Annotated in this window: 430 protein-coding genes, 1 tRNA gene, 3 rRNA genes, 1 other RNA gene, 2 pseudogenes and 2 riboswitches (2 of these 439 only partly in view); of the genes and pseudogenes, 172 read left to right on the top strand and 265 right to left on the bottom strand. The window is 67.0% G+C overall.

Going from position 1 to position 461373, the window contains the following annotated elements; translation table 11 throughout:
• On the bottom strand, window positions 1-453 hold the start of the coding sequence (locus tag K8P10_RS04540) for an ABC transporter substrate-binding protein (protein ID WP_224780616.1). 519 nt of this gene lie to the left of the window's left edge; only the first 453 of its 972 coding nucleotides appear in the window; its start codon is at window positions 451-453; its stop codon lies beyond the left edge, outside the window.
• 216 nt (window positions 454-669) lie between these two features.
• Between K8P10_RS04540 and K8P10_RS04535 the strand changes: the two genes are divergently transcribed.
• A complete protein-coding gene (locus K8P10_RS04535) occupies window positions 670-1311 on the top strand; it encodes an antibiotic biosynthesis monooxygenase (protein WP_224780615.1) in 642 nt (213 codons plus the stop codon).
• A gap of 17 nt (window positions 1312-1328) precedes the next feature.
• Here K8P10_RS04535 and K8P10_RS04530 read toward each other — a convergent pair whose 3' ends face one another.
• The 5 genes from K8P10_RS04530 to K8P10_RS04510 are packed head-to-tail and all read right to left on the bottom strand — an operon-like array spanning window position 1329 to window position 5469.
• Complete coding sequence (locus K8P10_RS04530) at window positions 1329-2087, bottom strand: SDR family NAD(P)-dependent oxidoreductase (protein WP_224780614.1); 759 nt, start codon at window positions 2085-2087, stop codon at window positions 1329-1331.
• Window positions 2084-3304 (bottom strand): serine hydrolase domain-containing protein, encoded by a 1221-nt coding sequence (locus tag K8P10_RS04525; RefSeq protein ID WP_224780613.1) that lies wholly within the window; start codon window positions 3302-3304, stop codon window positions 2084-2086. Before K8P10_RS04525 ends, K8P10_RS04530 begins: the two co-directional genes overlap by 4 nt.
• Complete coding sequence (locus K8P10_RS04520) at window positions 3301-4143, bottom strand: SDR family NAD(P)-dependent oxidoreductase (RefSeq protein WP_224780612.1); 843 nt, start codon at window positions 4141-4143, stop codon at window positions 3301-3303. The genes K8P10_RS04525 and K8P10_RS04520 overlap by 4 nt, the downstream gene beginning before the upstream one ends.
• Before the next feature lie 38 nt (window positions 4144-4181).
• Window positions 4182-5078: an NAD(P)-dependent oxidoreductase gene (locus tag K8P10_RS04515; RefSeq protein ID WP_255596833.1), complete on the bottom strand. Its 897-nt coding sequence runs from the start codon at window positions 5076-5078 to the stop codon at window positions 4182-4184.
• Window positions 5071-5469: a carboxymuconolactone decarboxylase family protein gene (locus K8P10_RS04510; protein ID WP_224780610.1), complete on the bottom strand. Its 399-nt coding sequence runs from the start codon at window positions 5467-5469 to the stop codon at window positions 5071-5073. The genes K8P10_RS04515 and K8P10_RS04510 overlap by 8 nt, the downstream gene beginning before the upstream one ends.
• A gap of 162 nt (window positions 5470-5631) precedes the next feature.
• Between K8P10_RS04510 and K8P10_RS04505 the strand changes: the two genes are divergently transcribed.
• Window positions 5632-6327: a GntR family transcriptional regulator gene (locus K8P10_RS04505; RefSeq protein ID WP_224780609.1), complete on the top strand. Its 696-nt coding sequence runs from the start codon at window positions 5632-5634 to the stop codon at window positions 6325-6327.
• 48 nt (window positions 6328-6375) lie between these two features.
• Here K8P10_RS04505 and K8P10_RS04500 read toward each other — a convergent pair whose 3' ends face one another.
• From K8P10_RS04500 to K8P10_RS04480, 5 genes are all read right to left on the bottom strand, one after another.
• Window positions 6376-7185, bottom strand: a complete 810-nt coding sequence (locus K8P10_RS04500) for an N-acyl homoserine lactonase family protein (protein WP_224780608.1) — start codon at window positions 7183-7185, stop codon at window positions 6376-6378.
• Complete coding sequence (locus K8P10_RS04495; protein ID WP_224780607.1) at window positions 7182-8579, bottom strand: MFS transporter; 1398 nt, start codon at window positions 8577-8579, stop codon at window positions 7182-7184. Before K8P10_RS04495 ends, K8P10_RS04500 begins: the two co-directional genes overlap by 4 nt.
• Before the next feature lie 55 nt (window positions 8580-8634).
• Window positions 8635-9939 carry an MFS transporter gene (locus K8P10_RS04490; RefSeq protein ID WP_224780606.1) on the bottom strand — a complete coding sequence of 435 codons (1305 nt, stop codon included), beginning with the start codon at window positions 9937-9939 and terminating at the stop codon, window positions 8635-8637.
• A 33-nt stretch (window positions 9940-9972) separates the two neighbouring features.
• Window positions 9973-11130: a serine hydrolase gene (locus tag K8P10_RS04485; protein ID WP_224780605.1), complete on the bottom strand. Its 1158-nt coding sequence runs from the start codon at window positions 11128-11130 to the stop codon at window positions 9973-9975.
• 138 nt (window positions 11131-11268) lie between these two features.
• Entirely contained in the window at window positions 11269-11847 is a 579-nt protein-coding gene (locus K8P10_RS04480; RefSeq protein WP_224780604.1) for a TetR/AcrR family transcriptional regulator, read from the bottom strand.
• A 119-nt stretch (window positions 11848-11966) separates the two neighbouring features.
• Between K8P10_RS04480 and K8P10_RS04475 the strand changes: the two genes are divergently transcribed.
• On the top strand, window positions 11967-12986 hold the full coding sequence (locus tag K8P10_RS04475; RefSeq protein WP_224780603.1) for an aldo/keto reductase: 1020 nt from the start codon (window positions 11967-11969) through the stop codon (window positions 12984-12986).
• Window positions 12987-13025: 39 nt separating this feature from the next.
• On the opposite strand, the gene K8P10_RS04470 is transcribed toward K8P10_RS04475, so the two are convergent.
• The 3 genes from K8P10_RS04470 to K8P10_RS04460 are packed head-to-tail and all read right to left on the bottom strand — an operon-like array spanning window position 13026 to window position 15614.
• On the bottom strand, window positions 13026-13694 hold the full coding sequence (locus K8P10_RS04470; RefSeq protein ID WP_224780602.1) for an SDR family oxidoreductase: 669 nt from the start codon (window positions 13692-13694) through the stop codon (window positions 13026-13028).
• Between the two features lie 10 nt (window positions 13695-13704).
• On the bottom strand, window positions 13705-14391 hold the full coding sequence (locus K8P10_RS04465) for a MerR family transcriptional regulator (protein ID WP_224780601.1): 687 nt from the start codon (window positions 14389-14391) through the stop codon (window positions 13705-13707).
• Complete coding sequence (locus tag K8P10_RS04460; protein ID WP_224780600.1) at window positions 14391-15614, bottom strand: MFS transporter; 1224 nt, start codon at window positions 15612-15614, stop codon at window positions 14391-14393. The genes K8P10_RS04465 and K8P10_RS04460 overlap by 1 nt, the downstream gene beginning before the upstream one ends.
• A 68-nt stretch (window positions 15615-15682) precedes the next feature.
• Here K8P10_RS04460 and K8P10_RS04455 point away from each other — a divergent pair, with 68 nt between their 5' ends.
• A complete protein-coding gene (locus K8P10_RS04455; protein WP_224780599.1) occupies window positions 15683-16351 on the top strand; it encodes a TVP38/TMEM64 family protein in 669 nt (222 codons plus the stop codon).
• A 72-nt stretch (window positions 16352-16423) separates the two neighbouring features.
• On the opposite strand, the gene K8P10_RS04450 is transcribed toward K8P10_RS04455, so the two are convergent.
• From K8P10_RS04450 to aztB, 6 genes are all read right to left on the bottom strand, one after another.
• Window positions 16424-16933 (bottom strand): hypothetical protein, encoded by a 510-nt coding sequence (locus tag K8P10_RS04450; protein WP_224780598.1) that lies wholly within the window; start codon window positions 16931-16933, stop codon window positions 16424-16426.
• 22 nt (window positions 16934-16955) lie between these two features.
• On the bottom strand, window positions 16956-17993 hold the full coding sequence (locus tag K8P10_RS04445) for a hypothetical protein (protein WP_224780597.1): 1038 nt from the start codon (window positions 17991-17993) through the stop codon (window positions 16956-16958).
• 755 nt (window positions 17994-18748) lie between these two features.
• Window positions 18749-19939, bottom strand: a complete 1191-nt coding sequence (gene aztD / locus K8P10_RS04440) for a zinc metallochaperone AztD (RefSeq protein WP_224780596.1) — start codon at window positions 19937-19939, stop codon at window positions 18749-18751.
• A 21-nt stretch (window positions 19940-19960) separates the two neighbouring features.
• Window positions 19961-20875, bottom strand: a complete 915-nt coding sequence (aztC, locus tag K8P10_RS04435; RefSeq protein WP_224780595.1) for a zinc ABC transporter substrate-binding protein AztC — start codon at window positions 20873-20875, stop codon at window positions 19961-19963.
• The gene (locus tag K8P10_RS04430; RefSeq protein WP_224780594.1) at window positions 20872-22083 is read right to left on the bottom strand and encodes an ABC transporter; all 1212 of its coding nucleotides are present in this window, start codon (window positions 22081-22083) and stop codon (window positions 20872-20874) included. Before K8P10_RS04430 ends, aztC begins: the two co-directional genes overlap by 4 nt.
• Entirely contained in the window at window positions 21992-22942 is a 951-nt protein-coding gene (gene aztB, locus K8P10_RS04425) for a zinc ABC transporter permease AztB (RefSeq protein ID WP_224780593.1), read from the bottom strand. The genes K8P10_RS04430 and aztB overlap by 92 nt, the downstream gene beginning before the upstream one ends.
• 55 nt (window positions 22943-22997) lie before the next feature.
• On the opposite strand from aztB, the gene K8P10_RS04420 reads away from it, so the two are divergent.
• The 3 genes from K8P10_RS04420 to K8P10_RS04410 are packed head-to-tail and all read left to right on the top strand — an operon-like array spanning window position 22998 to window position 25282.
• Complete coding sequence (locus K8P10_RS04420; RefSeq protein ID WP_224780592.1) at window positions 22998-23651, top strand: metal ABC transporter ATP-binding protein; 654 nt, start codon at window positions 22998-23000, stop codon at window positions 23649-23651.
• Window positions 23648-24691: a GTP-binding protein gene (locus K8P10_RS04415; RefSeq protein ID WP_224780591.1), complete on the top strand. Its 1044-nt coding sequence runs from the start codon at window positions 23648-23650 to the stop codon at window positions 24689-24691. The genes K8P10_RS04420 and K8P10_RS04415 overlap by 4 nt, the downstream gene beginning before the upstream one ends.
• A gap of 30 nt (window positions 24692-24721) precedes the next feature.
• The gene (locus tag K8P10_RS04410) at window positions 24722-25282 is read left to right on the top strand and encodes a GNAT family N-acetyltransferase (protein WP_224780590.1); all 561 of its coding nucleotides are present in this window, start codon (window positions 24722-24724) and stop codon (window positions 25280-25282) included.
• A 6-nt stretch (window positions 25283-25288) separates the two neighbouring features.
• Here the strand turns inward: K8P10_RS04410 and K8P10_RS04405 are convergent, their stop codons facing one another.
• Genes K8P10_RS04405 through K8P10_RS04395 form a run of 3 tightly spaced genes read right to left on the bottom strand, consistent with a single transcriptional unit; the run spans window position 25289 to window position 26476 of the window.
• Window positions 25289-25717 (bottom strand): YdeI/OmpD-associated family protein, encoded by a 429-nt coding sequence (locus K8P10_RS04405; RefSeq protein ID WP_224780589.1) that lies wholly within the window; start codon window positions 25715-25717, stop codon window positions 25289-25291.
• Between the two features lie 9 nt (window positions 25718-25726).
• Window positions 25727-26248, bottom strand: coding sequence for a 2'-5' RNA ligase family protein (locus K8P10_RS04400; protein ID WP_224780588.1), 522 nt, complete (start codon window positions 26246-26248; stop codon window positions 25727-25729).
• 9 nt (window positions 26249-26257) lie between these two features.
• Window positions 26258-26476: a DUF2945 domain-containing protein gene (locus K8P10_RS04395; protein WP_224780587.1), complete on the bottom strand. Its 219-nt coding sequence runs from the start codon at window positions 26474-26476 to the stop codon at window positions 26258-26260.
• A gap of 180 nt (window positions 26477-26656) precedes the next feature.
• On the opposite strand from K8P10_RS04395, the gene K8P10_RS04390 reads away from it, so the two are divergent.
• From K8P10_RS04390 to K8P10_RS04375, 4 genes are all read left to right on the top strand, one after another.
• On the top strand, window positions 26657-27709 hold the full coding sequence (locus K8P10_RS04390; protein WP_224780586.1) for an AI-2E family transporter: 1053 nt from the start codon (window positions 26657-26659) through the stop codon (window positions 27707-27709).
• Between the two features lie 54 nt (window positions 27710-27763).
• A complete protein-coding gene (locus tag K8P10_RS04385; protein WP_224780585.1) occupies window positions 27764-30337 on the top strand; it encodes a LuxR C-terminal-related transcriptional regulator in 2574 nt (857 codons plus the stop codon).
• A gap of 145 nt (window positions 30338-30482) precedes the next feature.
• Window positions 30483-31847, top strand: a complete 1365-nt coding sequence (locus tag K8P10_RS04380; RefSeq protein ID WP_224780584.1) for a hypothetical protein — start codon at window positions 30483-30485, stop codon at window positions 31845-31847.
• Window positions 31844-32815, top strand: coding sequence for a TIGR00341 family protein (locus K8P10_RS04375; RefSeq protein WP_224780583.1), 972 nt, complete (start codon window positions 31844-31846; stop codon window positions 32813-32815). Before K8P10_RS04380 ends, K8P10_RS04375 begins: the two co-directional genes overlap by 4 nt.
• A 16-nt stretch (window positions 32816-32831) precedes the next feature.
• Here the strand turns inward: K8P10_RS04375 and K8P10_RS04370 are convergent, their stop codons facing one another.
• Window positions 32832-34490, bottom strand: coding sequence for a SulP family inorganic anion transporter (locus K8P10_RS04370; RefSeq protein WP_224781213.1), 1659 nt, complete (start codon window positions 34488-34490; stop codon window positions 32832-32834).
• 14 nt (window positions 34491-34504) lie between these two features.
• The gene (locus K8P10_RS04365; RefSeq protein WP_224780582.1) at window positions 34505-35233 is read right to left on the bottom strand and encodes a GAP family protein; all 729 of its coding nucleotides are present in this window, start codon (window positions 35231-35233) and stop codon (window positions 34505-34507) included.
• 193 nt (window positions 35234-35426) lie between these two features.
• On the opposite strand from K8P10_RS04365, the gene K8P10_RS04360 reads away from it, so the two are divergent.
• The 5 genes from K8P10_RS04360 to K8P10_RS04340 all read left to right on the top strand — a co-directional run bounded on the left by K8P10_RS04360 (window position 35427) and on the right by K8P10_RS04340 (window position 40325).
• Window positions 35427-37094, top strand: coding sequence for a SulP family inorganic anion transporter (locus K8P10_RS04360; RefSeq protein WP_224780581.1), 1668 nt, complete (start codon window positions 35427-35429; stop codon window positions 37092-37094).
• 22 nt (window positions 37095-37116) lie between these two features.
• A complete protein-coding gene (locus K8P10_RS04355) occupies window positions 37117-37539 on the top strand; it encodes a DUF6325 family protein (protein ID WP_224780580.1) in 423 nt (140 codons plus the stop codon).
• 11 nt (window positions 37540-37550) lie between these two features.
• Window positions 37551-37910, top strand: a complete 360-nt coding sequence (locus K8P10_RS04350) for an SHOCT domain-containing protein (RefSeq protein ID WP_224780579.1) — start codon at window positions 37551-37553, stop codon at window positions 37908-37910.
• A 9-nt stretch (window positions 37911-37919) separates the two neighbouring features.
• The gene (locus K8P10_RS04345) at window positions 37920-38591 is read left to right on the top strand and encodes a GAP family protein (protein ID WP_224780578.1); all 672 of its coding nucleotides are present in this window, start codon (window positions 37920-37922) and stop codon (window positions 38589-38591) included.
• A gap of 111 nt (window positions 38592-38702) precedes the next feature.
• Complete coding sequence (locus K8P10_RS04340; RefSeq protein ID WP_224780577.1) at window positions 38703-40325, top strand: SulP family inorganic anion transporter; 1623 nt, start codon at window positions 38703-38705, stop codon at window positions 40323-40325.
• Window positions 40326-40346: 21 nt separating this feature from the next.
• On the opposite strand, the gene K8P10_RS04335 is transcribed toward K8P10_RS04340, so the two are convergent.
• The 6 genes from K8P10_RS04335 to K8P10_RS04310 all read right to left on the bottom strand — a co-directional run bounded on the left by K8P10_RS04335 (window position 40347) and on the right by K8P10_RS04310 (window position 48945).
• Window positions 40347-41231, bottom strand: a complete 885-nt coding sequence (locus K8P10_RS04335) for a formylglycine-generating enzyme family protein (RefSeq protein ID WP_224781212.1) — start codon at window positions 41229-41231, stop codon at window positions 40347-40349.
• Window positions 41232-41251: 20 nt separating this feature from the next.
• A complete protein-coding gene (locus K8P10_RS04330; RefSeq protein WP_224780576.1) occupies window positions 41252-43585 on the bottom strand; it encodes an arylsulfatase in 2334 nt (777 codons plus the stop codon).
• A 115-nt stretch (window positions 43586-43700) separates the two neighbouring features.
• Window positions 43701-44531: a mechanosensitive ion channel domain-containing protein gene (locus tag K8P10_RS04325; protein WP_224780575.1), complete on the bottom strand. Its 831-nt coding sequence runs from the start codon at window positions 44529-44531 to the stop codon at window positions 43701-43703.
• A 22-nt stretch (window positions 44532-44553) separates the two neighbouring features.
• Window positions 44554-44991, bottom strand: a complete 438-nt coding sequence (locus K8P10_RS04320) for a DUF6325 family protein (protein WP_224780574.1) — start codon at window positions 44989-44991, stop codon at window positions 44554-44556.
• 8 nt (window positions 44992-44999) lie between these two features.
• Window positions 45000-45389 carry an SHOCT domain-containing protein gene (locus K8P10_RS04315; RefSeq protein WP_224780573.1) on the bottom strand — a complete coding sequence of 130 codons (390 nt, stop codon included), beginning with the start codon at window positions 45387-45389 and terminating at the stop codon, window positions 45000-45002.
• Window positions 45390-45510: 121 nt separating this feature from the next.
• On the bottom strand, window positions 45511-48945 hold the full coding sequence (locus tag K8P10_RS04310; protein WP_224780572.1) for a hypothetical protein: 3435 nt from the start codon (window positions 48943-48945) through the stop codon (window positions 45511-45513).
• 410 nt (window positions 48946-49355) lie between these two features.
• On the opposite strand from K8P10_RS04310, the gene K8P10_RS04305 reads away from it, so the two are divergent.
• Together K8P10_RS04305 and K8P10_RS04300 are read left to right on the top strand one after the other, a co-directional pair.
• Window positions 49356-49601 carry a hypothetical protein gene (locus K8P10_RS04305; protein WP_224780571.1) on the top strand — a complete coding sequence of 82 codons (246 nt, stop codon included), beginning with the start codon at window positions 49356-49358 and terminating at the stop codon, window positions 49599-49601.
• The gene (locus K8P10_RS04300) at window positions 49598-50590 is read left to right on the top strand and encodes an SRPBCC family protein (protein ID WP_224780570.1); all 993 of its coding nucleotides are present in this window, start codon (window positions 49598-49600) and stop codon (window positions 50588-50590) included. The genes K8P10_RS04305 and K8P10_RS04300 overlap by 4 nt, the downstream gene beginning before the upstream one ends.
• Before the next feature lie 156 nt (window positions 50591-50746).
• Here K8P10_RS04300 and K8P10_RS04295 read toward each other — a convergent pair whose 3' ends face one another.
• Window positions 50747-51424 (bottom strand): response regulator transcription factor, encoded by a 678-nt coding sequence (locus K8P10_RS04295; protein WP_224780569.1) that lies wholly within the window; start codon window positions 51422-51424, stop codon window positions 50747-50749.
• Window positions 51421-52707 carry a sensor histidine kinase gene (locus K8P10_RS04290; protein WP_224780568.1) on the bottom strand — a complete coding sequence of 429 codons (1287 nt, stop codon included), beginning with the start codon at window positions 52705-52707 and terminating at the stop codon, window positions 51421-51423. Before K8P10_RS04290 ends, K8P10_RS04295 begins: the two co-directional genes overlap by 4 nt.
• A 76-nt stretch (window positions 52708-52783) precedes the next feature.
• On the opposite strand from K8P10_RS04290, the gene K8P10_RS04285 reads away from it, so the two are divergent.
• A complete protein-coding gene (locus K8P10_RS04285; protein ID WP_224780567.1) occupies window positions 52784-53353 on the top strand; it encodes a hypothetical protein in 570 nt (189 codons plus the stop codon).
• A 228-nt stretch (window positions 53354-53581) separates the two neighbouring features.
• Entirely contained in the window at window positions 53582-54514 is a 933-nt protein-coding gene (locus K8P10_RS04280) for an aldo/keto reductase family oxidoreductase (protein ID WP_224780566.1), read from the top strand.
• A 13-nt stretch (window positions 54515-54527) separates the two neighbouring features.
• On the opposite strand, the gene K8P10_RS04275 is transcribed toward K8P10_RS04280, so the two are convergent.
• Window positions 54528-56000, bottom strand: a complete 1473-nt coding sequence (locus K8P10_RS04275) for a sodium:alanine symporter family protein (protein ID WP_224780565.1) — start codon at window positions 55998-56000, stop codon at window positions 54528-54530.
• A gap of 57 nt (window positions 56001-56057) precedes the next feature.
• Window positions 56058-56444: a hypothetical protein gene (locus tag K8P10_RS04270; RefSeq protein ID WP_224780564.1), complete on the bottom strand. Its 387-nt coding sequence runs from the start codon at window positions 56442-56444 to the stop codon at window positions 56058-56060.
• Window positions 56445-56606: 162 nt separating this feature from the next.
• Between K8P10_RS04270 and K8P10_RS04260 the strand changes: the two genes are divergently transcribed.
• Window positions 56607-56936: a helix-turn-helix transcriptional regulator gene (locus K8P10_RS04260; protein ID WP_224780563.1), complete on the top strand. Its 330-nt coding sequence runs from the start codon at window positions 56607-56609 to the stop codon at window positions 56934-56936.
• Here K8P10_RS04260 and K8P10_RS04255 read toward each other — a convergent pair.
• The gene (locus K8P10_RS04255) at window positions 56906-57502 is read right to left on the bottom strand and encodes a TetR/AcrR family transcriptional regulator (protein WP_224780562.1); all 597 of its coding nucleotides are present in this window, start codon (window positions 57500-57502) and stop codon (window positions 56906-56908) included. The genes K8P10_RS04260 and K8P10_RS04255 overlap by 31 nt on opposite strands.
• A 76-nt stretch (window positions 57503-57578) precedes the next feature.
• Between K8P10_RS04255 and K8P10_RS04250 the strand changes: the two genes are divergently transcribed.
• On the top strand, window positions 57579-57980 hold the full coding sequence (locus tag K8P10_RS04250; RefSeq protein WP_224780561.1) for a VOC family protein: 402 nt from the start codon (window positions 57579-57581) through the stop codon (window positions 57978-57980).
• Between the two features lie 47 nt (window positions 57981-58027).
• On the opposite strand, the gene arr is transcribed toward K8P10_RS04250, so the two are convergent.
• The 3 genes from arr to K8P10_RS04235 form a co-directional block, all read right to left on the bottom strand.
• On the bottom strand, window positions 58028-58438 hold the full coding sequence (arr, locus tag K8P10_RS04245) for an NAD(+)--rifampin ADP-ribosyltransferase (protein WP_224780560.1): 411 nt from the start codon (window positions 58436-58438) through the stop codon (window positions 58028-58030).
• A gap of 42 nt (window positions 58439-58480) precedes the next feature.
• Window positions 58481-59338, bottom strand: a complete 858-nt coding sequence (locus K8P10_RS04240; protein ID WP_224780559.1) for an aldo/keto reductase — start codon at window positions 59336-59338, stop codon at window positions 58481-58483.
• A 234-nt stretch (window positions 59339-59572) separates the two neighbouring features.
• Window positions 59573-60985, bottom strand: a complete 1413-nt coding sequence (locus K8P10_RS04235; RefSeq protein ID WP_224780558.1) for a PLP-dependent aminotransferase family protein — start codon at window positions 60983-60985, stop codon at window positions 59573-59575.
• Here K8P10_RS04235 and K8P10_RS04230 point away from each other — a divergent pair.
• A complete protein-coding gene (locus K8P10_RS04230; protein WP_224780557.1) occupies window positions 60984-61907 on the top strand; it encodes a DMT family transporter in 924 nt (307 codons plus the stop codon). The two genes, K8P10_RS04235 and K8P10_RS04230, sit on opposite strands and share 2 nt — an antisense overlap.
• Before the next feature lie 71 nt (window positions 61908-61978).
• Here K8P10_RS04230 and K8P10_RS04225 read toward each other — a convergent pair whose 3' ends face one another.
• The 10 genes from K8P10_RS04225 to K8P10_RS04180 all read right to left on the bottom strand — a co-directional run bounded on the left by K8P10_RS04225 (window position 61979) and on the right by K8P10_RS04180 (window position 72435).
• The gene (locus K8P10_RS04225) at window positions 61979-62782 is read right to left on the bottom strand and encodes an alpha/beta hydrolase fold domain-containing protein (protein ID WP_224780556.1); all 804 of its coding nucleotides are present in this window, start codon (window positions 62780-62782) and stop codon (window positions 61979-61981) included.
• A gap of 143 nt (window positions 62783-62925) precedes the next feature.
• Window positions 62926-64188 (bottom strand): amidohydrolase family protein, encoded by a 1263-nt coding sequence (locus K8P10_RS04220; RefSeq protein ID WP_224780555.1) that lies wholly within the window; start codon window positions 64186-64188, stop codon window positions 62926-62928.
• A gap of 5 nt (window positions 64189-64193) precedes the next feature.
• On the bottom strand, window positions 64194-64574 hold the full coding sequence (locus K8P10_RS04215; RefSeq protein ID WP_224780554.1) for a Rieske 2Fe-2S domain-containing protein: 381 nt from the start codon (window positions 64572-64574) through the stop codon (window positions 64194-64196).
• Complete coding sequence (locus K8P10_RS04210) at window positions 64571-65731, bottom strand: amidohydrolase family protein (RefSeq protein ID WP_224780553.1); 1161 nt, start codon at window positions 65729-65731, stop codon at window positions 64571-64573. The genes K8P10_RS04215 and K8P10_RS04210 overlap by 4 nt, the downstream gene beginning before the upstream one ends.
• 87 nt (window positions 65732-65818) lie before the next feature.
• Window positions 65819-66745, bottom strand: coding sequence for a PDR/VanB family oxidoreductase (locus K8P10_RS04205; protein WP_224780552.1), 927 nt, complete (start codon window positions 66743-66745; stop codon window positions 65819-65821).
• Between the two features lie 44 nt (window positions 66746-66789).
• Window positions 66790-67827: an ABC transporter ATP-binding protein gene (locus K8P10_RS04200; RefSeq protein WP_224780551.1), complete on the bottom strand. Its 1038-nt coding sequence runs from the start codon at window positions 67825-67827 to the stop codon at window positions 66790-66792.
• Complete coding sequence (locus K8P10_RS04195) at window positions 67824-68861, bottom strand: ABC transporter ATP-binding protein (RefSeq protein ID WP_224780550.1); 1038 nt, start codon at window positions 68859-68861, stop codon at window positions 67824-67826. The genes K8P10_RS04200 and K8P10_RS04195 overlap by 4 nt, the downstream gene beginning before the upstream one ends.
• A 22-nt stretch (window positions 68862-68883) precedes the next feature.
• Window positions 68884-69789, bottom strand: a complete 906-nt coding sequence (locus K8P10_RS04190) for an ABC transporter permease (protein WP_224780549.1) — start codon at window positions 69787-69789, stop codon at window positions 68884-68886.
• Complete coding sequence (locus tag K8P10_RS04185) at window positions 69786-70721, bottom strand: ABC transporter permease (RefSeq protein WP_224780548.1); 936 nt, start codon at window positions 70719-70721, stop codon at window positions 69786-69788. The genes K8P10_RS04190 and K8P10_RS04185 overlap by 4 nt, the downstream gene beginning before the upstream one ends.
• Before the next feature lie 100 nt (window positions 70722-70821).
• The gene (locus K8P10_RS04180) at window positions 70822-72435 is read right to left on the bottom strand and encodes an ABC transporter substrate-binding protein (RefSeq protein WP_224780547.1); all 1614 of its coding nucleotides are present in this window, start codon (window positions 72433-72435) and stop codon (window positions 70822-70824) included.
• 203 nt (window positions 72436-72638) lie between these two features.
• Between K8P10_RS04180 and K8P10_RS04175 the strand changes: the two genes are divergently transcribed.
• Entirely contained in the window at window positions 72639-73637 is a 999-nt protein-coding gene (locus K8P10_RS04175) for a LysR family transcriptional regulator (protein ID WP_224780546.1), read from the top strand.
• 41 nt (window positions 73638-73678) lie between these two features.
• On the opposite strand, the gene K8P10_RS04170 is transcribed toward K8P10_RS04175, so the two are convergent.
• The gene (locus K8P10_RS04170) at window positions 73679-74014 is read right to left on the bottom strand and encodes a hypothetical protein (RefSeq protein ID WP_224780545.1); all 336 of its coding nucleotides are present in this window, start codon (window positions 74012-74014) and stop codon (window positions 73679-73681) included.
• Window positions 74015-74076: 62 nt separating this feature from the next.
• Between K8P10_RS04170 and K8P10_RS04165 the strand changes: the two genes are divergently transcribed.
• The 3 genes from K8P10_RS04165 (at window position 74077) to K8P10_RS04155 (ending at window position 76985) form a co-directional block, all read left to right on the top strand.
• Window positions 74077-75696: a PQQ-binding-like beta-propeller repeat protein gene (locus K8P10_RS04165; protein WP_224780544.1), complete on the top strand. Its 1620-nt coding sequence runs from the start codon at window positions 74077-74079 to the stop codon at window positions 75694-75696.
• Window positions 75693-76286, top strand: a complete 594-nt coding sequence (locus tag K8P10_RS04160) for a hypothetical protein (RefSeq protein WP_224780543.1) — start codon at window positions 75693-75695, stop codon at window positions 76284-76286. The genes K8P10_RS04165 and K8P10_RS04160 overlap by 4 nt, the downstream gene beginning before the upstream one ends.
• Before the next feature lie 93 nt (window positions 76287-76379).
• Window positions 76380-76985, top strand: a complete 606-nt coding sequence (locus tag K8P10_RS04155; protein ID WP_224780542.1) for a GNAT family N-acetyltransferase — start codon at window positions 76380-76382, stop codon at window positions 76983-76985.
• Between the two features lie 3 nt (window positions 76986-76988).
• Here the strand turns inward: K8P10_RS04155 and K8P10_RS04150 are convergent, their stop codons facing one another.
• The 4 genes from K8P10_RS04150 to K8P10_RS04135 form a co-directional block, all read right to left on the bottom strand.
• The gene (locus K8P10_RS04150; protein WP_224780541.1) at window positions 76989-78062 is read right to left on the bottom strand and encodes a YdcF family protein; all 1074 of its coding nucleotides are present in this window, start codon (window positions 78060-78062) and stop codon (window positions 76989-76991) included.
• Window positions 78062-79396 (bottom strand): threonine/serine exporter family protein, encoded by a 1335-nt coding sequence (locus K8P10_RS04145; protein WP_224780540.1) that lies wholly within the window; start codon window positions 79394-79396, stop codon window positions 78062-78064. The genes K8P10_RS04150 and K8P10_RS04145 overlap by 1 nt, the downstream gene beginning before the upstream one ends.
• Window positions 79397-79560: 164 nt before the next feature.
• A complete protein-coding gene (locus tag K8P10_RS04140; protein WP_224780539.1) occupies window positions 79561-80343 on the bottom strand; it encodes a siderophore-interacting protein in 783 nt (260 codons plus the stop codon).
• Window positions 80344-80535: 192 nt separating this feature from the next.
• Window positions 80536-81360: an AraC family transcriptional regulator gene (locus K8P10_RS04135; RefSeq protein ID WP_224780538.1), complete on the bottom strand. Its 825-nt coding sequence runs from the start codon at window positions 81358-81360 to the stop codon at window positions 80536-80538.
• 130 nt (window positions 81361-81490) lie between these two features.
• Between K8P10_RS04135 and K8P10_RS04130 the strand changes: the two genes are divergently transcribed.
• The 3 genes from K8P10_RS04130 to K8P10_RS04120 all read left to right on the top strand — a co-directional run bounded on the left by K8P10_RS04130 (window position 81491) and on the right by K8P10_RS04120 (window position 85676).
• Entirely contained in the window at window positions 81491-83161 is a 1671-nt protein-coding gene (locus K8P10_RS04130) for an ABC transporter ATP-binding protein (RefSeq protein WP_224780537.1), read from the top strand.
• Window positions 83158-84924: an ABC transporter ATP-binding protein gene (locus K8P10_RS04125; protein ID WP_224780536.1), complete on the top strand. Its 1767-nt coding sequence runs from the start codon at window positions 83158-83160 to the stop codon at window positions 84922-84924. Before K8P10_RS04130 ends, K8P10_RS04125 begins: the two co-directional genes overlap by 4 nt.
• Window positions 84925-85313: 389 nt before the next feature.
• On the top strand, window positions 85314-85676 hold the full coding sequence (locus K8P10_RS04120) for an ABC transporter permease subunit (protein WP_370631962.1): 363 nt from the start codon (window positions 85314-85316) through the stop codon (window positions 85674-85676).
• On the opposite strand, the gene K8P10_RS04115 is transcribed toward K8P10_RS04120, so the two are convergent.
• Window positions 85637-86347 (bottom strand): GPR1/FUN34/YaaH family transporter, encoded by a 711-nt coding sequence (locus K8P10_RS04115; RefSeq protein WP_224780535.1) that lies wholly within the window; start codon window positions 86345-86347, stop codon window positions 85637-85639. The genes K8P10_RS04120 and K8P10_RS04115 overlap by 40 nt on opposite strands.
• Window positions 86348-86588: 241 nt before the next feature.
• Between K8P10_RS04115 and K8P10_RS04110 the strand changes: the two genes are divergently transcribed.
• The 3 genes from K8P10_RS04110 to K8P10_RS04100 all read left to right on the top strand — a co-directional run bounded on the left by K8P10_RS04110 (window position 86589) and on the right by K8P10_RS04100 (window position 88822).
• On the top strand, window positions 86589-87350 hold the full coding sequence (locus K8P10_RS04110; protein ID WP_224780534.1) for an alpha/beta fold hydrolase: 762 nt from the start codon (window positions 86589-86591) through the stop codon (window positions 87348-87350).
• A 2-nt stretch (window positions 87351-87352) separates the two neighbouring features.
• Window positions 87353-87796: a helix-turn-helix domain-containing protein gene (locus K8P10_RS04105; protein WP_224780533.1), complete on the top strand. Its 444-nt coding sequence runs from the start codon at window positions 87353-87355 to the stop codon at window positions 87794-87796.
• A gap of 132 nt (window positions 87797-87928) precedes the next feature.
• Window positions 87929-88822, top strand: coding sequence for a dihydrodipicolinate synthase family protein (locus tag K8P10_RS04100; protein ID WP_224781210.1), 894 nt, complete (start codon window positions 87929-87931; stop codon window positions 88820-88822).
• Here the strand turns inward: K8P10_RS04100 and K8P10_RS04095 are convergent.
• A complete protein-coding gene (locus K8P10_RS04095) occupies window positions 88725-89261 on the bottom strand; it encodes a PACE efflux transporter (protein WP_224780532.1) in 537 nt (178 codons plus the stop codon). The two genes, K8P10_RS04100 and K8P10_RS04095, sit on opposite strands and share 98 nt — an antisense overlap.
• Window positions 89262-89355: 94 nt before the next feature.
• Here K8P10_RS04095 and K8P10_RS04090 point away from each other — a divergent pair, with 94 nt between their 5' ends.
• Complete coding sequence (locus K8P10_RS04090) at window positions 89356-90243, top strand: LysR family transcriptional regulator (protein ID WP_224780531.1); 888 nt, start codon at window positions 89356-89358, stop codon at window positions 90241-90243.
• A 36-nt stretch (window positions 90244-90279) separates the two neighbouring features.
• On the opposite strand, the gene K8P10_RS04085 is transcribed toward K8P10_RS04090, so the two are convergent.
• Entirely contained in the window at window positions 90280-90774 is a 495-nt protein-coding gene (locus tag K8P10_RS04085) for a DUF4385 domain-containing protein (RefSeq protein WP_224780530.1), read from the bottom strand.
• A 114-nt stretch (window positions 90775-90888) separates the two neighbouring features.
• Window positions 90889-91074 (bottom strand): SPOR domain-containing protein, encoded by a 186-nt coding sequence (locus K8P10_RS04080; protein ID WP_224780529.1) that lies wholly within the window; start codon window positions 91072-91074, stop codon window positions 90889-90891.
• Window positions 91075-91302: 228 nt separating this feature from the next.
• On the opposite strand from K8P10_RS04080, the gene K8P10_RS04075 reads away from it, so the two are divergent.
• A complete protein-coding gene (locus tag K8P10_RS04075; RefSeq protein WP_224780528.1) occupies window positions 91303-91485 on the top strand; it encodes a PRD domain-containing protein in 183 nt (60 codons plus the stop codon).
• A gap of 352 nt (window positions 91486-91837) precedes the next feature.
• On the opposite strand, the gene K8P10_RS04070 is transcribed toward K8P10_RS04075, so the two are convergent.
• The 11 genes and pseudogenes from K8P10_RS04070 to K8P10_RS04015 form a co-directional block, all read right to left on the bottom strand.
• Entirely contained in the window at window positions 91838-92932 is a 1095-nt protein-coding gene (locus K8P10_RS04070; RefSeq protein ID WP_224780527.1) for a sorbosone dehydrogenase family protein, read from the bottom strand.
• Window positions 92933-93082: 150 nt separating this feature from the next.
• Window positions 93083-94417, bottom strand: a complete 1335-nt coding sequence (locus K8P10_RS04065) for a glycosyltransferase (RefSeq protein WP_224780526.1) — start codon at window positions 94415-94417, stop codon at window positions 93083-93085.
• Complete coding sequence (locus tag K8P10_RS04060) at window positions 94414-96669, bottom strand: glycosyltransferase family 4 protein (protein WP_224780525.1); 2256 nt, start codon at window positions 96667-96669, stop codon at window positions 94414-94416. The genes K8P10_RS04065 and K8P10_RS04060 overlap by 4 nt, the downstream gene beginning before the upstream one ends.
• Window positions 96670-97172: 503 nt before the next feature.
• A complete protein-coding gene (locus K8P10_RS15445; RefSeq protein ID WP_370631998.1) occupies window positions 97173-97553 on the bottom strand; it encodes a MarR family transcriptional regulator in 381 nt (126 codons plus the stop codon).
• Between the two features lie 10 nt (window positions 97554-97563).
• On the bottom strand, window positions 97564-98217 hold the full coding sequence (locus K8P10_RS04050) for a helix-turn-helix domain-containing protein (RefSeq protein WP_224780523.1): 654 nt from the start codon (window positions 98215-98217) through the stop codon (window positions 97564-97566).
• A gap of 10 nt (window positions 98218-98227) precedes the next feature.
• Window positions 98228-98947: a hypothetical protein gene (locus K8P10_RS04045; protein WP_224780522.1), complete on the bottom strand. Its 720-nt coding sequence runs from the start codon at window positions 98945-98947 to the stop codon at window positions 98228-98230.
• Between the two features lie 138 nt (window positions 98948-99085).
• Complete coding sequence (locus tag K8P10_RS04040; RefSeq protein WP_224780521.1) at window positions 99086-101752, bottom strand: DEAD/DEAH box helicase; 2667 nt, start codon at window positions 101750-101752, stop codon at window positions 99086-99088.
• Window positions 101749-102807: a DUF1837 domain-containing protein gene (locus K8P10_RS04035; protein WP_224780520.1), complete on the bottom strand. Its 1059-nt coding sequence runs from the start codon at window positions 102805-102807 to the stop codon at window positions 101749-101751. The genes K8P10_RS04040 and K8P10_RS04035 overlap by 4 nt, the downstream gene beginning before the upstream one ends.
• The gene (locus tag K8P10_RS04030) at window positions 102807-103238 is read right to left on the bottom strand and encodes a hypothetical protein (protein ID WP_224780519.1); all 432 of its coding nucleotides are present in this window, start codon (window positions 103236-103238) and stop codon (window positions 102807-102809) included. The genes K8P10_RS04035 and K8P10_RS04030 overlap by 1 nt, the downstream gene beginning before the upstream one ends.
• Window positions 103239-104134: 896 nt before the next feature.
• Window positions 104135-105118 carry a DUF4365 domain-containing protein gene (locus tag K8P10_RS04020; protein ID WP_224780518.1) on the bottom strand — a complete coding sequence of 328 codons (984 nt, stop codon included), beginning with the start codon at window positions 105116-105118 and terminating at the stop codon, window positions 104135-104137.
• A gap of 129 nt (window positions 105119-105247) precedes the next feature.
• Window positions 105248-106643, bottom strand: a pseudogene (locus K8P10_RS04015) (conjugal transfer protein); the annotation flags it as partial.
• 236 nt (window positions 106644-106879) lie between these two features.
• On the opposite strand from K8P10_RS04015, the pseudogene K8P10_RS04010 reads away from it, so the two are divergent.
• Window positions 106880-107164 (top strand): annotated as a pseudogene (locus tag K8P10_RS04010) (tyrosine-type recombinase/integrase); the annotation flags it as partial.
• Between the two features lie 175 nt (window positions 107165-107339).
• Here K8P10_RS04010 and K8P10_RS04005 read toward each other — a convergent pair.
• From K8P10_RS04005 to K8P10_RS03960, 10 genes are all read right to left on the bottom strand, one after another.
• Window positions 107340-107413, bottom strand: a tRNA-Pro gene (locus tag K8P10_RS04005).
• 97 nt (window positions 107414-107510) lie between these two features.
• Window positions 107511-107948, bottom strand: a complete 438-nt coding sequence (locus K8P10_RS04000; protein WP_224780516.1) for a pyridoxamine 5'-phosphate oxidase family protein — start codon at window positions 107946-107948, stop codon at window positions 107511-107513.
• Window positions 107949-108019: 71 nt separating this feature from the next.
• On the bottom strand, window positions 108020-109210 hold the full coding sequence (locus K8P10_RS03995; RefSeq protein ID WP_224780515.1) for a cysteine desulfurase family protein: 1191 nt from the start codon (window positions 109208-109210) through the stop codon (window positions 108020-108022).
• The gene (gene nadC, locus K8P10_RS03990) at window positions 109207-110055 is read right to left on the bottom strand and encodes a carboxylating nicotinate-nucleotide diphosphorylase (protein ID WP_224780514.1); all 849 of its coding nucleotides are present in this window, start codon (window positions 110053-110055) and stop codon (window positions 109207-109209) included. The genes K8P10_RS03995 and nadC overlap by 4 nt, the downstream gene beginning before the upstream one ends.
• Window positions 110055-111566 carry an L-aspartate oxidase gene (locus K8P10_RS03985; protein ID WP_224780513.1) on the bottom strand — a complete coding sequence of 504 codons (1512 nt, stop codon included), beginning with the start codon at window positions 111564-111566 and terminating at the stop codon, window positions 110055-110057. Before K8P10_RS03985 ends, nadC begins: the two co-directional genes overlap by 1 nt.
• Window positions 111563-112894 (bottom strand): quinolinate synthase NadA, encoded by a 1332-nt coding sequence (gene nadA, locus K8P10_RS03980; RefSeq protein ID WP_224780512.1) that lies wholly within the window; start codon window positions 112892-112894, stop codon window positions 111563-111565. The genes K8P10_RS03985 and nadA overlap by 4 nt, the downstream gene beginning before the upstream one ends.
• A 45-nt stretch (window positions 112895-112939) precedes the next feature.
• Complete coding sequence (locus K8P10_RS03975; RefSeq protein ID WP_224780511.1) at window positions 112940-113653, bottom strand: NUDIX domain-containing protein; 714 nt, start codon at window positions 113651-113653, stop codon at window positions 112940-112942.
• Window positions 113654-113825: 172 nt separating this feature from the next.
• On the bottom strand, window positions 113826-114116 hold the full coding sequence (locus K8P10_RS03970; RefSeq protein ID WP_224780510.1) for a DUF4287 domain-containing protein: 291 nt from the start codon (window positions 114114-114116) through the stop codon (window positions 113826-113828).
• 56 nt (window positions 114117-114172) lie between these two features.
• The gene (locus K8P10_RS03965) at window positions 114173-114751 is read right to left on the bottom strand and encodes a dihydrofolate reductase family protein (RefSeq protein WP_224780509.1); all 579 of its coding nucleotides are present in this window, start codon (window positions 114749-114751) and stop codon (window positions 114173-114175) included.
• A gap of 35 nt (window positions 114752-114786) precedes the next feature.
• Entirely contained in the window at window positions 114787-115794 is a 1008-nt protein-coding gene (locus K8P10_RS03960) for a sigma-70 family RNA polymerase sigma factor (protein ID WP_224780508.1), read from the bottom strand.
• A gap of 231 nt (window positions 115795-116025) precedes the next feature.
• Between K8P10_RS03960 and K8P10_RS03955 the strand changes: the two genes are divergently transcribed.
• The 3 genes from K8P10_RS03955 (at window position 116026) to K8P10_RS03945 (ending at window position 122347) form a co-directional block, all read left to right on the top strand.
• Window positions 116026-119268: a DUF5979 domain-containing protein gene (locus K8P10_RS03955; RefSeq protein WP_224780507.1), complete on the top strand. Its 3243-nt coding sequence runs from the start codon at window positions 116026-116028 to the stop codon at window positions 119266-119268.
• A gap of 305 nt (window positions 119269-119573) precedes the next feature.
• On the top strand, window positions 119574-121157 hold the full coding sequence (locus K8P10_RS03950) for a hypothetical protein (RefSeq protein WP_224780506.1): 1584 nt from the start codon (window positions 119574-119576) through the stop codon (window positions 121155-121157).
• On the top strand, window positions 121154-122347 hold the full coding sequence (locus K8P10_RS03945; RefSeq protein ID WP_224780505.1) for an RNA polymerase sigma factor: 1194 nt from the start codon (window positions 121154-121156) through the stop codon (window positions 122345-122347). Before K8P10_RS03950 ends, K8P10_RS03945 begins: the two co-directional genes overlap by 4 nt.
• Before the next feature lie 26 nt (window positions 122348-122373).
• Here the strand turns inward: K8P10_RS03945 and K8P10_RS03940 are convergent, their stop codons facing one another.
• From K8P10_RS03940 to argH (K8P10_RS03910), 7 genes are read right to left on the bottom strand one after another with little or no spacing between them, the layout of a single operon-like run.
• Complete coding sequence (locus tag K8P10_RS03940) at window positions 122374-123714, bottom strand: MmgE/PrpD family protein (protein WP_224780504.1); 1341 nt, start codon at window positions 123712-123714, stop codon at window positions 122374-122376.
• On the bottom strand, window positions 123714-124577 hold the full coding sequence (locus tag K8P10_RS03935) for a polysaccharide deacetylase family protein (RefSeq protein WP_224780503.1): 864 nt from the start codon (window positions 124575-124577) through the stop codon (window positions 123714-123716). Before K8P10_RS03935 ends, K8P10_RS03940 begins: the two co-directional genes overlap by 1 nt.
• Window positions 124574-125407 (bottom strand): polysaccharide deacetylase family protein, encoded by an 834-nt coding sequence (locus tag K8P10_RS03930; RefSeq protein WP_224780502.1) that lies wholly within the window; start codon window positions 125405-125407, stop codon window positions 124574-124576. Before K8P10_RS03930 ends, K8P10_RS03935 begins: the two co-directional genes overlap by 4 nt.
• Window positions 125400-126248, bottom strand: coding sequence for an ABC transporter substrate-binding protein (locus K8P10_RS03925; RefSeq protein WP_224780501.1), 849 nt, complete (start codon window positions 126246-126248; stop codon window positions 125400-125402). Before K8P10_RS03925 ends, K8P10_RS03930 begins: the two co-directional genes overlap by 8 nt.
• A gap of 23 nt (window positions 126249-126271) precedes the next feature.
• Window positions 126272-127051 (bottom strand): amino acid ABC transporter ATP-binding protein, encoded by a 780-nt coding sequence (locus K8P10_RS03920; RefSeq protein WP_305069240.1) that lies wholly within the window; start codon window positions 127049-127051, stop codon window positions 126272-126274.
• Window positions 127048-127938 (bottom strand): amino acid ABC transporter permease, encoded by an 891-nt coding sequence (locus tag K8P10_RS03915; RefSeq protein WP_224780500.1) that lies wholly within the window; start codon window positions 127936-127938, stop codon window positions 127048-127050. Before K8P10_RS03915 ends, K8P10_RS03920 begins: the two co-directional genes overlap by 4 nt.
• Window positions 127935-129383 (bottom strand): argininosuccinate lyase, encoded by a 1449-nt coding sequence (argH, locus tag K8P10_RS03910; RefSeq protein ID WP_224780499.1) that lies wholly within the window; start codon window positions 129381-129383, stop codon window positions 127935-127937. Before argH (K8P10_RS03910) ends, K8P10_RS03915 begins: the two co-directional genes overlap by 4 nt.
• A 144-nt stretch (window positions 129384-129527) precedes the next feature.
• Here argH (K8P10_RS03910) and K8P10_RS03905 point away from each other — a divergent pair, with 144 nt between their 5' ends.
• Window positions 129528-130316 carry a GntR family transcriptional regulator gene (locus tag K8P10_RS03905; RefSeq protein ID WP_224780498.1) on the top strand — a complete coding sequence of 263 codons (789 nt, stop codon included), beginning with the start codon at window positions 129528-129530 and terminating at the stop codon, window positions 130314-130316.
• Here the strand turns inward: K8P10_RS03905 and K8P10_RS03900 are convergent, their stop codons facing one another.
• From K8P10_RS03900 to K8P10_RS03885, 4 genes are read right to left on the bottom strand one after another with little or no spacing between them, the layout of a single operon-like run.
• Window positions 130317-131843, bottom strand: a complete 1527-nt coding sequence (locus K8P10_RS03900; protein ID WP_224780497.1) for a gluconokinase — start codon at window positions 131841-131843, stop codon at window positions 130317-130319.
• Window positions 131844-131873: 30 nt separating this feature from the next.
• Entirely contained in the window at window positions 131874-132917 is a 1044-nt protein-coding gene (locus tag K8P10_RS03895) for an alcohol dehydrogenase catalytic domain-containing protein (RefSeq protein WP_224780496.1), read from the bottom strand.
• A complete protein-coding gene (locus K8P10_RS03890) occupies window positions 132917-133684 on the bottom strand; it encodes an SDR family oxidoreductase (protein ID WP_224780495.1) in 768 nt (255 codons plus the stop codon). Before K8P10_RS03890 ends, K8P10_RS03895 begins: the two co-directional genes overlap by 1 nt.
• Entirely contained in the window at window positions 133681-135075 is a 1395-nt protein-coding gene (locus K8P10_RS03885) for a GntP family permease (protein WP_224780494.1), read from the bottom strand. Before K8P10_RS03885 ends, K8P10_RS03890 begins: the two co-directional genes overlap by 4 nt.
• 79 nt (window positions 135076-135154) lie before the next feature.
• Here K8P10_RS03885 and K8P10_RS03880 point away from each other — a divergent pair, with 79 nt between their 5' ends.
• A complete protein-coding gene (locus tag K8P10_RS03880; protein ID WP_224780493.1) occupies window positions 135155-135913 on the top strand; it encodes a FadR/GntR family transcriptional regulator in 759 nt (252 codons plus the stop codon).
• 54 nt (window positions 135914-135967) lie between these two features.
• Entirely contained in the window at window positions 135968-136858 is an 891-nt protein-coding gene (locus K8P10_RS03875) for an NUDIX domain-containing protein (RefSeq protein ID WP_224780492.1), read from the top strand.
• 22 nt (window positions 136859-136880) lie between these two features.
• Here the strand turns inward: K8P10_RS03875 and K8P10_RS03870 are convergent, their stop codons facing one another.
• Window positions 136881-137924, bottom strand: coding sequence for an iron-siderophore ABC transporter substrate-binding protein (locus K8P10_RS03870; RefSeq protein WP_224780491.1), 1044 nt, complete (start codon window positions 137922-137924; stop codon window positions 136881-136883).
• Between the two features lie 183 nt (window positions 137925-138107).
• On the opposite strand from K8P10_RS03870, the gene K8P10_RS03865 reads away from it, so the two are divergent.
• The 3 genes from K8P10_RS03865 to K8P10_RS03855 are packed head-to-tail and all read left to right on the top strand — an operon-like array spanning window position 138108 to window position 140817.
• On the top strand, window positions 138108-138689 hold the full coding sequence (locus tag K8P10_RS03865) for a TetR/AcrR family transcriptional regulator (RefSeq protein WP_224780490.1): 582 nt from the start codon (window positions 138108-138110) through the stop codon (window positions 138687-138689).
• Window positions 138686-140239 carry an MFS transporter gene (locus K8P10_RS03860; RefSeq protein ID WP_224780489.1) on the top strand — a complete coding sequence of 518 codons (1554 nt, stop codon included), beginning with the start codon at window positions 138686-138688 and terminating at the stop codon, window positions 140237-140239. The genes K8P10_RS03865 and K8P10_RS03860 overlap by 4 nt, the downstream gene beginning before the upstream one ends.
• 29 nt (window positions 140240-140268) lie before the next feature.
• Window positions 140269-140817 (top strand): hypothetical protein, encoded by a 549-nt coding sequence (locus K8P10_RS03855; protein ID WP_224780488.1) that lies wholly within the window; start codon window positions 140269-140271, stop codon window positions 140815-140817.
• A gap of 38 nt (window positions 140818-140855) precedes the next feature.
• Here the strand turns inward: K8P10_RS03855 and K8P10_RS03850 are convergent, their stop codons facing one another.
• Both K8P10_RS03850 and K8P10_RS03845 read right to left on the bottom strand, forming a co-directional pair.
• Window positions 140856-141005 carry a hypothetical protein gene (locus tag K8P10_RS03850; protein WP_224780487.1) on the bottom strand — a complete coding sequence of 50 codons (150 nt, stop codon included), beginning with the start codon at window positions 141003-141005 and terminating at the stop codon, window positions 140856-140858.
• Window positions 141006-141171: 166 nt separating this feature from the next.
• A complete protein-coding gene (locus K8P10_RS03845) occupies window positions 141172-142902 on the bottom strand; it encodes a 2-isopropylmalate synthase (RefSeq protein WP_255596868.1) in 1731 nt (576 codons plus the stop codon).
• A gap of 276 nt (window positions 142903-143178) precedes the next feature.
• Here K8P10_RS03845 and K8P10_RS03840 point away from each other — a divergent pair, with 276 nt between their 5' ends.
• Both K8P10_RS03840 and K8P10_RS03835 read left to right on the top strand, forming a co-directional pair.
• The gene (locus K8P10_RS03840) at window positions 143179-143847 is read left to right on the top strand and encodes a FadR/GntR family transcriptional regulator (protein WP_224780485.1); all 669 of its coding nucleotides are present in this window, start codon (window positions 143179-143181) and stop codon (window positions 143845-143847) included.
• 170 nt (window positions 143848-144017) lie between these two features.
• Window positions 144018-144389 carry a DUF4190 domain-containing protein gene (locus K8P10_RS03835; protein ID WP_224780484.1) on the top strand — a complete coding sequence of 124 codons (372 nt, stop codon included), beginning with the start codon at window positions 144018-144020 and terminating at the stop codon, window positions 144387-144389.
• A gap of 250 nt (window positions 144390-144639) precedes the next feature.
• Here the strand turns inward: K8P10_RS03835 and K8P10_RS03830 are convergent, their stop codons facing one another.
• A complete protein-coding gene (locus tag K8P10_RS03830; protein ID WP_224780483.1) occupies window positions 144640-145854 on the bottom strand; it encodes a hypothetical protein in 1215 nt (404 codons plus the stop codon).
• A gap of 40 nt (window positions 145855-145894) precedes the next feature.
• On the opposite strand from K8P10_RS03830, the gene K8P10_RS03825 reads away from it, so the two are divergent.
• Window positions 145895-146227, top strand: coding sequence for a PadR family transcriptional regulator (locus tag K8P10_RS03825; protein ID WP_224780482.1), 333 nt, complete (start codon window positions 145895-145897; stop codon window positions 146225-146227).
• The gene (locus tag K8P10_RS03820; protein ID WP_224780481.1) at window positions 146224-146925 is read left to right on the top strand and encodes a hypothetical protein; all 702 of its coding nucleotides are present in this window, start codon (window positions 146224-146226) and stop codon (window positions 146923-146925) included. The genes K8P10_RS03825 and K8P10_RS03820 overlap by 4 nt, the downstream gene beginning before the upstream one ends.
• Before the next feature lie 15 nt (window positions 146926-146940).
• Here K8P10_RS03820 and K8P10_RS03815 read toward each other — a convergent pair whose 3' ends face one another.
• Window positions 146941-147810, bottom strand: a complete 870-nt coding sequence (locus K8P10_RS03815) for a CPBP family intramembrane glutamic endopeptidase (RefSeq protein ID WP_224780480.1) — start codon at window positions 147808-147810, stop codon at window positions 146941-146943.
• A gap of 80 nt (window positions 147811-147890) precedes the next feature.
• On the opposite strand from K8P10_RS03815, the gene K8P10_RS03810 reads away from it, so the two are divergent.
• Complete coding sequence (locus tag K8P10_RS03810) at window positions 147891-150257, top strand: excinuclease ABC subunit UvrA (protein WP_224780479.1); 2367 nt, start codon at window positions 147891-147893, stop codon at window positions 150255-150257.
• A gap of 20 nt (window positions 150258-150277) precedes the next feature.
• Here the strand turns inward: K8P10_RS03810 and K8P10_RS03805 are convergent, their stop codons facing one another.
• The 4 genes from K8P10_RS03805 to K8P10_RS03790 all read right to left on the bottom strand — a co-directional run bounded on the left by K8P10_RS03805 (window position 150278) and on the right by K8P10_RS03790 (window position 155222).
• The gene (locus K8P10_RS03805) at window positions 150278-150907 is read right to left on the bottom strand and encodes a LysE family transporter (protein ID WP_224780478.1); all 630 of its coding nucleotides are present in this window, start codon (window positions 150905-150907) and stop codon (window positions 150278-150280) included.
• Between the two features lie 119 nt (window positions 150908-151026).
• Window positions 151027-152991 carry a tripartite tricarboxylate transporter permease gene (locus tag K8P10_RS03800; RefSeq protein ID WP_224780477.1) on the bottom strand — a complete coding sequence of 655 codons (1965 nt, stop codon included), beginning with the start codon at window positions 152989-152991 and terminating at the stop codon, window positions 151027-151029.
• Window positions 152992-153006: 15 nt separating this feature from the next.
• The gene (locus tag K8P10_RS03795; protein ID WP_224780476.1) at window positions 153007-154110 is read right to left on the bottom strand and encodes a tripartite tricarboxylate transporter substrate binding protein; all 1104 of its coding nucleotides are present in this window, start codon (window positions 154108-154110) and stop codon (window positions 153007-153009) included.
• Window positions 154107-155222, bottom strand: a complete 1116-nt coding sequence (locus K8P10_RS03790) for a PrpF domain-containing protein (protein WP_370631957.1) — start codon at window positions 155220-155222, stop codon at window positions 154107-154109. The genes K8P10_RS03795 and K8P10_RS03790 overlap by 4 nt, the downstream gene beginning before the upstream one ends.
• Before the next feature lie 224 nt (window positions 155223-155446).
• Here K8P10_RS03790 and K8P10_RS03785 point away from each other — a divergent pair, with 224 nt between their 5' ends.
• Entirely contained in the window at window positions 155447-156370 is a 924-nt protein-coding gene (locus K8P10_RS03785; protein WP_224780474.1) for a LysR family transcriptional regulator, read from the top strand.
• An 11-nt stretch (window positions 156371-156381) separates the two neighbouring features.
• On the opposite strand, the gene ispG is transcribed toward K8P10_RS03785, so the two are convergent.
• On the bottom strand, window positions 156382-157512 hold the full coding sequence (gene ispG, locus K8P10_RS03780; RefSeq protein WP_224781208.1) for a flavodoxin-dependent (E)-4-hydroxy-3-methylbut-2-enyl-diphosphate synthase: 1131 nt from the start codon (window positions 157510-157512) through the stop codon (window positions 156382-156384).
• A gap of 101 nt (window positions 157513-157613) precedes the next feature.
• Between ispG and K8P10_RS03775 the strand changes: the two genes are divergently transcribed.
• Complete coding sequence (locus tag K8P10_RS03775) at window positions 157614-158531, top strand: M15 family metallopeptidase (protein WP_224780473.1); 918 nt, start codon at window positions 157614-157616, stop codon at window positions 158529-158531.
• Between the two features lie 24 nt (window positions 158532-158555).
• Here K8P10_RS03775 and K8P10_RS03770 read toward each other — a convergent pair whose 3' ends face one another.
• The 3 genes from K8P10_RS03770 to K8P10_RS03760 form a co-directional block, all read right to left on the bottom strand.
• Window positions 158556-160031, bottom strand: coding sequence for an RIP metalloprotease (locus K8P10_RS03770; protein WP_224780472.1), 1476 nt, complete (start codon window positions 160029-160031; stop codon window positions 158556-158558).
• A 62-nt stretch (window positions 160032-160093) separates the two neighbouring features.
• Complete coding sequence (gene dxr, locus K8P10_RS03765) at window positions 160094-161176, bottom strand: 1-deoxy-D-xylulose-5-phosphate reductoisomerase (protein ID WP_224780471.1); 1083 nt, start codon at window positions 161174-161176, stop codon at window positions 160094-160096.
• 47 nt (window positions 161177-161223) lie between these two features.
• Window positions 161224-162231 (bottom strand): FKBP-type peptidyl-prolyl cis-trans isomerase, encoded by a 1008-nt coding sequence (locus K8P10_RS03760; protein ID WP_224780470.1) that lies wholly within the window; start codon window positions 162229-162231, stop codon window positions 161224-161226.
• A gap of 125 nt (window positions 162232-162356) precedes the next feature.
• Between K8P10_RS03760 and K8P10_RS03755 the strand changes: the two genes are divergently transcribed.
• Window positions 162357-163025 (top strand): 1-acyl-sn-glycerol-3-phosphate acyltransferase, encoded by a 669-nt coding sequence (locus K8P10_RS03755; RefSeq protein WP_224780469.1) that lies wholly within the window; start codon window positions 162357-162359, stop codon window positions 163023-163025.
• A gap of 73 nt (window positions 163026-163098) precedes the next feature.
• Here K8P10_RS03755 and K8P10_RS03750 read toward each other — a convergent pair whose 3' ends face one another.
• Both K8P10_RS03750 and K8P10_RS03745 read right to left on the bottom strand, forming a co-directional pair.
• The gene (locus K8P10_RS03750; protein ID WP_224780468.1) at window positions 163099-163428 is read right to left on the bottom strand and encodes a nuclear transport factor 2 family protein; all 330 of its coding nucleotides are present in this window, start codon (window positions 163426-163428) and stop codon (window positions 163099-163101) included.
• 23 nt (window positions 163429-163451) lie between these two features.
• Complete coding sequence (locus K8P10_RS03745; protein ID WP_224780467.1) at window positions 163452-164207, bottom strand: SDR family oxidoreductase; 756 nt, start codon at window positions 164205-164207, stop codon at window positions 163452-163454.
• Window positions 164208-164270: 63 nt separating this feature from the next.
• Between K8P10_RS03745 and K8P10_RS03740 the strand changes: the two genes are divergently transcribed.
• Complete coding sequence (locus tag K8P10_RS03740) at window positions 164271-164981, top strand: TetR/AcrR family transcriptional regulator (protein WP_224780466.1); 711 nt, start codon at window positions 164271-164273, stop codon at window positions 164979-164981.
• Here the strand turns inward: K8P10_RS03740 and rsmI are convergent.
• The gene (gene rsmI, locus K8P10_RS03735) at window positions 164978-165796 is read right to left on the bottom strand and encodes a 16S rRNA (cytidine(1402)-2'-O)-methyltransferase (RefSeq protein WP_224780465.1); all 819 of its coding nucleotides are present in this window, start codon (window positions 165794-165796) and stop codon (window positions 164978-164980) included. The two genes, K8P10_RS03740 and rsmI, sit on opposite strands and share 4 nt — an antisense overlap.
• Window positions 165797-165851: 55 nt before the next feature.
• On the opposite strand from rsmI, the gene K8P10_RS03730 reads away from it, so the two are divergent.
• The 7 genes from K8P10_RS03730 to K8P10_RS03700 all read left to right on the top strand — a co-directional run bounded on the left by K8P10_RS03730 (window position 165852) and on the right by K8P10_RS03700 (window position 172654).
• Complete coding sequence (locus K8P10_RS03730) at window positions 165852-166733, top strand: thioredoxin domain-containing protein (protein WP_224780464.1); 882 nt, start codon at window positions 165852-165854, stop codon at window positions 166731-166733.
• Window positions 166730-168031 (top strand): MFS transporter, encoded by a 1302-nt coding sequence (locus K8P10_RS03725; RefSeq protein ID WP_224780463.1) that lies wholly within the window; start codon window positions 166730-166732, stop codon window positions 168029-168031. The genes K8P10_RS03730 and K8P10_RS03725 overlap by 4 nt, the downstream gene beginning before the upstream one ends.
• Window positions 168032-168160: 129 nt before the next feature.
• Window positions 168161-169477 (top strand): aminotransferase class V-fold PLP-dependent enzyme, encoded by a 1317-nt coding sequence (locus K8P10_RS03720; RefSeq protein WP_370631955.1) that lies wholly within the window; start codon window positions 168161-168163, stop codon window positions 169475-169477.
• Window positions 169474-169944: a Fe-S cluster assembly sulfur transfer protein SufU gene (gene sufU, locus K8P10_RS03715; RefSeq protein WP_224780461.1), complete on the top strand. Its 471-nt coding sequence runs from the start codon at window positions 169474-169476 to the stop codon at window positions 169942-169944. The genes K8P10_RS03720 and sufU overlap by 4 nt, the downstream gene beginning before the upstream one ends.
• A 158-nt stretch (window positions 169945-170102) precedes the next feature.
• Window positions 170103-171380 carry a DUF4192 family protein gene (locus K8P10_RS03710; protein ID WP_224780460.1) on the top strand — a complete coding sequence of 426 codons (1278 nt, stop codon included), beginning with the start codon at window positions 170103-170105 and terminating at the stop codon, window positions 171378-171380.
• A gap of 119 nt (window positions 171381-171499) precedes the next feature.
• Window positions 171500-172273, top strand: a complete 774-nt coding sequence (locus K8P10_RS03705) for a gamma-glutamyl-gamma-aminobutyrate hydrolase family protein (RefSeq protein WP_224780459.1) — start codon at window positions 171500-171502, stop codon at window positions 172271-172273.
• A 177-nt stretch (window positions 172274-172450) separates the two neighbouring features.
• Window positions 172451-172654 (top strand): cold-shock protein, encoded by a 204-nt coding sequence (locus tag K8P10_RS03700; RefSeq protein WP_208239973.1) that lies wholly within the window; start codon window positions 172451-172453, stop codon window positions 172652-172654.
• A gap of 247 nt (window positions 172655-172901) precedes the next feature.
• On the opposite strand, the gene K8P10_RS03695 is transcribed toward K8P10_RS03700, so the two are convergent.
• The 4 genes from K8P10_RS03695 to gcvP all read right to left on the bottom strand — a co-directional run bounded on the left by K8P10_RS03695 (window position 172902) and on the right by gcvP (window position 178883).
• Window positions 172902-174329 carry an L-serine ammonia-lyase gene (locus K8P10_RS03695; RefSeq protein WP_224780458.1) on the bottom strand — a complete coding sequence of 476 codons (1428 nt, stop codon included), beginning with the start codon at window positions 174327-174329 and terminating at the stop codon, window positions 172902-172904.
• A 53-nt stretch (window positions 174330-174382) separates the two neighbouring features.
• Entirely contained in the window at window positions 174383-174757 is a 375-nt protein-coding gene (gcvH, locus tag K8P10_RS03690; RefSeq protein WP_370631954.1) for a glycine cleavage system protein GcvH, read from the bottom strand.
• 77 nt (window positions 174758-174834) lie between these two features.
• Entirely contained in the window at window positions 174835-175983 is a 1149-nt protein-coding gene (gene gcvT / locus K8P10_RS03685; protein WP_224780457.1) for a glycine cleavage system aminomethyltransferase GcvT, read from the bottom strand.
• The gene (gene gcvP / locus K8P10_RS03680; protein WP_224780456.1) at window positions 175980-178883 is read right to left on the bottom strand and encodes an aminomethyl-transferring glycine dehydrogenase; all 2904 of its coding nucleotides are present in this window, start codon (window positions 178881-178883) and stop codon (window positions 175980-175982) included. The genes gcvT and gcvP overlap by 4 nt, the downstream gene beginning before the upstream one ends.
• 150 nt (window positions 178884-179033) lie before the next feature.
• A riboswitch (glycine riboswitch) is annotated at window positions 179034-179128 on the bottom strand.
• A gap of 205 nt (window positions 179129-179333) precedes the next feature.
• Between gcvP and K8P10_RS03675 the strand changes: the two genes are divergently transcribed.
• From K8P10_RS03675 to K8P10_RS03655, 5 genes are all read left to right on the top strand, one after another.
• Complete coding sequence (locus K8P10_RS03675) at window positions 179334-180320, top strand: TIGR00730 family Rossman fold protein (RefSeq protein ID WP_224780455.1); 987 nt, start codon at window positions 179334-179336, stop codon at window positions 180318-180320.
• A gap of 55 nt (window positions 180321-180375) precedes the next feature.
• Window positions 180376-180966, top strand: a complete 591-nt coding sequence (locus K8P10_RS03670) for a histidine phosphatase family protein (RefSeq protein WP_224780454.1) — start codon at window positions 180376-180378, stop codon at window positions 180964-180966.
• 119 nt (window positions 180967-181085) lie between these two features.
• On the top strand, window positions 181086-182345 hold the full coding sequence (gene nhaA / locus K8P10_RS03665) for a Na+/H+ antiporter NhaA (RefSeq protein ID WP_224780453.1): 1260 nt from the start codon (window positions 181086-181088) through the stop codon (window positions 182343-182345).
• Window positions 182346-182382: 37 nt separating this feature from the next.
• On the top strand, window positions 182383-182655 hold the full coding sequence (locus K8P10_RS03660; protein ID WP_224780452.1) for a type II toxin-antitoxin system Phd/YefM family antitoxin: 273 nt from the start codon (window positions 182383-182385) through the stop codon (window positions 182653-182655).
• Entirely contained in the window at window positions 182652-183041 is a 390-nt protein-coding gene (locus K8P10_RS03655; RefSeq protein ID WP_224780451.1) for a type II toxin-antitoxin system VapC family toxin, read from the top strand. Before K8P10_RS03660 ends, K8P10_RS03655 begins: the two co-directional genes overlap by 4 nt.
• Window positions 183042-183092: 51 nt before the next feature.
• Here the strand turns inward: K8P10_RS03655 and K8P10_RS03650 are convergent, their stop codons facing one another.
• Window positions 183093-183752 (bottom strand): hypothetical protein, encoded by a 660-nt coding sequence (locus tag K8P10_RS03650; protein ID WP_224780450.1) that lies wholly within the window; start codon window positions 183750-183752, stop codon window positions 183093-183095.
• A 74-nt stretch (window positions 183753-183826) separates the two neighbouring features.
• Between K8P10_RS03650 and K8P10_RS03645 the strand changes: the two genes are divergently transcribed.
• Window positions 183827-184060, top strand: a complete 234-nt coding sequence (locus K8P10_RS03645; protein ID WP_224780449.1) for a hypothetical protein — start codon at window positions 183827-183829, stop codon at window positions 184058-184060.
• Between the two features lie 54 nt (window positions 184061-184114).
• Here K8P10_RS03645 and K8P10_RS03640 read toward each other — a convergent pair whose 3' ends face one another.
• On the bottom strand, window positions 184115-184651 hold the full coding sequence (locus K8P10_RS03640) for a PACE efflux transporter (protein ID WP_224780448.1): 537 nt from the start codon (window positions 184649-184651) through the stop codon (window positions 184115-184117).
• Window positions 184652-184877: 226 nt separating this feature from the next.
• On the opposite strand from K8P10_RS03640, the gene K8P10_RS03635 reads away from it, so the two are divergent.
• Window positions 184878-185630 (top strand): hypothetical protein, encoded by a 753-nt coding sequence (locus tag K8P10_RS03635; RefSeq protein WP_224780447.1) that lies wholly within the window; start codon window positions 184878-184880, stop codon window positions 185628-185630.
• A gap of 164 nt (window positions 185631-185794) precedes the next feature.
• A complete protein-coding gene (locus tag K8P10_RS03630) occupies window positions 185795-186097 on the top strand; it encodes a hypothetical protein (RefSeq protein ID WP_224780446.1) in 303 nt (100 codons plus the stop codon).
• Window positions 186098-186129: 32 nt separating this feature from the next.
• On the opposite strand, the gene K8P10_RS03625 is transcribed toward K8P10_RS03630, so the two are convergent.
• The 9 genes from K8P10_RS03625 to K8P10_RS03585 all read right to left on the bottom strand — a co-directional run bounded on the left by K8P10_RS03625 (window position 186130) and on the right by K8P10_RS03585 (window position 197341).
• Window positions 186130-187530, bottom strand: a complete 1401-nt coding sequence (locus tag K8P10_RS03625; protein ID WP_224780445.1) for a cytosine permease — start codon at window positions 187528-187530, stop codon at window positions 186130-186132.
• Window positions 187531-187576: 46 nt separating this feature from the next.
• Window positions 187577-189214 (bottom strand): amidohydrolase, encoded by a 1638-nt coding sequence (locus K8P10_RS03620; protein WP_224780444.1) that lies wholly within the window; start codon window positions 189212-189214, stop codon window positions 187577-187579.
• A gap of 46 nt (window positions 189215-189260) precedes the next feature.
• Window positions 189261-190652, bottom strand: a complete 1392-nt coding sequence (locus K8P10_RS03615) for a cytosine permease (protein ID WP_224780443.1) — start codon at window positions 190650-190652, stop codon at window positions 189261-189263.
• 72 nt (window positions 190653-190724) lie between these two features.
• Window positions 190725-192113: an aspartate aminotransferase family protein gene (locus K8P10_RS03610; protein WP_224780442.1), complete on the bottom strand. Its 1389-nt coding sequence runs from the start codon at window positions 192111-192113 to the stop codon at window positions 190725-190727.
• Between the two features lie 20 nt (window positions 192114-192133).
• Window positions 192134-193624 (bottom strand): aldehyde dehydrogenase, encoded by a 1491-nt coding sequence (locus K8P10_RS03605; protein WP_224780441.1) that lies wholly within the window; start codon window positions 193622-193624, stop codon window positions 192134-192136.
• Between the two features lie 64 nt (window positions 193625-193688).
• Window positions 193689-195053, bottom strand: coding sequence for an MFS transporter (locus K8P10_RS03600; RefSeq protein WP_224780440.1), 1365 nt, complete (start codon window positions 195051-195053; stop codon window positions 193689-193691).
• 27 nt (window positions 195054-195080) lie between these two features.
• The gene (locus tag K8P10_RS03595) at window positions 195081-196229 is read right to left on the bottom strand and encodes a M20 family metallopeptidase (protein ID WP_224780439.1); all 1149 of its coding nucleotides are present in this window, start codon (window positions 196227-196229) and stop codon (window positions 195081-195083) included.
• Window positions 196222-196902 (bottom strand): DUF1028 domain-containing protein, encoded by a 681-nt coding sequence (locus tag K8P10_RS03590; RefSeq protein ID WP_224780438.1) that lies wholly within the window; start codon window positions 196900-196902, stop codon window positions 196222-196224. Before K8P10_RS03590 ends, K8P10_RS03595 begins: the two co-directional genes overlap by 8 nt.
• A gap of 4 nt (window positions 196903-196906) precedes the next feature.
• Window positions 196907-197341, bottom strand: a complete 435-nt coding sequence (locus K8P10_RS03585) for a RidA family protein (RefSeq protein ID WP_224780437.1) — start codon at window positions 197339-197341, stop codon at window positions 196907-196909.
• Between the two features lie 225 nt (window positions 197342-197566).
• On the opposite strand from K8P10_RS03585, the gene K8P10_RS03580 reads away from it, so the two are divergent.
• Both K8P10_RS03580 and K8P10_RS03575 read left to right on the top strand, forming a co-directional pair.
• Window positions 197567-198847 carry an NAD(P)/FAD-dependent oxidoreductase gene (locus tag K8P10_RS03580; protein WP_224780436.1) on the top strand — a complete coding sequence of 427 codons (1281 nt, stop codon included), beginning with the start codon at window positions 197567-197569 and terminating at the stop codon, window positions 198845-198847.
• 35 nt (window positions 198848-198882) lie between these two features.
• Window positions 198883-199791, top strand: a complete 909-nt coding sequence (locus K8P10_RS03575) for a LysR substrate-binding domain-containing protein (protein WP_224780435.1) — start codon at window positions 198883-198885, stop codon at window positions 199789-199791.
• An 8-nt stretch (window positions 199792-199799) separates the two neighbouring features.
• Here the strand turns inward: K8P10_RS03575 and K8P10_RS03570 are convergent, their stop codons facing one another.
• Complete coding sequence (locus K8P10_RS03570) at window positions 199800-200378, bottom strand: TetR/AcrR family transcriptional regulator (RefSeq protein ID WP_224780434.1); 579 nt, start codon at window positions 200376-200378, stop codon at window positions 199800-199802.
• Between the two features lie 137 nt (window positions 200379-200515).
• Here K8P10_RS03570 and K8P10_RS03565 point away from each other — a divergent pair, with 137 nt between their 5' ends.
• From K8P10_RS03565 to K8P10_RS03545, 5 genes are all read left to right on the top strand, one after another.
• Entirely contained in the window at window positions 200516-203023 is a 2508-nt protein-coding gene (locus tag K8P10_RS03565; protein WP_224780433.1) for an MMPL family transporter, read from the top strand.
• A 130-nt stretch (window positions 203024-203153) separates the two neighbouring features.
• Window positions 203154-204974 carry an iron ABC transporter permease gene (locus K8P10_RS03560; RefSeq protein ID WP_224780432.1) on the top strand — a complete coding sequence of 607 codons (1821 nt, stop codon included), beginning with the start codon at window positions 203154-203156 and terminating at the stop codon, window positions 204972-204974.
• 17 nt (window positions 204975-204991) lie between these two features.
• A complete protein-coding gene (locus K8P10_RS03555; RefSeq protein WP_224780431.1) occupies window positions 204992-206080 on the top strand; it encodes an ABC transporter ATP-binding protein in 1089 nt (362 codons plus the stop codon).
• Window positions 206077-207249, top strand: a complete 1173-nt coding sequence (locus tag K8P10_RS03550; RefSeq protein WP_224780430.1) for an ABC transporter substrate-binding protein — start codon at window positions 206077-206079, stop codon at window positions 207247-207249. Before K8P10_RS03555 ends, K8P10_RS03550 begins: the two co-directional genes overlap by 4 nt.
• A 14-nt stretch (window positions 207250-207263) precedes the next feature.
• A complete protein-coding gene (locus K8P10_RS03545) occupies window positions 207264-208070 on the top strand; it encodes an HAD family hydrolase (protein WP_224780429.1) in 807 nt (268 codons plus the stop codon).
• Here K8P10_RS03545 and K8P10_RS03540 read toward each other — a convergent pair.
• The 5 genes from K8P10_RS03540 to K8P10_RS03520 are packed head-to-tail and all read right to left on the bottom strand — an operon-like array spanning window position 208042 to window position 213655.
• The gene (locus tag K8P10_RS03540; RefSeq protein WP_224780428.1) at window positions 208042-208776 is read right to left on the bottom strand and encodes an NRDE family protein; all 735 of its coding nucleotides are present in this window, start codon (window positions 208774-208776) and stop codon (window positions 208042-208044) included. The genes K8P10_RS03545 and K8P10_RS03540 overlap by 29 nt on opposite strands.
• Before the next feature lie 20 nt (window positions 208777-208796).
• Complete coding sequence (locus K8P10_RS03535; protein WP_224780427.1) at window positions 208797-210326, bottom strand: mannitol dehydrogenase family protein; 1530 nt, start codon at window positions 210324-210326, stop codon at window positions 208797-208799.
• Between the two features lie 23 nt (window positions 210327-210349).
• Window positions 210350-211267: a carbohydrate ABC transporter permease gene (locus tag K8P10_RS03530; RefSeq protein ID WP_224780426.1), complete on the bottom strand. Its 918-nt coding sequence runs from the start codon at window positions 211265-211267 to the stop codon at window positions 210350-210352.
• Window positions 211264-212232: a carbohydrate ABC transporter permease gene (locus K8P10_RS03525; protein ID WP_370631997.1), complete on the bottom strand. Its 969-nt coding sequence runs from the start codon at window positions 212230-212232 to the stop codon at window positions 211264-211266. The genes K8P10_RS03530 and K8P10_RS03525 overlap by 4 nt, the downstream gene beginning before the upstream one ends.
• Window positions 212233-212287: 55 nt before the next feature.
• A complete protein-coding gene (locus K8P10_RS03520) occupies window positions 212288-213655 on the bottom strand; it encodes a sugar ABC transporter substrate-binding protein (protein WP_224780424.1) in 1368 nt (455 codons plus the stop codon).
• A 192-nt stretch (window positions 213656-213847) separates the two neighbouring features.
• On the opposite strand from K8P10_RS03520, the gene K8P10_RS03515 reads away from it, so the two are divergent.
• The 6 genes from K8P10_RS03515 to K8P10_RS03490 all read left to right on the top strand — a co-directional run bounded on the left by K8P10_RS03515 (window position 213848) and on the right by K8P10_RS03490 (window position 220680).
• Window positions 213848-214804, top strand: coding sequence for a sugar-binding domain-containing protein (locus K8P10_RS03515; RefSeq protein ID WP_224780423.1), 957 nt, complete (start codon window positions 213848-213850; stop codon window positions 214802-214804).
• Complete coding sequence (gene xylB / locus K8P10_RS03510) at window positions 214801-216246, top strand: xylulokinase (RefSeq protein WP_224780422.1); 1446 nt, start codon at window positions 214801-214803, stop codon at window positions 216244-216246. The genes K8P10_RS03515 and xylB overlap by 4 nt, the downstream gene beginning before the upstream one ends.
• Window positions 216247-216289: 43 nt before the next feature.
• The gene (locus K8P10_RS03505) at window positions 216290-217591 is read left to right on the top strand and encodes a phosphopantothenate--cysteine ligase family flavoprotein (RefSeq protein WP_224780421.1); all 1302 of its coding nucleotides are present in this window, start codon (window positions 216290-216292) and stop codon (window positions 217589-217591) included.
• Window positions 217592-217616: 25 nt separating this feature from the next.
• Window positions 217617-218681 carry a pirin family protein gene (locus K8P10_RS03500; protein ID WP_224780420.1) on the top strand — a complete coding sequence of 355 codons (1065 nt, stop codon included), beginning with the start codon at window positions 217617-217619 and terminating at the stop codon, window positions 218679-218681.
• Between the two features lie 90 nt (window positions 218682-218771).
• A complete protein-coding gene (rraA, locus tag K8P10_RS03495) occupies window positions 218772-219245 on the top strand; it encodes a ribonuclease E activity regulator RraA (protein WP_224780419.1) in 474 nt (157 codons plus the stop codon).
• Between the two features lie 304 nt (window positions 219246-219549).
• A complete protein-coding gene (locus tag K8P10_RS03490; protein WP_224780418.1) occupies window positions 219550-220680 on the top strand; it encodes a glutathione S-transferase family protein in 1131 nt (376 codons plus the stop codon).
• A gap of 33 nt (window positions 220681-220713) precedes the next feature.
• Here K8P10_RS03490 and K8P10_RS15425 read toward each other — a convergent pair whose 3' ends face one another.
• Window positions 220714-221907, bottom strand: coding sequence for a hypothetical protein (locus K8P10_RS15425; protein ID WP_305069239.1), 1194 nt, complete (start codon window positions 221905-221907; stop codon window positions 220714-220716).
• 145 nt (window positions 221908-222052) lie between these two features.
• Between K8P10_RS15425 and K8P10_RS03480 the strand changes: the two genes are divergently transcribed.
• From K8P10_RS03480 to K8P10_RS03460, 5 genes are all read left to right on the top strand, one after another.
• On the top strand, window positions 222053-223318 hold the full coding sequence (locus K8P10_RS03480; protein WP_224780417.1) for a sensor histidine kinase: 1266 nt from the start codon (window positions 222053-222055) through the stop codon (window positions 223316-223318).
• Window positions 223306-223998 (top strand): response regulator transcription factor, encoded by a 693-nt coding sequence (locus tag K8P10_RS03475; protein ID WP_224780416.1) that lies wholly within the window; start codon window positions 223306-223308, stop codon window positions 223996-223998. Before K8P10_RS03480 ends, K8P10_RS03475 begins: the two co-directional genes overlap by 13 nt.
• Complete coding sequence (locus K8P10_RS03470) at window positions 223995-224813, top strand: DUF4097 domain-containing protein (RefSeq protein WP_224780415.1); 819 nt, start codon at window positions 223995-223997, stop codon at window positions 224811-224813. The genes K8P10_RS03475 and K8P10_RS03470 overlap by 4 nt, the downstream gene beginning before the upstream one ends.
• 135 nt (window positions 224814-224948) lie before the next feature.
• On the top strand, window positions 224949-225701 hold the full coding sequence (locus K8P10_RS03465; RefSeq protein WP_224780414.1) for a gamma-glutamyl-gamma-aminobutyrate hydrolase family protein: 753 nt from the start codon (window positions 224949-224951) through the stop codon (window positions 225699-225701).
• A 32-nt stretch (window positions 225702-225733) separates the two neighbouring features.
• Window positions 225734-227236: a SulP family inorganic anion transporter gene (locus K8P10_RS03460; RefSeq protein ID WP_224780413.1), complete on the top strand. Its 1503-nt coding sequence runs from the start codon at window positions 225734-225736 to the stop codon at window positions 227234-227236.
• A gap of 10 nt (window positions 227237-227246) precedes the next feature.
• On the opposite strand, the gene K8P10_RS03455 is transcribed toward K8P10_RS03460, so the two are convergent.
• Both K8P10_RS03455 and K8P10_RS03450 read right to left on the bottom strand, forming a co-directional pair.
• Window positions 227247-227435, bottom strand: a complete 189-nt coding sequence (locus K8P10_RS03455) for a hypothetical protein (RefSeq protein WP_224780412.1) — start codon at window positions 227433-227435, stop codon at window positions 227247-227249.
• Window positions 227432-227644, bottom strand: a complete 213-nt coding sequence (locus K8P10_RS03450; RefSeq protein ID WP_224780411.1) for a type II toxin-antitoxin system VapB family antitoxin — start codon at window positions 227642-227644, stop codon at window positions 227432-227434. The genes K8P10_RS03455 and K8P10_RS03450 overlap by 4 nt, the downstream gene beginning before the upstream one ends.
• Before the next feature lie 122 nt (window positions 227645-227766).
• Here K8P10_RS03450 and K8P10_RS03445 point away from each other — a divergent pair, with 122 nt between their 5' ends.
• The gene (locus K8P10_RS03445; RefSeq protein ID WP_224780410.1) at window positions 227767-228345 is read left to right on the top strand and encodes an HhH-GPD-type base excision DNA repair protein; all 579 of its coding nucleotides are present in this window, start codon (window positions 227767-227769) and stop codon (window positions 228343-228345) included.
• A 3-nt stretch (window positions 228346-228348) separates the two neighbouring features.
• Here the strand turns inward: K8P10_RS03445 and K8P10_RS03440 are convergent, their stop codons facing one another.
• A complete protein-coding gene (locus K8P10_RS03440; RefSeq protein WP_224780409.1) occupies window positions 228349-229032 on the bottom strand; it encodes a DedA family protein in 684 nt (227 codons plus the stop codon).
• Between the two features lie 79 nt (window positions 229033-229111).
• Between K8P10_RS03440 and K8P10_RS03435 the strand changes: the two genes are divergently transcribed.
• The 4 genes from K8P10_RS03435 (at window position 229112) to K8P10_RS03420 (ending at window position 231621) form a co-directional block, all read left to right on the top strand.
• Window positions 229112-230083 carry a DUF368 domain-containing protein gene (locus tag K8P10_RS03435; protein ID WP_224780408.1) on the top strand — a complete coding sequence of 324 codons (972 nt, stop codon included), beginning with the start codon at window positions 229112-229114 and terminating at the stop codon, window positions 230081-230083.
• A gap of 441 nt (window positions 230084-230524) precedes the next feature.
• Window positions 230525-230803: a helix-turn-helix domain-containing protein gene (locus K8P10_RS03430; RefSeq protein ID WP_224780407.1), complete on the top strand. Its 279-nt coding sequence runs from the start codon at window positions 230525-230527 to the stop codon at window positions 230801-230803.
• Between the two features lie 133 nt (window positions 230804-230936).
• On the top strand, window positions 230937-231215 hold the full coding sequence (locus tag K8P10_RS03425) for a helix-turn-helix domain-containing protein (RefSeq protein WP_224780406.1): 279 nt from the start codon (window positions 230937-230939) through the stop codon (window positions 231213-231215).
• Window positions 231216-231276: 61 nt separating this feature from the next.
• The gene (locus K8P10_RS03420; RefSeq protein ID WP_224780405.1) at window positions 231277-231621 is read left to right on the top strand and encodes a hypothetical protein; all 345 of its coding nucleotides are present in this window, start codon (window positions 231277-231279) and stop codon (window positions 231619-231621) included.
• 22 nt (window positions 231622-231643) lie between these two features.
• Here the strand turns inward: K8P10_RS03420 and K8P10_RS03415 are convergent, their stop codons facing one another.
• From K8P10_RS03415 to K8P10_RS03395, 5 genes are all read right to left on the bottom strand, one after another.
• Window positions 231644-232525 (bottom strand): bifunctional methylenetetrahydrofolate dehydrogenase/methenyltetrahydrofolate cyclohydrolase, encoded by an 882-nt coding sequence (locus tag K8P10_RS03415; protein WP_224780404.1) that lies wholly within the window; start codon window positions 232523-232525, stop codon window positions 231644-231646.
• A 3-nt stretch (window positions 232526-232528) separates the two neighbouring features.
• Window positions 232529-233812: a serine hydroxymethyltransferase gene (gene glyA, locus K8P10_RS03410; RefSeq protein ID WP_224780403.1), complete on the bottom strand. Its 1284-nt coding sequence runs from the start codon at window positions 233810-233812 to the stop codon at window positions 232529-232531.
• Window positions 233813-233853: 41 nt separating this feature from the next.
• Window positions 233854-233935, bottom strand: a riboswitch (ZMP/ZTP riboswitch).
• A complete protein-coding gene (locus K8P10_RS03405) occupies window positions 233922-234899 on the bottom strand; it encodes an ArsA family ATPase (protein WP_224780402.1) in 978 nt (325 codons plus the stop codon). Its footprint overlaps the riboswitch before it by 14 nt.
• Window positions 234890-235144, bottom strand: coding sequence for a cory-CC-star protein (locus tag K8P10_RS03400; protein ID WP_224780401.1), 255 nt, complete (start codon window positions 235142-235144; stop codon window positions 234890-234892). Before K8P10_RS03400 ends, K8P10_RS03405 begins: the two co-directional genes overlap by 10 nt.
• Window positions 235144-236871 (bottom strand): carbon starvation protein A, encoded by a 1728-nt coding sequence (locus tag K8P10_RS03395; RefSeq protein ID WP_224780400.1) that lies wholly within the window; start codon window positions 236869-236871, stop codon window positions 235144-235146. The genes K8P10_RS03400 and K8P10_RS03395 overlap by 1 nt, the downstream gene beginning before the upstream one ends.
• Window positions 236872-237163: 292 nt before the next feature.
• On the opposite strand from K8P10_RS03395, the gene K8P10_RS03390 reads away from it, so the two are divergent.
• Window positions 237164-238819, top strand: coding sequence for an amidohydrolase (locus K8P10_RS03390; protein ID WP_224780399.1), 1656 nt, complete (start codon window positions 237164-237166; stop codon window positions 238817-238819).
• A 25-nt stretch (window positions 238820-238844) separates the two neighbouring features.
• Here the strand turns inward: K8P10_RS03390 and K8P10_RS03385 are convergent, their stop codons facing one another.
• Window positions 238845-239699 carry a biotin--[acetyl-CoA-carboxylase] ligase gene (locus K8P10_RS03385; RefSeq protein WP_224780398.1) on the bottom strand — a complete coding sequence of 285 codons (855 nt, stop codon included), beginning with the start codon at window positions 239697-239699 and terminating at the stop codon, window positions 238845-238847.
• 112 nt (window positions 239700-239811) lie between these two features.
• Between K8P10_RS03385 and K8P10_RS03380 the strand changes: the two genes are divergently transcribed.
• The 5 genes from K8P10_RS03380 to K8P10_RS03360 all read left to right on the top strand — a co-directional run bounded on the left by K8P10_RS03380 (window position 239812) and on the right by K8P10_RS03360 (window position 244774).
• The gene (locus tag K8P10_RS03380) at window positions 239812-241428 is read left to right on the top strand and encodes an acyl-CoA carboxylase subunit beta (protein ID WP_224780397.1); all 1617 of its coding nucleotides are present in this window, start codon (window positions 239812-239814) and stop codon (window positions 241426-241428) included.
• Window positions 241425-241742, top strand: a complete 318-nt coding sequence (locus tag K8P10_RS03375) for an acyl-CoA carboxylase subunit epsilon (protein WP_224780396.1) — start codon at window positions 241425-241427, stop codon at window positions 241740-241742. Before K8P10_RS03380 ends, K8P10_RS03375 begins: the two co-directional genes overlap by 4 nt.
• Window positions 241743-241749: 7 nt before the next feature.
• A complete protein-coding gene (locus tag K8P10_RS03370; protein ID WP_224780395.1) occupies window positions 241750-242430 on the top strand; it encodes a CoA pyrophosphatase in 681 nt (226 codons plus the stop codon).
• Window positions 242427-243620, top strand: coding sequence for an alpha/beta fold hydrolase (locus tag K8P10_RS03365; RefSeq protein ID WP_224780394.1), 1194 nt, complete (start codon window positions 242427-242429; stop codon window positions 243618-243620). Before K8P10_RS03370 ends, K8P10_RS03365 begins: the two co-directional genes overlap by 4 nt.
• A 188-nt stretch (window positions 243621-243808) precedes the next feature.
• Entirely contained in the window at window positions 243809-244774 is a 966-nt protein-coding gene (locus K8P10_RS03360; RefSeq protein ID WP_224780393.1) for a diacylglycerol kinase family protein, read from the top strand.
• A gap of 48 nt (window positions 244775-244822) precedes the next feature.
• Here K8P10_RS03360 and K8P10_RS03355 read toward each other — a convergent pair whose 3' ends face one another.
• Window positions 244823-246439 (bottom strand): deoxyguanosinetriphosphate triphosphohydrolase family protein, encoded by a 1617-nt coding sequence (locus K8P10_RS03355; protein ID WP_224780392.1) that lies wholly within the window; start codon window positions 246437-246439, stop codon window positions 244823-244825.
• A gap of 87 nt (window positions 246440-246526) precedes the next feature.
• Here K8P10_RS03355 and K8P10_RS03350 point away from each other — a divergent pair, with 87 nt between their 5' ends.
• Both K8P10_RS03350 and K8P10_RS03345 read left to right on the top strand, forming a co-directional pair.
• Window positions 246527-247735, top strand: a complete 1209-nt coding sequence (locus tag K8P10_RS03350) for a MalY/PatB family protein (protein ID WP_224781206.1) — start codon at window positions 246527-246529, stop codon at window positions 247733-247735.
• Window positions 247732-249081 (top strand): O-acetylhomoserine aminocarboxypropyltransferase/cysteine synthase family protein, encoded by a 1350-nt coding sequence (locus K8P10_RS03345; protein ID WP_224780391.1) that lies wholly within the window; start codon window positions 247732-247734, stop codon window positions 249079-249081. Before K8P10_RS03350 ends, K8P10_RS03345 begins: the two co-directional genes overlap by 4 nt.
• A gap of 11 nt (window positions 249082-249092) precedes the next feature.
• Here the strand turns inward: K8P10_RS03345 and panB are convergent, their stop codons facing one another.
• The 6 genes from panB to K8P10_RS03315 are packed head-to-tail and all read right to left on the bottom strand — an operon-like array spanning window position 249093 to window position 253642.
• The gene (gene panB / locus K8P10_RS03340; protein ID WP_224780390.1) at window positions 249093-249965 is read right to left on the bottom strand and encodes a 3-methyl-2-oxobutanoate hydroxymethyltransferase; all 873 of its coding nucleotides are present in this window, start codon (window positions 249963-249965) and stop codon (window positions 249093-249095) included.
• 1 nt (window position 249966) lies between these two features.
• A complete protein-coding gene (gene panC, locus K8P10_RS03335) occupies window positions 249967-250842 on the bottom strand; it encodes a pantoate--beta-alanine ligase (protein ID WP_224780389.1) in 876 nt (291 codons plus the stop codon).
• Entirely contained in the window at window positions 250839-251603 is a 765-nt protein-coding gene (locus tag K8P10_RS03330) for a DUF2520 domain-containing protein (protein WP_224780388.1), read from the bottom strand. Before K8P10_RS03330 ends, panC begins: the two co-directional genes overlap by 4 nt.
• 10 nt (window positions 251604-251613) lie before the next feature.
• Entirely contained in the window at window positions 251614-252759 is a 1146-nt protein-coding gene (locus K8P10_RS03325; RefSeq protein ID WP_224780387.1) for a UDP-N-acetylmuramate dehydrogenase, read from the bottom strand.
• Window positions 252756-253181: a MaoC/PaaZ C-terminal domain-containing protein gene (locus tag K8P10_RS03320; RefSeq protein ID WP_224780386.1), complete on the bottom strand. Its 426-nt coding sequence runs from the start codon at window positions 253179-253181 to the stop codon at window positions 252756-252758. The genes K8P10_RS03325 and K8P10_RS03320 overlap by 4 nt, the downstream gene beginning before the upstream one ends.
• On the bottom strand, window positions 253178-253642 hold the full coding sequence (locus K8P10_RS03315) for a MaoC family dehydratase N-terminal domain-containing protein (RefSeq protein ID WP_224780385.1): 465 nt from the start codon (window positions 253640-253642) through the stop codon (window positions 253178-253180). Before K8P10_RS03315 ends, K8P10_RS03320 begins: the two co-directional genes overlap by 4 nt.
• 138 nt (window positions 253643-253780) lie before the next feature.
• Between K8P10_RS03315 and K8P10_RS03310 the strand changes: the two genes are divergently transcribed.
• The gene (locus K8P10_RS03310) at window positions 253781-255547 is read left to right on the top strand and encodes a biotin carboxylase N-terminal domain-containing protein (RefSeq protein WP_224780384.1); all 1767 of its coding nucleotides are present in this window, start codon (window positions 253781-253783) and stop codon (window positions 255545-255547) included.
• Between the two features lies 1 nt (window position 255548).
• On the opposite strand, the gene K8P10_RS03305 is transcribed toward K8P10_RS03310, so the two are convergent.
• From K8P10_RS03305 to K8P10_RS03290, 4 genes are all read right to left on the bottom strand, one after another.
• Complete coding sequence (locus K8P10_RS03305) at window positions 255549-256316, bottom strand: isocitrate lyase/phosphoenolpyruvate mutase family protein (RefSeq protein WP_224780383.1); 768 nt, start codon at window positions 256314-256316, stop codon at window positions 255549-255551.
• A gap of 42 nt (window positions 256317-256358) precedes the next feature.
• Window positions 256359-256709, bottom strand: coding sequence for a hypothetical protein (locus K8P10_RS03300; protein WP_224780382.1), 351 nt, complete (start codon window positions 256707-256709; stop codon window positions 256359-256361).
• Between the two features lie 139 nt (window positions 256710-256848).
• Window positions 256849-257865, bottom strand: a complete 1017-nt coding sequence (locus K8P10_RS03295) for a DNA topoisomerase IB (protein WP_224780381.1) — start codon at window positions 257863-257865, stop codon at window positions 256849-256851.
• Complete coding sequence (locus tag K8P10_RS03290) at window positions 257862-259442, bottom strand: SDR family oxidoreductase (RefSeq protein WP_224780380.1); 1581 nt, start codon at window positions 259440-259442, stop codon at window positions 257862-257864. Before K8P10_RS03290 ends, K8P10_RS03295 begins: the two co-directional genes overlap by 4 nt.
• A 186-nt stretch (window positions 259443-259628) precedes the next feature.
• Between K8P10_RS03290 and K8P10_RS03285 the strand changes: the two genes are divergently transcribed.
• From K8P10_RS03285 to K8P10_RS03275, 3 genes are read left to right on the top strand one after another with little or no spacing between them, the layout of a single operon-like run.
• The gene (locus K8P10_RS03285) at window positions 259629-260042 is read left to right on the top strand and encodes a DUF4383 domain-containing protein (protein WP_224780379.1); all 414 of its coding nucleotides are present in this window, start codon (window positions 259629-259631) and stop codon (window positions 260040-260042) included.
• The gene (locus tag K8P10_RS03280; protein ID WP_224780378.1) at window positions 260042-260521 is read left to right on the top strand and encodes a hypothetical protein; all 480 of its coding nucleotides are present in this window, start codon (window positions 260042-260044) and stop codon (window positions 260519-260521) included. Before K8P10_RS03285 ends, K8P10_RS03280 begins: the two co-directional genes overlap by 1 nt.
• A gap of 37 nt (window positions 260522-260558) precedes the next feature.
• Window positions 260559-261542: an LLM class flavin-dependent oxidoreductase gene (locus tag K8P10_RS03275; protein WP_224780377.1), complete on the top strand. Its 984-nt coding sequence runs from the start codon at window positions 260559-260561 to the stop codon at window positions 261540-261542.
• Window positions 261543-261561: 19 nt separating this feature from the next.
• Here K8P10_RS03275 and K8P10_RS03270 read toward each other — a convergent pair whose 3' ends face one another.
• Window positions 261562-261933, bottom strand: a complete 372-nt coding sequence (locus K8P10_RS03270; protein WP_224780376.1) for a cupredoxin domain-containing protein — start codon at window positions 261931-261933, stop codon at window positions 261562-261564.
• Window positions 261930-263390 carry an NAD(P)H-quinone dehydrogenase gene (locus tag K8P10_RS03265; RefSeq protein WP_224780375.1) on the bottom strand — a complete coding sequence of 487 codons (1461 nt, stop codon included), beginning with the start codon at window positions 263388-263390 and terminating at the stop codon, window positions 261930-261932. Before K8P10_RS03265 ends, K8P10_RS03270 begins: the two co-directional genes overlap by 4 nt.
• 113 nt (window positions 263391-263503) lie before the next feature.
• Here K8P10_RS03265 and K8P10_RS03260 point away from each other — a divergent pair, with 113 nt between their 5' ends.
• On the top strand, window positions 263504-266209 hold the full coding sequence (locus tag K8P10_RS03260; protein ID WP_224780374.1) for an aminotransferase class I/II-fold pyridoxal phosphate-dependent enzyme: 2706 nt from the start codon (window positions 263504-263506) through the stop codon (window positions 266207-266209).
• A gap of 44 nt (window positions 266210-266253) precedes the next feature.
• Complete coding sequence (locus tag K8P10_RS03255; protein ID WP_224780373.1) at window positions 266254-267069, top strand: purine-nucleoside phosphorylase; 816 nt, start codon at window positions 266254-266256, stop codon at window positions 267067-267069.
• Window positions 267070-267107: 38 nt separating this feature from the next.
• Here the strand turns inward: K8P10_RS03255 and K8P10_RS03250 are convergent, their stop codons facing one another.
• Window positions 267108-267506, bottom strand: coding sequence for a CCDC90 family protein (locus tag K8P10_RS03250; RefSeq protein ID WP_224780372.1), 399 nt, complete (start codon window positions 267504-267506; stop codon window positions 267108-267110).
• A 240-nt stretch (window positions 267507-267746) separates the two neighbouring features.
• Between K8P10_RS03250 and K8P10_RS03245 the strand changes: the two genes are divergently transcribed.
• The 3 genes from K8P10_RS03245 to K8P10_RS03235 all read left to right on the top strand — a co-directional run bounded on the left by K8P10_RS03245 (window position 267747) and on the right by K8P10_RS03235 (window position 272003).
• The gene (locus K8P10_RS03245; RefSeq protein ID WP_224780371.1) at window positions 267747-269108 is read left to right on the top strand and encodes an MFS transporter; all 1362 of its coding nucleotides are present in this window, start codon (window positions 267747-267749) and stop codon (window positions 269106-269108) included.
• A gap of 79 nt (window positions 269109-269187) precedes the next feature.
• Complete coding sequence (locus tag K8P10_RS03240) at window positions 269188-270933, top strand: phospho-sugar mutase (protein WP_224780370.1); 1746 nt, start codon at window positions 269188-269190, stop codon at window positions 270931-270933.
• Window positions 270930-272003, top strand: a complete 1074-nt coding sequence (locus tag K8P10_RS03235) for an ADP/ATP-dependent (S)-NAD(P)H-hydrate dehydratase (protein WP_224780369.1) — start codon at window positions 270930-270932, stop codon at window positions 272001-272003. Before K8P10_RS03240 ends, K8P10_RS03235 begins: the two co-directional genes overlap by 4 nt.
• A gap of 20 nt (window positions 272004-272023) precedes the next feature.
• Here K8P10_RS03235 and K8P10_RS03230 read toward each other — a convergent pair whose 3' ends face one another.
• Window positions 272024-273610, bottom strand: coding sequence for a TetR/AcrR family transcriptional regulator (locus K8P10_RS03230; RefSeq protein ID WP_224780368.1), 1587 nt, complete (start codon window positions 273608-273610; stop codon window positions 272024-272026).
• 99 nt (window positions 273611-273709) lie between these two features.
• Here K8P10_RS03230 and K8P10_RS03225 point away from each other — a divergent pair, with 99 nt between their 5' ends.
• Window positions 273710-274579 (top strand): 3-hydroxyacyl-CoA dehydrogenase family protein, encoded by an 870-nt coding sequence (locus K8P10_RS03225; RefSeq protein ID WP_224780367.1) that lies wholly within the window; start codon window positions 273710-273712, stop codon window positions 274577-274579.
• Here K8P10_RS03225 and K8P10_RS03220 read toward each other — a convergent pair.
• On the bottom strand, window positions 274576-276732 hold the full coding sequence (locus K8P10_RS03220) for an MMPL family transporter (RefSeq protein ID WP_224780366.1): 2157 nt from the start codon (window positions 276730-276732) through the stop codon (window positions 274576-274578). The two genes, K8P10_RS03225 and K8P10_RS03220, sit on opposite strands and share 4 nt — an antisense overlap.
• Window positions 276713-277183 carry a MarR family winged helix-turn-helix transcriptional regulator gene (locus K8P10_RS03215; RefSeq protein WP_224780365.1) on the bottom strand — a complete coding sequence of 157 codons (471 nt, stop codon included), beginning with the start codon at window positions 277181-277183 and terminating at the stop codon, window positions 276713-276715. Before K8P10_RS03215 ends, K8P10_RS03220 begins: the two co-directional genes overlap by 20 nt.
• 147 nt (window positions 277184-277330) lie before the next feature.
• On the opposite strand from K8P10_RS03215, the gene K8P10_RS03210 reads away from it, so the two are divergent.
• The 5 genes from K8P10_RS03210 to guaD all read left to right on the top strand — a co-directional run bounded on the left by K8P10_RS03210 (window position 277331) and on the right by guaD (window position 284893).
• Window positions 277331-278803 (top strand): NCS2 family permease, encoded by a 1473-nt coding sequence (locus K8P10_RS03210; RefSeq protein ID WP_370631951.1) that lies wholly within the window; start codon window positions 277331-277333, stop codon window positions 278801-278803.
• A gap of 114 nt (window positions 278804-278917) precedes the next feature.
• A complete protein-coding gene (locus tag K8P10_RS03205; protein ID WP_224780363.1) occupies window positions 278918-280456 on the top strand; it encodes a xanthine dehydrogenase small subunit in 1539 nt (512 codons plus the stop codon).
• A complete protein-coding gene (gene xdhB / locus K8P10_RS03200; RefSeq protein WP_224780362.1) occupies window positions 280453-282789 on the top strand; it encodes a xanthine dehydrogenase molybdopterin binding subunit in 2337 nt (778 codons plus the stop codon). The genes K8P10_RS03205 and xdhB overlap by 4 nt, the downstream gene beginning before the upstream one ends.
• On the top strand, window positions 282786-283598 hold the full coding sequence (gene xdhC, locus K8P10_RS03195) for a xanthine dehydrogenase accessory protein XdhC (RefSeq protein WP_224780361.1): 813 nt from the start codon (window positions 282786-282788) through the stop codon (window positions 283596-283598). The genes xdhB and xdhC overlap by 4 nt, the downstream gene beginning before the upstream one ends.
• The gene (gene guaD, locus K8P10_RS03190; protein ID WP_224780360.1) at window positions 283595-284893 is read left to right on the top strand and encodes a guanine deaminase; all 1299 of its coding nucleotides are present in this window, start codon (window positions 283595-283597) and stop codon (window positions 284891-284893) included. Before xdhC ends, guaD begins: the two co-directional genes overlap by 4 nt.
• A gap of 9 nt (window positions 284894-284902) precedes the next feature.
• On the opposite strand, the gene K8P10_RS03185 is transcribed toward guaD, so the two are convergent.
• From K8P10_RS03185 to sdhC, 5 genes are read right to left on the bottom strand one after another with little or no spacing between them, the layout of a single operon-like run.
• Entirely contained in the window at window positions 284903-285919 is a 1017-nt protein-coding gene (locus tag K8P10_RS03185; protein WP_224780359.1) for a YihY/virulence factor BrkB family protein, read from the bottom strand.
• 24 nt (window positions 285920-285943) lie between these two features.
• Complete coding sequence (locus tag K8P10_RS03180) at window positions 285944-286717, bottom strand: succinate dehydrogenase iron-sulfur subunit (RefSeq protein ID WP_224780358.1); 774 nt, start codon at window positions 286715-286717, stop codon at window positions 285944-285946.
• Between the two features lie 3 nt (window positions 286718-286720).
• Window positions 286721-288541 carry a succinate dehydrogenase flavoprotein subunit gene (sdhA, locus tag K8P10_RS03175; protein ID WP_224780357.1) on the bottom strand — a complete coding sequence of 607 codons (1821 nt, stop codon included), beginning with the start codon at window positions 288539-288541 and terminating at the stop codon, window positions 286721-286723.
• A gap of 53 nt (window positions 288542-288594) precedes the next feature.
• Window positions 288595-289041, bottom strand: a complete 447-nt coding sequence (locus tag K8P10_RS03170; RefSeq protein ID WP_224780356.1) for a succinate dehydrogenase hydrophobic membrane anchor subunit — start codon at window positions 289039-289041, stop codon at window positions 288595-288597.
• Between the two features lie 16 nt (window positions 289042-289057).
• The gene (gene sdhC, locus K8P10_RS03165; protein ID WP_224780355.1) at window positions 289058-289480 is read right to left on the bottom strand and encodes a succinate dehydrogenase, cytochrome b556 subunit; all 423 of its coding nucleotides are present in this window, start codon (window positions 289478-289480) and stop codon (window positions 289058-289060) included.
• 234 nt (window positions 289481-289714) lie between these two features.
• On the opposite strand from sdhC, the gene K8P10_RS03160 reads away from it, so the two are divergent.
• From K8P10_RS03160 to K8P10_RS03145, 4 genes are read left to right on the top strand one after another with little or no spacing between them, the layout of a single operon-like run.
• Window positions 289715-290749, top strand: a complete 1035-nt coding sequence (locus tag K8P10_RS03160; RefSeq protein ID WP_224780354.1) for a tripartite tricarboxylate transporter substrate binding protein — start codon at window positions 289715-289717, stop codon at window positions 290747-290749.
• Window positions 290746-291375 (top strand): tripartite tricarboxylate transporter TctB family protein, encoded by a 630-nt coding sequence (locus K8P10_RS03155; protein ID WP_224780353.1) that lies wholly within the window; start codon window positions 290746-290748, stop codon window positions 291373-291375. Before K8P10_RS03160 ends, K8P10_RS03155 begins: the two co-directional genes overlap by 4 nt.
• 3 nt (window positions 291376-291378) lie before the next feature.
• Window positions 291379-292914: a tripartite tricarboxylate transporter permease gene (locus K8P10_RS03150; protein ID WP_224780352.1), complete on the top strand. Its 1536-nt coding sequence runs from the start codon at window positions 291379-291381 to the stop codon at window positions 292912-292914.
• 28 nt (window positions 292915-292942) lie between these two features.
• Entirely contained in the window at window positions 292943-294097 is a 1155-nt protein-coding gene (locus K8P10_RS03145; RefSeq protein ID WP_224780351.1) for a mannose-1-phosphate guanylyltransferase, read from the top strand.
• On the opposite strand, the gene K8P10_RS03140 is transcribed toward K8P10_RS03145, so the two are convergent.
• Window positions 294072-294602: a flavin reductase family protein gene (locus K8P10_RS03140; RefSeq protein WP_224780350.1), complete on the bottom strand. Its 531-nt coding sequence runs from the start codon at window positions 294600-294602 to the stop codon at window positions 294072-294074. The two genes, K8P10_RS03145 and K8P10_RS03140, sit on opposite strands and share 26 nt — an antisense overlap.
• A 66-nt stretch (window positions 294603-294668) precedes the next feature.
• Between K8P10_RS03140 and K8P10_RS03135 the strand changes: the two genes are divergently transcribed.
• Together K8P10_RS03135 and K8P10_RS03130 are read left to right on the top strand one after the other, a co-directional pair.
• Window positions 294669-295865: an LLM class flavin-dependent oxidoreductase gene (locus K8P10_RS03135; protein ID WP_224780349.1), complete on the top strand. Its 1197-nt coding sequence runs from the start codon at window positions 294669-294671 to the stop codon at window positions 295863-295865.
• Entirely contained in the window at window positions 295862-297250 is a 1389-nt protein-coding gene (locus K8P10_RS03130) for an NtaA/DmoA family FMN-dependent monooxygenase (protein ID WP_224780348.1), read from the top strand. The genes K8P10_RS03135 and K8P10_RS03130 overlap by 4 nt, the downstream gene beginning before the upstream one ends.
• A 443-nt stretch (window positions 297251-297693) precedes the next feature.
• Here K8P10_RS03130 and K8P10_RS03125 read toward each other — a convergent pair whose 3' ends face one another.
• The 4 genes from K8P10_RS03125 to K8P10_RS03110 form a co-directional block, all read right to left on the bottom strand.
• Window positions 297694-298713 carry an ABC transporter substrate-binding protein gene (locus K8P10_RS03125; protein ID WP_224780347.1) on the bottom strand — a complete coding sequence of 340 codons (1020 nt, stop codon included), beginning with the start codon at window positions 298711-298713 and terminating at the stop codon, window positions 297694-297696.
• 76 nt (window positions 298714-298789) lie between these two features.
• Window positions 298790-299803, bottom strand: coding sequence for an ABC transporter substrate-binding protein (locus tag K8P10_RS03120; protein ID WP_224780346.1), 1014 nt, complete (start codon window positions 299801-299803; stop codon window positions 298790-298792).
• A gap of 37 nt (window positions 299804-299840) precedes the next feature.
• The gene (locus tag K8P10_RS03115; protein ID WP_224780345.1) at window positions 299841-300662 is read right to left on the bottom strand and encodes an amino acid ABC transporter ATP-binding protein; all 822 of its coding nucleotides are present in this window, start codon (window positions 300660-300662) and stop codon (window positions 299841-299843) included.
• Between the two features lie 34 nt (window positions 300663-300696).
• The gene (locus tag K8P10_RS03110) at window positions 300697-301725 is read right to left on the bottom strand and encodes an amino acid ABC transporter permease (RefSeq protein WP_224780344.1); all 1029 of its coding nucleotides are present in this window, start codon (window positions 301723-301725) and stop codon (window positions 300697-300699) included.
• 138 nt (window positions 301726-301863) lie between these two features.
• On the opposite strand from K8P10_RS03110, the gene K8P10_RS03105 reads away from it, so the two are divergent.
• Genes K8P10_RS03105 through K8P10_RS03095 form a run of 3 tightly spaced genes read left to right on the top strand, consistent with a single transcriptional unit; the run spans window position 301864 to window position 305170 of the window.
• Window positions 301864-302442, top strand: coding sequence for a GNAT family N-acetyltransferase (locus K8P10_RS03105; protein ID WP_224780343.1), 579 nt, complete (start codon window positions 301864-301866; stop codon window positions 302440-302442).
• Entirely contained in the window at window positions 302439-304379 is a 1941-nt protein-coding gene (locus K8P10_RS03100; RefSeq protein ID WP_224780342.1) for an FAD/NAD(P)-binding domain-containing protein, read from the top strand. Before K8P10_RS03105 ends, K8P10_RS03100 begins: the two co-directional genes overlap by 4 nt.
• A 38-nt stretch (window positions 304380-304417) precedes the next feature.
• Window positions 304418-305170 (top strand): DUF1345 domain-containing protein, encoded by a 753-nt coding sequence (locus K8P10_RS03095; protein WP_224780341.1) that lies wholly within the window; start codon window positions 304418-304420, stop codon window positions 305168-305170.
• A gap of 12 nt (window positions 305171-305182) precedes the next feature.
• On the opposite strand, the gene K8P10_RS03090 is transcribed toward K8P10_RS03095, so the two are convergent.
• Entirely contained in the window at window positions 305183-306031 is an 849-nt protein-coding gene (locus K8P10_RS03090) for a sensor histidine kinase (RefSeq protein ID WP_224780340.1), read from the bottom strand.
• Window positions 306032-306136: 105 nt separating this feature from the next.
• Window positions 306137-308680: a hypothetical protein gene (locus tag K8P10_RS03085; RefSeq protein ID WP_224780339.1), complete on the bottom strand. Its 2544-nt coding sequence runs from the start codon at window positions 308678-308680 to the stop codon at window positions 306137-306139.
• Between the two features lie 184 nt (window positions 308681-308864).
• On the opposite strand from K8P10_RS03085, the gene K8P10_RS03080 reads away from it, so the two are divergent.
• Both K8P10_RS03080 and K8P10_RS03075 read left to right on the top strand, forming a co-directional pair.
• Window positions 308865-309977 (top strand): acyl-CoA desaturase, encoded by a 1113-nt coding sequence (locus K8P10_RS03080; RefSeq protein WP_224780338.1) that lies wholly within the window; start codon window positions 308865-308867, stop codon window positions 309975-309977.
• Between the two features lie 114 nt (window positions 309978-310091).
• Window positions 310092-310346: a hypothetical protein gene (locus K8P10_RS03075; RefSeq protein WP_224780337.1), complete on the top strand. Its 255-nt coding sequence runs from the start codon at window positions 310092-310094 to the stop codon at window positions 310344-310346.
• 60 nt (window positions 310347-310406) lie between these two features.
• Here K8P10_RS03075 and K8P10_RS03070 read toward each other — a convergent pair whose 3' ends face one another.
• The 12 genes from K8P10_RS03070 to glp (K8P10_RS03015) form a co-directional block, all read right to left on the bottom strand.
• Window positions 310407-311036: an MBL fold metallo-hydrolase gene (locus K8P10_RS03070; RefSeq protein ID WP_224780336.1), complete on the bottom strand. Its 630-nt coding sequence runs from the start codon at window positions 311034-311036 to the stop codon at window positions 310407-310409.
• Window positions 311033-312133, bottom strand: coding sequence for an S-(hydroxymethyl)mycothiol dehydrogenase (locus K8P10_RS03065; RefSeq protein WP_224780335.1), 1101 nt, complete (start codon window positions 312131-312133; stop codon window positions 311033-311035). Before K8P10_RS03065 ends, K8P10_RS03070 begins: the two co-directional genes overlap by 4 nt.
• Window positions 312134-312227: 94 nt before the next feature.
• Window positions 312228-312530: a DUF6457 domain-containing protein gene (locus K8P10_RS03060; protein WP_224780334.1), complete on the bottom strand. Its 303-nt coding sequence runs from the start codon at window positions 312528-312530 to the stop codon at window positions 312228-312230.
• Window positions 312531-312567: 37 nt separating this feature from the next.
• A complete protein-coding gene (locus K8P10_RS03055) occupies window positions 312568-313656 on the bottom strand; it encodes a hypothetical protein (RefSeq protein WP_224780333.1) in 1089 nt (362 codons plus the stop codon).
• Window positions 313650-314438 (bottom strand): tetratricopeptide repeat protein, encoded by a 789-nt coding sequence (locus K8P10_RS03050; RefSeq protein WP_224780332.1) that lies wholly within the window; start codon window positions 314436-314438, stop codon window positions 313650-313652. Before K8P10_RS03050 ends, K8P10_RS03055 begins: the two co-directional genes overlap by 7 nt.
• On the bottom strand, window positions 314435-315511 hold the full coding sequence (locus tag K8P10_RS03045; protein WP_224780331.1) for a VWA domain-containing protein: 1077 nt from the start codon (window positions 315509-315511) through the stop codon (window positions 314435-314437). The genes K8P10_RS03050 and K8P10_RS03045 overlap by 4 nt, the downstream gene beginning before the upstream one ends.
• Window positions 315508-316497 carry a VWA domain-containing protein gene (locus K8P10_RS03040; protein WP_224780330.1) on the bottom strand — a complete coding sequence of 330 codons (990 nt, stop codon included), beginning with the start codon at window positions 316495-316497 and terminating at the stop codon, window positions 315508-315510. Before K8P10_RS03040 ends, K8P10_RS03045 begins: the two co-directional genes overlap by 4 nt.
• Window positions 316488-316979, bottom strand: coding sequence for a hypothetical protein (locus K8P10_RS03035; protein WP_224780329.1), 492 nt, complete (start codon window positions 316977-316979; stop codon window positions 316488-316490). The genes K8P10_RS03040 and K8P10_RS03035 overlap by 10 nt, the downstream gene beginning before the upstream one ends.
• Window positions 316963-317856 (bottom strand): DUF58 domain-containing protein, encoded by an 894-nt coding sequence (locus tag K8P10_RS03030; RefSeq protein WP_224780328.1) that lies wholly within the window; start codon window positions 317854-317856, stop codon window positions 316963-316965. Before K8P10_RS03030 ends, K8P10_RS03035 begins: the two co-directional genes overlap by 17 nt.
• A 5-nt stretch (window positions 317857-317861) precedes the next feature.
• The gene (locus tag K8P10_RS03025; RefSeq protein ID WP_224780327.1) at window positions 317862-318869 is read right to left on the bottom strand and encodes a MoxR family ATPase; all 1008 of its coding nucleotides are present in this window, start codon (window positions 318867-318869) and stop codon (window positions 317862-317864) included.
• A 36-nt stretch (window positions 318870-318905) separates the two neighbouring features.
• Window positions 318906-319502: a molybdenum cofactor guanylyltransferase gene (locus K8P10_RS03020; RefSeq protein ID WP_224780326.1), complete on the bottom strand. Its 597-nt coding sequence runs from the start codon at window positions 319500-319502 to the stop codon at window positions 318906-318908.
• Window positions 319499-320812 (bottom strand): gephyrin-like molybdotransferase Glp, encoded by a 1314-nt coding sequence (glp, locus tag K8P10_RS03015; protein WP_224780325.1) that lies wholly within the window; start codon window positions 320810-320812, stop codon window positions 319499-319501. The genes K8P10_RS03020 and glp (K8P10_RS03015) overlap by 4 nt, the downstream gene beginning before the upstream one ends.
• 82 nt (window positions 320813-320894) lie before the next feature.
• Between glp (K8P10_RS03015) and fdhD the strand changes: the two genes are divergently transcribed.
• From fdhD to moaA, 7 genes are all read left to right on the top strand, one after another.
• Window positions 320895-321806, top strand: a complete 912-nt coding sequence (fdhD, locus tag K8P10_RS03010) for a formate dehydrogenase accessory sulfurtransferase FdhD (protein WP_224780324.1) — start codon at window positions 320895-320897, stop codon at window positions 321804-321806.
• Window positions 321803-324127: an FdhF/YdeP family oxidoreductase gene (locus K8P10_RS03005; RefSeq protein WP_224780323.1), complete on the top strand. Its 2325-nt coding sequence runs from the start codon at window positions 321803-321805 to the stop codon at window positions 324125-324127. The genes fdhD and K8P10_RS03005 overlap by 4 nt, the downstream gene beginning before the upstream one ends.
• A gap of 159 nt (window positions 324128-324286) precedes the next feature.
• Window positions 324287-324700 (top strand): molybdopterin-binding protein, encoded by a 414-nt coding sequence (locus K8P10_RS03000; RefSeq protein ID WP_224780322.1) that lies wholly within the window; start codon window positions 324287-324289, stop codon window positions 324698-324700.
• Window positions 324701-324704: 4 nt separating this feature from the next.
• Entirely contained in the window at window positions 324705-325535 is an 831-nt protein-coding gene (gene modA / locus K8P10_RS02995; RefSeq protein ID WP_224780321.1) for a molybdate ABC transporter substrate-binding protein, read from the top strand.
• 13 nt (window positions 325536-325548) lie between these two features.
• Entirely contained in the window at window positions 325549-326376 is an 828-nt protein-coding gene (locus tag K8P10_RS02990; protein WP_224780320.1) for an ABC transporter permease, read from the top strand.
• Window positions 326373-327494 (top strand): sulfate/molybdate ABC transporter ATP-binding protein, encoded by a 1122-nt coding sequence (locus K8P10_RS02985; protein WP_224780319.1) that lies wholly within the window; start codon window positions 326373-326375, stop codon window positions 327492-327494. Before K8P10_RS02990 ends, K8P10_RS02985 begins: the two co-directional genes overlap by 4 nt.
• A 71-nt stretch (window positions 327495-327565) precedes the next feature.
• Window positions 327566-328624, top strand: coding sequence for a GTP 3',8-cyclase MoaA (gene moaA / locus K8P10_RS02980; protein ID WP_224780318.1), 1059 nt, complete (start codon window positions 327566-327568; stop codon window positions 328622-328624).
• Between the two features lie 6 nt (window positions 328625-328630).
• Here moaA and K8P10_RS02975 read toward each other — a convergent pair whose 3' ends face one another.
• The 5 genes from K8P10_RS02975 to K8P10_RS02955 all read right to left on the bottom strand — a co-directional run bounded on the left by K8P10_RS02975 (window position 328631) and on the right by K8P10_RS02955 (window position 335029).
• Complete coding sequence (locus K8P10_RS02975) at window positions 328631-329599, bottom strand: NAD(P)-dependent oxidoreductase (RefSeq protein ID WP_224780317.1); 969 nt, start codon at window positions 329597-329599, stop codon at window positions 328631-328633.
• Window positions 329596-332310 carry an alpha/beta fold hydrolase gene (locus K8P10_RS02970; protein WP_224780316.1) on the bottom strand — a complete coding sequence of 905 codons (2715 nt, stop codon included), beginning with the start codon at window positions 332308-332310 and terminating at the stop codon, window positions 329596-329598. The genes K8P10_RS02975 and K8P10_RS02970 overlap by 4 nt, the downstream gene beginning before the upstream one ends.
• The gene (locus tag K8P10_RS02965; protein WP_224780315.1) at window positions 332304-333326 is read right to left on the bottom strand and encodes a 3-oxoacyl-ACP synthase III; all 1023 of its coding nucleotides are present in this window, start codon (window positions 333324-333326) and stop codon (window positions 332304-332306) included. Before K8P10_RS02965 ends, K8P10_RS02970 begins: the two co-directional genes overlap by 7 nt.
• Window positions 333327-333426: 100 nt before the next feature.
• Window positions 333427-333852, bottom strand: coding sequence for a molybdenum cofactor biosynthesis protein MoaE (locus K8P10_RS02960; RefSeq protein WP_224780314.1), 426 nt, complete (start codon window positions 333850-333852; stop codon window positions 333427-333429).
• Window positions 333845-335029: a ThiF family adenylyltransferase gene (locus K8P10_RS02955; protein ID WP_224780313.1), complete on the bottom strand. Its 1185-nt coding sequence runs from the start codon at window positions 335027-335029 to the stop codon at window positions 333845-333847. The genes K8P10_RS02960 and K8P10_RS02955 overlap by 8 nt, the downstream gene beginning before the upstream one ends.
• Before the next feature lie 33 nt (window positions 335030-335062).
• Between K8P10_RS02955 and K8P10_RS02950 the strand changes: the two genes are divergently transcribed.
• The 4 genes from K8P10_RS02950 to K8P10_RS02935 are packed head-to-tail and all read left to right on the top strand — an operon-like array spanning window position 335063 to window position 337586.
• Window positions 335063-335317, top strand: coding sequence for a MoaD/ThiS family protein (locus K8P10_RS02950; protein WP_224780312.1), 255 nt, complete (start codon window positions 335063-335065; stop codon window positions 335315-335317).
• Complete coding sequence (gene glp / locus K8P10_RS02945; protein ID WP_224780311.1) at window positions 335310-336587, top strand: gephyrin-like molybdotransferase Glp; 1278 nt, start codon at window positions 335310-335312, stop codon at window positions 336585-336587. Before K8P10_RS02950 ends, glp (K8P10_RS02945) begins: the two co-directional genes overlap by 8 nt.
• The gene (gene moaC, locus K8P10_RS02940) at window positions 336580-337056 is read left to right on the top strand and encodes a cyclic pyranopterin monophosphate synthase MoaC (protein ID WP_224780310.1); all 477 of its coding nucleotides are present in this window, start codon (window positions 336580-336582) and stop codon (window positions 337054-337056) included. Before glp (K8P10_RS02945) ends, moaC begins: the two co-directional genes overlap by 8 nt.
• The gene (locus K8P10_RS02935; RefSeq protein ID WP_224780309.1) at window positions 337053-337586 is read left to right on the top strand and encodes a molybdenum cofactor biosynthesis protein B; all 534 of its coding nucleotides are present in this window, start codon (window positions 337053-337055) and stop codon (window positions 337584-337586) included. The genes moaC and K8P10_RS02935 overlap by 4 nt, the downstream gene beginning before the upstream one ends.
• On the opposite strand, the gene trmB is transcribed toward K8P10_RS02935, so the two are convergent.
• The 8 genes from trmB to K8P10_RS02895 are packed head-to-tail and all read right to left on the bottom strand — an operon-like array spanning window position 337565 to window position 344951.
• Window positions 337565-338311, bottom strand: coding sequence for a tRNA (guanosine(46)-N7)-methyltransferase TrmB (trmB, locus tag K8P10_RS02930; protein WP_224780308.1), 747 nt, complete (start codon window positions 338309-338311; stop codon window positions 337565-337567). The two genes, K8P10_RS02935 and trmB, sit on opposite strands and share 22 nt — an antisense overlap.
• On the bottom strand, window positions 338308-339870 hold the full coding sequence (gene der / locus K8P10_RS02925; RefSeq protein WP_224780307.1) for a ribosome biogenesis GTPase Der: 1563 nt from the start codon (window positions 339868-339870) through the stop codon (window positions 338308-338310). The genes trmB and der overlap by 4 nt, the downstream gene beginning before the upstream one ends.
• Window positions 339867-340604: a (d)CMP kinase gene (cmk, locus tag K8P10_RS02920; RefSeq protein ID WP_224780306.1), complete on the bottom strand. Its 738-nt coding sequence runs from the start codon at window positions 340602-340604 to the stop codon at window positions 339867-339869. Before cmk ends, der begins: the two co-directional genes overlap by 4 nt.
• Window positions 340589-341689 carry a prephenate dehydrogenase gene (locus K8P10_RS02915; protein WP_224780305.1) on the bottom strand — a complete coding sequence of 367 codons (1101 nt, stop codon included), beginning with the start codon at window positions 341687-341689 and terminating at the stop codon, window positions 340589-340591. Before K8P10_RS02915 ends, cmk begins: the two co-directional genes overlap by 16 nt.
• On the bottom strand, window positions 341686-342591 hold the full coding sequence (locus K8P10_RS02910; protein WP_224780304.1) for a pseudouridine synthase: 906 nt from the start codon (window positions 342589-342591) through the stop codon (window positions 341686-341688). The genes K8P10_RS02915 and K8P10_RS02910 overlap by 4 nt, the downstream gene beginning before the upstream one ends.
• Entirely contained in the window at window positions 342588-343271 is a 684-nt protein-coding gene (gene scpB / locus K8P10_RS02905; RefSeq protein WP_224780303.1) for an SMC-Scp complex subunit ScpB, read from the bottom strand. The genes K8P10_RS02910 and scpB overlap by 4 nt, the downstream gene beginning before the upstream one ends.
• Window positions 343264-344091, bottom strand: a complete 828-nt coding sequence (locus tag K8P10_RS02900) for a ScpA family protein (RefSeq protein WP_224780302.1) — start codon at window positions 344089-344091, stop codon at window positions 343264-343266. The genes scpB and K8P10_RS02900 overlap by 8 nt, the downstream gene beginning before the upstream one ends.
• 5 nt (window positions 344092-344096) lie before the next feature.
• The gene (locus K8P10_RS02895; protein ID WP_224780301.1) at window positions 344097-344951 is read right to left on the bottom strand and encodes a ParA family protein; all 855 of its coding nucleotides are present in this window, start codon (window positions 344949-344951) and stop codon (window positions 344097-344099) included.
• A gap of 269 nt (window positions 344952-345220) precedes the next feature.
• Between K8P10_RS02895 and K8P10_RS02890 the strand changes: the two genes are divergently transcribed.
• Entirely contained in the window at window positions 345221-348022 is a 2802-nt protein-coding gene (locus tag K8P10_RS02890; RefSeq protein ID WP_224780300.1) for a LuxR C-terminal-related transcriptional regulator, read from the top strand.
• 13 nt (window positions 348023-348035) lie between these two features.
• On the opposite strand, the gene K8P10_RS02885 is transcribed toward K8P10_RS02890, so the two are convergent.
• The 16 genes from K8P10_RS02885 to K8P10_RS02810 form a co-directional block, all read right to left on the bottom strand.
• Window positions 348036-348863, bottom strand: coding sequence for a hypothetical protein (locus tag K8P10_RS02885; RefSeq protein ID WP_224780299.1), 828 nt, complete (start codon window positions 348861-348863; stop codon window positions 348036-348038).
• Entirely contained in the window at window positions 348860-349570 is a 711-nt protein-coding gene (locus tag K8P10_RS02880) for a hypothetical protein (protein ID WP_224780298.1), read from the bottom strand. Before K8P10_RS02880 ends, K8P10_RS02885 begins: the two co-directional genes overlap by 4 nt.
• Entirely contained in the window at window positions 349567-350160 is a 594-nt protein-coding gene (locus tag K8P10_RS02875; protein WP_224780297.1) for a hypothetical protein, read from the bottom strand. Before K8P10_RS02875 ends, K8P10_RS02880 begins: the two co-directional genes overlap by 4 nt.
• On the bottom strand, window positions 350154-350723 hold the full coding sequence (locus K8P10_RS02870) for a signal peptidase I (protein WP_224780296.1): 570 nt from the start codon (window positions 350721-350723) through the stop codon (window positions 350154-350156). Before K8P10_RS02870 ends, K8P10_RS02875 begins: the two co-directional genes overlap by 7 nt.
• 65 nt (window positions 350724-350788) lie before the next feature.
• A complete protein-coding gene (locus K8P10_RS02865; RefSeq protein WP_224780295.1) occupies window positions 350789-351394 on the bottom strand; it encodes an alternate-type signal peptide domain-containing protein in 606 nt (201 codons plus the stop codon).
• 93 nt (window positions 351395-351487) lie between these two features.
• The gene (locus K8P10_RS02860) at window positions 351488-353569 is read right to left on the bottom strand and encodes a VWA domain-containing protein (protein ID WP_224780294.1); all 2082 of its coding nucleotides are present in this window, start codon (window positions 353567-353569) and stop codon (window positions 351488-351490) included.
• A 278-nt stretch (window positions 353570-353847) separates the two neighbouring features.
• Window positions 353848-354804, bottom strand: coding sequence for a site-specific tyrosine recombinase XerD (locus K8P10_RS02855; RefSeq protein ID WP_224780293.1), 957 nt, complete (start codon window positions 354802-354804; stop codon window positions 353848-353850).
• Window positions 354801-355466 (bottom strand): NUDIX domain-containing protein, encoded by a 666-nt coding sequence (locus tag K8P10_RS02850; RefSeq protein ID WP_224780292.1) that lies wholly within the window; start codon window positions 355464-355466, stop codon window positions 354801-354803. Before K8P10_RS02850 ends, K8P10_RS02855 begins: the two co-directional genes overlap by 4 nt.
• A 9-nt stretch (window positions 355467-355475) precedes the next feature.
• A complete protein-coding gene (locus K8P10_RS02845; protein WP_224780291.1) occupies window positions 355476-357158 on the bottom strand; it encodes a CTP synthase in 1683 nt (560 codons plus the stop codon).
• Between the two features lie 14 nt (window positions 357159-357172).
• Window positions 357173-358456: an AI-2E family transporter gene (locus K8P10_RS02840; protein ID WP_224780290.1), complete on the bottom strand. Its 1284-nt coding sequence runs from the start codon at window positions 358454-358456 to the stop codon at window positions 357173-357175.
• Window positions 358457-358481: 25 nt separating this feature from the next.
• On the bottom strand, window positions 358482-360170 hold the full coding sequence (recN, locus tag K8P10_RS02835) for a DNA repair protein RecN (RefSeq protein ID WP_224780289.1): 1689 nt from the start codon (window positions 360168-360170) through the stop codon (window positions 358482-358484).
• On the bottom strand, window positions 360163-361095 hold the full coding sequence (locus K8P10_RS02830) for an NAD kinase (protein ID WP_224780288.1): 933 nt from the start codon (window positions 361093-361095) through the stop codon (window positions 360163-360165). The genes recN and K8P10_RS02830 overlap by 8 nt, the downstream gene beginning before the upstream one ends.
• Window positions 361092-361967 carry a TlyA family RNA methyltransferase gene (locus K8P10_RS02825; protein ID WP_224781205.1) on the bottom strand — a complete coding sequence of 292 codons (876 nt, stop codon included), beginning with the start codon at window positions 361965-361967 and terminating at the stop codon, window positions 361092-361094. Before K8P10_RS02825 ends, K8P10_RS02830 begins: the two co-directional genes overlap by 4 nt.
• Complete coding sequence (locus K8P10_RS02820) at window positions 361954-362124, bottom strand: hypothetical protein (RefSeq protein ID WP_224780287.1); 171 nt, start codon at window positions 362122-362124, stop codon at window positions 361954-361956. The genes K8P10_RS02825 and K8P10_RS02820 overlap by 14 nt, the downstream gene beginning before the upstream one ends.
• Before the next feature lie 29 nt (window positions 362125-362153).
• Window positions 362154-363194 (bottom strand): HAD-IIA family hydrolase, encoded by a 1041-nt coding sequence (locus K8P10_RS02815; RefSeq protein WP_224780286.1) that lies wholly within the window; start codon window positions 363192-363194, stop codon window positions 362154-362156.
• Window positions 363178-364029: a hypothetical protein gene (locus K8P10_RS02810; RefSeq protein ID WP_224780285.1), complete on the bottom strand. Its 852-nt coding sequence runs from the start codon at window positions 364027-364029 to the stop codon at window positions 363178-363180. Before K8P10_RS02810 ends, K8P10_RS02815 begins: the two co-directional genes overlap by 17 nt.
• Before the next feature lie 12 nt (window positions 364030-364041).
• Here K8P10_RS02810 and K8P10_RS02805 point away from each other — a divergent pair, with 12 nt between their 5' ends.
• A complete protein-coding gene (locus K8P10_RS02805; protein WP_224780284.1) occupies window positions 364042-364764 on the top strand; it encodes a hypothetical protein in 723 nt (240 codons plus the stop codon).
• 144 nt (window positions 364765-364908) lie between these two features.
• On the opposite strand, the gene rrf is transcribed toward K8P10_RS02805, so the two are convergent.
• From rrf to speB, 6 genes are all read right to left on the bottom strand, one after another.
• Window positions 364909-365025, bottom strand: a 5S ribosomal RNA gene (gene rrf / locus K8P10_RS02800).
• 151 nt (window positions 365026-365176) lie between these two features.
• Window positions 365177-368290: ribosomal RNA gene (locus K8P10_RS02795) — 23S ribosomal RNA — on the bottom strand.
• A gap of 473 nt (window positions 368291-368763) precedes the next feature.
• Window positions 368764-370291 (bottom strand): 16S ribosomal RNA (locus K8P10_RS02790).
• The 16S, 23S and 5S rRNA genes sit together here, the layout of an rRNA operon.
• 582 nt (window positions 370292-370873) lie before the next feature.
• Window positions 370874-371530, bottom strand: coding sequence for a cyclase family protein (locus K8P10_RS02785; protein ID WP_224780283.1), 657 nt, complete (start codon window positions 371528-371530; stop codon window positions 370874-370876).
• Between the two features lie 5 nt (window positions 371531-371535).
• Complete coding sequence (locus K8P10_RS02780; protein WP_224780282.1) at window positions 371536-372960, bottom strand: cytosine permease; 1425 nt, start codon at window positions 372958-372960, stop codon at window positions 371536-371538.
• Window positions 372961-372986: 26 nt separating this feature from the next.
• Entirely contained in the window at window positions 372987-373934 is a 948-nt protein-coding gene (speB, locus tag K8P10_RS02775; protein WP_224780281.1) for an agmatinase, read from the bottom strand.
• 76 nt (window positions 373935-374010) lie between these two features.
• Between speB and K8P10_RS02770 the strand changes: the two genes are divergently transcribed.
• Genes K8P10_RS02770 through K8P10_RS02755 form a run of 4 tightly spaced genes read left to right on the top strand, consistent with a single transcriptional unit; the run spans window position 374011 to window position 377537 of the window.
• Entirely contained in the window at window positions 374011-374592 is a 582-nt protein-coding gene (locus tag K8P10_RS02770) for a helix-turn-helix domain-containing protein (RefSeq protein ID WP_224780280.1), read from the top strand.
• A 31-nt stretch (window positions 374593-374623) separates the two neighbouring features.
• The gene (locus K8P10_RS02765; RefSeq protein WP_224780279.1) at window positions 374624-375691 is read left to right on the top strand and encodes an iron ABC transporter permease; all 1068 of its coding nucleotides are present in this window, start codon (window positions 374624-374626) and stop codon (window positions 375689-375691) included.
• Between the two features lie 11 nt (window positions 375692-375702).
• On the top strand, window positions 375703-376710 hold the full coding sequence (locus K8P10_RS02760) for an ABC transporter substrate-binding protein (RefSeq protein ID WP_224780278.1): 1008 nt from the start codon (window positions 375703-375705) through the stop codon (window positions 376708-376710).
• Window positions 376707-377537, top strand: a complete 831-nt coding sequence (locus tag K8P10_RS02755) for an ABC transporter ATP-binding protein (protein WP_224780277.1) — start codon at window positions 376707-376709, stop codon at window positions 377535-377537. The genes K8P10_RS02760 and K8P10_RS02755 overlap by 4 nt, the downstream gene beginning before the upstream one ends.
• Here the strand turns inward: K8P10_RS02755 and K8P10_RS02750 are convergent.
• Window positions 377519-378292: a class I SAM-dependent methyltransferase gene (locus K8P10_RS02750; RefSeq protein WP_224780276.1), complete on the bottom strand. Its 774-nt coding sequence runs from the start codon at window positions 378290-378292 to the stop codon at window positions 377519-377521. The genes K8P10_RS02755 and K8P10_RS02750 overlap by 19 nt on opposite strands.
• A 27-nt stretch (window positions 378293-378319) precedes the next feature.
• Window positions 378320-379639 (bottom strand): tyrosine--tRNA ligase, encoded by a 1320-nt coding sequence (gene tyrS / locus K8P10_RS02745; RefSeq protein WP_224780275.1) that lies wholly within the window; start codon window positions 379637-379639, stop codon window positions 378320-378322.
• 110 nt (window positions 379640-379749) lie between these two features.
• Here tyrS and K8P10_RS02740 point away from each other — a divergent pair, with 110 nt between their 5' ends.
• Window positions 379750-381183, top strand: coding sequence for an HNH endonuclease signature motif containing protein (locus K8P10_RS02740; RefSeq protein WP_224780274.1), 1434 nt, complete (start codon window positions 379750-379752; stop codon window positions 381181-381183).
• Window positions 381184-381196: 13 nt separating this feature from the next.
• Here K8P10_RS02740 and K8P10_RS02735 read toward each other — a convergent pair whose 3' ends face one another.
• The 12 genes from K8P10_RS02735 to K8P10_RS02680 all read right to left on the bottom strand — a co-directional run bounded on the left by K8P10_RS02735 (window position 381197) and on the right by K8P10_RS02680 (window position 397115).
• Window positions 381197-381628 (bottom strand): hypothetical protein, encoded by a 432-nt coding sequence (locus K8P10_RS02735; RefSeq protein WP_224780273.1) that lies wholly within the window; start codon window positions 381626-381628, stop codon window positions 381197-381199.
• A 12-nt stretch (window positions 381629-381640) separates the two neighbouring features.
• Window positions 381641-383077: an argininosuccinate lyase gene (gene argH / locus K8P10_RS02730; RefSeq protein ID WP_224780272.1), complete on the bottom strand. Its 1437-nt coding sequence runs from the start codon at window positions 383075-383077 to the stop codon at window positions 381641-381643.
• A 68-nt stretch (window positions 383078-383145) separates the two neighbouring features.
• A complete protein-coding gene (gene argF, locus K8P10_RS02725) occupies window positions 383146-384069 on the bottom strand; it encodes an ornithine carbamoyltransferase (protein ID WP_224780271.1) in 924 nt (307 codons plus the stop codon).
• 41 nt (window positions 384070-384110) lie between these two features.
• Window positions 384111-386015, bottom strand: coding sequence for a translational GTPase TypA (typA, locus tag K8P10_RS02720; RefSeq protein WP_224780270.1), 1905 nt, complete (start codon window positions 386013-386015; stop codon window positions 384111-384113).
• Window positions 386016-386149: 134 nt separating this feature from the next.
• The gene (locus K8P10_RS02715; RefSeq protein WP_224780269.1) at window positions 386150-387868 is read right to left on the bottom strand and encodes an ABC transporter ATP-binding protein; all 1719 of its coding nucleotides are present in this window, start codon (window positions 387866-387868) and stop codon (window positions 386150-386152) included.
• On the bottom strand, window positions 387868-388833 hold the full coding sequence (locus tag K8P10_RS02710) for an ABC transporter permease (RefSeq protein WP_224780268.1): 966 nt from the start codon (window positions 388831-388833) through the stop codon (window positions 387868-387870). The genes K8P10_RS02715 and K8P10_RS02710 overlap by 1 nt, the downstream gene beginning before the upstream one ends.
• Window positions 388826-389752 carry an ABC transporter permease gene (locus K8P10_RS02705; RefSeq protein ID WP_224780267.1) on the bottom strand — a complete coding sequence of 309 codons (927 nt, stop codon included), beginning with the start codon at window positions 389750-389752 and terminating at the stop codon, window positions 388826-388828. Before K8P10_RS02705 ends, K8P10_RS02710 begins: the two co-directional genes overlap by 8 nt.
• A 113-nt stretch (window positions 389753-389865) precedes the next feature.
• Window positions 389866-391482, bottom strand: a complete 1617-nt coding sequence (locus tag K8P10_RS02700; RefSeq protein ID WP_224780266.1) for an ABC transporter substrate-binding protein — start codon at window positions 391480-391482, stop codon at window positions 389866-389868.
• Window positions 391483-391739: 257 nt separating this feature from the next.
• Window positions 391740-393407, bottom strand: coding sequence for an ABC transporter ATP-binding protein (locus tag K8P10_RS02695; protein WP_224780265.1), 1668 nt, complete (start codon window positions 393405-393407; stop codon window positions 391740-391742).
• Window positions 393404-394417 (bottom strand): ABC transporter permease, encoded by a 1014-nt coding sequence (locus tag K8P10_RS02690; protein WP_224780264.1) that lies wholly within the window; start codon window positions 394415-394417, stop codon window positions 393404-393406. Before K8P10_RS02690 ends, K8P10_RS02695 begins: the two co-directional genes overlap by 4 nt.
• Before the next feature lies 1 nt (window position 394418).
• On the bottom strand, window positions 394419-395492 hold the full coding sequence (locus K8P10_RS02685; protein ID WP_224780263.1) for an ABC transporter permease: 1074 nt from the start codon (window positions 395490-395492) through the stop codon (window positions 394419-394421).
• A gap of 18 nt (window positions 395493-395510) precedes the next feature.
• Window positions 395511-397115 carry an ABC transporter substrate-binding protein gene (locus K8P10_RS02680; RefSeq protein WP_224780262.1) on the bottom strand — a complete coding sequence of 535 codons (1605 nt, stop codon included), beginning with the start codon at window positions 397113-397115 and terminating at the stop codon, window positions 395511-395513.
• A gap of 215 nt (window positions 397116-397330) precedes the next feature.
• Here K8P10_RS02680 and K8P10_RS02675 point away from each other — a divergent pair, with 215 nt between their 5' ends.
• Window positions 397331-398143, top strand: a complete 813-nt coding sequence (locus K8P10_RS02675) for a CPBP family intramembrane glutamic endopeptidase (RefSeq protein WP_224780261.1) — start codon at window positions 397331-397333, stop codon at window positions 398141-398143.
• Window positions 398144-398158: 15 nt separating this feature from the next.
• On the opposite strand, the gene K8P10_RS02670 is transcribed toward K8P10_RS02675, so the two are convergent.
• Complete coding sequence (locus K8P10_RS02670) at window positions 398159-398719, bottom strand: hypothetical protein (RefSeq protein ID WP_224780260.1); 561 nt, start codon at window positions 398717-398719, stop codon at window positions 398159-398161.
• A gap of 44 nt (window positions 398720-398763) precedes the next feature.
• Window positions 398764-400209 (bottom strand): homocysteine S-methyltransferase family protein, encoded by a 1446-nt coding sequence (locus tag K8P10_RS15440; protein WP_370631943.1) that lies wholly within the window; start codon window positions 400207-400209, stop codon window positions 398764-398766.
• A gap of 87 nt (window positions 400210-400296) precedes the next feature.
• Here K8P10_RS15440 and K8P10_RS02655 point away from each other — a divergent pair, with 87 nt between their 5' ends.
• On the top strand, window positions 400297-400698 hold the full coding sequence (locus K8P10_RS02655; RefSeq protein WP_224780259.1) for a VOC family protein: 402 nt from the start codon (window positions 400297-400299) through the stop codon (window positions 400696-400698).
• A 20-nt stretch (window positions 400699-400718) separates the two neighbouring features.
• On the opposite strand, the gene K8P10_RS02650 is transcribed toward K8P10_RS02655, so the two are convergent.
• Together K8P10_RS02650 and K8P10_RS02645 are read right to left on the bottom strand one after the other, a co-directional pair.
• Window positions 400719-401531, bottom strand: coding sequence for an alpha/beta fold hydrolase (locus tag K8P10_RS02650; RefSeq protein ID WP_224780258.1), 813 nt, complete (start codon window positions 401529-401531; stop codon window positions 400719-400721).
• A 54-nt stretch (window positions 401532-401585) separates the two neighbouring features.
• Window positions 401586-402011, bottom strand: coding sequence for a VOC family protein (locus tag K8P10_RS02645; RefSeq protein ID WP_224780257.1), 426 nt, complete (start codon window positions 402009-402011; stop codon window positions 401586-401588).
• A gap of 129 nt (window positions 402012-402140) precedes the next feature.
• Between K8P10_RS02645 and K8P10_RS02640 the strand changes: the two genes are divergently transcribed.
• Both K8P10_RS02640 and K8P10_RS02635 read left to right on the top strand, forming a co-directional pair.
• Window positions 402141-403205, top strand: a complete 1065-nt coding sequence (locus tag K8P10_RS02640) for a hypothetical protein (protein WP_224780256.1) — start codon at window positions 402141-402143, stop codon at window positions 403203-403205.
• A complete protein-coding gene (locus K8P10_RS02635) occupies window positions 403202-403744 on the top strand; it encodes a GNAT family N-acetyltransferase (protein WP_224780255.1) in 543 nt (180 codons plus the stop codon). Before K8P10_RS02640 ends, K8P10_RS02635 begins: the two co-directional genes overlap by 4 nt.
• On the opposite strand, the gene K8P10_RS02630 is transcribed toward K8P10_RS02635, so the two are convergent.
• The gene (locus tag K8P10_RS02630; protein WP_224780254.1) at window positions 403680-404165 is read right to left on the bottom strand and encodes an SRPBCC family protein; all 486 of its coding nucleotides are present in this window, start codon (window positions 404163-404165) and stop codon (window positions 403680-403682) included. The genes K8P10_RS02635 and K8P10_RS02630 overlap by 65 nt on opposite strands.
• Before the next feature lie 100 nt (window positions 404166-404265).
• On the opposite strand from K8P10_RS02630, the gene K8P10_RS02625 reads away from it, so the two are divergent.
• Entirely contained in the window at window positions 404266-404910 is a 645-nt protein-coding gene (locus K8P10_RS02625; protein ID WP_224780253.1) for a dihydrofolate reductase family protein, read from the top strand.
• 12 nt (window positions 404911-404922) lie between these two features.
• A complete protein-coding gene (locus K8P10_RS02620) occupies window positions 404923-405345 on the top strand; it encodes a DUF1801 domain-containing protein (protein WP_224780252.1) in 423 nt (140 codons plus the stop codon).
• A gap of 16 nt (window positions 405346-405361) precedes the next feature.
• On the opposite strand, the gene K8P10_RS02615 is transcribed toward K8P10_RS02620, so the two are convergent.
• Both K8P10_RS02615 and K8P10_RS02610 read right to left on the bottom strand, forming a co-directional pair.
• The gene (locus K8P10_RS02615) at window positions 405362-406462 is read right to left on the bottom strand and encodes a DNA alkylation repair protein (RefSeq protein ID WP_224780251.1); all 1101 of its coding nucleotides are present in this window, start codon (window positions 406460-406462) and stop codon (window positions 405362-405364) included.
• A 36-nt stretch (window positions 406463-406498) separates the two neighbouring features.
• Window positions 406499-407206 carry a CPBP family intramembrane glutamic endopeptidase gene (locus K8P10_RS02610; protein ID WP_224780250.1) on the bottom strand — a complete coding sequence of 236 codons (708 nt, stop codon included), beginning with the start codon at window positions 407204-407206 and terminating at the stop codon, window positions 406499-406501.
• 150 nt (window positions 407207-407356) lie between these two features.
• Between K8P10_RS02610 and K8P10_RS02605 the strand changes: the two genes are divergently transcribed.
• Window positions 407357-407944 (top strand): TetR/AcrR family transcriptional regulator, encoded by a 588-nt coding sequence (locus tag K8P10_RS02605; protein WP_224780249.1) that lies wholly within the window; start codon window positions 407357-407359, stop codon window positions 407942-407944.
• A gap of 39 nt (window positions 407945-407983) precedes the next feature.
• Window positions 407984-408907 carry a GyrI-like domain-containing protein gene (locus K8P10_RS02600; RefSeq protein WP_224780248.1) on the top strand — a complete coding sequence of 308 codons (924 nt, stop codon included), beginning with the start codon at window positions 407984-407986 and terminating at the stop codon, window positions 408905-408907.
• 341 nt (window positions 408908-409248) lie between these two features.
• On the opposite strand, the gene K8P10_RS02595 is transcribed toward K8P10_RS02600, so the two are convergent.
• The 4 genes from K8P10_RS02595 to ychF all read right to left on the bottom strand — a co-directional run bounded on the left by K8P10_RS02595 (window position 409249) and on the right by ychF (window position 412572).
• Entirely contained in the window at window positions 409249-409569 is a 321-nt protein-coding gene (locus K8P10_RS02595; protein ID WP_224780247.1) for a hypothetical protein, read from the bottom strand.
• A gap of 145 nt (window positions 409570-409714) precedes the next feature.
• A complete protein-coding gene (locus K8P10_RS02590) occupies window positions 409715-410362 on the bottom strand; it encodes a trans-aconitate 2-methyltransferase (protein WP_224780246.1) in 648 nt (215 codons plus the stop codon).
• A gap of 3 nt (window positions 410363-410365) precedes the next feature.
• Window positions 410366-411355: an Abi family protein gene (locus K8P10_RS02585; protein ID WP_224780245.1), complete on the bottom strand. Its 990-nt coding sequence runs from the start codon at window positions 411353-411355 to the stop codon at window positions 410366-410368.
• A 143-nt stretch (window positions 411356-411498) separates the two neighbouring features.
• Window positions 411499-412572, bottom strand: coding sequence for a redox-regulated ATPase YchF (gene ychF, locus K8P10_RS02580; protein WP_224780244.1), 1074 nt, complete (start codon window positions 412570-412572; stop codon window positions 411499-411501).
• Between the two features lie 183 nt (window positions 412573-412755).
• Here ychF and K8P10_RS02575 point away from each other — a divergent pair, with 183 nt between their 5' ends.
• From K8P10_RS02575 to rmuC, 4 genes are all read left to right on the top strand, one after another.
• The gene (locus tag K8P10_RS02575) at window positions 412756-413133 is read left to right on the top strand and encodes a DUF485 domain-containing protein (RefSeq protein ID WP_224780243.1); all 378 of its coding nucleotides are present in this window, start codon (window positions 412756-412758) and stop codon (window positions 413131-413133) included.
• Window positions 413133-414710 (top strand): cation acetate symporter, encoded by a 1578-nt coding sequence (locus K8P10_RS02570; RefSeq protein ID WP_224780242.1) that lies wholly within the window; start codon window positions 413133-413135, stop codon window positions 414708-414710. Before K8P10_RS02575 ends, K8P10_RS02570 begins: the two co-directional genes overlap by 1 nt.
• A gap of 108 nt (window positions 414711-414818) precedes the next feature.
• Entirely contained in the window at window positions 414819-415403 is a 585-nt protein-coding gene (locus K8P10_RS02565; protein ID WP_224780241.1) for a 3'-5' exonuclease, read from the top strand.
• A 72-nt stretch (window positions 415404-415475) separates the two neighbouring features.
• Window positions 415476-416900: a DNA recombination protein RmuC gene (gene rmuC / locus K8P10_RS02560; protein ID WP_224780240.1), complete on the top strand. Its 1425-nt coding sequence runs from the start codon at window positions 415476-415478 to the stop codon at window positions 416898-416900.
• Between the two features lie 291 nt (window positions 416901-417191).
• Here the strand turns inward: rmuC and glpX are convergent, their stop codons facing one another.
• Window positions 417192-418175, bottom strand: a complete 984-nt coding sequence (glpX, locus tag K8P10_RS02555; protein ID WP_224780239.1) for a class II fructose-bisphosphatase — start codon at window positions 418173-418175, stop codon at window positions 417192-417194.
• A 99-nt stretch (window positions 418176-418274) separates the two neighbouring features.
• Here glpX and fbaA point away from each other — a divergent pair, with 99 nt between their 5' ends.
• Window positions 418275-419303, top strand: coding sequence for a class II fructose-bisphosphate aldolase (gene fbaA, locus K8P10_RS02550; RefSeq protein ID WP_224780238.1), 1029 nt, complete (start codon window positions 418275-418277; stop codon window positions 419301-419303).
• The gene (locus K8P10_RS02545; RefSeq protein WP_224780237.1) at window positions 419304-420272 is read left to right on the top strand and encodes a DUF6264 family protein; all 969 of its coding nucleotides are present in this window, start codon (window positions 419304-419306) and stop codon (window positions 420270-420272) included.
• A gap of 18 nt (window positions 420273-420290) precedes the next feature.
• Here the strand turns inward: K8P10_RS02545 and K8P10_RS02540 are convergent, their stop codons facing one another.
• Window positions 420291-421115, bottom strand: a complete 825-nt coding sequence (locus K8P10_RS02540) for a GTP pyrophosphokinase family protein (protein ID WP_224780236.1) — start codon at window positions 421113-421115, stop codon at window positions 420291-420293.
• Window positions 421116-421183: 68 nt separating this feature from the next.
• The gene (locus K8P10_RS02535) at window positions 421184-422218 is read right to left on the bottom strand and encodes a 4-hydroxy-3-methylbut-2-enyl diphosphate reductase (RefSeq protein WP_224781203.1); all 1035 of its coding nucleotides are present in this window, start codon (window positions 422216-422218) and stop codon (window positions 421184-421186) included.
• Window positions 422219-422381: 163 nt separating this feature from the next.
• On the opposite strand from K8P10_RS02535, the gene xseA reads away from it, so the two are divergent.
• The 11 genes from xseA (at window position 422382) to K8P10_RS02480 (ending at window position 433120) form a co-directional block, all read left to right on the top strand.
• A complete protein-coding gene (gene xseA / locus K8P10_RS02530) occupies window positions 422382-423614 on the top strand; it encodes an exodeoxyribonuclease VII large subunit (RefSeq protein WP_224780235.1) in 1233 nt (410 codons plus the stop codon).
• Window positions 423615-423624: 10 nt separating this feature from the next.
• Window positions 423625-423891 carry an exodeoxyribonuclease VII small subunit gene (locus K8P10_RS02525; protein WP_224780234.1) on the top strand — a complete coding sequence of 89 codons (267 nt, stop codon included), beginning with the start codon at window positions 423625-423627 and terminating at the stop codon, window positions 423889-423891.
• Entirely contained in the window at window positions 423891-424550 is a 660-nt protein-coding gene (locus K8P10_RS02520; protein ID WP_224780233.1) for a DUF4245 domain-containing protein, read from the top strand. Before K8P10_RS02525 ends, K8P10_RS02520 begins: the two co-directional genes overlap by 1 nt.
• A 26-nt stretch (window positions 424551-424576) precedes the next feature.
• On the top strand, window positions 424577-425269 hold the full coding sequence (locus K8P10_RS02515) for a carbonic anhydrase (protein ID WP_224780232.1): 693 nt from the start codon (window positions 424577-424579) through the stop codon (window positions 425267-425269).
• Between the two features lie 38 nt (window positions 425270-425307).
• Window positions 425308-426714, top strand: a complete 1407-nt coding sequence (locus K8P10_RS02510; RefSeq protein ID WP_224780231.1) for an aspartate ammonia-lyase — start codon at window positions 425308-425310, stop codon at window positions 426712-426714.
• Window positions 426715-426757: 43 nt separating this feature from the next.
• The gene (locus K8P10_RS02505; RefSeq protein ID WP_224780230.1) at window positions 426758-427558 is read left to right on the top strand and encodes an SGNH/GDSL hydrolase family protein; all 801 of its coding nucleotides are present in this window, start codon (window positions 426758-426760) and stop codon (window positions 427556-427558) included.
• Window positions 427559-427569: 11 nt separating this feature from the next.
• Window positions 427570-429387 (top strand): glutaminase A, encoded by a 1818-nt coding sequence (glsA, locus tag K8P10_RS02500; protein ID WP_224780229.1) that lies wholly within the window; start codon window positions 427570-427572, stop codon window positions 429385-429387.
• A gap of 134 nt (window positions 429388-429521) precedes the next feature.
• Window positions 429522-430127, top strand: a complete 606-nt coding sequence (locus K8P10_RS02495; protein WP_224780228.1) for an ABC transporter permease — start codon at window positions 429522-429524, stop codon at window positions 430125-430127.
• A complete protein-coding gene (locus tag K8P10_RS02490) occupies window positions 430124-431332 on the top strand; it encodes an ABC transporter ATP-binding protein (protein ID WP_305069238.1) in 1209 nt (402 codons plus the stop codon). Before K8P10_RS02495 ends, K8P10_RS02490 begins: the two co-directional genes overlap by 4 nt.
• A complete protein-coding gene (locus K8P10_RS02485) occupies window positions 431329-432117 on the top strand; it encodes an ABC transporter permease (RefSeq protein WP_224780227.1) in 789 nt (262 codons plus the stop codon). The genes K8P10_RS02490 and K8P10_RS02485 overlap by 4 nt, the downstream gene beginning before the upstream one ends.
• Before the next feature lie 70 nt (window positions 432118-432187).
• The gene (locus K8P10_RS02480) at window positions 432188-433120 is read left to right on the top strand and encodes a glycine betaine ABC transporter substrate-binding protein (RefSeq protein ID WP_224780226.1); all 933 of its coding nucleotides are present in this window, start codon (window positions 432188-432190) and stop codon (window positions 433118-433120) included.
• A gap of 34 nt (window positions 433121-433154) precedes the next feature.
• Here the strand turns inward: K8P10_RS02480 and K8P10_RS02475 are convergent, their stop codons facing one another.
• Both K8P10_RS02475 and K8P10_RS02470 read right to left on the bottom strand, forming a co-directional pair.
• On the bottom strand, window positions 433155-434681 hold the full coding sequence (locus K8P10_RS02475; protein WP_224780225.1) for an asparagine synthase-related protein: 1527 nt from the start codon (window positions 434679-434681) through the stop codon (window positions 433155-433157).
• Between the two features lie 146 nt (window positions 434682-434827).
• A complete protein-coding gene (locus K8P10_RS02470) occupies window positions 434828-436153 on the bottom strand; it encodes a PhoH family protein (RefSeq protein WP_224780224.1) in 1326 nt (441 codons plus the stop codon).
• 358 nt (window positions 436154-436511) lie between these two features.
• Here K8P10_RS02470 and K8P10_RS02465 point away from each other — a divergent pair, with 358 nt between their 5' ends.
• Window positions 436512-437087, top strand: coding sequence for a TetR/AcrR family transcriptional regulator (locus K8P10_RS02465; RefSeq protein ID WP_224780223.1), 576 nt, complete (start codon window positions 436512-436514; stop codon window positions 437085-437087).
• A gap of 9 nt (window positions 437088-437096) precedes the next feature.
• Here the strand turns inward: K8P10_RS02465 and K8P10_RS02460 are convergent, their stop codons facing one another.
• The 8 genes from K8P10_RS02460 to K8P10_RS02425 form a co-directional block, all read right to left on the bottom strand.
• On the bottom strand, window positions 437097-438260 hold the full coding sequence (locus K8P10_RS02460) for an acyl-CoA dehydrogenase family protein (protein ID WP_224780222.1): 1164 nt from the start codon (window positions 438258-438260) through the stop codon (window positions 437097-437099).
• Window positions 438244-439479: a CaiB/BaiF CoA-transferase family protein gene (locus tag K8P10_RS02455; protein ID WP_224780221.1), complete on the bottom strand. Its 1236-nt coding sequence runs from the start codon at window positions 439477-439479 to the stop codon at window positions 438244-438246. Before K8P10_RS02455 ends, K8P10_RS02460 begins: the two co-directional genes overlap by 17 nt.
• Before the next feature lie 31 nt (window positions 439480-439510).
• The gene (locus tag K8P10_RS02450; protein WP_224780220.1) at window positions 439511-440125 is read right to left on the bottom strand and encodes a hypothetical protein; all 615 of its coding nucleotides are present in this window, start codon (window positions 440123-440125) and stop codon (window positions 439511-439513) included.
• Window positions 440126-440180: 55 nt separating this feature from the next.
• Entirely contained in the window at window positions 440181-440720 is a 540-nt protein-coding gene (locus K8P10_RS02445; protein WP_224780219.1) for an amino-acid N-acetyltransferase, read from the bottom strand.
• An 83-nt stretch (window positions 440721-440803) separates the two neighbouring features.
• A complete protein-coding gene (locus tag K8P10_RS02440) occupies window positions 440804-440992 on the bottom strand; it encodes a hypothetical protein (RefSeq protein ID WP_224780218.1) in 189 nt (62 codons plus the stop codon).
• 109 nt (window positions 440993-441101) lie between these two features.
• Window positions 441102-443630 carry an ATP-dependent Clp protease ATP-binding subunit gene (locus K8P10_RS02435; RefSeq protein ID WP_224780217.1) on the bottom strand — a complete coding sequence of 843 codons (2529 nt, stop codon included), beginning with the start codon at window positions 443628-443630 and terminating at the stop codon, window positions 441102-441104.
• 428 nt (window positions 443631-444058) lie between these two features.
• On the bottom strand, window positions 444059-445276 hold the full coding sequence (locus K8P10_RS02430) for a serine hydrolase (RefSeq protein WP_224780216.1): 1218 nt from the start codon (window positions 445274-445276) through the stop codon (window positions 444059-444061).
• A gap of 17 nt (window positions 445277-445293) precedes the next feature.
• A complete protein-coding gene (locus K8P10_RS02425; RefSeq protein WP_224780215.1) occupies window positions 445294-446868 on the bottom strand; it encodes a biotin carboxylase in 1575 nt (524 codons plus the stop codon).
• 4 nt (window positions 446869-446872) lie between these two features.
• Here K8P10_RS02425 and K8P10_RS02420 point away from each other — a divergent pair, with 4 nt between their 5' ends.
• Complete coding sequence (locus tag K8P10_RS02420) at window positions 446873-447196, top strand: hypothetical protein (protein WP_224780214.1); 324 nt, start codon at window positions 446873-446875, stop codon at window positions 447194-447196.
• Between the two features lie 110 nt (window positions 447197-447306).
• Here the strand turns inward: K8P10_RS02420 and cls are convergent, their stop codons facing one another.
• The 12 genes from cls to tilS all read right to left on the bottom strand — a co-directional run bounded on the left by cls (window position 447307) and on the right by tilS (window position 460043).
• Window positions 447307-448791 carry a cardiolipin synthase gene (gene cls / locus K8P10_RS02415; protein WP_224780213.1) on the bottom strand — a complete coding sequence of 495 codons (1485 nt, stop codon included), beginning with the start codon at window positions 448789-448791 and terminating at the stop codon, window positions 447307-447309.
• Window positions 448792-448868: 77 nt separating this feature from the next.
• Window positions 448869-449072 (bottom strand): hypothetical protein, encoded by a 204-nt coding sequence (locus K8P10_RS02410; RefSeq protein WP_224780212.1) that lies wholly within the window; start codon window positions 449070-449072, stop codon window positions 448869-448871.
• A gap of 50 nt (window positions 449073-449122) precedes the next feature.
• The gene (gene lysS, locus K8P10_RS02405; protein WP_224780211.1) at window positions 449123-450667 is read right to left on the bottom strand and encodes a lysine--tRNA ligase; all 1545 of its coding nucleotides are present in this window, start codon (window positions 450665-450667) and stop codon (window positions 449123-449125) included.
• 40 nt (window positions 450668-450707) lie between these two features.
• A complete protein-coding gene (locus tag K8P10_RS02400) occupies window positions 450708-451430 on the bottom strand; it encodes a Rossmann-like and DUF2520 domain-containing protein (protein WP_224780210.1) in 723 nt (240 codons plus the stop codon).
• Complete coding sequence (locus tag K8P10_RS02395) at window positions 451427-453115, bottom strand: PH domain-containing protein (RefSeq protein ID WP_224780209.1); 1689 nt, start codon at window positions 453113-453115, stop codon at window positions 451427-451429. Before K8P10_RS02395 ends, K8P10_RS02400 begins: the two co-directional genes overlap by 4 nt.
• Window positions 453112-453642, bottom strand: a complete 531-nt coding sequence (locus K8P10_RS02390) for a PH domain-containing protein (RefSeq protein WP_224780208.1) — start codon at window positions 453640-453642, stop codon at window positions 453112-453114. The genes K8P10_RS02395 and K8P10_RS02390 overlap by 4 nt, the downstream gene beginning before the upstream one ends.
• A 78-nt stretch (window positions 453643-453720) precedes the next feature.
• Window positions 453721-454254 carry a DUF3180 family protein gene (locus K8P10_RS02385; RefSeq protein WP_224780207.1) on the bottom strand — a complete coding sequence of 178 codons (534 nt, stop codon included), beginning with the start codon at window positions 454252-454254 and terminating at the stop codon, window positions 453721-453723.
• Entirely contained in the window at window positions 454247-454768 is a 522-nt protein-coding gene (folK, locus tag K8P10_RS02380; protein ID WP_224780206.1) for a 2-amino-4-hydroxy-6-hydroxymethyldihydropteridine diphosphokinase, read from the bottom strand. The genes K8P10_RS02385 and folK overlap by 8 nt, the downstream gene beginning before the upstream one ends.
• A complete protein-coding gene (gene folP, locus K8P10_RS02370; RefSeq protein ID WP_370631940.1) occupies window positions 454765-456027 on the bottom strand; it encodes a dihydropteroate synthase in 1263 nt (420 codons plus the stop codon). Before folP ends, folK begins: the two co-directional genes overlap by 4 nt.
• A gap of 7 nt (window positions 456028-456034) precedes the next feature.
• A complete protein-coding gene (ftsH, locus tag K8P10_RS02365) occupies window positions 456035-458122 on the bottom strand; it encodes an ATP-dependent zinc metalloprotease FtsH (RefSeq protein WP_224780205.1) in 2088 nt (695 codons plus the stop codon).
• A 165-nt stretch (window positions 458123-458287) separates the two neighbouring features.
• Window positions 458288-458845 carry a hypoxanthine phosphoribosyltransferase gene (gene hpt / locus K8P10_RS02360; RefSeq protein ID WP_224780204.1) on the bottom strand — a complete coding sequence of 186 codons (558 nt, stop codon included), beginning with the start codon at window positions 458843-458845 and terminating at the stop codon, window positions 458288-458290.
• A 154-nt stretch (window positions 458846-458999) separates the two neighbouring features.
• Window positions 459000-460043, bottom strand: coding sequence for a tRNA lysidine(34) synthetase TilS (gene tilS / locus K8P10_RS02355; protein WP_224781201.1), 1044 nt, complete (start codon window positions 460041-460043; stop codon window positions 459000-459002).
• A 116-nt stretch (window positions 460044-460159) separates the two neighbouring features.
• Between tilS and ppa the strand changes: the two genes are divergently transcribed.
• Complete coding sequence (gene ppa / locus K8P10_RS02350; protein ID WP_224780203.1) at window positions 460160-460654, top strand: inorganic diphosphatase; 495 nt, start codon at window positions 460160-460162, stop codon at window positions 460652-460654.
• Between the two features lie 147 nt (window positions 460655-460801).
• Here the strand turns inward: ppa and ffs are convergent.
• Window positions 460802-460898: signal recognition particle sRNA small type (ffs, locus tag K8P10_RS02345), an RNA gene on the bottom strand.
• Window positions 460899-460911: 13 nt separating this feature from the next.
• Window positions 460912-461373, bottom strand: the 3' portion of a protein-coding gene (locus tag K8P10_RS02340; RefSeq protein ID WP_224780202.1) for an ABC transporter ATP-binding protein. 1488 nt of this gene lie beyond the right edge of the window; 462 of the gene's 1950 nt are visible here — the last part of the coding sequence; the start codon falls outside the window, past its right edge; its stop codon occupies window positions 460912-460914.

Here is a 461373-nt window from a genome sequence, read left to right as displayed (position 1 = left end):
CACGAACGGCGCAACACGCGTCATCTGAGCGTTCACGTCCTCGTCGAACCACGCCCACCCGTTCGCGTCGCCCTGGCCGACGATGGCATCCGGCTGCACTTCGGCGAGCTTCTCGACATCGATCTCTCCGTCCTTGCCGAGCATTTCGATGCCCGCCGTATCGGCATCTCCCATCACGAACGGGTTGTCGCACTCGTATCCGAAGAGGGCGACCGGCTCGATGCCGTACTCGTGGAGGGAGCTGTAGGCATAGCAGTCCATCACAACGTTCTCCGGCTGAGCATCGAATTCGATGGCGAGACCGTCGATCGATGGGTGCTCGAAGGCGATCCCCTCGGTCTGGGCTTCGGCTTCGGCCGATGGATCATCCGCTCCCGCGCAGGACGCGAGTAGCAGTGTCGAGACGGCCGCGATCGCGACCAGTGATGAGCGTCGAAGTGTGGAGGAGACCAATGGGTGTACCAATCTGTCGGGGATCACAGCCTCTGGAACTGTACAAGAGCAGATTAGGTAAGGCAAACCTCATCATCATGTGATCAATCACGGGCGTGTCGCGCGACCGTCCTTCCACACCCGACGCGTCGCATTTCGTGGATCGCAATGGAGTGTTCGCGAGGCAGATACGCGGGTGAAACGAACCCGTCACATGTGTCTGCTCGAATAGAGGTCATGAGCAGCCCCGTGACCGTTGCCGTACGACGTGAGACCGACCCCGCCCGCATCGATGAGACCCTCCAGTGGATCGACCGCGGCCTCGAGATGGCCCGTGGGTTCGACGGCTGCCTCGGTGGCGGTGTGATGCGCGACGCCAGCCACGAGAATGTGCTGCATGTCGTCTACCGTTTCGTCGACGATGAGGCACTCGCCCGCTGGGAGCGATCCGAGCAGCGCCGAGCCTGGGAGCGCTCCGGTGTGCAGCTGGTGTCGAGCGCCGCGGTACAGCGTCGGACCGGGATCGAGGGGTGGTTCGACGAACCCCAGCTGAGCCGGGTCGTCGACCCCCGCACCGGTGCATCGCGTCTCATCGGCGTGCGGGCTGCTCCCCCGCGCTGGAAGCAGGCGATCGCCGTCTGGCTGGGCATGCTCCCGCTCAACATCACCATCTCGACGATCGTCACCCAGTTCCCCTGGTGGGCGGAGATACCGGTCCCACTCCGTTCGCTCTTCCTCGTGTCGGTGCTGGCACCGACCATGACCTTCGCGATGATGCCAATGGTGACGCGGGTGCTCAGGTCGTGGCTGCGCCGCAACCCTGGCGCGATCCGCAGCGAACGCGCTCTCCGCGAGGCGCTCGATGCGCGGGGCGCGTGATCCGAGCCTCAGGCAGGTCAGGAGACCATGAGGCCGCCATCCACGGTCAGCAGGTGCCCATTGACGAATGACGCATCCTCGGAGGCGAGGAACGATACCGCACCGGCAAGATCTTCCGGCTTGCCGAGCCGGCCGAGCGGCGTCTTCGCACGACGAAGCTCGTAACCATCGTCGTCCACGAGCATCCGCGCCCCCTCAGTGGGCACCGCTCCAGGAACGACCGCGTTGACGCGAACGCCGTGCCGCCCTAGCTCGGCGGCCATCTGCCAGGTCAGACTGGAAATCGCACCCTTGATAGCCCCGTAAACACCTGCATCCTGCGTTCCACGAGTGGCAGCCGGCGACGAGACATTGACGATGCACCCGGAGCCCTGGTCACTCATGATCTTGCCGACCGCTTGGATCATCCAGATCACGCCCTTCAGCCCGACGTCCACCATGCGATCGATGTCCGGCTCGGTCATGTCCAGGAGCGCGCCATACCTGATCCAGATCGCATTGTTCACCACGACATCGCATCTCCCGTGCCGGTCGAGCAAATCTGCGGCCCACGATTGCACCGCCGCTCGATCCGCAACGTCGAAGCTCGCGACTTCACCCGTACCTCCGAGAGATACGATCTCCTCCACGACCGCTGCCGTGTGGGCGGCGTCGATATCCGCGACCACCACGTGGAACCCATCCCTCGCCAGCCGGAGCGCGACCGCGGCGCCGATACCCCTCCCGGCACCGGTCACCACCGCGACTCGGGGAGCATTCATCTCGTCCGTGTTCATGACCCATTTCCCTTCACAGCCGCATAGACGGCATCGATCAGTCGTTTCGCACGGGGGCCATTGGTCCCGACCTCGTGCATCTTGTTCACGGCGTAGCCGAAGGCGACCCCGTCCACCGGGTCAGCGAACCCAGCGGAACCTCCGATTCCGTGATGGCCGAACGCCTCTGGATTCGGCCCCATGTAGACGGCGTCGGGAGAATTGAGCAGCACGCCGAGTCCCTGTCGGTAGTGTCGCTCCTGCACGAGTTCGATCATGTTGTGCTGCATCTCGCTCATCACGCGGACGCCCTCGCCCGACATCAGCCGGACACCGTCGGCCTCACCTCCGAGAGCGAGCGGAGTGTAGATCCGGGCCACAGAACGACCGTTGCCGTGACCGCTCGCACTCGCGATCTCGGAGGTCCTCCACTCCTCGGAGTTCACCATGCATCGCCATGGCCAATCCGGATTCTGTGCGAGTGCGCGCACCCGCAACGAATCGGCGGACTCTTGGTCACGGGCGGCGATCAATCGCGACCGCGCATTCGGGAGGAGGTCGGCGGTGCGGGAGAACTCGCTCTTCGGGAGTCCCAGCCAGTAATCAGCCCCCAGCGGCCCGGTGATCTGCTGCCTGACGAACTCCCCGATCGGCATGCCGGTCACCCTGCGCACGAGTTCTCCGAGGATGTACCCCTGTGTCTGCACATGGTACGCGGCTACTGTGCCCGGTTCCCAGAGCGGTTTCGCTCGTTCCAATGCACCGGTCATTGCTTCCCGGTCGAATGTCGCTCCAGGCCACAGCGGCTCATCAACCAGCGCAGGCAAGCCCGCCCGATGGTCGAGCACCCATCGCAGCAAAAGCCCACCCTTCCCGTTCTGACCGAACTCCGGCCAGTAGGTGGCGACCGGCTCGTCGAGATCAAGAACTCCGCGATCGACGAGCATGCCGATCGCGATCGCCGTCACCCCTTTCGCCACCGACATCATGCAGACGATGGAGTCTTCCCGCCAGGGAATGGAGCGTTCCTCATCGAGCCAGCCGCCCCAGAGATCCACGACGGGCTTCCCTCTCCACGTCACGTGCAGTGACGAGCCGAGTTCGTCCTCGAGTCGGAAGTTCTCCAGATATGCTTCGACGACGCCGCCGAAACGGGGATCGACCCACCCCCGCACCGGGGGCTGATCGTTGTACTGCTGGATCTGCATGTTCACCTTTCCGGGCTGCTCGGGGGTCATCGCAGCACCCTCGGCAGCGGCTGAGCATTGGTCCTCATCCATTCGAGACGCTGGGCGATCGCTTCGAGCGCCGGCTCTCGATGGGTGAGGATGTAGAAGCTGCGGTCTCGCACCGCATCGAGCACGGCGACGGCGACATCGGACGGATCGAGTCCGTCCCTCGCGGTCGCCGATCTGATTCCGTCGACCACGCTCTGACGAAGCGGGTCGTCACTCGGCGGAACGTCCGCCGGCCGGTTGCGCTCGGAGTCGGTCATGCGCGTCTGGACTCCACCGGGGAGGAGCACCGATACGCCGATCCCCGGATCGCTCTCCGCGAGCTCCACGGCGAGGTTTTCGGAAACCCCCAGCACGGCGAACTTCGACCCGATGTACGGAGCCATCGTGCGCATCCCGGCATTCACCGCGGCCATCGATGCCGTGTTCACGATGTGTCCCTCTCCCGACGCACGAAGAGCCGGGAGGAACGCACGGCAGCCATTGACCACTCCGAAGAAATTGACGTCCATCACCCAGCGCCACGTGGCGTCGGAGATATCGACGAAGGGACCGCCAGCATCCACTCCTGCGTTGTTGCAGAGCAGGTGCACCGCCCCGAAGTGCGCCACGACTGCAGCAGCCAGGTGCTCGACCTGCGCTGGGTCCCGAACGTCGACCTGCCGTGTCAGTGTCCGTGAACCTGCGGGATCGAGCTCATGCGCGGTCCGCGTCAGCGAATCCAGCTCGACATCGACGAGGGCCACCCGCATGCCGGCGTCCAGGCACCGCTCCGCGATCGCGCGGCCGATCCCGCTCGCCGCACCGGTGACCACGGCCACGCGCCCCGTGAGCTCATCCATCGTTTCCTCCACTCCATCGTGCTGACATTGACGGCAGTTCAGCCGTGTGAACGCAACTCTCTCCCGAGGTCGCGCTCCACGGGACGGATGATCTCCGTGTGATCCGCCCCCTCGTCGAGCCGCGACCGCAGGTCCGCCCAGCGCGCCCCTGCCGCCTCACTCACCGGCGCCGGAACGCCCAGCGCATGCTCGACCCCCAGTGCGATGTTGACGTCCTTCTCGAGCAGTGCGGCGGAGAACCCTGAGTCGAACGCTCCAGTCAGCACGTACCGCGGCAGCTTGAGCTCGCTCGACCCACTGCGACCACTCGAACTGTTCACCACTTCGAGGAACACGGCCGGGTCAATGCCGAACTCCCTGGCGGCCAGCACGGCTTCGTTGGTCGCGAGCAGATGCGTGGCGGAGAGCAGGTTGTTCAGCGCCTTCGTCGCGTGACCGGCTCCGACCTCGCCGACGCGGACGACTCGGCTCCCGAGCACGGCGAGGACGTCTTCGACCGACTGAACGTCTTCTTCTGCGCCGCCGACCATGATGGTGAGCTCGCCCGATCGGGCGCGAACCACCCCACCAGACACCGGTGCGTCAATCAGCCGTACACCCCGTGCGGCGCACCGCTCCGCGAGCGCGACCGTGCGCGCCGGCACAGAAGAGCTCATGTCGATGAACAGTGTCGCCACTCGGCCGTCGATGTCGAGCATCTCTCCCGCAACCGCATCGACGATGTCGCTCGACGGCAGCATCAGGATCACCGTCTCACAGGTACGAGCGATATCGGCTGCCGAGCTCGCAGCATCGATTCCCGCAGACGCGGCCGCTTCGAGCGCAGCGCTGGAAGCGTCGAACGCCCGAGTGCGATACCCGGCTCGAGCCAGCAGCGTCGCCATCGGCTGTCCCATGTTTCCGAGCCCGATGAGCCCCACGGTTCCGTCAGTCATCGATGTTGATTCCCATCTCATCGAGCACCCGCTGGGCCGTGCGTGTCGCCTCGAGCGCCGTCGGGACGCCGCAGTAGATCGCGGTTTGCAGCAGCACCTCTCGAATCTCGGACGGGGTGAGCCCGTTGTGGATGGCACCCTTGACGTGCAGGGCGAGCTCTTCCATCTTGCCGAGAGCGGAAATCATCGCCAGATTGATGAGACTGCGATCCCGCAGGGGAAGTTCGGGGCGGTTCCAGGCGTACCCCCAGCAGTACTCGGTGACGAGTTCCTGCAGCGGGCGACTGAACTCCGTCGCATTCTTCAGGGACCGATCGACGTGCTCATCCCCCAGCACCTGGCGACGCATCCGTTCACCCATCTCGGCGAGATTGCGTTGTTCCTGTTCCATCACACGCTCCATTCACTTCATTGTCTGACATCAACTATATGACAATCCGATACTTCGTGGCGAGTTCTTGACCACTCGGCGGCTCGTCCCTGTCTGTTGTCTGCTAGGTTGGCCTCATCTACGTTGGCCCGAACAACGGGCGCCAGGAAGGGCGGGATCCCGGTGAGCACGAACCAGATGCAGGTGCAGCGTCATGCACCGATCCGTGAGCAGGTGGCCGCGATCTTGCGCAACGCCATCCTCGAAATGCGGTTGATGCCAGGCCAGCTGCTGATCGAACGCGAACTCTGCGAGATGACATCCGCGAGCCGCCCGTCCGTTCGAGAGGCGCTGCGTCAACTCGAGGGAGAAGGCCTGGTCGAGTCGCAGAACGGTCGTGGCACCTTCGTCAGCGTCGCGAGCCCCGAACTCGCCCGTCACGTCTACGTGGTTCGGGCCGAACTCGAGGGGCTCGCCGCTGAACTCTTTACCCTTCATGCCGATGCGGACGAGCGGCAGCGATTCGCATCCGCCGTGAAGGAACTGGCAGCCGCCGTTCGCGACGCCGAACCCGATCAGCACATGCGCATGCTCCGCTTGAAGAACGATGTGTACGAGATTCTCTTCGCCGGCGCCCACAACCCCGTCGTGCAGCAGATGGTGGAGACGTTGCAGCGTCGCGTTCATCAGCTTCGGGCCTTGACGCTCGCACAGCCCGGCCGCGCCGAGGCGAGTGTGGCGGAGATATTGGAGATCCAGGAAGCGATCGAGGCGGGTGACGCCGCGCGGGCACGCGAGCGGGCCGCAGCGCACGTCACTCAGGCGGCGACGATCGTGCTGTCGATCCTTGAGGAGACCCCCAACCCGTTCAGCACCTGATCTCCCTCGCTCGCCTGCACGCGGGGCACTCCTCCGATGCCGCATGGCTTATGCGATCCGCACTGCGTGTTCGCGCAGTGCTCCGTCGAGTCGAGGGAAGCGGTCAAGCACCGCGGGTTCATGGCCCGCGATGATGAGATCACCGTTTCCCTGCCACTCCCGAAGCGTGCGCAAACCGCGGTACAGCCCGACGAGGTCTGTGTTGTGCTTGAACGGCATGTCTCGCTCCAGTTCCTCGTCGAGGTGGCAGGCGTCTGAGGCGAGGACCACGGTTCCTCGCTCGGTCTCAACGCGCACGACGAGCTGCCCCGGGGTGTGACCGGGAAGAGGCACGACGGTTACTCCCGGCGCGATTTCGCGGGCTTCCTCGATCCAGCGCACGCGATCTGTGCGACTGACCCGTCGGAGATGCTCAAGATCAGCGTCATCGACCACTGATTGGAACTGATGGTGACGCGCGTCGGGGCCGAGCCAGAACTCCGCTTCGCTGCGATGCACGTACACGGGCTGCGACGGAAAGCCCGACAGGTTCCCTGCATGGTCGTAGTGAGCGTGCGTGATGAGGATCTCCGTGTCACCTGAGTCGCGGGTAATCCCGAGTTCGGAGCACGCCTGGAGCGGGTCGAACAGCACCTCCCGCCCTCGTCGCGCGCCTCCCTCGCCGGAGAACCCGGTGTCCACTACAATCCTGCGCGAGCCGTTGCTGATCACCCAGAACCAGTAGCCGAGTTCGAGAGGCGAGTCGGGCTCACCGTACTCCGAGTAGTTGAGGTAGAAGTTGGAACGGGTGGTGCGGAGTCGCCCATGTCGGACTGCGATGACCTCCCAGGGAGCGGTCACTCCGGACTCGCCGCTCACGACTGCTCCTCGACTGCGGCCCGCCCCTGAAGTTCGGACCCGTGACTCGTGTGTACCGCTCCAGCGGACGATGCCCCCACCTCGGCCACGTGCGCTCCTCGTCGGAGCCCCACCGTACCCACCGCCGTCGCTGCGAGAGCGGCGGGAAAGGCGAGGAGAGCGAGAATCGACACCGGCCCAAGGTTCGCCGCGATCAAGACGCCACCGATGAGGGGGCCCGCCACCGAGCCGATGCGGCCGGCCCCGAACCCCCAGCCCAGCCCCGTCGCGCGAATACTCGTCGGGTAGAGCCCGCCGGCGAAAGCTGCGAGGCTCGCCTGCCCGGCCTGGACGAAGAATCCGGCGACGCACAGTCCGACGAGCAGCAGCATCGGCGTGCCTGCGAAAAGGGGCAGTGAGGCAAAGACGAGGCAGGCGCCGGCGAACGCCGCGCCGATCAGGATCGCGGGCCGCTGGACCTTGTCCGCGCTGAAGCCCGCGAGGAGTGCGCCGAGCACCATCGCCACGTTGAAGATCGAGGTGCCGATCAGAGCGAACGCCGGTTCGAATCCAGCCGCATCGAGGATCGTGGGCAGCCAGTTCGCACCGAAGTACAGCACCAGCAGGCTCATGAAGAAGGTGAGCCAGACGAGCGCTGTCGTCAGCGCTCTCCCCTGCCGGAACAGGGCGGCGACCGAGGCGCGGGCCGTGCGCTCCTCGACCAGCACGTAGTCGTTCGAAGCTGCTTCGTCCGGCGACGTGATGCGGGACATGATGCGTCGCACCGCGTCCTGCCGTCCGCTCATCGTCAGAACCCGAACGGATTCGGGCACCCCGAGTACCACTGCAGCCCCCGTCACCAGAGTGAGGATGCCTCCCGTGATGAACACCCCGTGCCAGTTGACCAGCGGAATCAACCAGGCCGAGAGGAAGCCGCCGATGACGCCGCCGAGCGCGAACCCCGAGATCGCCACGGCAACGGTGAACATGCGTCGCCGCTGGGGCGAGTACTCGGAGACCAGCGCGATGAGGTTGGGCGTCAGCGCACCTACGGCCACCGAAGTGAAGAAGCGCAACACGACGAGCCAAGCCATCGACGACACTCCCGCTGTGAGGAACATCGTCAGTGTGATGACCGTGAGACCGGCAATGGTGACCGGCCGCCTCCCCCAGCGGTCGCTGAGCGCACCGACGAGCAGGCTGCCGACCAGCAAACCTGCCACTCCGACCGTCGCCGCGAGCGTGAAGGCGCTCGGCTCGACGCCCCAGTCCCGGGCGAGCGATGGAATCGCGAAGCCGAGGGCCTGAGCGTCGAAACCGTCGACGATGAGCACTGCCGCGCAGATCGCCACGATGCGCACCTGGAATCCGGACATTCGGGATCTGTCAATCGTCTCGACAACGTTGGTCGCCATAGTGGTCTGTCCTTTCAACGACGAGAGTCGCCAGTATGTGAGTGAATGGTTGCGCTCAAGCCACGCGAACACGGCGACTGAGCAGCGCAGCGATGAGCCCGACCGCGGCGAGCACCGAAACGAAGGTCGTCAGCAGCGTCGTCCCACCATTCGCGGATGCGATCAGGGTCGTGGCGATCAGAGGAGCGAAGCCGGCAGCGATTGTCGCCGCCAACTGGTACGACACTCCGACCCCGGTGAACCGGTTCTTCACCGGGAAGAGCTCGGCCATGTATGCAGCCAAGGGTCCCGCGACCATGGCATTGCCGATCGCGAGCAGGAGCACGAAAGCCCCAAGTACGGCGAAGGTGCTGTGCGCCCCGAGCAGCGCGAAGGCCACCCACACGAGGATCCCGCTGACGACGAACCCGGTTGCCATGATCCGCACGCGTCCAACGCGGTCCGAGAGCGCGGCGAAGCCCAGGGTCGCGAAGATCGACACAAAATTCGCGATCGAGAGCATCCAGAGCGTGACCGGTTGAGCGTTACCGCTCGCGATGGCGAACTGGAGTCCGAACGTCGAGGTCACCGACTGGAGGAAGAAAGGTGACAGCGCGGTGAGCACGATGACCAGCACGCTCTTCCAGTTCTCTGCAAAGGTACTCAGCAGCGGAACCCGCGGGCGCTCTTCGACGTGCTCCGCCGCAACGAACTCCGGCGACTCCTTGACCCCCACGCGGATCGCGATCGCCAGAACAACAACGAGTGCGGAGGCGAGGAACGGCAGTCGCCACCCCCACGACATCAGTTGTTCTGTCGGCAGGAGCGAGACGAGGCCGAATGCGAGAGTCGCGAGCACCGAACCACTCGGCCCCCCGCTCTGCACCAGGGCCCCTGCGAATCCGCGACGCTCGGGCCTGGCGTGCTCGATCGACATCAGGCTCGCGCCCGCCCATTCGCCGCCGACCGCGATGCCCTGCAGCAACCTGAGCCCGACGAGCGCCACCGCAGCGGCCGGACCAGCGGTGTCGGAACCGGGGATCACTCCGATCCCGATCGAGGCGACGCCCATGAGGACCATCGTGATGATCAGCATCCGTTTGCGCCCGAGCCGGTCGCCGAAGTGACCGAAGACGATCGCTCCGACCGGACGCACGACGTATCCGCCAGCCAGCGTGGCGTAGGAGAGCGCAGCACCCAGGGCGGGGTCGATTCCGCCGAAGAAGACGGTGGGGAAGATCAGGGCCGCCGCAGTGGAGTACAGAATGAAGTCGTACCACTCGAGAGTGGCGCCGATGTAGCTCCCGAGCGAAGCTCTCCGGGAGTCGCGGGCGTTCCGCTGAACGCCCGCGTCGGCGCCGGTAACGGTGTGCTGAGACATAGCTGTGCCCTTCCAGGACGATTGATGAGGGATCTAGAGTGCGGCGCCGACGACGACGTCGGAGATACGCTGAAAACGTGCAATGTTCTCGGCCTGCGGGAGGAGGCCGGCGGTCAGGCAGACGAACGAGAGGTCCAACTGCGGATCGACCCACATCAGCGCGCTCCCGGCGCCGTAGTTGCCGAAGGTGCCGGGGCTCGTGAGCGTGCCGAGCTGCGTGACCACCATCCCCTCTCCGCGCATGTTGAAGCCGAGTCCGAGTGAAGCCGGGGGCACCGCGTACCCGTTCCGCAGCGCTACCGTTTGGTAGAGCTCGTTCGGCATATCCCCTGTCCACACGCGCGTCGCCAACTCCACCATGCGCGGGGAGAGGATGCGCGCTCCGTCGAGCGTGCCTTTTCCGCGGAGCATCTCCATGAACCGCTGCAGGTCGCCAGCGGTCGAGGCTGCGCCCGCCCAGGTCGATCCATTTCGTTCAGCGGTGTACATTCCCTGATCACCTGGGCTGAGTCGCGACGGCGCTTTGATCGGGATCACCCCGCGCATGTCAGGCACGACGTGCCGATCGCGCATGTGCGGCCGCACGCCGAGTGACGTGTCGCGCATGCCGAGGGGTTCGGCGAGATCTTCCAGCAGGATCTCCTGTATCTGGCGACCGGCCGGGTCGGTACGCTCGAGTGCAGCGGCGAGGAGCACATGATTGGCCATCGGCGCGTAATCGCACCGCGTACCGGGTTCGACCGCTCCGTGCACGTGCGTCACCACGGCGTCCACGGCGTCCGCGAGCTCCTCGAGCACGATGCCGGGCGAGGGCTCCCAGACACCGGGCATTCCCGTGGTGTGGGTGAGAAAATGGAAGATCGTCGCCCGGTCACGGGGCGCCCCGGTGAACTCGGGAACGAGTTCTGACATGCGCGTCGTCAGACTGAACCTCCCGAGCTCGACGGCGCGCAGCACCAGCACATTGATCAGCGCCTTGGTGATCGAGAACACACTGAACACGTCATCCACGTGCAACGGACGCGCGTCGGCCTCGTCTGCGTGACCGATCGCGAGATCGATCACCGGTTCGCCGTGGCGCGCCACCTTGAGCACTGCTCCGTGATACGTGCCGCGCTCGGTCTCGCGCCGGATCAGATGCTCAAGCTCCTCGATCCGATCGAACGCCATTGAGGCATCACCGTTGAGCATGGGTTCGGCTCCTCTCGCCCTTGAGTCTCGTCCGGAACACCATGCCGGACACCTGGAGAGAACCTATCAGACAACAGACACCAGCGGAAGAGGATTGTCAGACGACGGATAGCTCGCGTGGCTGACACTCGACGAGGGTCAGTCGGAATCAGCGCACTGCAACCCTTGAATGAGCAGTCGAACGAGACGACGGGGCTGGTAGTCGCCCCCACCCTCACCCCCGATGCAGAGGTTTCCCACACCGCGCATCAGTGCATACGCCCCGATGTCGGCGCGCACCTCCCCCGCCTCGCGCGCCGCCCGAAGCAGGTCCGCGCAAACAGGGACGAGTCGATCAATGAATTCCCCGTGCAACCCGGAGAATGCCCCTTCGTCACTGTGGAGCGCCCCGGCGAGACCATGCTTCGTGACCAAAAAATCGACGAAGAGATCAATCCACTCGGCGAGCGCCGCGTGCGGCGACTCCCGAGCACCCAAGAGCTCGGGTCCCGCCGCGGCACAGAAGTCGATCTGATGCCGATACACCGCAACGATGAGTTCGGATCGACTCGGAAAGTGGCGATAGATCGTCGCGACGCCCACCCCCGCCTGCCGAGCGATCTCTCGGACGGGCGCGTCGACTCCTGAGGAGACGAACACCTCGGCAGCGGCGGCGAGAAGCGCCCGCTGATTGCGCTGCGCATCCGCTCGTGGCGCGCGAGCCATTCCGTCTGACATCAAACCTCCCGTGCCACACCTTGCTAAACGGAACGGTGTTCCGTATTGTCTATTCGGAACATTGTTCCGCTTCGATTCTGGCAGATCAGCGCGGAACTCGCACTACGAAAGGACACCTCATGCAGTACCGCACACTCGGCCACACTGGAATGCAGATCAGCGCCCTCGCACTCGGAGCGATGAACTTCGGCGCGATCGGGCGCACCGGCGCAGACGACGTCGCGACGATCGTCGGCACCGCGCTCGACGCGGGCGTGACACTCGTCGACACCGCCGACGTCTACAGCGCAGGCGAGTCCGAGGAGCTGCTCGGTGCGGCACTCGTCGGCAGAAGGGATGACGTCGTACTCGCCACCAAGGCCGGTCTCCCGATGGGTGACGACCGTCGACGCAGTGGCAGCTCCCGACGCTGGCTCGTCACTGCCGTCGAAGACAGTCTGCGCCGGCTTCGCACTGACCGGATCGACCTATTCCAGGTGCACCGCTGGGATCCGCGCACGAGCGACGAGGAAACGCTCGCCGCGCTCACCGACCTGCAGAGTTCGGGCAAGATTCTCGCGTTCGGCAGCTCAACGTTCCCGGCATACCGCATCGTCGAAGCCCAATGGGCGGCTCGTGACCACCAGCTCCGGCGGTACACCACAGAACAGGCGAACTACTCGATCCTGCAGCGCGGAATCGAGCGAGATGTCCTGCCCGTGACCGAGACCTACGGACTCGGCGTCCTCGCCTGGAGCCCGCTCGCCTCGGGCTGGCTCTCCGGTGCCGTGCGCGCAGATCGCGAGGTCACCACGCACCGGTCCGGATTCATGCGGACCAGATTCGATCTGTCGATTCCCGCGAATCGTGCGAAACTCGATGCGGTTGAACGACTCTCCGTCATCGCCGCCGACGCGGGCCTCACCCTCATCCAGCTCGCCTTGGGATTCGTCACCGCACACCGCGCCGTGACCGCTGCCCTCATCGGTCCCCGCACGCTGCAGCACCTCGAAACGCAACTCGCGGCGGCGGACACGACGCTGACACCCGACCTCCTGAACGCCATCGATGAGGTCGTCGTTCCCGGCATCGATCTCGCTCCGGACGAGAAGAACGACACCCCGCCAGCGCTCCTCGACGCCGCACTCCGACGGCGCTGATCGTCCGACGACGCTGATTGCCCCACGATCCGAATCGACTCAGCTCAGCTCAGCCCGGGGCCGCACGTAGATATCGGTGAGCTGCGTGTCTTCGCTCGCGAGGATCGCATCGACGACGGCGCGCGCCACGGTCTCCGGCCGCACGAGCGGAGTGCGGTCCTCGTTGGAGAGCATCGGAGTGTCGGTCGGGCCCGGGTAGATCGAGGTGACGCGCACCCCGTCGTGCTCGACGTCGGCGCGCAGCCCGTTGGCCAGACCGTGCAGCGCGTGCTTCGTGGCAGCGTAGACGGTGTTCTTCGGCCGGCTGAACACTCCGGCGCCCGAGTTGAGGAACACGATCGTGCCGCGCGAAGCGCGCAGCGCCGGCAGTGTCGCGCGTGCGATGCGCATCGCCGCAGTGACGTTCACTGCGAAGACCCGATCCCACTCCTCATCGGTGACCTCTTCGATCGACGCGGTCGGCAGGAGTCCCGCGGCGTGCACGACGGCGTCGACCTGGTCGGGCACAATTTCGGCCGGTTCGCCGGTCTCCAGGTCGAACGCGACCGGGGTCACCTGCGGTGCGGCCGCGACGGCGGCGAGGCGATCCTCGTCACGACCGACGGCTGTCACGGTCCACCCGTGCTCGACCAACAGGTCGGTCACGGCCCGGCCGATCCCGCTGGTGGCTCCGGTCACGATGGCGTGGGGTGTGTGCTGCTGCTCCATGCCGGCCAGGCTACCGTTCGAACGAGATCCGGCGCAGGAACTGACGCTGTCGGTCGTTCAGGCCTCGTTCGGCAAGCCCCATGAGCAGTCTCCCGCGTTCCGGCCCGATATCGGGGAGATCGGCGTTGAGCACACCCGAAAGCCGCTCCAGCTCCGTAGCGAGGGTCTCGAGCACCTCGTCCGGCGTCGCATCGTCGACGGCTGCAAAATCGCGCTGCGTCCGCTCGATCGATCGCTTGACCTCGGGCCCCTGCAGCACCTCGGCGAGGCGGTCCCCCTGCTCTTCATCCGCATAGAGCTGAGCGAAGATCGTGGAGAGCGGGATATCCTGCGGCGAGGTCACCAGCGCAGCAGCGAGCTTCGAGAGACCCGGGTGAGGTGCCGACCGAAAGACCGAGAGCCGGCGCCGCTGCTCTTGCAGCTCGGCGATCTGCTGCCGCAGCGCCGCGTCCACCGCGTCGAGCGCGGTGTCGGCTGCGTCGTCTGGAGCAGCAGCGAGGAGCTTCCCCGCCTGGGTCACCGAGAAGCCGGCACGTACGAGCTGGCGGATCCGGATCAGCATGACGAGGTGGTCGACGGAGTAATCGCGGTATCCGTTCGCCAGCCTCTCGGCCTCGGGGAGGACCCCGAGCTGGTGGTAGTGGCGGATGGTCCTGACGGTGACGCCGGCCAGGTCCGCGAGCTCTCCGATGCGCATCAGCACCCATTCTCGCCGATGCGACGGAGGCTCGGCACGATGAGCGCGATGACGGCCGCCAGGATCCAGATCCCGGCGAGCAGCCCTGCGGCGAGCTGAGTCGTGCCGAACTCGATGATCGTGGCGGCTCCGCCGATACCCAGCGCGGGCGCCAGGGTGATGATCGCGTTCTGAGCGCCGAGCAGTCGCCCGCGCTCCGTTTCGGCGACCTGCTCGACGAACGCGAGACCGACCACGGCGTTCAGGCACCCGCCACCGAGGCCCGCGAGCGCGGCGGCGGCGAACACCGACCACACCGGCCCGAGCATGCTGATCCCGATGAAACCGAGCCCGAGCAGCACGAGGCCAGCCGCGAACCACGTCCGCCTCCTCACGCGCGGTCCGAAGATCGCAAACGTGCCGCCACCGACCAGGAGTCCGGCGGCGAGGGAACTGAGCACGAACCCGACGTATCCGGGTTCGCCCTGAAAGGCGAAGTGCACGGGGATCACGATGCCCTGAGTGGCGGCGAGCACCACGGCGAGCACGGTCGCGAGCATCACCAAGGATCTCAGCACCGGGGTGTGGAACAACTGCCGGACTCCGTAGAGCAGGGACTTCGGACTGAAATGCCGCGCGCCAACACTCGAGCCTGCTTCGACCGCACGCACCTGCGTCGTTGCCGACCGCGGAACCAGGAGGGTGACGCCCGCGGCAAGCGCTGCAGTGCCCGCGGTGACCCAGAGCACCGTGACCGGCTCGAGGGTCGCGACGAGCACGCCGGCAACGGCCGGCCCGATGAGCAGCATGACCCCTGAGAGCGCCTCGCGGATCCCGATGAGCCGCGCGGGGTCGACACCCGATGCGGTCGCGATCGCGGGCAGCATCGCCTCCCGTGCGGTGATGCCGGGAACGTCACCGAACGATCCGATGATCGCGACCGCCACGAACCACCCCAGATCGAGACCGACGGTGAGGTCGACGACGGGCAGGATCAGGAGCGCGACGGCGGAGATCACGTCGGAGAGGATGGCCGCCGTCCGACGGTTGATGCGATCGACGAGCGACCCCATCAGGATCCCCGCCAGTGCGGCGGGCACTGCCGCGGCGATCGCGACGACACCCGCCCCGAGCGGGCTGCCGGTCGTGAAGAGCACGAGCAACGGCAGCGCGATCGCGGTAACCGAGTTGCCGAGGAGCGATGTGGCGAATGAGATCAGGTACGGGAGCACGATGCGCGTCATGGTTCCAGTGCAAACCATGACGTCGCGTCGGGGTCAAGGCCTCGGTCGACAGCTCCTAGAATGGGGCAGTGAGCAACACTTCCGACCACAGCACGGACTGGGGTGCGTTGCTGCGCAATGTGCTGCTGGGCATCGTTCTGCTCGCGATGCTGTGGCTCGCCTTCCACGTGCGTCTGCCCTCGCTCGCCGAGCTGCAGCAGCTGCTCGACGGCTGGGGCGGCGCCGCCTGGATCGCATTTACTCTGCTCTATGCAGTCGTCGCGGTCACTCCGATTCCAGTGACCATCATGGCGGTCACCGGTGGCGTGCTCTTCGGCGTCGTCGAAGGCGCCATTCTGTCCGTCATCGGCGCGCTGGTCGGCAGCTGGGTCGCCTACTGGCTTGCCCGCGCTCTCGGAAAGCAGACCGTGACGAAGCTCCTCGGGCGTCACGCTCGAACCGTGGAAGAACGTCTCACACACGCCGGAGTGGAGTCGGTCTACCTGCTCCGCCTCATGCCTGGCCTCCCCTACTGGCCAGTGAACTACGGAAGCGGGGCGTTCGGAATCTCCCAGCGCGACTTCCTCGTGGGCAGCGGACTGTCGACCGTGCCCGGCCAGGTGTCGCTCGTCGCCGTCGGCGCTTTCGTGGCCTCCCCGTCGGTGGCCATGGGCGCCGTCGTCGTGATCGCTTGGATCGTGGTCATCACCATGACGATCTTCGCGTACCGCAGACTGAAGCGGGCGTCGCGGGGTTAGCGACTCCTCGGATCGTGCTCCACGGTCCCTTCGAAAGCACGGCTTCCGCGAACTCAGTTCGCTGTCGATGATTCAGAAGAGAGGTTCCAGGCTGTAGTCGATCTCGAATTGATCGATGCCCACCTCGAGAAGTCCGTCAAGCACCCGACGAGAACACACCATAGAGGTGGTGGGCCAGTCGCGTGCCTCCATTGCGAGCTCTCCCTCACCAGAGGGATCCTCAACGAAGCCCACATAGCCTTCGATGGGACGCATGCGGCGATCATAAAGTTCAACCTCATAGGTGCGGCATCCGGTCACTCCCAACTCGAACACTCGATCAGCGAACCGCCGAGAAACGAGCTTGTTGGCGAGACCGCACGCCCACAGGATGTCACCCTGACGTTGATTCCGAGAGTATTGCGACTGCCGATACCAGATCGGAAACGGCACAGCCTCGGGACCGTAAGTCGCAACCACTCCACTGGGGTCTGTTCCGTCAGGAAGAACGTCCCCGTCAGTAGTGCCTTGCCCCTCCCATTCCATGGCAGCCCAGAGATCCCGCTGAGCCCATTTGCCCCGAATGCCAATACGCTCACCCACGTTGTTCCACCCCCTCGGTTGTCTAGCAACGATAGAACGCCGCATATTTCTTGACCAGCTGCGATCGTTTCGCAAGTATCTGCTGTTTCGTCGGTGGACGACGAGGTGAGAACTGCTTGAAGAATCTGTCCCAATCCGAGTTGTAGAGCCGCGCAAGCGACTGATGGTTGTTTCGCAGCCCCTTGGTCGAATTCCACCACAACGCGTACTTCGGATCATTGATATTCAAGCCACGCACTCTCGCGAACTGAGATGCGAACTTCACCGGCATCGTGTGGTGCGCCTGACATCCTTTCGGATTCTTATGGGTTCGCACCTTCAGGTTATGGCGGAGGTTGCTCTGGGTGTGGCTCCGCCCCCGAGCCTGGGACGGCGAGCTGACTTTTTTCACCTTCGTGACGGATCTCGCCCACCCTTGTTGCACCGCCGCTTTCTTCGCCAGTTGCTGTGCGGCACGCTTCGTCGCCGCCTTCACTACCACCTGCGCCGCGACACGGGCACCGATCACGAGTACCGGCACGAACCACACCGGATCTGCGATCACGGGGTAGGTCGCACCCTCGTGCGAGATGTGCTGCACGAGAGTGTCGCAGCGCACCTCATAGCGCGTCGAGATCGGTGTGCCGTTCGCGTCGACAGCCCACGGCGGGGCGAAGGTACCGTGCAGACCGCCGGCCTGATCGACGGCTGACACCGACCCGTCGGGCTGGGCCTCCAGGTGAACTCCTGCGGGCAAGCCCACGTCGAACGCATACTGCCCTGGAGCGCTTTCGTCGAGCACTGAGATAAGCGTCCGCACCCCACCGGCGATCTCGGGCACTCCGGGAACATCGGCGCTCTGGATGGTGAACTCGGTCGCGAGATCCGGATCCGAGTAGCGAACCGCACCGCCGTGTACACGCTCACCGATTGCGGCGTCACCGGGAAGCCCGATTGCGACTTCCCCGTCCTGACGAGCCGTCGGGGCAACAATCGGAGCACCCGTGGTGGCCGGGGTCGCAATGCCGGTGTCCCCCGGCATCGAGAACGGGATCGGTGCCCCAGAGGTGACGTTGTCCACGACGAGCCGAGCCGACTCCGCCTCGACCGGCATCGTCTCCACAGCTTCTGACGCGACCGCATCGGCCGGCTCGGCCACTGCTGGAGCCGCCCCGGACCCCGACAGGATCACTGCCACCGCGGTGATCAGCGCAAGACCCGCAACCGGAATTACGGGAGTAGGGTCCGGAAATAGCCGCATATCGGTCCTCGATCTCGAAATGTATGCCACATTTACGTGCTATCGAGAACATTGGCATATGCCATCTTGAGTTGTCAAATACATTTGCGGACAGCCGGATGCGGATTCGCTCCGCGCACTCAGCAGCTCGAACAACGACCCCTTTGATCGCTCGGCGCCAGAGAATGCCCCCCAGAGGAGCAGCAGCGCCACGAACCCGCATCGACGGTTGCTCGATTCACAATGGAAGGGTGACACCGCGGGCACTTCAGCCGACCTGAACTACCCCTTCACCGGCCGCTGGCTCGCCCAGAACAGTCCGGCGATCCTGGTGCCGCCGCCGAAGCGGTTCCCCGGCTTCGGCCGGCCGATCCTTGCCCCTGCTCACAGCACGGCCCTCGCCGTGCACGACGGCGAAACCGTTCACCGCGCACCACAGCCTCCCCTGAGTTCGGTACGCCCTCACGCAGCGCCGTCGCGTCTCCGCAGGATGGGCGGCGCTCACCGCTCCCCGCGAACGGAGACTTCGTGGCATCTTCGCACGCGGAAGCGGGGCGGAAGCCTCGATGAGTCGTTCCGCCCCGCCAACGTGAGGACTACCCCAGCGCGACCGCCATCTCGTTCGGCGTCTGGTCGAGTTCGACCGACTGGAGCACCTCGCCGGTCGTCAGATCGACCTTGTGCACGGAGTTCTTCGCCGGCTCGGTGACGTAGGCGATGTCGCCGTCCACCTTGATGGCGGGGTGGGGGTCCTGCCAGTCGGCCGGCCCCTCCCAGGCGTCGACAACGGGGAACGCGTCCGTCACCTCGCCGGACTCGGGGTCGAGCACGTGGATCTGCCCGTCGGTGGAGAGGATGTATGCGAGGTCGTCCGGGCCGCGCGCGACGTCGCGGAACGTGTACTCGACGCCATCGGGCAGGTCAACGACCTCATACGTGTGGGCTGCCGTGTCGATGAGCGTCACCGCATTCAGCAGGTACCCCTCAGCATCGGGGTCGTTCTTGTAGTCTCCGACAACGATCGGGCTCGTGTCGGAAACGAACGCGTTGCCCATGCGGCCGTAGTCGTCGGGAGCGTCGAACTTCGTGAACTCACCCGCCTGGTAGAGCAGGGCGCCGTCCTCACAGCCGAAGATCACGGCCTCGTCCGCTGCCGTGCCTTCGCCGTGGATGCCTGGGCAGGTGTCGTTCGATGCCTCGGTGTCCCAGTGGTCGCCGTGCTCGTGGAGCGCCGCGGCACCGGAGCGCGAATTCTCGTCGCCGACCGTCGTGAGCAGGGTACCGTCCTCGAGCACGATCGAGACGCCGTGGTGGGGCGCATCGGCAGTGTAGCTCTCCCCCTCCGGTGTCTCACCGTAGCCGTCCGCGAAGACGTCGGTGTCGAGGATCGTCGTCTTCCCGGTGCCGTCATCGTAGAGAACCGTCTTGCCGTGGTGGGTCACGACGTGACCGGCTGCCGACGCATCGAAAACGACATCCGTGAGCGTGGGCTCGGCGGTATCGAGCATCTGGAAGCCGGCAGACGTGGTCACGGCAACCGTGCGACCGTCGCCGAACGCGTTGAGGCGGGTGAACTCCTCGGTTTCGAGCTCGTCCACCACCTCCAGCGTCTCGGGGTCGAGCACGGATATCCCGCCCTCGTAGGCCACAGCGATCCGCCCTTCGGCGTTCGCCCCGTCGTCGTCGCTCCCTCCATCGTTCCCGCCGCCCGCGGCGCAGGCCGTCGCGAGCAACGCCGTCGCTGCGATTGCGGCGCCCGCAGCGGTGACTCGTGTCGTACGTTTCATCGTGTTCCTTTCAGGTGGTGCTCAACTGCTGAGCCCGTCGGCGATGCGCTCCGTGTTGGTGCGCATCATGGTCAGGTAGGTGTCGGCCCCCTCGCCTGGTTCGGTGAGGGACTCGGTGAACAGCTCCGCGACATCGACTTCGACGCCGGCCTCGCTCGCAAGCACCTGCACGAGACGGTCGGGCTGCGAGGACTCCGCGAAGATCGTCGGCACGTCGGCCTCCTCGATCGCCGAGGCGAGGTCACGGAGGTCCGCGGCGCTCGGGGCAGCAAGCGTCGTGCCGCCGGGGATCACGGCCCCGACGACGCGGAACCCGAAGCGGTCGGCCAGATAGCCGAACACGTGGTGATTGGTGACGAGGGCGCGTCGGTTTTCGGGGATCGCAGAGAACGCCTCCACCATCTCCGCGTCGAGCAGCTCGAGTTCGGCGCGATACGCGTCCGCGTTCGCCCCGACGACCTCCTCGTCAACACCCGGGATGGCGGCGATCTCCTCCTCCACGGCATCCACGACGTCCACCATGCGCTCGGGATCGGTCCAGAAGTGCGGATCGGGCGTGCCCGCCGCATCCTCCGAGGTGTAATCGAGCACCGCGATGTGATCCCCCGCGGCGAGCGCAGGGGCCCCGGCGGCGACGGCGCGGTCGAGATGCTGCTGCAGCCCCTCCTCCAGTCCGAGCCCGTTCGACACGATGAGGTCAGCAGACTCCATGAGCGACGCTTCCTGCGCAGAGATCTCGAACGAGTGAGGATCGGCGTTCGGTTTCATGAGGGTCGTCACCTCGGCCTCTTCCCCCGCGATCTCCCCGACGACGTCGCCGAGGATGTTCGTCGTCACCACGATCCGCGGGGTGTCGCTGCCGGCGGCACTGCAGCCCGTGGCAGCCGCCGCTACGACCAGTCCGACGACGAGCCCTGCACTGCGGACCCACCTCATCGCCCGACCTCCGCGACGAAGTCGGCGACCGGTGACGGCTCGAGCGTGCGCGCGACGCGCGCTTCTCCCGCGTAGTCAACCTCGTACACGACCCCAGCACTCGGGTCGTTGAGGTACGCGCGTTGATCGTCGACGGTCAGCGAGACGTTCTCGGTGACCTCGCCGACCAGCGGTTCGGTCGCCGCGAGCTCTTCGCCGGACTCGGCGTCGAGTACTCGGATGCGCCCCTCGGCATCCAGGGCGACCACGTGGTCATCAGCGTCGTCGACCGCGACCACACGCTCGAGCTCGTGAGCCGTGTCGACGTGGGACCAGGTCCGCTCTCGCGTGCTCAGCAGCCAGAACCCTCGCTCTGCGGCGAGACCGGCCACCGTGGGCCGTCCTTTCCGCGCTTCGAACGCGGTGACGGCTCCGGCCTCGACGTCAGTCCCGTCGGGGAACGGGACGTGCTCGAGCTCCACGGCGTCGTCGGTCGCGGTCGCGAGCACCGCCCCGTCTCCGCACCCAACCGCGAGCGCCACGCGAGTCGTGATCGAATCGCTCGCGTCGGGGCACGGAGCAGAAGTCTCAGTCGCCTCGCCGTCGGCATCGTGGAAGACGAGCGTGTCGCCGTCGGCGATCAGGGCGCCGTCGCCGAGCGGTGCCACGACGCCCTGATCGGCATCGACTTCGATCCGGAATCGCTCGGAGATCTCTCCCTCGGCGAGCGCAGCGTTGTCGAGGAGTACCGCTTCGCCTGATCCCGCGAAGAAGAGGCCGGTGGACCCGGCGGTCGACAGCATGCCGGTAGAGATCCGTGCGGGCCCCTCACCCTCGACGGTGCCGACGAGGCGGGCCTCCGCACGGTAATAGTGGAAGTGGTCGACATGGTCCCAGGTCCAACGGCCGGAGTCGATGACCTCGACGCCATCCGCGGTCGAGACGAACGCGTAGCGTCCGTCGGTCGCGAGCGCCTCTGGAGCTCCGATGGCACCGAGGTCGCTCTGCTCCTCGTTCAACAGATCGAGCATTCCGGCGTTGCCCTCGGCATCGACGGTGACGAGAGCGAGCGGCGGCTCCGCCACTTCGGCAGCGCCAGCGATCTCGCCGTGACCGTCGCCCGCGCCGGCTCCGGCATCATCGTCCGGCTCGGGTGCTGTGGAGCACCCCGCTAGTCCGATGCAGATGACCGTCAGCGGGAGCGCGATCAGTGACCTCGACAGGTTCATGTGGTCCTTTCGTGAGTGGGATGGTGGGGGTCGGGCGGCGGAAGGTGCGCTCGAACAGTGCTCGGGCCGTCGAAGAACAGAGGGCGAACAGGATCGCCGATCCCGCGATCGACGCCCCCGCCGCGGTTCCGGCGTGCCACGACACGAGAAGTCCAGAGGTGACCGCGAGCACGCCGGTCACCGCGGACAACGCCATGGCGGTGGGGATCCGGACCGTCCATGCACGAGCTGCGACGGCGGGGGCGATGAGTAGACCGACGACGAGCAGGGTGCCCACGGCCTGGAACGATGCGACGACCGCGAGGGTGACGAGGCCGACCAGCGCGAGGTGCGCGAGCTGCGGGCGAAGGCCCAGGACCTGGGAAAGTCGCCGATCGAATGCTGTCGCGACGAATGAGCGGTGCATGGCCGTGGTCACCGCAAGAGTGACGACGAGCGCCACGCAGAGGAGGACGATGTCGGTGCTGCCGATGGCGAGAATATCGCCGAAGAGCAGCGCCGTGGCGTCGGTTGCGAAGCTGCGTGAGTGGGAAACGATGATCACTCCGAGAGAGAGCATCGCGACGAAGAGGAGTCCGATGCTCGTGTCATACGACAGCCGACCCCTCCGCTGCAGCACTCCGATCGCTCCGCTCATCACGATCGCGCTGACGGCAGCGCCGAGCAGGAGCGGCAACCCGAGAATCGTGGCGAGGGCGACACCGGGCAGCATGCCGTGCCCGATGGCCTCGCCAAGAAACGCCATGCCACGGATCACCACCCAGGTGCCCACGACGCCGCAGATCACCGCGACGAGGCTCCCGCCGAACAGGGCTCGGGTGAAGAATTCGGTGGCGAACGGTTCGAGAAATACTGGCACACCCAGAGAACGTACACGTTATCGATAACGATTATCAAATGCTATAGTCGATTGCATGGTTGATCCTTCACCCGCCGTCGAGGTGCGCGACCTGCACTTCGCGTACGAGGCGACTCCCGTGCTGCGCGGCGTCACGTTCACTCTTTTCCCCGGTGAACTGACGGCGATCACCGGTGCGAACGGGTCAGGTAAGTCGACGCTCCTCGAGCTCGTGGCCGGCGTCCGCTCCCCCGCGCACGGCACGATTGCGTTTCGCGGAGATCTCTCGCTCGTCCTGCAGCAACCCGACGCCCCGCGCACACTCCCACTCACGGGGCGCGAAACCGTCTCGATCGGCACCTGGAAGCGAGGCTTCCGAATATCGAGCGCGGATCGCCGGCGCGCCGTATCCCGAGCGCTGGAACGCGTCGGCATGAGCGAGCTCGCCGACCGCCCGCTCGCGACGCTCTCCGGCGGCCAGCGTCAGCGGATCTTCGTCGCCCAGGGCATCGTGCGGCGGCCCGATGTGCTCCTCCTCGACGAGCCCTCCGCAGGTCTGGACGCGGCCAGCGCTGAGCGAACGCAGCACATTCTCTCGGAGGAGGTCGCCCGAGGTGCCGCTGTCGTCTGCATCACCCACGATCGCTCCGAGAGCGACGGTGCCGATCGCGAGATTCGGCTCGCGGAGGGCCGCGTCTCGAACCCCAGAGACATCTCCGGGCGCCGATGACCGACGTCGAGGTCACCGTCGTCGTCGGCACGTGCGTCCACGAACGCACTGACTATGCCGTGCGCCTCGCAGCCGCGACCGGCCGCGCACTGTTCTCGGCGAGACGGTTGGCGATGAGCACCGACCCTGTCAATGAGGCGATCGCGGTGCTCCCCTGGGCCCATGCCTCGGGAGCCATCGTCGAGCTCCCGACCACGGTACCGCTCGAGGACTTCATCGCAGCAGCGGCAGGCGAGCACCACTCCTGTCGCATCACTTCCATCGTGTGCGTCGCCGACGCGACGCACCTCATCGACGATCTCCGGAGCGATGCGTACGCCGTCACGAGACTGATTCCGTCAGATGACCCTCCCGGCGCCGTATCTCGCGAACACACGGCCGTCGCCATGTTCACCGCTCGCCAACTCGAGGGCGCATCCACCGTCGCACTGATGAACTGGCAGGGTCTCGCGACTCCGAACCTCACAGCACTCGTGGCGCTTGTCAGCACGCTCAACCCGACGGCCCACGTCGCACTCGACACCGAGCCGATGCGCGATCCCGAGCGCCCCGCAGGCGGTATTCTGCCTTCGGGAATCCGTGCGGGTTGGGTCTCCCTCCTGCAAGGTCACCACCGCCCGAGACACACCGACCGCAGGGTCGGCTCGCTGCATTATCAGCAGCTGCGCCCCTTCCACCCGGCACGGCTGCGCACGCTGCTCGACGAACGGCTCGATCCGCGAGAATTCGGTACCGTGATCCGGTCGGCGGGCTTCTGCCGGATCGCAACGAGGGCGTCGACGCTCGCCCGCTGGGATCACGTCGGGCAGGTCTGCTCGATCGACCCGGTCACCCCGGTGCAGGCCCCGGAGACGGCGGTGCGAATGGCGGCCACCGGGCAGGATCTCGCGTTCTTCGGTCTCGACCTCCGAGTCGAGGCGCTACGCACTGCACTGGACGGCGCCGCACTCACGGACATGGAGCTCGCCGCGGGTCCGCCCGCGTGGGCGCAATTCACCGACCCGTTCCCCGCGTGGAGACCAGCTTCCAGACCACGTTGACCACGAACGCACCTTCGCTACCGTGGAGGAGTGACCGCATCCACTCCGCAGCAGCCCCCGCTCGTCACCGACCGACTCCGTCTCCGCCAGCATGCGACCGAAGACGTCGGGCCACTCCAGAGAATCTACGGACGCCCCGACGTATCCCAATTCTTGCTCGAAGAACCGTGGAGCCTGGAGGACGCCGAGCGAAACGTGCACGAGCGACTCTCTCGGAACGATCTGGAGGGAAGCAACGGCGCGCTCTCACTCGTGATCGAACTCGACGATGCGACCATCGGTGATGTGCAGCTCTGGTTCACTGACCGCGAGCGTCGGGTCGCCGAGATCGGCTGGGTACTCGATCCGCAGCACGGCGGTCGGGGTCTCGCCGCCGAAGCCGTCTCAGAGGTGCTGCGCTTCGCCTTCGAGTCGGCGCGCCTGCATCGCGTCACCGCGCAGATGGACGCGCGGAACACTGCATCGGCGAAGCTCGCCGAGCGAGTCGGGATGCGCCGTGAAGCGCATCTCCGTCAGGACTGGTGGAGCAAGGGCGAGTGGACCGACACGGTCATCTTCGGCATGCTCGAGACTGACCGAGCGCACTGCTGAGACCGTTCAGCCGAGCTTCGTGACGATCGCGGCGATCCGCCGCGCGCGCGTCTCTGGCGCTTTGGCACTCAGGACCGAATTCACGTGAGCCTTGCGTGCGCTCGGCGCTAACCCATCGAACGCACTCCGCACCCCCGCGGCGTCGAGGGCCGCGGTCAAATCCTCAGGGACTTCGACGGTTCGGGGGGTCGTGTCGAGCTCCAGGTCGACCGCGATCGGGTCGCCACCGGCGAGCCCGGTCGCCGCTCGTTTGTCCGATGAGAACGGGATCAGGTGACGCCCACCCATCACCGCCAGCGTGCTTGGATACTGATAGCCGTTCACGGTCACGGATACGGCCGCCCGCTTCCCACCGCCGAGTGCATCGACGACCTCTGCCGGCACTTCGACCCCAGTGTTGTTGCCGTCCTGAAACAGCGTTGTCTCGAACCTCATGGCTCATTGTCACACGGAACCAGGGGAAGCTGGGCAGGAGAGCAGCGTCACCTCGCGCGACCGCGAATCCCATCGGCGCAGTGCGGCGCCGACACCCACGAACGCCGGCTCCACGAGACTCAGCGCCCGTTCCAGCGACGCGAGTTGCACTCGTCGGGCGAGAGTCACGTGGGGCACCCACTCTTGCGGCGCCGTATGCGGCGCGTCGTCGCCGACTCCGGCTGCGCGGTGCACCGACTCGTGCAACGACAGCAATTCACGCGTCATCCGCACGGGTCTGGCGAGCACCCCGCGGTCCCCGCGACGAAAGACGATCGGGTCGCCGAGTTCGATGCCGATCGGCAGTTGAGATACGGCTTCCTGGAACGCGCACTCCCGGAGTTGCCGGCGAACGAGCATCGTCACGTGCGGGCGATTACTCGGCGCGGGATTCGCGCCCTGACTCGAGAGCCCTGCCACAGCCAGGCGATGCCAGTCGGCGCGCACGCGCGCCTCGGTCTGAGCGTCGAGGAGCATCTCGATGCTGATCATGACTGGCGATCACTCTGACTTGAGCTTCCGCAAGGCGGACCCGCGATGTGCGGCGCGTGATCCTGTCTTCTCCGATTCGACGATATACGAAGGCTCCTCACGCGATGCGGTGAACTTCTGCCCGTCATGGGTGAAGTCTCCCGTCTTCCTCTCCACGACCTTGCCCTGAGTTCTGCCCTGCGACGTGTTCCAGCTCACTCGGTCGCCTCGCTTCAAGTCTGTGCTCATGACCTCATTTCACCGAACAGGATCCGCACCGTGCAACCCCTTGCGCGGCCCCGCCGGGGCATCCGCTCCCCTCACCCGGAAGAGATGGGCGGTGGCACGGACCTCACCCGCCAACGTTACAACAGGAGTTATGCGCGCATCAGATTCGTCCAGGCAAGAACGCGGCGGAAGCGCGTATCCATGAGCAGGTCAGGACGAGCAGGCCTGACCACCAGGCTCGTGTCTCTCGCCGCATTCTTCGCCACCGCAGCCGGTATCTATTTCGCCAGGGGCATAGTTGCGCCCTTTGTTCTTGCCCTCGTGCTCGTGATCATCTTGTACCCCGTCCGCCGCGGACTCAGATCCCGCGGCGCGCCAGACTGGGTCTCATCTCTCTCGTTGGTCACTCTGGCCTGGGGCGCGGTCGCCGCCGGGGTCGTCCTCGTCATAGCGATGACGGACGCGATGATCGATATCGTCGTGTCGCACCGCTCCGACATGATCGAGGCGCAAGAACAACTCCAATCACTCCTCACCTCGACCGGACTCAGTGGAAGTTTCGACGGCCTCCTCCGCACCTGGTTCGACCCGGCCTCCCTCGTCGAATTCCTTTCCCGCTCAGCCGGTGCCCTGACAGGCGCGGTCTTCGCTGTCGTGCTCGTCATGCTCTACGCCACATTCTTAGCTTTTGATGCCAGCAGGTTCGAACGCGTGCTCGGCGAGTTCAGCGTTCGCCGCATTGCAACGGTGCGACGGTTGTCCGGCTGCGCATCGGCTATTCGGCGCTTCATCGTGGTCAACACGACATTCGGCATGATCGTGGCGGTACTGGACGGGATCCTGCTCGCGGTGCTCTCGGTACCGTCTCCCCTTGTCTGGGCGCTCCTCGCCTTCGTTACGAATTTCATCCCGAGCATCGGTTTCGTCATCGGCGTGGCACCACCGGCGCTGCTCGCGTTCCTCGTGGGAGACTGGCACATCGGTCTGGCCGTCATTCTGGGGTACTCCATCATCAATGTGGTACTGCAGTCCTTCGTACAACCGAAGTTTGTCAGCCACGCGGTCGACCTCAGTCTCACATTAACTTTTCTCTCCGTCATCGTATGGACGGTGCTCCTCGGCCCTACCGGGGCGATTCTCGCGGTTCCCCTGACCCTCCTCGCGCGAGCGGTACTCCTCGACGACTCCGAGACTTCGCGCCTTGCGCGTTGGATCACGGGAGACGAGAGCGAATCTCGAGGGGAAATCGGATAGCTCTGTCGAAAAATTTCAGTACATCAGTGTATCGAACCTGCGTACACTGTCGACATGAGCCCGAAGAATGTGTTCCGCGAGCAGCGTCGCTTCGCTCATGTCGTGCCGGAGTGGCAGTCAGGAAGTCTGCTCCGACCGCGCGTCACCAACCTGATCGACGCCCGCATCGCCCCGGGCGGCGCTGCACTCCTGATCACCGCTCCTGGCGGCTTCGGGAAGACCACGGCAATCACTGAGTGGGCACGCGGGCACATTGGCCGAGTGGCCTGGCTGGGCATCGGACCATTCGCTCCTCAGCCGGAGGTACTCGGCCTCGAGATCCTCCACGCGCTGCAAAAGCTCGCGCGATCGTCATCTCAGCATGACCTGCGCCACTTTCTCGAGATCGCTGACGAACGCCTGCCCCCATCCGCACTCCTCGACCTCCTGCTCGAAGCTGCAAGCTGCGCAGATGCACCCTTCTACTTGGTCATCGACGATGCGCACCGGGCGGGGGGCGCTCTCTCGGGCGGCGTTCTCGGGGCGCTCCTCGCCGAAGCTCACCCACCACTTCGCATCGTCATCGCCGGCTCGGACGACGTTGAGCTTCGGCTGTGCGAACTCCTGCTGAACCATCCCGAGCACCGACTCACGAGCGCGGACCTCGCGTTCACCGAGGAAGAGGTCGGAGCACTCTTCGCGCAAGCATCGACGTCTTCCGACGTGCACGCCATACATGAAGAGACTCGAGGGTGGCCGATCGCGGTTCGTGCGGCACAGCTCACCCGCGCGGATATCGCTCTCGGACGCCGCATCGACGGCCCGGTTTTCACGGAGTACATACGCAGTCGCCTGCTCGGCACGCTCCCAGCAGATCTCGAGGAGTTCGTGCTCACAACTTCGGTATGCCATGACATCACTCCTGGACTTGCGCAGGCCGTCACCGGGGACGACGCGGCACACCAGAAGCTGGAGCATTGTGTCTCCACGGGCCTCTTCCTCGATCGGTACGACACTCGCGGAGGGCCGGTGTACCGCTGGCATGAGCTGTTCGCAAAGCAGTGCCGATCAATACTTCAAGAGCGCGACCCTCGCCGACTCCACGATGGATTCGTCGCAGCAGCAAGATACACCTCTGCGGACCAACCACTCTCATCCATGGGGTACTGGTTGGATGCGGATGAACCGGAACTCGCCGTCACCGCCATGCTCGCGCACTGGCCGCAACTCCTTGTCGGACGTGAGATAGAACCTCTGTACCGTTGGTGCGCCCAGCTACCTCACCCCTACAACGATGACCCTCGCGTGCTCCTCGTGCGCGCCTGCGCGCAAGATATTCTCGGTGACAGCGATTTCGCACGCATGCTGCTCGCGCGCGCCGAGGCACGGGCGGACGGCATTGTCGAGCGTTCATCCTACGAAGCGCTGCACGCGCAAGCATCCGTGCAACTCGCCGATGATCGAGGAGAGCTCGTCGATGCGACTCGAGCGGTGCAGAAGCAACTCATTGAGTCGCCGTCTATGACCGGCGCGACTCGTGCGGCGCTCACGTACCTCGCGGGATATGCCCTCCTTCGGCACCGGCGTGATCCTCCGCTCGCGGTTCAGTTCCTCTCCGCGGCCGTAGTCGAAGCCGAGGCGGTTTCCAACTTTCCCCTAGCCGACCGCGCGAGAAGTCAACTGGCATACACGCTGGCCTGGTCGGGTGAGTTCCGGTCCGCGACGCGGACGCTCCAGGGGCGTCCGACTGAGTCAGACTCAGGACCATGGGTCCGCTACGCCGGCTCGGACGCCGCCGCCACGACGGCGGCTGGACACGTGGCGTTTTGGCAGGGTGATCTCGAGCTCGCGAGACAGTCTTTCTCACACGCGCTGCAGGGAGCCAACGCACATGCAACCTTCGCGGGCATTGCTCGGATGATGTTCGCGTTCACGGCCGCTGCCCTTCACGACCCCCTCCTCTGTCGTCGAGCCGCCCAAGAGCTGCAGGCAATCCCGAACAAGATGCGCCAGGGCGTCAGCTGGCCCGCGTTCCGGCACGCGGCAACCGCAGCTTTGCATGAGGCGGCGGGTCATCGTGGCCGAGCGCTCGGCATTGTCGACCGATACGCCGACGCGACTGATCTCCCGCTCGTGACAGCTCTGCTCGCTGGGATCGCCACGCGAGCAGGCAAGCACGATCTTGCCGCCCAGATGCTCGCGAGACAGTCTAATTACTCGGGCTTCTCATATCTCAAGGCGACGACGAGCGCCGGGGAAGCACTGCTGCTGTGGAACGAGGGCCATCGAGATGGCGCGCACGAGTCCATCGAGCACGCACTCGATCTCGCGACCGAGGAGCACATAGCTTATCCCTTCGCACAGGGCGGAATGGCGATGCGACGCCTGCTGCACGAGCATCTGACATGGGGAACCGAATTCGAGGGCTTCATCACCCGATGCTTCTCCCCGGAGACGCCACGCGGGCCGCTCCAGCATCTTTCGGAGCGCGAACAGGCCGTCTTCGCCGAGATGAGAACCGACAAGACCATGCAGGAGATCGCCGACGCCCTCGAGGTCTCCATCAACACGGTCAAGACCCATCAACGCTCCATTTACCGCAAGCTCGACGTCAGCACCCGACGAGATGCCGTCAGGCAGTTCTCGTAGACAGAGACACCCTGACGCGCACAATGCCCTGATGCGTAGTGCCGTATCGCCCGATTCGGGTGTGGACGCTCACCTGGCTCACGGAGATCGAGCATACTGCCGCTCTCGAATGATGATTCACCCGACGACGCGGCAGGGAAGAGATATGGACGCGGACCACCGCCACATCACGCTTTCGATCAGAGTCGCTGAACTCGAGTCGGAGAACCGCAAGCTCCGTGCCGAGAAGTCGGGCAGCCATACTCCCCAAAAGGTGCGCGGCGTTCTCGCCACTGTGCTGATCTCGGCCAGTCTTCTCCTCGCCCCGGTAGCCGTCATCGGAACATGGACTCAGGTCCAGCTCGTCGACACCGATCGCTTCGTCGAGACCTTCGGACCCCTCGCCGAGGATCCGGCAGTGCAGGCATTCGTGTCGCAACAGATCTCCGGCGCCGTCGAAGACGCCGTGGACATCGATCGCTTGGTGAGCGACATGATTGCAGGGATCGCGACACTCCCGCTTCCCGATAGAGCAGAATCAGCACTCTCAGCGCTGGAGGGCCCGGCCGCGGCAGGCATTCGTTCCGTGCTCCACTCGAGCGTCGACCGAATCGTCGAGTCTCCCCGTTTCGCGAATCTGTGGGCGGCGACGCTCAGGGAGACCCATCAGCGCGCTATTGCAGTCCTCCAAGGCGCGCCGGATACCGCACTCGAGCTGTCAGACTCAGGCGTACTGTCCTTGCGGCTCGACGAGGCGACTCGACAGATCAGTGCGGAGCTGGCGGACCGAGGAATCGGGATCGCGGAGAACATCCCTGAGATCGATCGATCGATCCCACTGCTCACTTCCGATGCCCTCGTAACGACGCGAGTCGTGTACCAGACCGCGACCCTCGCCGGGCACTGGCTGCCCTGGGTCGTGCTGGCGCTCTGGGCGGGCGGCGTTGCGCTCGCTCCAGCGCATCGAAGAGCGCTGGTCTGGGCGGGGAGCGGACTGACCATCACTTTTCTCCTTCTGGCCGGCGGGCTGGGAATCGGACGATGGGGCTTCGTCAGCTCGGTCAGCCCCTCGCTCATGCCGGCTCCGGTCGCGCACGCCATCTACGAACAGTTGACCGCGTCGATGGCGTCGACCTCCGTCGCACTCGCGTTCCTCGGCGCGGTAATCACGCTCGGCGCCTGGCTCACCGGACCTGCCCGCTCAGCACGGATGCTGCGCCTCAGCACGTCGTCCGCATGCGCCTCGATTCGGACCGCCGCGGCGAAACGGGGCATCACCACCGGACGATTCGGCAGGCTCGTCGACCGATCGAGATCGGGGATACTCGCTGTTGCCGTGGTCGGAAGCGTGGTGGCGCTCTTCGTCAGTCGCCCGATAACGGTGTCCGCGGTGTTCACGTCCATCGCGGTGCTGGCTGGTGTGATGGTCGCTGTCGAGCTGATACGCCGGCCCTCCGACCCCGCCGACCCGTCACCCAGCACGGCTCCTTCGACCGCGGCAGAGGAAACCGCGCCGGAGCCATCACCATGAACTCAATTGCTGAGATGCGCGATGCCGTCTTCTTCGCGGGAGCGGAACGTGGAACACGGCTGCAGCGCTTCTGGATTCTGCTCATTCTGTCTTCGGTCATCGCCGCCGCCGGGGTGGCTGCAGACTCCACGGCCACGGTCATCGGTGCGATGATCATCGCACCACTCATGCTTCCCATTCAAGGAGCCATGCTCGCGACGGTTCTCGGCGATCGCCTGAATCTTCTCCGCAGTATCTCTCTCATCCTCGCGGGAATGTCGGCAAGCATCGCAATCGGATACGTTGTCGGGCTCATGGTTCCCCAAGACATCGTTGCAGCGACCAACTCGCAAGTCGCGGGGAGGGTCACTCCTCGACTCATCGATCTTCTCGCAGCTCTGGCGACGGGAGTCGCAGGCTCGATCGCCCTGGTACGCCGCGACATTTCCGACACGCTCCCCGGCGTGGCGATCGCGATCTCGCTGGTACCGCCGCTCACCGTGACCGGCCTCACCATCGAGTCTGCCAGCTACGGTCAGGCAGTCGGCGCACTCTGGCTGTTCGCCACGAATGTCGCGTCGATCCTTGCCACCGGTATCGTCGTCATGTCCGTGTACCGTGTCCGTGATCGGTCGTCCGATACCGGCGCTACGCCGCAGAAATCGACACGTCGGTCAACCGCCGTCCTCGTGATCATGTTGGCGGTCATCACAGTTCCTCTCGCCGTTTCATCGATTTCGACGGCACGGAGCGAGCACGACTTGAGTACGATTCGAGCGCTCTCGGAGAACTGGGCGACTGAAGCCGGATGGCACGTCGTCGATGTCGAGGTGGAGAAGCCCCGCATCGTGATTCAGGTGAGCGGCGAGGCGCCGGAGCCGAGAACGGCCTCTCTCGCACGCGATCTCGCAGCGTCCGGTCTCGACTTCGACACCGTCAGCATCGAGTTCATTCCCATCGAGCGGATCGAACTCGAGGCGACCACCTGAGGCGGGTTCCACGCCGTCACCATTCCCTGCGGCGACCCGCCTCTGCGATCGCCTCGCGTAACGAATCCCCGAGACGGGACGAAGCCCGGAAGATATTCTCTTCCCCCACCACTTCCGCGACACCCGTAAGCCGGAGCTGTTCGTCGAGTCTTTCTGCGACTCCGACGATCATGAGGTCCGCTCCGCCCGACTGCAGCTCGACGGCGTACCCCCGTATCATCGTCAGGAAGGTCACCCCCAAATCTTCGACCCCTCGAAGTCGGATGATGACCACCGCCCCGTCGATGCGCCCCTTCGGAGTCGGGAGCTGTTGTCTGAACACCTCGGAAGAGGCGAAGAACAGGCTCCCGTATGGCACCAACACCACGGTCTCTCCGCGATCGATGTTCTTCGGTGGAGTCACCTCGCGAGGGCGGTCGCTGGCCGGTTCCACCACCCACCGGACCACCCGAATGCGGTTGGACTGACGGGCGACGAACAAGATCACCGAGATGCCCGCACCGGCCAGCACCGCGTACTGCAACGGAATTAACAGAGTGAGAGCAAACGTTGCGGCACAGATCGCAGTCGGCACAGCGCCCGTCCGCCACACCAGCGTGAGTTGATGCACTTTAATCGAGCGCACACCCACGACGATCAGGAGGGCTGCGAGCGCTGGCATCGCTATCTCACCGATGAGCGGGCCGCACGCGAAGACAGTGACCACCATGACTGCGCTCGCGACGACTCCGGTAAGAGCACTGCCAGCGCCTGCGCTCCGCGCGAGCGCGGTTCCCGACATCGAGCCGCCCACGGGCAGTCCGTGGAGCATTCCTGACGCGATATTGGCGAGACCTTGACCGCGGAAGTCGGCGGAAGGATCGGGATGACGGCCGTCGGGGTTCGCCACTGATCCTGATATCGCGGCACCCTGCACCAGCCCGACCAAGGCGAGAGAGCACGCTGGAACCAGGAGGGCGCCGATCACCGAGAGATCCGGCACCGCGAGCGACGGAAGCGAGCGGGTGACCTCGGCAATCGTGGAGAGAGTAGCCACCTGGGCTTGCGGCACCAGCGTCGCGAACACTGAACCCGCGAGCACACCGACGACCATCGACAAGGCGCCGAGCGGCGTGCGTCCGAGAGCGAGAATCACCGCGATCGTGACCGCACCGACGCAGAGACTCCACCAGTGAAACTCAGACGGACTCAGCATCGTGTCCACAAGTCTGGTGAGGCGGTGAGTGCCTACGCTCGCGTACCCCGTGAAATTCTCCAGTTGACCGAGCACGATATTGACGGCTACCGCATTGACGAATCCGATGATCACCACTCCGGGGATGAACCGCACCAGCTTGCCGAATCCGGCAATACCCAAAACCAACATTGTGAGCCCGCTGCAGAGCACCAGAGTCGTAAGTGCACCGGCGGAGTTCGCTCCGTGAACTTCGGGCGCCTCGGCGACGATCACAGACATCGCTCCAGTCGCCTGGACCGTCATGAATACGGACCCCGTGGTCAACGCCCCGACGAACGTACCTACGATGTAGGCGTTCAACCCGATCAGCGGGTTAACGCCAGCGAGCACACCAGCGGCGAGCCCATCAGGAACGCTTTCAATTCCGAGAGTCAGGCCCGCCCTGAGGTCGGCGATGACCGTTCGCCGTGAGCCGAAACGACTCAGGTATCGATTCACATCGTCTCGCCAGTTCACCAGCGGCTCCCGATGAACGCTCGGTCGAGTTGCAGGAATGCGACCAGCAGCAGAAGCCCAGCACGGAGGAAACCATTGTTCCGGAGCACCCAGCCGCGCAGGGCAGTGAGCGGCCCGACTGCGCGATCGCCACCCGCGATCAACAGCATGGTGGGCACGAGGACCGGGATCGATGCCACCGCGACGAATCCGACCGCCAACCAGACTTTGTCTGGAGGAGCCAAGTCAGCGAAAGTAATATCGATCGCCGTGGCGAGGATCAACGAGAGGTTGGTCGGGTTCGCGGCGAATACCCCTGCTCCGAGGATCAACGATCGGGGCGCAGTCGAGTGCCGACTCATCCGCACGAGTCCGGGGAGCTCCGCGGTCGTATCTGCAGGAAGCTCACGACTCCTGACCACAGCGGCACGTTCCAGCAACGTCCTCGAACGCCGAAAGGTCCATATCGCCCCGCCTCCGCAGATCAGCGCGATGAGGAGGTGAACGTAGCGCAGGGCATCCGTGCCTACCGGGGATTCGTGAGCGCCAGTCAGACGCAACATCACGGTCGCGCAGACCAGGAGCGTTGCGATCGACGAGGCCCACCCGACGGAGAAGCACGCGCTGTTCCGGATTGGTCGGTCGGACAGCACGATTCCGAGAATGACGAGCACTGCGAGCGGGCTCGCCACGAGGCCGAGTACTACGGGCAAGATCCGCCAGATCACGAGAACGAGTTCATGCATGATCCGCCCATTCTTTCCGCTGCGCGACGTCCGGGTGTCCTCCACCAGTGGATCTTGAGAATCGCCGGTTCTCACCCCCGTTGCTCGCGCGCTCATCCTCGACGGGTGAGTGCCTCGGAAACTCAGCATGACCTCGGACGAGAATGAACCCGCAGGTGGGATCGATTCGCCGGCGAGTGGAGAGGAACACATTGTGCAGCGACCTCTGGCAGGGCTGACTCGAACGCGGCTCGTCACCGAGACACTTTCGGGTGTCACTCTGCTGGCGATCGCAATTCCTCTGAACATCGGGTACGCGCAGATCGCCGGCCTTCCGGCCACCGCGGGCCTGTATGCACTGGTCGTCCCCACGCTCGTCTACGCGCTTCTCGCTTCATCCCGTCAAGTCGTCGCGTCCCCTGACGCCGCAGCGGCCGCACTCGTCGCCTCCTCCATCGGCGGGTTGGCTGTCGCGGGTTCGGAGCAATACGCCACGATGGCTCTCGCTCAGGCGATTCTGTGCGGAGTCATGTTCGTCCTCTTGGCGTTCTTCAAGATGGGATTTCTCGCAAACTTCTTGTCGAAACCCATCCTGATCGGTTTCGTGGGAGGACTCGCCCTCGACATCCTCGTTTCGCAGGTCGCCAAAATGCTCGGGGTGAAGATCGAGTCCGGTGGAGAGTTCGTCGAGAAGGTTGTCGGGCTCGTGCAGGGTCTCGCTGGGGCGAACGCGTGGTCGATCGTCATCTCGGTCGGTGCAATTCTCATCCTGCTGGTCGGCCGCCGCATTCGGGCGGCCGTCCCCTGGGCGCTCATCGTGATGGTGCTCGCAACGGTCGTCACCGTCACCGCCAGGCTCGACGAGTACGGCGTGGCCGTTCTCGGTGAGGTTCCCGCGGGTCCCCCTGCTCTCACCTGGCCTGTTCTCTCCTGGCTCGAGTGGCTGGCACTTGTTCCTTCGGCGCTCGCTCTCACGATGGTGACAACCGCTGAAGGCTTGCTGGTTTCGCGCTCGTACGGAGAGAAGCGCGGCTACGCGACTCAGCCCAATCGAGACCTTTTCGCGTTCGGGGTGGCCAACATTACCGCGGGGGCACAGGGAAGCTTCGCCGTAGGATCTTCGACCAGCCGGACGGCGGCCATGGACCAGTCCGGTTCGCGCACGCAGTTTCCTTCGCTTGTGCTCGCGGCGGGAACTCTGCTGCTCCTGCTATTCGGTACCGGCTTGCTCGCCGACATCCCCTCGCCTGCAATCGGCGCGATCGTCGCAATTGCCGTGCTCCCCCTCCTCGGTGTGCGCGAGTTCGCACGGCTCTGGAGACTCGATCGATTCGAATTCGCGATCGGCGCGACCTGCTTCGCAGTGACGCTCTTCGTTGGATCGATCCCGGGCATCCTCGTAGCGTTCGTTCTCGCGCTGCTGAATATGGCTCGACGGGCGGCGACGCCTGCGATCGATGTTCTCGCATCGGACGACAACCCGCAGCAATCGCTCCTCGAGAGCGCCTCCCCTGGAGCACTCACTGCGCCGGGCGTGCTCGTCGTCAGGCTCGCAGCTCCATTGTTCTTCGCGAATGGCGTGGTGTTCTCGGACACAGTGAAACGCGCTGTCACCTCAGTGGGTAAAGATCCTCTGCGCGCCGTGATCATCGACATGGAAGCCGTGACGGACGTCGATGTGACGGCCGCGGAGTCGGTGACGGAGTTGTCGCAGTGGCTGCAACGAAGAAATATCGTTCTCTCGTTCAGCCGCCTGCGACCACGCTCAGAAGTCCGCCTCCGACGACTCGGCGTCATTCAAGACCAACAGACTTTTCCCACCAATCGGGCTGCCGTCGCCGCGTTCTCGCCTCCCGACCCCCTGCAGTCATCACATGAATAATTCACGAGAAGGAGCACGCACCATGCAATTCCGATACGGCCCCGTAGAGCTCTCGTTGATCGACTTCGCTGACGGGCCACCAGACCTCGACGTCTGGGCAGCGGTTGAAACGTTGGTCAGCGCCGGAGTGCTGCGTGTGCTCGATGCCATCTGGATCAGCAAGGACGCGCAAGGAAACATGACATTCGAAGAGGAGGTATCTGATGCCTTCCCACTTCTGCGCGAGAGTGAAGAGAGCGTAGACGGGCTCATCGGGGACGAGGACATGCAGGGTTTCTCGGAGGCCGTCGAACCCGGCTCATCCGCCCTCCTCGTTGCCTGGGAGTTGCTCTACGCCCGAGATCTCGCCGAGCGGCTCGGTTCCAGTGGCGGCACAGTGCTCAGGAGCACCCGCATCCCGGCCCCGATCGTCAATGCGCTCATCAACACCATCGAAAAGAACTGAGGAGAATGATCATGCCTATACGGAGATTCGGTCGGCCAGGCTTGCTGGGACTCGCCGCACGAACGGCGGTGGTCGCCGGAACCGCCTCGGCGGTCGCAGGGGGAATCGACAACTCGCGGCGACGCAGAAACCAGGCCGACCTCGAGCAGCAGCATTACGAGACAGCTCAACAGCAGGCACAGCAGGATTTCGCGCGCCAGGCGGATCCAGAGCCTGTAGCGGCATCCGGCGCGACAGGCGGCGACACCCGAGCGACTCAGGACCCGCCTAGCGGCATAGCCGAGCAGCTGTCCGAGCTCTCTTCGCTGTTCCAGTCGGGGGTGCTGACGCCCGACGAATTCGCCGCAGCGAAGACGAAGCTCCTCGCTTAGGGGCATCTCGTGAACGCGGCGATAGGTGAACTTCTTCCCCTCGCTCTCGGCGTGGCCATCAGTCCGATTCCCGTGATAGCCACGATCGTGCTCCTCCTCACACCTCACGCGAAACGGAGTGGCGGCGCCTTCGCGGTGGGGTGGCTGGCGGGGTGCGTGGGTACCATTCTCCTGTTCGCCGCGCTGGCGGGCACCCTTCCGCGTCTCGATGGCGCGAGCTGGATCCCCATCGTCGGCTGGGTCCAGGTGGTGCTCGGAATCGCACTCATCGTATTCGCGATACGTATCTGGCGCCATCGCCCCCGCGCGGAAGGAGCGGCGCAGCTGCCCGGGTGGATGCAGCACCTCGATCGCATGTCGGTCATCACTACGGTGGGGCTCGGCCTCCTTCTCTCGTCCATAAACCCGAAGAATCTGCTGATCGGCATCAGCGCCGGCATCGCCCTCGGCACGTCGTCTCTCACGGCGAGTGAAGCCGCCCTTGCCGTGGGAGTGTACGCGGTGATCTCCAGCTCTACCGTCGTCGCGCCAGTACTGGCGTACTTCTTCGCGTCGCGAAGACTCGCCGGTACGATGCGATCACTGAAGGAATGGCTCGCTCGTGAGAACTCGACCATCATGGCAGTGCTCCTCCTGATCATCGGGGCATCAGTTCTGGGAAGAGGTATGACGAGTGTCTGAACTCCGCACGCCCCTGCGGTGTGGCTCCGCGCAAACCGACCTCGATTCGCTATCGCTCGAGCTTCATCCTCGGTGCTGTTTCTGGACCGCACATCTCTTCGTAGGGCCGAGATGACAGTGCCACCATCCCGACCGCCGCAACGTCTACTCCTGCCAACGACCGCCGGGTATCATCGCTCATGGCTCCGGTACGACATCGTCGCTGGCCTGACGACCGGTGCAGTGGTCATTCCGCAAGCAATGGCGTACGCAAGTATCGCCAACCTGCCGGCTGAAGTCGGCATATACACCTGCATCGTCCCGATGTTGGTATACGCGGTTCTCGGTGGGTCGGCGGCCATGAGCGTTTCGACGACCTCGACGATCGCCACTTTGACCGCCACCACATTCGTCGCAGCCGGCGTCGCCCAGGGCGCAGAAGACGCTCTCGGCTCGTTGGTCACGCTCTCTCTGCTGGTGGGGCTCGTCCTCCTCGGGCTTCGGGCGCTCAGGCTGGGCGCCCTGATCGAGAACATCAACGTCGCCACGATACTGGGGGTGAAGATCGGCGTTGGCGGGACCGTCGCGGTCGCACAAATCCCCATCCTCCTTGGAGAAGACGTGAGGTCAGCGGGGGAAGGATTCTTTCGAGCCGTGCTCGCGACGGGACGTGCGCTCGAGACCGCCCATCTCCCGACAATCGCGATCAGTGTGGCTTCGATAGCGATCATCGTCTTCTGTAAACGCTACCTGCCCCGAGTTCCCGGGACGTTCCTGGTCGCCTGCGCAGGAATAGCCGTGGTGGCGTGGGCTGGAGTCGACGGCACAGGTGTCGCACTCATCGATCCCGTACCGCAAGGGCTTCCCGCTTTCACACTGCCCGATACGACTCAGTTGGTGGGGCTCTTGCCAGGCGCGCTGGCGATCGCCATCATGGCGTTTTTGGAATCGGCGACGGTCGCGCGCAGCGTTCAGGCAGCTGACGCGCCGCCCACAGATGCTGGTCGAGAGCTCCGAGCAGCAGGCGCCGCCAATTGCGCCGGGGCTTTCTTCCTGGCAATGCCCGCTGCAGGCGGCCTCTCTCAGAGTGCGGTGAATTACGCAGCAGGGGCGAAAACTCAGATCTCGTCACTGGTCACGGCAGGTTTGGCGATTCTCGCCGCGACGGCGCTGGCTCCGACAATCTCCCTGCTTCCGCAGGCGACGCTCGCGGCAATGGTGTTTGTTGCAGTTGTCGGGCTGATCGACATTCCAACGTTGATCCGCTGGGCTCGACTCAGTCCGGTTGATTTCTGGATCGCCCTTCTGGTCGCCGGTGTCGGGCTGACCGCCGGCTTGCTTCCGGCGGTGGCGGTCGGTGTGGCGTCGACGCTCCTCCTCGTGCTTCGAGAGATCAATTCCGCCCACATCGACGTCTTGGGGAAGCGAGATGGCGTTCTTGCTGTGCGTCTCGCCTACGGCCTCTACACGGCGAACGTCCGGGCGAACACTGATGCCATCCTCGGCATCATCGCAGCCGAAACTACTCCGGTGCGCATCGTCGCGATCGATGCTCATCAGCTTCGGTTCCTGAGCGTCACCGTGCTCACGAGCTTCGAGGAACTCGATCAAGAGCTGCGACGGTCAGGCGTCACCATACACCTTGCAGCGCTGCCGGAACAGGCGCGAGTGAGGGCCGTCCACAGCGAATGGTTCCTCTCACTCATTCGTCAGCAGCGCGTGCACACGAGCATTGCTTCCGTGCTCCCCGAGTGAAGCGCCGCCTTCCCGACCGCTTCACCTGGCGCAGCGAAAACCGATATGCGTGGTCGCGGTGTCCTCCGACTGGGGCGAGCGCGCGGCTGGGCGGTATCGAAGGCAGTACTCGGGTGCGCAGAGGTGCGACCCCCCCTTCAACACCCGACGCGCGTGCCGCGGATCCGGTTCTACAGCGAGCAGATTCGCTCGCCCGTTCGCACCTACTCCGCTCCACCCCGGCGGGACGTGTCGATGCGTCCACACATCCGCGGTCCACTCCCACACGTTTCCAATCATGTCGTACGCACCGTATCCGTTCGGAGGAAACAGGCCGACCGGCGAAGTCCCGACCCACCCGCCTGCACCGGAGTTCCAATAAGGGAATGCCCCTTGCCAGGTGTTCGCTTGGAGCGCTCCCTCGAGCGTGGACTCGTCACCCCAGGCGAATCGCCGACCTCTCATCCCGCCTCGAGCGGCCCACTCCCATTCGGCTTCGGTCGGCAAGCGCTTCCCCGCCCAGTCGGCGTACGTTTCCGCGTCTTCGTACGCGATGTGGACCACCGGATGATCAGCTCGCTCGCCGCTCAAGAAGGTACCGCCATACGGCCGCTTCCAACAAGCACCGGGGACCCACGTCCACCATTGACGCCACTCTCGGAGGTCGACCGGACCACGGGTCGGAGTGAATACCAGCGCACCTGGGACCAGGTCCCGCGGATCTGCACCGGGGAAATCCGACGGTCGCAGAGGTCGTTCCGCGACGGTCTGATAACCGGTCTCGGCGACGAACTGAGCGAACTGTTCGTTCGTTACGGCGTAAGCGTCCAGGGTGAAATCGGCTACTTCTCGCTCGTGCACCGGCCCCTCTTCCGGATAGAACTCCTCCGAGCCCATCAATAAGACTCCCCCGGGTATGTCGAGCATCGCAGCGTGTGCCCGCATCTCTACTCCCGGGAAAGCATCGCCGCAGCTTCCAGTTCCAGGTCGCGGTACTGTTCAGCGCTGACGTCGACCGCGACGCCCAGCAGCTTGCCTCCCGTGAATCGGAATGGACCCGAATACTGACGGCTCACAGGGTCCGCACTATCCCATCCGATGCAGAGGCCGTCTCCGCACAGTGTGAACTTGCCGATTTGCGTCCTCATCGGACCCTCGGCAACCACCTCATCATCCACGTACAGGCGCGTCACTCCGAGGGACTCACCATGTTCACCGACGGACTCTCGTTCGAACTCCACCCCCAAAGTGTGGGGGCCAGAGTCGAGTTCAGGCGATGAGAACGTCTGCTCGGGAGCAATGCCGAGAAAGTTGTAGACGTAGGTCAGCCGGTGATCTTTCACGAACAAGCTGTGCCCTCCGAACCTCGATCCGTGAGCGAAGATCACCCCCTCGGCTTCCCGGTCAAGAATCACATCGGCGATGATCTTGTACGATCGCCCGCGCACATTTACCGCGACACTCTCCGGCACCGCTGCCGTACCGGGATAGTACACATACCGTTCGCGGGGTCTCTCCGCTTGCGGGCGCTCTACCGTGATCTGGTCTCGAGCGGAACGGTCGTCAAGTGGGAGCACGAAGTTTCGCTCCGCCTCAGTGAACCAGGCACTGATGAGCTCCTCGAGTTTCTCGGGGTGTTCGCTGGCGAGATCGTGAGCCTCAGCTCGGTCTTCATCGACGTGGTAGAGCTCCCAGACGTCCGTGTCGAAACTGCCTTTCCCGCTGAGTGGAGCGTGGATCGCAGCCGCTTTCCAGCCGTCTTTCCAGATTCCGCGAGTCCCCAGCATGGAGTAGTACTGCACGTGTTTCGCTGTCGGGCCATCTGGTCGGGCGTCGAAACTGTACTTCATCGATGTGCCGTCCAACGGTCGCTGCGCGACGCCGCGGTAGTTCGCGGGCATCTCCAGACCGATGACATCGAGGATCGTTGCCACAACGTCGACGGAGTGATGGTACTGGTGCCGCAGTTCGCCCCGTGCGGCGATCCCTTTGGGCCAGTGCACAATCATGGGGTCGCACGTTCCACCCGAGAACTGCGAATACCGCTTGAACATCTGGAACGGCGTCGAGAAAGCGACGGCCCATCCAGTGGGATAGTGGTTATAGGTGTTCGGGGAGCCGAGTTCGTCGATCATCGAGAGATTCTCGGAGAATTCGTCCGGATACCCGTTGAAGAACTTGTTCTCGTTCACGGAGCCGTTCGGAGACCCTTCTCCGGAAGCTCCGTTGTCGGCGCAGTAGAAGACCAGTGTGTTCTCGAGCTGACCAGTCTCCTCGAGATAGTCGATGACCCGCCCGATCTGCGCATCCGTGTATTCCGAGAAACCGGCGAAAACCTCGGCGAAGCGCGAGAACAGTCGTCGCTCATCCGCGCTGAGTTCGCTCCACGGGCGCACTTCGTCCGCGGCATTCGCGACGTCTTCCGGCATCGGGTTCATAGGTGTGAGATCGGTTCCCTCCGGAACGATTCCGCGCTCCGTCATCCGCGCGAGAACCCACTCCCGATACGCCTCGTATCCATCGTCGAATGCACCGCGGTACTTGTCGATGTATTCCTGAGGGGCATGGTGCGGAGCATGGTTGGCTCCGGGGCAGAACCACATGTACCAGGGTTTCGACGGGTTCGAAGCCTGTTGGTCTCGGAGCATGCCCATCGCTTGGTCGGCGAGATCCTTCGAAAGATGGTAGCCATCCTCGGGAGTGCTCGGGGCCTCGATGAAGTGATTGTCCTCCACTAGGTCCGGGTACCAATTGTTCGTCTCACCGCCGAGAAACCCGTAAAACCGATCGAACCCTTGCTGCACTGGCCAGGCGGACCGATTTCCTCCTGGAGCATTGTCCTCTTCCGGAACGTTGTGGTCCTTCCCCACCCAGAAAGTTGAGTATCCGTTGTCCTGCAGAACATGGCCGATCGTGGCGCACTCCGCAGGGATGCGACCAGCGAATCCCGGGAATCCGTTCGTCCCCTCCATGATGACCCCGGTGCGATTGACGTGGTGATTCCGACCGGTCAGAAACGTTGATCGAGTGGGCGAACAGAGCGCAGTTGTGTGCCACTGCGTATAGACGAGTCCGTCCGCTGCGAGGCGGTCGAGTGTCGGCATATTGATACGTCCGCCATAGGGAGACCACGATGCCATCCCAGTATCGTCGAACAAGATAATCAGAACGTTCGGGGCCCCGTCGGGAGCGCTCTGCAGTTCGTACGGGGCCCAATCCGGAACCGAATCCCGTACATCAAGTCGAATCTCGCCCGCGAACTCACTATTGAAGTCTGACATCGCATCTCCTTCGGTCGGATGAACCACTCATCGTTGGGTACCGCCGACCGTAGCGGCAAGACCCCGGTCGGCGAACGGCCCTCACCCGCGGAGGGTGACGGTCGTTGGCACCGGGTCACACCGAGCCCGGCGGAGTCAGCGGAGGATCCGCGTGTTCACTCGTGACCACGGCAGTCAAGCCGTGAGCCTCAAGGACCTGTGACACGGTAAGCAGCACCATGGACGTGGTGACTCTCGTGCGCTCCGGGGCGTGCCAGAAGTCGACCCGCGCACCCAGACGATCAACGGAAACATACTCGAGAAGCACGCGCGGCGCGCGACTCCGGTCGAGTGCGCTGCACGAGGTCGTTGCCTCCAGTACTACTGTGAGGAGATCATCCGCGGATCGCCCGTCCCTGATCACACGAACATAGACGCTGCTCCGCCGAGCTCCCCTGGCCGACGTGTTCACCAGGGCCTCTCGGAGCAGGACCGCGTTCGGGATATGCACCCTCCGTCCGTCCGGGGTGGTCAGCACAACAGCGCGCCCATTCAGCTCATCGATGGTTCCACGCAAGGGTCCGCTCGGCCCGGCGAACTCGATCTCATCTCCCACCGCGATCGGTTTGCGAGTCTGCAGCAGCACTCCAGCCGCGAAGTTGTCCGCGATCCCCCGCAGTACGAGCACGAGAACTGCTCCGACGACCAGGAACACGGCGAGCAGCGGCTGCACATTCGCCCCGAGAAAGGCGAGTCCGATACCGAAACCCACGAGCATGATGGCGTACTGCGAGATGCGCCCCGCGAGTGTAGCTATCTCGACAGTGATACCCGGCGTGCGTTCGCCGATCGCCCGGACTCCTCGACGCGCGAGACGCGAGAGCACCCATGCCGTCAGGAGCGACGCCAGCGCGAATCCGATGTTCCACCAGTTCACCTGATCCGGTATTCGGTCAAGCGCTTCCATGTCGCTCCCTCGAGAGACGCCGTTATCGTTGCAGAACGTCCGGGACCACCGTGACCGACGGCACTCGGACACTCGCCACCAGTGCGCTCCCCTCCAGCGCCAGGCGGTCGGCGAGATCCTTCGACCACAGCACCTCGAAGACAAGCACCATGGCCACTGATCCTGATGGAAGGTAGTTCAGGAGCTCGCAGAGATCATCCTCGGACAAGATACCGAGCGCGTATGGTTCGAGATCCGCCAGCATCAGTTCATCCTGATCAACCTCGTGAATCAGTATGCTCCCGCTCGGCTCGATGCTGGCGATTACGAAATCGAGGAGTTTCACGCACCCTCGATCCTGCGGTCGCGAGACGGCCCGCAGGAGGCTGGGAGCAATGCTGGAGTCTTCCACCGCCACCACTTCGATCTCCAGCGGACCGAACGACACCCCGGTGTTCGCTGCAGCCGCCCCCAGCCCCATCGTCGCCTCTACCCCGCGAGCGCACGCGACTTGATGTGCTCGTACTCTGACTGCGAGATGGTGCCTGAAGCGAGGAGTGCGGCTGCCTTCTCGATCTGAGACGCCGGGTCGATGTGCACGACGGATCGGATGTAGTCGTCAGCTTCTCTCTTGTTCTCGCGCATCACTTCGGCGCTGCGTTCGCTCATCCCGTCGCCCCGGGCAACCAGGTAGATCAGTGCCGTCACGAAGGGGACGAAGATCAGGAACACAACCCACAGGGCTTTCGCCCAACCCCGAAGGGTGTCGTCCCTGACGATGTCGGCGAGGACGGTAAACAGCGCCATCAAATATCCGATGAAAATGGCGGCCCAGAGGAACCAGCCCACGATGGCCCATAATGACTCCCAAAACGACATGATCTCGACCCACTCTCTTGTATCTGTAACGGTTTCCCGTCTTCCCAGCGTCCCAGCGCAGATAGCTTTCGAGGCGATCACTCATCCGGGACGGGTGAAGGGACCCACCGCACTCAGGCCCCTACGAATCGCGCCGGCGTCTCGGGACCAGCAACAAGACGCTCCCGATTCCCATCAGGATCAGCGTCGCGATCACCATGGATGAGTGATCGACGCCAGTGTCGACCAGGTCCGCGTCGCGTACCGTACCCACTTCGACACTCGCCGGCGGCGACTCGACCTCATCTTCACGCGGATCCACAGCCTTCGCGGTGGCGACGTTGTACAGAGGCTCCCCGGTGAGATCTTCCGCGACCACGGTGTACGAAGCCGAGCAGTCAACCGAGTCGCCCGGCGAGAGCTCGACTTCGTCCGGACAGACAACTTCTGGAACGACTCCGTGACCTGAGAACTCCTGTTCCTCGACATGCGGGTCCCGAACGGTCACGGTGCCGAGGTTCGTCACCGTGAAGGTATACCGGACGACGTCGCCCGGTTGCGTGACGCGGGAGGGATCAGCCGACTTGACAAGCCCCAGAGCGGTGACCGGCTCCTGCAGAATCTCCACTGAAGAAGGATTCGATGAGACCGCCACTCCCTCTGGAGAGACACCTGTCGCGATCGCGGTATTCTCTATGCTGCCCGCGTCGACATCGGACTGTTCGACCTCGTATGTCGCGGTACACACGATGACCCCTGCAGGTTCAAGACCTACTGGCTCCTCCGGACACGTGATCGACGACATCTCCCCGGCACCTGAAAAACTGTCGTCGTCGACAGCGACATCGGTCAGCGGCACGTTGCCGGTGTTCGTTACCGCGAAGGAATAGGTGATCGTGTCTCCGACCGTGAGCCCATCTCGATTCGCAGTCTTCTGCAGTTCGATCATGGGGTTCTCGATCACGACTGTCGCCGTGGATTCGTTCGACACGGGTTCCTCGACACCTGGGGGTGGCGTCGCCGAGGCGACGGCCGTGTTGACCACCTCCCCCGCTTCTCGGTCCTCCTCAACAACCGAATAGTGAGCTACGCAGTCCACAGAACCTCCCGGCTCGAGCACGCCGATCGGGCACCAGACCCTGCTCAGGGTCCCCGCTCCCGAGAATTCCACTTCAGACACTCGAGGGTTCACGATCGAGACGTTCCCGGTATTCGCTACGGTAAACGTGTACCTGATCTCGTCGTCAACCGAAGCCACCGCCGGATCCGCAGTCTTCTCGAGGGAGATCGATGCGTCGCGCACAGCAGGGATCGAGACGTCACTGGGTGGACTGACTACGGGTTCTTCGCTCCCGGCGGGCAAGCCCATCGCCGTCGCGCTATTGTTCAGTGTTCCCGCATCGATATCGCGTTGTTGCACTGCGTAGGTTGCCGAGCACGTCATCGACGCACCACCGGCGAGAGACGTCTCCGGACAGATGATCTCCGTCATCTCCCCCGCACCACTGAACTCGGTCTCGTCAACGGCCACGTCGTTCAACGTGCGGTTGCCCGTGTTCGTGACGGCGAAGGAGTACGTGATCTCCTGCCCGACTTCCGAGTACGCGTCGGTTTCGGTCGACTTCTGCAGAGTGATACCGGACGAGCCGGGAATGACGACCTGAGCGCTTGCCTCCTCTGATACCGGCGCGGGCTCCACTCCCTCGGGTGGACTCGCGGTCGCCACCGCCGTATTGTCGACGACTCCGGAGTCGACGTCTGCCTGCGTCAGCTCGTACACCGCCGAGCAGTCGATGGCGGCGCCTGGGGCGAGCTCGGCAGGCTCGCTCGGACACACCACATCGGGGGTTCCGCCGGTCCCGCTGAAGAGCAGCTCGTCCACCCTGGGATCGGCGAGCGTCACGTTCCCGAGGTTCGTAATATGGAAGGCGTACTCGACCGAATCGCCCGCCGCGAACGCAGTGCTGGGCGATACGGTCTTCGCGAGTCCGATCGCGGGGACGGCAACACCAGGAATTTGCGCCGAGTCCTCATCGAGAACGGGGTCACCTCCGCCTACGGGGAGGCCTGTCGCCTGTGCTCCATTCGTGACCTGGGTTGCGTCGACGTCTTGCTGCGTCAGCGTGTAGGTTGCAGTGCATCTCATCGAGCGGTGAGCCGGCAGCGCATCGGTCGGGCACTCGATCGCCGAGACCGTACCCGATCCAGAAAACTCGAGTTCGGCCACTTCGACATCCTCCAGAGGGACGTTCCCGGTGTTCCTGACCGCGAAATGATAGGTGATCTCCTGGCCGACGACGAAGGTGTTTGGCTCGTGTGGCGTGGCGGTCTTCGTCAACGAGATGTTCGGGGCCGGTGCGGTCACTGGGGTGGAGGTCGAGGATTCGTTCGACACCACTGGATCCGTCGTCCCTGAGACCACCCCCGAGGCCGTCGCGGTATTCTCCACCGCTCCAGTGTTCTGATCATCGATGGTCACGGCATACGCCGCGTCAGCGGAACACGTGACCGTCTGACCGGGTTCGAGCACGTCTGCGGGGCATGTCACCGCACCTACCAGCGAGTCATCGATTGCCAATTGACCGATGGGCAAGTCACCGGTGTTGGTGACTTCGAACGTGTAAGAGATGCGATCACCGGTGTCAGCGATCCCGTTCCCGTTGACATCTTCTGGGGCACTCGCCTGTTTCTGGAGCAGCAGACTGGTGGGTTTGGCCTGGTTGACAATCGTGCAAGAAACGTAGTCTCCAATGCCGAGGTGCACCTGCGCGCTGAGACCGACACCTGCACCCGAGGGGAGGGTCGGGTCCCCCTCCCCATTCCGGAGGCAGGACCAATTCACGTCGTACCGTTCGAGGTCACCGCTCACCGCCCGCTCCGAAAATTCGAACGTTGCCCCTTGGTCGGTCGCGATTACGGTCTGCTCCTCGGTGGTCGCGGTCACGCCTGTCGCGCCCGTTTCCGCGTCGTAGAGCCGATTTCCCTCCTCGTCGTCAATCGCGATCTCGAACGAGTCGCCGGTAAAACGGGATTCGACCTCCTTGTTCAGTTCGATCTGGGACAGCAGCACTCCGAAACCGACGGCCTGCCGCCCGGTGCCAATCATTCGCTGACTGAACGTCTCCGGCGCATGGCTCGCCAGGATCGGGGTGCCTGACTTCGTGTTCGATGTATCCGCAGTACAGGTCACCTCTCGTGTTCCTACCCCGGTGAACCCGGAACTGCAGGCGTTGCCGATGCCTGGATCGGTCGTATCACCGGTGAGCGAGTAGATGGTGTTCGACGAGTTCCACCGAATCGACTCGCCCTCGTCAGTAGTCTCGGCATCCGCACCCACCAAAGAGAATGCGGTCGAAGTCTCCCCCGTCGGCGTTGTCAGCACGATGTCGCTGAGTTCGAGGTCCGTCGTCGTCCCCTCTCGGCTCTGGTACATCGCAGGCTGCCCCGCAACGCCGGTGTACGATCCGTTCCCGAGATACGCGGATCCGTAGGTGGGAAATGATGCCGCCTCGACCGGTCCCCCTGAGGCACGCAGCGTGAAACTCAAGGTGGAACCGCCCGGAAGTGATACGGACATCGTCTGGCCCCCCGAGCTCATCGCTTCGCCCGGATCGTAGTCTGAGAAATCAAACCAGCACAGCGTGGAGGCGTACCGTCCTGACCCTTCGGCGGCCGTTGAGCAGGTCGTTCCCGTCGCTGCGGAGGCTGGAGGTATCACCATGGTGCCCCCTGCGAACACGACAAGCAGCGCGCACAGCACGCTCATCGCTCTGATCCACCATTGCCGGGGACTCCGCCGAAGCTGTGTACGCATACATCGTCCTTTCAGGAAACGCTCAGGGGAAACTACCAAGCGAAACCGTTGATTTTGCGGCGACTCATCCCCTCTGGATGAGTCACCGCATCAGACTGCATTTCGGCTCACCGGCGCACCCCCGATACGCAACCCAGGTTGACTGAGCCAAACGAGCAACGTAGGTTGACAGCATGGAGTCTACAGACATCGCCGAGGTCGCGGCCGACACGAGCGACCCGCACGCAGGCCTGCGAGCCATTTCCTCGCTCCGCGCACTCACCGACGCCCTGGAACTCCGACAGGTGGAGGCCGGATTACGGGCAGGGATGACCTGGCAGCAGATCGCCGACGCCCTCGGCGTCACGCGGCAGGCAGCGCACAAGAAGCACGCCAGACGAGTCGACCAGACCATTCCGATCCCCCGGAGGCACGCATGAGCAAGTTCACCCAGATCGCCGAGACTTCGCACCGCCTTTCGCTCGCAGCGATGGAGGAGGCATCACGGACCGGACACAGGACCGCGGACATCGATCACCTCCTGCTCGCGCTCACGATCACCGACCAGCCGGCGGGCCAGGTCCTCCGAAGCCTCGGTATCACCCTGCACGCCACACGCGGAGCCATCGAGGACCAGCACGGGGAACAGCTCGCCGCTCTTGGCATCACTGCGAGTCCCCCACAGTCAGGGCCTATCGCCTTTCACGAATCCGGCGGGTACGAGTGGGGCGACCGTGCTCTTGCCATCATCCAGCGCGCCGGCGGACGAGGCCGACGAGGCGATGCGGGGGCCGTACTCAGGGAACTGCTCGCCGAACCCAGCGGACTCATTGAAAACGTTCTTCGCCGCCTGGACACCACGACGACCGAGGTGCTCGAGCACCTCGATGCCGCGGACCGCATCCCGGAGCACCCCGTCGGCCGCATCTCGCACCACGCACTCAGCAAGCGGACCGAGGCCTTCGTCCCCGCAGCGCCGCATGAGGTCTGGGCACTCATCTCGGATCCGGGGCGCCTCCCCGAGTGGGATGTCAGCATCGGCACCGTCGAAGGTGCGGCCACCCAGCCCCGGCAAACAGGCGGCAGCTGGGTCGCTCACTCCCCCACACATCGCCCCGACGGCAAGCCCCTGGAGGTGAAGCCAGCGATGCGACGCCGCAGCGTGCAGATCGACGCGTACGACCCCGAGGTGAGAGTCGTGTGGCGCGTCACCTACCCCGATATGGATCGCGCCAACGCGCGGGTCACCGACCTCGCGCTCGCTCCCGCCGCTGGCGGGACACAGGTGACGATCTCCTTCTCCTGGGACCGCCACCCCGATCGTCGGCGACAGCGGCTCCTCTCGTGGTGCATGCGACCGCTCACCCGTGTGGTGATGGGGATCCAGGTTGCGCAGATCGGCAGCGCCATCGGTCGCGTCTTCCGCTAGGTCTGAGCGTCAGGACACCGCGGCACCGCGCAGCACGTTGGCGTCCAGTCCATCGGCAAAGCGCTCATCGAGCGGCGCATCGGGCACGAGGAGCCGGTTGTAGCAGGCGGGTGAACGGCCAGGTCCTGTTCGCGAACGGCGACACCGCCTGACCGGTCACCCGGGTGGCGGGATCCGCTCTCCGAGTCGCGCGAGTTCGATGCGCGACGCGGTGCCGGTCTTCGCGTACAGCGATCCGACGTGCGTCTTCACGGTCGTGAGTCCGAGGTGCAGCCGTTCCGCGATACCCGGATTGGAGAGGCCCGCGGTCACGAGGTCGAGTACCTGAGCCTCACGAGGCGTGAGACGGGACCTGTCGAATCCGGACTCCCCCGCGGATTCCGGTGGACCCCCGCCCGACGCGTTCAGTTTGGCGATGATGCCGCCGGCGACCGCCGGGTCGATGACGTGGCGGCGCTCGGCGATGTGATGCACAGCGCGGATGAGATCGGGCCCCCGTGTGCTCTTCAGCAGGTACCCGCTCGCTCCGGCGGCGAGCGCCCGAGCGATGAGGTCGTCGGAGTCGTAGGTGGTGAGCACGAGCACCCGGGTCGCCGTCTCGGCGGTGATGCGCTCGGTGGCCCAGATTCCGTCGGTTCCAGGCATGCGGAGATCGACGAGCACGACGGACGGCCGCTCGTGCACGCACAGCGCGAGCGCCTCGAATCCGTTCTCCGCCTCTCCGACGACCTCGATACGCGGGTCAGTGGCGAGGATCGCGGCAACACCGCTGCGCACGGCCTCGTGGTCGTCCGCGATGACGACCCTCACCCGGTCTGGCTCCGACGCGTTCACGGGCGACTCCCTGGCTGCTGCATCGTGTGCCGCTGCCTCGTGTCCCGCTGCTCTGTTCCGCTCGCCGAGGCCGGCGACTCCTCCAGCGGCACCGTCACTCTCGCGCACCACGCATCCCCTTCCGGGTCGGCTCGAGATTCGAGTCGCCCTCCGCACCCGGCGAGCAGCAGACCCGCTCCGGTCACGCCGATGCCCCGATCCGGAACTGCCGGGTGAGCCCCTGCGCACGCGTTCCTCACCGTCGCCTCGAACAGGTCGGGCGTCACCGCTGCGTCGATGGTGATGTCGCCGCGGCCGTGCTTGACGGCGTTCGCGACGAGTTCGCGGAGCACGCGCAGGATCACGGCCGACCACTCGGGCGCCCAGCCCCGCATCGCCTGCCCGACTGCGTCTCGGGACCCTGAGCGCCACTCGAGGGTCCGCTCTCCCGGAGGAAGGGCCCCCAATTCCTCCAGCGCGGTCTCGGCCTCAACAGCATTGCCCTCCTCGAGATCGTCGACGGTGGTGAGGACCGTGATCAACCGCCGCAGTTGCCGGTGGGCGGTTTCGGCGCCTTCGCCCGCCCGATCCAGACTCGCGAGTGCCTCGGGCGATTCGATCGCCGCCTGCTCGATCCGCATCCGCGCCGCCTCGACGTGCAGTCCCGCCACTGCGATCTGGTTCGACACCAGGTCGTGCAGGTCGTGGGCGATGCGCTGACGCATCTCGCGCGTCGCGCTGGCGTGCTGCGCGGCGAGCTGCGCCCGGGTGCGCAAGCGCTCGGTCCGCACGTTCCAGCCCCACATGCCTGCCACCGCAATGATGAGCGCCCACTGCACCGCCAGCAGGGGAACGGCGGACCCCCACGGTCTGAGCAGCAGACCGGCACCGGTCGCGGCGGCAAGACCGGCGGCGGTCCACATGGCGATGCGGACCCCGCGGTCGCTCCCGTACTTCACGGCGCAGTACACCAGGTCGAAGCACACGAGCATCACGCCGAGGCTGCCGCCGAAGAGCACGTCGAGCACGACGATCGGAGTGCCGAGCGCGAGCGCCGTGAACGGCCGAGTCGATCGCTGTGTCGCGATCGCGACCATACCGAGCAGGGTCAAGAGGAACACGAAGCCGGAGCTGTGGAACACGGCGACCTGCGACCAGAGACGGATCGCCCCGAACTGGAGCAGCGCCAGGCCGAGCAGCAGATGGATCACGGCCACCAGCGCGTCCCGGGTGCGGGGTCGCGCGTTCAGCTCATCCCAGCGACGCCCCATCATGGCTCCATCCTGCCCCATGGCGCGCGGCACCGCCTCCTCCGATCGAACGAGAAGATCGGGCCTGGGGCACGAGGCGCACGAAGCCCCGGAACGGGAGGCTCGATGCATGAACATCATCGTGATCGGCATCATCGCCTGCGAGATCGGCTTCTGGGTAGTGCTCGGACTCGGACTCGCCGCCCGCTATCTGCTCCGCCTCCGCCGCACCTCCACGGTGCTGCTGCTGTGCGTCCCGATCCTCGACGTCGCACTGCTCTCCCTGATCGCGTGGGATCTGCTCGCGAGCGACGCCGTCGCCGACTTCAGCCACGGGCTCGGAGCGGTGTACCTCGGATTCACGATCGCGTTCGGGCATCAGATCATCACCCGGGTCGACGCCTGGTTTGCCCATCGGTTCGCGGACGGTCCGGAACCCTGGCGTCCACCGAAGACGGGTCCCGCCTACGTCCGTTACGAGTGGCAGCAGTGGGCGCGCATGCTGCTGTGCGCCGTCATCGCGACGGCCGTGCTGGGCGGCATCACGCTGCTCGTCGGCGATGCGGACCGCACCGCCGAACTGCTCGGCTGGATCGCCAGGGTGTGGCTCGTGACCGGCATCTGGCTGCTCGGGTGGCCGGTGTGGGCGACGGCGAAGCACGCGGGATCGCCCGCCGAGACAGCGGACCAGCGCCCGTAACGGCGGGTTCCTGTACCGCGGAGGGACACCGCCGAACCCCAGGCTTCATGCTCCGCTCGCTACCCTCCCGAGAGCTTCCAACCGATCCGCTTTCCACCCATGACTCTCCCTTTCCGTGCGACGAGGATACAACGCATACGACACTGTTATGGCGACTATTCTCGCCATACAAGATTCACGCGCATCATCGTCGGCGCGGATCGGTCGCCCGCAACTAGAGTGGGGCGCATGCGGACTCTCACCCTCCCCGGCCTCGAGCAGGCCGTCTCGAACGTCGTGCTCGGCCTCATGCGCATCCAGGAGAAATCGGACGACGAGGTGCGCCGGCTCGTGGGCACGGCTCGCGACGCCGGGGTCACGTTCCTCGACCACGCCGATATCTACGGGTCGACCCTGCACGGCTGCGAGCGCCGGTTCGGGGAAGCGCTCCGGCTGACGCCATCGGATCGGGAGCAGTGGACGATCCAGTCCAAGACCGGCATCGTGAAGGACGGCCCGTACTTCGACTTCTCGTACGCGCACATCATGGAGTCCGTGCACGGGTCGCTCGAGGCGCTCGGCACCGACTATCTCGACATCCTGCTGCTGCACCGGCCCGATGCGCTCGTCGAACCCGACGAGGTCGCACGCGCCTTCGACGAGCTGTCAGCAGCCGGCAAGGTCCGGGCGTTCGGCGTCTCCAATCACACGCCGCGTCAGATCGACCTGCTCCGCACGAGCGTCACCCAGCCGATCGTCGCCAACCAAATGCAGTTGTCGATCACGCACGCGCCGATGATCGCCCAGGGCGTCGCCGCGAACATGGAGGGGCTCGACCAGGCCATCGTGCGCGACGACGGCATCGTCGACTACTGCCGCCTCAACGGCATCACGATCCAGGCCTGGTCGCCGTTCCAATCGAAGTTCTTCGACGGTCCATTCCTGGGGTCCGATCGCTACCCCGAGCTGAACGCCGTGATCGACCGCCTCGCCGCGCAGTACGATGTGCCCGCGGAGGCGATCGCGGTCGCGTGGATCACCCGCCACCCGGCCCAGATGCAGGTGGTACTCGGCACCACCACGCCGGAGCGCGTGACTGCTGCGGCGCTCGGATCCGACCTGCCACTCACCCGCGCCGAGTGGTACGAGCTCTTCCGCGCTGCCGGGTACACGGTGCCGTGATTCCGGAGGCGGATTAGCGCCGGAGCGAGTCCCTTTCAGAAATGTCGATCGGACCGGTCACGGAGAGCTCGCTCTCCCACATCTCGACATTCTTGAGATCAGGCAAACGGTCGCGGGTGAACACCGGATCCCGCCCCTCGCGTCGCTGCTGCATGTAGTCCTTCAGCAAGCGGAAGGCCACTCCCGAGAGCAGCGCGATGGCGATGAGGTTGATGAGCGCCATGATACCCATTGCCCCGTCGGCGAAGTTCCACACCACGTCTGCCGACACGACCGAGCCGGCAAGCACCGCCACGATGGTGAACAGGCGATACCCGAGCAGCACGCCGGATCGCATGGTGATGAACTCGATATTGGTCTGCCCGTAGTAGTAGTTGCCGAGAATCGAGCTGAACGCGAGCAGGAAGATGATGACCGTGAGCAGAACATTCGACCACCCGCCGAGCGTGCCGACGATCGCCCCCTGCGTGAGCACGATCCCCTGCTCAGCATTGGACAGATCCGGCACCGACACCAGCACGATGAACGCTGTGATCGAGCACACGAGGAACGTATCGAAGTAGACGCCGAGCGTTTGCACGAGACCCTGCTTGACCGGATGCGTGACGGCCGCACTCGCGCCTGCGTTAGGGGCTGAACCGAGGCCGGCTTCGTTGGAGAACATGCCGCGCTTCACGCCGGTCAGGATGATGTAGCCGAGCGCAGCGCCCACGATCTCGTTCGGTCCGAATGCCTGAGTGAAGATCGCGGCGAACACGTCGGGGATCCGGTCGATGTGCAGCGCCACGATGACCAGCCCGAGGAGCAGGTACAGCAATGCCATGAGCGGCACGAGGGTCTGCGTCACCGATGCGATGCGCCGCACACCCCCGAAGATCACGAGGCCCATGAGTACCGCGAGCGTCACACCGACGGTCCAGGGCAGCCAGCCGCTCGTGTCTTCGCTGAAGCTTCCTGCCACGGTCGCCTGGATGGTGTTGGCCTGCAGCGAGCTGAAGGCGATCGGGAAGCAAACGATGAGGACGACCGCGAAGAGGATACCCATCCACCGAGCACCGAGACCGCGCTGCATGTAATAGGCGGGACCGCCTCGGAACCCGTCCTTATCTCGAGTCTTGTAGAGCTGAGCCAGTGAGGATTCGATGAAACTCGAGGCTCCGCCGACGAAGGCCATGAGCCACATCCAGAACACTGCGCCGGGGCCACCCATGGCGATGGCGGTGCCTACGCCGGCAATGTTGCCCACTCCGACGCGGGATGCAGCCGAAATGGTGAACGCTTGGAACGCGGAGACCGACTGCGGCTCCCCGGATTCATCCCTGGGAGTCTTATCGCGGAGCGTGCGGAACATCTCCGGGATCAGCCGGAACTGCACCACCCCCGATCGCACGGTGAAGTACAGGCCCAGACCGATCACTACGGGGAGCACGATCCACGACCAGTACCGGTCGCCCCAGGTGAGCAGCCACTCGTTCACAACATCCATAGCTGACAGTATGCACTGGAATCGGGTCACGACCAGATCGACGGCCGGAAGATCAAGTCAGACGAGCGCCGGGATCCACGAGGCGACGAACCCGAGCACCCCTGCCCCGGTGAGTACTCCGCCCGTGATGAGACACGTCTTCTGAGCCGTCGACGGCGCGGAGAACCGCGCGAGATCCGGCCTCCGCCGATGCACTTCGCCGGGGTAGACGCCTTCGTCGATACCGGCCTCGTCGAGTCGCACCGGCCGTTCCCAGTGATCCCCACCCGCGGACCAGCGCGCGCTGAGCGAGACACCAATCCGGACGACCGTGATCTCGATCGGGATCCACCGCACCCGGACGCCCCGAATGATCTCCGCGACGATCAGCAGCGGGATGCCGGCACCGAGGCCGATCCACGAGATGATCTCGCCGATCATCGCGAGCGTATCGAGTGGGGACACGTGATTATCGTAGCCTCAGCGGTAGAAGCCCTCGCGCAGGTCGATGCCGTGCTCCAGCCAGACTTTCAGTGCTGCGAGCATGCCGGTCCAACCCTCGCGGTTGCCGAACGCCATCTTCGCGCCCTCGAGCCGGCCTCGCGCCCCGCCAGTGGTGAAGTACCTGTGAGCGACAATGACTCCGACGATGATCGGGTGTTCAAGGCGCTCGCGTCACCCGTACGGCGCAGAATGCTCGACGCGCTGCGGGTTTCATCCCTCACGACGGGCGCGCTTTGCGGGCACCTGTCCGACCTGGATCGCACGACCGTCCTCCAGCACCCCCGCGTACTCGAGGATGCGGAACTCGTGACCGGACGGAAGGCGGGACGCGAACGCCACCTCTCCCTTGCTCCCCTGCCGATCAAGCGCCTCCACGACCGCTGGATCAGTGGCTACATGAGCGCCGCGGTCGACCTGCTGGATCAGCTCGAAGCGGGGTCGACTGAGACATAAGCGCCGAGCAGCCCATCGAGCGCGCGGTGCGCCTGCGCTCGCGCGGATCCCGCATCCTCCTGCTGCATAATCCAGACGGCCGTCTCATTCATGGCTCCCGAGAGCAGCGCGGTCGTCGCCTCGAGCTGGTCAGATGAGACTCCGGCATCCCTGAGCGCGTCGCGGAGGTGCGCCGCCGAATGCTCGACATCGAGCCGGCGCCATTCCTGCCAACCGATGACCGCGGGAGCGTCGATGAGCAGCGTCCGTGCCGCGGACCCCGACGTGATCGCGTCGAGAAAGGCGTGGGATCCGGCGCAGAGTTGATCCTCCGGCGAGTCCCCCGCGCGTTCCGCCGCTGCGACGACGGCGTCGGCGACCTCGGACTGCAACCGCTCTACGACTGCCTCGAAAAGTCCTGTCTTACTCCGATAGTGGTGGTACACGGCGCCCCTGGTCACCTCCGCGGCCCGGGCGACATCGTCGAGCGAAATCTCCGCGAAGCCCCGGTTCGCGAACAGCTCGGTCGCCGCCTCGAGAATCCGATCGGCAGTGAGAGCAGCAGCGGCTGCGGTCGCACGAGGCATGCGGGGCTTCCTTTACGTACAGAGCGTATGTATCCTGGGCAGTGTTACATACTCAGTGTACGTAAAGGAGAGACCGATGCCCACCACGAGCTTCTACCCCGTCCTCATGTCGCAGGACGTCGCCGCTGCCGCGACGTTCTACCGGGAGCTTCTCGAGTTCGAGACGACGTTCGAGTCCGACTGGTACATCAGCACGCGCACCGGCGCCTTCGAACTGGCGATCCTGGCGCACGATCACCCCACCATCCCCGAGGCATATCGATCGCTCCCGAGCGGGGTACTCGTGAACCTCGAGGTCGACGACGTCGACGCCCTGCACGATCGCCTCACCACGAACCCGGCGGTCGAGGTCGTCCAAGCGCTGCGCGACGAGGACTTCGGGCAGCGACACTTCATCCTCGCGGCGCCGGACGGCGTGCTCCTCGATGTGATCCAGCCAATCGCGCCGAACAGCGACTTCGCCGCCGCCTACGCCTGATCCTGACGTGAGTAACCCCGAGGCGACACCCGCACCGCTCCAGCAGATCAGTTGATGATCTCCGCGTCGGGGTCCGAACGGAGCGCGGCGAGGCGCTCCCGCCATGCGTGCAGCGCCTCGGGGGCCAGTCGCGTCCACTCGGTAACCTCACGCACCACCCTGAGCGGTTCCCTGCTCCGATACGACCGCGTGGGATTGCCAGGGAACTTCTTGTCCGTGACGTTCGGATCGTTCTCGAACGCGCCCGTCGGCTCGACCTCGTAGACGTGCGGGATCCCCTCGAGCGCTGCGATTTCGGCCGCGAGCCCGGCTCCGTCGGACAGCGCAGTGAAGTAGACGTGATTCATCACGATCTCGGGCCGGTAGTTCGAGTTGTACCCCGCCGTCAACAGGTCTCCGGCGCGCAGCTGAGCCCGAGTCCCGTGAAAGAAGGGCCCTTCGTCGAGCGGCTCAGTCATGCCGTCATCTTCGCATGACTGAGCCGTACATCTCAGGAAGTGTCATTTGTCGCGGTACACCGGGAACTTCGAGTGCTCGCCGTAGTCCCGTTCGTCGAGCTCTCGCAGCGCCTCCATGTCGGCGTCCGAGATCTCGAAGTCGACCTGAGCGTTCGATCGCATGTGGTCGGGGTTTCCGGTCTTCGGCAGCGATACCGTGCCGAGCTGCAGCGTGTACCGGATGCACAGCTGCGGCACGCTGACCCCGTACTTCTCGGCGATAGCCGCTACCTGGGGATTATCGAGAATGGCGCCATGCGCGATCGGCGAGTAGGCCTCGATAAGGATGCCCCGGTCGCGGCAGTACTCGATCAGGTCGGTCGGGGTGTTTCCTGCGTGCACGAGGATCTGATTGACGCTCGGCGTTACCTCGCCGTGCTCGATGATGTTCTCGAGATCCTGCTGCAGGAAGTTCGATACCCCGATCGTGCGGATCTTGCCCGCCTGATGCGCCTCCTCGAGCGCCCGCCACGCAGCCAGGTTCCCCTCGGAGTAGTCGCCGCCGCGGAAGTCCGCCCACGGCTGCGGAGCGTGGATGAGCATGAGATCGATGTACCCGATGTCGAGCTTCGCGAGCGACTCGTCGATGGCGGCGACCGCCTCGTCGTATTCCTTGATCTCGGCGGCGAGCTTCGTCGAGACGAAGAGCTCCTCGCGCGCGACGTCTGAGGCGCGGACGCCCTCTCCGACACCACGCTCGTTGCCGTACGCCTGAGCGGTGTCGATGTTGCGGTAACCGATCCGGATCGCCGCCGCGACAGCTTCGCCTGCCCGGCCGTCGTCGATGAACCAGGTGCCGAGCCCGAGCTTCGGGATCTCCAGGCCTCCGGTCAGAGTGTAAGTCTCGTTCAGAATGCTCATGCGAATCAGTTTCCTTTCTCGAGTTCACGGATCACGCGCGCCGGCACCCCGCCGACGACAGTGAGGGGCGGTACGTGCCGGCCGGAAGGCCGACCTGCACCGAGGTCACGCGAGCCCTACGGGACGCGAGGAACTCACGTACATCGGCTCGACTGTCCATGCGTCCACGATATGCCCGCACACCGTATCGAGGGAGGCCCCGCGAGTGCCCATCTCGGTGAATTCCCCGGAGATTCAGCTCGTCGTTTCTGCAATCAGTTCGCCGAGCACCCGGGCTGCCTCGGGGAATGCGCCCGGGTTCGGGCCGGAGTAGTTCAGCCTGAGATACTTGCCAGTCGGTTCGGCCGGGAACCATGCATCGCCTCCGGCAAGAATGACGCCACGATCCTCGCAGGCCCGCGCGAATTCGGCGAGGTCGGTGATGTCGGGCAACCGCAGCCACAGGTTCAGTCCCCCCGCCGGTACCGCTTCGAGGTGCGCCGACGGTGCGTGGGTGCGCAGCGCGTCGACGAGCAGGTCGCGGCGCGAGGCGAGCTGGGAGCGCAGCGACCGCAGGTGCGTGCGCCACGCGGGTTGGGTCACCACATCGAGAGCGGCGCGCTGCAGCACCCCGCTCACATACATCGAGTGGGCCTGGGTGTCGGCCAGGATCCGGTCGCGCGCGGGTCCCCGCGCGATCAGGCCGGCCACCCGCAGCGCCGGCGACACGCTCTTGGTCAGCGACCTGACGTACACGACATGACCGCCGTCCTCCCGCGCCGCGAGCGGAGCGGCGGCAGCGGTGATCCCGAAGTCGTGCGCCCAATCATCCTCGATCAGGAAGGCCCCGTGCGCGCGCACCGTGTCGAGCACTCGATCCGCGAGCGTCGCCGACCACTGCGCGCCGGTCGGGTTCGCGAAGTTCGGCTGCGCGTAGAAGGCCCGGGCACCGGTCTGCGCGAACGCCCGGTCGAGCTCGTCGGGGTCGGGCCCGTGCGGTCCGCTGGGAACCGGGATGAGTTGCACGCCCACCTGCGCGGCGGCCAGGATAGCGCCCCAGTAGGTCGGCGATTCGATGAGGAGGGGTCTGCCTGCACCGACCAGCGCTCGGAAGAGAGTGCTGAGCCCGCTCTGACTGCCGGGAACGATGACGACGTCGCTCTCGGCGGGAGGCATGACCCCGTTCGGGGTACCGGATCCGAGTTCCGTCGCGAACCAGGACTGAAGCTCCGGGAGGCCCGCGGCGGGGGCGCGCCCCACCACTGCATCGCTGCGAGCTGCGCGGGTGAGTGCGGCGCGGACGAGGCGCTCCGGCAGGAGTTCACGGTCCGGGTACCCGGAGTGCAACGCGATGACATCGTTCGGCGCCGTGCGCATCGCGGCCGTCATCCCGGGGAGCCGATGCTCGATCGGGCCGAGTGCCGCGGTCTGCCACCCGTAGTCGTGCGGACGCGCGGCGCGAACCTCGCGCACGAACGTGCCGACGCCCTGGCGGGACTCGATCACCCCCTGCGCGATGAGTGTGCGAAGCGCCCGCTGCACCGTTACCGGACTCGCCCCGTGCTCCGCTACGAGCGCGCGCGTTGAGGGCAGCCGGGTCCCCGGTGTCGCCGCGGCGATCCGGGCACGGAGCGCGGCGGCGATCCGATCACTGCTACTATCGGTCATGAAGCAACATAGTACCGCTACTCTCGAAATTCGACGACTGCTACCCCGCACCCGAGCCGGTCTCTGGTGGGGACTCCTGGGGGTCACCGCCTTCTCGTTCACGGTGCCCCTCACCCGCGTCGCGGTGGAGCACGACCACCTCCCGCCCCTCTTCGTGGGCGCCGGCCGAGGAGCGGTCGCGGCGCTGCTCGCGGCGATCGTGCTCTTGGTCACCCGCTCCCGACCACCCCGCGGGGCGCAATGGGGGCAGGTGGCGGTCGTGGCGGGTGGTGCCGTAGTCGGCTTCCCGCTACTCACCTCGTTCGCATTGACCACCGCACCGGCAGGTCACGGTGCCGTGGTCATCGCGGTGCTGCCGGCAGTCACCGCCGTGTGCGCGGTGCTCCGCACGGGTGAGCGTCCCTCCCGCGCATTCTGGGTCGCCGCCACCCTCGGTGCGGTCGCCGCCGTGAGCTTCGCTCTCGTCCAAGGCAGCGGATTCGTCGGGCTCAGCGCTTCCGACCTGCTGCTCTTCGCCGCTGTCGTGGCGTGCGCGATCGGGTACGCCGAGGGCGGGCTGCTCGCACGCACACTCGGGTCATGGCAGACGATCTCGTGGGCACTGATCCTCGCCTCGCCGCTCATGATCTTGCTGACCGCCGTCGCCGTTATCCAGCACCCGCCGACTGCCACTCCGCTCGAGTGGAGCGCATTCGCCTACCTCGCGATCGTCAGCATGTTCCTCGGATTCTTCGCCTGGTACCGGGGCCTCGCGATCGGCCCTATGGCGCAGGTCAGCCAGGTGCAGCTCAGTCAGCCGGTGATGAGCCTGGTCTGGGCCGGCCTGCTGCTCGGCGAGGAGATCGGGTGGCACACGGTGATCGGCGGCATGGCCGTGGTCGGCTGCGCGCTGCTCGCAGTGCGGGCGCGAGGTCGTACATAAGAGGATCCCCCTGACTCCGTCGTACGTGACCCGTCACCACGACAGGCAGATTCGCGGTTTCCCTCTCGAAATCAGGCTCTTTCTCGAGGGAACTCCCGATCATCTTCAATGTTGGAATAGGTGCGCGACGCGTCATCGAAGAACCTCAAGAGCACCGGGCCAAGGGCATCGAAGGGTGTGCCAATCGCGTGAACAGTGGTGAAGTGGTTCGCAGCGCGCGCCCAAACGGAATGAGGCATGACTCCACCTATCTCTGAGTACGTCCGCATCACAGTGCGCAGCTGGTCCTGCGCGTCCGGAGTGTCATACTCTCCGACAGCAAACAGCACCGGGCTTTGATGTCTCGCGAGTCGCGAGCACAGGTCCCATTCGGTGACCACGTCAGACTGGGCCCCGAAGTAGGGTCTCAAACGCTCTGAGCCGAAGGCGGGAAGATCGTAGATGCCTGACACCAGTGAGAGAGATGCGGGCGCGGGGTCAGCAGCTGCGAACCCTGGTCCACCGACGGTGTAGGCCGCGGCGTGGACGGCGCCTGACGAATTGCCCACGAGGTGCACGGGAATCGGCGCACCGTCGGGAGTTCGAAATCGGTCATTGCACCAGTCAATTGCCAGCGCAACGTCTTCCGCAGCAGCAGGCCACTGCGCCGCTGGAGCGAGGCGATGACCGATTAACGCTCCGACCCAGCCGTGGCGCGCAGCCCACCGACCGATGTTGCCATGGTACGGGCTACCGGGGCGCCGCCGGGCACCGCCGACGAACGCACCACCGTGCACATACATCACCACTCCCCTCGGGGCAGCGAACGCAGGAAGATACAGGTCGACCGCTTGCTCGGGATACGGGCCGTATGAAACATCGAGTTCCTTCACCACCGAGTCATCGTCAGGATCGACTGCATGCAGTGGCGCCAACAGACCCCCCGAGCGCTGGATCGTCTCCGGCCCGACCTCTGGTCCAATCTCCCGGACTGCCACCTCGAGCTCGGCCCAGTCACGTGGCGCGGCACCCGCCGCACTCAATCCCCAGCCGGCACCCACTCGATCTCCCGCCCGTCCTCGGTGTCGTAGCTACGCCGACTCGGGTCCCCGAGCTCTCCGGTCACCGGCATCTCTCCCACTGCGACCGTTGGCTCCTCTGTCGGACGACGCGTCCGTTCCGGCCAACGGAACCACTCCAGAGCGTTATCGGTGAACACCTTTTGACGCCATTCCACCGGCACACGCGAGGCGACGTCGTCGACGGAGTCGCAATCCCACGACGGAAACCCGGAAGCGTAACAGATGAGGTCGTCCATGCCCCCGAAGGCTTCGAGCGCGCGAATCACCCGGTCGGCGCCGTCAACCTCCGGAGCACGATCGAACGGCCAACTCCCGATGCGGAAGTGCTCGCGGAAGTACTCGCTGGGCAGTCTGCGCACCCAGGGCACCTCGCGCCGCAGCCCCCGCCAGTTCACGTCGAGGCGGAAGAAAAGGCCTGGCACCCAGGCCACACCGACCCCCGAAATGAAAAGGCGGAGGCTCGGGTACTTCTCGAACACCCCCTGCACGATCATGCTCTGCACGTGAGTCATCATCGGGCTATACGACAAGGCAGCCACCTCAGCGAAGGTTGAGGGAAGACCTCCGGCGGTCGGGTGTGTCAGCGTGTCGGAGCCCTGATCTCCTCCGGCGTGCAGCACAACGGGCAGGTCGAGCTCGGCCGCAGCCTCGTAAATGGGGTGGTATGCGGGATGCCCGAATGGTTTGTTCATACCGTTCGCCGCCATGAGTACACCTACCATACGGTCATTCTCACCCGCCCGACGAATCTCCTGCGCCGCTTGCACCGGAGTCTGGTTGGCCGCGAGGATCAATCCGCAGAAACGCTCGTCCATGGCAAACCACCGGTCCGCGGTCCATTCATTCATAGCGCGCGCGAGCGCGGCAGCGCGGTAGGCGTTCGGGACGCTGGGAATGAACATCCCTCGATCATGGGAGAGAATCGCGCGCGAAGTCTGGCCGCTTCCAAAAATCCGTTCGACGGTTCGCTCGGGGTCCGAGGCTGCCGGCGCAGTGGGGTCGGCAACCGAGCCTTCGACGTAGTCGCCTCCCGGTCGTCGATAAGCCGTCGCGGGGAGGATGTGCATGGCTCCCGCGCCACCCGGAAGACTTCCGGGCACTCCCAGGTGCTCACGCCAGCCCGCATCCATGTAGTCGGTGACATCGAGCTGCGAGGCCCAGTGGTGGTGCACGGCCGTATCGATCACTGACCGCGAATCAAAGCTTTCCGGTGCGGACATTTTCGTCACTTCCTTCCGAGAGTCAACAGCACGCGTCCGGCCTCTCGCCGTACGCGGTACGTGCGCATGCGGAACCCGGGGGCTGCAGCGGCACCGTCCTCGAGCTGGAACTCCCACCGGTGCCAGGGGCACAGCACCACAGGAGTCTCCTCGTCCACACTCAGCGAGACGTCAGGCTCTCCCGGGGTCGCGTATGCCTCGGCGGTCAGACGCTTCTGCAGGAATCCAGCGCAGAGCGGTGCACCCTCATGCGGGCAGGAGTTCCGGAACGCATAGATCCGCTCACCCCAGCGGCACACTCCGAGTTCCATGCCTCCCAGTTCGACGCTCACCAGCTGACGATCCGGGAAATCCTCCCATGCTCCGATGTCGATTCCCTCGCTCACGCGACTTCGCTCCCTCGAACGGCGGCGGGCCGAAGACGCAGCATCGATCTCGCATTTTCGGAGAACAGCTTCGGTAACCACTCCTTCGGAAGGCGGCTCGATACGTAGAAGGGGTCGTCAGCATCCCAGTGCGGGTAATCGCTCGAGAAGCACAGCAGATCCTCCATGCCTCCGAAAGCTTCGAAGAGCTCTACGAGCTGCTCCTTGCGCGGGGTCAGTTCAAAGGGCTGAGTACTGAACTTCACATGCTCGCGGAGGTACTCGCTCGGCAATCGACGCACCCAGTCACTCTCGGCACCCATCTCGGTCCGCACCGCGTCGAGGCGCCAGAAGAAGTTGGGGATCCATGCGAGCCCCGTCTCGACGACCAGCACTTTGAGGTTCGGGAATTTCTCGAACGTCCCTTGGGCGACGAAACTCGCGAGGTGCGCGAGAGTCGGCTGCTGCAGCAGAGTATGCCATTCCAGACGAGAGCCTGGAATTCCGCCCGCAGCCGTGTGCGCGAGGCCTCCCTCGGTCTCTCCCGCCGCTCCGTGAATGATGATCGGCAACCCGGCTTCTTCTGCCGCGCGCCAGATCGGGTCGTACACAGGGTGGCCGAGCGGCTTCCCAAAGGGGTTCCAAGCGATGAGCACGCCGGTCACCTGGGCGTGAGGCGCCATGCGCTCGATTTCTGCGACCGCCCGGTCCGGCAACTCCGGCGGCACGACGATCGCGGTGCGCATCCGCTCGTCATAGGTCAGCCAAGTGCGCACGACCCAATCATTCATGGCTGTCGCCAGGGCAGCGCTGAACTCGGGATTCCGTTGAGCCATCTCCTGCCCAATGTCGAACGTGAGGTTTACCGCTTCCACCGAAGGGTACTTGTCGAGATACTGCTCCTTCATGAGCGCGAACGAGGTGCCGCGACCGTCCTCAGGCAGGGCCTCCAGGCGTTTGTTGACCCCGCGGTGGAACGGGTAGGTCAACCCCGCGGGCACGAGCGCTGTCATGCGACCGCCCGTGCGGCTTTCGGCGTAACTGCGCCATTTCTCCGGCAGGGTCTCAAGCACCTCGTCGCTCTGGCGCCAGCGCTGGTGTACGTCGACGTCGATGATCGAGTAGTCGAAGTGGGGGGTTCCTCGGGCCATCTCGGAGTCCTCTTCTCTGCTCGTCATCGAGCACTCGTTTCTAGTTCCTTCAGTCTCCCTGGCCCAGAAACATCAATCAAGCAGTGCTTTGATTGCTTCAAACACACTTCAGCTTCACAAATCAAGCACGATCTTCCGCCCGCAGGAACGTGAGACGCAGATCATCATGCAATCTCCCATTTCTCGCTCCAGTTCGCTCAGTACGCTGTCCCGGTGATCGGGGTCGCCCTCCAGTACAGTCGTCTCGCACGTACCACAGGTTCCCTCCTCGCATGAGGACGGCACATCAACCCCCGCTTCTCGCACCACGTCGAGGATCGAGCGGTCCGAAGGCACTTCGACTTCGACGCCACTCTCCGCAAGCTCGACCGTGAACGCCGCGTTCACCGTTGCACCCGCTTCCTCCCGCGGACGGAACCGCTCGACGCGTAACCGATCTGAAGCGACGGGGCCGACGATCGCTTCGACGTCCACGAGCATTCGATCTGGCCCGCAAGCGTAGAAGACGGTGCCTCCACCGGCCGACGCGGCCATGTCTGCGAGATCCAGGCGCGGCCCCTCACTCGATATGTACGTCACCACCCGCTCGCCGTACCGTTCGGTCAGTTCCTGCAAGTAGGCCATGCGATCGCGGCTGCGCCCCGCATAGTGGAGACTCCAGGGAACACCTCGTTCGCTCAGCGCGGCGATCATCGAGAGGAGCGGTGTGATCCCGATACCTCCGGCGATGAGCACCGCCCTCTCGATATCGGCATCGAAATTGAAATGATTTCGCATCCCCGTGATTCGCAGTTCGTCCCCGACCCGCAGGGCGTTGTGCATATAGGAGGATCCTCCACGACTCTCGTCTTCCAGCAGCACGGCGATCTCCAGGAACTCGGTCTCGTCGAGGTCTCCGCAGAGGGAGTAGTGCCGGACGAGACCGTTCGGCAATTCCAGATCGATGTGCGTTCCCGGCGTCCAAGACGGTGCCGCCTGTGCGTCAATCCGCTCCATACGCACTCGGCGCACCCCCACCACGGACGTGTCGATGTCGCGCACTGTCACGAGCAGTGCGTCCCCGCCATTCTGGAGCTCAGCGCCGCTCATGCCTGCACCCCCGGTAACGCTCTCTGCGGCTCGGGTGCATCAATGAGTGGGTGGTGACACGCCACTCGCCTTCCCGGCGAGACCTCCCGTAATTCCGGAACCTCGGTTGAGCAGCGGTCGCTTGCCAGGGGGCAGCGCGTACGGAAGCGGCATCCGCTCGGCGGGTTCATGGGAGACGGCAGTTCTCCTCTCAGCTCGGCATCTTTCGGAAGTGACGGAGCTCCAGGCGCCGGAACAGAGGCGATGAGCGCCCGCGAATACGGGTGGGCGGGAGTGCGGTACACGCCATCGGTATCGCCGATCTCAACGATCTTGCCAAGGTACATCACCGCCACACGATCGCTCACATTCCGGACGACCGAAAGGTCGTGCGAAATGAAGAGCATGCCCAGCCCATGCTCTTGACGCATGCGCTCGAGCAGGTTGAGGACTTGGGCCTGCACCGAAACATCGAGTGCCGATACGGGCTCATCGCAGATCAGCACATCGGGAGACGGCGCCATCGCTCGGGCGATCGCAATGCGCTGGCATTGTCCTCCTGAGAAGTCGCCGGGGCGCCTGCCCGACATCGTATCGGGATCGAGGCCAACTTCTCCCATGACCTCACGCGCACGCGAGGGGATCCTGGTGCGCTCTGCGCCATGGATCCGCAACCCCTCGGCAACGATGTCACGAGTCTTGCGACGCGGATTGAGCGAAGAGATCGGATCTTGAAAGATCATCTGCATTCGTGCGAGCATCCGTCGCAGCTGTCGTCTCGGCATCGAAGTGAGCTCTCGACCCAGCAACCTGATAGAACCGCTCTTGGGCCGCTGCAACCGCACCAGGGTGCGGGCAAGCGTCGACTTGCCGCAGCCCGATTCGCCGACGAGCCCGAGGGTTTCACCCCGGCGCAGCTTGAAGCTCACTCCATCTACGGCGTGCACTACACCCCCAGGCACAGAGAACTGCTGCACGAGCTCATCGACTTCGAGCACCACCTCCTCCGAATCGACGGAGACCGCGGGGTCTGACGGAATGTCGGTCTTGGTCATGCGATTCCCCTCTCGTCTCTGTTGACGGGCACGTAGCAGGCGTAGTGATGATCTGAGCCGGACGCGGTCGGTTCCAACCGCGGGATCTCTGTGTGGCAACGCTCGATCGCGGCGTTGCAGCGGGGTGCGAAGCGACACCCGGCAAGCACTGCCGCGGGATCCGGAGGCACGCCGGGAATCGCCCGCAACAGCGTGTGCCGTGGTTGATCCATCTGCGGGATCGCGTCAAGCAGGGCGTTTGTGTACTGATGCCGGTTTTTGGTGAAGAGCTCTCGAGTCGATGCCGATTCCATGACGCGCCCGCCATACATCACTATCGTGCGGTCGGTGCGGCCCGCGAGAACACCAAGGTCGTGGCTCACCATAATGACTGCCATGCGGCGTTCCGCCTGAATATCCTGCAACAGGTCGAGAATCTGCTTCTGCACCGTCACATCCAGCGCGGTGGTCGCTTCATCGGCGATGAGAAGTTGCGGATCACAGGCGAGTGCGATGGCGATCATGACGCGCTGGCGCATCCCTCCCGACAGCTCATGCGGGTATTGCCGCATCCGCTTCCGCGATTCGGGGATCCGCACCAGGTCGAGCAGTTCCAGAGCACGGGCCTTCGCCTCCGTTCTTGACAGGCCCATATGCCGACGCGGGCCCTCGGTGATCTGGCGTCCGATCGGTACCACCGGGTTGAGCGCGGTCATTGGGTCCTGAAACACCATCGCCATCTGGGGACCGAGGTAGCCTCCCATGCGACTGAGAGGGAGTCTCAGGAGATCGATGCCGTCGAAACGTACGCTGCCGGTGAGTTCGGCAGCCCGGGGTGCGATCCGCATGAGCGAGCGCGTGAGCATGCTCTTGCCTGACCCCGATTCCCCTGCGATGCCGAGGGTTTCACCGCGACGTAGCTTGAACGAGACACCGTCGACGATGCGCAACGCACCCCGCGGTGATGCGAGCGTGCAACTCAGGTTTTCGACTGCGAGGAGTTCATCGGCCGTCGACGCGTCCACGGAAGCCACCGCTGATGCGGTTTGTGTCATCACTTCACCCTTTCCTGAGCGCTCAAATCTGGTTCTGCCCTACGTCGAATCGGGACCTCAGCCAGTCACTCACAGCGTTCAGCGCGAACACGGTAAAGAAGAGGAAGACGATCGGGATCATGACCACCGCAGGTTGACTCGCGAGCTGGCTCTGCGACTCCGCAACCATGCCGCCCCAGCTCGGCTGCGGCGCCGGAATCCCGTACCCGAGGAAGCTCACAGACCCTTCGACAACGATCAGGGTCGCCATCATCATGATTCCGAAAGAGGCGATGCTCATCAGAGTGTTGGGCAGGATCTCGCGGAACATGATCCGGACCGGTCCGGCGCCTTGGGCTCGAGCAGCCGACACAAACTCGCGCCCCGTCTGGGCGAGCACGGCGCCCTTCATCATGCGCGCGAAAGCAGGCACCATCAGCACGGCTCCGCTCACGGTGAGCGTCGTGAGGCTTGGGCGGATCGCGGCGGCGATCGCGACGAGGAACAGCATCGCAGGGAACGCTTGCACGACCTCCGAGCAGAGATCGACGATGGTCTCCATGAACCCTCGGAAGTATCCGGCAATGAGCCCGAGCAGGCCCCCGACGACGAGCGCGACCGACGCCGCGATGAGCCCGAACGTCAGGGAGGCTCGGGCGCCGAAGATCGCGCGAGAGAAGATGCTGCGACCGATAGAATCCGTTCCGAGCAGAGCATCCGGCGAGAGCATTCGCTGAAACGGCGCACCAACGACCGCGTCATACGCGGGGATCGGCAGCCACCCCGCGGTCGCAGCGAGCACGGTCAGCAGGATCAACCACGTGATCGCGAGCACGTGGCTCGCTCGCTTCAAGAATCGGACGAGCGGGGCTCGCCGGCGCGGCACGTACAGCGTCTTGGTGATCGGAAGGGGTGCTGGGGAGGTGACTGGTACCAGCTCTCGAGTCATGCGGAGCTCCTCACTCGGACGCGGGGATCGACCGCCGAGTAGATCAGGTCGACGGCGATGTTCACCAGCACGTAGACCACGGCGATGACCAGAACAACACCCTGGATCACAGGAATATCTCGAGAGGGAACAGACTGCAGCAGCACTGAACCGAGGCCTGGGAGCGCGAAGAGCACCTCAACGATCATCGCTCCACCCAGCAGCCTGCCGAGCGCCAATCCGGTGATCGTGATCAACGAAAACAGCGAGGGGCGCAGCACGTGCCGCAGCAGAACGTAGGACTTGCTCATGCCGCGTGCGCGCGCTGCGAGCACAAATGTTTCGCGCACGGTAGCGATGACATCACTGCGGAGAACACGGTAGAAGATGGCTGCTTCCATCAGCCCGAGAACAAGCGCGGGCAGGAAGGCATGCTGCAGATTGCTCAGAGGATCCTGCGAGAATGGGACCCAGCCACTGACCGGGAAGACCTGGATACGGATCGAGAGCACATAGATCAGGATCACCGCCGCAGCGAACGACGGCAGCGATATGAGCGCGCTCGAGATAGTCGAGGCCACCCGATCCACCCAGCCGCCGACGTTGGCTCCGGCGACAAGCGCGGTGGGCACCGAGAGCAGCAGCGCGATGAGCAGCGCCAGCAGCGTGAGCTCGATCGTGACAGGCAGGCGCTGGGCGATCACATCGGCGACCGGCAGATCGAGCCGGATCGATGTGCCCAGGTTGCCTTGAGCCGCGCCGGCCACCCAGTCCATGTATCGCACGATCAAGGGCTGGTCGAGCCCCATCTGCGCAGTCAGCGCCGCCACCTGCTCAGCCGTTGCCTCGTTGCCCAGCATCGCCACGGCCGGCGATCCGGGCATGAAGTCCACTGCCGCTGTGGCAAGAAGCGTGATCAGCACCATCACTGGGATGAGCCGAAGCAGCCTCATTCCTACTTGTCGCAGCACGAATCACCTCTCGTCCTCTCAGTGGCCGTACGAACCCCCAGGAGGGCGCGTGCGAGATCTGGGCCCTCCCTGTTGGATCTCGTCACTCTGCCGCGAATCCGACTTCAGGCCACGAGACGACCCCGCGTGCGTTGTACGTCATCCCGGTCACCGACGGCTCTGCTATTACCGTGATTGTCGGGGTGAAGGTGAAGAGTCCCGGCAAGTCCTCCATAAAGCGCTCCTGGACCACGCGGTACTGCTCACGCCGTTCCTCGGGGTCCGAAGTCGCTCGCGCGGCCGCCAGCGCGGCGTCGACCTCTGTGTTCGAGTATCCAGTCGTATTCCATAAGGCATCGGTCGCGAGAAGGTTGTAAAGCCCGGGCTCGGGGTCGGGGAATTTGTAGGCGCCTGGGTACGGGCTCATGTCGTAGTCTCGATCAACGAACACGCGCTCACGTCCGGCTGTCACGTCGAGCGTTTCGATCTCCACACTCACGTTCTCGAACTCGGCGAGCTTCGCCTGAATGAACTGTGCCGCACGCGAGTTCACCTCGCCGGCGATGTTGATATAGCTGATATCGACCGGCTTACCGTCGGCAGCGAGTTCATCGAAGAGCCGCTGCGCTTCCTCAGGGTCCGGGTCCGGGAATCGAACGTCGGCCTCATGGTACTGCGAGTCGGCGACGAACAGAGTTTCTATGGCCGTCGCCTCAGGCGAACCGAGAGCGACCTGAGTCAGTTCAGTGCGGTCGAGGGCGAGATACATCGCTCGGCGGGCCCTCTCATCGTCGAAGGGGGGACGCTCATTGTTCATGTAGATCCAGCCACCGCCATTCTGCTCAACCTCGAAATACGAGAGCCCTTGGCTCACGGCGTTTTCGAGCAGTGCGGCATCCGCGTCGGCGCTCGGAGCTTGCACATGCGCCGCTCCAGAAGCGATGGTATTGATTCGCTGTGCCGCGTCCGGCACCAGCTCCAAACGCAGACTGTCGAGCTTGGGCAGCCCCTCCTGCCAGTAGCTTTCGTTGACCGTATAGACCTCGTAGTCGTCGGGCACGTACTCGCTCAGCTCGAACGGTCCCGCACCGACGGGTGCCCGCGAAAAGCCTTCCGGGTCAGCCTTCACGGCCGACGGGGACACGATGAAGGGCAGCGAGTCTGCGACCGTGCGGTCGAGATGCATATTGGCGTTCGGGATCGAGATCTGCAGAGTGAGCGGACTCGTCACCTCCATGTTCCAGCTCTCGATCGCGCGCGCCTGGGAGGCGATACCCTTTTCCGCGATGTGTTCGTATGTGAATTTCACCGCCTCGGCATCGAGAGGTGTGCCATCGGAGAATTCGACGCCTTCGCGCAGTTCAATCGTCCACACGCTGCCGTCGTCGTTCGGGGTCATGCTTTCGGCGAGCTGCGGTCTCACCTCCCCCGTGACCGGGTCGAGCGTCAATAGCAGGTCGTAGATGGCTGACATACGAGTGGCGTCTCCTGTGCTCGCCATCGTGTTGTCATCAGCAGGATCGAAGCTCCGAGTCGGCACGTACATGAGCATGGTGAGATCGCCACCCGACTCGGCTTCGCGTGTGTGATCCGAGGGTTCGGACGGGTCAGCGGTGGCACCGTTCGTGCATCCTGAAAGCACCAGTGCTCCGGAGGCGATCGTGGCGGCCAATACCGGCAGCCAACGGCGCCGCTGAGTGATTCGATGAGACATCATTGCCTTTCTTCTGCACCTCTTCGTGCTTGTTGACCCAGTGCGTACCAGCGCGACACGCCCCATGAAACTCGTTCACGCGCTCCCGCAGTACGGCGAGCCCCGTTTCTTCAGCTCCGGTCGGCTTCAGTCAGCACTGCCCTCCGACAATCTGAAGGTCTCTCGCGTTCCAGCAGCTGATTCATTATCATCACAATGAAAAAGAAATGGAAAATGGTAATAATCTTCATTTAAGTACAGATCTTCTTTTGATCCTCAAGCCGGGCCAGCAGGAGGCCGCCATGCAAGCGCAATGCACGCTGAAACAACTCGAGTACTTCCTTGCCGCTGCGGAAAGCGGCACCATTCGAGCGGCCGCTGAACGATGCCATGTATCACCGGTCGGGCTGGGCGTTGCGTTGACGGAACTGGAACGCGCGCTCGGAGCACAGCTTCTTCACCGTCGCCGCGCCAAGGGAATCACTCTGACTCCGGAAGGTCGCGACGTCCTCCCCATGGCCCGAGCGATCACAGCCCAGGCCACGGAGCTCCAGCTCACACTCGACTCCCGTTCAGGGGCTGTGACTGGCACACTCCATCTGGGCTGCCTCACCGGCATCGCGTCAATGCTGATGCCGGAGATCTGCGACACCTTCGCCAAGCAGCATCCTTCTCTGTCCATCGATTTTAGGGAGGGAAGCCCGGAAGCATTGTTTTCCGCTTTGGAAGAAGGGGAACTCGAGGTCGCGTTCCTCTATGAGCGCGACCTACCCCAATCCCTGGATTGGATCCAGGTCATCGAGATGGCCCCCTACGTCATCGTGGCCGCAGATCACCCGCTCGCCACGCGCACATCGATCGATCTGAAAGAGCTCATCCATGAGCCACTCATCCGACTCAGCATTCCTCCCATTGCCACTCGGCTGACACCCTCCAGCGCGACCGAGGGTGCGCAACGAGAGGCCTACACAGTGTCAAGCGTTGAGCTCATGCGCAACCTTGTCGGTCGCGGACTCGGCTACGCTGTCCTCGGGCAAAGATCGCCGATCAGCGTCACGGCCGAGGGGCGACCCATTCATGTACTTGAGATTAATGATGACATCCCTCCGGTTCGAGTCGTACTCGCCTTCGCACGGGGAATGCGTTTACCACCGCGCGCACGCGCAGTGGCTGAGTTCGTCGAAGCGCTGCACGCCGCAGAACACGTTCCCGCATCCAGTGTGTAAACAGTGGCGGAGAAACCTTCCGTTACCTGCTCGAGTACCTTTCACTGCTCCTGAGACACACGTGACACGTGCTCCCGTCGCCGCACCACCACCTCGACGATCGCGGCGGCGATGAGGAACCCGCCTCCCCACACCGCCGCACCGAACAGGCCCAGCATCGGCAAGATCACGATGGCGTACTGCACCTGAGCGAGCACCCCGCCGACTGAGATGAATGCGCACCCGACGAACCCGACTCCGGCGATCACGCGGAGAATCGCGGAGGCCCGCGAACCCTGAGCTCTGCGCAGCGATTTCACGGCCTGCACGATCGTGACGACGCCGACCACGAACAGGAGGACGGGGACCGCGAAAAACGCCACCAACGCGAACAGCATGGGGTCCCTCCTCCGCGAGCGTTCCCCCAGGCTACCCCGAGCGCTCGGCTACCATGAAGGCCATGGCCACGAGCAGCGATGCCTCACCTGCGCCTCCTCCGCCTCGGAGACGGCGGCGGCGCGCGCTGATCTGGGGCGGTGGCGGAGCGCTTGCGATGGTGGCCGTCGCGGCGCTCGTCATCGGCACCGCAAGGCCCGACTGGTACGTGCGCGCATGGGATGCGAGCGGGATCACCTGCGGGCGCGACCTCTCGAGCATGGACGCCGGCACCTTCGACTCCCCGTGGGCGGCCTGGGGTGACGCCGAGCATTCCGACGTCGACGCCGCCGAGCTCAACACGCATCGCGAGCGCATCGAGCAACTCGCCGACGGACTCGGGTTCACACCCGTTGGCGAGATCCCGAGCACCACCGACTACTCCGACGGCGAGGTCAGCGCCGACGAGGTCTCGGTGGAAGTCGCAGCACAGGGCGGCCAACTCCGTTTGAGCGTCAACGAAACTCAGGGCATCCGAAGACTCGCGCTCATCGATCCGGGTACAGGTGAGGCGTCGTGGCAGTGGAATCTCGACGAGAGCCGGGATGCCGGAGTGATCGAGCAGGGTGAGCACCTGGTGCTCGTGAACCGCATTCTGCGCGGGCAGAACGTTTTCGTCGGCGAGCAGAGCACCGAGCTGATGAGCATCGGGAAAGCTACTGGTGAACGTGAACACTGCCGCAGGTTCCCCGGCTCAGGTGGCTACGCGGCGAGCACCACCGACGTCGGCCTGCTCGTTGGCGGGAAGTCGTGGAACCCGATGGTCGCCGATGAGGAGCAGGACGACATCGACACGCGGACCGTGCAGCAGGTGACGCTCCCTCGCTTCTCCCCGGGCTCCACGACCGCCCTCCCGGCAGTGGAGTACGAGCGAGACGGCTTCTCCCGAACTCGACCCCTCCCACTCTCGATGGGGCCGGAGGGGATCTTCCTCACGCACGCGTACAGGTTGGAGTCCCTGACCCCCGACGACCTGTTCACCGTGTCCACCTCCACCGACACCGTGGGTGACCCCGATCTGATTCCGATTCAGGCCCGGAGCCTGGAGACGGGTGAAGTGCTCTGGGAGTACGGGTCGCCCGGGGATCCGATCGCGGTCATCGACCAGGTCCCCGCCGCACCAGATCGGGTCGAAAATGGTGGGATACTCATCGCCGAGACCAGCGATTTCCGACCCCGATCTGATGACTCGGGTCTCGGGTCCGCAGCGGTCACGGTGCGTCTGCTGGACGCGGAGGGACAGGAGGTCTGGGAGGTATCGGGCACGGATGTCGGGAAAGAGTACTCGTCCGGTGATGCCGACCGTTACGTGAAGGTGCTCGGTGACGTCGTGCTCCTGCACACCGGCCCCACGGAGGTGACCGCGCTCGACGCCTACACCGGGGAGGAGCTCTGGAGCATTCCAGGGGCTCCCGATCAGATGCAGCCGCTGTGGCTCGGCGACGCCGTCACCCTCGACGGCCACCTGTACGTGCCTGGCTACGAGCGCCAGTACTTCGTCGACCCGCGTACCGGTGCGGATGCCCCCGAGACAGCGACGGCCATCGCGCGCTCGCAGATGCTGGATATCCGCCCCGTCGGAGATGACTTCATCATGGTCGGCGCTGAGAGATTCGGGACCGTGGTCCTGCAGCGCGCGTCATGAGCACGATCGGCCGCATCTTGCGTCTTGCGGCGACGGCCGTTGCGGTCGCGCTGCTCTCGGGCTGTGTGACCGTGCACAGCCCCGGCGATGCGGGCTCCGACGGTCCCGATCCCACCGCCCGCACCGTGGTCGACGGTGTCGAGCGGTGGGATCTGACCGGGGAGCCGAGCACCGATGCGTTCGGCATCCCCGAGGACCGCATTGCGGGCATCTACGAGACCGACGAACCGCGGCCGATCCTCCTGGAGCTGCCCGAAGGGACCTCTGTGCAGTTGGAGGCCCGCCTCGTTTCTTTCGAGCGGACCACCGGAAGCGACGGGGATCGCTTCTCGCTCGGGATCCGCGGGGCGACGGTCGCACCCGAAAAGCTGCATCGCCAGCTCCGATCCCTCGCTGATCAGCTGGACCTCCCACCCGCCGAGGTCGACATCTTCATCGCCGAGGTGACGAACGCGCCGGCTGAGCAGACCGAGCGGGTCCGCTACTCCTCCCCCAGCGTCACGTACGGCGACCTCGAACTCGGCGTCGCCGCAAACGTCGCCCCTATTGCAGATTCGGGTCGCTTCACCCTCGGCGGCGCGTGGGATTGACGCGGCCGAACCGCCCCGCCCGAACGCCTCAGCCGTTACGCTGAAGCTGAGGCCGATCGACGACCCCATCACCGTCTGAAAGGCGCAGGACAGATGCTCACCGTGACTCAGGCAGGCCAGGCAGATGTTCCGGCGGTCGCCCGCGTGCTCGCTTCGGCCTTCAGTGAGGACCCCGTGATGGGGCCGCTCATCACCGGCCGCCGCCGCGATGCCCGCTTTCGTGCCCTGTTCGAGGCGCTCCTCAGGTCAGGGGCGCGCGCCGGCATGCGCGTCGACGCGGCGAGGGACGAACATGGAAGAGTCGTGGGAGCCGCAACGTGGGAGCCACCGGGCCGCCGCGTGACGTTCCTGCAGCAGCTCCCCGAACTGCCGGCCTACCTGCGCGCGGTCGGAATGCGCGGCTTCTTCGCCGGCGTGCGGCTCGAACTCGCGCTCGCACGATGCCGCCCCCGCGCGCCGCACTGGTACCTCGCTGAGCTCGGCGTCTGCCCCGATCGGCGCGGCACCGGTGTCGGGTCCGCACTGCTCCGCTCGCGACTCGCGACGATCGATGCCGAGCAGTACGCCGCCTACCTCGAATCGTCGAGCCCGCGCAATCGGTCGCTCTATCGCCGTTTCGGATTCACCGCCACGGTGCGGATCACCCGCGTCCCTCACGCGGAGCCGGCCGGTATGTGGCGAGCACCGCGGAACCGCTGATACTCAACCGGCCGGCGGCACCATGGCGGGAACGATGATCAGGGTGAATGCAACGGCGCCCGAGACCATGAGCGCGATGCTCACGGCAACGACGCGCCAGTGGTCTCGCATCACACCGGCGAACTCGCGGAGCACCGCGCTCGGAACGTAGTACCAGGCGGTGGGTGCGCCCACCACGTGAGCTCGCATGCCGAGCGCGCGGGTCAGTAGAGCTGTGCGGAACACGTGGTAGCTGCTGGTCGCGACAACGACCGGCGCATCGGGTTCCGAGAGGAGGGTGCGCGAGAACCGGAGGTTCTCCGATGTCGTGCGTGATTCCGTCTCCGCGACGACGGCGGCTGGATCGGCGCCGTGCGCGATGAGGTACTCTCGCATGGCCTCGCCCTCGGAACGGGGTTCGTCGTCCCCCTGGCCTCCGCTGGGGATGAGGATCGGGGCGCCACCGAAGTCTGCCTGCGCCTGCAGCCCGCGTTGGAGTCGTGCGGCGAGCAGCGGCGGCACCGCTCCGTCGATCAAGCCGGAACCGAGCACGATAACCGCTTCCGGCACGACGCGACTGCGACGCCAGCGATACAGCAGCGACGCGATCATGAAGGCTGCGAAGGCGAACCCGAAATAGACGACGATGAGGATCGCCGCGAGGTGCACGGCGTACCGCAGGAGATAGGCGGGATCGTCGCGCACGACATCGGAGGGAGCCAACCACCCGAGCGTGCCCGGCAGCAGGATCAGCCCGATAGCCGCGACGAGTGCCAGAGCGTTCCCGAGCGTCCGGCTCTCGCGGCGCAAGACGGTGATCCCGGCATACAGCAGGAAGATGACGAGCAGCGGGTATCCGACGACGTTGCCGAGAAGCAGGAGACCGAACGCGACCACCAGCACGATGACGAGCAACAGCGGGTGACCGAGAACCGCCAGCACGAGGCCGACGCCGAGGGCGCAGATCCCCGCTCCGAGAATCGCGATGATGGGTGCCCCGATGCGCCGCCCGTCGCGGAGGAACCCGGCGCCTCCCGTCACGAAAAGCACGCCTCCGACCACGATCAGCGCCGCGGAGAGCCAGACCGGTCCCACCATCAGGTCTCCTCGCTCCCCGCGGCAGCGGTCCGCTCCCAGCTCACCAGACGGGAAAGGTAGCCGCCGAACGCGACGCCGATGCCGATCGCGAGACTCATGAGGCCCGCCGTGCCGAACGATGCCAGTCCCGACCCCTCCCCCATTTGCTGCAGAATACCGAAGAACACGGGGATACCGGGGAGCAGGGCTCCCGTCACCCCCATGAGCGCCAGCACCTGACTCGGGTAGCCGGTGCGCACCGCGATCCTGGCGCTGAGCAGCCCGAGCACCGTCGCGGCGAGCGCCGTCGCCCAGACGGCGGGAAGCCCGCTTGAGAGAAGCACCTGGTTCGTGGCACCCGTAGCTACCCCGAGGAAGGCGGCCGGAGCGACGAGATTGAGTCGGCCTCCGTTGGCGAACGAGTTCGCGATGGCGCCCAGGGCAGAGAAGACCAGGATCAAGTACCACGGCATCGCGGGCAGCCCATCGAGCCTCGGGTGCTCCATTCCCAGTGCCTCCCCGAGGGCGAACGTGAGCGTGCCACCGATGACGATGCCGACTGCAGCGACCGCGACGTTCGCGACCCTGGTTCCGGCAGAGAGGTGGTCGCCATCGATCGCGTCGGTGACAGCACCGATCACCTGCGGAAGCGGAAGCAACAGCAGCCAGTTCACGGCGATCGCCGCGGCAGCGCCGACCGGATCGACGAAGTCCCACTGCACCAGCATCGTGGCGAGCGCGCCTGCCACCGTGCTCTGCACGGCGACCGCGAACAGCTTTGGCATGCGCGCCGCGGTCGTGCCTACGCCGACGACCGAGGCGGCGGCCTGAACGAGCGCGGCGGTGACCCACGCCTCCCAGGAGACGCCGACCTGCATGCTGATGAAGAACGCGAGCATGGTGGTGCCGAGCGCGACGATCCACCAGGGCGTCACAGTGAGCCGCAGCCGGTCGGCGACCCGCTTCGCCACTGCGAGCCGCTCTCGCGCATCGTGACCATGCACCCGGGCAACCTCGGTGTGCGCTGTCCGCTCGGCGAGCCGGGTCAGTTCGCGCGACCGAGTGCAGTCGATGGCGTCGAGCGTTCGCGCGGCACCCGACGACGACACTGTGTCGCCGTCGTGCGTAGCCGCCTCGAGGATCAGCATGCGCCCGAACGCCGAGATCGACAGCGCTTCAACTCCGAGATCGAGACCGTATCGAGCGAGCGCGTGCTCCGTCTGGCCGCTCGTAAGCCCGGATTCGAGCAAGCCGTGCCCCGTCGATTCGAGAAACTCCAGGCGCGCGCGCACGTCCGTCGCGGACAGGCCGGCCGCGCGTGCAGCCGCCCCCGGGACCGCATCGGGTGAACTCATGCTCCGATCCTACGGGCGGGAACCAGCTCCAGACGATGTCCGAGGCGCTCGTGATAGCGGGGACGACCAAGCAGAAGGTCTGACCCGCGCGCTCGATCCCCTACAGAGCCCAGGGCACCGGAGTTACCTCACCCTCATCCGTACGTTCCGCTTGCCGACGATCGTCAGTCCGTGCCTCGCCCATCGTGCCCGATCTTCCCCGCCGTCCAGAATCCGATTGCCCGATGCCGGTCGCGCGGCTGCGAGTGCCGCCGCCGCAGATGGGTGCGGATGCTGCGGGCGGCGGCCGATTCGCAGGCCACCCAGGCATATCCGGGCGTCTCAGGGAGTGCGATGCCTTCGACCGCTGTCGGCAATGCGCTCTCTCGACCTCCTGGTCCGATGATCCAGGTCCAGTCCACGTCGCCCCGGGTCTCGATGACACGCCGATCCGCCGCAGTTGGGACCTCGACGATCGCCTGCACCGGGACCCCCTCGGGCAGCTCCTCGACGATCCGGGCCAATCCGGGAAGACCGGTGGCGTCGGCAACGAGCAACTGCCACTGCGCATCGTTCGGAGGCGAGTGGTAGGCGTGGGACACGGTCGAGCCGAGGAAGATGCCGAGCACATGGCCGGGTTCCGCCCGTTCGGCCCAGGTCGAGGCGACGCCATCCCCGTGTACGACGAACTCTACGTCGAACTCGCGTCCACGATCGTGGACTGCGCGCATGGTGTAGTGCCGCCACGGGGGAGTCGGCTCGTTCAGGGACTCGCCAGCGTGCTCCCGGTTGAAGTAGGTCACGTCGGCCCGCGTTTCGCCTGGCCACGGGAAGGCGATGTCGACGCGCTCGTCTCCCCGACCATCGGCATACCAGGTCCACTCGCCGAGCGCTCGGAGACGCACACGGATCATCGACGGGGTCACTCTCGTGACCGCCACGACCTCCGCGGGTTCACAGAACTCCATGTCTCCTCTTTCCTGACTTTCTTGTACTGACGCTGTGCTCACCGGAGTGCCGCCCGAGAAATGACCGTCGGCGCACCCGATTCAGGATCGAGCACCACGGCATGTCGGTCAGGCTCACCTCAATAAGAGTAGGAGTGCCACGAAAGCCGGGGCTGACAAGTTATTACTCGTTTCGGACACCTGGCATTTACGCTACGCCCTGGGCGGGAGAAACTCGTGAGGGCGGTGCCCTGAGACACGGTGGAACGCATTACTGAAGGCCCCGATGCTGGCGTAGCCGACTTTCCCCGCGACGACGCCGACGGGGGTCCCGCTGATGAGCATCTCCACCGCGCGCACAATCCGAAGCTTCATGCGCCACGCGTTGAACGACATCCCGGTTGTGCGCTCGAAGACCCGCGCGACGGTCCGACTGCTCAGGGAGGCCACCCAGGCCCACTCCTCGATCGAGCGGCCATCGGCGGGATCGGCGAGCAACCGCTCGACGATCGGAGCGATCCGTTCGTCCTGCGGGATCACCAGGTCGAACTCCCGACCCCCCTCATCGGCGAGCAGTTCCAGGCACACGCGTTGAGCGCGCAGCCGCTGCTCTTTCGAGATCGCCGCTTCCATCAGGTAGATGAGCAGCTCTCTCAGCGCCGGACGCACACCGACGATACGGATCAGCGTCGACCCTTCCGGCCAGGCCGCCGGGTCGATGTGCACCGCCGCCATCGTCGACGACGGCGCACGGAGCACGACATGCGGCGTGCCTGCCGGGACCCACACCCCCTCGCCGACCGTCAGTGTGCGAGAGACGCCGGCGACCTCCACCGAATCGGTCCCCAGGATCGGGAAGAACACGACGTGCTCCGGATGAGTGTGAGCACCTTGCGGGCACCCGAAGTGGGGGTGCCAGTACCGGTCGCGCATCAACCGCGTCGTGAGCGTGTACCCCGTGGGAATGATCGGAGGGTGCGACGGCACACGGACCCCCGAACCGATGGACAACGGACCCTGAAGCGAGAGAGATGACATGGCGATTCCCAGCACGATCGAGCGAAGGAGAGCAACTCCGGGACGAACTCCATTCTTCCGCACATGGATGTCGGAAATGAATAAACAGTCGTCTACACCGAGGAACGATCCCCGGCCTACCGTGGAGCACATGACCCAGAATGAGCGCGATGCGAAGCCCGCCGCACGGACCGCGTCGATGTTCGCAGTGGCGCTGCTTCGCAACGGGCGCGGGTGGCGTCTCTCCGCGGCGACGCTGGGCTTCATGACTCATCAGGCCGGTGAAGCAGCCGTGCCCATCGTGATCGGCGTGGTCATCGATCAGGCCATCGTGAAGAGCGACGGAACCGCATTGCTGATGTGGATCGGCGTGCTCGCGCTCATCTTCGTGCTCCTCTCCGTGAGCTACCAGCGCGCAGCGTTGACGATGGTGCGGGTGTACGGGCACGGTGAGCACGATCTGCGCCAGCTGACCGGCGCACGAGTACTGAACCCACGCGGGCGGCACGCGCGCCACCGCACAGGAGAGGTGCTCTCGGTCGCGACGAGCGACACCTACCGCGTCGCCGGGATCGCCTGGAGCGTCGCAGAGCAGGGATCGACCATCGCAGCCCTCCTGGCAACCAGCTGTGCACTGCTCATCATCTCCCTCCCTCTCGGGCTCGGCGTGCTGATCGGAGCCGTCGCAGTGCTACTCGGGATGCAGGCACTCGCGCGACCACTGGAGAAGCTCGGCATGGCCGAGCAGGCCTCGGTCGCCGCCGCCAGCGAAGTCGCCACCGACGCGATGGCTGGTCTGCGGATCGTCCGGGGCCTCGGCGCGGAGGGCGAGGTCATCAGCCGCTACCGGTCCGCTTCGGCAGCCTCACTGCGAGGCGCCGTGGCCACCGCCCAGAAGCTCATCACCTACGACGCCGTCAGCAGCGCAGTCTCCATCGTCTACCTGGGTCTGCTTGCGCTCGCCGCCGCATGGATGGCTTGGTCAGACGAAATCACGGTGGGCCAGCTGGTGACCACGGTCGCCCTCGCGCAGTTCCTGCAAGGTTCCCTCGCACACATCGGCACCTTCGCCGCGAACTGGGCGCACAAGCGCGCGTCGGCCCGCCGTTTGAGTGCCCTGGTGGTCGAGCCGTTCGCGCTCGACGCGGGCGGGGATGGCCCGACCGGCACTCCAGATCGAGAGTGCCCTCCTCTGGCGTGGAAGTCGGGGGCGCTGCGCATCGAGGCTCAGACCGGGTTGCTGGTCGGGGTGCGTATCCCCGGGGCGGCAGCCGCGCGAGCACTGTCCGCGCGACTCGGCCTGCGCGTGCCGCCGCACCCGGGAGAACTCGCCATCTTCGGCACCGATGCCGTGGAGGCCGGACCGGAGCGGTACCGGCGCGTGGTGACTGCCCCGCCGCATGACGCTGCGATCTTCACCGGGACGCTGCGTGAGAACGTCACCGGTGCACTCACCAGCGCAGGGCTCGTCCGCGAATGGGACGAGGAGGTCGTACGAGCTGTCGCACTCGACGACGTGGTCACGCACCTCGGCTCCGCCGATGCGCACATCGGCGAGGGAGGCAAGCGTCTCTCCGGAGGTCAGCGTCAGCGCGTCCTCCTCGCCAGGGCACTCCACCAGCCGCACGAGGTACTCATCCTCGACGAGCCCACGACAGCTCTGGATCCGCTGACCGAGCAGCGCGTCGCCGATGGACTCGCCGGGCTCGGTCGCACCACCATCGTCATCACGTCGAGCCGAGTTCTGCTCCACGCATGCGATCGCGTCATCGATTTCAGCACCACGCCCGCGAACGAGCGCACCTCCGAGGCGATCCGGTGAGCGAGACCTCCGGTGCCGACGAGATCAGCGCCGACGAGATCAGTGCCGAGGGTCGTCTCCCGATCGCGAGAGGGATGGTCAGTGCTCGGCACGCGCTGCGAATCCTCGGAAAGCGGCGCGGCTCGCTCGCCCTCTCCACGGCGTTGCTCCTCGCGAGCTCGGGAGCCGCACTTCTCGTTCCGCCCGCACTGGGCTGGATCGTCGACGCGGTGGTCGAACGGGTCCCGCTCTCGACAGTGGTACTCGCCGCCACGGTAGTCATCGCATCGGGAGCCCTCTCAGCGGTCCTCGCTCGCACCGGCGGCCGACTGCTCGCTTCCACCCTGCAAACATCACTCGCCGAACTCCGCGAAGAGGTATTCACCGCAGCGATGCGCCTGGATCGCGACACCGTCGAGGCTGCCGGGAGCTCCGACGTCGTCTCCCGGGTCACCGCAGATGTCGAGGCAATCACCGCGGCCGTCTCCGATGTTCTCCCCCGATTCATCGGAGCCGGATTCACGATCGCGCTCACGGTCGTGGGGCTCACGCTACTTGATCCGTGGCTGGCGCTCGCTGCGCTGACCGCTGTACCGGTCCAGCTCTTCGCGATCCGACGATTCATGCGTCGATCACGCCCGCTCTACCGGCGCCTACGTCTCGAGGAGTCGGAGCGGGGGCAAGCGATCATCGAAGCAGTCGCCGGCGCCGACACGATCATCGCCTCCGGCGCCGGAGAAGCGCATCTCGAGCGCGTCGCCGTGCGCAGCCTCAGAGCTGTGGAGACCGAGCGCGAGGCCACGCGCGCACGCAACCGGTTCAATGCCGGACTCAACGCGGCCGAATTCATCGGCCTCGCCGCAGTGCTCGCGACCGGATACTGGCAGGCCACTACTGCGGGTCTCACCGTCGGCGCTGTCACCGCGGCCGCACTCTTCTTCCACCGGCTATTCGCACCGATCGGTGCCCTGCTGTCGAGTATCGACGACCTGCAGCGCGCTGGCGCCGGCCTCGGACGCCTGGTCGGTGTGCTGCAGGCCGTTCCCGAGCGCACGCCGCGCCGCAGCATCGTCGATGCGAGCGTGCTGATGAGATCACTCAGGTATCGCTACCGCGGAGCTGCACGAGACGCGCTCGTGAGCACGGATCTCCGTCTGCCTCCCGGCTCGACCACCGTGCTCGTCGGGGTGTCAGGATCCGGGAAGTCGACGCTCGCCCAGCTCATCGCCGGAGTCCTGCTCCCCACCGGGGGCGAGGTACTGATCGGCGGAGTACCCGCTGCGGGCGCCGACCTCTGCGGGCGCCGAGCCGCTTTCCTGGTCACCCAAGATGCCCACCTCTTCGCAGGAACGCTGGCCGACAATCTCCGTCTCGCCGCCCCGGCGGCCACGGACGCCGAACTGTGGCGCGCACTCGACATCGTGTCCGCATCGTGGGCTCGCGAGCTTTCATACGGTCTCGATACTCCCCTGGGCCACGATCTCGACGATTCACGCATTCAGGAGATCGCGCTTGCTCGGGTGCTGTTGGCTGATCCACCCGTGGTCGTGTTGGATGAGGCGACCGCTCACGGCGGCGCAGACGGCACGCTGGATCGGGCAGTGTCCGCGGTAGTCCAGGGACGAACCGCAGTGATCGTGGCGCATCGTTTCGCTCAGGCGGAGACCGCCGATCTCATCGTGGTGCTTGAGGACGGGCGAGTCCTGGAGCACGGTTCCCACTGCGTTCTGCTGCGCCGCGACGGTGTCTACGCCCGCCTGCACGCTGCCGCGCAGCACCGCTGACCGTTTCAGTCCTCGCCCGGTCCGACCCGATTCGCGATATCGAGCGGGTGTGAACGGCACTCGACGGCGGTCCTGTCGCCACGAGCCTGCGCTGGTAAAGCGGTGTCCTGCGCGGTGATCTCGGGTCAGCGGAGCGGAGATGGGGCCGGGGGTGTGGGGCGCGCTCGGGGTCTCGGCAACGCTGACCCGGTTCGCGACCCTAGTGGCGCTCGTGACTCCCGCTGCGGTGCCTGTGCTCCGCGATCAGCCGCAGCGGGGGTACGGCCCCGTCGGCGTGGCGCTCGCCGCGCTCCCCGACTTCCTCCTCGCGAGCGCGCTGCTCGTCGTCGTGGCAGTGCAACTGGGGATGGCTCCCGCCGTACGGCTGGACCGGACCGCAGACCGCTGTCTTGCCAGCGCTCGCCCTCGGAGCGCCGGCTGGCGGGCTCCTGGGCAGACTCCTCTCGGATGCCGTCTCGGGTGTCGCCGACGAACGCTGGGTCGACGTGTGGCGCCTCGCCGGGGTGCCGGGAGCGGTTACGCTGCTCGGAGCCTTCCGTCGCGCCACGGCCCTCGTCGTGGATCAACTCGGTCCCGTCTTCATCGGCATGCTTGGCGGAGCCGTCGCGGTCGAGCAGGTGTTCGCGATCCCGGGACTCGGCAGATACCTCCTCAGGGCAGCGAACGCCCAGGATCTCCCCCGTGCTGCAGGCGGTCCACGCCCCCTCGCCGGCTACAGCTGCCGACGCACCCCGGCTTCGCTGGCGATCTGATCGACCTGCTCCTCCAGACTGTCGCGGAACGGCTCGAGTCCGGCCTTCCGCCGCGTCAGCGGAAGCTGCACCGGGTGCGCGGACTCCTCGAGCTCGAACCCCAGCGCGGCGTAGAGCGCGAGCGCGCCGAGCAGCATGCCCAGAATTCCGGCAGCGACCTCCCAGGCCGGTGTTGAAGAGAGATGCGAGATCCCCGTCACCGAGAACCTGATGGCCGACCCGACGAGCACCATCGATGCCAGAACTTTGCCGCGAGATGCCGCAACCGGCACCAGCAGCGCGACCGCGGCGACCTGCAGCAGGATTCCAAGCGCCGGGCTGCTGGATCCGGGCGGCGACAGCAGCGTCGAAACGGCGATCATGGCCCACACCCCCGAGACCATCGCCATGCCGGTGCCCGCGATGGGGTCGCGCGCGCCGAAGCCGATCACGGATGAGAGCAGTTGCAGCGGCACCGTCAGAACGAGCACCGCGAGCGCGATCAGGTGCTCCTCGGCTGGCGCCACAATGCCGAGCTGCAGTGCGCTGAACCCCACCGTCGCGATGGCGAGCGCCATGAACGCGAGAGGCAACGGGTTGCCCGTCGGGCGCAGCATGACTCTCGTCTGCTGGAGGTGCGTGCGCCTCGATTCGGCATGCGGCGCGCGCTCTCCCTGCTCTGCCTCAGTCATTCCGGCCCCACTCTCCCGCCCGGGCATCGCGGGCGCTTCGACGTCTGCAAGCGTGCCGCCCAGTCTCGCAGACGCCGGCGCGCTCGGTGCAGCCACCGAACCCGGATACGACTCCCCCGCACCGCACCTGCCAGGCGAGCGCACCATGAAACCCATCTGGTTGCATTTCGCGATCAGTTGAAGTACTTTCGGAAGCACTTCGCAACACCGCCGAGTTGCACAGCGCAGTGGAGGAGACGGCATGAGTGACGAGGCCGTACGGACGATCCTGATTCCCGGCGCCTGGATGGGGACTTGGGTCTGGGAACCGGTCGCTCAGATCTTGAGCGACCTGGGTCACTCCGTCGAGACGCTCACCCTTCCGGGCCTCGAACCAGGGCTATCGGATAGTCGACGAGCCGTCGTCAGACTCGAACAGCACGTTCAAGCACTCATCGACCACATCGGGGGCTCGGGCGCCGGCTCCGTCGCGCTGGTGTCGCACTCCTACTCCGCGATGCCCGCCGCGATCGCGGCCGATCGCCTTGGCGAACGGGTGCGCAGGATCGTCCACATCGGCGGTTTTCTCCCGGTCGACGGGCGATCGCTTCTGGACGACTGGGGCGATTCGGCAGCAGCACGCGAACAGGAACGCGAAGACATCGCCGCGGCGGGAGGTCTGTGGTTGCCCCCTGAGCGATGGATGCTCGATCACGAGTCTGATTTGACGGACCGAGACAGAGACTTCTTGGCGAACCTCTTCACTCCCCACCCCGGGCACACGATCACCGATCACGCCCGACTCGCCTCCCCTGTCTCCGCGCAGCCCACCACCTACGTGGCGCTCGCGCAGACCGGAGACCAGACCGAAGCGTGGAAGCACGCGCCGCGGGTTGCGCGAGATGCCCCGCGCTGGCGGAAGCGTCATCTGCGCAGCGGGCACTGGCCGATGATCTCGCTCCCCGACTCGACGGCAGCGCTCATCGCCGAAGAGATCGCATTCGCCACCGACAGGGAGAGCTGAGCATGGCCGTGTACGACCGGTCGGGGTGCCCGATCAATCTCGCCGTCGAACTGCTCGGCGATCGATGGACGATTCTGATCCTGCGCGACATGATGTTCGCCGGCCGCAGGCACTTCCGCGAACTTCTGCGCGAATCCGATGAGCGCATCACGAGCAGCATCCTGGCCGACCGACTGGAACGGTTGCGCACAGCGGGAATCATCACGCGCGACGACGATCCCGCGCACCAGCAGAAAGCGATATATCGGCTCACCGAGCGGGGCATCGAGCTCGTGCCCGTGCTCGCCACGATCGGAATCTGGGGATCAGCGCACCGCGATGCGGATCCGGAGAAGATCGACGGCGCACGCGCGCTGAGCTACCAACTCCCTCCATCATGGGCGCAGTTCATGCAGACGCTCAGGGCGAGAGACGGCGTCACTGTCGGCGAAGTTCGCGACTGCTGAGTGGACCGAGCGCGACGACAGCGCCCCGGAACTTTTGGTGACACGGGCTCAGGCGCTGAGCAACTTACCGGGACGCTGAACGGAAGCGTGAGAATGGGAGCAGCCCCAACGAACAGGAGCCGCATGCCGAACATCTTCACCGGGCTGAGCGCCTTCCCGCTCACTCCCCTGCGCGACAACCGGGTCGACGAGCACGCATTCACCGGCCTCGTCGAGCGGCTCTCAGCCGCCGGCGTTGATTCCATTACCGCACTCGGCTCGACCGGCTCGTACGCCTACTTGTCTCCCGAGGAGCGCGCCCGCGTCGCCCAGCTCGCCGTCGATCATGCCGGATCAACGCCGGTCATTGTCGGGGTCGGCGGACTGCGCACTTCCCACATTCTCGACCACGTCGAAGCAGCGGAGGACGCGGGGGCGGCCGGGATCCTCCTGGCGCCGATGACCTACCAAATGTTGACCGATGACGACGTGTTCGAGCTCTACCGCACCGTCACCGAGCGCACCTCGCTCCCCGTCATCGTGTACGACAACCCGAGTACCGCCCACTTCGCCTTTACCACCGACCTGTACGCCCGAATTGCTGAGCTGCCCGGCATCGCGTCCATCAAGATCCCCGGTGTTCCCACGGACCCAGGGGCAGCGCGCGACCACGTCGCGAGCATCCGTGCGTCCGTTCCCGAGCACGTCACGATCGGCGTCTCGGGCGACGCCTCAGCGGCGACCGGTCTGATCGCCGGCTGCGATGCCTGGTACTCGGTGATCGGAGGCACGCTCCCCGACCCCGCGCTCACCATCACCCGCGCGGTTCAGCTCGGCAGGAATGCGGACGCTCTCGCCGAATCCAAGCGCCTCGCACCGCTCTGGAATCTCTTCGCCGAGTTCGGAGGCAGCCTGCGGGTCATTGCGGCGATCGCCGAGCAGCTCAGTCTCACGCCCCGGCACTGCTTGCCGCTGCCGATCCGCGGCCTGACGGACGAGCAGCGCGTCCGCGTCGCCGCAGTGATCGGCGAGCTCGGGATCGCCTGACCCCGGGATCCTGACCGTCATTGATCGCCGAACTCGGCACGCCAAATACCCGGTCGAACGCCCAGTTGTACGCGAAAGTGTAGAACGGGACGTAGATGATGAAGACCAGGTCGAGCATGAACGCCTGCACCAACGTGATGTTCAACCACCAGGCGATGAGCGGCACGAGCATGCACACGAGCACGATCTGAAAGCAGAGAGCATGCAAGACGCGACGCCGCAGCGTCCGCGTGCGGTCCTGCTGGCGTCGCTCCCACGCCTCGAAGAGGGTGTTGAACACTAGGTTCCAGGCGGTGGCCACGCCCGTGAGCAGCAGAGCGAGCGGCCCGGTGGTCGTCGGCGGCTCACCGGTGACCGCGGTCATGACCGCAGTGCCGACGACAAGTCCGAGCACCTCGTACCCGCCGACGAACACGAGTTTGCGTGTGAGTCCCTGCACTGAATCTCCGCCTTTCCAAGCCGACAGGGATCGACGCTACACTCAGTGCAAGTGATGGAAAAAGTCAGTTCCCTTCAGAAAAGTTGATAGATATATGTCCCTCTCCAGCGATGGCATCGAACTCTTTCTCGCCGTCGTCGACCACGGCTCTTTCTCCGGAGCAGCACGTGCACTTCGCCGTGTGCCATCGGCGGTGAGCATGAGCATCGCGAACATCGAGGCCGAGCTCGGGTACCCGCTATTCGATCGGTCCCGGCGTGAGGCGGTGCCCACCCCCGAGGCACTGGCACTTCTGCCCCACGCGCGCTCCGTCGCGAGCCGCCTCAGACTCCTGCAGGTGCACGCCGTCGAACTCTCGCAGAACCTGGAGAGCACGCTCACCGTCGCGATCGCATCGGGCGTTCCCGATCATCACCTCCTCGACACCCTCACCGAGGTCGGTCGCCGCTACCCCCTCCTGAAACTGCACATCCTCCGGCTCCCCCAGGAGCAGGTGCGCGAGATGCTTCATCAGGAACGAGCAGACCTGGCGCTCCTCGCCATGCCCCCGGGTGTCGACCGCGAGGAGGCATTCACCCACGTCGCCGACACACGATTCGTGGCGGTTGCCTCGGCCACCGCGACCACTCCGGGGCTCCCCACTGATCTGCGACGCCTCGAAGATCTGGGAGACAGTCGCCAGATCGTCGTGAGCGGCCCCGATGACACCGTCTCGGATCCGCGTCACCTCGTCTCGGACAGCCGCTGGCTGGTGGACTCGGTGGAGGCCGCACTCGGACTCGTGGAGCGCGGCGCGGGCTGGGCCAACCTCCCCCGTGACGCTGTCGAGGGCGCGGTCGCGCAGGGACGCGTGAGGATTCTGGAGTTCGACAACATCACGAACGGCGTCGCGATGCCCGTGCACCTGGTCTGGTTGCGCAGGCGCCCGGTACGCCGAGCGGCCGGCGAGGTGATCGCGTTGATGAGCCGGGCCGCGAACTGACGGGCTCGCAGACCGCGCGTCGTCGCCGAGCACGGATCAGCTTTCGAAGCGCTCCCGGTGAATCTCGCGCATTGCGATATATCGAGGATCGGCCGCCGCCCGATCCCACGCCGCCTTGAAGATGCGCGCGGATTCGGCCTTCACCGGATCCTCAGCGTCGCGCGGCTTCTCGGTCCTGCCGTGCGCGCCGCTCTGCCCCTTCTTGTCGTCGGGCACCGGACCGTCGTACTTCTTGCCCCCGCGGTGGTTGGCGTATCGTCTGGCCCGGGTATACCCCATCTGCAAGAACTTGCGCGCCATATCGGCGCCGACGAAATCTTCATCGTCGAGGTACTTCTCGAAGAGCCGCCAGATCTCCTCGCTCGAGGTTCGTGCGACGTCGGGATCCTTGAAGCGCCAGTGGGGCAAGATCTCCGACTTGTACGGCTCGACCTTGAGCACGCCCTGCTCGCCGCGACCGACACGGTAGAGGTCGGGCCGCTCACGAAAATCGATCGCAGAGAAGTCGAGCGAGTAATCGAACTTTTTCACGGCGCCCCTCTCGATCGGCTCAGCCCGACGCGGCGGCGAACGCCGTGATCGAGCGCAGCATCTTGCCGGGCGACGGTGCGGACGCCCTCCACCATGACCTGCCGATGGGCATCACTACTCGTTCTCGAGTGCGTCCTCTTCAGCCCACTTCCGCGACCGCGCCGCGATCGTCTCGGGAGCCCGTTCAGCCTCTTCCCGAGTGGCAAAGGGGCCGGCACGGTCGACGGCCGGCGACTGCAAACCGTACTCGACCTCGTGCGTGGTCAGGTTGTACCAGTACTCGTGTTCCATGTCCGACATTCGGGTCACCTCCGACGTTCAGGGGTCCAGTACTCCGACTCTATCGGCTCACGAAGCCCACGGGCCCCGCCGTTTGTCCGTGAATCCGCGCGCCACGGATGGGCGGTTACGAATCGAGCTGCGACAGGGTTTCCGCTGTGGGCGCGAAGAACACATTGCCGGTGACCGCGGTCGAGAAGTCGAGCAGGCGATCGTGCCTCCTCGGTGGAACACCTCTTCGCCAAACGCATGCTTCGCGAAGACGACGTCCTATTGGAGACCATGCGCGCGCGTTATCCCGCTTCCGTCACCACCGCAGAACGCGTGCGCACCTTCATCAAGCGGGAGTACGACGTGGTCGTGCCCGACGAGGAGGTCGCATACCTCGCGCTGCACATCGCTCGAGCGTCACTCCCCCAGGCATCAGGTTGATGAGCACTCGCCCCGTCGACTGGGTGTGGCTCACAGGTGCGTGAGGTCTGCGTGGGGTACTGACTCCAAACTCCACCCGCGGCGGATTCCAGGGACTTCTTCACCATCAGGTGTCAGCGTCACTGCAGTGATGACCAACACCGAATCCTGCTGCCGCTCTCACCCCTGATCGCAGCTCAGCTTTCGAAGCGCTGCGGCGCACGCGATAGAAGTCGGGCAGCTCACGGAAATCGATCACCAAGAAGTCGAGCGGGTAATCGAAGTGCTCTTCGTTCGCCCCTCTGGATCACCGCAGCCAGGTTCTCCGGCGAGCGCCGCGACAGTGCGCCTCACTCTACCGGGTGGTGAGGCATTAGGGTTCGAGGCGCAGGATTCGGTCGTCGCTCTCACCGGGATCGCCGCGGCCGTCAGTGTTGTTGGTCAGCACCCACAGCGACCCGTCGGGGGCAACGGAGACGTCTCTGAGCCGACCCCGCTCGCCGACCAGGTGCTCAGTCGAGGCGGCGATGTCGGTCAGCGGGATCTCGCGCAGACGTTCGCCGCGCAGGTTCGCGATCCAGATCGCCTCGCCGGCTACGGCCATACCGCTGGGGCTGGCTTCGGCCGGTTCCCACTGCTGAACGGGATCGATGAATCGATCGTCGTCGGCGATGCCCTCGGCCTCGGGCCATCCGTAGTTACCGCCGGCCTCGATGACGTTGAGCTCGTCCCAGGTGTCCTGCCCGAACTCTGAGGCGTACATAGTGCCATCCCGATCCCAGGCCAGACCCTGCGGGTTCCGATGCCCAAGGCTGTAGACGGGCGAGTCGTCGAACGGGTTGTCCGGGGGCACAGTGCCCTCCGGTGTGAGCCGCAGGATCTTACCCGACAGCGAGTCGCGGTCCTGCGCGCGGGCGGCGTTCCCCGCGTCGCCGACGGTGACGTACAGCATCTCGTCCGGACCGAACGCGATCCGTCCGCCGTTGTGGAAGCGCGCCGCGTCTACTCCATCGAGGATCCTCTCCGGCTCACCGAGCTCGAACGACCCCGGTTCCCCGGTCAGCTCGTAGCGCTCGAGGCGATTCTCGTCGCCCGAGGTGAAGTAGGCGTACAGGTCGTCGTTCTGGATGGCGATGCCGAGCAGGCCGCCCTCCCCTGCCGGAGTGACGTCCGTGATCGTGCCGACCTCTCGCGCCGCACCGTCGTCGTCCAGTTCGAGGATGCGTCCGGAGTCGCGTTCGCTGACCAGTGCGATGTCACCGGCGAACGCGACCGACCACGGTGCTTCCAGCCCTGAAGCCACTGTGTGCGTGGACGCATCGGGATCGGCCGTGCTCGACCGCTCGGCTCCACCCTGCTCGACTCCGCCCCGCTCCGAGACCGCGGAGCACCCGGTCAGTAGCAGCGCAACCACGGCGGGAGCAATCAATGCGGGCCTCGCGCGCCGAGACCCAGTTGCGCTGCTCATGCAGACTCCCCTCCTCGTGACGTTACCCTCTACGCTATGCGTCGAACGGCCCGAGCGGGAGTATCGTCCCCGCGACCGCCACGAACGTACTCTGGGCCACAGGTCCGATATTCATGCCGATCTGGGCCGGGGTCGCTCACGTCTGCTTCACTATCGATGCTCAGATGTCAGTTCGTGGAGGTCCACACTCGATCGCTGCTCTCTCCTGAGAGCGTCGAGCAGTTCGCGGCTCTCAGCTGGCATGTCGAGAGCCGTCGCAATTGCGCGGGCGAGCTCGGCGGATGTTGCGGTGTTCGGAGGCAGCACGATACCCAGGTTCGATTGCTCGAGCGCAGCCGCTCCGGCGAACTGATCAGTCGAGAACGGGAGAACCACCAGAGGCACCCCGAACGCAAGCGCCTCGGTCACGCTGTTGTTGCCACCATGACTCACTGCGGCAGCGGCGTGCTTGAGCAGCGTCACCTGAGGCAGGAACTCGGCGACCAACCAGTCAGGCGGGAGGGTGCCGAGGTCGGATACCGGAGTCGAACCGTGCGCGATCGCGGCGCGGACGCCGCTCGTTCGCAGGGCTTCCACCACCACTTTCAAGACGTCGCCGCGGGCCGAAAGGAAGCTTCCGAAGCTGACGTACACGAAGGGAGCGTCCGACGACTGAATCCACTCGTCTACATCAGCGCTCCCCGGGAGATCTCGGATCGAAGCTCCGACGAAGACACTTTCGGGCATGAACCGGAGCCGGTCCGCCGACATCAGTTCTCTCGGATAGTTGTGGACGAGCGTACGCCCGCGCTCGGAGAAAGCGTTCTCTGAGAGACGTGGCTGCACGCGCGAAGCAGAGCGAGTGGCGCCGATGTCCGGAGAGAGCTCGACCACTACGCGGTTCCACTCCTCGGTGAAGTTCTCGCTGACACGCGCGCAGAGATCCGCGAGTTCCTCGAGCTCATCCGACCTCGGGGTGAACGATGTCGGCCAGGCCGTCGGGTAACCGTATACCTCACCGGCTTCCGCGAGCGGTAGGGCTGACGGGTGCCCGAGAACCGCGTCGATGTAGTCGATTCCGGCGGCGTGCAGTCCGACGCGAGCGCTGAACGCGAGGTGATCGACGAGGATCTGATCGGGCTCGACCTGGCCGATGATCTCGAGGACCCGTCTCGCCGCGTCGACGGGTTCGTACATGAGGTCGTGCAGTCGCGCGCGGGCCTGATACATCAGGGTAGCCACCATGCCGTTCCGTGTCGCCTGGAAGAACCCGTCGAGCAGGTCGTCTTCGCCGGCGGGCTGATCTTCCACGCGAATCGTGCCGGGGTTCGATCCTTTTCCGAGTACGAGCTCGAGATGCTCGTACCCGAACTCTTCCACGATCGATGCCGTTGCCGGGCCCGTGGCGACCACGACGCGCTCGCCTCGTTCCTGCCACGATCTCCCCATCGCTGCGAGCGGGTAGAGATGGGATGCGTAGTCGGGGCTGATGATGAGCAGGGTCATAGAGCTCTTTCGGTTGAGGTTGTTCGAGGTAGGGTGCTGCCTTCCAGTTCCGCGCAGTCGACGTTCGGGGGAAGGTTTTGCACACGCCGGTAGATCGCCGAGAGCGCTTCCGCCATCTTGTGGACTGAGAATCGTTCTCTCACCATCTGGCGGGCCTCATCAGCACGCTCATCCGCCTGCGGCGAGCCGACGAGGTCGAGGGCCTCGCCGATCGTTCGTGCGAGACTCGCCTGATCAGTGGTGTCGCACAGCAGGCCGGTACGACCCTGATCGAGGTAGGTGCTGGGACCCCCTCTGACCGGTGCCACCACGAACGCTCCGGCGGCGAGCGCCTCGATGATCGCCAGCCCGAATTCCTCTTTGACACTGGCGCAGACGTACACCCCTCCGGACGCTGCGTAGCCGGCGAGACCGAATCGGACTGCCGCGACCCACTCAGCGACGACCGCATTGGGTCGATGCCCGGACAGGAGTAGACCTGCGCCCGCTTGGAGTGGACGCGGAATCTCGAGGTCGATTTGCTGCAGCTGTTCTGCTTCGTCCCCCGATGGAAGCTTGAGGTTCCCGCCCACGACGAGCAGGTTGCATCTGTCACGCAGTTCGCTTCGCGCCCAGGATTGCACCAGCGTCGCCATGCCTTTCACGCGATGCATGCGCCCCACGGTCACGATGAGCGGGAGCCCGCGCCGTTCTTCAGGCAGTTCGCCGAGCAGTTCTCGCAATACCTCGATCGGGTCGTCCTCGTCCACTGCGCCGTGAACCGTCGGTTCCACCGTGGGCGGATCGGCGGGCGATCCCTTCTCCTCCTTCGCCACTTCGCCCGCACGATGCCGCCACGCGCGATCACCTGCGCGGTCACTCGCCGCGAGGTCGATACCTTCTGCGACGACCGAGAACTGCTCCGGATCCTGATCGATGTCGATGCCGAGGAGTCGGAGCGCATCGCCTGAAACGTCCGCTCTCGGCAGCAGCACCGTGTGCGCCGCGTCTTGCGCGAGCTGACGCACCAGTTGTCCCCTCGCCCAGAGCCGCTCCCGAGCGTCCCGGTCGCCGAAGCTCTCGCGCGTGATATCGCCGGAGAGTTCCATCGCCTCGATGAGTGCGTGAGGATCGGGAGCCGCCGTGAACACGACGGGCAACTGCGGGAGAGCGGCGAGATCCCACGCGGCGAGCGTGCCGACATCCGCCATCCGGAGGTGCATGACGTCGACGCCACCTGCTTGCCGGAGACTGCGCAGGATACCGCGTCTGAGTGCCGCGTACTCCGACCAGGGATCACTGCGCCGGGTTTCTTGCGAGGGCGCAGCCTCTCCCGGCAAGTCAGTTTCGAAAGCGATGTGCGCGAAGCGGTGGCCGGGGTTGCGCGAAGCCCGAAGAGTCGGGGTTTCTTGCACTCGTCCGTTCGCCCCGCCTCCCCGGGAGATGGTGAGCACCTGCACGGACCCGTTCGTTGTCGTCGTGCACAGCGCATCTCCGAGCCCGACGAGCAGGGTCGAGATGCCCCCTGTCGAACCGCTTCCCGAATTCCGCAGTTCCGGGTCGATCTCGCCCTGCATGAACGATTGAGCGACGGTGAGCGCGTGCGGCGACGGACGGCGCCCCTCCGAGGTGAGCCAGGCGAGATCTTCGCGATACGCGAGCGCTTCTTGCGCGGTGTGACGTGAGTCATCAGACAGAGATGCGTCATGAGCGAGATCCGTCAGTGCCGCTTCAGCTCGGTGATCTCGCAAAAGTCCGAGCGTCTCGATATACCTTCGCGCCCTCACCGGGCCTGGGGACCGCACCGCGGCGTCCGTCAAGGGCGCGACGAGTTCGGGAGCGCTCCCCCGAGCCGCCCGATTCGCCCATGCTTCCAGCACACGCTGGGCCTGCATACCCCGGAAGCCGCCCTCGCCCACGCAGTCCAGCAGCCAGGGCACGCTCGTCGGCATCGGCGCGCTGGCGCGCATCGCCGCTACCGCATGGTCGCGCACGAATGCGCGGTCGTCGGTGCGGAGGCGTCCCAACGCCCGTCGACTTTCTTCTGTGCCGTTCCCTTTATCGAGGCACGCGAGCGCGTAGACGGCAGCGATGACCGTCACGTGATCCGGATCCGAGAGCGCTGCGATCAACTGCCGAACGCCCTCGTCACCCTCATCCTCCCTCACGGCACTCGCGGCTCGTGCGAGCTCATCCGCAAGCGGAAACGCTTGCAAGATGCGTGGTGCGTTGCGCAAGGCGGAGAGACTCCGCAGCATCTGAACTTCGCTCATTCTTCCGCGTACTCGTCTTCCTCAGCTCGTTCGCCGCGCATGTTGTCGCGCGAGGCGTCGCTGCGGTCGGCTGTCGTCGGCGAGGAAATCTCGATACGCCACGAAATCGTTCACGAGCCGATCTTATTTTACGGAGGTGAATATTTTGGATGGGTTGACTTTATTCGGTTGACGCCCCTATAGAGAGGCAGAAGCCCATGTCGATTCGCTGTCATGGTCGCCTATCGATCGGTCTTGAGACGATCTCGGGTACAGGCACGGTCGTCATCGGCCAACCGGTCGAGCAGGTGCGCAGCTCCGAAAGAGAGGGCCCATCGGCGATCAAACCGGCATGATGGGTCGAAGGCGTCGTTCGACTGAAGCGTCGCGGAGCGATCAATCGCGAGATCTCAACGTGCGCGTCATCGAGAAGTGCATAGCCATCAAGCGCGCAGGCGCACAGACGCGAGCGGTTCCCGCGAAAGAGCGTTCAGTGAACGAGGGCGCGTCGAGGCACGCCTGTGCTACCGGAAACTTTCACTACGTATCAAAGCCCCCGCATTCACCTGCGGTCGCCCCCCGAAGCGACGGCGCAACGCAGCACCGACGTTAGTATCCCCCAGGAAGAGGCGGATCCGATGTACAACGTCGCTCTGCGTAGCATCGTCGAAGGCTTGCTGCAGCTTCTGTTCGAGTAGCACCTCAACAGCCTCGATCTGAGGTCGGAGCTTACGTCCATCTTTCGTCAGCTGAAGTAAAACTTGTCGCCGATCAATTGGGTTATCGGTGCGGTCGATGAGACCACGTTGCACCAGCGAATCTACGAGTCGACTCGGACTTCCCGTCTCGCATATCAACAGTTCACCGAGGCCCTTGAGCGTCTTGGGACCGTGCTGACCCAGCACCACGATGACCTCAGCCTGCGAAGGCGACACCCCCAATGGGGCCAACGCGGATCGGCTTCGCGATGTTCTCCTCGATCGCCGCAGCGACGTCGTCCACCTGGCCGCCAATCGCCCCAACAGCCGTACGAAGCTCGTCGCTGGTCTGCCGGAATCGGGCAGCGAAACTCCCAGCCTCCCGATCAAGGTAGACGCGCAGCAACTCGTCATCTGTCAGCGCCCGAGTAGAACGGCCTTGACGGGTCTGGCGCCGCCCCTCGTCATCGAAGTGCGGCGGCATGGTGGGTCGCACTTCCACGCGCACGAAAGGTTTCTCACCCGAGACGTCTTCCTCGACGATGAAGGCGTCCACCGGCACCGGACGAGTCTTGCTCGCAAGATCCTGGATACGAGAAACCGTCCTATCGAGCCCCTTCGCCAGACCGCACGGTTCTCCGGAAACGAGGCCAGTCGCTGGATCCTCGATCTCGTCGACGCCCACCAGAAGGTGGGCTACCTCTCGATCAGGGTCCAGAGCGACCCAGTTGGCCAGCGTGGCAAGCAGCTTCACCGATACCGCATCATCGTCACGCTTGAACTCGAAGCGCCCCGATTCCCCCAGCGCCAGCATCTGCTGAGCTTCCGCGCTGATCGCCTGGTGCCTCGACAGCTTCTGCTCGCTTGCCATGACGTAATTCCTAAGTGAAATGGAACGTGCGGTACGAGCTCTGCACGTTGAAGCGCCGGCCTTCCTTCCGTCGCTGCAGGAACCCCGCGACGGTGTCAACGTCGTCCGGCCGCATCCCGAGTGCCCGGCATTTCGTTCGCACCTGCTCAACAGTAATAGGCCCCCACCGCTCCGGTCGGTTCATCATGTCCGCCTTGAGCTTGTCCTCTTCGTTCCGCTTCAGCCCGGTGGAGTAGCCCGCCGCCCATGCCGCGATGTGCTCCAAGATCTCTTCAACACCATTCGGCAGCGGCTCGGACGCTTCCGGGGCATCGTCCCCTGACGGAGAGGGGGGCTGCACGGTCTTGCCCTGGAGAAGCTGAATCGGCCGGGCATCCTCGATCCACTCGGCGGTCTCGTTCTCGTTCCATTCGATGACCGCGAGCGCTTCCGCATCGACGTCCCACAGTTCGTTCAAGTGCTTGCGGTCGGGCCAGGCATAGAGCACTCGGCGCCCCGAGAGCGATCCCACCGATAGGCCTCGACAGCTGAGATGCAGCACTCCGGGCCGAGCTACTAAGCGCTTCAGGCTGTCGCCGTGGAACTGCTTCTGTGGTGTAACCACTGCAACGGATCGACCGGGCTGGTCAAGCAGCCACTTGATTGCGCGGATGTTCTGCGGCTCGCGCGAGGTCTCGCCTTCGGTGAGCCGCGAGATTGCGACGGGGAAAGAATATCCGTCGGATGTCATGTCTTCCTCCAAGCTTCGGCGCCCGAACTGACGATACGGTTGGTCTCCGACATCCTGAGCGGCTTCGGTGAGGAAGACGACCAGGTCGGCGCAAGCGTCACCGGAACCTCCACCGCCTCAGGTACCGCCGCTCTGCGGCTACGTCGCAGTGGCATCAACTTGCACCTTGATCATGATGTTCTCGATTTCGGCCCGCGCCTCGTCCGACAGCGTGGTGTTTACCAGCACAACTTCATAGTCAAACTCTTCGAGTTCATCATCGGCAGAGAATTGCAGCGCATCGGCGTGATCGGCCAGAAGCTCCGTCGCGACGGACCGACCGAACCCCACCTCTTGGAGCTGAATCGCCCGCCGATCAGTCGTGCCATACTCGACAAGCGTCGCAACGTTGACTCCGGCTCTATCTCTTCCGAGTGCCATGAGGCTCACATCGAAGAAGTTCTGCAGGTACCCGATGATGCGGAACCGTAGGCCTCCTTCGATGTCCCGCAGGGTCCACTCGATGATGAGGTTAACGTGCTTCGCCGAGTTTCGGTCAAAAGGTTCGTTGACGAGACTCTCTTCACGCGAGTAGTCGCGGTAGGTGATCCATCCACGCTGGGCGTAATACGCGATTGAGCTGGAGATCACCCGGTTGATCGGATCGCCTCGTACCCAACCGCGCATGAGGAGCGCCCAATAGTAGAGACGGCGTTCCCAGCCGTCAGCATCGGCGTTCTTGGGCATCAGGGGGTCTGTTCCCGAAACCTCAGTCGTTCGCCACACGTAGAGGTTACTAAGGCGGCTGAGTAAGTTGAGGAACGTGTTGACGTCGGCGAGGTCTGCGTCCTCAGCGACGAGGGGTGCGGCAGAGCCGCCGGTGAGATCAGCCCACACGCGGTCCTGGTACTCCGGAGGGATGTTCGGGGAGCGGCGCAACACATCGGTTGGCACTTTCACCGAAGCGGCCGCTTTCCGGAGTAGCTCGCGCCCATCCTTGACCTTGTCGAGGAAGTAGCTCCGGAGCGGTGTCTGCTGGTTGTCGAGCTGATGCAGGGTCAGGATGGATGCATACTGCTCAACACTTCGCTGCTGATCTGCCGACGGCGTGCCCGGCAGGCTATCGCCTCGCAGTATCCGCGCGATGTCCGTGTACTCCTTCTTCCGGTTGTTCGCAGGATTGACGAGGAAGCTTTCAGCGCGAGCGGGTTCGGCCCGGGGAATCAGTGCCCGGGTCGTGTCAGCCCAGCGGTTTGTCTCTTCGCGCACGCAGACGACGTTGCCGGAGAAGTCGTAGGTGAGACGACCAGCGCGGCCAGCGAGATTCTCGAAGTCGATCTTCGTAAACGAGCTATTGCCGTGCTTGTCACTAAGAACGAAGATGTTCTTCGCTGGGAGGTTCACTCCCTCAAGCAACGTGGACGTGCAGACCACGAACTGGATCGGGGACTCGGGATCCGCGAATGCTCGCTCGACCCGTTCACGCACTTCCTGGGGCATCTTGCCGTGATGGAAGGCGACGCCACGACTCAAAGTGCTCGCTAGGAAATAGTCCTTGTGCACGTACTCGCGAACGTGCTTGATCAGCTCATCGAGCTTCTCATCCGACACCACGCCACGACGCTCCGCAAGCCGAAGTGCGAACTCCGCAGATTTCAAGGAGCCGTTGATGTAGATGATTGCCTTTCGATCCCCACTCCGAGAGAGTATGAGATCGACCACGTCCGTCTGCCTAGGAGGGGCTTCGAGTTCCTGTGGTGTCGCGTCTATCCCCGAAAAGTAGTACTGACGTTGAGTGACTAGATCGACGAAGTATCGATGCTGTGCCACCGTCCGTTCTTTGACAGCCAACGCCCCGTTGGTTGCCTTACCGAACAGTTCCAGAAACAGCTCTGGATTCGCGATGCTCGGCGATGCGAAGACGAGCTTCGTCGCGAACCGACGGGTTGCTTCGACGATCGCATGGTAGTAGAGCGAGCTGCGCGCATCGTTCTTGGCGATGACCTTCTGTGCCTCGTCGACCACAAGATAATCAATCTCGCGCACTGGATCAGCCAGATAACGGAGCAATCGTTCGGGAGTCAGTACGAAGATGGTGCGCCGGTACTTCTGGCGTAGCAGCTTCGGAAGCGAGGGATAGGTCGCGACGTTTACTTCAGGAACCTCCGACAGGAGACTTCTGAGATCCGCTGCCGTCTGGCCGATGAGTGCCTTCGTGGGCACGAGGACAACGACGCAGTGGTCGTTGAGCTCGTCTCGGCGAACGATGTCGTAAAGCGCGTCCTTGATGATGAACGACTTGCCGAGCGACGTAGGTCCCGAGAAACTGAAGTAGTCCTCGCCGCGCATCTTCTCCGTGATCGCATATTGCGCATCAGTGAGTGTCGCATCGCCCATGCTCGTGCGCTGCAGCACCTCCTTCGCGATGCGTAGTGCGCCGCGAGACAGTGGTAGTGCGTAGCGGCTGCCGACACCCTTCTGCAGGGTTCGGATTCCAGGAAAGTTACCGAGCTGAACAAGCACCGCCTCCGCGACCGCGAGCACCCGATCACGCAATTCCTGTTCGAGCCCCACAGCACTGTCGTACTCGCGAAGCAGCGCAATCGCCGTGTAGGCCAGCTCCCGATGATGCGCATCGCTGGAGTGCGACAGCACGTCGGCATAGCGCAAGAGGTGCTTAGCATCGACCGGATCCAGTACCTGGGTCACATCGCCCGAGAGGAACGACTCCGCGACGGTGTGCTCAAGACCGCCGTAAGCGGATTGAAAGTCCGCACGCTGGAGGATCATTTCGCTGAGTAGATCAGCAGCCGTACGCGACGTCACTTCTTCGTCTTTTCCTTCGGTGGGCGTAGGTTCTTACCGCTGAGCTCAGACGCGAGGCCAATTCGGATGTCCTCGATGCCGCGCACAGTTCCATTGACATTTCGTTTCAGGAACGGCACGACATAGATGTGGAATTGGTATCCGCCAAGCCCGCGGTTCTGAATCTCAGTCTTGATGGTGTCAACTTCAGCGGCTATCGCCGCGAGGGCGAGGTCGCGCAGATGTGCCTCAATCTCCTCGGCCGTATGGTCTGCGAACGGGTAGGTGGTCACGTCCAGCTCGAAGCCGATAAACACCCCAAATGCATTTGACTTCGTTATCGTTGACGCCCCTGAGGCCGGTGGCAAGAGTATCGATGCCAGAAGTTCGACCTTGTGGTCGTCGAGACTCTCCTTGAGAAGCTCGGATTCGACGAGCCAGGTATCGAAATCGAAGTCATCCTCTTGAACCTTACCAATGCTTGCGAAGGCTGCCTTCACACCACGACGAGCGCTCGACCCGACGCTCCCGGCGGCATCGCCGTACATTTTGGACTCTCCAAAAATCAGCTGGTAGTCGCCCGGAGAAACCTCTAGCAGGTGTACGCCGTCGGTGCCGTGCACGTAGTGCTCTGACGACGTCTTGAGTTCCATCTTCGAGAGGATCTTCGGTGCCCCAAGGTGACCTTCAAGGAAGGAGTAGAGGAGCAGTTCTCCGCCTTCGCCGGCGTTAGGATCCGGTGCCTTGAACTGGATCTGTGCTTTCCTGAAGAACTCGCCCATGCGGCTGAGATCGCTCGTGAGCTTGCCTAGGTTCTGCCGCGACAGCACGTAGCTGATGCTGTTGTTCACCAGCTCCTTGAACAGCGGCTTGATCGCGAAGTCTCCACCATCGATACGCAGGACATGCAGGTGCATGGCCGTTTTCGTGTGGATGTCGAAGCGTTTCGGGTCGTAGAACAGCGCCAGGAATCGGTCACGATTCATCAGCGAGAGAGGAAGAACAGGATCGGCTACCGACGCACCGTTTCCGGGGCCGTCGGTAATTTGCGGATCGTCCGCGTCGCTCTCCACCATCAGTCCTCACCCCCAACTCCGCCAATCAGCAGCGCGTGGTTGTCGGTCGCGCAGTCGTAGTCGACCGACCCTACCGCTGCGACGTCGAAGGGGTGTTCTACGAAGCGGATGCGCCTCGCCTCGTTCCAGTCGAGGTTGCGGGTGTCCTTAGCCTCGGGGACGAGGTAAAGCTGCTGGGTACCGTGCTCGTCGTAGGCAATGATCCAGTCGGGCGAGTACTCGCCCACAGAGACGCGCTCGTCCTGAAAGGCTCGCTCATTGCCGGGCCAGCTGAGAGAGAAGGTAGGCTTCGTCTCGTCGGTCCTGGGCGCGTCAAGCAGCGCGTCCCGGTCAAGATCGCCATCCAGGAAAGCACTCGGCAAAAGATCGCGAAGCTGAGCGAGCAGTCCTGCATGAGGATCTCGCGTCTCGTTCGGCACCGACGGGGTCATCGGGTGACCCCCTGGCTGCGGTCGTCACGGTTAAGCTTGGTAGTGCCGGGGCCGTGCGACCACCTAGTGCTGAACATTGTCATGTTGTGCTGGTTCTCCTCCACGCTGAGGGCGCGTCTAAAGTTCTCATCGGATGCGTGTTCAACGCTACCGCCGAGCTCCGACACTGCTAGCGCAGCCGCGCCCTTGATCGGGCTGCGCTGTCGCAGGCGGGAGCCGGACGGCTCGACCGGGACGCTGCGATCTGCTTCCAATTATCTCACAATCCACATTTCGCCGGAATGGGAATATTGCAAACTCGAAATAGCTACCTGCTTAGAGGCGATTGTGTTCTTTTCTCAGCAGGCCATCCTCGTTATGTTCCAAAGAAGTAGAGCGTCCGACGGCAGGGAATCCACGAGGATTTGCATGCGCGGAAGAAGCTCCTTGCTCGATTCCTTCGGACACCCTGGTGCGGATTAGGAGGACCAGACTGAACGGACCGATGACTGTCAGCTTCATGGCGTTCCAGATGCACAGGAGAACCAGGAGGTGCAGCCATTCAGGTCCGCCTCCTTCGATGAGGTCTCGGAAGACGGCTGCGGCGAGGAGGTACGGGATCGCGAGGAGCATCGCTGGGACGCTCCATTTGAGGCCGCGACAGGTGCGGATCGCGTCGAGGAGCCGGTTGGTGGGCATATGTAGCGGCGCAGGAAGTTGCGGGTGTGGACGCTGAATGTCCAGATGAGTCGGAGCACGGCGGAGTCCTGTCGTGGTCTCGGCGACAAGAACCTTGAAGGACTCACCCGCGAGCAGTGGAGCCATACTGTCACGACGAGCGGCAGCGCATATTTAGAGGCCGCCTCGTTTCCACTATACGACGAAGCTTCAAAATCGGGAGCGACCGAGAAAACCTGCTAGTGGTCCTCTAGCCTCGGCGTCAGAATCCAGCCGTCGCCCTTCAGATATCGTTCCACAGCCAGGAATCCCTTCCCGAGATCGTTCAGCACCAGCTCTAGCCGCCAGAAATCAACCTCTCCGGCACCATTGGCAAAAGGACGGAGTATGCCATCAACGATTCGCCCAGAGCGCCACTCCTCGTATGGTTCGGAGACAAGTCTGTCACCTTCGCTGTCATAGCGGACGCACTCATCTTGCCAAGCCTCGTAGTCAGCCTCATCGTAGGTCTCTTCATGAAGCACAGCATCTGCCCAAGGCACCAGGGATGGAAGAACTTCCTCGTAAGGACGTAAGCCGACCATGATGAACCACGAGCCTAGTTCCTGAGCATCTTCATTATCTTCATCGACCGAGATGATCCGGATGTCCCCACGGCCAGATGACTTGTTCACCCATTCCTGAGCTTCGATCAAGAGCCGTCGCCCGCTCCGCAGCAGATTCATCCAGGGTAAAGCCAAGCGGAGCTGTCGGAGCCGAAGTTCCTCAGGTTTTCCAGACGCAACTCGCGCCAGCTCTGGGCGCGACATGGAAGCAAGCTGTTGGGATTGAGGAATGAGGATCTTTTTTCCACCTCGGCTGCCAGTGACGACCGTACGATCATTAACCGCCTGCCAGTAAGCGGCCTCTGAATCTGGGTCATAAATGACGACGATTACAGGCAAGGCGTGCTCAAGCCAATAGCCGAGGTCGTCGCGATCGAGCGAAAACCACCATCCTTCAGGACGAGAATTCCTAAAATAGCTCGGGCCGGACTTGATCTGCGCGGCGAGCAACCGCCCAGTAGCAGCATTACTCTCTACGACTTCAAACTGTGCGTCAATGCCATAGTCATCGGTCGGCTGCTCGCGGAACAACCAATCGAGGTCGGTCGTCACGACTTTCTGCACTGCAGCGATTCCCTTTCGATCTTGCTTCGCCGAGTCCTTCACCTGCTTTGACATAGTCTCAAGTCTACGAAGTGAACTGATCCGGAGCTACGAGGGAGCCGATCTAGTCTTCCTGAGCGTCAGCTTCTATACGATCCCGTAGCCGATCTCGGCAACTAGGCGACGCGCGTCTGGACGCTGTTGTCATGTGGACAGCTCACTAAGGGCAGTTCGAGCCCGAGCCTCGTCCGTCCTCTGAGCTTCCTCGACTACATCGCCGAGAGCGCTGCTCCTGATGTAGTACCGGTCTCGGTAAGCGGCAACCACGATCGCATGCTGGCGCCACAGCGACGCCTCGCGAGGCCTCGTGGGTGGGGTACTCAAAGCGTCGGTCCAGGGTTCTCCCCTGGCGAGCGCGGTGTCGAGGCAGACAGCTGCTCGTTGCTCGATGAGCACGCGTCGTTCATCGAGGGCGCGCCGCATCTCCTCTGTCATGGTGCCGGTGGCCTCTGGGATGAGCCCGGCGATCAGACGCGGTGCACGGCGGGTTCGGCCGGAGCCGGCGGGACGCGAGGTGGCGCGTTCAACGCGGTGGTGAATGACGGATGCGATGTCGTAGGCATCGCCGAGCGGCCGGGCCTGGATCAGGCGCGGGAGCAGAGCATCGATGTTGTGGTGGTTAGCTTCTGCTCGCCGAAGCTCAGCAGACAGCGCCCCGTAGGCGTCTGAGGTCAGGACATCGTCGGTCTGTTCGTCGGTGAGGCCAGATGCGCGAAGGAGCCCGGCCCAGCGGTCGTGTTGGGCTGCTTGGGCGATGGTTTTTCGTATTCGGCCGCGAGCTGCGCGATCGAACCCCACCGTTTCTGCTCGGCGGCGATGGTCTCATGAGCTGACGGTTCGGCGCCGACGTGCTGAAGCACCCTGTAGAGCACGGATCGCGCGGTGGCGTCCGTGTTGTCGCTGGGGTGCGGATGCTGGTGATCGTGGTCGGGCTGGTCGGTGACGACGTAGGCGTGGTTGGCGTGGCGTCCGCGGGTCATGGCGACGTAGAAGTTCTCTCGCGTCGTCGTCGCCGTCACAACCGTGTGAGCGGTGTCGGTGGTGACGCCCTGCGCCCTATGCGCGGTGACGGCGTATCCGAGATCTAAGAATTCTGAGGCGTAGGCGGCAGGCAGGATGATCGCTCCACCGAACCGACACCCGACGGGTCGGATGGTGACGGAGCCGTCGTCTCGGACGTGGGTGATCTGCCAGCGGTCGCCGTTGCGGACCCAGGTGTGCCGGTTGCGGAGCCGTCGGTCGTTACGCCGAGTGACGACGGTGTCGCCGGCGGAGGCGGTGCTGCCGTCGTGCAGCTCGATCTCCTTCACTGAGGTGATGGTGCCGTCGATGATGAGGTCGGCGCGGGCGCGGTTGTTCAGGGCGGTGACGGTCTCGTTCGTCTCCGCGATCAGAATCGACGCCCGCCCTGCCCGGGTGTCGGCTCGCCACGCCGCATAGGCAGCGTCGGTGATGGTGTCGGTGTCGCCGTTGTGGATGCGGTGGTGGTTGAAGTAGGTGTCGATGATGTCGTGCGCCCGTGCCGAAGGTTCAGGGAGGCAGCGACCGCAGAGGGTGCGAGACTCCTCTCGACTCATTTTCCCCCACGTGTTTGGCCCCGGCGGGAATCATGTGCGTCACGACCAAAGGCTCGCATCCTGGTAGCAGTGCTCGGAGAGTACATGCCAAACGCATTTCGTAACTCTGCGATCGTCTGCTACTAATCAGATCCGCTCTGACTAACAGGTTGCGCGGCGCAGGACCGCGAACGTCAGCCGAGCTACTAAGTGGGACGAGCTCGTCAACGAGATGAGGCTGCTGCAGTTGTCTCGACACGGCCTGCGGTACACGCGAGCGACCTGGATGGCCGATGCAGGGATCTCGCTGCATGTGCTCCAGAAGATCCTCGGCCACAAGTCGATCGAGACGACCAAGGGCTACCTCCACCCCGGTCTCGATCACATCTTCCAGGCCGGGGCGCTCGCCAACCGGTTCCTCGACGCCCAGACAGAGGGGCCCGAGCCGTTGTCTGGCGAGGGGCGTGGGAAGTCGAAGCGTAGTCGCGACGATCGGGACCTGTGAGGCCGGAAATGGGCTTCTCGTCCCGGTTTGGTCCCGGGTGTTCAACCAGGGCGGCTTGAGGCGACCACGGGAGGCGATGCAAGCGGAAAGTTCGGACGGCACCGGTGGCGAAGACGAACAGTCCCGGACACGACGAAGCCCAGGTCAGAAACAGTATCTGACCTGGGCTTTTTCGTCGGGCTGACAGGATTTGAACCTGCGACCCCTTGACCCCCAGTCAAGTGCGCTACCAAGCTGCGCCACAGCCCGCGATGCCCCAGAAACTTCCCGAGGCAACCCCTCCATATTAGTCACATTCCGACGCCCGCGCGAATCCGCGCCACGACGCCGAAATCGGACCCGAGAATCAGTACGGTTGCACCTCGAAGAGGTTGGGTTCGGGGCCGCGTTCGAACTGCCGGCCGGTGACCTCGGTGGCGGTGATGCGCACGAAGTTCGTCTTCAGCGTGGGGGCCATAGGTCGCAGCGGTAGGTCCTCCGCGTCCGCGATCTCCTCACCCTGCTCGAGCCGCTGCGCCGTCCCCCGCACGACGACGCTCCACGCCTGCAGCGCGTCGTAGTCGTCGACCTCGAACAGCACGTTCTCGTTGACGGTGAGCTCCGCGAGCTTTCCCCCCTCGGCCGTGCGGAACACGATCGACTCCCCATCCACCACATAGTTCACGGGGAAGATATCGACCACGTCACCCACGCGGGTGACAATTCGGCCGAGGTGCTGCGATCGGAGCCGCTCCCAGCTCTCGCTCGTCTCCAGATGCGTGATCGGTCCGTGTGCGTCTCCCATGACCTCATCCTCGCCCACAACGCACCGAAAAGACAGAGGCATTCCCACTCAGTGAGCCGGACGCCACACGCTCACTCCCCCACCTCGCGCGCCACGATATCGACGAGGCGATCCAGAACCGACAGATCCAGGGGCGCCGACAGCGAGAACCGGATCGCCGTCCGCGCCACATCAGGATCGACGCCAATCGCTATCAGCACCGGCGACGGCTCGTCGGATCCCGCCGCGCACGCCGATCCCGACGACACCGCGAAGCCCGCCGCGTCGAGCGCGACGAGCACGGACTCTCCGCTCACCCCCGCGATGACGAACGACGCGTGCCCCGGCAGGCGCTCCGACGGGTGACCGGTGAGCTGCGCCCCCCGCACGCGGGCGAGCATTCTCCCTACCAGCGCATCGCGACTCGATGCGAGCGCGACCGCCCGCGTGCCCACGCCATCCCGGTGCAGGGCAGTCACGGCCGCGGCGAAGCCGGCGATGCCGGCCACGTTCTCCGTTCCGGATCGCGCCCCGCGCTCCTGCCCACCACCGTGCAACAGGGGCTCGAGCGGAATCCCGCGACGTACGATCAGCGCCCCGACCCCCTGGGGGCCGCCGAACTTGTGCGCGGCCACGGTCATCAGGTCGACCCCAGCACCCGGCCACGCACCTTTAGCCAGCGACACCGGGAGCGATGCCGCCGCCTGCACGGCGTCAATGTGGAACAGCGGCCGGTCGCCGGGAACAGCACCGGTGCCGGGGAACGCAGACGCCAACGCTGCAGGGATCTCCCCCACCGGCTGCACCGTCCCGATCTCGGCATTGGCGAGGCCGATAGAGACGAGCGTCGTGTCCGGGCGCACCAGCGACACCGCATCGGCGACAGAGACCAGACCAGAACCATCCGCCGGCACGAGCGACACCTCGAACCCGTGCACCCGCTCAAGAAACCTGCAAGATTCCAACACCGACGGGTGTTCCAGCGGCGTGGTCACGATGTGCCGCCCGCGCGGCCGCGCCAGCGCCGCACCGATCACCGCGAGGTTGTTGGCCTCGGTGCCGCCGGAGGTGAAGACGATCTCACTGGGTCGCACGCCGAACGCTGCGGCGAGCGCCGCCCGTGATTCATCGACGACGGTCCGTGCACGGTGCCCGAAGGAGTGCACGCTCGACGCGTTGCCGGGCCCGCCGTCCCAGACGGCGAGCATCGCCTCACGCGCTTCGGGTCGCAGCGGAGCGGTCGCCGACGCATCCAGGTACGCAGGAAACAGACCAGTACTCACACGGCATCGAGTCCGAGGTCAAGTGCGCGGGCGCCGTGCGTGAGCCGGCCGACGGAGATCACGTCGACCCCGGTGCGGGCGATCGCGCCGACGGTGTCGAGCGACACTCCCCCGCTCGCCTCGCACACGGCGCGCCCTTCGACGCGGCGAACTCCCTCCGCGAGATCCTCGATGGAGAAGTTGTCGAGCAGGATCCCGGTCACTCCCGCTTCGAGCACCGGCTCGATCTGATCGAGGCGATCCACCTCGACGATGATCGCGGTCGTGTGCCCGGCCCGCTCCCGCAGGCCCCGCAACGCGGCGGTCGTGGTCGCGGCGTCGACGGCGCCGAGCGCGGCCAGGTGGTTGTCTTTCACCATGATCGCGTCGGAGAGCCCGAACCGGTGGTTCGTTCCCCCACCCGCACGCACCGCGTGCTTCTCGAATGCGCGGAGCCCCGGCGTCGTCTTGCGGGTGTCGGCAATGCGGGCGCGGGTCCCGGCGACCGCGGCGACGTACTCGGCGGTCAGCGTCGCGATGCCACTGAGGCGCTGCGTGAAGTTCAGGGCGACCCGCTCCCCCGTGAGCACGCCGCGGGCAGGCCCGGCGATCTCGGCGAGCACGTCACCCGCCTCGAACGCGGACCCCTCGGCGACGAGCACCGACACCGCAATCCGCGGGTCGGTCTGCGCGAAGGCGGCGCGCAGCACCTCCCCACCGGCGAAGACCCCGCGCTCACGGGCGACGAAGCGCGCGGTGAGTTGGGCATGTGCGGGGATCGCGAGCTCGGCGGTCAGGTCGCCCCACGGGGCGTCCTCGGCGAGCGCGGCGCGCACCCCGGCCTCGATCAGGTGCGGGGTGAGCATCAACGGGCTCCTTCGGTCGCGAGATGGGTGGAGCGCCGGATCGGCGTCGCCCGCGCGATCACTGGCCGGATCGCCGCCCGCCGCGCCTGGGCTGGGTCGGTCTTCGAGAAATCTTCGCGCTGGTGCGCCCCGCGGGACTCGGTGCGGGAGGCGGTGGCGGCAGCGATCAGGGTCGGGAGTTCCGCCGCCCCAGAGGGCACGACCACCGTCCGCGCACCGGCCAACAGGTCGTGCATGCCGCGCCCGCGAAACCTCCAGCTGTCAGAGGTCGCCGCCGCCGCAGCCCCAGCGCGGACCCCGAACACCAGCCCTTCGAGCAGCGAGTTCGACGCGAGCCGGTTGGCGCCGTGCACGCCGGTGGAGGCGGCCTCACCGGCGGCGAAGAGGCCGGAGAGGTTCGTGCGTCCGTCGAGGTCGGTGGCGATGCCGCCCATCGTGTAGTGCGCGGCTGGAGCGACCGGGATCACCTCCCGCACCCAGTCGAAACCAGCACCCGTGACGGCGGCGTGGATCGCGGGGAACCTCCGAGCGAGCGTGCCCGCTCCCCCGTCTCGCTCGATGCCGGTCGCGTCCAGCCACACGCACGTCTCCCCACGCTCGCGCATCACCCGATCGATGTGGCGGGAGACGACGTCGCGCGGCGCGAGTTCGGCCCGCGGGTGGGCCTCGACCATGAATCGGGAGCCTGCCCCGTCGCGCAGCACCGCCCCCGCGCCCCGCACTGCTTCCGAGATGAGGAACGCAGAAGCGCTGTCTGGGGCGACGAGCGCCGTGGGGTGGAACTGCACGAACTCGAGGTCGGCGAGCACGGCTCCGGCGCGGGCGGCGAGCGCGATCCCCGATCCGCGCGCACCTGGGTGATTCGAGGTGCGCGGATACAGTGCCGCGTACCCGCCGGTGGCGATGATGACGGCGTCGGCGGAGATGGTGTCGGCCGCGCCGGAACCGACGCGCACCCCGGTCACCGCGCCACCGTGCACGACCAGCTCGGCCACATGCGTGCGGCCGCGCACCTCGACCTGCCCTGCAAGCACGAGTGCGGAGACCATGGCACGCAGGTGCGCGTCGAGCACGGCTCCGGTGCGGTCGCCGCCGGCGTGCACGATGCGGGGGCGTCCGTGCGCAGCTTCAAGGCCAAGGGCGGGAGCACCCGAGGCGTCTCGATCAGCCGGGAACCCCTCGTCGAGCAGCGACCGCACAGCCTCCGCACCGTCAGTGACGAGCTGCTCCGCCGCTTCGGCGTCGACGAGCCCGTGTCCGGCGGCGAGGGTGTCGGCGAGGTGCTCGGCGTCGGAGTCGTCGGGGCCGATGGCGGCCGCGATCCCGCCCTGTGCACGAACCGTGTTCGCGGCGCGACCCACGGGATTGCCAGCGGACCCCACGGCGCCGTCGCCCACCGCGAACTCATCGCCCGTCACGAGCACCACATGCGCCCCGGCCCGCACAGCGGCGCGCACGGCCGACAACCCGGCGACGCCGGATCCGACCACGCAGACGACCGCAGCACTCATGGCCGTGCGGCGAGCATGCGCTCGAGGGCGACCCGCGACTCGTCGGCGACGGACGCGTCGACGGTGATGCGGTTGGGCGTCTCACCGGCGAGCAGCGACTCGAGGGTCCAGGCGAGGTAGGCGGGGTGGATCCGGTACATCGTCGAACACGGGCACACGACGGGGTCAAGGCAGAAAATCGTGAGTTCGGGGTGCTCGTCGGCGAGCCGGTTCACGAGGTTGATCTCGGTGCCGATAGCGATCACGTCGCCTGGCGAGGCCTCCTCGATCGCGCGGCGGATCACCTCGGTCGAGCCGCTCGCGTCCGCCGCCTCGACGACGGGTGCCGGGCACTCGGGGTGCACGATCACTCGGACGCCGGGGTACTCAGCGCGCGCCTGTTCGATCTGGGCGACGGTGAAGCGCTTGTGCACGGAGCAGAACCCGTTCCAGAGGATCACCCGCGCATCGCGCAGCTGCTCCGCCGAGTTGCCGCCGAGCGGCAGGTGCGGGCGCCACAGCGGCATCTGCTCCTCCGTGACACCCATGGCCTTCGCGGTGTTGCGACCCAGGTGCTGGTCGGGGAAGAAGACGACCCGCTGACCGCGCGCGAACGCCCACTCGAGCACCGTTCGCGCGTTGGACGAGGTGCAGACGATGCCGCCGTTCCGGCCGCAGAACGCCTTGATCGCGGCCGACGAGTTCATGTAGGTCACCGGGATCACCGGCTGCAGGCCGTCCGCATCTGGCTCGGAGCCGAGGGTTGCCGTGAGCTGCCGCCAGCAGTCCTCGACCTGGTCGATGTTCGCCATGTCGGCCATCGAGCATCCCGCGGCGAGGTTCGGCAGAATCACCGCCTGGTCGGGGCCCGAGAGGATGTCGGCGGTCTCCGCCATGAAGTGCACCCCGCAGAACACGAACGCCTCCGCCTCCGGGTGCTGCTTCGCCGCCTGCGCGAGCATGAACGAGTCACCTACGAAGTCGGCGTGCTGCACGACCTCATCGCGCTGGTAGAAGTGACCGAGGATCGCCACCCGATCCCCGAGCTCAGCCTTCGCGGCCACGATGCGCTGTTCGAGTTCCGCCTCGGCGGCGCGGGTGTATTCGTCGGGCAGCGGCCCCTGGCGCGGGGAGGTGCGCGGCGCGCGATCCTCGACGGAGGCACCCGGCCCGTACCCGGGATCCTGGTCGATGGCCCACGGGTCGCGCACCAGGCCGCTGTCGCAACTGCTGACACCGGTCGAGCGCAGGGCGATCGGCCGGCGAGATCCGCGAGCCGGTCGCGCGGGGGCTGCGCGCTCGGCTTCGCGGGTGGCGGCCGTGGTGATGAGTTCGTGCACGCTCGTCATCGCTGCATGCTCCTCTGGGGTCGGGTGCTTCGGGTGGGGTTCGGGTCAGTTCTCGCGGAACCGGTACAGCTTCGCGGGCCGGTGCCGGGTGCCGGTCTCGACCTCGCCGGTGTCGACGAGGTGGCCCTGCGCCAGCGCCTGCCTGCGGAAGTTCGCCGGGTCGACCTCGGTGCCGAGGATCGCCTCGTGCACACGGCGCAGCTGCGCGAGCGTGAAAGTGCCGCCGAGAAAGCGGTGCGCGACGGCGGCGTACTCCGTCTTCATGCGCATGCGCCACAGGGCGTACTCGACGATGTCGGCGTGGTCGAAGGCGAGCTCGGGCAGTCGGTCGGCCGAGAACCAGGCGATATTCTCAACCTCTGCCGGAAACTCGGCCTGCGCCGCGAGGTCGTTCTCGCCGTAGAGTGCCCAATAGGCGATGGTGACGAGGCGCTGCCCCCTGCCCGATCGCTCGACATCGCCGAAGGCGTACAGCTGCTCGAGGTAGCCGGGGCTGCGGCCGACCGTTGCTCGGAGGGTGCGCTCGGCGCTCTCGGCGAGCGTCTCATCCCACGGGATCGGCCCGCCCGGCAGCGCCCACACCCCGGCGAACGGTTCACGGGTGCGGCGGACGAGCGGTAACCAGAGGGTGCCCTCGAGCGCCTCGCCTGCGTCGGCGTCGGCATCACCGAGTTCCGCGCCCTCGGGGGCACCCAGGGCGAAGGCAACCGCGGACACCGCGACGGCGGGCGGGGCGTATCGCCGCTCACTCGCGCTCATGCTCGCGTAATCGACCACTCGCACACCTCTCCGAGGATTCCGCATCCTGACTTATAGTCACCTTGACCCTAAGTCAGGATACGCCTTCGGCCGAGGATGTCAAGGATCGCGGATCAGTCGCGATTTCCGAGCAAATGCGCGTCTACGCCGTCGGGGTCCGCCGACCTCGCGCTCAGCGATCCGGATTGGTGGCCGCCCCGTCGAGCCATAGCGTGTCGGAGGCGTCGGCGTGCGATCCGCTCGATCCCACGTGCTTCGAGCTGATGCCAGGGCCCTTGGTGATCACGTGCACGATCGCCATGCCGTGACCGCGGCCGAGGTCGTACTCATCCTTCAGCCACTCGAGGATCGGGCCGGCTTTGGTGCCTGGCCCGAACCCGCGTTCGGCGGCAAGCGCTACGAGTTCGCGCGGGGTGAGTCCGGTCTTGGTCTCGACGGCGTCGAGGTATGCCTGAAATGACATGGGGTCTCCTTCTGGTGCAGTCGGCCCGGTGCGGGCCGGGGTGGTGAGGTGTTCGTCTACTCCGCTGGGGTGTCGCCGCCGTCGGCCTCTGAACCCGGCCGCAGCGTGTAAGTCAGGATCGCGTTGCCCGCCTCGGTCTGCACGGCGCGCAGCAGGCGAAGCCGCGTCAGCGGCGCATGCTCGTCGAAGAGGCGGCGGCCCTCGGCCGCGACCACCGGGTGGGTGGTGAGGGTGAGCTCGTCGACAAGGCCCGCGAGGAACAGCGAACGTACCGTCTCGATGCCTCCGGCGACCGAGATGTCGCCCTTGCCCTGCTCGCGCAGCTCTCGGATGTACGAGACGGGATCGCCGGAGACCAGGACGCTGTTCCACGGCAGGTCCGCGGAAAGCGTCGACGAGAGAACGTGCTTGCGCACGGGGTTGATCCACTGGGCGAACGGATCATCGGCCTGCGGCCAGTACTCCGACCACTCCTGCCAGAGTTTGCGGCCGATAATCGTGTCGGTCGTCGAGGCGAGCATCTCCCCCATCAACTCTCCTTCTTCGGCTCCGAACCCGTCGAACTGCCAGCGGTCGGGGTGCTCGACGACATCGTTGAGGGAATGGAACAGGTGCGCAGTGATCTTGCGGGTCATGATGCGGCCTTTCGGTGATGGTGAATGGTATTCACCTATACAGACGAGCGTCGATGCCGAAACTGATCGGTCCGATCCGGAAATACTTCGATTGGTTCCCGGATCTCAGCGGGCAACGCGAACTCCGCGAAGACGTCGGCACCCATGAAGTGGGTGATCGCCCGGATCTTCCCTCCCTCCGTGTCGAGCACGTGGATTGCGAACGGCTCCCACCTCCGGTCGCCGACGGCGTGGTAAACGGCGACGGCAGGTTGTCCGTTCGCGCCGGTGATGATCGCGCGGGAGTTGCGGCAGATCTGTCCGGGGCCGCGCCACCAGCGCTCGATCTCGTCGCTGCCGCGCAGCCACAGTTCGAACGGCGGCATGCTGAACGCCGCGTCCTCGGCCAGCAGTTTCACCAGGCGGTCGATGTCGAAGGCCTCGAAAGCGGCCACATAGCTTGCCAGCAACTGCGCGTCGTACTCAGCAGACACCGCCAATGCGGTCGTGGCATCGTGACTCTCCACCGTGCGACGCGCACGCGCCAGCGCCGAGTTGACCGAAGCGACGCTGACGTCGAGCATCTCGGCGCATTCCTGCGCCGACCAGGCCAGCACGTCGCGCAGGATCAACACGACTCGCTGCCGGGGCGGCAGCAGCTGCAGCGCAGCGACGAATGCCAACCGCACCGAGTCCCGCTGCGCCACGAGCTCCGATGGATCCCCCGCAACACCGATATGCGCGTCGGCGATCGGCCCCACCCATCGGTACTCCGGAAGCGTCGTGAGCGCATCAGGATCACCCGGGACCCGCCCGGGCGAGGAAAGATCCATCGGCAGCGAGCGGCGCTGCGGTGCCCGCTGCATGTCGAGGCAAACGTTCGTCGCGACCCGGTAGAGCCACGTGCGCAGCGAGGATCGCCCTTCGAACGCCTCGTCTCGCCAGACGCGCACCAGCGTCTCCTGCACCGCATCCTCGGCCTCGGCATAGCAACCGAAATAGCGGTAGCAGTAGCCGATGAGTTCGGGGCGGTACGCCTCCGCCTCGGCGAGCTGGATCGCCACCACCGCACCCTCTTCCTCGAGTCACCGTGTCGATAGGTTCCACAGCTTACGGCAGCGCCTCACTCCCGGGTCGGGCCCAGAGGCTGCATTTGCCCCCACCCTCAGAATCTCTGCGAGGAACCGCGTCACATCTCGCAGCATCCTCCCTCTTCTTCTCTGGTGGCGGTACAGCAGCACCGATCGCAGCTCGCACCGCCGTACTCGCACGGTTCACACAGAGGAGAGCACAACTTGATATTCCGTAGACGACAGGCTGCGACCACGGGTCGCAGCGGCCTGAGGGCGGCAGGGGCGGCACTTGCCGGGCTCCTCGCCCTGACCGGCATCATCGCGGCACCCGCTGCCGCGCTCGCGGCGCCTGAGGACAACCAGGTCCGCATCGACGACGTCTCATTCGAGAACGACACCATCGAGGACTGGACGCGACAGCGCCTGACGGTCGAGTGGAGCATCCCGGCCGAGGCGGTCGCTCCGGTCTCCCTCAGCCTCCCCCTGCCCGAAGAGCTGCACGGTCTCTCGGACACCTTCCCGATGATGGGTCCGGATGATCAGGTCGCCGGCGAGTGCGTCGTCACTGAGACCGAGATCACCTGCACCGTCGACGACGCGTTCATCGAGGCGAACCCCTACGAGGTCTCCGGGAGCTTCTTCATCAACGTCGAAACCCGCCTCGACAACCGCGAGGAAGTCGAGAAGACCTTCGTGTTCGGCGAGATCGAACGCGAGGTCACCGTCACCCCCAGCAACAACTGGTGCACCGAGAACTGCGAGTTCTCCGATCTCTGGGGCGGTAAATACGGGTGGTACAACAAGGCCGACGACACGATCGAGTGGACCGTCCAGGTTCCCGCCGGCGAAAACGGCATTCCCGCCGGGCAGGAGATCACCGTTACGGATCTGCTGGACGAAGAGGACTACGAACTGCTCGTCGATGGAACCTACCCCCGCGTGCTCGAGTCGAGCACACTGCAGTACGACCGCTGGGGACGGGAATCTGTCAGCGGGTGGCAGGTGCGCGACGCAGGTGTGGCCTGGAGCAACGGCGATCTGACCGCCACTTTCGATTCGCGCGAGGGCCGCGGATCGGACTGGCGCAATGACATCGATCCGCCGGCGCAGGGTGCGCAGCGCGGCGTCGACGGCAGCTTCTACATCGTCCAGTGGAAGGTGAAAGCACTCACGGGTGGCGAGATTCAACCCAATGGCGATCGAGTCTTCCGCAATGCCGCCGAGTGGAGCATCGACGGCAACAGCTCCAACCCCACCACCGGCAGCGCGACGCGTTACACCTCCGGCGGCAACGTGATGAGCGCGAACTACGGCAGGTTCGCAGTCACCAAGGAACTCACCGGCGACACCACCCTGAACCCTGAGTTCACCGTGAACTACACGGTGGCTGAACCGGGCCAGGAGCCCGCCGAACGCTCGTTCACGGTCCGGGCCGGAGAGACATTCACCAGCCCGGAGTTCTTCCGCGGCACGGTCGTCGAGCTCACCGAGGTCAAACCCACCGATCCCGCCAACGTCAACTGGGCCGACCCGGTGTTCCTCGACGCCTCGGGTGAGCCAGTCGAGACGGTGACATTCACCCCGGGCGGCAACGGCACGCTCGGCGCACTCACCGAGATCCGTCTCGTCAACGAGGCAACGCTGCAGACCGGATCGTTTTCGGCCCAGAAGTCGGTGGTGAACGAGGACGGCGTTCCCCTCGCCGACGACCTCACCTTCGCACTCGACTACACGTATCCTGCCGATGCCGAAAAGGGCTTCAGCGGCGGCAGTGGCACACTCGAGCTGCCAATCTCGGGCGACGTGGTCTCCAGCGGCGACCTGCCCGTCGGCGCCGAGGTGACGCTCACCGAGGCGAACCTGCCGAACGTGCCCGGTGCGACCTGGGGCGAACCCGTCATCGACCCGACGACACTCACGATCGGTGAAAGCGAGGAGCCCGTCACGGCCCAGGTGACGAACACCATCACCCAGGACACCGGCGGATTCTCCGTCACCAAGTCCGTTTCGGGCGACGGTGCCGGTCTGGTTCCCGAAGACGCGACCTTCACGGTCTCGTACGAATACCCCGAGATCAACGGCTTCCCCGCCGGCAACGGCGAGATCTCGTTCGGCGCCGGTGAGACGGGCACGGTCGACGGAATCCCCGCGGGCGCGACCATCACCTTGACCGAGCTCGAGATTGCGGACCCCGAAGGCGGCACCTGGGGTGATCCCGACTTCAGCGAGAGCACCTTCACAGTGGTGAAAGACACCGTCGTATCGATCGACCTCGACAACCCGATCTCATGGAACGACGGCGACTTCTCCGTGCTGAAGCAGATCAGCGGTGACGGGGCAGACCTCGTCGCACCGGAAGCGGCGTTCACGGTGGACTACACCTATACGCTGCCCGAAGCCCTCGGAGCGGACCCCGCAACGGGATCGGGCACGCTGACCGTGCTCAACAATGGTGAGACGGTCACGAGTGACCCGCTCCCCTACGGGACCGAGGTCACACTGAGTGAAGCCGCACCGGTCGCGGTGCCAGGCGGCACGTGGACGGGGTACGAGTTCGACAATCCGACGTTCACCATCGGCGACCAGACCACCTTCGCGGTCGAGCTGACCAACGCGATCGAACGCGATCTCGGTGGCTTCTCGGTCACGAAGGCGGTCTCCGGTTCCGGCGCAGAACTCGTCTCGGCCGACACCGAGTTCACGGTCGAGTACTCCTACCCCGAGGGTGAGTGGTACCCGGCCGGTGAGGGCACGCTCACCGTCAAGAACGGCGAGACGGCCTCGGTCGACGGCATCCCGGCCAGCGCCGTGGTGACGCTCACGGAGGTCGCGCCTGAGGACCCGAAGAACGGCCACTGGGTCTCCGCCTCCTTCACCGAGGGCAACATCGCGGTCATCGAGAAGGACTCCGTGTCGGGCATCTCACTCGAGAACGTGGTCGCGCTCGGCGAGGGCGGGTTCACCGTGCAGAAGTCGATCGCCGGTGCGGGCGCCGACCTCGTCGACCCGGGCGAGACCTTCGTCGTCGACTACGCCTACGACGCCGGTGTCGGCTTCGAAGCCGGATCGGGTCAGATCACGGTGACTGCCGACGGCACTCCCACCAGCGTGACGGGCTTGCCCGCGGGGGCCGAAGTGCGGCTCACCGAGGAAACTCCGGTCGACATCGACGGCGCACACTGGGTCTCGGCGGCGTTCTCGGATGAGGTGATCGTGATCGGCCAGGCGGACGATACCGAGGTCTCACTGACGAACACCATCGAGCCCGATGAGCCGGGCACCCCGAACGAGCCGGGCACACCGGGTACTCCCGGCGAGCCTGGCGACACGAGCGGCCAGTCCGACGGCGGTCTCGTCAACACCGGTGCCGCATCGCTCCTGTGGATCGGTATCGCTGCGGTGCTCGCCGCACTCGGCACGGCATTCATCTGGAAGTCGCGCCGGAAGGGCGCTCAGGTGAACTGACCGTTCGCACCGCACGGGGGCCCGTGGTTCGGCAAGCGCCGGGTCACGGGCCCCCGTGCGTCGTAGTGACGGCCACGAAAATAAAGACCTCTGAACCGCGTCATATCTTCGCCTGAACACGCTCAACTACTGGGGTGTTTTGACTCCTAGATAGTGATGAACGGCCCGGTCAAGGGAGTTTTCAGCGGACGATAGGCATCTGTTTCTTTCACAGGTGAAATGTGTTTATGCTGACTCCCGGGAGAGGGAGTTCGGACGCGCGTGTCGGTCGTCCGAGCTCGAGCAGCGACAACACGTGGTGATAGATGAGAAGAACGGTTCTATGGGCCTGCGTCGCCGTCTTCGGGCTCTTCGCTCTCACCCCGGTCTCTCCGGGTTTCGCTGCACCGCAAGCGCTTGACGAGAACGCCAATAGGCACGGACATCATCACCACGACCACGACCACGACCACGACGGTGATCATGACGACGATGACCATTCGTCGGATGACACTGGTAGCGCGGACGCAGCAACCGGGACCGCAGCGAGTGCCGACGCCAGCACTGACGCCAGCGCCGACGCAAGTGCCAACGTCAGCGGCGACGCAAGTGCCGATTCGGATGCCGCGGTTGAGGGTGACTCAGATGCCGACACCGGCCCGGTGGCTGCTCCGACCGCTGATCTGGAAGTGCTCCCGATGCTCGGATGGACCGGTGCGGGGACCCCGGTTTCCGTCGAGATCGTCGTCCGGAATGCGGGCCCCGGAATCTCCTCCGGGCACACGCTCGTCTTCGCGCCGCAATCAGGCACCGACCGAACCGTGACCGCGGGGCCGGAGTGCGTGGCGAGGGACGACGGTGGGTTCGCCTGCCAGGGCGGTACTCTCCCCGCCGGGGGCACGCAAACGTATCTGTTCTCCTTCGAGCCGGCGGGAGAAACTGAAGCCTGGCCGCCGCTCTGGTTCGCAACAGTCACTGGGGTCGAACCGGATCCGAATGTCGAGAACGACCAGACGACGTTCGAGCTCCCCGACAGTACGTTCGTGAGCGTCGAACCCGAAGTGAAAACGCGCGTCGATGATGTGAACGAAGACGGTCTGGCCTCGCCTGGTGAGCCAATGGAGACCTTTGTCTACTTCGCGAACACGAGCGAGTATCCCTGGGAAAATGTGCACGTGTCCCTCTCCGGTACGGCCTGGGACGCCCGACAGCTCGAGCGGACAATCGATCCGGGTCAGGCGACGACGGTGAAGTTCACGGGGGTCGTTCCCGACCTGGGCGCGGATGCGTCAAGCGGGATCGAAGCACAGGTCTCGGCGCGCGCCGTCGGCGCGAGCGTCAACGGGTGGAGCGGCACCCTCATGCTGATCGGCCCGCACGCCACTCCGAATCCGTTCGGACCGCGCGGCGAACAGTACCTCCCGACCCCGCCGGATCGCGATGGACCGCCCGCGGTCGATATGGAGGAGGAGCGCGCTGCAGCGGAACGGATTCGCGAGCGCGAGCTGCCGGCACGCCATACCGAAAATACAGCGGTGCCCGCTGCGCCCAAGGCGACAGGTCCGACCGTCGGCCACGACTCGGCACCGGCCATCGGATCACCGCTCCTGAGAGAGCAGGATCGAGCACGGCCCGCACGCACGTCGGATCCGTCGGCAGCGAGCGACAGCGCGGGGGCTGCCGCGCCGACCTGGCGACCCGAAGCTGCGCGAGCACCCGGCCCCAACGCGATCGACTCCCCGTCGGGAACCTCAGCCTCGGCCTGGATCGACGATCTACGCACCGGATCCCCGCTCAGCGAATTCCAGTCCGTGCTGGCGTTGCAGGGACTCGTCGCATTCCTGGTCGTCGGACTCTATATCGGTGTTGCCCGAGCCCGCTCGCGCCGCGCACAGCGGACTGACGCGTGACGCGGGAAACGCCGGATCCCGGACGCACGCTCAGCGACGAGGAGCTCTGCGGCGTCGTTCGCGATGGTGCCACCTGGCCGCTCGCTGTGCTTTGGGACCGCCACCACGCCAGTGCACGGGGGTGGGCGCTGAAGAAGGACCCCCGAGCCGGCGAAGACGCGACGGCCGAGGCCTTCACCCTGGTCTTCCAGGCACTGCGCTCCGGCGGCGGGCCGACCGCATCGTTTCGAGGGTATCTCTTCAAGACGATCGATTCTGCACTCGTGAAGCACTGGAACGCGGAACGCCGCACCAGTCCACTCGACGACCTCGGAGAGTTCGCGGTCGACGATGCACCCGATCATGCCGAGGCACTGACCGACGCGCAAGATCGGAGGGCGGCCGCGGTCGCGTTGCAGGAGCTACCGGATCGCTGGCGTGAGATCATTGTCGCGGTCGATGTCGAGCAGCGCCCCGTCCAGGATGTCGCTTCGGAACTGGGTTTGTCACCGAACGCCGCATCGGTGCTGCTCAAGCGGGCACGAGAGGGCCTGCGTAAGGCTTGGATCGAGCGCCTGCACCGCCCGGTCGAAGCGCTTCCGCACGACTGCGCGAAGGCAGTTCGACACTTCGGGACGGTCCGCTGGGGCAAGCGGGGCACCCGAACGCGGAAAGCCACCGAGCGCCATCTGGAGACGTGCGAGTCGTGCCCGTCGCGCTACCGCCTCTTCCTCGAGCAAGCGACGGCCGTCGGCTTGAGTCTGGCGGGGCTGCTCGCGCTGACGCGTGGGTGGAAAGAGAAGTTCGTGCCGGCGCTCGCGACGTCGGCAACCATCGTCGCCTCATTCTCGGTGACGGTCTCGCTCGAGCCCCTGTTCGATCCTCCCCCGATCGCCGAGCCGGCCGGCCCCGCCGAAGTCCCCCAGTCTGTCGACAACGATGCACCCAATGCTGAAAGCAAGAAGGAGCAGGGTCGGGCCGACGCGGAGACACCCCGAATCGCTGAGGCACCGGTCAGCCAGGCGGAGAATGACTACTCCGAGGAGCTGGCGGACGACCCACTCAATGCACTACCCCACGAGGCTCCTGGAACCAACGATCCCCCTCAGATCGGCGGGGACGGCGTCGAGGTGGACGACGGCAAGCTGTATTTCGGTGATTGGACCGGTTGGAACGAGGACACTGAGACGTTCAACGATCCGGAGGGCTGAGTCGGATCGCACCCGCAACCAACGGGTCACTGCGCGGGCTCGGTTTCCCGGAGGGCCGGAAAAGTGGGCACCGGATCCGCGCCCAGCGCATCGACGTATGCGATCGCTCGACGCGCCTGACGCTCACCGATGCGCGGCACTACGAGGCGCCAGAACTTGTCGCGAATCTCTTCCGTGGTGAACGGCGCCCCCTCGCTGCCCCGTGCGAAGCGGCGCTCGACCACCCACTCCTGCGAGGCGCTGCGCACCGTCACCCGAACGGACTGCCGGGTGTCGAGCCGCTCCGTCTCGACGACGCGGATGCGACCGGTGATCCGCGCCACCCGCGGTGAGGCGAACGCCGCGTACGCGTCCGGGTCCAGCTGCGATCCCATGAACAGCAGAGCCAGAGAAATCGGCAGGCTCATCCGGGCCGCCTCGACGGAGCCGGGGTTCTCCGGGCAGATCATCGGCCGGAGAAAGGGAGAGACTTCGATAACGACCCGCCGTACGTCGTCGATGCCGGGGCCGCCGCTATTGAGGAGGTCGACCACGCCGTCGATCGCGGGGTGAGCGCTACGGCAGGCTGCATACATCTTGATCGCGGAGTGCTCTGCGTGCCATTCGGTGCCGAGTCCTGCGGCGAGCGCGTCAGGATTGCTCCGCGGCGTGCCGTGGGTTGCGAAGTATCCACCCCATATGTCGTCGAAGATGGCCTCAGGACCGGTCGCTCCGGCACGAGCGAGCAGTGCAGCCTGCAGACCGTTCCCCGCCGCCCCCGCGACGTGGAACTGCTTAGTCATCGACCCGTCGGCGGCGAATGCCCAGCTTCCAGCACTCGAACTCGCGGCGATAGCGAGTGCGGCATTGCACTGCGCAGCGTCGAGACGCATGAGCCGCGCCGCGGCAACGGCAGCAGCGAAGACGCCGCACGTAGCAGTGGAGTGCCACCCGGCACCGTTGTGCTCGTCGTACCCGCCGAGCGCCTGCTGCACGCGTCGACCCACCTCGTAGCCCGCAACCATCGCGGCGAGCAGATCGTCTCCCGTGCAGTTGACCTCCTCCAAGAGGGCGAGCAGCACCGGCACGACGACGGCTCCCGTATGGTCGCACCCCTCGGTGTCGTCGATCTCCGCGGCGTGCGCGGCGACGGCGTTCACCCGCGCTGCATCGACGAAGTGCCGCGGTGCGCCGTCGATGAGCAGCGGGGTCTCCCCCGGTGCCGAGAACACGCGGGAGGCGATCCGTACGGGCTCTCGCCCGTCCCCGACGATCGCCGCACCGACGGTGTCGAGGAAGTGGTTCCGCAGCTTCTCGATCAGGTCCGGAGGAATGTCTGCACGGTCAAGACCGCTCACCCACGCACCCAGTCGACGCGCGCGAGACATCAGCGGTTCTCCGCGGCGAGCTTCATGAACATCGCGTAGGGATGGTCGGGATCCGCTCCGGCACTGCGGGAATGCGCGGCGACTTCGTCACCCGTGGTGAACCAGGCGGTTCCGCGCCCCGCGAGTTCCGCGAGGAATCGGTGCAGCATGCGCGCCCGCCCTGGCGTTCCCATGACCTCAGCATTCAGCCGGAGATGCACCAGGGTTCCGAACCGCTCGGCCCCGCGCACCTCGCACCACCAGTTGTCGGCCACCGACTCCAGCGGAGTGATTCGCGACAACCCAGGCGGGAACGGCGGGTCCAGGTTGTACGCGAGGTACTGCTGGTCCTCGAGTTCGTAGCGGAACGGCACCTCGATGAGACCGGACCCGGTGAGCGGGAACGGCAGCTCGTCCGAGGCGAGAGATGAGGACCAGGTGAACCCGGCACGGTCCATCGCTTCGGGAAAGCCTGGAGCCCACTCCCCAGCCGGCGTGCGGAACCCCTGGGGCTCCTGGCCGATGATCTCCTGAATCGCCGCGCGTCCCGCGACTATCTCCTCCACCTGCTCCGAGAAGTCGAGTCGACCGAAATCGAGGTGCCGGTCGCCGTGCACGCCGATCCGCTGACCGCTCTCGTGCACCTCGCGGATCATGCGCGGATAGCGTCGCGCGATCTCACCAGGCGTGAACCAGTGCGCGACGATACCGAGGTCCGACATCACTCTGAGGAGTCGAGGAACGCCAACCTCGGGCCCGTAGAGGCCGGCCGATCGCGACTTCATGCGTTCGACGTTTCCGGGGTGCTTCGCCAGGAGCGGCAGGTCCCCGTCGACGTCGATAGTCACGACGAACGCGTATGCGGCGTGATTCGGCCAGTTCATCGCACGCTCCCTTCCTCGGCACTCGCCGCGACCTCGTCGGCGCGCATGATCTCGATATCGCTCCGCTCGACGAGTCCGCCGATGAAATCATCGAGCAGCACCGTCCGGCCCGGCGTCCCGATCACCTTCGGATGCCAGATCGTCGCCACCGTGACCCCCTCCTCCGCGGCCGCGTCGACCTCGTCCATCCAGCTCCGGAAGACGGGGGCGTACGGGGCGATCCGATCGAGGCCGATCGGGAAGTGCGGCGCCCGATGGTAGGCGAATACGGAATAGTCGTCGAACAGCGACTTCGCGGGAATTTCGACGAGCGGGACACCCGAGTGGACGAAGGGGTGATCGCCACTGCGCAGGGAGCTGGAGTAGGTGTATCCGTGCTCCACCAGCAGTTCGAGGGTGTCCCGGGTGATATCACCCGACGGGGCGCGGAACCCGAGGGCCGCCTGCCCGAGTGTCTGACGAAACGTCTCCTGGCTCCGACGCAGAATGCCGGCCTGAGCGTCACGACTGCGGCCGTAGAACGATTCGTGCAGGTCACCATGACCCGCCAGTTCATGCCCCTCGTCCACGATTCGGCGGCAGAGTTCCGGCCAGGTGCGCACGATCCAGGCTGGAGTAAAGAACGTGGCCTGCACGCCACGATCACGCAGCACGTCGAGGATGCGCGGTACCGCTCGATGCGGCCCGTACGCGCCGAGCGTGAAGTGGCCCGGGCGCCGCCAGATACTGCCGTCGACCATGGCCGCGCCGGTCGGCCCGTCGAGGTCGAACGCGAGCACGACCCGGGCGGAAGACTCCTCCGCCCGGGTCTTCAGAGAGGTGTCACTCACTCCCGACCTCGTTGATCGCTGGCTCCCGCAGCCCCTGCTCGATCCCGTACTCGGTCAGAATCTCTTCCGTGGTTCCATCGTCGTAGAGCTCCTGGAACGCGTCGCGAACGGCTTCAGCGAGCTCCGTATTGCCCTTTCTCACCGCTGCGGCGAAGGGCTGGTCGATCAGCACGTCGAGCACGATCTCGTACTTCCCCGGTTCCTGCTGCTCGAAGTAGGCCAGGTTCTCCGCTCCCTGCACCGCGAGCTCGGCACGCCCCTGGTCCAGCTGCAGGCGTGCGGCGGCGCCCGAGTCGGCACCGACGATGTTCACGGGAGGCAGGTCGGCCGCCTCGCAGACATCCGCGCTGAACCGTTGAAGGGCCGGGAAGTAGTCCGTCTTCGTGCTGACCGCCACAGCAGCCCCGCACACGTCCGTCTCCGCTCCGAACTCGCTCGCCTGGTCGGGCAGCGTGTAGAAGCGCCCCGTAGAGGAGTAGTAGTCGATGAAGTCCAACGTCTTCTGACGCTCGACGGTGTCGGACATACCGGAGATCACGATGTCGACGCGATCCGTGCGCACCGAATTGATCAGCTGATCGAACTTCTGATGCTCGAACGCGACCTCGAGGCCCATCCGCTCCGCCGCAGCGGTGATCAGATCGACGTCGCTGCCGATGAGCGTCTCTCCGTCCATGTACTCCATGGGTGGAAAATCCGGAGACAGGCCGACCGTCAGAGTGCCATCGACGATCGTCGAGAACTCGCCATCTTCGGTCTCCCCTCCCCCAGCACTGGCGCACCCGCCCGTGAATGCGAGGACGGCGCCGACGGCGATGACTCCGAGAATCTTCTGCTTCATGTGTTCTTTCCTTCTTCCGGGGGTTACAGCACGCGCGACAGGAAGGCGCGCGTGCGCTCGTGCTGGGGGTTGTCGAGGACGTCGGCTGGCGTGCCCTGCTCGATGATCGCGCCGTCGTCCATGAAGACCACGCGGTCACCCACCTCCTTGGCGAACCCGATCTCGTGCGTCACCACGATCATGGTCAGCCCGCCTTGCGCGAGCGCTTTCATGACCGAGAGCACATCGTCGACGAGCTCGGGGTCAAGCGCGGAGGTCGGCTCGTCGAACAGCATGAGTTCGGGTGTCATCGCGAGTGCCCGCGCGATGGCGACTCGCTGCTGCTGACCACCGGAGAGCTGACGCGGGTAGGAGTTCCCTCGATCGCCGAGCCCCACCTGGTCGAGCAGGCTCTGGGCGACCTTCTGAGCTTCCGAGAGCTTCACTCCCTTGACGAGCCTCTGGGCATGGGTGATGTTCTGCATAACCGTCATGTGCGGGAACAGGTTGAAGCGCTGGAAGACCATGCCCATCGCGGCGCGCTGCGTCGCGATCTGATCCTCGCGCAACTCGTGGAGCAGGTCGGGATCCTTCGCATCGCGGCGAAAGCCGATGATCTCCTCACCGACGTGCACGAACCCAGACGTGGGTCGCTCAATGAAGTTGATCGCGCGAAGGAGCGTGGACTTTCCGGACCCCGACGGGCCGAGGATGCACACCACCTCGCCCTTCCGGACATCGAGGTCGATGCCCTTCAGCACCTCGTGGAGGCCGAACGATTTGTGGATGTCTCGCAATTGGACGAGCGCGGGTGACGTGTTCACGACTTCCTCCCTGGGGTACCGAAGAAACTCTTGACCCGCTGGTACGGCGTCGGCGGCAGAGCGGCGGTGGTGCTGCCGCGGGCGTAGTACCGCTCGACGTAGTACTGGATCGACGACAGCACCGACACGGCGATGAGGTACCAGATGGCGGTGACGAGCAGCAGCTCCATGATCATGTTGTTGACGAGATAGATGTGTTGCGCCTCATTCAGCATTTCGCTCGCACCGATCGCCGAGGCCAGCGACGTCGTCTTCAGCATGCCGATGACCTCGTTGCCGACCGGCGGAAGAATCACGCGCATGGCCTGCGGGAGGACGATCGTACTCATCGTCTGCGTCCCCTTGATACCGAGTGCCTTCGATGCTTCGGTCTGCCCCTCGTCGACCGAGAGGATGCCCGCTCGGACGACCTCCGACGTGTACGCGGCCTGGTTGAGCCCGAGTCCGAGGATCGCGGCGACGATCGGAGTCACGAGATCGACCGTGCGCGCCTCGACCAGGCCGGGGATCCCGATCATCGGGAAGATGAGCGCGATGTTGAACCAGAGCAGCAGCTGCAGGTAGACGGGGGTTCCGCGGAACACCCAGACGTAGATCCATCCGATTCCCGAGACCACCGGATTGTGTGAGAGCCGCATGACGGCAATGAGCACGCCGAGCACGATGCCGATGACCATCGAGATGATCGTCAGCACGATCGTGATCACGAACCCAGTCAGGATCGTCCGAGCAGTGAAGAACTCGCCGACTGTCGCCCAATCGATCTGAGCGCGAGCGAACGCGATGACGATCGAGGCGAGGATCGCGACGGTCACGGCCGCGGCGAGATACCGCCCGATGTGCTTGAGCCTGACGACTCGATAGTTCGAGAGAGCTGTACTGGTCATCCCTGGTCCTCCTTCGTCACGAACACCGCCAGGTACTCAGCGATCTCGCTCCGAAGCCTGGCGCGCTGATCGTTCTGCCGAGACGGCGCCGTGCCATTGGCGCCTCCCCGCCGCATGACCGCAGACTCGAGTGTCAGGCGAGGCAGCACGTCGGGAGTGATCCGCGGATCGATCTCGGCGAGGTCAGCGGCGCTCAGATCCTCGATCCCGATGCCCCGTTCTTCGCAGGCGACGACAGCGCGGCCAGTAATATCGTGCGCATCGCTGAAGGGGATGCCCTGCTCGGCGATCCAGTCGGCGAGCTCGGTCGCGAGAGTGAACCCCTCAGCCGCCTGCTCGGACATCCGCTCAGGGACGAAGGCCATCGATCGCACGAACCCGGTCATCGCCGGAAGCACCGTTTCGAGTACGTCGGCGGTGTCGAACGCGTAGTGCTTATCCTCGGAGAAATCACGATTGTACGAGAAGGGCACCGACTTCATGACCCCGAGCATTCCCGTCAGGTTGGCCTGCAGCCGGCTCGCCTTCCCGCGGGTCAACTCCGGGATATCGGGATTCTTCTTCTGCGGCATGATCGAGGAGCCGGTCGAGAACGCGTCGTGCAGCCGGATCCAACCGAACTGCGGGGAGCCCCAGAGGATCAGCTCGTCTGCCAGCCGGGAGAGGCTCGTGCCGATCGACGCCCCGGCGTAGAGGAAGTCGATGACATGGTCCCTGGCCCCGACCGCGTCGATCGAGTTGCCGACGACGTCCCGGTAGCCGAGCTCGTGCGCCATCGCGATCTGGTCGCCGTGGAATGAGCTGCCCGCCAGCGCTGCCGCGCCGAGCGGCGAGAGGGACACGGACTCCCGCGCGGCTCCGAGCCGCTTGAGATCGCGCGCCAGAGCCTGCGCGTGAGCGAGCAGCTGATGCCCGAACAGCACCGGCTGCGCCGGCTGCAGGTGCGTGAACCCGGGGACGATGGCACCGCCGGCGTCCTCCGATCGCGTGATGAGCGCATCGACGAGCTGCTCCACACCGCGCGCGATCTCGGCCGTTCGGTCTTGCAACCAGAGCCGGAGGTCGTTCGCGGTCTGGTCGTTGCGCGACCGGCCGGCGCGCACCTTCCCGCCGAGCGCGCCGACCCGTTCGATCAACTGCCGCTCGAGGAACCCGTGAACGTCCTCATCAGTCGGCGCCGGGCTGATCTCACCTGCGTCGAATCGCTCCCCGATCTCTTCGAGGGCGTCGACGAGCCGGATCCGCTCCTGGCGAGTCACGAGACCGCACCGTTCGAGTTCACCCAGGTGAGCGATGGAACCGCGGATGTCCTGGGGCACCAGATCGAAGTAGCGACGCGGAGAGCGAGAGATGCGTTCGAGCGCGGGATCGGGTCCGTTCGTGAAACGGCCACCCCACACTTTGCCCTCGTCGTGGACGCCACCGACGGTTTCCTGGCTCTTCACAGATGCACTCCTCCTCGAGAAAACTGGAACGGATTATCGGACAATTCGTACTGTCCAACAATCTTGAGACCTTAGTTAACCCGAAAATGTGTAGGCTGACAAGAGCATCTGGAACTTTGTTAGACATTTATGTGTGGGGCGAGCATGGACAAGGGATCACGGGAGATCCGGGAGAGCGCGATGGGGCGCATCGAAGTACCGAAGCGGGTCGCGTCCAAACGGACGAGTCACGCCGAGGGGCCGCCGGCCCCGCAGTTCATCGCGGAAATGGTGAAACAGCTCATTCTGAGCGGCGAGCTCTCACTGGGCGCACCCGTCACCGAGAAGTGGATGACCGAGCGATTCGCAGCGTCGCGGACGACGATCCGAGAGGCCCTCAACCTCCTCGTGGCCGAGCGCTACCTGGACCAGGAACCCTACAAGAGCGCTCGAGTACGCTCGTACTCCCCCGGCGAGGTGACGGACATTCTGGAAGCGCGCAAGCTCATCGAAGGCTTCGCGGCCGACCACTGCGATCGCGCCTCAGAGGAGTCGAGAAGCCGGTTGCGGGCTGCATTCGCGGCGTACGCGAGCCAGTCGACGGCGCACGAGCCCACCGCGACGGCGATGGCTCACGTCGACTTGCACGTCGCCATGGTCGCCCTCGCGGGGAATCGGGAACTCGAGCTCGCCGAGCACCGCCTGGTCACGGGTTCGCTCCTGCTCATCGACCTCATCAGCTGGAACCTGCAGGACTCGGAGAAGATGTACATGGAGCATCTCCGCCTCGTCAACGCGATGCTCGAACCGGACCCTGCGACCGCTCGTCGCCTCAGCGATGCACACATCGATATGGTGCTCAACGCAGCACGAGTACAGGCGCCCGAGACGATGCCTCCCGAGGCCACCGGGTTCCACGACGGCGCGGCAGCGACGAAGAGTGATCGGGCGTAATCAGTCCCGCGTCATCGGCAGCAGCTCTGCCTGACTGCGCAACTGCGTGTAGGTGGGTAGGAGCGCCGTGTAGAGATTGTCGAAGATCGGCAGCAGCGCCTGGTACGTCTCGACGTCTTCGGGTTGCGGCGACACCGAGTGCTTCACCGGGGTGATGTCGGCGGCCACGTCGATGGATTCGATGAGCCCGAGCGCTTCCATGCCGAGCAGCGCGGCCCCCAGGCCCGACCCCTCCTGCTCCTCGAGCATGTCGATGCGGGTGTTGAACACGCTGGCGAGCACCTGCTGCCACAGCGAGTGCTTGGTCACCCCGCCGGTCGCGCGGATCTCATCGATGTCGAGGCCCGCGGCCCGCATCGACTTGAGCACGAGCGCGAGCTGCATGGCCACGCCCTCGACCGCGGCGCTCACGAGGTGCTCACGGGTGTGCGCGCGGGTCAGGCCGATGTAGGCGCCCCGGGCGAGACCGCTCCAGTGCGGGGCGCGCTCGCTCAGCAGGTACGGGAGCATGATGAGTCCACCGGAGCCAGCGGGGACCGACGCGGCCGCATCGAGCAGCTCGGGAGTCGAGAGCTCGCGGCCGGCCGCGATCTCGTCGCGCACCCAGTTGAGCACCACGCCGCCGTTGTTGATCGCCCCGCCGATGACCCACCGGTTCTCGGTGATCGCGTAGCAGAACACACCGCCCTGAGGATCGACGGCCGGCGCCTCGACGGCCACCCGCAGGGCGCCGCTCGTGCCGATGGAGCACGCGGCGACGCCTGGGCGCACGGCGCCCACGCCGAGGTTCGCGAGCGGACCGTCGCCGGCACCGACCACCACGCGCGTCGATGCCGGGAGGCCCGTCGCCGAGGCCGTCGACGCGACGAGCCCTTCGAGCACCGTCGTCGTCGGCACGAGTCGGGGCAGCTGCTCCGGCGTGATACCGGCGCGCTGCAGGGCCTCGGGATCCCACTCGAGACGGTAGATATCGAGCAGACCCGAGCACGAAGCGAGAGAGTGATCGGTCACGAACACGCCGGTCATGCGCTGGAGCACCCAGTCCTTGATGCCGACCCAGAACGCTGCGGCACGGCAGGTCTCCGGGTCCTGCTCCCGATACCAGACCAGCTTCATGAGCGGCGACATCGGGTGGATCGGGGTGCCCGTGCGCTGGTGGAGCGCGAGGCCGGGGGCCGATCCACGGAGCCGCTCGGCTTGCAGCGTCGCGCGGGTGTCGGCCCAGGTTGCGACGCCGGTGAGCGGCGTGAGGTCGGCGTCGAGCGCCATGAGGCTGTGCATGGCCGAGGAGAACGACAGGCCGGCGATCCGGTCCGCCCCCACCTCGGTGACGACGTCGGCGACCGCGTGGAGCACCGCGGCGAGGATCAGCTCCGGATCCTGCACCGCCCAGCCGGGCTCCGGCTCCTCGAGCGGGTACCCGTGCTGAGCCGCGGCCACCTGCTGGCCGTCCGGCGTGTAGGCGACGGCCTTCGTCGCCGTCGTTCCCATGTCGACGCCGATGACGACGTCAGCCGCTGCGCTCATGATGTCCGATCTCCTGCTCGTGCCTGTACGTTACGCCTGCGCTCCGGGGAGCGCGACGACGACCTTGCTCGACTCCCGGGAGTCCTTCGCGAGATCGAACGCAGCGACCGCCTCGTCGAGCGACCGCTCGTGCGTGACGACCCGTTCGATCTCGGGTTGCGCGTCGAGCAGCGCCACGGCGTCATCGATCTCGTCGCGGAAGCGGAACGTGCCGAGCAGTTGCGCCTCCTTCGAGATGATCGGTGCGAGGCCCACGGGGCGCGGATCATTCGGCACCATGCCGACCTGCACGACGGTGCCGCGCCGGCGCACGGCGACGCCAGCGGTGGTGATTGCCGGCGATGCTCCCGAGCACTCGAAGACCACGTCGAACGCGGCGACGGGCACGTCGTCGACGCCGACCTGCAGCGTCGCGTCGGCGCTCAACTCGCCGCCGAGCTCGGTGCCGCGGGCGAGCGGCTCGGCGAGCACGTCGCTGAGCGTCACGTGCGCCGCCCCGCGCGCCTTCGCGGCGATGACCGTGAGCAGGCCGATGGGCCCCGCCCCCGAGACGAGCACACGTGCACCGGCGATCTCGGCGCCGATGTCGGCGACTCGGCTCACGGCGTGCAGGGCGACGGCCAGGGGCTCGGCGAGCACCGCGCGGCGCACCGGCAGCGACCCGGGAAGACGGCGCAGCATGTCCTCGCGCACGACCAGGTACTCGCTCATGGCGCCCTGAGTGTGCGGCCAGGTCGCCGCACTGCCGAGGTAGGAGCCGTTCGGCCAGAGGTGCGGCTGCTCAGCGATCGCCGGCTCCGAGGTGCCGAACCGAGCCGGGTGCACTGTCACCGGCGTCCCCGCCGACCAGGTGCCCGAGGGGTCGAGGTCGACAATGCCCGACAGCTCGTGGCCGGGAATCAGCGGCTCGCGTACCGCGTACTCGCCATTCGCGCCCTCGAAGTAGTAGTGCAGGTCGGAACCGCAGATCCCGACGTAGTCGACACGGATCCGCACCTCACCCGCTCCGGGCTCCGGCGTCGCGACCTCGCGCACCTCGAGCTGGTCCTTGCCATCGATGAACGCTGCACGCATCACACCACCGCCGTCATTCCGCCGTCGACAAAAATGTTCTGCCCCGAGACGAAGCTCGACGCATCCGAGGCCAGGTACACGAGGGTGCCCCAGAGCTCCGTGAAATCACCCCACCGCTGGGCTGGCGTGCGGGCCCTGAGCCAGGCATCGAACGCCTCGTCCTCGACGAGCGCCCGGTTCATCTCGGTCGCGAAGTAGCCTGGCGAGATCGCGTTGACCTGCACGCCGAAGCGGGCGAGGTCGGCCGCCATGCCCTTCGTCAGCATCGCGACACCGCCCTTGCTCGCCGAGTAGGGGGCGATGGTCTGGCGGGCGAGCTGCGACTGCACCGATCCGATGTTGATGACCTTGCCCGAACCGCGCTCGGCCATCGCCGGGGTCACGAACCGCGACACGTAGAACACGCTCGACAGGTTGCTCGTGATGACGGCGTCCCAGTCGTCTACCGGAAACTCGGTGAACGGGGCCCGTCGCTGCACGCCGGCGTTGTTCACCAGGATGTCGGGGACCCCGTGCTCGGCGAGCATCTCACCGATCGCCGTCTCAACCGCTGCGGCGTCGGTGACGTCGAAGCGGAGCTCGCCGGCGACGGTGCCGCCCGCGGCTTCCACCTCGACGCGGGTTTCAGCGAGTGCCGCGGCGTCGCGGCCGTGCAGCAGCAGGCGGGCGCCCGCCTGCCCAAGAGACGTCGCGAGAGATCTGCCCAGCCCTCGCGACGAGCCGGTGACGAGGGCCAGACGGCCCTCGAGATCGAAGAGGCCGCTCATACGCCCACCGCCGAGGCGATGCCGTAGATGGCGTACACGAGCGCGAAGCCGACGAGCGACATCAGCGTCTGCTGCACCGTCCACGTCTTCAGCGTCGTCTTCACGTCCATGTTCATGAGCTTGCCGACGAGCCAGAAGCCCGAGTCGTTCACGTGGCTGGCGAAGACCGAACCGGCCGCGGCCGCGAGCGTGATACAGGCGATCTGCAGGTCGGTGAAGCCACCCGACATCACCGCCGGGGCCATCAGGCCGGCAGCCGTCACGAGTGCGACGGTCGCCGAGCCCTGCGCCACGCGCAGCACGACCGCGATGACGTAGGCGGCGAGGATGACCGGGAGCCCGAGGTCGGAGAGCGAGTCGGAGAGCGCGTCGCCGATGCCCGAGGTGCGGAGCACGCCGCCGAACATGCCGCCGGCGCCGGTGATGAGGATCACGGACGCGACAGGACCGAACGTGCCGTCGACGAGCTTGTCGAGCGCGCTGCCGGTCTCACCGCGGAACTTGCCGAGCACGAGGATAGCGATGAGCGCCGAGATGAGCAGTGCGACGGGCGCCGTGCCGATGAGCGACAGCCACTGCACCCAGGTCGCGTCGCCGTCGACGGTGCCGGCGGTCGTGAGCGCGTTGAGGCCGGTGTTGAAGAGGATCAGCACGAGCGGGAGGAGCAGGATCGCCACGACGGTGGCGAACTTCGGCGGGTTCTTCGGCTGGTCCTCGTCGGTGCGACCGAACAGGTCGGGGACGATCATCGGGACCTTCGAGTTCACGAACTTCGCCCACAGGTAGCCGGTGAGGTACCACAGCGGGAACGCGATGACGATGCCGACGAGCAGCACGAGCCCGAGGCTCGCCCCGAAGAACTCGGACGCGGCGACCGGGCCGGGGTGCGGCGGCACGAAGATGTGCATGACCGAGAACGCCGCGGCTCCCGAGAAGCCGTAGAGGAGCAGGTTCTTGCCGCCGATTCGACGCGCCACCGCGAAGATGATCGGCAGCATGACGATGAGGCCGGCGTCGAAGAAGATCGGGAAGCCGAGGATCAGCGAGGTCACGCCGAGTGCGAACGCGGCACGCTTCTCGCCGAAGATGCTCACCATCTTCTCCGCCACGACCTTGGCGCCACCCGAGGACTCCACGAGGCGGCCGAGGATCGCACCGAGGCCGATGAGCAGAGCGACGTTGCCGAGCGTCCCGCCGAATCCGTCGAGCAACGTCTGCACGATCGCGTCGGCGGGGATGCCGGTCGCGAGCGCCGTCAGCAGCGACACGACGACGAGCACGAGGAACGCGTGCAACCGCACCTTGATGACGAGGAACAGGATGAGGGCGACCGCGACGGCAGCAATGCCGAGCAGCGGACCCGCGCCCAGGGTTTGGGTCCAGTCTTCCATGAGGGGATCTCCGTTGAATCGAGGGGACGTCCGGGAATGTTTCGCGGACGTTACGTCATACGATTCTCAACGTTAAAGTATGATCAATCGGACGGCAACCCCGGCGGGGTATCGGACAATACGACGCGACGACGAGGAGGACGCAGTGGTCGACAACGTGCACGAGACCGTGCTCGACTCTCTCGGCACGAGGATCGCCGCGGGCGATCCTCCCCCTGGCTCCTCGTTCACGCTCGCGGACCTCGAGGCCGACTACGAAGCCTCGCGCACGACGGCCCGCGAGGCGGTGAAGGTGCTCGAGAGCATCCGCATGGTCTCCTCGCGCCGGCGGATCGGGATCACTGTGCGCCCGCGCGATGAGTGGGACGCGCTCGACGAACACCTCATCCGCTGGAACCTCGCCGGCCCGTTCCGCCAGCACCAGTTCGAAGCGCTCCTCGAGTTGCGCGTCGCGGTCGAACCGCTCGCGGCTCGACTCACTGCGCTACGTGCGACCGACGCGCAGCGCGCGGAACTGCTGCGACTCGCCACGCGCCTCCACGAGCTCGGCAGCCAGGGGCTCGGCGACACGGATCCGTATCTGCGGGTCGATCTTGAGTACCACCGCCTCCTCCTCACCAGTTCGCGGAACCCGCAGTTCACCACCCTTACCGGCCCCGTCGAGCTCGTGCTGAGCTGGCGCGCCAGTCTCGGCCTCACGCCCTCCGTTCCGGTCGAGGGCACACTCGAGGACCACCTCAGGACCGCCCGCGCCATCGTCGACGGCGACGCCGACGCGGCCGAGCGCCACGCCCGTTCCCACCTCCGCACGGTGTGGGGCGAGGTCGCCTCCGGATAGGGTGGGGATCGGTGCCCGACCGCTCGCGAGGCGGAGCGCACCGGAAGGAGCACCGTGAGCGACCTGCGCGATCCGGGTGACGCATGGGTCACCGCGGCAGACGGCAACCGATACTGGGGCCGGTTCGGAGCCGCCGGCCTGCTCGCCTACGACCGTAACCGTGACGCCGTGCTCATGCAGCACCGTGTCACCTGGAGCGACCACGGCGACACCTGGGGCATCCCTGGCGGCGCCCGCCACGAGGGTGAGCCCGCCGAGGCCGCGGCGCTCCGCGAGGCCCAGGAGGAAGCCGGGGTTCCCGACAACGCCGTGCAGTCGCGATTCACGCACCTCCTCGACCGCACCGGGTGGACCTACACCACACTCATCGCAGAGGTCACCTCCCCCTTCGAACCGCAGATCACCGACCCCGAGAGCCACGCTCTCGCCTGGGTGGCCATCGACGAGGTGGCCTCACTCGACCTGCACCCGGCCTTCGCAGCGACGTGGGAACTCCTGCGCCCCCTACTCAGGGCCCGCCGCGTCATCGTCGTCGACGCCGCCAATGTGGTCGGCTCAGTGCCCGACGGATGGTGGAAGGACCGGCGCGGAGCCGCAGAACGGCTCCGCGATCGCATCGATGCCCTCGCCGACGCCGGCGTACGGCCCGGATTCGTGGGGCTCCCCGAAACCGTCATTCCAGGACTCGAGCGGTCACACCCCGAGTGGATCCTCGTCACCGAGGGCCGGGCGCGCGGCATCGCCGCCTCACCGAACGTCACGGTCGTCGAGGCGCCCGACCTGGGAGACGACACCATCGTCACCCAGACGGCTGCCCTGGTGCAGTCGGGCGCGAACGTCACGGTCGTGACGAGCGACGCAGAGCTCAAGAACCGGGTTCTCGGAGCAGGCGCCGCGCGGACGCACGGGACCGGAACGCTGCTGCGCCTGCTTCCCGCGAGCTGAGCTCCGCGGTCACTTCCCTCCCCTACTGCGCTCGAGCTGCGGCAGCGGCGAGCTCGGAGGCGAGCTCATCGATCGACCAGGGAATCCCGAGCGGGCTGGGGGTGAGCGCAGCGGCCAACGGTGTGCCATCGCTGATACTCACCACGGCACCGTTCTCGACCGCGGGAAGGAGCCTCAGCAGCTGATCGCTCCGCAGCACCTCCCCCAGCTCCGTTCCCTCTCCCCCGTACCCGAGCAGGATGTCGGCGTCCCCGAGTTGGTCGACCTGCTCGGCGCTCAGATCGAAGAAGAATGCGTCCGCGGATTCGGAGCGCTCCGCGACCAACTGGGGAGCCTCGAGTCCGAGGTCGTTCAGATACGAGGCTCGAGCATCGAGTGTGGTCGCCACACCGATCGAGCTGGTGTCCGATGGGGAGACGTTGACGAAGGCTGCGCTGGTGCCTGCGAGCTCGGGGTGCGCTGCTGCTGCCCCGCCGATCTCCTCCTCGAGCTGCGCAACCAGGTTCTTCCCCTCGTCCGATAGCCCGAGGGCCTCACTGCTCAACAGTATGTTGTCGCGCCAGGTCGTTCCCCAAGCGATCCCCGGGTAGGCCACGACCGGCGCGATTTTGCTGAGCGTCTCATATTCCTCCTCCGTCAGGCCGGAGGTCGCCGCGAGAACCACGTCGGGTGCCGCATCGGCGACGGCTTCGAAGTCGATGCCGTCGGTCTCGTCGAGCAGCACCGGGGTCTCTCCGCCGAGTTCCGCGAGGCGCTCCTGCGTCCAGGGAAGCACGCCATCACCGTCGTCGTCTCCGTAGTCCGCTCGTGGCATCGCCACGGGGACCACTCCGAGTGCCAGCGCTGCTTCAGCGTTCGGCCATCCGCCCACCGCGACCACTCGCTCCGGTTTCTGGTCAATCCGAGTTTCGCCGAGCGCATGATCGATGGTGATGGGAAACCCGTCGTCGCTCTCCGCCCCCGCACTCGTCTCCTCGGTTCCCGAGGCGCATGCGGACAACAGGAGTCCGCTCAGAGCGAGTACGGCGATTGATCGGGCTGCAATGTGAGCACGCTTGCGGGGCACAGTTCCTCCAGAGTTCAGGCGACGCTTCCCCAAGGTACTGAACGGAGTGGCACTGCGGCATCACATTCATCAGACGTTTTACGCGCAACCCTCCTCAGTCGCCGAACGTGCGGAGTTGCGCTCTTGTCGAGAGTTCTGTACAAATGTACATGTACATATGTACAGCAAGAATGAGGTGATTGCATGACCGCGCTCGAGACCGAGCCTGCGCCCCGCAAGCGCGACCCCGAAGCGCGTCGTCGCGCGATCCTGGAAGCCGCCACCGCGATCATCGTCGAGGAGGGCGACTCCGCCCTCACGCACCGCGCCGTCGCCAAGCGCGCGCGCGTCGCACTCGGGTCGACCACCCAGTACTTCAGCTCGATCGACGACCTCCGCGCCTCGGCGCTGCAGCTCCTCTCGGACGAGATCGACGAGGAACTCGCCGTCATGGAGCAGGAGATCACCCACTTCATCACCGCACCCGAACGGGCTGCCGCGAAGCTCCACGAGTTCCTGCTCGACACCCGCCAGGTGCACGCCGAAGTGGCGCTCATCGCCGCGGGAACGCAGAACGCCGAACTCCGCGCACTGGCACTCCGCTGGACAGACCGCTTCATCGATGCCCTCGCCCCGCACGTCGGGCGAGAACGCGCCACCGCGATCGCGGTATTCGCGGACGGAGCGCTCATCCATGCCGCACTGCACGACGCCCCGCTCCCCCTCGCCTCCTTCACCTCGTTCTTCCGCACCATCCTCAACGCCCCCGACCAGGACCCCTCATGACTCAGTCGCAGACCAGCCCCGTGACCCACGCATCGACCCAGCTCAGCCGCCGCGGCCGCTGGGCCGCAGTGACAGTGCTGGCAGCGAGCCTCCTCGTGATCATGATGGACATGACGATCCTGAACATCGCGATCCCCGACATGGCGGCCGAGCTCACTCCGACCTCCACGCAGCAGCTCTGGATCGTCGACATCTACTCGCTCGTACTCGCCGGTCTTCTCGTCTCCTGGGCGGCGATCGCCGACCGATGGGGCCGCAAGCGCATGCTCATGCTCGGCTACGCACTTTTCGGTGGGGCGTCGCTCCTCATCCTCTTCGCCGAGAGCGCTGAGGCCGTCATCGCGATCCGCGCCCTCCTCGGCGTGGGCGGCGCCATGATCATGCCGACGACGCTGTCGCTGATCCGCGTCATGTTCACCGACCCGAAGGAGCGCGCCACGGCGCTCAGCATCTGGGCCGCCGTCTCCGGGCTCGGTGCCGCCATCGGCCCGCTCGCCGGCGGCTTCCTGCTCGAGCACTTCTCGTGGCACGCCGCCTTCCTCATCAACGTGCCGCTCATGGTCGGCGCGCTGATCGCCGGATTCTTACTGCTCCCGGAGTCGCGGGTCGCGAACCCCGGCCGCTGGGACGCGCTCGCCGCCCTCCTCTCGCTCGTCGGCATGACGCTGCTCATCTGGTCGATCAAGACCTTCGGCAAGGAGTCGAGCTTCGCCGTGCCTGAGGCGTGGATCGCCCTCGCCGGTGCCACGGTGACACTCGGATGGTTCGGGCTCCGCTGCGTTCGCAGCGACCACCCGCTCCTCGAGTTGCGCCTGTTCAACAGTCGCCCGTTCTCGGCCGGCATGATCGCCGCACTCGGCTCCACGTTCGCGATGGTCGCCGCGCTGCTCCTGCTCGCGCAGTGGATGCAGCTCGTCGACGGTGCGTCGCCGCTCGAGGCCGGGCTCCGCCTCACGCCGATGGCGATTGCCAGCGCGCTCGCCTCGGTTTGCGCTCCCCCGCTCGCGCGCGTCATCGGCGCCCGCGCGGTCGTCGCCGGCGGTGTCGGCCTCGCCGGCATCGGCATGATCACGATCGGAATCACCCCCGGCACGCTTGCGCTGCCCATCGTGCTCATCGCGCTCGTCCTGATCGGGGCGGGAGCAGGATCACTGGCCATCGCCTCCGCAATGGTCATGGCGAACTCGCCCGAGGAAAAGGCTGGCAACGCTGGAGCCCTCGAGGAGACCTCGTACGAACTCGGGGCGGTGCTCGGCGTCGCGATCCTCGGCAGCATCTCGGCGATCCTGTATCGCGCGGAGTTCGCGACCGGTGCATCGTTCGCGGGCTTGGATCCGGCGCTCGGCCTGCAAGCGCAGGAGTCGCTCGGTGCCGCCATCGCCATCTCGGGCGAGGCGGGACTCCCCGAGCTCGCCACCGAGGCGGGTGTCGCCTTCACTCACTCGATGCAGGCCACCGGGCTCATCGGCGGCGCCCTCATGGTCGCCGTGGCCACCGTCGTCTTCTGCGTGACACCGAAGGGCACGCAGGTCGCAGGCGGGGCGCACTGACCATTTCAGCACCATTCGCAGGAGGAACCATGTCAGCGTCGAAAGTGTCAGCACACGTCGGAGTTTTCGGTCCCCGCTCAGCGCAGTGGGCGGCGGACCTCCGCGCACGCACACGGGTGCCCGTCTCGGTCATCGCCGAGAACACTCATCCCGAGCACCCCTTCACCACAGCGCTCATCTTTGTCGAGGCGAACGCCGAGGTCTCGTGGCAGGACTGGCTCACCGAAATGGAGCAGACCGCGGAATCGATCGACCGGATCTTCCCGAGACTCGCCAACCCCGCGAAACTCCTGCTGATTGGGCACTCGCCCGATCAGCGCGCGCACATCCGCCACCGGTCTCAAGGCTTCCTCACCGATCTCACGAACGGCTTCGGCGCCTATGCGACGACCGAGTTCGGCTTGGATGCCAGTGTCAACGCGATCGAAGTGCCACCGACCGCCGAGAGCCAACTCCTGGTCGACCGCCTCGCCGAATTCGTCGAACACGGGCACGTCGCCGCCGACGGGCACGTCATTGCCGTCGAAGACATCGAGGAGCAATCACTCGCGGTAGCGATTTCGATGATCGAGATCTGACTGGGGACCCAAACGCGCCCGGCGCGCCCGGTCCCCGGTCAGCCGGCATGCTCCGCCGTGGACCCGCGGTCCGACTCGTATGTGAAGCCGACGTGCGAGTCCGCGAATCCGAGCCGGGTGTAGAAGCGATGCGCGTCCGTGCGCTCCCCGTGCGAGGTCAGCTGCAGCGTAGATCGCCGCGTTCGCATCGCTGACACCATCGCCCCGGCTGGAGCTGATGGCGTCGTCACCGAGCAGCCGCGTCACCGCATCGAGGTCGTCCGAAGTCGCCCTGCGGATGTGGATCTCGGCCTCGCGAGCCTGCACCGAGGCCGGGAGCTGCAGTTCATCGATCGCACTGCATTCTCCCGCAGATCATCCGCTGAGTGAAGCCTCATGACGGTCTCCCTGAACCGCGCGGGTATCGGCGTCGAGCTCGGCGTGCGCCCGATTCGCGGCACGCATGACCGCCGCGAGCGATGCGGCGAGCACCGAACGATGCCGGCCACCCGCCCATCCGGTCGACTTCTCGCTGCGGTACTCGATGAGCGTGATCGCCTCGCTGTCGGTACCCGAGGCGACGCTGGTCTGGTGAAGGACGCGCACGTCGATCAGCAGCCCGAAGTCCGCGAGCGCAGCGGTGAGCGCCTCGACGGGCCCGATCCCCGAGTGGGTGCTGGTGCGCAGCTGCCCCTCTGCACGGAGCTTCACCGACGTCGTGTGCGCTGTGGTCTCGACGTCGACGAGCTCGATGGAGCGCACAGGGAGATCCTCGAGGTAGGCGCGCTCGAAGATGTCTCGCACTTCCGCCGGCGTCACCTCGCCACCGCTCGCCTCGGTGCGCACCTGGACCTCACGCGCGAGATCGATCTGTAGACGGCGCGGCAGCACAATGCCGTACTCGGATTCGAGCAGGAAAGCGACACCGCCCTTGCCGGATTGGGAGTTCACGCGGATCACCGCGTCGTAGCTGCGCCCGATGTCTGCGGGATCGATGGGCAGGTAAGGAATGCGCCACGCGATGTCGCTCGCGGCACGACTTTCAGCAGCGGCTCGGGATCGGTGCTCGGCGAATCCCTTTTTGATCGCGTCCTGGTGCGTCCCCGAGAACGCCGTATGCACCAGGTCCCCGACGTACGGGTGCCTGGGGTGAACGTCGATGCTGTTGCAGTGCTCGACCGTGCGGCGAATCTCATCGATGTCGGAAAAGTCGATCATCGGATCGACCCCCTGGGCGTGGAGGTTCAGCCCGAGGGTGACGAGATCCACGTTGCCGGTGCGCTCCCCGTTTCCGAAGAGGCACCCCTCCACGCGTTCCGCTCCGGCGAGCACGGCGAGCTCGGCGCAGGCCACCCCCGTGCCCCGATCATTGTGCGGATGCACCGAGAGGATAACCGCGTCGCGCCGTGCTAGGTTTCGGTGCATGTACTCGATCTGATCGGCGTACACGTTCGGTGAGGCGACCTCGACGGTCGCCGGCAGGTTCAGGATCACGGGTCGATCCGCACTCGCGTCCCACAGCGATGTCATCGCGTCACACATCTCGAGGGCGAAGTCGGGTTCCGTCAGATTGAACACCTCGGGTGAGAACTCGAATCGCACATTCGGCATGTCGCCGGCGAACTCCAGCACGTCACGACCACCGGCCAGAATCAACTCGCGCAAACCGGTTCGGTCGACCCCGAGGACGAGGTCGCGCCATACCGGAGCCGTGGCCGTGTACATGTGGATGACCACGGGGTTCCGTACCCCGCGGATCGACTCCACAGTCCGCTCGATCAACTCGCGCCTGGCCGGCGTGAACACCACGAGGGTCACATCCTCCGGGGCGATATCCGTGTCGGCCAGGAGACGAACGAAGTCGTAATCTGTGCGAGAAGCCGAGGGGTACCCCACCTCGATCTCCTTATAGCCCATGGCGATCATGAGGTCGAAGAATCGTCGCTTCCGTACTGGGTCCATCGGTTCGGCCAGCGCCTGATTGCCGTCGCGCAGGTCCACCGGCACCCACAGGGGCGCGTGTTCCAACATACGATTCGGCCACTCCCGGCTTGCCAGAGGCACATCCACTCGGGAGTGGACGTCTCGGTATCGGTGAGACGGCATCTGCGAGTGCCGCTGCCGATTCCAGGTCGGAGCGGTCTGCGGTATCGGGCCGCTTGGAGTGGAGAGGGTCGGAAAGGAAGTGCTGCTCATGAGGGTGTCCTGCCTGGTCACAGTGAAGTATCGACCGGCGCCACGAACACCCACGGGAGGGCGCCGGTCGCGGCTAGACCCCACCGTGGCGGAGAAGGAGAAGAAGGAATGATCCGACAAGCACGGAATGAGCGTAGCACAACTCCTCAGACAAGTAGAGTAGTTTTGGAATGGGATGATACTCATATGACCACCGTGCGCCGAGAATCGCTTGCCGAGCAGGCCGCCGAACTCCTCCTCCACCGCATCCAGGATGGTGAGTGGCGCGTCGGCAGTAAGCTCCCCGGCGAAACGACGCTTGCCCCGCAACTCGGCGTGGGCCGCTCCACCGCCCGTGAGGCCATCCGCATTCTCGCCGGCAAAGGGGTACTTGCCACTCGTCAGGGTGCCGGGGTCTTCGTATTGTCGGTCGAGGCACTGGAGCCGTGGCCGTCCGTGCTTGGTCGGGCAGACATCCTCGCCGTCCTCGACGCGCGCGCCGCCATCGAAACGGAAGCGGCCGTTCTCGCCGCCGGCCGCCGCACCTCCGGCGACCTTGCGGACCTCAATCGCACCTTGCGGGCGAGAGAAGACCCTCAGCCGACCATCAGCGGCCACGTCGAAGCCGACTTGGCATTTCACCGCTGCATTGTACGAGCGGCACACAGCCCCCTCCTGCTGGAACTCTTCGACGGTTTCGCCTCACGGAGCCTGCAGGCGATGACGAACATGCTCCGTCTGGTCGATCACCCCGAGTCCGGTGCCGATCAGCACAGCCACGCAGAGATCGCCGACGCCATCGCCGCACGAGACGGCGAGCGGGCCGGTGCACTCACCCGGGCGCACCTGCGAACACTCGCCGCACGACTCGGCTAGATCACTCTTTCAACGGGCTGGGCCCGGCACCCATCGCCGACCATACTCCGGTACTGTCACCGGTCGGTACTGGAGTACCCACGGGTGCATACCCGGGTCTGACGACCATGGTCTTCAGCGAGCGTAACTTCGTAGACATACCAACGAAATCGCTCAGAACGGAGAACATCATGAGCATCGCAGACGGCACCACCACCCCCATGACCGAGTCGGCATCGGTCTACGTTCCCGACGAGAAGCTGTCGGATGAGCCCGTCGTCGCTCCCGGGGACCGCACCATCGCCGAACGTCGCGCACGCGCCTTCTCGGTCACCAGCTTCATCCTCGGTATCGTCTCGGTCGCCGCGGGTTGGACCTTCTTCGTGCCGATCGTCGGCCTCGTGCTCGGCCTCATCGCCCTCAAGAAGCCGACCGTCGACCGCACCCTCACCATCTGGGGCATCGTGCTCAACGGCGTCATGCTCGCACTCTTCGCGCTGGCCGCGATCGCGATCATGTTCTTCATCGGGGCCGGCCTCGCAATGGTGCCCTTCGCGGCCTAGCGCGGGGGCGCGTCGGCGGCGTCCCCGGCGGCACTGAGCCTGACCTCGACAATCCCGAGGCCCCGCAGCACACGGTCTTCGCCACAGCACACGGTCCTCGCCACAGCACACGGTCCTCGCCACTGCACACGGTCCTCGCCAGAGCACACGGTCCTCGCCACAGCACACGGTCTTCGCCACAGCACACGGTATTCTCCGGAACCACCGTGTGCTGCTGCGGGGACCGTGTGCTTTCGCGTCTCCCGAACCGCTAGTTCGACTCGAGCCCGGTTCCGTCGGCGGCCGCGGAGAAGAATGTGCTCCCGTACTCGTCTCCGATACTGAAGACGATGTGCGGCGACCCGGTCGGGTGGGCGAAGGTCTCGCTGTCGATGTCGTCATCGGTCGAGCGGGTGATCGACACGGTCGCGTCGCCGACGGGAAGGCCGACCTGGGCGGCGCCCTCCTCCAACAGCGGCCACACCTGATCGAGGGCGACGTCGGACCAGGCGAACTGCTCCTCGGCGAAGTCGGGTTGAATCGGTGCCGCACCGTCGTGGGTCACCCGTCCCCCGCGATACGTCCAGCGGTCCGTCTTCGTCTCTCCGACGACCAGCGGCGCCTCAACGATCACGAAGTCGGAGGAGACGACAATCGAGGTGACCCGATCGTGCCCGATCTCCGATTCCAGGGCACGGTGCGCGTCTCCGAGGGCATCCGCCTGCCTGAGGTCCGCACGCAAGCGGCCGTCCTGGACCGCGGAGAGCGACTGGACCACGGCTTCGTGGTACGGCAACACGACCAGTGCCGCGGCAGCGATCGCGACCACCGCGTAGAGCATGACGCGCTTCGGTCGCCCTGCGCGTCCGACGCCGAGCAATGGCCCCTTCCGCTTCCCGTCGACGATACGGGTGTGACGCTCCACAGGGATGAACGGGACCGCGTCCCGTGCGGGCACCGTCACACCCCACGGGTCTTGCGACGGGGCCTCCCCCGAGTCGATGAACGCGACTTCGGGCCCGCCCTCGAGCAGCACGGCGACGGCACGCTCGGTTCCGGGTTGGAACTGCGGAATCGCCGTCACCGGCACGACGGTGCGCATGGTGCTCGCGAAGGCTGGGCCGTGCAGGGGTTGCACGGTCAGGTCGAGCTCGCACAGGGGCTGATCGTTGATCTGCGTACCGGTCTGGCGAAGCGCATCGATGCGGGCGATGCCGACGCGGCCGGCCGCTCGCGCGGCTTCGACCACCTGCGGCGAGGCACCGATCGCGCCGCCGAGCGAACGGCCGACTCCTGAAAGCACCGTAGCGAGGATGCCCACGGGAATGGCGATACTCACGGCGATGGTTCCCGCTCCGGGAGGGCCGACGATCGTGACGATCACCCCTCCGAGAAGCGCACCTACAGCCGCGAACGCAATCAGGCGAAGCATGAACTCGAGCTTACCGAGCGACAGCGCCGTGAGGCGCACCGGGCTGATCGGCACGGAGTCCAGCTATCTTGTACCGCATGATATCTTGTGAGACATGACTACGGACGTGGGCACGCAGCTGCGACGCGGAGTCGTCGAGTACTGCGTTCTCGGCCTGGTCGCGGAGGCCCCGAAATACGGGTGGGAGCTGTCGGAAGCGCTCGTGGCCCACAACCTCATCGCGAGTATCGGCACGCTCTACCCGTTACTGGCAAGACTGCGGGATCGCGGATGGATCGAAGCGTTCCACGAGCACTCGACGTCGGGCCCCACTCGCAAGTACTACCGGCTCACCACGCTGGGTGCCGAACATCTCCAGGCATTCCGCGCGCAGTGGGCCCCGTTCACTCGCACGGTCGACACCATCATCACGGGAGGCGCATCATGACCGAAAGACCGCAGACGGCCGAACAGCTGCGCAGCACCTACCTCGACGAACTCGATACGGCGATCGGCTCGCTCCCCTACGCCATCGCGACGGAGCTCCGCGCCGGCATCGGCGAAGAACTCGATGGACTGGATCACGATGCCACGCGCCAGCGCATCGCCGAACTCGGCGATCCCGCGGCGATCGCCGAGGCAGCACGCGAAGCCGCCGAGAGCGATCAGGATCCTTCCCCCACCCCGCCTGCGGCAGCGACAGCTCCACCGCCAGCGGCCGGGGACCCGGTGAGCGAGACACAGTCGACCCCCTCCCGCCGCTACCTCGTCGACACCCCCGGATTCGCCTTCACCGGACTCGCGGTTCTCGGCGGTGGTGGGCTGCTGCTCCCCTTCTTCGGGTGGATCGTGGGGGTGAGCCTCGTCACCTCGAGTCGGTTCTGGTATCGCTGGGAGAAGACGATCGCGGTGCTCCTGCCCGTGGTTGCAACGGGGGTCGTCTTCGCAGTGAACTGGTGGCTCGCACCCTCGACCAGTGCCGCCAATCCGCTTCGTCCCGGCCCGCACATCCTGGTCCTCGGCACCATGGCCCTGTCGTCGCTGGTCAGCGCGGGGTGGCTGTTCGTGCGTTTGCGCGGGCGGTCGGAACCCGTCACCCGGTCCAGGCTCGAACGAGCCGATCCGTCACTCGGAACCCCGAACTGAGCGCTCGCAGCGCGCTTACCCGGTGAACGGGAAGACGTCGAACAGGTGCGGGTTGTGGGCGTGCACGATCACCGCGAACACGACGGCGTCGAACAGCAGGTGCACCGTCACCACGTACGACAGTGACCGGGTCTTCACGAAGATCAGGCCCTGCACGAGGGCGAACGGAATGGTGAGGATCGGCCCCCACTCCCGATATCCGAGCTCCCACAGGAACGAGACGAACACGATCGACTGCAGCACGTTCGCCGTCCAGAACGGGAAGTGCCGTCGCAGCAGCGCGAACACGGTGCAGATGAAGAAGAGTTCGTCCCAGATGCCGACCGCACCGACGCCGATGAACAGGCGCACGATGAGGTCGACGGTGTCCACCTCTGGCCAGTTCTGGTAGACGCCCGAGCTGATGAAGTAGAAGGGAAGGATCAGCCACGCGAGCACGATCACCGCGACGAGCCAGATCCACTGAGCCCGGGTCCAGCGACCACCGTCGCCCCGCCACGGGAACGACGTCGCGCGATCACGGTAGATGAATCGCGAGACCAGGTAGGGCACCGCGACCGCGCCTCCGAGTGCAAGGGTGAAGCGCAACATCGCCAGGTTGTCGAGTTCGGCGGCCAGCGGAATGAGCCTGACGATGCCGAGCCCCATCACGATCAGCGAGAGATCACGCAGGAGCGACGGCGGTCGAGGTGCGGTCGCGGGCTGCATGCCAGCCCTCCCCCGGCGCACCACCGCCCACGCCAGCAGGAGCCCGACGGCGGCGAGCGCGATCCCGAGCCACACGATCTCGAGCACGAAGAATGCGGGAGCGATCAGGCAGACCGCCAACGCGGCGACGACACCGAGCGGGCCGGCCTGGGGGCGGATGTCCGTTCGGCTGCTCATCTCCTCAGCGTATCGACCCGCAGACATGAGATCAGGATCGAAGAAGCCCGATGTCGGTATCGCGCACTACTCTGATCAGCATGAGTGGTGAGCACAGCGCAGTCCATCCCGCCGACGCCCACACGACGATCGTCGTGTCTGGGGCTCGCGAGCACAATCTGAAGAACGTGAGCGTCGAGATTCCGAAGCGGCGCCTGACCGCCTTCACCGGGGTGTCGGGGTCTGGCAAAAGCTCGCTCGTGTTCAGCACGATCGCTGCGGAGTCGCAGCGGCTCATCAACGAGACGTACAGCGCCTTCCTGCAGGGCTTCATGCCGTCGCAGAGCCGCCCTGACGTGGATGTGCTCGAGGGACTGACGACGGCGGTCGTCGTCGACCAGGAACGCATGGGCGCGAACCCCCGCTCGACCGTCGGCACAGCCACCGATGTGAACGCCATGCTGCGCATCGTGTTCTCGCGCATCGGCGATCCATACGTGGGGCCGCCGAACGCGTTCTCGTTCAACACGGCATCCATCTCGGGTGCTGGCGCGGTGCAGTTCGAGAAGGACGGCAAGATCGTGAAGGAGCGCCGCGACTTCGCGGTCCTCGGCGGCATGTGTCCGAAGTGTGAGGGTCGCGGCAGCGTCTCCGATTTCGCGCTCGACGAGCTGTACGACGCCGACAAGTCCCTCGCGGAGGGCGCATTGAAGGTACCGGGGTTCAGCATGGACGGCTGGTACGGGCGCATATTCGGGGCGCTGCTGCCGATGGAAACGCCGATCCGCGACTTCACCGAGCAGCAGCTCCACGACCTCCTCTATAAGGAGCCGACGAAGGTCAAGGTCGAGGGCTCGAACTTGACGTACGAGGGGCTGATCCCGCGCATCCAGAAGTCCATGCTGTCGAAGGACAGGGAGGCGATGCAGAAGCACATCAGGGCGTTCGTGGATCGCGCGATCGTGTTCACTCCCTGCCCCGACTGCGGGGGTACCCGCCTCAACGAGGCCGCACGTTCGGCGAAGGTCAACGGTCTGAACATCGCCGAGGCGAGCGCACTGCAGATCACGGATCTCGCGGAGTGGGTGCGGTCGATCGACGATCCAGGCCTCGCCCCGCTCATCGCGAACCTGTCGCACACGCTCGACTCGTTCGTGCAGATCGGGCTGGGGTATCTCAGCCTGGAGCGTCCCTCGGGCAGCCTCTCGGGTGGCGAATCGCAGCGCACCAAGATGATCAAGCACCTGGGATCGTCGATCACCGACGCGACGTATGTCTTCGACGAGCCGTCGATCGGGTTGCACCCGCACGACATTCAGAACATGAACGAGCTGCTGCTGCGGCTGCGCGACAAGGGCAACACGGTGCTGGTGGTCGAGCATAAACCCGAGATGATCGGGATCGCCGACCACGTCATCGACCTCGGCCCCCTCGCGGGCTCGGCGGGCGGCGAGGTCTGCTTCTCGGGCACGGTGGAGGGCCTGCGTGCGAGCGGCACCCTCACGGGCACGCACCTCGACGACCGAGCGAAGCTCAAGGAATCCGTGCGCAAGGCGACCGGCGCGATCGAGGTTCGGGGAGCCGACCAGCACAACCTGGAGAACGTCGATGTCGATGTGCCGCTCGGGGTGCTCACGGTCATCACCGGCGTCGCCGGTTCGGGCAAGAGCTCACTCATCCACGGGAACGTGTCGAATCGCGAGGGCGTGGTGGCCGTCGATCAGGGCGCGATCCGCGGATCGCGCCGATCCAACCCGGCAACCTACACCGGGCTCCTCGACCCCGTGCGCACCGCCTTCGCGAAGGCGAACGGCGTGAAGCCGGCACTGTTCAGCGCGAACTCGGAGGGCGCCTGCCCCGAGTGCAAGGGCGCCGGCGTCATCTACACCGAGCTCGGCGTCATGGCGACGGTCGAGTCGACCTGCCCGGTCTGCGAGGGCCGACGGTTCAACGACGCAGTCCTCGAGTACACGCTCGGCGACAAGAGCATCGCCGATGTGCTCGAACTGTCGATGAGCGAGGCGCGCGACTTCTTCGCCACTGCCGAGGCGAAGATACCGAAGGCGGTGAAGATCCTGGACCGTCTGGTCGACGTCGGGATCGGGTACATCAAGCTCGGTCAGCCCCTCTCGACCCTGTCAGGCGGGGAGCGCCAGCGCCTGAAGCTGGCGATCCACATGATCGAGGATGCCGACACGTACGTGCTCGACGAGCCCACGACCGGGCTGCACCTCGCCGATGTCGAGAACCTCCTGGGGCTCCTGGATCGCCTCGTCGACGCCGGCAAGTCGGTGATCGTGATCGAGCACCACCAGGCCGTCATGGCCCACGCGGACTGGATCATCGACCTCGGGCCGGGGGCAGGACAGCAGGGCGGACGCGTCATGTTCGAGGGCACCCCCGCCGACCTGGTCACGGCGAAGTCCACCCTGACCGGCGAATACCTGGCAGCGTACGTGGGCGCGTAACGCTCGGGCTTCCGCGCCGCTCAGTGCACGAACAGCAGCAGCGCCGCGACTCCCACGAAGAGGGACCCGAACACCGTGTTCATGATGCGCTGCCCGCGGGCCGAGGACACCGCCCGACGGAACGGTTTCGCCGCCGCCGCGAAGAAGAACCACATCACGAGGGTGTCCACGGCCACAACGGTCGCAGCCAGAATCGCGTACTGCGGGAGCAGCGGCTGATCCGGACGAATGAACTGCGGCATGAACGCGAGGAAGAACACGATCGCCTTCGGGTTCAGCAGGTTCACCCAGAAGCCGCGGCGCACGAGGGACCCCGCGCTTTCCGTGCTGAGCGCCGTCGGATCGACACCGGCCGGTCCGCCGACCGGCCGGGTCAGGATCAGCCGCACCCCAAGATAGGCCAGGTACGCAGCCCCCAGCACACGAATGGTGTTGAAGATGACGGGCGACCCGGCAACGAGCACACCGACGCCCGCGGCCACGATGGCGACGTGCACGAGGAGTGCCGCCTGCTGCCCGATGATGCCCCACATCGAACGGCGCCACCCCACCGAGATGGAGTTCGACATCGTGTTCACGGCGCCGGCACCCGGGGTGAGACTGATGACGACGAACGCGCCGAACAGCGAGAGCCAGATCGCGGGAGCCACCGAAGCAGCTTACTCCCGCCGCAGTGCTACTTCCCTCCCCAGCGCAGCGTTCCGCAGCACAGAGTGCCGCACCGTGGATGTCACGACGCGGCACTCTGAACTGGGGAGCGAATCTACGATCAGAGCAAGTAGCCGCTCGGCGGCACCAACTGAGCGTACTCGACCAGCAGGTACAGCGCGCCGACGATAGCGGCGGTGTAGATCAGCGTCGCCCACCAGCGCATCCGCGCGACGACCAGCAAGAAGACGAGCGCAAACACGCCCGACCCGACCATCATGCCGAGAGCGAAGACCAGCCAGATGTATGCAAGCACCCACAGGGTCGACTTGCCGACGATCGCCAGCCTCTGCATCCACGCCTCGTTGAGACGCCCGAGACCACCTTCGGATCTGGCTCGCACGATGTCCCTGACCAGGCTGATCAACGACAACAGCAGACCGGCGGAACCGACAGCCACGGGGAAGAGTCTTCCGTTGTCGGAGAACTCCACCGAGAGGACGATCGTGGTGACGAAGAAGAGCACCGCGAGCACCGAGATGATCAGTTCCATGAAGGGAGGAGCCGCGAGGTCGGACTTCTCGGACACCTGGCCGTCGGCGACGACTCCGCCACCCCTCCGCAACCTGCGGAAGACCGGGACCAAAACCGCGGCGAGCAGGATCACCAGGATCACGATCACGAACGGACGTGTCAGCCACTCCTGCGGCGGGAACGCGTTCACCGTCAGGAAGTAGTACCGCTCCAGCGGCTCCGCGAGCACGAACGCGATCAGGAACGGAGCGCGCGGGATGTTCGTCATCTTGCACGCCCAGCCGATGATGCCGAGCAGCAGCATCAGATAGAAGACATTCAGGTTAAGCGGCTCCTGGAAACCGCTCATGAACAGGATCGGGATGAGCGCTGCGGCGAGCACTGGGAATGCGACAAAGCTCAAGCGGGCGAGAGGCCGAGCCATGAAGAACGCCAGGGCGGCGCCGACTACGCTCGCGATCGCAAAAGCCCAGACGATCAGGTAGACCAGATCCAGGTCGTTCGTGATCAGGGTCGGGCCGGGCTGGATCCCGAAGATGAGCAGCACACCGAGGAGCAGGGCGAATGGCGCCGCGCCGGGAACTCCGAAGAGGAGCGTGGGGATCAGCGCACCGGACTCAATGCCGTTGCTCGCCGCCGACGGGGCGATCACGCCGCGGGGGTCTCCCTTGCCGAACTGCGAGTTCTTGCGCCGGCTGGCGAAAGCCTGCGCCTGGCCATACGCCAGCCAGGATCCCGCCGTGGCTCCGACGCCCGGGAGTACGCCGACGCCGACGCCGACCGCGGACCCGCGCAGCACGTCTCCCTTGTACGTGAAGACGTCCCGGATACCCTGGCGCCAACCGCCGCTGAGTGAGACGCTACCGCTCGAGATGGAACCTTTCTTCGCCACGAGATCGATGATCTCGGCCAGGCCGAAGATGCCGAGAGCCGCCGCGACCAGTCCGATGCCGTCAGTGAGAAACTCGGATCCGAAGGTGTACCGGTACTCGGCCGAGACCGGGGAGACGCCGACGAGACCCAATGCCAGCCCGAAGGCCGAGATCAGCAGGCCCTTCACGACGTTGCCCTTGGAGAGCATCGCAGTGAGAAACACGCCCATGATGATCAACGCGAAGATCTCAGGGGATCCGAACGCGGTCACGATGGGCTGCGCGATCGGTACCACGAGGGTCAGCGCGATGATGCCGACGAGACCGCCGAGCATCGACGCGATGAAGCTCATGGACAGAACTCTGCCGGCCTGACCCTTCTTCGCGAGCTCGTGCCCATCGAGCAAGAACACTGATGCTGATGCGGAGCCCGGGATCCCGAGCACCACGGAGGTAATGACGTCGGAGGTGTGCACCACTGCCACCGCCCCGATGATCATGGCGATCGCCTGGTTGGGCTCCAGCACGAATACGAACGGGAGGAGGACGGCGACGGCACCGGTGCCGCCGAGCCCGGGGATCACGCCGATGATGAGGCCGATCAGCACACCGACGCCGAGAAACAGGAGCATCGTCGGTTCGGTGAAGGCCGCCAGCGCTTCGAGAGCTGCGTCTAACATTGCGGATCCTCCTTTCTAGTCCAGTACGGCGTCGTACTTGTCGGTAAGCAGTTGCTTCGTGAATTCGAGGACTTCCTCGTCCATCTCAAGAGCCTCTCTGAAGCTGTCGCGAGCATCCCCGCCCGCGATCAGTTCGTAGCCCCCCAGGGCGCTGTCGGATTCGGCCAGGAACTCATCGTCCGCGTTGAGCTCGTGCACCATCTCGGTGTAGGCCTGTACGACCTCTTCATCGGTGCCGGTGTTGGCCCACAAGCCCTTCTGGTAGAAGAACCCTGGCACGACGAAGGCCTGGTATGCCTCGTAGGCGAGGCGCTCGTGCTCCGTCTTTCCGCCGTACTGCTCGTAGAGTTCCTCGAACGTCGGGATGTCCTCGGGCAGGTTCGGATCGCGGACGACTTCGCCGTCCTCCAGCGTGCCGATCGCAAATAGGGGCAGGGCCTCCCCGTTCTCCACCAGCGGTTCCACCTGCGACAGGTACGTCGCCGTCGTCTGGAAGTCGAGGTCGGACTCGCCGCGCTGCACGGCCAGGCGGGTGGGTCCGCGACCCTCCATGCCGAAAACGCCGCGCACATCGGCTCCGAGCGCTTCCAACGCCAGCAGGGGAACCAGGTCCAGGCCCGACGCCGACATGCCACCGTAGCGGAAGGGTTCGTCGGCGCCGATCAGATCCTCGACCGAATCGATGCCGCTGTCCGTGCTCGTCCAGAGCACCGCACCAGTGCCGTTGAGTACCAGCGGCTCCATCTCTGAGAAATCGAAGTCGACCGTGCTCTGCCCGAGCATGCCCTGGAAGTACGTCGTCGCCGACGACACCAGCAACTGCTGACCATCCGTCACTCCGGTGTGGACGAACGCATTGGTGCCGGTGATCGATTCACCGCCGGGAATGTTCTCGATCTGGTACCGGTTGACGTCGGGCTGCTTCTCGGCGAAGTACGGGGTGATGAAACGCCCCCAGGTGTCCGTTCCGCCACCCGTGCTGTAGGGGATGACGACGTCGACGATGCCCTCCCCCGAGGGGTTGTACGCCGTCTGGGGCGGAGCGCAGCCGACGACGCTCGCGACTAGTGTGAGCACCCCCGCTCCGAGAACGGCTCTGCGGGATATATCCCGATTCACGATGCTACCTCCTGTGTGTGTGCCAATGACGCCTCCGCGAGCTGTCGCTCGGGAAGCGGAAGCGAAGCCTCCGCCAGCGTGCGCGCGGTGCGGTGAACGCCGACGGTGTTGCCGAGAGACGTCTGCTCGGTGAAGGTGGAGAGGGTGCCGACGGGAATGCGGATCCTGAGCTCGTTCACCACGGGCGAGGTCAGGGCGTCCGCGACGACCGTTCCGGGAGTCTGCGCCGCGATCGTGACGCCGACGCTGCCGGTGATCGGCATGGCCGGATGGGGCTTGCCCATCGACATCATCAGTATCTGGAGGTCAGCGGTCTGATCCAGGGAGCGGCTCGCGATCCCGATTTTCGGGATCGCCCGTTCCGCGAGCTCTGGGGCGGGAGCAAGCCCCATCGCCACGGCGGCCGCGCGGCGGATCTCATCGAGAACCTCCGCCTGCTGTTCGGCCCGCTCCATCCACCGGTCGTACGAATCGGCGGCGAACCCCAGGCTCTCCGCTGCCACCAGCACGACAGGAGCTCCGGCGTCCAGCATGGTCACCGTGACATCGCGACCGTCGCGGAGTACCAGCGACTCCCGCGCTGCTCCCGTGGGCAACAGCTTCCCGGTCGTCCGACCCTCAGGCGAGAGGAAGCCCAGGCTCACGTTGTGGCCCGGGAATACGACACCGGGGATCGAGTCCTCCGGGTTCTCCGCGATTCTGGAACCCGGCGTGCGAAGCGTCTGCACGATCACCTGGCCGGTATTGGTGTTCAGCGTCCGCACCTCGGTGACATCGCCGGTCGGGCGAACCCAGCCACGCTCGATCGCGTAGAGCCCCACCGCAGCCGAGCAATTGCCGCAGTTGCTGCCCCAATCGACCTTGGCCTCCTCGATGCCCACTTGAGCAAAGGTGAACCGCACGTCGATATCGGGATCATCGCTGCGCTCCACGATCATCGCCTTGCTCGTGGTCGACGTCGCCCCTCCGACGCCGTCCAGCTGCCTCGGGTCAGGGCTGCCGAAGATCCTCGGCAGCACCACGTCGGCACTGTATCCCGAGGACCTCAACTCCTCTCCCTCAAATACCCAGCACTTGCTTGTGCCACCGCGCATCCATTGCGCCTTGATCATCATTGTTCAATAACTCCTGCCACGTATTTGGGACGTCGAACTCATTGTGCGAAGCTCGATACTTAATAACAATGTGGATTTAGTGCCAGAAGCTTTAGCTTTACTTTAATCGCGGTACAACCCACAGCGTCTACATCTCGAGATACTTCCGTTTTTCCCCCGACTTTGCGGGGTCAGAGAGTTACTCACTGAGACTCATGGCAGGTGTAGCTACACTGAAAGCCATGACCTACTTCGACACTCGAAGACTCGAGATTTTCGTTCACACCATCGAACGCGGGTCGATCACCGGGGCCGCTGAGGAGCTGGCCTATACCGCCTCGGCCGTATCGCAACAGCTCCGTCGCCTCGAGCAGGAGGCAGGACAGCCACTGCTGCGTCGTCGCCCGCGCGGGGTGGTACCTACCGAAGCTGGCATGGTGCTCGCCGCTCACGCGCGGAAGATCTTGCGGCAGCTGGATGCGGCACGATCCGACCTCGACGATCTCACGGCGGGCAAGCGGGGAACGCTGGTGATCGGTGCATTCCCCACCGTCGCCGCGTCATTCCTCCCGCTCGTCATCGAGCGCTTCGCCTCGCGATACCCCGCGGTCGAGTTGTCCATCCGCAGTACCCGCCTCGACACGCTCGTCGCGGACCTCGAGCGCGGCAACACGCACATCAGCCTGCTCTGGGACCACCCGTGGCGGCCATTCGACGCCGAAGGCATCAATGTGGAAGAGCTGTTCCGCGAACCCTTCGTACTGCTGGTGTCGCAGCATCACCCGTTGGCCGACGTCGAAGAGGTGGCGATGTCTGACCTGCGTCGCGAATCATGGGTGGTTCGCGCGGCTGAGCATCCGGTTGTGGAGGTGCTTGACCGGGCCGCAACGGCGGCGGGTTTCCACCCGGTCATATCGATGTATGCCAACGACTACCAAGAAGCGCAGGCGATGGTGAGCGCCGGGATCGGCGTCGCTCTGGCTCCGAGGAGCGCTCTGACGATCAAGCACCCGGGCGTACGCATCCTCAGCCTCGGTGAGGATGCACCAATTCGCCGCATTATGGTGGGGCAGCGAGAAGAGCGCGTATACTCGCCAGCCGAGGTGGCGTTCCGCAGCACCCTGCTCGAAACAGTCCGATCGATGGAGACGACGGAAATCCCCTAACGCGTGAAGCGCTAAGCCGTCACGACCTCCGGCGACCCGGTGCCTGCCTCGTGGCCCATCTCTTCAGCAATGCGGTTCGCCTCGGCGATGAGCGTCGGCACGATCTCGGCCTCGGGCACCGTCTTGATGACCTCTCCCTTCACGAAGATCTGGCCCTTGCCGTTACCTGAAGCGACACCGAGATCGGCCTCGCGAGCCTCGCCCGGGCCGTTCACGACGCAGCCCATGACCGCGACACGCAGCGGAACACTCATTCCCTCGAGGCCCGCGGTGACCTCGTCCGCGAGCGTGTACACGTCGACCTGGGCGCGACCGCACGAGGGGCAGGAGACGATCTCGAGCTTCCGCTCGCGCAGGTTCAGCGACTGCAGGATCTGCAGGCCGACCTTCACCTCCTCAACAGGCGGAGCCGAGAGCGAGACGCGGATCGTGTCGCCGATCCCCTCCGACAGCAGGATCCCGAACGCCGTCGCGCTCTTGATGGTGCCCTGGAACGCCGGACCCGCCTCGGTGACGCCGAGGTGGAGCGGCCAATCGCCGCGCTCGGCGAGCTGGCGGTACGCCTTCACCATCACGATGGGGTCGTTGTGCTTCACAGAGATCTTGAAGTCGTGGAAGTCGTGCTCCTCGAACAGTGACGCCTCCCAGACCGCGCTCTCGACGAGCGCCTCCGGGGTGGCCTTGCCGTACTTCTGGAGCAGACGCGGGTCGAGCGATCCGGCATTCACGCCGATGCGCAGCGACACGCCTGCCGCTTTCGCGCGCTTCGCGATCTCCCCGACCTGGTCGTCGAACTTGCGGATGTTACCCGGGTTCACGCGCACCGCAGCGCAGCCGGCGTCGATCGCGGCGTACACGTAGTTGGGCTGGAAGTGGATGTCGGCGATCACCGGGATCTGACTCTTCTTCGCGATGATCGGCAGCGCCTCGGCATCGTCGCGGCTCGGGCACGCGACGCGCACGATGTCGCAGCCGGACGCCGTGAGTTCGGCGATCTGCTGCAGCGTCGCGTTGATGTCGGTCGTCGGGGTCGTCGTCATGGACTGGACCGAGACGGGGTTGTTCCCGCCCACCTTCACCGTTCCGACGTTGATCTCGCGCGACTTGCGTCGCGGCGCGAGGACCTCTGGAACCTTCGGCATTCCCAAATTGATAGCAGCCACGGCATCGAGTGTAGTCGCCGCTCCTGAGACGGGCACCGAGTACACTGTGAGCTGAGCACGCGCGCGAAGGGATCTGGTGTATGTCGGGTGAGTCGCCCCTGAATCCGGAGCATCACCGGCACACCGACCCTCTGCCGGGGTCCGACCTCCGGCGCCGCCCGGCTCGTCGTGCTCACCGTCGCCGCAGGCTGATCGTGGCAGGTGTGGTCGCGGGTGTGCTCGTCGTCGGGGCGGGTGCAGGATCGGCCGTCGCCCTCTCCACCGGACTCATCGGCGGCGGCACCGAAGCGGCCCCCGATCCCACCCCGACGCCCTCCGACCCGGCACCGGGGCCGACGCCCACGCCGACCCCGACGCCCACCCCAACTCCGACACCCACCCCCGAGCCCACCGAGGAGCCGACCCCCGACGTGGAGATCGACGCCCCCGACTCGATCACGGTGGTCGTCAATAAGCAGCGACCCCTCGCTCCCGTCGATTGGGCTCCAGAGGATCTGGTGATGCCGGAGGGGATCCCGAACACCAACGGCCAGCCGCTCCGCGCCGAAGCTGCCGCAGCGCTGCAGGAGATGTACGCGGGCGCGTCCGCTGCCGGCCTCCCCTTCACGATCACCAGCGCCTACCGCCCCTACGACATGCAGGTCGGGCTCTTCGACGACTACGCCGCCCGCGACGGCGTTGAGGCGGCAGAGACCTACTCGGCACGTCCCGGACACTCCGAGCACCAGACCGGCCTCGCCGCCGACCTTGACGACGGCGGCGGCTGCGCATTCATGTCCTGCTTCGGCGAGACGCCCACCGGGCAGTGGCTCCGCGACCACGCCCACGAGTACGGGTTCATCCTCCGCTACCACGACGGCGAGGAGCCGATCGTGGGCTACATCTACGAACCCTGGCACTTCCGCTACGTCGGCGCCGAGGTCGCTCAGGGGATGCACGACGCCGGTGAGCTGAACCTCGAGACCTACCTCGGTCTCGATCCGGCCCCCGGCTACTGAGCCGTCAGCCGCTGTCAGCCACTGTCAGCCGAACAGCGAGATCGGCTTCACGAGGTCCGCGTAGATGAGCAGCAGCGTCATCGCCCCGAGCACCACCACGACCGCGAAGGTCACCGGCACCATCTTCGCGGTATCGACCGGTCCGGGATCCGGCTTACGCCGCAGCTTCGCCCACATCCGCTTGAGCCCCTCGTAGAGCGCGCCGGCCACGTGCCCACCATCGAGCGGCATGAGCGGCACGAGGTTGAAGATGAAGAGCGCGATGTTCACGTTGCCGAGCAGGCCGACCACGAACGACACTCGATCGGCGACCGGCACTTGGTCCGTGCTGACGACCTCGCCCGCGATACGGCCGACGCCGACGACGCTGAGCGGCCCGTTCGGGTCGCGCTCCTCGTCGCCGAAGGCGGCGTTCCAGACGTCGACCATGCGCTGGGGCATCTGGATGATGACGTTCACCATGCGTCCGGCCGCGTCCCCCACCATGACCGGCACCTCGGTGATCGGCTGCCGCTCGAGCTCCGAGGCCGGCGTCGCGCCGATCATTCCCACCGATTCGGTGACGACTCGACCTGCGTCGTCTTCGACAGCCACACCGTCAGCGTCGACCACGGCGCGCTCGTTCGCCGCGGGGACCACAGACACCGTCTCGGTCGTTCCGTCGCGCTCGATCTCGAAGCGCAGCGACTGCCCCGGTGAGTCGCTCACGATGCCTCGAAGCTGCTCCCACCCCGTGATCTGCGTCCCGTTGATCGCGAGCACGGTGTCACCCGGCTGGAGGCCCGCAGCCGCCGCGGGTGCCGCCGGCGCATCCGCCGTGCACTCGGTGGCATCGCTCGATGCCGATACCAGGCACTCGTTCACGGCGCCCAGCGTGGTCGTGTTCTGCGGCACGCCGAAGCCCATGAGCACGATGCCGAAGCACACGAACGCGAGCACCAGGTTCATGAAGGGGCCGCCGAGCATGACGATGACCTTCTTCCAGACCGGAAGGTTGTAGAAGGTGCGATGCTCCTCGCCCGCCGCGATCGTCTCACCGCTGGCGATGCGCGCGTCATCGACGAGCCCACCGACACCCGAACGAGCACCCGGCTCGTCGAGGCGATCCGGATCCCCCGGCTCGGCATCCGGATCCACGGGGCCTGAGGTGAGCGTCGCCGTACCCGGATCCCCGGGAACCGCCCTCGACGGAGTCCCCTCCTGCACGACCGTGTTCAGGAACCCCGTCGTTGACGCCCGCGGCACCTCACCCGGCTTGTGCGGCGGATACATACCGATCATCGCGATGTATCCGCCGAGCGGGATCATCTTCACGCCGTACTCGGTTTCGCCTCTGCGCCACGAGAACAGCGTCTTGCCGAAGCCCACCATGTACTGGGTGACCTTCACGCCGAAGAGCTTTGCGGGCACCAGGTGACCCACTTCGTGCAGGCCGATCGAGACGATCAGCCCGACGAAGACGATGAGGATCCCCAGCACATAGAGCAAGACTTCGAGCACGCGGCCAGCGTAGTGCGGTGCCCTGTGCTTCGGCTGCGGGTGGGTTCACCCGCGGCCCCGCGCTACCGCGCCGCGATGAGCGCCTGCGCCCGCTCGCGAGCCCAGCGCTCGGCCTCGGCGAGTGACTCGAGGGTGAGATCCGCCGGCGCCTGGTGCGCGTCGAGCACCTCGTGCACGGTGTCGACGATGTCGAGGAAGCCGATCTTGCCGTCGTGGAACGCGTCAACGGCCTCCTCGTTCGCCGCGTTGTAGACGGCGGGGTAGGTGAGTCGAGCACGACCCACTTCCTTTGCAAGAGCTACGGCGGGGAACGCTTCTTCGTCGAGCGGTTCGAACGTCCACTCGGTGGCCTGCCGCCAGTCGAGCGGTGTGCCAACGCCGTGGAGGCGGTTGGGCCACGACAGGCCGAGCGCGATAGGCAGGCGCATATCGGGCGGGGACGCCTGAAGGATCGTCGATCCGTCGTGGAACTCGACCATGGAGTGGACGATCGACTGCGGGTGCACCACGACGTCGATGTCTCCGTAGGAGACGCCGAAGAGCAGGTGGGCCTCGATGACCTCGAGCCCCTTGTTCACGAGCGTGGCCGAGTTGGTGGTGACGACGCGGCCCATGTTCCAGGTGGGGTGCGCGAGGGCTTCCTCGGGCGTCACATCGGCGAGCTCGGCGCGGGATCGGCCCCTGAAGGGTCCGCCGGATGCGGTGACGACGAGGCGCCGCACCTCGCTGGAGGAACCTGCGCGGAGCGCCTGCGCGATCGCGGAGTGCTCCGAGTCGACGGGAACGATCTGGTCGGGCTTCGCGAGCCCGGTCACGAGGTCGCCGCCGACGATCAAGGACTCCTTGTTCGCGAGGGCGAGGGTGCGGCCGGCGCGCAGTGCGGCGACGGTGGGGCCGAGTCCGATGGACCCCGTGATGCCGTTGAGCACGACATCGGCGGGCACATCCTCCGCCAGCTGCGCGGCTTCTACGGCGCCGAACGCGAGGTGCTCGACGTTGAACTCGTCTGCCTGCTCCTGCACGCGATCGCGGCTGGTGCCCGCGGCGAGTCCGACGACCTGGAACTTCGACGGGTTCTTCCGCACCACGTCGAGCGCCTGCTCGCCGATCGATCCGGTGGACCCGAGTATGACGATGCGCCTCATACGATCCACCCTATCGAGCGGGTGTCGCGCGCCAGAAGCGGTGCGGCTCAGTCGGCGTGGACGACGCCGACGATGTCGAGCACGAAGACCATGACGTCGTCGGGCTTGTGGCCCATGCTCTCCAGCTGTTCGGCACCGTAGCCGCCCTGTTCCTTATCGGCTGGAACGACCGAGATGACCTGCGACCCGACCGTGTGGCCCTCGAGCGCCTCGGTGAACCCGCCGATCACGCCGGTCGTGAGGAAGTCGGTCGGCTCCCCTCGGCTCCAGCTCGAGTCGAACTCCTCGCCGGTGCGCCAGATGACGCCGCGATAGTTCACGTACACGCGATCGCCCGGCTGCACCTCTTCGCCGTCGCCCTCGATGAGGGTCGCGGTCTCGAGCTCCTTCGGGGGGTCGGTGTCCTTCGGGATCGTGATAGTCGGCTCGCCGTTCTCAGCGAGCTCGACGGAGGGGAACCCGGCAGGCGGATCCTGCGCCTCGCCCTCGGCCTTGGGCAGCAGTTCGCTCTTGTCCTCGATCTTGCCAGGCTCGACCGTCTCGACGTCGAACACTAGGACCACGGCGTCGCCCGCTTCGAAGCCCTCGGGCATCGATTCCGCACCGCCCATCGCTTCCTCCGCCGGCAGTGACACGACTACGCGCTGCCCCTGCACCGCGCAGCGCACCGCTTCGTAGGCGAAGGGCGCCAGCTGCTGCTCGCTGTTGATGATGGGCTGCCCGGCCGGCGAGTGCTCGACGAGAGCACCGGTGCGGCCATTGAAGAACGAGAGGGCAGCGGTGACGCCGGCGCCCTCGTCTGGCGTGCGCTTCCCGTCGCCCTCGATGAGCACTGATCGCTCGAGTTCGGGCGACTCGACCGGGGTGCCGCCCGTCATCTCGAGGTCGCCACCGAAGTCGCCCTTGACAGTGACGGATTCACTGCCCGAGCCCGAAGGCGCGCAGGCCTCGCCCGATGCATCCGTCTTACCGTCCCCTCCGGAACCCCCCGCACATGATGTGAGGAGAAGCGTCGCGGCGATCGCGGCGGGGACGAGCATGCGGGAGCGGTTCACGATCGAAGGGTTCCTCACGGTGGAATGACGACTGACGCATATGAGTCTGCCGCAGCCGTCTGGCTGACAACTGTGTACCTCCCGAGATTCCGGCGCGCACTCGGGGCGGGAGTAGGCTCGGGATCATGTCGGCTGAGGTCTCGCTCGCGCGCCCCGGCCCGGTGTTCACGATCGGGCGGGCGGTACTCAGACCCCTGCTCAGGGTGCGTTTCCGGCCGAGGATCGTCGGCGCCGAGCACATTCCCGACGCCGGACCGGTGCTGCTCGCGAGCAATCACCTCGCCGGGCTCGACACCGTGTTGATCCCGTCGTTCTCGACCCGGAAGGTGCAGTTCCTCGCGAAGGAGTCCCTGTTCAAGCGCGGGGTCTTAGGCTGGTTCTTCCGGCAGATCGGAGCGATTCCGGTGCACCGAGGCGCTGGATCGGCGACCCAGGCGGCGCTCGACGCTGGCCGCGCCGTGCTCGCCGATGGACAGGTCTTCGCCGTCTTCCCCGAGGGCAGCCGCTCCCGTGACGGACGCCTGCATCGCGGGCGGGGAGGTGCTGCGTGGATGGCGCTGGAGACCGGAGCGACAGTGGTGCCAGTGGGGCTCATCGGCACGAACCGTCGGCTTCGCGATCCGCACACCGGAAAGGCGCCGCGCGTGGAGGTGCGATTCGGGGAGCCCGTGCCCCTCGACGACCTCGCGGGGCTCCCGGGCGGACGCGCGCGCCGCCTCGCGACGGAGCGCATCATGGGGGCGATCCACGCCCTCACCGGCCAGGAGCTCGCTGACGGGTACGCGCAGCACTAGCGGGGCCGAGCCGCACGAGTGGAGCCGCGGAGCGGATCCGAGATGTCTCAGCACCACGGATCCGCTCCGTGGATCAGCCCTCCCGGATCGTCATCCGGCGGATGCGGTCACCCACCAGCTCGAAGTCGAAGCGGGAACGACCGTTGGCGTGGTGCGAACGCCAGTCGCCAACGACGGTGAGGATGCCGTTCTCAGACGTCACCTCTTCCACCGTCAGCGTCCCCTCTGACCCGATGAACTCGCGCGCACTCCACGCGGCGATCGCGTCGCGACCGGAGAACTCCCTCCCCCAATCGTCGACGACTCCGTCGTCGGTGAAGGCTGAGAGGAAGTATTCATCGTCGTGCGCGTTGACGCGCTCAATGAATGTTGCGATGGGTTCGGGAATGATCGGTGTGCTCATGATGCTCCTTCGTGTCGGGCAGGTCAGCGGGTCGTGTATCCGCCGTTGGCGAAGATGGTCTGCCCGGTGATCCACCAGCCCTCGGTGGCCAGGAACCGCACGATCGGCGCGATGTCCTCGATCTGGGTGAGTTGGCCGCCCATCGCCTGCGACTTGTGGAACTCGACGCGCTCCGGGGTCTCCTGGCCGTAGAAGAACGGGGTGTCCATCGGACCGGGTGCGATCGCGGTGACGGAGATGCCGCGGTCGGCGAACTCCTTCGCCGCGGCCCTCGTGAAGTGCTCGACGGGTGCCTTGCCTCCGGCGTAGGTGGAGTAGCCGTCGGTGAAGGCGGCGAGCAGTGCCGTGACGATCGTGATGAGCTTGCCGCCGTCCGCGAGGCGTCGTCCGGCCTCCTGAATGAAGAAGTACGCCGCCTTCGCGTTGACGTCGAACATGTCGTCGTACTCCTGCTCGGTGGTGTCGACGATCGGCTTGCGCAGCACCTTGCCCACGGTGTTCACCGCGATGTCGATCTTGCCGATCGCTGCTTCGGCGTCGGCGAAGAGCTGCCCCACGTTCGCGGGAACGGTGAGGTCCCCCTGCAGGATCACGCCCCGGCGACCGGCGGCCTCGACTACGGCCAGCGTCTCCTCGGCATCCGCTCGTGATGACTCGGAATTGTAATGAATCGCGACGTCGGCGCCGCCGGCTGCCGCCTGACGCGCGATGAGTCCACCGAGGTTCTTCGCTCCCCCGGCGATGAGCAGTCGCTTGCCCTCGAGTGTTGTCGTTCCCATCAGAAACCTCCATATCGTTGATATGTAGCAACATATCTTCGCTACATTCGGTACTGTAGCAGCATGACAGTGCGAACCGAAAGCGATACACGAGAGAAATTGATCGCGGCCGCGGCCGAGCTCATCGCACACGCTCCGGGTGAGGAGTTCTCTCTGCGCGCTGTCTGCGACGCGGTGGGGGTGAAGATGCCCACGCTCTACCACTTCTTCGGCTCGAAGCAGGGACTGATCGACGCGGTCATCGAACGCGGCTTCGACCTCTATCTCGAAGAGAAGCACGCGGCGGAGCCCTCGGGCGATCCGGTGCAGGACATCCGCGCCGGGTGGGACGCCCACGTGGCCTTCGGCATCTCGAACCCTGGCTTCTACACACTCATGTACGGGAAGGTTCGACCGGGGTACTCCCCCGCCGCGCAGTCACGACCGAGCGAACTCCTGCGCGCGCTCACACGCCGCGCCGAACAGCAGGGTCGACTCGTCGTCCCGTCGGAGCAGGCGGCGGCGCACATCCTCGTGACGAACATCGGCGTGACGCTGCGGCAGATCATCCTCGCGTCACCCGACCCCGAGCTCTCAGCCGCGGTCAGAGAAGGCGCCATCGCCGCGATCACCGGCACCAGCCCCCGAGCCTCGGATCCCCTCGCGGCCGCGGTCGAGTTCGCTGCAGCGCACCCTGACGTGCTCGGGCGCGCCGAGACCCAGCTGCTCATCGAGTGGCTCGGTCGACTCTCCGATCGTCTCCCAGAACGATCGATACGCGCCGCTGACGCCTAACCGCGCGAAGCGAGCGCCGCTGCGTAGAGGTCGCGGCTCGACTGCCCCGACGCGGCGGCGACGGCGCGCGTCGCATCCTTCAGACGCTCACCGCCCGACACTCTCGCCTGGACTTCGGCGAGCGCGGCCTCCGGCGACACCTCCCGTTCCGGAGCACCACCGACGACCACCACGATCTCGCCGCGCACACCCTCGGCGGCCCAGGCAGCAAGCTCGTCGAGTGAGCCGCGCCGCACCTCTTCGTGCAACTTGGTGAGTTCTCTGCAGACGGCGGCGGGCCGATCGGCCCCGAACGCGGCGGCGAGCGCCGTGAGCGTTGCCGCGAGGCGGGTGGGCGCCTCGAAGAAGACGAGAGTGCGCCGCTCGTCGGCGAGGGAGGCGAGGAAGCGATCCCGCTCCCCCGCCTTGCGCGGGAGGAACCCCTCGAACGCGAATCGATCGGTCGGCAGCCCGGAGACGGCGAGCGCCGTGACCACGGCGCTCGGGCCGGGGATGGCGGTGACGTCGACGCCCTGCTCGGCCGCGAGCTGCACGACGCGGAACCCGGGGTCGGAAACGGTCGGCGTTCCTGCGTCGCTCACGAGGACGATGTCTTCCGTGCGCGCCCGCTCGACGAGTTCCGCTGCGCGCTCGTGCTCGTTGTGGTCGTGGAGCGCGAGCAGTTCGGGGCGCGCCTCGATGCCGAGCAGCCGCAGGAGCTTGGCGGTGGTGCGCGTGTCCTCCGCCGCGATGACGGCAGCGTTCGCGAGCGTCTCGCGGAGTCTGGTGGACGCGTCGCCCAGGTTGCCGATCGGCGTGGCCGCGAGCAGGATCATGCCCTCCATCGTACGCGGGTGCACCCGACGGTCTCGTAGCTGGAAGAATGGCAGCATGACCGATCCCACCCCGCAGGACCCGCACGCCCACTACACTCCCGTAGACCGCAGCGTGCCCCAGCCGGGACAGGGTGGTTCTTCGAAGAAGGTGACGATCTGGACGGTGGCCGCGATCCTCGCTCTCGCGTTCACCGCCTTCTGCGTGTTCCTCGTGATGTCGCGCCTGGATGATCAATCATCCGAGGCGGGCGGGGTCGAGTGGCCGGCGAACATGCGCACGGGCGGGATCCTGTTCGAGAGCGGCACGGGCGGCCTCGCGCCGGTGCTCTCCGAGGCGCCCGAGGAGGGCGCGGTCCCCGAACCCGTCGCGACGGACCGAGCGAGCGGACCGCTCGACATCCAGCTGTACGTCGACTACCGCTGCCCGGCGTGCGCCGCGTTCGAGGCAGAGAACGCCGCCCTGCTCGAGGCCGCCGTCACGAGCGGTGAGGCGACACTCGAGTTGCGACCGATGACCTTCCTTGACGACGACACCCAGTACTCGTCGCGCGCGGCGGGTGCCGTGGCGTGCGTGGTCGACGCGCAGCCCGAGCTGGCGTGGGACGCCCACACGGCGCTCCTCGACTCCCGAGTGCAGCCGGGCCACGAGGCACCGGGACTCGAGAACGACGAGATCGTCGCCGTGATCGAGCGCGCAACGGGCGGACTCGACGGCGCGACGCGATCCTGCATCGAGGACGAACGGTTCGCCCCGTTCGCGCAGGCGCTGAACGCGTGGGCATCGAGCACGGCGGTTCCCGAGGCTGATGCTGACGACGTGACGGTCGCGCACACCCCGTTCGTGGTCGCCGGCGGCGCGGTGTACGAGGGCGACGCGAGCGATGGTGCGGCATTCGCGGCGTTCCTCGCCGAACAGGGTCTGCAGGTGACGCAGTGACGGCCGATCCGGATCGCGAGACCGCGCAGCGACCCGCCCCAGGCGGCGCCGACGGCGCCCCGTCGCTCATCTCGCTGACCGGCCTCGGGTACTTCCCGCTCGCGCTGATCGCCCGCTTCCCGTTCGCGATGATGGTCGTGGGTGTGCTCACGCTCGTCGTCTCCGCTCGCGGCTCGGTCGAGCTCGGCGGTCTCGCTTCGGCCTCGGTGGGCATCGGGTCGGCGCTCATCGGGCCGCTCGTCGGAGCCGCGGCCGACCGGTTCGGGCAGCGGCCGACGTTGCTCATCACGGCCATCGCGAACAGTGCAGCGCTCGGCGCCCTCGCATGGATCGCATACAGCCCGCTCGACGTGTGGGCGGTCTTCGCGGTCTCGTTCCTCGTCGGCGCCTCCGGTCCGCAGATCTCCCCGATGTCGCGTTCGCGCCTCGTGATGATCATCAAGACGGCGATGCCGTCGAAACGCCGCCCCCGCACGCTGAGCGCCACGCTGGCCTACGAGTCTGCAGCGGACGAGGTCGTCTTCGTCTTCGGGCCGGTCATCGTGGGCCTGCTCGCCACGTTCTTCGGCGCATGGGCGCCCATCGCGGGCGCCGCCGCGCTGACGCTCGTGTTCGTCGTCGCGTTCGCACTGCACCGCACCAGCGCACCACCGAAGACGCGGGCGGAGCGCGCGGCCACGCTCGCGCCGGCCCGCGAGCTCGCCCGCCCCGAACTCCTCGTCACGGTCTTCGGGATCTTCTGCGTCGGTCTCGTCTTCGGCACCACGCTCACCGGGCTCACCGCACTGACCCAGGACCTCGGGAGCCCCGAGAGCGCCGGCCTCTTCTACGGGATCATGGGCCTCGGGTCGGCGGTCCTCGCCATCAGCGTCGTGTGGTTCTCCCCGCGCTTCACCCTCAGGTACCGGTGGCTCGTCTTCGTGCTCTTCATCCTCGCGGGGCAGTTCGTCATGGCGACCGGGGCCGGGCTCGGCGCGGTCGCACTCGGGCTCGGGATCACCGGGATCGGGATCGGCCCGCTCCTCGTGACGCTCTACAGCTTCGGCACCCACCGCAGCCCCGAGGGGCGATCCGCGACCGTGATGACGATGCTCGGATCCGGCGTCATCGTCGGACAATCGGGCGCATCGGCGCTGACGGGGTACATCGCCGAGCACGTCGGAACCGACACCGCGATGTGGCTGCCCGCGTGGGCGGGCGCGCTCCTGGCACTGGCCGGGATCGTCAACTGGTTCCTCACCCCCGCGGGGTTCGAGCCCTCACCGCATACCGCGACGGTCGAGGTGCAGGTGCCCTGAGGCGGATTCACGCTCGCGACAGATCGGGTGCCCCCCGCTCAGGAATACGCGGTGCCTCCGCACCGTTGACGCGGGTGTGAGCCGGTCACGACCGCATCGGTCGGCGACGCTCGTGAGAGAATGGACGGTATGCCGGAAAACGCGATCGATCAGTCCGAGGTGTCGCAGCTGCGGGCGGCGTTCCCCTACTTCGCGGGTCTCCCCGAGTCAGGAGCCGTCGCCTATCTGGACGCCGCCGCGACCTCCCAGCGCCCAGCGTCGGTGCTCGACGCTGAACGCGCGTTCCTCGAGCGCGCCAACGCCGCGGTACACCGGGGCACGAGTCAGGCCGTCGGATCCGCCACGGAGCAGTTCGAGCGCGCCCGCGCGCTCGTCGCGGACTTCGCTGGCGCCCCGACCAGTGAGCAGATCGTCTGGGCCGAGAACGCGACGGACGCCCTGAACCTCGTCGCGCTCGGCATCGGCGAGGCGACGGCCGCCGTCCGCACCGGCGACGCCTCCCTCGGAGTCGAGGAGTCTTCGCGCTTCGCGCTCGAATCGGGTGACGAGATCCTCGTCACCGAAGCCGAGCACCACGCGAACCTCATCCCCTGGCAGCGGCTCGCCGCGAAGACCGGGGCCACGCTGCGCTGGATCCCCGTCCGCGAGGACGGCACCTGGACACTCGACGACGCGCGCGCCGCGATCACCCCGCGCACCCGCATCTTCGCCTTCGCCCACGTCTCCAATGTGACCGGGATGCTGGCGCCCGTCGCAGATCTTGTCGCGCTCGCGCACGAGGCCGGCGCCATCACGGTGCTCGACGCTTGCCAGTCGGTGCCCCACATCCCCGTCGACTTCGCCGACCTGGGTGTCGACTTCGCCGCGTTCTCGGGTCACAAGATGCTCGGCCCGAACGGCATCGGCGCCCTCTACGGGCGCGCCGAACTTCTCGCGGCGTTGCCGCCGGCCCGCACCGGCGGATCCGCCATCACCCGCGTCACCATGGAGCGCGCGGAGTTCATGCCGCCGCCCATGCGCTTCGAGGCCGGCACGCAGCCGGTCTCGCAGGCCGTCGGCCTCGGCGCCGCAACCGAGTTCCTCCGCGCCGTCGGCATGGAGCGCTCGGCCGCGCGCGAGCACGAACTCGTCGAGCGGATGGTCGAGGGCATCGTTTCGACGCCCGGCCTCCGCCTGCTCGGCCCAGCCGACTCCGCAGAGCGCGTCGCCCTCGCCTCCGTCGTCGTCGAGGGGGTGCACGCGCATGATGTCGGGCAGTTCCTCGACGAGCAGGGAGTGCTCGTGCGCGTCGGGCACCACTGCGCCCAGCCGCTGCACCGCGCCCTCGGCATCACCTCGAGCACGCGAGCGAGCGTGCACGTCACCACGACCGAGGACGAGGTCGACCGATTCGTCGACGCGGTCCGCGGTGCCCAGCGCTACTTCGGAGTGGAGGTGGCTCGATGAGCGGTCTCGACAGCCTGTACCAGGAACTCATTCTCGACCACTCGCGCCGTCCCATCGGCAAGGGCGAGCTCGCAGCCGACGCCGACGCGCTCACCGCGTCGCACCACGAGTTCAACCCCAGCTGCGGCGACGAGATCGACGTGCACATCGCCGTCGACCCCGAAACCGGCAAGATCGACCAGCTCGCCTGGCAGGGCCAGGGCTGCTCCATCTCGATGGCGTCGGCGTCGGTGCTCGCGCAGCTCGTGCGCGACGAGCAGGTCGACCTCGCAGAAGCGCAGCGCCGGATCGACGCCTTCCGCGAGATGATTCAGTCGCGCGGCGAGTCCGAGCCGGACGAGGACCTGCTGGGCGACGCCATCGCCTTCCAGGGCGTATCGAAGTTCGTCATGCGAGTGAAGTGCGCCATGCTCGGCTGGGTCGCGCTCGAGGCCGACCTGCGGCACGTGGAGGCGCAGCGCGCCTAATCGGTTCGAGGACGTTCACGGTGGGTCGCAGCGGGTTGCCGTGGGTTGCTCGAGGTCGCATCCTCTAGGTTTCGTCCACAAGGTGAGCCAATCTCGAATATCGCGTCCGGATTGGGGATAACCTGCTGAACCCGGACGGCGGGCGCAAAGATCGATGCATGCCAGACACCCCGATTGCTGCACTCCCCTCCACGCACGACTCGCACAGCACGCATTCTCTGCCGTCGCGTGCGCTCGACACTGAGCCCAAGACTCGTCCCACGCGCTCCGCCGACCCGAACGTGCTCCGTTGCGAGTCGACCGCCGACTTCCTCGCCGCACTCCCCGTACTCACTGGTTTCACCGCGGACAACAGCCTCTTCCTCGTCTTCTTCAGCGGGCGCCGCGCCGGCCGAGCGATCAGAGTCGACCTCCCCGATCGCGATGATCCGGGAACGATGCGGGCACTCCTCGATCTCCTGTCCGAGCGACTCGGCGCGGTTTCGCAGCGGGAGGGGCGGGTCTCCGGGGCGGCGGTCGTCATCTGCACGACGACCACCTTCGCGAGTGCCCGCATGACACCGCACCGCGACCTCGCGCACCGTATCGAGCGCCGGCTTCGCCGCGACGGCTACCGGTTGCGGGAACTATGCTGCCTCGCACCCGATGGCTGGGCGAGCTACTTCGACGACTCCACCCCTGCGACCGGGCGTCCCCTTCGCGCGATTGCCGAGAGCCCGATCAACCGATACATCGCCGACGATCCCCAATTGCGCGCCAAGCCGATCACCTCACTCGACGCGCTCGCCGAACTTCCCTCCGTCGAAGCGGGGCGCCGCGCATCCATTGCCGCCGCCCTCGACGGACCCCATCTTCCGGGGGCCGATGAGCCCTCCCCACTCCTCTCGGGCCCCGGAAGCCTTACCGACGAGGCGACCGTACGCGCAGACGCCACACGATTCGAGTCCAGCTTCGACCGAACCGATGCCGGTCCGCCGAGCGACACCGTGCACCTCGTGCGTGCTCTGGCCAGCCGAGAGCGCTGGTTCGTGCTCCTCCTTACGGCCCTGGCACCGGCAGCCGTGGTACCGGACCTCTGCTCGGGCCTCCCCGGAAACAACCGTCACCATCTCACCCTCGACATCGATGGCGAACCAGCGAACTCCCCGAACTCCGGGTGGTCCGTCCTGCGGATGGTCACGAACCTGCCGCTCGAGGCGCTCGACTTCGATCGCCTCCGACAGGCCACCAGCGCCACCGCCGACCTCGCAGCAACCGTCTCCGGCAGATGGCGGGTCGGTCCGCTGGCGCTCCTCGCCCTCCTCTGGTGGCTGCGAGGCATCCACAGTGCCGCCGAGCGGCACCTCGACCGCGTGCGCGACGCGCCCTCAGAACTCGGCGACGTCACGCACATGGTCGATCGCATCGTCCGCGAGTACGCCCCTCCGGGCTGGTGAGCCCGCGGCGCGACGTAGCACTCCGTCACATTGCTGCGCGCTTTCCCGAACTCCGAAACCATGGTGACAGAGACAAGACGGGTATCGCGCAACGAGCAACGCATCGCAAGGAGGGTCAGATGGCACACGGCACACGCGTCGCACTGATCCACGTGCGCGAAAGCCGGCCCGCTGCGCCGGCCTACCAGCGTCTCGCTGACAGCCTCAACCTGCGCGCACTGCGCACTCTCCGCGACCACGGCTGGGAGCCGAGCCTCCACGCCGCCGGCGACGCATCGATCGCCTCCTCGCTCGCTGCGGCACGCAACGCCGACGTCGTCGTCATCATGGGCGGTGAAGACGTGCACCCCAGCTTCTACGCCGGGGAGCACGACTACCCCCGCTCAGGAGTGCACGACCTCCAGGCCGATGACGCTCAGATCACGGTGGTGCGTGAGGCGGTCGAGCGCGGCACCCCGCTCCTCGGCATCTGCCGCGGCCATCAGATCATCAACGTCGCACTCGGCGGAGACCTCGTCCAGCACCTGCCCCAGGACGGGACGCACCGCCTCGACCTGCCTCACGGGTCCAAGCGCTACAGCTTCACCCCGCATCGCATCGAACTCGACGACCAGCGTTGGGCCGACACTATCGACGAGACCGAGCTCGTGCAGAGCTCCCACCACCAGGCCGTCGGGCGACTCGGCGGCGGACTCAGCTCGGTGTCGTCAGCGCACGACGGAATCGTCGAGGCAATCGCCCACGTCGAAAGCCCAGTGCTCGGCGTCCAGTGGCACCCCGAGCACCCCGCCACCCCCGCACGCCAGCTCACCCGACTCGTAGACGGGCTCGCTGATCGCGCAGGGCGAAACTCTCTCACCCACCAATTCCGCAACCCCCGCGTGGCGGCATGAGAAGTGAGATAGGCTGGACCCAGGCATTCAGGTAGTACAAGAAGTAAACGCCGGCCGTGGGAATCTCAGTACTCGTATTGAGGGGCGCACGTCAGCCTCCACGTCGGCAACGTCGCCGTGGCACACCAAGATCATCGGCGGGCGACCGTCGGTGTGCAATACGCAAGGAAGTACAGCATGGCCACTGGCACTGTGAAATGGTTCAACTCCGACAAGGGTTTCGGCTTCATCGCTCCCGATGACGGTTCGGGCGACGTGTTCGCGCACTTCAGCGCGATCTCGGGCTCCGGCCGCCGCGACCTCTTCGAAGAGCAGCGCGTCGAGTTCGACGTCGAGCAGGGCCAGAAGGGCCTGCAGGCAGCGAACATCCGCGCCATCTAAGACGCGAACCCGCGCACACACTGCGCATCACGGGCGGAACCTCTCACGAGGTTCCGCCCGTTTCGTGTATCCCCCACCCGACCCGGGCAGCTCCCTACAATTCGGGTCGCTCCTTGCGGGTGACCCGACCGCGCAACCCGCAAGGAGCGACCCGGATCGGGGGCAGCGCAGCGGGCCGGCAGCGCGAGCGGGCAGCGGGCCGGCAGCGCGGCCGGGCAGCGCGAGCGGGCCGGGCAGAAACGTCCGCTCAGCACTCCACGACGTTGACGGCGAGGCCGCCCATGGCGGTCTCCTTGTACTTGTCGCTCATGTCCTTGCCGGTCTCGCGCATCGTGATGATGACCTCGTCAAGGCTGACGTGGTGCTCCCCATCACCCATGAGCGCCATCTTCGCAGCGTTGATCGCCTTCGACGCGGCGATCGCGTTGCGTTCGATGCACGGAATCTGCACGAGCCCGCCAATGGGGTCGCAGGTGAGCCCGAGGTTGTGCTCCATGGCGATCTCCGCGGCGTTCTCCACCTGCGAGGGGGTTCCCCCGAGAATCTGGGCGAGGCCCGCGGCCGCCATCGACGATGCCGACCCGACCTCTCCCTGGCACCCGACCTCGGCACCGGAGATGGAGGCCTGCTCCTTGTAGAGCACGCCCACGGCGCCGGCGGCAAGGAGGAACTCGGCGACGACGCGCAGCCGTTCTTCGCGGCTCCACTCGGAGGCGCCCGGCGTGTAGTGAGTGGCGTAGAACAGCACTGCCGGGATGATGCCCGCCGCCCCGTTCGTCGGCGCGGTGACGACACGACCGCCCGAGGCGTTCTCCTCGTTCACGGCCATCGCGACAAGGTTGATCCACTCCTGCCAGAAGATTGGGTTGCGATCGGGGTCGGTATCGCTGAGCTTCCGATGCCATTCAGGGGCTCGGCGGCGCACATTCAGTCCGCCAGGAAGCGGACCCTCACGCGTGAGCGCGGCGTCCTTGCACTCCTCCATGACCTCCCAGATGTGCACGAGCCCTGATCGCACGTCGTCCTCCGACCGCAGCGTGAGCTCGTTCTCGAGCATCACCGCGGCGATGCTCAGTTCGTTGTCGGTGCAGTGCCCGAGCAGTTCTTTGCCCGTGGTGAAGGGGAAGGGCAGCTCGGAGAGGGTCGTCTCGAGGTTCTCGAGCACGGCCTCTTCGGCTCCCTCGCGCACGATGAATCCGCCGCCGACGGAGAAGTAGGTCTGCTGCTCGAGCGTTTCACCTGCCTCGTCGAAGACGGTGAACCGCATGCCGTTGGTGTGTCGTTCGAGCACGGTGAGCGGGCGCAGCACCATGTCGTCGACGGAGAACGGGAGTTCGACGCCGGTAGTCTCGCCGTCTGATCCTTCGAGTTCCGCGCCCAGCCGTACCGTGCCCGACTCGGTGATGCGCGCGAGCGCGCGGTCCACCTCGGCGGGGAGGATCGTCTCCGGCTCGTACCCCTCGAGCCCGAGGAGCACCGCCGTGAACGTCCCGTGGCCGAGTCCCGTGGCCGCGAGCGAGCCGTACAGGTCGACGCCGAGACCCCGCACCTGCGAGAGCACGCCGCGTCGACGCAGCATGCTCACGTACTGCTGTGCGGCCCGCATCGGACCGACAGTGTGGGAGCTCGATGGCCCGATGCCGACGGAAAACAAATCGAAAACACTGATCGCCATTGCTCAGTCCAGTTCTTCAGTACGAGTGAGAGCAGTCCGCCGGAAAGGTCCGGCTAGACCTCTTCGCCGTTCGCCTCGCCGTATTCGGCGGCGGAGAGGAGCGGGCCCTCTTCCGTCACGGCGACCTTGAAGAGCCAGCCCTCGCCGTAGGGATCGGAGTTGATGATCGCGGTGTCGTCGACCGCGCTCTCGTTGATCTCGACGACCTCGCCGGTGACGGGGGCGTAGAGATCTGAGACGGACTTCGTCGACTCGATCTCGCCGCAGGTCTCCCCCGCGGTCACGGTGTCCCCCACCTCGGGGAGGTCGACGTAAACGACGTCGCCGAGCGCGTTCGCAGCGACGTGCGTGATGCCGACGGTCGCCGGATCGCCTGCGGCGACCCACTCGTGCTCGGCGCTGTACTTGAGGTCGGTGCTGAGTGCCATGATGTTCCTTCGATGGTGTCTGGGAGTGCTGTGTGCTGGGGGATGCTACGGGGTGGTGGTGGTGGTTCGGTGCCGGCTCAGGCGCTCGACCCGCGCCGGTAGAACGGGAGCTCCACTACCTCGAACGGCTGCGGCTTGCCGCGCAGGTCGATGTCGAGACGAGTGCCCGGTTCGGTGTGATCGGCGTCGACGTAGGCGAGGGCGATCGGCACGCCGAGGGTCGGGCTCGGCTGGCCGCTCGTGACCACACCGACGACGGTGGCATCGGCGTCGCCATCGACGGGCAGCACCACGGGGTATCCGCTACGCCCGGCGCGACGGCCGAGACCGCGCAACCCCACGAGCCGGCGGGAGGCGCCCTGCTCCCGCGCCGCCTCGAGAGCGGCGCGGCCCACGAAGTCCTCGTCTTTCTTGAAGGACACGACGGGGCCGAGGCCCGCCGCGAACGGCGTGGTCTCGCGGCTCAGCTCATTCCCGTAGAGGGGCATGCCCGCTTCGAGCCTGAGCGAATCCCTGGACGCGAGACCGGCGGGAACCAGTCCGTGCGCCTCGCCGGCCTGGAGCAGCGCGCGCCACAGCGGGACGGCCTCGTCGTTGCCGAGGTAGATCTCGAATCCGTCCTCACCGGTGTACCCGGTGCGGGCGAGCAGCACGGAGGTACCGGAAAGCACTGCGGGTGCCGCGGCATAGTACTTGAGGTCGTCGAGCAGCTGCCGCTGATCCGAATCGATCAGCTCGGCGAGGATCGCCACCGAGTTCGGCCCCTGCACCGCGATGAGGCTCGTGTCGGCCGACTCATCGGCGACGGTGACGTCGAAGCCGGCGGCCCGTTCCTGAAGCGCTGCCGCTACCGCGGGAGCGTTCCCGGCGTTCGGCACGACGAGGAACTCCGTCTCGCCGAGACGGTAGGTAATGAGGTCGTCGATGATGCCGCCGTCCTCGGCGCAGATCAGCGAGTACTTCGCCCGGCCCACCGCGACGCGGGCGAGGTTGCCCGCCAGCGCGGAGTTCAGGAAGGTGGCCGCGTCGGGACCGGTTACCCGCACCTCCCCCATGTGGGAGAGGTCGAAGAGCCCGGCGGTGCCGCGCACGGCGCGGTGCTCCTCGAGCTCGGAGCCGTACTTCAGCGGCATGTCCCAACCGCCGAAGTCGGTGAAGGAGGCGCCGAGTGCGGCGTGCTCATCGTGCAGCGCCGTGTGGCGCGGGGTCTGCGCAGCGGTGCTCAACGGTCCGCTCCTTCCGCGGCATCGGCGGAATCGCCGGCCGTGTCGAAAGCCTCGGGAGGCGGGCAGGAGCAGACGAGATTGCGGTCACCCGCGGCACCGTCGATGCGCCCGACCGGCGGGAAGTACTTGTCGACGCGCAGCCGTGGCACGGGGAACGCCCCCTGCTCCACCGAGTACGGACGGTCCCAATCGCTCGATACGACCGCGGCCGCGGTGTGCGGTGCGAGCCGCAGCGGCGACGCCTCGAGGGCGAAGTCGCCCGACGCGACCTGCTCGATCTCAGCACGGATCGCGACCATCGCCTCGACGAAGCGCTCGAGCTCGCCGAGATCCTCGGACTCGGTCGGCTCGACCATCAGCGTGCCCGCGACGGGGAAGGCGAGGGTCGGGGCGTGGAATCCGAAGTCGATGAGTCGCTTCGCCACATCTTCAGCAGTGACGCCGGTGCGCTGCGTCAGCTCGCGGAGGTCGAGGATGCACTCGTGCGCGACGAGACCTCCGCGACCCGTGAAGAGGATCGGGAAGTGATCCCGCAGGCGCACCGCGAGGTAGTTGGCGCTGAGCAGTGCGGTCTTCGTCGCCTGCGTCAGCCCGTCGGCACCGAGCATCGCGATGTACGCCCAGGAAATGGGGAGCACGCCGGCCGACCCGAACAGCGTCGACACCACCGGCACGCCGTCGCGTGCGGTGTATGTGCCAGCATCGGCCGCGGTCACCGGGTCGCCCGGAAGGAACGGCAGCAGGTGCTCCGCGACCGCCACGGGACCGACACCCGGGCCGCCGCCTCCGTGCGGAATGGCGAACGTCTTATGTAGGTTCAGGTGCGACACGTCGCCGCCGAACTCACCCGGCTTCGCGAGACCGACCAGCGCGTTCATGTTCGCGCCGTCGATGTAGACCTGCCCGCCGGCGGCGTGCACCCGGTCACACACCTCGCGGACGTCGGCGTCATACAGCCCGTACGTGGAGGGGTAGGTGATCATGATCGCGGCGATCCTGCCGGAGTTCGCCTCGATCTTCGCGTCCAGGTCGGCGAGATCGATGGTGCCGTCATCGGCGTTCGACACGACGACGACGCGCATGCCTGCCAGCACGGCCGAGGCCGCGTTGGTGCCGTGCGCCGAAGCGGGAATGAGGCAGATGTCGCGATCGGTGTCGCCATTCGCCTCGTGGTACCCGCGGATCGCGAGCAGCCCCGCGTACTCGCCCTGCGAGCCGGCGTTCGGCTGGAGCGAGATGCCCGCGTAGCCGGTGATCTCGACGAGACGCGCCTCCAGGTCGGCGATCAGTGTCCGCCACCCGCGGCTCTGGTGCTCGGGCACGTACGGGTGGATTCCCGCGAACTCGGGCCACGAGATCGACTCCATCTCGGCCGTCGAGTTCAGCTTCATGGTGCACGACCCGAGCGGGATCATGGTGCGGTCGAGCGCGAGATCGCGGCCCGACATGCGACGCAGGTACCGGAGCATCTGCGTCTCGCTGCGGATCGAGTTGAAGATCGGGTGCGTCAGGTAGTCGCTCTCACGGGTAAGCGCCTCGTCGAAGGCGAAGTCGCCAGGCGCGACGGGATCCGGATCGCCAGCCCCGAAGACCCCAACCACGGCGGCGACGACAGCGTCGGTCGTCTTCTCGTCCGTGGAGATGCCGACGGTGTCGGCATCGATGCGGCGGAAGTTGATGCCCGCCTCCTCCGCGCGTGCGAGGACCTCGTCGGCGCGGCCGGGCACCGCAACCACGACGGTGTCGAAGAACGAGGTGTGACGCACGGACTCGCCGACGGCCTCCAAGGCCGAAGCGATGGTGCGCGCGTGGGCGTGCGTGCGCTCAGCGATCGCGCGAAGACCACTCGGACCGTGGTAGACGGCGTACATCGACGCCGTGATCGCGAGGAGCGCCTGCGCCGTGCAGATGTTGCTCGTCGCCTTCTCGCGGCGGATGTGCTGCTCACGGGTCTGCAGCGCCAGCCGGTACGCGGGGGTGCCGGCGTCGTCGGAGGAGACGCCCACGAGACGGCCGGGCAGCGAGCGCTCGAGCCCCTTGCGCACGGCCATGAACGCGGCGTGCGGCCCACCGAAGAAGAGCGGCACCCCGAAGCGCTGCGAGCTGCCGACCGCGATATCCGCGCCCTGCTCGCCAGGAGGCGTGATGAGGGTCAGTGACAGCAGGTCGGCGACGACGGTGACGAGCGCACCGCGCTCCTTCGCCGCGGCGATGACCCCCGAGTGATCAGCGACCAGGCCGTCATTGCCAGGCTGCTGCAGCACGATGCCCGAGATGTCGCCATCCGGGAGCCCAGCGCTGAGGTCGGCGACCTCGACCTCGAAGCCGAGCGCCTCAGCGCGCCCACGGATGACCGCGATCGTCTGCGGGAAGAGATTCCGATCGACGACCGTCTTCGCGTCGCCCTTCTTCTTGTTGCCGCGGCGCATGAGGAGCACCGCCTCGGCAGCTGCGGACGACTCATCGAGCAGCGAGGCGTTGGCGATCGGCAGCGCCGTCAGATCGGACACCATCGTCTGGAAGTTCAAGAGCGCCTCGAGCCGGCCCTGCGAGATCTCGGGCTGATACGGCGTGTAAGCCGTGTACCAGGCCGGGTTCTCGAGCACCTTGCGCAGGATGATCGGCGGAGTGATGGTGTCGGAGAACCCCTGCCCGATCATCTGAGTCTTGAGCACGTTCTGGTCTGCGAGCTCACGGAGCTCCTCGAGCACGCCCTGCTCGGAGAGCGCTCCGGGAAGGTCGAGCGAGGTGTCGAGCCGGATGTCGGTCGGCACAGCCGCGTCCACCAGAGCGTCGAGATCGTCGTACCCGAGCTCTCCGAGCATGCGCTCGAGATCTTCGGGCGTCGTGACGCCGATGTGGCGGTCGGTGAATGTGGTGGTCTTCGGGGTGATACTCACGAGGATCTCCTTGATGGTGCCACCGGCGAACCGGCGGACGGTCTGGATCCTCCCCGCTCTGTGATGGGACCTGAGAGATTCCGGCACCGAGCCGAAGCCCGGTGCGTTTGCACCGTCGGTGAGCGCTCACGCGCTGCTTTTCAGAGTGGCTGCGCTGCAACGGTACGGGTGCCTGAGAGATTCCCGGGGAGGGTTTGCTCCTACGGCGCCGAAGACGGAGCTTCGAACTCTCCCGCCACAGCTTGGTAGCCGATATTCACATGTGGTGCCGAGTCTAACCCACGCTCGGAGCGGGCACCACCGGGGGGCTCGGCCACTCGGAGCGGGATCTCCACTGGGGGTTCGGCCGCTCGGTGTACGGAAGCGCATGCTATCTCGCGCTGATTCCATGCGTTGCTGAACACTCAACCGAGCGGGAAGATAGCGGGAGGGCAGCGGTAGCGTTGAAGCATGAGTCAGGCAACAATCGAGGTGAGCGCCGTCGTCGTGCGCGACGGCGCAGGGCGCGTGCTCAATGTTCGGAAGCGCGGTACGCACGCGCTCATGCTGCCAGGAGGCAAGCCCGAAGCGGGTGAGGATCCCCGCGGCACGGCGATCCGCGAGTTCCAGGAGGAACTGGGCATCGCGCTCGATCCGCTGCAGTTGCGCGGGATCGGCACCTTCGTCACCGACGCGGCGAACGAGCCGGATCACCGCCTGGTCGCCCACGTGTTCGAGCACCCCTACGTGTCGGTGGCGAATCCGCTCGCCGAGATCGACCACCTCGAGTGGGTGGATCCGCGCAGCATCGCCGGATCCTTCCCTCAGGCGCCGCTCAATACGAAGCACGTCTACCCCGAACTCTTGCGCCGTGATGCAGAGGGGGCGCTCCCCCAGCGCATCACCGTCTTCACCGGCTCCTCGGCGGGCGCGTCGCCACACTTCGCGGAGGTCGCCGCGGAGTTCGGCACCGCCATGGCGGGGCACGGCATCGGCCTGGTCTACGGCGGAGGCCACGTCGGGCTGATGGGTGTCGTAGCCGACGCGGCCAGGCAGGCGGGGAGCGAAGTGGTGGGCGTGATCCCGCAGTCGCTCGTCGATCGCGAGCTCGCGCACTCCGACATCGACCGCATTGAAGTCGTCGCGAACATGCACGAGCGGAAGTACCGGATGGCCGCGCTCGGCGATGCGTTCGTCGCGCTGCCGGGTGGTCCCGGCACGCTCGAGGAGTTCTTCGAGGCGCTCACCTGGATGCAGCTCGGCATGCACAATCGGCCGGTCGCGCTGTACAACGCCGGAGGGTTCTGGGATGCGCAGCTGCGCATGCTCGACGACATGGTCGAGCAGGGCTTCATGGCGCAGACGTTCCGCGAGCGCATCGTCATCGCAGACACCCCGGAGGCGCTCTTCGGCGGTCTGCGCGAGTGGCGCGCGCCCCGCGCGAAGTGGCACAAGTAGTGCGCAGGGAGCGCAAGGATCGCCGGCACAGGACACGTCAATTAGGCTGGGAGGCATGGAACTCGCGCTGATCCGCCACGGGCAAACGGACTGGAATCTCGACGAGCGCGTGCAGGGGCGCACCGACATCCCGCTGAACGAGACGGGGCGCGAGCAGGCGCGGGCGGCGGGCGAACTGATCCGCGCCGAGGGCGCGCACTGGGACGTGGTGCTCAGCTCGCCGCTGCAGCGGGCCAGGGAGACCGCCGAGATCATCGCGGCCGCGATCGCGGTGCCCTTCGGCGGCACAGTCGACGGCCTGGTCGAGCAGAACTTCGGCGAGGGTGAGGGCATGCTCGTCTCCGAGTTCTACGGCCGCTGGCCGAACCGGGACTTCCCCGGCGGCGAGCACGACGAGGAGCTGGGGGCTCGCGGACTGCGGACCCTCGACGAGATTGCGAACGAGCACCCGTCGGATACCCGCATCCTCGCCGTCTCCCACGGATCGCTCATCCGCGGCACCGTCTCACGCTTGACGGGGACCCCGTATCTGCGCGTGCCCCGGCTGGCGAATACGTCGATCTCGCTCTTCGAGCACGACGGTGACTGGCGCGTGATCACGATCGGCGGTATCCCTCTCGAGGAGTCTCTCCCCACCGGAGTCTGACGCTCGCGAAACGGCACCGCGAGTCTTCAGCCGCCCCAGAGATTGGTAGGCTCGGCTTCGGTCGCGGCGCACTCATCTGCCTCGGAGCTGCGTCCAGAGCACGATCGAAGGACAGACCCATGACTTCCGCCTCTGAACACGTCGAAACCGGTAATCGGCGAACCTTCGCCATGGTGCTCCGCAATGAAGCCGTCGGCGGGTTGATCCTCGCCGCAGCGGCCGTGGTCGCCCTCGTCTGGGCGAATTCGCCGGCCGCGGGTTCGTATTTCGCGCTCCGAGACTTCGAGCTCGGCTACGAACCGTGGCACCTCCGCTTGAGTCTGGGCGCGTGGGCCGCGGACGGTTTGCTCGCGATCTTCTTCTTCCTCGTCGGGTTGGAACTCAAACGCGAGTTCGTTACCGGCGATCTGCGTCGATTCCGCACCGCGGTCATGCCGATCGCCGCGGCAACGGGTGGCGTCATCGTGCCGGCCGTCATTTTCGTGGTGCTGCTGCGCCAGCATTCCGAACTGCTGCAGGGGTGGGCGATCCCGACCGCCACGGATATCGCGTTCGCCGTCGCGGTGCTCGCGATCGTCGGTTCCCACCTGCCTCCGGCGCTCAGGATCTTCCTGCTCACGCTGGCTGTCGTCGACGATCTCATCGCGATCAGCATCATCGCCGTCTTCTACACGGACCACATCGCAGTGGTGCCGCTGGTGCTCGCGTTCGTCACGATCGCGGTTTACGGTGTCATCGCGCAGCGCTACCGAAAGTTCCTCGGGCTGCGGCCACTCACCGCATGGCTGATCCTGCTGCCGATCGGCGCCGTCGCGTGGGCTCTCATGCACGCCTCCGGTATTCACGCGACGATCGCAGGAGTGCTGCTCGGGTTCACGATTCCCGTGCTGCATCATCGCGCAAATCGTGTCTCCGATCGCCACCAGCCCGGGCTCTCGGAGGAGTTCGAGCACCGCTTCCGCCCGCTTTCGGCCGGATTCGCGGTGCCCGTGTTCGCATTCTTCGCGGCTGGAGTCTCAGTTGGCGGCGCCGAAGGGGTCGCAGAAGCGTTGACGCATCCGCTGACGTTCGCGATCATCGCCGCGCTCGTCCTCGGCAAACCGCTCGGCATCGTCACCACGACCTGGGTGATGACCAAGGTATTGCGCACACCGCTCGACCCGAGCATGCGCTGGATCGACATGATCGGGATCGGCCTGCTCGCGGGTATTGGCTTCACGGTGTCGTTGCTCGTCGCGGAGCTGAGCTTCGAGCCGGGATCGCCCGCTCATGACTACGCGAAGGTCGCGATCCTCTCGGCATCCCTGATCGCCGCACTGCTGGCGTCGGTGCTACTCGGCATCCGAAACCGGCGGTACCGGGCGCTCACACACGCCTGATCATCCGGGTGCCGGCTGAAATTGCTACGATTGCGACATGCAGACGATCGCCCACCGGGAGCTCCGGAACCACAGCAGTGACATCCTCGCGCGCGCCCAGGGCGGCGAAAGCTTCACGATCACGAATCACGGCAAGCCGGTCGCGCTGCTCACGCCACCACAACCGCAGACCACCGAGCTGGAGCGCCTCCGGGCAGCCGGAAGGACCCTGCCCGCCCGCCGTGCACCTGGGCAGAGGATCGCCGACGTGATCCGCACCCCTGGCCTGCGGAGCCAGGAGCTACTCGAGGACATTCGAGGAAACTGGTGATCAGCTACCTCGACACTTCGGCGGCCTTCAAGCTCATCGCCGAAGAAACCGGTTCACCCGGACTCGCTGATTACGTCGACGCCGCACTCGAACAGGGCACGACCTTCGTGTCCTCTTGGCTCCTGCACACAGAGTTGCACTGCGCCGCTGATCGACGCAACGCGATCGCCCCGGAGTCCGTCACCGCGATTCTCGATTTCGTGGAACTCATCGACGTCGAGCGCATCGACATGCAGCGCGCAGCGACATCGGCGTGGGGCTTGAGAAGCGCGGACGCCGTTCACCTAGCCACTGCGCTCCGGGTGGAGGCCACAACGCTCGTCACGTACGACACTGAAATGCAGTACGCGAGTGCCCGCGTCGGCCTCCGCGTCGCGGAACCCTGACGTTCGCTGCCTCGGTCGGCGGAGCGCCGAGCTCCGAACGCCGGTTCAGCGCTACCCTTCCTCGGCGAGCTGCGGGTTCGCGTGGCGCATACCCCTGACGGCGAGGTCACCGAGGCCTGAACCGAATGATGCGATCCACACGTTGTCGACGAAACCGTACGAAATGTCGGATGCCCCGACCACGGCGCCGGGGAACACGTAGGTGAACACTCGCACCCCATCGGTCTCGGACTCCTGATAGTCGGAGTCCTCGAGTGCCGCGACCAGTTCCTCGCCGACATCATCAGGGAGCTCAGCAACGTTCACGTGGATGAGTAAGTCGGAATGCGGTATTCCCCATGTGCAGTGCTTCTGCTGCTCCGCCTGATCGAGCGCCTGCAGAGCCACGGGACCGAGAGCGCCCCGGAAAACCTCAATCAGCTGCGGGGAGTTCTCCTTGACCACTGTCCAATCGGGCGAGAATCGCTCGGCAACGGCTTCAAGAGGAATCAGTTCCTCGCAGCTCGGCACCGTGATCGATGCGGGGGCGGACTCAACCGGGGTCGAAGCCTCAGTCGGCACCGATTCCGTTGGCTCAGAGCGCTCGGGAGGCGGATCGGTCGACGACTGCGGTTCACGTTCCGTCGCGCACCCGGACACCCCGCACCCCAGCGCGACCGTCGCCGTCACCGCCCCGCACCATGCGAACGCCACTCGTCGCATATCTCTCATGCATGCAGCTTAGCGCCCACGTCAACCAGTGGCATCGCCGCGCCCACCGGTCGTACGATGACCCTGTCAGCACAATGACCACCAACGAGAGGGGCACCGTCATGGCGCAACTGGGAGAGCCAACCGACGAGATCGACGGCGACGAGGAACTCGTCGTCACCGACATCCGCGATCAGGACGGGCCGCTCGTCGACCCCGAGGATGAGACCTCGGTGGAGACGACCGTCGATGACGAGAGCGAAGTGCTCGAGGAGTTCGGCGAGGACGTGGCTTCCTCCCCCGCCCAGCGGGGCGAAGACGAGGAGTAGTCCTCCGGCAACGAGTTCGCCGCGGGCCGCCTGAAATGGCTGCCCGCGGCGAATCTATTTCCGGGCCGACGCGGGGAGCCCGAACAGGCGATCGAACACCCAGGTGTAGATCAGCGTGAAGACGAGGAAGAACACGAGCAAGCCTCCCTCGATCGCGAACGCCTCGAGCAGCGAGACCCCGAGCATGAAGGCGACGAGCGGGATCGTGAACAGCAGCACGCCGCCCTCGTAGCCGATCGCGTGCACGGCACGAGCACGGACGCCACGCCCTTTCGCGCCGGTGCGGCGTTCGATGGCCTCGAAGATCGTGTTCCAGACATAGTTCCAGAGCGTTGCTGTCGTCGAGACCAGGATCGCGGTCACCGTCGACTGCCCGCCGCCGTGCCCGAGCAGGGCACTGAGCACGACGACAGTGAAGAGGACGCTCAGCCCCTCGTAGCCGGCGACGTACACCACGCGCCGAAGCACGGGTCTCGTATCGAAGTATCGTTGGCGGTTCGTCGCACGCAGATCGACGGCCGCCGTGACGGTGGTCGAGATGGATGTGGATGCGGGCGCCGAGGCGCCGCGGGTGTGGCCTGCGAAGGTCACGGGTATCACTCCTGTGGGGCCGGCGCCGCGGAGGATCGGATGCGATCACTCTCTGACACACGAAAACGCCAGCCACTCGAGCATATCTCAACCGATTCGCTTGATCAAACACAATCTAACAACGCATACCGTCGAATCCAATCCGAGTAGACACTTTTATGTGCTCGTATGTGATACTGAGTATGCACTGGACTCGCACATCACACTCGACCACTAGGAACATCAGTTGCGATCTCTCCAGCGCCTCGGCATATCTTTCATCACTTCAACTGGATTGCTGCTGGGGGCCCTGCCAGCCTCGTCTGATCTCTCTCCGACAGAGAATTTTGGAACAGTCACAGCAGAGACACCAGTGAAGGCCGACCGCGGTGGCGGCCTCGCACGGACAGCGGATCACTTGGATGGAGCTCGCGCAGCAGGAACCGCGTACAGTTCGAGTCAAACAACGGCGAAGGGGGAGGCCTCTGGCGTCACCAAAGGCAGGAATGAAAACGGGAAGCTACTAGCCTCCGCCGACGGGACCGCCGTTGGAGTCTCTCCTGCCCTTTCCCCTTCGAATCACCTCCAATGCATGGTGTACGGCAAATCCAATCATCAGATTAAGAAGTTCTCAGTGAAGCGGAACGGTTCATTCTCAGGGAAAGTGAAATTGCTGTGCGGGAATAGCAAGGCGGGATACCGTCACATTAATTCAAAGCACAGCAAGCAATGGGTTGATGTCGTTACCTGGGACGGTCGCGGGAGAGCGAGCGAATGGGACTCACTCATGACGCAAGCTACAGCAGCTACCCTGAGCCACCCCGACAGAATTTACTCCGAGAAGGGCAGCAAACTCTGCTACGGAGCAAAAATCACCTCTTGGAGGAAGAAGAATGGCAAGGTCGTCAAGCAAAAGACCTGGAATACAGCGGTCGTTGTCTCGAAGAACAACAAGACTGTCGTCACGGCCTATCCAGGAAAATGCAAGGGAGCGCGGTAAGTGATCACCGATATGGTGCAGCTATGACCGAGTATGAAGAGTTGGACTCCGCCGGGGAAGCATCCGAAGGCATCTCCCGCGGTGGACCGATCGACGGTGGAGACCCACTCCACAGAGACGCGGCACCGTCACCTGAATCTGAGCCTACTCGTGAAGTGAAACTCATGGCAGATTACGCGGCCGCCATTCCCCTGTGGGTGTCCGATGGCATGCTCAGCGACGAGAGCATCCTTCCGCCGAAACTGAGAGCCGAGTTGCACTCGTGGTCCGACATCTTCGACGAGCATTTCGACCCCGAAACCGGGTGGCCGAGCTTGGAGATGTGCCAAGCCCAGTACGCGGAGGGGCTGCGTCTGCTTGACGTCCTGTCGGACCATTTCGGTCCCGAGGTCGACGTGACTTACGACTTTTGGGAGTGCTGCGTTCGCGGAGAAGACATTCCGCTGAGTCGACTCGGGCCGGCCTGAGGGGTGCTGCACGCTGATCCGACGAAGCCCGCTCAGCTCTGCACGGTGGCCACTCTGTCGCGCTTGCTTCCGACCCGCACCAGGATGAGGAACACCACCGCCGTCACCACGAAGCCGACGATCCAGGCGATGTCGATCCCGCCGATCAGCGTCGCGAGCGGTCCGGTGAACAGCGGGTTCACCATGAACGGCAGCTGCGCGAGCAGGCCGACGCCGTAGCTCACCAGGCCGACGACGTTCCACTTGCCGTAGCGTTCGCCTTCGGGGTCGAAGAGGTCCCCCACCGAGTACTCGCCCTTGCGGATCACGAAGTAGTCGACCAGGTTGATCGCGGACCACGGGATCAGCACGTAGAGGAGCAGTGTCAGGAAGCTCTCGAACATGGTGATGAAGTCGCCCTGCCCGAGAATAGCGAGCAACGTGGCGAGCACTCCGACGACGACGGTCGTCCAGACACGGGTCGCGGACGTGATGATCACTCTGAAGTTCGACTGCATGACGGTGAGCGCGTTCATGACGGCGGAGTACAGCTCGACACCGTTGATGAGCGCCGAGCTCACCGCGAAGACGACGAGCACGATCAGTCCGATCGGTCCGAGGTACTCCCCGAGCGCGGCCAGCGGGTTGTCGGGGTTCGCGGCGCCGAGCAGCACGCCGAGCGTCATCACGAAGACCGAGCTGCCGACGAGTCCGATGTAGGTGCCCCAGAACGCGGCCTTCGGGCCGGTGTCCTTCGGCAGGTAGCGGGTGTAGTCGGAGACGTACGGGGCGTAGGCCAACTGCCATACGATGCCGATCGCGAGCATGGAGAAGAAGCCCTCGAAGCTGAATGCCGCGTCGGCGCGGAAGAGCGGAACATCGGGTGCGGCCCAGAACAGCACCATGGAGAGTGCGACGGCGAGGCCGATGACGATCGATAGCCAGGTCATCGTCTTGCTGAGCAGGTCGTACCCGAAGATGCAGAGCACGATGCCGATCGCAGCGAAGATCAGGATCGCGGCCGTACCGTTGAACTCGGGGAACACTGCCAGCAGCGAGTCCTTCGCCACGATCAGGATGCTCGTGAAGAGTCCCATGAACATGATGAGTGCGATCAGCGCGAAGATGCTCGCACCCAAATAGCCGAACTGGGCTCTGGCCTGCAGCATCTGCGGGATCCCGAGGTGCGGCCCCTGCGAGGCGTGGAGGGCGGCACCGAAGGCGCCGATGATATTGCCGGTGAGGATCGCGACGATGCTCCACCCGATCGGCAGCCCGTAGGCGCCACTCGCGACCGCACCGGTGACCACCGTGAGCGGCATCATGTTGAGGCTCACCCAAATGGCACCGAGGGACCAGTGGGTGCCGGTCCTGGCGTCTTCGGGGATCGGCAGGATGTGCTGCTGTTCGAACTTCTTGAACGTCTGGGTCACCGGTGGCGGCTCGATGCTCATCGGGCTCTCCTTCGAGTCGAGTGATGGGAGATGGGGTGGAAAAGGTTCAGTCGCGGGTGGAGCGGTACACGGTGTCACCGCCGAGAATGGTCCTGGCAATGTGCAGGGAGGCGAGATCCTCGGCCTCGATGAGAGGACCACTGAGCAGCACGAGGTCGGCGTCCTGCCCGACATCGATGCGCCCTCGGCGGTCGGCGACGCCGGCGATCTCCGCCGCGCCGAGGGTGTAGGCGCGCACGGCGGTATCGAGGTTCAGCCGCTCGGAGGGCGTCATCGGTTCGCGCGACTCCGGATTGCGGGCGTGCATATCGGCGGGAGGCGCCGTGCGGGTGCAGGCGGTGTAGATGCCCCACAGCGGGTCGGGGCTCGTGACCGGCCAGTCGCTGCCCATCGCGAGGTGAGCGCCCGCACGTTCGAGCGACCCGAACGGGAAGTGCCAGCGCGCACGATCTTCACCGAGCAGCGGAAGCTTCCGCTCCAGTATCTCCTGGTCGGCGCGAGCCCAGAGCGGCTGCAGGTTCGCCGTCACACCCAGTGCGGCGAAGCGCGGAATGTCCGCCGGATCGGCGACGTCGATGTGGGCGATCTGGTGCGGCATGCCTGCGCCGTTCCGCTGACGTGCCTCGGCCACGGCGTCGAGGCACTCGCGTACCGCACGGTCGCCGACACCATGGAAGTGGACGCGCAAACCCTCCGCGTCGAGCGAGGTCACGATCTCGGCGAGCAGAGCGGGAGGGATCACGGACTCCCCCGACGTCTCAGGCTCGACGCCGGTGTACGGTGCGAGGAGGGCGCCCGTGCAGTTCTCGCAGATGCCGTCCTGCATGATCTTCACGCTGTCCACTGCGAATCCGGACTCGCGGCACTCGCGGATCGTGCCGAGCACCCCGTCGAGCGCCTCGAGTCCGGCACCGGCGGGCCACCACACGGAACCGGTGACCCGGCCGCGGAGCGACCCGTCGCCGATCGTCTCGATGTAGGTGGGCACGCAGTCGGGCAGGGTGAGGTAGCGACCGAGGATCGCGTCGTGCCATGCGGTGACCCCGAGCGAGAAGAGGTGCTCCTGCGCAGTGAGCATGGCCCGTCGGAGGTCTTCGGGACGGTGCGGCGGGATGAGACTCGTGACGAGTTCGCCCGCGGACTCCATAAGCATGCCCGTCGCGTCGCCCGCGGCGTCGCGCACGATCCTGCCTGCAGCGGGGTCGGCAGTGCTCCGGTCGATGCCCGCGAGTTCGAGGGCACGGCTGTTGACCCAGACCCCGTGCGCGTCGTGGCTCGTGAAAACGGCGGGCCGATCGGGGACGAGCCGATCCAGCACGGCGCGATCCGGAAAGCCTCCGGGGAAGACGTCGCCGAACCAGCCGGCTCCGACCACCCACTCCCCCGCGTGGGTGTCCCCGTAGTCGCGGATGAGTCGCTCGTACCCCTCCAGAGAGTGCTCGCTGTCGAGGTCGCAGCTGATGAGGCCGAGCCCGCCGGCGAGCACGTGGATGTGCGCGTCGTTGAACCCCGGCAGCAGCGCCGCCCCATCGGCGTAGAGGCGCTCGGTCCCTGGTCCGGCGAGTGCGTCGATGCCGTCGTCGTCGCCGACCGCTGTGATCCGACCGTCGGTTACCGCGACGGCGGTGTGCGGCCCGCGCTCCGGCGCCCAGACGGCGGCGCCGAGGATCACGAGATCCGGCACGGGCGTCGCGGACGTGCCCGGCGATGTAGTCGGAGGGGTGCCAGACTCAGACACGATGGGCCGCCCGCTTCCAGACGATGTAGACGATGGCGGGGACGATGAAGCCGACGATCCACGCGACATCGACGAACCCGAGCGGGGCGGCGAGCGGTCCGGTGTACATGACGGTGACCATGAACGGGATCTGCACAGCCAATCCGATCGCATAGGCGATGAGCCCGATCGCGTCCCATCGCCCGTAGATGCCGCCGTCGCGGCGGAACATGTCCTCGACCCGGTAGTGGCCTTTGCGCAGGATGAAGTAGTCCGCGAGGTTGATGGCCGACCACGGGATCAGCACGTAGAGCAGGATCGTGACGAAGTCCTTGAAGACGAGCAGGAAGTCGTTCTTACCGAAGACGGCTGCGAGGAGCGCGATGAGCGCGTACGCGACCGTCATGATGACGCGCTTGGAGGTGTTGATCCGAATCTTCGCCGAGATGGTTTCCAGGACCGTGAGCGACGACATCACGCCTGAGTAGATGTTCGCCGAGTTGATGACCGCCGAGGCGGCGCCGAACCCGAAGAGCACGACCGGCCCGAAGCCGCCGAGCAACGCGCCGAGCGCCGACATCGCGTCGCCGTCCGCCGTGGTGAGCCCCACGAGAGCACCCAGCACCATGACGAGCACTGTGCCGAGCACCAACCCGCAGTAGGTCGCCCAAAATGCCTGCTTAGCCCCGCCCTCGCGCGGCATGTAGCGCGAGTAGTCGGAGACGTACGGTGCATAGGCGAGCTGCCAGGTGACGCCGATGGCGAGCATGCCGAAGAAGCCAGCGGTGTTGTAGCCGAGGTCGGCGGTCGTCTCGAAGGTCGCCGGGTTCGAGACCACAATGACGATCGAGATGGCGACGAGCACACCGATGAAGACCGAGAAGATGCCCATCATCTTGCGCACGAGGTCGTAGCCGAAGATCGCGACGATGAGCGCGATGGCGGCGCAGACGATGATGCCGACGTCGACGGATACCCCGGAAAACACGGCTGCGAAGCTCTGCGCAGCGACGACGAGGTTGGAGGCGAAGAAGCCGAGGAACATGATGACGGCGATGAGCGCGAGCAGGCTGCCGCCGGTGAAGCCGAACTGCCCCCTGGCCTGGAGCATCTGGGGGATGCCGAGCTGCGGTCCCTGCGAGGCGTGGAGCGCCGCACCGATGCCGCCGACAACATTGCCGAGGACGACGGCGAGGATCGTCCAGCCGAGCGTCAGGCCGAAGAGCGTCGGCCCGAGCGCCCCGGTCACGACCGTGAGCGGGAGCATGTTGATGCCGAGCCAGACGAAGAACAGGCCCCGCGTTGTGCCCTGCCGCTCGTCGAGCGGGATGGGACGGATGTGGCGGCGCTCGAAGGTGATGATCTTCGTGGTGGATGCTGCGAGCTGGGGCGGGGAGTCGCTCATGGTCACTTCCTCGTGCAGAACGGGGTGGGGAGGTGGGGTGCGGGGCAGACGGGCCCCGCACCCCCAGGGTGATCAGATACCGGCGCTGGTCGCGGCGGCCGAGAAGGCGCGGTCAATGAGATCGGCGAGCTCGTCGATGTCGTCACGGGTCATGACGAGCGGCGGGGAGAACTGCACGAGCGGATTGCCCTCGGCATCGATCGCGACGCGTGCGAGCAGTCCGACCTCGCCGAGCGCGGGGTTGAGGTGCTCCCCCACGAAGTCGTCGGCGCTGACGCGCTCGCTGTCCCAGCGCTTCGACTCGCGGTTCGTGACCAGTTCGAAGGACCGGTGGAAGCCCTCGCCGCGCAGGTCGCCGACGAACGCGAAGTTGTCCCGGATCTCGCCGAGCTTCTCGGCCAGGTACGGGCTCAATTCGGCGACGTTCTGCACGACGCCCTCGCGCTCCATGATCTCGAGGTTCTTGAGCGCTGCGGCGCAGGCCGCGGGATGGCCGCCGTAGGTCAGCGCGTGATTGAACATGCCGACCGGACCGTCGAGCACCGTGTCGATGACGTGGTCGCTCGCGACCACGCCGCCGAGCGGCATGTAGGCGGAGGCGATGCCCTTCGCGAAGACGAGCATGTCGGGCTGGAAGCCGTAGAACTCGGAGCCGAACCAGGCGCCGAGGCGCCCGTAGCCGGTGATGACCTCGTCGGCGATGAGCAGGATGCCGTACTTGTCGCAGATCTCGCGGACGCCGGCGAAGTAACCCTTCGGCGGCGTCAGGCTGCCGCCGGCGTTCTGCATCGGCTCCATGATGATCGCCGCGACAGTGTCGGCACCCTCCTGCACGATGAGCGACTCGAGCTCGCCGAGCAGGAACGCGGTGAACTGCTCCTCCGTCTCCGCCTCGGGGCGACGGTAGCGCTTGGTGTTGTGCGTGTGGCGCACTCCCGACATGAGCGGCTCGAACATGGCGCGCACGCCCGTCATGCCGTTCAGCGACATGGCCCCGAAGCTGGTGCCGTGGTACGCGACGCGACGGGCGATGAACTTGCGGCGCGCGTGGTCACCGCGGGTCTGGTGATACTGGCGCGCGAGCTTGATGGCGGCCTCGTTCGACTCGCCGCCGCCCGACGCGAAGAACACGCGGTTCAGGTCGCCGGGCGCGAGCTCCGCGATCTTCGCGGCGAGCTTCGCCGCCGGCGGGTGCGCCACGCTCCACGTCGTCTGGAACGGCAGGTCCGCGAGCTGCTCGCGCACCGCATCGCCGACCTCGGCGCCGTGGGTGTAGCCGAGCTGCACGCAGAAGAGGCCGGCGAGGCCGTCGAAGTAGCGCTTGCCGTGCTCATCGAACACGGAGCAGTGCTCCCCGCGCACGTAGATCGGCAGTTCGTCCTCACGGTACTTGCCCGCGGGGGTGAAGTTCATGACGAGGTGGCGCTTCGCCAGCTCCTCGAGGGTGCCGTTGTCAGTCATGTGCGCGTCCTTTCCGTGGTCTAGGACCACTGCATCCAGGTGGTCTTGAAATCGGTGTAGTTGTCGAGTGCGTGGATCGAGAGGTCGCGGCCGAAGCCGGACTGCTTGAACCCGCCGAACGGAGTGGTGAAGCCGAGCGCGTCGACGGTGTTCACGGACACCGTGCCGGCGACGAGCTGCGACGAGACCCGGTGTGCCCGCGAGAGGCTTCCCGTCCACAGCGACGCGGCGAGGCCGTATGGCGTCTCGTTCGCGCGCGCGATCGCCTCCTCCTCGGTATCGAAGGGTGTCACGACCGCGACGGGCCCGAAGATCTCTCGGGTGTGCACCTCGTGGTCGGGCGCCACATCGGTCACGATGGTCGGCTCGATGAATGCGCGCGACCCGTTGATCTCGGGGCGCTCGCCCCCGCTCACGATGCGACCGTCGCGGCGCGCGTGCTCGATGGTCGCCCAGACGCTGTCGGCGTGGGTCTCGGAGACGAGCGAGCCGACGCCGGTCTCAGGATCGAGCGGATCACCGGGACGGAACGCCTGCGCGGCCTCGGCGAACAGTTCGAGGAACCGGTCGACGACCGAGCGCTCGACGAAGACGCGCGAGTTCGCGGAGCACACCTCGCCCTGGTTGTAGAACGCCCCGAAGGCCGCTTTCTGCGCGGCGAGCGCGAGGTCGTCGCAATCGGCGAAGACGAGGTTCGCACTCTTGCCGCCCGCTTCGAGGGCGAGGCGCTTCATGTTCGACTGGCCCGCGTACTGCTGCAGCTGCTTCGCGACCTCGGTGGAGCCGGTGAACGCGACCATGTCGACGTCGTCGTGCAGCGCGAGCGCCTTCCCGACGACCGATCCGCGGCCGGGAACCACGTTCACGATACCGGCGGGGATTCCCGCCTCGACCGCGAGTTCGGCGAGCAGCAGCGCCGAGTGCGACGCCTCCACCGGGGGCTTCACGACGACGGCGTTGCCCGCAGCCAGTGCCGGGGCGAGCTTCCAGGTCGCGATCTCGAGCGGGTAGTTCCACGGCACGATCACGCCGACGACGCCGAGCGGCTCGCGGGTGACGAGTGCCGTCGAGCCGGGAGGCGTGACGGGGATGCGATCCTCGTGCTTCTCGATCGCTTCGCCGTAGAAGCGGTAGAGCGCGGCCGATCCGGGAGCGTCGATCGTCGTCGTCTCGCGAACCGGCTTCCCCATGTCGAGGGTGTCGAGCAGCGCGAACTCCTCGGCACGCTCCTCGATGAGGCGGGCGAGCTCGAGCAGTCGCTCGCGCCGGAACCCGGCACCGGCACACGACCACTCCCCGGACTCGTAGGCGCGCCTGGCGGCTACGACCGCGCGGTCCAGGTCGGCCTCGCCGCAGGAGGCGAGCTGCGAGATCGTCTCGCCGGTGGCGGGGTTGGTCTTCGCGATCGTCTCGCCCGAAGCGGCGTCGACGCGGGCGCCGTCGATAAATGCGCGCCCGTCGAGGCGCAGTTCACGTGCGGCGGTCTTCCACTCGTCGTGGGTGCGGGTCATGGCGTGCCTTCCTGTGGCGTGGTCGGGTGGGCGAGGGAGTGTCGGCGGGCGGGCCGAGGGCGGATCAGCGCCCGCTCAGCTCGGGCGGGAGCTCGACAGTCGTCGTCTCGAGGTCCTGCTCCTTGATGAGGCGCACCCCGCGGGTTTCGGGAATCGAGACGACGGTGATAATCCCGATCACGCCCACGACGGCGAGGAAGTACCCGGGCACCAGTTCGTTCCCGGTGCGATCGATGAGCCAGGTGAGCAGGTAGGGCGCCGTACCCGCGAAGAGTGCCGCCGTGAGGGCGTACGCGATGGACAGCCCGGTCTGGCGGGTGCGTGTCGGGAAGAGCTCGACGACCGTGACGGCGTGGGTGCCGAGGATGATGGCGAGGATCAGCGCGAGGCCGAGCGTCGAGACGAAGGCCGACCAGCCCGTGCCCATCTGCATCAGGAGGAACAGCGGGATCGACAGCACCGTGAGCGCGATCGCCGCGGTGTACAGCACCGGCTTCCGGCCCACGCGATCGGACGCGATGCCCGCCAGCGGGACGACGATGAGGCCGAGCGCCGACGCGAGCGTCGAGAGGAGCGCGGCGCGGCTGGGGTCGAACCCGACCGTCGTCTCCTGGTACGTGAGCAGGTAGACAAGCACCACATAAAACGTGACGTTCATGAAGATCTCCATGCCGCACGTCTGGATGAACTGGCGCCGGTTCCGGGTGAAGACCTCCTTGACGGGGGCGTGCGAGACGGTCTCAAGCTTCTGAAGCGCCTCGAACTCAGGGGTGTCCTCGATCTTGCGGCGAATGTAGAGTCCGATGAACCCGAGCGGCACCGTGATGAGGAACGGGATGCGCCACGCCCAGTCGGTGATCTGCTCGGGGGTGAACGCCTGGTTCAGCAGAAACACGGCGAAGGATGCGAGCAGGAAGCCGAGCAGGCTGCCGAACTCGAGCCAGCTGACGCCGAACCCGCGGCGCTTCGCCGGCGAGAACTCGCCGAGGAAGGCCGCCGCACTGCCGAACTCGCCACCCGCGGCGAGGCCCTGCACGATGCGGGTCGCGATGAGCAGGATCGGCGCGACGATCCCGATCGTCGCGTAGCCCGGGAGCAGCCCGAGCACGAGCGTCGAGACGGCCATCGCGAGGATCACGATGGAGAGCGTCTGCTTGCGCCCGAGCCGATCCCCCAGTCGCCCGAAGATGATGGCGCCGATGGGACGCACGAGGAACGAGACGGCGAACACGGCGAACGTCGCGAGCAGTCCAGCCGTGCGATCGGACTCGGGGAAGAAGATGACGGCGATCGTCGCGGCCATGTAGGCGTAGACGGCCCAGTCGAACCAGTGCACGAGCACGCCGATCGAACCGGCGACCACGCTCTTGCGCAGACTCTTCCGATCGACGAGGTCGCTGAGTTCTCTGGGGGCTTCGGGTGTCGACATTGACGGATTCCTTTGGGGAGGTGTCGGTTACGGGGTGCGTTCGCGTGCGACGTCGAGCGCCGTCCACGCGAGGGCGAGGGCGCCGTCGCGCAGCGCCTGCTCGGCGCGCGGGCCGACGCAGGCCTCGGCGAATGCGGGCTGATGGTTGCTCGCATCACCGCCCACGCCGATGTACGGGTGGATCGCATCGACCATCTGGGAGACGTTGCCCATGTCGGTCGAGGCGCGGTTCATGGTGGCGGCGACGGGGTCGACATCGAAGTCGCGGCCCAGCGTCGCCGCGTTACGGCGGTAGTGGTCGAGCGCGCGCTCGTCGGTGCGCATCTCGGCGTAGCGCTTGCTCTCGGGGGTGACGGTGAGTTCGGCCCCGGTGGCGAGCGCCCCGGCCTCGAAGCACTTGAGCACGCGCTTCTCGAGCGCGATGAGCTGCTCCGTCGTTTCAGCGCGCACGTACCATCGACCCTCGGTGCGCTCGGGGATCGCGTTGGGTGCCTCTCCCCCGTTCGTCTGCACACCGTGCACGCGGACGGTGCCAGGCAGCTGCTGGCGGAGGAGCGAGATGGCGAGCTGCGCGACGAGAAACGCATCATTGGCGTTGATGCCGCGCTCGGGGTATGCCGCGGCGTGCGCCGCGCGGCCCCGGTACTCGACGTGCCAGTGGGTCACCGCGAACGGGCGCGCCTCAGCGACGTCGACGGGTGCGGGGTGCGCCATGAGGGCGAAATCGAGCTCGGTGAACGCGCCGCGCTCGATGAGCTCGATCTTGCCTCCGCCGCCCTCCTCAGCGGGTGTTCCGATGACCTCGACGGTCAGTCCGAGCTCGTCGGCGACCGCGGCGAGCGCGATCGCCCCGCCGACGCTCATGGCGGAGATGAGGTTGTGCCCACACGCGTGGCCGAGACCGGGCAGCGCGTCGTACTCGGCGAGGAAGCCGACGGTGAACGGGCCGCTTCCGATGACGGCGCGGAATGCGGTCTCGAGTCCGAGGTACGGCTGCTCAACCGCGAACCCGTGCTCGGCGAGCACCCCGGCCACGGCGGCCGAGGAGCGGTGCTCCTGCCACCCGGTCTCGGGGTCGTCGTGCAACCGGTTCGACAGCGCGACGAGGTCACCGTCGACGGCGGTCAGGCGATTCGCGATCCGCTGCTTCGGCTGGTCGATCGACACGTCACTCATCGCCCGGAACTCCGTAGGACGGTGCTGCGGTGGGGTTGATCCCTCGGTTGATGTAGTCGTCGCGCTGGGGCATCCACACCTCGAGCGCGCGGCCGAGCGCGGCAATGGGATCCTCGTCGTCCCAGTCGACCCGGAGGTCGGTCGCCCGCCACCCGGCATCACTCACCACGGAGATGCCGGCCGAGTGCACCGGTCCTTCCTCGCCGCCGGCCTCCATCGCCGCGCTGATCGCGGCGAAGAGGCGCTCCTCGATGCGTCCCGTCGCCGACAGGGCGGTGTCGACGAACGCTTCGAGCACGTCGAGGCTCGCGAGCATGTTGCCGCCCGCGACCGCGTTCTCGCGCGTGACCGCACCGAAGGTACCGAGCGCCCGCCCACCGGAGAAAGCGGCGGTGCGGCCAGCGCAGTCGAGCACGAGCAGCTGACGGAAATCGATGGTCTCCGGATCGGCGCCGGCGACGACCGCGTCGAGCGCTGTCTGCGCATCCGCGCCGGAGCGCAACTGGTCGATGAGCTTCGGGCCGAGGCGGGGGTCGGTGACGTTCTGCGAGTTCGCACCGCCGACGCCGTCGGCAAGGTTCACGCAGCGCGCCGCGACGGCGGGCGAGGAGGAGGAGATGGCGGCGCCGAACTCCCCGGTCTCGGGGTCGCGCAGCAGCAGGGAGAAGGTCACGGGGTCACTCCTGATCGTCGTTGGCGGGATCGCTGATCACGGCGGTCGCGTCGATCTCGACGAGCCACTCGGGGCGGGCGAGCGCCTGCACGACGATGCCGGTCGAGACGGGGTAGACGCCCTTCAGCCACTTGCCGACGGTGCGGTAGACATCTTCGCGGTAGCGCGGATCGATGATGTAGATCGTCACCTTGACGATGTCCTCGAGACGGCTGCCCGCTTCGTCGAGCAGCATCTTGATGTTCGCCATGGCCTGCTCGGTCTGCGCGGCGACGTCGCCGACGCCGACCGACTCGCGCGTCTCGAGGTCTTGTCCGATCTGCCCGCGCAGGTAGACGACGCCGTTCGCGACGACGGCCTGGCAGAGGTCGTTGTCGAGATTCTGCTCGGGGTACGTTTCCTGAGTGTTGAACTTCCGGATGCGAGTGTGCGTGGTCATAGCCACCATTGTTCGCACCCGTGAACCATCTGCAAAATAGCCAAAAATTAAGCCAAGCATCTCAAAAACAGATGAAGCGACTTTCGGTGGGCACATCGTCCACTCAGATGGCTTCTCGCCTATCGTTCGTTTTTTCCGATGCAGTGCAGCGCGAACGTCTATTGGACCCGGTGACCCCGCGTCGGTTTTGCTGGAGACGCATTCGAAGAACGGAGCGGACACCACATGACGAACACCGAGATCCCCGACGCCACCGAAGTCGTCGTCGTCGGAGCGGGCCAGGCCGGCGTCGCGATGAGCGAGCACCTCACGAAACGCGGCATTTCGCACGTGGTGCTCGAGCGCGGACGCATCGCGGAGCGGTGGCAGTCCGAGCGCTGGGACTCCCTCGTCGCGAACGGCCCGGCGTGGCACGACCGATTCCCCGGCCTCGAGTTCGACGATGTCGATCCCGACGCGTTCGCCCCCAAGGAGCGCGTCGCCCAGTACTTCGCCCAGTACGCGGCGCACTTTCAGCTGCCGATCCACTGCGGCATCGAGGTGACCGAGGTCACCCGACTCGACGGGCGATCCGGTTTCCGGGTCGTCACCTCGGCGGGCGAGATCGAAGCCCAGTACGTGGTGGCCGCCACAGGTCCGTTCCAGAAGCCCGCGATTCCCGCCGTCGTGCACGAGGAGGCCGGGATCCACCAGATCCACTCGAGCTCCTACCGGAACCCCGACCAGCTCCCCGCAGGCGGCGTCATCGTGGTCGGAGCGGGATCCTCAGGGGTGCAGATCGCCGACGAGCTCCGCAGTTCGGGCCGCGAGGTCTTCCTCGCCGTCGGCCCCCACGACCGTCCGCCGCGCCGCTACCGCGGCCGCGACAACGTCTGGTGGCTCGGGGTGCTCGGCAAGTGGGGCGCCTCCGCTCCCCCGGCCGGCGCGGAGCACGTCACGATCGCGGTGAGCGGTGCCCGCGGTGGCGAGACGATCGACTTCCGCGACCTCGCGGCCCGCGGCATCACCCTCGTCGGACGCGCCAATGCGTTCGAAAACGGCGTGATGCGCTTCGGCGACGACCTCGGCACGAACATCCGGAACGGCGACGCGAACTACCTGTCGGTCCTCGACGAGGCCGACGCGTACATCGAGAGCCGAGGCCTCGACCTACCGGAAGAACCGGAAGCCCGCGTGCTCGGACCGGAGCCCGAGTGCGTCACGCACCCGGTCCGCGAACTCGACCTCGCCGAGGCCGGGGTCACCTCGATCATCTGGGCGACCGGGTTCGGCGTGGACTACAGCTGGCTGCACGTGCCAGGTGCGCTCGATGCGAACGGACGCCCCGTCCACGATCGAGGCGTCTCGGGTGCCCCCGGCGTGTACTACGTCGGCCTTCCGTGGCTGGCGAACCGAGGGTCGAGCTTCATCTGGGGCGTGTGGCACGACGCGAAGTACGTCACCGACCAGATCGGCATCCAGCGCGACTACCAGGCCTACGAGGGGTCAGCCGCTCGCATCGTGTGAGGTTGGTACGCTGAGTCGGCGAGCGAAGGAGCCACGTGGCCGACCGATTTTCCATCACCCTGAACCAGCTGACCTACTTCACCGCCTGTGCCAGGCACCTGAACATGACGGTCGCGAGCCAGGAGTTGCACGTCGCGCAGTCGGCAGTTTCGACGGCCATCAGCCATCTCGAGAAGACGCTCGGCGCAACGCTGTTCGTGCGGCAGCACTCGAAGGGTCTGGTACTCACGCGGGCCGGCGAGAAGCTCCTCCAAGACAGTCGGGACATCTTCGATCTGCTCACGGAGTCGATCGACGCCATTCGCGAGGATCAGGAGGAGGTGCGCGGCACGCTGCGTCTCGCCTGCTTCACCACCTTCGGTCCGTTCATCCTGCCGACTCTGTTGCAGCGACTCAGCGAGCGTCACCCGGGCCTCACGATCGAGATCACCGAGGGCGACTACGCGGAGAACCTCGCCGCCCTCCGCGCCGGGCAGGCCGATCTCGCCATCAATTACGACTACACCCACCGGGAGGGCCTCCCCTCAGAGGTCGTCGGCGAGGCGCGCCCGCACGTGCTCGTCCACGCGGACCACCCACTCGCGGGGCGGGGATCCGTGGCGCTCGCCGAACTCGCGGACGACGACCTGATCCTGCTCGACCTGCCGGGCAGCTTCGACTACTTCCTCGGGGTCCTCCTGCACGCCGGCATCACGCCGCGCATTCGGTACCGCAGCTCGAACTACGAAACCGTCCGCTCGATGGTGGCGAAGGGTCTCGGGTCCTCGATCCTGAACCAGAGACCACTCACCGACCGCACTTACGGCGGTGACGCGGTTGTTCCGCTCGAGATCTCGGATCCGATCCCGACCCTGAACATTTCACTCTTCTCGCTGGGACAGTCGCAGCGGAGCGCTCGCGTGCGTGCCGTCGCCGACGAGCTCCGCGCTGTCCTGGCGAAGTAGCGCGGGGGTCAGACGCGGGTACCCGACATCGTTTCCCAAGCACCGCCCGGCCCGATGAGCACCTTCCAGAGCCACTGCGCGCACTCCTCGACCGGCGGCCTCGGGTCTCGCGCCACCCAGGCACGAAGCACCCCGACAACGGTGCCCGCGAGTCCTGAGGCGGCTACGTCGATGGGCACACCGGGGAAGGCATCGGTCCCGGTGGCCTCGAGCGCATCGTACGCGAGCTGCTCGATACGACGGCTCAGTCGCGCCACCGCGACGGCGGAACCGTGGTCGCCGAGAACTCGTCGGTACAGCTCGGCGTGCTGGTCGAAGTGACGCAGATACGCCTCGAGTGCTTGTGGGGGCTCCCCGAACAGCTCGAGCAAAGCGGGCAGTTCGGCCCCCTCCGCCTCCGCGAACGCGTCGAGCGCATCTGCGAGCAGACCCTCCTTGTCGGTGTAGTGGAGGTAGAAGCTGCTGCGGGTCACGCCTGCACCCTCGACGATGTCCGCGACGGTGATGTCGTCGAGGTCCCGGTCACGCACGAGATCGAGCAGCGCGCGCTGCAGTGCGCCGCGCGTGCGCAGAATACGGGGATCCATACGCTCATCCTTCCACGACGCGAAGTGCGCTCTCAGCACTTTCGGACACTCGTCCATTAGTGTACAACCGTCTCACATACGGTCATGCTCGACCGGACTCCGTCAGACTCAGCACCCGTCACGAAAGGCGCTCACGCGTGGCACAACTCCTCTACCGCCTCGGCCAGTTCTCCGCGCGACGGGCCTGGCTCGTGATCGTCGGGTGGCTGCTCGCGCTCGGCGTCGCTGCCGGATCGTTCTTCGCGTTCGGCGGCGCACTCGCGACCAGCTTCAGCATTCCGGGTACCGAGACCACGCGCGTGAGCGACGTGATCGAAGACGAACTCGGGCAGACGGCCGGCGTGCAGGGGTCCGTGGTCTTCCAAACCGAGGACGGACAGGGCTTCACCGATCAGCAGCAGTCCGAGATCGGGGACCTCCTCACCGACATCTCCGCGCTCGACGGCGTCGACTCGGTGATCAACCCCTTCGAGACCGAGGCGGACCGCGAGGACCAGGCGCAGCAACTCGCCGACGGGGCCGACCAGATCGCTGACGCGCGCGAACAGCTCGAGGACGGCCGCGCACAGCTCGATTCAGGTCAGAAGCAGCTCGATTCGGGGCGCGAACAGCTCGAAGCGGCACTCGCTCAGGCCGAGCAGGCCGGCCCCGAGGCCGCCGCGCAGGTGCAGGCCCAGCTCGACGGGCTCGACGCGCAGCAGACCCAGATCAACGAGAATCGCACCGAGCTCGAGTCGGGCGCGCAAGAGCTCGAGACCGAGGCCGCGCAGCTCGACGCGGGCCAGCGCCTCTTCGATGCCGCGACCGAGATCCGCACCGTCTCCACCGAAGGCGATGTCGCACTGGGCATGGTGCTCTTCGACGAAGACCAGTTCAACCTGCCTGAGGAAGTGCGCACCTCGGTCGTCGACACGCTGGCTGCCACATCGATCGACGGCGTCTCCATCGACTCGTCGAGCGAGATCAATCAGACCACCGACGGGCTTCTCGGGCCGGGCGAGATCATCGGCGTGGTCGTCGCGCTCCTGGTGCTCGTCATCATGCTCCGCGTGATCCTGCCTGCGCTCCTCCCGCTCTTCGCATCCATCGTCGGCGTCGGCGTCGGCGTCGCCGGCGCACTCGCGTTCTCCGACGTGCTCGAGATGTCTTCGGTCACCCCGGTGCTCGGCATCATGCTCGGCCTTGCGGTCGGCATCGACTACTCCCTGTTCATCATCAACCGCCACCGCCGCCAGCTGCTCCAGGGGATGGAGGTGCGCGAGTCGATCGGCCTCGCCAACGGCACCTCGGGCAACGCGGTTGTCTTCGCCGGGTCGACCGTCATCGTCGCGCTGCTCGCGCTCAACGTGACGGGGATCGGGTTCCTCGGCGTCATGGGCACCGTCGGCGCGGTCTGCGTGCTGGTCGCCGTGCTCATCTCGGTTACCCTGACGCCAGCGCTCCTCGGGCTCGTCGGCACCCGCTTGCTCAACCGGCGCGCCCGCGCGCAGATCGGTGCACCCCACCACACCGCTCGCGAAGCGAAGCCCATGCGGACCGGTGCCGCATGGTTGCGTCTCATCGGCGCCGCCGCTGGCTTGCTCATCGTAGCCATCCCTGCCCTCGACATGCGGCTCGGCCTCCCCGATGCCTCGGTCGAAGCCACCGACACGACCCAGTACCGCGCCTACGAGACAACGACCGAGGCGTTCGGCGCCGGCCAGAACGGGCCGATCATCGTCACGGCGCAGACCGAGTCCCCCATCGACGAGGACGACCTCACCACGGTGCAGGCCGACCTCGCGGAGGAGCTTCTCGCGCAGCCGCACGTGGAGGCCGTTGCCCCAGCGGCGACGAGTGACGAACGGGACTTCCTGCTCTTCCAGGTCGTGCCGACCGATGGCCCGTCGAGCGAGTCCACAGAGACGCTGGTGCACGACCTGCGCGATCTCGGCACGCTCGAAGCCGGCGACGCGGGTGACGCGCAGCTCGGGGTCGCCGGCCAGGCGAGCGCCAACATCGACATCTCGGAGAAGCTCGCAAATGTGCTGCCACTCTACCTCGCGGTCGTCGTGGGGCTGTCGCTGCTCATCATGATCCTGGTGTTCCGCTCGATCCTCGTCCCGCTCATCGCGACGGGCGGGTACGTCCTGTCACTGGTGGCAGCGTTCGGCGCCATGGTTGCGGTCTACCAGTGGGGCTGGCTCGGGTCGGTGTTCGGCGTCGAGACGACCGGTCCGCTGCTGAGCTTCGCGCCGATCATCATCATGGGCGTGCTGTTCGGGCTCGCCATGGACTACCAGCTGTTCCTCGTGAGCGGCATGCGCGAGGCCTACGCCCACGGTTCCCCCGCTCGGGTCGCGGTCACCGAGGGGTTGCGGAATGGCCGGGCGGTCGTCACCGCCGCCGCGATCATCATGGTCTCGGTGTTCGGCGGCTTCATCTTCTCGCACATGGCGATGGTGCGACCGCTCGGCTTCGGTCTCGCGATCGGTGTGCTGTTCGACGCGTTCGTGGTCCGCATGCTCATCGTGCCGTCACTCATGCACCTCTTCGGCAAGTCAGCCTGGTGGCTGCCGCGCTGGCTGTCCCGGATCCTGCCAGACGTCGACGTGGAAGGCGCCTCGGTCGAGCGCCGCCACCCTTCGCCCTCACGCGCGGAGTAGGAATCGAGGGCTCTCCTGATCGATCCTGATCGGGGGAGCCCTCGGTTGATAGGCTGAGGACTTCGCCGGTGCGCCTTCGAGAGCCCCGGAATCACGGTCCGAAACAGCGGGTGGGGTCAGAGGTGGCACGGTGACGCACGACGTGCAGCAGGGCCCTCCACGCCGTCGCTCCGCCGGTCGCGCACGCTATCTCTCGCGAGTCGCGCTGAGCCAGCCGACCACCATCATCGGGGTGCTCGCAGCCGCGCTCTTCACCTACCTGATCGCGGTGCCGATCATCGCAATGCTCAGCGACGCGTTCCGGGTGCAGGCTCGCGACGAGACCCGCGCCGGTGGGGAGTTCGCGAGCTTCACCACCTACTACCTCGAGCGCGTGTTCACCGGCCCGCTGGCGCAGGACATCTTCTGGGGCCCGCTCCTCGGAACGCTCGGCATCGCGATCGCCGCCATCGCAATCGCCCTGGTCGTCGGCGGATCCCTCGCGTGGCTCCTCAGCCGCACCGACCTCCCGGGCCGCCGCTGGTTCTCGACGGCACTCATCGTTCCCTACATGCTGCCGTCGTGGACGCTCGCGCTCGCGTGGACGACGCTGTTCAAGAACCGCACTACCGGAGGCCAGCTCGGTTGGCTCGAAGCGATCGGGCTCACGCCGCCCGACTGGCTCGCCTACGGATGGTTCCCCATATCCGTCGTGCTCGGCCTGCACTACGCACCGTTCGTGATCCTGCTTCTCGGAAACGCCCTGCGCGGCTTCGACTCACAACTCGAGGAGTCGGCGCGCATGCTCGGTGCTCGCCCCGCGACGATCGCGCGCCGCATCACCCTTCCGCTCATGCGCCCGGCGCTCCTGTCGGCCATCACCCTCATCTTCGCGAAGTGCATCGGCGACTTCGGCGTCGCCTACGTGCTCGGCAGCCCCGCGAACTTCACGGTCCTGTCGACCTCGCTGTACCAGTCCTTCGCAACCGGGCAGATCGGCACCTCGGCGGTACTCGCGGGCGCCGTCATCGTGATCGGCATGATCTCCCTCATCGTCGATCTCCTGCTGCTCCGTGAGGGAAAACGCTTCGTCACCGTCGGCGGCAAGGGCGTCATGCACCGACGCATCCCGCTCGGCCGGTGGCGCGCTGCGCTCGGCGGCTGGGCCACCGCAGTGTTCACCGTGAGCGTGGCCGTGCCGATCCTCACCCTCCTCCTCTCGACGGTCATGCGGCAGCCCGGCCTCTTCCGCTGGGACAACTTCACCCTCGACTTCTGGGCGGGAACCGACCTCGGCACCGTCGGCCTCTCGCAGGGCGTACTGCGCACCCCCGAGCTCTGGGCGGCAGCGTGGAACACGCTCTGGATCGTCGGCACGGCCTCACTGAGCGCCGGGCTCCTCGGCCTCCTCGTCGGGTACGTGGTCGTGCGCTCACCGCTCCGCTTCCTCGGCGGATACCTCCGCCAGATCACCTTCCTCCCCTACCTCGTGCCAGGCATCGCATTCGCCGTAGCGTACCTCTCCCTGTTCGCGGTGCAGCGGGGTCCCGTACCAGCCCTGTACGGCACCGCTCTGATCCTCGTCATCGCGCTGATCGCCGAGCAGATGCCGTTCGCCTCGCGCGCCGGGATCACGTCGATGACGCAGCTCGGCAAGGATCCGGAGGAGGCGGCCCAGGTCAGCGGTGCCGGCTGGTGGCGACGGATGACCCGGATCGTCGTCCCCGTGCAGAAGAGCTCGCTCGCCGCCGGAGTGCTCATGCCGTTCATCTCCGGCGTGAAAGGGCTGAGCCTCGTCGTCGTGCTCGCGGTGCCAGGCACCGACCTGCTCACGACCTACTCCCTGCGCCTCGTCGACTACGGCTTCACCCAGGCGGCGAACGCCGTCGTCCTCATCATCGCTGCCGTAGCGTTCTTCGGAACGCTGCTGGGCCAGCGCCTCACGCGCAGCACCCTGGCCGACGGCATCTGAAGACACGAAGGATCCACATGCCAGACATCACCCTCACGCACCTCCAGAAACGGTACGGCGCTGCCGGCACCCCGCTCGCCGTGCAGGATCTGAGCCTCACGGTCGCCGACGGCGAGTTCATGTGCGTGCTCGGCCCATCGGGGTGCGGGAAGACGACGACGCTCCGCATGATCGCCGGGCTCGAACAGCCGACGGGCGGACGGGTGGCGGTCGGCGACCGCGTGCTCGACGACGTCGAGGCAGGCGTCTTCGTTCCCGCCGAACAGCGCGGCCTCGGTCTCGTCTTCCAGAGCTACGCACTGTGGCCGCACCTCACGATCCAACAGAACGTCGACTTCGGCCTGTCGCTGCAGCGCACCGGCCGCGGCGAGCGCCGCGACCGGGTGCAGGAGGTGATGCGCACCCTCGGCATCGACGGGCTCGCGGATCGGTACCCCTCGGAGCTCTCAGGCGGCCAGCAGCAGCGGGTCGCGCTCGCCCGGACGCTTGCGGTGCGGCCGGACGTGCTGCTGCTCGACGAGCCGCTCTCCAACCTCGACTCGCGCCTGCGTCTCGAGATGCGTGCCGAGCTCAAGCGCCTGCACGAGGAGTTCGGCACGACGATCGTCTTCGTCACGCACGATCAGTGGGAGGCGATGACGCTCGCGACCTCGATCGCCGTGATGAGCGAGGGGGTGCTGCAGCAGGTCGGCTCACCCGAGGAGATCTACGGGCGCCCAGCCAATCGATTCGTGGCCGAGTTCGTCGGCAATCCGCCGATCAACATCGTCGATCTCGCTGGCGACGCCGACGCGCTGGGCGTCGCCGCGGCTCGGCACACCAGCGGGCGAGGCCTCCCTGAGGCCGGGTCGATCGGGTTCCGCCCGGAGTCGGTCCGCGTGCTCGCAGCGACCGACGCACCGACCGCGAACGCGCTCTCGGTGCCCGCGACGCTCACGGCGGTCCTGCCGACGGGCGGGAGCTGGATCTTGGAGTTCGACGTCGACGGACGCCGGCTCTTCGGTACGACGAGTGTGGCGAACCGCCACGCCGTCGGCACACGGGTCAAGCTGGCCGTCGACGACGCAGACGTGCACCTGTTCGATCGGTCGGGTGATCGCGCGTGAGGCGACGGTCGGCCTTCCTCGGCACCGCTCTGGCGTCGGCGACGACCGCCGTGCTGGTGCTCTCCGGCTGCGCGCCGTCGTCGACCCAGGAGGTGTCGGTGCGGACGGTGGAGCTCGGCATTCCCGACGAGAACTACTCGCTCGACGCCCTCATCGCCGCCGCGCAGGAAGAGGGCCCGCTCGTCGTATCGGACACCACGGGAAAGATCGTCGACATCGCCGCCGCGTTCGAAGCGGAGTACGGGATCCCGACGACCGGCACCAAGCTCACCGGTCAGGAACAGGTCGAGATCGCGACACGCGAGGCGCAGGCAGGGGCGGTGCGCACCGACGTGCTGCTGATGACCGCCTCCGAGGCGGCCGTCGCGGACCTCATTCCGCAGGAGGTCGTCACGACCTGGATGCCGCCAGACCTCGTCGACGAGGTGCCGGCCGAATTTCAGGAACCGCTCATGGTCACCCAGGAGCCGATGCTCATCGCTTACAACGCCGACGCCTACCCCGACGGCTGCCCGGTGGACAACATCTGGCAGCTCACGGCTGGACCGTTCAGCGATCGCTTCGTGACCCCTGACCCGCTGCTCTACGCGTACCAGACGAGCTGGTACAACCAGATGGAGGAGAATCACGACACCGAAGTCGCCGACGCGTTCGAGGCGGAGTACGGCGCACCGCTCGAGACCGAAGAGGAGAGCGCGACGGCGGAGTGGGTGAAGCGCCTGGCCGAGTCGAAACCGCTCGTGACGAACGACGACGACGATTCGGCCGCTGCCGTCGGCGCACCCGGTCAGGAGGATCCGTTCATCGGCATCATGAGCGCCGCGAAGTTCAGGGACAACGCCGAGAAGGGCTACGCGCTCGCGATCTGCTCGGGTCTCGACCCCTGGGCCGGGCTGGCGTATACGAAGGCCGGCGTGATCGCCACGGGAACGGCGTCGCCCAATGCGGCGAAGCTCTTCATCCGGTACATGCTCACCGAAGCGGGCATCGGGCCACAGGTGGCCGACGGCAAGATCTCGACCAACACGACCGTGTCGATTCCGGCGGACGAGCCCTCGGGCGTCGCGGAGGTGTGGGACGAGATCCTGGTCTTCGACTCGGCGAGTCTCGAGAGCGACTACTTCCGGGCCCAGGACTGGGCCGATTTCTGGCGCCTGCACCACCGATAGGAGAACCAGCGCACATGACTTCCCAGGATCACGATCGCTCGGTCAGCGGCCGCACACTCCCCCGCCCGTCGGGCGTGCTGCTCGATTTCGGCGGAGTGATCGCCGAGACCCGCACCCGGAAGAGTTGGGTCGACGAGCTGACCGACATCGTCGGCGCGCGCATCGAGACCGCGAGCGAGGATGCGCCACTGACGCGCGAGCGGCTGCGGACCGACATCATCGCCGGCACGCAAGCCGACTCGCGGTGGAAGGACGCTATGTCGCGTCCGCAACACCCTTCCGAGCTGCCGTACGCCACACTGTGGGGCGACTTCATCGCGGCGGACTGGCCCCCGCACCTGCGCGCACGAGTGACGGCGCAGGCGGAGGAACTCTGCGCCTCACTCGTGCGCCTGCGGGAGGATCGCGTCCTGCGTCCCGGCATCGTCGAGTTCGTGACGGCGGCGAGGGATCGCGGCGTCGCGGTCGGCATCGTGAGCAACACTCTGGGAGCTTCGGTCTATCGCGAGTTCATCGATGGCGCGGGGCTCACCCCGCTGCTCAGCGCGCAGATCTACAGCGACGAAGCGGGCATCCGGAAGCCGAACCCCGACCTGCTCGCACGCGGTGCGAGCGCGCTCGGCTGCGCCCTCGCGGACTGCTGGTACGTGGGCGACAACTTCGACCGCGATGTGCTCTGCGGCTGGCGGGCCGGAGTCGGGGGCAACGTGCTCATGGAGGCGTCTGGCACCTGGAACCTGCCCTTCCCGGCACTCCGGCGACCAGACGCGATCGTCGCCGACCCTCCGTCGCTCACCGATCTGCTCGTCGCAGCAGCCTGAGCCTCTCCCCCTCTGCGGCATCGCCGCTCACGATCACCTCGAGGTCGACCGCGCCCGGCCGGATCTCAGCTGTGCAGGCGAGCAGCGTCTGCGTGGGGAACCCGTGGGAACGGTTGTCGCGGATGATCGCCCGGTCATCGTCAGCCTGCAGTTCGGCGCTCCGCGCGAGCACGGCGACCCAGGCATCCCGCCAGCCGGCATCCGGCAGCCCGGCGAGAGCGCGGAACTCGGGCAGCCAGTGCTGAATACGCGCCGTGCCCGGATCGTCGACGGCGTGGTGCGCAAGCATGTGCACCCCAGGGCTCAGCTGCTGCGGCGCGAGCCGCTCGCCGTTCCACGCCGAAACGCGCGTGGACCCCGCGTGCACCTCGACGAGGTTGAAGCTCTGGGTGTGCGGCGGATCTGTCACCGGCCGACCCGACACCGAGTCGAGCGGGATCGCGCCGCGCGAACCCAGCGGCGTCTCCGGCGCTGACTCGATCCATTCCGGCCGATTCAGGATCACCGCGAGGCGCCCGGCCCGCGGGTCCGCTGCGAGCCAGGCGCCGCCCGCCAGGCGATCGCGCACGCCGACGACGCCGGGATATCGCTCGGGCCACCACTGACCTGGCGGATCCCACGCTCGATCCGGATCCTCGTCCCGCACCGCGAGCACGCGCGTCGCAGCGTCCACCCGCTGCGGAACCTCGACGATGACCGTGCACACGCGGCGATTCTACCGCCGGGTCAGAGCGCTTCGCCGTCGCCCAGACGGCGCACGGTCTCAGCGGCGCCCCGCGTGTGCAGCGAGGCGAGTGCCGTGAGGTAGGGCTCGGTGAAGCCGGGCCTGGCTGCGAGGTCGCCGAAGAACTGCTCCTGCCTGACGAAGGCGAGCGGATCCTCCTCCTGCGTCCGCGCCACGGCGGTCACCTCTGCCGTATAGCGGTCCACGACCTCGATCGCATTCCCCTGCTCATCGATGCCCTCCGCGTATCGCGCCCACGAGGCGCAGATCGCCGCAGAGACCTCGATCGAGGCGCCGGTGCCGAGATTGTCGAAGACGACGGGCACGAGCCACTTCGGGATCCGGTCGGAGGATTCGGCGGCGAGCCGCGCCGTCGTGTCGCGCACCTCGGGGTTCGCGAACCGCTCGAGCAGGGTCTCGACGTACTCGTCGAGGTCGATGCCGGGCACCGGGTCGAGCGAGGGGATGCCCTCTTCACGCATGTAGCGGCGCAGGAACCGCGGGAAGTCCTCGGATGCCATCGCCTCGTGCACGAGCGTGAACCCGGCGAGCGTGCCGAAGTAGGCGATGCCCTGGTGCGAGGCGTTGAGCAGGCGCAGCTTCATGCGCTCGTAGGGTTCCACGTCGTCGACGACCTGCACGCCCGCGCGCTCGTACGGGGGTCGTCCGGCGCCGAAGCGGTCTTCGAGCACCCACTGGAAGAACGGTTCGGCCACGACTGGCCATGCGTCCTCGACACCGGTCGCGGCGACCAGCTCCGCGCGATCGGCGTCGGTCGTCACGGGCGTGATCCGGTCGACCATCGCGTTCGGGAACGCGACGTGGTCGGCGATCCAGTCCGCGAGTTCCGGATCCACGAGCCGTGCGAACGCCCCGAACATGGTCCGCGCGACATCGCCGTTCCCCGCGATGTTGTCGCACGACTGCACCGTGAATGCCTCGGTGCCCGCCGCCCGGCGCCTCCGCAGCGCCTCGGTAACGTACCCGAACATCGTTCGCGGGGCCTCCCCCGCCTGCAGCGCCGCGACATCCGCGACGATGGCCGCGTCGTCCTCCACGAACGCGCCCGTCACGGGGTGAACGTTGTAGCCGCCCTCCGTCACGGTGAGCGACACGATCCGGATGCGCGGGTCGGCAAGCAGCCCGAGCAGCGCATCCGGGTCGTCTGGCCCGAGCAGGTAGTCGATGATCGAGCCGACCGCCCGGCGCTCGCGGGTGCCATCAGCGTGCTTGAGCGTCAGCGTGTACAGGCAGTCCTGGCTGTGCAGCGCATCCCGGATGCGGGCGTCGGCCGGGAGCACGCCCGCCCCCACGATGCCCCAGTCCATGGCGTCGCCTTGCCGGTGCAGATCGTCGAGCACGACGGCCATGTGCGCCCGGTGGAACCCGCCGACCCCGAAGTGGACGATGCCGGGAGTCAGGTCTGTCCGGTCGTAGCCGGGAGCCTGGAGGCCGCGGCTCTCGAGCGCGGCGAGCGAGGGAGCGCCGAGCCGGATCGGCGCGTCGGCCGGGGCGGAGTGCGGAGTGGTCATGAGCACCTTCCAGAGGTCGTGGCTTACTTGATGGCACCCATGGACAGTCCCTGCACGAGCTTGTCCTGGGCGGCGATACCGGCGATCAGCACCGGAACCGAGATGATGAGCGAGGCCGCGCACACCTGCGAGAGGAACAGCCCCTGCGACGTCACGAAGCTCGTGAGGAAGACCGGCGCGGTCGCGGCAGCGGTCGACGTGAGCACCGACGCGAACAGCAGCTCGTTCCAGCTGAAGATGAAGCAGATGAGCGCCGTCGCGGCGAGGCCAGGCCCCGTGAGCGGAAGCAGGATCTGGATGAAGACCCGCGGCAGTCGCGCTCCGTCGAGTTCGGCGGCCTCGAGCACCTCGATCGGCACCTCCGCGAGGAACGACCGCATCATCCACACCGCGATCGGCAGGTTCATGGCCGAGTAGATGATGATGAGCAGCAGCCAGGTATCGAGGATCCCGATCGAGCGAGCGATCAGGTAGACCGGCAGCAGCCCAGCCACCATGGGCAGCATCTTCGTCGACAGCAGGAAGAAGAGCACGTCCGACCACCGGGTGATGCGCCGGATCGCCAGCGCGTACGCGGCCATCGTCGCGAGCACCAGCACGATCAGCGTCGACACCACTGCGGCGACGGCGGAGTTGATCATGTACGGCCAGGGGTTCACCCCACCATTCGCCCCGAAGAAGTTCGCGTACGAGTCGAGCGTGAGGGGTGCGAAGAAGCTCGGCGGATTCGTGGAGGCATCCGTCTCGGCGTGCAGGCTCGTGAGCAGCATCCAGAGCAGCGGTGTGACGAAGATGAGCGCCACCACCCAGGCCAGGAGGCCGAGCAGCGCTCCACCGAGGCGCCGCCTGCCCGGCGCGGCGGTCGCCGGTCGACGCTTCGGCGCAGCACGCCCCGGCACGCGGAGCGAGACCGACGTCGCGGTTCCCAGTGAGTCGGTCATGCGTGCTCCTCCTTGAGCAGGGTGGATACGGTGCGGAGCGCGAACATCGCCACCAGGAGCGAGGCGATCACCACGATGACGCCGACGGCCGACGAGACGCCGTAGTTCTGGGCGACGAAGAACTCCTGGTAGATCACGTATGGCAGGTTCGCGGTGCCGAGACCGCCCGAGGTCATGGTGAACACCGTGTCGAAGTTCTGGACGATGTAGATCGTGCCGAGCAGGGCGGCGAGTTCGACGTACCGGCGCATGTGCGGCATGGTGATGAAGCGGAACGCCTGCCACGGGCCGGCACCGTCGATCATCGCCGCCTCGTACGCGTCGAGCGGCCGCGACTGCAGACCGGCGAGCATGATGAGCATCATGAACGGCGTCCACTGCCACACCAGCACCACGCCGATCGCGAGGAGCGGCTGAGTGCTCATCACATCGGGCTGCGGAGCGTTCTCGCCGAAGAGCAGGGTGAGCGTGCCGTTCAGCAGACCGTACGAGGGGTTGAGGATCGCGTGCTTGAACAGCAGCGCCGCGGCGACGGGCACGACGAGGAACGGCGTGATCATGAGCGTGCGGACGAGGCCCCTGCCGAAGAACTTCCGGTCCAGGAGGAGGGCGATCCCCATGCCGAGGATCGCGGACACGATGACGACCCCGGCGGTCAGGCCGGCCGTCACCCCGACCGCGCGCAGCAGGTTCGCGTTCGTGAACACCGTGCGGTAGTTCTCGAGCGTGCCGAAGAAGATGTCGTTCGGGTAGGCGGCATGCCAGTTGGTGAACGAGATCAGAATCGTCACGAGGAACGGGACCTGCGTCACCACGATGACGAAGATCAGTGCGGGGAGCATGGGCAGCCGCTTGGACCAGCGCGCACGCCCGTCTGGACGGCGGCGTGCGGTCGGCGCAGCGCTCGCCCGAGTCGGGTCCGTGCCGGTCTCGTGCGACTCGACTCTCGACAGTACGGTCATCAGAACCTCCGTGGGTCAGGGGTACACCGGGCGCAGACCCGGTGTACCCCCGAGGTGATCAGGAATCCGCGTCCCGGTACTTCTCGGCGATCTTCTCGGCTTCCGCCTGACCCTGCGAGAGTGCGTTCGGGATGGAAGCGTCGCCGGCGATGGCCGAGCTGATGCTCTCTGAGACGCCGGTCGCGAGGCTCGCCCACTCAGGGATCGCCACGATCTGCACGCCGAGCGTGGGTCGCGGCTGCACCCCTGGATTGATGGGGTCGGCCGACTCGATCGCCGCCTCCGTCTGGGCGTAGAACGGCGCCGCAGCCTCTTGGTACTCGGGGTTCTCGTAGGTCGAGTGGCGCTTCCCGGCCGGCACGTGCTGCCAGCCGAGCTCCTCGGCGACCAGTTCTTCGTACTCGCTCGAGGATGCCCAGGCGACGAACTGCTTAGCCTCCTCCTGGTTCTGGCCTGCGGCCTGGATGCCCCAGGCCCAGGTGTACAGCCACGAGCTCGAGTCGGTCTCCTTGACGGGGGCGGGCGCGTACCCGATCTTCCCCTGCACCGGCGAATCGTCGGCCTCGAGGGTGCCAGTCGCTGCGGTGGAGTCGTACCACATGGCCACGTTGCCCTGCTGCAGGTTGGTGAGGCACTCGGTGTACCCCGACTGGGCAGCGCCCGCCTGGCCGTGCTCCTTCACGAGGTTGACGTAGAACTCGACGGCCTCGGTGAACTCAGGGCTGTCGACCTGCGCGTTCCAGTCCTCGTCGAACCAGGTGCCGCCGAACGTGTTCACGACGGTGGTGAGCGGAGCGAACATCTCGCCCCACCCCGGGAGCCCCCTCAGGCAGATCCCGCTGACGCCTTCACCGGAGCCATCGAGCTGCTCCGCGAGATCGGCGACCTCGTCCCAGGTCGGATTCTCCGGCATCGTCGCACCGGCCTCTTCGAAGAGGTCGGTGCGGTACATGAGGAAGGATCCCTCACCGTAGAACGGGACCCCGTACAGCTGGTCCTCGTAGGTGAGCGAGTCGGTCATCGGCTGCAGGATGTCGTCGGGATCGAAGCCGTCCGCGTCGGCGACCCCCTCGTCGAGCGGTGTCAGCCAACCGTTCGCCGCGTAGTTCGGAATCTCGTAGTTGGAGAGCGAAGCGACATCGTACTGTCCGGCCTGGGCTGAGAACTCCTGGCCCATCTTCGCGCGCACCTCGTTCTCCGGCAGGACCGTGTAATTCACGGTGATCCCGGTCTCCTCGGTGAAGTGATCGGCGGTGAGGCGCTGGAGATCTTCCATCTGCGGGTTGTTCACCATGAGCACGTTGACCGTGCCACCGTCACCGCTCCCGCCACTGGCGCCGCCTGCACCGCTGCACGCGGTCAGCGCGAGTGCAGCGGCCCCCAGCATGGCGCCCGAGGCGACCACCGTCGACTTCCTGCGTTGCATGTCCTTACCTTTCTCGTCTGCACGACCTCGGCAAGGACTCGGCCTCGCTGCCGCCGCGCTCCTCGAATTCACACGTATGCACACCTGAGATGAAGCGCTCAAGTGAGACCTATGCTGGCAGGTAGACCTCAGATGTGCAAGAGGTATCATTTGATCACTTCCGATTGACCACAACTTTGAGCAGGAGGTCGCATGGCCGCGACACCGAGCGCGCAGCAGCGACGGCTGCTCACCCAGCTCTCCCGCGCGTACTACGTCGAGGGGCGATCAAAAGTCCAGATCGCAGAAGACTTCGACCTGAGCCGATTCCAGGTCGCCCGCCTGCTGCAAGAGGCCGTCGAGACCGGCGTCGTGACCATCTCCATCGAGTCAGGAGCCACCGAGGCCGACGAACGGGGGCGCGCCCTGGCCACCGATCTCGGCGTGCGCGAGGTCATCGTCATCGATGACGCGCACGACGACACCGCCGTCGCGATGGGGCGAGCAGCGCTCGGCTACCTCGACCGCCACGCCCGCCCAGGGCAGCGTCTCGGGATCGCCTGGTCGCGCACCCTCGACGCCGCGGCCGCGTACGCCCCCGCGCTGCCGAGGGGCACCGTCGTTCAGATCGCGGGTGCCCTGCAACTCGTCGACAACCCGCCCAGCCAGAACCTCTTCACGCGGCTGGGTCAGGACCCCGCGATCCACGTGATCCGCCTCTACGCGCCCCTCCTCGTGTCCGCCCCGGAGACGGCGACGGACCTCATCGCCCTCCCCGAGATCGCAAGTGCGCAGCGCGCTGCCGACGACCTGGACATCGCCGTCGTCTCCGTCGGCGCGTGGCGGGAGGGCCTGTCCTCCGTGTGGCAGAAGTGCCGGCCCGCGGAGCGGGAAGCGGCTCGCGCAGCCGGTGCCGTCGCTGAGACCTCGGGCAGGCTCATCGCCCACGACGGCACTCCCGTCCTCACCATCGACGACCGGGTCATCGCGGTCACCCTCGGGCAGCTGCGACGCGCCGGCACCACCGTCGGCGTCGCCTACGGCAGCGAACGCGCGGCGGCCGTGCGGGCAGCCGCGGCGGCCGGAATCCTCGACGTCGTGATCATGGACGCAGCACTCGCCGACGCGCTCGTCGCGAGCGACGACACTTCGCAGGAGGTCCTCACGTGAGCACACCACGCAGATTCGTAGCCGGAATCGACTCGTCCACGCAGAGCTGCAAGGTCGTCATCATCGATCCCGCGACCGGGGAGCGTCTGCGCCACGGCACCGCCGTCCACCCCGAGGGCACCGAGGTCGATCCCGAGGCCTGGTGGCAGGCGCTCACGTCGGCCTGCGCTGCCGCCGGAGGCCTCGACGATGTCGCCGCAGTCAGCATCGCGGGGCAGCAGCACGGACTCGTCGCGCTCGACGACGAGGGCATGGTCGTGCGCGACGCACTGCTCTGGAACGACACCCGGAGCGGAGAGAGCGCCGAAGAGCTCGTACGCGAGGTCGGTGCGGACGAGTACGCCGCGCGCAGCGGCGTGGTGCCCGTTGCGTCGTTCACGGCTGCGAAGCTGCGCTGGGTGCGCGCCCACGAACCCGACCATGCGACCAGGATCGCGGCGGTGGCGCTCCCCCACGACTGGCTCACCTGGCGCCTTCTCGGATACGGCCCCGCAGGGAGCCGACGGGGGCCGAACCTCGAGGCGTTGACCACCGACGCCTCGGACGCGAGCGGCACCGCGTACTTCTCGCCGCGCACCCGCGCATACGATCCTGAGCTCTTCACACAGGCCTTCGGGCGCCCGTGCCGGACCGCGGGGACGCAGAGCGCCGACGCCCGAGCCGTCGTGCTGCCCCGTATCCTCGCCGCCCATGAGCAGGCGGGGATCACCCCGGACGGGATCGTCGTCGGGGCAGGAGCCGGCGACAACGCCGCTGCCGCACTCGGCCTGGACGCCGGGCCTGGCGACGTGGTCGTCTCGATCGGCACGTCGGGAACCGTGTTCGCCTCGACCGACCGCGCCATCCTGGACCCGAGCGGCACCGTCGCCGGATTCGCCTCGGCCACTGGCGGAAACCTGCCCCTCGTGGCGACACTGAACGCGGCACGGGTGCTCACTGCGGCATCGCGCGCGTTGCGCGCCGACCACGATGAAGTCGCGGCGCTCGCGCTGCGCTCCGTTCCCGGCGCGGCCGGCCTCACCGTTATCCCCTATTTCGAGGGCGAGCGCACACCCAACCTCCCCGATGCGACCGCGAGGCTCGAGGGGATGACGCTGGCGAACACGCAACCCGAGCACCTCGCCAGGGCATTCGTCGAGGGCATGCTGTGCGGGCTCTCCGACGGGCTCGAAGCACTGCTGAGCCTCGGCGTCCCTGCCGAGCGGCTCGTCCTCATCGGCGGTGCGGCACGCAATCCCGCCGTGCGGGAGGTCGCGCGCCACATCTTCACCGCCCCGATCGACGTTCCCGAGCAAGCCGAGTACGTCGCGATCGGTGCCGCACGCCAGGCGGCATGGGCGCTCACGGGCGACCTGCCGCGGTGGAACGTACCGACGGTCGCGACCATGCATCCGCGCCCGTCGCTCGTCATCGAGCAGTACCACGCGCACACGCGCGGGTAACTGCGACACGTACCTCGCCGGGTCCGGATGCGACAATAGGGGCGTGTTCATCGTCCTGGGAGTCACCGGCGGCATTGCCGCGTACAAATCCGTGATGCTCGCCCGCGCTTTCGTCGAGGCCGGCCACGACGTCCACGTTGTACCCACGGAAGACGCGCTGCGTTTCGTCGGCACGCCCACCTGGGAGGCGATCAGCCGGAATCCAGTGACGACCTCCGTCCACGACGATGTCCCCGAAGTGCGACACGTCGCACTCGGCCAGCGTGCAGATCTCGTCGTCGTCGCCCCCGCGACCGCCAACACCCTCGCGCGGATGACGGCCGGCCTCGCCGACGACCTCCTCGGCACTACCCTCCTCGCGACCCGCGCACCCGTCCTCGTCGCCCCAGCAATGCACACCGAGATGTGGGAGCACCCATCCACCGTGCACAACATCGCCGTACTGCGAGACCGCGGCGTCCATGTGATCGGCCCCGAAAGCGGGCGACTGACGGGCACCGACAGCGGCCCGGGGAGAATGACGGAGCCTGACGGGATCGCCCAGGCCGCATTCGCCCTGCTCGGCGACGCACCGCAGCACACCGCGGGCACAACCGACCCGGGGCCCGCCACCACACCCCTCCCGGCGGCAGACGCCGGCGAGACCCGCGCCATCCTCGACCTCGACGGCATCTCGATGCTCGTCAGCGCTGGCGGCACGCGTGAGCCGATCGATCCGGTGCGGTTCATCGGCAATCGCTCCAGCGGACGGCAGGGCGTCGCCATCGCGCTCGCCGCGGCCGACCGCGGGGCCGACGTGACGCTGTTCGCTGCGAACATCGACGAGTCGATCCTTGCGGCGGCAGACGCTCACCCCGGCATCGTCATCGTGCACGTGAGTTCCGCCGCCGATCTCGAGCACGAGATCTCAGTACGTGCAGATGGGGCCGACGTCATCGTCATGACCGCTGCGGTCTCCGACTACCGCGTCGACGGAACCTCGGATCAGAAGATCCGCAAGGAGGACCACCCGGACGAGGCACCCACCCTCCACCTGGTGCAGAACCCCGATATCCTCAAAGGCCTCGCCACAGACCGGTGGCCCGGTCAGACGATCATCGGCTTCGCCGCGGAGACCGCAGAGTCGACGGAGGAGCTACTCGAGCGCGGTCGCCGCAAGCGCGCCCGTAAGGGTGTCGATCTGCTCGCGGTCAACGAGGTCGGCTGGAGCTCCGGCTTCGAGCAGGAGCAGAACACGCTGCACCTCATCGACGCGCACGACGATGTGCTGCGCACCGTCACCGGCACGAAGCGACAAGCCGCTGAAGGCCTGTTGGACACGATCCTCCGCGTCCGCGCACGCTGACGGACCCATCGGCTATGGTGCCGGTATGAGCGATCCAGACCCGCACCCGACCGAGACGCTCTGCGCCGCCGGATCCTCCCGCCCGGAAGGCGTCGAGCTCCTCGAACCGCGCGACGTCCCGCTCGGCGGGCTCCGCGCCATGAATGTGCGCCGCACCCTCCCGCAGCGCGCTCGCTCGCTGATCGGGGCGTGGTGCTTCCTGGACCATTACGGTCCGGACGACGTCGCCGCCACGGGAGGGATGAACGTGCCGGCGCACCCGCATACGGGATTGCAGACGGTGAGCTGGCTGTTCTCCGGCGAAATCGAGCACCGCGACAGTGCCGGGTATCACGCGTTCGTTCGGCCAGGCGAACTGAACCTGATGACGGCGGGCGCCGGCATCAGCCACTCCGAGCGATCGACTCCGGGCACCCGCCTGCTGCACGGGGCGCAGCTCTGGGTCGCCCTGCCCGAGGCCACTCGCAACGGGCCGAAAGGTTTCGAGCACTACGTCCCACCCGTCATTGCGAGCGAGCACTGGACGGGTCAGGTGTTCCTCGGGTCACTGCTCGGCGAGACTTCGCCCGTCGAGACGCACACGCCGCTCGTCGGAGCGGAGCTGCGTCTCGACCCCGGCGCGTCGGTGACGGTCGATGTCGACGGCGCCTTCGAACATGGGATTCTGGTCGATTCCGGCGCCGTCTCGGTGACTGCGGTAGCCGAGGGAATGGGCGAGCACGCGTGCCCGGTCTCTCCGCACGAACTGGCGTATCTGGCACCTGGCGCGCATGCGATCCGCATCGCGGCGGGCGACGATGGCGCCAGGATCCTCCTCATCGGCGGCACACCCTTCGGCGAGGAGATCATCATGTGGTGGAACCTCGTCGGGCGTTCCCACGAAGAGGTCGTGCAGGCTCGCGCCGCTTGGCAGGCGGAAATCGCGGCTGCGGGCGTGGGCGATCCGAGCACCGACGGAGTCGGTGCTTCGCCAGAGAAGGGTGCACCGGATTCCAACCGATTCGGCCTCCCCGACGATGAGCCCGACCCACCCCTTCCGGCCCCGAAGCTACCGGTGGCGCGACTGGTACCCCGTCGTCAGCCAAAGTAACCGCTCACCCGCCGGACACCCGCGGCGTGTAAGTTGGGGCGGACCGGAGCACCGACGCTCCCCCAGCACCTCCGTTCAGAAGGGACCGCGATGACCGAATCGATCGCCACTGCCGACCTCTACGACGAGCGCGGCGAAGAGCTCCAATCCGTGTCGCTGCAGCTCCAGGATCTCGGTGCCGTCACCGCATTCTCCGGGCCGATCCGCACGGTCGCCTGCTTCCGCGATAATGCTCTGCTCAAGGAGCTCCTGAGCACCCCGGGCGACGGCGCCGTCCTGGTGGTCGACGGCGGCGGATCCCTGGAGTCCGCGCTCGTCGGCGACCTGATCGCCACTCTCGGCGTTGACAACGGCTGGGCAGGTCTCATCATCCACGGCGCTATCCGCGACCGCGTCGTCGTCGGCACCCTCCCCATCGGCGTCAAGGCACTCGGGTCGAATCCGCGGAAGTCGGGCAAGACCGGCGAGGGCGAGGCCGACGTGCCGGTCAGCTTCGGTGGCGCGACGTTCCGGCCGGGAGCGATGGTCTGGTGCGACGAGGATGGGATCCTCGTCGAGGAGTAACCGATACGTCCCACGAAGGGAGCCCCGTGGTATTCACGTTCAAGCGCGGCAGGCGCGGCAGGAACCGGTTGCGCTTCAGCATCGGCCGGGGGCGCCGTCGGTATGCCCTGTCGGGCAGGCTCGGCCCGATCTCTCTCAGTGGGCGGGGCAGGCGCCGGGCGAAGTCCAGCGGGTCCACGCGCCGACGCCGCTGGCTCTGACACTCAAGATCTGCCGTCCCCTGAGGATCTACACGATCGACCTCTAGACTCGAAAACACAGATCCGGCGGGACGCCGGTCGAACACGCGCACGGGAGGCCCAGCTTGACCGAGAAGACGACCGAGACCGACAGCTACTCAACGAAGGGCGCATACGTCACCGGCGGCCAGGAGTTCACCCGCGACACGAACTACATCGAGGATCGGATCGTGGCCGACCCCGATGCCGTCCGCGCGCTCCCCCAACCGCCGAAGTCGGAAATCGGGGTGCTCGGGTACGGGCTCAGCGAGGGCGCCCAGGCGTGGCCGGTCGAAGCCGGGCGCTACCGGCTCATCGCGGCACCGGCCTGCCCGTGGGCGAACCGCACCGTCATCGTGCGTCGGCTTCTCGGACTTGAAGATGCGATCTCTCTGGGACGGCCGGGGCCGACGCACGACGCGCGATCCTGGACCTTCGACCTCGATGAGGACGGCCGCGATCCCGTGCTGGGCACCGAGCGCCTGCAGGAGAACTACTTCGCACGGTTCCCCGACTATCCGCGGGGGATCACGGTGCCCGCGCTCGTCGACGTGCCGACCGGCGGTGTGGTGACCAATAACTACCCGCAGATCACCCTCGATTTCTCGACGGAGTGGCGCGAGTTCCACCGCGAGGGTGCCCCGAATCTGCTCCCCGAGGGTGAGCTCGACGAGATGTGGCCCATCATCAAGCGGGTCTTCACCGAGGTCAACAACGGCGTCTACCGCTGCGGCTTCGCCGGCAGCCAGGAGGCCTACGACGCGGCGTACGCGCGGCTCTGGGAGGCGATGGACTGGCTCGAGGATCGCCTGTCCACCCGCCGCTTCCTGCTCGGCGGCACGATCACCGAGGCCGACGTGCGGCTGTTCACGACGCTCGCCCGCTTCGACCCCGTCTACCACGGCCATTTCAAGACGAACCGCAACAAGCTCGACGAGATGGAGCACCTCTGGGGCTACGCCAGAGACCTGTTCCAGACCCCGGGCTTCGGCGACACGATCGACTTCGTGCAGATCAAGCAGCACTACTACATCACGCACGAGGACATCAATCCAACGGGGATCGTGCCTGCCGGGCCCGACCTGTCGAACTGGCTCGAGCCCCACGGACGCGAGCGGCTCGGAGGCGCCCCCTTCGGCGACGGCACTCCGCCCGAGCCGATCCGTGACGCGGAGCGCGTGCCGGCAGGGCACACGCCGCTCACTTCCACCGCCTGAGCGGAGGCCGCGCTGCGGCCTCCAGGGGCCCCGCTACTTCACGGCGATGAAGGTCTCGTCACCCGCGGGGTCCGCGAGCGTGGTGTCGACCGCGAGTACGCCCTCTTCAGCCGTGGCTTCCGGCACCTGAAGCGCGAGGTTGCCGGTGACACTGCCGTCGGACTCGGACGGGCCCTGCAGCAAGAGGTCTTCCGGGGCGATCAGCGTCTTTTGCAGTTCCGTGTACGTCATGCCGTCGGGGTCGACGAAGGAGAGGAAGAGCGACGGTGCCCGCATGCCTTCTCCGGATCCCGATCCCGAGTACTCGGACGTGACGTTGATCAGGATGTAGGTCATCCCGGCTTCGGGTGCTCCATTGACGCTGCTCTCGTCGGCGATCTCATCGACCGCGTCGAAATCGACGGAGTTGATCGTGTACGTCCAGTCGCCGGCCTCGATGGGGGTGCCGAGCGGCAGTGCGTCGGCGGGGTCGACGGGCGTTCCCTCAGTCGCTTCGGGCAGCTGGGCGTCGCCCCACTCCTCCTCGAGCTCGGACAGGTCGGGCAGGTTCGAACTGTCGGAGACGACCTGGCCGAACATCATCGCCAGGCTCACGAAGAAGACGACGGCGCTGACGATCGCACCGACGACTGAGATGCCGAGAGCGGCGATCCCGAGCCCCTTCTTCTTGCCCTTCAGGCAGAGGGCGACGACTCCGAGCACGAGAGCGGCGGGGAGGAGGATCCAGCTGCCCCACACGACCGGGGGAATGCACGCGACGATGAAACCGACGATCGCGACGATGAAGCCGATCAGCCCCACCAGGTTCGGCTGTTTCGGCTCTCGCGGACCCTGCGGAGGGCCGTACGGTCCCTGGCCAGGTGCTCCCGGCTGGCCCGGCTGGCCCGGCTGGCCCGGCTGACCAGCGTACGGCTGCTGACCCGGGTAGCCGGGCTGCCCGGTGTACTGCTGCTGGCCTGGGGCCTGCTGCGGAGGGGCGTACTGCGGTTGCTGGGCGTACTGCGGTGGTGCGTACTGCGGCTGTTCGGGGTCCTGCGGCGGCGCGTACTGCGGAGGCGCATACGACGAGGGCGGCTGCTGGGGGTCGGGCGACACGAAGGGCGGCTCCGGGGGTGCGTACTGGGATCCGGCCGAGGCTTCGGGCTGCACCGCTGGTTCGGCTGACGGGTCCGACTCGATGCCCTCGGGGCCTGGTCCGTTCTCGGAGGGTTCCTGCGTGTTCGACATACCTCAGATTCTCGCAGGTTTCCGGCGTTCGGGCCGGGGAAACCCGGCAGGCGGGCGGAATGATCCGAAAAGGTAGGGATAACCCGAAACGAAGTCGATGGATTTCTCGCTGCCGGTGGGGCCGCCGCCCTCGTACGGTTGAACCATGACGACTTCCGCTCCCCCGCTCCGCATATTTGCGACGGTGCTCCACCTGGCCGTGCTCGGCACCGTCGGGGTCGGCGTGCTCAGCGGGTTCTTCTCGCTCCTCGCGCTCGGCATCGGACTCCTCCCGCTACTGGGACTCGGTCTCGTGTTCCTTGTCGGTCTCGTTTACGCACTGTACGGGCTCGCGTGGTTCGAGATCGCCCGGGTCAACGGCCTCTACCGCATCGACGCTCCCCCGCCGACGCTTCACTGCTCCCCGCAGGAGACCTTCGGCAAGTGGTTCAAGTCGCTCGGCACGCAGCTGAAGGACGGACGCATGTGGTGGGCGTCAGCGAGCCTGGCGCTCTCGATCATTCTCGGTGCTCTGCTGATGGGCGCCATGCAGACGCTCGTCGACTCGGTCGTCCTGCTCCTCGTTCCCGGTGGATCGGTGAACTGGCTGACGCTCCTGCTTCCCGCTGAAGCGGACGGGTCGACCTCCGTCCTCCTCGGACTCGGCGGGATCGTGGTCTCTCTCGGCCTCATCGCGGGGCTCGTCCTCCTCCACCGGGTCATCGCGACCGCGATCATCGGATCGCAGGCCCGCGAGAAGCGACTCGAAGCGCAAGTGCAGCAATCCTCGGAGCAGCGCGCCGGCGCAGTGCGCGCCGCAGACGTGGAGCGCACGAGGATCGAGCGCGACCTCCACGACGGCGTCCAGCCGCGCCTGGTCTCGGTGGGCATGACGCTCGGACTCGCCCAGCAGCAGATCGATCAGGATCCGCAGGCGGCCAAGCAGCTCATCGCCGAAGCGCACACCTCCACGAAGGCCGCCATCACCGAACTCCGGCAGCTCGCCCGCGGGATCCACGCCTCGGTGCTCGACGATCGCGGGCTCGACGCCGCACTCTCCGCGCTCGCCGGGCGCTCGCACATTCCCGTCGCGCTCGACGTGCGCCTGACCGGTCGGTGCGACCGGGATGCCGAGTCCGCCGTGTACTTCGTCGTCGCCGAGTCCCTCACCAACGCCGCGAAGCACTCGCGCGCCAGCGAGTGCCGTGTGACGGTGCGGCTGCGCGACTCGGAACTCTCCGGGGCTAACGAGAACCGTCAGCACCTGTGGGCGCGCATCGAGGACAACGGCATCGGCGGGGCGCAGGTTCAGCCGGGAGGCGGACTCGACGGCCTCACGAATCGCGTGCTCGCCGCCGGCGGCACGATCCGGATCGACAGCCCGCAGGGCGGGCCGACAGCTGTGGAGGTGAGCGTCCCGTGCGCATCCTGATCTGCGAAGACTCCGTCCTCTTACGAGAGGGACTCGTGCGGTTGCTCGAGCACTCGGGCCACGAGGTCGTGTCGGCCCTCCCCGATGCCGGTGATCTCACGAGCGCCGTCGCGGAGACGGACCCCGAGCTCTGCATTCTCGATGTGCGCCTCCCGCCCACGTTCACCGACGAGGGCATTCGCGCCGCGCTGGAACTGCGGCGAGCGCTGCCTGCGCTGCCGATCCTCGTCCTCTCGCAGTACGTCGAGGAGCGGTACGCGAGCGAGTTGATCGGCACGACCGGCGGCACTCGCTCCGGCGCGATCGGCTACCTCCTCAAAGATCGGGTCGCCGACGTCGCCGAATTCGTCGACGCGGTCGAGCGGATCCGCGATGGCGCGACCGTGCTCGACCCCGAAGTCGTTTCGCAGCTCCTCGCGCGACGACGCCAGGATGACCGGTTGCAACGGCTCTCCGAGCGCGAGCGCACCGTGCTCGCGGCACTCGCCGAGGGGCGATCGAACCAGTCGATCGCGGCGCTGCTCCATGTATCCGAGGCGACCGTGGAGAAGCACATCACCTCGATATTCCAGAAGCTCGAGCTCGACGTCGACGAGTCAGGCAACCGCCGGGTGCTCGCTGCCCTCGTCCACCTCGAGCACTCACGTCCAAACCCCGCACAGTCAGGAACGCAGCGATGAACTCCTTCTCATCCACCTCGCGCACAGTCGCGCTCATCACGTCCATCGTCGGTGGCGTGGCGCTCGTCGGCTTCATCGGCACGTCTGCCGCGACGCAGGCTTTCGCTTTCGCAGCCGGCGGTTCGGGCGGCGACGACACGCAAACCGCTCAGATCGGAGGGGTCACCTCGATCGACGTCGATTCGAATGCCTCGGCATTCACGCTCGAGTTCGGCGACGTCGACGAGGCCACACTCGACATCGTGGGGCAGTCCCGGGCGCGCTGGAACCTCGAGGCGAGGGGTGACACCCTCGTCGTGGAGAGCAATCAGCGGTTCTGGGACTTCTGCATCGGCTGGTGCGCGGCAGGCGGCGAGCGCGTCACGCTCACGCTGCCCGAGTCGATGAGCGACGGCACCCTCGACACCGATCTCTCTGTGGGCGCTGGGTCAGTCACGGCCGGAGGCGACTTCCGCTCGCTCGACCTGCGCGTCGGCGCGGGCTCGCTCACGTTCGACGGCGCGGCCGCCGTACTCACCGCCGAGATCGACGCGGGGCGAGCCGACATCACGGTCGACGGAGCGCGCGATGCGACCTTTGACGTTTCCGCTGGACGCACCGATGCGGTGCTCACCGGCACCGCCCCCCGTTCCGTTGACCTGGACGTGAGCGCCGGCCGCCTCGCGCTCGAGCTTCCCGACGATGTGTACGCCGTGCACTCGGAGGTGAGCGCCGGTTCACTCGACAATCGGCTGCAGACGTCAGGCACTGCCCAGCGTGTGATCTCCGCTGACGTGTCTGCGGGGAGCGCGACGCTCACACCCGGACGACAGTAGTCGCGGAGAAACACGGCGGTAACGGTCGTTCTCGGAACCGTAACGGCGGGGAAACGCCACCGGCGCACGCCGTCCCTAGCCTGAGGGGTGCTGCACGTCTGATGCGTGCAGCACCGTGAGAATGAGGGAGCCGGCGTGCAGAACGAGTTGACACTCGCAGTGGTTCACATGCGCGACACGAAGCGCGGTGACCAGCACTTCCAAGCCCAGCTCGACCGCTGGAACGAGAGTATCGTCGGCGCCGCCGAGTCTCTGGGGTGGGCTCCGTACCTCGTGCCAGCGGCTCGGGTCGGCGCTCAGCGCGTCGTCGATGACGCACTCGAAGCGGATCTCATTGTGATCGCCGGCGGAGAGGACGTCGATCCGAGGCTCTACGCCGGCACCGACGACTACGAAGCGGCGAGCGCGCACGAACCGCGCGCGGACCGCACGCAGATCGCGATCGTACACGGCGCGATCCGGCGGGCCACCCCGGTGCTCGGGATCTGCCGGGGCATGCAGGTGATGAACGTGGCGCTCGGGGGTGACCTCGTCCCGCACCTGCCCCACGTCGACCGTCACCGAGCGGCTCAGGCCGGCGAGCACCGGTCGATCGTCTGGGAACCCGAATATCTCGCCCCCACCGAGTTCGGGGAACGCTCACTGGTCGAGGACGTCGATGCGACCGAGCCGGTCCACTGCACCCACCATCAGGGGCTCGGCCAGGTGGCGAAAGCGCTCAGGGTGGCGGCGCGCGCCCCTGACGGCACGGTCGAAGCGGTCGTCGGCGTCGAGGCTCCCCTGACCGGGGTGCAGTGGCACCCTGAGCACGCCGGAGCCCCGGAAGGACAGCTCTCCCGCCTGCTGAGCCGCCTGGCGCACCAGCGAGAGGTCCTGCTGACCGTCTGACCACCGGCGTGGCGCGAGTAGAGTGAGGAATCGTGCCGACCTCCTCTCCCCCCGGCGGACTGCCCGGGCATGCAGTACCGCAGCCGTCAGTGCTGGCGGCTCTACGCTCCCCCCGAATCCTGACCCGCGAGGCACTGGCCGGGCTGGTTGTCGGGCTGGCGCTGATCCCCGAGGCGATCGCGTTCTCGGTCATCGCGGGCGTCGACCCGAAGGTCGGCCTCTTCTCCTCGTTCGTGATGGCGGTCACCATCGCCTTCCTCGGCGGCCGCCCGGCCATGATCACGGCAGCGACCGGGGCCGTCGCGCTCGTCGTCGCCCCGATCGCGCCCACGTACGGGATCGACATGCTGATCGCGACGATCCTGCTCGCCGGCGTCTTCCAGATTCTGCTCGGGGTGCTCGGCGTGGCCAAGCTCATGCGGTTCATTCCGCGCAGCGTCATGGTGGGGTTCGTGAACGCCCTCGCGATCCTCGTCTTCATCTCGCAGGTGCCCCACCTCGTCGGAGTCCCCTGGCTGGTGTACCCGCTCGTCACCGCCGGGATCCTGGTCATCGTGGTCGTACCGAAGCTCACGACCGCTGTTCCGGCGCCTCTCGTCTCGGTCATCGTCATCACCGTCATCACGGTCGTGTTCGCGCTGCACGTGCCCACCGTCGGCGATCAGGGAGAGCTCCCGCACAGCCTGCCCGCATTCTTCCTCCCCCAGGTGCCGCTGACCTGGGAGACCTTCACGATCATCGCGCCGTACGCCCTCGGCGTCGCGCTCGTCGGACTCATGGAGTCGCTGATGACCGCCAAACTCGTCGACGAGATCACCGACACCCACTCGAGCAAGACGCGGGAATCATGGGCGCAGGGCGTCGCGAATATCCTTTCCGGCCTCTTCGGCGGCATGGGCGGGTGCGCGGTGATCGGGCAGACCATGATGAACGTGAAAGTCTCCGGCGCGCGCACGCGTATCTCGACGCTACTCGCGGGGGTCTTCCTGCTCGTGCTCGTCGTCGTACTCGGCGACATCGTGAGCACGATCCCGATGGCGGCCCTCGTCGCGGTGATGATCATGGTGTCCATCGCGGCATTCGACTGGCATAGCGTCCGGCCGTCGACGCTGCGCCGCCTGCCGAAGAGCGAGACCTTCGTCATGCTCACCACCGTCGCCGTCGTCGTCATCACCCACAATCTCGCGATCGGCGTCGTCACGGGAGTGGTCGTCGCGTCGGTGCTGTTCGCGCGGCGCGTCGCCCACTTCGTCACGGTCGACCGCACCGTCGCCGATGGCACCGCCCGCTACACCGTCTCCGGCGAGCTCTTCTTCGTCTCGAGCAACGACCTCACAACGCTGTTCGCGTACGCGGAAGATCCGGATCGCGTCGTGATCGACATGAGCCTGGCCCACATCTGGGATGCCTCGTCCGTCGCCGCCCTCGACGCGATCACCACGAAGTACGCGAGCCGCGGGACCACCGTCGAACTCGTCGGCATCGATCCCCGTGGCGGCGAGATGCACCGACGCCTGAGCGGCGGTTTGGGGTAGAGACGCCTCTTCAGCTCGACGGCGCGATGTACTCGTGCCTGAGCTCACTCGCGCGGGCGATGCGATCGAAGTCACGGTCAGCGGTGAGCACGGTCGTCTCGTCTGGCGCGCGCTCGATACGTCTGAGCCGAGCCGCGACTCCTGGATCCCCAGACGCCAGCCGGGCCCACACGCAGTCGTCGACGAGATAGCCCGTCACGGCGCTTCGGCCGGGCTGACCACGGGAGCCTCGATGCCGTCGGGGAGCCCCGCGAGCGCGGCTATGCCAACAACCATCGTCTGCTTCTGCTTCGCGGCGATGAGCCGTCGGAGCGCGAGGTCGAGGACAGCGCGGTTAGACCGCTCCCCCGTGAGCTCACGCGCGCGTTCGCTGAGATTGGGATCGAGATCGACGCTGGTGAGTGCCACGAGTGTCTCCTTCCGATCCTTGTGTAACCACAGAGCGCGACGTACCCCTGAGAGCAGGCGGCACAGCGATACATCTCGAAACTCGCCTGTCCCCGATGCGCCAGAGGTGAGAGACTGAAGCCGTGACTCTCCATCTCACTGACGACGCCGCCGCCGACGAACTGCTCACCGACAACCCGCTCGCGCTCCTGATCGGCATGCTGCTCGACCAGCAGATCGCCATGGAGGTCGCGTTCATCGGGCCGCTGAAGATCCAGCAGCGCCTGGGTGCGCTGGACGCGCAGACGATCGCGGCAGCTGACCCCGATCAGTTCATCGAGCTCTTCCGCGAGACTCCGGCGGTGCACCGGTTCCCCGGTTCGATGGCCGGTCGCGTGCAGACGCTCTGCCAGACGCTCGTCGACGACTGGGGCGGCAACGCCGAGAACCTGTGGACCGAGGGCGACCCCGACGGCAAGACCGTCCTCAAGCGACTGAAGAGCCTGCCGGGCTTCGGGGATCAGAAGGCGAGGATCTTCCTCGCGCTTCTCGGCAAGCAGTGCGGCTTCACGGGAGAGGGCTGGCGAGAGGCGGCCGGCGCGTACGGAGAGCAGGGCTCGTTCCGCAGCGTTGCCGACATCGACTCCCCCGAGTCGCTCATCAAGGTGCGCGAGACGAAGAGAGCCGCCAAGGCCGCGGCGAAGGCGAAGCAGACGGGCTGACGGTCAGGCCGCGCGCCGGCGTCGTCGACGCAGGATCCGGGCCACGACGAACCAGAGTACGAGCGCGACGATCACCACGATGACGGCGTCAGAGAGCACGCCGCTCCACTGCTCCAGCACGGGCCTAATGGCCGGACCGAAGGCGTAGCCCAGGCCGATCCAGATGCCGTTCCAGATGCCGGACCCGGCGACAGTGTATGCCGTGAAGCGCATGAAACCCATGCGCTCGATGCCCGCGGGAATCGAGATGAACGAGCGCACGAGCGGCACGCATCGGCCGAAGAAGACGGCGGCGCCGCCCCACCTGGCGAAGAAAGCTTCTGCCTTGTCGAAATCGTCGGTGTCCATGAGCGGCACCTTGCCGACCAGACGACGGGTGCGGTCGCGCCCGATGAGCGCCCCGATGCCGTACCAGGCCCACGCTCCGACGAGGGCGCCGAGCGTCGCGAGCGCCCACGCCCACCAGAAGTTCATGCGTCCGTCGTAGGCGAGGAACCCCGCACCGGGAAGCACAGCTTCCGAAGGGATCGGCGGGATGAAGGTCTCGAGCAGCACCGCGAGCCCAACGCCTACCTCGCCGATGGTCTCCATGAGGCTCAGCACCCAGCCGATGAAACCCTCGTACTCTCCGCCTCCCGCCACCTGAGCGACGCGGACGACGGGTACGACGCCCGCGAGGGCGGTCATGCGGCGATCTCCATGTGTCCATTGTCGGGCGCACCACCCCGGATCACCTGTGAAGGTTCGCCCCTCTACACTGAAAGCGATGGATGACGCGCAGAAGACCCCCGCGATGAGCACGGCAGAGCACCCCGTCGAATGGGTGCACGCGGAGAGCGCAGGTGAGCGCCGCACCTCGATCGTGGGCAACCTCGTTCGCGGAGCCATGATCGGCGTGGTCGAGACAGTACCGGGAGTCTCAGGCGGCACCGTCGCGCTCGTGGTCGGGATCTACACCCGCCTGATCGACTCCGCCTCGCACGTCGTCTCGGCGGGACGCCGCGCGGTCACGGGCCCTGACCGCGGAGCGAGCATCGCCACTCACCTGAAGCAGGTCGACTGGAAGCTCGTCGTGCCCGTGCTCATCGGCATGGCGCTCGCCCTCTTCACCGCGGCCGGGCCGGTCGCCGACCTGGTCGAGACCTACCCGGAACTCACCCGCGCCGCATTCTTCGGAATGGTGCTCGCCTCGATCTCGATCCCCCTCCGCATGGCGGGTATCGCCGGAATCCGCTGGCACCATGCGCTCGCCGGGATCGCGGCAGGCGCACTAGCGTTCTGGCTCGTCTCCATCCCCCCGACAACGCTGGAACCCTCACCGCTCGTCTTGATCATCGCCGCAGCGATAGCGGTGAGCGCGCTGCTGCTCCCCGGACTCTCCGGATCGTTCCTCCTACTGACCTTCGGGCTCTACGAACCCACGCTGCGAGCGGTCGACGAACGCGACCTCGCCTACCTCGGCGTCTTCGCCCTCGGGCTGATGGTCGGCGTCGTCTCGATCGTGAAGGGCCTCGAGTGGCTGCTGCACCATCGCCGCCGGATCACCCTCGTCGTCCTGACAGGCGTCATGGTCGGAGCGATGCGCACCCTGTGGCCCTGGCAGTCTGAGAGCCGCGAGCTCGCGGCACCGGCCGCGAACTGGCCTCTCGCTCTAGCGCTCGCCGTGATTGGGTTCGCGGTCGTCGCGATCCTCGCCGTAGTCGATGCCAGGCTGAGTCGACGCCAGCGCCTCCGCTGAGTTCGGCTTCCGAACAAGACCTCGGGTACAGTAGCGCGGGTGCATTGCCGCGCCGCTCCGGCGGCACGGTGGCCGTGCGGGCACTGGAAACCGCACGACCACCGCTCGGACCCGCATGCGCGAGTCCGCCGGAGCCGAACACCCACCATCGCACCCAGGGTGTTCGGCCACGACCATCACGCCGCCCGAACGGGCCGGTGCGCCGAGTGCGATGAGGGGGAGATGAACACACTCAGGAACAGCGGGAAACCGGTCGGGTGCCACGGGAACCCTTCTCGCGGCTGGGTGATGGTGACTGTATTCACTTGTGTCTCGAACGTGTCGCGTCGGAGGGCGAGCGATCCGACCACCGAGTATGACACTTACATTATGCATTACTGATTGGACGATTGGCAAATGGAAAAGGCCGCCGCACGAACCGAGGGTCCGCATACTGATGCAGTGACACCTGACAGCGACGCACCGGACTGGGTGGGCTACGCACAGGCGCTGGGCGCCCGCCTGCACCGACTGCGCATCGAGCACGGGTTCAGCCAGGAGCGCCTCGCCTACTCGGCCGGCATCACCCGGTACACCTACCAGAAACTCGAGAAAGGCGAATCCGCCCCGGGCACTCCGGCAAACCCGACGCTGCGCAACCTCATGGCCATCGCCCAGCAGCTCGACGTCACGCTCGACACCCTGCTCCCTCAACCCTGGCCAGACCTGAGCGGCCACTAGGCCACCCCGGAAACCTGAGCCCACGGCGCGTCAACTTCTTGCATCAGATGACTTGTATAGGATGCATGAATGATTCGCCGAATAGCACATGGGTTAGGCCACATCGGTCGTCGAGCCTCGGCATACTTGACCGGTGACTCAGCAGCCCTCCAGCCCCGACTGGACCACCTACACCCGAGAGCTCGGATCGCGATTGCACCGCCTGCGCATCGAGCACGGTCTCAGCCAGGAGCGCCTCGCCTACTCCGCGGGAATCACCCGGTACACCTATCAGAAGCTCGAGAAGGGCGAATCCGCCCCGGGCACTCCGGCGAACCCGACGCTGCGCAATCTCATGGCCATCGCCCAGCAGCTCGACGTCACACTCGACAGCCTGCTTCCCCAGCCCTGGCCCGACCTCCGCGGACGGTGATGTCAGACCTCCAAGATAGTGTGGCAGTGCCACGCCACCCCAACCGATGAGAGAGGGTGTCTTGGAGACCGCAGAATGGCAGCAGCAGCTGTGCCCGCCGTGGTGCAGCGTCGTACACACTGATCACGACCACCCGGAGGATCGATCCCATCGCGACGATGGGGCCCCGATTCCGATCGTGATGCGCAAGCGGGCGATCGTCGACGACGAGTTGGTCGATCACGCCGTCGAGGCGTCGCTCCTCGTCGGCAGGTGGCAGCGCGATGGTGATCGCCACGTGTGGTGGCACCTCGGCATCGACGGCGACGTCGAACTTGAGGTGAGCACCGAGAGTCTCTCCCGCGTCGTGCAGACGCTGCAGGGCCTCCTGGCCGAAGCTCAAGAGGCCCTGCAGAGCGCGGAATAGCCTGCGTCGGCCGGCTGATCGCTCAGCCGGCCGCGCGCTCGGCCATCTCGACGACGTTCTTGAGCAGCAGCGCGCGCGTCATGGGCCCGACGCCGCCAGGATTTGGCGACATCCACCCGGCGACCTCGGCAACACCTGGGTCGATGTCACCGACGACGCGGCTCTTCCCCGTCTCCGGGTCGGTCTTGCGCGAGACCCCCACGTCGAGCACGATGGCACCGGGCTGCACGTGCTCGGCCTGCACGATGCCTTCGACGCCGGCAGCGCCGACGATCACGTCGGCGGTGCGGAGCACGGCCCCGAGATCGCGCGTGCCGGTGTGGGTGAGCGTGACCGTCGCGTTGTACTCGCGCCGGGTGAGCAGCGGCCCCATCGGCCGCCCCACCGTCACCCCGCGGCCGATCACCACGACGTGCTTCCCGGCCCACGACAGGCCGTTCCGCTCCACGAGCTCGATGACGCCGCGAGGCGTGCACGGCAGCGGCGAGGAGATCTCGGAGTTGGCGTTGAGTACGAGCCTGCCGAGGTTCATCGGGTGCAGCCCGTCGGCATCCTTGTCGGGCGAGACGCGCTCGAGGATCCGGTGCGTGTCGATGTGCTTCGGCAGCGGCAGCTGCACGATGTAGCCCGTGCACTCCGGATTCTCGTTGAGCTCGTCGATGACGGTCTCGAGCTCCTCCTGGGTGACGGTCTCAGGCAACTCGCGCTTGATCGATGCGATACCGACCTCGGCGCAGTCGCGATGCTTGCCCGCCACGTACCACTGGGAGCCGGGATCTTCCCCGACGAGCACCGTCGCGAGTCCAGGCACGACGCCGCGCTCGGCGAGGGCAGCGACCCGTTCAGTCAGCTCCTGCTTGATCTCAGCCGCAGCGGCCTTCCCGTCGAGCGTCTGCGCACTCATCCGTTACCACTCTTCCAAGCCGGCGTACAGCGGGAAGCGCTCGGCGAGCGCGGTGACGCGTGAGCGCTGCTCGTCCGTGTCGCCGGTCTGCTGCAGCACCTGCGCGATGATCTCCGATACCTCGGCGAACTCGGCATCGCCGAAGCCTCGGGTGGCGAGCGCTGGCGTGCCGATCCGGAGTCCGCTGGTCACCATCGGAGGGCGCGGATCGAACGGTACCGAGTTACGGTTCACCGTGATGCCGACCGCGTGGAGCGCATCCTCCGCCTGCTGGCCGTCGAGCTGCGAGTTGCGCAGATCGGCAAGCACGAGGTGCACATCTGTGCCGCCCGTGAGCACGTCGACGCCCGCGGCGCGCGAGGCGTCCGTCGTCAGCGCGTCGGCGAGCAGTCGAGCGCCCGACAGGGTGCGCTGCTGGCGCTCGGCGAACGCGTCGCTCGCGGCGAGCTTGAACGCGGTCGCCTTCGCGGCGATGACGTGCATGAGCGGGCCGCCCTGCTGGCCGGGGAAGACGTTGGAGTTCAGCTTCTTGCCGAGCTCCTTGTCGTTCGACAGGATGAAGCCGGAGCGCGGACCGCCGATGGTCTTGTGCACCGTCGACGAGACAACGTGCGCGTGCGGCACCGGGCTGGGGTGCAGCCCGGCAGCGACCAGGCCGGCGAAGTGAGCCATGTCGACCCACAGGGTCGCGCCAACCTCGTCGGCGATCTCGCGGAACGCGGCGAAGTCGAGCTGCCTGGGGTACGCCGACCACCCGGCGATGATGACCTTGGGGCGGTGCTCCCTGGCCTTCTCGCGGACCACGTCCATGTCGACGAGCATCGTTTCAGGGTCGACGCCGTACGAGACGACGTTGTAGAGCTTGCCCGAGAAGTTCAAGTGCATGCCGTGCGTGAGGTGGCCGCCGTGAGCGAGTTCGAGACCGAGAATCGTGTCACCGGGCTCCGCGATCGCGGAGAGCACGGCGGCGTTCGCCGAAGCGCCGGAGTGGGGCTGCACATTCGCGAACGCTGCACCGAACAGGCTCTTGGCCCGCTCGCGGGCCAGCTCCTCGGCCACGTCGACGAACTCGCAGCCGCCGTAGTAGCGGCGACCCGGGTAACCCTCGGCGTACTTGTTCGTGAGCACCGAGCCCTGGGCCTCGAGAACGGCGCGCGGAACGAAGTTCTCGCTCGCGATCATCTCGAGGGTGCCGCGCTGGCGTCCGAGTTCGTCGGCCAGCACCTGGGCGATCTCGGGGTCGACGACCTCGAGCGGATCGGTGAGAAAGTCAGGCTGATGAGACAATGCTTGCTCCATTTCAGTGCGCACGCGCACGGTACAAGGGACAGTGCGGCCCAGGCGAGCGGCCATAGATTCAGCTGTCGCTTCCCGATGGTAACCATCTGCACGCCAGTCACGACGCAACGATCCTACCAGCGGCGAATGCCGCGAGAACATCCCCTCCGACCACTTCTTCGGCTGCCAACGGGAGGTCGATTACTGGAGTTTCAGGGAGGGACTCGCGCACCCGCCGCACCTGTTCCGATTCGCGAAGATGTCGCGCCCGCAGGAGCTCACCGCCATCGATCGGAGATCGACGATTAGCCACCAGCAGCAGCAGCGGCACGGAGAGTTCCCCGAGCGATTCCGCGATGCCGAGCGTTTCAGCGACCGGCAGACGCTCTGGTGTGAAGACGAGCACGAACCCCGTCAGCGCCGCATCAGTGATGACGCTCTGCATCCGAGAGAACCGCTCGCGCCTCCGGATGAGCGTCCTGCGGAGCTCGGCATCCGGGTCTTCCGTCGACTGATCCCGGCCGCTCGCCAATCCGCGCATGGCCGAAGCGAACCGTTCCGATCGATCGCGACTCGCCAGCAGCCGGTCGGTCCAGGCGGACAGCCGCTCCGGGAGCGCGAGCAGACGGAGCGTATGCCCTGAGGGAGCAGTATCGAAGACCACGAGATCGTACTCGTTCAGGCCCAGCTCAACCGCTTCAGCGACCCGCTCGAGCACCGCGGCTTCGAAGCTCCCCGGCGCCTCACGAGCGAGCTGCAGGTGCTCACGGGCCTGGGCGTGCATCCGCTCCGGAAGCAGTCGTCTGAGCGTCTTCTCGACTGCCGCGAGGTGGCGGTCGAGCGTCGCAGCGGGATCGATCTCCATCCCGTCGACCCACCCAGCGCCGGGCTCCGTCCGAAGACGCGTCGGACTGTCGGCGACAGCGAGGTCCCAGAGGTGACCCAGATTATGCGCCGGATCGGTGGAGACGACGAGCACGCGTGAGCCCGCCCCTGCATGAGCGACGGCGATTGCCGATGCGACCGTCGTCTTCCCCACGCCACCCTTGCCGCCGACGAACAGGACTCGCTTTCCGGCCGTCGGGGTCAGCAGCACGAGACACTGTCCAGCGGTGACTGCGGCATGCCCATTCGGCGGTGCCACGCGTGGAACTCCGGATAGAGCGTCGGCAAGAACTCGGCGCTGTAGTAGGCGGCCGGATCCGGCACGCCGAGCGCTTCACCCAGCACTACCAGCGTGAAATAGTCGTCCTCGGTGCGTTTCTCACGAGCGAGTGCACTGCGGTATGGGCCCGCATAGTATTCGTACACACCGTTACGGAAGTCGGCCCACCTCCCCATCAGACTTCTTCGCGCACGGCTTCGAGCCGAGCATCGGCGTCGAGTGCCTCGGGGGGATCGTTCACCGCTCTCCGCATCGCGATGATCGCTTCGACGGCGACCCAGATGCTCGCCACGATGATCACGACGTCGAGGCCGAAGAGCAGCCAGTCCGCATTCTCCGGATCTGCGAACCCCGAGAGCTGATCGATCGCCGCCCAGAACGACATCACAAACACGAACACCAACGGCACCAGCGCAGGCCAGGGGCTCCGGCGCTTTCTGATCAGGATGACCGCAATGATCGAGAGCGTCAGAGAGGCGAGTAGCTGATTCGTGGTCCCGAACAGCGGCCAGATCCTGAGACCGCCCTCACCCCCCAGCCCCTGGGAGAACGTCAGTCCCAGACCGACGACCACAACGACCAGAGTCGCGGGCACCTTCGTGATTCTGACTCTCGCGGCCTCCCCGATCTCCTGGACGACGAAGCGCAGCAGACGCATCCCGGTATCCATCGTGGTTGCGGCGAACAGCACCGCCATCGTGGCCAGCACGGTTGCGCTGAGCGAGGCAGGCAGACCGATGCCGTCCTCCATGAGCATGCCGCCACCCTGAACGAACGCGTTGACCCCGCCGGCGCCGAACTCACTGTAGACCGCTTCCCACTCAGCCACCGTCCGGAATCCGGCGATCACCGCGAGGATCGTCCCCAGGGAGAGGAGACCCTCCCCCACTGCACCGAAGTAACCGACGAACCGGGCATCGGTCTCCCGGTCGAGCTGCTTCGAACTGGTGCCGGAGGAGACCATACCGTGAAAGCCGGAGATCGCTCCGCAGGCGATCGTGACGAACAGCAGCGGCACCAGGCTCGGAGTCCCTGCAGGGACGGCGTCGTTGATCATCGGGGCTACGACATTGTGTTCCGTCTCGGCGAAGAGCGCGCCTACCAGGACCGCACCGTAGAGCAGCGCGAGGCCCACGAACAGCTGCACGCCGTTGATGTAGTCGCGCGGCTGGAGCAGTACCCACACCGGTAGCAGCGATGCGATCGCACCGTAGATGAAGAGAGCGAGGATCCAGACCGTCGCAGGGCTCATGCCGAGGAACGATTCGGGCAGCACGACCGGAACGCTGTCACCGAGCACGATCAGCGAATACAGCGCGACCACGCCCACGATGGTGACGGGGATCAGGGGCCAGCGCATGCGATAGACGGCGACACCGACGAGCAAAGCGACCACGATGGCCCCCCACGTCGGAATCACGGCAGTCGGTGTGCTGATGAGCAGGTCCTTGATGACGACGGCAAACGCCGCGATCACCATCAGCAGGAGCAGGAAGATGACCACGAGGAACAAGTTCGCCCCGCGTTTGCCGATGTATCGGCCCGAGAGCGCCCCGATCGAGCGCCCCTTGTTGCGCACTGATGCCCAAAGTGCGCCGAAATCATGCATGCCGGCGAAGAACACCGTGCCGATGGTGACCCAGAGGAACGCAGGCAACCACCCCCAGATCACCGCGATGGCCGGCCCGACGATGGGGGCAGCACCAGCTACCGAGGTGAAATGATGCCCCCACAGGATGAACTTGTTCGTTGGAACGTAGTCGACGCCATCCCGCAACTCGTGCGATGGGGTCACGAACTTCTCATCCAGTTGGTACACGCGCCGCGCCAGGTACTTCGAGTACACGAAGTACCCCAGGGCGAAGATCGCGAGTCCGATGAACATCAAGATGACAGGACTCATGCGGTGGTTCCTCTCGCTTCTGCGTCGTTGCAGGTGCCGGACAGCTGCATCCAGGGTAGCGGTGCTTTTCTCATCGAGCGCAACTCCATGTGGAGCATCGAGACCCATCTGTGATCGCAGGTACCGTGCCGTCAAGGGGCACCTGACGGTTCGCAGATTCGTGAAACTCGTACTACTCTGATCTCGGTCATTTCTCCACGTCGTGTATCGCTCAGCAGCACCTGCTGCCAAACGAGGTCGGCTGAGGAACAGACCCGCTCCCCAGCAGTCACTCCAAGGAGATACCAGTCCGATGTCGACCACGATTTACCGGAACGGCACCGTGTTCACGGCCGAGACCGGGTCATCTCCCGCAGAAGCGTTCGCTGTCACCGACGGTCTCTTCGCCGCCGTCGGCTCCCTCTCCGATGTCCGGGCCGCTGTGGGTGCCGTGACCGGAGACCCCGCGACCAACGGCGTTGCCGAGATCGATCTCGACGGCGCGTTCGTGGCGCCCGGCATTATCGACTCGCACACCCACCTCACCATGTTCGGCGAAGCACTCGGCAAGGCTCAGCTGCGCGACTGCGGTTCCCTCGCCGAGATCCAGGAGCGTCTGCTCGAGTGGCGACGCTCGCACCCCGATGCCCCCCGGGTGCTCGGCGTCAGCTGGATGTTCGACGCCATCGAGGGTGGGCGGCCGACCGCGGCGATGCTCGACGAAGTGCTCCCCGATATCCCCGTCTACCTCGATGCGAACGATCTCCACTCGGTGTGGACGAACACGGCGGGCCTCGCCGAGCTCGGTATCGATCGCGACACTCCCAACCCGATCGGCGGCGAGATCGCGCGCGACGGGAACGGCGACGCCACCGGCATGCTGTACGAGACCGCTGGCACGCAGTTCGCCTGGGACTTCCTGAGCCGCGCGACGACGCAAGAAGACAAGGTCGGGTTCCTCGAGAACGCGTTCGCCGCCTACCTCGAGTCAGGCGTGACGGGTGCGACCGACATGGCGCTGAACGAGTCCGACGTCGACGCGATCCGCGCCCTCATCGCTCGGGACGGACGCCTGCCGTTCCCGATCACGGCGCACTGGATCCTCGAGCCGTCTGGTGACACCGAGCAGGATCTCGCGGGCGTCGCCCGCGTCGCTGCCCTTCGCGACCTCCTGGCCGCGAGCGAGGATTCCCGGTGGTTCCGCATCGCCGGGGTGAAGTTCATCATGGACGGGGTCATTGACGCGTGCACCGCCACCATGCGCGCACCGTACGCCGACGGCAGCAACTGCGACCCGATCTGGAGCGCGGAGCGCATCATGCCCGTCGCCGCCGCTGCCGATGCCGCAGGCCTGCAGATCGCCATGCACGCGATCGGCGACCGGACCAGCGAGATCGCTCTCGACGCGATCGAGCACTGCATCCGAGTCGGTGCGCTCCGCCCCCGTCGGCACCGCATCGAGCACCTCGAATCGGTCACCGATGCCACGATCGAGCGCATGGGAGAGCTCGGCGTCACTGCGTCGATGCAGCCGGTGCACTGCGATCCAGCCGTCCTCGCCAACTGGAAGGCGATGCTCGGCGACGACCGCCAGGAGCAGGGTTTCCCGTGGCAGAAGTTCCGGGAGGCGGGTGTGCCCATCACGCTCGGAACCGATGCGCCGACGGCGCCGCACGAGGCACTGCCCAATCTGTTCATCGCCCTGACCGGCGGCTCGGCGATCACACCGTCGCTCCCCGCCTACCACCCGGAGCGGGTGTTTACCGCGGAGGAGGCCTTGACCGCCCTCACCGCCGGCGGCGCCTACGCGGGTGAGATGGATCAGACCAGCGGCCGCATCCGCGCCGGACTCCACGCCAACTTCATCGTGCTCGACATCGATCCGCTCACGGCCGACCCGAGCGCACTCCTCGAGGCCAAGGTCCAGCAGACCTTCGTCCTCGGCGAGGAGAGCCACCGCGCCGCCTGACCGGCGCACCCGCCGAGCCGGCGTGTCAGCGCAGGTGCTCGACGTCTCCGGCGTTCACGGTGAGCTCGCCGCCGGTCGGCAGATCGACGACGAGCGCACCGTCGTCGGCGAGGGTGCGCGCCCGCCCGTCGACGATGCGATCCCCGGGGAGGTGCACGCGGACCTCTGCACCGACGGTCGCCGAATCGCGCAGGATCCGCGCACGCACCGCGGCCGGATCCTCGACGGCGAGCTGGACCAGACGCAGCAGCTCCTCCTCCGTGTCGGCGAGCACATCGTCGACGAGCGCTGCTCCCGCGGCATCGTCATCCGCGATCAACTGCGCACCGTCCACCGCGGCGCCCGCGGCGAGCAGAGACGTGGCGCGCTCGGTCGGGAGCTCGTCCGGCTCGAGCAGCAGATTGATCCCCGTGCCGACGATCACCGAACCGTCGGGCAGCAGCTCGCACAGAATCCCGCATAGCTTCAGCCCCGGCCGGTCGGCCTGGGCGTCCGCTGCGGTGCGCACGTGCACGTCGTTCGGCCACTTCACGACCACGCGCCGCGGTTCACGGCCGGAATCGTCGTCGGCGACGGTGAAGTACGACTGCAGCGCCGCGGTCACCGCAGAACCGGCGATAAGCGGAAGCCAGCCTGGGCCGAGTGGGAAGGCGGAAACGTTCCTCAGCAGGATCGACGCCGCGACGGCTTTTCCGGGCGGAAGTTCCCACCCCCGCCCCGCGCGCCCGCGCCCCGCCGTCTGCTCGGCGGTCGCGATGAGCGTGCCGTGGGGCAGGGCGGGCTCCGCGGCGACGCGCTCGCGCAGTACCGCGTTCGTGCTGCCGACGCTGTCGCGCCACTCGACGACCGGAAGCAGAGCACGCGTACGTGGAAGATCCATGGCTCGAGCCTAACGAGTCGGCGCAGACAGTAGAGAACCTCCGAGAGTTTCCCGGGAACCTTTGGAGGTCTCCTCACACGCGAGCGTCCCACCCCGCGGTAGGCTGGCCTCTGTGACTGCAGAAGAAGCGACCACGCACGCCCCCAGCCCCGACGCTCTCGCGACCACGGCCGGCCGAATCGCCGACCACCGCCGCAAGTATCAGGAGGCCGTCGGCGACCGTGACACCGCGGCAGCCGCGAAGCAGCATCCGCGCGGCAAGATGACCGCACGTGAGCGCCTCGCCGAGCTGCTCGACCCCGGCTCCTTCGTCGAGTTCGACAAGTACGTGAAGCACCGCACGCAGTCGTTCGGCATGGACGCGAGCCGGCCGTTCGGCGACTCGGTCGTCACCGGTGCCGGCACGATCCACGGCCGCCAGGTCGTCGTCTACTCCCAAGACTTCACGACGTTCGGCGGGTCGCTCGGCGAGGTCGCCGGCGAGAAGATCGTGAAGGCGATGGAGTTCGCGCTGAAGACCGGCGCTCCCCTCCTCGGCATCCTCGATTCGGGCGGCGCCCGCATCCAGGAGGGCGTCGTCGCGCTCAGCAACTACGCCAAGATCTTCCGGCTCAACACCATGTGCTCCGGCGTCATCCCGCAGATCTCAATCGTCATGGGCCCCTCTGCCGGTGGTGCGGTCTACTCCCCCGCACTCACCGACTTCGTCATCATGGTCGACAAGACGAGCCACATGTTCGTCACCGGCCCCGACGTCATCAAGACCGTCACGGGCGAGGAGGTCGGGTTCGAGGAGCTCGGTGGCGCGCTCACCCACAACCAGACGAGCGGCGTCTCCCACTACCTCGCGAGCGATGAGCACGATGCCCTCGACTACGCGCGCGCACTCATCAGCTACCTCCCCGACAACAATCTCGCGGAGCTGCCGGTCTACGACAGCGACACGGCCCTCGAGATTACCGATGCCGACCGCAAGCTCAACTCGGTCATCCCAGACAGCCCGAATCAGCCCTACGACATGAAGGCCGTCATCGAGGGCATCCTCGACTCGGGCGAGTTCCTCGAGGTGCAGCCCCTCTTCGCCCCCAACATGGTGATCGGCTTCGGCCGCGTCGAGGGCCGCACCGTCGGCATCGTCGCGAACCAGCCGGCGCAGATGGCGGGCACGCTCAACATCGACGCGAGCGAGAAGGCCGCGCGCTTCGTACGGTTCTGCGACTCGTTCTCAATCCCGATCCTCACGCTCGTCGACGTGCCGGGCTACCTGCCGGGCACCGACCAGGAGTTCCAGGGCGTCATCCGCCGAGGCGCGAAACTGCTGTACGCCTACGCCGAGGCGACGGTCCCGCTCGTGACGATCATCACACGCAAGGCCTACGGCGGCGCATACATCGTCATGGGGTCGAAGCAGATGGGCGCCGACTTCAACATCGCGTGGCCCACCGCGGAGATCGCCGTCATGGGCGGCGCGGGTGCCGTCAACATTCTGTACCGCAAAGAACTCGCTGCCGCGGCCGAGCGTGGTGAGGACGTGGAGGCGCTGCGCGCCGAACTCACCGCGAAGTACACCGCTGACGTGACGAGCCCGTTCCTCGCTGCCGAGCGCGGCGAACTCGACAACGTGCTCGAGCCGGCGGGCAGCCGCCTGGCAGTCATCAAGGCGCTTCGCGGTCTCCGCGGCAAGCGCACCGAGCAGCCCGCGAAGAAGCACGGGAACATCCCGCTGTGAAGCACGCACGCGTCGATGAGGATCCGCGCGAGGGCGACGCCCTCGCCGAATCCGAGCTGCCGCCGGACGCCGCGGCGCGCGACGCCGCGAAGCGCGAGAGCCTGGGTGACGTCGACGACGCGCTCCACGGCGACGACATCCGCTTCGTGACGCGGAACGTCAGCGACGAGGAGCGCGCCGCCGTGATCGCGGTGCTCACCGCCGCCCGATCCGACGAGACCCGCCAGGTGAAGTGGGTCGCGCGACGCGACCGCGAGCCGTGGGCGCGCTCCCAGCGCGTACCCGAGGGCATCGACGATCTCCTCGACAGTTGATGGACCGATGACGGGGAGCATGCATCCCCGCGCCGACCTGCAAGCTCTGGTCGAGCAGGGGACGTTGATCGAGGGCCTGCCGCAGGTGCGCCCGGAGACGTCGAGCGTGCGCCGCTCGTCGGTGCTCATCCTGTTCGGGGAGCTCGATCGGATCGACGCCGACAGCACCGCTCCGGTCCCCCGCGAACTCGATGTCCTGCTGCTGCGCCGGTCCGACGCGCTCCGCCACCATGCCGGCCAGATCGCCTTTCCCGGCGGCCGTGTCGAGCCCGCCGACGCCGACGCTGCCGCGACGGCTCTGCGCGAGGCGGCGGAGGAGACGGGGCTCGAACCGTCGGGCGTCGAGGTCATCGGCACGCTCCCCGACCTCCACATCCCGGTGAGCAACAACCTGGTGACCCCCGTGATCGGGTGGTGGCGTCGGCCCAGCGACGTCGCCGCGGACGAGAGCGAATCGGTCGATGTCTTCCGGGTGCCGGTGGCCGAGCTGCTTGATCCCGACCGTCGCGTCACGTCGGTACTCGACCGCGATGGACACCACCACCGCGGCCCTGCCTTCGTGCTGAGCGACCGCTTCGGCGGCCGCATCGTCTGGGGCTTCACGGGAATCGTACTCGCCTCGCTCTTCGACCAGCTCGGCTGGGCGATGCCGTGGGATCCGACTCGTGAGGCAACGGTGCACGGATGACCGGAGCGCCGGAACCCGTCGAGCACCCAGACGGGGATCCGCACCAGCTTTCTCCCCGGGAGCTCCGCAGGCTCGCCAGGCGTAGGCGACGGCGCGTGGGGACGGCGCAGCTCGTCCTCGTGCTCCTCGTCGCCCTGATCGCGGGCTATCAGTCCGACGTGGCGAAGAACCAGCTGGCACAGGCCAACGCGGAAGTCAGCGTCGCGGTGCAGGAGGAGGCCGGACACCCCGAGAACCCCGATGACGATCGCAGCGCCGCCGTCTTCTTCGACGGCTTCGGCACCTACAACTCCGACCACCTGGCCCGCACGCTGGGGCCCGGGGTCCAGGAGCTGTACGGCGGCGAGACCTGGTCTGTGAGCTACGGCAACGCTCCGCTCGCCTCCGACACGATCGCGGAGCGCGTGCTCGCTCTCGCGCAGGACAGCGGCAAGCGCGAACTCGACCTCGTCGGCTACAGCATGGGCGGCATCATCAATCTCGAGGTCGCGGCGTACCTCTCCGCCTCCCCCGAGGTCACGGTGCGGAGCATCACGCTCATCTCCTCCCCCGACGGTATCGAGGGGCTCCGCCCGCTCCAGCGGCAGGAGATGGACGCCGCCGAGCTCGTCTCTCAGATTCCCGGCGCCCAGTACTCGACTCCGCTCCGGTTCGTCGGCGAGATGTACTTCATGCGCGACCGGTACACGAGCGGCAACCCGGTGCAGCGCATCGAGCGCTTCTTCGGTGCCATCAAGCAGGCGCGAGTCAACCTCAGCGGGCCGACGTTCCCCGGCACCTGGTTGCTCGTCGACCAGGCGTTCGCGATCGGTTCGGCCGACCTGGAGGGCGAGCTGCAGACCATCTCCGAGCGCACGTCCCCGAAGGGACCCCGCCCCTCCGTGCTCTACCTCGGCACGGGCGCGCCAGGCAGGGACTACATGGTCGACGACGCCGTCTCATCGGCGAACATCTGCGGCTACGCCGCGCGGAACGCCATGCAGTGCACCATCAGAAAGGTGCCGGGGGCCGTCCACACGGCTCCGGAGCGCACCCTCGACGAGTACGAGGAGACCCTCGCCGATGTCAGCGAGCGCGTCCGCGGCAGCATCGAGCAGGCGGCGGAGCTCTACCTCCTCCGCTCCCCCGCCAGCCCGGGCGACGACCGGCGCCTCTTGGAAGACCCGGACGGCCCCTGGCGACAGAGATAGCTACCTCTCACGCATCACGCTCCGCCCGCCCGCCCGCCCAGGCCCGGGCCCGGGCCCGGGCCGCCCGGGCCCAGGCCGCCCGTCGAGACTGCGAAAAGTTCCCTTTCGGCCGCCTCGAAACGGCACTTTTCGCGATCTCGGCGGGAGTCAGAGTGGGTGCGGAGGCCGCGCTCTGAGAGTATAGGGCTGTGACAGAGAGAATCGGCATCGTGTGGAACCCGTCGAAGACGGATGGGGAGCGTTTGAAGAACGCATTCCGATCGGCCTTGCGCACCGCTCGTCTGGACTACGTCCCGCGGACGATGTGGTTCGAGACGACCCCGGACGACCCGGGTCAGGGCATGACCTCGCAGGCGCTCGAGGCCGGGTGCGACCTCATCATCGCGGCAGGCGGCGACGGCACGGTACGTGCGGTCGCCGAACGGCTCGGCGACGAGGGCGGCACGGCCGACCTCGCGATCCTCCCGCTGGGCACTGGTAATCTGCTCGCCCGCAACCTCGGGGTCCCGCTGGTGCGCCCGGCTGCCGCGTTCAGCCGCGCGCTGAAGGGAACCTCGAAGGCGCTCGACCTGGGCGAGGTGACGGCCACGCTGGAGTCGGGCGAACAGGTGAGGCACGGGTTCGTGGTGATGGTGGGCTTCGGCATCGACGCCCACATGATCGCCGAGACGGACGAGGAGCTGAAGGCGCGCGCAGGGTGGCTGGCCTACGTCGAGTCGTTCGGCCGGGTCGCGAACACCACCGAGGTCGTGCCGTTCTCGCTCACCATCGACGACGGTGAGACCGTCGAGGAGCGCGCACACACCATGCTCGTCGGCAACTGCGGCACGATCCAGGGCGGCATCACGCTGCTCCCTGCCGCGCAGCCGGACGACGGCGAACTCGACCTTCTCCTGCTGCGAGCGGACAACGCCGCCTCGTGGTTCAACGCCATGGGCAACATGGTGTGGGATAACGGGTTGAAGCGGCTCATCACGGGAGCGGTCGGCACGGGGCGCGCCGCGGAGAGCTCCGATTCGACGGCGCATCTGCGGGGCCGCAAAGTGCAGTGCGAGCTTCCCGAGGCGACACCGTTCGAGATCGACGGCGATCAGATCGGCAGCGTCACCGAGTTCGAGGTGACGATCCACCCGGGGGCGCTGCGCATCCGCTGACCCGCTGCGCACCGACTCAAGGCGCGCTGACTCGGGTCGTCCCGGGAATCAGCGCCCGGTCAGCGCGGCGTGGGTCGCGTATGCCTGCTGGTCCGTGAACGTGGCGACGTAGTCGAGGATTGCGCGGGCGCGACCCTGTCTGCGCAGTCCCGCCTCGCTGGTGTCTCCGCCGAGCACGCCCGGCCGGTCCCGCTCGAGCGCGAAGGCGGCCTCCGTAGCCCCCTCGGCCCACTCGAGCAGCGCGCGCGGAGCCCGCCCCCGGTCGTCGGGATCCGTGAGCCAGGCCTCGAACCCGAGCGCGAGCCCCTCGATCACCTGCGCCATGCCACGCTGCGCCTGCGCGTGCTCCGGGCGCTGGAGGACGAAGTGGGCGTGCACGAACTTCAGTACGGCCACCTCGTGCCAGGCCTGTTCCCCGAGCCGCACGTGCCCGCCGCGCACCGCGGGGTGCTCGTCGACGACGATCGAGGTTCGCAGGTGATCGATCCATCGGCGCGTGAAGCCCGACACGGCCCGCTCGCTCGCGATCCCGCCATCGTACGGCGCTGCGAGAAGCTCCTCGCTGAGCGACTGGTGCACGCGCTCGACTGCGGCGCGGAAGACATCGCGGTCAGCCATCCACCCGTCCTTCATCGCGAGACCGCGCCAGAGCAGTTCGAGCGATGCCCCCGGATCCCGCCAGTTGCGCTCCAATTCGGGCAGTGCGGCAGCGGCCAGGCGCGCGTCATCGCCCAGCCACGTCCCGAGCTCGCGTTCGACCTGCGCTCGCTGCAGCACCCCTGCTCTGGCGAAGTCGTCGAGATCGTGGATCGCGTACGCGATGTCATCGGCGAGATCCATGACAGCGCACTCGACCGTCTGCCTACCCTCCTCGATGTTCGGGAACGCCGCGCGGGCTTCGGCGAACTCGGTGAGCTCCCACGCGTAGACCGAGAACTTCTCGGCACCGCCGGCGACATCGATGCCGACGCCGCGCGGGCGCTCGTTCGCGGGAACCGACTCGAGTAACGTTCCGCGCCAGTCACCGCGCGTCCACGGGTACTTCAGCACCGCCGCGCGCACTGCCGCCGTGAGGTTGAGGCCGGGGAAGTCCCGGCCGAGCGTGTCGAGACTCGTGAGGATCCGCATGGTCTGCGCATTCCCCTCGAAGCCTTCGGCGAGCCCGAGGCGGTGACGCGCGATGCGATCCAGCGCCTGCTCGCCGAGGTGGCCGAATGGCGGGTGTCCGAGGTCGTGCGCGTGCCCCGCCGCCTGCGCGACGATGGTGTCGCACCCGCCGAGACGCGACACGATCGCCCCGGTGCGATCGTCGTACTCGGCCTCGCCCCGCTCGTAGGCTTCGTGCTGCGCCTGGCGGCCCGCAAGGTTCGCCGCGATGACGCGGGCGACAGCGCTCACCTTGAGGGAGTGCGTCAGACGGTTGTGCATGACGGGCCCGACCCCCGACTGCGGGATCACCTGGGTGACCGCGGAGAGCCGCGCGAAGTAGGGCGAGAACCTGATGCGCTCGAGATCGACGCGATACTCTTCGGGTTCCGGACCCCAAGCGCGTGATTCGGAGTCGGTCTCGTGCGCTGCCACTGCTGGGTCGGCTGAGCGGTGCTGCGAGGTCTCCCGCTCGGTGTAGCGCCGGGATTCGCGATCGGTCGTGGCCCGCACAGTCATAGGCCCATTCAAGCATGCGACGGGCAGATGACGTCGGTTTACGGCACCGGTTCGCGCGTCGTCGCGGTCGTGCGCGACCATGGACCCATGTCCGACTTCCCCGACTGTCCGAGCCCTGAGCACCTGCGCGGCGAGCGCACGAGCATCAAGTGGACGCGCTTCCCCGACGACGTGCTCCCGCTCTTCGTTGCGGAGATGGACTTCGCGGTCGCGCCGGAGATCCGGAAGGCGATCATCGAGCGGGTCGAGGCATCCGACTTCGGGTACCTCGACCAGGCTGGGCCACTGGCGACGGCGTTCAGCGCGTTTGCCGCTGACCGCTGGGGCTGGGAGGTGCCGGAGAGCCACGTCTTCCTCGCCACCGACGTGAGCGCGGGCATCGTCGAGTCGCTGCGCCTCGCCCGCCCGGGCCCCGGCAGAGTGCTCATCACCACGCCGGTCTATCCGTCGTTCTTCGAGATGCTCGAGGAGCTCCCCGTCGAGATCGTGCAGGTGCCGCTGCTCATCTCCGATGAAGCGGGTGCAGCACCGACCGCTCGACTCGACCTCGACGCCATCGAGCGGGAGTTCGCGAGCGAGGCGGGGATCGACGCCTTCCTGCTGTGCAATCCGCACAACCCGCACGGTCTGCTGCACGCGCACGAAGATCTCACCGCCATCGCCAGACTCGCCGCCGCGCACGACGTCTTCGTCGTCTCGGACGAGATCCATGCGCCGTTGACGCACCGCGGGGAGACGTTCGTGCCCTTCGCCCCGCTCGCGGCGGAAGCGGGGGCGCTCGCCGTGGTCGCGACCTCCGCCAGCAAGGGCTGGAACCTCGCCGGCGTGAAGTGCTCGGTGGTCGTCGCTGCAGACGACCGATCGGCCGACCTCCTCGAGCGCCTTCCTCCTGAGGTGGCGTGCCGGGCGAGCATCATCGGCCTCCACGCGAACGTCGCAGCGTTCACCGAGGGCCGCCCCTGGCTCGATGCCACCGTCGCCGCCGTCGAGCGGAACGACGATCTGCTCGCCGAACTGCTCGCCGAGCACCTGCCGGGGGCACGGCACTTCCGGCCCCGTGCCGGGTACCTCGCGTGGCTCGATCTGCGCGACGCGGGTCTCGGAGACGCCCCGTACACGCGGATCCTGACCGAGGCGCGCGTCGCCTTCAGCAACGGGGCATCGTTCGGCAACGGCGGCACCGGCCACGTCCGCGTGAACCTCGCCTGCGCACCCGACACCCTCCGTGAGGCGGTGGCGCGCATCGCCGCGCTCGCCCCCGTCTCCGACCGTCCCGACGAAAGCCGCATCCGATGACCGCACACACCGATCCCCGCGTCGTCCCCCCGAACTTCGACTGGGCGGGCTACGGGTTCGACACCAGACAGGTGCACGCAGGAGAGTATCCGGACCGCAATACCGGACTGCGCGTCCCCCCGATCGCGCTCTCGGCAGGGTATGTCTTCGACGAGTTCGACGACCAGGTCGACCGGTTCGCCGGACGATCGGTCGATCCCATCTATTCCCGCCAGGGCAACCCCACCAATGCTGTCGCCGAGGATCGGCTCGCCTCGCTCGAAGGCGGATCGGCGGCTGTGACGGTGTCGAGCGGACAGGCCGCCATCTCTTCGGCGCTCTTCGCGATCGCGCAGCAGGGTGACCACATCGTCTCCACGGCATCGATCTACGGCGGCACCCGCATCCTCTTTGGCAGGAGCTTCCAGCGCTTCGGCATCGACGTCGACTACGTGTGGAACGCTGACGACGACGCGGAGTGGGATCGGGCGATCCGGCCGAACACGAAGGCGATCTACACGGAGACGATCCCGAACCCCCGCAACGACATCACCGACCTGCGCCGGATCGCCGCGGTCGCGGCCCGGCACCGCCTCCCCCTCGTCGTCGACAATACGGTGGGCACCCCGGCGCTGATCCGCCCGTTCGAGCACGGTGCCGACATCGTCGTCCATTCCACGACCAAGTTCCTGACCGGGCACGGTGCCGCCGTCGGCGGTGCCGTCGTCGACGGCGGGCGATTCGACTGGGAGGCCGCAGAGCGGGCCGGCCGGTCCTACCCGCTCATCACCGCGTCCCCGAGGCCGGGCCTCGGCTCACTGCTCGAGCGCTTCGGAACCTGCGCCTACGCCCGCACCGTCAGGGAGCAGGTGGTGAACGACATCGGTCCGTCTCTCTCCCCCATCAACGGCTTCCTGCTGCACCAGGGCATGGAGACGCTGTCGCTGCGCATGGAGCGCCACGTCGCCTCTTCAGCGCGTATCGCCGCCTGGCTGGAGCAGCAGCCAGAGGTCGTGTCCGTGGACTACGCTGGCCTGCCCTCGAGTCCGCTGCAGTCCATCGCCCAGCGGGACTACCCCGCGGGCACCGGTTCCGTGTTCGCCCTCACCGTGAGAGGCGGGATCGACGGGGCACGCGCCTTCGTGAATCACCTCAGCGTGTTCTCGCGCATGACGGGTATCGGCGATACCCGCTCGATGGTGATCCATCCCCTGACCTCCACGCACGCCACGTTCGCCCCCGAGGTCACCGAGCGTCTGGGGATCACCCCCGGCCTGCTCCGTCTCTCGGTCGGACTCGAAACGGCAGACGACCTGATCGCCGATCTCCGACGAGGGCTCGACGCCGTTCCCCTGGCCCCCGCCTGACGGGTCTGGCGTCAGCGCGCGTTGTCGCGGTGCGCTGCCAGCACGCCCGCCCGGTCTCTGGCGGCGTCGACCGCGTCCGCGCGCGCCGCATAGCGGTGCTCGCCTCCGGGAAACGCAGCGGAACGCACCTCAGACGCGTAGGCCGTGATCGCGGCGACGGTGTCGTCGCCGATGGTGCCGTACTGCTTCACGAACTTCGCAGTCTTCCCCTCGGTGACCCCGAGCAGATCGTGCAGCACGAGCACCTGTCCGTCCGCGGGGCCTGCACCGATGCCGATGAGCGGCACGTCCAGCACCGACCGCAGTACCGCGGTGATCTCGGCCGGAACCGCTTCGATGACGATGCAGAACGCGCCCGCATCCTGCACCGCGAGCGCCTCATCGACGAGTCGCTCGGCGCTCGCCACGCTGCGCCCCTGCGCGCGCATGCCGCCGAGCGCCGTCGCCGTCTGCGGGGTGAGCCCGATGTGCCCGACGACGGGAATCCCCGCGGCCACGATGGCACGCACCCGGCTCAGTCGTGCTTGACCGCCACCCTCGATCTTCACGGCGTCGGCACCCGCCTCCTTCGCGAACCGGATCGCCGTCTCCACCGCCTGCGCGTCGGAGACCTCGGTCGACCCGAATGGCACATCGCAGACGACCAGCGCGGTCTCAGTGCCGCGGCGCACCGCCTGAGCGAGTACGAGCATCTCATCGACGGTCACTCCGACGGTGCTCTCGTGACCGAGGACCGTCTGCGCACCGGAATCACCGACGAGGACCATGTCGACGCCCGCCCGCTCAGCGGCCCGAGCTCCGGGATAGTCGTAGGCGGTGACCATGACGATCTGCTCTCCCTGAGCACGCATCTCGGTCAACCGGGTGAGAGTCATGCGGGGCATTTCAGTACTCCTCGATCGTGTGGCGCTCCTCAGCCTGCGGGCCGGGACTGAGCACCGTGTTGTCGATGAGGCGGACGCCTCCGACGCCCGCCGCCAGCGCGCAGAGCGTGGGCCCTGCCACCTCGCGCACCGGCTCCAGCGTATCCGGTTCGACGAACGCCAGGTACTCCGGTTCCACGCCCGCGGCGAGGAGGACTTCGAGCGCCCTGGCCCGCAGGTCGGCGACGTCGCGCTCGCCCTGGGCCACTGCGGTCGCAACGACTTCGAGCGCCCTCGGGACCGCGAGCGCCCGCTCACGGTCGCTCGGGCTCAGCCGCACATTGCGACTCGAACGAGCGAGCCCTCCGCGCTCCCGCGAGGTCGGGCAGGCGACGATGTCGACGGCGAGCCCGAGGTCGGCGACCATGCGTCGGACGACGAGCAGCTGCTGCGCGTCCTTCTGCCCGAAGTACGCGGCGCGCGGGCCGACGGCGATGAGTAGCTTGGCGACGACCGTGGCGACGCCGTCGAAGTGCGCGCTGCCACGGCCGGCCCCCTCGAGCGATTCCGTCAGGGGTCCGGTCACGCGGACGGTGGTCGCGAAGCCCTCGGGGTACATTTCACGCGCGGAAGGAGCGAACACGATGTCGACGCCCGCCTCACGGGTGAGGTCGAGATCTCGCTTCTCGTCGCGGGGGTAGGCCTCGAGGTCGGCCGCGTCGCCGAACTGCGTCGGGTTCACGAAGATTGATACGACGACCGTCCCATGTGCGTCTCGAGCGCGACGGATGAGCGAGAGGTGCCCCTCATGGAGGGCACCCATCGTGGGTACGAGACCGACATCGCCCGCTCCGGCGAGCATCGCCCGCAGCTCGCCGACGGTGCGCGCGATCCTCATGAGCGATCCTCCTCATGGAGTTCGGTGCCGCGTACGCGTGCGGCGAGCGAGCGGGTCGACGAGACCAGCGCATCGAACAGTGCGAGTTCGCCAGGCATGCGCTCGGAGACGGCGCGACGCTGCCGCTCGACGGTCTCGTCGTCGCCGCGCACCACCGGACCGGTCAGGGCCCCGGCGGCACCGTGCTCGGCCCAGTTCGACGCCGCGGCGCGCACGAGCGGCACGAGGGCATCACGCGGCACTCCCGCGGTCGCGGCGAGCGTCTCCGCAACACCCTCGACCGTGACGAGGAAGTTCGAGGCGATCGACGCCGCTGCGTGGTAGGCGGCGCGATCCTCGTCGGCGACCGTGAACGCCCGCATGCCGAGATGTGCAGCCAGCGCTTCACCGACCCCGAGCGCTCGAGGGGTCGTCGCTGCGACCGCGGCGGGCACCCCAGAGAAGGGGTGCGGTCCCCCGGAGCTGACGTCGTCGAGATCAGCTCCCGTCACCGTAATCAGGGGGTGAAGGCTGAACGCCTCGTGCGGAGCGAGTGGGGCGAGCGTCGTCGCCCCTGACATGTGGCCGACGATGCGACCGGGGGCGATGACACCGGCGGCGTCCGCGATGGCGCCGTCGGGCACCGCCAGGATCACGACGTCGGCGTCCGACCCGTCGCTCCCGTGCCCCGACGGCTCCGCCGCGACGTCCGCCCCCGCGGCGAAAAGTGCTGCGGTCAGCGATCGCCCCATGCGACCGCGCCCCACGATCTGGATACGCACGTGCTGACCGCTACGCTTCGAGGCCGTACAGGTTCGGCTCTGGCGCGAGGACGACACCGAACTCCTGCTGCACCCGCTGCACGACGAAGCGCGCGAGTTCCGCCACATCGCCGGCGGTCGCTCCGCCGCGATTGGTGATCGCGAGGGTGTGCTTCGACGAGACCGCCGCCCCGGAGCCCGGAAGATGAAAACCGCGGGTGATGCCCGAATTCTCGATGAGCCACGCGGCCGACAGCTTGATCATGCGCTCGGGCGCAGCATCCGGGATCCGCAGCGGTGCCCCCGCTGCGAGCTCCTCGAGCGAGGTCACTGCCGGTGCCGGCTCCGCGCCCGGCACCGGGAACCGCGGCGCCTCCATCGGCAGTGTGCGAGCGAAGTGCTCGGTCACGATGGGGTTCGTGAAGAACGAACCCGAGCTCCAGGTGTCGTGATCCTCGGGGTCCAGAACCATGCCCTTCGATGCCCGAAGCCGCAGCACGGTGCGTCGAAGCTCCCGGATCGACACGCGATCACCGACGGTGACGCCGAGAGCGTCCGCGAGCTGACCGTATGCCACGGGGCCGCTGAGCGGGTTGTTCCGGTCCTCGTTCGCCCACAGCAGCAGGTCGATCGAGAGGACAACGCCAGCCAGGCCCTCCTTGATCGCCGAGGTGCGGTATCCCAGCGCGAGTTCGGCGGCGGGAATGCGGCGCACCTCGTCGGCTTCGAAGTCCAGGAAGGTAATGGAGTGCAGCACGTCAGACAGTTCCTGCCCGTACGCGCCGATGTTCTGCACTGGCGCGGCCCCGGCGCGACCGGGGATGCCCGAGAGAGCTTCGATGCCCGACCAGCCGCGCTCCACCGAGGCCTCCACCAGCTGATCCCAGTCGTGCCCGGCCTGCACGCGCAGGCGCACGCGGCTCTCGGGCGTGGAATCGCTCTCCACGACCTCGATGCCGGTGTTCCTCACGAGCAGCACCGTCCCGGGAAAGCCCTCGTCGGAGACGACCGTGTTCGATCCGCCCCCGAGCAGCATCCACGGCTCGTCGTCCGACCAGAGCCGGGACGCGTGCCTGACAAGCTCATCCGACGTCTCCGCCAGGATCACTTCGTCGGCGGCCCCGCCGACCCGCATCGTCGTGAGCTCGGCGAGGGTGCCGTCAGCGACTCCCGTCACGCGAACGCCACCCGCACCTGCGACTTGCCAAGCACCGTCTGCCCGCCGAACACCACCTTGACGTCGATGCGCGCGGTGCGGGCCTCGACGTCGACGGCGCCCACGGTCGCCGTCACGGTCAGCTCGGCCCCCGTCTCGGGGTCGACGGGCACGGGACGCGTGAAACGCGCCTGCGTGTCCTGCACCCATCCGGCTGAGCCGAGCCACTCCACGACGGGCGTGCTGGCGACACCCATCGTCAGCATGCCGTGCGCGAGGACTCCGGGAAGCCCGACGGACCGCGCGACATCGTCGCGGTAGTGGATCGGGTTGAAGTCGCCGGAAGCACCCGCATAGCGCACGAGCTCGTCGCGCTGGAGCACAGCGGTCCGCTCGGCGACGACGTCGCCGACGGCGAGCTCGGAAATGTTCGGAGCGATCATGCGGCGCCTCCCTGCTCATCCTCCGCCGCGCGCACGACGAGCGTCGACACGGCCGTGACCACGTGGTCACCAGCGGCGTCCACGATCTCGCTCGATGCGGTGACCATGGAATGGCCCCCGAGCTGCTTCACCGCGGTGATCGTCAGCGTCGCGGTGAGCTCGTCTCCGGCGACGACGGGTCGCGAGTAGGTGAACCGCTGGTCTCCGTGGACCACCCGAGAGAAGTCGACTCCCGCGTCGTCGTCGGCGAGCAGCTGGGCGAGCGTCGCCTCCTGGACAACGACCGGGAAGGTCGGCGGCGCGACGACGTCCGAGTAGCCCGCCGCGCGAGCGGCTTCGGGGTCGAGATTGACGGAAGCAGAGCTCAGCACGGCCCGCGCGAACTCGCGCACTTTCTCGCGCCCCACGAGATAGGGAGCGGTCGGCGGGTACGTCCGGCCTTGAATATCTGGATTCACCACGGGGCCAGTCTAGTCTTCGACGCACGCGACGCGACGCATCGCCGAGCACCCCCATATGTGGACTCCGGCAACGATTCCCGCCGAGGTTTGTACGTCTCCTCCAAGATTCCGCCCACTCCCTCCCATATGCTGGTGGTCATGTCGCGCATCCGTAAAGTGCTCATCGCCAACCGAGGCGAGATCGCCGTCCGCATCATCCGAGCCGCGAAAGACAACGGCATCGCGTCGGTCGCGATCTACGCCGATCAGGATCGCGATGCGCTCCACTCCCAGCTCGCCGACGAGGCCTACTCCCTGAACGGCACGACGAGCGCCGAGACCTACCTCTCCATCGAGAAAGTGCTGGGGGCCGCTCGGCGCTCGGGCGCCGACGCGGTGCACCCCGGTTACGGCTTCTTGGCCGAGAACGCCGACTTCGCGCGCGCGGTCATCGCCGCGGGCATGACCTGGATCGGACCGGGACCCGACGCCATCGAGCGACTGGGCGACAAGGTGTCGGCACGGCACGTCGCCGAGAAGGTCGACGCCCCGCTCGCAGCGGGAACGAGCGACCCGGTCTCCGGCGCCGACGAGGTCATCGCGTTCGCCGACGAGTACGGCCTGCCCGTCGCGATCAAGGCGGCATTCGGGGGCGGCGGCCGCGGCCTCAAGGTCGCGTACGAGCGAGACGAGATCGCCGAACTCTTCGAATCGGCCACTCGCGAGGCCGTCGCAGCATTCGGGCGCGGTGAGTGCTTCGTCGAGAAGTACCTCGAGAAGCCGCGTCACGTCGAGACGCAGTGCCTCGCCGACCAGCACGGCAACGTGGTGGTCGTATCGACCCGCGACTGCTCCCTTCAGCGGCGCCACCAGAAGCTCGTCGAGGAGGCCCCGGCGCCGTTCCTGACCGACGAGCAGCGCACCGAGCTCTACCGCGCGTCCAAGGCGATCCTGCGCGAGGTCGGATACGTCGGCGCGGGCACCTGCGAGTTCCTCGTGGCCCAGGACGGCACGGTGTCCTTCCTGGAGGTGAACACGCGACTGCAGGTCGAGCACCCCGTCTCCGAGGAGGTCACGGGGCTCGATCTGGTCCGCGAGCAGTTCCGCATCGCTGCGGGCGGGACGATCGACTACGAAGATCCCGAAGCGCACGGGCACTCCTTCGAGTTCCGTCTCAACGGTGAGGATCCGGGCAACGGATTCCTCCCGGCCCCCGGTCCGGTCGCGCTCTTCAAACCGGCCTCTGGCCCCGGGGTGCGCGTCGACACGGGTGTCGCCTCTGGAGACGTCGTCTCCGGCGCCTTCGACTCGATGCTCGGCAAGCTCATCGTGACCGGCAGGACCCGCGAAGAAGCGCTGGAGCGCTCGCGTCGTGCCCTCGACGAGTTCGAGATTCAGGGTCTCCCGACCGTTCTCCCGTTCCACCGCAAGATCGTGCGGGATCCCGCGTTCACCGCGGAGGACGGCGCGTTCGGCGTGTACACGCTCTGGATCGAGAACGAATTCGTGAACGATATCGAGCCGTGGGAAGGGCAGATCGCCCAGCCCACGCAGGACCAGAAGGTCCGCTCCGTGGTCGTCGAGGTCGCCGGCCGACGTCTCGAGGTCGTCATGCCCGCCACCCTCGTGCCGATCGCGGATCAGGACATCACGCGGGGCCCTGCCCCCCGCCGCGCCCAGACCGCCGCGGTCGCGGGCAAGGGCGGCGATTCTGTCACCGCTCCGATGCAGGCGACCGTCGTCAAGGTCGCGGTTGAAGAGGGGCAGAGCGTGGAGAACGGCGAACTCGTCGCGGTGCTCGAGGCGATGAAGATGGAGCAGTCCATCTATGCCCACCGCGACGGTGTCGTCACCGGCATCGATGCGCCGATCGGGCAGACGGTGTCCAACGGACACCTGCTGCTCTCGATCGTCGACCCGGAGTAGGTCAGCCCTTCCAGCCGCCGAGCCAGTCCGAGCTGGTGTCGCCGAGCGCGGCCTGCCAGAGCGGGCCGAACGAGATGCGGCGCACGCCGAGTTCGGTGAGTTCCGCGAGGCCGCCCGCTGGCGACCCCGTACGCGGGTCCGCCGTGACGTTCACGGGCACCGACACGGCGGCGACGAGCCTGGACACCGCTGCCGCGTCTGGCAGCTTCACGGGGTACACCGACCGCGCCCCGGCCGCCTCGAGTGCGACGACCCGCGCGACCGCCTCGGCGAGAGGATCCTCGAACGCATCAGTGCCGTGGATGAGCGCGTCGGTACGGCCGTTGATGACCACCTCGACCCCGGCCTCGTCGCAGGCTTGACGGATTGCGGCGATGTAGTCGGCGTGCTCGTCGCGATCGCGGATCCTTCCGCCTTGCGAGTGCACGGTGTCCTCGACGTTCATCCCGACTGCCCCGGCCTCCATCACGCGACTCGCGAGCTCGCGGGCGTCGAGACCGTACCCCGACTCCACGTCCACGCTGACCGGGATCCCGACGGCCGCCGTGATGCACTTCACCAGCCCGAAGTACGTGTCGACGTCGATCTGTTCGCCGTCCTCGTAGCCGAGGCTGTTCGCGACGGGGTGGCTGCCGATGGTGGCACCGGGGAACCCGGCCTGTTCGACGAGTGAAGCCGACCAGACGTCCCAGCTGGTCGGCAGGACGAGGGTGCGCCCGGAAGCGTGGTCGGCGGCGAAGGCCGCTGCAGCGGTCGAGAGATCGATCATGTGGAGCTCCAGTTTCAGGTGTCTTGGTGCGGTCGGTCGCGGTTACGCGGCCGTAGTCTCGTGGGGCTCCCGAGCGGGCGTCAGCGGGATCGGAATGTTCCCGGTCTCGAGGCCGCGGCTGGAGAGCACCTCGGAATGGGCGATCTCCCCCGTCGGGAGATGGAAGTCGACGCGGCGCGACGAGGCCACGCGACCCGCGAGATGCTCGACATTCGGCAGCAGCTCGTGGGTGACGGACTGGATGACCCGCTCGATCACCGCCTCGTTGCCGACCGTGATGTCGATCGCAAGCTCCCACTCGTCCGGGCGGTCGGAGACCGTCACGGTCGCATCGGCGACCTCCGGGTAGACGCGCAGACTTCTCTCGATGTGCTCCGCAAGAAATTCGCTCACCGTTGAGCTCCTCACTGATTCGCTGTGGGATGCCATCGTGCACGATGTGATCGCATCCCCGGATTTCTCAGGATACTGGTCCGTCGCTGGAACGGGCACTGTGTCAGCCGTGGATCTGCTGAACTCGAGCATTCGCAGATCACTTCTCGGCGCGGATACCGAGAAGTTCGAGCGTTGCCCGCTCCAGGGCGGCCTGGTACACGTCCTGCCCCTCTTCGACTCCCGCGGCCGCGAGCGCCGGGGCCACAGTCACTCCGTGCTCGTACTGCTCCACGATCCTCGGATCCACGTACGAACTTCGCGCCACCGCTGGCGTGTTGCCGAGGTATCCGGAGACTTCTCTCATGGCGGCCGCGACGGCGCGCTTGCGCGAAGCGGCGGACTCGCCGTGCTCCTCGGTCCGCGCGAGCGCCGCTGCGGCGAGGACCGTGGCGTGCCAGGTGCGGAAGTCCTTGGCCGTGAGCTCCTCCCCCAGCTGATCGCGAAGATACTCGTTGACCGCTTCGGCTCCGAGATCGGTCCAGCGGTTCACACGCTTGTAGGCCAGGAGGCGATCGCTCCCTCCGCGTCGCCGACGCATGATGTCCACGGCGGTGATGGCGGCCCGATCATCGATCTCGATCCTGTGCTCGACCTGCGACTTCCCGACGAACGAGAACACGAGCACATCGCCGCGCTTCCGCACGTGTCGCCTGAGCAGCGTTGTCAGCCCGAAGGAGTCGTTCTCCGCGTATGCGTCTGATCCGATCCTGAAGTATCCGAGATCCAGAAGCCGCACTGCCGCGGCGGCCGCTCGCTCGAGACTCATGCCGTCCCGTCCGAGATCGGCGAGCATCGCCTCGCGCGCCGTCGGCAGCAGCGTGGCCGCCCGGGTGACCCGCTCGAACTTCTCATCGTCCCTCCGCCTGCGCCACTCGTCGTGATACCGGTACTGCCGTCGGCCCGCATCGTCGGTACCCACCGCCTGGAGGTGGCCGAGTGGGTCGGGGGTGATCCACACGTCGGTCCAGGCAGGCGGGATCGCGAGCGCTCGGATGCGCGAGATGTCCTCCGAGCCCAGGCGTTCGCCGTGCTCGTCGAGGTAGGTAAAGCCTCGCCCATGCCGTTTCCGCGTCCACCCCGGCCGGTCTGGCGAAGTGCGGCGCAACCGTGTCACTGCGCTGCTCCGGCGTCCGCCTCGGCCAGGTCAACGATCCGTCGCGACATGCCCGCGAAGATCAAGCCGTGGAACGGGAGCACCGCGAGCCAGTAGAGCCTGCCGCTGAGGCCCCTGGGGAAGAACACGGCGCGCTGCCGGTACTCGAGTCCATCGTCCCCTTCGGCGATCCCGAGTTCCAGCCAGGCCTGACCGGGCACCCGCATCTCGGCGCGCAGACGCAAGAGCTGCTCCGGTTCGCTCGCTTCGACCCGCCAGAAATCGATAACGTCGCCCACCCGCGCAGCGGAGCGGCTCCGCCGACCGCGCTGCAGTCCGACACCGCCGACAACCCGATCCATCCACCCGCGGATCGCCCACAGCAGCGGGGGCGAGTACCACCCGTTCGCTCCGCCGATGCCCTGGATCACGGACCACAGCGCCGCGCGAGACGCCACGGTGGCCCGGGAGCGGGTGTCGGTGAAGACCAGGTGCCCCGCCCAGTCCGGATCGCTGGGGAGCGGTTCGCTCGGAGCGCTCTGCACCGGCGCATCGACCCAGCTCGTCTCGACGCGATCGAACGCGATGCGTCCCATCGCGAGTCGCACCGCCTCACGATAGGGCGTGAGTCCGCCCGCAGGTCTCGGCATCATCTCGTCCACGTCATGGTCGTGCATGACGCAGTCGTTCTGCAAAGACTCCACGAGCGGGCCGGCGATTTGACGCGGAATAGGCGTCACGAGGCCCACCCAGTGCGAGGCCAGCCGGGGCGTGAAGACGGGCAGTGCCGCGATGCGACGCTGCGGCAGGCCGGCCACGACGGCGTACCCGTTCATCATCTGCCCGTACCGCAGTACGTCCGGTCCCCCGATATCGAGGGCGCGGGAGACTTCGGGGCTGACCCTGGCAGCGGCGAGGAGATAGTGCAGGACGTCGCGCACCGCGATCGGCTGGATGAAGTTGCGCACCCACCTCGGCGCAGGCATGTACGGCAGCACCTCGGTGAGATGCCGGACCATTTCGAAGGACGCAGAGCCTGACCCGATGACCACTCCCGCCCGGAGCACGAGCGTCGGCACCCCGGATCCGAGCAGAATCTCACCGACCTCCTTCCGCGACGCCAAGTGGTCCGACAGTTCGGCGTCGTGCGGAAAGAGCCCACCGAGATAGATGATTCGCCGAACTTCCGCGCGAGCCGCTGCGACCGCGACCGCCTGAGCGATCTCCCGGTCTTTCGATGCGAAGCCTTTGCCACCGGACATCGAGTGGACGAGGAAGTAGGCGGTGTCAACGCCGTCCATCGCGCGGACGAGAGCCTCGACGTCGCTGGCGTCACCGGTCTCGACCTCGACCTCGCCGGCCCAGGGGAGCGAGGCGAGTCGCTCGGGCGATCGGACGAGCACGCGCACCCGGTACCCGGCGTTCAGCAGCCGAGGGGCGAGCCGACCTCCGAGATACCCGGTGGCGCCAAGCACGAGCACGCGGGGAACCGCGCCCTCCGCATCTACCGGGGCACGAAGAGCCGATTCGTGGCCCGTGGGGTCGCTGAGCGCACCTCCCGGATCGGCAGCCGCGTGTCGCGCGTTATCGTTTGACATGGAGTGATTGTTGCAGGTGGGAAACTTTCTCGGAAAGGGGTGGCGCTCAAGCGCCGGCGACCTGTACACATGGAGGGCCCCGGTGCGGGCGCACAGAATCTTCCAAACCGGCTCTGAGTCCGCTCCGAATAGGGGGTAAACGCCACGCTGATGGCGACCGTTGTTATCCCAGAAAGGACTCTCACCATGAAGAACTCACCGAACCGTCTGCTCGGCGTCGTCTTCGGCGCCGTCTACCTGCTCGTAGGCCTCCTTGGATTCACCGTGACCGGCGGGGTCGACTTCATCGCCACCGACGGCGGTCTGCTCCTCGGCATCTTCGAGGTGAATCCGCTGCACAACGTCGCCCACCTGCTGATCGGCGCGGTGCTGCTCATCGCAGGCCTCGCGTCGACCCCGGCCGCCAAGGGCGCCAACGGCGTGATCGGTGCCGCCTACCTGCTGCTCGGCATTGTCGGCTTCTTCATCGCCGATACCGCGGCGAACATCCTCGCGCTGAACACCGCAGACCACGTGCTTCACCTGGGCAGCGCACTGGTTCTGCTCGGGGTCGCTATCGCAGCCGACAAGCGCGTCACCGCTTCGGGACCCGTGCGCTGATGTTCGGGCAGATCTGGTCGGCTCTAGCATCGCTAGGATCCGGACTCATCTTCTTCGCTGTCGCGGCTGGGAGCGAGTGGTGGCTGGCCGCTCCCCTCATCGCTATGGCGCTTGCGGAGACCGGGTACGGGCTCGCGGTACTCAGAGCCGGCCGGGTTGTCGCCCCGCGAGCTGCGATCACCGGCAGCGTGGCGGCGATGCTGCTCGCCTTCGGTCTCCTCTTCACCTCGACGATCGGTTTCGTTCCGGCGATCGCCATGATCGGCCTGCACTGGATCGTCGCCGTGCTCGCCGCTCTCGTGCTCAGGAGCCGCCGTTCGGAGCAGCGGGCACCGGCTGGGCATCCCCGACCCGGCGCGTTCGCGCTCTCCATGACGGTCGCCGCGCTGGTCGTCTCTGCCGTCACCACGCCGGCGCTCGCCAACACGGGTCCAGGCGAGTTCGCCGTTCCGCACGGGACGCTCCACCAGCACCACTAGCGGGAATACCGGGTGCGGCGGAGCGTTGCACTCCGGTATGGCACTTCCTCCGCTCTCGATTCTCGACCTGGCCACCGTTGAACCGGACGGGAGCATACGCGACGCGTTCGCGCACTCCGTGAACGTCGCTCAGAGCGCCGAACGCAGTGGGTATCAGCGCGTCTGGTACGCCGAGCACCACAACATGCCGTCGATCGCCTCCAGCGCGACGGCGGTCTTGATCGCCCACGTCGCGGCGCGCACCGAGAACATCCGGCTCGGCGCGGGCGGCGTGATGCTGCCCAACCATTCGCCCCTCGTCATCGCCGAGCAGTTCGGCACCCTCGCCGAGCTATCGCCCGGCCGCATCGACCTGGGGCTCGGCCGCGCGCCGGGGACGGATGGGGCCACCTTCCGCGCCCTCCGGAGAAGCCACGCGTCGGCCGACAACTTCCCGAACGACGTACTCGAGCTCCAGCGGTTCTTGAGCGACGAGATCCCGCCGTCGCAGGTCAATGCGTACCCGGGCCGCGGCACGGAGGTTCCGCTTTGGATCCTCGGCTCGAGCATGTTCGGCGCCAGCCTCGCCGCGCAACTCGGCCTCCCGTACTCCTTCGCGTCGCACTTCGCGCCGCAGCTGCTGCACTCGGCGATCGAGCACTATCGCGCCCACTACGTGCCCAGCGAGCGCAACCCAGAACCGTACGTGATGGCGGGGGTGAACGTGGTCGCCGCAGAGTCGGACGAGGCAGCCGAGGCCCTGCACGCACGCGCAGAGGTCAGCCGCGTACGCGGGTTCCTCTCACGAGGACGCGATATTCCCCTCACCGAGGACGAGGCGGCCTCGCTCATCGATACGCCTGCCGGCCGGGAGATCCGGGGAATGATGCAGCACACCGCGGTCGGCGGTCGCGAGCGGGTCCACCGGGAACTCGAGTCGTTCGCCGCGAGCGCCGGCGCCGACGAGCTGATCACCGTTCACATTGCCCCGACGCGCGCGGAACAGCTCGCTTCGGTGAGGATCACGGCACCAGACGCCTGACGCCAGGCGTACGGCCGCCCTATGCGACGACGCGGACGACGCCGGTCATCTCGGGGTGCACCGAGCAGTCGTAGGCGAACTCCCCCGCCGCGTCGAAGACGTGGGTGTACGTTCCCGACTGCATGAGCTCGCTGACGAACTCGCCGTCTTCCGCGACGACGTCGTGCTCCATGCTGCCCGCGAACTCCCAGGTCACGGCATCGCCGACGGAAATCTCGACATCGGCGGGCTCGTACCGGTTATCGACGACGGTCACCGTGACGGCCGCGGTCGCGCCGTCGTCGGAAGGCACGGCTTCCGGCTTGGCGGGAGCGCAGCCGGTGACGCCGACGAGCAGCGCGAGGGCCGCGACACCGGCGAGACCGCCCGTGACCGCGCGGCGTCCGATCACTCGACGACCTCGACGCCGTACTGCATGTGCATGGCGCGCGCCGCATCGGTGATCGCACCCGTCAGCGACGGGTAGACGGCGAAGGCGGAGGCCACCTGATCGACCGTGAGCCGGTGCTCGACGGCGAGCGCCAGCGGGAAAACGAGTTCGGAGGCGCGCGGGGCGACGATGACACCTCCGATGACGGTGCCGGAGACCTTCCACGCGAAGAGCTTCACGAATCCGTCCTTGATCCCGACCATCTTCGCGCGCGGATTCACGGGGAGCGGGATCGTGTGGGAGACCGCCTTGGCCATGTCGGATGCCCCGGCGAGGGATTTCTCGTTCCAGCCCACCGTCGCGATCTCGGGACTCGTGAACACGTTGGCGGCGACGTTCCGCAGATTCAGTGGACGAACGAAGTCGCCGAGCGCGTGCATGATGGCCGTGCGGCCCTGCATCGAGGCGACCGAAGCCAGGGGGAGCATGGCGGTGCAGTCGCCAGCCGCGTAGATCGACGGCACCGACGTGCGGGCGACCTTGTTCACGTAGATGTGCCCGCTCTCGGTGAGCTCGATGCCCGCGGCTCGGAGCCCGATGCCCTGCGTGTTCGGCAGCGACCCGACCGCCATGAGGCAGTGGGATCCGGTCACCTCGCGGCCGTCCGCGAGCTTGACCAGGACGCCGTCCTCGGTGCGGGTCACCGACTCCGCGCGCGACTTCGACATCACGTTCATGCCGATGCGCTTGAACGCCGACTCGATGACCGCTGCCGCGTCGGCGTCCTCGCCGGGGAGCACCTGGTCTCGGCTGGAGACGAGCGTGACCTCTGCACCCAGGGTGCGATAGGCATTGGCGAATTCGGCACCGGTGACGCCCGAGCCGACGACGATGAGGTGCTCGGGGATCGACCGGAGCTCGTACAACTGCTTCCAGGTGAGGATCCGCTCGCCGTCGGGCTTGGCCGAGTCGAGCTCTCGGGGCCGCGAGCCGGTCGCGATGACGAGGGTGTCGCCCTCGATCCGATCGAAGTCGGTGCCGCTGTCGCCCGCAGCGGTCGAGACGACGACCGCGTTCGGTCCGTCGAGACGACCCTCGCCGTGCACTACGCGCACACCGGCCTCCTGCAGTGCGTTCAGCATGTCGACCGACTGCGCACCTGCCATGGCGAGAAGCCGCTTGTTGACAGCGGCGAGGTTCACGGCGACCTCGGGCCGCACGGGCTTGCCCCCGCTCCCCGGAAGGAACGACTGCACGCCAAGGATGTCGGAGGAGCGGACGGCGGAAACGGCATCCGCCGTCGCGATGAGACTCTTCGAGGGAACGACGTCGGTCAGCACGGTCGCTCCGCCGACGCCTTCGCGCTCGATGAGGGTCACATCGGCACCGAGCTGAGCTCCGGCGAGCGCCGCCTCGTACCCGCCGGGGCCGCCGCCCAGAACCACGATCCTGTCTTTGCGGTCTCTCGCTCTCGCCATGACCGTCAGTTTACCGCTCATGCGCGGGGGCGACTGCACGATTACGTACACTCGTCGAAGACACGGTATGGTCCAGGCATCGGGCACCGAGCAGCGCAGCTGAGGGGATTGAGATGGCGGAACGCAGGACACTCGAGCGAGACCCCGGAATGCCGACGAGCAGCTGGCGATTGCGGAGCGACGCGTGGGAGTACCTCCGTTTCGCGGTGAAGCGCCTGGTCCACTCGGATGACCCGGGTGCCCTTTCGCACGACAGCGAGCTGTTCCGCTCGCTCCGCGCCCTCGAGACCATCGAGATGTACTGGGCGGGCTTCGGCCAGCGCTACGTCGCGGCGATCGCCGAGCTTCTGGAGGAGGGCGAGTATCAGCTCGCCCTCGAGCGCATCGGCCGCGTCGTGCAGCGCCTGCGCGGCAGTTCGGTCCCCGACGATCCGCGCGAGGATCAGCTCGACGACGCCGAGCGCGCCGAATGGCAGGACGACGGGGATCCCCGCCCGCGCTTCGAGGTGCTGGTCGTCGACGAGACCACCGCGGCCGACCGCGACGCCCTGCACTCGGAAGCGCTGCGTCTCCGGGGACCGGCCGATTCGTTCATCTACGACTTCGTCATCGTCCCATCCGCCGACGACGCGATCGCCGCCGTCCTCACGAACCCGAAGATTCTCGCGTGCATCGTCCGCCCGGGGTTCAGCGACCGGACGCATCAGCCCCTGAGCCGCGATCTGCGCGACACCATCGACCTGGCCAGGGAGACGGCCGGACTGCACCCGGACTCCTCAAAGAGCGCGCTGGCCTCCGTGCAGCGTGTGCTCGGACTCGCCGACACTCTCGCCGCGCTCCGGCCGGAACTCGACCTCTACCTCGTCGCCGGAGCGCACATCGAAGATCTCGCTGGCGTGCTCACGCGGCGCTTCCGCCGCGTCTTCCGGCGCGAGGACCAGCTGGAGCTCCATCTCACGCTCCTCCGCCGCATCTCCCACCTCTACGACGCCCCGTTCTTCTCGGCGATCCAGTACCACGCACGGCGCCCCGTCGGCGTGTTCCACGCGCTGCCGATCGCTCGCGGTGGGTCGGTGGTGAACTCGAAGTGGATCAAGGATCTCGTCGACTTCTACGGACTCAACCTCCTGCTTGCCGAGACGAGCGCGACCTCGGGTGGGCTCGACTCGCTCCTCGCCCCGACGGGAGCGATCAAGAAGGCCCAGGATCTCGCCGCGCGTGCATTCGGGGCGAAGCGGTCGTTCTTTGTGACGAACGGCACGTCGACCGCGAACAAGATCGTGCATCAGGCTCTCGTCTCCCCCGGCGACGTCGTACTCGTCGACCGCAACTGCCACAAGTCGCACCACCACGCGATGATGCTCACCGGTGGCCGGACGGCGTACCTGGAGGCGTATCCGCTGGACGAGTTCGCGTTCTATGGCGCCGTGCCGTTGAGCCGGGTCAAGCAGCTATTGCTCGACTACCGTGCCGCGGGCAGGCTCGATGAGGTGCGCATGATCACGCTCACGAACTGCACCTTCGACGGCATTGTCTACGATCCGGAGCGGGTCATGGCGGAGTGCCTGGCGATCAAGCCCGACCTCGTCTTCCTGTGGGACGAAGCGTGGTTCGCGTTCGCCGCGTTCCACCCGGTCACGCGCCGCCGCACGGCCATGGCTGCCGCGAAGCGACTCGAGCAGCGCTTGAAGACGGCGGCGCACGCCTCCGCTTACCGTGAGCAGCAGAGCCGGCTGTTCGATGAGAGCGGCGCCCCCGCCGCCGATTCCGTGTGGGTCGGTGAGCGCCTCATCCCGAGTCCAGACGCCCGGATCCGGGTGTACGCCACCCACTCCACGCACAAGACGCTGACCGCCCTGCGCCAGGGGTCGATGATCCACGTGTACGACCAGGATTGGGTGCGCGACGCCGAGGAGTCCTTCCACGAGGCGTTCATGACGCACACGTCGACGTCACCGAACTACCAGATCCTCGCCTCGCTCGACCTCGGCAGACGGCAGGTCGAGCTCGAGGGATTCGCGCTCGTGCAGCGGCAGCTGGATCTCGCGAGCAGCCTGGCGCAGGCCATCGCGCGTCATCCCCTCCTCAGGCGCACCTTCCGCGTCCTGAGCGCCAATGAGCTCATTCCGCCTGAGCACCGTGAAACCCGCCGCCCCATGCCGTTGCGCGACGGACTCGCAACGATGTGGCGCGCGTGGGACGCCGACGAGTTCGTCGTCGACCCGAGCCGGGTGACGGTCGAGATCAGCCGCACCGGCGTCGACGGCGACACCTTCAAACACGAGCACCTCATGGACCGCTACGGGATCCAGGTCAACAAGACCAGCCGCAACACGGTGCTGTTCATGACGAACATCGGCACCACGCGGAGCGCGATCGCGTACTTGATCGAGGTCCTCGTCAAGCTGGCCGAGCGCTTCGAGGACGAGCAGGCGCAGCGGGACCCGGAGATCACCCGGAGCCGTGACGATGATATGCCGCCGCTCCCCGACTTCAGCGCCTTCGCAGATGGATACGACGCCGGCGACGGCCTGCCGGACGGTGATCTGCGCACGGCGTTCTTCGAGGGCCAGCGGCGCGGAGCAGTTGAGCACGTGCAGCCGGAGGAGCTCCGTCGACGCGTCGAGCAGGGCCTCCGTCCCGTCTCGGGCGGCTTCGTGACGCCGTACCCTCCGGGATTCCCCGTACTGGTGCCCGGTCAGGTGATCACCGCCGAGATTCTCGACTTCATGAGTGCGCTCGACACCCGCGAGATCCACGGGTACGACCCCGCCCGCGGGTACCGCGTCTTGAAGGGGGAGGTCGCCCACGCCGAGTGAGCGCTGATCTTGCCTCAGGCGGCCGGGTCGGCCAGTCTGGGAGTATGAGCCACGAGAACGATCCCGCCGCACTCGCACAAGACGCCGCACGCATCCTCACCGAGCGCGCGGGCGTCGAGCGCTTCGACATCGCACTGACCCTGGGCAGCGGTTGGCGCCGGGCGGCGGATCTCATCGGTGAGGTCGTCAGCACGGTTCCGGCAGCCGAGGTTCCCGGCTTTCACGCCTCTGGCGTGGCCGGGCACGGGGGCGACCTGCGCACGGTGCGGATGCCCGACGGGCGTCACGCCCTCATCATCGGCGCGCGCACCCATCTCTACGAGGGGCGGGGCGTGCGGGCAGTGGTCCACGGTGTGCGCACCGCCGCCGCAGCCGGGGCGGGGATCGCGGTCCTCACCAACGGTGCGGGTGGCTTGGACCCGGCGTTCGGGGCGGGCGACACCATGCTCATCAACGACCATCTGAATCTCACGGGCGAATCTCCGATCGAGGGCGCCCACTTCATCGATCTGACGGACCTGTACGCGGAGCGCTTGCGCGCGGTGGTCCGGTCTGTCGACCCGTCGATCCGTGAGGGCGTCTACGCTCAGGTGCGCGGTCCGCATTACGAGACTCCTGCGGAATCGCGGTACCTGCGGTTGATCGGCGGAACGGCTGTCGGCATGTCGACTGCCGTCGAGGCGATCGCGGCGCGTGAGGCGGGGATGGAGGTGCTCGGACTCACGCTGGTGACGAACCCTGCGACGAACCAGGACGGGCCTCCGCTCGATCACGCCGAGGTCTTGGCGGCCGGACAGGCCGCGGAGGGCCGTCTCGGCGAGTTCCTCGCGCGGGTCGTGCCGCAGCTGACGACTCTCTGAGCTGAACGCTCGCCAGCTCGGCGTGTTCCGCCGCACGTCTATCCGCGTGAGCTGCTCAGTTCGGAGCGCACATCGGCGCGCACGTCAGTGACGTGGTCACGCAAATCGCTCACCTCGGTGCGCAGTCCGACGACATCACCACGCAGGCCCGTCACCTCGCCGCGCATGCCTGTCACCTCATCGCGCAGGTTGGCGACCTCACCGCGCACCGCGGTGAGATCGGTGCGCGTCTCTGCGCGCACGCCCCGAATCTCCCCCTGCACAGTATGGATCTCCGCGCGCATTTCGGACCGGAGGCCGCCGACCTCTGATCGGAGTTGCGAGCCAAGCGACTCCGATTGCCGGTCCATGCGCAGTACCAACCAGGCGAACCCACCGACCATGACGAGCAGGAACGTCGCGGCGCTGACGATGGTCGCGATCACTTCGGGAGTCATATACACATCTCCAGTATGCCACTTTTATAATACGCAGTATCAGTCTTCCGCAAGATTACGAGAATCTCCCCCGCGGCCACCGCTCCCGGCGAAGCGGTGTGCACAACATGCCCCATTGCGAACAAGTACGCAAGTTGTGCACGAACGCGCTCACGAGACGGAGGCGCGACGATTCGTGCGAGCGACACGCGCGGCGTACAATGTCACGCGGCCCAATCCGCAATCAGTGAAAGTGCTCACGTGACTTCTTCCGCCCCCGCCCAGCCCGTCGCGCCCGCCGCGCCCCGGAACTCGCGATCGCGAGTCATCCTCGCGAGCCTCATCGGCACGACGATCGAGTTCTACGACTTCTACGTCTACGCGACGGCGGCCGTCCTCGTCTTCCCCCACCTCTTCTTCCCGTCCGAGAACGAGACGACCGCACTGCTCGCGTCGTTCGCCACGTTCGGCGCAGCGATGCTTGCTCGCCCCCTCGGCGCGGTGTTCTTCGGCCACCTGGGTGACCGCATCGGCCGGAAGACGACGCTGGTCGCTTCGCTCCTGACCATGGGCATCGCGACCTTCCTCATCGGTCTGCTGCCGACTCACGCGTCGATCGGCGCAGGGGCCGCCATGCTCCTGCTACTCATGCGACTCGCGCAGGGGTTCGCCATCGGAGGCGAATGGTCGGGCGCCGCTCTGATCGCGACCGAGAACGCTCCTGAGGGTAAGCGCGCCTGGTACGGCACGTTCCCGCAGCTCGGCGCTCCGCTCGGCTTCATCATCGCGAACCTCCTGTTCTACGGAATCAACCTCGCACTCGCCGATCCGGCGAACCCGGGTCAGCCGTCCGAGGCCTTCCTTTCCTGGGGCTGGCGCATTCCGTTCCTCTTCTCTGCCGTGATGGTGATCGTCGGCCTCTGGGTCCGCCTGAAGCTCGTCGAGTCCAGCGCGTTCGAGCGCACGAAGACCCAGGGGCGCGTGAAGCGCATGCCGCTCGCCGAGGCGTTCAAGTTCCACTGGAAGGGCCTGATTCTCGGCACCTTCGCGATGCTCGCCACGTACGTGCTCTTCTACCTCATGACCTCCTACACGCTGACGTTCGGCACCCGACCCGCTGATGCTGATGTGCCGGGGCTCGGATACACGTACAACTCCTTCATCCTCATGCTCGTGTTCGGCGTGGTCTTCTTCGGTATCTTCACCCTGGTCTCGGGGCCGCTCGCCGATCGCTTCGGCCGTCGCCGGACGCTGATGGTCGTGACGTCGGCGATCATCCTCTTCGGCTTCACGTTCGTCCCGCTGCTCGGCAGCGACAACACCGCCGTCGTGATGTTCTTCCTGGCGCTCGGGTTCACGCTCATGGGTCTCACGTTCGGCCCGATGGGCGCGTTCCTCCCCGAGATGTTCCCCACGAACGTCCGGTACACGGGCTCCGCGATTTCGTACAACGTCTCGTCAATCCTCGGCGCAGCGCTCGCCCCGATCGTCGCTGTCTGGCTGTGGACGATGGCCGAGGGCAGCCCCGGCCTCGTCGGCCTGTACCTCTCCGGTGCCGCTGTACTGACTCTGATCTCGCTGATCCTGACGAAGGAGACGAAGTCGGTCAATATGGAGGATTGAGCGCTGCTCCCGGTCCGGTCAACCCTCGGGTGCGAAGCGGTATCGTAGGCTCCATCACACTTCAGGATGGAGTACCGGCATGGCAGAATTCGATCCGAGCGAGCGCCCACTGATCGAGCGGGCACGCGCGTGGGCCGCACAGGATCCTGACCCGGAGACCCGCCGGGAGACCGAGCGACTGATCGCCGCGGTCGAAGCCGGAGACGACGAGGCGACGCTGGAACTCGACGATGCGTTCGGCGGTCGCCTCGCTTTCGGCACAGCAGGTCTGCGCGGAGCGCTCGGGCCCGGTCCGCGCCGCATGAATCGCGCGGTGGTCATCCAGACCACCGCGGGTTTCGCCGAGTTCCTGCTCGAGCGAGCCGGGCGCGGCGAAACCTCGTCACCGCCCTCGATCGTGATCGGCTACGACGGTCGCGTCAATTCTGATGTCTTCGCTCGAGATGTGGCGGAGGTCATGGCAGGGGCGGGAATTTCGGTGACGCTCTTCCCTGAGCCGGTCCCGACTCCCGCGACGGCGTTCGCAGTTCGCAACCTGGACGCGTCCGCCGGCGTCATGGTGACTGCGAGCCACAATCCACCCAGGGACAACGGCTACAAGGTGTACCTCGGGGACGCCGATCAGGGCTCTCAGATTATCCCCCCGGACGACGCGGCGATCGCGAGGCACATCGACGCCGCCGCCGCACGTTCGCTCGACAGCTTCCCGCTGGCGGAGGATTACCGGGTCGCCGGCCCGGAGCTGCTCGATGCGTACGTCGAATCGACGGCGCAGGCCGTGTCCGCGGGGTCGCCGCTGGAGGGGCGTGCGGACGCATCGCTCCGCATCGCCTACACCGCGATGCACGGTGTCGGATCGGCACCCGCGCGGCGCGTCTGGAACCTGGTCGGCCTCCCTGACGTGACCGTCGTACCGGAGCAGGACCATCCGGACGGCGCCTTTTCCACGGTGGCCTTCCCGAATCCCGAAGAACCAGGCGCCCTCGACCTCGCGTTCCGCACCGCTCGCGATGTCGCGGCGGATCTCATCGTGGCCCACGACCCGGATGCCGACCGGCTCGCCATTGCGCTCCCCGACCCCGCGGCGCCAGAGGGCTACCGCCGGCTGACCGGCAACCAGCTCGGCTTCCTGCTCGGCTGGCGCGCGGCCGAACGGCACCGCGCCCTGCACGGCGATGCCCCCGGCGCACTCGCGTGCACCATCGTCTCGTCCCCCGCGCTCAGCGTCGTCGCCGATGACTACGGACTCGAGTACGCGGAGACGCTCTCCGGTTTCAAGTGGGTCTCCAGGGTCCCGCACCTCGTCTTCGGTTTCGAGGAGGCGCTCGGGTACCTCACCCATCCCGATGTGGTCCACGACAAGGATGGCATCTCGGCGAGCGCCGATGTCATCGCGCTCGCCGCGGAACTCGCCACCGAGGGGCGCACGCTCGCCGACCTACTGGATGAGGCCACCGAGCGATTCGGGCACTTCTCGAGCGGGCAGCTCACGGTGCGACTCGATTCGGCGGACGCCGTCGCGGCGCTCGCCGAGGTGGTGCGCTCGTCTCCCCCGACGGAGTTCGGAGGAGTCGCGATCGAGCGGACGAGCGATCTCCTGACTCCGGGACTCGCTGCCCAGCCGGCAAACGTACTCCGGTACGATCTCGCGGACGGTTCCCGGGTGATGATCCGCCCGAGCGGCACGGAGCCGAAGCTGAAGGTGTACATCGACACCTTCAGCGATACGGGGAGTGCCCGCGAGCGCCGGAAGGCGGCCGATGCAGCGCTCGCCGGCCTCGAGATCGCGGTCCAGGCCTTCCTCGACGAGTCGGTGGCATCGTGACTCCGGCGCCCAGTCGCCGAACGCGCCGAAGTGCCGCCGCGGACGCACCGGAATCCCAGTCCGTCACGGCAGAGCCCTGGGGCGAATCGCAGGCGGGAGCGTGGTTGCCCGCGCCTGGCGCGGCCGATGACAAGTACCGGCGCGGCGTGCTCGGTGCCCGCACCGGGTCAGCGCTCTTCCCCGGGGCGGCGGTGCTGAGTGTCGCGGCCGCCTGGCGCACGGGAATCGGCATGGTGCGGTACGTGCCCGCCCTGGACGACGGCGCTGCGGAGCATGGGCTGCCCTCGCCAGCAGCCGCGGTGCTGGCAGTGCACCCCGAGACCGTCTTCGGTCCCCCGTCCGACCTCACGAACTGCGACGCCTGGATCATCGGTTCCGGTACCGACCCGGACCAGCGGTCTGCTTCGGAGCGCGACGCGCTCCTGTCCATCCTCGCCGGCGCTTCCCCGGTGGTCGTCGATGCGGGTGCGCTCGACTTGGTGCACGAGGAGCGCCCGGTCGCGCCGGCGATCCTGACACCTCACGCCGGAGAGTTCACGCGGCTCTGGCAGGCGGCGGGGCTCGGAACGAAGCCCGACGGGTGGCCGGCCCGCACCCGGAGCAAGCGGGCCAGGCCGGTGAAGACGGAGGCCAGGGTCGCTGCGACACTGCAGCTCGCCGAGCGTCTCGGAACGACGGTGCTGCTCAAGGGGTCAACGTCGGTCACCGCGACTCCGGGCGGGCAGGCGTTCCTGACCGGACCGGCCACGCCGTGGCTCGCGACCGCGGGCACCGGGGATGTCCTTGCCGGAGTGCTGGGTGCGCTGGCAGCTGCGCAGAGCGACGCGATCCGTGAGGATCCCGAGCTCCTCGGAGCGATCGGCGCCTCGGCCGCGGTCGTGCACGACATCGCCGCACGGCTGGCGGCCGGTGCGATCGGCGAGACGACGGGCGGGAGCTCGGGTCACGCATCCGCCGGCTCTCCGATCACGGCGACCGACGTGATCGCTGCGGCCCCTGAGGCGGTGGCGCGGGTGCGCGCGACGCGGCCGACGACGTCACGACGTCGCCATCAGCAGTCTGCGGGGTAGCTCGTCCTTCGCAGGGCGCGTCACTCGCGACGGTCGCCGAGGGCGATCCCGGTGACTCCTCCTGGGAACTTCGCGACGACCCGATCCTCGCCCGATGCGATATCGATCTCGTGGATGGATCCACCCAGGTCTGAAACGTAGGCGACTCCCCGACGACGGTCGACGGCGAGACCAATCGCCTCCCGGAATCCGCGGGCGAGGATCTCGGGCGAGGCCCCGCGTTCCCCGCGTGCAGGGATCGGAGCACGGTTCAGCGTATTGCCGTCGGGCTCGGCTCCACGGTCCGTCCAGAAGAGCACACCCGAGTCGAGGTCGAGTTCGAGATCGATGGGTTCGGGAAGCCCTTCCCACAGCACCTCGATGTCGCTGCGGGCCTCGGCGGAATCGCCCGAGGGAAGCTCGAGACCGGCACGCAGGATCCGTCCTTTCCCACCCTTCGACGGTCCCTTCTGGGTCCAGTAGATGAACCCTCCCACCGGATCGGCGGCGACACCGACGCACTGATCCTCCGCAGAAGCAGGGGTCATCCCTGCGGTACGGACGAGCAGCGTCACGTCAGACCCATCGCGTTCGCTCCTGTACACGCCGCAGCCCTCGCGATCGGACCAGAACAGCCGGCCGCTGCCCGGGTCGCGCGCGAGCTGCTTGCCCGTCGTGAAGGCGCCGCGCTCGACCAGGGTCCGCGGTTCCCCACCTGCCAGTGGCACTGCCGCGACCGACCCGTTCGGACGCGTGAACGGCGGCTCGATACCCGGTTCGAACGCCGAGTCAGGAGCACCCATCAGAGTGAACACCGCTTCCCTGGCCTCGGGATCGATCACGATGCCGTCGGGAACCTCGCCGCTGATCGCTGCGAGCCGCTCGACGGCACCGGTCCTCGGTTCGATACGGTGCACCCCTCCTGGCGATGCGGTGAGGGCGTAGATGACGGGTGACTCCATAGCATTGCCTCCTCTGCTCGGTACTTCCGGCGTCGGGATCGATGCCGGTTGCGTCGTCGCGGGTGCCGCGAGTCCGCGGAGCGTTGAGAGAACGGTGTTCCGGCGGAGGCGCTCGGGCTCCTCCACCAGCACGCCCTGCAATACGGCACCCACGTGAGCGGCGATGATCACGCGGGTCGCTTCGGCGGGATCGACGGCGAGTTCCAGGCCGGAGAACGCGGCGAGATCCTCGACGAACGGCGTGAGTCCGCGGCGAAGATCTTCCGCGTGCACGTGCAGCGCGTCGGCGACGGCGGGATCCGCCGAGACGCGGAGCGCGAACGCGGCGCGCAGGGCGTACCAATGCGGGTCCGCGGGAACGATCCGCAGGAACCGCTCGACCGCGGCCTCCGCTCCGAGTTCGCCCGCTCCCATCTCTGCATCCGGGAACACCTGCGCGGCGGCAACCCGCTTGAGCAGTCGCTCCGTCTTCCGCTCGTACAGCGCGAAGAGCACGTCGTCGACCGAGGCGAAATTCGAGTAGAACGCCCCGCGAGTGAACCCGGCCCGCCCGCAGATGTCATCGATCCTGAGGCCCGTCGTCCCGCTCTCCGGGAGCAGAGTTTCGACCGCGTCGAGCAGGCGCGCCCGGGTGTTCGCTCGACGCCGAACGTCGGATGCTGCCATGCGTTCCTCGCTCTCCCACCCCCTGGCGCGACCGGCACCATCGGGTACATAATGAACTGAATACATAGTGTACCGAAGTATCGAGGGAAAGGAAGACTCATGGGCCATCGGCTGCCGGCCAATATCACCGACCGTGCGATCGTGATCATCGGAGGGGGAACGCTGGGCCGTCGCATCGCCGCCGTCTTCGCGAGCGGCGGGGCCGCCGTCCGGCTGGTCGACCCCTCGGAGGAGCAGCGCGCGGCGGCGCGGACCTACGTCGCCGAGACGGCCCCCGAACTGCGGAGCAAGCTCGAAGCACCCACCGGGGAGCTGCACGAGCTCGAGGTTCACGGCACTCCTGAGGAGGCCGCGCCCGGCGCATGGTTGATCATCGAGGCCGTGCCCGAGCGACTGGATATCAAGCGGCCACTGTTCGGCACGCTCGATCGCGTCGCCGATGCCGATGCGCTGCTCGCGACGAACTCCTCGTCCTACGCCTCGCGTGAGGTCATCACCGAGGTCGAACATCCGGAGCGCGTGTTCAACATGCACTTCGCGATGCCGCCGCAGAGCATGGCGGTCGAGCTCATGAGTGACGGGCAGACAGCCGACGGGATCATGGAGTTCCTGGACCGTGAACTCCGGGCCTTCGGCATCATCCCGTTCATCGCGGCGAAGGAAAGCACCGGGTTCATCTTCAACCGCATCTGGGCGGCGATCAAGCGGGAGTCACTCACCGTCGTCGCCGAGGGCGTGAGCACACCCGAGGACGTGGATGGCATCATGCGGGCGAACATGGGGCTCGCGGCGGGCCCGTTCCAACTGATGGATCAGGTCGGACTCGACGTCGTACTCGACATCGAGGAGCACTACGTGTCGCAGTTCCCGTCGCTCCCGACCGTCGCCCGTGACTTCGTCCGCTCGTACGTCGACGCGGGCAAGCTCGGCCGCAAGAGCGGCGAGGGCTTCTACCGCTACGGGGACTAGCCGATCGCGCCGTCCCGCTCCGCCCGCGCGAGGCGGGACGGCCACCAGATGCGCCGGCCGAGGTCGACGCCGAGCGCCGGCACCTGCAGGGTGCGCACGATGAAGGTGTCGATGAAGACCCCGAGCGCCACCAGGAATGCGAGCTGCACCATGAACATGAGGGGCAGCACGGCCAGTGCCGAGAAGGTCGCGGCGAGCACGATGCCCGCCGAGGTGATCACTCCTCCCGTCACGACGAGCGACCGGAGCAGCCCCTCGGTCGCACCGTGAGCACGGGCTTCCTCACGCGCACGGGTCATGAGGAAAATGTTGTAGTCGACGCCGAGCGCGACGAGGAACATGAATCCGAACAGGGGCACCGTCGGGTCTGCACCGGGGAACTTGAACAGGTGATTGAAGACCCATGCCGAGATGCCGAGCGCGGTGAGATAGGACAGCACCGTCGTCGCGATCAGGATCAGCGGCGTCACCAGCGACCGCAGCAGGGCGATCAGGATCACGCCGATCACGAGCAGGACGAGCGGGATGATGACGCGGAGATCCCGCTGCGCGGTCACGTTCGTGTCGAGCTGCGTCGCCGTGGTGCCGCCCACGAGCGTTTCACCGTCGATTTCCGACAGTGAGTCGCGCAGGTCGATGATCGTCTGCTCGGCCTCGAGAGAATCACCCGGGTCGGCGAGCGTGGCGGAGATCTCCACCATCCCCGACTCCACCCGGGCGTCGTCAGCTCCGCGCGCGGGAGCCCCGGAATCGCTCACCAGGTACGCGCTCGCGACGCCGGAAACCCCTTCGACGGCGGTCAGTGCCGCGTCCGCCTCTCCGGACTCGACGAAGACATTCGCCGGCGCCCCTGTACCCGCATCGAAGTGCTGCTCGAGCAGCTCCTGCCCCGCTTTCGTCTCGGTCTCACCGAGGACGACGTCGGACTGCGCGATACCGTTGGCCTTCAGATCCGTCACACCGACAGCTCCGGCGAGCAGCACCACCGTGACCACGATCCAGATCGCTCGCGGCCGCGCCTCGACGCCGCGGGCAACACGCCCCCAGAGCCCCGCACGTGCGCCGTGCCTCGCGTGGGGCGCGGCGTCGCCGCTCGTCTCGGTTCCCCCTGCCGACCGAGGGATCCGAGGCCAGAAAACCCACCTGCCCGTGAGGGCGAGGAGCGCCGGCAGGAACGTCAACGTGGCCGCCATCGAAAAGACGATGCCCGCCGCTGCGACCGGCCCGAGTGCCCGGTTCGAGTTCAGATCCGAGAACAGCAGGCAGAGGAGGGCGATGGCGACGGTGCCTCCCGAAGCAAGGACGGGCGGGGTCGAGCGGCGCAGGGCCGTCCACAAAGCCGTGAACCTCGAGCGCTCGGCGAGCAGTTCTTCTCGGTAGCGGGCGACCAGCAGCAATGAGTAGTCGGTCGCGGCACCGATGACCAGGATCGAAAGGATGCCCTGGACCTGTCCGTTGAGCTGAATCCATTCGGCCTGCGCCATCAGGTAAATAACGGAGATGGCGGCGCACAGCGCGGCCATCGACGAGAGGAGCACGAGGATCGGCAGCAGGATCGAGCGGTAGACGACGACGAGAATCACGAACACCGCGACGAGCGCCACGATCAGGAGGAGACCGTCGATCCCCGCGAACGCGCCGGTGAGATCGTTCGAGAAAGCGGCGGGTCCCGTGACGTGAGCGGTCCAGTCGCCGGTGAAGTCGTCGGCTACCAGCGTGCGCAGTTCCTCGAGGGCGCCCCCCTCGGAGGAGTCCTCCGCGAGGAGCACTAAAATCTGCACGGCCTCCTGGTCTTCGGACGGCTGCGGGGGGATCACCTGATCCACTCCGTCGATGTCTTGAGCACGCTCAGCGACATCCCGAGCCTCCGCGAGGTCATCCGGGGAAAGCGCAGACTCCTTCGCGGCGATGATCGTTGCCGGCACCGAATCGGAGTCGGTGAACTGCTCACTCAGATCGAGTGCGCGCGTCGACTCGGCGTCGGCTGGCAGGAAGGTAGCCTGATCGTTCGTCGTCACCTCGGAGATGACCCCGAACACCTGACCGCCCCACGCGGTCCAGGAGAGCCAGAGGACCGCCAGAACGGCGGGAATCACGACGCGCAGACCGAGGCCCGGCCGATGGGGTGACTGCTTAACGCGCTGGTGCGACATAGTGTTCTCCATCGTTCGGACGTGCGACGGCGTCGGCCAAGTGGTGCATGAAGTCAGTGATGACGGCGAGCTCTGCCTCGTCGTAGCGCTCGGCCACGTCGCTCATCATGCGAATGCGGGGCCAGAAGTGCTCGAAGAAGGTGGCCCGAGCATGCGGGGTCAGCGTGACGAGACGGGATCGACGATCGTCCGGGTGGACGATCCGATCCACGTGGCCTTGCCCGGTCAGGCGATCGAGGAGCGCCGTCGACGACGCCGTCGTAATGCCGAGATGCCGGGCCAAAGCTTGCGGAGTGACCTCTTCGCCGCGGCGTTCACGAATCGCGAGCATGCGAAGTGCGCTCAGATCGGTCGGGCGCATACCCATGTCCTCTCGCATGCCCGCGAACATCTGGTCGAGGGCGTCAGAGAGCTCCTGGATCGCATGCAGCACGGGGCGGGTCTCACTCACATTACTACACTATCGGATATATCTTGATTTTCTAAATACAAATCGGAAAGATCTGATTTCCTTGACACCTCCCCGACCCCGTGCTTCACTCCGAAGTGCACATTCAGAAGATATTTTCCGCACAATGGAAGAGAACTGAGGCCACTGATGTCCGATGTTTCCCAATCCGCTCACATGACCGGACAAGATCCGGGTGGACGCCGCTCCGCCCTCGACCGATTCTTCGAAATCACCGCACGGGGATCCTCCGTGCGTCAAGAACTGCGCGGAGGCATCGTCGCCTTCGTGGCGATGGCCTACATCGTCGTCCTGAACCCTCTGATCCTCGGCGGGTCGACCGATGTCGAGGGGACCAGCCTCGACTTCGCGCAGCTCACGGCCGTCACGGGACTCGTCGCGGGGGTGACGACCATTCTCTTCGGGGTCGTCGCCCGGCTGCCGTTCGCGCTGGCCGCCGGTCTCGGCATGAACAGCTTTCTCGCGGTTGCCGTCGTGCAGGAGGTGACCTGGCCAGAGGCGATGGGACTCGTCATCATCAACGGGGTGATCATCGTCGTCCTCGGGGCAACCGGGATCCGCACGGCGATCTTCCACGCCGTCCCCGCGCAGCTCAAGGTAGCGATCACCGTCGGCATCGGGCTCTTCATCGCGTTCATCGGGTTCGTGAACTCCGGATTCGTCACGCGCACGCCGGCGGGACCGCCGGTGCAACTCGGCCAGGACGGGTCCATCAGTTCACTCCCTACGTTGGTCTTCATCTTCGCGCTCGTGCTCATCGGCGTGCTCGTCGCCCGTCGCGTGCCTGGCGGGATCCTGATCGGCATGGTGGTCGCGACGCTTCTCGCCATCGTCATCCAGGCCTTCGCTCGCCTGGGAACCGTTGGCGATCCGGAGAACCCGGACCCGCAGGGGTGGAACCTGGGAGCCCCTGAGCTGCCAGGTCAGATCGTCGCCCTGCCCGATTTCGGGCTTGTCGGCGCCTTCGACCTCTTCGGAGCCTTCGAACGGATCGGCATGCTGGCCGCCGTGATGCTCGTCTTCACGCTGGTGTTCACGAACTTCTTCGATGCCATGGGCACGATGACGGGACTCGCACGGAATGCCGGGCTCTCCCTCCCCGACGGAACGTTCCCCCGCATTCGCGGCGCCTTCATCGTCGAGGGCATCGGCGCCGTCGCGGGCGGCGGTGCCTCGGCGTCGTCGAACACCGTCTTCGTCGACGCGGCGGCCGGGATCGCGGAGGGCGCTCGCACCGGCCTCGCCGCCTGCATCACCGGAGCGCTCTTCCTGCTGTCGATGTTCTTCGCACCCCTCATCGGCGTCATCCCGATGGAGGCTGGTGCGGCGGCGCTCGTCATCGTCGGCGCGATGATGGTCACCCAGGTGCGCGAGATCGACATGACCGACTTCCGGGTCTCGCTCCCCGTCTTCCTCACGATGGTCACGATGCCGCTGACCTACTCGATCGCGAACGGCATCGGCGTCGGCTTCATCTCGTGGGCGCTGATCCACGCGATGACCGGGAGGGCGAAGCAGGTGCACTGGCTCCTGTGGGTGGTCTCCTTCGGCTTCCTGCTGTACTTCGTCCGTGGCCCCCTCACCGCTTTGTTGGGCGGTTGAGGCAGCATCAGCTACCATCAATCTCAAGCGCCTGTTCGCATGGATAACCTGGCGCCGAGATTTCAGTACGAACCATGCCAATCGTGACTCAGCGATGCGTCACAGAGGTGGACTATGAAATCGACCGTCAACGGAACGTCATTCGAGATCGATGGGAACGTGCACACCAGTGCCCTCGACTTCCTGCGCAGCCGCGGCCTGACCGGCTGCAAGGAGGGGTGCGCCGAGGGCGAGTGCGGGGCATGCGCCGTGCTCGTTGCGAAGCCCGACGGCGAGGGATCGCGCTGGACCGCGGTGAACGCGTGCCTGCTGCCTGCGCCCGCTCTGGACGGGCAGGAGGTCCTCACAGCGGAGGGCCTCGGCAGTCCGACGGATCTCCACCCGGTGCAACGCGAGATGGCGGAGCGCGGCGGGTCGCAGTGCGGTTACTGCACACCGGGATTCATCTGCAGCATGGCCGCGGAGTTCTATCGGCCCGACCGCCACGCCGCTGGCGACGCATCCGACGACCCGGGTGACGAGGCGGAACCGCCGGAGTCCGGCCTCACGCACGCCGAGCACGGCCCACCGGTCGAAGAAGGCGAGAACGGATTCGACCTGCATGCGCTCTCCGGCAACCTGTGCCGCTGCACGGGCTACCGGCCGATCCGCGACGCCGCGTTCGCGCTCGGCTTCCCCGAGCAGGGCGACGCGATCGCCGAGCGGCGCGATGCTCCGGCGCCCGATGCCCGGCCCGTCGACGTGAGCGACGGCACCGCACGGTACCGCCGTCCAGCCTCGCTCGCCGAGGCGCTCGAGATCCTGCGCGATGTTCCCGACACCCAGGTCGTGGCCGGGTGCACCGACTGGGGCGTCGAGGTCGGCGTCGGCGGCAAGCGGGCCAGCTCGATGCTCGCGATCGACCGTCTTCCCGAATTGCGCCGGATCGACTGGTCGGACGAGCGGATCGAACTCGGGGCAGCGCTGACGCTCTCCGAGCTTGAGCGCGAGACCACCGGACGTCTCCCCCTGCTCGCCGAACTCATCCCGCAATTCGCCTCCCGCCTCATCAGGAACAGCGCCACCATCGGCGGCAACATCGGGACAGGGTCGCCCATCGGCGACGCCCCGCCCGTGCTGCTCGCGCTCGAGGCCACGCTCGTCCTCGCGTCGGCCGACGGCGAGCGCGAGGTGCCGCTCGACGAGTACTTCACGGGATACCGCCAGACCGTCCGTCGGAGAGACGAGCTGATCACCGCAGTCCGCATCCCTCTCCCGCTCGCACCGCTCACCCGCTTCCACAAAGTGGCGAAGCGCCGCTTCGACGACATTTCGAGTGTTGCAGTGGCCTACGCACTGACCATTGAAGACGGTACCGTCTCACGGGCGCGCATCGGTCTGGGCGGAGTCGCCGCGACGCCGCTCCGCGCGCGGGAGACGGAGCGCGCACTCGAGGGGCAGCCGTGGAACGCGGATACCGCACGCAGCGCCTCGGCGATCCTCGTCTCGGAGGGCACCCCGATGGACGATCATCGTGCGAGTGCTCGCTACCGTTCGGCGATGCTCGGCACCTCACTCGAGCGATTCTTCGCGGAGACCGATGACGCCGCACGCGGAGGTCGGGTGCTCCCACCGGGATTCCGACCGACCGGCCGAAAGGTGGTGTCGCGATGAGCTCGCTGTCCCAACGCCCCCAGGTCGCCGTCGTCGGCGAGCCCCTGCCCCACGAGAGTGCAGCCCTGCACGTCACGGGTCAGGCGCTCTACACCGACGATCTCGTGTACCGGATGCCGGGAGCGCTCCACGCGTACCCCGTGCAGTCGGCGCACGCGCACGCGCGCATCCTCGGCCTGCGCACCGACCCGGCACTCGAGGTTCCCGGAGTCGTCCTCGTCCTCACGGCGGACGACGTTCCCGGTGTCAACGACGCCGGGGCGAAGCACGACGAGCCGCTCTTCCCGGTCGATGAGATCATGTTCTACGGCCAGGCCGTCTGCTGGGTGCTCGGCGAGACCCTCGAGGCTGCGCGCCAGGGGGCCGCGGCCGTGGAGATCGACTGCGAAGAGCTGCCCGCTCTGATCACCGTTCCCGAGGCGATCGCGGCAGAGAGCTTCCACGGCGTCCGCCCCACGATGCGGCGCGGCGATCTCGACGCCGGTTTCGCCGGGGCTGATCGCGTCGTCGAGGGCGAGTTCGAATTCGCCGGGCAGGAGCACTTCTACCTCGAGACCCAGGCCTCTCTCGCGCACATCGACGAGAACGGACAGGTCTTCATCCAGTGCAGCACGCAGCATCCGACCGAGACGCAGGACATCGTCTCCCACGTGCTCGGGATCTCCGCGAACGAGGTGACGGTCCAGTGCCTGCGCATGGGAGGCGGGTTCGGCGGTAAGGAGATGCAGCCGCACGGCTACGCCGCTGTCGCCGCCCTCGGCGCGAAGCGCACCGGCAGGCCGGTCAGGGTGCGTCTCACCCGGACGCAGGACATGACGATGACGGGCAAGCGCCACGGGTTCCACTCGTCGTGGCGCGCGGGCTTCACGACCGACGGCGTGCTGACGGCGCTCGACGTGACCCTCACCGCTGACGGCGGGTGGAGCCTCGATCTCTCCGAGCCCGTGCTCGCCCGCGCCATGTGCCACGTCGACAACGCCTACTGGATCCCGAACATCGCGGTCCACGGTCGGATCGCGCAGTGCCACAAGACGTCGCAGACGGCGTTCCGCGGATTCGGCGGCCCGCAGGGCATGCTGGTCATCGAGGAGATCCTCGGCAGGGCTGCTCCGCAGTTCGGCCTCTCCGCACGCGAGCTGCGTCGCCGCAACTTTTACCGGCCTGGCCAGGCGACGCCGTACGGTCAGCCGGTGCGTCACGCCGACCGCCTGCACACGGCATGGGACCAGCTGATCGATACAGCAGAGGTCGAGCGCCGCGAAGCAGCGATCGCTCGCTTCAACAGCGAGCACACGCACGCGCGACGGGCGCTCGCGCTGACGCCTGTAAAGTTCGGCATCTCGTTCAACCTGACGGCGTTCAATCAGGGCGGTGCGCTCGTGCTGATCTACAAGGACGGCTCGGTACTGATCACCCACGGCGGAACCGAGATGGGCCAGGGACTCCACACCAAGATGCTGCAGGTCGCCGCCACCGCCCTCGGAGTTTCTCTGGGCACCGTTCGGCTCGCCCCGACACGGACCGACAAGGTGCCGAACACCTCGGCCACGGCGGCGAGTTCCGGGAGCGACCTCAACGGCGGAGCCGTGAAGGATGCCTGCGAGCAGATCTCCGCGAGACTCGCTGGGGTGGCGGCCACGATGCTCGGCGTGCCAGCGCCTGACGTCCGCTTCGCTGACGGCGTCGTCTCCGGTCTCGGGACCACGGAAACGCTGACATGGGAGGAGGTCGTGCGCTCCGCGTACATGCAGCGGGTCCAGCTCTCGGCCTCCGGCTTCTACCGCACCGAGGGGCTCTACTGGGACGCCTCAGTGATGCAGGGCGAACCTTTCAAGTACTTCGCATACGGTGTGGCGGCGAGCGAGGTCGAGGTCAACCGCTTCGACGGCTCCTATCGTCTGCTCCGCGTCGATATCGTCCACGACGTCGGCGACTCGCTCTCGCCGCTCATCGATATCGGCCAGATCGAGGGCGGATTCGTCCAGGGCGCCGGCTGGTTGACGCTCGAGGATCTGCGCTGGGACACCGGAGACGGTCCGCGACGCGGTCGTCTCGCGACCCAGGCGGCGAGCACCTACAAGCTGCCCAGCTTCTCCGAGATGCCAGACGAGTTCAACGTGTCGCTCCTCGATCAAGCCCATGAGGAGGGTGCCGTCTACGGGTCGAAAGCCGTCGGTGAGCCGCCGCTGATGCTCGCGTTCTCGGTGCGCGAAGCGATTCGGCAGGCCGTCGCCGCGTTCGGCCCGGACTCGGCGAGCCCCGCACTCGCCTCGCCTGCGACGCCCGAGTCGGTGTTCTGGGCGATCGAGTCGGTCGCGCCTCGCACGCCATGAGCTGGACGGATGCCGTCGCTCGCCTCAGGGCGGAGCGACGCGCCGCCGTGCTCGTCACGGTGATCGGGGTGCGCGGCCACGCGCCCAGGGAAGCGGGCGCCAAGATGGTCGTTGCCGATTCGGAGACGACCGGGAGCATCGGAGGCGGGAACCTCGAGATGACGGCCGTGGCGCGATCGCGCGAGCTGATCGCCACGGGAGCCGACCGACCGGAGACGCTCGAGCTGCGCCTGAACGACCGCGCGCCGGCCGAGCACGGGCGTCAGTGCTGCGGCGGAGAGGTGACGATCCTATTTGAGCCGCTCCCCGTTCCTCCCGTCGTCGCGATCTTCGGTGTCGGGCACATCGGTCTCGAGCTCACGCGGATCCTCGCACGCCAGGACATGGACCTGTTCATCACCGACTCGCGCCCCGAGCAGATCGACGCCGCGGCCGGCCTCGAATCGGGCGAGGCGACGGTGCACCTGCGGCGCACCGTGCTCGGCGAGGAGGTCGTAGCGGAGCTTCCGCCGGGCAGCCACGTGCTCATCATGACGCACGATCACGCGGAGGACCTGCACCTGTGCGATGCGGCGCTGCGCCGCCGCTCCGAGCTGGCGTCTGTCGGCCTCATCGGCTCGTCGGCCAAGTGGCAGCGCTTCCGCAAGAACCTCGTCGAGGCGGGGCACGCCCCCGAGCTCGTCGACACCATCACCTGCCCGATCGGGCTCCCGGACCTGCCGGGGAAGGGCGCGGCGACAATCGCCGTCGGCGTGGCCGCCGACCTTCTCCGCAGTTTCCACACATCAGATTCAGGAGAACTCACATGACGCTCTATCGCGCACGGGTGCTCGACACCCCGGACAACCCTTTCCTCGGCGGACGCCTGCGCGGCGAAGCCGACTGCACCATCGCCGTCGATGAGGGCGGAGCGATCGTGTTCCGAGGCGCACTCGAAGACGCACGTGCGATCCGCCCGTCCGATGAGATCGTCGACCTGCGAGACGGGCTCCTGATCCCCGGAATGATCGACACCCACGTCCACTACCCGCAGGTCCGCGCGATCGGATATCTCGGCAAACCGCTGCTCGAGTGGCTGGATCGATGCGCCCTACCAGAGGAGACGCGGCTCGCCGATCTCGGTTACGCCCGCGAGGTCGCTGCCGAGTTCGTGACGGGCCTCGTCACGAGCGGCACCACCACGGCGCTCGTCTTCGGGTCGCACTTCGCCTCCGCCGTCGATGCGCTGTTCACCGAGGCTGCGCGGATCGGCATCCGGGTCACCTCTGGCCTCGTCACGAGCGACCGTGGCCTGCCCGAACCGCTGCTCACGAACCCTGAGCGCTCCTATGCCGAGGGCTCCGCGCTCGCGACTCGCTGGCACGGAGTCGACCGCATGCGGTACGCGGTGACACCTCGCTTCTCGTATTCGGCGAGCGAGGCGCAGCTCGAGAGCGACGCTGCCCTGCTCTCCGCGCTCGACGAGGGATGGTTCACCTCCCACCTCAACGAGAACGGCGCTGAGATCTCGGCGGTCGCAGACCTCTTCCCCGACGCCCGCGACTACCTCGACACCTATGACCGAGCCGGTCTCCTGCAGCGACGGGCGGTGCTCGCCCATAATGTGCACCCGACGGACGTCGAGCTCGCCCGCCTCGCCGAGTCGGGCGCTGCGGTTGCGCACTGCCCGACTTCGAACTCGACCCTCGCGAGCGGCTTCTTCCCGCTCGGACGGCACCTCGAGCACGGTGTCAGGGTCGCCGTCGGGTCAGATGTCGGCGCTGGTACCGGCTTCTCTCTCTTCAAGGAGGGGGTGCAGGCCTACTTCATGCAGCAACTCGCACCGGACGGCGGCGCCGACCTGACGTCGACCCACCTGCTGCACCTGGTGACTGCCGCAGGTGCCGATGCGCTCGATCTCTCGGATCAGGTGGGCGACCTCTCCGTCGGTAAGCGGTTCGACGCCGTCTGGGTGCGTCCTGCTGCCGGGGAACCGCTCGACATCGGCTTCCGTCACGCCTCGAGCGATGAGGACGCGCTCGCGAAGCTCTTCGCCCTGGGAACGCCAGCAGACGTGGCGACGGTGTGGGTCGACGGGCGCGTCGTCACCGAACGCGACCGGTAGCACGAAGGTTCAGCCGGACTCCGGCAGCCCGAGCTCCTCGTCCTCACCCGTGGCGATCCAGGAGGCGGTGAGCAGCAGGATGCGGCAGATGAAGTTGAACCACAGGAGCAGCCCGATCACGACGGCGAAGGGTGCGAGCAGCGGATTGCTCGTCACCCCGTTGAGCAGCGCGGCGCCTGCGACCTTGAGCAGGAAGGTCGCAGCGGCACCGGCCGCGCAACCGACGAGCAGGTGGCGCCTGGGCACGCGCACCTCGGCGAGGTAGCGGAACATCGCCATGAGCACGACGACGTCGAACGCGTACATGGCGACGTAGCGGGCCGCGGTGCCCAATCCGCCCACGATCCAACTGTCGTACCCCCACCCCAGCCAGTCGAGCACCGTGTCGAACACGCTCGTGCTGACGAGGGTCAGTGCCGAGGACACGATGATCGCGAGCGAGAAGCAGAGCGCGAGCACGAGGTCCCGGAACTTCAGCAGGAACCAGTTGCGGTATTCCTTCACCTCGAGGTCGAAGGTGATCCGGATCGCGCGCCGAGTACCCGTGAACCACAGCACGGCGACGAACGCGAGCGACGCGCCGGCGATGACGCTGCCCACACTCACCGCGGGTGCGTTGAGCAGATCCTGCAGCGAGACGAGGCTGTTCTTGCTCTGCCCGATGAGCCCTGGCACGAGCGTGTTGATCTGATCGACCAGGGTGTCGAGCAGGTCCTCACGGTCGCGCAGCCAGATGCCGATGGCGCTGAACCCGAGCCACAGCCCGGCGAATACGGCGAAGAGGGCCTGGTAGCTCATGCCGGCCGAGAGCACTCCCCCACCCACCTGGGTGAAGCGGGAGACGGTGCGCCAGGCACGGGAGCGACGCGCGCGTTCCCAGCGACGCTTGCCGCCCTCCAGCAGCGCGCGCGTGCGACCGGTGTCGGTGTCGTCTCGCTGCGGCCGCGCGTCGAGCGCGCCCCGCCTTCCGGAAACGGACGACGCCCCGGTGTCCGCGCGTACGCGGTGCTCCCGGGGCGTCGTCATGTGGCGTCCGTTCGGCGGCCCCCGTCAGGAGGTCTTGCCGGTCCGGATCGCGGCCTTGACCTCGGCGATCGCCTTCGTGACCTGGATGCCACGGGGGCATGCCTCGGAGCAGTTGAAGGTGGTGCGGCAGCGCCACACGCCCTCACGGTCGTTCAGGATGTCGAGGCGCACCTGCGCATTGTCATCGCGCGAATCAAAGATGAAGCGGTGCGCGTTCACGATGGCGGCCGGCCCGAAGTACTGACCGTCCGTCCAGAACACCGGGCACGAGGAGGTGCAGGCGGCGCAGAGGATGCACTTGGTGGTGTCGTCGAAGCGCTCGCGCGACGCGATGTCCTGCACGCGCTCCTTGCCGGGCTCGGGCGCGGAGTTCGCCACGAGGAACGGCTGCACCGCCCGGTAGGACTCGAAGAAGGGCTCCATGTCGACGATGAGGTCCTTCTCGAGGGGCAGACCCTTGATCGCCTCGACGTAGATCGGCTTCGAGATGTCGAGATCCTTGACCAGAGTCTTGCAGGCCAGACGGTTGCGCCCGTTGATGCGCATGGCGTCCGAACCGCAGATGCCGTGCGCGCAGGAGCGGCGGAACGCGAGCGTCCCGTCCTGATCCCACTTGATGCGGTGCAGGGCATCGAGGATGCGGTCCGTGGGGTACATCGGAACGTCGAAGTCCTCCCAGTACACGCCTCGATCGTTCTCCGGGTTGAACCGGCGGATCAGGAGGGTGACGGTGAACGGCTTCGGAGCGTCGTCCGGCGCGTCAGGGGTCTGATCGACTTCAGCGGTTGCTGTGCTCACGGCTCAGTACTTCCTCTCCATCGGCGGGTATCTCAGCTCGCCCTCATCGTTCTTCACCATCACGACGGGCTTCCAGTCGAGACGGATGTGGTCCTCAGGGTCGGCCGAGTGGGGGTCGCCCGAGAGATAGGTCATGGTGTGCTGCATGTAGTTCTCGTCGTCGCGATTCGGGTAGTCGTCGCGCATGTGGCCGCCACGGCTCTCCTTGCGGTTGCGCGCGGCGAACACGAGCACCTCGGCGAGGTCGAGCAGGAATCCGAGCTCGATCGCTTCGAGCAGATCGGTGTTGTACCGCTTGCCGCGATCCTGCACTCCGACGTTGGTGTAGCGCACGCGGAGATCGTGGATCACCCCGAGCACCTCGGTGAGCGACTCCTCGGTGCGGAACACCTGCGCGCCGCGGTCCATGGCCTCCTGCAGCTCGCGGCGCAGGTCGGCGACCCGTTCCGTACCGTTTCCGTTGCGGAAGTGGTCGACGAGCTCGCGGATCTCGCGCGAGGGATCCGATGGCAGATCGACGAACTCGGCGGTCTGCGCGTAGGCTGCTGCAGCGTTGCCCGAGCGCTTGCCGAACACGTTGATGTCGAGCAGCGAGTTCGTGCCGAGGCGGTTCGACCCGTGCACCGAGACGCACGCGCACTCACCTGCCGCGTAGAGACCGGGGACGACGGTGTCGTTGTCGGAGAGGACCTCCGCGTTGATGTTGGTCGGGATCCCGCCCATCGCGTAGTGCGCAGTCGGGAAGACCGGCACCGGCTCGACCACGGGGTCGACGCCGAGGTAGGTGCGCGCGAACTCGGTGATGTCGGGGAGCTTCGTCTCGAGCACCTCGGCACCCAGGTGAGTGCAGTCGAGGTAGACGTAATCCTTGTGCGGGCCGGCGCCACGGCCGTCGAGCACCTCCTGCACCATGCATCGTGCGACGATGTCGCGCGGGGCGAGGTCCTTGATGGTCGGGGCGTAGCGCTCCATGAACCGCTCGCCCGACGCATTGCGGAGAATCGCTCCCTCGCCGCGCGCGCCCTCCGTCAGGAGGATGCCGAGCCCGGCGAGACCGGTCGGATGGAACTGGTAGAACTCCATGTCCTCGAGGGGCAGGCCCTTGCGCCAGATGATGCCGACGCCGTCACCCGTGAGGGTGTGGGCGTTCGAGGTGGTCTTGAAGATCTTGCCGAACCCACCGGTCGCGAAGACGACCGACTTGGCCTGGAACACGTGGAGCTCGCCGGTAGCGAGTTCGTAGGCGACGACGCCGGCGGGGCGGCCGTTGTTCATCACGAGATCGAGTGCATAGAACTCGTTGTAGAAGTTCACGCCGAGCTTCACGCAGTTTTGGTAGAGCGTCTGCAAGATCATGTGACCGGTGCGGTCCGCCGCGTAGCAGGCGCGCCGGACCGGCGCCTTGCCGTGATCGCGGGTGTGCCCGCCGAAGCGGCGCTGATCGATCTTGCCCTCTGGCGTGCGGTTGAACGGCAACCCCATGTTTTCGAGGTCGATGACGGCGTCGATCGCCTCTTTGGCGAGGATCTCAGCGGCGTCCTGGTCGACCAGGTAGTCGCCGCCCTTGACGGTGTCGAACGTGTGCCATTCCCAGTTGTCGTCCTCCACGTTGGCGAGCGCGGCAGCCATGCCGCCCTGCGCCGCACCCGTGTGGGAACGCGTCGGGTAGAGCTTGGTGATCACCGCCGTCTTGGCCTTCGGCCCGGCCTCGATCGCCGCGCGCATGCCGGCACCGCCGGCACCGACGATCACGACGTCGAACTGGTGGTGGGTGACGCCGTCCTTGACGGTGATGTCCTCGCCCTCGTGGGTGTTGGTGGTCACGTTGGTCCTATCTCAGGTCGGAAAACTTGCTCGGCTCGGCGGGCGCTCAGTCGCTACTGCACGTCGCAGAAGCTGGCGACGAGCGACGGGTCCGCTCCGGCGGGGCAGGGGTCGAAGGTGAACACGACGAGCGTGCCCAGGATGATGAGGATCGCGGCCGATAGGAACAGTGCGATCTTCAGTCCCTTGGCGAGGCCCGGTCGTGCCACGTAGTCGTTCACGATGGTCCGCATGCCGTTCGCGCCGTGGATGAGCGCGAGCCACAGCATCGCGACATCCCACCACTGCCAGAACGGGTTGGCGAGCTTGCCGCCGACGAAACCGAAGTCGATCGCGTGGACGCCTCCCGGCGTCGCGATGAGGTTCGAGAAGAGGTGCCCGAAGATGAGCACGACGAGCACTACGCCCGACGCACGCATGTAGATCCAGCCCCACTTCTCCCAGTTGGTGCTCTTGCGCGCCGCGATCGGTGACCGGGGGGCTTCCACTGTCATAGCCATGTCTGTCGCCCTCTCCCTAGTGTCCGAACACGTTCATCAGGTGACGGGGCAGGAAGCCCGCCATCACCACGACCCAGCCGGCGACGACGATCCAGAACATCGCCTTCTGGTACTGAGCGCCCTTGCGCCAGTAGTCGACGAGGATCACGCGGAGGCCGTTGAACGCGTGGAACACGATGGCGGCGACCAGTACGGCCTCGCCGAGTCCCATAATCGGGGTCTTGTAGACGCTCATGACCGCGTTGTAGGCCTCGGGGCTCACGCGGATCAACGCCGTGTCGAGCACGTGCACCAGGAGGAAGAAGAAGATCGACACTCCGGTGATGCGATGCAGTACCCAGGACCACATTCCTTCGTTACCGCGGTACAGAGTTCCGCCGAGGCGACTCCGCTTGGGCGCCGCGGGTGCGACTTCTGCCGTTTGGGCTGACACCGACATCCTCCTCAGATCGAACTGCCGTACCATTATGTCACTCTTCTGCGCCGACCCGGGCCACGCCGCTTGCGCCCTCCCCCGCCCGCACCCGACAGGACGACTCCCACGCCCAGCACTGGGCGTGAGCATCAATGAGCGCAATTCCACTCGGCACCTGCATGTGCCACAGTCTCTTGTCATCCTGGGTACGCTGTGCGGAACAGGACAACGACGTCCGCACGAAGGAGTGTGACAGTAATGACGGATACATCCGTGGACGCCGGAGACGGCGCTCCGCAGAAGACCGGGTCGAAGACTCGGCGAACGGTGGCCAGGGTCATCGGAGGCGCAGTGGCGGTCGCCGCGATCGGCGCCGCCAGCTTCGGTTCGATCACCTCTGCGGCTGCCGGGTCGGACATCCACGCATCGATGACCATCATCGCGCCGGCTGCTGCCGGTGGCGGATGGGACACGGTCGCGCGCGAGCTCCAGCAGACGCAGAAGGCCAACGGCCTCATCAACAACGTGCAGGTCGTGAACATGCCTGGTGCAGGCGGCACCATCGCGCTCGGCAACGTGTCGACGCTCGACGGGACGGCGAACAACCTGCTCGTCGGCGGCACGGGTCTCCTCGCCGCGACGATCCAGTACGGCTCGGCGGCGACGCTCGACGACGTCACGAACCTCGCAGTGCTCTTCGAGGAGTACGACGTCATCGTGGTCCCGGCGGATTCGCCCTACGAAACTCTCGACGACCTCGTCACGGCGTGGAAGGAGGATCCGAAGGCCCTTCCGTGGACCGGCGGCGGCTCGTTCGATCAGCTCGTGGTCACGGATCTCGCACTTGAGGCGGGCATCGACCCCGTCAACACCACCTACATCTCATCCGACGGTGGCGGCGAAGCCATTCAGGCGCTCCTCAACGGCACCGCCGCTGCGGCCTCGGGCGGTTACCCCGACAACATCGACCAGATCGAGTCCGGTCGCCTGCGGGCGCTCGCTCTCGTCGCCGAGGAGCCGGTGGACGGGATCGACATTCCGACTGCCCGGGAGCAGGGGTACGACATCACCCTGTCCAACTGGCGCAGCCTCTCGGCACCCGCAGGCCTCTCCGATGAAGAGGTCGCAGGGCTCGACGAGCTCATCGCGGAGAGTGTCGAGACGCCCGAGTGGCAGGCAGCGGTTGAGCGCTACCACTGGACGGAGAAGTTCCTGACCGGCGACGAGCTCGACGCCTTCCTCGAGGAAGAGCACGAGCGGATCGCGCGACTGTATGAGGAGATGGGACAGTGACGTTCTCTGACATGGCCTCCAACAACCCGACATCGCTCTCGGCGACGCTCGGCGAGGAGATCGAGATCGGCCCGGGTGACAACGGCACGCTTGAGCTGCTGAAGAACCTCATCATGCCGGTCGTGCTGCTGGCGTTCGCCGGCTACCTCTTCTACGGGATCGTCACGATGGCGATCCCCGAGGGTACCGACTTCCCGGGACCGGAGTTCTTCCCGTCGATCATCGCGGGCGGGCTCACCCTGTTCGCCGTGCTGCTCATCATCAGTGCGGTGAAGCAGAAGATGCAGACCGTCACCGCGATCCGCACCGGCGCCATTGTGCTCCCCGCGGTCGAGGAAGATGAAGTGCATCTCGGCACCGGCGCCCCCAAGCGTCGCGTAGGGCTCGATCCGGCCTCGCTCGCCTGGGTGGTCGGCGGCTTCCTGGGCTTCGCCCTCCTGCTGACCTTCCTCGGCTGGATCATCGGCGCGGCTTTCCTCTTCTGGTGCGTCGCCCGCGGCTTCGGCGAGAAGCGCTTCGTGCAAAGCCTCATCGTGGGCCTCACCGCGAGTTCGATCTCGTACATCTTGTTTGACATGCTCCTCGGGCTCTCGTTGCCCTCGGGGCTGCTCGGTTGGGGGTTCTGACCCATGGAAACTCTGCAGCTGCTCGCCGACGGTTTCGCCGGCGCACTGACACTCGAAAACCTCATGTGGGTCGTGATCGGCTGTCTGCTCGGCACCGCTGTCGGCGTCATGCCCGGCCTCGGGTCGTCGATGGCCGTCGCCCTCCTCCTCCCCGTCACCTTCGCGCTCGAGCCGACGGCGGCGTTCATCATGTTCGCGGGCGTGTACTTCGGCGGGTTGTTCGGCGATTCGACCATGGGCATTCTGATGAACACCCCTGGCCAAGCCTCGGCGATCGCGTCGACGTTCGAGGGCCACAAGATGGCGTTGAACGGGCGGGCGGCGCAAGCCCTCGCGACGGCGGCCATCGGCGCGTTCATCGGCGGCTTCATCGCCTCGATCGTGGTGGTCTTCATGGCTCCGCTCCTCGCCGACTTCTCGACGAGATTCGGACCGGCCGAGTTCTTCGCCCTCGCGGTATTCGCCTTCGCCGCAACATCGTCCGTGGTCACCGACAATGCGGTGAAGGGACTCGCCTCGCTGTTCATCGGCCTCGGCATCGCGGTCGTCGGCGTCGACGGCGTTTCGGGCGCACCGCGATTCACGCTCGACTCGCCCTTCCTGTTCGATGGCATCTCGCTCGTCACGGTGACGGTCGCGATCCTCGCACTGGGAGAGGTCATATACGTGGCCTGCCTCGAAAGGCACGTCAAGGGCGGCAATATGATCAAGCCGACCGGCCGTCCGTGGCTTTCCCGGAAGGAAATCCGTGAGGCGGCTCCGGCCTGGGCGCGCGGCACGGCGATCGGCCTCCCCTTCGGCGTGGTTCCCGCCGGCGGATCCGAGATCCCGACCTTCCTCGCGTACGGACTCGAGAAGAAGCTCGACGGACGACGGAAGAAGCCGATGTTCGGCAAGGGCGCGATCCGCGGTCTCGCCGCTCCCGAGGCAGCCGGCAACTCGACGACCGGTATGGCGATGGGCGCGCTGCTCGCACTGGGTCTGCCGATCTCGGCAACGGCTGCGATCATGCTGGCCGCGTTCCGTCAGTACGGCCTCCAGCCGGGTCCGCTGCTCTTCGAGCGCTCCCCCGACCTCGTCTGGGCTCTGCTCGCGAGCTTCTTCATCGCGATGGTCATCCTCCTCATCCTGAACCTCCCGTTCGCGATGCTGTGGGCGAAGCTGCTGCTCATCCCCCGGCCGTACCTGTACGCGGGCATCACGATGTTCTGCGCGCTCGGCATCTACGCGTCATCGGGGTCGGTGTTCGACTTGCTCCTCCTCCTCGGAATCGGCCTGCTCGGATTCCTCATGCGTGCCGTCGACTTCCCCCTCGCACCGCTCATCATCGGCATGGTCCTCGGGCCGCTCGCCGAGACGAGCCTCCGCGACGCGGCGATGAGCGCGAACGGGGACTTCAGCGTGCTCTTCCAGGGGCCGATCACGCTGGTGCTCTACGGCCTGCTCGCCCTGGTGCTCGTCTTCGCCGTCAGCAACCGGGTCCTCGCCCGGGTGCGCAGCAAGCGCACCGTTCCAGAGGAGACGCCCGTCAACGTGTAACCCCCCAACGCTCGGTACACTCGGTCTCATGAATGATGCGCCGAGCAGCACCGAACGGAACGGACATCCCACCCCGTCCGCCATGGATCGCCTCACCTGTGTGATCCCGGCTGGCGGGGTGGGTTCGCGTTTGTGGCCGCTCTCGCGCGCGAACGCCCCGAAGTTCCTGCTCGACCTCACGGGGAGCGGTGATTCGCTGCTCCGTGCGACCTGGATGCGGCTCGCTCCGCTCGCACCCGCTGACCGCGTCATGGTCGTGACCGGCGCAGCGCACCGATCCTCGGTGACGCGTCAGCTCCCCGAGCTGCTCGAGGAGAACCTGGTCACCGAAAGCGAACCGAAGGATTCGTCGGCCGCGATCGGTCTCGCCGCGGCGCTGCTCGAGCTGCGGGATCCCGATGCGATTCTCGGCTCGTTCGCCGCCGACCACGTCATTCGCGGCGAGGTGCTCTTCCAGCGCGCTGTGAAAACCGCCGTGCAGGCGGCGGATCGCGGGCTGATCGCCACGATCGGCATTCACCCCGGTCACCCGTCGACGGCTTTCGGCTACATCGCCTGCGGCGCGGCGAGAGACGACATCGCACCGTTCGACGTGCACGATGTGTCGGAGTTCGTCGAGAAGCCGGACGAAGCCACCGCCGCGCGCTACCTGGAGAGCGGCAAGTATCTCTGGAACGCCGGCATGTTCATCGCGAAGGCGACGGTGCTGCTCGAGCAGATGGCGGAGTCGCAGCCCGAGATGGTGGCGGCCCTGCGCGAGATCGCGGCGGCGTGGCACACCGAGCGGGGCGCGCAGGTGCGGGAGCGTCTGTGGCCGACGCTGCCGAAGATCGCGATCGACTACACCGTCGCCGAGCCCGCCGCTGCGGCTGGACGCATGGTCTGCGTCGCGGCGCACTTCGAGTGGGACGACGTCGGGGACTTCGCGTCAGTGGCGAATCTCCTGACCCGCGGCCGCACGAGCGACCTGGCAGTGCTGGGCGACGGGGCGCAGGTGCTCTCGGATGCGTCGAGCGGCATCGTCGTCTCGGAGAGCGATCGACTGGTGGCGCTCGTCGGCGTCGACGACATGGTCGTGGTGGACACGGCTGATGTCCTGCTCGTGACGTCGAAGAGCCGAGCTCAGGACGTGAAGGGACTCGTGAACCGCATGAAGATCACGGGAGGCGGTCACCTCCTGTGAGCTCCCGGTAGACGCTGCGGAGGAACACGAGCGGTTCTCGGTCGGCGTGCGCGCCGATGCCGGTGACGCGGATGAGGAAGATGACGTGGTCCCCCGCTTCGATCTCCCGCTCGATCTCGCCGGCCACCCAGCTGGTGACGCCGTGGAGGCGGGGCGCCCCGTTGGTCTCGTCTGGTTCCCATGAGACCCCCGCCCACTTGTCGGTGCCGGATCGCGCGAACTGCGCACTCAGGTGGCGCTGATCGGCGCTGAGCACGTTGACGACCACGCGCCCGTGCCCGCGAACCGCCGAGATGCTGCGCGACGTCCGGGTGACCGAGATGGACACGAGGGGCGGGTCAAGCGAAACGCTCGCAAAGGACTGGCAGGTGAACCCGACCGGACCGTCGGGGCCGTGGGTCGCGACGACAGTCACGCCCGACGGGAACGCACCCATCACGTCCCGGTACTCGCGCGGGTCGAAGACCCCCGGCTGCGCGGCGAGGGCGGACTGCGTGAATCCCATGGAAGCTCCTGTCATGCTGCGTCACAGACCTCGCGCTGCTGCGGGCCATATCCATAACCTATGGGCATGTCAGATATTGCGAAACTTCATGACGCCGTATTAACGGTCGGCGTCGCGCTCGACGGAGCGGGTTGGGACCCGGACGCATGGCGCGAACTCCCCGATCCCGCAGCGGTCTTCACCGCCGACTACTGGACCGATCTCGTCCGCACCGCGGAACTCGCGGGCATCGACTACGTCACCCTCGAGGACGACCTCCACCTGCAGGGTGCCTCCGAGGTCGGCGATCCGGCTCGATCAGACTCACTGCAGGGCAGGCTCGATGCACTCCTCACGCTCACGGCCGTCGCCGCACGTACCGACCAGATCGGGGTCGTGCCGGTCGTCACCGTCACCCACACCGAGCCCTTCCACGTCGCCACGGCACTGCAGACGCTCGATCATGTGAGCCTGGGCCGGGCCGGATGGCAGCTCCGCATCTCCCCGGCGCCCGCCGATGCGGCGGCCTTCGGGCGACGATCAGCCGAGACGCTGACCCCGGAGGCGCTCCTCGGGGAAGCGGAGGACGTCGCGGAGGTGGCGCGCGCACTCTGGGACAGCTGGGAGGATGACGCGGTGATCCGCGATACCTCCACCGGACGATTCCTCGACCGGGACCGGTTGCACCACGTCAATTTCGTCGGCGACCTCTTCTCGATCGCCGGCCCGTCGATCGTGCCGCGTTCGCCCCAGGGCCAGCTGCCGGTCACCCTCCTCGCTGAGACCGCCGAGACCGAGGCACTCGCGATCCGAGTCGCCGATGTCGTCTTCATTCCGCCCGCGGACACGCTCGCCTCATCGCTCGAGCGCATCGGCGCGGTCCATGCCGCTGCCGCTGCCGCCCCACGCGAGGAGCGCGGTCTCGAACCGTTGCGGATCGTCGTCGACTTCGAGGTCGGCGGGGAGCGTGGCGTCTCCCGAGGGCCGGCGGAACTCGCGGATCAGGTGGCCGCTGCCCAGCGCGCCGGGGCCGACGGGGTGCGTCTTCGCCCCGCCCGGCTGCCCCGCGACCTCGAGTGGGTCGCGGAGGCACTGCTGCCCGAGCTGCGGCATCGCGGACTCACCGCTTCGGCTCCCAGGTCAGGAGTCGAAACTCCCGCTCGCACGCTCCGCCAGCGGCTCGGTCTCGCCGCGGCACCCCACCGGTTCGCCGCGGCATCGGAGCCCAGCGCAGGCGATGATCAGGACGTTCAGACCCGCGACTCTCAGGAGGTCAACGCATGACCGCAGCAGACGGCGCGCAGCGCCAGATCCATCTCGTCGCCCACTTCCCCGGCGTGAACAGCACGACAGTGTGGAGTGACCCCGCCGCGGGCAGTCAGATCGACTTCGCATCGTTCCGGCACTTCGCGCAAACGGCGGAACGCGGGCTGTTCGACTACGTCTTCCTCGCCGAGGGACTGCGCGTGCGGGAGCACGCCGGGAAGATCCACGACCTCGACGTGGCCGGCCGACCGGCGACACTCGCCATCATCACGGCGATGGCGGCGGTGACCGAGCGCATCGGCGTCGTCGGCACGCTGAGCAGTACCTTCAACGAGCCCGTCGAACTCGCCAGGCAGCTCGCCTCGATCGACCATCTCTCCGGCGGACGCGTGGGGTGGAACGTCGTCACCTCATCGGACGCGTTCCACGGCGGCAACTTCCGGCGAGGCGGATACCTTCCCTACCCGGAGCGCTACGAACGGGCCGAGGAGTTCGTGCGGGTCGCGAAGCATCTCTGGGATTCCTGGGCGGACGACGCGCTCGTCGCGGACGCCAGGCGCGGGAGATTCGCCGACCCGGATCGGATCGCGCGGGTCGCGCATCAGGGCAAGCACTTCGCCGTCGATACGACCCCGACGGTGCCCCGAAGCCCGCAGGGGTACCCGGTGATCGTGCAGGCCGGGGACTCGCCGGCCGGGCGGGACTTCGCGGCGGCGAACGCAGAGGTGATCTTCACCCGGCACAGCGAGTACGCAGAGGGACGCGCGTTCTATGCCGACGTGCAGGAGCGGCTCGCCGCAGCGGGACGGAGCAGCGACTCACTGCTCATCATGCCGGGTGCGACGTTCATCGTCGGCGACACGGACGCCGAGGCCCGTGACCTCTCCCGCGAGGTGGCGCACGCCCAGATCAGCCCGCAGACGGCGCTCGCGTGGCTGGAAGCGATCTGGGGCAGAGACCTCTCCGACATCGATCTCGACGGCCCGCTGCCGGCGGACGAGCCCGAAGAGACGGTGCTCCGCCAGGGGCAGACATCCACGGCGATCGACCGCCGCGCGCACGCCGCCCGCCTGCGCGAGCGCGCAGAAGCCGAGGGTCTGTCGGCACGCGAAGTGGTGATCGCCGAGACGGCCCAGCACACGTTCGTCGGCTCTGCGGAGACGGTCGCGGATGAGATCAACCGATACGTGCAGGGACGCGCCTCGGACGGCTTCGTACTCGTGCCGCACCTCGTTCCGACGGGTCTCGACGTCTTCGTCGATCGCGTCGTTCCGATTCTGCAGGAGCGCGGCGTGTATCGGACGGCATACGAGTCACCCGCGAACCCGCGACCGACCCTGCGCTCGGTCCTGGGGCTGCCGGCACCCCAACCGCCGGCATCGCTCGACCTCGCGGTCGCCTAGCGGGCGCGCGGGGCGGGCGACTCGTCCGCCTCGCGCGTGATCCCGAACTCGAGCTCGACGCCCATGGTGGTGACCATCGGCCCGTCGACGATCTGCGTGCGGTGAGCGACCGCGAAGCCGAACCGAGTAATCTGCAGCCGAGAGGCTCCAGCGCGTCCACGGATAGTCGTCGAAGGCCTCAGCCAGTGTCGCAGCTGCTCCGGGGATGTCTTCGAGCGTCGCCGTTCGGATGGGATTGTGCACCCCTCAGATCTATGGGTTTTCCGCGGGGCCTCACCAAAGCGCCGGTGCGCCATGCTCGGTCCGCGATCGGTTCACCACGAGGAACACATCGGTTCGCGCCGTGCACATCGAAAAGTGCGCTATCGGATGTGCACTGCGCGAACCGATGTGCAGCCGGTCGGACCCCGACCACACCTCGAACGCGGCGACCGCATCGTCGGTTACGGCTTCGGGAGGCCGGGCGGATTGATCAGCGATTCCGACACCGCTTCCTCTTCTTCGCCCCAGCGCGCGAGCACCTCGTCGTACACGCCGGTCTCGATGAGGTGGTCGATCACGATCGACACGGGTTCGGCGAGACCGTTCCCCTTCGCCGTCGCGACGCCGACCTGCCCGTCGACGGGGTAGGCGCTGTTGAACTTGCCGACGACCTTCGTCTCACCGAGCAGCTCGGTCTGGAACGCGGCCTGCGGGTACGGCATGATGAACGCGTCCGCACGCCCCGACTTCAACGCCAGAAGTCCTGCGGCGCTGTCCTCGTAGTAGACGGGTTCTCCCGGGTCGATGCCGGCCTCCTCGTTCTCGGCGATCCAGTCGAGCAGGTACTGCTCCTGGTTCGTGCCGCTCCCGACGATCACGCGGAGCCCTGAGATATCGGCGGCCTCGTCGACGGCCTCGATCTCGCTGTCGGCCGCCACGACGAAGCCCATCACGGCATCGCGATACGTCGCGAAGTCGAAGATCTCCTTGCGCTCCTCCGTGACCCCGACGTTCGAGAGCACGAGGTCGTACTTCCCCGACTCGACTCCGAGCGGCCAGTCGGCCCAGGCGACGTTCTGCGGCGCGTACTCGAGTCCGAGGCCCTCCGCCACGAGGGAGGCCATATCGGCGTCGCTCCCGAGGATCGTCCGGTTGTCGTCCTCGGCGAAGAACGAGATGGGCGGCTCCCCCGCCCCGTTGTGCGCGACGGTCAACTGCCCCTCCTGCGTCGGGGTGAAGCCGCTCTCCTCGAGAGCTTCCACGGCCTCCGGAACGGGTTCGATGTGGGGGCGTCCGTCAAGATTCGCCGTGGAGAGGTCGAACGGCGACTCGCCCGCCGATTCGGTCGTCGGGGCGCCGGGACCCGTCGCAGCGGATCCGCATCCGGTGAGAACGAGCGAGAGCGCCCCGATCCCGGCGCTGAGGGCCGCCAGGCGGCGGGTGCGCGACGAGCGCGAGGTGAGCAGTGAGGTCTGGGCCATGGGTGGTCTCCTGGTGTGGGTGCGGCAGGGAGGGTCCTCGTCCGTGCGTGGACGAGGACCCTCCCGATGGTTCCGGTCAGTCTTCGCGCGGCCGGCCCGGCGGGTTCACGAGGGCCTCGTCGACGCTCTCGTCCTCCAGCTCCCAGCGTTCGAGGACCTTCGCGTAGTCGCCGCTCTCGATGGCATGGTTCAACACGATGGCGACGGGGTCGACGAGTCCGTTGCCCTTCGCCGTCGTGACGCCGATCTGCGCGTTCTCGGGGAACCCGCCGTTGAGGGAGCCGACGATCTTCGACTCTCCCGTCGTCGCGACCCGGTAGGCCGCCGTGGGGTTCGGGCCGAAGGTCGCATCGATCCGGCCTGAGGCGAGCGCGAGATTTGCTGCGGCGTTGTCCTCGAAGTAGACGGGCTCGCCGGGCTCGAGGCCGTTCTTCTCATTCTCGGCGAACCAGTCGAGCAGGATCTTCTCCTGGTTGGTTCCACTGCCCACGGCAACCTTCAGACCGGCGACGTCCTCGGGCCCGTCGATCGCGTCGATCTCGCTGTCGGCCTGCACGGCGAACGCGATGACGTCGTTGCGGTGCACGGCGAAGTCGAAGATGTCTTTCCGCTCCTCGGTCACGGTGACGTTCGAGACGACGGCGTCGTACTTGCCCGATTCCACGCCGAGCGGCCAGTCGGCCCAGGCGACGTTCTCGGGGGCGTACTCGAGGCCGAGTCCGTCAGCGACGAGCTGCGCGATGTCGGGTTCGACGCCGAGCAGCGTGCGGTTGTCATCTTCGGCGAGGAATCCGAGCGGCGGCTCGTAAGCCGAGTGGGCGACGGTGAGCTTCCCGTCCTGGACCGGGGCGAAACCACTCTCCTCGAGCGCCTCCACCGCTTCGGGCACCGGATCGATGCGCACGCGGTCCTCGACGTTCGCCGAGGTCAGATCGAACGGGGACTCGTTCGCGGCGGGCTCGGAGGTCTCGCCGGGTGTCGCGCTCGAGGCCGAGCTGCAGGCGGTGAGGCCGACGATCGCGAGTGCTGCGAGCGAGGCGACGATGAGTCGCGACGCCCGGGGTCCGGACGTGCGAGTGGGAGTGTGCATGGGTGATCGGTCCTGTCTATGTGAGGAGGGTGTCGGGTCAGATGACCCAGTCGAGGAATTCTTGGGTACGGGCCTGTTCCGGCGCGCGCAGGACGCGATCGGGGGTGCCCTGCTCGATGATGCGGCCGGCGTCGAGGAAGACGACGTGGTCTGAGACCTCGGCAGCGAAGCCGACCTCGTGGGTGACGATGATGAGCGTGCGGCCGCTGTGTGCGAGATCCTTGATGACGCTCAGCACCTCGCCCACCAGTTCGGGGTCGAGCGCCGAAGTGGGCTCGTCGAACAGCAGAACATCGGGTTCCAGTGCGAGCGCGCGGGCGATCGCGACGCGCTGCTGCTGTCCACCGGACAGCTGCCGCGGGTAGTGACCGGCACGGTCAGAGAGTCCGACTCGGGCCAGCAGGGTCCGCGCCTGCGCTTCGGCTTCCGCCTTGGTCGCGCGCTTCAGCGCCAGTGGCGCCTCGACGATGTTCTCGAGCGCCGTGAGGTGCGGGAAGAGGTTGAAGTTCTGGAACACCATGCCGACGCGAGTGCGCCGCTGCAGCACGTCCTTCTCGCGGAGTTCGTAGAGCCGTTCGCCGCGACGCTCGTATCCGATGTGGTCGCCGTCGATCGTGATGGACCCGGCATCGATGGTCTCGAGATGATTGATGGCGCGCAGCAGGGTGGACTTGCCCGAACCCGACCGGCCGAGCAGCGCGACGACCTCGCCCGGTTGCACGGTGAGCGAGATGTCGTGGAGCACTTCGTGGGCGCCGTAGGACTTGTGCACCCCGCTGATCTCGACGAGTCCAGCGGTCTTCTCGGTGACGGGCGGGATGGTCTTCCGGGGCGCCTGGGGCGGAGCGGTGGTGGTCATGGCGTTCTCCTGGGGACGGGGTGAGCAGATGGGATCAGCGCTGTTCGGCGTTCAGCGCCGCGATGACGGACTCCGGAGTCTGCGCGGTCGGTGGGGTGTCTCGGCTGCCGCGCAGTCGGCCGATCGCTCGACGGGCACGCTGCAGCGGAGTCGGGGGCAGTTCGCGGGCCGTGCCGCGAGCGTAGTAGCGCTCGAGGTAGTACTGACCGATACTCAGGATCGTCGTGAAGATCGTGTACCAGACCGCGGCGACGAGCAGCAGCGGGATCACCTGGCTGTTGCGGTTGTAGATCACCTGGACGGTGTAGAAGAGTTCGGGCAGCGCGACGATGAACGCCACAGACGTTCCCTTCAGGAGTCCGATGACCTCGTTGAAGGCGTTGGGCAGGATCGCCCGCGCAGCCTGCGGAAGCACGATGCGGAAGAACCGACGCCCTCTCGGAATGCCGAGCGCCTTCGCCGCCTCGAGCTGCCCCTGATCGACTGAGAGCAGGCCGCCGCGGATGATCTCGGCGGAGTAGGCCGCCTGGTGGAGCGAAAGCCCGAGGATCGCCGCGACGGTCGAGGAGATGAGCCTGACGGGATCGAACTCGACGATCCAGAAGTCGTAGGTGAAGGGCCAGCCGAGTCCGAGAGTCGGGAACAGATACCCGAGGTTGTACCAGATCACGAGCTGCACGATCAGTGGAACCGAGCGGAAGAACCAGGTGAAGCTCCACGCGAACGAACTCAGCAGCGGCGAGCCTGAGAGCCGCGCGAGCGCGAGCAGCGCCCCGAGCACGAACCCGATGATGGCGGAGGCCGCGGTGAGCCACAGGGTGAGCCAGAGTCCACGGAGTACCGCAGGGTCGAAGAAGTACTCGGCGAAGATGTTCCAGCGCCACTGCTCATTCGTGAAGAAGGTCCAGACGAGCTGGGCGACCAGGAAGATCGCGATCGCGCTGATGATCCAGCGCGTCCAGTGCTTCAGGGGGACGACATCCAGCGGCACGCCGCGGGTCGCCGCGGCGGCGTCGCGGGTCTGATCAACCGCCGGAGCATTGGGTGTGGTTATGGGAGACATACGGAGAGGTTATTGGGAAACCCGCCGACACCCGCAAGGTCGACTGCAAGAAAACGTAACCCGGGACCCTGGCGATACTGCCGTCATTCTTTGTCATGCAGGTCGCCCGCAGGGACAAATCATCCATAACCTGGAGTCATGTCAGCCATTACCCAAGGTTACCTGGACGCGCAGGAGCCGGCCCGGTCCCCCTCGCCGGATTCAGTGGCACTCCCCCGCGGCGAGTTCCGCATCGTCGACCCCCGCGACCCGATCGCAGCACCGCTCCTCCACGACCTCGAGCGCGAGTACGACACCCGTTACGGCACCGTCGGGGGCGACTCAGCCTCCACCGAGATGAACCGCTATCCCGCTGAACTCTTCCTCGCACCGGTGGGCGCGTTCGTCGTGCTCATCGACGACGGCCAGGTCGTCGCGGGTGGTGCCTTCATGCGCTACGACGACCGCACCGCCGAATTCAAGCGCATCTGGACCCGCACCGACCATCGCGGCCGCGGCCTCGGCAAACGAGTGCTCGTCGAGCTCGAAGCACGGGCACGCGCACTCGGCTATTCGGACGTCTTCCTGACGACCGGCCCGCGGCAACCCGAGGCCGTCGCGCTCTACCGGAGTGCCGGATACACCCACCTGTACACGCCGGAGGACGACGTGCAGCGCGGCTCACGAGGCTTCGGCGTGCACGGCTTCGGAAAGCCGCTGGGCGGCGATACCCCGTGATCCGGGTGGTGAGCATCGGGGCCGGACCCGCGGCGATCCTGGTGCTCGAGCGATTCATCGCCCGCCACGCTCGCGATACCCCGGAGCTGGAGGTCGAGTACCACCTCGTCGACCCTCACGAACCCGGAGGGGGACGCATCTGGCGGCGAGCGCAGTCGCCACTTCTGAAGCTCAACTCGATGCGGGAGGACGTGACGATGTTCACGGACGACTCCTGCGTCATCGACGGGCCCGTGGTGCCGGGTCCCACGCTCGCGGACTGGGTGAGCGCCGTGCGTCGGGGCGAGATCGCGAAACCCGACTGGAGCGACGCGATCCTCGACGCCGAGATCGACGACCCGGACGACCGCGCATTCCCGACGCGTCGGCTCGGGAACGCCTACCTCAGCTGGGTCTACCGCGATGCCGCGCGCCGCGCACGACCGGAGGTGACGGTGCGGTGGCACGAGGACGTCGCGATCGCGGTGGATCCGGACCCCATCGACGGCGTCGTATCCGGCGACGCGGCGACGACCGTGCGGCTGGCATCGGGCCGCACCCTGCACGCGGACATCGTGCTCTACGCGCTCGGGCACAACGGCTCGGCCCCCTCGGCCGAGTCGACGCACCTCGCGAGCTTCGCCGGTCGACACGGTCTCTCGTACGTCGCTCCCGCGTTCACCGCGGACATCGATCTCGACTGGCTGGCCGCGGGAGAAGACGTGATCGTCCGCGGGATGGGCCTCGCCGCGGTCGACCTGACCGTACTCCTCACCGAGGGCAGGGGCGGTCGCTTCCTCGAGCAGGCGGACGGATCACTGCGCTACCACCCCAGTGGTCGCGAGCCGCGTCTGCACCTCGGCTCCCGCCGGGGCGTACCCTACCGGTCGAAGATCACCAGCCGACCGGTCGGGGATCCCGTCGAACTCGAGTACTTGCACCCCGAAGGGCGCGAGCGACTCCTCCGGTCACCGCACCCGCTCGATTTCGAGCGGGACGTCTGGCCGCTCATCGCTTCCGAAATGCTCACGGGGTACTACCGCGAACTCTTCACCGGCCACCCGGAACGCGTGTCGGCCGACTGGTCGTGGTTCGCGCCCCGCCTCCGCCGTATCCTCGCCGAGGACGACGGATACCGGTCGCGCGCACTCATTCAGCTCATCGAGCACACGGTTCCGCACCCGGACGACCGACTTGAGCTCGAGGCGTTCGATCGGCCCCTCACCGTACCGGGCGCTGGCGAGTCCGTGCATGAGCGGGTGCACGCGCACATCGAGCAGGACCTCAGGCAGCGGACGCGGCAGGAGCACAGCGCGACGCAGGCGCTGTTCCTCACGCTCCTCAGATCCCACATCGCCGTGAGCGATATCCCGCTCGAGCGTTGGAACGACCGCAGCCGTATCCACTCCCTCCCCCGTGCGTGGCACACGTACTTCAGCTACGTCGCCAGCGGGCCTCCCGGGGACCGCCTGCGCGAGCTCATCGCACTCTCCGATGCGGGCATCGTGCACTTCCTCGGTGGCGAGCTCCGGCTCGAAGCCGTGGAGGATCACGGAGTCTTCGTCGCGAGGGGAACGGCCCTCACCGATCAGGGGGAGCGCACGACGAGCGTGCAGAGTCGGATCCTGATCGACGCCTGGCTTCCCGCCGCACAGGCGACGGACAGCGACAACCCCCTGCTCCGGCAACTTCTGGCGACCGACCAGGTCGCCGAACTCCCCGGCAGCGGTTCCGTCGTCGTCGAACAGGGCAGGATCGGCGGTTCGGATCGCCGATTCGCCATCGGCCCCTTCACGTCGGAGATCCAGGCCGGCGCGTTCACCCGCCCGGGCATCAACGCATTGCCACTCCGCCGCGCGGACCACCTCGCCGGGGAACTCCTCTGCACCGCAGCGCGGTCCGCCACTCGGGAACCGACGGGCATGGCAGCGCACCCCGTTACACTCGGAGGACGCTGAACGCCCAGCACCCCTGTCGAGAAAGCACGGTGGCACCGATGACGGAACCCGCGACCGAGTCTCGACTCCGCCCCCTCCGCAGCACCGGGTGGCGGGCGAACTGGAGCGGAGTCATCGGCGGCCTGGGCGGGGTCATCATCTTCCTGACGATCGCCATCTTCGGGAGCGGGATCCCGGAGGATCGTGTCAACCAGGTCGTCCTGTACTACCTGATCTTCTGGCCGATCTTCAGCATCACCTACGTCGCCTGGACCCACGTTGCCTACAGTCGACGCTCACGCGAGGAGCTCCGCAGCGTCTCCGTGCGCGAAGCCTCATCCAAACGCAGGTGGTACTTCATCGCACTCGGGTTCGGCGGCCCGGCCGACTGGACGATCAGTGCCGCCCTCTTCGCAGTCGGGGTGACAGTGGCGATCGCGGTGACGCCCGGGTTGAAGACGAGTGCACTGGTCGTGGTGTTGGGGCTGGTCACGGTCGCGTGCTCCTGGGCGATGATGGTCTATGCGTTCGCGCTCGACTACCTTCACCTGGATCTCGCTCAGGAGCGCACGAATCCGATCGGGGCGTCGGTGCGCCCGCACATCGATTTCGACTTCGATGAGGAGCCGCAGTTCTCGGACTATCTCACTTTCGCGATCATGGTCGCGACGATGGCGGTGGCGGTGCCCGGCCGGATCGCGTCGCGTGCTGCGTGGAGGATCATACGGACGAACGTCATCCTCGCGTTCGTGTTCAACACCGTGATCGTCGCGATGACGGTGTCCATCCTGTTCGGCGGTATCGGAGGGTAGTCGGAACGTCGATCACCGACGTCGGGGAACCGACGCCGTCACCACCCAGCCAGCTCCGGAAGGACCCGCCGTCAGCGTGCCGCCGTCGGTGCCGAGGAGTTCTCTGAGGCGGTGGAGTCCGGTGCCGCTCGAGGGAATCCGCGGCGTGGAGACCGTGCCGGTGCGCCCTGCATCGTCCGGGCCGCCGTTCCAGATGGAGAGGAGGAGATGGTCGGCCCCCTCGCTCACGGAGAGCCGCACGTCGGCTGGCCGCGGGCAGTGCTTGATGATGTTCGTGGCGCTCTCGCTGGCGACGTGTTCGAGCGCCGAAGCCGACGCCGGGGACAGTCCGTTGATGGCGCGGATGTCGCAGCGCACGCGATAGCCGAGCTGCTGGAGTTCGTCGCTGACCGAACGCAGACGGGTGACCACACCGTCGCCCCGCTGCACCGTGCCGATCGTCTGCCGCATACTGTTGAGGGCTCGCGACGCCGATCGGGAGATCGCTTGCCTGGCCTGCTCCGCTTCTGCCGCATTTGCGCTGACGGCGAGCACCTGAGCGTGCACCACCACTACGGCCATGTCGTGCGCGACGAAGTCGTGGAGTTCGTCTGCGATGCGCTTGCGTTCAGCACTGACTGCCGCATGGATCGCAGTACGGATGCGCGCCTGAGCCGCGTTGACGAGCCACCAGCCGAGCAGGGGCATGGCGGAGAGCACGAGGAGCACCGGGAAGACCTGGAGCCCGTCGACCGCGGCAGCGAGTGCGAGCAGTCCAAGGGTGCACGCGATCACGAAGGTTCGCAGGAGGAAGCGGGCTTCGGAGTGCTGCGCTCGCACCCGGCGCGCCGGCGCGGGTCTGCGGTCGATGCTGTGCAGCACAGCGACTCCTTTCTGAATATTTACGTGTTCGAGTATAACCTTCAGCGGTGCCCGCCCTTCGGGACCCCGGGGGCGGGACCTGTGGACGAGCACCGCTGGAGAGGTTTACTCCTGCGCAGCCGCTCTGCGTCGGAGGACGAGCATGGAGCCGCCCGCGAGCAACGCCGTCACCGCTACCGCGCCGAGCGCGAGCGGAGCGCCGCCACCCGTTTGGGCGAGCTTCTGCCGTGGTTCGGCAGCCTTCGTCGCTCCCGGTTTTTCCGACGGTTTCTCCGTCGGATCCACGGGCGTCGTGGGCTCGGTCGGCTTCGGCTCAACCGGGTTCTCCGTGCCCGGGTTCTCCGTGCCCGGGTTCTCCGTGCCCGGGTTCTCGGTGCCCGGGTTTTCCGTACCGGGGTTCTCCGTACCAGGGTTCTCCGTGCCCGGGTCCTCCGTACCGGGGTTCTCAGTTCCCGGGTTCTCCGTACCGGGGTTCACCGGCTCAGGAAGATCCGGGATGACGAAGTCCTGAAACTTCTCGCTCGGATCGTAATTATCGTCTCCAGACCACACGACCTTGAGCGTCACGGTCTGACCGGCGGGAAGCGATACGCCGCGGCACAGCCAACGCGACATCTTCTCGTCGTAGGGGACCACCTCACTCGTACACAGGTGCTGATCTCCCCAGTAGATGTCTACGGTGCCGGTCGGAATGTATCCCCGATCCAGCTGGAACGGGTTACCAACGATGTGCCCCCAGAGAGTTCCGGTGATCATCGGCGTCTCCTCGGCAGCACTCTGCGCATCGGGCGAGGCACCTCGAAGCGTAATGCCGCTCACGGGAGGTGCCGGTTCGAAGCCCCCTGGCTCTCCGAGCGTGGCCGACCGATCCTCCGACTTCTCTTTCTGGAGCGACGCGGTCACCAGCGCTGGGGTGGCTGTGCCCGAAGATGCCGAGGAGACTGCCGTATCCACCCGAGCCTCACGCGCTGCCCCCTGGGTGTCCGGCTCGAAGCCACCCGGTCCCTCCGGACCTTCGTGTCGCGGCACCACCGTCAGGATGCCCGGCGTCGTCTCCGCGGCGAGCTCCTGACCCGATGCGTTGACGAGCCTGACGGTGACCTCGTGCTCGCCCTCGGGGAAGGCGTTCGCGGCGATCTCCGCCTCGACCAGATCCCCCTCGATCGGGACCGGGGCGAGGCCCGTGTCTCCGACGGTGAAGATGGCGTGCGCACCCTCGAGCGACGCGGATCCGGGCGTGACCCGGGCACGCACCACCCCGGACGCGCCGAGGGTGATCTCGGAGTCCTGTACCTCGGCGATCGCGAGAGCGATCGGCTGCTGTGCCGCGGCCGGCGCGAACGCGTACGCCGCGCCCGTCATCGTCGAACCGACGAGGAGCCTACCGCTGTCCGCACGCAGGCCCTGCCCGTACGCCTGGTACCCGAACAGCTGGTTCGGCGTCGCGTCAGAGGCCGTCAAGGTGCGCAGGGGATCGACGTGCTGTCGCCGGTTCTCGTCTCCGGTGCCCGAGAGGCTGAGCGCGTCGAGGTCGTAGGCGTGCACTTCGCCCGTGTACCGCGGCGCATGATCCGAGTACGCGTAGAGCGTCGAGCCGTCAACGGCGGTGCTGTAGCCGAAGCTCATCGACTGCGCCGGCGGGGTGAGCTTGCCGCCGAGTTGGTTTAGCTCGCCGTCGAAGAAGTAGACGGCGCCCTGCGTTGTCTCCCCGCGCGCGACGGCGCCACCCGTGCAGCCCGCTTCCGCGGTGTCGGCGGTGTAGGTGATCTCGTGGGGCGACCCGACCGCCAGCGTCTCGCCGAAGAACGACACCGAGACGCCGAAGGTGCCGCCTGAGCCCGCGTTCGACAGGCACACTTTCTCGTCCTCCTTCGGCATGCTCCGGAAGCGGGGCTCGGTGTTGCCCGCGAGGTCCCAGAGGTAGAGCCCGCCGACGCGAGCTGCGCGCACTCCGACGTGGTCTTCCCGGTTCTGAATCGCGCTGACCGCCAGCCGGTCGCCGTCAAGAGCGACGGACTGCCCCGTGATGCTGTCCCCGATGACTCGCTCGGGAATGTGCGGGACCCACTGCGGCTCCCCCGGCGCGTCGACGTCGACCGTGAAAACGAACCCGGCGTGGGACTTGCGATCCACCGTGGCGTTCGGCACGCCGACCGCGAGTATGCCGTCCGAAAAGTCGAGGGCCTCAGCGAAGTTCCGGTCGTCGGAACCGTAGTCGGAGACCCGATCCGGCTTCGCAGGGGCCACGAGCGTGCGCTGTAGCGACCAGTCGTTCTCACCTGAGCGCTCGTACACGTGCACGCTCTGCGCACGCGGTGCACTCACAAATGCCCGCCCGGCGTCGTCGTCGAAGACGACGGCCTCGCCGAACTGCGCATCGGCCTGCGGGGCCTCGACCGTCTGCGTCTCCCACACCCCCGACTCGGTCCGGTGCGTGAAGTCCATCGCGCTGCCCACGGCGTTCGTGACCGCAGCGTGGTCACCGACGAGATCGATGGCTCGTCCACCGCTGCGCGCTGCGCCGCTGCCGAACTTCTGCTCTTCCTGCAATTCGAGTGGTGCTGCCGCAGCGCCTGCGGCGAATGGGGCGCCGACCACCAGCGCGGCGCCGAGGGCGGCCGCGAGGGCAGCCCGAGGGGGTTTCAACATGCGAGTGTCTCCGTTTCACGTAGGTGTCACTCCCCCCGGAATGCATAATAGCCCATTCCGCAATGATTTGCCACACGTTATTGACTACAGGTGTCGATACATGCAGCTCGCGCCATGGTGACCCCGTTAGCCTCGGAACAGCGATCGGCACCCGCCTTTGGCTCCCCCACGAAAGGCGCCGATCATGACGACTGCGGTACCCGCTCACGCCCCGCCGATCTCGACGGGATTCCGTCCGACGCGGGCACGCGCAACTGACTTCCCTCCGGTCGCCAAGGCGTTCACCCGCGTTTCCCAGGAAGTCAGAAAGGCCGGTCTGTTCGATCGCGCCCCGGTGTTCTACCTCCTCGTCGGCATCGGTATCGCGCTCGCCTTCGGCGGCGCCGTGACCGGTTTCGTGCTGCTCGGAGCCTCCTGGTTCCAGCTACTCATCGCGGGTGCGCTCGGCATCATCTTCACGCAGCTCGCGTTCCTCGCCCACGAGGCCGCGCACCGCCAGATCCTGTCGACCGGCCCAGCGAACGACAGGCTCGCCCGCGTGCTCACCGCCCTCGTGGGCATGAGCTACTCCTGGTGGGACTCGAAGCACAGCCGCCACCACGCCAACCCGAACCGGGTGGGCAAGGATCCGGATATCGAGGTCGACACCATCTCCTTCATCGAGGAGGACGCCGAGGAGGCCCGCGGTCTCCGCGGAGCGATCACGCGCCGTCAGGGGTGGCTCTTCTTCCCGCTCCTCACGCTCGAGGGCCTGAACCTCCACTTCCACAGTGCGCGCCACCTGGCGAGCCGGGGCCCGGTCAAGGGCCGTTGGATCGAGATCGGGCTGATCGCCGCGCGGTTCGCAGTGCTGCTCACCCCGGTATTCTTCTTCCTCCCCTTCGGCATGGCGTGCGCCTTCATCGGCGTGCAGCTCGCCGTCTTCGGCGTCTACATGGGCGCCTCTTTCGCCCCGAATCACAAGGGCATGCCGGTGATCGCATCGGATGCGCGCCTCGACTTCTTCACCAAGCAGGTGCGCACCTCGCGAAACATCCGCGGAGGATGGTGGGCGACCTGGCTGATGGGCGGGCTGAACTACCAGGTGGAACACCACCTCTTCCCCAATATGGCGCGACCGAACCTCTCCCGCGCACGTCGGATCGTGCGGGAGTTCTGCCGCGAGCACGACGTACCGTACACCGAGACGTCGCTGTGGCGCTCCTACGCGATCGTGGTCGAGTACCTCAACCGGGTCGGGCTCGCCGCCCGCGATCCGTTCGAGTGCCCGATCACGGCGCAGTACCGCCGCGCCTAGCCTGACGCCTCCCTGTCAACCCGCCCCGCGAACCCGCCGTCCAGGCCCGCGATCCGCTACATTCGGAAGAGTGAGGCCGGAGCGACCGGCAGACCACGAGCGGAGGGAGACACTATGTCAGACGAACGCGAGCAGCGGGAGTCCTCGGAACCGCACGAGGCCACCGAGTTCGACGCCGGCAACGGTCAGGGCACGGTCTCGGGGCCGCCGAAGGGCGACGTGCAGCAGCGGCCGATCATGGACGGGTCGACGCAGTCCTCGAGCGAAGAGCACGACGTCGATAATCCCCGCCGCGGTATGGAGGATCCGGGTCTCGTGCGCGACACCGAGACCGGCAAGAAGACGCCGACCCCCGACGAGGACAACTAGTCCTCCCGGGGGCCGACGCCTGAACGAGCCTGCGACCGCGGGCGCCGATTCCGAACGGGATCAGTGCCCGCGGTCGATCCATTCCTGCAGGTGGGGCGCTTCATCGGCGACAGTGGTCTGGGCGCCGTGGCCCGGGTACACCACCGTCTCTCCGGGAAGCGTCAGGAGCGTCTTCCTGATCGACTCGATGATGGTCGGGAAGTCGCTGTAGGAGCGGCCCGTCGCACCTGGGCCACCCTGGAAGAGCGTGTCCCCCGTGAACACCGCGCCGAGCGTCGGGGCGTAAACGCAGACGGAGCCGGGTGAGTGACCTGGGGTGTGCAGAACCGTCAGCGGGGTTCCCGCGACGACGAACTCCGCCTCGTCAGCGAGTTCGAAATCGGGCAGCGTCTGGTGGACCTTCTCCCACAGCATGTGGTCGGCGGGGTGCAGGTAGAGGTGGGCGTCCAGACGGCGTGCCGTCTCCACCGCGGCGCGGATGTGATCGTCGTGCCCGTGCGTGAGCAGGATGCCGAGCACGTTGCGCTCCCCCACTGCCTCGGCGACGGCGTCGGCGTCGTGGGCCGGGTCGATCACGACGACCTCGTCGTCATTGCCGACGATCCAGACGTTGTTGTCGACCTCCCACGTACCGCCGTCCAGCGAGAACGTGCCGTGGGTCTCGAGGTGTTCGATGCGTGCGTCGCTCATGCGTCCGCTCCCTTGAGTTCGACGACGGAGCGGAGGATCGTGCCCTCGCCCATCTTGGCGAAGGCGGCCTCGACGTCGCCGAGACCGACCCGCTCGGAGACGAAGCCGTCCAGATCGAGCCGGCCGAGCTTGTACTGATCGATCAGCATCGCGAAGTCGCGGCTCGGGAGGCAGTCGCCGTACCAGGAGGACTTCAGCGATCCGCCTCGCCCGAACACGTCGAGCAGCGGGAGCTCGAGGGTCATCTCGGGGGTCGGCACGCCGACGAGCACGACGCGCCCCGCGAGATCCCGCGCGTAGAACGCCTGCCGGTAGGTCTCCGGGCGCCCGACCGCGTCGATGACGACGTCCGCCCCGAAACCGCCTGTGAGGTTGCGGATAGCCTCGACCGGATCAGCCTCGCGCGAGTTCACCGTGTGCGTGGCGCCGAACCGCTTCGCCTGCTCCAGCTTCGCGTCGTCGATGTCGACCGCGATGATGGTGGTCGCACCGGCGAGCTGGGCCCCCGCGATGGCCGCCGTGCCCACGCCGCCGCACCCGATGACGGCGACGGACTCGCCGCGCTGCACCTCACCGGTGTTGATCGCAGCGCCGATGCCCGCCATAACCCCGCACCCGAGCAAGCCGACCGCCGCGGCGTCCGACTCCTCGTCGATCTTCGTGCACTGGCCGGCGGCGACGAGCGTCTTCTCGATGAACGCGCCGATCCCGAGCGCGGCTGAGAGTTCGGTGCCGTCCTCGAGCGTCATCTTCTGCTGCGCGTTGTGCGTGGCGAAGCAGTACTGCGGCTTGCCCTTGGCGCACGCACGGCACTCGCCGCACACGGCGCGCCAGTTCAGGATCACGCGATCCCCGATCTCAACCTCGGTGACGCCCTCCCCGACCGCGGCGACTCGGCCCGTGGCCTCGTGCCCGAGCAGGAAGGGGAACTCGTCGTTGATGCCGCCCTGCTGATAGTGGAGGTCGGTGTGACAGACTCCGCAGCTGATGATGTCGACCACGGCCTCACCCGGGCCGGGATCCGGCACCAGCACCGTCTCGATCGTGACGGGCGCGTTCTTCTCGCGCGCGACCACTCCTTGCACTCGATAGACCATCGATGCTCCCTTTCGTCGGCTGCTCTGCTCGTTCCCCTCAGGCTACCGAGGAGCGAGGGTCCGATGCCACCGGTGGGGCTCGGCGAGCCGCGGTTCAGGGCTGCGTGTTCGCGGGCGAACCACCGAGGTCAGTGCCGTCCCAGGCTCGCGCCAGGTCGTTGATCTGCGGGGCGAGTTCCGCGAGGGCAGCGCGCGGATCATCGGTGCGCGCGATCGCCATGCCGAGGAGGAACGTCGTGAGCGGGGCCGCGGGGCGTGCGACGCCGTGCGCGACCTCTTTCGCAACGTTCAGCACCGTCGCGATCGACACCAGGTCCGAGTCGAGTTCGAGGTGCTCAGCCGCCTCGGCGAGCCACGCGTCGAGTGCTTGCGGCGGCAGGTGCTTCGGGTTGCTCATGTGATCTCCTTCGATGCGGGCGTCGGGCGACGCCTGGTCAGTACTCACTCATGCGCTCGGTGAACTCCTCGACGTCGGCCTCGGAGAGAAGCGGGCGGCTCCGCGACTGCAGCGTCAGACCCTCGAGAGGATCCTCCGGGTCACTGCGCTGCGCCTCCGCTGCCGCCCGGAAGCTGCCGCTCTCGTCTCGCGACAGGTCGGTGATGACGGCGTAGTACTGGCTGGGCGTCCCCCACGACCAGGTCGCCCACTCCCACACGACCTGCTGGGACGGGTCAGCGCTGCCGTACATGTTCTCGAGGCTTGCCTCAGGCACCGTCCCGTCGGCCTCGTTGAGCGGGAGGAGCGTCGGTATGCCGTGCTCAGCGAGGACACCGTCGATCACCGAATACACCTCGCGCTTACGGGTGAGGTCATGGATCGGCTCGTTGGTGCTCCAGGCGCCGAACTGAGCGTCGACGAGCATGGATTCGCCGCCGTGCCCGTTGCGTTCAGGCCGGAGATTCTCGTCAGCGACCTGGGTCCAGGTGTACCCGAACTCGTCGGTGAGCGCATCGCGAATATCGGAGAACAGAGCGTCCGTTGCTGCCCGCTCGGACTCGAGCGACGGTTGGGCGAGGATCTCGTCCGCACTGAAGTCCTCCACGCCGGGGTACTCGGCCCAGTGCTGTTCCTGCGGCGTCTGACCGGCGGCGAGCGCCGCGGGGTCCGGAGCGCTGAGCGCGGCCGCCCCGCCGATGGTCGCGACGTTGCCGAGGAGCGCGATGCCGAGCGCGATGACCCCGAGGCGTCTGGCCCGCGGCGTGGCGATCGCGGCGACGATCGCGGCGACGACCAGCACCTGGGCGGCGAGCGCCGAGACGGTGAGCACGAGGTCTCCGCGACCGGCGAGCACGAGTCCGGTGAGTCCGAGAGCGAAGCAGACAGCGGCGCCGAGCGATACCCAGCCGAGCCAGTGCGGTCTGCGTCTGGGGCGTTCCAGGGTCGCCGTCTCGAGGACTGCCGCAGGCGCGCTCCCTCGAGCGTCAGAGCGTGCGGCCTCCTCGGACCGAGCGAGCCTGCTGGATCCACGGTACCCGCCGGGTGGCGGCAGCGGCGGTGCACCGTCGCTGAAGTCGTTCACCATGGTTTGTCCGTTCCTCCCGGCGCGCCGTCCGAGCTGCCCTGCTCACGCTCCTGGCGCTCGCGTTCGCCCTCTTCCAGTCTGCGCTCGAGTTCCTCCAATTGCGAGTCGCTCGGTCCCTCTTCGGCTTCGGGCGGTTCCTGCTCGGAGTCCTCCGGATCATCCGATCCGTCGTCCGGCTGCTGCTCCTGCGGTGGATCCTGCTGCAACTTCGAGAGGATTCGACGCTCGAGTTCGTCGAGGCTCTCAGGGGTGGAGCGGGCGGGGTCGGGCGACACCGCATCAGCCGCGTCGGTGCGGCACTCTTCGGGGTTCTCGGCGAGGATGCCGAGCGCCTCCCGGTAGAGGTCCTGGCCCCCGTCCGCGTCACCGTCGGCCGTGGCCGTGTCCCCTTGCCGCTCGACGACCGTGGCGAGGTTGTAGCGGACGGCGCAGACCTCGAGCCCTGGGGCGAGCGGCACCGCCCGCTCCAGCGCCCGACGCGCACCGTCGAGCTCGCCGGTCTCCGCGAGAGCGGTACCCCGGTTGAAGTGCGCCTTGTACGGTTCGAAGAAGTTCAGCGGGCTCTGCCATTCCGCGGCCGCCACGGCCCCTGCGGCGTCCTCGGCAACGAAAGCGCGAATCGACTGCTGCGCGAAGATCACCATACTGAGGAGCTTCGCGACGAGCAGCAGCGCCAGAAGGACTACGGGAATCGCGGCGATGCCGGTCCAGAACCGGACACGTCGTCGCGTCCGGTTCCGCGCCAGCAGCTCCTGCATCGCGGTCAGCGGTTCCCCGCTCATGCGCGCCCCCTCTCAGCAGTGGCGCTCCCAGCAGCGGCGCCGTCCGCCTGGCGGGTATCGCGATCGCCAGAGGAGTCCCGCAGGCGCACGACGGCGGCGACGATTCTGGCCACCTCGAACGCCAACCAGAGACCCGCGATGATCGCGGGGATCCAGTAGAGCTCGATCACGTTGCCCACCTGCCCGGCCGACTGCTGCACCGTCACCGGCGGCGCCTCGGGCAGGTCGACCGGCTCATCAGCGGAACGGAGCTCGTAGTCGACGCCGAGTTCGGCCGCGATCCGCTCCAGGTTCTCCTCATCGATGACGGAGAGCGCCGGTGCCCCCTGGTACTCGATGTACCCGTCATCGCTGGGCGGCGCATCGCCTGCGAACGGGTCGGTGGAGACCGACGGGCTCGCGGTCGTCTCCCGCATGGGCCCACCGGCCGCGGTACCGTACCCGAGCACGCGCCCCTCGTCCACGAACTGCGCCGAGTCGGCGAAGGAGCCCGGTTCGGAGGCCGCCGTCTGCTCGCCGTCGCCGAGGTAGAAGACGATTCGGGATCGATCCTGACCGCTGTCCGCTGCACCCCGCAGCACGTCGCGCAACACGCTCTGCGCCTGGGAGATCGACGATCCCGCCGACCGGGATGTGACCTCGGGCGACAGCACCGACATGGCGGACTCGAGGGCGGCCGTGTCGGTGGTCAGCGGCAGGCGCACCTCGGTCGTCGAATCGAAGGTGATCAGCGAGAAGCGGGCACCAGGATACTGCTCGGCGATCGCCTCGACGTCGGCGCGCGCGCCGACGAGCCGCGGCTCCCCGTCCGCCCAGTCCTCCGCGACGATGCTCGCGGTCGTGTCGAGCACGATGAAGACGTCGGCGTCGGTCGCGTACGTCTCCGACTGCCCGCCGGGAATCCCCGGCCGCGCGAGCATGATCACGCACGCCAGCACGAATCCGACGCGCGCACCCCATAGCAGGCGCTCGCGGCCGCTCCGGGTGCGGGCGAGCGCGACACCGCAGAGCGTCAGCGCCGCCGCGCCGATCACGACGAGCAGCAGCGGGTGGACCACGGGCGAGAACGTCACAGTCGCAACCTCCAAAGCGCCGCAACGACCACGAGCCCGCCGACGGCGAAGAGCGCGATCCACAGGTTCGGATCATCGGTCTCGACCATCTGCGCCTGCCCCTGCAGCGCTCGCGCCTCCTGCGCCTGCACATCGGCGACGATCCCCGCCACCGTCACGGTGTCCTGCAACCCGTACGCCTCCCCGCCGGTGCGCTCCATCGCCTCGGAGAGACCTGCGGCCTGCTCCTCGCTGACACCCTCGGCCGGATTGATCGAGTACCCCCGCACGCCACGGCTCGCCGCGAGATCAGCGGCCTCCTGCAGCGTGAGTACCGGAGCGCCGAGCTCCTCGTTGTCCGTCGCCAGGATCACCGAGCGCGACCGGTCCTCACCCTCGTGATCAAACCGCATGACGCACGAGGCGAACCCGTCGCCGATCAGCGAGGACCCAGAACCGAGCAGCGTGCCGGCCCAGTGCTCGGGGTACGCGTCGACGAAGTCGAAGCTCTGCTTGACTCGCGCCAGCTCGCGCTCGATGAACGCGTAATCGTCGGTCAGCGGGAACACCTGGACCGGGGAGCTGTTGAAGATGGTCAACCCGATGCGCTCGCCGCGGAGCTCCGGCAGCATCTCCTCGAACACCTCGATCGTCTCGACATCGACATCGGTCATGGAGCCGGAGACATCGAGACAGAGCATGATGTCGCGGCTCGTGTTCTCGGGCTGCACGATCTGCTTCGCGACGGGGCGCGCGGCGGTGATCGCCCCGACAGCGAGCGCAGCGAGGCCGACGACCACGAGACCCGCGAGAACGGCTCGCCTCCGCCGGAGCGCTCGCGTGTAGCTGGGAAGCGCGCGCACGCGCTCGGCTCGGGAGACGTACGCGGCGGGAGCCTCGCGCTCGGTGCGCCGGTCACGACGACGAGCGAGCAGTATGCCGCCCCCGACCGCCGCGATCGCGACGGCGAGTGCGACCCAGAGCACCCACGCCTGGCTCAGTGCCACGTCGTCACCACCGTCCGTCCGGCCTCGACGCCCGCGACCGGGTCGAGATCGACAGCGCTGCGGAACATGCTGGGGTAGTAGTGCCGGCCCATGGCGTCGACGAGGGCGGGATGCACGCCCTGCGCGACGAGGTCCTGGAGGCCGAGCACCGGGGCCTCGAACCCGCTGTAGTCCTGCACGAACGCGCGGACCTCACGACTCAGTTCCCGGTTCGCCGCGCGCGCGTCGAGCGCACCGTCGCGGTAACGATCCTCGATGCCCTGCAACCGGTCGAGGTACTCCCCGCGCAACGCGGCGAGCACGTCTGCCGGGGCTTCCGTCGTGGCGGAGCCGGACACCCGCCGCGTGAACGTCGTGCGGGGGCGGGTGAACCAGATCAGGAGGAACGCCGCGGCGAGCAGTGCGACGAGCACACCGAACGCCAGCAGCACCCATCCCATGCCGTACTGGACCGGAGGGAAGAGCTCATCGATCTCGGACACGCGACCTCCGATCGAGCGCCGCCAGCAGCGCCGGCACCGCCGTAGCCTGTCCATCCAGGGCGATGTGGGTGACGCGCGATCCCTCGAGCAGGGCATCGCGGGCCGCATCCTCCGCACGATCTGCCGCGCGGATCTCTGCGACGACATCGTCATCGCCCGCCAGGAAGTCGGGGATCCGCCACCCCGTATCGACGTCGGCACGTGAAGCGCGCGGGTGCCGTTCATCGGACACGGGATCGGCATCGGAGAGGGTGACCCACAGCAGGTCGTGCTGCGCCCTGAGCCGTCGCACCAGCCGCCCCGTCTCCTCCGTCACGGGGGCCCGGTCGCTGATGACGACGAGGATGCACCGCCGGCGCACGGTCCGGACGATGAAGTCCAGCACTCGATCCCGGTCGCTCGGCGCGCTTGCCGGCGAGACCGCGTCTCGGATCGCACGCAGCACCGTTTCCAGTGCACCCTCCGTACGCCTGGCGGGTGTCCGGGTGACCCCTGCCGCGTCGCCGTGCACGAGCGCGAACCGATCACCGTGGCGGATCGACAGGTAGGCGAGCACGCCCGTGGCGAGGATCGCGAGGTCGCGTTTCGGCGCCTGGTCCGCCGCGAGTGCGGCCATGGACCTGCCGGTGTCGACGGCGAAGAGCACCGTCTGCGCCCGCTCCGCCCGCGATCGTTTCACCAGCGGGGTGCCGAGCCGCGCGGTCGCCCGCCAGTCGATGTCGCGGATGTCGTCGCCGAACTCGTAGCGGTGCAGATCCTCGAAGTCGAGGCTGCGCCCGCGCAGGATCGACGGATAGGCACCCTCCAGGGCGTCCTGCGACGGTCGGGAGGAGGCGATAAAGAGCCGGCTCTTCACCTGCTCGATCAGGGTGGGCATACGGCTCAGGGGGTGGGCACGGCTCCGAAGACCGCGTCGATGATCTGCTCGCTGCGAACGCCTTCGGCGTCGGCCTCGAAGTTCATGAGGACGCGGTGTCGCAGCACCACGTAGCGGAGGTTCCGCACATCGTCGGGGGTCACGTAGTTCCGCCCGCTCAACAGTGCGAGGGCCCGCGCGGCTTGCAGGAACGCGATGCTCGCGCGCGGGCTGGCTCCGGTGCCGACGAACCTGGCGAGTTCCTCGCCGATGTAGGCCGCCGGCTGACGGGTCACGTAGACCAGCTGCACGATGTACTGGCGCACGGCAGGGTCGACGTAGATGCGGCTCGCCACCTCCTGCAGCGCCAGCACGTCGTCTATCGTGACCTCGCTCGCGACGTGGTTGTCGGCGTCGAGCACTCCCGAGTCGATGCGGTCGAGGATCGCGAGCTCCTCGTTCGGGCTCGGGTAGTCGACGATCTCCTTCAGCAGGAATCGGTCCATCTGCGCTTCAGGCAGCTCGTAGGTACCCTCCTGCTCGATCGGGTTCTGCGTCGCGATGACGAGGAACGGCTTCGGCAGGCGGTGCACCTCTCCGCCGATGGTCGTCTGGTGCTCCTGCATCGCCTCGAGCATGGCGCTCTGAGTCTTGGCGCTCGAACGGTTGATCTCATCGAGCAGCACGAAGTTCGCGTGCACCGGTCCGAGCACGGTGCGGAACTCGCTCGTCGCCGCGTCGTAGATCTGGTTCCCCGTGATGTCGCTCGGCAGCAGGTCGGGCGTGCACTGGATGCGCTTGAACTTCGCCCTGACGGTGTCGGCGAGCGTGCTCGCCGCCGTGGTCTTGGCCAGGCCAGGCACGCTCTCGAGGAGCACGTGTCCGCCGGCGATGAGCGCGACGAGGAGGCTGGTCCGCAAGCGATCCTGCCCGACCATCTTCGCGGAGTAGGCGCGCGTCACCCGCTCGATCAGGGCCGCGGCACTCGCGACCTCCTCATCGGTCGGCACGCGGGTCGAAACGGCGTCATCCATGGCGGTGGGCAGCTCCTCGCATCGGTGGGGCCGCAATCAACGGCCGCCATCCACTCTAGTCACCCGCTGCGCCGCATCGAGATCCTCGGCGCTGTCGATGTCGGCGGTTTCCCAGGTCGGCGCATCGACGAATCGCAGGCCTTCCTCCGGGAACACCCGCTTGAGGGGCCGATCGACCACGTCCCCGCCGAGCGCGGCGATCCCGGCCCTGAGCACGCCGGTGCGATGCACCCCCGAGAGCCACTGGGCCCTTCCGTCGCCGTCGCGGAGCACGAACCCGCCGGCATCGGGGCCCGCAGCACGGCGTGCACGTTCGAGACGGCGGCACACGCGCTGCGGGTGCACGAGATCGCAGGAGAGCAGCAGTGTCCATTCGGCATCGACGGACGGGAGTGCCGTGGCGACCGCGGCGAGCGGACCCGAGAACGGCGGATCCTCGCGCACGAGCACCGCTCCGGCGGACGCCGCGCGATCCGGCCCGACGACCACGACCCGTTCCGCACCGACGGCACGTGCCGCCGCGGCCACCCGATCCACCAGGCGGACGCCCCCGAGCTCGACGTCGGCCTTCTGGACTCCCCCGAGGCGCCGTGCGCGGCCGCCTGCGAGCACGACGGCATCGAGCGACGTCATGCGCCCACCTGGATCACCGTGACCGTCTCCCCCGCTTCGACGTCGCCGCGCTCCTCGCCCACGATCGCGTATGCGTCGCTCGCGCCGTACCCGCCGACCGAGTGCGAGACGCGACGCGCGTGCACGGCGGGTTCGCACGCGAGACCGTCCTCGGTATCGCGAAGGATCACCGGCAGCACCTGGAGGCGGCCGGCGGAACCCCGCCAGCCCACCGCCGCACGCGCATGCACGCGGTGGCGCTGGATCCGCGCCGCGCCCTGCATCGCCAGGAGCGTCGGGCGCACGAAGAGTTCGAAGCTCACGGCTGCGCTCACCGGATTCCCCGGGAGGGCGAACACGCACGCGCCGCCCGCCAGCACCCCCGCTCGTTGGTGCTGCCCCGGCTTCATCGCGACGCGCACGCCGATCACGCCCGGCTCGGGTTCGAGCGCGATCCGTACGATGTCGTGCGTGCCTGGCCCCACGCCTCCCGTCGTGATGACCGCATCGCACATCTCCCCGAGCCGCGCGAGCATCCGAGTGAGGCCGATGACGTCGTCGCGGGAGTGCCGCACCTCGACGGGCTCGATCCCCGCCTCACGCAGCATGCCCGCCATGAGGAGCGAGTTCGACTCGGGGATCTGGCCCCTGGCGAGCGTCGCCCCTGGCGGGAGGAGCTCCGAGCCCGTGGCAACGACCGCGACCCTGGGTTGCCGGTGCACGCGCACGGCTGCCGTACCCGCTGCGGCGAGCGCCGACACTCCCGCGGCCGTCAGCCTCCACCCGCGCTGCGCGATCGTCGCGCCCTGACCCACATCCTCACCCCGAGCACGGACGTTGGCGCCCGCGTCGACCGGCGCGAGGATCCGGACGGTCCGCTCGCCCCACTCGCCCACGCCGCGGTCGTCGCCGTTCGTCTGTTCGACGGGGACCACGGCGTCCGCGTCGGAGGGGACGGGAGCGCCGGTCATGATCCTGACCGCCTCTCCAGCACCAAGAGCGGGATCGTCCGAGCTGCCCGCGGCGACCTCGCCGATGATGCGGAGCGTCCTCTCGAATCCGTGCTCCGCGTCGGCTGCGCGCAGCGCGTACCCGTCCATGGCGGAGTTCGACCACAGCGGGAGCGGGTGCCCCGACGTCACATCTTCGGCGAGCACGTGCCCGAACGCCTCGGTGATCGGCAGTTCGACCACCGGCGTCACGGGCGCGCGCTCGACGAGACGATGCAGCCAGTCATCGACCAGCCATCTCGAGGGGCGATCGGCACGCGCATCGGCGTCCTCCGCCCCGGCGCTCTCCGCCACGGTGTCCGGTCGCGTCGGTTCCGTCATCGCATCCCCCGCTCCGCGCATACAGGCACTCGGACTTCGGCGCGGCATTGCTTACGCGCCCGTTCAATGCTATCCAGGAAGCATGTCTCGTATCGCGGCCCGCCGCAGGGTCACCCGTATCAAGCTGGGTGAGTACCGCAACTCCCGGAGCGACTCCCTGACGGTTGAGGAGCCACTGGAGATTCGCGTCCAGGGGCGGTCGCTCGCCGTCACCATGCGCACGCCGGGGCACGATGTCGAACTCGCCGCGGGGTTCCTGGTCTCCGAGGGCGTGATTGCGTCTCCCGACGAGATGCTGACCGCCCGCTACTGCGCCGGCGCTGTGGACAACGTCAACACCTACAACGTTCTCGACGTCGCGCTCGCACCGGGAGTCGCCCCGCCAGACCCGAGCGTCGAGCGGAATTTCCTGACGAACAGCTCGTGCGGTCTGTGCGGCAAGGCGAGCATCGACAGCGTGCGCACGCAGTCCCGCTACGTCGTCGCCGACGATCCGCTGGTCGTGGACGCCGGACTCATCGCCGGGTTCCCCGATACCCTCCGTGCCGGGCAGGCGGTGTTCGAGCGGACGGGCGGCATCCACGCCGCCGCTCTCTTCGACGGCGCCACCGGCGAGATGCTCGTGCTGCGCGAAGACGTCGGCCGGCACAACGCGGTCGACAAGGTCATCGGCTGGGCCCTACAGAACGGACGCCTCCCGGGTCGCGGGCTCGTGCTGCAGGTCTCGGGACGCGCGAGCTTCGAACTCACGCAGAAAGCGCTCATGGCGGGGATCCCGATGCTCACCGCCGTCTCGGCACCGTCCTCACTCGCCGCCGACCTGGCGGACGAAATGGGACTCACCCTGGTGGGGTTCCTGCGCGGACCCTCCATGGTCATATACAGTCGCCCTGACCGGGTGATCGACCCGGCACTCGAGGCCGAATCCTCGACACCAGCGGACCTCGCGGGCGCGCCTCGCGAGGCAGCCCTCAACGAAGTGGAGCAGCCATGACACCGAAAGCCCCTCGGGAAGACTTCTCCGACGAGGACATGAAGATCACGGAGCCCAAGGACTACGCCGCTGGTCTTGGCGGCGTCGTGCACTCCATGGAGCCCGCGCTCACGCAGATGGGTCCAGCGCGCACCGCGAAACTGCTGCTCAAGATGAACCACAAGGACGGGTTCGACTGCATGAGCTGCGCCTGGCCCGACCCTGATCGCCGGAAGCCCGCCGAGTTCTGCGAGAACGGCGCGAAAGCGGTCACGTGGGAGGCAACGCCGCTGAAGATTCCGCGGTCGTTCTGGGAGGAGCACTCGCTCACCTCGCTGGAGGACAAGACCGAGTACTGGCTCGGCATGCAGGGGCGCATCACCGAGCCCGTGTACAAGCCGAAGGGCTCCGACCACTACGCGCCGATCAGCTGGGACCGCGCGTTCGACATCGTCGGCACGCACCTGCGCGAGCTCGAGAGCGCCGATGAAGCCGCGTTCTACACGAGCGGACGCGCCTCGAACGAGGCAGCGTTCCTCTACCAGCTGTTCGCGCGGGTCCTCGGCACGAACAATCTGCCTGACTGCTCCAACATGTGCCACGAATCCACCGGCACCGCGATGGTTGAAACCGTCGGGATCGGCAAGTCGACGATCGCCTACAACGACTTCGGCAAGTCCGACCTGATCATCATCATGGGGCAGAACCCCGGTACCAACCACCCGCGCATGCTCACGGCGTTGCAGGAGGCGAAGGAGAACGGCGCCAAGATCGTCGCCATCAATCCGCTGCCGGAGGCCGGGCTCATGGGGTACAAGGATCCCCAGTCGGTGAAGGGCTACCTCGGCAAGGCGATCAAGCTTGCCGACCAGTTCATCCAGGTGCGCAGCGGCGGAGACATGGCGCTGCTGCAGGCCGTGTCGAAGCGCGTGCTCGAAGCGGAGGACCGCGCACCGGGCACCGTACTGGATCACGAGTTCATCGCGGCGCACTGCGACGGTTTCGAGGCGTTCGCGGAGCACATCGCGCAGCTCGACGAGCGGGAGGTCGAGCAGGCCGCTGCGGTGCCCGTCGCCGAGATCGACGAGCTCGCCGACCGCTACCTGACCTCGGATCGCGTCATCATCTGCTGGGCTATGGGCATCACGCAGCACCGCAAGGCGGTCGACACGATCCGCGAGATCATGAACCTCCTGTTCCTCCGCGGCAACATCGGCAAGCCGGGAGCAGGCGCATCACCGATTCGCGGGCACAGCAACGTGCAGGGCGACCGCACCATGGGCGTCTGGGAGAAGATGCCAGAGTCGTTCATGGACGCCCTCGGCGCGGAGTTCGGGTTCGAACCCCCGCGCAAGCACGGGTACGACGCCGTCGACGGCATCCGCGCACTCGCGGAGGGAAAGCTGAAGGTGTGGGTCGGGCTCGGCGGCAACCTGCTCGGCGCGATCTCGGACACGAACCTCGCCGAAGCGGGCATGCGGGGCACCCAGCTCAGCGTGCAGCTCTCCACCAAACTCAACCGCTCGCACGTGATCACCGGTGAGGAGGCACTGATCCTGCCGGTGCTCGGCCGCACCGAGATCGACGTGCAGGCATCGGGCCCGCAGTACGTGACCGTCGAGGACACCGTCTGCGCCGTCCACGCCTCCCACGGTCAGATCCCCCCGATCTCACCGGACGCGCGCTCCGAGGTCGCGGTCATCGCCGGCATGGCGCACGCCGCACTCGGCGACCGCTACGGCATCGACTGGCTCTCATTCGCCGAGAACTACGATCGCATCAGGGATCGCATCGCCAGGGTCGTGCCCGGTTGCGAAGACTACAACGCGAAGACGCGACGCCGCGACGGATTCGTCCTGCCGAACGGTCCGCGAGACTCCCGCACCTTCCACACCGAGACCGGCAAGGCCCGCATCACCGTCAACGAGCTCGAGCCGGTGGAGTGCCCGCCCGGACGTCTGATCCTGCAGACGCTGCGCTCCCACGACCAGTTCAACACCACGATCTACAGCCTCAACGACCGCTACCGCGGCATCAAGAAGGGGCGGTCGGTGATCTTCGTGAACCCCGAGGATCTCGCGGAACTCGGCATCGAGGACGGTCAGATCGTCGACATCTTCAGCGAGTGGCAGGACGAGCCGGACCGCGTGCTGCGCGGTTTCCGCGCCGTCTCCTACCCCACCGCCCGCGGGTGCGCCGCCGCCTACTTCCCTGAGGCGAACGTGCTCGTGCCGCTCGACAGCGCCGCGCTCGAGAGCAATACGCCTGTCTCGAAGGCGGTCATCGTGCGTCTCGAGCCGTCGACCACGCCGGTCGGAGTGGGCCGACCCGCGGTCGTGTAGCGACGACCCTCGCCGTCCGTTCGGTGGTCGGCTTCGCACGCTATTCGGCCTCGGAAGCATGCGAAACCGACCACCGAACGGGTGAACGTCGCGCAGCGCGCCGTCTCGAGCACAGCCGACGCTTGATCCGTCCGCATCTGCGGAGATAGAGTGCACTTTATGACGCACTTTCGTATGCGCGAGGCTGCACAGCTCCTCGGAGTCAGCGACGACACCATTCGCCGATGGGCGCACGACGGACTCCTCGAAGCGAGCCGGGACGACGCCGGCGTGCAGGTCGTGACTGGCCGCTCGCTCGCCCAGCGCATCACGCAGCTCGCCCCGGGGGCGGACACCAGCGACCCGATCGTGCGCAGCGCTCGCAACCGCTTCACCGGCATCGTGACCGGCATCCAGGTCGAGGGCCTGGTGGCACTGGTGGAGTTGCAGGCGGGCCCGAACCGCGTCGTCTCGCTCATGACGGCGGAGGCTTGCGAGGATCTCGCCCTCGAAGTCGGGTCGCGCGCCACCGCCATCGTGAAAGCCACCCAGGTCATTCTCGAGGCAGCTCGCCCGATCGATACGCAGGAGTAAACGGATGCGACGCACCGTCAATACCCTGGCCGCCTCCGCACTGGCCATCGGCGCACTCGTGCTCGCCGGCTGCTCCGGGGGCACCACGGATTCAGGAGCGGATTCAGGGGCGGAGACCGACGACCAGGCGAGCGACGTCTCCGGCGACCTCACGGTGTACGCGGCGGCGTCGCTGCAGGGCGCGTTCGACCAGCTCGGAGATTCCTTCATGGAGGCGCACCCCAACACGAACCTCACGTTCTCGTTCGACGGCTCATCCGTGCTCGCGACGCAGATTCTGAGCGGCGCCCCGGTCGACGTCTTCGCTTCGGCCGACGAGCCGAACATGGCGAAGATCACCGACGAGGGCCTGACGCTCGGCGAACCGGACGCCTTCGCCACGAGCGAGCTCGTGATCGCGGTGCAGCCCGGCAACCCGTTCGGCATCGAGTCGCTCGCCGACCTCGCCGCGCCCGGCCCCGACGGTGACGACCCCGTGGTCGTGGTGTGCGCGGCTGAGGTACCGTGCGGCAACGCCTCCCGGCAGTTGCTCGATCGCGACGGTGTCGAGGTCACGCCGGCGAGCGAGGAGCAGAACGTGACCGCAGTGCTCACGAAGGTGCGCGAGGGCGAGGCCGACGCCGGGCTCGTCTACCGCTCCGATGTGCTGAGCACCGGCGGCGAGGTCGAGGGCATCGACATCGTGGACGCCGAGGAAGCCGCGGGCGCGTACATGATCGCCGCCATCGATGGCACGGCCTCCCCCGAAGCCGCGGAGGCATGGATCGCCTATCTGAACTCGGAAGAAGCGCAGGAGCTCCTCGGCGAGCTCGGCTTCGGGCCTGCTCGCGACTAGGGCTCGCACAGGCATGATGACCCCCCGACGGAACGCGAACGGCAGCACCATACGCGCTCGGCTCCCCCTCGGCGTGCTGGTTCCCGCCTGCGTCGCGATCGCCACGCTGGTACTGCCGCTCGCGGCGCTGATCCTCCGCGTGGACTGGGCCTCGGTCCCAGGCACCCTCGCGGAACCCGCGACCCGCAGCGCTCTGGGCCTCTCGCTGCTCACGGCGACGATCGCGACGGGGCTCTGCGTCGTCCTCGGCGTGCCGCTCGCACTCGTCATCGCGCGCGCCGAGGGGGCGCTGGCGACGGTCCTGCGGGCGCTCACCACGCTCCCGCTCGTGCTCCCGCCGCTCGTCGGTGGTCTGGCGCTCCTGACCCTGCTCGGCCGCGGCGGTTTGCTCGGCGACTGGCTCCTCGATCTGGGAATCCGGGTCCCCTTCACGACTCCGGCCGTGGTGCTCGCCCAGACCTTCGTTGCGCTACCCTTCCTGGTCATCTCGGTCGAGGGCGCACTCCGGGGTCTCGACTCCGGGTACGAACGTGTCGCCGAGAGCCTGGGTGCGAAACCGTGGACGGTACTCGGCCGCGTCACGCTCCCCCTCCTCGCCCCCAGCCTGGTGGCAGGAGCGATTCTCTGCTTCACCCGAGCACTCGGGGAGTTCGGGGCGACCGCCCTCTTCGCAGGCAACGCGGAGGGCACCACGCGCACCATGCCGCTGGCCATCTACACGGCGTTCAACGGCGCCGGCGTCACGCAGGACGTCGCGATCACCCTGTCCCTGCTCCTGGTGTTCGTGGCCGTCGTCGCACTGCTCTGCATGCGCTCGCGCGTCGCTGGGGTTGCCCGATGACCGGCGGCGCGGGCGGTCCGCTCGATGCTCGCATCCGCGTCGAGCGCGGAGCGTTCACCCTCGCTGCCGATGTACAGGTCGCCCCGGGCGAGATCCTCGGCCTCATCGGAGCGAACGGCGCGGGCAAGTCGACGCTGCTCGGAGCTCTCGCCGGCACCCTGAGCCTGACCTCAGGCAGTGTCGCGCTCGGCGGTCGCACGCTGACCCGGATCGACGGCGACGCTCGGGTCAGCCTGCCCCGTGCGGCACGGAGAATCGGCTATCTCGATCAGCGTGCCCGCTTGTTCCCGCACCTCGATGCCATCGCGAACGTCGCCTTCGGGCCGCGAGCGCAGGGCCACGGTCGACGCGCGGCCGAGCGCGCCGCCCACGAGTGGCTCGAGCGCGTCGGGCTCGGCGATCGGGGCTCCGCGCGCGCCGATCAGCTCTCCGGCGGCCAGCAGCAGCGCATTGCGATCGGGCGGACCCTCGCCGCCGATCCAGCCCTCCTCCTCCTGGACGAGCCGTTCGCGGCACTCGATGTCTCCAGCAGCGCAGAACTCAGGCACCTCCTCGCCGCAGAGGTGCAGCGTCTCGGCGTACCGACGATCCTGGTGACGCACGATCCCGTCGACCTGATTGCGCTCGCGGATCGCGTGCTGGTGCTCGAAGCGGGCAGGATCGGCCAGCTCGGGTCCGTCCCCGAGGTGCTCGGCGCCCCCTCCACGCCGTTCGCGGCCGAGTTCGCCGGTCGCGCCCTCCTCCACGGGCGGGCGTCCGACCGGGGCACCCTGCTCGTCGCCGGAGCGCCGCTCGCCGAGGTCTCCGGCGTCGGGCAACTGCCCGCACCGGGTGCCGCCGCCGTGGCGAGCTTCGACCCGGCTGCGGTGAGGCTCTCGCACGCGGACTCCCCGATCATGGCTGACTCTTCTCTCGCCGCGAGCTGGACGGGCACCGTCGCCGCCGTGTTCGCGAGCCGCACCGGCGTTCGCGTGACCTGCGCCGGGTGGCCGGAGTTCATCGCCGAGCTTCCCGTGTCGCGCGCAGTGGATCAGCAGGTGGAGGTCGGTGACCGCGTGCGACTCGAACTCGCGCGGGCCGATCTCACGTTTGCTACCCCGCGAGTCGCCGGCTACTGACGTTCCCCTCGCCACGAACGGCTCACGACTGTTACTGTGGAAAATTGACGCTTCACGAGGGGAGGGTGCCGATGCCTGCACGCAAGATCGCTGCCAGCGGCGTCACGGACCGGATGCGTCGCCCTCTCACGGACCTGCGGATATCGATCACGGATCGGTGCAACTTCCGCTGCGTCTACTGCATGCCGCGCGAGATCTTCGGTCGCGACTACCAGTTCCTCGACCGCAAAGAGCTGCTCACATTCGAGGAGATCACCCGGGTTGCGCGGATCGCGACGGGGCTCGGGGTGCGGAAGCTCCGGCTGACGGGCGGCGAGCCGCTGCTGCGCCGCGGCATCGAAGAGCTCATCGGCATGCTGGCCGAACTGCGCACCCTCGACGGGCAACCGCTCGACCTCGCGCTCACCACGAACGGGTCGGCGCTCCCAGTGAAGGCCGAAGCGTTGAAGGCGGCGGGGCTCGGCCGGGTGACGGTGTCCCTCGACTCGCTCGACGAGGAGCGGTTCCAGGCGATCAACGATGTGCGCTTCCCGGTGTCGCGCGTGCTCGACGGCATCGCCGCGGCCGACGCCGCGGGGCTCGGACCGGTGAAGATCAACACCGTCGTGAAGCGGTCGGCCAACGAGGATGAGATCCTTCCGCTGGCCGAGCACTTCAAGGGAACGGGTCACACGCTCCGCTTCATCGAGTTCATGGACGTCGGCTCCTCCAACGGCTGGCAGCTGGACGAGGTCGTCCCTTCGCAGGAGATCGTCGACCGCATCGGCGCCGTCCACCCGCTCGATCCGGTGGCCCCGCGTCACCCCAGCGATACGGCGAAGCGCTGGCGCTACCGTGACGGGTCGGGTGAGATCGGGGTCATCTCGAGTGTCACGAACGCGTTCTGCGGCGACTGCTCCCGTGCTCGCATTTCGGCGGAGGGGCAGCTCTTCACCTGCCTGTTCGCGAGCTCAGGCCACGATATCCGGGCACTCCTGCGGAGCGAAGCGAGCGATGACGACATCGCCGACGCGCTCGGCGGCATCTGGCGTCGCCGGGACGACCGATACTCCGAGCGCCGGGCCGAGTTCACCGAGCGCGGCGACGGATCGCGGCCGCAGCGCATCGAGATGTCCTACATCGGCGGCTGACCGGCGCTACGCGGCGTAGTGCTCGGCGAGGCGGCGAAGCCCCTCGTCGAGTGACACCGTCGGTCTCCAGTCGAGGTCCCGTCGAGTGTCGCGCTGATCGAACCAGTGCGCCGTGGAGAGCTGCTCCGCCAGGAACCGCGTCATGGGCGGTTCGTCGGCGCCAGGACGGATCGCCCAGAGCCGCTCGATGACACCGCCGACGGCGCGCCCCACCCCTGCGGGAATACTGATGCGGGGCGGACTCACCCCGGCCGCGAGGCAGATGTCCGTCAGCAGGTCGGCGACGGGGCGGGGCTCGCCGTTGGTGATCACGTAGGCGTTGCCATGCGCGGCATCGGAGCGATGCAGCGCCGCGACGATGCCGGACGCTGCGTTCTCGACGTAGGTGGTGTCGATGAGTGCGGTGCCGCCGCTGAGGAGCGGAAGCCTGCCCTGTCTCGCACGATCCACGATCCGTTCGATGAGCTGGGTGTCTCCCGGCCCCCAGACCAGGTGCGGCCGCACGGCGACGACCCGCAAGGTCGCGGAATCGCGGGAGAGGGCGAGCAACTCGGATTCCGCTTTCGTGCGGGCGTACATGCCCCGTGCGTCTCCTGGGGACGCCGCTTCGGCCCCGACTCCGGCGAGCGCGCTCCCCGAGTGCGCGACCGAGGGCGAGGAGACCTGCACGAACCGCGAGACCCCGGCAGCCTCTGCCGCATCGAGCAGTGTCCGCGTGCCACCCACGTTCACGGCGTGGAACTCCTCAGGGTCGCCGGTCAACGACACCTTGGCGGCGAGGTGCACGACGCCCTCCGCACCGTCGATGGCATCCGCGACGTGCGGTGCGTCGGCGACGGAACCGAGGACGTCGGTCACCCCGGGCACTCCTGAGGGGGTGCGCTGCAGTGCGCGCACTTCGTGGCCTGCCGCGACGAGCTCGGATGCGACGGCGCGACCGAGGAACCCGGACGCACCGGTGATGAGGACGATCATGGGGCTCCAGGCGTGCGACCGGCGAGCGAGCGTTCAGCCCAGTCGGCGAGGCGCGATCGATCGATCTTCGAGTTGTGGCGGATGTCGGTCGGCAGCTGCGGCACCGCGTACACGGCGGCGATCGGCTGCGAAGTGGCTGCGCGGACGGCTGCCGTCAGCTCCGGCCCCGCGAGCCCGGGACGCCGCGCCTGCGGAACGGTCTCCGTCACAACGACGAGCTGCTGGAGCCCGCGCGGCCCGACCCCGACCACGGCCGCGCGTCGCACCGCTGCGAGGGACTCGACCGCCTGCTCGGGACCGACAGGGGCGACCGGACCGGACTCGGTGACGATCACGTGCGGCACCCTGCCCTCGACCCAGAGTCGACCCTCCGCGTCGAGGTGGCCGACGTCGCCCGTGCGGTGCCAGCGCGACGAGGGCGACCCGCCGTCTCGCATCAACGCGTCCGCGTCGGTGCCACGCGACGCCTCGCGGTCGGTGAGCCGCAGCCGGTCGTAACGCTGTTTGAGATGAGGAGCGGAGATCAGGATCTCCCCGAGCACCCCGGCATCGGACGCGGGCGTTCCGGTCGCGCGACCGTCGGAGTCGAGCGCACTGATGCGCACCCGGTTCTCCCCGATCGGCGCCCCGACGCACACTCCGCTGTCGGGCGCCTCCGCGGCGTCGCGCACCCCCGCGAGAGTGATGTCGGAGACCAGCAGGCACTCCGTCATCCCGTAGGGCGTGTGGGGCGTGGCGTTCGGCATGAGGTCGGCGATCGAGGTCAGCAGGCCGGCCCCGATAGGGGCGCCGGTGGACAGCACGGTGTGCACCTCGGCGAGCGCCTGCCGATCCTCATCGGTGAGCGCGTCGGCGGTCGCGACGACGTTCAGGATCGCCGCGGGCGAGAGGAACACGATGCCGGCGGCGCACTCCCTCACCGCTGCCGCGACGGCCTTTGCTGTGAGAGTTCTGGGCGCCGAGACGTTCATATCGGGGGTCGCCGACCGCGTGCTGAGCGCGGGGCCGAGCAGGGCGAACGGGGCGAAACCGGTGACGAGGCCGCTCTCCGCATCGACGTCGAGGTGCTTGGCGAGCACGTCGCGCAGCGCGCTCAGCTGCCCGTGCGTGTACAGGACCCCCTTCGCCGGCCCGGTCGAACCGGAGGTGAAGAGGATCGCCGCGTGATCCTCGGCCACGGGCTCGGGAGGCATGGCGCCGCCGGTGCTCAGATCCGCTCGGCCGCGAGCTGCGACATCGGCCAGGCAGTGCGAGACGCCGAGAGCCGCGGCCGCGGCACCGGGCAACCGTTCCGTCGAGATCCGTGTGCCCGGCCAGCCGAGCACACGGGACGCCGCAAGCCCCGCCCGCTCGCCGATGATCACGTCGGGCCAGGCGCCGCGCACAGCGCGCGTCAGCCCGCGGATGCCGAGTCCCGCGTCGGCGACGACCACGACGGCCCCGATGCGCAGGCAGGCGTAAGTGACCGCGGTCAGGGTCGGACCGGGCTGCACGAGCAGCGACACGCGGTCGCCGCGTCGCACGCCGATCCGGTGCAGGCCGGCGGCGATCCGGCGCACCTGGGTGTCGAGCAGTTCCCAGCTCACCCGGAGGGCGCGCTCGCCTGCGCCCGCCGACATGTCGATGATCGCGACATCAGAGTCGTCGGCACGAGCGTCGAGACCGGCCCACAGCGGCACGAACGGCTCAGGCGAGCCAGACGGCTCCTCGGCCTCCGATTCCTCGGCCCGCATCTCCGCGACCTCCGTCCCCTCGACGAGCCGATCCGAGAGCCAGTCGAGGATCGCGGTCGCGTACGGCCGTTCCTCGGCGACGAGGTGCCCGGCACCCTCGAAACGGTGCACATCGGCGTGGGGCAGTCGGTCGACGAGGTCGTCGAGGTAGCGGTCGCTGAAGATCGGGTCGCGGGGACCCCAGAGCATGAGCGCCGGGACTCGCAGCGCGGCGACCCCTGTCGCGATTCGCTCGAGCTCGCGGAAGCTGCGGTGCCCCGCATCCGCGGGGATGTCAGCGACGAAGTCCCCGATCCCGCCGCGCCGATCCGCGCTCAGATAGGGGCTGCGGAAGGCCCGCTGCACCTCGGGGTCGAGCGGCGGGTCCGCGAGGCGGAGCACCGTGTCGAGGAAGCCCGGTGTGGTGATCGTTGATGCCCCGAGCACGCCGCGGAACCCGGCCAGGCGGAGGGGCGCGGGGATCGGCCTGTCCGCCGGGTGGTGGACCGCGGTGTTCAGCAGCGCTACGGCGACGGCCTCGTCGGGATGATCGACCGCCCAGCCGAGGGACACGACGCCGCCCCAGTCGTGTCCGAGGGTGACCACGGGGCCGTCGAGTGCGATCGTCTCGGTGAACCCCGCGAGGTCGGCGACCCGCTGGGCGAGCGAGCGTCGCATGCCGGTGCGTTCTGAGAAGCCCATCTCGAGCTGATCGACGGCGACGACCCTCCACGGCGTCTCGCCAGCGTCGGCTGCCCGGAGCGACGCTGCGGCGAGCTCGCGCCAGAGGTACGACCAGGTCGGGTTGCCGTGCACCGCGAGAATCGTGCCGCGCGGTGCGTGCCCGCGGCGCGCGAGCTCTGCTCCGGTGTCGAGGAAGTGCCACTCGCGGGTCTGCCCGGCATCGGCGAGACGACCGGGAACCGCGGCCACGCGACTCCAGGCGTGGTCGAGACCGGGGAGGCCCTCAGGCGGCAGGGACGCGCGATGCGTCACCACGCGAGCTCCATCATGGCGGTGTTGAGGCCCGATCCGACGCCCATGAGCACGACGCGGTCGCCGCGGTGCAGCGATGCCTGTTCCTCCGCCAGCGTGATGGGGATGGATGCCGGTCCGACGTTGCCGTACCTGGGGAAGGTGGTGGGGACGCGTTTGCGGTCGATCCCGGTCGCCCCGATGATCGATCTGGTGTGCACCGCAGAGACCTGGTGGGTGATGAAGCGGTCGGCCGCCTTCCACTTCCACTCGGGCTGCGCTTCGCGCCAGGCGGAGACGACGAGGTCGAGGCCGCCCTCGAGCAGCGCCTTCGCGTCGGTGAACATCCCCTCGACGCTGCCGACGCAGAGGCCGTGGTACTGGGTTCCTGCCCGAGTGACCCCTCCGAGCAGCCGGTGCCCGTCGGGGTGGTGGTCCGCGCGCCCGAGGACGGCCGCCGCCGAACCGGAGCCGAGCGTGAGCGACGCGAACTCGCTCATGAATCCGTCGCGGTCGATGTCGTCGCGCAGCAGGCGGTCGATCGTGTTCGTCTGGATGTCGTCGGCGTCTTCACCGTTCACCACGATCGCGTAGTCGATCTGCCCGGACTCGATCATGCCGCTCGCGAGACTCATTCCGTTGATGAACCCGAGGCAGGCGTTCGCGACATCGAAGTTGATCGCAGATGAGGGCAGCCCGAGCCCGTGGTGAAGTGCGACCGCCACCGAAGGTTCGAGGTGCTTCCGCGTCACCGAGGTGTTGATGAGCAGCCCGACCTGCGATGCGTCGACGCCGGCCTCGGCGAGCGCCCGCTCACCCGCGGCGATCGTGGCGCTGTCGGCCGTCTCGCCGTCTGCCCAGTTGCGCCGCTCGAGCACGCCGGCCACGCGGCGCAGCATGCCGGGGCGCAGTCGCAGTCGCGAGAGTGCTGACCCGAGCCGGCTCTCGATATCTTCCGATGTGGTGACACGGCTCGGCAGGACGCTCGCGACCGACAGCAGCGCCACGTTGCTGTAGCGGCTGACCGCGTTTCCGTTCATGGATACTCCGTCGAAGGCAAAGAAAATGCACAGTGTGCGGGAACCACCGTAGCCGTGCAGTCTGACCACCGGCCACAGGAAGCAGCGCGGGCCAGGCGCGCTACAGCCCGACCCACTCGGAGGAGCCGGAAGCGAAGTGCTGGCGCTTCCAGATCGGGATCTCGTGCTTGATCCGCTCGACGAGCCGCTCGAGCGCGGCGAACGCCTCGCCCCGGTGCGGTGCGGCCGAGGCGGCGACGAGCGCGGCGTCGCCGATCTCGAGCGCTCCGACGCGGTGTACTGCGGCGAGCGCCACACCTGATCGCTGAGCCTCTTCGGCGACCACGTCGGCGAGGAAGCGCTCGGCATCGGGGTGCGAGCTGTACTCGAGCGAGGAGACGCTCTGCCCGCCGTCGTGGTTGCGGATGACCCCGCGAAAGACGAGGATCGCCCCGCACTCCGGGCCGTCGACGGCGGCGTGAACGGCGGTCTCGTCGATCGGCTGTTCGGTGATGCGTGCGAGGGGCGCAGCGCCCCGATCACTCATCGCGACCGGCCTCGAGCAGTTCGGGAGCCACCTGCGCGATCTCGGTGATGCCGCCCTGCAGGTAGACGAGGTTCTGCACGCCGCGCTCCTGCAGCAGCTTCACGGCCCGGATCGACCGCGGCTGGACGCCGCAGTACACGACGATCGGGGCTTCGGGCGGAAGCTCGGCCGGTCGTTCGATCGCGAGCGCGGGGTCGGCTTCGAGCTCCGGCAGCGGGAGGAACGAAGATCCTGAGATGAGCACGCGTGCACGCTCGTCTGGGTTGCGGACGTCGAGCAGGGCGAACGTCTCGTCCTTCTGCACCATGCGCACGAGATCGGCCGAGGTGATGCCTCGCGGCCCATCCTCGGGTCCGTTGCAGAAGCGTTCGTAGTCGGTGAGTTCGTTCACGGGCGGAGCCTCCGGGTCTCGGGTGTAGGGCAGTTCACGGGTGGTGGCTGCCAGGGCGTCGTAGAGGAGCGCGCGGCCGATGAGCGGCTCGCCCACCCCGGTGATGAGCTTCATCGCTTCCGTGGCCAGCAGGGAGCCGATGGTGCCGCAGAGGCCGGGGAGCACACCCCCGGTGCCGCAGCTGAGCACGTCCTCGGGTGCCGGCGGCTGAGGGAAGAGGTCGCGGTAGCCGGGACCGAATCGGTGCCACGCGACCGACACCTGACCGTGGAACTGCAGGATCGCCCCCCACACGAGCGGGGTGTCGGTGATCTGAGCGGCATCGTTGCTGAGGTATCGGGTCGGAAAGTTGTCGCTGCCGTCGATGACGAGGTCGTAGTCCGCGAAGAGCTGGAGTGCGTTTTCGGCCGTCAGGGTGCAGTCGTGCGCCACGAAGCGCACGCCCGGGTCGAGACGCTCGGCGGTCTCGCCGAGGGAGTCGACCTTGGGCCTGCCGATATCGGCGGTGCCGTGCGCGATCTGGCGGTGCAGGTTCGACAACTCGACCCGGTCGTCGTCGACGACGCCGATGAGGCCGACGCCCGAGCCGACGAGATAGGGAACGCAGGCGCTGCCGAGCCCGCCAGCACCGATGACCAGCACCCTGGCTGCGGCGAGGCGTCGCTGCGCTTCGTCGCCGAACCCAGGCAGTACGATCTGCCTGGCCGCGCGGGCGGACTGCTCATCCGTGAGGGCGGCGACGGGTTCCACGAGCGCACCGGGCCGCGGGGTGGTCGCTGGACACATGCGCCCAGTGTACCGGCCAGCTACGATGTCGGTATGTCGCAGATCACCGTGAGATATTTCGCCGCTGCGGCGGAGGCTGCCGGCGTCGCGGAGGAGCAGATCGACCTCGGTCCTGCCCCGTCGCTCGACCGTCTGCGGGCCCACCTCTCCGAGCGCTACGGAACGGACATGGCGCGTGTACTGCGTGCCGGGTCGTTCCTCGTCGACGGTACCGTCCGTCGCGACGGCGGCGCGCTGCTCGAGGCCTCGCCCGTCGTCGACGTGCTCCCCCCGTTCGCGGGTGGGTAGACCCGTGGTCTCCGTCGAAGCCCATCTCCTCAGCGTCGCCGAACTGCTGGACCCCGTCGTCGACAGGGTGCGCGCCTCCGACCCCGAACTCGTCTCGATCGGCGACCCCGCACTGGCCGGCCGGGTGGTCGCCGAGGCCGTGCGGACCCGGATCCCGCTCCCCCCGTTCGACAACTCCCAGATGGACGGGTACGCGGTGCGCGCCCAGGACCTCGCACGCGCGTCCGGGCAGGAGCACGTGGCACTCCCGATCGGGGTGACGACGGCGGCCGGGGACACTCCGGTGCACCACGTTCCGGGGACGGCGTCTCCCGTCATGACCGGCGCGGCGATTCCCATCGGCGCCGACGCCGTCGTGCCGGTCGAGCGCACCCTGCCGGCCGCCTTCCCCGCCCTCAGTCGTTCGGGCGAGCGCTTCGTGCCGAGCGACATCACCTTCGCCGCTCCGGTCGAACCGGGCACCTTCATCCGCAGTACCGCCGAGGACCTCGCCGACGGAGCCGTCATCGTCGACGCCGGCACCGTGTTGACCCCGACCCGCATCGGAGCGCTGGCTTCGGCCGGCGTCGCGACGGCACCGGTGCTGCGACGCGTGAGGGTGCTCGTCTGCACGACCGGTGACGAACTCGTCGAATCGGGCGCCCTGCCACCCGGGCGAATCCACGACGCCAACGGCCCGATGCTCGCCGCGCTGCTCCGATCGACGGGGGCCGAGGTTCGGCTGCTCCACAGCGACGACCGCGCCGAAGCTCTCCGCGACCTCATCACCGTCGAGGCCCCGCGCACCGATCTCCTCGTCACCTCGGGAGGGATCAGCGCAGGCGCGTACGAGGTCGTGCGCGATGCGCTCGCTCCACTCGGAGCCCGCTTCATCGGCGTCGCCATGCAGCCCGGCGGGCCCCAGGGACTCGGCGCACTGGAGATTCCCCGCGCGGAACGGCCGCTTCCCACCCTGTGCTTTCCTGGCAACCCGGTCAGCACCGTTCTCTCCGCGTCGCTGTTCCTGTTGCCGACGCTCCGCGAACTCGCCGGCATGCCCAGGGAGTCGACGACCCGTGTGCGGCCGCTCGCCGTGGACACCCACTCCCCCGAGCACAAACTCCAGCTGCGCCGGGGCATCGTCGAGGCGGACGGCAGCGTCACGCCTCTGCCGCCCGGTTCGCACCTGCTCCACGACCTCGCCGAGGCCGATGTGATCGCGCAAATCCCCGCCGGGGTCGCGTTCGCACCCGCCGGCACCCCCGTCACCACCTGGAGGCTCCATGCCTGAAGATCGACTCACCCACCTCCGTGCCGACGGCAGCGCCCACATGGTCGACGTGACCGAGAAGGCGACGACGAAGCGCACCGCGCGCGCGGAGTCAGTACTCGTCACGCGCCCGGACGTCGTCGGCCAGCTGATGACGGGCGACCTGCCGAAGGGCGAAGCGCTCGGCACCGCCCGCATCGCCGGCATCATGGCGGCGAAGCGCACCTGGGAGCTCATCCCGCTGTGCCATCCGCTCCCCCTCACGAAGCTCGCGATCGACTTCGCGGCCGAAGACGATCGCGTCCGCGTCACCGCCACCGTCACCACCAAGGGAGTCACCGGTGTCGAGATGGAGGCGCTCACGGCATCGAGCGTGGCCGCGCTCACGCTCTACGACATGATCAAGGCCGTCGACAAGCACGCGCGCATCACCGACACCCGTGTACTCGCGAAGTCGGGCGGCAAGAGCGGCGACTGGAGCGCCGAGTGAACCGGTCGGGGCGGCACGCCGTCGTCATCGTCGCATCGACGAGCGCCGCCGCCGGCGAGGCGGACGATACGACGGGACCCGTGCTGCGCCGGTGGCTGCAGGAGCGGGAGTTCGAGACCTCGGCACCCGTCGTCGTCTCCGACGGCGCGGCTGTGGGTGCTGCCCTCCGCGAGGCCATCGACGCGCAGCCTGCCGTCGTGCTGACGACCGGCGGGACCGGTGTCTCCCCCAGCGACCGGACGCCTGAGGAGACCGAACGGATCATCGACATCCACCTCCCCGGCATCATCGAGGAGCTGCGCCGGGTCGGCGCCGAGCAGGTGCCGACCGCGATCCTCACCCGAGGGGTCGCCGGGTTCGCCGGCCGCACCCTCGTCGTGAACCTCCCCGGCTCACCCGGTGGCGTTCGGGACGGACTCGCGGTGCTCGACACCGTGCTCGAGCACGCGCTGCAGCAGCGCGCGGGCGTGAACCCGCGCGACCACCACGCGCACGGTGCGCGGAACCGTCAGAGCGACTCGCGCACGTAGGAGAGGTCGCGGATCGAGCGGCCCCGATCCTGCCCCTTCTTCTCGAAGGCGGTGAGCACGCGGCCTTCGAACCGTTCGGCCCATTCGCCGTCGAAGCCGCGGTCGAACCCCGGGGCGCCGTCGAGCACCTCGCGCATTTGCACGGCGTAGTCCTCCCAGTCCGTGGCCAGGCGGAGCACTCCTCCCGGGCGCAGTGCGCGGTGCGCGATCGCCGCGAAATCCGGCGCGATGAGGCGCCGTTTGTGGTGCTTCGCCTTCGCCCACGGGTCGGGGAAGAAGACCCAGATCTCGTCGACGCTGCCCGAGGGGAGAAACCGCTCGATGACCTCTGGCGCGTTCGCCTCTGCCAGCTTCAGGTTGGCGAGGCCTGCCTGCTCGGCGCGGATCATGGTGCGGGCGAGGCCGGCGCGGAACACCTCGATCGCGAGGAAGTTCGTCTCGGGGTGCGCCTCGGCCGCGTGCAGGATCGCGTGCCCCTGCCCCGACCCGACCTCGACGACGAGCTTCGCCTCGCGGCCGAAGAGCTGCGCGGGATCGGTCGCTGCATCATCGGCGACACTGGTCGCCGCAGGGCCGCGCGGCACGTCGACGAGGTAGCCGTGACGCAGTTCCTCCCACGCTCGCTCCTGGGAGGGCGTCATGCGACCGCTGCGTCGCACGAACGACACCGGCTTGTCCCGGTACCGCGAGGGGTCGAAATTCTTCGGAGGAAGGGGCTGGCTCATCGACGCCGCTTCTCGCGAATGCGCATGTTGATGACGAGAGGTGACCCCTCGAATCCGTAGCGCTCGCGCAGGCGTCGCTGGATGAAGCGGCGGTAACCGGGATCCAGGAATCCGGATGTGAAGAGCACGAACGTCGGCGGTCGGTTCTGCACCTGCGTGCCGAAGAGGATGCGCGGCTGCTTACCGCCACGCAGGGGGTGGGGATGAGCCTGCACGAGTTCGGCGACGAAGGCGTTGAACTTGCCGGTCGGAATGCGGGTGTCCCACGACTCGAGCGCGGTCTCGAGCGCTGGCACGAGCTTCTCGAGGTGGCGCCCGGTCCTGGCCGAGATGTTGACGCGAGGGGCCCAGTCGACGTGCGAGAGATCCTGTTCGATCTCGCGCTCGAGGTAGCGGCGACGATCATCGTCGAGCAGATCCCACTTGTTGAAGGCGAGCACGAGGGCCCGGCCCGACTCGAGCACAAGGTCGATGATCCGCAGATCCTGATCGCTGATCGGCTCGGAGACGTCGAGCACGACGATCGCGACCTCTGCCTTCTCGAGGGCCGTCGAGGTGCGCAGCGAAGCGTAGAAGTCCGCGCCCTTCTGCAGGTGCACCCTGCGGCGAATGCCCGCCGTATCGACGAACGTCCACACGCGCCCGGCGATCTCGACCTGCTCGTCGATCGGGTCGCGCGTGGTGCCGGCGATGTCGCTGACGACGGCGCGCTCGGAACCGGCAGCCTTGTTCAGCAGGCTCGACTTGCCGACGTTCGGTCGCCCGAGGATCGCGACGCGGCGGGGCCCGCCGAGCTTCGGCTGCGCGACCGCAGACTCGTCGGGCAGGGCGGAGATGACCTCATCGAGCAGGTCGGCAACACCGCGGCCGTGCAGCGCCGAGACGGGGTGCGGCTCACCGAGGCCGAGCGACCAGAGCGCTGCGGCCTCAGGCTCCTGGATGGCGTCGTCGACCTTGTTGGCGACCAGGAAAACCGGCTTGTTCGTGCGGCGCAGAAGACCGACGACGTGCTCGTCGGTCGCGGTCGGGCCGACTCGGGAGTCGACCACGAACATCACGGCGTCGCACAGCTCGATCGCGACCTCCGCCTGCTGCGCGACGGCGGCGTCGATGCCGCGCGCATCGGGCTCCCAGCCGCCCGTATCGACGACGGTGAAGCGCTTGCCGACCCACTCGGCCGGGTAGCTCACGCGGTCGCGAGTGACACCAGGCACGTCCTCGACGACGGCCTCGCGGCGGCCGAGGATCCGGTTCACGAGCGCGGACTTGCCGACGTTCGGGCGTCCGACGATGGCGACGACCGGCAGCGCCTCGGCCGAGGGCTCCGTGAATCCGATGAACTCGCCGTCGGCGTTCACGAGGAACGCGTCTTCTTCCTCGAGCTCGTACCCCTCGAGGTTCGAGCGCATGGCCGCGAGACGCTCCTCGTCGGTCACGTCGTCGCTGTCGAAGGCCGCATCGTATTCGCCGCCGACGATCACGTCGTTCTCGTCGATCTGCGACGGGTCGAACGCCCCCTCGGCGTCGGTCCCGTCCGGTCCGGTGTGCTGGTCGGTCATGGGGTGTCTCCGTTCGCGGCGGACGTGGAGTCCGCCAGTTCGTTCTGGGCGCCGCGGACCACGTCGATCACGGCGTCGACGGAGCCGTCGAAATCGAGATCGCTCGTGTCGATGAGCGTCACGCCTGGCGCTGCGGTGAAGAAGTCGACGACGAGCGCATCTTTCGCGTCGCGGGCTTCGATGTCGGCGAGCACTTGCTCGTGGGTCATGCCGGGGAGCTCACCGGCGCGGCGCTGCGCGCGCACGTCAGGGGAGGCGGTCATCAGGATTCGGACCGGCGCGTCCGGGGCCACCACCGTGGTGATGTCGCGGCCCTCGATCACCACACCGGGGAGCCCGGACTCGGCGACGATCCGGCGGAACATGGCGTTCAATTCGTCGCGGACGCGCGAGTGCTTCGACACTCGGCTGACCTGCGCGCTGATACCCGGTTCACGGATGGCGGTGGTGACATCCGAGCGGCTGCGATCCGGCACCTGAACCGTGACCTGCTGCGGCCCGCGCAGCGTGGTCTCGTAGCGCCACGAGCCGAGCACGTCAGCAACTGCTTCGGCCGAGTCCAGGTCCACCCCTGTCTCGAGCGCGGTCCAGGCAAGTGCGCGATAGGCGGCGCCGGTATCGAGGATGCCGAACTCGAGTCGCTCGGCTGCGGCGCGGGATACGCTCGACTTGCCGCTGCCGGCAGGCCCGTCGATGGCGACGAGGATCGGGGCGTCGGTCACAGCGTTCTCCATCCGCGCTCGGTGAGGTCTCGCCTCGCGCTCTCGACCACTTCCGGAAGGACCGCGATCTCGGCGAAGCCGATCTGGGCGCCCGGCGAGTGCTCGAGGCGCAAGTCTTCCATGTTAACCCCCAGCTCTCCGAGTTCGGTGAGCAGACGTCCGAGTTCGCCGGGTTGATCGTCGACGAGCACCGTGAGACGCACGAACCGCTCGGAGGAGCCGTGCTTACCGGGGATCCGCGCGACGCCGCGGTTACCGTCCGCGAGGAACCCCGCGATGGCGCGCTTCGCGCCGGGGGCGTCAGTGTCTCGGAGGGCACCCGTTAGCGCGGTGAGATCGGCCTGCACCCCTTCGAGGAGTTCGACGACGGGACCGCGGTTGGCGGTGAGGATCTGCACCCAGAGCTCCGGATCGCTCGATGCGATGCGCGTCGTGTCGCGCAGGCCCTGCCCGGCGAGTCCGACGGCCTGGTCAGCGGCGGGGAGCAGACGCCCCGCGAGCAGGCTCGAGACGATCTGGGGAAGGTGGGAGACGACGCCGACGGCGCGGTCGTGGTCCTCGGGAGTCATCTCGAGCGGCGAGGCTCCCAGGTCGAGTGCCACGGCCTCCACGAGTGCGAGCGATGTCGCCGGGGTTTCACCGTCTCGGCAGATGATCCACGGGCGCGCGGTGAAGAGGTCGGCGCGGGCCATGATGGCGCCGCCGCGCTCGCGCCCCGCCATCGGGTGCGACCCCACGTAGCGGGTGAGGTCGACGCCGCGCGCTCGGAGCGCCTTGTACGGAGCGAGTTTCACGCTGGCGACGTCGGTGACGGTGGAAGCGGTGAAGCGCGCGAGCGCGGCTTCGACTGCGTCGGCGGTGACGTCTGGCGGAGTCGCCACGACGACGAGCGCTGGTTCGGGATCGGAGGCTTCCCGTACCCGCCCAGCTCCGTAGTCCGCGGCGAGCGCGACGGTGGTCGGAGACAGGTCTTCGAGGGTGACATCGACGCCGAGTTCGCGCAGGCCGAGGCCGACGCTGGCGCCGAGCAGTCCGGCGCCCACGATGTGCACGGGTCCCGCGGTACGCGCGGTACGGGCTCCACGGATTTCGCTCATCGGTCCGAGCCCTTCTCGTCTCGTCGGGTGTTCGCCCCGCGTTCGTCCGGTCGCGGGCCTCGCCCGTGCGGGTTGCCACGGGCGGCGACGCCGCGCATGCCCTTCGCGCCCTTGCCGTCCCCCGGCCGTCCGCCGGTGGCAGTGACGCCGTCACTCGGTTGAGTCGCACTGAGCAGCGCCCCGCGCTCCCCCGAGGAGAGTTCGCGCATCTCGCCGATGCCGAGTGTGCCGAGCGAGAGCGGACCGAAGCGCCGCCGCACCAGTTCCACGACGGGGTGCCCGACTTCGGCGAGCATGCGGCGCACGATGCGGTTGCGACCCGAGTGGAGGGTGAGCTCGACGAGCGAGTGGCTCGCGCCGCGGCCGCCAGGCAGAATCTTCGCGTGATCCGCGTGGATCGGCCCGTCGGCGAGTTCGATACCGTCGCGCAGCCGCTGGATCACGGCGGGCGTCACCCGCCCGCGCACCTTCGCGATATAGGTCTTCTCGACGCCGAATTTCGGGTGCGCGAGTGCGTGGGCCAACTCCCCGTCGTTGGTGAGGATGAGCAGGCCGCTCGTGTCCGTGTCGAGTCGGCCGACGTTGTACAGCCGCTCCTCGAAGCGGTCGGTGAACTCGCGGAGGTCGGGTCGGCCCTGCTCGTCGCTCATGGTGGAGACGACGCCCCGCGGCTTGTTCAGCATGAAGTAACGCTTGGAGACGTCGAGCTGCACGACGACGCCGTCGACCCGCACCTCGTCGTGCGCGATGTCGATGCGGCTGCCCAGCTCGAACACGGGTTCGCCGTTCACCTCGACTCGGCCGCTGGCGATGAGCGTCTCGCACGCGCGCCGCGAGGCGACACCGGCGTGGGCGAGCGCCTTCTGCAGGCGGGGCCTCTGATCCTGGGGTGCTTCGCTCACGCGTCGCTCCGTTCCGCGTCGTCGAGCGATGGTACGGGACTGGGCGCAGCGTGGAGCCCTTCCGCGTCGAAGCCGTCGCTGCCGTCGTCGAGCAGCGGTGAGATCGGGGGCAGCTCCTCGATCGAACCGATGCCGAGGTGCCGCAGCAACTCGTCGGTCGTGCCGTACAGGAAGGCGCCTGTTTCGGGGTCCTGCCCGACCTCGGTGATGAGTCCTCTCCCGACCAGTGTGCGCACAACGGAGTCGACACCGACGGCGCGGATCGAGGCGATCGCTCCGCGTGAGATGGGCTGCCGGTAGGCGATGACGGCGAGCGTCTCGAGCGCGGCCTGCGACAGCTTCGCCGGGCTCTGCTGCTGCACGAAATCGGCGATGACGGGGTCGAGGCTCGCGCGGACGTAGAAGCGGAACCCTCCGGCGACCTCGCGCAACTCGAAGCCCCTGGGCTCCCCGTCGGCGCCGCCGTCGTAGTCGGCGATGAGCGCCGCGACCGCACGCTTCACCTCGCGCACCGGACGATTGGTGGCGGTGGCGAGCGCGACGGCACTGAGCGGCTCATCCGCGACGATCAGCACGGCCTCGAGCTGCTGCTCGAGCGTGTGCCGACTGCGCACGCGGTCGAGCTCGCTCTCGGTGTCAGTCTCGGTATCGGTCTCGAGCGTGTTCACGTCTTCAGTCATAGTCGGTTCCCAGGGTTGCGAGGTCGTCGTCGGACCAGTGCTCACCGGTCCACGTCACGGTCAGCTCGCCGAGCGGTTCGAGTTGTTCGAACGTGACGGCGGATCGCCGGTAGAGTTCCAGGATCGCGAGGAACCTCGCGACGATGACGCCCTGCTCGGTCACTCCGGCGATCATCTCACGGAACGACTGCCGACCGGCAGTGCGGAGCAGGGACACGACGATCGCCGCCTGCTCGCGGATCGAGACGAGCGGCGCGTGGAGGTGCTCGAGTCCGACCGTCGGGATCTCTCGCGGGGTGAATGCCAGCGTCGCGATGGCGGCGAAGTCCTCGGGCGAGAGCGTCCACACGAGTTCGGGGCCGCGATTGCGGTACTGGTGGTCGAGCGGCGTCTGCCGCGGATGCCTGGCGGCCTCGGTCGCGAGTCTGCCCCGGAACCAGTCGCTCGCCTGTTTGAAGGCGCGGTACTGCAGCAACCGGGCGAACAGGAGATCCCTGGCTTCGAGCAGCGCGACGTCATCGGCGTCGACGACCTCGCCCTGCGGGAGGAGGCTCGCGATCTTGAGGTCGAGGAGCGTGGCCGCCACGACGAGGAACTCGGAGGCCTGGTCAAGTTCGACGAGCCCCTGCCCTTCCAGACCGGAGAGGTACGAGATGAACTCGTCCGTCACGAGGCTGAGCGACACCTCGGTGATGTCGAGCTCGTGCTTGCCGATGAGGTTGAGCAGCAGGTCGAACGGCCCGTCGAATGAGTCGAGGGTGACGTGGAATCCGGGCGCGGCCCCCGCGCCCAGCCCTTCTTCCGTCTGCTGCGCGGCCATCGGCTCTACGCGCAGAGCTTCCGCTCGACGAGTTCGCGTGACAGCCGCAGGTACGCCTCAGCGGCGGAGTTGCTCGGAGCGTAGTCGAGCACGCTCTTCGCCGCGATCTGCGCGTCCGGCAACTTCACGGTGCGGCCGATGACGGTGTCGAAGACCTTGTCGCCGAACGTATCGACGACCCGCTCGAGCACCTCGCGGGCGTGGAGCGTCCGGGGGTCGTACATGGTGGCGACGATTCCGTCGAGCTCGAGCATCGGGTTCAATCGGTCGCGCACCTTGTCGATCGTCTCGATGAGCAACGCGACGCCGCGAAGAGCGAAGTACTCGCACGCGAGCGGGATCAGAACGCCGTGGCTCGCGGTCAGCGCGTTGACGGTGAGCAGGCCGAGCGAGGGCTGGCAGTCGACCAGGATCACGTCGTAATCGGGCGCGAGCTTCCGCAGCACACCGGCAAGGATCTGCTCGCGCGCGACCTCGGTCACGAGGTGCACTTCGGCGGCCGAGAGATCGATGTTCGCCGGAATCACGTCGAGACGCGGCGTATCGGTGTGCTGGACCACGTCGCGCGGGTCCTTCTCCTTGCCGAGCATGAGGTCGTAGATGGTGGGTACGTCGTGCGCTGGCACCCCGAGTCCAGCGGACAGCGCGCCCTGCGGATCGAAGTCGACGGCGAGGACGCGACGACCGTAGCGCGCGAGAGCGGCAGCGAGGTTGATGGTGCTCGTCGTCTTGCCGACGCCGCCCTTCTGGTTGCACATCGCGATGATGCGCGCGGGCCCGTGACGGTCGAGCTTCGGCGGAACCGGGATGAATCGGTCGGGTCGCCCCGTCGGGCCGGGTTTCGCCGCGTTGGTCGCCACTCTCGCCCCTCTCGTTCCGCTGACGCTCCATCCTATCGTGCACCCGGACCCGCCACTGGAGGCGTGCCGAGGGAGCGGGAGCGCAGGCTTTCCGAGAGCAGTCGTCACACTCCCGCGCGGGTCCGTCATACTCGGCGAACTGTTACGCCTCGGTGTAAAATTCGAGCCGGGGAACAATAGGGCCTGTCGCGGACTTCGGGTTTCAGCGTCGACACACGAACGCAGACGGGCATCACTTCGGTGATACACACGCTGAAAAGGGGTGCGGCATGCCGCAGAACATTTCGCAGATCCGCGGCCGCCAAGCCGAGGAGCTGACGGCCGATGCGCTGCGAAGCGACGGGATGCTCCTCCTGGTGACCGGTGTGACCGGCACCGGCAAGACGACCTTCCTCCGCAGGCTCGGTGAGCACATCGATCGCGAGAACGTCGGCCCAGTCCACTACGTGAGCGCGGACGAATTCGAGCACGAGATCCCGTTCAGCTTCATCGAACGCATCCTGAGCGCTGGCCTGACCCGGAACGCGCAGATCGATCCGTCCACCCCGTCGGCAGAGGTGGCGACCCGTCTCTTGCACGCCCTCGTCGACCTCCCCGACGGCGCGCTCCGGACGGTGCTCATCGACAACGCGCACTGGATCGACAGCGCTTCGGTGCGTGTCCTCAGATACATCATTCCCCGCGTGGTGCAGCAGCGGGTGGTCCTGGCGTTCGCGACGCGCTATCGCGACCACCCCGAGTCCTTCGCTGCCCACCTGAGCCGAGTGACCGATGCGAACCCCCAGCATCGCCGCTTCGATTTCGAGCCGTTGACCGTCTCCCACATCAAGGGCCTCGCGATCGAGCGCCTCGGCACCGGCATTTCAACCGCCGCAGCGGAGAAGATTCTCGGGGCCACCGGAGGAACGTTCTCCGGTGTCGAGCGCGTGTTCGGCCAGCTCACATCGGATGAGATCCGCCAGTTGCACCTGACCTGGGACGTCCCGATTCGCGAGTGGGTTCCCATGGACGAGGATCCGACGCTCAGACCGTACACCGAACTCGATGACGCCGGACGGCTCGCGACGGAGATCGTCGCCCTCGCCTCGCAAGAACTCAGCGCCGCTGAAGTGCTTGCCGTCGCCCGCAGCCTCGGCGGAGAGGTGGACATCTCGGCGGCCACCTCGGCCGCACTCATCGTCGAATCCGGATTCGGCACCACACTGGCGCCCGCTCACGCACTGATCTCGTGCTCTCTCCGCCAGCGGCTGAGCACGGAACGCTCCCAGCTGATCTCTCGAGCCTTGGCGGGGGTCACCGACGGGTTCGTCGCCGTGGCCCACGCCCTCGACGGCGCCTCGGGTTGGGACGCCGGGCTCGCCGAAACAGTGAACGAGTACGTTGAGGATGCTATTCGGCGCGGTCGGTTTGACCACGCCGACGAGGCGATCCGTGGTGCTCTCGGGCTCGCATCCGGAGCGGAGCGTGAGCGGCTCCTGCTCGACCTCGTGCTCCTCAATCTGCGAAACAAGACCGGGTTCGCCGTTCTCGAGTTCCTCCCGGAGATCGAGACGCTTCCCCCGTCCCTCCTTCGGGAATGCGTTGCGATCGCCCTGGGCATGTACCGGTTCGAGGACGAGCCGGAACTCGAACGACTTGACCGGGCGCTTTCAGGGAGCAACGCCGATGACGACGCTGACACCCGCACGCTACGGGCCTTCCTCGCGTCGATCGCGGTCATCATCTCGGCACGAAGTCGGGCGGCGCATGAGTTGACTCCCCTCCTCGAACGCGCACATAAGCTCTGGGAGCAGGCCCCGGAGGAGCCGGCCGACCTCGCTGACGCCCGCCTCGCATGGATGATCGCGCCGCGGGCCTACGCGCTCATCCTGGAAAGCCACCACGCCGCACGCACGCTGAAGCATCAGCACCCCGGTAACGCCAGAGTGGAGTTGATGGCCCTCATCGCGCGTGCGCGCGCACTCCCTCTCGGAGCGCACCGCGCCGATGCGCTGGCGCCGCTCGCGCAGCTCGCGATGTCGCTCGGCGACCTCGACCTCGCGCGCGAACTCTCGGGCGAAGCGATCGCCTCGTCCGAGCACGGGGAGCCCCCGTGGGCTGCCGGGACGATCCGGATCATCCATGCCCACTCGCTCATGCTGTCAGGTCGTCTGCAGGAGGCACGCAGCTCGCTGAGCGATGCCGAGGAAGTCATTTACGGTTCACTCGAGGTCGGAGTGCGACTGACATCGTCGGCACTCCGCGCGTCGATCGCGGCGATCACGGGAAGCGAGGACCCGCAGCAGCTGCTCGTCGTCGCGTCCCGACTCCCCGATCTGCCCTGGGAGAGCTATGGGGCCGATCTCGCGATCATGGCCGAGTGCGAAGCCGCCCGGTCGAGCGGGGACCCCCACGCCGTCATCACTGCGACCGAACCCAAGCGCGTACAGCACCTGACCACGACGCAGCACGGCTACCTGACCTATCGCGCGCACGCCCTGATCGACGTTGGCCGGCTCCCGGAGGCCGAGGAGCTCGTTGCGGCGCTCTCGGACCTCAGGGGAAATCGCTGGTTCGAGTTCTGGGGGTCACTCGAGTGGCTCCGGGCGCGCATCGCGGAGGCACGGGTGGTGCGCCACGACGAGAGCTCAGAGCTGCCCGACCACCACTACCGGACCGCGCTCGATGGTGAGAACACGCCACTCGTCGAGGCCCTCACACGCGCGGACTACGCGGCCTATCTCGTGTCTCGAGGCCGCGCCGGTGATGCCCGGGCGCAGATGCACCGCGCTAGAGAGATCGTGTCGCGCATCGGTGCGCACGCCTATCTCCCCCGGCTCACCGATCACCCCACCGAGATCGGGGAGCACGAGGGCACCGTGCACCTGGATCTCCTGGCGACACTGACCCCGCGCGAGGACGAGATCGCCAAGTACCTCGCGGACGGACGTTCGACGAAGTTCATCTCCGAGGCGCTGTTCGTCTCCCCGGCGACTGTGCGCTTCCACGTCGCCAATGTCCTGCGCAAGCTCCAGGTCTCCAGTCGGAACGAGGTGTCGCGGGTGCTGCGCGGCCCCCTCCGCACCCCGTAACCGATCCGCACGTTCAGGCGCGTCCCGCGCGACTGCGCCGCAGCCCTGCCCGCCCGGCAAGAAGGCCGAGCGGAACCAGCACGGCCGCGGCGAGCGCTCCCCAGAGCAGCGACCCTCCGGTGTTGACGAGCGTGTCCGCCCGTTCAGTCGCCGTGGTCACCGGAGAACCCGATTCGGGGCGCTCAGACGGTGTCGGCAGGAAAGGGTCAGCCGGTGTGATCGGTGGCTCCGGATCTGCGTCCCCTCCCAATGTCAGCACCACGTCGAAGGAAGCCTCGCGCGGCGCCACGTTCGCACGGTTCCCTGAGGTCGCGGAGGCGTCGAAGACGTAGCCGATCGAGACCTCCGTACTCGCGCCCCGGTCGAGCGGGATCTCCAGGATCGGGGTCTCCCCGTTGGCCGCGAGAGCGCTGAGACTCGCCGCTCCCCCGTCCCAGCGCAATTCGACGTCGTCGTAGAAGTTTCCCTGGTCGCCGCCGCTGCCCGAGGAACCCGCGTCGGAGACCTGATGCTCGGGTTCGTGGTGCACGTCGGGGCTGTCCGGATCCTTGAGGACGACGTCGGTGATCTTCGCGCGGAGCGTCCCTGCAGTAGGGCCGTCATTGCGCACGTGAAGGGTGCGCATCGCGTGATCTCCCGGCACCGACACCGGTGTCCCGACGAACGACTCGGTCATCACTGCGCCGTACTCGGAGCCGTCCCATGACAGCTGGATCGCGTCGGCTCCGGTGTCCGTCTGCGGAGCGGCGAGCGCAGGTGCGACCGGCCCGAACAGTGCGACTGCCGCTACCGCGACGGCCGCGGCACCCGTGATGGTGCGGTGTCTCGTCAGCGTGTTCACGGGGTCACCTCTCCTGGCCTGAATGTCTCGTACGTGAACGTGATCTGGTGGTCTGGCTCATCGGCGGGGTCGACCGAGGTGCTCACCTGGGTGGCCCACTGGTCCTTCGCCGTGACCCGGGACGCATCGGGGGCCTTCGCCGTAGCGGTCGCGGTGTTCGCGTACGCCCCCTCTCCGGGGAGGCGATCCACCGTCGCCACGAGACACCAGAACTCGGTCGTCGGCGTCTCGGTGCTGGAGTAGGCCGCGTCCACCGGTGTCGAGGTGAGTCCCGGCTGCTGCTGCGGGGCCCGTGATACGGAGCAGTCCGCGGCACCGGCGACCGGGAAGATCACGGTGTCGGAGGCGCCGAATACGCCGTCACCCCAGTCCGCAGGACCCTCGACGGTGTACCGCAGCCCCAGATTGCCCTGGCTGAGCGAGTCGGTCTGGAAGGGCACCGCCACCTTCCCCTCGGCGACGAGGGTCTTCGCCTCTGCCTCGCCCACCGAGACCGAGATGCGGTTCCCCTGCGCGGCCTGCGTCGCTCCCGGCCGGCCCGCCGCGAAGAACTCCGCGCCGCTCGAAATGCTTCCCGTGCGCGAGGCGCTCGCGTTCCACAGCGCCAGGGTGCTGCCCCCTGCGCCGAGGAGAATGCCGGCGAGTGCCGCGACGGCGACAACGGCCATGCCCCTGCGACGCGATCGGATCGGAGTGTCGGTGCTCACTGGAATGCTCCCCCGGTACGGACCTGCTGCAGGTCGACGGTGAAGTCACCGAGGTCGGTGACCTGGGCGGCGCTCTCGACACCGAAACGGTCGTTGAGCCCCGAGAAGTCGAGAGTGAAGGCGAGGGTCACGGTGCCGTCCTCGGCTCCGGTCCCGGTGAGATCGAAGGTCTCACCCTGCGATGCCGTTCCGATCGGGTGCGGCGTTCCGTCGGAGCCGACCACGGTGTACGTCCCGGTGACGCCCGCCGGAAGCTGGGGCGCGCGGGTCCAGTCGACCAGCGCCTCTGCACGCATGTTGTCCCCCTCGAAGGCGACGGAGAAATCGTATGTCGCGGTCATGGTGTCGCCCCGCCGTACCAGGAAGGTGTCGGGGTCGATCGGCTTCGGCGCATCGGCGACATCCGCCGACGTCTCGGTCCACACCGGGTCGTCGACCGACGCGACCTCGAGATCCCCCGAGGTCACCGTCATCCCCTGAGCCGGTTGCGCGGCGTTCCAGACCGCGAGGGTACCGCCGGAGAGCCCCACGCCCCCGACCAGCGCGGCGATCGCGATGAGCGGCAACGGCCACTGCGTTCTGTTCAGCATGTGATTCTCCTGGTCTGCAGACGGTGGCGACCGCGCGCTCGTCCTGATGCGAGCGCACCGCTCGCGGTGGCGAAGATGCCGTATCCGATCAGTCCGGCACCGGCGATGATGATGAGCGTGCTGCGGTGCTCGCCGACCAGCATGGCCGCATGACCGAGGTATGGGATCGAGTACCTCACCGATCCCATCACCTGGTCGGCGACGATCGGATCGTCATCGCTGCCGTTGGCGTCGCCCCGGGTGACGTACTCGGCGCCATCGGTGCCCTCGCTCACCGCGACGATACGGTGGGTGATCAGCGTGGGATCGTCCGAGACCGGCTGGAATGTGATGACGTCACCGATGCTGTACCGGTCCTCTGGGGCCGAGATCACCATGTCGCCTGGCGAATAGGTGGGCTCCATCGACCCGGTCAGCACCGTGAGCGCCGATCCTCCGAGAACTCGGGGGACCACTGCGACTGCTGCGGCGAGTGCGAGCACCGCCAGGAGCACCACAGCGAACGCGCCGGAGCGGATCGCGCGTCCCTGGGTGTGCTGGGTGTCCTGTGCGGTGCTCTTCATGATCGCTCCTGGGGAAGGGTGCCGGAGAGGGGGAACCCTCCGGCACCCGGCTTAATGGGCCGTGTTCAGGCCCTGACCTGGGACAGCTGGATGGTGGAACCCGCAAGTTCGGCCTGCGCCTGCACCAGGTCACGATCGCTGGTCGACTGGTCGAAGGTCACGGAGACGACGACCGTGAAGTCGGTGGTGCCGTCGGTGGCGGAGGGAAGCTTCGCGAGCGTGCCCGGGGCACTGTTGTCGCTCGACGCGAGGGTGACGTCGACGCCGCTGGAGGAGCCCGTAGCCACCTCATTACGGTCGGAGTCGAGCACCGTGTACTCGACGTCGACGAGTCCGCTCTTGAGCGCTCCCGTCAGCGCGCCGCCATCCTTCAGCGCGAGATTCGCGACAAGGTTGTCGCCCTGGAGTCCGGCGTCGACGGCGTACTCGCCCTGGATCGTGTCGCCGGGTACGATCTTGAACGACGCGAGATCGATGTTGTGGGGGCTGTCTGCGCGGTCGGCCGACACGTCCTTCCACTGCGTGCCCACGACGTCGACGTCGAGGTTGCCCGAGGTGATGACCCCGCCGGGGGCCTTCCCGCTGTCGCTCCAGAGTGCGAAGGTCGATCCGGCGAGGAGCAGGGCTGCTCCGGCCGCGCCCGCAATGATTCCGGTGGTCTTCTTGTTCATGAGTTTCTCCTTCGAAGTGGCCCGACACTTCGGTCTGGGCGAGGTGGGTGGTGGTGAGCGTGATGAATGGTGGTCGGGAGAGAAGAGGGGCCGCTACCGTGCGGTGACGGGGCCGGAGGCGGTGCAGGTCATGGACTTGCCGGCGTCGAGCACGGTGCCGGGGCACGAGACAGCGTTCGCGGCGAGTTGATCGTCGACGACGGCGATACCGGTGAGCTTCGTCTGGCCCGTGTTGGTGACGAGGTACTTCCACGTGATTTGCGTCCCGCTCGGCACCGAACCACCATCGGGAAGCTCGCGGGCGTTCTCGAGTCCTGCGCTCGTCGGGGTGTCCCAGGCGCTCTTCTCGATCGTCAGCCCGGGCTTCAGCGTCTGGGTGTTCAGGAAGGTGCAGTCGACCTGGTCGCCCGCGGTCACCGAGATCTTCGCGTTCGGCGAGGAGACGGGCACGTTCGTCCCGTTCACCGTGCAGGTGATTTTCGTGAGGTCCCAGCCGTCGCGCGTCTGCGCGGTGCTCATGGTCTCCGTGAGGGTGACCTCGGACGTACCCGTGGGCGACGAGAAGCCGAGATCGTACGAGACCTGGCCCGACGAGTTGGTCTGCTGGGTACCCGTGCGGCTGAGCTTGCCCTGTGTGGCCGTGGCATTGAACCCCCAGCCGGCGCCGCCCTGCACGGGACCGCTCGTGCCGTAGGCGTGGGTATGCTTCGTGATGTCGATGTCGGCCTGGCACGTCGCGCCCTTCGCGACGCTCGAGAGGACGCCGGCGAGCTGGTTCCAGTCCGCTTGGAAGTAATCCGCTTCGTTCGCGTTCCCACCCGATGCGTAGCCGCTGACTCCGGAGACCGCGCGCAGGTTCGCGGGGTTCCCCTTGATGCCTTCCCCGACACCGACCGCGAGCACCCGAGTGCCCTTCGCCTTCAACGCGTTCGCGGAGAAGATCGCGCGCTCGTTCTCGATGAAGCGGGTGGCGTTGCCTGGCCCGCTGGCAGACGGGCCGTAAAAGGTGGGCTGCCCGTCAGTCACGACGATAGCGAGATCGTACTTGGCGGCATCATTCGCGACCTGCCAGATGCCCTGGTCCCAGTTCGTACCTCCGCCCGTCGCATATGCGTCGATTCGATCTTTGATCGTCTTGCGGTTCGTGCCGGTGTCGATCGCCATCGAAGCGTAGTTGCGTCCGTCGGCTCCGGAACTCCTGGGCGCGATGTCCGCGAAGGTGAAAAGCGCAATCGAGGATCCTGTTCCCGCGAGCGAATCGACCATTCCGTTGGCCGCTTTCTTGAGGTTGCCGAGATCCGACGAGACTGAGCCAGAAAGATCTAGGATCAGCGCGACTTTCAGCCCGGTCTCACAGGTCAGTGGAAGCTGGGGATTCATACGCGAGGTCTGCCACGTCCCACTCGAGTCGCTGGCGCTTGCATTCAACAGCCACGAACCAATCGAGTATGAAGCATCGTTCATGAAGTCGACTCGTGAGCTGTAGGTGTTCCCAGAACGCAAGTTCGCGCCGGTACGGAAGCGATACTCGTTCACTCCACTGGTCACGAGCGGCGAATTGAGGTACCACCCCTCGGGAGCGGACGAGGCCACAACCCAGAACCGACGGTCGCGGTTCGCCCCACGATTCTGCGTATCGGGCACGCGGAACGAGCAGTCGCCCTGCGCGTCAGAAGTACAGGTTGCCCAAGCTTCAGTTCTTGCAGCACCGAGGTTGTTCGCGTCGCCATCGTGCAGACGCAGCTTCACCCCGGCGAGGTTGCTCGCGGCAGCGCTCCCGGTCCGGTCTCCGCCGACCTTCACGGTGATGACCGCTTCGTTCGCGCCAGGAGCGGGTACGGACAGGGGCGCGACCTGGGATCGCGCCGCTTTCGGCGCCGGAGCCTTCGCAGGAGCCTCCTCGGGTGCCTCCTCCGCCTGCTCGGGGGCGGGCGTCGACTGAGTCTCCTCGGGGGCCGGCACCGGTGCCGCTTCCTCGGGCGCTGGAGTCGCGCCGGGGTCCGTCTTCTCAACGGCAGGGGCGTTGAGCGCTGCGTCATCGCCGACCGCGAACGCGCCGGCCTGACCGGCCGTGCCGATGAGCACCGTCGCCAGCAGCAGTGCCACCAGACGGCCCGCGGGCCGACCGGCTCCGCGGTGCGGCGGGCGGCGGACAGGCATGTTGAAGCGCGTCACACGAATCCCCTTTCGGTGCTGGCGCACCGCCCGTTTTCCCGAGATTCGAGTGTTTCCCCTGGGCGGCTGCCGTGGCCGCTCGACTCTCGAGGACCTCACATGAATCACGTTAGAGATCGCGGGAGCGCAGCAAACTCACCGTTTGAACGGGGTGCGTGTGGGGTTTCGCGGGGCCGCGGCGTGGGGGACGCGGGGTGAATGCGTTGGATCGGCGCCCCCAACACTTCCCAACACCGGTTGGGCTGCGTGGCCTGAGTGGGCGTCGCTGGGTGAGGCGGCTACCGCGCCCGCGGGTGGGCGTCGAGGTACCGCTCTCGCAGCGTGTCCGCAGTGACCTGCGTGTAGATCTGCGTCGTCGTCACCGATGAGTGGCCGAGCAACTCCTGCACCGTGCGCACGTCCGCACCACCGGAGAGCAGGTGGGTCGCGAACGAGTGACGCAGGGTGTGCGGCGACACCTCGGCCGTGACGCCGGCGCGCTCTGCTGCCGCCCGGATCACGAGCCAGACCGTCTGCCGTGACACGCGCCCGCCGCGCGGCCCGACGAAGAGCGCAGGGGTACCGGACCCGCGCGATGCGAAGTCCGGTCTGACCCGAACGAGGTATGCGGCGAGCGCGCTCCCCGCATACCGCCCATACGGCACGAGGCGCTGCTTGGAACCTTTACCCCGGACGAGTAGGAAGCCGCCGTCGCCGAGGGCGCGTTCGGGATCAGCCCACACCTCTCCCCCGCCGGGGCCCGCGAGGAGGTCGTCGACGTCGAGCGCGGTCACCTCGCTGACGCGGGCCCCGCTGGCGTAGAGGAGTTCGAGCAGCGCCCGATCCCGAATCGCGGTCGCGTCGTCACCCGAGACGGCCTGCAGCATCGCCTCGACGTCGGCGATCGGCAGCGCCTTCGGAAGTGACCTGGCCTTCTTGGGCGAGCGCACCCCGCTCCCCGCGTACTGGGGCAGCAGGCCCTCGTCGAAGAGGAACCGGTGCATGCCCCGCACAGTGGACAGCCGGCGCGTGATGGATGCGGCCGCGAGATCTCCGGATTCTCCGAGCTCGCGCACGTACGCCGACAGCGTTTCCGGTACGACCGTCGCGAGGTCGGTCACTCCGGCGCGCTCGAGCCAGACGCTGTACGCGTCGAGGTCTCTGCGGTACGCGGCGATGCTGTGGGACGACAGGCCCCGTTCGATGCTGACGTGACGCAGGAAGCGCGCCGCGCCGTCTCGAGGCGGGAGTGTCACGCCCGGCTGCGGGATCGCTCACCCCGCACGGCGTCACGACGCTCCCACGGGGCGTCGGCGGGCCGCAGCGTGGACCAGCCCGCCGCACGCGCAGCGGATGCCGCGAGCACCGCGATCATCGTCGTCGAGTTCTGCACCCGTCCTGCGAGCACGGCTTCAACGGCGTCGTCGAGCGGGATCCAGCGCACCTCGATCTCCGCTTCCTCTCCCTCGCGCACGTAGTCGTGCTCGATGGGACGGAGGTGACGGGCCAGGAAGATCCTCACGGCTTCGGTGCTGCCGCCAGGGCTCGAGCACACATCGGCGAGGATGTCCCAGCGATCCGCCGCAAGGTCGGCCTCCTCGGCCAGTTCGCGTCGCGCACCGGTCAGCGCGGACTCGCCGTCGACATCCATCAGCCCGGCGACGATCTCCCAATCACGGGTGCCGATGGGGTGACGGTACTGGCGAAGCAGCAGGATCCGATCCTGCTCGTCGATCCCGAGCACTGCGGCGACTCCGGTGTGATCCACGTAGTCGCGCACGAGCTCGGCATCGCCGAACGCGAACCGGTCCCTCCGCACATCCCAGACGGCGCCACGGGCGATGACCTCGGACTGCAGCACCTCGATCTCGGGAGCGGGTGCGTCGGAGATGAGGGGCTCGGCTGCGGCGTCGGTCACGGGGTGCTCCTAGTCGTTAAACAGACGGGCGGCCTCGCGCCGCTCGATGCCGGCTGCGACGAGCCCGGCGAACAGCGGGTGCGGCGTTCCGGGGCGCGACCGGAGCTCGGGGTGCGCCTGGGTGCCGATGTAGAACGGGTGGCGATCCCGCGGCAGCTCCACATACTCGACGAGCTGCCGGTCGGGGCTCGTACCGGAGAACGCGAGCCCAGCGGAGGCGATCTCATCGCGATACGCGTTGTTCACCTCGTAGCGGTGGCGGTGCCGCTCGCTCGCAGACGAAGCCCCGTACAGCTCTGCGGCGAGTGACCCCTCCGCCAGCTCAGCCTCGTAGAGCCCGAGCCGCATCGTGCCGCCGAGGTCGCCTCCGTCGATGTGCTGGGCCTGCTCGGCCATCGTCGCGATGACCGGGATCGGGGTCTCCGGATCGAACTCGGATGACGAAGCGCCTTCGAGGCCGGCGACGTTGCGCGCGTACTCGATCACCATGCACTGCATTCCGAGGCAGAGGCCGAGCGTCGGGATTCCGTTCTCCCGGGCGAAACGGAGGGCGCCGAGCTTGCCCTCGATGCCGCGCACGCCGAATCCGCCAGGCACGCAGATCGCGTGCAGATCGCCGAGGTGCTCGAGGGCTCCCTCCGGAGTCTCGCACGCGTCCGATGGCACCCACTTCAGATTCACCTTCGTGGCGTGGGCGAACCCGCCGGCACGCAATGCTTCGCTCACCGAGAGGTAAGCGTCGGGCAGATCGATGTACTTGCCGACGAGGCCGACGGTGATCTCGCCGCGCGGGTGATGCACGGCGTCGAGCACCGGCTGCCAGTTCGTCCAGTCCACAGCGGGAGCCTGCTCGGCGAGGCCGAGGTGCTCGACCACCGTCTGGTCGAGGCCCTGATCGTTGAAGAGGCGGGGCAGGTCGTAGATGCTCGGCACGTCGACGGCGTTCACGACCGCGCCCTCATCGACATCGCACATAAGCGCGATCTTGCGGAGGTTGTCGTCGGTGACGGGACGATCGCTGCGCAGCACGAGCGCATCGGGCTGAATACCGATCGATCGCAGCGTCGCGACCGAGTGCTGCGTCGGCTTGGTCTTCTGCTCGCCAGACGCGCCCATGAAGGGCACGAGCGAGACGTGGACGAAGATCACGTTGTTCCGGCCCAGCTCGTGGCGCACCTGGCGAGCGGACTCGAGGAACGGCTGGGACTCGATGTCGCCGACCGTTCCGCCCACCTCGGTGATGATGACGTCGGGGCGCGGATCTTCCTCCGCCTGCAGCCGCATTCGCCGCTTGATCTCGTTCGTGATGTGGGGAATCACCTGCACCGTGTCGCCGAGGTATTCGCCGCGGCGCTCCTTCGCGATCACGGTGGAGTAGATCTGTCCGGTCGTCACGTTCGCAGCCTGCGACAGATTGATGCCGAGGAAGCGTTCGTAGTGCCCGATATCCAGGTCCGTCTCGGCACCATCGTCGGTGACGAAGACCTCGCCGTGCTGGAACGGGTTCATGGTGCCCGGATCGACGTTCAGATACGGATCGAGCTTCTGCATCACGACGTGCAGCCCGCGCGCGGTGAGCAGGTTGCCCAGACTCGCGGCGGTGAGGCCCTTGCCGAGCGAGGAGACCACACCCCCCGTGACGAAGATGTGCTTGGTCGTCTTACGCTGATCCGCGTTCTGCTCTGCTCCCACGGGCTTCAATGCTATCACCGCAGTTCCTGACGCGGCACCCACACCTGTTTGACGATCATCAGGACCATCGCGGTGATCGGGATCGCGATGAGTGCGCCGAGCAGTCCGAGCAGCGTGCCGCCGGCGAGCGCCCCGATGACGACGAGCGCTCCAGGCACCGACATCACCCGGTTCATGATGCGCGGGGTAAGGAAGTATGCCTCGACCTGCATGTAGATCACGTAGTAGATCGCCGCAGTGATGGCTGCCGTCGGCGAGTCGATCAGCGCCACAAGGGTCACCAGCACCGTCGCCGCGACCGAGCCGATGAGCGGGATCAGTGCGAGCAGGAAAACCACGACCGCCACGAGGCCGGCGAACGGCACTCCGACGATGGTCATCATGATGAAGCCGAGCGTCGCGTTCAGCGTCGCGAGGATCACCATGCCGCTGACGTAACCGCCGACCGACTTCGTGACCTGCTCCGTGATGTCGATCACCTTGGCCCGCCCTGACCGGGGCACGAGCGAGTAGAAACCGCGCTTCATCTGTCGCAGCGACGCGAGGAAGTAGAGGGTCAGGATCAGGACGATGATCGCGGCCGTCACCCCGTTGGCGATGCCGAGCCCCGCCTGCCAGACGCCGCCGGCGACCTGCGCCCAGTTATCGGGATCGGTCAGGAGTCCCTGCCCCATGTCGAGCAGACCGTCGAAGTCGATGAACTGACCGAACCGCTGATTGACGTCCCTGAACCAGTCCTGCGCACTGATGTCGCCGACGAGGGTCGGAGCGCTCCGGATGAGGAGCGAAATCTGTCGCGCGATCATGGGGGCGACGAGGGCGATCACTCCGGCGATGATCACGATGAACCCGAGGAAGACGATCGCGATGCCGACCGGACGCTTCACACGCCGCCGCTCGAACCAGCTGACGACGGGGTTCAAGCCGAGCGCGATGAAGAGGGCGGCGACGACGTACATGATGACGGCGCTCAACTCCGCGACCATGCCGCCGACGAGGAGCGCGATCAGCACACCGAGCGTGATCGTGAATCCCAGCTGGAACGGATTCCGCACCCAGAACGGCCGTGCCGCGCGCTCGCTGGCCGCCTCGTCGGCCGCCTCCGCTGCGGCCTCCCGCGCATCGCGGTACATCGCACGCGTCTCGGTGTCCATCGACTCGACGTCGGCGTGAACGACCTCGGGGTGGGTATCGAGGTAGGCGGCGCGCTCAGCGGGCGTCGCCCGCCCGTCCGAGGGGATGCGCCCCTCCCCGCTCTCTCCGGATTCCCTCCGGAGCAGGCGCCGAATCCTCATCATGGTGCGAGCGTAGCACCGACATCGGCTATTCCGACGCGCCCAGCTCCAGCAGCTCGGCGGCGTGGTCGAGTGCGCTCTCCGACGTGCTGAGCCCGGACAGGAGCCGCGCCATCTCGGCGAGGCGATTCTCTCCAGCGAGCGCCGTGCAACTCGACTCCGTGAAGCCTCCCGCCGAGTCCTTCACGACCCTCAGGTGGTTGTTCGCGAACGCGGCGACCTGCGCCAGGTGGGTCACGACGATCACCTGCGAGCTCCGCGCGAGCCGCTGCAGACGGCGACCGATCTCGATGGCGGCGGCACCGCCGACGCCGGCGTCGACCTCGTCGAAGACGAACGTGGGCACCGGGTCCACCTGGGCGACGACGACCTCGAGGGCGAGCATCACCCGCGACAGTTCACCGCCCGACGCCGTCTTCGCCACGGGGCGCGGATCGGAGCCTGGGTGGGGCTGCAGCAGAAACCGCACTTCGTCTGCGCCCGAGGCGCCGAGGTCCGTCGACTCCACACCGACGGAGAATCGGGCGTCCGGAAGCGCGAGCTCGCGGAGTTCATTGGTGACGAGTTCCGACAGCGACGCCGCTGCCGCGGTGCGGAGCGCCGTCAACCGCTCCGCCAGGTCGTGTTCGCGCTCGGCGGCTGCGGCGACCTGCGCCGTCAACTGCTCGACGCGCTCATCGTCCCCCTCGAGTTCGGCGAGGCGCTGCGCGCCCTCCGCGGCATAAGCGATGACCGCCTCGGAGTCCGCGCCGTACAGGCGGAAGAGCCCTGTGAGCGCCGCGAGTCGCTCGTTCGCGCTCGCGAGTTCTCCCGGCCCCTCCTCATCGAGGTCGCTCGCGTATGCGGCCAGCTCGCGTGCGGCGTCGCCCAGTTGCATGGTCGCCTGGCGGAGCGTTTCGAGCACCGCTGCGAGCCTCGGGTCATGCGCCGAAACCCGCTCGAGTTCGCGTTCGGCCGTTCCGACGAGCGTCGCGGCGTCCTGGCTGAACGGGTCGTCCGAGTCGCTCGCGATGGCTTCGTGAGCCGTCGCCGTGGCGGCGCGCAGCTCCTCGACGTTCGTCAGCAACTCGATACGACGGGTGAGTTCATCCTCTTCCCCCGCCTGCGGGTCGACGGCCGAGATCTCCTCGACCTCGGCGCGCAGACGCGCCGCCTCCGCGGCGCGCTCGTCGCGCGCGGTCGTGATGGCCTCGGCCTCGGCGCTGAGCTCCCGCCGTTCGCGATGAGCCGTGCGGTATGCGGCGAGGACCTCGGCGAGCTCGGCTCCCCCGAAGCGGTCGAGGGTGTCGCGCTGGGCAGCCGTGCTCCTGAGTCGCAACTGCTCGGACTGGCCGTGCACCGCGAACAAGCGCTCGGCGAGTTTCGCCAGGCTGCCGACCGGTGCGTTGGTGCCGCCGACGTTCGCGCGACTCCGCCCCTCGGCGCTGACGGTGCGGGCGAGTACGAGCGCGCCCTCCTCGACGTCGCCGCCGAGATCCTCCACCAGGTCCGTCACTTCGGGGTCCGCCGTGTGCACGACCCCGCTGACCCGCGCCTGAGCGGCACCCGACCGCACGGCTCCCGCATCGCTCCGCTCGCCCATGAGCAGGCCCAGAGCGGTGACGACCATCGTCTTGCCCGCGCCGGTCTCACCCGTGATCGCGGTGAATCCCGGGCCCAGCGAGAGCGTCGTGTCGGCGATGACGCCGAGGTCGCGGATCCTGATCTCCTCAAGCATGCGGCACCCCCGGCTGCCTCCGCCATCCGGACACGGGAAGGTGGAACTTGCGCACGAGCCTGTCGGTGAAGACCGCCTCGTTCAAGCGCGCCAACCGCACAGAGCGCGGCGACCGACGCACCTCGATCGTGCTGCCTGCCGGGAGCTCGGTGCGGCGGCGTCCGTCGCACCACAGCACCCCTGGCCCGATGTTCTCGGGAAGGATGCGCACGCGGAGCGTCGAATCGGTGCCCACGACGATGGGCCGGTCGAAGAGCGTGTGCGCAGCGATCGGAACGAGCACCATCGCCTGCACGCCTGGCCAGACGACTGGCCCGCCTGCCGAGAAGGCGTACGCGGTCGACCCGGTCGGCGTCGCGATGACGACGCCGTCGCAGGCGAACGAAGAAAGAGCTCGGCCGTCGACGCCGATCACGACCTCGAGCATGCGGCGACGCTTCTCGACGCTCGCTTCGTTCAGTGCCCAGGTGTCGGCGATGACCTCGTCGCCGAGTGTCGCCCGCACGTCGAGCGTGACGCGCTCCTCGACGGTGTAGGTGCGCGCGAGGACCAACTCGATCGTCGTCTGCAGGTCGGTGCGCTCCGCTTCGGCGAGGAACCCGACATGGCCCAGGTTCACCCCGACGATCGGGCACTCGGAACCGCGGAGCACTTCCGCGGCCCGCAGGATCGTCCCGTCGCCGCCGAGCACGATCGCGATCTCGAGGTCGGATACCGCGCAGTCGACGCCGAGCTCCTCCGTGAGCGCGATGTCCAGGTGGGGGGCGTATTCACTGCGGTCCGGCTCGGTGAACACGGGTGTCACGCCCGCATCGCGGAGCGCCGTCACCGCTTCGACGGTGGCCGCGATCGCTTCGGGCCTCGCCGTGTGCGAGACGACCAGGATCCGGCGCTCGCCGGCGCGCTCGACATCTGTGCCGTTCATCGCTGATCCGTCCCCCCTGTGCTCGCGTCCGTCAAGCCTGCGGCGAGTGCTGTCACGCGCCCCTCCCATTGTGTCGGATCGCCCTCGGGATCGCGCACGAAATGCGCGAGGTATTCGATGTTCCCCTGTCCGCCGGTGATCGGGGACACATCCAGGTGCGCGAGCCCGAAGCCGTGGTCGGCCGCTGCGGCCAGCACGGTGCGGAGCGCCTCGGCTCGCCGCGACGGGTCGACGACGATCCCGTCCCTGATGCCGGTGCGGCCCACCTCGAACTGGGGTTTCACGAGCAGCACCAAGTCGGCGTCTGGGCCGGCGACATCGGCGATCGCCGGCAGGACGAGTGTGAGCGAGATGAAGGACAGGTCGGCGACGACGAGCGCCGGTGGCCGCAGCTCTCCCGTCGCCTCGGCGAGTGCAGCTGCGGTCAGGGTCCTGGCGTTGCACCCCTCGACGAGCCGCACGCGCGGGTCGGCGCGCAGGGAAGGAACCATCTGGTCGTGACCGACGTCGATGGCGAGCACCGGTTCCGCTCCGCCTTCGAGCAGCACCTGGGTGAATCCGCCGGTCGACGCACCGAGATCGAGGGCGACGCGGCCGGCCGTCGCAACGTTGAAACGCTCGATAGCGGCGACGAGCTTGTGCGCGGCGCGGCTGACGAACCGGTCCCCCGCAACCGTGATCCGGGAGCCCGTCGCGAGCCGAAGGCCCGCCTTCCACACGACCGATCCGCCCACGGCGACCGCTCCCGCTGCGATCAGCTCGGCCGCCTGGCTCCGGGAGCGCGCCAGTCCGAGCTGGGCCAGGGCACGGTCGAGCCTCACGGCGTCGCCGGACCACTCTCCCGAGCGGACCTCGACCTCAGCCGCGTTCAGTCTGGCCACCTTCGCGGTCGCTCCGCTCCAGATCGGCGAGCAGTTCGTCGTGGACCTGTTGGTACCGCGCTGCGCGCTCCTCGAGCGGCTGGGACTCGATCAGCTCGACGCGGTCGAGCAGTCCGTCCGCGACGCCTTCCGCCTCGTGCTCACTCATGCCTCCAGCGTACTCGCGTCCACCGACGATCAGGCCCAGTGATCCTCGTAGAGGATCTCGGGAACCTGGAGACCGTAGATCGCGAGACCCGAGTTCCAGATCGCGGCGCAGCCGGCACGCAGCAGATTGATCGCGGAGTCGCCTTCCTCCACGACCCGTGCGACGTGTCCGTCCATCCGCACGCGCGCCGTGCCGACCTGCGCGGTGCCATCCTTCAGGATCGTCGTCTCCGGGTACGGCTCATGCAGTCCGGCGAGCGTCGGCACGATGAAGTCTGGCCGCATGTCCTTCGACGCCGCGATGAGCTGCTTCGGGCGGTCGACGCCCGTGAGCACGTGGAGCGACGGGATCCCAGCCGCCACCGCGCCCTTGATGTCGGTGTCGAGCCGGTCGCCGACCATGAGCGCGTTCCGGGTGCCGAACCGCCTGAACGCCGTCTCGAAGATAGCGGGTTCCGGCTTCCCCGCGAAGACGGGCAAGCGCTGCACCGCCGTGTGCACCGCCGACACGAGGGTACCGTTGCCAGGGGCGAGGCCGCGGGCAACCGGAATCGTCCAGTCGGTGTTCGTCGCGATCCACGGCAGTGGTGGGCGGCCCGGCTGCTCGGCGAGCGCGAACGATGCCTCCGCGAGGTGTTCCCACCCGACGTGCGGGGCGAAGCCCTGCAGCACCGCATCGGGCGCATCGTCAGCGCTCCGGGTGGTCTCGAATCCGCTCTTCGCGAGTTCGTCGACGATCCCATCGCCGCCCACGACGAGGATCCGGGCACCCGGTTCCACGGTCTCCCTGAGCAATTCCACCGCGGCCTGAGGCGACGTCACGACATCGTCAGCGCTCGTATCGAGCCCGAGATCGCGCAGATGCTCTGCGACGGCGATGTCGGTTCGCGAGGCGTTGTTGGTGATGTACCCGAGCCGCACGGATCCGGTCGCCCGGTTGAGTTCGTCCACAGCGCCGGGGATCGCTCCCGGCCCGCGGTACACGACGCCGTCGAGGTCCGCGAGAAGCAGCTCGCGATCCGCGAGGGGTGCCGGGCCGACAGGCGAAGCGCGCTTACCGAACAGTGCCATCTTCGCGCTCCTCAGCGGCGGTCGACTCCACGGCGTGCGGCCCCTCAACAGCGGGCGGCTCATCGGACGACTCGGCCATCGGGTCTGAGCCCGACTCGGCTTCTGACTCGGATTCCGGTCCCGTTGCCTCGACTCGTGGCGGATCGATCTCTTCGATCTCGAGCACCTCGAACAGGTCGTGGGCACCGTAGTGTTCTTGAAGCGCGTCAGCGGCTCGCTCTGCTCGCTGGAACCAAGTCTTCGACTCGGCATCGCGACCAAGGTCCTCCAACACCGTCGCATAGGCGGCGAACAGGTCGGGGCTCCACGAGTACGCCCGGTCCGGATTGAGCTCATCGATCTCGAGTTCGAAGAGCGCCTGCTGCGTCTGCCCCAGATCGAGTCGCGCACCTGACATCGCGATCGCGACCTGTACGCGTTCTTCACGATCCAGCTGCCGGGGGTCGGCCTCAGCACCGGTTTCGATCGCCTTCTGCGGTCGCCCCAGGCCCCGTTCGCAATCGATCATGAGCGCCACGTGCGCGTTCGACCCGGTGAGACGGCGGTAGGTGCGAAGCTCTCGGAGTGCGAGTGCGTAGTCACCGGTCCGGTATGCCGTCACCGCGAGCGTCTCGCGTGCGACCGGGATGCGGCCCGCACGCCGGCTCGCCGAGATCGCGTGCTGGTGTGCCAGTTCAGGATCGTCGTCGATCAGCGCCGCGACCATCGCGAGGTGCCGCGAGACGATTTCCTGGACGTCGGCCTGCAACGTCTTGAGCTCGTTGCGAGCTGCGGGGTGAAGGTCGTTCGGCTGAACAGAGTTCGGGATCGCCGGGTCCTTGTGCTCGCTCCGCACCGGGCGGAGCTCGTGCTGAAGCCGTTCCGCCTCTGTGAAGGTCCGGCCGCGTCCGCCGCGATCGCTGCGACCCCCGCCACGGGTGCCGCCCCGGCCACGGTCATTCGCACGGTCGTCCCGGCGCTGCGGACGGTCATCATTCCGGCGGTACCCGCCATCACGCTGAGGACGATCATCGTTGCGGCGGTAGCCACCGTCTCGCTGCGGACGATCCCCATTCCCGCGGTACCCGCCATCACGCTGAGGACGATCATCGTTCCGGCGGTAGCCACCCTCACGCTGAGGACGATCATCATTGCGACGGTAACCGCCATCACGCTGCGGGCGATCACCATTCCCGCGGTACCCGCCATCACGCTGAGGACGATCATCGTTCCGGCGGTAGCCACCATCGCGCTGCGGACGATCCCCATCACGACGCGGACGATCATCATTGCGACGGTAACCACCATCACGCTGCGGACGATCGTCATTGCGACGGTAACCACCATCACGCTGAGGACGATCCCCATTCCGACGGTAACCACCATCCCGCTGCGGACGATCATCATTCCGACGGTACCCACCATCGCGCTGCGGACGATCGTCATTCCGACGGTACCCACCATCGCGCTGCGGACGATCCCCATTCCGACGGTGACCGCCGCTCCGCTCCCCGCCACGGCCCCGATCGTTGCGGCCGCGATCATCACGATCTCCGCGTCGAGGACGGTCGGTGCGCCCGTCGTCTGCTGAACGGTCGTCCATGGGGTGCCTCCTCGGCGATTGCGGCGCGTACTGCGCGGAGCTCTATGAAAGTTGCTGAAAATAAAAGAAGGGCCGTGCGGGATCCTGGACCGTCTCTGGTACCAGTATCCTGCACGACCCTTCGGTGAAGAGGTCCGGCGGTGTCCTACTCTCCCACACCCTCCCGAGTGCAGTACCATCGGCGCTGTCAGCCTTAGCTTCCGGGTTCGGAATGTAACCGGGCGTTTCCCTGACGCTATAACCACCGTAACACTATCGACACAACCCACACCCACACCCCTAACCGGGATATGCGGGCATGTGGTCATACATCGAGAACCACAAAGTAGACGCGAACACCATCAAGGCTTCATCATTACGCTGATCACTCTTCCCCAGCTCTTGATCCAGGGAACAAAGTGTTATCAAGTCATCGGCTTATTAGTACCAGTCAGCTCCACACATTACTATGCTTCCACATCTGGCCTATCAACCCCATCATCTGTAGGGAGCCTCACACGCCCGAAGGCGCAAGGAAATCTCATCTCGAGGCCGGCTTCCCGCTTAGATGCTTTCAGCGGTTATCCATCCCGAACGTAGCCAACCAGCCATGCCCTTGGCAGAACAACTGGCACACCAGAGGTCCGTCCAACCCGGTCCTCTCGTACTAGGGTCAGATCCTCTCAAATTTCCAACGCGCGCAGAGGATAGGGACCGAACTGTCTCACGACGTTCTAAACCCAGCTCGCGTACCGCTTTAATGGGCGAACAGCCCAACCCTTGGGACCAACTCCAGCCCCAGGATGCGACGAGCCGACATCGAGGTGCCAAACCATGCCGTCGATATGGACTCTTGGGCAAGATCAGCCTGTTATCCCCGAGGTACCTTTTATCCGTTGAGCGACAGCGCTTCCACAAGCCACTGCCGGATCACTAGTCCCGACTTTCGTCCCTGCTTGACCCGTCAGTCTCACAGTCAAGCTCCCTTGTGCACTTACACTCGCCACCTGATTACCAACCAGGTTGAGGGAACCTTTGGGCGCCTCCGTTACATTTTGGGAGGCAACCGCCCCAGTTAAACTACCCACCAGGCACTGTCCCAGAACCCGATCAGGGTCCGTAGTTAGATATCCAATATGACCAGAGTGGTATTTCAACAACGACTCCACCAACACTAGCGTGTCAGCTTCACAGTCTCCCACCTATCCTACACAAGCCACACCGAACACCAATACCAAGCTGTAGTAAAGGTCACGGGGTCTTTCCGTCCTTCTGCGCGTAACGAGCATCTTTACTCGTAGTGCAATTTCGCCGAGTTCACGGTGGAGACAGCTGGGAAGTCGTTACGCCATTCGTGCAGGTCGGAACTTACCCGACAAGGAATTTCGCTACCTTAGGATGGTTATAGTTACCACCGCCGTTTACTGGGGCTTAAATTCACAGCTTCGATCCCGAAAGATCTAACCGCTCCTCGTAACCTTCCAGCACCGGGCAGGCGTCAGTCCGTATACATCCACTTGCGTGTTCGCACGGACCTGTGTTTTTAGTAAACAGTCGCTTCCCACTGGTCTCTGCGGCCACCACACCCTTTCGGAGTAAATCCTAATAAGTGGATGGCCCCCCTTCTCCCGAAGTTACGGGGGCATTTTGCCGAGTTCCTTCACCGTGATTATCTCGATCTCCTTAGTATTCTCTACCTGACCACCTGAGTCGGTTTGGGGTACGGGCAACCGTAAACCTCGCGTCGATGCTTTTCTCGGCAGCATAGGATCACTGACTTCCCCTTTACGGGTCCCCATCACATCTCACCCAAAGCCCCCAAATATTACTCGGGGACGGGCTACATGCTTAGCCCGGGACAACCATCGCCCGGGACCAGCTACCTTCCTGCGTCACACCTGTTAATACGCTCACCACCCCAGTTCGGGTTCACAGCCGCACACCACACATCACCCGAAGGATCCGTGTAACGCTTGGTTTGTTTAGCACTACTGGTTAGGTCTTTGACGGTTTACAGCCGGTACGGGAATATCAACCCGTTGTCCATCGACTACGCCTGTCGGCCTCGCCTTAGGTCCCGACTTACCCAGGGCAGATTAGCTTGACCCTGGAACCCTTGGTCTTCCGGAGGACGGGTTTCTCACCCGTCTTTCGCTACTCATGCCTGCATTCTCACTCGTGTAGCATCCACGGCTGGATCACTCCGCCGCTTCACTCGCCACACGACGCTCTCCTACCCATCCAACGGACTGAACCACGAAGGCTTGTCTATACGTTAAATGCCACAGTTTCGGTGGCGTGCTTGAGCCCCGTTACATTGTCGGCGCGGAATCACTTGACCAGTGAGCTATTACGCACTCTTTCAAGGGTGGCTGCTTCTAAGCCAACCTCCTGGTTGTCACAGCAACTCCACATCCTTTACCACTTAGCACGCGCTTTGGGACCTTAACTGGTGATCTGGGTTGTTTCCCTCTCGACTATGAAGCTTATCCCCCACAGTCTCACTGCTGCGCTCTCACTTACCGGCATTCGGAGTTTAGCTGACGTCAGTAACCTTGTAGGGCCCATCGGCCATCCAGTAGCTCTACCTCCGGCAAGAAACACACAACGCTGCACCTAAATGCATTTCGGAGAGAACCAGCTATCACGAAGTTTGATTGGCCTTTCACCCCTATCCACAGCTCATCCCCTCAGTTTTCAACCTAAGTGGGTTCGGTCCTCCACGACGTCTTACCGACGCTTCAACCTGGCCATGGATAGATCACTTCGCTTCGGGTCTAGGACACGCGACTGAATCGCCCTATTCAGACTCGCTTTCGCTCCGGCTCCCCCTCACGGGTTAACCTCGCCACGTATCGCTAACTCGCAGGCTCATTCTTCAAAAGGCACGCCGTCACACCAACAAGGATGCTCCGACGGTTTGTAAGCAAACGGTTTCAGGTACTATTTCACTCCCCTCCCGGGGTACTTTTCACCTTTCCCTCACGGTACTTGTCCGCTATCGGTCATCTGGGAGTATTTAGGCTTATCAGGTGGTCCTGACAGATTCACACGGGATTTCTCGGGCCCCGTGCTACTTGGGATACACACCACGCGGCCACACCATTTCGGATACGGGACTCTCACCCACTCCGGCCGCCCATTCCAAGGCGTTCTCCTATAGCATGACGCTCACGTTGGAGGCTCAGCAGCGCCCCCAGGCATGTCCCACAACCCCGCGCATGCAACCCCTGCCAGGTATCACACATGCACGGTTTAGCCTGATCCGGTTTCGCTCGCCACTACTCCCGGAATCACTATTGTTTTCTCTTCCTGTGGGTACTGAGATGTTTCACTTCCCCACGTTCCCTCACCCCGCCCTATATATTCAGGCGGGAGTCACCAGCTCCCATAAAGGGGCTGGCGGGGTTTCCCCATTCGGAAATCCTCGGATCACGGCTCGTTTATCAACTCCCCGAGGCTTATCGCAGATTACGACGTCCTTCTTCGGCTCCAGATGCCTAGGCATTCACCGTTTGCTCGTAGCAACTTGAAATCACATAAGTAATCAGAAACACACACCCGAAAGTGTGTGAAACCAATGAATAAAGAATTTTCGCGAATCACACCCACAACCCCGCAAAAGGTCATGCATGCTTAACGATTCGCGAAGATGCTCGCGTCCACTGTGTAGTTCTCAACGTACAACCGGTACCACCCCCACGAACAACACGTTCCGTGAGCGCGGCCCGAAGACCAACACCCCCAACCAGCACCACCACCGAAGCGATGATCCCAGCAAGAGGGCCTGGGCCTTCAGGACCCAATAGTATGCACTCGTGAAACTTTCACTCACACACCCACACGTTCCGACCAGACCCCGCAAAACGAGGCAGATGTACTAGCACAGGCGAGCAAATCAAAGCTTGCTTTGTCAAATGTTCCACCCATGAGCACTCAGCACCACACATTCGGTGATGATCTGAGCTTTTCTCTGCGCAACCACAAGGGCTGCGAGTTGCTCCTTAGAAAGGAGGTGATCCAGCCGCACCTTCCGGTACGGCTACCTTGTTACGACTTAGTCCTAATCACCAGTCCCACCTTCGACGGCTCCCTCCACAAGGGTTAGGCCACCGGCTTCGGGTGTTACCGACTTTCATGACTTGACGGGCGGTGTGTACAAGGCCCGGGAACGTATTCACCGCAGCGTTGCTGATCTGCGATTACTAGCGACTCCGACTTCATGGGGTCGAGTTGCAGACCCCAATCCGAACTGAGACCGGCTTTTTGGGATTCGCTCCACCTCGCGGTATCGCAGCCCATTGTACCGGCCATTGTAGCATGCGTGAAGCCCAAGACATAAGGGGCATGATGATTTGACGTCATCCCCACCTTCCTCCGTGTTGACCACGGCAGTATCCCATGAGTTCCCACCATTACGTGCTGGCAACATAGGACGAGGGTTGCGCTCGTTGCCGGACTTAACCGAACATCTCACGACACGAGCTGACGACAACCATGCACCACCTGTATAGAAGTGTCCAAAGAGTGAATCATTTCTGACCCGTTCTTCTATATGTCAAGCCTTGGTAAGGTTCTTCGCGTTGCATCGAATTAATCCGCATGCTCCGCCGCTTGTGCGGGCCCCCGTCAATTCCTTTGAGTTTTAGCCTTGCGGCCGTACTCCCCAGGCGGGGAACTTAATGCGTTAGCTACGACACAGAACCCGTGGAACAGGCCCTACATCTAGTTCCCAACGTTTACGGCATGGACTACCAGGGTATCTAATCCTGTTCGCTCCCCATGCTTTCGCTCCTCAGCGTCAGTTACGGCCCAGAGATCTGCCTTCGCCATCGGTGTTCCTCCTGATATCTGCGCATTCCACCGCTACACCAGGAATTCCAATCTCCCCTACCGCACTCTAGCTTGCCCGTACCCACTGCAGGCCCGAGGTTGAGCCTCGGGTTTTCACAGCAGACGCGACAAGCCGCCTACGAGCTCTTTACGCCCAATAATTCCGGACAACGCTTGCACCCTACGTATTACCGCGGCTGCTGGCACGTAGTTAGCCGGTGCTTTTTCTGCAGGTACCGTCACCCGAAGGCTTCTTCCCTACTAAAAGAGGTTTACAACCCGAAGGCCGTCATCCCTCACGCGGCGTTGCTGCATCAGGCTTGCGCCCATTGTGCAATATTCCCCACTGCTGCCTCCCGTAGGAGTCTGGGCCGTGTCTCAGTCCCAGTGTGGCCGGTCACCCTCTCAGGCCGGCTACCCGTCGTCGCCTTGGTGAGCCATTACCTCACCAACAAGCTGATAGGCCGCGAGTCCATCCATCACCGAACCAGTCTTTCCAGCAACTGACCATGCGGTCGCTGCTCGTATCCAGTATTAGACGCCGTTTCCAGCGCTTATCCCAGAGTGATGGGCAGGTTACTCACGTGTTACTCACCCGTTCGCCACTCATCCACCCCAGCAAGCTGGGGCTTCAGCGTTCGACTTGCATGTGTTAAGCACGCCGCCAGCGTTCGTCCTGAGCCAGGATCAAACTCTCCGTAAAAAACTGATGCAACCCCTCCAGCGGAATAAGCCAGAAGAACTGCGAGTTTGACCTGACAAACAGAAACCAATCAAAACTGACGATTTCAATAATTTGTCCAAAAAAGGAATCACCAACACCAACCAAAAATGATCGATGCCGGGGATAATAAATTGGCATTTGACAATCAAGTGCACACTATTGAGTTCTCAAGGACCAGACACCCACCGTAACCCCTCACCAGGGCCTCCGATAGGCAACTTGTCAAGCTTACCAGACTCTCTCACTCACCGCAAACCGTGATTCGCAGCTCATACAACACCAATCCGAAGACCGGCAGGCCGATATTCCCTCACCCCCGAAGCGGTGAAGCTCTCGACCCAGAGAGCAGAAGCGGATCTCCACGATACCCCACCGCACCACAACACACAAGTCATGATCCGAGCAGTACCCGAAGGCTCCTCCCGCGATTCCGAGTGACTCACTTCCGTGTCTCACTCCGTCTCGCTGACAAGGGAATACATTACGCGGGCCCGGCCCCCACCAGCAAACACACCCCGTATGCCGGGCGTGTCTCCGCATCATTCCGCGGAAGTGGCCGAATCAGGCCGCCTCGGACCCCTCGGCGAAACGAGCCACTGCGCGCACCGGAGACCCGTCGATTGCCCGGATTTTGAGTGGAAGCAACGAGATCTCGACAGATCCCGGGAGTGTCGTAAGCCCGGTGAGGTTCTCGACGATGACGCCGTCGCCCCCGAGCCAGTGCTGATGCACGTCCATGGAGAGTGAGTTCGTCCCAGCGGTCCGATCAGGGCTCAACATGTCGACGCCGAGGACTCGGGCGCCCCGGTCCCAGAGCTTGTGAACGAGTTCCATCGAGAGCGACGGATGCGCTTCCACGAGTGACGATCCGAAGTGGCGGTCCCACCCCGTCGCGATGCAGACGATCGTCGGGAGCTGTGCGGGTACTCCCCCCGCGATGTCGTCGCAGCTGATCGAGACCCCTGCCGCCACGGAGGCTTGCAGGATTGCCGCCTCGCCCCACAGCATGTCGAGAGGAATCTCATCGACGGTTCGCCCACCCGGGATCGAGTGCGCAGGTGCGTCGAGGTGCGTGCCGGTGTGCGATCCCATGTCGAGCCGCGCGACGGCTACGCCATCTCGGTCGATCGTCAGCGCGGTATCGATGCCGACCTCCGGGTCACCCGGGTAGACCGGCATCCCGGCGGCGATGGGCAGGCTGAGATCGACGGTGCGCATGTTCGCTACTCCTCGAGTCTCAGTGCCGCGGTCTCGTCGGCTCCGTCGAGCAGGTGGCCGGTCGGCGCCCCGTCTCGCGGATCCCGCAAGCCGAGCCTCCGTACACGTGCGAACCCGATCATCAGCACCAGGTAGAGACCGAAGCTCACGGCGAAGGCCGGGATGTTCGCGCCGATCGGGCTGGGTGCTACGTAGGCGAGCACGTACGAGAGCGCCGCACCCACGATCCAGACGACGACGGCGACCCAGTTGATACCTCCCAGGTACCAGTAGCGGCTTTCACGCCGCTCGTGGAGAATCTGGCGCGAGTATCCGCGGCGCTTCAGCACGTAGTAGTCGGCGATCATGATCGCGAACACGGGCACGAAGAACGCGCTGATGATGAAGAGGAAGTCGGTGAACTGGTCGAGCAGCCCGAGGAACGTCGATCCGATGATCGAGATGACGCCGAGCACGATCGCGGTGGGCAGGAACCTCAGATGCCAGCGGGACTGCGCGTTCACGACCGAGGTCACCATGCCGAAGACCACCATCGTGTTCGTCGCCATGACCGAGAGGAAGATGGCGACGCCCAACGCCCATCCGAACTCGCCGACGATGACTGACGGATCGAACGCCACAGCGTCGTCGCCGCGCAAGAGCACGGTGCTGAAGGCGACGAGGCCGAGGAACATCGCGATCGAAGTGGAGAGCGTGTACCCGACGCCGGCTCCGACCGCGCCGGCGAAGCTGCTCCGGGCGTGACGGTTCATGTCGGCTGAGAGCACCGTCCACGAGATCGCGGTCGCGATCACCATGTCGAGGGTGACGAACGCGGATCCGTCGAGGGCCGGGTCCACCGGGATCGACGCGAACTCTCCCAGGCTGAAAGCCCCGAACGCCGATGCGAAGACGAAACCCATCACCACCAGGATCAGCACGGCGAGCCACGGTTCGACTCTCGAAATGCCGGTGTGCCCGAAGATTGCCAGCACCACGACGATGCCCTGGCACAGCGCCGAGAAGAGAATCGGGTTCGAGAATCCGGTGACCGAGGAGACGAGGGCGTTGACCGTCACTCCGGCGAGCATGGCCTGCACCCAGCTCCACCCCATCAGCACCACGAGGTTCGCGGCCGCGGGGAGCACGCTTCCCCTGATGCCGAACGATCCCCGAGTGAGCGCCATGGTGGGCAGACCCGTTCTGGTCCCCATGGTGCCGACGAGGACGAGCACGACGACTCCGATGAGGGTGCCCACCACGATCATGGAGGTGGCGATCCCGAAGCTCACACCCGGAACGAACAGCGTTCCGGTGAGGAGCGTCGTCACGACGAGGTTCGCGGCCAGCCAGATCATGCCGATCCGAAACGGACCCTGGGTGCCGCGGACCGGGCCGGCCGACCCTTCTGCGCCGTCGAGGTTGACCGCCATCGTCTCCGGACTCGTCATACTCGGTGTCCTCCGTTCCGGATCGATCAGGCCCGCGCCGCCATGGCGCTCACGAGCTCGTAGACGACGTGGCTCGCGGCGACGGCCGTGATCTGGGCGTGGTCGTAGGCCGGGGCGACTTCGACGACATCCGCGCCGACGATGTTGAGGTCGGCCAGCCCTCGGATGAGGCGGAGCATCTCGCGACTGGTGAGCCCGCCGGCCTCGGGGGTGCCGGTGCCAGGGGCATGCGCGGGGTCGAGCACATCGATGTCGATCGAGATGTACAGCGGCTTATCGCCCACTCGGTCGCGGATCCGCTGCAGCGCAGCGGGAACCCCTTCCTCCTCGATGAACTCGCTCGTCACGATCTGGAAGCCGAGTCGCACATCGTCCTCGAGGTCGCTCTTGCCGTAGAGCGGACCGCGGGTCCCGCCGTGCATGCTGGCGGTGAGATCGATGAGCCCCTCTTCCGAGGCCCGGCGGAACGGTGTGCCGTGCGTGGTCGGCGCACCGAAGTAGGTGTCCCAGGTGTCGAGGTGGGCGTCGAAGTGGAGGACGGCGACCGGGCCGTGCTTCTTGTTGATGGCGCGGAGCAGCGGCAGCGCGATCGTGTGGTCGCCACCGATGGTGACGATCTTGTCGACCCGTTCGCCGAGCTCGGTCGCGGCGGTGTCGACCTGCTGCACCGCTTCGTCGAGATTGAAGGGGTTGGCGACGATGTCACCCGCGTCGACGACCTGCTTGCTCGCGAACGGCGAGACGTCTTGCGCCGGGTTGTACGGGCGAAGGAGTCGCGAGGCGTCGCGTACGTGGTTGGGGCCGAACCGCGCACCTGGGCGGTAGCTCACTCCCGTGTCGAATGGCACACCGACGATGGCGATGTCGGCTTCCGGCACGTCCTCGATGCGGGGCAGCTTTGCAAAGGTCGCGAGGCCGGCGTACCGGGGTGTCTGGCTGGCGTCGACGGGACCCTGGGGGGTGTGAGCGGACACGTGTCCCTTCCCTTCAAGTTGTCATATAGTAAACAGAAGAACTCTGTAGGTGAACAGTCTCATGATAGGGATCTCGATGCGTCCAGTCCACCCCGCTGCCGAACATCAGCCGATCAGGATCGGCGCGCGTCTGCGCGCTTCCCGCTTGGCCCAGGGACTCACCCTCGAACAGCTCGCTCAGGCCACCCAGGTCACCAAGGGGTTTCTGAGCCGAGTCGAACGGGACGACACTCAGCCGAGCCTCTCCTCGCTCGTGCAGATCTGCCAGGCCCTCTCGCTTCCCGTCGGCAGCCTCTTCGAAGCCTCGGATGTACAGCGGATCCCCCTCGAGGGGGCGCCGCGCATCAACATGGGTGGCCGCGGAGCGGACGAACGCCTCGTCACCCCGCGGAGCGAGGAGCGTCTGCAGGTCATCCACTCGACGCTCGCGCCGGACGCGGACGGAGGCGATGAGCTCTACACCGTCAACTGCAGCGTCGAGGTGCTGCACCTCATCTCGGGTGAGCTGACCGTCGTATTCAACGATCGCATCGAGGAGCTCGGCGCGGGGGACACGCTGACGTTCCCGGGCAATACTCCCCACAATTGGCGGGCGGGATCGGGCGGTGCAACGGTAACGTGGGTTCTCGTCCCGGCCGCGTGGAGCGGTGCGAGTTGAGTCCGGCTTCCACCGGAGGGAAGAGACGATCATGAGCGCGGAGGTGCTGGGCCTCACCGCCATCCGGCGCCGGGCATTCGTCTGGATCCTCGCGCTCGTCGCGGTGCTCGCGCTGTCGCTGGCCGCTGGCATCATGATCGGATCGGTGCCGATCGCCCCCGCTGACACCTTCGAGGCGCTGAGGACGCGGATCAGCGGCGCCGACACTGCGGACCCATCGACTGCAGCCATCGTCTGGGATGTCCGCGGACCCCGGGTCGTCTTGGGCGCCTGCGTCGGCGCCGGTCTCGCGGTCTGCGGCATGGCGCTGCAGGGCATGGTGCGAAACGTGCTCGCCGATCCCTATCTGCTCGGCATCAACTCGGGAGCGTCGACCGGCGCGGCAGCCGCGATCCTGCTCGGGGTCGGCACGGGGGTTGCTCTCGACTTCGGCGAGCACGCGCTGCAGGCGAGTGCGTTCATCGGTGCGCTGCTGGCGTCGCTGCTGGTGTACGGCGTAGCGCGATCCGGGGGTCGCGTGACCGGTGTGCGGCTCCTGCTCGCAGGGGTCGCGGTCGGGTACGGTCTCACCGCCGTCACGAGTTTCCTGATCTTCGCATCCGGATCGCCCGAGGGGTCGCGATCCGTCATGTTCTGGCTGCTCGGTTCGCTCGCCCTCGCGGGCTGGGGCACGCCCTTGGCCGTGGTCGCCGTCGTCGTGCTGATCACCGTCGCGGTGCTCACGATCTCCGGCCATCGGCTGGACGCACTCGTCACCGGCGACGAGACGGCTCGCTCGCTCGGGGTGCACCCCGAGCGCGTGCGGAGCGCGCTCCTCGTGCTCGTCTCGCTCTGCATCGGCTGCGCTGTCGCCGCCGCCGGCTCCATCGGTTTCGTCGGTCTCGTCGTGCCGCATCTCGCTCGGCGCGCCGTCGGTGCCGTGCACGTCCGCGCGATCCCCGTCGCGGCCCTCATGGGGGCGATCCTGCTGGTGTGGGCCGATATCGCGTCGCGCACGCTACTGGCCCCGCAGGAGATCCCTATCGGCATCCTCACCGCCGTCGTGGGCACGCCCCTCCTCCTCCTCCTCATCCGTCGGCTGCACGCAGCCTCCGCCTGAAAGGCCCTCGAATGACCACCGCCCGACTCGCACTGACCGCCTGCGCACTGCTCGCGGGACTCGCGGCGACCGCCGGATGCAGCGCAGCCCCGCCCTCCGCTGATTCGGGAAGCAGCGAGGCCGGGTCGGACTTCCCAGTGACCGTCGAGAACTGCGGCACCGAGGTGACGTTCGAGCAGGCTCCGGAGCGAATCGTCATTCTCAAACCCGCTTCGGTGCCCGCGCTCCATGACATCGACGTGCTGGATCGGGCGGTCGCTCGAGCGGGCGACTTCCCCGACGCCTACTTCGATGATGCGACCATCACCGAACTCGATCGCATCGAACGGATCGGCGGCGAACTCGACGGGACCGGGCACCTGCAGATCTCGCAGGAGGCGATTCTGGCCCAGCAACCCGATCTCGTCACCGGCGAGGTGGAGAGCGCTCCGCGCGCAGCGCTCGACCGGTCGGGCGTTCCCCTGATCGAGGAACCCGCCCTGTGCGCCAGCGGGGCCGAGCCCTCTCCCGACTTCTCGAGCGTGTACGCGCAACTGGACACCTACGGTGCGATATTCGATCGGGAGGACGCCGCCGAGCGCGCGAACTCCGAGCTGCGCGAGCGGGTGAAAGCCGCCACCGAGCGCGCCGCCGACGCGGGGGACGCGTCGCCCCGCACCGCCGCCGTGCTCTACCCCACCGTCGGAGGCGGCACGACGTACGCCTACGGCACCGGTTCAATGGCCCACGCGCAACTCGAGACCGCAGGGTTCTCCAACGTCTTCGACGACGTCTCGGCACGCGTGTTCGAGGTCGGCGCGGAGGAATTGCTCGAGCGCGACCCCGACGTCCTCATCCTCCTGCACTCGAGCGGCGAGCCCGAGCCGGTTGCCGAAGCTCTCAGGCGACTGCCGGGCGCCGGAGACCTGACCGCCGTCCGGAACGACGACGTCATGGTCCAGCTGCTGCACTTCACCGAGCCGGCCACACCTCTGGCGGTCGATGGTCTGGAACGGATCATCGAACGGTTCGCGCCGTGATCTCCGCAACGACGGTCAGCTACCGTTACGGCACACGGGCGGTCGTCGACGAGGTGACCCTGAGCACTCTCTCGGGACGCGTACTCGGCATCATCGGACCGAACGGCAGCGGAAAGACGACGCTCCTGCGGATGCTGCACGGCTCGCTCAGCCCAAGCTCGGGCGAGGTGCGTCTGCTCCCCGACGCGCCCGAACCAGCATCGGAACGCGGGTCGAAAGGGGGCACCCCGCTCACCAGGATGTCGCCTCGACGCATTGCCGAGCAGGTCGCGGTGGTGGTCCAGGAATCAGAGACCCACCCCGCCGCCACCGTCGCCGAAACCGTCCTCCTCGGCCGCACGGCGCGACTCGCCGCCTTCGCGCGCTCGAACTCCGAGGACCACGCCGTGGCACTCGCCGCGCTCGAGCGCGTCGGCGCCGTCGAGCTCGCCCGCCGATCCCTGGGGGAACTCTCCGGAGGTGAGCGGCAGCGCGTGCTCATCGCGCGCGCCCTCGCGCAGCAGACCGATCACCTCCTGCTCGATGAACCCACGAACCACCTCGATATCAAGTACCAGCACGAGGTGCTCGCACTGGTCAAGTCACTGGAGCAGACGACGGTGGTCGTGCTGCACGACCTGAACCTCGCTGCCGCCTACTGCGACGAACTCGTGCTGCTCGACCGGGGACGAGTCGTCGAAGCGGGCACGCCCGACGTCGTTCTCCGACCCGATCTGATCGAGCGGGTATACGGCATCGGCACGCGCCGCCTCGACTTCGATGGGCGGATGCAGCTCGCGTTCGCCCCGCTGTCCGCGACGTCGGAGGCTCAGCGCGCTTCCGAGTGAGCCACCCCGCCGGGCTTCCGCGCCGAAATCCGGTACTTCATCTGCACTTCGTGGCCGGGCGGAACACCGTGGCGTCGGTCGAGCTCGACGACTTCCGGTAGCTCTTCCGTCCGCACCTCGCTGAACCCCGCAGCACTGATCGCCGCTGCGAACTCGTCGATGTGCGTCGCCCCGAGCAACGGCAACGCGGAGTCCGATGCGTCGTATGCCCGCGCGAAGTGCGCCGAACGTTCGGTCACGGTGTCATCGCCATCTTCCGACACGTTCCCGCCCGGAAACCAGGTGCCATCGACCACAGTGAGCGTCCCTCCCGGCCGCAGGAGCCTGCGCCACCGCCCGAGCACCAGCTCGGGATGCGGCAGCGTCCAGAGGACGTAGCGCGCCGTGATCGCATCGAAGCTCCCCTCCGCGAACGGCGGATCCGATGCGTCGGCCAGCTCGAAGACGGGAGCGCGCTCGGCACCGTGCGATGCGCGACGCGCTTCGGCGAGCATTCCGGGTGCGAGGTCGATCCCCACGACGTCATACCCGAGGTCGGCGAGCAGGCGAGCCACGTGCCCGCTGCCGGTGCCGGCATCGAGCACCCGAGCGGGGGCGGGCGGAAGGCACGGGGCCCACACGCGCTCCCACGCCTCTCGCTCACCCGCCATGCTCGACCGTGCGGCCTGGTGGGCTTCGTACTCGGGAGCCCACGTCGACCAGTACTCCGTCGTCCGCCGCTGCAGTTCGCGCGGGTGCGCGTCTCGCTGGTTCACGTCCGACGTACGACCCGTACCGTGCGACTATGCCTCGGCGACGACGCCGGCGAGGGTCTTCTTGCCCCGGCGGAGCACGGCGAATCGGCCGTGCAGCAGGTCATCCGCGGCGAGGGCGCGATCCTGATCGTCGATCTGGACGTTGTTCAGGTACACCCCGCCCTGCACCAGCGCACGACGCGCTTCGCCGAGGCTCGACACGAGTTCGGCATCGACGAGCAGCTGCGTGATCGGCGCGCCGACCGCGCCCACGGCCCTCGGCAGCTCCTCCACAGCACCCGCGAGCGATGCCTCGTCGAGAGACGCGAGCTCGCCACGACCGAACAGCGCGCCGGATGCATCGATCGCCCCCTGCGCCGCTGCCGCGCCGTGCACGAGCGTCGTCACCTCGACCGCGAGCCGCTTCTGCGCGGCGCGCTTGAACGGCTCGCGTGCGACCTGGTCGGCGTACTCCGCGATCTCGTCGCGGGAGAGGAAGGTGAAGACCTTCAGACGATCGATCACGTCGGCGTCCGCCTGATTGAGCCAGAACTGGTAGAACGCGTACGGCGAGCACATGTCTGGGTTCAACCAGATGGCGTTGCCCTCGCTCTTGCCGAACTTCGTGCCATCGGCGTTGGTGATGAGCGGCGTGCCGATGGCGTGGACGTGCTCGCCCTCGACCTTCCGGATGAGCTCGGTGCCGCTTGTCAGGTTGCCCCACTGGTCGCTGCCCCCCGACTGCAGCCGGCAGCCGTGCTGGCGGAAGAGCTCGAGGTAGTCGAGGCCCTGGAGGATCTGGTAGCTGAACTCGGTGTAGCTGATCCCCTCGTCCGAGTTCAGCCGCGTCGCGACGATCTCCTTCTTGATCATCGTGCCCACGCGGAAGTGCTTGCCGATCTCGCGGAGGAAGTCGATGGCACTCATCGGCGCGGTCCAGTCGAGGTTGTTGACCAGCTTCGCGCCGTTCTCCCCGTCGAAGTCGAGGTAGCGCGAGACCTGCTCGCCGAGCGCCTGCACCCACTCCCCCACCACCTCGGGCGAGTTCAGGGTCCGCTCGGCTGTCGGCCGCGGATCCCCGATGAGCCCGGTCGACCCGCCGACCAGGCCGATCGGGTGGTGGCCCTTCAGCTGGAGACGGCGCATGAGGAGGAGCTGCACGAGGTGACCGAGATGTAGACTCGCCGCCGTCGGATCGAAGCCGCAGTAATACGCGAACGGCTCGCCCTCGAGCGCTTCGGCGAGCGCCCCCTGATCGGTGGACACGTGGATCAGTCCACGCCACTCGAGCTCGTCCCACAGCGTTGCGAAGCTCTCGTCGTTCCGCTGGGATGCCAGGATCTCTGCGCGTTCACTCGTTACAGACACGCAGTGAGTGTATCGCGTTCTCACCCCCGCGTTCTTCTGCGCGGATGTACCCTCGATACTCGCGAAACAACATGCGTCGGAATGTCAGTGGTCCACGGCAGAATGAGGTCATGGAAGCCACCCCCTTCGACACCGCAAGCCCCCACCGGGCTCGGCTGCGCGACGCGGTGGCGCATCTCGCAGCCATTGAACGCAAGGCTCGAGAAGTCGAAGCCCAGCGGCAGGCGGTGCTCGCCGAGATCACCGAGATCGCGACAGCGGAATCCGAGCGATTCACCGCCGACAGTCGCAGCACCGCCATGCCCCACCGGGCCGCCGCGATCGAGGCGGGGCGAGCCCTCGCCACCTCCGACCGCTCCGCGGCGGCGCTCCTCGGCCATGCGACCGAACTCACCACCGACTACCCCGCCGTTCACGCTGCGCTCGCCGATGCCCGCGTCTGCGGCGGACACGCGCGGGCGATCTGCCACCACGGCACGATCATCGCTGACACGGCCGCACGCGTCGCCTACACCGAGGAGATCCTCGAAATCGCCGCTCGCGAGACGGTCGGCCGCACCTGGCACCTCGCGAGGATCCTTGCTCACAAGTACGCCTGTATCGACCAGACCGCACGGCACACCGACGCCCTCGCGCACCGCAGCACTTCGGTCACGGCTCTCGACGACGGCGTCGCCGAGTACCGGGTGCTCATGGATGCCTCCTGCGCCTACGCGATCGACGACCGCCTCTCGCAGCAGGCCCTCGTCGTTCAGGACGCCGAACGCGCGGCGCGGCATCGGGCCGCCGCCGATACCGATGCGGACCCCGACAGCCTGCCCACGGTGCGGGCACTCGCGCAGATCCGCGCCGACCTCGCCACCGATCTCCTCCTGAACGGTGCACCCACGAACGACACCGGCGACATCGATCTCACAAGCATCCGAGCACGCGTCCAGGTCACCGTTCCGGTGCTCACCCTCCTTTCCGACCAGGCAGGCGGCACTCGGGCCGATGCTCACCCGGACCTGCGAGTAGCGGGGTTGCACGGAGCCGCGACGCTCGCCGGGTACGGACCCATCCACCCCGAGACTGCGCGCCTCCTCGCCGGGTTGCAGGCCGGCTGGGACCGCATCAGCTGCCACCCCGAGACCGGGCAGGTGCTCGCCGTCGACCGATACCGGCCGTCCCGGGCGATCATCCGTCACGTCATCGCCCGCGACCAGCACTGCCGCGCACCCGGCTGCACCATCCCCGCGCATCGGGCCGACCTCGATCACACCGTCGATGCGGCAAGCGGCGGGGAGACCTCGACCGCCAACCTGACGGTGCTCTGCAGACGGCACCACGTCAACAAGCACCACGCGGGCATGTGCATGCGCCTCATGTCCAACGGGGAGGTCGAGTGGACCACACCGCTCGGCAGCATCATCCGGGACTATCCCACCTCACGCACCGCGTACAGCCCTCCCCGACCAGGGGCAGAGAAACCGCCGGGCGGAGCTCGACGCAGACCTCATCGCGTCAGGTTTACCGCTCCCGACGACGACGACCACCCCTTCTGAGGTGCGCCGGCGCTCACCTGTCGCGTGATCGACAGCGGCGCTGACGCACGAACCCCCAGAGCATGAGCGCAGCAGTACCCCACGTCAGCGTGGCGAGCATCCACATCGGCAGACGCCGCCCAGCTCCGCCGACCGCGCCGACCCACCCGGCATCACTCATCGCTCCCGCGATCGGTGCCGCGCACCACAGCGCGATACCGGCGAAGAAGAACACCCACATGCCTGGGTTCGGCCCGGAGGCACCGGCTCTGCCCCGACGGACGACCGGCAGCAGCCCGCCGCTCGCGACCACGAACCCTCCGGCGAGCAGCATGATCACGCCACCCCCGGATGCGAGCGGGATGGCTCCCACCAGCACACCGGCCAGAAGGCCCGCGAAGATGACTCCGAAGAACCCGAACGCGAGAACGAGCTTCCAGGCCCCCTTCGGCCGCTGCGCCACCACCGGGAGACGGTCCTACGCCCGGAACTCCGCGATCCGCTCGGCCAAGCGGGCGAGCTGCTCGTCGACGCGTTCCCGGGCGGTGCCCCCGGCGCCGAGTCGCGAGTTCACCGACCCCTCGATCGTGAGCACCTCGCGTACACCGGAGGTGAGGTGCTCAGAGACAGACAGCAGCTCTTCGTCGGTCGGCTGGTCGAGCTCGATACCGTGCTCCTCGCAGTACCGCACCAGCTCACCCGAGATCTCGTGGGCATCGCGGAAGATCACCCCCTGCTTGACGAGCCACTCGGCGACGTCGGTGGCGAGCGAGAATCCCTGCGGCGCGAGTTCGGCCATGCGCTCCGTGTCGAAGCTCATCGTCGCCACCATGCCCGTGAACGCCGGGAGCAGGATCTCGAGCTGGTCGACGGAGTCGAAGACCGGCTCCTTGTCCTCCTGCAGGTCTCGGTTGTACGCGAGCGGCAGCGCCTTGAGCGTGGCGAGCAGGCCGGTGAGGTTGCCGATGAGACGCCCCGACTTGCCGCGTGCGAGTTCGGCGATGTCCGGGTTCTTCTTCTGCGGCATGATCGAAGAACCGGTGGAGAAGCCGTCGTGCAGCTTCACGAAGCCGAACTCCTTCGTGTTCCAGATGATGATCTCCTCCGCGAAGCGCGAGAGGTCGATGCCGATCTGCGCGCACACGAAGGCGAACTCCGCAACGACGTCGCGAGCGGCGGTGCCGTCGATGGAGTTCTCGAGCGGCTCCCCCAGGCCGAGCTCGTCAGCGACGAGGCGCGGGTCGAGCCCGAGCGAACTCCCGGCGAGCGCGCCCCCGCCGTAGGGCGATGCGCTCGCACGCCGCGCCCAGTCCCGCAGACGCTCGAGGTCGCGGATGATCGGCCAGGCGTGAGCGCCGAGCTGGTGCGCGAGCAGCACCGGCTGCGCGTGCTGCAGGTGGGTGCGGCCGGGCAGGATCGCATCGGGATGCGCGGATGCCTGCTCGAAGATCGCTTCCGCGAGATCCGTTAGCTGGTCGGCAATGACCCGCGAGTGGTCGAGGAGGTAGAGCCGCACGAGCGTCGCGATCTGATCATTCCGGCTGCGACCGGCACGGAGCTTGCCCCCGAGCTGCACACCGGTGATCTCGATGAGCCCCCGCTCGAGCGCCGAGTGCACATCCTCATCGCTCTCGGCGGCGACGAAGCGACCGTCGGCAACGCGTGCGGCGAGCTCGTCGAGGGCCGTGCGCATGTCGCGCAGCTCTTCCTCGCTCAGGTACCCGGCGGCGGCGAGGGCCGTGGCGTGCGCCTTCGACCCGCGGATGTCGTAGGGGGCGAGGATCCAATCGAAGTCGGTCGACTTGCTGAGCGCGGCGAGCGCGGGCGAGGGGCCGCTCGCGAAGCGACCGCCCCAGAGCGCACCGGCCTCTGCGGCGCGATTACCTGATTCGGGATTCTGGCTCTCGGAAGTCATGCGGGAGTCTCTCTAACTGAAATCTGAGGATCTGAAATTCTGAAACTGTCGATGGGCGAAGGAACGTTTCAGGCGCGGGCGAGCAGCCAGGCCATCAGCCCCTTCTGGGCGTGGACGCGGTTCTCCGCTTCGTCCCAGACGACGCTCTGCGGACCGTCGATCACCTCTGGCGCGACCTCGAACTCGCGGTACGCGGGCAGGCAGTGCAGGAAGATGGCGTCGTCCGCCGCGCGGGCCATGAGTTCTGATGTCACGCGGTACGAACCGAATGTCTGCACCCGCGCCGCCTTCTCGTCCTCCTGACCCATCGAGACCCACGTGTCGGTGATGACCGCGTCGGCCCCGGCGACAGCGGCTTCCACGTCGGTCGTGACCGTCACGCTGCCTCCGGTCTCGGCGGCGATGCGCTCGGCATCGCGGACGATATCGGGCCGCGGGTGATAGCCGTCGGGCCCTGCCACGCGAATGTGCATGCCGGCCGTCGCGAAGCCGAGGAGGTAGGAATGACCCATGTTGTTGGCCGCGTCACCGACGTATGCGGCGGTGAGACCGGCGAGATCGCCCTTGCGCTCCCGGATAGTCTGCAGGTCGGCGAGAATCTGGCAGGGATGGAAATCGTCCGAGAGCGAGTTGATGACCGGCACCGTCGCGTGGGCGGCCATCTCCTCGAGCCCGGAGTGGGCGAAGGTGCGCCAGACGACCATGTCGACCATGCGCGAGAGGACGCGGGAGGTGTCGGCGACCGACTCCTTCACGCCGAGCTGCGCTTCGCCTGGATTCACGATGATCGCGTTGCCGCCGAGCTCGGCGATGCCAGCGGCGAAGCTGAAGCGGGTACGGGTCGACGTCTTGTCGAAGAACACGGCGACCGATCGAGGCCCCTCGAGCGGACGCTCGGCGAACGGCTCGCGCTTGAGCCGCGCGGCGAGGTCGAGGACCTCCCGCTGCTCGTCAGGGCTGAGATCGTCGTCGCGGAGGAAGTGTCGCATCACCCGGCCAGTCTAGCGGCGACCGGGTGATGCACTCGTTCGGCCTACTTCTGGTTCTTGAGGCGGGAGGCGCTGCGCGCGCGAGCGGTGGCGGCGAGCTCGACCTTGCGGATCCGCACGTGCTCGGGGGTGACCTCGACGCACTCATCCTCGCGGGCGAACTCGAGGCACTCCTCGAGCGTGAGCTGCCGCGGCGGAGTCATCGACTCGAACGTGTCGGCGTTGGCCGAGCGCATGTTCGTGAGCTTCTTCTCCTTGGTGATGTTCACATCCATGTCCTCGGAGCGCGAGTTCTCGCCGATGACCATGCCCTCGTACACCTCCTGCGTGGGCTGCACGAAGAACGACATGCGCTCCTGCAGGTTGATGAGCGAGAACGGGGTCACCACACCGGCGCGGTCGGCCACGATGGAGCCGTTGTTGCGGGTGGTGATCGTTCCGGCCCACTCGGCGTAGCCGTGCGAGATGGCGTTCGCGATGCCGGTGCCGCGGGTGATGGTCATGAACTCCGAGCGGAACCCGATCAGACCGCGCGACGGCACGATGAACTCCATGCGCACCCAGCCGGTGCCGTTGTTCGTCATGTTCTCCATGCGGCCCTTGCGGGCGGCGAGCAGCTGCGTGATCGCGCCGAGGTGCTCCTCGGGGGTGTCGACGGTGAGGTGCTCGTACGGCTCGTGCACCTTGCCGTTGACCTCCCGCGTCACCACCTGCGGCTTACCGACCGTCAGCTCGAAGCCCTCGCGGCGCATGTTCTCGACGAGGATCGCGAGCGCGAGCTCGCCGCGGCCCTGCACCTCCCACGCGTCGGGGCGCCCGGTGTCGAGCACGCGGAGCGACACGTTACCGATGAGCTCGCGGTCGAGACGATCCTTGATCATGCGGGCGGTGAGCTTGTGCCCCTTGACCTTGCCGACGAGCGGCGAGGTGTTCGCGCCGATCGTCATCGAGATGGCGGGCTCGTCGACCGTGATCGTCGGCATCGCCCGCACATCCTCGGCGTCCGCGATCGTCTCACCGATGGTGATGTCTTCGATACCGGCGATCGCGACGATATCGCCGGGGCCCGCCTTCTCGGCGGGGTAGCGGGTCAGCGCCTTGGTGAGCATGAGCTCGGTGATGCGGACGTTCTGCACGCTCTGGTCCTGCTTCACCCAGGCGACGGTCTCGCCCTTCTTGATCCAGCCGTTGTGCACGCGGAGCAGCGCGATACGGCCGAGGAACGGCGACGAGTCCAGGTTCGTCACGTGCGCCTGCAGCGGGTGCTCGTCATCGTAGGTGGGTGCGGGCACCTGCTGCAGGATCGTCTCGAAGAGGGGCTCGAGATTGTCGTTGTCCGGCAGTTCGCCGTCACCCGGGCGGGTGTGCGACGCAGCACCGGCACGGCCGGAGAGGTAGACCGTCGGCACGTCGAGCACGGCGTCGACGTCGATGTCGGGGTGCTCCTCGCTGAGGTCGGAGGCGAGACCGAGCAGCAGATCCTGCGCTTCGCCCTCGACCTCTTCGATGCGGGCATCGGGGCGGTCGGTCTTGTTGACCGCGAGAATCACGGGAAGCTTCGCCTCGAGCGCCTTGCGCAGCACGAAGCGGGTCTGCGGGAGCGGGCCCTCCGACGCATCGACGAGCAGCACCACGCCGTCGACCATCGAGAGGCCGCGCTCGACCTCACCGCCGAAGTCGGCGTGGCCGGGGGTGTCGATCACGTTGATGACGATGGGGCCGTTCTGCGCGTGGGCACCCTCGTACGTGATCGCGGTGTTCTTCGCGAGAATGGTGATGCCCTTCTCGCGCTCGAGATCGTTGGAGTCCATCACGCGGTCATCGACCTCGGTGTGCGCGTCGAACGAGTTCGTCTGCTTGAGCATGGCGTCGACGAGGGTCGTCTTCCCGTGGTCGACGTGGGCGACGATGGCGACATTGCGGAGGTCTTCGCGAGTGGCGAGAGCCATAAAGGTGGTTCCTAACGAAATCAGCGTGGTGTCGGCGGCGTGGAGTGCCGAAGGTGCGAGGCTGGGCATCGCACAAGAAAGGCCGACGTGCAATTCTAACGGATGCGCACGTCGGCCCTTCAAGATCGGCGCATTTACGCCCCGATGTGGAGGCTTGCGCCCGGGATCGCGGCGAGCAGATTCTGGGTGTACTCCTCGCGAGGGTTCTCGAACACCTCGTCGGTGGTGGCCTGCTCGATGATCTCACCGCTCCGCATCACGCAGACCCGGTCGGCGATGAGCCGCACGACGGCGAGGTCGTGAGTGATGAACAGGTAGGTGAGCCCGAGATCGCGCTGCAGTTCGGCGAGGAGCTCGAGCACCTGCGCCTGCACGAGCACGTCGAGGGCCGAGACGGCCTCGTCGAGGACGAGGATCTCGGGCTTCAGCGCGAGACCGCGGGCGACGGCGACGCGCTGCCGCTGACCGCCAGAGAGCTCGTTCGGGTAGCGGGACGCGAGTTCGCGAGGCAGCGAGACCTGATCGAGCAGTTCGAGCACGCGGGCGCGACGCGACGCGCTGTCCCCGACCTTGTGCACGTTCAGCGGCTCCATGATGGTGTTGCCGATGTTGCGCAGCGGGTCGAGCGAACCGTACGGATCCTGGAAGACGGGCTGCAGCTTGCGCCGCAGGTCGAACAGCTGCTTCGCGCCCAACCGGGTCGTGTCGGCGCCGTCGATCGTGATCGACCCCGAGGTCGGCTGCTCGAGCTGCAGCACCATCTTCGCGATCGTCGACTTGCCCGAGCCGCTCTCGCCCACCAGCGCCATGGTCTCGCCACGGTTGATGGTGAAGGAGGCGCGGTTCACCGCCGTCAGGTCTTCGTGACCGAAGTTCCCCTTCCGCAGCTTGTACACCTTCGTGAGGTCGCGGACCTCGATGAGTGGCGCACCGATCTTGCGGTCCTTGAGCTCGGACTCGGCGAGCGCGGCCACGTTGAACGACTCTGTCGGGGCGGGGGCCATGTCAGGATCAGACCCCAGGCGACGGGACGCGAGGCTCGGCACGGCCGACACGAGGCGCTTGGTGTAGGGGTGCTGCGGATCCTGCAGGATCTCGCGGCTCGGACCCGACTCGACGACGTTGCCGCGGTACATCACGATGAGCTTCTCCGCGCGCTCGGCAGCGAGGCCGAGATCGTGGGTGATGAAGACCACAGCGGTTCCGCGCTCCGAGGCCAGCGACTGCAGGTGATCGAGCACCACGCGCTGCACCGTCACGTCGAGTGCCGACGTCGGCTCATCGGCGATGAGCAGCTGCGGGTTCGCGGCGAGACCGATGCCGATGAGCGCGCGCTGCTTCATGCCGCCCGAGAACTGGTGCGGGTACTGCCGCATCCGCTTCTCGGCGTCCTGCAGGCCCGCCTGCTGCAGCACCTCGATAGCGCGCGCCTTGACGTCCTTGCGACTCTTCGCGAGACCGTTCGCGCGGATCGCCTCCTCGACCTGGAAGCCGATCGACCACACCGGGTTGAGGTTCGACATCGGATCCTGCGGGACCAGGCCGATCTCGCGCCCCCGCAGCGTCTCCATGTCGCGACGGGTCGACCCCACGAGCTCGCGGCCCCGCCACATCACCGATCCCTCGGTGACGCGACCTGTGCCAGGGAGCAGGTCGATGACGGCGTGCATGGTCGTCGACTTGCCCGACCCCGACTCGCCGACGATCGCGACCGTCTCACCGGGGTAGACGTCGAAGTTCACGCCGTGGAGCACCTCGTTGACCTGCTTGTGGCGGGAGAACGCGACCTTGAGATCGCGCACGCTGAGGATCGGTTCCATATCGGATGCTTCCGTCTGTCGTGATTCGTTCATCATCGCTGCGCCCTCGCCCTCGGGTCGAGCGCGTCACGGATGACCTCGCCCATCAGGATGAACCCGAGGACGGTGATGGTGAGCGCCATCGACGGGTAGATGAGGGGCGCGGGATGCGTGCGAAGCGAGAGCTGCGCATTGCTGATGTCGTTTCCCCAGCTGATGAACTCGCCGGGGGGCAGGCCGACGCCGAGGAACGAGAGCACCGCCTCGGCGACGATCGCGGAGGCGAGGGAGAGCGTCGTCACCACGATGAGCGGCGCGATCGCGTTCGGGACCACGTGCCGCATGAGCGTCTTGAACCGCGAGACGCCGAGCGCCTCAGCCGCCGTCACGAAGTCGGCGTTCTTGACCCGCAGCACCTCGCTGCGCAGGATGCGCGCCGAGATCGGCCAGGAGAATCCGCCGATCGCGAGCGCGATGACGAGCGGGTTGCGGTAGTCGGCCAGCACGCTCATCACGATGATGCCGGCGAGAATGTACGGCACCGAGAAGAAGATGTCGCCGAGCCGCGACAGGACCGTGTCGACGAACCCTCCGAAGTAGCCGGCCAGCGATCCCATGATGCCGCCGACCAGGAACGTGAGCACGATCACCAGGAAGCCGACCGAGACCGAGGTCGAGGTGCCGTGGATGATGCGGGAGTACACGTCGCACCCCTGCTGGTTGAACCCGAGCGGGTGACCCGTCGCGGGCCCGGCGTTCGAGAACGCGAGCGAGCAGGAGCGCGGGTCGATCTGGGTGAACAGGTTCGGGAGCAGCGAGACCGCGAGCACCACGAGGATGATCAGCGACGCGATCCAGAACATGGGACGCCGGCGCATGTCGCGCCAGGCGTCGAGCCAGAGATTCGACTTCTTCTCGTCGATCCGCACGGCGTCGACTGCGGCGACCGGCGTCTCGTCGACCGGGGCGACGAAGTGCTCCATGGGCGGGCGCGAGGAGCGGTTCTGGGATTCAGGCATAACGGATCCTCGGGTCGAGCACGGCGTAGAGCAAGTCGATGAGCAGGTTCACGCCGAGGTAGATGAGCACCATCACGGTGACGAATGAGACGACGGTCGCGTTCTCGCCGCGCAGGATGGCGTTGAAGAGCACGTTGCCGACGCCCGGCACGTTGAAGATGCCCTCGGTCACGGTCGCGCCGACCATGAGCGTGCCGAAGTCGGTGGCCGTATTGGTGATGGTCGGGATCAGGGAGTTGCGCAGCACGTGGACCGGGATCACGCGGCCGCGCGACAGGCCCTTGGCGTACGCGGTGCGCACGAAGTCCTGGTTGAGCGTGTCGATGACGGACGAGCGGGTCAGACGCATGCTCGTCGCGTAGAGGCTCACGCCCAGCACCAACGCCGGCAGTATCAGGTCCTTCGTCGGAGCCGAGCCGCCGACCGTCGGACTGAACCAGCCGAGCTGCAACCCGAACACGTACTGGCCGACGAACGCGGCGACGAAGATCGGGAGGCTCAGCAGGATGAGCGCGATGATGAGGTTGATGTTGTCGAAGAACGAACCCTTGCGCAGACCCGAGAACAGGCCGACGATGATCGCGATCACGAGCTCGATGGCGATCGCCATGAGGGCGAGCCGAATCGTGATGGGGAAGGTGCGCGCCAGGATCTGCGAGACCGGCTCACCGGAGAAGCTGATGCCGAAGTCGCCGACGAAGATGCCCTTGAGATACAGCAGATACTGCACGAAGAACGGCTTGTCGAGGTTGTACTGCTCGCGCAGCCGCTCGAGCACGGCCTCGCTCGGCACCTTGTCGCCGAACATCGCGGCGACGGGGTCGCCCGGCATGGCGAAGACCATGAAGTAGATGAGGAACGTGGTGCCGAGGAGAACGGGCACCACCTGGAGGACGCGGAGGATGATGTATCTCAGCATGAGACGGTGACTCCCCGGCGGTCGGCTCGTGTGTGCATGGGGTGTGTATTCCTGAGGATCAACACGCGTGCAGCCCCAGCGACGAGAAGACGCCGGAGCTGCACGCGGTCTGGTTATTCGGTGACGCTGATCTCGTTGAAGATCGGCACGGAGTTCCAGCCGAACGCGACGTTGTCGACGCGCTCGCTGAAGCCGCCCGTGGTGCCCTGGTACCAGAGCGGGATCGACGGGAGATCCTCGAGGAGGATCTCCTGGGCCTCGTGCAGCTTCGTGATCATCTGGTCGTGATCCTCGGAGTTCACTGCCTCGTTCAGCAGGTTGTCGAACTCCTCGTTCGAGTAGAACCCGTGGTTCGAGCTGGCGTCCGTGTAGTACAGCGGCTGCATGAAGTTGTACATGCCCGGGTAGTCGGCCTGCCATCCGGCGCGGAACGGACCGCCGACGGTGTCGGCCTCACGGTCGTCCAGGAACGCCTGGAAGGTGGGGTACGGCTTCGGAGCCGCCTCGACGCCGAGCGTGTTGATCCACTGGTTCGCCACGGCCTCGACCCACACGAGGTGGGGGCCGTCCGTGTTCGTCGCGACCTCGATGGTGCCCTCGAACGGCGAGATCTCGTCGGCCTCGGCCCAGAGCTTCTTCGCCTCCTCAGGGTTGAACTGGAGCTTCTCGCTGCCCTCGAGGTCATCCTTGTAGCCGTCGACGACGGGCGAGGAGAACTCGGTCGCCGCAATGTTGGTGCCCTCGAAGATCGTGTCGATGATCTCCTCGCGGTCGGTCGCCATCGAGAGGGCGGCGCGGCGGAGCTTGCCCTCCTCGTCCTCGCCGAAGTGCGGGAGGTTGCTGGAGATCGTGAGCGTCGTGTTCAGCGCGCCGGCCTGGTTGATGGCGCGATCGCCGAGTTCCTCTTCGAAGACCGAGAAGGAGGTGTCCGGAATCTGGTCGAGCACGTCGAGGTTGCCGGCCTGCAGATCGACGTACGCCGCGTCGAGCGAGGCGTAGATCTTGAAGTGGACGCCCTCGTTCGCGACCTCGCGCGGACCGACGTAGCTGTCGTTCGCGACGAGGTTGATCTCGACGTCGTGCTTCCAGGCGTCGTCGCCGTCGAACGCGTAGAGGCCGTTGCCGATCGGGTTCTGGCCGAACGCCTCCATGTCGTCGAACGCGACGTCGGGCAGCGGGTAGTACGCCGAGTAGCCGAGACGGTCGGGGAAGTCGGGGGTCGCGTCGACGGTGAAGGTGTAGTCGTCGACAACCTTGAGACCCTCCATCTCCTCGACGGGCTCAGTCTCGCTGAAGCCCTTGATCGGGGAGAAGAAGTACTGGTTGCCGAGTGCGTTGTCGACGTTCGCCGCGTAGTTCCACGCGTCGACGAAGTTGTGCGCCTGCACGGGGGTGCCGTCCGAGAACACCGCGTCTTCGCGGAGCTTCACGGTCCAGACGCCGTCGTCGCCGGCTTCGATCGACTCGGCGACGCCCATCTGCGTCGCTCCCTCGGCGTCGTAGTAGACGAGGCCCTCCCAGAGCGCGTCGACCACCTTGCCGCCGCCGACCTCGGTCGTGTCCGCGGGGATGAGTCCCTTCTGCGGTTCGGTGTTGTTGACCGAGATGCGACCCTCGGGGGTGGAGCCCGCGTCGGACTCCCCTCCTCCGCCGCCGGAGCAGCTGGTCAGCACCAGTGCGCCAGCCGCTGCCAGAGACAGCATTCCCATTGCCATGCGTGAACGCGCCACGTCAGAACTCCTTTGTATTGTTGCGCACCGCGACCATTCCGCGAAGCTACAGTGCCAGCCGGCCGCGGTACTCGGGTGTACCGCCCACTACCCTAATCGCGAGTTTGCCCGGATTCGGTCGCGAAAAGGCATCGATTTCAACCATCCTCCATTTCCGTGACTTCCTCCATTAACCTGCCCGGTTGTCGGACAGGTTTTGTGCGGACCATATAGGGCATGTGGCGACGAAACACTGGCGTGTTATCATCTCTCGACTGTCAGGCTCTCAGCCTCCGCCGCTCCGCCTGCTCCCGCGGATCGGGCACCGGCAGCGATGCCAGCAGCCTCTGAGTATAGGCCTCGCGGGGATTGCCGAGCACCTCTGCGCACGTGCCCGTCTCGACGAGCTCGCCACGGTAGAGCACCCCGAGACGGTCAGCCAACGCGTCTACGACCGCGAGGTCGTGGGTGATGAACAGCGACGAGAACCCGAGCTCGGCCTGCAGCTCGACGAACAGGTCGAGGACCCGCGCCTGCACCGAGACGTCGAGCGCGCTCGTCGGCTCGTCGGCGATGAGCAGCTTCGGGTCGAGGATCAGGCCGCGCGCGAGGCTCGCGCGCTGGCGCTGCCCTCCCGAAAGCTCGTGCGGGTAGCGGTCCCCGTAGCTCCGGGGCAGCTGCACCGCTTCGAGGAGCTCGTCCACGCGCTGCCGCGCGGCGCTGGGGTCCTTCGCCAGACCCTGCACGACGAGCGGTTCGGCGACGCACTCGGCGATGGTGAGCAGCGGGTTGAAGCTCGACGCCGGATCCTGGAAGACGAAGCCGATGTCGCGCCGCGTCGCACGGAAGTCGCGCTCGCGGTAGCCGAGCATCTCGTGCCCGAGCACCTCGAGCGATCCCCCGGTCACGGGCGTCAGGCCGGCGATGGCTCGCCCGATGGTGGACTTGCCCGATCCCGATTCGCCGACGAGGCCGAAGACCTCGCCGGCGCCGATCTCGAAGTCCACCCCGTTGACCGCCCGGAACCCGGGCTTGCCGAAGCGCCCCGGGTACTGGATCTCGAGTCCGCGGGCGACCACGAGCGGGGCGCGCTGCACCTCACTCGCGCGTTTCTCGGCGCGGTCCACCGCCTGGACGCGTCGCTCCCCCAGTTTCGGGACGGCGGCGAGCAGGTTCCGGGTGTACGCCTCCTTGGGGTGCGCGAAGAGTTCGGCGACCGGCGCCTGTTCGACGACCTTCCCCTGGTACATCACCGCGACATCATCGGCGAGATCAGCGACGACGCCCATGTTGTGCGTGATGAGCAGGATCGCGGTGCCGAACTCGTCACGCAGATCGCGGAGGAGGTCGAGGATCTCCGCCTGCACCGTGACATCCAGCGCCGTCGTCGGCTCGTCGGCCACGATGAGGCCTGGGCCGAGCGCGAGCGCCATGGCGATGACAACGCGCTGCTTCTGTCCGCCGGAGAGCTGATGCGGATACGAGTCGACGCGCGACTCCGGGTCGGGGATCCCGACCTTGCGCAGAATGTCGATCGCACGAGTTCTCGCTTGCTTGCGCGAGAGCTTCTCGTGCGCGCGGAGGCCCTCGGCGATCTGCCACCCGATGGTGAAGACCGGGTTCAGCGCCGTCGACGGCTCCTGGAAGACCATCGCGACATCGCGCCCGCGCACAGCGCGCAGGCGTTCGGGCGAGAGCGCCGTGACGTCGCTCGCACCCGACCCGTCCCGCGCCGCGAGCACCACGGCGCCCGAAGCCGTCGCGGTCTCGGCGAGGAGGCCGAGCACGGCACGAGCCGTCACCGACTTGCCTGAGCCAGACTCGCCCACGACCGCAAGTACCCGCCCGGGCTCCACTGTCAGGGAAACTCCGTCGACGGCGGTGATCGGGCCGTGGTCCGTCGAGAACGTGACCTCGAGATCTCGAATGTCGAGCACGTGGTTCATCGGGGATCCTCCTCCTGCGACGCAGTGCCGCTCACCTGCACCGGCACCATCGACGTCTGGGTGACGCTCCCGCTCCCCCGCTTCGCGCGCCGACGGCTGCGCAACCGGGGGTCGGCGAGGTCGTTGAGGCTCTCGCCCGTGAGCGTGAGCCCCATCACGACCAGCACGATCGCGAGGCCGGGCCAAAGGCTCGTCCACCACACGCCGTTCGAGACGTCGGCGATCGCCTTGTTGAGGTCGTACCCCCACTCGGCGGCCGAGTTCGGCTCGATGCCGAATCCGAGGAAGCCGAGACCCGCGAGGGTGAGGATCGCCTCGGACGCGTTCAGCGTGAACACGAGGGGCAGCGAACGGGTCGAGTTCCGCAGGATGTGGCGGAACATGATGCGGCCCCGACTCGCGCCGATCACCCGCGCGGACTCGACGAACGCTTCGGCCTTCACCCGGATGACCTCGGAGCGGACCACCCGGAAGTACTGCGGGATGAAGACGACCGTGATCGAGATCGACGCGGCCAAGATGCCGCCCCACAGGCTCGACTGCCCGCCCGAGATCACGATCGACATCACGATCGCGAGCAGCAGCGACGGGAACGCGTAGATCGCGTCCGCCAGCATGACGAGCACCCGATCGAGCCAGCCGCCGAGGAAGCCCGAGACGAGGCCGAGCAGTGTGCCGGCGAAGATCGAGCACACCACCGCGATCACGATCACGAAGAATGCCGTGCGCGACCCCCAGATCACCCGCGAGAGCACGTCGTAGCCGGCGATCGTCGTGCCGAACGGGTGCGCTGCGGACGGTGCGCTGAGCGAACCGAAGTCGCCATCCGGGTCGTTCAGGGTCGAGTACCCGTACGGAGCGAGCAGCGGTGCGAAGATCGCGATGATCAGGAACAGCCCGAGGAGACTGAGACCCGCGATGAGCATGCCGCGCTGCAGGCCGACGCTCTGCCGCACCTGCTTGACGAGCGGCCAGGAGTGCCAGGGGCGCTCCACGTGAGTCGCACTCATGTCAGTACCTCACTCTCGGGTCGATGACGGCGGCGAGCACGTCGACGACGAAGTTGCTGACGGCGACGATCACCGCGAGGAGCGCCACGATGCCCTGCACCGCGACGAAGTCGCGCGCGCTGAGGTACTGCGCGAGCTGGAACCCGAGCCCCTTCCACTCGAACGTAGTCTCGGTGAGCACGGCGCCCGCGAGGAGCAGCGCGATCTGCATGCCGATGACCGTGATGATCGGGATCAGCGCCGGCCGATAGGCGTGCTTCGTGACGAGGCGGAACTCGCGCACGCCGCGCGAGCGGCCCGAGTCCACGTACTCCCGGCCGATGGTGCCGATCATGTTCGTGCGCACGAGCCGCAGGAAGACGCCCGCGGTCATGAGGCCGAGAGTGAGCGCGGGCAGCACGGCGTGGGAGAGGACGTCGATGACGTTCGTCGAGTTCCCCGTGCGGATCGCGTCGATGAGGTAGATGCCGCTCGGGTTCTGCACGAGCTGCAGCTGAAGTTCGGTCGCGACGGACGCGCGCCCCGACACCGGCAGCCACCCCAGCCAGATGCCGAAGATGAGCTTCATGATGAGGCCGGAGAAGAAGACCGGAGTGGCGTAGGTGAAGATCGCGAAGACTCGCAGCACGGCGTCGGGGCCGCGGTCACGGTAATAGGCCGCGAGCATGCCGAGCGGAATGCCGACCAGCAGCGCGACGATGAGCGTGTAGACCACGAGTTCGAACGTCGCGGTGCCGAAGGTGAGCAGCACCTCGGTGACGGCGCGGTTGTCGCTGATCGTGGTGCCGAAGTCGCCCCGGAACACGTTGCCGAGATACTCGAGGTACTGCACGATAACTGGCCGGTCGTATCCGGCGGCTGCGATCCGCTCCGCCAGCTGTGCCGGCGGAAGCCGATCGCCCACCGAAGCGGTGATCGGGTCGCCGATCGAGCGCATGAGGACGAAGACCATCGTCACGAGGATGAAGATCGTGGGAATGATGAGCAGGGCGCGCCACAGAATGTAGCGCCCGAGCCCACCACCGCCCCGCGTTTTAGCACGCGGGGCGGTGAGTGAGGTGTCGGTGATGACCATGGAGTGCTGGGACTCCCGTTACTTCGTCAGCGTCCCGAAGCGGAACTTGAACGACGCGTCGAGCGTGACCCCGTCGACTCCGTCGACCGCGACCGCGACCTGCTCGCCCTGCAGCATCGGGAGGGTCGAGAGATCCTCGGCGAGCACCTCCTGCACCTCCTCGATCTTCGTGGCGCGCTCATCGGCGTCGGTCGTGACGAGCTGCTCGCGCAGCAGGTCGTTGACCTCGTCGTTGTTGTAGTGGTTCTCCAGGAACCCGCCCTCCAGGAAGAACGGCGTGAGGTAGTTGTCGGCGTCCGAATAGTCGGGGAACCAGCCGAGCTGGTACGCCGGGTAGAGATCCTCGACACGATCCTTGGAGTACTGCGTCCACTCAGTGGACTGCACGTCGACGGCGAAGAGCCCGTCGGTCTCGAGCTGCGCCTTGATCTGCGCGTACTCCTCTGCCGAGGCGGCGCCGTAGCGCTCGCCGGCGTACTGGAGCTGCAGGGAGACGGGGGTTTCGACGCCAGCGTCCTCGAGGCGCTGAGCCGCCTTCGCGGCGTCGGGGCCGCCGGCCTCGTCGCCGTACAGCCCCATCAGCGGATCGCCGGCGCCCGACAGCCCCTCGGGCACGTGCCCGTAGAGCGGCGAGTAGGTGCCCTTGAAGACCTGCTCCGAGAGCTTCTCGCGATCGATGAGGTCGGCAGCGGCCTGTCGCACGGCCTTCGCCTTCTCGGCATCGGCGTCGTCGGTCTGCGCGCCGTACGGCATCGTGTCGAAGTTGAACACGATGTAGCGAATCTCGCCGCCCGGCCCCTTGACGACGTTCAGACCGTCGGTGCCCTCGAACTTCTCGACATCGGTTGCCGAGAGGCTGCGGAACGCGACATCGACACCCTGCGTCTCGATCGCCTGGCTGAGGTTCGACTCGTTCGCGAAGTACTTCACGTTGACGGTGTCGGTTTCAGGGGCGCCCCAGAGGCCCTGATAGTTCTCGTTCGCCGTGAACGCGGCGAGGTTGCCCTTGTCGAAGCTGTCGAGCGAGTACGGGCCCGCGAAGGGCTTGCCCTCGACGATCGCGGCGTCATCGGCGACCGCGTCGGCGGGGAAGACGTCCTCATCGACGATCGGGCCTGCGGGGCTCGAGAGGACCTGCGGGAACGTCTGGTCGTCCTCCGACTTCAGCTTGAAGACCACCGTCGTGTCGTCGGGAGTCTCGATGCTGTCGAGGTTCGCGAGGAGATCCTGCGGGCCGTTCGGGTCGCTGATCGTGACGAGGCGGTCGAAGGTGAACTTCACGTCCGAGCTCGTGAGGTCGTTGCCGTTCGCGAAGGTGAGTCCCTCCTTCAGCGTCACGGTGTACTCCGTCGGCGCCGTGAACTCAGCCGACTCGGCGATATCGGGGGCGACCTCGGAGTCGTCGACGGGGTTGTTCATGAGGAACGGGTAGACGTTCGTCATCACGGCGAATGAACCATTGTCATAGGCGCCAGCCGGGTCGAGCGAGGTCACAACCTCGGTGGTGCCCACGGTGATCGCGCCCCCGGATCCGCCGTCACCACCCGCGCCACCGCCAGAGCAGGCGGTGAGGAGGAGCGCACCGGCTCCGAGTACAGCAGTTCCCAGCAGAGTTTTCTTCATTGATTTCTCCAGAGACACGACGAAGCTCCCGACACTGGCGAACCCCATCACAGGCAATAAGCTCCGCCAGGTTAACGACGAAACCTGTCTGACAGCAAGTCAGGTAGAGAATTCTTTACCGAATTGCGGGAATCAGAGAAATATGCGGGTGCGGCGCAGGAATACTGTGACGAAAGGCACAGCGAGCCGAAGTCTCCGCGCGCTACGCTGACCTCGTGCACACCGGTGACCGCAGCTCGTTCGACGGCTCGAACGTGCGCCTCCGCTGGGAGCTCGCGATCGTGCTCGCACTGTCGTTCGGCGCGTCTGGCATCTACGCGATCGTGCAGATCATCGAGCGCGTGACCCGCGACACGGCGCTCTCCGACCAGGCCGCGACGATCAATCGCACGCTTGCCGACCGTCCGCTCTTCGATCTGATCTATCAGCTCCTGGGGTTCGCATTCGGCCTCGCACCCGTCGCGCTGGTGATCTTTCTCCTCTGGCGCACGTCGAGGCCGCACCTCGGCGGCCTCGGGTTCGGTCGCCTCCCCGGGGCACGGCGTCGGTGGTGGGCACCAGAGATCGGTGGCGGATTCCTGCTCGCGGCGGCGATCGGCATCCCCGGCCTCGCGTTCTACCTGTTCGCCAAGGGCATCGGCATCAACACCACCGTGGTGCCCGCCGCCATCGACGCGTACTGGTGGACCGTCCCCGTGCTCATACTGCAGGCACTCCGAGCCGCGCTCGGCGAGGAGTTCATCGTCGTCGCCTACCTCTTCGACCGGCTCAGGCGGCTCGGGTTCCGTCCCTGGGCGGTCATCGGTATCAGCGCGGTCCTTCGCGGCAGCTACCACCTCTACCAGGGCTTCGGGGGCTTCATCGGCAACGTGATCATGGGGGTCGTCTTCGGCTGGTGCTACCACCGCTTCGGGCGTGTGCTCCCCCTCGTCGTGGCGCACTGGATCCTCGACATCGTCAGCTTCGTCGGCTACGCCTTCGCCGTGGCCTGGTGGCCCGAACTGTTCGGAGCACCGGCGACGGAGTGAGCAGAAGCTGGCTGACTACTGGATCGAGTCCACCGCGGCGGCGGTGAGCCCCCAGATCTCGTCGTACAGCTCGGGAGCCTCGCTGCAGCGCTCCGCCGGTTTCAGCACCGAGTAGGAATCGCCGCTCTTCTGGATGCCCCACTGCTGCCGCATCTCCGCGCAGGCGTCGGGCAGCGAGTCGATGACCTCGGAGCTCAGAATGAGGTTGTCACCCTCGAAGGTGTAGCGCACCTGATTGCCGAACTTCGAGGAGACCTGCGCCGTCACTCCCCAATTCTGGATCGGCAGGTCGAACGTGGATCCGACCTCCACCGAGGGAGGCTCGTCGGGGTTCTCAGTCTCTTCCGCAGGATCCTCGTCGCCGTCGGCGTCCGCTGTCGCAGATGCACTCTGGGTGGGCTGCGTCGGGGCGGGGGTTTCGGTTCCGGAGCTGCTGGAACGCGCGATGTTCACGACCACCATGGAGGCCACCAGCGCCACGATCACCACGAGCCCCGTCACGATCCAGGGGAGCAGGTGCGGGTTACGCTTGCGCGATGCTGAGCCATCGACCTCGGGGAGTTGCTTCGTGGTCACGGGGTCAGCATAGCGACCCATTCCGAGTGTTTCCGCCAGGCGCCTCAGCCCTCCCGGAGGTACAGGTCTCTGAGCAGGCTGATCTCCGAGAAGTGATGGATGAGCTCACGATTGATGTGCAGGATCAGCGTCGCGAACGACCTGTCCGCGTAGCGCCCCTCGGCCGGACCGCACGGTCGTGCGAGATCCGCGTCGCTGAGCGAGAGGATTCCCGTGCGCCAGCGGGAGAGTTCGTCATCCAGCTGACGGAGCGCCTCCTCAGCAGTCCCCGCGTAGGCGAACGACTCGTAGTCGACGGGGTCGCGGTCGAAGTGAGAGGCGCTGCGCATCGCCAGCACGCCCACGATGATGTGGCCGAGCCGCCACGCGATCGTGGTCACGGGGACCGGCTCCGGCTCAGGAAACGCGAACTCGATGATCATATCCCCCGAGCCTGCCTGCACAGCTGCATCACTCGTGCCGCGCGGCCGCACGCTCCAGCAGTCCGCGACCGGTTCCCAGAAGTACTCCGCATCCGAGAGTCCCGCGAGACGGTCGCAAATCTGGAACCCCCAGTGCCAGTCGAACTGCTCGAGGAGGAGGTCGCGCAGCGGAGCCCCCGGGGCGATCTCACCGGCGAGGCGGGCGATGGCCTCGATGTGGGGAGCGTCGGTACCGCAGCATCCGCCGAGGATCCGCACTGCGGGCAATCGTTCGCACAGCGCCCACACGGCAGCCGCGAACTGCTCAGGGGCATCACCCGGTCCGTCGTCGCCGTGGTGCGCGGCGTTCAGACGCAGGCCGACGACCCTGGCGAGCTCCGCCTCGTCCGCGATACTCGCGCCGACTTCAGCGGGGTGCGCGCAGTTCACCATGAACATCTCGGCGGCGGCATCGGTAGCGGCATCCACGGCCGCGATGCCTGCAGCAAGGGTGCGGCCGTCGAGGAGCCGCCCGTCGGGACCGAGACCGAAGGACACCGCGACCGGGGCGCCCTCCGAGCGGGCAGCGCGGACGATCCCGATCGCTTCATCGGCGCCTGAGGCGGTCACCGCGGTGATCCGATCCGCTCCGGCCGCGGCGAGCGCTGCGATCTGCGGCCGATGGTAGGCCTCGGCCTCCTCCCGCGTCATGCCGCCGTTCGCGTCGTCGGTGCGCGGACCGACGCACCCGTTGACCGTCACCGTGAAGTCGTCGACCTCGCGTTCGACGAGGCCCCTGACGAGCGCAACCGCCTCGCGGTTCGCGGCGGCGAGCGCAGCGGCGTCGTAGCCGAGCCGGTCGCCCCAGTCGGCGCTGGCCCGCCACGTCGGGGTGTCCAGCACGAGAGATCTGCCCTGCGCACGGGCGATGTCCACGAACGGCCGGTAATACTCACGGAGGGCGCTCCGCCCCTCTTCCGAGTCGAGCAGCACGAACGCCGCGAACTCGGGGAGGTCCTGGCCGAGCCGATCGGCGAGGGCGGTCTCGATGCCGCCGTCGGCGAGGATGATGCCGTCGGTGTCAGTCATGCCGCCACTGTAACTCCGATCGCGCTGCCGCCGCTGAGTCCGCGCACCCCTTTCGCCGGGGCCGGACGCCACCTACACTGCTTGCGTATGAGCGGTTCCATTCAGACCCAGCACACCGTGTTCGCCCTCGACTGCCCCGACGCCGTGGCGCTTGCCGAGTTCTACGCCACGCTGCTCGGCTGGGAGGTGGACGCCACCGATGCCGATGCGGAGTGGGTCGACGTGCGCCCGGCGTCGGGAGACCTCGGCTACCACATCGCCTGCCAGCGGGTGGAGGAGTATCGGGCGCCCGAGTGGCCCGACGGTGACGTCCCGCAGCAGGCGCACCTCGACTTTTACGTCGCCTCGATCGCCGAGGCCGAACCTCGCGTCATCGCGGCGGGAGGCACCAGGCACGCGCGTCAGCCCAGCGAGAACGGCGGCTTCGTCGTGTATCTCGATCCGGCCGGGCACCCGTTCTGCCTGTGCCTCGCCGACACCGGCGACTGAGGCGACTGAACGTTCGACCGTCAGCCGGCGAGCAGGAATGAGCGCAGGGCCGCGATCACTTCCTCGGGCTTCTCGGCGTGCACCCAGTGACCGGCGCCGTGCACGGTCATTCGGACGGTGCGCGGGAAGAGCGCGCGCATCGCGGGTTCGTCGTCTCGCGTCACGTATCCGGAGCGTTCTCCCGCGATCCACAGCACCGGCCCCCGGTATGAGGCACCGCTCATGTCGGGGAACCCCATCACGGTCTCGAGTTCGGCTCGAAGGAGGTGCAGATTCGGCTCCCAGCGGAAGCCGTCGTCCTCGCGTTTCAGGTTCTGCAGCAGGAATCCGCGCACGGTGTCGTCGGGGATCGGCTCGCGCAGCTGCTTCCCGGCGTCGGTGCGCCGCTCGATGGCGTCGAGGTCGACCGTCGCCAGGGAGTCGAGCAGGTGCTGGAACTCCCCGCGTGCCCGTACCGCCTCGACCGGCGAGATGTCGATAACCACGAGCCGGCGCACCAGGTCGGGGTGGCGCAGAGCGAGAACCATCGCCACCTTGCCTCCCATGGAGTGGCCGACGACGTCTACGGGGCCATTCGCCGCGAAATCCTCGCGCAGATGCGCCGCGACGTCGTCGGCGATCTCCCGGTAGTCGATGTGCTCGGTCCAGCCCGATTGCCCGTGATTCGGCAGGTCGACGAGGAGGCTCTGCGCGTCGGGTTCGAGACCCGCGGCGATCCTCGTGAAGTTCTTGCCGCGGCCGAAGAGCCCGTGCAGGAAGACGATGCGGCGCGCGTCACCGTCTCCGCGCCCGACTGCGACGGAGTGGATGGGGTGCGAGAGACGATCAGCCACGTCTCCAACCTAGCCGCCTGAGCCGCTTCAGCGGTGGAGGCGCACCCGGTGTCATCAGTCACCTGTCGACGAGAACGCCCACATCACCCCGTACCGGTCGAAGACCTGCCCGTACCAGTCTCCCCACGGCGCCCGCTCGAACGGCATACCCTCGGTTCCCCCTCCATCGAGGAGCCTGCGGATGAAGCCTCTCGCCTCTTCGGGGGTCTCCGTCGTGAAGAGGAGCGAGTACGCCGTACCGCGCACGGGATAGTCGTTCTCGCTGTCCATCGCGTCGCCGCCGGCGATGATGCCGCCACTCGGCAGCATCAGGGTCGAGTGAGCGACGCCCTGCGGATCGGGCGTGAACGGCATCCCCTGCAGATCCATGTCGCCGTAGCGCAGGATCTCGAGTTCGCCCCCGAATATTTCATGCCAGTGCTCCATCGCTTCGGCGGTGGTCCCGGGGAGGGCGATATAGGTGGCGAGCGACGTGGTCATGAGCGTCTCCTTCGACGGTGCAGCGTACGGGATCAGTATGCGCCCCATCCGCTGATGCCGGAAGTCCTGTGTATCGTGGTCGCTATCATGCACACGTCGTGCAGCTTGCGTCTCGATGAAGGATCACTGATGCCGCACTCGATCCCGGCCGACCGTGCCGCACCGGAAGCCGCCGCACCGGAAAGTGTGGACCGCATCGTCACCGACCTGAGAGAGCTCCGGGCGGCGGCGGGGTCCCCGTCGTACGCCGAGCTCGGGCGCCGAGTCGGTGAACTCCGGCTCGCACGCGGCGTCAGACCGGCCGCAGCGATCCCCGCCAGGTCGACCGTGTACAACCTCTTCCGCGAGGGTCGCGTCCGCATCGATGCCGACCTGCTCCGCGACGTCGTGTTCGCACTCGGGGAGAGCCGTGAGGTGGCCGACACCTGGGTCGACCGCAGCCGCAAGGCGTCCCGCACCTCGGCCCCACCGGCCCCGGAACCCCAGATCGCATCGCTGCCGGAATCCTTCGCGCCCGCGCGGTTCGCTCCGCAACGGATCTCGCCCGGCCTCACGGTCGTGATCGTCGTCGGGTGCGTCCTGCTGAACGTGCTCGGCCTGGCAGCGCAACGCGCCCTCGCGCTTCAGGTCTACCTCGACATGGTCGGCACCGGACTCGCCGCGATCGCCCTCGGCCCCTGGTACGGCGTGCTCGTCGCGGTGGCCGCTCAGGCGGCGGACGTTCGCAGCCTCGGCGATCCGGCCGAACTCCCATTTCTGCTCGTGAGCACCACCGGTGCCCTCGTCTGGGGCTACGGCGTCCGCAGCTGGCGCATGGGGGCGACGCTGTCGCGCTACCTCGCACTGAATCTCCTCGTCGCGCTCGCGTGCACGACGCTCGTCACGCCGATCCTCATCGCCCTCTCGGAGGGCAAGCACGGTCACCTGTCCGATCTCTTCACCGGGTCGCTCGAGGACAGCGGCGTCCACCTCGCCGCCGCCGTGTTCACCTCGAACATCATCTCGTCGGTGCTGGACAAGCTGCTCAGCGGTCTGATCATGCTCGCCCTCTTCGTGACCCTGCACCGCGTCGCCGCCGTGCCCGCCGCGCACATGCCCGTCGTTGAACAACTCGCCGCGCTCGGTCAGCCTCGAGTGCCTCGGGCGGCCGGTCATCGGTCTGCAGCGCAGACCTCCTCGGACGGCACCGCGTGAGCGTCATCCTGGAGACGCCGCGCCTGCAGTTGCGCGAACTGACGTTCGTCGACCGGCAGGCGCTGTGCGGCATCCTGCAAGACGAAACGACGATGACCGCGTACGAGGGCGCATTCGACGACCACGCCGTCGACGAGTGGCTCGCACGCATGCTCGATCGGTACCGCACCGACGGGATCGGGCTCTGGGCTGCGATCGACCGAGCGTCCGGCGACCTCGTCGGCCAGTGCGGGCTGACGCGCCAGACCACCCCTGAGGGCACGGTCGTCGAGGTCGGTTACATCTTCAACCGCGCCGTCTGGGGTCGCGGTCTCGCCACGGAAGCGGCACGGGCCAGCGTCGCGCACGGGTTCGCGCACCTCGAAGTGGACGCGGTGCACGCGCACGTGCGCGACACCAACATCGCGTCGATGAACGTGGCGATCAGGCTCGGCATGACGGTGCGCGGGCGCTTCGAGAAGCACTACCGCGGTGTCACGATGCCGCACCTCGATTTCGCAGTGGACCGGGAGGCGTGGTCTGCTCCAGCTCCGTCTTGAGCCAGGCGTTGCGCTCTACGATGAGGGACCGCATATAGCGGTCCAGGACGAGCCTGTCTGCCAGGCGCCCGAGCGGGCCCCACGGGGCGGCGAAGTCGATGATGTCCCGCATCACGGTCACTGATCCGCGCTCCTCGAAGTGATGCTCGTGCCGCCAGTGCGCGAACGGCCCCTCAACCTGCTCGTCGACGAATCGATGCGGTGCCTCGCACTCCGAGATCAGGGAAGTCAACCGCCAGGGCACCCCGAAGTGGGTGGCGCGCCAGGTGACCGTGTCTCCCTGACGCATCTGTCCCGCCGTGACACCCGCGATAGCGCGCTCTCGGGAGCTCCCCATCGACGAGGTGTGGGCGTCGACCGACAGATTCAATGCGAAACATGCCTCTCGCGGAGCCGCAATACGGGTCTCCAGGTGGATCATCAGTACATTCTCCCAGAGCACATCGACGACCGATCAGCAGGTGCGCAACCGATGAAGTCGAGAGACAATGATCCTCACCCCCTCGCAGTCAGGAGCCCGGATGTCACGGACGCGCGTTCACAACCTCTTCGTCTCAACCGACGGCTACGCCGCAGGAGATCACGTCACCTTCGAGAAGCCGATCGGCGATGCAGCGGCCCTCTTCTCCCGATTCGACGGACGCGTGATCCACGGAGTCCACGGGGCCGCCGCACCGGTCACGGTGGACCGGGCCCTGTTCAGCATGTGGGGGCAGGGCATCGGAGCCGAGATCATGGGGCGCAAGAAGTTCGGCCCTCAAACCGGCGAGTGGCCGGAGGACGGCTGGAACGGCTGGTGGGGTGACGCACCGCCGTTCGAGACACCCGTGTTCGTGCTCACCCACTACCCGCGCCCCTCGGTCTCGTTCGAGAACGGGACGAGCTTCCACTTCATCGACGCGACGCCGGAAGAGGCACTGCGGCAAGCGCGAGAGGCCGCCGATGGCCAGGACGTCCGCCTCGGGGGCGGGCCTTCGTCGATCAGCGAGTTCCTGCAGGCCGACCTGGTCGACTTTCTCCACTTCATCACCATTCCGGTGGTACTCGGCACGGGCGTGAGGGTCTGGGACCACCTCGCCGGACTCGAGTCCCGCTTCGACGTCGAATCTGTGAGCACGGCGAGCGGCCTCACCCACCATCTCTGGAATCGCGCGACGCGCGACTGAACGGAGCATCCCGTGTCAGCATCAGCACCCGCCATGTCTCCCACCGGCACTCCCGTCTCGGAGGTCCTGGATCGCGCCCGCGGGCCCCGACGCCCCGAAGTCGACGACCTGCTCGCACTGTTTGGCGACCTCACGGGAGAGCGCCCAGTGGTGTGGGCGGGCCGCATCATCGGGTTCGGAGAAGTCGAGTACCGTTACGAGAGCGGGCACGGCGGGCGCATGCCCCTGCTCGCCTTCGCGCCTGGCGCGTCGAAGCACACCGTCTACCTCGTCAGCGACTTCGCCGAGAAGTGGCCCGACCTGCTCGAGAGGCTCGGAACGCACCGTGCCAGCACGGCCTGCCTCTACTTCACCCGCCTCAGCGGAATCGATCGAGATGTGCTGCGCGAGCTGCTCGAACGGACGCTGGCTGAGACTCGGGCCTCGTCCGCCTGAACGCGACCACGGGAGATCACTCGGGCTGCAGCTCGAAGGCGACGAGCGGGGTCGCGGTTCCATTGATCTGAAGTGCGATCCCGTGCTCCCCGGGATAGTACCTCCGGGTCGTGATGGGCCGGAACGAGTGTGTCCGCTCGACCCGGATCTCCTCACCAGGTGCGAGTTCCGCGATCGTCAGCTTGAAGACCTTGGCGGCGAGCCTCCCGTTGGCACGACGGTGGTGCACCACGTAGTCGACCGCGATCCTCGCCGCCTCCGAGCCGTCGTTGCGGAGCACCGCGGAGAACCGCACCTCACCGCTCCACTCCACGGCGGTGCGATCGAGATGCGGACCATCGACTGCGATGTTCGCCGGAGCGAAGCCGAGCACTGCGAGCGCGCCGGGATCCCGGCGCTTCACGAGCGTGCGGAGTGCGTGCCGCACCAGCGCCGGGGTGCTCGCGACCCCGTCACCGATCCATCGCCGGGCCGTCTCGACGACGAGATCGGCATGGTCCCGGCTGAGGTCGTTCAGATGATTCGCGACGGATCGGCGCACGTACTCGCTGTCGTCCAGGTACAGCGCATCGAGGATCTGTATCGTCACCCCCGGTCGTGCGAGGATCTCCGGCACCCTGACCGCCCACGGCAAGTACGGACGCGCCCCCTCGCTCGCGAGGCGACGCACGTGCTCATCGGGTGACCCGGTCCACGCGAGCATCGTCGCGAGTGCACGATCCAGATCGTGTCGCAGCAGGATGCGAATCGCGAACTCTGCGGTGAGGCGCCCGGTCAACTCCGAGAGCAGCTCCATGGCATCGTCGAAAGCGTCCGTTCCCTCGCCGATGCCCCGCGTGGCGACCGCGCTCGTCACCGGCCAGATCATCCACCCCGTGAACTCGGGATCGCGATCCTGAGCGGCGCGCACCGTTCGCGCGAGCACCGCGAAGTCGCCAGGCACGTCGGCGAGGATCGCGTCGCGCAGCAGGTCCGCCCGCTCCCTGAGGGACAGGTCCGCCAGCCCATCGGCGGCGAGCGCGAGCGCACCGAACTCCGCTGCGGGAGCGACCGCGCGGAGGGACTGTCTCAACTGGAGGGCGACATCGCGCCCGATGAGTTCGTCGGCGAAAGGCATGGGTTCAGTCTGCCGTGAAATCCGGATGCGTCGACGCTACGCGTCGGCGACGCCCACCATCAGCGGGATGATCAGAGCGACGGCGTTGTTGACGCCGTGGAGTACGACCCCCGGCCAGATCGACCCCGACCATCGGAAGAGCAGCGCCGTCATCACGCCGACGACGAACGCCACCGGAAGGATCGGGTTGATCCCGTGCGCAACGGCGAAGACCGCGGCGCTTACCAGCACACCGACCCACGCCCCGTAGCGCGCCAGCAGCGCATTCGCGAGCACGCCTCGGAAGAAGCCCTCCTCCCCTAGCGGCGTGATCAGCGCACCGGCGACGATCGCGAGGGCGAGTGAGAGCCAGCCGCCGGCGGCCGCGGCCTGATAACCCTCCTGCACGTTCTCCGCCTGCCCGGTCAGCGCGGTATAGACCAGCGCGGCGACGATACCGAGACCGTAGGCGAGCACACCGAGTCCGGCACCGACGCCCAGGTGCAGGGGTCGCGCCCGGCGGAAGCCGAACGGCTCAAGGCCCCGGATCCTGATCAGCACGGCTACCGCGAGCGCGATGATCCCCATGAGCCCCGAGACGAGGAGTGCCACGTTCCCCTGCACGACCGGCTCCGAGATGAGCGGGAGCAGCAGCACAACCAGGCCGATGGAGGCGACATAGGCGGCTCCCCCGGCGAGGATCTCTGGCCAGCCTGGACCCCTCACCTGCGCTGCAGTGTCCACGCTCGATGATCCCTGTTTCATCCCACTCCCTCGGTTCCGCGTCTCGGAGGAGTCTACGCACTCGTGCGGCTCACGGTCGGCGACCTCCGGGCGGGCGGGGGTCTTCGGTGGACATCGGCCCATTCTTTCTGTACTGTGCATTACAGAAATACCGAACACGAGAGGATCGCGATGGCTGGAGTGGGGAGACCCCGAGCGTTCGACACCGATCGCGCACTCGATGCGGCGGTCGATGTCTTCTGGGCGCAGGGATTCAAGAGCGCGAGCCTCACCGACCTCGCGGCGGCCATGGGTATCAACAAGCCAAGCATCTACGCCGCCTTCGGCGATAAGTCGCAGCTCTTCCAGGCCGCCCTGCGCCGGTACATCGAGCGCAACATGGGGTACGTCACCGAAGCACTCGCGCAGCCGAGCACCCGAGCGTTCGCCGAGGCGTTTCTCGTCGGGAACGCCCGAGCGGTCACGATGCCGGGGCGTCCCGCTGGCTGCCTCTCGGTCCAGGCCGCGGCCACTCCCGAGGGGTCGGACGAATTCGCGGTGCTGGCCCGCAACCGTGTCGAGATTCATGAGCGCTTCGCAGAACGATTCCGCCGCGGTATCGCCGAGGGCGACGTCCCTGAGGACGCCGACCCAGACGAGCTCGCCGGGCTCCTCCTGGCGCTCTCGAGCGGCTTCGCGATCCGCGCCGCGGACGGGACGCCTCGCGACGCTCTGGTCGCCATCGCCCGACGTGCCGCCACCGCAATTCCCACTCACTGACCCACCCAAGACGCCACCACCACACCTGGGAGACCCCACATGCCCGCAGTTGATGCCGCCCTCTCCACCGCCAGAGACGAAGCACTCGCGGTCCGCGCGATGTACGAGACCCTCGAGCAGCGGTTCAACGGCAAGACCTGGTCGACCCACCAGTTGCAGATCGGATTCGCCAACGACGTCGGTCAGATCGGGCGACTCCTGCTCGCAGAAGAAGGCACCTGGCAGATCGACGGCGACCCGCGGGCAGAGCTCGAGCACAAGCTCTCCGAATCGATGTGGTGGGTCTTCGTCATCGCCGACCGGCTCGGGATCGACATAACCGAAGCGTTCCCCGAGACGATGGGCCGGATCCGGGCGGGCCTCGCATCCACGATCGCGCGCACGGCGCCGAGCGAGTCCGCGCACCTCAGCGCATCGGACACCCCGGAACAGGTCAGCGTGCCCGCGGCCACGTACGTCGCCGTAGCGGGTTTGGGAGCGCCGGGCACCGAGGAGTTCTACCGCAAGAAAAGGCTCATCACGCAGCTGGCGACTGAGCTCTCACCCAGTGCGACCGCGCCGGTCGTCGAGCTCCAGTACTGGTACCCCGAGGATGCGGCACCGGTCGAGATCGCCGACTTCTACCTCACGAACCCGATCCCGTCGCTGCACTATCGGGTGCTGGCGCTCGCCCCCGACGCGACAGACGACGCCCAGCTCGCTGCGGCCGTCGAACGCATCGCGGATCCGGCGCGCCCCACCGACGAGATCACCATCCTGCACCAGCCGGAGCAAGAAGTCGTCCAGGTCATGCACCACGGCCCATTCGCAGACGAGCACGCCACACTGGCACGCCTCGGAGCGTTCGCGGCCTCGCGCGGCCTCCGTCGCCGTGGCCCGCACCACGAAATCCACCTCGATGCGTTCGGACCCGAGACACCCCAGGCCGACCTCCGGACGATCCTCCGCGACCCGGTGGGGTGAGGCGCCAGCGTTGCTCGCGCAGAGCTTCGAGCTGCCCGCAAGCCTCGCCCGCGAGAATCCGGCAAGTATGGGTGCGAAAAAGGCCTGTGCGAGGCCTCCCGCGGTCGTCTCCACACGAGTGTTCCCCGGAGTGATGACTCGAGGTCGATGGTATTCCGAGACGTCGCCTCCGGGCCCTTCGTGCAAACCGGGCGCAGATCAGTGCGGGCCACGGCGACCTGGTCGATCTCGATCAAAAACACAGGCGAAGCTCAAGCTCGTCGAGGGGCATTCTCCTTCTGCTCCAACGATGGGCCCAGGGGCTGTTGGAGAGCGCCACGGTCCCTGCACACGGTTGCGAGCTATCCCCAGGAATTCGAGGACGGGAGCTCTCGGCGAAAGCTGCTGATTCGTGTGCTCAGTGCGTCCACGGGTCGACGAGCGAAGTCGTTGCGCTCGGGAACTGGAAGATCGTCGATTCCACCGGCACCTTGTGCCGCTCGCATCAGCGCAACCCCGATGTTCGGACGCTGCGCTGCTTGGGTGAGGATGTCGCGTACTTCGGCCTCCATCGACTGGCCATGACGTTTCGCCCGCGCGACTAATTGGTTCTTGACCGATTCATCAAGGCCCCGCACGATGATGGACGACATGAACATCACCTCCTGAGTGAGAGCACTCATGATATCCATCATGCGAACGGTTCGGAGGCACAGCGCGATGAGCGCCAATTGCACGACTCACGAAGCGCGTGAAATCAACGTTCTAGACGTTGAACCGCCACTCGCAGGAGTGCCCCCAGATAGCAAACGTGTTGAAGAATTCAGATCAATCGGCAAGCTGTGCAGCTATCACGGCATGAGGTCGAACACCAGGGTCGGTTCGCATCTGCACGTCTATGACTTCGAAACCAGCACCCACAAGAAATCGACTCAGCTCATTCACGGGCCAGAAATAGGCAGTGGTGATGGCATGATCGAACGACTCAACCTGTGGCCCTTCGAAGAATCCAAGGAGCAGACTTCCTCCAGGCTCAAGACATCGGACAAACTCTTGAATGGTTGCGGGTAGCAGCTCCGGAGACACATGAATCACGGAATACCAGGCGAGGATTCCGGCTAGGCTGGCTGCCTGTACTGGGAGAGCATCCAGTTTCCCCAGACGGAACGTGGTTCCGGGAAAGCACCTCCGAGCACCCTCGATAAAAGCTGGCACCATATCGATACCCTCGATGTCGGCACCGAGATTACGCAGATGCGCAGTCCAGTGCCCTGGACCGCAACCAGCGTCAACAATGCGACCGCCAATGCCACGGGACCATCTTTCTATCGCTGCTAGATCCACCGGAGACATTGTTTCGATAGTTCCGAGGGCTTTCGTGTACTCGATCGCGCGAGATTCGTAAGCTTCGCGCACCACCTGGGGTCCATACTCAGTGCTCATAATGCGCCCTTCAGCGGTATTCAACGAGTTCATGAATCAGTCTCGCCAAAGCTCAAGCACCTCCCAGCCCTCGGGGACGCCCATCGATTGAAGTGTCAGCGCGTGCGACTTCGGGAAGGCACGAAAGAGGTCCGTGAGGTTCCGGGCCCAGCTCGGTTCCAGGTCGATTGATTTGAGGAGGTACGCAATGATCGCGAGCGCGTTGTACGTACCAAAATCCGCTTTAGGGGCTCCAGGTGCGCTGAGATGGTTCAGTTCCTGTATCGTTCCCGTCGTGGGGCGCGACGGTGCGTGCTGGAGTTTCCTGTTGAAAAGCCGCGCATGATGGGCCGCGACATTTCGAACATAGTTCAGGCTGGCAAGCCAGCTTGTCATCATCTTTTTCCTCGGCACGCCGAACTCCGCCGCGAGCTCTTCAGCGTCTTTCTGCAGCATGCCGCGGTAAAGGGTCGACAGGTGCCCCAACTCCAAGAGCTCAGTAAGCGCCCAGACAGGCATGCGGTCGTCATACTTGTCACGAAAATGGGCGACGAACTGCTCGTCTGAGCTATCCCTGCGTATTTTGACGCGCTCGAGCCATTGAACATGCTTGCTCGGCCGAGGCTCGCGGCTATCGGTGACCGGACGCGTAAATGAATCGTCGAAGCAAGCTATCTCCTCATGCGCAAATGCTGAGCTACGCCCGAGAATATAGCCGGTACGCATGCGGACAGCAACCTCAATGCGTTCGACTCCCTCCAATACCAAAAGCCTGAGTTGCCGATCAAAATCAATGATTGCCTCAGCGTGATGCAGTGCTGTACCAGGACGGTATCGGCCCAGCACTCGAGTGCACTCGCGGCCCTCTTCATCGAAATACTGCTCAGATTCCAAAAAGGAGTAAAGATAGCCAGTCAGTCGGTAGTATCCGATCGCTTCAAGCGTTGCGATGGCACGCGCGTGGTCCTCGACCTCAAGCCCTCTTGCGATGAGCCGATCGACTTGCCCTTCGAGCGGTAGCCACTCCTTCGTGTACTCCAAGCTCACATCTCCTGCCAAAAGAAAATCAGCCCGCGCCTTGCGGCAACGGGCTGATCATGATGTCAATAACCATAGCATGGTGGGTGACGTACGACTACAAGCCGACCAGCACCACTGCTCTTACCAACACAAGTTGAAGCGGAACGCGACTAGACGTTGAACCGCCACTCGCAGACGTCGCCGTCCTGCATGATGTAATCCTTGCCCTCCATGCGGGCCTTGCCCTTCGATCGCGCTTCGGCGACCGAACCGGCCTCGACGAGATCCTCGAAGGAGATGATCTCGCCCTTGATGAAGCCCTTCTCGAAGTCGGTGTGAATCGCGCCGGCGGCCTGCGGAGCCGTCGCACCGCGGGCGATCGTCCAGGCGCGCGCCTCCTTCGGTCCCGCCGTCAGATACGTCTGCAGTCCGAGCGTCTCGAAGCCGATACGGGCGAGCTGGTCGAGGCCGCTCTCCTCCTGGCCGGTCGAGGCGAGCATCTCAGCGGCATCCTCCGGGTCGAGCTCGATGAGCTCGCTCTCGATCTTCGCGTCGAGGAAGATCGCCTTGGCGGGCGCCACGAGGGCGGCCAGCTCGTCCAGCTTCGCCCGATCCTGCAGGACCGCCTCGTCGACGTTGAACACGTAGAGGAACGGCTTCGCCGTGAGTAGACCGAGCTCCTTGATGGGCTCGAGATCGATGTCCGTGAGCGAGATCAGCTTCCCGTCGTTGAGCGCCTCCTGAGCCGCCTTCGCGGTAGCGACCACCGACGGATCGATCTTCTTCGATTTGAGCTCTTTCTCGTAGCGCACCAGCGCCTTGTCGATGGTCTGCAGGTCGGCGATGATCAGCTCGGTGTTGATCGTCTCCATATCGCTCGCCGGGTTGACGTCGCCGTCGACGTGGACGACATCCGGATCCTCGAACCCGCGGACCACCTGCGCGATCGCGTCCGCCTCGCGGATGTTCGCAAGGAACTGGTTGCCGAGCCCCTCACCCTCGCTCGCGCCGCGGACGATGCCCGCGATGTCGACGAAGCTCACGGGCGCCGGCAGGATCCGCTCCGACCCGAAGATCTCGGCCAGCTTGTCGAGCCGCGAGTCGGGAAGGTTCACGACCCCGATGTTCGGCTCGATGGTCGCGAACGGGTAGTTCGCCGCCAGCACCTGATTGCGCGTCAGCGCGTTGAAAAGGGTCGACTTGCCGACGTTCGGGAGTCCGACGATTCCGATAGTAAGAGCCACGGGCGTCAATTCTACATCGGCGCGCGTCCCGGACCCCGTGCGCCGCCGATCGTTGCATCAGCAACAACAATGCCGATACGGTGAAACAGCCATACCGGCGCGAGGCACTGGAGCCCATCGCCCTCCTTGAGGCGTGTGCAGCGGTGCACGCGCCTGATCCGTGATTCACGACGAGGAGGTCGTATGCCAGACGAGCACCCACCGGGCCCAGACAACGACGCCGCACCGCCGATCGATTACATCAGCGTGCAGGAGTCCCCCGAGTTCATCGAGTTGAAGCGTCGATTCCGCCGCTTCGTGTTCCCCGTATCCGTCGCATTCTTCGTATGGTTCATCACCTACGTGCTGCTCGCCGCCTACGCCCACGATTTCATGGCGACACCGGTGTTCGGCAACGTGAACCTCGGCATCATCCTGGGCCTCGGCCAGTTCGTCACGACCTTCGCGATCACCATGATCTACGTGAGGTTCGCGAACAAGCGCCTCGACCCGCTGAGCGTCGACATCCGCGCTGATCTGGAGGAACGAGCCGGGAACGCAGCGCAGGGGGGCGATCGCTGATGGAAGATAACAACCCGATCCTGAACATCTCGATCTTCCTCGCGTTCGTCGCGGTGACGATGGTGATCGTGATCCGCGCCAGCCGCAACAACCGGACCGCAGCCGACTACTACGCCGGCGGTCGATCATTCACCGGCAGGCAGAACGGCCTCGCGATCGCCGGTGACTACCTGTCGGCGGCATCGTTCCTCGGCATCTGCGGCGCCATCGCGATGAACGGGTACGACGGCTTCCTCTACTCGATCGGCTTTCTGGTCGCGTGGCTCGTCGCGCTGCTGCTCGTCGCCGAACTCATGCGCAACACGGCCAAGTTCACCATGGCCGACGTGCTGTCGTTCCGACTCAAGCAGAAGCCCGTGCGCATGGCCGCCGCCACGACGACACTCGCCGTCTCGTTCTTCTATCTGCTCGCGCAGATGGCGGGCGCCGGTGCGCTCGTCTCGCTCCTCCTGGGGCTCGACAACGCTCTCGGCCAGTCGCTCGTGATCGTCGTCGTGGGGGTCGTCATGATCATCTACGTGATGATCGGCGGCATGAAGGGAACCACCTGGGTGCAGATCATCAAGGCCGTGCTGCTCATCGGCGGCGTCGCCGTCATGACGGTGTGGACCCTCGCGATGTTCGGGTTCAACTTCTCCGCACTGCTCGGTCGGGCGGCAGAGCTCAACGAGAACGGCCTCGACGTCCTCGCCCCCGGCCTCCAGTACGGAGCGAACCCGCTCGACTTCGTGTCGCTCGCGCTCGCGCTCGTCCTCGGCACCGCCGGCCTGCCCCACGTGCTCATGCGGTTCTACACTGTGCCGACCGCGAAGGAAGCCCGTCGCTCGGTCGTGTGGGCGATCTGGCTCATCGGCATCTTCTACCTGTTCACGCTCGTCCTCGGCTTCGGTGCTGGCGCCCTCGTCGGCCCCGACGCCATCGCGAACGCGCCGGGCGGACAGAACTCGGCCGCCCCGATGCTCGCGTTCGAACTGGGCGGGCCGCTGCTGCTCGGCTTCATCTCCGCCGTCGCGTTCGCCACGATCCTCGCGGTTGTCGCGGGGCTCACGATCACGGCGTCGGCGTCTTTCGCGCACGACATCTACAACAGCGTCATCAAGAAGGGCACCGCCTCCGCCAAGCAGGAGGTCCGCGTCGCGAAGATCACGACCCTCGTGATCGGCGCGGCGGCGATCCTCGGCGGCATCGGGGCACAGGGTCAGAACGTCGCGTTCCTCGTCGCACTCGCCTTCGCGGTTGCGGCGAGCGCGAACCTGCCGACGATCCTCTTCTCGCTGTTCTGGTCGAGGTTCACGACCCGCGGCGCCGTGTGGTCGATGCTGGGCGGGCTCATCTCCGCGCTCGTGCTCATCGCGTTCTCGCCGGTCGTCTCCGGCAGCGAGACCTCGATGATCCCGACCGCAGACTTCGCGCTCTTCCCGCTGTCGAACCCCGGTATCGTCTCGATCCCGATCGGCTTCTTCCTCGGGTGGCTCGGGTCGGTGACGTCCCGCGCCAAGGAGTCCCGCGCCCTCGCCGCCGAGATGGAAGTACGCGAGCTCACCGGATTCGGCGCAGAGCCACCGGTGGAGCACTGATGCGCTGACAGGGTTCAGCAGCCGGCTGACCGAAGGGGTCGGGATCGCCGTGGCGGTCTCGGCCCCCTTCTTCGGGTACGTGTCAGTGGGGTATGTCAGTCTTGACGAGTGCCCGTCGACTTCACCGCGATCGATTTCGAGACCGCGAACAGCCACTCCTCATCCGCCTGCGCCGTCGGGCTCGTCCGGGTGCGGGGCGGTGCCGTCGTCGAACGGGCGGAGTGGCTGATCCGGCCCCCGGCGACCCACGGCGAGTTTCTGTCGATGAACATCCGGATCCACGGCATCACGCCCGCGATGGTTACCGACGCACCGGAGTGGGGCGACCAGCTGCAGCAGCTGCGCGACTTCATCGGCGCCGACGTCGCCGTCGCGCACAACGCCGGGTTCGACATGGGCGTGATCCGCGGCGCCTGCGCCGAGACCATCACCCCGGTGCCGAAGCTGCGCTACCTCTGCAGCGTTCAGGTGTCCCGAAAAACCTATGACATCCCCTCGCACCGTTTGCCCCTCGCGGCCGCTGCCGCCGGGTTCGGCGAGTTCTCGCACCACAACGCACTCGCCGACGCCGAAGCCTGCGCCGCCATCATCATCGATGCCGCGCGACGCCATGCCGCCTCGAGCGTGACCGCGCTCGCGAAGACTACTGGCCTCCGCATCCAGACGCTGAAGGCGATCCCGCTGAAGCTGTAGCGCCGTAGCGGCGCGTGCGGCGAGGTACGGGCTATCTTCGCCGATGTCGGTGGCACCTGAGACGATGAGGGCATGACTCCCCTCGCCGCATCGTTCCTCACCGTCGTGATCGCGCTGGTCGCCGCCCTGGCCGGCTGGTTCGCGGGGCGCCGTTCGGGCGTCGCTTCCGGTGAGGTCCGCGTCGACGAGGTGCGTTCCCGCGCCGAGCAGGAGCGGGCTCTGGCCGTGCAGCAGGCACGACTCGACGCCGAGGGCGAGCATCGCCGGGTTCGCGAGGAACTCGCGGCGCATCAGACGCGGGCGCGCGGCCTCGAAGAGCGGCTGCGCGACGCCCACAGCGCACTCGAGCAGCGCGCCGAGCAGGATCGCGAGGAGCAGCGCGTCCTCCAGCACCTCGCGCCGTTGCGCGACAGCGTCGGTAAACTCGAGCGGACCGTCACGACGCTCGAGCAGCAACGCGCCGCCCAGCACGGCGAACTGACCGAGCAGCTCCGCCAGGCGGCGACTGCGGAGGAGAAGCTGCGCGGCACCGCAGAGTCCCTCGCGTCGGCGCTCCGATCGAACACCACGCGCGGCATCTGGGGCGAGACCCAGTTGCGGCGCATCATCGAGGCTGCAGGCATGCTCGAGCACGTCGATTTCACGGTGCAGCATCAGCTCACCACCGAGCACGGGGGTGCCCGCCCCGACGTGGTCATCCACCTGCCGGGTGGAAAAGCGCTTGCGATCGACGCGAAGGTGCCGTTCGACGCGCACCTGCAGGCTCAGCACCTCGACCCCGTCGACGACGAAACGGGAGCACGCCGACGCGAACTCCTCGCGAAACACGCGAAAGCTCTCCGCGACCACGTGCTCGCGCTCAGCAACCGCGACTACTGGAGCGCGCTCGAGGATTCGCCTGAACTCGTCGTCGCGTTCGTGCCGAGCGAGTCGCTGCTCTCCAGCGCGCTCGACGCCGATCCCCTCCTTCTCGAGTTCGCCTTCGAGCGCCGCGTCGCCCTCGCTTCACCGGTCAGCCTGTGGGCGATCCTCAAGTCGATCGCGCACAGCTGGAGACAGGAATCGCTGACGACAGAAGCACGCACCCTCTTCGACTTGAGCCGTGAACTCCACCGCCGCATCGGCCGCACCGCCACGCACCTCGACAAGCTCGGCCGCACGCTCTCACGCGGAGTGCAGGACTACAACGCCTACGTCGGCTCGCTCGAACGGCAGGTGCTCCCGACGGCGCGCAAGATCGGCGCGCTCAACGGCGAGAACATCGGCACCGAACCGCGCCAGCTCGAAGACACGGCGCGCCCGCTCGTCGCGCCCGAACTCCGCACCCCGGAGCCGGACGCCGGTGCCGATGACGCCGGTGCCGATGACGCCGGCTCCGATCGCGCAGGGGCAGGTGGAGCCGGTTCCCGTGGTGCTGCGGCAGGTGTCACGGCGGCTCCTGAGCCCGCGGGCCCCGCATCGGCCGCGACCGGGACCGCATCCTCTACCCGAGACTGAGCGCGGTGACCCGGGTCCTTTCTCACTGCACTCGGCGTCCTTCGACGCCGTCACCCGTGCCCGGCTCCGGGCGTTTCCGGCCGCACCGGTGGGACCGTCCAGCTCCGCCGATCGGACCGGCCGGCCATTCAGTGCGCGGGTTCAGTGGAGCCTTTCGCAGGTAATTCCGGACGAATAACATGCGAAAGGCTCCATTGAACCGCCCGAAAGGCACCGGAATGCACGCCGGACGGAAGTGCCTCACGGGAGGCCGCTCCGACGAGCGATGCCCGAGCCTCGTGGCGGCCGGGGCTACGTCCAGCGATCCGCCTTCATGTCGCTGACGACGTGGCGGATGGTGCCCGAGTGGGAGCGCATGACGATGCTTTCGGCACGCACGAACGGGCCGTTGCGCTGCACGCCGTCGATGAAGTCGGAGTCCGTGATGCCCGTCGCGACGAAGTAGCAGTTGTCGCTTGCCACGAGGTCGTCGGCTTCAAGGATCCGATCGAGGTCGTGCCCGGCGTCGATGGCCTTCTGGCGCTCCTCGTCGTCCTTCGGCCAGAGCTTGCCCTGGATGACCCCGCCGAGCGCCTTCACGGCGCAGGCCGTGATGATGCCCTCTGGGGTGCCGCCGATCCCGACGCAGAGGTCGATGCGGGAGTCCCAGCGGGCCGCGTTCACGCCGCCCGCGACATCGCCGTCCATCAGCAGACGGGTGCCGGCGCCGGCCTCGCGGATCTCGGCGATGAGCTGCTCGTGGCGCGGGCGGTCGAGCACCGCGACGCGGAGGTCGGAGACGTCGACGCCCTTCTTCGCAGCGAGTGCGCGGATGTTCTCGCCGATGGGCTTCCGGATGTCCACGATGCCGACACCGTCAGGTCCGCATACGAGCTTGTCCATGTAGAACACGGCTGAGGGGTCGTACATGCTGCCGCGGTCGGCGACGGCGATGACGGAGATCGCGCCCGGGCGCCCCTCAGCGGTAAGGCGGGTCCCGTCGATCGGGTCGACGGCGACGTCGCAGCCGGCACCCATGCCGTTGCCGACGCGCTCGCCGTTGTAGAGCCAGGGGGCATCGTCTTTCTCGCCCTCACCGATAACGACGGTGCCGTTCATGGAGACGGTGGAGAGGAACCGGCGCATGGCGTCGACGGCGGCGCCGTCGGCTGCGTTCTTGTCGCCGCGACCCACGTAGGGGGTCGCGCGGATCGCGGCCGCCTCGGTCGCGCGCACCAGCTCCATGGCAAGGTTGCGATCGGGCTGCCAGGTATCGAGAGAGTCTGGTTGAGTCATGGGTGAAGCCTCCGTGCTGGTTGTCCGATCCGGCCCCAGTTTACAGACGAGACGCCCTAGACTGGTGACACCCTGTCGCTACGAAGCAAGGAGCCATTGATGCCGGTCGCTACCCCTGAACAGTACGCAGCGATGTTGGACGCCGCGAAAAGCGGTGGATTCGCGTTCCCCGCGGTCAACGTCTCGAGTTCCCAGACGCTGAACGCCGCGATCCAGGGCTTCGCCGAGGCGGGCTCCGACGGCATCATCCAGGTGAGCACCGGCGGCGCAGACTACTTCGCCGGCCGCACCGTGAAGAACCGCGCCGGCGGCGCGATCGCGTTCGCGAAGTTCGCCGAGGAGGTCGCGAAGGCATACGACGTCACCGTCGCGCTGCACACCGACCACTGCCCGAAGGACGCGCTCGACACGTTCCTCCTGCCCCTGCTCGCCGCGAGCGAGGAGCGGGTGAAGGAGGGAGGGCTCCCCTACTTCCAGTCGCACATGTGGGATGGCTCGGCGGTCCCGCTGACCGAGAACCTGGAGATCGCGAAGGACTTGCTGCCCCGCATCGCTGCCGCACGCATGATTCTCGAGGTCGAGATCGGCGTCGTAGGCGGCGAGGAGGACGGCGTCGCGAACGAGATCAACGATCAGCTCTACACCACCCTCGACGACGCCGTCGCGATGGTCGAAGCCCTCGGTCTCGGCGATCACGGCCGCTATCTGACAGCGCTCACGTTCGGCAACGTGCACGGCGTCTACAAGCCGGGCAACGTGAAGCTGCGCCCCGAGCTGCTCGCGGAGATCCAGGCCGGTGTGGCTGAGAAGTACGGCACCGGCGCGAACCCGCTCGACCTCGTGTTCCACGGCGGCTCCGGTTCGTCCCAGGAGGAGGTCAACGAGGCGGTGCGCAACGGCGTCATCAAGATGAACATCGATACCGACACGCAGTACGCGTTCACCCGCTCCGTCGCGGGCTACATGTTCTCGAACTACGACGAGGTACTCAAGGTCGACGGCGAAGTCGGCAACAAGAAGAAGTATGATCCCCGCGCGTGGGGCAAGGTCGCCGAGGCGGACATGTCCGCCCGTGTGGTCGAGGCGACGCAGTGGCTCGGGTCCGCCGGGAAGTCGGTGAGCGCCTAAGTGTCGACCAACAACCCGCGCCCGGAAGACCAGGCCTCGAGCACGAAGGGCCCCGCAAACTCAGGGGACTCCACGAGTTCGGAGCCCTCTATCGGCCCGGAATCCTCCGCCAAGACCGAGGGCGATTCCCCGCACCAGCCCCGCGACACCCGTCCGCGGCCGCAGTACGGCGAGTACGCACCGGAGGGCTGGTCCTGGACTCCGCCGGGCGAAGAGTCGGGTGCCACGGGGCCCGCCGCATCAGGCCAGGTTCCGGGCTCCGGGGCTCAGGCTCCGAGTGGATCGCGTTCGGGTCGTGTCGACGGTGTCCCTCACAACCTCGGTGCAGGATCCGCGAAACCGGCACGGGGTTCCCGTAGCGGTCAGGCGTCCGCGAACGACCGTGCCAAGGGCAGCAAGAGTTCGACACCGCAGGGCAAGCCGAGCGGGGCGAACCCGGCACCCGAGCGGGCGACCCCCGAGCAGGCGGCAGCGCACACCCCGCGCAAGTACCGCGACGATGCGGCGACGCCGCCCCAGGCGCCGCCCGCCGCCACGCAGGTCGCAGCTCCACCCCAGGCACGGTCAGCGCAAGGCGCCCGCCCGGCACGCAAGGGCGATCGCATCGTGACGATCATTCTGCTCGTGATCGGTGCCTACGGCGCGTTCAGCATCTCCAGCGGCATGTTCAACCTCGCCCCGCAGCTCATGCTGAACGCCTCGATGCTCGACGTCGAGACGATGACGCTTCCCGACTGGACCGGCACCGCAGGTACCGTCACCGGCCTGTTCGTGCTTCTCGTGTGGGCACTGAATCTGCTGTTCTCGATTCAGCGGATGCGTGCCGGGAAGCTCGCATTCTGGGTGCCGCTCGTCGCGGCCGTCATCGCTCTGGTCCCCGTCTTCATCGTGATGTCGGTAGTGCTGTTCCAGACCCCAGAGGTCATCGAGCAGTTCTCGACGATGCCGACACCCGCTCCGACGAACTGATCGGGGGCGGCTGACTCGTCAGCTCTCGTTCGCGTTCCCGGATTCGAGGGCGATGCGCTCGAACTTGCGGCCGCTGGCGAGCAGCGCGTCGGTGGAACGGCGGACGAGCACTCCGCGGTCGCCGCCGCGGATCGCGATGTGCAGCCACTCCATGCTCGCGTCGAGCTGTCCCGCCTGCTCGGCGGCGTCCCGCAGGCCGCCGAGGAGCTTGTCGGGCACCTCGCGGTCGTACTTGTAGTAGATCTTGTGCTCGAGGCTCGCCCAGAAGTCCATGGCGATGGTCCGGATCTGCAGCTCCACCAGCGTCTTGACCGGGCCACTGGAGAGGTGGACGGGCAACTCGAGGATCACGTGGAGCGATCGGTAGCCGTTCTCCTTGGGCCGCGCGATGTAGTCCTTGACGGTGTGGACGCTCACGTCGTCCTGGCTGGTGATGAGCTCGAACACTCGGTAGACGTCGGAGATGAAGCTGCACACGACGCGGACCCCTGCGATGTCCGTGATCTCGCTCCGCACGGCGCTGAGGTCGCCGGACACATTGCGTCGCTGCATCTTCTCCATGATGCTGTCGGGGTCCTTCAGGCGGCCAGAGACGTGCTCGATCGGGTTGTACTCCCCTGTGTGCACGAACTCCTCCTGGAGGATGTTCAGCCGCGTCGTCACCTCGTCGATGGCGAACTTGTAGGGCATCAGGAACCGGGTGAGCACCTCGCGCAGTTCGTGCCGGTCCTCGGACTTCGAGAGATCGATCGCCGAGAGGTCGAACGCCGGGGCTCCTTCACCGGTGGCGTCGACCCATTCGGTCGAGAGAGTATCGTACTCCGAGTCGTCTGATGCAGTCACTCCTCGACAGTAGCGCAGTTGCGTGTGCGTCCCATGAACGGCTGCGACCCCTTGACGGGGCCGCAGGATTACGCTCGGATCCGCCCGCCGAGAGCGCGCTCGTCACGCTGCCCCTCGGCGTTCTGGCGCAGCTCCTTGGGCAGCGAGAAGACGAGGTCCTCTTCGGCGGTGACGGTCGCCTCGACCTCGCCGTACCCGGCGTCTGCAAGGTCGTCGAGCAGTTCCTGCACGAGCACCTCGGGCACCGAGGCGCCGCTCGTGACGCCGACGGTTCGGGCTCCCTCGAGCCACTCCTGCTGCACCTCGCTCGCGAAATCGACCCGGTATGCGGCGCGGGCGCCGTACTCGAGGGCGACCTCTTTCAGGCGCACAGAGTTCGACGAGTTCGATGACCCGACGACGATCACGACGTCGGCCTGCGGGGCGATCTTCTTGATAGCGACCTGGCGGTTCTGCGTGGCGTAGCAGATGTCGTCGCTCGGCGGATCCTGCAGGTTCGGGAAGCGTTCGCGCAGGCGCCGCACCGTCTCCATGGTCTCGTCGACCGAGAGCGTGGTCTGCGAAAGCCAGACGAGTCGATCAGGATCCCTGACCTCGAGCGTGTCGACGTCGTCCGGCGAGTTCACGATCGTGATGTGATCCGGAGCCTCGCCGCTGGTGCCCTCGACTTCTTCGTGGCCCGTGTGGCCGATGAGCAGGATCTCGCGGTCCTGCTTCGCGAATCGCACGGCCTCCCGGTGCACCTTGGTGACGAGCGGGCAGGTGGCGTCGATGGCGTGGAGCCCGCGGTCGGCGGCCTCGTTCACGACCGCAGGCGAGACGCCGTGGGCCGAGAAGACGACGTTCGCGCCCTCGGGCACTTCGTCGACTTCTTCGACGAAGATGGCCCCCATCTTCTCGAGAGTCTTGACGACGTGCACGTTGTGGACGATCTGCTTGCGCACGTAGACGGGAGCACCGTAGCGCTCGAGCGCCTTCTCGACGGCGACGACCGCGCGATCCACGCCGGCGCAGTACCCGCGGGGCGCTGCCAGGAGCACCTTCTTCTCACCGTCGACCGGCACGTTCTTGAGGCGCCCGACCTGGCGGCGCATGCGCGGCATCGCGAGGCTCACCACCGGCGCGCCGATGGTCCGTTGATCACGGGTGCGATCCGTCGTCCCCGCACCCGCCGCCGTATCCGCAAGCTGAGTCTCCACCATGGCCCCCATGTTACGCGCCCGCGCTGGATCGGACCTCAGCGCGAGGCCCCGGTAGGGTCGAGGCATGGCAGACGCTTCGCCCGCACCCGCTACCCGAGAGCAGCCGTGGCCGGTCGCGCTCATGAGCCAGAAGATCCGCGACTGGATCGACCGGCTCGGCCAGATCTGGATCGAGGGCGAGATCACCCAGTGGCAGGTGCGCGGCGGGCACGTCTACGGCCGGCTCAGGGATCTCGAGCAGGACGCGACGGTGAGTTTCACCGTCTGGCGTTCGGTGGCGCAGCGGCTCACGAGCGACTTCGCCCAGGGCGACCGGGTGATCGCGCTCGTGAAGCCGAACTTCTGGGTGAAGGGCGGTTCGCTCACAGTGCAGGTCTTCGACATCTCCCACGTGGGGGTCGGTGAGCTGCTCGAGCGGTTGGAGCGTCTGCGCGCCAAGCTGCAGGGTGAGGGCCTGTTCGATGCGTCTCGCAAGCGGCGCCTCCCGTTCCTCCCCCACCGCATCGGGCTCGTCACCGGCCGCGATTCGGATGCGGAGAAGGACGTCATCCGCAACGCGACGCTGCGCTGGCCAGGGGTCCAGTTCCGGGTCCGTCACAGCGCCGTGCAGGGGGATCGGGCCGCTTCCGAGGTGGCCGCCGCGATCGTGGCGCTCGATGAGGATCCGGAGGTGGACGTCATCGTGGTCGCGCGCGGCGGCGGCGACTTCCTCCACCTGCTCCCGTTCAGCGACGAACAGGTGCTGCGCACGGCGGCGGCGGCGCGCACGCCCATCGTCAGCGCGATCGGCCACGAGGCCGACCGTCCGCTGCTCGACGAGATCGCGGACCTCCGCGCGTCGACACCGACGGACGCGGCGAAGCGCATCGTGCCAGACGTCGGTGAGGAGCTCGCGGGCATCGACCAGGCGCGAGGGCGCCTCACGACCCGCCTCGGTCACATGCTGACCGCCGAGACGGAACGGCTCGTCCAGCTGCGGATGCGTCCCGCGCTCGCCGATCCCGAGCGCATCGTCGATCAGCGGGCGGAAGAGCTGGTGCGGTGGATCTCACGGGGCACGGAGCTGGCTGATCGCGCCGTCGAGGATCGCGAGCGGTCGCTCGCCGAGGATCGCTTCCGCCTCTCGGCGCTCTCCCCGAAGTCGACGCTCGAGCGCGGATACGCGATCGCTCAGCTGGACGACGGGAGCGTACTGCGCGACCCGACGCAGGCTCCGTCTGGGGCAGGTCTGCGCCTCTCACTCGCCGGCGGCAGGCTCTCCGCCGTCTCAGAGGGGAGCGCTCACGACGCGGGGTAGAGTTGAGGGTATGTCTGACTCGACGCCCGCCGACGCCATCGCCGCGCCCGATGAGCTGAGCTATGAACAGGCCCGCGACGAGCTCATCCAGGTCGTGAATCGGCTGGAGCAGGGCGGCACGACGCTCGAGGAATCGCTCCAGCTCTGGGAGCGCGGCGAGGCACTCGCTGCGCGATGCGAGGAGTGGCTGCTCGGGGCTCGGAAGCGCTTGGAACAGGCCCGCAGCGCCGGTTCGTCGGATGCCTCAGCCGAGACGGTCGGGGGCGACGCGGAGTAATGGCGCGCAAGCAGAAGCCGCCGGCGGTCGTCGCCGAACTCGGACGCCCCGAAACTCCTCAGGAGACGGCGACCCGGAAGGCACGCGACAGCCGTCTCTACCGCGAGCGGAAGACGGTCAACAACCTCGTCCTCTCGCTGTTCGTGAGCCTGGCACTGGTCCTCCTCATGGTACTCATCGTGCCGCGGGGCACCGGCGGGTTCTCCGATCACGAGGTCGACGTCGCCTCGCTCGCTGCTGAAGCCTCACCGAGCGCAGGGCACACCCTCGTCGCACCGGAAGTGCCTGACGATTGGAAGGCGAAGCAGGCGGAGCTCAGGCACGATTCCGACACCCGGATCACGTACTGGTACATCGGGTACACGACGGGTGACGAGCGATACGCCGCCGTGGTGCAGGCGTTCACGCCCGACGGAGCACCCGTCGAGGACCGGTGGATCGCCGCGCAGATGGAGCAGCAGTCGGCGACAGGAGAGACGACCCTCGGTGGGCTCGACTGGACGGTCTACGACCACCGTGACCGGAACCCCGACGAGGCGAACATGCTGTACGGCGTGCAGAGCGTTGGTGGCGACACTACTCTGCTGGTGTACGGCACCGACAGCGTCGAGTCGATCGACGCGCTCGCGACGTCGGTCGCCGAGCAGGCCGTGGAATAGAGCCGAAGAACCGAAGGAGAGACCGCGTGACCGCACCCCGCGTAACCCCGCAGCAGGCGTGGGACGCCCTGCGCCAGGGCAACACCCGCTTCACCGAGGGCACCCCCCAGCACCCGAGGCAGGACGTGGAGCGCCGCAGCGAGCTGACGGCCGTGCAGACGCCGGACGCCGCGCTCTTCGGCTGCGCCGACTCCCGCCTGTCGGCCGAGATCATCTTCGACGCAGGGCTCGGCGACCTCTTCGTCGCCCGCAACATGGGGCACGTGGTCGCCGAGTCGATCACGGCGTCGATGGAGTACGCGGTGAGCGAGCTCGGCGTCGCGATCATCATCGTCCTCGCGCACGACTCGTGCGGCGCCGTCGCCGCGGCGATCGACCGGGCGTCGAGCTCGCCGACACCGGTGCCGCAGGCCGTCGAGAACGTGCTGGGATCGATCGTGCCGTCGGTGCAGCAGCTCTGGCTCGCCGATCACACCGATACCCCCTACGCCGACCCCGCAGACATCGACGCGGATCACGTGGGCAGGATCCACCTCGCCGCCACCGTGAGCGAACTGCTGCGCAGCTCGCGCATCATCAGCGACGCCGTCGCCGCCGGCCAGCTCGCCGTCGTGGGCTGCCAGTACCGACTCGCCGAGGGTACCGCCGTTCCGCTCTCCGCCGTCGGCCCCCTCGACATCGCCCTCAGCGGCACCCCGGACCTCGCGGCCCGGGTGTGACCGCCTCCCGTACCCCTGCCACCGAACGAAGGATCACCGTGACCGCAGAGACCGACTACCGCATCGAGCACGACACCATGGGAGAGGTCCGTGTTCCGAAGAACGCCCTCTACGCAGCGCAGACGCAGCGCGCCGTCCAGAACTTCCCGATCTCGGGATCGGGGCTCGAGCCGGCGCAGATCGTCGCCCTGGCCCGGATCAAGCGCGCTGCGGCGATCGCCAACGGCGAGCTCGGGATCCTCGACACCGCGATCGCCGACGCGATCGTCGCCGCAGCCGACGAGATCATCGGCGGCGACCACCACGACATGTTCCCGGTCGACACCTACCAGACCGGCTCGGGCACGTCGTCGAACATGAACATGAACGAGGTGCTCGCCACGCTCGCGAGCCGCCACCTCGGCGACACGGTCCACCCGAACGATCACGTGAACGCCTCGCAGTCGTCGAACGACGTCTTCCCGACCTCCGTGCACATCGCAGTGACGGGCGCGCTGATCGAGCAGCTCAAGCCGGCGCTCGAGCACCTCGCTCAGGCGTTCGAGCGGAAGGCCGAGCTGTGGGCCGAGGCCGTGAAGCCCGGCCGCACCCACCTCATGGACGCGACGCCCGTCACTCTGGGCCAGGAGTTCGGCGGGTACGCCGCTCAGATCCGCTACGGCATCGAGCGCGTGGAGGCTGCACTCCCCCGCGTCGCCGAGGTTCCGCAGGGCGGCACCGCCGTCGGCACCGGCATCAACACCCCTGCGGGGTTCCCCGAGAAGGTCATCGCTGAGATCGCCGAGTCGAGCGGCCTGCCGATCACCGAGGCGCGCAACCACTTCGAGGCGCAGGCGAACCGGGACGGACTCGTCGAGGCGTCGGGTGCGCTCCGCACCATCGCCGTCTCGCTCACCAAGATCAACAACGACCTGCGCTGGATGGGCTCGGGCCCGAACACGGGTCTCGGCGAGCTCCACATCCCCGACCTGCAGCCCGGCTCCTCGATCATGCCAGGCAAGGTGAACCCGGTGATCCCCGAGGCCGTGCTGATGGTGTGCGCCCGGGTGATCGGCAACGACGCGACGATCGCTTGGGCTGGTGCGTCCGGCTCATTCGAGCTCAACGTGCAGATTCCCGTCATGGGCACGGCGCTGCTCGAGTCGATCCGGCTGCTGGCGAACGGCGCAACGGTGCTCGCCGACAAGACGGTGGACGGCCTCGAGGCGAATCTCGACCGCGCGGCCGAGCTGGCCGGCATGAGCCCGTCGACCGTCACCCCGCTCAACCGCCTCATCGGCTACGAGGCCGCCGCGAAGATCGCGAAGCACTCAGTCGCCAAGGGGATCACGGTGCGCGAGGCGGTCGTCGACCTCGGGTACGTCGAGCGCGGTGAGGTCTCGGAATCCGATCTCGACCAGGCACTCGACCTGCTCTCGATGACCCACCCTGGCGTCGCCAAGTAGCCCGAACCCACCACTGCAGCGAGGCCCCGGAACGGAGGAGCGCGTGTCTCAGCACATGCCGCCGGCTCACCCGTTCCGGGGCCTCGTCGCGCTCGGCACGGTGGTGCTGGGCAACGTCGCCAGGCGATTCGGCTGGACCCGTGCGATCGAGTTCGCGAATCGGCCGGTCATGACCCTCTCCGATCAGCAGCCGGTCACCGCGACCTGGTGGCGCGCCAGGCGCAAGACCCCCGGCGACCTCTTCATCATCGCGGTGGGTGACTCGACGGCGCAGGGCATCGGCGCGAGCCGGCCGGGCAACAGCTACGTCGGGCAGCTGGTGGACCGCATGGAGGCGTACATCGGAGCCCCCGTCCACGTGACCAACCTGGCCGTCTCAGGCGCCACGACCGCGCTCTGCGCGCGCGATCAGCTGCCGCGGCTCGTGAACCCGCTCACCAAGCACCCCGAGGTGGTGACGGTCGCGATCGGCGCGAACGACATCGCCCAGTGGGATCCCGTTGCCTTCCACCGGAATCTCTCGGAGATCCTCGACGCTGTCCCCGAGCACGCCCTGGTGGCCGAGCTCCCCTGCTTCTTCACCCCGCGCGCCGAGCGGCGGGTCCGCACCGCGAATCGGATACTCCACACGCTCGCCGATGCCCGCGGCCTCACCGTCGTCCCCTTGCACGCGGCGACCAGGGCGCGCGGTCTGCGCGGCATTCTCACCGAGTTCGCCGCCGACGGCTTCCATCCGAGTGACAGCGGCTACGCGGTCTGGGCAGATACCTTCTGGCCATACGTCCGCGAGCGCGTCGACGCAACCCTTCGCGCACGTTCGACCGCGGCGGAGGCCGCAGGCTAGGCTCGTCTCCCATGGAGTCGCCGATCATCACCTACCTTCGCGGAGTCCTCGACGAGTTCTCCCAGCTCACCGATGGCGACCCGTATCCGGTGAACACCCCTGGCGGAAGCATCGACCCCGACGACTTCGCCATCGCACTCGCGACGGTCGACGGCCAGGTCTACGAGGTCGGCGACTCCGACAAGGAGTTTTTGCTGCAGTCCCTGTCGAAACCGCTGAGCTACGCGCTGGCGCTCAGCGACCTCGGAACCGAAGCCGTCGACGCGAAGGTCGACGTGGAACCGTCAGGGGACCCCTTCCACGAGATGTCGCTCGCGGAGGAGACGGGCCGGCCGGCGAACGCCATGATCAATGCCGGTGCGATCGCCATCGCGTCGCTCATCAAGGGGTCGGGAGGGCGGAGCGCGATCCGGAGGATCGTGGACACCTACTCCGCCTGCGCGGGGCGCACGCTGCGCACGAACGGCCGCGCCTACCAGGGCGAGCGCGCGATCAGCGACCGCAACCACGCGCTCGCCTACCTGCTGAGCTCGGTCGGCGTGATCGAGGGCCGCCCATCGGCCGCGCTCGAGACGTACCTCAGGCAGTGCACCGTCCAGGTGACGACCCGCGACCTCGCGATGATCGGGGCGACCCTCGCCAACGGGGGGACGAATCCGGTGACGGGCGTGGAGGCACTGGAGCCGCAGGCCGTCGAGCGCACCCTCTCCGTGATGATGACGTCGGGCATGTACGACGACGCCGGTGACTGGGTGGCGCAGGTCGGCATGCCCGCGAAGTCGGGAGTCGGGGGCGGCATCGTGGCAGTGCTCCCCGGGCAGGCGGGTCTCGCTGTCTTCTCCCCGCGCCTCGATCAGCACGGCAACAGCGTGCGGGGAGCGGCGACGTGCCGCCGAGTCTCGCAGGACATGGAGCTGCACTTCGTCAGGTCGGCTCGCGCCGGCCGTTCGGCCATCCGCAGCACCCACACGATCGACCGGGTGCCCTCGCGGATCCGGCGCACGGATGCGGCTGCCGCCGTGCTCACCGAGCACAGTCACCGCGCGGTCGTCGTCGAACTCTCCGGCGACCTCTTCTTCGCGGGCACCGAGTCCGTCGTCCGCGAGCTGAGCGACCTGCCGGACGAGGTGGAGCTCGCGGTGCTCGATCTGCGTCGCGTGAACGAGGTCGGGCCGCTCGCGCACTCCGTGCTGCCGCGAACCGCCGAACGATTCGAGGCCGAGGGGCGCCAGCTGATCCTCGTCGACCCCGACGGCCTCATCGACCACGCTTTCGGCGACGAGCACACCCGCACGTTCGACGCCCACGACCTCGCGATCATCCACTGCGAACGCACGATCCTCGAGCGCTACGGAGACGCCGACTCGATGCCCGTCGAGGTGCCGGTCGAAGACGCCCCTGCGCTGGCGATGCTCGACGCGGACGACCTGAGCGCCATCACCGCCCTCATGGAACCGGTCTCGTACGAGGCCGGCGAGGTGATCCGTCGGGTCGGGCAGCGGTTCGCCGGCGTGTTCTTCATCCTCTCTGGCACCGTCTCGACGATCGCGTCCGACACGGAGGGGAACCGCTTCCGGCTCAGCACGCTCAGCGCCGGCATGATGATCGGCGACCTCGCCCTCGCCGAGTCGGATCGGCAGGAGACCACCGTCAAAGCGGAATCCGATACCCGCGCGATGCTGCTGAGCGCGGACGCCATCGCCGCTCTGGAGTCCGACGACCCCGATCTCGCGGTCAGGCTCTGGCGGGCGCTGGCGCGCGAGGCGTACGTCCGAGTCGACGCCCACGCACGCGCCGTGGCCGCGAGGATCCGGGAGGTCGCCCCGTAGACCTCGGGAACGCGTCCGTGACCGGGGATCGGGTCGGGTAAGGTGAGTACGTCCTTCAGGGGAGGGCGTCTCTTCTGCACCGAACGGAGCACGCGATAGAGTTCATCGATTTTCTCGGCAAGCGCGCCGACGACATGCTGGAGCTGGGTCTCGGCCACGCAGCGGTGGTCGGCGTCTCCGTCGTCCTCGCCTCCGTGATCGGCATCTCCCTCGGCGTGCTCGTGTACCGGAACCGTCGCGCCAGGAACTTCGTGCTCTCCCTGACGGGGGCGATGCTGACGATCCCCTCGTTCGCGCTCTTCATCCTGCTCCTCGGCCCGCTGGGGCTCGGCGCCAGACCCGTCATCGTGGCCCTCACGATGTACGGGCTGATGCCCGTGATCCGCAACACCGTCGCCGGGCTCAACAGCGTCGACCCCGCCGTGTCCGAATCGGCGAAGGGGATGGGCCTGACCCGCGCGCAACGCCTGCTGCGCATCGAGCTCCCCCTCGCCTGGCCCATCATCCTGACGGGGATCCGCGTAACGACCCTCACCCTGCTCGGCATCGCCGCGATCGGCGCGATCGTGAACGGTCCAGGGTACGGCGAGCTCATCTTCACCGGGCTCGCCAGGGTGGGCACCCCGGTGGCGGTGAACCTCGTGCTCGCCGGCACGCTCGGGGTCGTGATCCTCGCGATCCTCTTCGACGTACTCTTCCACGTGGCTCGACGCCTCACGACCTCACAGGGACTCCGATGACCGACACCACAGCGAACGACATCATGATCCGTCTCGAGGGACTCTCGAAGCGCTACCCCGGCCAGCAGCGCGACGCCGTCGAGGCCCTCGACCTCGACATCCACCGCGGTGAGATCGTGGTCTTCGTCGGCCCATCGGGGTGCGGAAAGACCACCACCATGAAGATGATCAACCGGATCATCGAGCCCTCGACGGGTCGCATCCTTCTTGACGGCGACGACGTCACCGAGTCGAACCCCGACCAGCTGCGTCGGCGCATCGGATACGTGATCCAGCAGATCGGGCTGTTCCCGCACCTCACGATCGGCGAGAACATCGCGACGGTGCCGAAGCTGCTCGGCTGGAAGAAGGACCGCATCGCGGCCCGCGTGGACGAGCTCCTCACCACCGTCGGTATGGATCCAGCCGAGTACCGCGACCGCTACCCGAAGCAGCTCTCCGGCGGCCAGCAGCAGCGCATTGGAGTCGCGAGGGCGCTCGGCGCCGACCCCGATGTGCTGCTCATGGACGAGCCTTTCGGCGCGATCGACCCCATCACCCGCGACCGGCTGCAGAACGAACTGCTCCGGCTCCAGGCCGAGATGCGGAAGACCATCGTCTTCGTCACGCACGACATCGACGAGGCGATCAAGCTCGGCGATCGCATCGTGATCCTGCAGGAGGGCTCGCGCATCGCGCAGTACGATACGCCTGAGCGGATCCTCACCTCGCCGGCGAGCGACTTCGTCCGCAGCTTCATCGGCCGCGGAGCCTCGCTGAAGCGCCTCAACCTCACCCGCGTCTCGGACGTGCCGCTCAGAGGCTGGCCGACCGTCGACATCGAGACCCCTCCCGAAGCGGCGCTCGACGTGCTGCGCGGGGTCTCCGAGAGCGCACTCCTCGTTCTGGACGGCGCGCGGAGGCCCGTGAGCTGGGTCATCGCTGATGACCTGCGCGCCACTGAGGGGCGGTCCCTCGCCGAGCTGGGTGCGCCCGTCGACCACGCGGCAGCCCCCCGGGCTACGCTCAGCGACGTGCTCAACGAGCTGATCACCGCCAGTCACAGCGTCTCGGTCGTGCTCGACGACGCCGGCGTCTTCCGCGGCGTCATCGACTTCGAGCAGATCACCGAGACCATCAGGGAGATGCGCAGCGTCGCCGTGGACGAGGCCCGCGCAGGCCTGACCGACCCGGGAATCGGTCCCGCACCGCAGGAGCGCGTATGACCGCGACCACCGGGCTCTCCCCGACCGTCGCCGCGCCGGTGCAGCGTGAGCGCGGGCGTCGTGTTCCCTGGGGGCGGTATTTCACCATGCCCCTGGTGCTGGCCGGGGTGTGCCTCGCGCTCTTCCTGTACGTGCAGTCCCAGACCCTCGACACCATCGAGGCGCGTGCCCTCAGCCCAGCCCGATTGAGCACAGCCATCTGGCAGCACGTGCAGCTGGCGACCGTCTCGACGGTGTTCACCCTGCTCATCGCGGTGCCGCTCGGCGTCCTGATGAGCCGCCGATTCACGCGACGCATCCGGCCCGTGATCATCACGATCCTCACCCTCGGCCAGGCCGTCCCGACGATCGCGATCCTCGTGCTCCTTGCAGTGGCGTTCCTCTTCCTCGGCTTCCCCGCCGCGATTCTCGGTCTCGTGCTCTACGCGATCGTCCCGGTGCTGCTGAATACCATCGTCGGGCTGGAGCAGGTCGACGGCACCGTGCTCGAGGCCGGTCGAGGCATGGGCATGTCCCGCGGCACCGTCCTTCGGCGACTCGAGCTCCCGCTCGCCGTCCCCGTGATCCTCGCGGGCATCAGGACGGCGCTCGTCATCAACGTCGGCACCGCCACGCTCGTCACCTACATCAACGCGGGCGGCCTCGGCGACATCATCGTCGCCGGCCTGACGACGAACCGATTCGTCGTGCAGCTCGTCGGAGCCGTGCTCACCGCTGTGCTGGCATTGCTCATCGACTACCTGGCCGGAATCGCCGAGGACATGCTCCGCCCGAAAGGCCTCTGAGGCGCTTTCGCGCCGATCCCGTCCCGTGTCGTGAGACACGCGGAACACCACCCCGAACTGAGGAGAACCCATGAGAACACCGCGCAGAACCCTCTCAGCACTCACCGCAGGCGGGGCCGCACTGGCGCTCGCACTGACCGGCTGCAGTGACGGCGGCTCAGGTGGCGGCGAAGGCGAGCTGTCCGGCGCCTCACTCACCGTCGGCTCGAAGGAGTTCACCGAGTCGCACGTGCTCGCGCAGATCGCGATGGTCGCGCTCGAGCACGCCGGAGCCGACATTACCGACCAGACCGGCATCTCGGGCAGCGCCACGGTGCGCGAGGCGCTCGAGACTGGAGAGATCGACCTCTACTGGGACTACACCGGCACCGGATGGGTGAACATCCTCGGCAACACCACCGAGGACCTCCCGGAGGACCTCTACGGCGCCGTCGTCGAGGCCGACGCCGAGAACGGGATCGCCTGGCTCGAACCGGCGCACTTCGAGAACACCTACCGCATCGCGACCACCGAGGATTTCGCCGCCGAGCACGGTCTCACGAACATGACCGAGGCGGCGGAGTTCATCTCCGATCACCCGGATGAGTCGGCCGTCTGCGCGGCGAGCGAGTTCATCAACCGCGACGACGGGCTGCCCGGGCTCGAGGAGGACTACGGCTTCGAGTTCGGCGAGGTCGTCGAACTCGATCTGAACCTCATCTACACGCAGGTCGGCGACTCCTGCCAGTTCGGCGAGGTCTTCTCGACCGACGCGCGCATCTCCTCGAATGCGCTGGCGGTACTCGATGACGACGCGAACTTCTTCGTCCCGTACGCCGGCGTCGTGACCCTGCGGCAGGAGACGCTCGACGAGTATCCGGCGATCGCTGAGATCCTCGACCCGATCAGTGCGGAACTCACCGACGAGGTCATGATCGAGCTCAACGGCAAGGTCGACAACGACGGCGAGGACCCCCGCGACGTCGCCGAGGAGTGGCTGGAAGATCAGGGCTTCCTGTCCTGACCGAGCACCCTTACCGCCGTGGTGCGGGTCGCGGTCATGCCTCCGCGAAACGCACCACGGTGCGACCGGCGTCGATGCCAGGCAGCGCGTCGGTGAACATCCGGTAGTACGCGAGCTCCTCTCGGGTCCGGATCGGCGGGTCCAGCAACGACGCGTCGTGCGCGAGCTCCGCGTCGCTGACCCGTCCGCCGTAGTGCTCGCGCAGCACGTCATTCATGCCGGTCCCCTGCCCGAACTGCTCCTTACGGCGCCAGAGCACCTCATCGGGCAGCCACCCGTCGAATGCCCGCCGCAGCAGCCACTTGGCGGGGCGACCCTCGGCGACGAGCTTCCACGCGGGCGGCAACGCCATCGCGAGCTCCACGACGTCGAGGTCGAGAAACGGCATGCGCGCTTCGAGACCGTGGGTGGCCGCCATGCGATCGACCCGCTGGAGGCCGCCGGCGTGCATGCCTCGAAGCGTCTCGACGAGTTCCGAGTGGAGGTCGTCGGCGTCCCCGTGCCTCCCGAAGTGCTCGTATCCCGCGAACAGCTCATCGGCTCCCTCGCCCGCGAGCACCACGCCGACGTGATGCGCCGCGAGTTCGGCGACCAGGTAGTGCGGCACGGCGCTGTGGACCAGGGTCGGGTCGAAGGCCTCGAGGTCCGCGATGATCTGCGGAACCAGAGCGATCGCTTCCTCGCCGGTGTAGACGTGTTCGCGGTGCGTCGTGCGCAGGTGGAGCGCGACGGCGCGCGCGCTCTCGAGATCGCTGCTCCCCTCGATCCCGACGGAGAAGGTCGGCATGCGGACTCCGCGCTCCGCCGCGATCCGGCTCGCGATCGCCGCGACGATGCTGGAGTCCACTCCTCCCGAGAGCAGGATTCCCGCCGGGACATCCGCGTCAAGTTGGCGTTCCACGGCCCGCGTGAGCGTCTCCCTGACCGCGCCGAAGACCCACTCGGGCGGCATCTCGTCGGGCGCCCGGCTCTGCAGGAGCACCGGGGACCGCCCGGGAGGGTCGGGAAACGCGACGAGACCGGTCTCCGGCGTCCAGGAGTGCCCGGGAGGGAACGGCCGCACCTCGCTCCGCCACTCCGCATCGAACGCTTTCATCTCGGAGGCGAAGAGCACGGTGCCGTCGCGCTCGGCCCAGTACAGCGGTGCGATCCCGAACACGTCCCTCGTCGCGGCGAAGCTGCCGTCTTCACCGACGATCACGAGCGCGAAGGATCCCCAGAGGCGGTGGAACGCCGCGAGGCCGCTGGCCGAGAAGTACCGGAGCGCCACCTCGAGGTCCGTCGAAGTGTGGAATCGATCCTCACCGATCTCCGATCGGATGCGCCGATGGTTGTAGATCTCGCCGTCCCCGGCGAGCCACGATCCGTGTCCGTCGCCGGTCAGGCCGGGTGGCGTCACGGTATCGGCGAGATCACGGATGGAGAGCCGCGCCGTTCCGATCCACGCGTGTTCAAGTGCGCGGTGGTCGAGCCCGTCGGGTCCGCGGTGCCGCATCCGCTCGAGCATGCGGAGCCCCTCGGCCTCGTCGAATGCTCCGTACGCCGCTGCGATCGCCGACATGTCGCCTCCCCTTCACTGCGGCTCCCCGCTGTCCCACGCAGGCGCTCGGGAGCACGACGGGGCCACTCTACGGGGAATACATCAACAAACGTCGAGATACAGCACAGTCCCAGACAGAGAGCGCCTCGCGATACCGGTGATCTCGCTCAGCCCGCCGGATCCTCGAGCACCTCGGTCACGAGGGCGGCGATGGCGCTGCGCTCCGACCGGGTCAGGGTGACGTGCCCGAAGAGCGCGTGGCCCTTCAGCTTCTCGATCACCGCAGCGATGCCGTCGTGGCGCCCGACCCTGAGGTTGTCGCGCTGCGCGACATCGTGGGTGAGGACCACCCGGGAGTTCTGGCCGATGCGGCTCAGCATCGTGAGCAGCACGCCCCGCTCGAGCGACTGAGCTTCGTCGACGATCACGAACGCGTCGTGCAGCGAACGTCCGCGGATGTGGGTGAGCGGCATGACCTCCACCAGTCCTCGAGCGACCACCTCGTCGAGCACGTTCTCCGAAACGATCGACCCGAGCGTGTCAAAGACCGCCTCGGCCCACGGGTTCATCTTCTCTTGCTGATCGCCGGGCAGGTACCCGAGTTCCTGCCCACCGACGGCGTACAGCGGACGGAAGACCATGACCTTCCGGTGCTGCCGCCGCTCGAGCACGGCCTCGAGCCCTGCGGCGAGCGCCAACGCCGACTTTCCCGTTCCCGCGCGCCCGCCGAGGGACACGATGCCGACGCTCGGGTCGAGGAGGAGGTCGATGGCGAGGCGCTGCTCCGCACTCCGCCCCAAGACGCCGAACACCTCGCGGTCGCCCCGGACGAGCGCGAGCGACCGATCCGCTGTGACCCTGCCGAGCGCCGATCCCCGCTGGGAGGTCAGGATCAGTCCGGTCCCGACCGGCACCCCCGCCGTCTCGTCCGCTTCGGGGAGCCGGCCCTCGCTCCAGAGGTCAGCCATGCGCTCCTCGGCGAGACTCACCTCCACGATCCCGGTGTACCCGTCGTCGCCGATCTGCTCGGCGAGGTACTCGTCGGCGCCGAGCCCGATAGCCGCCGCTTTGACACGCATCGGCAGGTCCTTGGACACGATCGTCACGTCCGCGCCCTCCTCGGCGAGGTTGTGGGCGACCGCGAGGATCCTGGTGTCGTTGTCCCCCAGCCGGAGGCCCCTGGGGAGACCCGTGTCTGCCCCGTGGTTCAGCTCCACCCTGAGCGTGCCGCCGTCGTTGCCGACGGGAACGGGGAGGTCGAGGCGGCCGTGCTGGTCACGCAGGTCGTCGAGGAACCGCAGCGCACGGCGCGCGAAGTACCCGAGCTCCGGGTCCTGGCGCTTCTTCTCGAGCTCGGTGACGACGACGATCGGGATCACGACCTCGTGTTCGGCGAACCGCAGTGGAGCGGTCGGATCGCCGAGGAGGACCGAGGTGTCGAGCACGTAGGTGCAGACCCCTGAGTCGCGGGTGCTGGGGGTGGTGTCCGCCATGAGGGCTCCTTCTGGACTGGGAGAGCAAGACCTGGACAGGGCTTACGCTACGCCGCGGGAGCGTCGCGGCACGCGCGACATGCCCGGACTGCCAAGTTCCCCCGAGTGGATTCCCTGCGTCACGCAAACGTCACCGATTCGACATCGAACCGTCACCACCAAGGTCGTATAATTTTTGGCCTGACCGGGCCTGGACCACCGAAATCTCCGCGGAACTCCGGTTCATTCCCGGCCTCGGGCCATTCCCATCGGATACCTCAAGGGTTTACTACTGAGGTGTGAGGCGACGATACTGTGTCTTCACTCTGAACTCCTGAGATCCTGTTATGCCTCACCCGACGATGACTAAGCTGGATCCATGACTGATGCGAGAGTGGTTCGAACTCGAGCAGCACTGCACCGGGCCGCAACCCGCCTCGCCTCCGAGCGAGCGGTCTCCGCGATTACGGTGTCGGATCTGGCTGCCGAGGCGGGTATCAACCGCGCTACCTTCTACAAGCACTACATCTCCCCGAACGAGGCGCTCGCCGCCCCGCTTCGCGAAGACCTCTCCCTCGTGCGCGACCGTGATCCGCAGGAGGGGACGTCGCTCGCAGCGGTGATCGAAGCGCTGCTCACCGAGACGCTCGACCACATCTCCCGGTTCACGGACGTCTACACGACCGCGGTGGAGCAGCCCCTCGACGGCGTGGTATCGAACGTGCTGAGCGAGCACTTCACCGCTGTGATCACCCGGTTCGCGGAGTCGCGCGACGGCATCCCCGCCGCGGCCGACACCGATCCGGCGCTCACCGCACGCTTCATCGGGTCGGGAGTGGCCGGAGCGATCGAGGCCTGGCTCCGTGCAGGGTCGAGCGACCGTCAGAGCCTGCTCCGGGTCATCTCCACGTGCCTGCCCGGATGGGCGCACGAGGAGCGCACGCCCATCCGTTGAGGCGACGCGTCAGAACGCCGCGATCCCCGTGAGCGCGCGGCCGATCACGAGCTGGTGCACCTCGTCTGTGCCCTCGTAGGTCCGCACGGACTCGAGGTTGGCCATGTGGCGCATCACCGGGAAATCACTGGTGATGCCGTCGCCGCCGAGGATGGACCGGACGGTCCCTGCGATCTTGATGGCCTCGCGCACGCTGTTGAGCTTGCCGACGGAGATCTGCGCGTGCGTGAGCGTGCCGGCGTCCTTCTCCCTGCCGAGGTGGAGGGCGAGCAGCATCCCCTTCTCGTACTCGACGAAGCAGTCCGCGAGCTTCGCCTGCGTCAGCTGCTTGCCCCCGATGGGCGCCCCGAACACCTCACGGGTCTGCGCCCGGTCGACGGCGACCTCCAAGCAGTCGCGCGCCGCACCCATCGCGCCCCACACGATGCCGTACCTGGCCTCATTCAGGCATTTGAAGGGCGCTGAGAGGCCCCGCGCCTCCGGCAGCATCGCCTCCGCGGGCAGTCGCACGTCGGTGAGCTCGATCTCGCACTGGAGCGAGGCGCGCATCGACAGCTTGTTCTCGATCGCCGTCGCCGAGAACCCCTGCGTGGATGTCGGGACGACGAACCCGCGGACCACCCCCTCCTCATCCTTCGCCCAGATCACCGCGACCTCAGCAATGGTGGCGAGGCCGATCCAGCGCTTCTTGCCGTTGAGTACCCACTCGTCTCCCTCGCGCCGAGCGCTGGTGAGCATGGTGTTCGGATCGGATCCGCCCTGCGGCTCCGTCAGTCCGAAGCAGCCGATCGCCTCGCCGCGGCCCATGCGCGGCAGCCAGGTCTGCTTCTGCTCCTCGGAGCCGAACTTCGAGATCGCTCCCATCGCGAGCGAGCCCTGCACCGAAAGCGCCGTACGGAAACCCGAGTCGACCGCTTCGAACTCCATCGCCACGAGACCGTAGGCGATCGACGATGCTCCCGGCAGACCGTACCCGTGCAGGTACATGCCGAAGGCCCCGAGCTCTCCCACCTCGGGCATCAGTTCGACCGGCAGCCGTCGATCCTCGAATGCCTGGTCGATGATCGGCCTGATACGCGTCTGCGCGAACTCTCGGGCGCGCATCTGCCACTCGCGCTCCTCGTCGCTCACGAACGCGGAGATATCGAACAGTGCGTCAACGGACGTCGTCATGGGATTCCTTCGGGGTCGCGACGGGCGGCTCTCGCCAGTTCCCGTCGTCATCGTGGGCGCCCAGAGCGGGCGGGGGCAGGAGGTACGTCGCAGGGGTCGCCGAGAGGCCGATCGGGTTGGCGATCGAACGGACGGCGTGCACCGCGCCGTCCTCACCCGTAGCGTCGAGCGCCACCACGGGCGCGAGCCCGAGCGAGTCGGCGAGGTCGATCGCCTGCCCGACGGAGTTCACACGACCGGCGGGAATCGCACTGGCCGTCAGCTCAGCGATCCACTCGGCCGCCTCCCGCGTGGCGAGGCGATCCTCAAGGAGTTCCCTGAGGGCATCGCGGTGCGCGACCCGATCCCGGTTGGTCGCGAACCTCGGATCACCGGCGAGATCCGGCGAGCCGAGCACCGAACACAGACGCCCGAACTGGGCATCCGTGCCGACCGCCACCGCGATCGGCTGGTCCGCGGCGCGTAGGGTCTCATAGGGAGCGATCGACGGGTGCGCGTTCCCCATGCGTTCCGGAGACTCGCCCGTCTCGAGCGTTGATGACGCCTGATTCGCGAGGGCGGAGAGCAGGGATCCGAGCAGCGTCACGGACACCCTCTGACCGCGTCCGGACTGCGGAGTTCCCGGCGTATCGCGTGCCCGGAGCGCCGCCTGAATGCCGATCACCGCGTTCTGTCCGGTGAGGATGTCGACGAGCGCGACGCCCACCTTCGTCGGTGCGCCCCCGTCGGCGTCCGGCGCACCGGTGATGCTCATGAGTCCGCCGACCGCCTGGACGAGCAGGTCGTACCCCGGAAGCTCGGCACCCCCGGCATCTCCGAATCCCGTGATGGAGCAGTAGACGACCCCTGGATTGCGCGCCGAGATCGCATCGTAGTCGAGCCCGAAGCGCTCCATCGTCCCCGGGCGGAAGTTCTCGATGACGACGTCGGCCGTCTCAGCGATCCGGCGCGCGCGCTCGAGTCCAGTGGGGTCGCGCAGATCGCACACCACTGACCGCTTCCCCCTGTTCGTCCCGGCGAAGTACGTGCTCGACCCTGCGGCGTTCACGGGAGGCGCCCACTGACGGGTGCCGTCACCATCGGGGCTCTCGATCTTGATGACGTCAGCGCCGAGATCCGCGAGCATCATCGTGGCGTGCGGGCCTGCGAGCACGCGCGAGAAATCGGCCACCCGGATCCCGGAGAGCGCACCGCGCCCCATCATCGCATCATCGGTCATCGGTTCTCGGCCTGCCGCAGTCGTCCACATGTCAGTAGAGCAGGAACTGGGCCGTGTCCTTCCCCTGGAAGTCTCCCACCTTCACCTTGAGGTGGTAGGAGGAGCCGTCAGCGGGAACGGGGTCCCTCGTGATGTCGCAAGTTTCCGCGCTCGACCGGGTGCGATCCCACGCGACCGTCTCCGTCTCGAGTGGCTCGCCCGGCTGCAACTCCACGTTCAGGTGCTCCGGATCCTCCTGGCAGTCCTTCGACCGCCACACCGCATCGTCGCCGCTCGTGATCTCGAACTCCTGCATCGCGGTACCGAGGTCGGCCGCGCAGACCTCCTCGCCCGTGTTCTCGATCGACATCGACAGCGCGGGCTGCTCTCCCTCGGCGTAGCTCGTCTGATCCGTCGTTGGCGTCACCGTCACCGCACCCTCGGCGCACTCGGGGATCTCTCCGTCGGGCGTCGCCGTTTCCTCCCCGACGATGTCCTCGGGCACGCTGACCTCCGACGCTCCCCCAGCGCCTCCGCTCGCCCCCGGCCGCACGAAGATCAGCACGATCACCGCGATGACCGCGACGATTCCGGCGAGCACCATGAGGCGCCGCCGAATGTAGACCTTCCGATCCTTCGGCCCCACGGGGTTGCGCAACGTCGACATATCGTCAGCGTAACCCTGTCACATCGAAACGGCGTGCAGGCACGCGCAGAAGCGTTCAGTCGGCCGCCTGCGAGGAATCGAGGTGCTTGAGCATCCGCGTGTTCCCGAGCGTGTTCGGTTTCACCCGCGCCAGATCGAGGAACTCCGCCACACCCTCGTCGTTGGAGCGGAGAAGCTCGGCGTAGACGTCGGCGGCAACCAGTTCGGCATCCTCTTCCACCGGCGAGAACCCGTGTCGGCTGAAGAAATCCACCTCGAACGTCAGACAGAACAGCTGGCTGAGCCCCAGGTCGCGGGCCCGTTGCTCCAGAGCGTCGAGAAGCTGATGCCCGATCCCACGGCCGAGCCACTGCTCGGACACGCCGAGCGTGCGCACCTCGCCCAGTCGCTCCCACATCACGTGGACCGCCCCGTACCCGATCACCCGGTCCTCATCATCGACTGCGACCAGAAATTCCGGCACATCGCCGTAGAGCACCACCAGATCTTTGCCGAGCAGAATACGTCGCTCCACCAGCGGGGACATGAGCTCGACCATCTGCGGGATGTCTGAGGTGCGCGCGGGACGAATGCGCACGGGAGCGTGAGCTGGCATGCGGTCTAGCCTAGCGACTGGACGGGTCCTGCGCCGACCCACCGACGTGCACAGCGGGTCGGCGGGTCGGTCGGCGGCGCGGGTCAGCGGTGCGTGCCGAGTTCGTGCCCGGGATGATCGTCGCGGTGGGGTTCGTGCAGTTCGTGCAGCGAGCCGACGACGTCTCCGTGCAAGAAGTCATCGATGAGCGCGTCGACCGCGATTCCCTCCCCGGTGCCCGGGAGCATCTCGAGACGAATACCGCCGGTCGTGGTCACCACTTTGCGTTCCATGCTTCATCGTACGTCCGGGATGCAGAAAAAGGGAATAGTGATCTCCGCGCACGACGAAGGGCCGCCATCCCTGAGGATGACGGCCCTTCGCTCGTTGGGCGCTTTCCGGCTACTCTCCCGTGCCCGGGGTCGCCGCCGTGGACGCGACTGCGGCCGCCGAGGAGGCCGCGCCCGATTCCTGTGCACCGTCGCCGGAGCGATCGGTCTCGAACGTGAACGCGCCGTCCACGAAGTCGACCTTCACCAGGTCGCCGGCGAGCAGCTCGGCTCCGAGGATCTTCTCCGACAGCGGATCTTCGATCTCGCGCTGCATGGCGCGGCGCAGCGGGCGGGCACCGAGCGTCGGGTCGTACCCGACCTCGATGAGCCGTTCCTTGGCCGACAGCGAGATCTCGATGCGCATGTCACGGTCGTAGAGGCGGTCGCGCAGGTTCTTGACGAACAGGTCGACGATCTGCAACAGCTCGTCCTTGGAGAGCTGGGGGAAGACGATCGTGTCGTCGACACGGTTCAGGAACTCCGGCTTGAAGTGCTTCTTGAGCTCCTCGTTCACCTTGCCCTTCATCGTGTCGTACCCGACGCGGCTGTCGCCCTCGATCTGGAACCCGACCGGGCCACCCGCGATCGCCGACGAGCCGAGGTTCGTCGTCATGATGATCACGGTGTTCTTGAAGTCGATGACCCGCCCCTGACCGTCCGTCAGGCGCCCCTCTTCGAGAATCTGCAGCAGCGAGTTGAAGATGTCCGGGTGCGCCTTCTCGATCTCGTCGAACAGCACCACCGAGAACGGCTTGCGGCGCACCTTCTCGGTGAGCTGGCCGCCCTCTTCGAAACCGACGAATCCGGGGGGCGCACCGAACAGGCGCGAAACAGTGTGCTTCTCGCCGTACTCCGACATGTCGAGCGAGATCAGTGCATCCTCGTCGTCGAACAGGAACTCCGCGAGTGCCTTGGCGAGCTCGGTCTTACCGACGCCCGTGGGGCCGGCGAAGATGAACGAGCCGGAGGGGCGCTTCGGATCCTTCAGGCCGGCACGCTGACGTCGGATCGTCTTCGCGAGCGCCGAGATGGCCTCGTCCTGACCGATGACCCGCTGGTGCAGGGCATCCTCCATGAAGCGGAGACGGCTCGTCTCCTCCTCAGTGAGCTTGAACACCGGGATCCCGGTCGCCTGCGCGAGCACCTCGGCGATGAGTCCCTCATCGACCTCGGCGTTCGTCGCGACATCGCCCTTCCGCCACTGCTTCTCGAGCTGGAGACGCTCGGCGATCAGTTTCTTCTCCTCGTCCCGCTTGTTCGCGGCGAGCTCGAAGTCCTGGTTCTCGATCGCCTGCTCCTTGTCGGCGCGAACGACGGCGATCTTCTCGTCGAACTCGCGCAGCTCGGGCGGGCTCGACAGGATCGACAGGCGCAGGCGGGCACCGGCCTCGTCGATCAGGTCGATGGCCTTGTCCGGAAGGTAGCGATCCTGCACGTACCGGTCGGCGAGGTTCGCAGCAGCGACCAGCGCGCCATCCGTGATCGACACCTTGTGGTGCGCTTCGTAGCGGTCGCGCAGACCCTTCAAGATGTTGATCGAGTGCGGGATCGACGGCTCGTTCACCATGATGGACTGGAAGCGGCGCTCGAGCGCGGCGTCCTTCTCGAAGTGCTTGCGGAACTCGTCCAGCGTCGTCGCGCCGATCGTCTGCAACTCGCCCCGAGCCAGCATGGGCTTCAGGATGTTCGCAGCGTCGATCGCGCCTTCCGCGGCACCCGCACCCACGAGCGTGTGGATCTCGTCGATGAAGATGATGATGTCACCGCGGTTGCGGATCTCCTTGGTGACCTTCTTCAGGCGCTCCTCGAAGTCGCCGCGGTAGCGGCTGCCGGCGATGAGCGATCCGAGATCGAGGACGTAGACCTGCTTGTCCTTCAGGATCTCGGGAACCTGGTTCTTCACGATCGCCTGGGCGAGACCCTCCACGACGGCGGTCTTGCCGACGCCGGGCTCACCGATCAGCACGGGGTTGTTCTTCGAGCGGCGCGAGAGGATCTGCATGACCCGCTCGACCTCCTTCTCACGACCGATGACCGGGTCGAGCTTGCCCTCCCTGGCGGCCTGCGTCAGGTTGCGGCCGAACTGGTCGAGCACCTGGGAACCCTTGGTGTTCCCCTCAGGCTGCTCACCGCCGCCCACCGCGACGGACTCCTTGCCGGCCTGGTAGCCGGAGAGGAGCTGGATCACGGTCTGCCGCACCCGGTTCAGGTCGGCACCGAGCTTGACGAGCACCTGGGCGGCGACGCCTTCACCCTCGCGGATGAGACCGAGCAGGATGTGCTCGGTACCGATGTAGTTGTGACCGAGCTGCAGCGCTTCGCGCAGGCTCAGTTCCAGCACCTTCTTGGCGCGCGGGGTGAACGGAATGTGCCCCGCAGGCGGCTGCTGGCCGGTGCCGATGATGTCGGTCACCTGCTCGCGGACGGCGTCCAGCGAGATATCGAGCTGCTCAAGCGCCTTCGCGGCGACGCCTTCACCCTCGTGAATCAGCCCGAGCAGGATGTGCTCGGTACCGATGTAGTTGTGGTTGAGCATCTTCGCCTCTTCCTGGGCGAGGACGACGACACGGCGAGCCCTGTCGGTGAATCTCTCAAACATCAATAACCTCCCGCGGCTGGGTTCGTCGACGGTGCGACCTCAGCCGATGAGACAAGAATACGTGCCGCGTCGAGCGATTGGGGCCGTGTTCGCCGCAGGCGTGACGCCCTGCCCAACGCATCACGAGAAGGCCTGCTGGAGATACCTCCGATCGTCCACGAACCGGGGATGTTCCCGTTCAGTCCAACCGCGGGTCGCCCGTCGAAGGGAAGATCTGCGCCGAAATCGCCTGCACGTCACGATCGAGGCCGTCGAACCGCCGGTCCATATCGGCGAATCGGCGGTACACCTCGTCGAACCGGTGCCCCCATCACGCCTGATTTCGTTCCAGTCTCCAAGCACTGAGGAGGGGGGGCACTCCTCACCCATCGAAGGAATGTGCATAACTCGCGGGAGCCAGGCGTGGACTCGACTCTGTGGACGAGTTCTTACCCGAGCGGGGAACCGAGCGCCCACGAGGCGGCCTCGAACGCCCGCACTGTCCAGAACAGCTTCTCGGCGTCTTGCGGAGTCGGCCAGCTCGAGAGCTTGACACCGACGACACCGGTCGCGCGATTCATGTAGATCATCTGCCCGTGGATGCCGAGCGCCAGCATGACATCGGCGCTCTCACCTGGAAACCAGAACCCGTTGCGGTACATGCCGCCCGGCATGAACGTGGGTTCGTGCGCTCGAGCAAATGCTTCGCGCGAGTCGGGTCCGCCCGTGAACGTGTCATCGACCCACCAGGCGGGCAGCACGGGAACCCCGTCGAGCGCGAGGCCACCATGCGTGTACAGGTTGCCGAACCGCGCCAGATCGCGCAGCGCCGCTGAGACGCCGCCGTCAAACATGCCGGCGCCCGCGCTGTCGATGCCGACGTGGGCATCGAACTCGGCACCCATCGGCTGCCACAGCAGCTCCGACATCACGTCACCGGCCCGACGCGCGGTCGCCCCCTCGATCACGAACCCGAGCACGTCCGTCTCGCAGGACTTGTAGTCGAACGGTCCGCCATGCGGGCCTTTCTGTCGCAGTGTCGCGAGAAAGCCGAGCAGCGTCCCAGGCACGCCCTGGTGCTTCTTCGGCGCCCAGCCGATCGCCTCCTCCAGGAGCCGGACCTCGGCGTTCTCATCGAGGTACTGCTCCGAGAACTGGACGCCGGTCCGCATGTCGACGAGGTGTCGTACGAGCGCGTCGTCGTACCCCGACCCGGCGAGTTGCGGCACGTAGAGCGTGACCGGGGCGTCGAGATCGAGCTGCCCCGCAGATGCGAGCAGGCCTGCAGTCGTCGCGGTCAGCGACTTCGAGACCGACATGAGCAGGTGCATGCCGCCTGGCACGAGCGTACCGAGGTACTGCTCCCCGACGACAGCGCCGCGGTGGGTGACCATCCACCCGTCGGTCTGCGTCATCGCCATCACCTCGGCGAAGCTCGCGCTCCGGTCTTCGAAGGGATGCTCCACCTGCAGCGCAGCCAGGTCCGTCGGACGGTACGGCAGGTCAGTCACCCTGGCGCCCCTGCCGATGCGGTGCACCGGCAGGAACGACTGGATGTTCTGCATGGACCACTGGAGGTACGGCGCGAACTGCCACTGGTCGAGCGGCGGAGCGGGCATCCCGGCGTCGCCGGACCCACCGATCTGGTGGTCGGTCTCGAAGTTCATCAGAGGTATCTTAGCGGTCACTTGCCCTTGGTCGGTGCGGGCTTCGGCGCAGGTTCGCCGCTCTCGATCGGCGTCGCGCTGTACATGCCGCGGATCGCGTCGACGAGGTACTTCGCGTGCAGGGTGAGGCCTCCATGACTCGCCTCCAGGTGCGCCTTGGTGACCAGGATGCCCAGGTCGGCGCCCTTCCACCGGTAGTCGCCGCTGTTGTAGATGCGCAGGAAGAATGCCTCGTGCTCTCCGGAGAGGAGGTGCCAATCGAGGTCGCCGTGCGTGTAGACGAGATTCCCGTAGTGATCCAGCACATAGCGACCCGTCCGCGGTGCCACGTCGATCCGCTCGACGGTGTCCACCGTCTGCTTGATGACCATGTGGCTCCACTCGTCCTCGGACGCGAGCTCCTCCCAGCGCGAGTTGATCTCATCGACGTCGATATCGAAGTCGATGCCCGAGTACTCGAGCAGGTGGAACGCGAAGAGCGGAACGTCTGCATAGGCGCCGGCCGTCACGTTCGTGATGGCGGAAGCGCCGCTGATGCGCGGATTCAACTCGCCGAGGTAGACGTCCCCCGTATCCGTATCGAGGAGGACGTCGACCTCGAAGAATCCGCGGTACCCCTCCTTGGCGAGTCGGTCGCCGAGCTTGCGGACCAGCTGGACCGCCGCGTGCCGACTCTCGTCGTCGAGCACGGTCGGGAACATCTCGTTCCCCGCCCAGCCCCCGCGGTACGGCGTGAGGTCGGCGTGCCCGGTGATCTCGGTCATGCACGGCCCGACGACGGTTCCGTTGCGCGTGAGTACGGCCTCGATCGCGATGGGGCGGTTGTTGATCCGCTTCATCACCTTGATCTCAACACCCGTGACCTCGTCGGCGATGGCCGCGAACTCGGCCTCGCTGGTCACGAAGTAGGTGGTCTTCCCCGAATCGCCGTAGGCGGTCTGGATCACCAGATCCTGACCGAGTCCTGCCTTCTCGGTGACCTTGACGAGCTCGTCCCAGCCCTCCACCGTCGTGAGCACGTTCGGCACGCTCGGAACGCCAACCGAATCCGCGATCTGCGTCGTCACGATCTTCGAGTCCAGTCGCTCGCGCAGGTCGTGGCTCGGCAGGATCAGCTCGTAATCGAGCTCCTCGCAGATCCTGGCGGTCTCCTCGTCGAAGAAGACCATGACGACCTGCGGCCGCTTACCGGCGGGGGTGCGCCGTTCGATATGCGCCCGCACCTCATGGTTGCGCAGCAACCAGTTGTTGATGTCCTCACCGCTCTCGAACTCGCGCTGCGCTCGTCCCGTCGGGCTGAAGACGCGGGGGTGCGTCCCGTCCCAGCTGTCGTAGTAGGTGATGTATGAGAAGCCGCGCACCCAGCGGTCGAGGCCCAGCAGGTTGAACGCCGTCGCCCCGACGAAGAAGACGGGGGTGTCGCTCGTACGCAGGTAATGCCTGATCTCCGAGATGTTCTTCAGCTTCGTGAACTTGCTGCGGCCGATCGTCACGGGGCCGGTCTGCGGGCCCTTGCGGGGGCGCTTCCGACGCGCCAGAGACTTCCGCGCTTTCGGAGCGGCCGGCGCCTCGGCGGTGCTCGATGCCTGCACATCCGTGTCTGCCGCCTTCGCGGGAACCGACTTCGCAGCGGCTTCCTTCGCCGGAGCCGACTTCGCAGCGGCCGACTTCGCAGCGGCCGACTTGGTGGCTGCAGACTTCGCAGTGGTCTTGCGGGTCGGGGTCTTCTTCGCAGCGGTCTTCTTCGCGGGAGCCTTCTTCGCGGCAGGCTTTGACGCCTCAGACTTCGACGCCGCAGACTTCGAGGCCTCCGTCTTCGCTGCGCCGGATGCGGCCGAAGCCGGCTCGGCCGACGAACTGGATGGTGCCGCCGCCGCGGACGCGGCGTCGGGTGCGGGAGTGGACGTGGATTCAGCTTGACGCGCCATTGCGTTTTCCTCTCATCGAGAACGTACGCTGATCCTGCCACGCCCACGGCCCCGTTGCCAAAACGAGATGCGCAACCGGTGTGGTGCAACGCGCCGTGCGGACTACTGCAGGGCGGAGGTGAGTCGCGCGAGGTTGTCCATGAGCTGCCACCTCAGCGGCTGACGCGACCACTCCTCTGCCGTCATCTCACGGGAGTTCTCTCGGTAGTAGTCGTTCACGCGGTCGAGCTCGCGGACGAAGTCCTGGCCGTGCACCACCATGGAGACTTCCATGTTCAGGCCGAACGACCGCTGATCCATGTTCGACGAACCGATGACGGCGACCTCGTCATCGACGGTGAAGTGCTTGGAGTGGAGGATGTAAGGCGGTCGGAACATGTGGATCCGCACGCCGGCCCGCAGGAGCTCTTCGTAGTACGAGCGCTGCGCGTGGTACACGACGGGCTGGTCCCCGATTTCGGACACGAAGAGCTCGACGCGCACTCCGCGACCTGTCGCGGCCCGGATCGCATTCATGATCGAGCCGTCGGGCACGAAGTACGGGCTGGTGATGCTGATCCTGGAGACCGCGGTGTACATGAGCGCGACGAACACCTGCAGGTTGTTCTCGCTCACGTACCCTGGCCCGCTCGGCACGATCTGACAGTCAAGATCACCGGGCTGCGGCACCGCGATCTCGTTTTCGGCGAGGTGCTCAAGGTACTCGCCGGTCTCGAGGAACCAGTCGCCCTGGAAGACCGCTTCGAGCCCGAGCACGACGGGGCCCTCGACCCGCACCATGAGGTCCTTCCAGTGCAGGCCGCGGCGGCGGTTTGAGCGTTTGTTGTAGCTCGAGTCCACGAGGTTCTGCGAGCCCATGAACCCGACCTCGCCGTCCACGACGACGATCTTGCGATGGTTGCGGAGGTCGGGTCGCTGGTACTCGCCGCGCCAGGGTCGCACGGGCAACATGTACGACCACTGCGCGCCGATCTCCGTGAGCCGGTCGGCGGTGCGCTTCATCCCAGGGTTGCGCACCGACGAGATGTGATCGAGCAGCACGCGCACCTCGACTCCGCGGCGCCGCACGTCCTCCAGTGCGTCGAACACGACCGCGGTCGTGGAGTCGAAGACGAGGATGTAGAACTCGATGTGCACGTATTCGCGCGCCGTGCGGATCGCCTCCGCCATGCTCGCGAACGATCCCTCGTAGTCAGTGTGGAGCCGAGCGCGATTCCCCCTGAGCATCGGCTGCGCCCCGAGCGACCGACCGAGCTTCACAGCGCCGAAGACACCGAGGGGCAGATCGATGGCCCGCGTGACCAGGGCCTCCTCTTCGCGGGTCGCGATCTCGGCAACGAGCTCGTTGATGGCCTCCTGCTTCTGGACGCGAGCTTTCGGCAGGCGGTTGCTGCCGATGATCAGGAAGAGGATGAGTCCGGGGATGGGGAAGAAGAAGATCGCGAGCAGCCACGCCATGCCCGAGGTGGGGCGGCGGTTTCGCGGGACGACGAAGAGCGCCACGACGCGGATCACGAGGTCGATGAAGACCGGAACGAGCGCCCAACTCCACGACCAGTCCGAGAGCACCGCTGCGATCGCTTCCATGGCGCCCTCTCCGTCGGCCCGAGTTCATCCCCTCCTGGTACTGTACCGGGCCTGGGATCAGGGAAGCGCCTCAGGCGTCAGCTGCGCGCGTCCGAAGCGGCCGGTTCTTCCCCGCGCGGCGGCAACCCCATGCGGGCCCGCTCCTCGGCTTCCATCTCGCGGTACACCCGGCGTTCAGTGCGGTCCGCGCGGAGAATGAGACGCATCACGACGAAGAAGAAGATGCCGATGAGCACGGTCGGGGTGATCGACCAGAGGGCGTTCAGCCACCAGTTGTCCATGGGCACCAGGATACGACACCCGTCTGAGAGCGCCGTCCCTGCCGACCGGGCTACTTGACGAGCGGGAAGAGGATCGTCTCGCGGATCCCGAGACCCGTCAGAGCCATCAGCAGACGATCGATGCCCATGCCCATGCCCCCCGACGGCGGCATGCCGTGCTCGAGGGCCCGCAGGAACTCCTCGTCGACGCGCATCGCCTCATCATCGCCGCGGGCGGCCTGCGCGGCCTGCTCCACGAAGCGCTCGCGCTGCACGACGGGGTCGACCAGCTCGGAGTAGCCGGTGGCCAGCTCGAAGCCCCGCACATAGAGGTCCCACTTCTCCACGACACCCGGAATCGAACGGTGGTGACGGGTCAGCGGGCTCGTCTCAACCGGGAAGTCCATGACGAAGGTGGGTCGCGTGAGGCCGTCCTTCACGAAGTGCTCCCACAGCTCCTCGACGAGCTTTCCGTGATTCGGCAGCTTGACCTCGACGCCTTCAGCGTCGGCGAGCGCCTGGAGTTCGGCCACGGAGGTCTCCGGCGTGATCTCGCGACCTGCCGCTTCGGAGAGGGTCCCGTACATCGAGATGCGATCCCAGTCTCCACCGAGATCGAAGAGGGTGCCGTCGGCCCAGAGCACGGTGTGCGAGCCGGCCCGCTCCGTGCCGGCGTTCGCTGCGAGGGCCGCGTTCTGCACGAGCGACTGCGTGAGGTCGGCGATCCCCTGGTAGTCGGAGTAGGCCTGGTACGCCTCGAGCATCGCGAACTCGGGGCTGTGCGTCGAGTCGGCGCCCTCGTTGCGGAAGTTGCGGTTGATCTCGAACACCCGCTCCAGACCGCCGACGGCGGCGCGCTTCAGGAACAGCTCGGGCGCGATGCGGAGGTAGAGGTCGGTGTCGAACGCGTTCGACTGCGTCACGAACGGGCGAGCCGAGGCACCACCGTGCATGGTCTGCAGCATCGGCGTCTCGACCTCGATGAAGTCCCGGTCGGCGAACGTCTGCCGCAGGCTCGCCATCGCCGCAGCGCGGGCGCGGACGTTGACGCGCGCCTGCTCGCGCTGGATGAGGTCGAGGTAGCGCTGACGCACCCGGGTCTCCTCGTTCAGCTCGCCGTACATGTTCGGGAGCGGAGCCAGGGCCTTCGCAGCGATGCGCCAATCACGCACCATGATCGACAGCTCGCCGCGGCGGCTCGAGATGACCTCGCCGCTCACGAAGAGGTGATCGCCGAGGTCGACGAGCTCTTTGAAGCGCGCGAGCGACTCCTCGCCGACCTCGGCGAGGCTCACCATGGCCTGGATGCGCTCCCCGTTGCCGGACTGCAGGCTGGCGAAGCACAGCTTGCCAGTGTTCCGCTGGAAGACGACGCGACCCGCCACACCGACGGTCTCGCCTGACGAGCTGTCGGGCGTCTCGGTGAGGTGGCTCCACTGCGCCCGGACGGCGGGGATCGTGGTCGTCACGGGCACAGAGACGGGGTACGCTCCTCCCGCGAGGTCGCCATCGGCGTTCAGCCGGTCGCGCTTGTCGAGTCGCACCTGCTTCTGCTCGAAGACCTCGTCTTCGAAGCTCTCGGTGTCGATGCGCTCTGGCGTGGTCTGATCGCTCATGGGGGCGGGGTCCTCCGTGTGGTCGGCGTACCGCACAAGTCTACCCGTCGATGTTCGGCTCCGACGGTCCGGCAGACTCCGCAGCGATGAGCTCCTCCTCGACGGCGGCCCGAACGATCCCTCCGACCACGCGATCGGGCCGCTCCACGCCGAACCCGCGCATCGCCTCAGCGGCCTGACGCACGACGGCACGCGAGAACTCCTCGGCCGCGGCAACGGCTTCGGCGTACGCCGGCCGGTCAGTCTCGGCGATGATCACCGGTTCGGCGCCCATCTCGACGGCGAGCGCCTGTCCGATCGGCAGCACGGGTGCGGGCGCCGTCACGGCGACCGTCGCATCCACGAGCCTGGAGAGATCGAGGCTCGTCCCGGTGAACACGATGGCGGGGTGCAGGGCGAGGGGGATCACACCGCGCGCGAGTGCCGGCTCGAATACCCCGAAGCCGTGCTCGGGCGCCGTGTGGATCACGATCTGCCCCGGCTGCCAGGCGCCCGTCTCGGTGAGCCCGTGCACCAGGCCGGGCAATTCATCGCCGGGGACGGCGAAGAGCACAAGCTCGGACCGGCGGACGATCTCGGGCACCTCGAGCACCGGGATGCCAGGCAGCATCGATTCGGCGCGTTCGCGACTCTCCTCACTGAGTGCCGACACCCCGGTGATGGCGTGCCCCGCACCGGCGAGCGCGCGCCCCAGAACGGGGCCGACACGACCGGCTCCGACGATTCCGACCCCCAGCCGGGACTGCTGCGGAGCCGGGGTCACAGCTGCCCCGCGCTCAGCTCGGTATCCGACGCGTCGGCCAGGCGCTCGGCCTCGCGCCGGTCGGCCTCGCCGCTCTGCACGCGAACCACGGTCGCGGAGAGCTCGTCGAAGAACTCTCTCGCGGTGGGCAGGGCGAGTCCGCGCGCTTCCACCCCGATCGGCCCGAGCACGGTGTGGGTCTGGATCGAGGCGAGACCGAGCATGCGGTGCACGAGCGGGCGCCTGAGCTGCACGGACTGCGCGCGGAGCAGGGGCGCGACGATGAGGGAACGCGTGAGCGCGCCCCGTCGGATGCGGAGGGTCGCGCGCTCGTCGCCTGCGCCCTGGGCAACGAGCTGCACACCTGCGTGAGGGCGGCCGAACCAGAGCACCCACGCGGCCCGGTGTCCTGGCCCGACGTAGCCAGCGCCGGCACCGATCAGCGCATCGCTGAGCGGGTGCTCCTCGTCGAAGGCGTCGGGCAGGAGCGCCTCGAGCACACGCAGCGCGTCCTCCGCGCGCCCGACCGGGAGCACGATGTTGCGGTTGCTGTTCTGACCGCCCTGCGAGACGGAGTATCCCGCGACGTTGATGCGGACCTTCCACCACCCGAAGATCCGCCACCCGAGCGGCTGCATGGCCTCCACGCTGTGCACACGGCCGAGCGGGATGGTCTCGGTGTTCGTCGCGGTCAGTCCTGCACTGGTCCTGATCCCCTCGCGCGACCGGGTCAGCGTGAAATTGAAGCCCTTGTTGAACTGTCCGAAAATGAGCCCGACCATCACGAGCGCGAGCGGGATCAGGCCGACGAGAGCACCGGGCGACCGCACGATCGCGATCACCACGATCCCGATGAGGATAGCGGCGGTGAAGAGCATCTCCCAGCTCAGCAGGATGCTGCCGATCAGTCGCGGGACCGGAACGGAGACGAGGACCCCTGAGGTGCGCGCCGACGCATCGATGTCGAAGTCGGCGAATTCCTGGACACGCCGATCGAACGATCCCTGGGCCTCGCCGTAGGCGGTGCCGTCGTACCCGACGGCACCTGCCGAAGTGTCGGCCGCAGCAGTCGCGGCACCGACCTCCGCGTCCGCCGCGGCGGAATCGTCTTCGCCCTGCGAGCGCGCGGCTGAGCGCACGATCTGCTCGCGCACCGTCTTGGCATCTCGATGCCCGAGGTAGGCGAGTTCGACCTTGCCGCCCTGACCGCCGGTCTGCACCTCGATCTTGGTGAGCCCGAGGATGCGGGCCAGCAGCGGCCGCTGCAGGTTCACGCTCTGGATCCGATCGAGCGGTGCCCGCCGATGCTTCTTGAACAGGATGCCCGAGCGGTTCTCGACCGCTTCCCCCGTGATCCGGTAGGTGTGCACGCGCCAGCTCAGCCAGGAGAAGAACACGATGAGGAGAATCAGCGCGAAGATAGCGGCGATCCCGATCCCGAGCATCCCCTCCGCGATGACGGTCTGCACCAGTTCCTCAGGCCCGCCGCCCGAATATGACTCGCCCACGAAGAGCTCGATGAGCATCTCGCGCAGGTTCGCGATGATGATGCCGAGGATCACGAGCAGCGCGAGCCCGCCCTGCATGAGCGGGGTCAGGGGGTGCATGCGTCGCCACCCAGCACTGTCCGCCTTACCGGGGAGCGCGTCGGCGTCAGGGGCGATCGACGGGGGCTCGTCGCCCGAGACAGCGGACTGGTCGCTCACAGCCCGGACCGCCTGGTCTCCGCGAGCTCCACGAGCCGGTCGCGCAGTGCCTCGGCCTCCGCCATCGGCAACCCGGGCAGGTTCACTCCTGTAGCGGCTGACGCCGTGACGAACTTCAGCGTCGCGAGCCCCAGAGCGCGCAGCAGCGGACCCCGCGTCACATCGACGAGTTGCAGGCGGCCGTACGGCACCGCGATGACCCGTTCGAAGAGGATGCCGCGGCGGAACAGCAGGTCGTCGTCGCGGAGCACGTAGCCGATCGCCTTGACCCGTCGGAACGCGAGCACCGCGTTCACGACGAGGATCAGCGCGAGCGCACCGATTCCCGCGAGCGCCCACGGAGACGGTTCGTCGGCGACGACCTGCACCACGACGCCGACCGCGATCACCACGACCACCAGAATGAGGTTCGTCACGAGGTCGGCGACCGCGTACTTCGACGATACCCGCTTCCACTCGTGGGCGGGGATCGGCCACTCGGCGGGGGCCCCAGCCTCGGCTGCGACACCGGGCTCCTGGCCGATCATGGGGTCACTCCCTGTTGCGTTCACGTGACCACCATACCGGCGACCCCCGACGTCGCACAGGTGGCCGGACGACCTCGGTCAGCTCGCCGAGTCGCGGAAGGCGGGCTGATCGGCCGGCCCGCTCTCCGGGCTCCCATCGGTCGGCCCGTCATGCTGGTCGCCCTGGCTCGGCGGGACGCGGCACAGTCGCTCGGCGATCGCTCCGGCGATGAGGAGCACCAGCCCGGCCCCTGCCACGAACGCGATCGGCGCCCAGGCGGAGGCGGCGGGAGCCACCGAGCGGAGCAGCGCCGGCACCAGGAGGCCGGCCCCGAACCCGGCGAACAGGCCCCCGGCGAACTGGCTGGCTCGCGCCCCAGCCAGGATCCGGATCGCGGTAAACGGATCGACGTTGCCGCCCGTGTCACGCGTCACCCGACGACGGAGGATCAACGCCATGACGAGTACCGCCGCCGCAACGACGAGCAGGGTGAGGGGCAGCGAGAGCGGCGGAACGAACAGCGGGAACCCCCGCGACGACCGGTACACGTGCAGCAGCAGGCCGGCTCCGGCACCGCTCACCGCGAACGCGAGCGTCGCGAGCGGGGACGTCGCCCGCTGTCCGCTAGGCATCCCGGTCACCCGTCCGGTCGATGGGACGCGTCGTGTCGCCGATGCGGGCGAGCAGGTCGGCGACCCTGCCGTGCCCCATGAGCACCGCGCCCGGATCGAGGTCGAGCCACGGCGCGAGCACGAAGTCGCGCTCGTGGGCTCGCGGGTGAGGCACCGTCAGGCGCTCGTCGCGCACGACTCCGCCGCCGTACAGGATGAGGTCGATGTCGAGGGTGCGATCCCCCCAGCGGATGTCGCGCGTGCGGCCGTGCTCGGTCTCGATCGCCTGCATCCGGTCGAGCAGCTCGTGCGCGCCGAGCGTGGTGGTCGCCGTCGCCACGGCGTTGAGGTACCTCGGTGCTTCGGGATCAGGCCCCGCCTCAGTGAGCGCCACCGTCTCCCGCAGCGGCGACAGCACGAAGTCTGACACGCCGACCGTTTCCGCAAGCTCCCGCGCGGCGCGCTCGATCGTCTCACCGCGGTCGCCGAGATTCGCACCGAAGGCGAAGAGCACCGGCACGATCCGGGCGATCATCGCGCCGCTCCCCTCGCCGAGCGCTCCACCGTCACCGACACGTCAGCGAACGGCAGCCCGATCGGGGCGTCCGGCTTGTGCACCGTCACGCGGACCGCCTGCACGCCGGCGAAGCCGAGCGCCACCGATGCGGCCCGCTCGGCGACGGTCTCGATGAGGTCCACCGGGTCCCGACGCACCGCGGCATCGATCGCCTCGGCGAGCTCGCCGTAGTGCACGGTCTCGCCCAAGGCGTCGCCGTCGGCTGCGCGCCGCAGGTCGATCCGCACCTCGGCGTCCACGATGAACCGCTGCCCCTGCTCGCGTTCGAAGTCGAACACTCCGTGGTGCGCGAACACCTCGAGCCCCGTGAGGGTGATGCGATCCGCCTGCTGCGCAGCCGTCTGCCGTGCACAGTCCTGACCACCGCTCCAGGCAGCCTCGACCGCCAGTGCCTGCACCGTCGCCGCGACGTCGTGCACCCGCACCCCCCAGGCGCCGGCGCGCGCCGCGAGGGCGCTCACGACCGCTGTCGCGAGGTCGCGCTCGTGCTCGAGCCCCGGGTGCGCGCGGGCCGCTTCGGGAACGCCGCTCAGCGTTTCGGCGATCATCCGCTTGCGCGACGCCCCCACGAGCACCGGGAATCCGAGCGCGGAGAGCTCGGGGAGACGCCTCAGCAGCTCCCAGCACTGCGCCCCGGTCTTGTCGAACCCGAGCCCTGGATCGAGCACGATCCGGTCGGATGCGATACCGGCACGCACCGCCGCCTCGGCCCGCTCGCGCAGCCAGTCCACGACCTCGGTCACGACGTCCGCGTACTCGGAACGCTGATGGGCGGGGTCGGGGACTCCGCGCCAGTGCCCCAGGACGATGTACGCCGCGGCACCGTCAGGAGTCCGTGCCGCGGCGACTGCGTGCAGCATGTCCTGGTCGAAGGTCGCGCCTGAAACGTCGTTGACGGTGCGCGCGCCCGCTTCGACCGCAGCGATCGCGGTCTCGGCGTGGAGCGTGTCGATCGACACGTGCACCCCTGCGCTCGCGAGGGTCCGCACGACCGGGATCACCCGTCGACCCTCCTCCTCGGCGGTGACCGGCTCCGCTCCCGGTCGGGTGGACTCCCCGCCGACATCGACGATGTCCGCGCCGCGAGCGACGAGCGCTATCGCCCGCTCGATCGCGCGATCGGCATCGACGAAGCGCCCGCCGTCGCTGAAGGAATCGGGGGTGACGTTGAGCACCCCCATGACCCGCACCCGGCGGGACGCTGCGCCAATCGTCATCGCGCGCTCACCGCTGGTCGGGGTCGCCGCCGATTTCCGGCTCCGGAGCATGCGGAGCGGTGCCGACCTCGGGGCCGACCACGAGGCCGCCCTCCGGTATCGCCTCCGCGTCCGGCGTCTCGGAGTCGCCCGACTTCTCCGCGCTGAGATCATCGGTACGCGCCGCAGCAGGCATCGAGATCGGCGGCTTCTGGTTGAGCACCGGCCGGTCGGGGTGCGAGAGCCAGACGGGACGCTCGGGCAGACGCTCGACATCCGCGAAGATCTCGGCGATCTGCTTGTGGTCGAGCGTCTCCTTCTCGAGGAGCTCGGCGGCGAGCCGATCGAGCACGTGCCGGTTCTTCGTCAGCACCTCGTACGCCTCGTTGTGGGCCTGCTCCATGATGGCGCGGACCTCCTGGTCCACCGACACCGCGATGCCCTCCGAGTAGTCCCGGTTCTGCCCGAACTCGCCCATGAACGCTCCCGGCTGCGCCTGACCGAGCTTCACTGGCCCGACCGAGGCCGACATTCCGTAGTCGGTCACCATCTTGCGCGCCGTGCTCGTCGCCTTCTCGATGTCGTTACCCGCGCCAGTGGTGGGGTCGTGGAAGACGAGCTCCTCGGCCACGCGGCCGCCGAGCGCGTACGCGATCTGATCCAGCAGTTCGTTCCGGCTGACTGAGAACTTGTCCTCAAGCGGGATCACCATGGTGTACCCCAGCGCGCGACCGCGCGGCAGGATCGTGATCTTCGTCACCGGATCGGTGTGGTTCAGACCGGCAGCGACCAGCGCGTGCCCGCCCTCGTGATAGGCGGTCACGAGCTTCTCGTGATCTCGCATCACCCGGGTGCGCCGCTGCGGTCCGGCGATGACGCGGTCGATCGCCTCGTCCAGTGCACGGTTGTCGATGAGCTGCGCGTTCGACCGCGCCGTGAGCAGTGCAGCCTCGTTCAGCACGTTCGCCAGGTCGGCACCCGAGAAGCCAGGGGTCTTCCGCGCGACGGTGTCGAGGTCGACGTTCGGCGAGAGCGGCTTGCCCTTCGAGTGCACCTCGAGGATCTTCAACCGGCCGGGCATGTCGGGCGCGTCCACGCCGACCTGACGGTCGAAGCGACCCGGGCGCAGCAGCGCCGGATCGAGCATGTCGGGGCGGTTGGTCGCCGCGATCATGATGACGTTGGTCTTCGGGTCGAAGCCGTCCATCTCGACGAGCAACTGGTTCAGCGTCTGCTCGCGCTCGTCGTGACCGCCGCCCATGCCCTGGCCGCGGCGCTGGCCGACCGCGTCGATCTCGTCCACGAAGATGATGGCGGGCGAATTCGCTTTCGCCTCCTTGAAGAGGTCGCGCACGCGGCTCGCACCGACGCCCACGAACATCTCGACGAAATCGGAGCCCGAGATCGAATAGAACGGCACCCCGGCCTCGCCCGCGACGGCACGCGCGAGCAGGGTCTTACCCGTTCCGGGTGGTCCGTAGAGGAGCACGCCCTTCGGAATGCGGGCGCCGACCGCCTGGAACCGGGACGCATCCTGCAGGAAGTCCTTGATCTCGTGCAGCTCCTCGACGGCCTCGTCCGACCCGGCGACATCGGCGAAGGTGACCTGCGACATCTCCTTGTTCACGAGCTTCGCCTTGTTCTTGCCGAACTGCATGACCCCGCGCCCGCCGCCAGCGGACATCGACGAGATCATCCACCAGATGAGCAGGCCAATGAGCAGGAGGGGGAAGAGGAACCCGAGCAGCGACCACAGCGGATTCGGCTGCGGGTTCTGGTCCGTGAACCCGTCCTTCGGATCTGACGCCGTGACGGCGTCCACGACATCGTCGCCGCGCTGACTCACGTAGTAGAAGTAGACCTGGTCCGTGCCGTACTCTTTGTCGACCTTCGCGAGCTCGACGTTGACGCGCTGATCCCCGTCGATGATCTCGACGGCTTTCACTCCGCCGTCACCGAGGACCTCCAGGCCCTGCTGGGTCGTGATCTCCCTGGCGCCGCTGCCCGACAGCAGCAACCAGCCCACGAGCACGATGATCGGGGCGAGCAGCAGATAGAGCAGCGGCCCCTTGAAGAGCTTGCGGGACTTCGAGGGCGTTTCAGCCTGTTCAGCCAAAGTGCGGGCCTTTCTGCGTGCGCGTGCCGCCGCGGCGTGATGCGCGGGCTGCGGGATCCGTTCCAGAGTAGCCCGGACCCCCGTCACCGCCCTGTGATTCCGCCAGATTCGCGCGGTGAAGCGTTCCGCCGGTCGCGAACGGACCGGCGGAACGCGGATCCTGACCTACTCGCCGCCGTACACGTGCGGAGCGAGAACCGCGACATCTCGCAGGTTCCGGTAGTCCTCCGCGTAATCCAGGCCGTAGCCGACGACGAACTCGACGGGGATGTCGAAGCCGACGTAGGCGACATCCACCTCCACCTTCAGCGCCTCAGGCTTCCGCAGCATCGTGCAGATGCGCACCGACTTGGCGCCGCGGCTCTCGAGGTTCTCCTTCAGCCAGGAGAGCGTCAGCCCGGAATCGATGATGTCTTCGACGATGAGCACATCACGGCCCGTGATGTCGGCATCGAGATCCTTCAGAATCCGGACGACACCGCTCGACTTCGTACTCGCACCGTACGACGACACCGCCATCCAGTCCATCTGCGCGTGGAATCGGAGCTCCCGAGCGAGATCGGCCATCACCATGACCGCGCCCTTGAGCACCCCCACCAGCAGAGGCGGACTGCCCGCATAGTCCACCTCGATCTCGCGGGCCATCTCGGCCAATCGCGAGCGGAGTTCGTCTTCGGTGTGCAGAATGGCGGAGAGGTCGTCCCCCAGCTGATGCGAATCCATGCATCTACTGTACGCGTGCGGCGGGGGTCGGCGCGCCACACCGCAGTCCTGTCGCTGCCCGATCCTCGGGTCGTTTCTTGCGGGTCCGGCCGGAGCACACCCGCAAGAAACGACCCGGCTGCACCAGAGGGGCGGGACAGCGGGCGGAAGACCGTCAGACTCTGGGCGACCCGACCTGCCGCTCGAAGACCAGCTCCCCCGCGGCCCGGGTCACGCGCACTCCCGGCACGAACACCGGTTTCTGCCCCCGCCAATCGGTCACGAGCGCGGCGATCGCCCGGGTGTGGTCCCGCCCGATCCGGGCACCGAAGGCGCCCGCGAGTCCCCGGATGGTCCTGTTGCGCAGTGCGTCGGGTTGCTCCTCCAGCGCGGATGCGGGCACCCGCACCGCAGAGCCGGTTCGCTCGTCCGCGTCCGTCTGCTCAGCGAGGAGGCGGCGGACTGCGGCGGCGGCGATGGCGTCCAGGGCGTCGGCGTCCTCCCTCGCGAGGTCGGCCGAGCGCGCGAGCGCGCCCCGCACCCCCGGCCCGAGCTCCCGCTCCATGAGAGGCAGGATCCGCTGCCGCACCCGCACTCGCGTGAAGGCCGGATCCTGGTTGTGGGGATCGTTCCAGGGCACGAGGCCCTGAGCGGCGCACGCGGCCTCAGTCGTACCGCGCGTGACGCCCGCCGATTCGTCGAGGAACGGCCGGATGATCGGCGCGCCTTCGCGCTCCCCGTCCGCAGGAATACCCGCGATGCTCCGCGTTCCCGAGCCCCTCGCGAGCGCGAGGAGCACCTGCTCGGCCTGGTCGTCACGGGTGTGCGCGATCAGGATCAGCGCCGGCGCCCCCTCCCCCGCCTGAGTGGCGGCTGACGCGAGGGCGGCGTAGCGCGCGGTACGCGCCCCGGCTTCCGGCCCGCCTGCACCTGCGTCGACCGCGACGCGACGCACCAGCACCGGATCCAGCCCGATGTCGCTCGCCTGGGCGGCCGCCGCCTCCGCCACGTCATGCGAGCCGGCCTGCAGACCGTGATCCACGATCACGGCACCCGCTGCGACGCCGAGGCGGGGCGCCTCGAATGCGACCGCGGCGGCAAGTGCGAGCGAGTCCGCCCCACCGGAAAGCGCGACGAGCAGCACACGTTCGTCGCGCCCCCGCAGCGCACGGCGCACTGCCAGTCGCGTCGCGGCGACGGCCGGGTCGAGCGGGGGCAGTCTCGTCACCTCTCCACGGTACCCCCAGCGCGGCGACCGCCCGGGATCCTCCGGTACCCTGGTGCCAGCATGACACGCCGGGCGCATCGCGCCCACGAACAGATTGAGGAGCGCGCATGGCCGCTGCATTCGACGCCGTGATCGAGATCCCGAAGGGGAGCCGCAACAAGTACGAGGTGGACCACGAGACAGGACGGGTCTATCTCGACCGCGTGCTCTACACCGGTTTCGTGTACCCGACCGATTACGGCTTCTTCGAGGAGACCCTCGGTGAGGACGGCGATCCGCTCGACGTGCTCGTGCTGCTCGACTACCCCGTGTTCCCCGGTGTCGGCGTGAAGGTGCGCCCGGTCGGTGTGCTCAAGATGAGCGACGAAGCGGGCGGCGACGACAAGGTCATCGCGGTGCAGCACAAGGATCCGCGCTGGCAGCACATCCAGGACGTCGCGGACATTCCGGAGTACACCCGCAAGGAGATCGAGCACTTCTTCGAGCACTACAAGGATCTCGAGCCCGGCAAGTGGGTCAAGGTCGACGAGTGGGGCTCGGCGGCGGACGCAGAGCAGCTCATCGTCGAGGCGCAGGAGCGTCTGCAGGCCGAGGGGCACTGACACGCTCACCCGAACTCCGGTTCGCCGAGACTGCGAAAAGTGGCGTTTCCCAGACAGGGATGCGCCACTTTTTGCGTTCTCGCCAGGGGGTGGCCCAGAGTAGGGCGGGCGTCGGTGCGCGGTGGCGCGGCGCACACCCCGTGGGCATGAAAAGACCCCCTACGCACCCGTCAGAGCCCAGGTACCCTTGCTTCGTTTCCGACCTGGGGGAGTTCCCTGAGATAACGCCACGTAGGAGGCCCGTTCAGTTTAGCGGATCAGCTCCTCGCGTCCGAATCGGCGTCCTGATCGCTCGGCGCTTCGACGACGGGCACCGCTCCTGTGAGCAGCTCCTCGGCGTGGGCCTCGTCAATCTCACCGCTGAACTGCGCTTGGTAGAGCTCGGCGTAAGCGCCGTCCAGTGCGAGCAGTTCCTCGTGAGAACCCTGCTCGACGATGCGGCCCGACTGCATCATCAGAATCGTGTCGGCGTCGCGGATCGTGGAGAGCCGGTGCGCGATCACGAACGATGTGCGGTCGGTGCGGAGCGCCTGCATCGCCTGCTGCACCAGGACCTCGGTGCGGGTGTCGACCGAGGACGTGGCCTCGTCGAGGATCAGGAGCGACGGGTTCGCGATGAACGCGCGCGCGATCGTGAGCAGCTGCCGCTCCCCCGATGAGAGCGTCGACGCGTTCTCCTCGATGACGGTGTCGTACCCCTCGGGAAGCTGACGGACGAA

Source organism: Leucobacter sp. Psy1 (assembly GCF_020096995.1).
Taxonomy (GTDB): domain Bacteria; phylum Actinomycetota; class Actinomycetes; order Actinomycetales; family Microbacteriaceae; genus Leucobacter.
The sequence above is the reverse complement of the archived record's forward strand: the minus strand, read 5'-3'. Positions and strand labels throughout refer to the sequence as shown.

Bases quoted from the DNA above. Each gene is read 5' to 3' on its own strand.
- K8P10_RS02710 (WP_224780268.1), bottom strand. From the start codon at position 388,833: ATGCCTGAATCCCAGAACCGCTCCTCGCGCCCGCCCATGGAGCACTTC.
- K8P10_RS02760 (WP_224780278.1), top strand. From the start codon at position 375,703: ATGACCACCGCCCGACTCGCACTGACCGCCTGCGCACTGCTCGCGGGA.
- K8P10_RS04080 (WP_224780529.1), bottom strand. From the start codon at position 91,074: ATGTCGGACATGGAACACGAGTACTGGTACAACCTGACCACGCACGAG.
- K8P10_RS03070 (WP_224780336.1), bottom strand. From the start codon at position 311,036: ATGAGCGACGCACGCATCGAACACCTCGAGACCCACGGCACGTTCTCG.
- nadA (WP_224780512.1), bottom strand. From the start codon at position 112,894: ATGACGAGCGTGCACGAACTCATCACCACGGCCGCCACCCGCGAAGCC.
- K8P10_RS04475 (WP_224780603.1), top strand. From the start codon at position 11,967: ATGCAGTACCGCACACTCGGCCACACTGGAATGCAGATCAGCGCCCTC.
- fbaA (WP_224780238.1), top strand. From the start codon at position 418,275: ATGCCGGTCGCTACCCCTGAACAGTACGCAGCGATGTTGGACGCCGCG.
- glsA (WP_224780229.1), top strand. From the start codon at position 427,570: ATGGAGTCGCCGATCATCACCTACCTTCGCGGAGTCCTCGACGAGTTC.
- K8P10_RS04310 (WP_224780572.1), bottom strand. From the start codon at position 48,945: ATGTCCGTATCACTTCCGGGCGGTTCCACCTTGAGTTTCACGCTGCGT.
- K8P10_RS03370 (WP_224780395.1), top strand. From the start codon at position 241,750: ATGACGGGGAGCATGCATCCCCGCGCCGACCTGCAAGCTCTGGTCGAG.
- K8P10_RS04075 (WP_224780528.1), top strand. From the start codon at position 91,303: ATGCTTCGCGAAGACGACGTCCTATTGGAGACCATGCGCGCGCGTTAT.
- K8P10_RS02785 (WP_224780283.1), bottom strand. From the start codon at position 371,530: ATGCGCACCGTCGATCTCAGCCTGCCCATCGCCGCCGGGATGCCGGTC.
- K8P10_RS02695 (WP_224780265.1), bottom strand. From the start codon at position 393,407: ATGAACCACGTGCTCGACATTCGAGATCTCGAGGTCACGTTCTCGACG.
- K8P10_RS03940 (WP_224780504.1), bottom strand. From the start codon at position 123,714: ATGTCTCGCGCGCGTCGACTGGGTGCGTGGGTGAGCGGTCTTGACCGT.
- K8P10_RS02960 (WP_224780314.1), bottom strand. From the start codon at position 333,852: ATGAGTGATCGGGGCGCTGCGCCCCTCGCACGCATCACCGAACAGCCG.
- K8P10_RS15440 (WP_370631943.1), bottom strand. From the start codon at position 400,209: ATGACTGACACCGACGGCATCATCCTCGCCGACGGCGGCATCGAGACC.
- K8P10_RS02435 (WP_224780217.1), bottom strand. From the start codon at position 443,630: ATGTTTGAGAGATTCACCGACAGGGCTCGCCGTGTCGTCGTCCTCGCC.
- K8P10_RS03160 (WP_224780354.1), top strand. From the start codon at position 289,715: ATGACGGATACATCCGTGGACGCCGGAGACGGCGCTCCGCAGAAGACC.
- K8P10_RS02525 (WP_224780234.1), top strand. From the start codon at position 423,625: ATGTCTGACTCGACGCCCGCCGACGCCATCGCCGCGCCCGATGAGCTG.
- K8P10_RS04045 (WP_224780522.1), bottom strand. From the start codon at position 98,947: ATGACATCCGACGGATATTCTTTCCCCGTCGCAATCTCGCGGCTCACC.
- K8P10_RS03390 (WP_224780399.1), top strand. From the start codon at position 237,164: ATGTCGACCACGATTTACCGGAACGGCACCGTGTTCACGGCCGAGACC.
- K8P10_RS04185 (WP_224780548.1), bottom strand. From the start codon at position 70,721: ATGAGGCTGCTTCGGCTCATCCCAGTGATGGTGCTGATCACGCTTCTT.
- K8P10_RS02715 (WP_224780269.1), bottom strand. From the start codon at position 387,868: ATGAACGAATCACGACAGACGGAAGCATCCGATATGGAACCGATCCTC.
- K8P10_RS02485 (WP_224780227.1), top strand. From the start codon at position 431,329: ATGACCGCGACCACCGGGCTCTCCCCGACCGTCGCCGCGCCGGTGCAG.
- K8P10_RS03240 (WP_224780370.1), top strand. From the start codon at position 269,188: ATGGCAGAATTCGATCCGAGCGAGCGCCCACTGATCGAGCGGGCACGC.
- K8P10_RS03205 (WP_224780363.1), top strand. From the start codon at position 278,918: ATGAAATCGACCGTCAACGGAACGTCATTCGAGATCGATGGGAACGTG.
- K8P10_RS02430 (WP_224780216.1), bottom strand. From the start codon at position 445,276: ATGAACTTCGAGACCGACCACCAGATCGGTGGGTCCGGCGACGCCGGG.
- K8P10_RS03675 (WP_224780455.1), top strand. From the start codon at position 179,334: ATGAGTCAGGCAACAATCGAGGTGAGCGCCGTCGTCGTGCGCGACGGC.
- nadC (WP_224780514.1), bottom strand. From the start codon at position 110,055: ATGCTCACCCCGCACCTGATCGAGGCCGGGGTGCGCGCCGCGCTCGCC.
- K8P10_RS04480 (WP_224780604.1), bottom strand. From the start codon at position 11,847: ATGTCAGACGGAATGGCTCGCGCGCCACGAGCGGATGCGCAGCGCAAT.
- K8P10_RS03855 (WP_224780488.1), top strand. From the start codon at position 140,269: ATGTCAGCGTCGAAAGTGTCAGCACACGTCGGAGTTTTCGGTCCCCGC.
- K8P10_RS02770 (WP_224780280.1), top strand. From the start codon at position 374,011: ATGCGTCCAGTCCACCCCGCTGCCGAACATCAGCCGATCAGGATCGGC.
- K8P10_RS02955 (WP_224780313.1), bottom strand. From the start codon at position 335,029: ATGTGTCCAGCGACCACCCCGCGGCCCGGTGCGCTCGTGGAACCCGTC.
- xdhB (WP_224780362.1), top strand. From the start codon at position 280,453: ATGAGCTCGCTGTCCCAACGCCCCCAGGTCGCCGTCGTCGGCGAGCCC.
- K8P10_RS03395 (WP_224780400.1), bottom strand. From the start codon at position 236,871: ATGAGTCCTGTCATCTTGATGTTCATCGGACTCGCGATCTTCGCCCTG.
- K8P10_RS04175 (WP_224780546.1), top strand. From the start codon at position 72,639: ATGGAAAATGGTAATAATCTTCATTTAAGTACAGATCTTCTTTTGATC.
- K8P10_RS03545 (WP_224780429.1), top strand. From the start codon at position 207,264: ATGACTTCCCAGGATCACGATCGCTCGGTCAGCGGCCGCACACTCCCC.
- panC (WP_224780389.1), bottom strand. From the start codon at position 250,842: ATGAGGATCGCGCGCACCGTCGGCGAGCTGCGGGCGATGCTCGCCGGA.
- K8P10_RS04405 (WP_224780589.1), bottom strand. From the start codon at position 25,717: ATGAGGTTCGAGACAACGCTGTTTCAGGACGGCAACAACACTGGGGTC.
- xseA (WP_224780235.1), top strand. From the start codon at position 422,382: ATGGCAGACGCTTCGCCCGCACCCGCTACCCGAGAGCAGCCGTGGCCG.
- K8P10_RS04155 (WP_224780542.1), top strand. From the start codon at position 76,380: ATGCTCACCGTGACTCAGGCAGGCCAGGCAGATGTTCCGGCGGTCGCC.
- K8P10_RS03385 (WP_224780398.1), bottom strand. From the start codon at position 239,699: ATGGATCTTCCACGTACGCGTGCTCTGCTTCCGGTCGTCGAGTGGCGC.
- K8P10_RS04035 (WP_224780520.1), bottom strand. From the start codon at position 102,807: ATGGTGGAGAGCGACGCGGACGATCCGCAAATTACCGACGGCCCCGGA.
- K8P10_RS03570 (WP_224780434.1), bottom strand. From the start codon at position 200,378: ATGGATCCCCGTATTCTGCGCACGCGCGGCGCACTGCAGCGCGCGCTG.
- K8P10_RS03140 (WP_224780350.1), bottom strand. From the start codon at position 294,602: ATGGGATTCACGCAGTCCGCCCTCGCCGCGCAGCCGGGGGTCTTCGAC.
- K8P10_RS04160 (WP_224780543.1), top strand. From the start codon at position 75,693: ATGAGCACGATCGGCCGCATCTTGCGTCTTGCGGCGACGGCCGTTGCG.
- K8P10_RS02740 (WP_224780274.1), top strand. From the start codon at position 379,750: ATGGAAGCCACCCCCTTCGACACCGCAAGCCCCCACCGGGCTCGGCTG.
- K8P10_RS03290 (WP_224780380.1), bottom strand. From the start codon at position 259,442: ATGTCAAACGATAACGCGCGACACGCGGCTGCCGATCCGGGAGGTGCG.
- arr (WP_224780560.1), bottom strand. From the start codon at position 58,438: ATGACTGAGCCGCTCGACGAAGGGCCCTTCTTTCACGGGACTCGGGCT.
- K8P10_RS04195 (WP_224780550.1), bottom strand. From the start codon at position 68,861: ATGACACAAACCGCATCAGCGGTGGCTTCCGTGGACGCGTCGACGGCC.
- K8P10_RS04525 (WP_224780613.1), bottom strand. From the start codon at position 3,304: ATGACCCCCGAGCAGCCCGGAAAGGTGAACATGCAGATCCAGCAGTAC.
- K8P10_RS03700 (WP_208239973.1), top strand. From the start codon at position 172,451: ATGGCCACTGGCACTGTGAAATGGTTCAACTCCGACAAGGGTTTCGGC.
- K8P10_RS03095 (WP_224780341.1), top strand. From the start codon at position 304,418: ATGACGGAACCCGCGACCGAGTCTCGACTCCGCCCCCTCCGCAGCACC.
- K8P10_RS04230 (WP_224780557.1), top strand. From the start codon at position 60,984: ATGAAGCAACATAGTACCGCTACTCTCGAAATTCGACGACTGCTACCC.
- K8P10_RS02480 (WP_224780226.1), top strand. From the start codon at position 432,188: ATGAGAACACCGCGCAGAACCCTCTCAGCACTCACCGCAGGCGGGGCC.
- K8P10_RS03880 (WP_224780493.1), top strand. From the start codon at position 135,155: ATGATCAATCGGACGGCAACCCCGGCGGGGTATCGGACAATACGACGC.
- K8P10_RS02600 (WP_224780248.1), top strand. From the start codon at position 407,984: ATGCCCGCAGTTGATGCCGCCCTCTCCACCGCCAGAGACGAAGCACTC.
- K8P10_RS02900 (WP_224780302.1), bottom strand. From the start codon at position 344,091: ATGGCCGCGCAGCAGACGGAAGAAGGGCTGGGCGCGGGGGCCGCGCCC.
- K8P10_RS03005 (WP_224780323.1), top strand. From the start codon at position 321,803: ATGACACCGAAAGCCCCTCGGGAAGACTTCTCCGACGAGGACATGAAG.
- sufU (WP_224780461.1), top strand. From the start codon at position 169,474: ATGAGCGGTCTCGACAGCCTGTACCAGGAACTCATTCTCGACCACTCG.
- K8P10_RS04350 (WP_224780579.1), top strand. From the start codon at position 37,551: ATGCCTATACGGAGATTCGGTCGGCCAGGCTTGCTGGGACTCGCCGCA.
- K8P10_RS04190 (WP_224780549.1), bottom strand. From the start codon at position 69,789: ATGACTCGAGAGCTGGTACCAGTCACCTCCCCAGCACCCCTTCCGATC.
- K8P10_RS03365 (WP_224780394.1), top strand. From the start codon at position 242,427: ATGACCGGAGCGCCGGAACCCGTCGAGCACCCAGACGGGGATCCGCAC.
- K8P10_RS04390 (WP_224780586.1), top strand. From the start codon at position 26,657: ATGAGCAGGTCAGGACGAGCAGGCCTGACCACCAGGCTCGTGTCTCTC.
- cls (WP_224780213.1), bottom strand. From the start codon at position 448,791: ATGGAAGCGATCGCAGCGGTGCTCTCGGACTGGTCGTGGAGTTGGGCG.
- typA (WP_224780270.1), bottom strand. From the start codon at position 386,015: ATGGCTCTCGCCACTCGCGAAGACCTCCGCAATGTCGCCATCGTCGCC.
- guaD (WP_224780360.1), top strand. From the start codon at position 283,595: ATGACGCTCTATCGCGCACGGGTGCTCGACACCCCGGACAACCCTTTC.
- K8P10_RS04110 (WP_224780534.1), top strand. From the start codon at position 86,589: ATGAGTGACGAGGCCGTACGGACGATCCTGATTCCCGGCGCCTGGATG.
- K8P10_RS04380 (WP_224780584.1), top strand. From the start codon at position 30,483: ATGGACGCGGACCACCGCCACATCACGCTTTCGATCAGAGTCGCTGAA.
- K8P10_RS04060 (WP_224780525.1), bottom strand. From the start codon at position 96,669: ATGAGCGAAGTTCAGATGCTGCGGAGTCTCTCCGCCTTGCGCAACGCA.
- K8P10_RS03895 (WP_224780496.1), bottom strand. From the start codon at position 132,917: ATGCGTGCAGCGTTCATCGATGGCAAGGACCAGCTCGAGGTGCGCGAG.
- K8P10_RS03710 (WP_224780460.1), top strand. From the start codon at position 170,103: ATGCCAGACACCCCGATTGCTGCACTCCCCTCCACGCACGACTCGCAC.
- K8P10_RS03435 (WP_224780408.1), top strand. From the start codon at position 229,112: ATGGATGACGCGCAGAAGACCCCCGCGATGAGCACGGCAGAGCACCCC.
- K8P10_RS03020 (WP_224780326.1), bottom strand. From the start codon at position 319,502: ATGACGTCGCTCGATGCCGTCGTGCTCGCAGGCGGCCGCGCACGGCGC.
- K8P10_RS04090 (WP_224780531.1), top strand. From the start codon at position 89,356: ATGTCCCTCTCCAGCGATGGCATCGAACTCTTTCTCGCCGTCGTCGAC.
- K8P10_RS03075 (WP_224780337.1), top strand. From the start codon at position 310,092: ATGTCAGACGAACGCGAGCAGCGGGAGTCCTCGGAACCGCACGAGGCC.
- K8P10_RS03985 (WP_224780513.1), bottom strand. From the start codon at position 111,566: ATGAGTGCTGCGGTCGTCTGCGTGGTCGGATCCGGCGTCGCCGGGTTG.
- K8P10_RS03345 (WP_224780391.1), top strand. From the start codon at position 247,732: ATGACCGCACACACCGATCCCCGCGTCGTCCCCCCGAACTTCGACTGG.
- K8P10_RS02410 (WP_224780212.1), bottom strand. From the start codon at position 449,072: ATGGACAACTGGTGGCTGAACGCCCTCTGGTCGATCACCCCGACCGTG.
- K8P10_RS03610 (WP_224780442.1), bottom strand. From the start codon at position 192,113: ATGACTGACAACGGCACCCTCGAGGAGCTGGCGAAGCGCCACCTCGTC.
- K8P10_RS04305 (WP_224780571.1), top strand. From the start codon at position 49,356: ATGGAGTCTACAGACATCGCCGAGGTCGCGGCCGACACGAGCGACCCG.
- K8P10_RS03150 (WP_224780352.1), top strand. From the start codon at position 291,379: ATGGAAACTCTGCAGCTGCTCGCCGACGGTTTCGCCGGCGCACTGACA.
- K8P10_RS02385 (WP_224780207.1), bottom strand. From the start codon at position 454,254: ATGCCTAGCGGACAGCGGGCGACGTCCCCGCTCGCGACGCTCGCGTTC.
- K8P10_RS04400 (WP_224780588.1), bottom strand. From the start codon at position 26,248: ATGATCAGCATCGAGATGCTCCTCGACGCTCAGACCGAGGCGCGCGTG.
- K8P10_RS03225 (WP_224780367.1), top strand. From the start codon at position 273,710: ATGGGCCATCGGCTGCCGGCCAATATCACCGACCGTGCGATCGTGATC.
- K8P10_RS03065 (WP_224780335.1), bottom strand. From the start codon at position 312,133: ATGGTCTATCGAGTGCAAGGAGTGGTCGCGCGCGAGAAGAACGCGCCC.
- K8P10_RS02570 (WP_224780242.1), top strand. From the start codon at position 413,133: ATGGAAGATAACAACCCGATCCTGAACATCTCGATCTTCCTCGCGTTC.
- K8P10_RS04415 (WP_224780591.1), top strand. From the start codon at position 23,648: ATGACCGACGTCGAGGTCACCGTCGTCGTCGGCACGTGCGTCCACGAA.
- fdhD (WP_224780324.1), top strand. From the start codon at position 320,895: ATGTCTCGTATCGCGGCCCGCCGCAGGGTCACCCGTATCAAGCTGGGT.
- K8P10_RS04320 (WP_224780574.1), bottom strand. From the start codon at position 44,991: ATGGGGCTGGGGGCGGCTGCAGCGAACACCGGGGTGTCGTTCGGTCCG.
- gcvH (WP_370631954.1), bottom strand. From the start codon at position 174,757: ATGGCACTCAGCACCGACCTCAAGTACAGCGCCGAGCACGAGTGGGTC.
- K8P10_RS04495 (WP_224780607.1), bottom strand. From the start codon at position 8,579: ATGGCGACCAACGTTGTCGAGACGATTGACAGATCCCGAATGTCCGGA.
- K8P10_RS03695 (WP_224780458.1), bottom strand. From the start codon at position 174,329: ATGGCGATCAGTGTTTTCGATTTGTTTTCCGTCGGCATCGGGCCATCG.
- K8P10_RS03890 (WP_224780495.1), bottom strand. From the start codon at position 133,684: ATGAGCGGCCTCTTCGATCTCGAGGGCCGTCTGGCCCTCGTCACCGGC.
- K8P10_RS04135 (WP_224780538.1), bottom strand. From the start codon at position 81,360: ATGTCATCTCTCTCGCTTCAGGGTCCGTTGTCCATCGGTTCGGGGGTC.
- K8P10_RS02535 (WP_224781203.1), bottom strand. From the start codon at position 422,218: ATGCCGCGCATGCGCCGCCAGGTCGGGCGCCTCAAGAACGTGCCGGTC.
- K8P10_RS03230 (WP_224780368.1), bottom strand. From the start codon at position 273,610: ATGGCAGCATCCGACGTTCGGCGTCGAGCGAACACCCGGGCGCGCCTG.
- hpt (WP_224780204.1), bottom strand. From the start codon at position 458,845: ATGGATTCGCATCAGCTGGGGGACGACCTCTCCGCCATTCTGCACACC.
- K8P10_RS03350 (WP_224781206.1), top strand. From the start codon at position 246,527: ATGTCCGACTTCCCCGACTGTCCGAGCCCTGAGCACCTGCGCGGCGAG.
- K8P10_RS04220 (WP_224780555.1), bottom strand. From the start codon at position 64,188: ATGTCCGCACCGGAAAGCTTTGATTCGCGGTCAGTGATCGATACGGCC.
- moaA (WP_224780318.1), top strand. From the start codon at position 327,566: ATGCCTGCACGCAAGATCGCTGCCAGCGGCGTCACGGACCGGATGCGT.
- K8P10_RS04170 (WP_224780545.1), bottom strand. From the start codon at position 74,014: ATGCTGTTCGCGTTGGTGGCGTTTTTCGCGGTCCCCGTCCTCCTGTTC.
- K8P10_RS02685 (WP_224780263.1), bottom strand. From the start codon at position 395,492: ATGGTCATCACCGACACCTCACTCACCGCCCCGCGTGCTAAAACGCGG.
- K8P10_RS03470 (WP_224780415.1), top strand. From the start codon at position 223,995: ATGAACTCCTTCTCATCCACCTCGCGCACAGTCGCGCTCATCACGTCC.
- K8P10_RS02655 (WP_224780259.1), top strand. From the start codon at position 400,297: ATGAGCGGTTCCATTCAGACCCAGCACACCGTGTTCGCCCTCGACTGC.
- K8P10_RS03125 (WP_224780347.1), bottom strand. From the start codon at position 298,713: ATGGCCCAGACCTCACTGCTCACCTCGCGCTCGTCGCGCACCCGCCGC.
- K8P10_RS04115 (WP_224780535.1), bottom strand. From the start codon at position 86,347: ATGACTGAGGCAGAGCAGGGAGAGCGCGCGCCGCATGCCGAATCGAGG.
- K8P10_RS02575 (WP_224780243.1), top strand. From the start codon at position 412,756: ATGCCAGACGAGCACCCACCGGGCCCAGACAACGACGCCGCACCGCCG.
- K8P10_RS02985 (WP_224780319.1), top strand. From the start codon at position 326,373: ATGACCGGCGGCGCGGGCGGTCCGCTCGATGCTCGCATCCGCGTCGAG.
- K8P10_RS15425 (WP_305069239.1), bottom strand. From the start codon at position 221,907: ATGTCGAACACGCAGGAACCCTCCGAGAACGGACCAGGCCCCGAGGGC.
- K8P10_RS02640 (WP_224780256.1), top strand. From the start codon at position 402,141: ATGCCGCACTCGATCCCGGCCGACCGTGCCGCACCGGAAGCCGCCGCA.
- K8P10_RS03355 (WP_224780392.1), bottom strand. From the start codon at position 246,439: ATGACTGTGCGGGCCACGACCGATCGCGAATCCCGGCGCTACACCGAG.
- K8P10_RS03630 (WP_224780446.1), top strand. From the start codon at position 185,795: ATGGCAGATTACGCGGCCGCCATTCCCCTGTGGGTGTCCGATGGCATG.
- K8P10_RS02630 (WP_224780254.1), bottom strand. From the start codon at position 404,165: ATGATCCACCTGGAGACCCGTATTGCGGCTCCGCGAGAGGCATGTTTC.
- moaC (WP_224780310.1), top strand. From the start codon at position 336,580: ATGCCTGAAGATCGACTCACCCACCTCCGTGCCGACGGCAGCGCCCAC.
- K8P10_RS03170 (WP_224780356.1), bottom strand. From the start codon at position 289,041: ATGGCTATGACAGTGGAAGCCCCCCGGTCACCGATCGCGGCGCGCAAG.
- ppa (WP_224780203.1), top strand. From the start codon at position 460,160: ATGGCCGCTGCATTCGACGCCGTGATCGAGATCCCGAAGGGGAGCCGC.
- ispG (WP_224781208.1), bottom strand. From the start codon at position 157,512: ATGCCGAAGGTTCCAGAGGTCCTCGCGCCGCGACGCAAGTCGCGCGAG.
- K8P10_RS02440 (WP_224780218.1), bottom strand. From the start codon at position 440,992: ATGGAACGCAAAGTGGTGACCACGACCGGCGGTATTCGTCTCGAGATG.
- K8P10_RS04515 (WP_255596833.1), bottom strand. From the start codon at position 5,078: ATGACTGACGGAACCGTGGGGCTCATCGGGCTCGGAAACATGGGACAG.
- K8P10_RS02450 (WP_224780220.1), bottom strand. From the start codon at position 440,125: ATGTCGACGTTGCGCAACCCCGTGGGGCCGAAGGATCGGAAGGTCTAC.
- K8P10_RS02455 (WP_224780221.1), bottom strand. From the start codon at position 439,479: ATGACCGATGATGCGATGATGGGGCGCGGTGCGCTCTCCGGGATCCGG.
- K8P10_RS03595 (WP_224780439.1), bottom strand. From the start codon at position 196,229: ATGAGTGACGTGTCGATCGACCAGCCGAAGCAGCGGATCGCGAATCGC.
- K8P10_RS02590 (WP_224780246.1), bottom strand. From the start codon at position 410,362: ATGAACTCGTTGAATACCGCTGAAGGGCGCATTATGAGCACTGAGTAT.
- trmB (WP_224780308.1), bottom strand. From the start codon at position 338,311: ATGAGCCAGCCCCTTCCTCCGAAGAATTTCGACCCCTCGCGGTACCGG.
- K8P10_RS03825 (WP_224780482.1), top strand. From the start codon at position 145,895: ATGACTACGGACGTGGGCACGCAGCTGCGACGCGGAGTCGTCGAGTAC.
- K8P10_RS04065 (WP_224780526.1), bottom strand. From the start codon at position 94,417: ATGACCCTGCTCATCATCAGCCCCGACTACGCATCCCATCTCTACCCG.
- K8P10_RS02610 (WP_224780250.1), bottom strand. From the start codon at position 407,206: ATGAAACAGGGATCATCGAGCGTGGACACTGCAGCGCAGGTGAGGGGT.
- glpX (WP_224780239.1), bottom strand. From the start codon at position 418,175: ATGACTCAACCAGACTCTCTCGATACCTGGCAGCCCGATCGCAACCTT.
- K8P10_RS03900 (WP_224780497.1), bottom strand. From the start codon at position 131,843: ATGAGCGCAGCGGCTGACGTCGTCATCGGCGTCGACATGGGAACGACG.
- K8P10_RS03210 (WP_370631951.1), top strand. From the start codon at position 277,331: ATGTCCGATGTTTCCCAATCCGCTCACATGACCGGACAAGATCCGGGT.
- K8P10_RS04210 (WP_224780553.1), bottom strand. From the start codon at position 65,731: ATGACGAGCAGAGAAGAGGACTCCGAGATGGCCCGAGGAACCCCCCAC.
- K8P10_RS03815 (WP_224780480.1), bottom strand. From the start codon at position 147,810: ATGAGCAGCCGAACGGACATCCGCCCCCAGGCCGGCCCGCTCGGTGTC.
- K8P10_RS02975 (WP_224780317.1), bottom strand. From the start codon at position 329,599: ATGATCGTCCTCATCACCGGTGCGTCCGGGTTCCTCGGTCGCGCCGTC.
- K8P10_RS02690 (WP_224780264.1), bottom strand. From the start codon at position 394,417: ATGAGTGCGACTCACGTGGAGCGCCCCTGGCACTCCTGGCCGCTCGTC.
- dxr (WP_224780471.1), bottom strand. From the start codon at position 161,176: ATGAGGCGCATCGTCATACTCGGGTCCACCGGATCGATCGGCGAGCAG.
- K8P10_RS03925 (WP_224780501.1), bottom strand. From the start codon at position 126,248: ATGAAGCAGAAGATTCTCGGAGTCATCGCCGTCGGCGCCGTCCTCGCA.
- K8P10_RS02950 (WP_224780312.1), top strand. From the start codon at position 335,063: ATGTCGCAGATCACCGTGAGATATTTCGCCGCTGCGGCGGAGGCTGCC.
- K8P10_RS03580 (WP_224780436.1), top strand. From the start codon at position 197,567: ATGACGAACACCGAGATCCCCGACGCCACCGAAGTCGTCGTCGTCGGA.
- K8P10_RS03860 (WP_224780489.1), top strand. From the start codon at position 138,686: ATGACTCAGTCGCAGACCAGCCCCGTGACCCACGCATCGACCCAGCTC.
- K8P10_RS03105 (WP_224780343.1), top strand. From the start codon at position 301,864: ATGTCAGCCATTACCCAAGGTTACCTGGACGCGCAGGAGCCGGCCCGG.
- rsmI (WP_224780465.1), bottom strand. From the start codon at position 165,796: ATGATCCTGCTCGCGGCCACGCCGATCGGCAACCTGGGCGACGCGTCC.
- K8P10_RS02390 (WP_224780208.1), bottom strand. From the start codon at position 453,642: ATGATCGGCCAGGAGCCCGGTGTCGCAGCCGAGGCTGGGGCCCCCGCC.
- K8P10_RS04300 (WP_224780570.1), top strand. From the start codon at position 49,598: ATGAGCAAGTTCACCCAGATCGCCGAGACTTCGCACCGCCTTTCGCTC.
- K8P10_RS04395 (WP_224780587.1), bottom strand. From the start codon at position 26,476: ATGAGCACAGACTTGAAGCGAGGCGACCGAGTGAGCTGGAACACGTCG.
- lysS (WP_224780211.1), bottom strand. From the start codon at position 450,667: ATGAGCGATCAGACCACGCCAGAGCGCATCGACACCGAGAGCTTCGAA.
- K8P10_RS03650 (WP_224780450.1), bottom strand. From the start codon at position 183,752: ATGAGAGATATGCGACGAGTGGCGTTCGCATGGTGCGGGGCGGTGACG.
- glp (WP_224780325.1), bottom strand. From the start codon at position 320,812: ATGACGGAACCGACGCGACCGGACACCGTGGCGGAGAGCGCCGGGGCG.
- K8P10_RS04240 (WP_224780559.1), bottom strand. From the start codon at position 59,338: ATGAGCATTCTGAACGAGACTTACACTCTGACCGGAGGCCTGGAGATC.
- K8P10_RS03845 (WP_255596868.1), bottom strand. From the start codon at position 142,902: ATGCCGTCTCACCGATACCGAGACGTCCACTCCCGAGTGGATGTGCCT.
- K8P10_RS03835 (WP_224780484.1), top strand. From the start codon at position 144,018: ATGAGCATCGCAGACGGCACCACCACCCCCATGACCGAGTCGGCATCG.
- K8P10_RS02990 (WP_224780320.1), top strand. From the start codon at position 325,549: ATGATGACCCCCCGACGGAACGCGAACGGCAGCACCATACGCGCTCGG.
- K8P10_RS02765 (WP_224780279.1), top strand. From the start codon at position 374,624: ATGAGCGCGGAGGTGCTGGGCCTCACCGCCATCCGGCGCCGGGCATTC.
- K8P10_RS02445 (WP_224780219.1), bottom strand. From the start codon at position 440,720: ATGCCAGCTCACGCTCCCGTGCGCATTCGTCCCGCGCGCACCTCAGAC.
- K8P10_RS03415 (WP_224780404.1), bottom strand. From the start codon at position 232,525: ATGAGTGCGCAGACGCTCGACGGGAAGGCCGCTGCGGCTGAGATCAAG.
- K8P10_RS02915 (WP_224780305.1), bottom strand. From the start codon at position 341,689: ATGAGCGAAATCCGTGGAGCCCGTACCGCGCGTACCGCGGGACCCGTG.
- K8P10_RS03260 (WP_224780374.1), top strand. From the start codon at position 263,504: ATGGCGGAACGCAGGACACTCGAGCGAGACCCCGGAATGCCGACGAGC.
- K8P10_RS04140 (WP_224780539.1), bottom strand. From the start codon at position 80,343: ATGGAGTTCTGTGAACCCGCGGAGGTCGTGGCGGTCACGAGAGTGACC.
- K8P10_RS03705 (WP_224780459.1), top strand. From the start codon at position 171,500: ATGGCACACGGCACACGCGTCGCACTGATCCACGTGCGCGAAAGCCGG.
- K8P10_RS04280 (WP_224780566.1), top strand. From the start codon at position 53,582: ATGCGGACTCTCACCCTCCCCGGCCTCGAGCAGGCCGTCTCGAACGTC.
- K8P10_RS03400 (WP_224780401.1), bottom strand. From the start codon at position 235,144: ATGGGGAGGTGGGCCGACTTCCGTAACGGTGTGTACGAATACTATGCG.
- K8P10_RS03480 (WP_224780417.1), top strand. From the start codon at position 222,053: ATGACGACTTCCGCTCCCCCGCTCCGCATATTTGCGACGGTGCTCCAC.
- K8P10_RS04180 (WP_224780547.1), bottom strand. From the start codon at position 72,435: ATGATGTCTCATCGAATCACTCAGCGGCGCCGTTGGCTGCCGGTATTG.
- K8P10_RS03970 (WP_224780510.1), bottom strand. From the start codon at position 114,116: ATGTCATTTCAGGCATACCTCGACGCCGTCGAGACCAAGACCGGACTC.
- K8P10_RS02815 (WP_224780286.1), bottom strand. From the start codon at position 363,194: ATGGCACTGTTCGGTAAGCGCGCTTCGCCTGTCGGCCCGGCACCCCTC.
- folP (WP_370631940.1), bottom strand. From the start codon at position 456,027: ATGACGATTGGCGCAGCGTCCCGCCGGGTGCGGGTCATGGGGGTGCTC.
- K8P10_RS02460 (WP_224780222.1), bottom strand. From the start codon at position 438,260: ATGACGACGTCCGTTGACGCACTGTTCGATATCTCCGCGTTCGTGAGC.
- K8P10_RS03030 (WP_224780328.1), bottom strand. From the start codon at position 317,856: ATGCCCACCCTGATCGAGCAGGTGAAGAGCCGGCTCTTTATCGCCTCC.
- K8P10_RS03185 (WP_224780359.1), bottom strand. From the start codon at position 285,919: ATGACGACGCCCCGGGAGCACCGCGTACGCGCGGACACCGGGGCGTCG.
- K8P10_RS03530 (WP_224780426.1), bottom strand. From the start codon at position 211,267: ATGACCGACTCACTGGGAACCGCGACGTCGGTCTCGCTCCGCGTGCCG.
- K8P10_RS02965 (WP_224780315.1), bottom strand. From the start codon at position 333,326: ATGAACGGAAACGCGGTCAGCCGCTACAGCAACGTGGCGCTGCTGTCG.
- K8P10_RS04340 (WP_224780577.1), top strand. From the start codon at position 38,703: ATGACAGTGCCACCATCCCGACCGCCGCAACGTCTACTCCTGCCAACG.
- K8P10_RS04365 (WP_224780582.1), bottom strand. From the start codon at position 35,233: ATGCATGAACTCGTTCTCGTGATCTGGCGGATCTTGCCCGTAGTACTC.
- K8P10_RS03840 (WP_224780485.1), top strand. From the start codon at position 143,179: ATGACCACCGTGCGCCGAGAATCGCTTGCCGAGCAGGCCGCCGAACTC.
- K8P10_RS03965 (WP_224780509.1), bottom strand. From the start codon at position 114,751: ATGACCCGCAAGATCACTGCGCACCTGTTCCATTCCCTCAACGATGTC.
- K8P10_RS03755 (WP_224780469.1), top strand. From the start codon at position 162,357: ATGTCGGCTGAGGTCTCGCTCGCGCGCCCCGGCCCGGTGTTCACGATC.
- K8P10_RS02705 (WP_224780267.1), bottom strand. From the start codon at position 389,752: ATGCTGAGATACATCATCCTCCGCGTCCTCCAGGTGGTGCCCGTTCTC.
- K8P10_RS04430 (WP_224780594.1), bottom strand. From the start codon at position 22,083: ATGAACCTGTCGAGGTCACTGATCGCGCTCCCGCTGACGGTCATCTGC.
- K8P10_RS04255 (WP_224780562.1), bottom strand. From the start codon at position 57,502: ATGCCTCGTGCGACCGCAGCCGCTGCTGCTCTCACTGCCGATCGGATT.
- K8P10_RS02865 (WP_224780295.1), bottom strand. From the start codon at position 351,394: ATGAACAAGAAGACCACCGGAATCATTGCGGGCGCGGCCGGAGCAGCC.
- K8P10_RS04470 (WP_224780602.1), bottom strand. From the start codon at position 13,694: ATGGAGCAGCAGCACACACCCCACGCCATCGTGACCGGAGCCACCAGC.
- K8P10_RS03110 (WP_224780344.1), bottom strand. From the start codon at position 301,725: ATGTCTCCCATAACCACACCCAATGCTCCGGCGGTTGATCAGACCCGC.
- K8P10_RS03645 (WP_224780449.1), top strand. From the start codon at position 183,827: ATGACCACCAACGAGAGGGGCACCGTCATGGCGCAACTGGGAGAGCCA.
- K8P10_RS03310 (WP_224780384.1), top strand. From the start codon at position 253,781: ATGTCGCGCATCCGTAAAGTGCTCATCGCCAACCGAGGCGAGATCGCC.
- K8P10_RS03515 (WP_224780423.1), top strand. From the start codon at position 213,848: ATGGCCGCGACACCGAGCGCGCAGCAGCGACGGCTGCTCACCCAGCTC.
- K8P10_RS04235 (WP_224780558.1), bottom strand. From the start codon at position 60,985: ATGACCGATAGTAGCAGTGATCGGATCGCCGCCGCGCTCCGTGCCCGG.
- K8P10_RS02520 (WP_224780233.1), top strand. From the start codon at position 423,891: ATGGCGCGCAAGCAGAAGCCGCCGGCGGTCGTCGCCGAACTCGGACGC.
- K8P10_RS03440 (WP_224780409.1), bottom strand. From the start codon at position 229,032: ATGACCGCCCTCGCGGGCGTCGTACCCGTCGTCCGCGTCGCTCAGGTG.
- K8P10_RS04535 (WP_224780615.1), top strand. From the start codon at position 670: ATGAGCAGCCCCGTGACCGTTGCCGTACGACGTGAGACCGACCCCGCC.
- K8P10_RS04145 (WP_224780540.1), bottom strand. From the start codon at position 79,396: ATGAGTTCACCCGATGCGGTCCCGGGGGCGGCTGCACGCGCGGCCGGC.
- panB (WP_224780390.1), bottom strand. From the start codon at position 249,965: ATGCCCCGCATGACTCTCACCCGGTTGACCGAGATGCGTGCTCAGGGA.
- rraA (WP_224780419.1), top strand. From the start codon at position 218,772: ATGACCGAATCGATCGCCACTGCCGACCTCTACGACGAGCGCGGCGAA.
- K8P10_RS03740 (WP_224780466.1), top strand. From the start codon at position 164,271: ATGACAGTGCGAACCGAAAGCGATACACGAGAGAAATTGATCGCGGCC.
- K8P10_RS03320 (WP_224780386.1), bottom strand. From the start codon at position 253,181: ATGATCGCTCCGAACATTTCCGAGCTCGCCGTCGGCGACGTCGTCGCC.
- K8P10_RS04420 (WP_224780592.1), top strand. From the start codon at position 22,998: ATGGTTGATCCTTCACCCGCCGTCGAGGTGCGCGACCTGCACTTCGCG.
- K8P10_RS03555 (WP_224780431.1), top strand. From the start codon at position 204,992: ATGCCAGACATCACCCTCACGCACCTCCAGAAACGGTACGGCGCTGCC.
- K8P10_RS02615 (WP_224780251.1), bottom strand. From the start codon at position 406,462: ATGCCTTTCGCCGACGAACTCATCGGGCGCGATGTCGCCCTCCAGTTG.
- K8P10_RS03130 (WP_224780348.1), top strand. From the start codon at position 295,862: ATGACCGCAGCAGACGGCGCGCAGCGCCAGATCCATCTCGTCGCCCAC.
- K8P10_RS04050 (WP_224780523.1), bottom strand. From the start codon at position 98,217: ATGGCAAGCGAGCAGAAGCTGTCGAGGCACCAGGCGATCAGCGCGGAA.
- K8P10_RS04490 (WP_224780606.1), bottom strand. From the start codon at position 9,939: ATGTCTCAGCACACCGTTACCGGCGCCGACGCGGGCGTTCAGCGGAAC.
- K8P10_RS02475 (WP_224780225.1), bottom strand. From the start codon at position 434,681: ATGTCGGCGATCGCAGCGGCGTACGGAGCATTCGACGAGGCCGAGGGG.
- K8P10_RS03950 (WP_224780506.1), top strand. From the start codon at position 119,574: ATGAGAAGAACGGTTCTATGGGCCTGCGTCGCCGTCTTCGGGCTCTTC.
- K8P10_RS02470 (WP_224780224.1), bottom strand. From the start codon at position 436,153: ATGGCGGACACCACCCCCAGCACCCGCGACTCAGGGGTCTGCACCTAC.
- K8P10_RS03865 (WP_224780490.1), top strand. From the start codon at position 138,108: ATGACCGCGCTCGAGACCGAGCCTGCGCCCCGCAAGCGCGACCCCGAA.
- K8P10_RS03135 (WP_224780349.1), top strand. From the start codon at position 294,669: ATGTCAGATATTGCGAAACTTCATGACGCCGTATTAACGGTCGGCGTC.
- K8P10_RS03615 (WP_224780443.1), bottom strand. From the start codon at position 190,652: ATGAGCGACTCCCCGCCCCAGCTCGCAGCATCCACCACGAAGATCATC.
- K8P10_RS02495 (WP_224780228.1), top strand. From the start codon at position 429,522: ATGCTGGAGCTGGGTCTCGGCCACGCAGCGGTGGTCGGCGTCTCCGTC.
- K8P10_RS04330 (WP_224780576.1), bottom strand. From the start codon at position 43,585: ATGTCAGACTTCAATAGTGAGTTCGCGGGCGAGATTCGACTTGATGTA.
- K8P10_RS03790 (WP_370631957.1), bottom strand. From the start codon at position 155,222: ATGATCAAGGCGCAATGGATGCGCGGTGGCACAAGCAAGTGCTGGGTA.
- K8P10_RS04465 (WP_224780601.1), bottom strand. From the start codon at position 14,391: ATGCGCATCGGAGAGCTCGCGGACCTGGCCGGCGTCACCGTCAGGACC.
- K8P10_RS03280 (WP_224780378.1), top strand. From the start codon at position 260,042: ATGTTCGGGCAGATCTGGTCGGCTCTAGCATCGCTAGGATCCGGACTC.
- der (WP_224780307.1), bottom strand. From the start codon at position 339,870: ATGACCGACCAGCACACCGGACCGGACGGGACCGACGCCGAGGGGGCG.
- aztC (WP_224780595.1), bottom strand. From the start codon at position 20,875: ATGAGGTGGGTCCGCAGTGCAGGGCTCGTCGTCGGACTGGTCGTAGCG.
- K8P10_RS03730 (WP_224780464.1), top strand. From the start codon at position 165,852: ATGACCGATCCCACCCCGCAGGACCCGCACGCCCACTACACTCCCGTA.
- K8P10_RS03905 (WP_224780498.1), top strand. From the start codon at position 129,528: ATGGACAAGGGATCACGGGAGATCCGGGAGAGCGCGATGGGGCGCATC.
- K8P10_RS03025 (WP_224780327.1), bottom strand. From the start codon at position 318,869: ATGGATGACGCCGTTTCGACCCGCGTGCCGACCGATGAGGAGGTCGCG.
- K8P10_RS03820 (WP_224780481.1), top strand. From the start codon at position 146,224: ATGACCGAAAGACCGCAGACGGCCGAACAGCTGCGCAGCACCTACCTC.
- K8P10_RS03585 (WP_224780437.1), bottom strand. From the start codon at position 197,341: ATGACCACGCACACTCGCATCCGGAAGTTCAACACTCAGGAAACGTAC.
- K8P10_RS03850 (WP_224780487.1), bottom strand. From the start codon at position 141,005: ATGCGAACGCGGCGATCTACGCTGCAGCTGACCTCGCACGGGGAGCGC.
- K8P10_RS03810 (WP_224780479.1), top strand. From the start codon at position 147,891: ATGAGTGGTGAGCACAGCGCAGTCCATCCCGCCGACGCCCACACGACG.
- K8P10_RS04030 (WP_224780519.1), bottom strand. From the start codon at position 103,238: ATGACCCCGTCGGTGCCGAACGAGACGCGAGATCCTCATGCAGGACTG.
- K8P10_RS04325 (WP_224780575.1), bottom strand. From the start codon at position 44,531: ATGGAAGCGCTTGACCGAATACCGGATCAGGTGAACTGGTGGAACATC.
- K8P10_RS04355 (WP_224780580.1), top strand. From the start codon at position 37,117: ATGCAATTCCGATACGGCCCCGTAGAGCTCTCGTTGATCGACTTCGCT.
- K8P10_RS03055 (WP_224780333.1), bottom strand. From the start codon at position 313,656: ATGGTGAACGACTTCAGCGACGGTGCACCGCCGCTGCCGCCACCCGGC.
- nhaA (WP_224780453.1), top strand. From the start codon at position 181,086: ATGACTTCCGCCTCTGAACACGTCGAAACCGGTAATCGGCGAACCTTC.
- K8P10_RS03115 (WP_224780345.1), bottom strand. From the start codon at position 300,662: ATGACCACCACCGCTCCGCCCCAGGCGCCCCGGAAGACCATCCCGCCC.
- K8P10_RS04250 (WP_224780561.1), top strand. From the start codon at position 57,579: ATGCCCACCACGAGCTTCTACCCCGTCCTCATGTCGCAGGACGTCGCC.
- K8P10_RS04285 (WP_224780567.1), top strand. From the start codon at position 52,784: ATGAACATCATCGTGATCGGCATCATCGCCTGCGAGATCGGCTTCTGG.
- K8P10_RS02645 (WP_224780257.1), bottom strand. From the start codon at position 402,011: ATGACCACGTCGCTCGCCACCTATATCGCCCTCCCCGGGACCACCGCC.
- K8P10_RS04530 (WP_224780614.1), bottom strand. From the start codon at position 2,087: ATGAACACGGACGAGATGAATGCTCCCCGAGTCGCGGTGGTGACCGGT.
- K8P10_RS03305 (WP_224780383.1), bottom strand. From the start codon at position 256,316: ATGATCGATCTCTCGACCGCTGCAGCGGCCTTCGCCGCCGACCACGCT.
- sdhC (WP_224780355.1), bottom strand. From the start codon at position 289,480: ATGTCGGTGTCAGCCCAAACGGCAGAAGTCGCACCCGCGGCGCCCAAG.
- K8P10_RS02605 (WP_224780249.1), top strand. From the start codon at position 407,357: ATGGCTGGAGTGGGGAGACCCCGAGCGTTCGACACCGATCGCGCACTC.
- K8P10_RS03120 (WP_224780346.1), bottom strand. From the start codon at position 299,803: ATGCACACTCCCACTCGCACGTCCGGACCCCGGGCGTCGCGACTCATC.
- K8P10_RS04070 (WP_224780527.1), bottom strand. From the start codon at position 92,932: ATGAGCAGCGCAACTGGGTCTCGGCGCGCGAGGCCCGCATTGATTGCT.
- K8P10_RS03250 (WP_224780372.1), bottom strand. From the start codon at position 267,506: ATGACTCCCGAAGTGATCGCGACCATCGTCAGCGCCGCGACGTTCCTG.
- K8P10_RS04315 (WP_224780573.1), bottom strand. From the start codon at position 45,389: ATGTCGTTTTGGGAGTCATTATGGGCCATCGTGGGCTGGTTCCTCTGG.
- argH (WP_224780272.1), bottom strand. From the start codon at position 383,077: ATGACTTCCGAGAGCCAGAATCCCGAATCAGGTAATCGCGCCGCAGAG.
- K8P10_RS03600 (WP_224780440.1), bottom strand. From the start codon at position 195,053: ATGTCGACACCCGAAGCCCCCAGAGAACTCAGCGACCTCGTCGATCGG.
- cmk (WP_224780306.1), bottom strand. From the start codon at position 340,604: ATGGAGAACGCTGTGACCGACGCCCCGATCCTCGTCGCCATCGACGGG.
- K8P10_RS04200 (WP_224780551.1), bottom strand. From the start codon at position 67,827: ATGACCAAGACCGACATTCCGTCAGACCCCGCGGTCTCCGTCGATTCG.
- K8P10_RS03915 (WP_224780500.1), bottom strand. From the start codon at position 127,938: ATGACCAGTACAGCTCTCTCGAACTATCGAGTCGTCAGGCTCAAGCAC.
- folK (WP_224780206.1), bottom strand. From the start codon at position 454,768: ATGATCGCCCGGATCGTGCCGGTGCTCTTCGCCTTCGGTGCGAATCTC.
- K8P10_RS04150 (WP_224780541.1), bottom strand. From the start codon at position 78,062: ATGGTGGGACCGGTCTGGCTCTCCGCGGCGCTGATCGTGGTCGGAGGC.
- K8P10_RS03935 (WP_224780503.1), bottom strand. From the start codon at position 124,577: ATGAACTGGCCGAATCACGCCGCATACGCGTTCGTCGTGACTATCGAC.
- K8P10_RS03605 (WP_224780441.1), bottom strand. From the start codon at position 193,624: ATGACCCGCACCCACGACGAGTGGAAGACCGCCGCACGTGAACTGCGC.
- K8P10_RS03050 (WP_224780332.1), bottom strand. From the start codon at position 314,438: ATGAGCGGGGAACCGCTGACCGCGATGCAGGAGCTGCTGGCGCGGAAC.
- K8P10_RS03285 (WP_224780379.1), top strand. From the start codon at position 259,629: ATGAAGAACTCACCGAACCGTCTGCTCGGCGTCGTCTTCGGCGCCGTC.
- K8P10_RS03085 (WP_224780339.1), bottom strand. From the start codon at position 308,680: ATGTTGAAACCCCCTCGGGCTGCCCTCGCGGCCGCCCTCGGCGCCGCG.
- K8P10_RS04385 (WP_224780585.1), top strand. From the start codon at position 27,764: ATGAGCCCGAAGAATGTGTTCCGCGAGCAGCGTCGCTTCGCTCATGTC.
- K8P10_RS02830 (WP_224780288.1), bottom strand. From the start codon at position 361,095: ATGAACGGCACAGATGTCGAGCGCGCCGGCGAGCGCCGGATCCTGGTC.
- rmuC (WP_224780240.1), top strand. From the start codon at position 415,476: ATGACTCCCCTCGCCGCATCGTTCCTCACCGTCGTGATCGCGCTGGTC.
- K8P10_RS04520 (WP_224780612.1), bottom strand. From the start codon at position 4,143: ATGGATGAGCTCACGGGGCGCGTGGCCGTGGTCACCGGTGCGGCGAGC.
- K8P10_RS02680 (WP_224780262.1), bottom strand. From the start codon at position 397,115: ATGAAGAAAACTCTGCTGGGAACTGCTGTACTCGGAGCCGGTGCGCTC.
- K8P10_RS04165 (WP_224780544.1), top strand. From the start codon at position 74,077: ATGGCCACGAGCAGCGATGCCTCACCTGCGCCTCCTCCGCCTCGGAGA.
- K8P10_RS03220 (WP_224780366.1), bottom strand. From the start codon at position 276,732: ATGTCGCACCAGCGCGTTAAGCAGTCACCCCATCGGCCGGGCCTCGGT.
- K8P10_RS04275 (WP_224780565.1), bottom strand. From the start codon at position 56,000: ATGGATGTTGTGAACGAGTGGCTGCTCACCTGGGGCGACCGGTACTGG.
- K8P10_RS03800 (WP_224780477.1), bottom strand. From the start codon at position 152,991: ATGTTAGACGCAGCTCTCGAAGCGCTGGCGGCCTTCACCGAACCGACG.
- K8P10_RS02820 (WP_224780287.1), bottom strand. From the start codon at position 362,124: ATGAGTGAGCACGAGGCGGAAGGCGTCGCGGACGGACTGCTCGACCGC.
- xdhC (WP_224780361.1), top strand. From the start codon at position 282,786: ATGAGCTGGACGGATGCCGTCGCTCGCCTCAGGGCGGAGCGACGCGCC.
- K8P10_RS03535 (WP_224780427.1), bottom strand. From the start codon at position 210,326: ATGACCACTCCGCACTCCGCCCCGGCCGACGCGCCGATCCGGCTCGGC.
- K8P10_RS03145 (WP_224780351.1), top strand. From the start codon at position 292,943: ATGAATGATGCGCCGAGCAGCACCGAACGGAACGGACATCCCACCCCG.
- K8P10_RS03750 (WP_224780468.1), bottom strand. From the start codon at position 163,428: ATGAGCACACCGATCATTCCCGAACCCATCGCAACATTCATTGAGCGC.
- K8P10_RS03745 (WP_224780467.1), bottom strand. From the start codon at position 164,207: ATGGGAACGACAACACTCGAGGGCAAGCGACTGCTCATCGCCGGGGGA.
- modA (WP_224780321.1), top strand. From the start codon at position 324,705: ATGCGACGCACCGTCAATACCCTGGCCGCCTCCGCACTGGCCATCGGC.
- K8P10_RS03275 (WP_224780377.1), top strand. From the start codon at position 260,559: ATGGCACTTCCTCCGCTCTCGATTCTCGACCTGGCCACCGTTGAACCG.
- K8P10_RS03625 (WP_224780445.1), bottom strand. From the start codon at position 187,530: ATGAGCATCGAGCCGCCACCGGTGACCCAGACGTTCAAGAAGTTCGAA.
- K8P10_RS02890 (WP_224780300.1), top strand. From the start codon at position 345,221: ATGCCGCAGAACATTTCGCAGATCCGCGGCCGCCAAGCCGAGGAGCTG.
- K8P10_RS02780 (WP_224780282.1), bottom strand. From the start codon at position 372,960: ATGACGAGTCCGGAGACGATGGCGGTCAACCTCGACGGCGCAGAAGGG.
- K8P10_RS03775 (WP_224780473.1), top strand. From the start codon at position 157,614: ATGTCGGGTGAGTCGCCCCTGAATCCGGAGCATCACCGGCACACCGAC.
- K8P10_RS02490 (WP_305069238.1), top strand. From the start codon at position 430,124: ATGACCGACACCACAGCGAACGACATCATGATCCGTCTCGAGGGACTC.
- K8P10_RS02625 (WP_224780253.1), top strand. From the start codon at position 404,266: ATGTCACGGACGCGCGTTCACAACCTCTTCGTCTCAACCGACGGCTAC.
- K8P10_RS02595 (WP_224780247.1), bottom strand. From the start codon at position 409,569: ATGAGTGCTCTCACTCAGGAGGTGATGTTCATGTCGTCCATCATCGTG.
- K8P10_RS03885 (WP_224780494.1), bottom strand. From the start codon at position 135,075: ATGGAAGACTGGACCCAAACCCTGGGCGCGGGTCCGCTGCTCGGCATT.
- K8P10_RS03670 (WP_224780454.1), top strand. From the start codon at position 180,376: ATGGAACTCGCGCTGATCCGCCACGGGCAAACGGACTGGAATCTCGAC.
- K8P10_RS04335 (WP_224781212.1), bottom strand. From the start codon at position 41,231: ATGCTCGACATACCCGGGGGAGTCTTATTGATGGGCTCGGAGGAGTTC.
- K8P10_RS04510 (WP_224780610.1), bottom strand. From the start codon at position 5,469: ATGGAACAGGAACAACGCAATCTCGCCGAGATGGGTGAACGGATGCGT.
- recN (WP_224780289.1), bottom strand. From the start codon at position 360,170: ATGCTTGAGGAGATCAGGATCCGCGACCTCGGCGTCATCGCCGACACG.
- K8P10_RS02875 (WP_224780297.1), bottom strand. From the start codon at position 350,160: ATGCTGAACAGAACGCAGTGGCCGTTGCCGCTCATCGCGATCGCCGCG.
- K8P10_RS02840 (WP_224780290.1), bottom strand. From the start codon at position 358,456: ATGATGAGGATTCGGCGCCTGCTCCGGAGGGAATCCGGAGAGAGCGGG.
- K8P10_RS04485 (WP_224780605.1), bottom strand. From the start codon at position 11,130: ATGCTCAACGGTGATGCCTCAATGGCGTTCGATCGGATCGAGGAGCTT.
- scpB (WP_224780303.1), bottom strand. From the start codon at position 343,271: ATGACTGAAGACGTGAACACGCTCGAGACCGATACCGAGACTGACACC.
- K8P10_RS04105 (WP_224780533.1), top strand. From the start codon at position 87,353: ATGGCCGTGTACGACCGGTCGGGGTGCCCGATCAATCTCGCCGTCGAA.
- K8P10_RS03000 (WP_224780322.1), top strand. From the start codon at position 324,287: ATGACGCACTTTCGTATGCGCGAGGCTGCACAGCTCCTCGGAGTCAGC.
- K8P10_RS04460 (WP_224780600.1), bottom strand. From the start codon at position 15,614: ATGACGCGCATCGTGCTCCCGTACCTGATCTCATTCGCCACATCGCTC.
- K8P10_RS03660 (WP_224780452.1), top strand. From the start codon at position 182,383: ATGCAGACGATCGCCCACCGGGAGCTCCGGAACCACAGCAGTGACATC.
- K8P10_RS02870 (WP_224780296.1), bottom strand. From the start codon at position 350,723: ATGAAGAGCACCGCACAGGACACCCAGCACACCCAGGGACGCGCGATC.
- K8P10_RS04020 (WP_224780518.1), bottom strand. From the start codon at position 105,118: ATGTCAAAGCAGGTGAAGGACTCGGCGAAGCAAGATCGAAAGGGAATC.
- K8P10_RS03520 (WP_224780424.1), bottom strand. From the start codon at position 213,655: ATGCAACGCAGGAAGTCGACGGTGGTCGCCTCGGGCGCCATGCTGGGG.
- K8P10_RS03255 (WP_224780373.1), top strand. From the start codon at position 266,254: ATGAGCCACGAGAACGATCCCGCCGCACTCGCACAAGACGCCGCACGC.
- aztD (WP_224780596.1), bottom strand. From the start codon at position 19,939: ATGAAACGTACGACACGAGTCACCGCTGCGGGCGCCGCAATCGCAGCG.
- K8P10_RS04375 (WP_224780583.1), top strand. From the start codon at position 31,844: ATGAACTCAATTGCTGAGATGCGCGATGCCGTCTTCTTCGCGGGAGCG.
- K8P10_RS03975 (WP_224780511.1), bottom strand. From the start codon at position 113,653: ATGAGCGCGAGTGAGCGGCGATACGCCCCGCCCGCCGTCGCGGTGTCC.
- K8P10_RS03720 (WP_370631955.1), top strand. From the start codon at position 168,161: ATGCCGGAAAACGCGATCGATCAGTCCGAGGTGTCGCAGCTGCGGGCG.
- K8P10_RS03265 (WP_224780375.1), bottom strand. From the start codon at position 263,390: ATGGCGAGAGCGAGAGACCGCAAAGACAGGATCGTGGTTCTGGGCGGC.
- K8P10_RS03500 (WP_224780420.1), top strand. From the start codon at position 217,617: ATGAGCGATCCAGACCCGCACCCGACCGAGACGCTCTGCGCCGCCGGA.
- K8P10_RS04130 (WP_224780537.1), top strand. From the start codon at position 81,491: ATGACCCAGAATGAGCGCGATGCGAAGCCCGCCGCACGGACCGCGTCG.
- K8P10_RS04000 (WP_224780516.1), bottom strand. From the start codon at position 107,948: ATGGGAGACGCACACGGACCGATCACGCATCTGGAGACGAGCGAGAGC.
- K8P10_RS03785 (WP_224780474.1), top strand. From the start codon at position 155,447: ATGACCTACTTCGACACTCGAAGACTCGAGATTTTCGTTCACACCATC.
- K8P10_RS02465 (WP_224780223.1), top strand. From the start codon at position 436,512: ATGACTGATGCGAGAGTGGTTCGAACTCGAGCAGCACTGCACCGGGCC.
- K8P10_RS03060 (WP_224780334.1), bottom strand. From the start codon at position 312,530: ATGAGCAACCCGAAGCACCTGCCGCCGCAAGCACTCGACGCGTGGCTC.
- K8P10_RS03080 (WP_224780338.1), top strand. From the start codon at position 308,865: ATGACGACTGCGGTACCCGCTCACGCCCCGCCGATCTCGACGGGATTC.